The sequence below is a fragment of the Collimonas sp. NPDC087041 genome, from assembly GCF_044745265.1.
Taxonomy (GTDB): Bacteria; Pseudomonadota; Gammaproteobacteria; order Burkholderiales; family Burkholderiaceae_D; genus Collimonas.
Genome location: NZ_JBIUZX010000002.1, coordinates 170,843 through 587,265, shown reverse-complemented (window position 1 = coordinate 587,265; position 416,423 = coordinate 170,843). Strand labels below are relative to the sequence as shown.

The following is a 416,423-nucleotide window of genomic DNA, read 5'->3' as shown; positions in this document are numbered from 1 at the left end:
AACTGGATACGGCCGCATCAGTTCAATGACGGACTCGCGCCGGCAGTGGCCGAAGAAAAACTTAAGGCAGTGTCCGGGATTACTTGACCACTACAGTTGACATTGAAAAATAAGGAGCAGTACCTTTGTGTCGCTTTAAACAAATCGATGGAAAAGGCAATGCCATTGATCTACTTACTATCCCTGTCAACAAAACCACATCGTCTATATTTTCAGTCGGGGTTGTAAGTCTAAGCATGAACAAGCATTCCAATTAGAGTAGCTCCCGCAATCCTATACAACCCGGGACTAAGGGAAGCGCTGATCAATCCCCTTTTTTTGCGAGACGAAGGGGGCAGATACCGTCTTGAATAGCAAGCCCGTTGTCTCCTATGACCCCGTTATCTGGCGTAAAAATGGGCACTCAATAGCGCGCTGCTAAATTCTCGTTGAGTGAAAGTCGCTCGGCGAAAAAACGCAACAATATAATTAAAGCGCGAATGAAAGGAGTATCAGTAGGATAGAGGTGATTAAAGAGACGGCGATGGGTTTTAGTAGTGTTGGCAACTGTTGTTTATTTCTTAGCCGCATCGCTCCGAGAAGGATGCAGGATATAACTATCTGAACAACCAGTACCTCCAAAAGTACAAAAATCGAGAAGCCCCAATTTGGTTTCGTATCTTCAGCCAATACAACGAGTATGTATACGGGGAAGAGGAAAAATAAGTATTTCGCCATCGCCATTACCTTAGTCCCTGGTTGTATAGGAATGTCGCAAGCCGCGCTCGACGCTCCCTACCTTCGTCACTATCTGGACGGAAATAGAAGTGACCAATTCCTCTACGTGTACCTGACGCCGCGTCTTGGTTCATTAACGTCTTAGCACTAGCGATTAACTCCATCTGGGACATGCCGGCAAAAAGTGGGTCGTCGGCATCCGTCAGATTGATTCTGATAACGCTCTTAATATTTTTATTCATTATGAGCGCATTTAGGAATCCCGAATCTATCGGACTGCCAATCAACACAAGATGATCAACTACGTGCCCTTGATTCGCATAGAAGTTTGCAGTTTGAGCAGCAAGTAATGACCCGTAGGAGTAACCGATAAGATTGAACTGCCCGCTCGGATTGTCTAAGCCACTTGTAATAGTCCACTCATCTGTATCTTGGTAGCGTAACGTAGTTGCCGTCCAGAGCGCATCGGTCTTATCGTATCCAGTTGTGTTTACTCCGCGATACACGTGTTGAATGCCCGCTTTCAATAACGCTTGAATCTGGTCATCGATATACGGTCCATTCAATCCTGCACCACCCCAATACAAAGTGCCTCTTGGCTTCTTGATATAAATTTTTACTGGTTTGGTGTCGCTGCGTAAAGTCATTGCTACCGTCACGACCACTACAGGCACTAATGGCAATGGCATTTAAATTCCCTCTCCAAATATTTCAATCCTCACTTCTTCGGCAGTATTAGCCACGACTTTTTTTGTAAAGCCTGCGCCATCGGTATAGCCTTCAATCACGCCACCTGAATAATGGATTTTGTAGAATCGATTTTTCAGCGCTTCGTTAGTTTTCTCATCGCATAGATGAAAATACTGGTCAAACGCATCCGTAGTGCTAGAAGAATTTCTTTCCACGGGACCAGTGCCGACACTTCGTGCAATTGACGAACTGCCGCCGTCTTCGACAGAACAGCGCGGGTCACCACCTGCGGTAACTTTGTTTCTTCCGCACGGGCATAGCACCAGATCCCCATGAAGAACGGTGGGCCTTCCATTGTCGGTGCAGTGGGTGCCTGTCCCATTTATTTTGAAGAGGCCTTTGCAGTGGCCGCAGGTTGCTTCCTCTCCATGCAAGGCGATTTTCCTGCCACCATCATGCATGGTGCCGGAAAAAGCCAATACAAAGCCGCCCGTGGTAGTCGGGTCACCGTGTCGAACCATTCCTCTACGCATACGCTTCCCTCAGACTTTTTCGACTTGGGGCGGGACATATGCCGGATCGAACAATCCGGGAATCGGCTTACCATCGCGGAGCGTGATGCCGCGACCGTCCTGCAAAGTTTCGATGATTTTGTCGCCATTGCTCAAGTGGGAGCCGACTAGCGCAAGTGGCCTGTTATCGTAGACAGCTGCAAAGCCTGCGCCGTCAATGATGGTCGCCTCGCTGCCGTCATTGTAGGTCACGGTATCGCCGACGCAGGCCAACCCCAATCCGGCAATTTTCATTCGGGTTGTGACCTCAGTAACACGCCCGCCGCGTTCAGTGAGTGAGCCTATCGTTGCGAACAAGTACGTCGCCTTGACGCCTGAATCTTGGCTTACGTCCTGCTGTAATTCGACGTTCGACATTGCAACTACTCCTTATAAATAGGCAGACGCCGCAACTATAGGCTTGACAATTGGACAATGGCAAGTAAAATTATTAACTATTTGACATGACAATTTTTAACAATTAAAAAGACTTCGTCGTTGGCGCATTTACTCAGTGATAATCGCCATCCCGCTCACTACCGGCAAACGGTAGCGAGTCTGTCAGATTAGCCAATGGTGCTCCAGGAAACACCACGGTTTCAATGTTGTTATCCTTCGGGAGCTGGCGAATCTAAGTGAGGTAGGCGGGAGATGGTGGGGCTTTGTACAGGTTATGGGGAGCAATGAGATATTGCATGTCTCAGCGTGAATAACCTACCCCCGTTACACATAAATTCCCAAATCCACTCAGTCCTTGAATTCAGCCGGACGCTTGCCAACATTGGCCATCATCGCTTCCTGCAGATCATTAGACATCAACATTGCGGCGTTCCAGGTGGCGATGTATTTCAGGCCGTCGGCCACGGAGTGGTCGCGTGCGTAGGTAATCATTTCCTTGACGCCGCGGATGGAGAGAGGTGATTTCGCTGCGATGCTGGCGGCAATCTCCAATACCCCTTCGCGTAGTGCTTCGCGGGATTCGAATACACGGTTAACCAAATGAATTTCGCGGGCCTCAGCAGCATCTACCTTGCGCGCGGTGTAAGCCAACTCACGCGCCATGCCTTCACCGATGAGCTTTGGCAGCCGTTGTAGCGTGCCGACATCAGCGGTCATGCCGATGTCGATTTCCTTAATGCTGAAATAAGCATCGCTTGAGCAATAACGCATGTCGGCACAGGTGATCAAATCGATGCCGCCGCCGATACAGGCGCCATGCACGGCGGCTAATACCGGCTTGCGGCAGCGCTCCAGGCTGCTTAGTGCGTCTTGCAAATTGAGGATGATGCTACGCAAGGCTTCGCGCTTGCGGCCTTCGCACGGATTCTGGATTTGTACTCCCAGCCCCATCATCATTTGCAGGTCTATGCCCGCGGTGAATATCTTTCCTTCCGCTTCGAGAACCGCCACCCTTGCCTCCGAAGTGGCGTCTACCCACTCGAAAGCCGTTCGAATCTCCTGCCACATCTGCATGTTCATCGCATTGGCCTTGTCAGGGCGATTCAAGCTAACAATGGCGATGTTCTGTGCCAGGCTGACGGATAAAGTTTCATAAGTCATTTGAAAGCTTTCAGTGCGATTGGTTAAGGTAATGCGTCCAGGCCGGGCGAGAAGACATGGCCGCAAGCAGTCTTTCAACGACAGTCGAATCTAGGGAAAATCCAATGCTTCATCGATGGCTAAATTTCAGCGATGCCATGCCTAAGCGTGACATCGCCACCTCACAAAATTCATGCAAATATTGCGTGCTGAACTTTGATGAGAACAACCAGATCCTTACAACCCAGCCGCCAACTCCGCACCTTCCCGTATCGCCCGCTTGGCATCCAGCTCACTGGCAAACGACGCGCCACCAATCAGGTGATAACGCGTCCCGGTTTGTTGCGGCTTGGTCTTGACGGGTTCACCTGGCTTGCCTGGCAGGATCGCTTCTGTGGGAATCAGTTCATGCAGGGATTCCTGGCCGGCGCAGATGATGACGTTGTCTACCGCCAGCACGCGTTGTACGCCGCCAATACTGATGTGCAGGCCCTGGTCGTCGATGCGTTGGTAGTCGACGCCGGCCAGCATCTGCACACTGTTGCGTTGCATGACGCTGCGATGCACCCATCCTGAGGTTTTCCCCAGGCCTGCGCCGACTTTGCTTTGCTTGCGTTGCAGCAGATGGATTTCGCGCACCTGCACCACCGCTTCCGGCTGCCGCAGGCCGCCTGCTTGCGCGGCCAGCGGATCGACGCCCCATTCGTTCATCCAGTTGGCAATCGGCAGTGGCAGCGGTACGTGCGGGTCGTGCAGCAGGAATTCGCAGACGTCGAAACCGATACCGCCAGCGCCGATCACGGCGACGCGTTTACCAACCGGCGCATTTCGTTGCAGCACGTCGAGGTAGGACAGCACCATCGGATGGTCGATGCCGGGGATGCGTGGATTGCGTGGCGAGACGCCGGTGGCGACGATGATGTCGTCGAAGCCTTGCGCCTGCAGTTGCTCGCGGGTGACGCGCTGATTCAGTTTCAGATCGACGCCGGTACGTTTGAGGCGGTGCTGGAAGTAGCGGATGGTTTCGTTGAATTCTTCCTTGCCCGGAATCCGCTTGGCGATATTGAACTGCCCGCCGATCTGGGCTGCAGCTTCGAACAAGGTGACCTGGTGGCCGCGTTCGGCGGCGACACTGGCGGCCGACAGGCCGGCTGGTCCGGCGCCGATCACCGCTACCCGCCGCGCTTTTGCGACCGGCCGGTAAACCAGTTCGGTTTCGTGGCAGGCTTGCGGGTTGACCAGGCAGCTGGCGCGCTTGTTCTGGAAGGTGTGATCGAGGCAAGCCTGGTTGCAGGCGATGCAAGTGTTGATTTCCTCGGCGCGGTTCTGCTGCGCTTTCAGCACGAAGTCGGGATCGGCGAGCAACGGCCGGGCCATCGACACCATGTCGGCGTCGCCTTCGGCCAGGAGCTGCTCGGCCACTTCCGGCGTGTTGATGCGGTTGGAGGCGATCACGGGAATGCTGACTGCCTGCTTGAGGCGGGCGGTGGCTTCGCGGAAGGCGCCACGCGGTACCGAGGTGACGATGGTCGGGATGCGCGCTTCGTGCCAGCCGATGCCGGTATTGAGCAGCGTCACGCCGGCGCGCTCCAGCGCCTGCGCTACTGCCACCACTTCCTCTCCGGTGTTGCCGTTTTCAACCAGGTCGAGCAGCGACAGCCGGTACATGATGATGAAATTTTTACCGACAGCCGCGCGCATGCGCTGCACGATGTCGACGGCCAGCCGCATGCGGTTTTCGATGCTGCCACCCCAGCGGTCCTGGCGGCGGTTGGTGCGCGGCGACAGGAACTGGTTGAGCAGATAGCCCTCGCTACCCATGATCTCGACGCCGTCGTAGCCGGCGCGTTGCGCCAGCGTCGCGCTGCGCACGTAGGCATTGATGGTGGACTGGATGCCGCGTTCGGTCAGCGCGCGCGGCTTGAACATCGAGATCGGCGATTTGATGGCAGATGCCGAGACTACCAGCGGTTGATAGCCATAGCGCCCGGAATGCAGGATCTGCATCACGATCTTGCCGCCTTCCTCGTGCACGGCCTTGGTCACGCGGCGGTGATTGAAGATATCGCCGACGGTGTTCATGGTGCCGCCGAACGGCAGCAGCCAGCCTTGCCGGTTGGGCGAGATACCGCCGGTGACGATCAGGCCGACGCCGCCTTTGGCGCGTGCCCGGAAATATTCAGCGAGTTTGGCATAGTGGAAGAAGCGGTCTTCCAGGCCGGTGTGCATCGAACCCATGACGACGCGGTTCTTCAGCGTTGTGAAACCGAGGTCGAGCGGGGCCAGCAGGTGTGGGTAGACGGGATGGGACATGAGGATTCTTATAGGTTTTTTAACAGGTCGCGACATTTTAAAATGTCGGCTACTGGCCTGGAATTTACCTGAAAAGCGCCGGCGGATCGCTGAAATAGCGCGATTTTGCCGGCGATTAGAGTCAAAAACCTATTTAGAGTCTGTCTTCGGCCGTCATGGTTTTCCCAGCAATTGATGCAGATCGATAGCATCGGCCATGGCCTTGTAGCCGCGATCGCCAGGGTGCAAGTGGTCGCCGGAATCGAAGGCTGGCAGGAAGCGGCGAGGTTGTTGCGGATCCCTGAGTACGGCATCGAAGTCGATCACCGCGTCGAATTCGCCGCTGCTGCGTATCCATTGATTGAGCGCCTGCCGCGTCTGTTCCTTGGCTTCGGAGTAGTAATTTTTGATATCGCTATCCTGCAGTGCGCCTTCGAACGGTGTCAACGTCGCGCCGATGATGCGTACATGGCGCAAGTGGGCGCGCGCAATCAATTGTCGATAAGCTGCGATCAGCCGATCCACGCTCATCGCCGGATCTTGCAGAGTGAAGCTGCTGCCGGGCCAGGCAATATCGTTGATACCCATCAGCAGGATCACGCTATCGAGATTCGGCTGGCTCAGCACATCCCGATCAAAGCGCGCCATGGCATTGACGCCCATCTTGTCGTCCAACACTCTAGCCCCCGAAATGCCGGCGTTGATCACCGCGACCTGATGCCCGGCCAGCCGTTGCGCCAGCAGATCCGGCCAGCGCTGATTGCTGTTGGAGGTGGAACCGGCGCCGTCGGTAATCGAATCGCCAAAGGCCGCCACTACCGGCGCTGCTGACGGCGTATCGACCAGGATCGCGCTGAGGAACAAACGTGCTTCCACGGTGTTGTCGGTCTCGATCAGAGGTGCTGCCGCCAGGTCGCCCTGGCCAATGTAGGCGGCCTGCTTGCCATCCCAGTGGAAAGTGGAGAGAGCTGTTGCCTGTGGCAGGTAGATGCTGACCGCGACCTGGGCAAGCGGCGCTAGTTCGAGGTTGACCGGATCGCTGATTGCCGATGCGCCCGGTGCAATCGTCACCGTACTGCTACTTCCGAAAGTAAACGCACGGTCCGAGTCGGGCGCGATGCGCGAACCACCGTCCGCCCGTGCAATGTGTGCCGCGCCAATTACCAGCGGTGTGGCGCCGTATTCATTGGACAACACTGCCCGAGCGCGTTTGCCGCCGATGCTGAGCCTGGCGATCTGACGCACGGTCTGGTTCGATAAGCTAGCCGGAATATTGGTCGGCAGCGCAAAGCCCGGCTCCCACACCGGCTGCGGCGAGGCCGTCCAACTAGGACTCCAGTGCTGTTCGGCGTAGTTAGCCTCAGCTGCCTGGGCGGCGCCGACGGATGTGTTCAGTAGCGACAGCAAGGCTATCGTCGCGGCGATTTTGAGATGATGTTTAAGTAAGTGCATGAGTCACTCCATGAGTTGATCGCGGATGCGATGTGATCAAGATATGCTCTTCACAATGTGCATGGTAGAGGTGATAATTGGATATGGTTTATTCCAAAATGGAATGATATGGATCAGATCAAGGCAATTCGCGGTTTCGTGCGTGCGGTGGAGCTCGGCAGCCTGTCTGCGGTAGCGCGCGAGCATCACACAACGCAACCGACCGTCAGCAAGATGATTGCGGCATTGGAAAAGGAACTCGGGGTGCGGCTGCTGGAACGCAGCACCACCAGCCTGACGCCGACCGATCAGGGCAAGCGTTTCTATGAACGCTCCAAGCGTGTGCTGGAGGAATTCGGCGAAGCCGTCAGCGATGCGCGTGGCCTGACCGAGAAGCCGGCCGGCCAGTTGCGCGTCAATGCGCCGCTCGGTCTCGGACAGTTGCGTTTGAACGCGCTGGTGCTGGAGTTTCTTGCGCTTTATCCGGACATCGAAGTGGAACTGATCCTGAACGATCGCTTTGTCGATCTGGTCGAGGATGGCGTCGATGTGGCCTTGCGCTTGGCTGGTTCGTTGCCGCCGAATGTGATTGCGCGCAAGATCGCCGCCTCGCAGCGCTATCTGGTGGCAGCGCCGGCCTATCTGGAACGCTACCCGGAGATACGCACCCCGGCCGACCTGGCCAGCCATCGCTACATCGGCTTTGCGCGCCCGGCCAATGGCGAAGTGACCGAGCTGAGCGGCCCCGGCGGTACGCTGGAGATCGTCACGCGCAGCCGCTACCAGGTGAACAGTTCACTGGCGATACGCGAGAGTTTCCTGATGGGGGCAGGCCTAGGGATATGTCCGTCGTGGCTGGTGCACGATCTGGTTGCTAGCGGACAGTTGCGGCGGATTCTTCCCGAGTGGAGCGCTGCCGGGCAGGAAGCATCGCTGTTGTATCCGTCACGTCGCTATCAATCCTTGCGCGCCACGTTATTCATGCAATTCCTGGCGGAGAAAATCCCGCAACTGCCGGGTTTTTCTCCGCCAGCGTTTTTACGCTGAGTGGCAGCTTGCTTGCTGCGCACTCCTACGCAGGCTTCTTGGCCTTCGCCGCAACCGCCTTCTTGGCCTGGTTGAAGACCGGACCCCACAGTGGATGGCCCTTTTCTCCCGGCGCCAGATCGAATGCCGGATCCAGTTTCAGCGCCTTTTCAAACTGCAGCCGGCACAGCTTTTTTCTGGAAGTTACGCAATAACTGAAAGCCATGTACTTCAACGCTTCGGTCTGGAACGCCGTATCGGCCGTCCAAATCTCCTGGGCATTGGCGAGGCGCTTGATCGCGCCGTTGTAATTGCCGCTGTTGTACAGCGAAATGCCGTCGGTCAGTGCGGCCGGCGGCGGTGGCGGTTCCGGTGTGACCGGGGCTGGCGGCGCGGCAACGCTCGGAGTCACATCGGCCGGCGCCGTCTTTTGTGCGGAATCCATGGTGTCGCAGCCGGCCAGCAGCAGGGCGGCGGCGATCATGGCGATATTGCCGATATGGCGGAAGGTGGTCGTCATTGTTCGGCCTCGTTGTTCACTTGCTATTTGTCGGGAGAAAAATCGAAGTCGATATTACTCGATTTTTTCTTCGTCACGTTGATGTCGATGGTGTGGTCCGGGAAGCTCGGGTTCACCAGCTTGATCTGGTGCTTACCCTCGGGCAGCACCAGTTTCTTCAATGGCGGGCTGACGCCTTTCATGCTGCCGTCGACCAGCACATTGCCCCATGGCTTGATGGTCAACGTGACGATGCCGGTCGGATCGGGCGCCTTGGCTTCGGCTGCTTTGGCGTCCGCCGTTCCTGCGGCATTGTCGACGCTGCCTTTGGCTTGTATATCAGACAAACGATCGCGCGCCTGTTCGACATGCTTGCCGTTCGGGTACTTCTGGATAAAGCTGTTTATCTCCTGCGGCGTCGCATCCTGTTGTTTCAGCGTTTCCCAGGCTACGGTTTCATCATCCAGCACTTGCTCGGCGGAGCTCGCAGCGATTGCTGCGGAGGCATCATGCTTTGTTTCCGTTGCTGCTGGGGCGGTCGCTACTTCCGGCGTCCGCGGATGCACCACGAAGGCAATGGAGGTTGGCTCCGGTGCCGGCTTGAGCAGAAAGTAAGCGCCAGCTACCAATGCAAACACGACGGCTGCGCCTGCTCCCAGCAGTTGGGAGCGCGACAATTTTTTTGTCATGATTGCCTGCGGCGTCGTTGCATGCGATGCCTTGCTGTCTGGCGAGCGGCTTTTTTCCTTGTCCTTGGCGCCATCGTTTCTTTTGCTTGAGCTGCGGGAGGAGATGGGAATGGCGACATCGCCGTCCGGCATTGGCATCGGTACCGATAATTCCAGGTCCAGCAATTGCCGGAATTCTTCGATCGATTGCGGCCGTTCTTCCGGCCGCACCGCCAGGCCTTTGTCGATGGCCGCCAGAAATTCCTTGCTGAAGCCGGGATAGTCGCCGTTCTGCAGCAGTTCAATCGGGTCCTTGATCATGCGCGCCACCGAGGTCGGCGGGGCGCTCTTGACGATGGCGAAATAAATGACGGCGGACAGCGAATAAATATCGGTCCACGGCCCCTGCTTCATCATGGCATCGTCTGCATATTGTTCGATCGGCGCGTAACCGGGTTTCAGGATCACTGTCAGCGAATGAGTCATGTCGCCGATGATCTGGCGCGCCGCGCCGAAATCGAGCAGCACCGCTTCGCCGCTCTTCTGGATCATGATGTTGTCGGGCGAGATATCGCGATGCAGGATCTGCACCCGGTACATCGCGGCCAACGCTTCCAGCATCGGCTTGAGCATGCTCTTCAGCCACGCTTCGGTGATCTGCGCCGGCGAGTTCTGCACCACGCTTTTCAGGGTGCGGCCTTCGTAGTAACGCATCGCCATGTAGGCGGTATTGTTCTGTTCCCAGAAGCGGTATACCTTGATCAGCGCCGGATGGTCGAACTGCGCCAGCAGGCGCGCTTCCTTGATGAAACTCTTGAGGCCGATGGTGAAGGTTTCGCGGTGGCGCTGCGAGCGCACCACCACCTTCTTGTCCGGACCGCGGCCGGCAAAGGCGCCCGGCATGTATTCCTTGATCGCCACCATGCGGCGCAGTGAACGGTCGAAGGCGAAATAGACGATGCCAAAGCCGCCTTCGCCAATGACGCCGATGATTTCAAAATCGGCCAGGCGTGTGCCTTTTGGCAAGCAGTTTTCGACAGCCGTTGCTGGTGCTTCTGTAGATTCAATCGGCTTGACGTTTTGCATATTCAGTTTTGGGTTCGACTTGGTTAAATATTGGTGCGAATGATATTGGGCTGCGTCCTGTCGGCGCTTGCCTGTTGCGGGTCGGTGATAAGGACGGTAAATGCCGTGCAGTTATCGTGCTTGGTTGTCGCCGTTCCGCCGTTCCTTTCGACCACCGCGTGCATCAGGTCCAGCCACTCCTGTGCCGAACCGGCCTGGCTTGCCGCCTGCTCCATTTCAGTTTCGGTGATCCATTCCCAGAAGCCGTCGGTGCACAGCAGGAAGGCGTCGCCGTCCTGCAATTGCGTAGCGTTCTGCGTGACCTCGGCCGGCGCACTGCCTTCGGCGCCGACCGCGGCGCACAGGATGCTGCGCCGTGGATGACGCCGCAACTGCTCTGCCGAACAATGGCCGGCATCGACGAATTGCTGGATCAGGCTGTGATCCTTGGTCGCCATGTGCAGTTTACCGTGGCGGAACTGATACAGGCGGGTGTCGCCCATGTGTCCCCACAGCGCCTGGCGATTTTTCTGGTCGATCAGCAGCACCGCGACGGTGGAGCTCATGTCCTTCAGGCGCGGTATTTGCGACTGGCGCCAGGTCAGCTGGTCGACCGCGTGGTCGATATAGGATTGCAACGCGCGCGGGCCGACTGATGCTTCGTGCAGGAATTTTGCCAACACCGAATCAACCACCACGTTCGAGGCGATCTCGCCGCCGTGTTGTCCGCCAACGCCGTCGCACACCACGATGCACGCCAGGTCTTCCTGCTGCGCGCAGCCCCACGCATCCTGGTTGACCTGACGGCCGCCGGCATGGCTCAGTTGCGCCAGGCCCAGGACCACCGGCTGCGCGGTGTCGCTGAGCAGGGACGGACTGGACTTCATTGCTTCGATACCTGCGCGCGATGCTCCCGCCTGAAACGGCGCTGGTTACAGGCCTCAAGCATGCTGGGTTTCTTTCTTCAGTTTCTCGACCTTGCGTTCATAGGCCTGCAAAAAGGATTTGCCGAACAGTGCCTGGAATTCGTCGGCTGACGATTCGGCGATGATCTTCTGGAAGCGTGCGACATAGGCATCCCACAATTTGGCCTTGCGCGTGGCCGGGATCAGCGATTCCAGCAAGCCGCCCTTTTTCTGGCGCTTCTCCATGACTTCTGGATTGAAGCGCTGCATCATCTCGTTCATCGTCGCCCGCATGCCGGATACCACGCCAAACTGGTGGGCATGCAAATCCTGGTAGGCGTCCTGCATGGCTTCGGTGGCGCCCATGAAGCCCGGCATTTTCTTGCGCAGCATCTGGATCAGCACGGTCTGGCTGTCGGCGAAGAATTTCAGCGGATTGTTGTTCCTGACCACGACCTTGGTCACATCGGCATGCGCTTCGCGCTTGACCAGCGCGCGCGATGCATTCAGGTCGATCGTGCCCTGTACCGCGGTGGCCAGCAACTTGCCGACGGTTTCCATCATCTCTGGCGTCAGGCCAGGCGACAAGGCGCCGGCCGGCAAGCCTGCGCCTTTCATGAACGCCAGGATCAGCGCGTGATTGTCGGCATGCACGACCGGCTCGGCCGCGACAGCGTTGTTTTCTTCGGAGGCGGCTGCGCCCGATACAGGCCGGCTGGCGCCATTCGCGCCCGGCACGGGGGAGACAGCGGCAGTCGGCAGGCTGGTTGGCAGCGCCGCGCTGGCGGTGGCGGCCAGCTCCAGGTTCAGTTGCGCCAGCGCCGCCATGCGGGTTTCGGAGACGCTCAGCAGAGGTTTCGGGCTATTCGCCCGGCGGCTTGGGTTGGTCGATGCATGGTCTGTCTGGCTGATCATGTCCGGGCTATCTTTCATCAAGTTGAGCTGCGCTTCGGCGCGCAGCAAATAAAGTCCAATCTGGATTTCATCGCCTATCTGCAAGTCGTATTCGGATTCGGGATCGATCTCGTGGCCATTCAGCAGGATCGGATTGGCGCGGCTGAGGTTGGTAATCGTGTGGCGCAAGCCGTCGCTTTTGACTTCAGCCTGGATGCGAGATACGAGATTGCGGGAATCGAGCAGGATGAAATAGTTTTCTTCGCTGCGGCCAAGGGTTTTCGGCTCACGGCCAAAAACGGCCGCCAAAGGCAATTCGGGGGCTACGTTGTTGTAAGAAACAACATTAATTTTGATCATCGGATAAGCTTCCTGGAGCTGGTGTTGCGTGCGCAGCGCAAATCTGCGCCAAATAGGGGGCAGTTGAACTGGGAAATCATTGCATGCTTGGCAGCAAGTTTCATGCCCAAGAAGTACGACCTGAAATTGACCTGGGATTGGGCTGAGATGTACAGAAAATCTGGCATTTGCAGGGCTGGCAACCTGCAAAACTGCCCGCGCTTGTCATTCGTGGTGACGTTTTCTGTCAGCTAGGCGAGGGAAGGGAATTGTGGATAAAGTTGAAATGATAAATTTGAAACAGCCGGATAGCGTGGAATGCTATCCGGCCCGGGTGTCAGGGAGCCTCGCAAAGCCGTAGCGAACGCTGCGACGCCAAGAGTGCCGCCCGCAGCAGGTTCGTCGAGATTCCCTTTAGTGATCCCGCAACATGGCTTTGATGCCCCGTACCGCCTGGCGGATACGGGCTTCGTTTTCGATCAGCGCAAAGCGCACGTATTCGTCGCCATATTCGCCGAAGCCGATGCCGGGCGAGACGCAGACCTTGGCTTTTTCCAGCAGTTGCTTGGAAAATTCCAGCGATCCGAGCTGACGGTAAGCTTCCGGAATGCGCGCCCAGATGTACATCGACGCTTTCGGGATATCGACCATCCAGCCGGCCTCATGCAAGCCCTTGGCCAGCACGTCGCGCCGGCTCTGGTACTTGGCGCAGATGTCCTTGACGCATTGCTGGTCGCCTTCCAGCGCTGCAATCGCCGCCACCTGCACCGGCGTGAAACTGCCGTAATCGTGATAGCTCTTGATGCGCGCCAGGGCGGCGACCAGTTCCTTGTTGCCGACCATGAAACCGATGCGCCAGCCGGCCATGTTGTAACTCTTCGAGAGCGTGAAGAATTCCACCGCGACATCGCGCGCGCCCGGCACCTGCATGATCGACGGCGCTTGCCAGCCGTCGAACACGATATCGGCATAGGCCAGGTCGTGCACCACCAGGATGTTGTGTTCCTTGGCCAGCTTGACCACGCGCTCGAAAAATTCCAGCTCGACGCATTGCGCGGTCGGGTTGGAGGGAAAACCCAGCACCATCATCTTCGGCTTCGGATAGCTTTCCCGTATCGCTCGTTCCAGTTCGTCAAAGAAATCCACACCGGGGCTCATCCGCACTGAACGGATATCGGCGCCGGCGATGACCGCGCCGTAGATGTGGATCGGATAACTCGGATTCGGCACCAGCACCGTATCGCCGCGATCCAGCGTCGCCAGCATCAGGTGCGCCAGGCCTTCCTTGGAGCCGATGGTGACGATCGCTTCGGTATCCGGATTGAATTCGACGTCGTAGCGCTTCTTGTACCAATGCGCAATCGCCCGCCGCAAGCGGGGAATGCCCTTGGAGGCGGAATAGCCGTGGGTATCGGGGCGTTGCGATACTTCGATCAGTTTTTCGACGATGTGCGGCGGCGTGGCGCCGTCCGGATTGCCCATCGACATATCGACAATATCTTCGCCACGGCGGCGCGCCGCCATCTTCAGTTCGGCGGTGATATTGAAAACGTAGGGGGGCAGGCGATCGATGCGCGAAAATCTGCGCGGAGTTGGGGATTCAGACATGTTTTTCTCTCACGTAAGCGCCCGGAACCGTCCGAGCGACGTTGGAACTGATGCGCCATCGATGCGACTCGCATGGCGTTGTTCCGCAAACGATTCTAGAGAACATCCGGCGCTTATGCAATCCACTTATTTGCAAATGGTAAGATGGCTGTCCGCAAGCCGTAAGCTGAAAAGCGGCGCGCTTCATTTCCCCAATACGCTGTCAAGGCCCGCCATCATGTCATTTTCCTCCCTGGGTCTGTCACCCGCCATCCTGCATGCCGTCGCTGAACGCGGCTACGTGACGCCAACCCCGGTCCAGATTGCCGCCATCCCAGCCATCCTGCGCGGCGGCGATGTGCTGGCGGCAGCGCAAACCGGCTCCGGCAAGACGGCTGCGTTTGCGTTGCCGTTGCTGCAGATATTGCTGGACGCCCGCAGCGAAAAGCCACGGCGGCTGCGCGTGCTGATCCTGGTGCCGACGCGCGAGCTGGCGCAGCAGACTGCGGAAGCCATACGCCTGTTGGCGCAGGCGGCGCAGCAACCATTGAAAGTCGTTGCGTCGTTCGGCGGCGTCTCGATCAATCCGCAGATGATGGATCTGCGCGGCGGCGCCGACATCGCGGTGGCGACGCCGGGCCGCCTGCTTGACCTGGTCGAGCATAATGCGCTCAGCCTCGGCGGCGTGTCGGCGCTGGTGCTGGACGAAGCGGATCGCTTGCTCGACATGGGATTCGCCGACGAGATCGGCCGCATCCTGGTGCAGTTGCCGCAGCAGCGCCAGAACCTGTTTTTCTCGGCGACCTTTCCCGCTGACGTGCATGCTCTGGCGGCGAGGATGCTGCAGCAGCCGACGCGCATTGCCATTCCGGCGCTGGAACAGAACCAGCCTGCCATCGAACAGCACGTGATTCTGGTCGATGCCGGCCGGCGCACGCAATTGCTGCGCCATCTGCTGAAAGAAAACAACTGGGGCCGGATGCTGGTTTTCGTTGCCACCAAATACGCAGCGGAACATATCGCGGAAAAACTTCACCGCGCCGGCATCAAGGCCGGCGCTTTCCACGGCGAATTCAGCCAAGGCGCGCGCAACGAGATATTGGCGGATTTCAAGGCCAGCAAGCTGCAGGTGCTGGTCGCTACCGATGTCGCCGCACGCGGCATCGATATCGCGCAGTTGCCGGTGGTCCTGAATTATGACTTGCCCCGTTCGGCGGTCGATTACACGCATCGCATCGGCCGTACCGGCCGCGCCGGCAAGAGCGGCATCGCGATCAGCTTCGTCAGCGCCGACAGCGAAGCGCATTTCCGGTTGATAGAAAAAAGACATCACCTGAAATGCGTGCGTGAGCAGATCGCCGGCTTTGAGCCGGTTGAGGTTGCTGCGCCGGGATCAACCGGTGATGCTGATGCACAACCATCCAACGGTGGCGTCAAGGGTAAGCGCAAGAGCAAGAAGGACAAGCTGCGCGAGGCGGCGGCGCACGAAGAATCCAAATAATCCGGGCAATCCATGCTTGCCCGCTGTTGTTTTATAAATTATCAATACGATAATTTATTTGCTTCCCTGCGAACTCGATTGAGTTTCACATAGCGATAAATTACACTCTCGCCTGCGTGACAAAATCACGGCTATATCGTTGCCGGCACCAACCCGCCGTCAACACCAGAAAACTGTCCTTAACCCTAGACTTGAATACCGGAAAACCATAGCCCGCCCTACCCGGACGCGCGAATGCTATCCGTACGGAGCCAAAAGCATGAGTACTTTCATTTTCAATGAATTGAATTTCGACAACCACGAACAAGTGGTCTTCGTTTCCGAAGAAAAATCCGGCCTCAGAGGCATCATCGCTGTCCACAACACCAACCTCGGCCCGGCCATGGGCGGTTGCCGCATGTGGGACTACGCCAGCGAAGCCGTCGCCGTCAACGATGTGCTGCGCCTGTCGCGCGGCATGACCTACAAGAATGCAGTTGCCGGCCTGCCTATCGGCGGCGGCAAGAGCGTCATCATCGGCAATCCAAAGACTGCCAAGACACCAGCATTGTTCGAAGCCATGGGCGAAGCCCTGGAACGCCTGGGCGGCCGCTACATCACGGCAGAAGACGTCGGCACCAGCCCGTCTGACATGGCGCATATCGCCACTAAAACCAAATATGTCGCTGGCCTCGGCGCCAGCGGCGATCCATCGCCATTCACTGCGCTGGGCTGCTTCGTCGGCGCGCAAGCGGCAGTCAAGCATTACCTGGGACGCGACTCGCTGGAAGGATTGACGGTTGCTGTACAAGGGCTGGGCAATGTCGGCTACGACTACGCGCGCCGCCTGCGCGCTGCCGGCGCCAAGCTGATCGTTACCGATATCGACCAGGCTGCACTGGAACGCGCACGCAGCGAACTCGGCGCCGAAGTGGTCGCCCCTGACGCCATCTATGACGTGCAAGCCGACATCTACGCGCCGTGCGCACTGGGCGCAACACTCAACCCGGCCACCCTGGGCCGCCTGAAAGCCAAGATCGTCGCCGGTGCAGCGAACAACCAGCTGGCCACCGCCGACATCGGCGAACTGCTGCGCCGCAAGGAAATCCTGTACGCGCCGGACTTCGTGATCAACGCCGGCGGCATCATCAAGGTCTGCTACGAGTACTACGAAAAGCCGGAAGCAGATGTCGAAGCGCACGTGCGTGAAATCGGCGTCACGCTGTCGGAAATCTTCAAGCGTGCCGACTCGGAAGGCTTGCCGACCAGCGTCGTGGCCGACAAGCTGGCTGAAGCCCGCTTCAAGAAATAAGGAAGCCAAGACAGGGGGGAACGCGTTGCTTTCCCCCTGTTTCCATCCACGCATTCATGCTGCTGCTCGCGATCGGTCAAGCAGCGAATTCGACCGCAAGACTCAAGGTGCAAAGAAGTCCATGTGTCTGTAAACTGTCGTCAGAAGCCTAAGCTATCCGACAGGAGCACCAACATGAATCTATTCCTACACCGCGTCGCGTCGCCCATCGGCGTCATCCTGCTGGTCACCGACAGCCAGGACCGCGTGCGGGCGCTCGACTTCGAGGACTATGAGCCGCGCATGCGCAGCTTGCTGACTACCCACTACGGCCATTACACATTGAGCGATGCCACTTCGCCGTCCAGCGCCGAGCCGGCGTTGCAGCGTTATTTCGCCGGTGAACTGGATGCATTGCAGGATATTGATGTCGCCACCAACGGCAGCGAATTTCAGCAACGCGTGTGGGCGGCATTGCGTCAGATACCACCGGCGCGGATGACTACCTACGGCAAACTGGCAACGCAACTAGGTCAATACAACGGTGCGCGCGCAGTCGGCAGCGCCAACGGCTCAAATCCGATTGCCATCATCGTGCCTTGTCATCGAGTGGTCGGCGCTAACGGCAAACTGACAGGGTTTGCCGGCGGCCTGGAGCGCAAGGCCTGGCTGCTTGGCCATGAACGCGCCGAAGCCGGCGACCAGCAGACCTTGCGCCTGCCGGGTTTCTAAACATCTTCCTCAGTGCGGCTTGTCCAGCACCACTATCGTAATTTCCTTGCTCGAAATGTAGTAAGGCACATGGTTGTGATCGGCGAACAATAGCCGCAGCGTGTGCTTGCCGGGCGGCAGGTCGAGCAGGGTTTCAGTTTCGCCATTACCGAAATGCTTGTAGTGCTGATGCTGGTATTCGTTCGGCTTGTCGAACGGGATCGGCGCCTTGATGTCGGCCGGGATCGGCATGTCGATCAGGATGTGGTGATGGCCGGTGTCCTTGATATCGCCCGCGGCCACCGGCGAGACGCCCATGCCGGTCACCGCGAATGCAACCCGGAACGGTGAGCGCACCTGATCGCCATCCTTGATATTGACGAAGTAGGCCAGTTTCTCGCCGACCGGGAATGGCCGCGTGCGCTCGGAGGCGCTGACGCTGCTGATGATGGAATCGGTATCGACATGGGTAGCGGCTTCCTTGTCCTTGGTGGCCGCCAACGCATGGCCGCACACCAGTGCGGCGCCGATCAGCAGCGATAGCGCCAGCAATGCAGGCAAGCGTTTGGCGGCGACGGCGCCGCGTTTGTTGTTCGAAGAACGGTTTGATGCCTTGAAATTCGCGGTCATTGAATTATCCGTAGAGCGGGTTGGGTGGTGGAAGGGTTAACAGGAGTTGTCGGTAGCGCTGTCCGGCGCCTTGCTCGGCAGCAGCCAGCGCGGCAGGTTGAGCGCGGTCTTGCGCAGGCATTCGCGGTAGCCGATGTCGCCGCTGATCAAGCCGGCAAAATCCTGGTTGATCTTCTGGTTCAGCACCAGGTGCGAGAAGGCGAATTTTGGGAACCGGTAGATCAGTTGCGCCATCCGGGCGGCGGCGCGCAGTTCGGGCAACAGCTCGCGTCGCAGTAGCCGGCTGTAGCGATCGGAATCGGCGCGCAGGCCATCCTCGGCAATCGCCTTGGCGGCAAGCGTCGCGCTCTTCAGCGCAAAATAAATACCCTCGCCGAACAAGGCTTCCGCCAGGCCGGCGGCATCGCCCAGCAGCCAGACCCGGCCGCGCTGGAACAATTGGCGGCGGTTGGCGAGCGGGATGATGTAACCCTGATATTCGATCCGCTGCGCTTGCTGCAAACTGGCATATGCCGCGGTAAAGCGATCCAGGTGCCGGCGCAGCGCGGTGCCGCCGAACGGTGAGTACACACCGACATTGAAATGATCGCGCTTGGGAAAAATCCAGCCGTAGCCGCGCGGCATGCCGTCGAAATCGAACAATGCGCGCCGGCCGAAGCGTTCCAGAATCCCTGGCGCCGGCCATACCATCGCTTCCAGCGCCGGCACATAAGACACCAGGTCCTTGCCGAACAGTTTGTTGCGCACCGCGCTGGCGGCGCCGTCGGCAGCCAGCAGCAGGCGGCAGCGCAATACGCCGTGGCTGGTGCTGACGCTGACCGCGTCGGCACTCTCGCTGGCGTCGATAAACGCGGTGTCGGCAAGGAAGCGCGCGTCGGCGGCGCAGGCGCGATCCAGCAGCATTTTGTCGAATTCGCTGCGCACCACGGTGCAAGCGGCAATCGGCTGCATTTCCTTGATGACGGCGTCGTGGTTGCGATAGTTGAGGATGGCGGCGTCAATCGGCCGGTGCAGCGCCGGCCCGAGATCGAAGCCGAGCAAGTCCATCGATTTGCGCGACAAGCCGCCGCCGCATACCTTGGCGCGCGGGAAGGTTTCCTTGTCGATGATGGTCACCTGCAAGCCTTGCTGCGCCAGCAACCAGGCCAGGTGCGAGCCGGCCGGGCCAGCGCCGACGATCAGCACGTCGGTGATGTCGGAACTGTCAAAAGGCATGGCAATTTGCCAATAGATGTGAGCGCCGACGCAGCGCCGGTACAGCGAAACGATATGCTTCTGAACTTGTCGACGACTTCATCAATAGAGCCTCGTAACTGTCTGGATCAACAACGGCCACGCTTATTTAACTTACCCGGCTGAATCATCAGCATAGCTGAAAAACGGCAATCTCAGGTGGGCGCAACCGGGCTTGGAAAGTACAGTCCGAAGCGAATGATGCCGTCGTTGGAGCACACGACATCGGCGCTGCCGCCATGCACCAGCATGATGGCGCGTACGATGGCCAGGCCGAGGCCGTTCGATTCGGTGTATTCGCTGCGCGATTTGTCGCCGCGATAGAAGCGGTCGAACAGGCGCTCCAGTTGCTCGGGCGGGATCGGCTCACCATGGTTTTCGACTTCGACGCGGATGCCCTGCCCTTGCCGGCGGCTGCTCAGGCGCACGGTGCTGCCGGGGATGGCATAGCGTACGGCATTGACCACCAGGTTGTTGACCGCACGCCGCCACATGATGGGGCTGGCATGCAGCTGGCCGTCGGCATCGACCATCAGGCGGATGCCGCGCTCTTCGGCCACGCCTTCGAAGTAGTCGGCGATCTTGTGCAATTCATCAGCCAGCGCCAGCGGCGTTTTTTCGACGGTCAGTCCGGCGTGATCGGCATGCGCCAGGAACAGGATGTTCTCGATAATCCGGCTCAAGCGTTGCAACTCTTCCAGGTTCGACTCCAGCACATGCTGGTATTCGCTGGCGTTGCGCGCCTGGCCAAGGGTCACCTGGGTTTGACCCATCAATGCGCCGATCGGGGTGCGGATCTCATGTGCGAGGTCAGCGGAAAACTGCGACAGATGTTCGTAGCCGTCGGCCAGCCGGTCCAGCATGGCATTGAACGATGCCGCCAGGCTGCGCAGTTCCTGCGGCGCATCTTCCTCGTGCAGGCGTACTGCGATATTGGTCGGACTGACTTCGGCGGCGCGCTCGGCCATCGCCGTCAGCGGTTGGAAGCCGCGCTTGAGCACCAGGAAACCGAACAGCGCAGTCAGCAGCACGGAGATCGCAGCCGCCCCGATCACTTGCCAGTAGTACTCTTCCAGGATGTGCGATTCCTGCGTCATCACGTGGGCGCCGACGATCACCACCGTGGTGCCGTCGCTGCCGACTTCGGCCAATGCCGACAGCCAGCGCACGCGGACCCCTTTGATCGGCTTGCCAGGATGTAGCGCAGCCAGCGACAGCGGCTGGTCGAGGGCCAGCGGCGTCATCGGCGGTGGCACCATGTTGTCGGGATTGACGCGCACGAATGGCGCTTGCCCCGGGTAGGCGAACATCAGCACATCCTGCTCGTTGCCCAGCATGGTTTCGAACAGTGCCGGCCGGTCTTCCATCTGCTTGACGTTGTACAGATCGTGCAGCAAGCGGCGAAAATGTTCGACGCGGCCGATCAGCGAATAATCGGCGCGGGTTTCCAGCGCCTGCCGGGTCGACGAATACAGGTACATGCCGAGGCTGGTGACGATCGCGCAGGCAATCAGCGCAAACAGGAAAGTCACTCGCACGGTCAGTGAGCGGGTACGCCAGGTAATCATGGATCTTCCGAAAACATGTAGCCGATGCTGCGTACCGTGTGGATCAGTTTCTGCTGGAATGGATTGTCGATCTTGGCGCGCAGGCGCTTGATGGCGACATCGACCACGTTGGTGTCGCTATCGAAATTCATGTCCCACACTTCCGAAGCGATGACCGTGCGCGACAGTGCTTCATCCTTGCGCTTGACCAGCAGATGCAGCAGCAGGAACTCCTTGTTGGTGAGGACGATGTCGATGCCTTGGCGCGTGACGCGGCGCCGCAGCAGGTCGAGCTGCAGATCGGCGATCTGGAAAAAATCCAGTTCATGCGTTTCGCGCACCACGCCACGGCGCAGCAATGTGCGGATGCGCAGCAGCAGTTCAGTGAAGGAAAACGGCTTGACCAGGTAATCGTCGGCGCCCAGTTCGAGGCCGCGGATGCGGTCGTTGACGTGATCGCGCGCGGTCAGGAAGATTACCGGCAGATCGCGCTTGGCGCGCAACGCGCCCATGATCTTCCAGCCATCGGTGCCGGGCAGCATGACGTCCAGCACCACCAGGTCGTATTGGTTTTCCAGCGCCATGTGCAAACCATCGCTGCCATTGCGGATCAGGTCGACCGCATAGCCGGATTCGCGCAAGCCCTTCTTCAGGTAGTCGCCGGTCTTGGGATCGTCTTCGATAACGAGGATAGCCATGCTGGATTGAGTGCGGAGTCGCGCAACACGCCTGTCGGCGCTGTTCCGCGGCGCTCCTGCCGAGGTTGAAAGACAGCCCATTCTATCAATTCGCTTGCCGCAAAGAATGACAATATTGTCATTCATATGTCACCGATAAGACACTGCGCCGGCCCCAAACTGGGATTCCCAGCAACCACCGAGACAGTTTTCATGAAAACATCACAACTCTTGCGCCGACTTGTTCCCGTATTGGCCGCGTCGACCCTCTTGGCCTACGGCGCCGCCGCCAGCGCACAAACCGCTGCCGCTCCGGCAACACCGGTTCGGGTGCGCGCCACGATTGACAAGGTGAATACCGATAGCCTCGAAGTCAGTGCAAAAGGCGGCAAGAAAATGACCTTGAAACTGGCGCCAGACCTGATGTTGTTCGCGGTCAGCCATGCTGCCATCAGCGATATCAAATCGGACAGCTTCATCGGATCTGCTGCGGTGCCGTTACCCGACGGCAGCTTGAAAGCGCTGGAAGTACATGTGTTCCCGGCCGGCATGAAGGTTGGCGAAGGCAGCTACGCCTGGGATCTCGGCAAGAACAGCAGCATGACCAACGGTACCGTGGGCGATGTCGTCGTGACCAGCGGCCGCACCATTACCGTCAAGTATCCGCAGGGCGAGAAGAAAATCGTGGTGCCGGCCGATGTGCCTATCGTCAGCCTGGAAAAGGGTGATCGCAGTCTGCTGGTTCCCGGCGCCCATGGCGTGTTCTTCGTCAGCAAGGCGGCGGATGGCAGCGATGTCGTGGGACGCGCATCTATCGGCAAGAACGGCGTAGTGCCGCCGATGTAATTCAGTAAGGCAGGCGGGCGCTGTTGGCGTCCGCGCATCCTCTTTACAAGGCGCACCCATGACAACCGCAGAAACTCATCCACAACAGAATCGAGCAAGCCCGGCCGCCAAGCGCCGCATCATCCATCCGCTGCCGGTGCGCGCTACGCACTGGATCAACGCCTTCGCCATGGTATGCATGGTGATGAGTGGCTGGGCGATTTATAACGCCTCGCCGCTGTTTGGCTTTTCATTCCCGAAATGGGCCACGCTGGGCGGTTGGCTGGGCGGCGCGATTGCCTGGCACTTTGCGGCCATGTGGCTGCTGGTGGTGAATGGCTTGATTTATTTTTTCTACGGATTGGCGCGCGGGCATTTTCGCCGCCACTTCCTGCCGCTGCGCGGCGCCGACCTGATGCGTGATTTCAAGCAGGCGCTGACATTCAAATTGCCGCACCAGGCCGGCATCTATAACGCGATACAGCGCCTGATGTATATCGGCGTGCTGCTGCTAGGCGTGCTGGTGGTGGCGTCTGGTTTGTCGATCTGGAAGCCGGTGCAACTGGATGGCCTGGTCGATTTGTTCGGCGGTTACGACGTGGCGCGGCGCGTGCATTTTGTTGCCATGGCCGGCATCGTCGCGTTTGTGGTGGTTCATCTGGCGCTGGTGCTGATCGTACCAAGTACATTATTGCCGATGCTGACCGGACGCGCGCCAAAATATAAAGTGGCACAGGAGCCTCAGCCATGACGGATAAAAAAACGGATGTGCCGACCAATGCGGAGCTGAAACCTGAACTGGTGCAGTTGCAGCGCCGCTTGTTCCTGCGCTCCGGCTTGTCGCTGGGGGCGCTGTCGATGCTGTCGGGCTGCAATCTGCAGGATGGCGATACGGTCGACAAGGTGTTGTGGGCCATGTCGCGCTGGAACGACCGGGTGCAAGGTTTGTTGTTTCGGCCGAATCATCTGGCGCCGACCTACCCGGCTAGCATGATCACCAAGCCGTTTCCGTTCAACGCTTTCTATGACGCCGATTCGGCGCCGGAAATCGATGGCGATACTTACAAGCTGGAAGTCTCCGGCCTGGTACGCGACAAGCGCAGCTGGAGCCTGGCGCAATTGCGGGCGTTGCCGCAGGCGTCGCAAATCACGCGGCATATCTGCATCGAAGGCTGGAGCGCCATCGGCCAATGGAGCGGCGTGCCGTTCCGTACTTTCCTGGCGCATATCGGCGCCGATACCACGGCACGCTATGTCGGCTTCAAATGTGCGGATCGCTACTACTCAAGCCTGGACATGGCGACCGCGCTGCATCCGCAAACGATATTGGCGCTGGATTTCGGCAAAGAGCCGCTGCCGACTGAGTATGGCTATCCGTTAAAATTGCGGGTGCCGACCAAGCTGGGTTTCAAGAATCCCAAGCACATCGCGGCGATCTTCGTGACCAATGAAAATCCCGGCGGTTATTGGGAAGACCAGGGCTACAACTGGTTCAGCGGTTCCTGACAGCTTTTCATTCGCCGCGTCCAGTGCAGCAAGGGCAGCCACGATGCCGGTTGTGCAGATGCGGCGCATCGATTTCTTCATCATCCTGCGCCAGCGTCTGCATGTACGCGGCCAGCGATTGTTCCATGCTGGCCAGTAGATCGGCGGGCTTGCTTGGCCGGTGCTCCGGTCCTGCCAGCCATTGCTCGACGACGGTCGTGTGATGCATGTTTTTCATTCTTCCACCTGGCTGTAAAATTTCTCGCAAATCTTGATCCGTTCGGGCCCTTGTTCATTGCGCCAGTTGTGATCCCAATAGAGTGTCTGGTTTTGCACCTGAGGCGTCAAGCGACAAACTCTCAAGTTCACTTGAGCCAAATTTATACAGGCGGCAACCAGCCTGTCAGATTTTGCAGATTTTGTTGCAGATGACATGCTGCGGTCATAAATGCGGTTTACATTCCGACGAATGATGTACTTTGGAAACATTTGCATTCATTTTATCGGTCTGTTTCCCTTTATTCACGGAGCCTTTCATGAAAATCAGCCGCAAATTGTTGTGCACCTTCATCGCCGGCGTGGCTTGCGCCGCGCCCTTGCTAATGGCATCACCCAACGCCCTGGCCTGGGGCGATGAAGGACATATGGTGGTCGGCCTGATCGCCAACAATTACCTGACTGCCGATGTCCGCGCGCAGGTCAACGCCATGCTGGCCACCGATAGCAGCGGCCTGACCGCGACCGACATCGCCTCCGAAGCGACTTGGGCCGACAAATACCGCAATGCCCATCGCGAAACCGCAGCCTGGCATTTTGTCGATACCGAAATCAGCGACGGCGACATCGACGCCGCCTGCTTCGGCCATCCGACCCTGCCGGCCAATACACCGGCGTCGGCCGGCGTCGCCCAGGATTGCGTGGTCGATAAGGTCGATCAGTTCACCGTAGAATTGCGCGACCCGAACACCGCGCCGGCAGAACGCCTGTTGGCGCTGCAGTTCCTGCTGCACTTCATCGGCGATCTGCATCAGCCGCTGCATTCCAGTGATTCCAACGACCGCGGCGGCAATGATGAAACGGTGTCGGCAACCGGCATCGCAGCCGGCAAGCTGCATGCGTATTGGGACACTGCCTTCGTGAATAAATTGGGGACCGACCAGAACCAGGTGGCGTCGGCATTGATCGCCAAGATCAGCAACACCCAGATCGCGCAATGGCAGCAGCAGACGCCGCGCGACTGGTCGCTGGAAGCCTTCGACCTGGCCCGCACCGATGCCTACGGCAAGTTGCCGACACCGGATTCCAGCGGCAAATACAAGCTGCCGGCGACTTATGTCAGCAACGCCACCAGCGTTGTTGCAACGCAGCTGAGCCGTGCCGGTGTGCGCCTGGCCAAGGTATTGAATGATGCATTGGGTAGCAGCGCTGCGACGAATAGCGCGGCAGTATTTGCATCGCCGTTCAGCAGCAAGTAGGGTGCTCACCCGCGCCCACGCGTGAGCTCAAATGCCATCGCGCCGTTTGAGCAACGCGTGGGCAAAAAAACTTGCCCACCCTACTTCTTGATTAACAACGGTCATTCTCGCGAACGCGGGAAGGACGTGGCGGAGGGCGTCGAATTAAGCGTAGCGTGGGCACTTGTGCCCACGCGTGACCTCAAATTTCATCGCGTCTTTTGAGCAACGCGTGGGCAAAAAAACTTGCCCACCCTACTTCTTGATTAACAACGGTCATTCCCGCGAACGCGGGAAGGACGTGGCGGACGGCGTCGAATTAAGCGTAGGGTGGGCACTTGTGCCCACGCGTGACCTCACATTCCATTGCGCCGTTTGAGCAACGCGTGGGAAAAAACTTGCCCACCCTACTTCTTGATGAACAATTGTCATTCCCGCGTTCGCGGGGACGACGCTGTTAATGGCGCTTCACTAAATTACGCAATCAACCCACGCTTGGCCAGCATCGGCTCTACCTTCGGATCGCGGCCACGGAAGGCGCGGAACGCCTGTGCCGGATCCTGCTTGTTGCCGGAGCTGTAGATGTGACGCTGCAGGCGTTCGGCAATCGCCGGCTGGAACGGATCGCCGGCTTCGATGAAGGCATCGTAGGCATCGGCATCCAGCACTTCGGCCCACATGTAGACGTAGTAGCCGGCAGCATAATCCGAACCGGCAAACAGATGCTGGAAATGGCTCAGGTAATGGCGTTGGCCGATGTCCTGCGGAATGCCCATCAATTCGCACTGCTGCGCTTCAAAGGCTGCGAGGTCAACCTTCGTCCCATTCGGCAGCGAATGCAGCGCCATGTCGATCAGCGCCGGGCCGGCGTACATGATGGTGGCCCAGGCCTGGTCGAATTGGCGTGCGCGTTTCAGCTTTTCCAGCAGGGCTGGCGGAATTGCTTCGCCGGTCTGGTAATGACGCGCATGATGCTGCAACACCACTTCTTCTTCAGCCCAGTTCTCGAAAATCTGCGACGGCAATTCAACGTAATCCTGCAGCACTTGCGTGCCGGCCAGGCGCTCGTACTTCACCTGCGACAACAAGCCGTGCAAGCCGTGGCCGAATTCATGGAACAGCGTGCGCACATCGTCGAAACTCAACAGCGCCGGATCGGCCTTGGCGAAATTGTTGTTGTTGATGACGATCGGCAGTGTGCCGCCGTTCTGGCCGGATTGGCTGCGGAAGACATGCATCCAGGCGCCGCTGCGCTTGCTGGCGCGCGCGTAGTTGTCGCCGATGAACAAGCCGATCAGCGCGTTCTCGCGGTTGCGCACTTCCCACAGGCGGGCGTCGGGATGATGCAGGGCGACGCCGTGCTGTTCGACAAAGCTGATGCCAAACAGGCGCTGGGCGCAATCGAACATTGCGGCGATCATGTTTTCCAGCGCGAAGTATGGCTTCAGTTCGGCATCGTCGAGATCGTAGCGGGCTTGTCGCACTTTCTCTGCCAGGTAGCGCCAGTCCCAGGCTGCGATCGGAGTCGGTTGGCCCAGGCTGCGCGCCATCTCGGTGAGTGCTGCGCGATCCTCGCCAGCCTTGGCCTTGGCCGGTTCCCAGACCTTGCCGAGCAATGCCGAAACGGCTTCCGGCTTGCCGGCCATGCGGTCGATCAGCTGGTAATCGGCGTAGGTCGGATAGCCGTGCAACTGCGCCTGTTCCTGGCGCAAGGCCATGATTTCCGCAGCGATCGGCCGATTGTCATGCGCGCCGGCATGGGCGCCGCGCGCGACGCGGCCACGCCATACGGCTTCGCGCAGGTCGCGTCGGTCGGAGAACGTCAGGAACGGTTCGGCCAGCGATGGCGACAGCGTAATCACATGGCTGCCTTCCGGCAGGCCAAGTTGTTGCGCCGCCGAACGCGCCGATGCGCGCAGGAAGTCCGGCAAGCCGGCCAGCGCCGCTTCATCTGCAAGTTCCAGCGCAAAGCTGGATTCGTCGGCCAGCACGTTCTGGGTAAATGCCGTGCTCAGGGCTGCCGGTCGTTCGGTCAGGGCGCTGTAACGGGCGCGCGACTGCGCTGGCAGGTTGGCGCCGGCGCGTACGAAATCCAGGTGTACCCGTTCCAGCAAACGCAATTGCACCGGATCCAGGTCCAGTTCGGCGCGACGCGCATACAGCGCATCAATCCGCGCAAACAAACCGGCGTGCAGGTAGATCGCATTGCGGTGCGCTGCCAACTGCGGCGCCAGTTCGACTTCGGCCGCTTGCAGCGCCGGCGAGGTTTCGCTGGCGGTGAGGTTTTCGAACAGCAGGCTGATGCGGTTGTTGAGGCGGCCCGAGGCGTCGAAGGCTGCCAGTGTATTGGCAAAATCGGGCGCGGCGGATTGGCCGGCGATCGCATCGATTTCGGCCAGGTGCGCCGGCAGCGCCACGGCGAAGGCCGGCGCGAAATGCTCGGCCTTGATCAGGTCGAAAGGCGGCAATCCGTAAGGAGTGTTCCAGTCTTGCAACAGCGGGTTGGTGGCGTGCAAATCAGTCATGGCGGCTAGCATCCGGGCTAATGAAGAGAACGCTATTGTATAGCTCTACATAAACTTTTACGCAGGCCGCCGGAGGTTGTTATAAAGCCAATCGCTCAGTGTCGTGAGACTCGTAAACGCGGCGCAATCCGATCTGCTCGCGCACCCGCAGGAATTGATGGCGATTGCGTCGGACGCTTTGTTGCAGAAACTGCCGTTTGTGGGGCTACGCAGCAGCATATTCGGATAAGGGATAGAGTGTCGGGTCGTATTATTAAAGGCAATTCGCAATGACAAACGCACAACCCTCCAAACTCAGTCCCGGCCTGGTCATCATGATGTCGATCGCCACCGGCGTCGCCGTGGCCAGCAACTATTACGCCCAGCCCCTGCTGCATACGATTGCATCGCGCTTCGGCATTTCCAACGGCAGCGCCGGCCTGATCGTCACCGTGGCCCAACTGGGCTACGCGTTCGGCCTGATGCTGCTGGTGCCGCTGGCGGACATGGTGGAACGCAAAAAACTGATTATCGTGATGACGCTGTTGTCTGCTTGCGGATTGCTGATCACCGCGACCGCGCAAAGCATGGTGTTCGTGCTGATCGGCACTGCGCTGACCGGCTTGTTTTCCGTGGTGTCGCAGGTCCTGGTGCCATTTGCCGCAACGCTGGCGGCACCGCATGAGCGCGGCAAGGTGGTTGGCCACGTGATGACCGGCCTGTTGCTCGGCATCCTGCTGGCGCGTACAGTGGCTGGCTATTTGTCGGCACTGGGTGGTTGGCAAACGGTTTACTGGTTCGGTGCGGCGCTGATGATCGTGACGGCGATCGTACTCGGACGCGCGTTGCCGCGCCATCACCAGGAACAGCATCTCAGCTATCCGCGACTGCTGGCGTCGATCCTGACCTTGTTCGTACAAGAACCGGTATTGCGTATCCGCGCCCTGCTGGGCGGCATCATCTTTGCCGTGTTCAGCGTGCTGTGGACATCGATTTCGTTCCTGCTGGCGGCAGCGCCTTTCAACTATTCGGACGGCACCATCGGCCTGTTCGGTCTGGTCGGCGCTGCCGGCGCACTGGCCGCCTCGCATGCCGGCCGACTGGCCGACCGCGGCCATGCCGGTCGTTCCACTGCCATCGGCCTGGCGCTGCTGTTGCTGTCCTGGCTGCCGCTGGTGTTCGCCAAGAGTTCGCTGCTGGGCCTGATCATCGGCATCCTGGTGCTGGACTTGATGGTGCAGGCGGTGCACGTCACCAACCTGAGCGTCATCAATCACCTGCAACCCGAATCGCGCAACCGCCTGACCGCCGGCTACATGACCTGTTACTTCATTGGCGGCGCTTGCGGTTCGGTATTGTCGACCGCGATGTACGGTTACGCCGGCTGGTTCGGTGTGTCGATGACAGGCGCCGGACTGAGTGCCGCTGGTTTGGTGGCATGGCTGCTGTTGGGGCGTAACGAACAAGTTACGCATGTCGCCGGCAGCTCGATCCGCGACGCCGGCAATCACTGATCATTGCTGCTCACGCGCCCTCTTCTACCAGGATTTCCGACAGCAATTTTTTGATTTCGGGAACGCATGAACCGCAGTTGCCGCCCGCCTTCAGGCAGGTGGTGACTTGCGCAACACTGGTCAACCCCTGCTTGCGCACCGCGTCGCAAATCGTATTGCGGCCGACGCCGAAGCAGGAACACACGGTAGGTCCGGTATCCACACCTTTCTCGATGGGCTGGCCGAGCAGCAGGCCGATGCGGTCGGCATCATCCAGTTTTTCCTTGCCGAACAGGCTGGCCAGCCAGGCGCGTGACGGCAGGTCCGGGCGTGGCGACAGGAACACGCAGGCATCGATGCGATCATCGACCACATGCACGGCCCGATAGATGCCGGCGCTGACATCCTGGTATTCCAGCCAGTCGGCATCGGCGGTATCCACGTCTAATAGCGTTGCGGCCCACTCGCTGTGCGCGGCAATCGGGCTGCGGCCTGCCAGCTCATAGCGGTTGAAGTGTCGTCCCTGGATGCGTGTCCAATGCGTGACATCGTCCAGCATCGGCCGTCTGCGGCTCAACACGAAACCGTACCAGGCCACGCGGAATTCCTCGACCCGCACCGGCGTATGCTTGAATTCCGGTTCGCCGGAAACCGGATCGACCACTGGATTGACCAGCGCTCCCACCCGCGCATCCGAAGCCGACTGACCGTTCCAATGGATCGGCACGAAAATGCTACCGCGGGCAATGCCGCCGCCGTGCTGCACCCTGGCCACCATCTCGCCCCAACGACTCGACACGCGTGCCAGCATGCCTTCGCGCACGCCATACAGCAGCGCGTCCTGCGGATGCATGTCGATGAACGATTCCGGCACGTGATCGGCCAACTTGGGTGACTTGCCGGTGCGCGTCATGGTGTGCCACTGGTCGCGCACGCGACCGGTATTGAGGCTCAGCGGATAGTCGTTGTCGGGTGCATGTTGCGGCCCCCGGGGAATGGTGGCGATGAAGCGCGCCTTGCCATCCGGGTGCGCGAAGCGGCGGTCGACAAACAGCCTTGCCGTGCCTTGCTTTTCACCCGATGCAAGCGTGGTCAACGGCCATTGCACCGGGGTCATCGCATCGAACTGTTTTTGATCCAGGCCGCTCAGGCCACTCAGGTTGAATGTGCGGCGCTGACCAAAGGCGTCGCCATTGCGATAGGCGCTGAGGCGAGCGTGTTCATCGAACACCTGATGTACAGCCGTGAAATCGAATCCCTTGAAACCCATGCGTTGCGCCACCTGGCACAGGATCTGCCAATCGGCGCGGGCCTCGCCCGGTGTCGGCAGGAATGCGCGTTGACGGGAAATGCGGCGTTCCGAACTGGTGACGGTACCGTCTTTTTCGCCCCAACCCAGCGCCGGCAGCAAGACGTGGGCGAAGGCATTGGTGTCGGTTTTTTCGATAATGTCGGACACAACCACCAGCTCGCATTTGGACAATGCGCGTTGCACCTGATCGGCATCCGGCAGGCTGACTACCGGATTGGTAGCGATGATCCAGACTGCCTTGACGCGGCCGGCTTCAATCGCCTGGAACAGATCGACTGCCTTCAGGCCGGGCCGTTCGGCCATGCGCGGCGCCTGCCAGAAATCCTGCACGGTTTGCCGATGCTGCGGATTCTCCAGGTCCATGTGCGCCGCCAGCATGTTGGACAGTCCGCCAACTTCGCGGCCACCCATCGCGTTGGGCTGGCCGGTGATTGAGAACGGCCCCATACCGGGCCGGCCGATGCGTCCGGTGAGCAAATGGCAGTTGATAATGCTGTTGACCTTGTCGGTGCCGGCCGACGATTGGTTCACACCTTGCGAAAACGCAGTCACCGTTTTTTCGTGCGCGGCAAACCATTCGTAGAACGTCAGCAAATCTTGCGGGTCCAGTTTGCAGGCTTTCGCCACGGCGGCATGGTCGGCGCAGTCGCCTTGCGCGGCGTCCAGCGCCGCTGCCACGCCATTGGTGCTGGCGTCGACGAAGTCGCTGTCGATGGCGTTGTTGCGCGCCAGGAAGCTAAGCAAGCCGTTGAACAGCCAGACATCGCTGCCGGCTTTCAGCGGCAGGTGCAGGTCGGCCAGTTCGCAAGTCGCGGTGCGGCGCGGATCGATCACTACCAGCCTCATCTGCGGCCGCGTTTCCTTGATCCTGGCGATGCGCTGGAACAGGATAGGATGGCACCACGCGGTGTTGGAGCCGACCAGCACCACCAGGTCGGCCAGTTCCAGATCCTCGTAACAGACCGGCACCAGGTCGGCGCCGAACGCGCGCTTGTGGCCTGCCACTGCGGACGACATGCACAGGCGCGAATTGGTGTCGATGTTGGCGCCGCCAATGTAGCCTTTCATCAGCTTGTTGGCGATGTAATAGTCTTCGGTCAGCAACTGACCCGACACATATAACGCGACCGAATCCGGTCCGTGCTGTTCGATGATTGAGCGGAAGCCGTGCGCTACCTGATCCAACGCTGCGTCCCAGGAAACGCGTTGCAGCGGCTGGCTTGCGTCGGCTTCCACGCGCATCTTCGGATACAGCAGGCGGCCATCGAGATCGACGGTTTCGCCCAACGCTGAACCCTTGACGCACAATCGCCCGTAATTCGACGCATGGCTCTCATCGCCGGCGATATCAACCTGGCCGTCGTTGTGCAAGGTAGCGCGCACGCCGCAGCCGACGCCGCAATAGGGACAGGTGGTCAGCGTGCTGCCCGGCTTGTAACTCAGTTTTTCAGCCGGTAGCAGCGGGAAGGAAGGAGCCGATTTCACACGCGCTCCCGATCAGGCGGCCTGGGCGCATAGCGCCTGGCCGAACAGCAGCTGGCTGCGCAGCCCTGAGATATCGGTGCGTCGCTGGATCATTTCAAAATACCAGGGGCCATCCTTGACGTCGCCGTACAGCACCGCGCCGACAATATGCGGACCCTTGATGACCAGCCGTTTGTAGATGCCGCGGCGCGGATCGCGCAGCACCAGGTCTTCGCTGCCCTCGCTGCCGATGAAATCGCCGGCCGAATACAAATCGACACCGGTGACCTTGAGCTTGGTGGCGGTGGCTTGCTGCACATAACGCCGATGGCCGGCGCCGGCCAGGTGGGCGCCGCATACTCGCGCCTGTTCCCAGATCGGCGCCACCAGGCCGAAGGTCGCCAGGCGGTGTTGCACGCACTCGCCAACTGCATAGATGCGCGGATCGTAAGTTTGCAAGGTGTCATCGACCACGATTGCGCGTTCGCAATGCAGGCCGGCCTGCTGCGCCAGTTCGATGTTGGGGCGGACGCCAGCCGTCATCACCACCAGGTCGGCAGGAATTTCGCTGCCGTCCTTGAAACGTACAGCGGTGACTTGCTGTTCACCGATGATTTCAGCTGTCTGAGCGTTCAATAAAAAGTGCAGCCCTTTTTGTTCCAGCGCCGTCTTCAACAGCAGCGCCGCCGGCTTGTCGAGCTGCCTTTCCATCAGGCTGTCCATCACATGCACTACAGTCACATCCATGCCCTGTCGCAGCAGGCCGTTGGCGGCTTCCAGACCCAACAGGCCGCCGCCGATGACCACCGCGTGGCGATGATTGCGCGCCGCGTTCAGCATGGTTTCGACATCCTGGATATCGCGGAAGGCGATCACGCCCGGCAACTGATGACCGGGCACCGGGATGATGAACGGCTTGGAGCCGGTCGCCAGCAGCAGGCGGTCGTAGCGCAATTCAACGCCGGCGCGCGAGCGTACGATGCGGCGTTGGCGATCTATGCTCAATACCGGATCGCCGGCATGCAGCGTGATGCCGTTTTGCTTGTACCACTCGGGCGTGTTGAGCATGATGTCGTCGATGCTCTTGTCGCCGGCCAGCAGTGGCGACAGCAGGATGCGGTTGTAATTGCCGTGCGGCTCGGCGCCGAACACGGTGATGTCGTACAGGTCCGGCGCCAGCTTGAGCAATTCCTCGACCGTGCGCATGCCGGCCATGCCATTGCCGATCACTGCCAGCACTGGCTTTTTTGCCATCGATGGCGCGCCGGTTGTCATATGCCGACCCAGACCTGGCCGTCGGCGATGCGGGCCGGATAAGCGGCGACCGAATGTTCCGGCGCCTCCAGGCACTCGCCAGTCTGTAGATCAAAGTGCTGCTTGTAGATTGGTGAGGCCACCACGATGCGTTCGCCCAGGCTGCCGACCAGACCACGTGACAACACGGAAACTTCGGCGTTCGGATCGTAATTGCCGATAGCAAAGACGCGCGATTCGCCATCGATGACGTGGAATATTGCGATCTGCTCGCCGTTGACCAGCGCGCAGACGCCGGTGTTCGGCACAATGCGTTCGAGTGGGCAAACGGCAATCCAGTTACTGCTTTGACGGTCATTGTGCATGTGATTTCCTTCAGGCCGTTTCAACTACAACCGGGATGCGAATGCGCTTGCGTTCTTCCACTGTAGCCGGCCGGATTTGCCGTCGCTCTTCGACGAACATCACGTTGTCGTCGACTTGCTCGCTATTGACGAAATGCTGGAAGCGCTGGCGCGTGGCCGGATCGGTGACAGCGGTTTTCCACTCGCATTGGTAGGTGTCGACTACATGCTGCATGTCCGCTTCCAGCTCGGCGGCAATGTTCAGCTTGTCGTCCACCACCACTTGCTTCAGGTAATCGAGGCCGCCTTCCAGGTTGTCGCGCCAGACGCTGGTACGTTGCAGGCGGTCGGCGGTGCGAACATAGAACATCAGGAAACGGTCGATGGTGCGGATCAATGCCGCCTTGTCGAGATCGGCCACCAGCAGTTCCGCATGGCGCGGCTTCATGCCGCCATTGCCGCAGACGTACAGGTTCCAGCCCTTCTCGGTGGCGATGATGCCGACATCCTTGCCCTGCGCTTCCGCACATTCGCGGGTGCAACCGGAGACGCCGAACTTGATCTTGTGCGGCGCGCGCAAACCTTTGTAGCGATTTTCCAGTTCGATCGCCAAGCCGACGCTGTCTTCCAGGCCGTAGCGGCACCAGGTCGAACCGACGCAGGATTTCACGGTGCGCAGCGATTTGCCATACGCATGGCCGGATTCGAAACCGGCCGCTATCAATTCTTCCCAGATCAACGGCAACTGCTCAACCCGGGCGCCGAACAGGTCAACCCGCTGGCCGCCGGTAATCTTGGTATACAGGCCGTACTTCTTGGCAACCTGGCCGACCGCGATCAAGCCGTCCGGCGTGACTTCGCCGCCGGCCATGCGTGGCACTACTGAATACGTGCCGTCCTTCTGGATATTGCCGAGGAAGTAATCGTTGGAATCCTGCAGGCCGGCATGCTCCTTTTTCAGTACGAAATCGTTCCAGCAGGATGCCAGGATGCTGGCCGCGACCGGCTTGCAGACGTCGCAGCCAAGGCCCTTGCCGTGTTGTTTCAACAAAGCGTCGAAGGTCTTGATCTGGCCGACCCGCACCAGGTGATACAGCTCCTGGCGCGAGTACGGGAAATGTTCGCAGACATGATTGTTGACCGCCATGCCCTGCTTCTTCATCTCGGCCTTCATGACCTGCGTGACCAACGCTACGCAGCCACCGCAGGAAGTGCCGGCCTTGGTGCAGCTCTTCAGCGCGCCGATGCTGGTAGCGCCGGCGTTGACCGCCGCACACAACGCGCCTTTGGAAACGTCATTGCAGGAGCATATCTGCGCGCTGTCCGGCAGCGCATCGACCCCCAGCCCGACCTTGGCCTGGCCATCGGCCTGCGGCAGGATCAGGAATTCCGGCGATGCCGGCAACTCGATGCGGTTCAACATCATCTGCAGCAGCGTGCCGTACTCGCTGGCATCGCCAACCATCACGCCGCCCAACAAATACTTGCCGCATTCCGACACGACGATTTTCTTGTAGATCTGCTTGCGCTCGTCGGTGAACTGGTAAGAGCGGCTGCCGGCTTCCTTGCCGTGCGGGTCACCGATGCTGGCCACATCGACCCCCATCAGCTTGAGCTTGGTGCTCATGTCGGCGCCGGCGAATTCCGGAACGACTACGCTGCTGTCATTGGTGAGCGTCGCCAGGACGTGCTTGGCGGCGATGCGCGCCATGTCGTAGCCGGGCGCCACCAGGCCGAAAATGCGGCCGTTCCACAATGCGCATTCGCCGATGGCGTAGATGTCCGGATCGGAACTGCGGCAGCTGTTGTCGATCACGATGCCGCCGCGGTCGCCGACTTGCAATCCGCTGTCGCGCGCCAGCTCGTCGCGCGGACGAATACCGGCCGAGAACACGATCATGTCGGTATCGAGATGGCTGCCGTCATCGAAATTCATGCGATGCGTGCCGGTTTTTCCATCGACGATTTCCAGTGTGTTCTTTTGCGTATGCGCGGTGACGCCCAGTTCCTCGATTTTCTGGCGCAGAATGCGGCCGCCGCTTTCATCTACCTGTACCGCCATCAGGCGCGGTGCAAATTCGACCACGTGGGTTTCCAGCTGCATGTCGCGCAGCGCCTTGGCGCATTCCAGGCCAAGCAGGCCGCCGCCGATCACGACACCGCTGCGCGAGCGCTGGCCGCATTCCAGCATCGCTTCCAGGTCTTCGATGGTGCGATAGACGAAGCAATCCTTGCGCTGGTTGCCGGCCAGGGTCGGCACGAATGGATAGGAGCCGGTGGCGATCACCAGCTTGTCGTAAGGCAGGGTCTGGATCGCACCGTTGATATTGAAGGTCACGGTCCTGGCCTCGGTGTCGATCAGCTGCGCCTTGGCATTCAGCTTTAACGTGATATGGCTGGCCTTCTCGAAAAAGCCGGGCGTCACTAATGACAGATCCTGCGCCGATTTGCCGGCAAAGAATTCCGACAGATGGACGCGGTCGTAAGCTGGACGCGGCTCTTCGCACAGCACCGTGACCTCGATCTCGCTGGCGCCTGATTCGGCCAGGCATTCGAGGAATTTGTGGCCGACCATGCCGTGTCCGATGACGATGATTTTCATGTTATCTCCCTCAGGCGCTGACGCCGTTTGCGGCCATCACACTGTCATGCAATTCCTGTTCCCGTGCCTTGTGTTCGGCGCTGAAGCGCACCGCAATCGCACACAAGGCCGAGACCGACACCAGCACGCCGAGCGCGCTCAGTGTTTGCTGGGTATCGCCCAATCCCTTCATCAGGAAACCGGCGGCGACTGCACCGACATTGCCGCCGGCGCCGATGATGCCGGCCACGCCGCCGAGTGCTTTGCGATCAATGAACGGCACCAGCGCATACGTCGCGCCGCAGGCCATGTGTGTGAACAAGCCGAAGGTCAGCATCGCCGCTACCGCCAGGACGACGCTGCCGGCATGCGCAAACCACAGCAGGCCCAGCCCTTCGCCCAGCATCAACACGAACAGCAAAGTGGCGCGGCTATCGAGGTTGCCGCGCAGGGCCATCTTGTCGGACAGCCAGCCGCCCAATGCCCGCGCAAACAAGGCCAGCAAGCCGAAGCTGGCGGCTGCCATGCCGGCGCTTTTCAACGACAGGCCGAAATGATCGACGTAGTAAATCGCAGCGATGTTGTGGATGAATATCTCAACGCCAAAGCAGGCGCCGTAGGTGATGAACAGCAGCCACACCCGGTAGTTGGCGCTGGCGGCGCGGAAACTGGCCCAGCCGCCCTTTTTACCGCCTTCGATGGCGATGCCGGCCGCGCGCAATTCGGCGTAGTTCCCTTGCGGACAATCTTGCGTATAGCGCCAATACAGCGCCGCCATGATCAGCATGAATACGCCCGGCACCAGCAACGCCAGGCGCCAGCCCATGGTTTCGCTGACGCCCAGCATCAACAGCGCCGCCACCAGCAGCGGCATCAATGCTTGCGCCGCACCGCCGCCGCTATTGCCCCAGCCGGCCGAGGCGGCATTCGCGGTGCCGACCACGTTGGAGGCGAACATCACCGAGGTGTGATACTGGGTGATCACAAAACTGGCGCCGACTGCACCGATGCACAGGCGGAAGAACAGGAAACTCTCGTAGCTCTGCACCAGCGCCACGCCGAACACCGGCAATGCGCCTATCAGCAACAGGCCGGTGTAAGTCTTGCGCGGGCCGTAGCGGTCGCATAGCGGGCCGACCAGCAACCGCACCAGGATCGTCACTGCCACCGCCGCGATATTGATATTGGCGATCTGCGCCATGCTCAAGCCGAGTTGGCCTTTGATCAACGGCATCAGCGGCGCGCAGGCGAACCACGCGAAGAAACAGACGAAGAATGCCATCCAGGTCAGGTGAAAGGCGCGCATCTGCGGCGTACGCAGACTGAAGAGTTCGATGCTGGTCGCTTTGTTTGCCATTTTTCGTCTTTAAAAACAAAAAGGCGTCCTCTTGACTCAGCCACAAGGCCGAGCAAGAGGACGCCGTTGTCCAACAGATCCATCGTTGGACCTGCGTTAGAAAAGGTAGGATCGTCGTTGATCCTATGACCTGATTCAGAGCAAACGCCGTGCCACAAACTTAAGTCATTGATTTGTAATGGATTGTGGCGGGTTGCGGAATCAATTGATACGTCGTTGCAGGTCGACGACGGTGCGTTTTGCGTGAAATTGGTGCGCCGCACGCTATTTCGGTGCGGCCTCAGTAGCGGCTACATTGCCTGCCAGCCTTCGATACCGGTAAACATGCCGGCAGCAATCAACAAGCCGCCGACCATGCGGGCAGTGATCAGGCCGCCGCGCGGATTCTCATCGAACCAGGCGCGGGTGCGGCTCGACAGGATGGCAATGAAACCGTACACGCCGGCCTGGGTCAGCGCGGTGATGATCCACAACACCAGCGCCTGCCCCCAGATCGGGCCGGCGTCGATTTTCAGGAACTGCGGGAATATCGCCAGCATGAAGACATAGGCTTTCGGGTTGAGCAAGCTGGTCAGCATGCCTTGATAAAACGTGGTGGCAGGCGCCTTGGCCCGGGCCTGCCCCGGCGTCGCTGCGAAATGGAAACCATCCTTGCTGCGTAACAGCGACCAGCCGATCCAGGCGATATACGCTGCGCCTGCCAGCAACACCAGGTTGAACAGGCTGGGCCACAATTTGAGTACGACAGCCAGGCCCAGCACGCCCATGGTGACGTGGCAAACGCCGCCGGCGATGATGCCGGCCACCGCCGCCAGGCCCGAGCGGCGTCCGCCCACCAGCGAACTTGCCAGCACGAATGCCATGTCCAGCCCGGGCAGCACGATGACGCCGAACACGATCAGGAAGTACAGCCAGAGATTGATGGATTGATGCATTTGATGTCCCCTTATATTTGTAGAGTGTCTGCGGTGCTTTGTATTTTTTCGGCCAGCCAGCGCAAGCGCGAGCGCTTGCCGGGATCGAGGATCACCAGTTCGGGCGCCGACCTGAGCAAGCCTTCTACCGCCAGCGCATTGGCGGCACGATCGGCCAGCGGATAAAAATTCTGTAACTGGTCGTCGTCGCGGGCGATTCCCAGCCATACCAGATACAGGCCGTCGGTCCTGACCGGCAATTGAGGGAAATTGTTTTTTGCATCGAGCGTCACCAACAACCCCGCTTGACGCAGGCCCGCCGCCTGGTAGGTGGCGAAGATCGATGCCGCGTGATTGGCAAACTGCTCGACGTCGTCGCCCTTCAGCGCAAAGATTTGCGCCACCACCACGCCCTGCGCGCCCTGCACTTCGCATACCGGATCCACCGCCGGCAGCACACTGACGCCGCTGTCATGGCGCAACGGGCGCAACAGCATCACGTTATCGCTGTCGATCATCAGGTTGTTCAAGGTGGTGCGGTGCTCCTTCCATACTGGTCCGTAATAGAAGGCGCTATTGACGATGGCGCGGGCATCCATGTCCTTGAAGCCGCGCAGCCAGGTAAATACATTGGGATTGCTGCGTTCGCTGAACTGGCCGAGGGCCAAGGCGCCGAGTTGCTGGAATGCTTCCGGAAAAAAGCTCTCGAAATAAGTCGCGAATTTGGCCAGGCCGCTATCCTTGATCTGGTAGCGGCGGAATTCAATTACCTGGAAATCGTTGGTATCGCTGAGGTTTTGCATGGCGCTTTGCTGGTTGGTTGAAGGAATTGGCGCAAATGTCGACGCATGCGCCGCCGCCAGCAGGAGAACTCCGGCAATGAATCGGTACATGGCTGTCCTCCTCTCCTGCTCACGGTTAGCTGCAAATTTTTTGCTGCCGGAATCAAAGATAAATTGGATATAGGACATAATCTGCCCTATATATAAAATATCCTTCAAGCCATGTACCACCCAACCACACGTGTGCTGGCAGTGCTGGAACTGCTGCAAACCCATGGCCGCATGAGCGGGGCCGAGATGGCTGCGCGCCTGGAGGTTGATGGCCGCACGTTGCGTCGTTACATCGTCACGCTGGAGGAAATGGGCATTCCGATCACCACCGATCGCGGCCGTCACGGCGGCTACGCCTTGGTCGCCGGCTTCAAGCTGCCGCCGATGATGTTTACCGACGATGAAGCGCTGGCCTTGTCGATTGGCTTGCTGGCGGCACGCAGCCTGGGTTTGGCCGAAGCTGCGCCGGCAGTGGCGAGCGCCCAGGCCAAGCTGGAACGCATCATGCCGGACAACCTGAAGCGCCGGGTCAGCGCGGTGGATGAAACCGTGAAGCTGGATTTGTCGCAGGCTGCTGCGCCCGACAGCAATGCAGCGCTGGTGATTCTCAGCGGCGCCGCGCAGAATCGGCAACGGGTGCATATGCACTATCGCAGCGCCACCGGCGACGACAGTGAGCGCGACTTCGATGCTTACGGCCTGGCTTATCGCGGCGGCCGCTGGTATGCGGTCGGCATGTGCCACTTGCGCCGCGGCCTGCGCTCGTTCCGGCTGGATCGCATCGGCCGGGTGCAGGCACTGGAACAGACATTTACGCGCCCAGCAGATTTCGATGCGCTGGCGTACCTGGCACTTTCGGTGGCCGCCATGCCGCGCGCATTTGCGGTCGAAGTGCTGCTGAAAACCGACCTGAAGACGGCGCGCGAACAATTGTTCGACGCTGCCGGCCTGTTCGAGCAAACCGCGGATGGCGTCTTGCTGCACAACCAGTCCGACGATCTCGACTGGTTTGCTCGCGAACTGGCGCGGTTGCCGTTCGCCTTCGAGATACGCCATCCGCCCGCATTGCGTGATGCGCTCAAGGCTTGCGCATCAAGGTTATTGCAACTTGCAAAATGAGAAGCATTAAATATTTCACGAAGACGCTGCAAGCAGGTTGCAGAGCCTGGTAACCCTGGCAGTGTTCATGCGGAGGGTAGTGCGATAAACTGATTGAAGAAAAATCCGTTGCTGATATCCATTGCTGATACAGCCGCGCATGTCGCAGTAATAGCAATAAAACGCTTTGCCACAAGCTTAAATATGGCCAATACAAGGGCTTGGAGGCATCTACGTGATATCCTGAGCGTTCTAAAACACACTGCATTTGTTGTCAATGAATACACCTGTTGTAGCAACCCCCAATCCTGTCCAAACTGCCCGCGTTCTGCTCAAGGAACTGCAAGAGAAATTCGCGGTATTCCGCGATTACCTGCCACTGGCGATCGGCATCGATAAGCAATTGATTGCGCGTCTTCCTGAACTCAACCGCAAGACCTTGCGGATTGCATTGGGCATGCACACCAATTCGTTGCGCTATTTGAAGGGAATGGAAAAGGCCACGGTCAGGTTCGATCTCGACGGCAATCACGCCGATGAAGTCACCGAAGTCCATCGTACTCACGCCTCGGAGACGCTGCGTGAGCGTTTCAAGAAGAACGCCGAGCAGCGCAAGGCCCAACGCGTAGCCGAAGCTGCTCAATTGGCAGCCGAAAAAGCGGCGCGCCAGCATGCGGAAAAGTTGAGTCAGCTGACTGCGAAATTCTCGCGCACTCGTAGCTGATCGCGAATTCGCGATAGCGGGGAGTCTCAAAAAAAGCCGTAGCACGTGCCGCCATTTCGGCGATACAAACGCAGTTATACGAGATTGCGGTGCGGCATAGGTTTTAGAGATCCCCGCAGTACGAATATTTCCGCGGCCATCCCCAGGCGCAAGCCCGTCACTTCACTTGCGCGTCAGCAGCCACAGCCAGTTGGTATCAAGATCCGGCGTTTTGCCACGTTCTCTGACGCCATCGGGCGTCGGCGGCAGCGGTTGTTTTCCCAATCCGCTTTCATATGCCATTTTGTTTTTCCTGATGAGCGTGCGGCGCGACGAGCGCCAGGCATAATCGTCGCCAAATTTGGCAATCGCATTCAGCATGCGTTGCAATTCGGGATCGGCGTCGGCGTGGTTCGCCATCTGTTGCCAGATGCCGGCCTCATTCCAGCGCCGAAAACGCATGTAGGCAGTCTGCCACTTGCCGAACTCGGGCGGCAGCTCGGACCATTTCGCCCCGTTCAACACCACCCAAAGAATCGTGTCGACGAACATGCGGTTATTGCGGCCGGTAACGCCGGGATGAGTTTCTCCGCCCAGGAGGAATGGCTTCAGTTTTTGCCATTGGTCGTCGTTGATTTGCATGTTGAGCTTTGATGAAAATGATTCAATTCATTGTCATCACTCAAAACACAAAAGGACATAGGAAAAATGCTGAATTCCCTGTAGGCAGCGCTAGTCTTTTACTTGATCAGTTTCAATATTTCGCGAAACTTCGGATGATCGCTATCCTTCATCCATTCGAACATCACCATTTCGCTACTGACGATTTCAGCACCCGCGGCGCGGGCGCGATCGATGGCGCAGGATTTGTCGCGCTCCTGCCGCGATCCGATGGCGTCGATCACCAGTTTTACGCGCCGCTGCCGGTGCAGCAAGCCAAGCACCGTTTGCAGCACGCAGACATGCGCCTCGCAGCCAAGTACGACTAGTTCGTCCCTGCCATTTTCCAGCGCGGCCAGGAACGTCGGCTCGGCGCAAGCGTCGAAACTGCTTTTCTCGATGGTCTGGTCGAGCATGCCGTCGATCAACGGCACCGTGCGTCCCAGCCGCAGCGGCTGTTGCGCGGTGCCGATCACACGAATCGCCAGCAGCCTGGCGGCTTGCGCCAGCAGGGCGGCGCGGCGCAGGACATGCGCATTGTCGAAAATCACCGGCATCAGCTTTTCCTGCATGTCGATGATGATCAGACTGGTAGCGGATGCATCACATAAATAGCTCATGGGCCTGTTACAGAACAGTTGAAGGAAATATCCTCTTATGCCATGAAACCCGGCGGATGGCTACGCCTGCGATGCAACAAACTGCGTCAGGTCAGATGCTTAGTAAGCCACCGTGAAGCGCTGGCGGATGTGCTTGGGTTGTTCGATTTCATCGAGCAGCGCAATGGCGTAATCTTCCATCGAAATTCGGCTATTCCCTTGCTCATCGGCCAGCAACTGGTTCTGGCCGACACGGAATTTTCCAGTGCGTACGCCGGGTTCGAGCAAAGCGGCAGGAGAAAGGAAAGTCCAGTCGACAGCTGTTTCGGCACGCAAGTCGTCGAGGAACTGTTTGCCTGGTACTGCCTCGCTTTTGTATTCAGCCGGAAAACTCGGGCTGTCGAGCAGGATCACGCCCGGCGCCACTTCCAGGCTGGCGGCGCCGCCCACCACCAGCAGACGTTTGACGCCGGCGCTCTTGAGCGCCTGCAGCAGCGGCGCGGCTTTCAGCACGCTGAATTTGGCGGCGCTGACAACTGCATCGTGGCCGCGCACCAGTGCCGCCAGCTGTTCCGGCTGGGTGGCGTCGCCTTGCACCAGCTGGACGCCGGCCGGCACCTTGGCCTGATCGATAGAGCGGGCGATTCCGGTGACTGTGTGGCCGCGACGCAACGCTTCTGCGGCGATACGTGAACCGACGCGGCCGGTAATGCCGATGATGGCAATCTTCATGATGGTTTTCCTTTTGGTTGGACCCGGAATGCGTCCCGGGTCGTGGTGGTTATTTAAAGTAACTAGTATAATTATTTAGAACTTGAGCGCAAGAAGGCACTTTGATGAATGATAGGAACATGCAGGTAACTACGCCGCCAGCCAGCGCCGCATTGGCGCGTGGCCGGGGGCGCCCGAGTGCGAACGAAGACTTGCCGTGCCCGATCCGCGACGTGCTGGATCGGATCGGCGACGCCTGGAGCGTACTGGTTATCACCGCGCTGGAATCAGGCCCCTGCCGCTTCAACCAGTTGCGGCGCGATGTCGAAGGTATTTCGCAGCGCATGCTGACAGTCACGCTGCGCCACCTGGAGCGCGACGGGCTGGTGTCGCGCACCGTGATTCCGAGCACGCCGCCGCAGGTCGAATATGCATTGACCGAGACTGGACGCTCATTGTGCGCGCCGCTCAAGGTGCTGGCCGATTGGGCCGGCAGCAATCAGGGCGTGATTCGTGGCGCGCGCCGTCAATATGACCGCGCCGGCATTTGAGTCGGGCCTAACTACGAATCTGCCGGCCCGATCAGTTGCGTTGCCGCCGATAGCAGGCGGTTAAGCCGCGGCTACTGCTGCGCGCCGGGTCGAGGACCAGCTCTGCAATTGCACTTCTTCACGGATGTCGGCGCAAGCCTGCAGCACCCTTTGCAGCTCTACCTCAGTCAAGCCCGAGTTCAGCGTGAGCCGCACCAGCGAGCGGTTCTTGGGCGTCGCCGGCGCGCAAAAGACCGCGCCGAAAATCCCTTCCGCTTCCAGCGCCTTGCGCAGGCACAAGGTCATCGGTTCGGTGCCGGCCTCAAGCGCAATGATTTGCTCGGTGCCGTCGCTGACGTTGTAGCCCAAAGCGGTCAGTCCGTCGCGGATGCGGCGCGCATTGCGATGCAGGCTGGCGCGGCGGTCGTCGGCATGGCGGATGAAATCAAGCGCGGCATCGAACCAGGCCAGTTCATGCCCCAACAGGCAGGAGCTGAAAATCGCCGGACGCGAGGCCGACAGGAAATAACCCTTGAACTTGCTGGAACAGGTGATGAAGCCGGCGCGGCCGCCGAACGCCTTGGCCAGCGACGCGGTGCGGAAGTGGACGCGGTCGGACAAATCCATCTGCGCCACCAGTCCCGCTCCCCCGGGACCATGGGTGCCGAGCGAATGCGACTCGTCCACCACCAGGATGCTGCCGCTGTCTTCGGCAATCGCCAGCACCTCGACCAATGGGCAGATGCTGCCATTAGTGCTGTAGACTGCATCGACCACGATCACGCCGGTGCCGTGCTTGAGCACCTGGCGCCGCAGGTGTTCGATGTCGTTGTGCAGGAACGGCACCGGACGGGCTTCGCCGGAATGCACGCCTTCCCACAGCGAGGCGTGGGCCTGCATGTCCAGGTAGACCGGTATGCCTGGACTGGCGATGCTTTGCATCAGTCCGACGTTGGCGCTCCAGCCGGATTGCGAAATCAAGCCGTCCTCCGAGCCCATGAATCGGGCCAGCTTGTTTTCAAGGCGATGCTGGGCACTGCCTTCCTGCAGGAAAACCGATGACATCAGCAAATCGGCATCGCCCTGTTTGAGGCGCGCAGCCTGTGCTTCGATCAGCATCGGTTCGGCAGCAATGCACAGGTAATCGTTGCTGGACAAGTAGATTGCATTCGGGCCCGGCGGACACCATTTGTGCATGTGTTCGCCGCCCAGCAGTTTTTCCACTCGATCAATATAGTGCTCGTCCATCCGTGTCGACACGAACGCGGGCAATCTTTGCTCCGCTGCCAAAGTTATTTCGGCATGGTAGCTTGCAGTTAGTGGCATAATTTTCTCCCAATACTCTCTGTTGATATGCCAAACAGAGTAGCCAGGGCTCCCCTGTCTGGAATTCGGAGCCAAGCTAAGTATTCGTTGCGGAGGCGCGGCGATCAACCGGCTCCACATCTCTTACCGCATAGCGATTTATGATAGACCAATATCTGACACCTCATGATTGAGCACATCGGCAGCTGGACGAGCGAGCGCTGGCAGGTTTGGCAACATGCAGCAAGTAGATGGCTGTTGAGTTTCAATAGACAATACGACAACACAATCAAGCGCTTGGTGATACTGGCGTGGATCGCCGTGGTCGGCATGCCGCTCTACTATGTAGTGTGGGCCTACTGGTTTCCGCAGCCCTACGAAAACCTGAGCCTGCGGATTTTCGGCGTAGTGCTGTGCCTGCCGGCGATTTTCGTGCGGCGCCTGGTCAAGAAAAAATGGCTGGCAGCTTATTTCTTTGTCGGCCTGACCTACGTCTTGCCGTTCTTCTTCACCTTCATGTTCCTGATGAACGACGGCTCCTCGATCTGGAGTCAATCGTTGCTGATTGCATTGATCATCCTGTTTCACTTCGATACGACGCTGGCGTTCCTCGCCTACTTCACCGGCACCGCGCTGGCCTACCTGGTGTTTGCGATCATCCACGGCGGCAGTCTGCCGCTCAGCTTGCAGGCGCTGGAGCAATGGCCGATCCAGTTGTTCGCAATCGTCACGGTCTCGCTCGCCAAGGTCGGCCGCAAAGTCCTGGCCCAGGAAAAACTGGCAGGCATGGCGACCGCGCTGGCGACGGTGTCACATGAACTGCGCACACCTTTGCGCAGCATCAACGCCAACGCGCGCGGCCTGAGCCGCCTGCTGCAGGAAAGCGCGATACCGGCGGCGCCGAGCCAGATACCGATGGAAAAGGCCCTGGCGCGGATCGAATTCGAAGTGCGCCACATGAATAATGTGATTGATCTGTTCCTGTTGAGCGCCTCTACCGGCAAGGAAAACCTGCAACCGAAAGATATCTTGTCGATGGCGACCACGGTGGAGCAGATGCTGCAACGCTATCCGTTCGTCAACCAGGAACAACGCGAGCTGGTGGCGGTCACGGTACGTGCCGATTTCCGCCTGCTGGGACAGACCGAGTTGTGCTCGATGGTCTTGATCAACCTGCTGCGTAATGCGCTGACGGCGATCCAACGCATCGGCAAGGGCCGCATCCGGATCGTCATCGAAGGCAACCGTACCCGGCCCCGGTTATTGTTCATCGATACCGGCTGCGGCATCGAGCCGAGCCGTGCAACGCATATTTTCGAACGCTTTTACGCCTATCCGGAATACAACGGCACCGGCATCGGATTGGCATTCTGCAAGGACGTGCTGGAAGCTTGGGGAGCGCACATACGGCTGGTTTCGCGGCCGCTGGCCTACACGATATTCGTCCTGGATTTTCCACCGGTGTTGCAACAAAAGGCGTCCGACGTGCGCTCTCTGTTAAATTAGCATCCTCCTTCAACCGAACATCGCCATGCCGCGCCTGGCGCCCGTATTGCAGCCAAAATGAATATTTCGTTACCCGTTTATCAACATCCAACCACGACTGTCATGATCGACGACAGTCAAAGCTTCCTGGACAGCCTGGCTTTCCAGTTGCCATTGCAAATGCCGCGCAAGGTTTTCCACGATACCCATGCGGCGCTGGAATGGCTGCGCGCGGCCTTTCGCCACACCCCGAGCAAAAGCCAGTCGATTCGGGTCAACTATGACGAACAGACATTTTCGTTCGATCGCCGCACCGTGGCTGTCGATATCGATCAAATCTATCGGCAATCGTTGAACCGGCAGCGCTTCACACTGCCTTCGGTGCTGGTGATCGATTATGCGATGCCGCAAATGAACGGGCTGGAGTTTTGCCAGGCGGTGCAAGAGCTGCCGTGTAAAAAAATCCTGTTTACCGGCCAGGCCGATGAAAAGCTTGCTATCGAGGCCTTCAACCGAGGCCTGATCGACCGCTTCATCAAGAAAAGCGATCATGACGCGCTCGACCATCTGGAACTGGAAATCCGCAGCCTGCAGAAGGAATTTTTCCATGCTCAGTCGCTGACGCTGAAGGATCTGCTGACCCGCCATTCCTATACTTTCCTGTCGGACCCGGCGATGGAAGCGCTGGTCGAACAGCTCTGCAAGCGTCATGGCTTTGTCGAATATTATTTGTTTCCAAATCCCACCGGCATCCTGTTCTTTGATATAAATGGCAAAGCGACGCTGATGGTGATTGAAACCGAGGCTAGCCTGATGTCGCAGCTTGAGGTGGCGCAGGATTATGGCGCGCCGCTGGAGTTACTGACCGGCTTGCGGGAATTGCGGCTGGTGCCGTTCTTTTCGGATAGCGGCGGCATGTACACCGACGCGATCCGTCACGACTGGCTATCATATTGCTTGCCGGCCCAAACGTGTTTTGGCATACAGGATTATCATTGGGCATTATTTGATTTTCCTGCGCATTATCTGCACCAGCCTTTTTATTCGTTGGCGGAGTTCCTGCGGGATCAATCTGCCGACATCAAATAACCACTTCGGACCAAACATCTCATGCTGCTAAGCCAAGCTGCTCCCCGATTATCTGCTCCGGAACTGCTGGAGATACTGCAGGCCTCCGATTGGGGGCCGCTGCGTGACCGCATGCAGCGCCTGCTGGCGAAATTGGATAGCTGTGATTTCAGTTTGAAGATGGACATCACGGGCGCCAACGGCTCGCCGCTGGTGCAGACCTTCGGCAGCTTGCCGAGTGCGATGCTGCAATTGCTGAGCAATCCGCCGGGCGACAAGAGCGATCCGATCCAGCAGCACCTGGCGCGTTCGCGGCTACCGCTGAACTGGCAGGTCGAACAACTGTGCAAGCTGTGCGATGGCGCGCTCTATCCTTTGCTGAAATCGATGGGTATCACGCATGGGATGAGCGTAGCGATCCACAGCAAGAATGCCGTGAGCCGGCTTGATTTTTACGGCAAGGCACTGGCGCCAAGTGCGCTGTCCACCAGCGCCCAGGCCGATGCATTGCTGCTCGGGGTGCACCTGCAGGAAGCGGCGGAACTGCTTTGGCGCAAAGTTGCGCAGGGCCAGGAACCGTTGCTGTCAACGCGTGAGCTCGAATGCCTGCGCTGGAGCGCGGATGGCAAAACCAGCAGCGAAATCGGGCTGATCCTGGGCATCTCGCAGCGCACCGTGTACTTCCACCTGAAGAACGTGGCGACCAAGCTTGGCGTGTACAGTACTCGCCACGCGATCAGCCGGGCGGTCATGATGGGCATCATCAAGCCGGATAACTGACTGCGCTCAATTGCACGTCGGTCACCAGGCCCTGGCTCGAACGCATTTCCCGCGTCAACTGATTACAGGCCCCGACTTGGGGCGCTATGCCACCTGTGGTTCGTGGCGCATTTCCATGACATCGGCCATGTCGTGACGGCCGCTCGCATCCAGCTTGAACACGCTGATCGCCGACGTCAGAGTGGCAGCCTGTTCCTTCATTGATTCCGCCGCCGCTGCAGCCTCTTCCACCAACGCTGCATTTTGCTGCGTGACCTGATCCATCTGACCGATGGCCTGATTGACTTGCTCGATACCGCTGCTCTGCTCTTCGCCGGCGGCAGTGATTTCCGCCATGATGTCGCTTACGCGTTTGACGCTGTCGACGATCTGCGCCATGGTGGTGCCGGCTTCGGCGACCAGCTTGTTGCCGGTATCGACTTTCGTCACCGAGTCATCAATCAGCGATTTGATCTCCTTGGCCGCCGATGCCGAACGCTGCGCCAGGTTGCGTACTTCGCTGGCGACCACGGCAAAGCCGCGGCCTTGCTCACCGGCGCGCGCCGCTTCCACCGCAGCATTCAATGCCAGGATATTGGTTTGGAATGCGATGCCGTCGATGACCGCGATGATGTCGACAATCTTGCGCGATGAGTCGTGGATGGACGCCATCGTTGTCACCACTTTGGAGACTACTGAACCGCCGTCGATTGCCGCGCCGGAAGCAGACGCCGCCAATTGATTCGCCTGGCGCGCGTTGTCGGCATTTTGCTTGACCGTCGAGGTCAGTTCCTCCATCGATGCGGCGGTCTGTTGCAACGACGCCGCTTGCTTTTCAGTGCGTGCCGACAGGTCGAGGTTGCCGGTGGCGATCTCGCCGGAAGCAGTGCTGATCGTGTCTATGCCACTGCGGCATTGGCCGATGATCTGCTGCAGGTTGCTATTCATGTAGCGCAAGGCATCCTGCAATTCGCCGAGCTCGCTTTTGTTGCCGGCTTCAATATGGCTGCTCAGGTCGCCTGAAGCGACAGTGCGGGCAAGCGTGACTGCGGAGCGCAATGGAGCGGTGATGCCTTTGACGATCCAGTAGGTGAGAATACCGCCGACTAGTGCGCCGATGACGATCACGGTTATCAGAATGCGTGTTGCTTTGGCATTACCCTCTTCATCTTCTGCTTCGTGCTGCGCTATTGATTTTGTTGCCTGGTCGACGACGAGAGCGACGAGCTGATCGATTTTTTCCGACGGTTCTACTTCAAGGCCGCCCACCATATCGTCAACGAGTGCCCCGCTCAGCGGGTTGTTAAGATCGAAGTGCGTCAATGCTTCTTGATATTTTTTCTCCGATTCATTATGAAGCTTGCTGATCTCCTTGATGAGTGGGGTTTCGACGTGCATTTTGGTGAGCAGTTGTTCCAGCTTATCGAGATTTCTCTTGCTCTCATTGAACATCTGGAAAAACGCACTCTTGAACTGCTCGTGTTCTGCTGCGGTGTCTGAGCGCAACAGGAGATTTTTCCATTCAAGGAGTTCTTCCTTGAAATCGCCGCGGGTTTCTCGGGCCAGATTGACGATGTCATGGAAGGCCTCTGCATGCAGCATTGTCTCGGCACCTTTGTCATTACTTTGATGTAGCGAGTACCAGCCGATCAAGCCCACCGTGATGGAAATTAGGATGAGCAAAGCAGATACTGCGGTAAGTCTTATTGAGATTTTTAAATTTGCGATATTCATTGGTTTTTAACGTAGAGAAGGAATTGCTGATTGACAATGAATGACGTCGCATGATGCCGACGTCCACCCGTGCGGCAATGTTGAGTATTGTGAATGTGAGGACTCACAAACCTATTGCCGTTGCCGGGGTTTACGGCCGATCGCAGTAAAACTTGAACCTCATTTGGCGCAGTACTTCAGATCGATTAGGATTTCCCCGGATTTCCTCGATCTCGGCAAAGCGATTCGAGTACGGTCATATCACAGGCTGGACAGGACGCGTCCATGGATCGCCGGATCTACTGCCGGCGAGCGATCAAGACCGTGTTACGGCGCCATGCCGGTGCAGGATGAAAGCGCCGCGACCAACTGCGGCTGGTAGCGCTTGTCGCTGGTCAAGTCGTTGCTGCTGATGCCGAGGTCGGCGGCATGCGCCGCCAGGCAAGAATCCTGCTGCTGGCCGACCTTGACGTCGGTAGCAAGAAAGCGGCTGCTGAGCACAATGCAGGCAAGCGCCAGCAGCGCGCCCGTCAGGCCGATCAACAGGGTTGAGCGTCGCGCCGCGCTGCGCGGTGTCGGTCGAGAGATGGCAGGCATATTGATTCCTTTTTTTGAAAAACAAATTAGCTAGACAACTAATTGAGCAAGGCTGAAGCAGCCATTCGGGCTGCGTCAGGGCTGAGCATCAGAGCCGAGCATCAAAGCCGATTTAGCCGATGATTTCGCGAATCTCGCGCATGTTGCCGATCGCGCCGTCAAATTGGGCTGCGCCGATCTGATCGCGCAGGCGCTGCGCTACCTCGGCGCTGACGGCGTTGATCGGCTTGTCGAGCGTCAGTGCCGCCGCGGTGGGGAAAATATGCGATTCGCGCCCATCTTCTGCCGAAGAACGGCGCTCGATCAAATTCTTGGCGTCGAGATGATCCAGCAACCGGCTCGCAGTGGGCCGTGAGATGCCAAGCAGCTCAGCCAGCTCGCGATTCAGCATGCCGGGCTGCCTCAGCACGGCGCGCAGCACGAAACCCTGCGGCGGTGTCAGGCCGAACGGCTGGTAAGCAGCAAGCCACTCACGCTCGACGATGCGCGCCAACGCAGTGGTATTGAAATAAAGGCAGTGATCGAACATGACTCAAAGTGTAGAGGGATATAATTAGCTATGCAACTATTATTTATCAGACGTTGTAAGGACGTTGCATGCCGATCAGGTAAGTAAATCCTTGCTGTTTTGTCGATTCGCCACTAAATTGGTAACAACGAACATTCGGTACACACATCGGTACATCACTTATCATGCCAGCAGCCACTCTCTCCCGCGACGAAGTCATCGAACGCATCCTGGCGGCATTCCGCCGCTACGGCTATGAAGGCAGCAGCCTGTCGCGCCTGTCGGAGGCGACCGGTTTGGGCCGTTCCAGCCTGTATCACTATTTCCCGAACGGCAAGGAAGACATGGGCAGTGCGGCGATGGCGGCGGTCGGCACCTGGTTTACCCAGAACGTGCTGTGTACCCTGGATGGACGGGATGCGCCTGCGCTGCGGCTGCAGCGCTTTGCCAGCAAGTTGACTGAATACTATGCAAACGGCTTTACGCCTTGCCTGATGGACGTGTTCACCATCGGCGAGGCCGGCTCGCTGTTCCAGCAGCACCTGGGTGGCCGCATGCGGGCGCTGATGAGCCTGCTGGCCGCGGTGGCGGAAGAAGCCGGGGTCGATAAGGTGGAGGCCGCGATCCGCGCCGAAAATGCCGTGGTGTCGATCCAGGGATCGTTGATCGTCTCACGTGCCATTGGCAACAATGGGCCGTTTCTACGCATGATAGAGAATCTTCCAGGCAATCTGGTCAGCGTTCAAACCAACTGAATTTCAGATTTTTACTTGACAGCGGATGCCTGGCTTTGTATTGTACCGATTGTTCGGTACAGAAAATGCTGAGCCCAAATCGATCGAAACAACGTATTACGTCAACTTATCCAGGAGATCCACCATGCCAGTCGCACCTCCGAATCAGCCTATCCGCCTGTACCGCGCAGCATTGTCCGGCCATTCCCATCGCGTCCAGCTGTTCCTGTCCTTGCTGGGGCTGCCGTTCGAGATGGTCGACATCGATTTGCGCGCAGGCGAGCACAAGAGGCCCGAATTCCTGGCCAAAAATCCGTTCGGCCAGGTGCCGGTGATCGAAGATGGCGATGTGACGCTCGCCGATTCCAATGCGATCCTGGTTTACCTGGCAAGCAGGTACGGCGAGCCGGGTTGGCTGCCGCGCGATCCGTTGGGCGCGGCAAACGTGCAGCGCTTCCTGTCGGTGGCGGCTGGCGAAATCTTCCGTGGACCAGCTACTGCGCGTATCGCCAACGTGTTCAACCTGCCACTGGATCGCGACGCGGCTTGCATCACCGCGAAAAATCTGTTCGCGATACTGGAGCCGCATCTGGCTACCCGGCCATTCCTGACCGGCGACAAGGTCACCATCGCCGACGTGGCAGCCTACAGCTACATCGCCCACGCGCCGGAAGGCGGCATCGCGCTGGACGGTTATGCCAACCTGCGCAACTGGCTGGCGCGGATTGAGGCGTTGCCCGGGTTTGTGCCGATGCAGGCGACCAAGGTTGGACTGGCCGCCTGAGCCGATCAGTTCGGCCAACCAAACTGTCGAGGAGGTAAAGCCCGTGACTCATACCGAAATGCCGGAAGCCGCAGCCGGCACCTTTCATCGTGGCGAACGCACAGCGCAGCAACATGCCGGCGTGTTGGAAAAGATGGCTGCGCGCGGCAGCGTGGCGATACGCACCTACATGCCGGATCAGCATCGCGAATTCTTTGCGCAATTGCCGTTCATCGTCGTCGGCAGCATCGACGGTGAGCGGCAGCCGTGGGCATCGGTGCTGGTCGGCGAGCCGGGATTTATCAATTCGCCCGATCCCGAGCATCTGCAGATTCGCGCCCATGCGTTGACCGCCGATCCGCTCAACCAGACGCTGGCGCCGCAAGCTACATTGGGTTTGTTGGGTATCGAGCCGCATACCCGGCGGCGCAATCGTATGAACGGCAAGGTGGAGACAATATCAGGCGATGTTTTCACGCTGAAGGTCGATCAGAGTTTCGGCAATTGCCCGAAATATATCCAGGCGCGCCGGCCGGAATTGATTGATGCCGCGGATCGCGTGCAGCCGAAGGCCCAGCGTAACGACCAACTCGACGCCGCCATGCAAGGCATGATCGGAAAAGCAGACACCTTCTTCATCGCCACCGCTTTCCTCGGCGCTGACGACGCCAGCGCCAGGCAGCACGGCGTCGATGTTTCACATCGTGGCGGCAAGCCGGGCTTCGTCCGCATCGACGACGCCAGGACGTTGACCGTTCCGGATTTTGTCGGGAATTTTTTCTTCAACACTATCGGCAACCTGATCGAACATCCGCGCGCCGGCCTGCTGTTCATTGATTACGCCAGCGGCGATTTGCTGTACCTGGCGGTTGATGCTGAACTGATCTGGGACGGTCCGGAAGTCGCGGCTTTCCAGGGCGCGCAACGCTTGCTGCGTTTCCGCGTCAGGCAAGCGGTTCGGGTGGAAGCATCGTTGCCGTTGCGTTGGGGTGAGGCAGAATTGTCGCCGGCATTGGCCGGCATGGGATCGTGGTAACGGCGCAGAATCATCGGATGCATCGCCCATGAAAAAAAGCCGGCTGCCTGTTTAGAGGCCGCCGGCTTGATTACTTTTACCCGTTCAATCTACATCTTCGCGTAGAGCAAGATCGATGCAGGATTATTCCTGTGGTACTGGTGTCAATGCTGCAGTCAAATCGCCCATCGGCTTGCCGCCGTTAGCCACCAGCGCCTTGTCGCGCGCCGTAATGCCAGGCAAGACCGGCAATGCATAGCGATGCGTGATGAAGCGCAGGATGGAGGCCGTGTCGTACTGCGAGTGATCGACAAAACCTTTCTTCGCGTACGGCGAAATCAGGATTGTCGGCAAGCGTGTACCCGGACCCCAACGGTCGCCTTTCGGCGGTGCAACGTGATCCCAGAAGCCGCCGTTTTCATCGTAAGTCACGACGATCAGCATGTTCTTCCACTGCGGGCTGGCCTGCAGCTTGGCGATCACATCGGCGATGTGGGCGTCGCCATCCGAGACGTTGGCATAACCGGCGTGCTGGTTCAGGTTACCTTGTGGCTTGTAGAAAGCCACCGGTGGCAACTTGCCTGCGGCTGCATCCTGCAGGAAGGAGGCGTCGAAATCCTTCAGATGGTTGCTGCGTTCGGTCGCGCCGGCGGCGGTGGCCGGATCGAAACGGCTGTAGTAGTTGAACGGCTGGTGATGCGGTTGGAACTGGATTTTGCCGCCGTAGATCACGCTACGGGTGGCGTTTGGTGCATCGGCCAATGCAGCGTTCCAGGCGCCGGCGTACCAGGCCCAGTCGATACCTTTACCCGTCAGCTGGTCGCCGATGGTGGTTTGGGTTTGCGTCGGTAAGGTGGTGGCCTTGCTTGGATCAGCATAGGAGGCTACTGCAGCAGCGTTGTTGCCGCTAGGCTGGTAGGGCGGCTGCATCGTGTTGACCGCATAGAACATGCCGGCTGCATCCTTCGGCGTGATCGTGCTGTCTTTCAGATAGACCGGCGCACCATTCAATACCGAACTTGGATTGCCGGTGCCAGGCGCCAGTCCGATCAGGTTGCCGTTGGCATCCAGGTTGACCGCCGAGATGCTGTTCTTCGCTGGCGAAGTTGCGGCGTCGGCATTCGGATAGGTTGGGGCGCAGGCGCAGATCAGGTACTGGTGAGTCAGGAAAGAACCACCGAAAGTGCCCATGAAGAAGTTGTCCGCCAGCGTGTATTGCTTGGCGATATTCCACAGCTTCATCTTGCTGCCGTCGTAGTAGCCCATGCTGAGGCCGCCGGCGTCGGAGTATGCGGTGAACTTGTCGTTCTTGCCGCCGTTGATCTGCATCTGGTTGTTATAGAAACGGTGCACCAGGTCGCGCGTGATGACGGACGACGACATGTAGATCGGGCTATTGGTATCGTCGATCTGGAATGGCTTGTTCGGCAGGTTGGCCGATTGCGCCTGGGTGATCACGGTGCTTTGGCCAGCCAGCGTCATGCCGCCCCAGGTCGGCGGCAGGACCGGCAAGGTGCTGCCGTCGAAATCCTTTTGCGGGACATAGGCGGAAGTCGAAGTCGGATTGACGCCAGGGATACCGTTGGCGCCCGGGAACAGGCCGTACAGGTTGTCGAAGCCGCGGTTCTCGGCAAAGATCACGACCACGTTCTGGATGTTGTTCATGGCCAGCGCGCTGCCCAATGCCTGGCCCAGGTCGACACTGCCGCCCTGCGCGATGGCAGCGGCAATTGCGGCGTTGATGGCAGCCGCTTCGGCTTTCAATTTGGCCTGGTCGGTGCCGCTCAGTTTGTTGATGTCGGCCAGCAGATTGGCTTCTGCAGTGCCGATCTTGGCTGCCAGCTTCTTGCTGGCATCGGCGAAATTACCGCCATTGGTATCCATCGCCGCTGCCAGTTCTGTCGAAATGGCGCTGACAAAACTGCTGCGACCGGCCGGTGCACGGAACACCAGTTTCTGCGTGACGCTGCTGCCCTTGTCGCCCAATACTTCATGGCGAGTGGTGTTGCTGTCGATGGTTGCCACTACCGCGCCTTGACCCCGCAGCGCGTAGGAACCATCGGCGCCGGTTTTGACCACTGGCGAAGCGGCGTCGCATGTTGCTTTCTTGACCGCATCCTCGAAGCAGACCTGCGCATTTTCATAGTAGCTGCCGGTCACCTGGCCGCTGGTGACAGGGCTGTTCTCGCTGATCGAGCCGCCACCACCACCGCCGCAAGCACTCAAGCCAGCGGATATTGCCACCGTTAACGGCAGCCATTTGAAATTCCCCTTCATAACCCCTCCCCGGGTGTAAAAGACGCAATCCTATGCTTCGAATATTTCAACTGTGTGAAATCGATGCTTGCGGGCAGCATTTATTTTTTGCAAAGAGGGTGTCATCTTTCTGTCACAGAGCGGTGCTAGTCTTGCGCGCATTTATCTCCCATCTCGCGTCCTGCACAACTCTATGAAACCAGCGGTCACTGCATTCCTGATCGGCGCCGTCGCGCTCGTCCTTAACGCTTGCGGCCAACAGCAGGCAGAGGCCAACCCAAGCGCAGCCAGCGCGCCGGCGACGCCAGCCTATGTTGGCGCCACCTACGCGCCGACATTGAAAAAGCAGCCGTCGGTGACCGCCATGACCGATCTCGGCCGCATCATGTTCTCCGATCCGTCGTTGTCGGCGTCGGGCAAGATGTCTTGCGCCACCTGCCACAGCCCGGAGCACGCGTTCGGTCCGCCGAACAACCTGGCGGTCCAGCTCGGCGGCAAGGACATGAAAACACTGGGCACCCGCGCGGTGCCGTCATTGCGCTATATACAGAATGTGCCAGCCTTCACCGAACATTTTTTCGACGACGACGGCGACGACAGCATCGATGCCGGTCCCACCGGCGGCCATAACTGGGACGGTCGCGCACCGTCAACCCATGACCAGGCGCAGATTCCATTGCTGTCGGCGCACGAGATGGGTAATGCCGGTCCGGCCGAAGTGGTCGAGAAGTTGAAGAAAGCCGCTTACGCCGCGCAGTTCCGTCAGACCTTCGGCGAAGATATTTTCGATAAGCCTGAGCAGGCATTCAAATGGGCGCTGATGGCGCTTGAGGTGTATCAGGAAAGTCCGACCGAGTTCTATCCGTACAACAGCAAATACGATGCCTTCCTGCGTGGGCAGACCCAACTGAGCAAACAGGAATTGAATGGTTTGCGGCTGTTCAACGATCCGACCAAGGGCAATTGCGCTTCCTGCCATATCAGTGGCATCGCATCGAGCGGCGCCTTTCCGCAATTCACCGACTACGGCTTGATCGCCATCGGCGTGCCGCGCAACAAGCACATCCCGGCCAACGCCGATCCCAGATATTTCGATATGGGCTTGTGCGGACCGGATCGCATCGACCTGAAAGATAAAACGGAATACTGCGGCATGTTCAAGACGCCATCCTTGCGCAATGTCGCCATGCGCCAGGTGTTTTTCCATAATGGCGCTTTCGACAGCCTGGAAAAAGTGATGCAGTTCTACGTGCAACGCGATACCCAGCCGCAGAAATGGTACCCGCGCAACAAGGATGGCAGCGTCGACAAATTCGACGACTTGCCGGTGGCATATCGCGACAACGTCAATGTCGAAGCGCCGTTCGACCGCAAGCCCGGCGACCGGCCGGCACTGAATGATGCCGAGATCAAGGATGTGATCGCGTTCCTGAAGACACTCAACGACGGCTACACCAAGCAATAAAAAAGGCCCATGGGATCCATGGGCCTTGGGTTCTGGCAGAAGAGCTTATTTTTTGGCTTTCTTGCCCGCCTTCGCTTTTCCGCCGCTTGTCTTGGCGGCTGTCACGGCCTTGCTGCTGCCGCTGCCTTTCTCAAACTGCGCATAAAATTCTTCCGCCAGCTTGCGGATCGCGCGGCCGATGTTGGCGTAGTCGTATTCGTTGAGATTGGCCAGCGACACCCGCGCCGATGCATGCGCAGTGCCGAAGCCGCGGCCCGGCAGCAAGATCACGCCGGTTTCTTCGGCCAGCCGGAACAGCGCCTCGTTCGGTTTCAGGCGTTTAACCATCCACTTGGCAAAAGCGGCGCTGTACATTTGCGTGGCCAGCGGTTCCAGGTCGAGCAGATGATAATAGTTGACCGAATCCGGATCGACCGGCGCCGGCAGGCCCAGCGCGCGATACAGGGCTTCCTTGCGGCGTAGCACGATGTGCTTCATCGATTTCTTGTAGCTCTCCGGCTCATCCATCAGCGAGAACAATGAGAACAGCACCATCTGCACCTGCACCGGTGTCGATAGCCCGGCGGTGTGGTTGAGCGCCACGGTACGGCTGTCGGCCACCAGGCGGTCGATGAATTTCAACTTGCGCGGCTCGGTGGTGATTGAGCTGTAGCGCAGGTCGAGTTCCTTGCGGCGTGCTTCCGGCAGGGTAGCTATCTTGGCGTCGAGGATGTTATCTTCATGCGTCGCAACCACGCCCATGCGCCAGCCGGTGGCGCCGAAATATTTCGAGAACGAATACACCAGGATCGTGTTGTAAGGACACATTGCGAACAGCGATACGAAGTTGTCGGCGAAGGTGCCGTAGACATCGTCGGTGAGGATGATCAGGTCCGGCCGCTTCTTGACGATCTCGGCGATGTAGGCCAGCGTCTCGTCGTTGATGCGCACCGATGGTGGATTGCTGGGGTTGACCAGGAAGAAAGCCTTGACCTTGGGATCGAGCAGCTTGTCGAGTTCTTGCTTGGTGAATTGCCAGTTGTTTTCCGGTGGGGCGTCGATCGTCAGTTCCACCAACTGGTAATCGTTGAGGTGCGGAATCTCGATGTAGGGCGTGAAGATCGGCATGCCGAGGGCAATCGTGTCGCCGGCCTTGATGAGGTGGTTTTCGCGCAGGCTGTTGAAAATATAAGTCATGGCGGCGGTGCCGCCTTCGACTGCATACATGTCGAACTTGCCGGCAAACGGGTGCTTGCCGATCATTTCGCGGTGGATGTAATGGCCGACGATTTTTTCGCTGTGACGCAGCATGCGATCCGGCACCGGGTAGTTGCAGCCGAGGATGGCTTCGCACATTTCATAGATGAAATCGCCAGCGGACAGGCCAAGCTGGTCGCGCACGTAGGACACGGCGGCTTCGATGAAGCGAATGCCAGGGACGCCGGGATGGGATTTGGCGAATATCTCGAAGCGGGCTTCGATGCCGTCGCGTTGCGGGAAGCCGCCTACATCTTCCATGTAGATGTAGGAGCGTTCGGCTTCGGTCATGGCGAACAGGCCGAACTGGAAGAAACCGTGGCGTGGGGTGGTGGCGAGGAAATTGGGGTTGCCGCGACCGGCATTGAGCATTGAGCGGTCGCTGTCGGCGGCGACCTGGATGAGTGCGTCTTTTAATTCGAACGGGCTTAACAGGGCGAGCTTGTCTGGGTTACTGAAATCCATTTCCGATACTCCTTATTCAAAATGTTGAGTCCGCAGCGGCGGGCTCGGGGTGAGGCGGCTAAGAATTCTTCAATGTCTTTTTGCTGGCGGATGGCTGGCGTTCGGTTTACATGTGGTCGAAATTTTTTCGAAGCTAGTTAAATGGGGTCAGAGTTTTTTTTCGCGGTCTTTTGCGAAAATTACTCTGACCCCTTTTAACGGGCCACGGAGTAAGTGTGGTGGTGTGCCTGGAGTGTACGGTCATCGCTGCGTAATTAGGTTACTACTCCGTGGATGCTTGCCGGGGGTAGCCCGGCAGCTACTCACTTTCTTTGCTTCGCCAAAGAAAGTAAGCAAAGAAAGGCGATCGCACAGCCGTTGCCCGCCGTTGGCGGGTCCCCAAATGAGGCGTGCGCCAGTCGGATGGGACACAAACTCGCTGCGCTCAAACATGTGTCCCATAATTCCCGACTGTCACCCGGCTCATTTGGCAACGTCAGCATGCGAAAAGTCAAAAGCAACGTCAACGTCAAAAACAGCTGCAACTGCAACTTCAAAACCATAACCACCGGTAGTTAAATGGGGTCAGAGTTTTTTTTCGCGGCCTCTTGCGAAAATTACTCTGACCCCTTTTAACGGACCACGGAGTTCATATTCACACCAACGCCACAATCAACGGCCCCAACAACGTCAGGAACACATTCGCCAGTGCGTACGTGATCGCAAACGGTACTGTAGGAATTGAATTTTCCGCCTTGTCCAGCACTTCGCCGAAAGCGGGGTTGGCGCTGCGGGAGCCGCTGAGGGCGCCCGCGAAGATGGCGGTGTTGTCGTAGCGTAGGATGTAGCGGCCGATCAGCATGGTCAGGATCATCGGCAAGATCGTCACTACCACGCCGACGCCGAAGATCGTGAAGCCTTGTTGCTTGACAGTTTGCACCGCTTGCAGGCCGGATGACAGGCCGACCACCACTACGAAACCGGCCAAGCCGAGGTCTTTCAGTATCTGCACCGCGCCGGCGGGCATTTCACCGAACGATTGATGTTTGGAGCGGAACCAGCCGAACAGCAGACCGGAGAGCAGGGCGCCGCCGCCGCTGCCCAGCGTCAGCGGAATCGAGCCGACCTTGGCCACCAACAATCCAACCAGCAGACCGACTACCAGGCCGGCGCCGAGATAGACGAAATCGGTCTTGGCGCTCGGCACGATCACATAGCCGACGATACCTGCAACCCGCTTGACGTCTTGTTCTGCGCCGTAGATGGACACCACGTCGCCCACCTGCACGATGGTTTCTGGCTGCATCGGCAGGACGCGTCCCATGCGGCTGATCTGCACCACGAAAATGCCGTGGCGTACGCCGCCGGCAGTCTGGGTGCGGATTTCTTCAACGCTTTTGTTGTGGAATTCCTTGTTGGTCAGCACCACTTCGCGGTGCTGCATGGTCAGCTCCATGCCTTCCACGCCATATACTTCCTTGCCGAGGAATCCGGAAGTGCTGACTACCGCTTCGCGCCGGCCGACTACCAGTACGATGTCATGCGGTTGCAGTTCCAATTGCGGATTGACTTCGATCACCTGGTTGCCGCGTTTGACGCGCTCGATGGTGACCGCAGTAGCCGGATCGAGATTCTCGACTTCCTCGACCGTGATCTTGCTTTGAGTGATTTCATACAGCCGGCCGACCAGTTCCGGCAGCGCCGCATGCTGGCCCGGCCCCAGCACCTTGACCCCGGCCTGCATTGCAGTCTCGGCCTTGATCGCATCTTCGCGGATACTACGTCCCATCAGTTTCGGCAGGATGTTGACGCAGACGATGATCGCACCGAATGAACCGAATACATAGGTCACCGCATAACCGACGGCGACATTGCCTTGCAGGCGCGCCACCTCGGCCGCATCCAGTCCCAGCTTGGTGATGGCATCGCCGGCGGTGCCGATGATCGCCGATTGCGTTAGGCCGCCGGCAGCGACGCCAGCCGCCAGGCCTTTGTCGAGCCCAAACAGCTTGGCCATGATCACCACCGTCGCCAAACCGGTTAGCGCCAGGATCGCCGCCAGGATGATTTCCCGGATCGATTGCTTGCCAAGGGAGTTGAAGAATTGCGGCCCGCTCTCGTAACCGACCGCATAAATGAACAGTGCGAACAATACCGCCTTGACGCCGGGATCGATGTGCACGCCGACCTGGCTCACCAGTACCGCCACCAACAACGAACCGGCGACGCCGCCCAGTTGGAATTTACCGAATTTGATCTTGCCGACTGCGTAGCCGACCGCCAGCGATAAAAACAATGCTATTTCAGGGGATTTCTTGAATAACTCGTGCAGCCATTCCATAACGAACATCCTTTCATGACGAGAGTTCCGGATTGTTCAACGAACCAGCGAGTCGCGACCTGACCGGCCGATGCACGCGGATTTGCAAATAGTGGATGCCCGCATGGCAGGTTCATGGTGCAAAAGGGTATCTAGGCAAGTTGCTAAATAGAATCTTCATGATAGCAGAATCACCATTCTCAAAATCAACAAATTAATTTTTTGTAATTGGCTTCGCTGGTATTCGCTACGACAGCGCGATATCACGATGGGTGTTACAAGTCGCTGGGTTGATGTGGGGAGATTATTTGGCCGCCGGCTTTTTTGCCAGCCGTCGCTGCAGCGTACGCCTATGCATATTCAGTGCGCGCGCGGTCGACGATACATTGCCCTGATGCTGCGCCAGCACTTGCTGGATATGTTCCCATTGCAGTCGATCCACCGATAACGGTACGCCTGTCTCGGAAAATTGCGTCGGCGCTCCGGCGTTGTCGTCGGCCTCCAGTGCGGCCAGGATGGAATCGACATTGGCCGGTTTGGCCAGGTAATTGTCGGCGCCCAGCTTGATTGCCTGCACCGTGGTGACGATGCTGGCATACGCGGTCAGCACCAGCAGCCGCGCTTGCGGCTGGACCTGGCGCAGCGGTGCAATCCATTGCAGGCCGGAGTCGCCGGCCAGTTGCAGGTCGATGATGACGAATGCAAACTTGGCCTGAGTCGCGGCGTCTAGTGCCGTCTGGCCGTCATGCGCGAGAGTGACGCGAAACTCGCGCCGCGTCAGCGAACGCGCCAGTGTCTCGGCGAACACCTGGTTGTCGTCGAGGATCAGGAAAGCTGGATTGGTAGCTTGCGTCATATCAGTGCAATCCGCAATTCAGCGACGGTGCCGGCTCCCGGCGTCGAGGCCAGTTTGATTTCGGCGTTGATCTGGCGCGCACTTTCGAATGCCAGCAGCAAGCCGATGCCTTTGCCGTCAACGCTGCCTGCTACCGGCTCGTAACCGAGCCGCGGCAACAGGTCCGGGGCTATGCCGGTGCCCCCATCCTCGACCCGAATCAGCGCCGTGGCGCCGACAATATGCAGAGTCACGTGCACCCGGGCATTGTTGGCGGCGACTGCCCGCGCGGCGTTGTCCAGCAAGGTCAGCAGTAGCTGACCGAGGATGCGCGGGTTGGCGCTGCGGCCATCGTTTTCGGGCAGCGAGAGGAACAGATTGACCGCCGGATAGCGCAAGCGCCAGTCATCAATCGATGTCTTCAGCCAGTCTTTCAGATCGACCAGGCCGGAGCTGCCGTCGGCAGCCGGATCGGCATCGACACGCATGCGCTCGAGCGCGGCTTTGCATACTGCGATCTGCTGTTCGATCAGGGCCAGGTCCGCACCATATGGGGCCAGCGCCGGATTGCGCCGGGTTTCATGATGCAGTTCGCCGGCAATCACGGCGATGGTCGATAGCGGCGTTCCCATTTCATGGGCTGCACCGGCAGCTTGTGCGCCCAGCGCGACGATGCGTTCGCTTAGCAACTGGCGCTCGCGCGCGCTTGCCAGCTGGGCGTCGCGCTGTCGCAGGTTGCTGGAAATGCGGGTGACGAACCAGGTGATCAACCCTGCCGACACTGCAAAATTGACCCACATGCCGGCCAGGTGATAGCTCGCGCTGCGGTTGTGGTCGTGAATGTACAGGGGCTGGTAAACATAGGTCAGCAGCGAGTAGCTGGCAAACGAATACAGCGCCAGCACAAACGCCAGGCGTCTGGGCAGGATGGCGGCAGCCACCGCCAGTGCCGGCAGGTAAAACGAGACGAACGGATTGGTGGCGCCGCCGGAGAAATACAGCAGCAGCGACAGGCAGCTGACATCGACCAGCAACTGGCAGAACAACTCGATATCGCCAGCCGGCTGCGGGAAACGCATGCGCCACCAGCTCAGCAGATTGAAGATGCCGAGAAAAGCGATTACCCCGAACAGCGACAGCATGGCGCCGTGCGACAAGCCGACATCCATCGAAAAATGTACAGCAGCGATCACCAGCAACTGGGCGACGATCGCAACCAGGCGCATCCAGACCAGACGGCTAAGTATCTGGTGCTGGGGCAGCGGGCTGGGCAAGGGAGTGAAAATCGGCGAAATGTGCATCGCCGGATTATATCCTTGCCAACAACGCTCCCCGGTCTTGCCTGGTAGATTAGGCGGTCAGCACATCCTCGGCGGCGGTCTGCTGCCAGGCATCCAGTTCCTGCACGCGGCCGAACCAGGCCTGCAAGTGTTGGTAACGATCCAGCGATACGCCGCCTGGTTCTGCCGCCATCAAGGGTGCGGCGATGGCCAGGTCGGCCAGGGTCAGAGCGTTTCCGGAAACCCATTGGCGCCGCGCCATATGGCCATTTAATACGCCGGCATAGGATTCCAGGTCGACCATGCCGCGCTTCAGTTCAACCGGGTCAGGGCTGCCGGCGCCGATCAGGCCCTTGATGAAGTTTTCCCAATAGAAGATGCCGAGCGCCGGCGCCAGGTGCTGGGCCGACCAGAACATCCAGCGGTTGATGTCGGCGCGCGCCCGCAGTTCCGTCGGGTAGACAGTCTGGCCCGGGGTCTTGTCGGCCAGGTATTGCATGATTGCGCAGGACTCCCAGAGCGTGAAATCGCCATCCACCAGCACCGGGATTTTTTCGTTTGGATTGATGGTCAGCAGATGCTTGCGTTGCTCCGCGCTGGAGAGGTCGACCAGCACCAGGTCAACCGGCTGCTTGAGATGATGGGCGGTCATGACGGCGCGGCGGGCGTTGGATGAAATTGGGTGGTGATAGAGGCGCATGATGATTTTCTCCGGTTGTTGTGATGCGGTGAAATCATCTTAGTCCGGGCTGCTGACAGCCTATGTCAGTAGTCTTTTGATCAGTGCTTTTTTGCTAACAGGGGCTAGCTTTCCAACAACTGGTTCTCCTGGCGCCAGGTTTGCAGCAGCACGCTGCGCTGTTGCGGATAGCGCTCTTTGGTCACGGTCAGTACGCCGATCCGGTCGCAGCGGAAATGACGGAAACTGGCGCGTAGCTCGCACCAGGCGACGACCAGGCGCCGGCCTTCGAAGAACGCCAATGCGATCGGCCAGACCAGGCGCTCGCTGGCTTTGCCGTTTTCATCGCGATAGCTGATGCTGATTTTGTACTGACGCCGGATTGCCTCGCGAATCGGCCCGAGCGTAGTGCTGTTGGGTGGGTCCGCCTGGTAGCTGGCTGCCCACAGGCCCATGTTGGCGATGTTGTCGCGCAGATCGGCCGGTGAGGCGGTGGCGATCTTGCTGAGCGCATTGGCGGCGGCCTGGCCCAAGCCGGCGTCGCCTTGCCGTTGCACCCAACGCGCGCCCAGCACCAGCGCTTCCAGCTCATCCTCGTTGAACATCAGCGGCGGCAGGAAAAAGCCGGAGCGCAGCACATAGCCGAGGCCGGCTTCGCCTTCGACCGGCGCGCCCAGCTCGATCAGGGTTTGCATGTCGCGGTAGATGGTGCGCACCGAGACCGCCAGGTCCTCGGCCAGCCGCGCCGCCGTGACCGGGCGCCGGTGGGCGCGCAGGGCGTCCATCAGCATGAACAATCGTCCGGTCCGGCTTGCCGCTTGTGCCAACGCCCGTCTCCTCGGCTAACTTGCGATGCTGCTACTTGGTAACCGTCAGCAAGGTCTGCTGGCCGTTGCGGAAGGTGTAGATCGACAAGGTGCCGTTGCGGATATCGCCGTTCTTGTCGAAGGCGATCTTGCCGGTAACGCCTGTGTGCTGGATCTTGGCCAGCACCGGCAGGTATTTCTTTGGATCGACCGAATTGGCCTTCTGCATGGCGTCGGCGATGGTCATCACCGAATCGTAGGTGTACGGCGCGTACTGGACGATATCGGCCTGATATTTTTTCTTGTAGGCGGCCTTGAAGGCATCCAGCGGTGCATTGTCCTCAACGCCGCCGGCGATTGCGCAATACACATTGTCGTCGACCAGGCCTTCGCCGGCCAGGCGCGGCAGGGCCGAGGTGCAGATTGCATCGCCGCCCATGAACTTGGCGTTGATGCCAAGCTGGCGGATCTGGCGCAGCATGGCGCCGGCGCTGGCGTCGATGCCGCCGAAGAAAATCAGGTCCGGCTTCTTGGCCTTGACGGCGGTCAGGATGGCGCTGAAATCAATAGCGCGGTCGCTGGTGTACTGGGTGGCGACGATCTCGACGCCATTGGCCTTGGCGTCCTTGGCGAACTCGGTCGCCAGGCCCTGGCCGTAGGCGGTACGGTCATCGATCACGGCGATGCGCTTGGCATGCAAGGTCTTGGCGGCGTAGCGGCCCATCACGGCGCCCAACTGGCTGTCGTTGGCGACCACGCGGAAAGTCGTGTTGAAGCCCTGTTGGGTGTATTTGGCGCTGGTGGCCGATGGCGAAATCTGTGGGATGCCGGCATCGAAATAGATCTTCGAGGCTGGAATCGAGGTGCCCGATTGCAGGTGGCCGATCACTGCCGCTACCTTGGCGTCGACCAGTTTCTGCGCCACCGAGGTGGCCTGTTTCGGATCGCTGGCGTCATCTTCAGCCTGCAACACGAACTTGATCTTCTTGCCGTCGATGACGATGCCCTTGGCGTTCAGGTCGTCGATTGCCATGCGCGCGCCGTTTTCATTGTCCTTGCCGACATGCGCGACCGGGCCGGTAATCGGGCCGACATGGGCAATCTTGACCACTTGCTCCTGGGTTTGCGCCTGGGCGGTGGCGGCCAACGCAGCTGTTATGGCTAGGGTGATTGCGCTCATCTTGGCATTGATCTGCATCTGTTTTCTCCGAAGGTCGATTTGAAGTTCCGTAATTATCCCAGTCTCCTGGCAACTGTGCTCTATTGGTTTTGCTGGTTTTTTGTTGTGCTTGCGATGCCGTTCCAGGATGTGCCGCCGCATTTGCCGGTCTGGGTCAGCAGCCAGCCTTGCAACTGCTTGCCGATCACCAGCGGATCGCTGCTGAAGCATTCGCCCTTGGGCGGCGACTTGCTTTGCCAGATCGACACAAACAACGGCCCCTTGGGCTCGACAATCGGCTCGCTGCTGCGCACCCTCCCGGAGCCCAGGTCGACGTTGCAGTCGTAGCGGCGGCCGGACGTGTCCGCAGTGACGATGCCGACCATGCCGTGGTTCATCGGATAGACATTTTCGACAAAAATCGTGTCGCCCTTCGGGTGTCTCTGCAAGCAGGCATTGGCGGCCTGCATGACGTCCTTGTCGCGCAGCATGCCGGCAACCGTCATCGAGATATCGTCGTCTGCCGGGGCGCTGCTTGAGGCCAGCGCGGCGACAAGTAAAAAGGGGATGGGAAAGATTTTCATGACAATCCTCGAATTTACGAACGCAACACACTAAACGGACTGGCGCAATGGATGGCTGACTCTAAAAAAGCCGGCAAACCACAGCTTGCTGACATCAGGCCGTCATATTTCTTTGCAACAATAAAAAATTAGTTTAGATTCATGCTGCTTGCATCGGCGTCTCGCTGCACGCATGGAGACAGACCTTTATTATTAAAATCCAACAACAGGATAATTCCATGAAAGTTCGTTCATTGGCGCTGGCTTGCGCAACGCTAGTCTATCTGAGTGGTTGCGGCGGCGGTGGAGGCAATTCGCTTGGCGCCGGCAGCGCCACGGTTAGCGGTGTCGCAGCGAGCGGCAAAGCGCTGGTTGGCGTGACCGTCACGATTACCGACAGCAGCGGCCAGAACGTGCAGACCGCGGTGACCGACGCCAACGGCAAGTTCACTATTCCACTCAAAGGCACGGCGCCGTTCATCCTGACTGCGCCATTCAACGATGTCGACGGCAGCGCCGCAACCTTGTCGGCCGTGATCAATCCTAGCTCGGCACAATCGTCGGCAGGCAGTACCGTGCAAGCCAACCTGAATCCACTGACGTCGCTGGTTACCCAGCGCGTGCTGGGCATCGTCCCGAGCGGTAGCCCGACTGCCGCGCAAATCAGCGCCGCCAAAATCAGCTCAGCCAGCATTGCGCAAGCGGTGACCGATGTCAACACGCCATTGCAACCGCTGTTCACCGCGCTCGGCGTACCCGCTACGGAAACCAGCGATCCGATCGGTAGCACCGCCTACCAGGCCAATTCCAGCGATCCGCTCGACAACCTGTTCGACATTACCCGTTTCAATGTCCATAACGGCCAGGTTGCCGTCGGTACCGATGCCAACCGCGCCGTGCTGACCATCCCACTGAGTGGCAGCGTATCCGGCAGCTTGCCGAGCGCCGCGATCCAGTCGGTAGTGGCGTTGAACAACGGCCCGACCACTACGCCGATCCAGAACGTGATCGTGGTCGTCGGCGAAAACCAGACATTCGACGCCGTATTCGGCGCCTACCAGCCGCCGCAAGGGCAGGCCGTGAAAAACCTGCTGTCGCAAGGCATCATCAATGCCGATGGCACGCCGGGACCGAATTTCAGCCTGGCGCTGCAAAACCAAGGCGCAACGCAGACCGCGTATACGATCACGCCGACCCGTTCGACCGCCTACGCCACGCTGCCGCAACCGACCGCCATCGGCGAACTGATTCCGCCGACCTTCCAGGACCCGGGCGGCGTAGCGGATAGCCGCTTTCCGGCGAATCTGCCGAACGGCCCGTTCCAGATCACCAAGTACGTCCCTTACGGCACCGCCACCACCGCGCAGACCGGCGATCCGGTGCACCGCTTCTTCCAGATGTGGCAGCAGACCGGCGGCGACAACAGCAAGCTCGACATGTTTACCTGGGTCGCCGATACGGTCGGCCAGGGCGGCGACACCAAGGGCATCACGCCGAGCAATCCAGGCCAGGGCGGCGAGCTGATGGGCTTCGTCAATATGGCTAGCGGCGACGCGCCGTTCTTCAAATCGCTGGCGCAGCAATATGCGCTGAGCGACAACTATCACCAAGGCATCATGGGCGGCACCGGCGCCAACTTCTTCAATATCGCCACCGGCGACCTGCCTTACTTCAACAGCAGCGGTGCAGTTGCGGTGCCGCCGGCCAACCAGATCGAGAATCCGAATCCGATGGCGCAGACTGCGAATTTCTACTCGCAGGACGGCTACCAGGGCGGCTCCTACGTCAATTGTTCGGATGCGACCCAACCTGGCGTCGGCGCGATCCTGAATTTCCTCGGCAGTAAAAAGGTCAAGAGCAACTGCGACGCCGGCAAGTATTACCTGGTCAATAACTACAACCCGGGTTACGACATGAACGGCAACGTCCAGCCGATCGGTCCCAACAATTACAACTACCCGCCGCAAACCGTACCGACCATTGCTGAAGGCCTGGCCAAGAAGAGCGTTGCCTGGAAGTGGTACACCGGCGGCCGTGAAACCGCCGACGTGACTGCCGACGCCGCCGCTTTCGGCTTCCCGGTAGCCGTCGCCCAGATCGCCCAGTACAACGCCATCGGCGATCCGCTGGTGGCATCCAGCAATGTCATGACCACTGCGCTGAAATCGAACCTGGCCGGCCTCACCACGTTCTACAGTGATATCGCCAAGGGCACCTTGCCGGCAGTCTCGTTCGTGGTGCCGAAGAACCTCGACAGCGGCCACCCGGGCTACTCGGCGCCGGCCCGCTACGAAGCCTTCCTGCAAGACCTGATCGCCAAGGTCAAGGCCAATCCGACGCTGTGGGCGCACACCGCGATCCTGGTCACCACCGACGAAGGCGGCGGCCATTTCGACACCGGCTACATCCAGAACCTGGACTTCTTCGGCAACGGCCCACGGATTCCATTCCTGGTGGTGTCGCCGTATGCGCGCACCGGTTTCATCGACCACACCTACTACGATCACTCGTCGATGCTGAAATTCATCGAACGCAACTGGCGCCTGCCACCGCTGTCGCCACGCAGCCGCGACAACCTGCCGAACCCGGTCAGCGTCGCCGCCGACCAGTACCGCCCGGTGAACACCACCTCGATTGGCGACCTGATGGCGATGTTCAACTTCTAACCGCCCACCTTTAATTGGGGTCAGAGTCGAATATGTCGCTACGGCTATATTCGACTCTGACCCCAATTAAAATGTTAAGGGATGTTATCGAGATTGCTGTTGTTCAGGCTGTGCGAGTGGCTGCAGCAATATGGATTTGAAATGGATTTGATTTGTTGAGCTTGAATCAAGGTTGGTTGCTGGATTACCGCTGGGGCGCCGGATTGGCGGCTCTGGTCAGCGTTGTGCTGCTGGCCGGCTGTCACGACCGGGATACGCCTGCGCGCGGTGCCGCCAAGGTTGATCCGGGCAGTGTCGCGGCGGCGCCTGCTGCTGTGGCTCCTTCCCCTGCCCCTGCTGACAAGAAGCCTTCGCTGAAAATGTGGGTGCGTTATCCGGAACCGCCGGCGACATTGAGCGCCGCCGCTACGCTAGGCAAGCAATTGTTTTTTGATGCTTCCCTGTCGGCTTCCGGCAAGATGTCTTGCGCGACCTGCCATAGCCCCGATCATGCGTATGGGCCGCCGAACGGCCTGGCGGTGCAGCTGGGCGGCGCCGATATGCAGCGGCAAGGGACGCGCGCAGTGCCGTCGCTGCGCTATCTCGGCTTCACGCCCAAATTCACGCGCCACTACTATGTGCCGGGGCCGGACGACACCGAGGACGAAGGTCCGACCGGCGGCTTCACCCATGACGGCGCGGTTGATTCGTTGCACGAGCAGGCGCTGATTCCGTTGCTCAATCCGAACGAAATGGCGAATGCCAATCCGGCCGAGATAGCTGCCAAGCTGCAGAAGGCCAGTTATGTCGAACAGTTCCGGCAAGTGTATGGCGCCGGCATTTTCGATCATCCCGAGGCAGCTGTGGAAAAAGCCACGCTGGCGCTGGAAGCGTTCCAGACTGAAGACCCGAGCTTCCACCCGTACACCAGCAAATTCGATGCGGCGATGGCCGGCAATGCCGATTTCACTCCGGCTGAATTGCGCGGCTACGGTCTGTTCAACAATCCGAACAAGGGCAATTGCGCCAAGTGCCACGTCGATACGCCGGGGCCGGGTGGCCGGCCGGCGCAGTTCACCGATTTCGGTTTCCAGGCGCTGGGTGTGCCGCGCAATCCGGAGATCGCCGTGAATCGCAATCCGAAGTATTTCGATCTCGGCATTTGCGGCCCGGATCGCAAGGACATGGCGAAGGAAAGCGAATTCTGCGGCATGTTCAAATCGCCGACCTTGCGTAACGTCGCCACGCGCGGCGCGTTCTTTCACAACGGCCGTTTCCATACGCTGGAAGACATGCTGCATTTCTATGTCGAGCGCGATACCGATCCGGCCAAGTGGTACCCGAAGGTCAAAGGTAAAGTGGCCAAGTTCGACGATCTGCCGCCACGCTATCGCGCCAACATCGATACGCTGGATGCGCCGCTCAACCGCAAGGCAGGCGATAAGCCAGCCTTGAACGATGAAGAAATCGGCGACCTGATCGCCTTCCTGAAAACCCTCAACGACGGCTATTCGGCCAAGTCCGGCGCTGCTCGCTAGCGCGGCGGCGCCAGTGCATAGGGCGCTTTGATCTCGCCCGGCCTGCGCAAGTTAACGATCACTCGCTCCACATCCGGCTCGGCGCGGACAAAGGCTTCAAGCGCGGCGGCATCGATGGCGGGATCGGCGCTGCATCCCTCAACCCAAACGAAGCGCCGCTGAAACGTTAGCCACAAGCTGCTGGCGCGGGCGAACTCCGGCACCGCGGCAAAATGCGCCGCTACCGATGTCGCAATCGGCGCATCGTACAGATAGGAATTGGGTTTGCTGCATTGGCCGGCCAGCCAGCAACTGGTGCCGCGCTCGGTGCGCCAGTGCGATTCCCTGCGCGCTTCGTCCGCGCTGACCAGCGGCCCCAACGGTTGCGGACAATCCGGTACGCTGTTGCGTACCTGGATGAACGGGTCGTTGAACCAGTTTTTCAGGGTTTCATCCTGTGCTTCGGCCGTGGTCGCTGAAGCCGCCAGTAAAACGGCCAACAGATGATGCAAACGAAACGGTTGCGACATGCCGGACCTCGCGCAATCAACAAGTTCAAGCCGCGCCGTGCAGCGTCGCGGAGAGCGGGGCGCCCTCCGCCATGGCCAGGTTACCCCGCGAACTTATCAGTTGCGCGGATCAACTGGTTCAAGATGCCCGGCTCACTATACGCATGGCCGGCATCTTCGATGATGTGCAGCTCCGCCTCGGGCCAGGCTTTGTGCAGTTCCCATGCGGTTTTCGGTGTGCAGCAGACGTCGTAGCGCCCCTGGACGATGACGCCGGGAATGCCGCGCAGCCGGCTGACATCGCGCAGCAATTGCTGGTCTTCAAAAAAACACTTGTTGATGAAGTAGTGATTTTCGATGCGCGCAAAAGCGATCGCGAATTGCGGATCTTCATGGGACTCGGCCAGCGATGGATCCGGCAGCAGCTTGACCGTGCTGCCTTCCCATACGCTCCACGCCTTCGCCGCAGCCAATTTCGCCGCTTCGTCGCTGCCGGTCAGGCGGCGGTTGAAGGCCTTCACCATTTCATGCCGCTCTTCCGGCGGAATCGGTGCGATGAAATCTTCCCATTTGTCAGGAAACTGGCGCGATGCGCCGTCCTGGTAGTACCACTGAATCTCTTCCTGGCGTCCGGTAAAAATTCCGCGCAATATCAGTTCGCTGACATGCTCCGGATGTTTTTCCGCATAGGCGAGGGCCAAGGTGCTGCCCCATGAGCCGCCGAACACCTGCCATTTGTCGACACCGGCCATCTCGCGCAAGCGTTCGATATCGGCCACCAGATGCCAGGTGGTGTTCGCCTCCAGGTTGGCGTGCGGCGTCGAGCGCCCGCAACCGCGCTGGTCGAACAGCATCACGCAATATTTTTCCGGATTGAACAGGCGCCGATGATCGGCATTGCAACCGCCGCCAGGACCGCCGTGCAGGAACACCGCCGGCTTGCCGTTTGGATTGCCGCACATCTCCCAATAAACCTGATGGCCATCACCGACATCCAGCTTGCCCGATTTGAACGGTTCCAGCGGTGGATACAGGCCCAGCAGTTGCGAGGCGGGAGAAGTTTGCTGCACAGCGGGTTGGCTGGAGGTGCTCATGAAATCGTTTCCTTGTGGGAGTCGAGAAACAAAGATCATAAGCAAGTCTGGCGATGGCGTCCAGCGGCTGTCTTGTATCGCTTATGTTGTTTTTGCTTTAAGTGCGGCGCATTTGTGGCTAGGCCAGCGGCGCCAGCAACAGCTGCAGATCCTCGGCGCTGAACTTGGTCGCCAGCGCCGCATCGCTGCCCAGCACGCCTTCGGCCAGCGCGGCTTTGCGCGCTTGCAGTTCGATGATGCGTTCTTCGATGCTGCCTTCGACCACGATCTTGTAGACGAACACGGTTTGATCCTGGCCGATGCGATGGGCGCGGGCGGTGGCCTGTTCCTGCACGGCAGGGTTCCACCAGGGATCGATGTGGATCACAGTATCGGCGGCAGTCAGGTTGAGGCCGACGCCGCCGGCCTTGAGGCTGATTAAGAGCAGCGGCACGGTCTTGGCCTGGAATTGCGCTACCAGGGCGCCGCGTTGGGACGGTGGAGTTTTTCCGGTCAGGGCCAGCCAAGGTAATTGCAATGCCTCCAGTTCGAGTGCGATCAGGTCCAGCATTTCGGTGAACTGCGAAAACACCAGGATGCGCCGACCTTCCGCCACCAGCGCCGGCAGCATGTCGCGCAACAGTTCCAGCTTGGCGCGTTCGATGCCATCCGCATGCTGCATATTCTTCAGCAGGAACGGGTCGCAGCATACCTGCCGCAGCTTCAGCAACGCATCAAGGATCGTGATCTGGCCACCGCTGAAGCCCTTGCGCTTGAGCACGCCGCGTATCTGTTCATCGGCCGCCACGCGTACGCTTTCGTACAGGTCGCGCTGATGCCCTTGCAGTTGCACCAGCTTGACGGTTTCAGTGCGCGGCGGCAGTTCGCTTGCCACTTCGTCCTTGCGTCGGCGCAGGATGAACGGCCTGACTCGTTGCGCCAGCAATTGCGCGCGCAAGGTCTGGCCGCCGATCTCGATCGGCTTGCGCCACAGCCGGCTGAAAGTGCGCATGTCGCCCAGGAAGCCGGGCATCAGGAAATCGAATTGGGTCCACAACTCGCCCAAGTGATTTTCCAACGGTGTTCCGGTGATGCAGAGCCGGTGCCGCGCACGCAGGCGTCGCACCGCACCGGCACTGCGCGCGCCGGCGTTCTTGACGGTTTGCGCTTCGTCCAGGATCAACATGTGGAAAGCCTGTGCCTCCAGCGCCGAGCGGTCGCGCCACAGCAGCGGATAAGTGGTGAGGATAAGGTCGTAATCGGCCATGCGGGCGAAATCGCGATGTCGCTCCGGGCCTTGCAGGGCAAGCACCCGCAGGCTGGGCGCCATGCGTTTTGCCTCGGCTTGCCAGTTGAAGATCAGCGAGGTCGGCAGCACCACCAGCGCCGGCAGATCGAGCCGGCCGGCCTGTTGTTCGATCAGCAGATGCGCCAGCGCTTGCGCGGTTTTTCCCAGGCCCATGTCGTCCGCCAGGATGCCGGCCAGGTGATGTTCGCGCAGGTACTGCAGCCAGGCCACGCCGTGCAATTGATAGGAGCGCAAGGTGACGCCGAGGCCGGTCGGTGCAAGCACTGGTTGCGGCGTGCCGGCGCCTTTCAGGCGCTGCGCCAACGCGCGCAAACCGGCATCGCCCTGCAACTGCCAAGCGCCATGTGCGCCGGCACGCGCGACCTGTGTGTCCAGCAGGCTTTGGCGCAGCGCCTCAAGCCGATACGCATCCCACGCCGATAGCTGCAGCGGACCTTCAGGCCTTTGCGGATCGCTCAGCAATTCCAGCATGCTGCCGACGATGGCCTTGAGCGGCGCCGCTTGCGCTTCAATCCGTTTGCCGCCGGGCGCGCGTAACAGGATCAGATCATGATCGTCGATCAGCGCGAGTTTCCTGGCATCGAGCCAGCGCGCATCGCGTTGCAAAAGATGCGCCAGCAGCGGCACCAGGTCCAGCATTTCGCCGTCGATTTCGATACCCAGCGTCAGCAGCCAGGAACCTTCGCCGGCCGGCAGGCCGAGCGCCGTCACGGTCTGTTCGCGGCCGCGCATGCGGGCGGCGACTTGCTTGCCCAGCAGTTCGCCGGTTTGCGGATTGACGATCAAGTGCCAGGCATCGACCGGCACGCTCTCGTGCGCGAAGCCGGGGCGCACCACGATGGCCCAGCCCTTGGCTTGCAGATCGGGTAACTGCTCGGCCCAGAAATCGCCGAAAAAATCTTCCTGCACCAGCGTCCACAACGAATCGAGATGTGCGGCTTCTTGCGCGGCTTGATCGTTGCGCCATTGCAGCGTGTCGGTCGGCAGCGGCTGCAGGCCCAGCTCCCACACCAGGTCGAGCGCGTCGGCTTCGGCGCCGAGGTCGCGCAGCAGCAGACGCCGGCCGGCGCCGGTGTCAACCGTTTGCGAGGATGCCGGACGGCGGTTCAGGAGTGTGGTCGGGGCTGCGCATTCCCATTGCAAGCCGTCTTCGGCGACATAGGTCCAGCTGATTTGCGCCACCGTCACGTTCGGCCCGCGCGGTCCGAACGGTCCGGAGGGGCGCATGCCCAGCAGGCCGTCGCCGCGGCCCAGGGTTTGCAGTGTCAGGCGTGGGCGAAAGCGGCCGGGGGATGCTGCCGCAGCACTCATTTCGGCAGGAAATGCGCGCGCAGGAGGCCCAGATCGCCATATCGGAGCGTGATGTCGCGGGCCAGCGGCAAGCCGAAGCTGCCGGCATACGAACCGGTGATGACGATTTGTCCGGCCTGCAAGCCTGGTCCGCTTGTACGCAGGAATTCAGCCAGCCAGTACAGCGGCGCGCGTGGCTCGCCATTCGGATGGCGGCCCTGTAGTTGCCGCTGTTCCGTTGCGCCATCGTCGACGTTGATCAGCAGCGTGCTTGCAGCGCGCGCACTTTCCGCATCGACTTGCGGGCCGAGATACAAGCCTTGGTTGAGCAAGCCGTCTGCCAGGTTTTCGATGAAACCGGCATCGTCGGGAGCGCTGTAGCGGCTATCGATCAGCTCCAGCGCCAGATGCGTGCTGCCGATGGCAGCATCGATCTCGGCCTCGGTGTAAGGCGCGCTGCGCGGCGGCAGGTCGTGCGCCAACACGAATGCGAGTTCCGGTTCGACCCGCACCTGACCATCGCGCGCCCAGGCGGCGCACAGACTATCGTTGTGAATGGTATTGGCATAAATCGGCGCTGCCACTGGTTGTCCTTCGACCGGCAAACCGCACTTCCAGCCGCCGATGCGTTCGCCCAAATGCGCACTGACTGCAGCTTGTATCGCCAACGCGGCCTCGGCATCCTGCGGCCGCAACGGTAGTGGCAGGCGCGCGCCCTGTACGCCTGATCGACGGCGCTGTGCCAGGATGGCGGCGGCTTCGGCTGCTGCGTGTGGGGTTTGGAGAGTCATGTTCTATGCGCGTACGCGGTAATGGTATTCATATTGTTGTTCGAATCCGAGCTTTCGATACAGTCCGAGGGCGGCCTGGTTGTCGGCCTGGGCTTGCAAGTATGCACTGCTTGCTCCTTGCGTCTTGCCCCAAGTGAGCAGCGCGCTAACCAGCCGGGCCGCCGCACCGCGCCGCCGCGCTGCGGGCGCAACGACAATATCGAACAGGCCGACCGCGCCGTTTTCTGCTACCGCCAGCCCGTAGGCGATTGGCGCGCCATTCTCGCTCAGGGTAGCGAATGCCGCAGGCATCGTGATCGCTGCCAGCATGCGATCATGGGCGGCCCGCGCAGATTCGGGCACTCGATTCGCTTCGGCAAAGCCCACGCTCCATGCGTGATTTGGCGCCGCCAGGATTTCAACATCGGGCGTGCTTTGGGTTTGCTGCGGCAGCGCGGCAGTCATGACCAGAGAGCGATCGATCTTGCGATATCCGGCATGATCTAGCATCTGGTCCGCCTCGGCGCCTGCCAGCGGCGACAAGCGAAATATCGTCGGCAAGCCGTGCCGCGCATAAAAATCTTCCGCAATACGCAGCGTTTCCGCGAATGCCGCGGTTGGCCGCAAGGCATTGGCGGAATTGGCGCGCTTGGTATAGCCCTCGGACAGGCGCAGCAGCCAGCCGCCGCACAACGCCGATTTTTGCGCCGGCCATGCGTTGAAGGCGCGCTCTTCGAGGGACGTAACGAGATCAAGATCGAAATTGAGCGTGGGCACTGGCGTGGTCATGATTTTTTGTGGTCGGTGGCGGAAAGATATTCTACCCGGCCCCGCCGCTTTGGCGCGGCCTGCCCATTGTCTTTTCCCTGGATTGCGGGTAACTTAGCGTTTTGCAACAGAGTTGCAATTAAATATGCAGCGCACAATTCGCACAATTCACATAAACCGCGCGGGAATCCCGGCCCGGATAGGCCTCCATTCGCAGAAGGATCTGTACTATATGTCTTTTCTTCACCAGTTATTTCTTCATCAACCCGCCCGTACCCTCGGCGCTCTTTCCCTGGCCCTGATGACCTCTACCACTACCCTAGCCGCATCCACTCCAACACCGCCGGTTGCTGCCAAACAGCCATGGCAGGAAACCCGTCATGGAGAAGTCGTCACCGACGACTATCGCTGGCTGCGTGAGAAAACCAATCCCAAAGTGATCGCCTACCTGAAGGCGGAGAATGCGTATACCCAGGCCATGACCAAGAATCTGGCGCCGCTCTCCAAGACCTTGTACGGCGAAATGAAGGGGCGCATGAAGGAAACCGATCTGTCGGTGCCGACCCGGCGCGGCAATTTCTATTACTACAGCCGCACTGAAGCCGGCCAGCAGTATCCGATCATTTGCCGGCGTCATGCCGCTGCGGATTTCACTTACGACGCCCAGGCCAAGGAAGAAGTCCTGCTGGATGAAAACCAGCTGGCAGAGGGCAAGGAGTTTTTCCAGGTCGAGAGTTTTTCGGTCAGCCCGGATGACCGCTATCTGGCATATTCGACCGACACCACCGGCTATCGCCAATATCAATTGCACATCAAGGATTTGAGCAGCGGACAGTTGCTGGCCGATTCGGTCGAGCGCGTCACGTCGCTGGCATGGGCGGCGGATAGCCAGACGCTGTTCGTGGTGCAGGAAGATGCGACCACCAAACGCTCCGATCTGCTGCTACGTCTCAAGCTCGGCAGCCAGCCGGTCGAGGTATATCGCGAACCGGTGGAGCAGTTCAATATCGGTGTCGGCAATAGCAGCGATCGCCAGTTCATCGAACTCGATGCACAAAGCACGGACACCACGGAAGTCAGCCTGCTGCCGGCCGACCAGCCGCAAGGCAGCTTCCGTTCGGTGTTGGGACGCACCACCGGCCACCGTTATGGCGTCGATCATCGCAACGGCGAACTGTTCATCCTGACCAACAAGGACGCCAAGAATTTCCGCCTGGTGCGGGCGCCGCTGGCGACGCCGGATCAAGCGCATTGGCAGGAAGTGATTGCGCATGACCCCAAAGTGCTGCTGGAGCATTTCGAATTGTTCCGCGATTTCCTGGTGGTCAGCGAAAAGACCGATGCCCAAGAGCGTTCGCGTATCTACAACTTCGCCGATCACAGCTGGAAGACCGTGCAGTTCGATGAGCCGGTGTACACCTCGCATGCCGGCGGCACGCCCGAGTTCACGTCGACCAAGTACCGTTTGATGTTTCAGTCGCCGGTGACGCCGCCGACGGTGTTTGATGTCGACATGGCGAGCGGCAAACGCGAAGTGCTGAAGCAGCAGGAAGTGCCCGGCTACGATCCATCCCTGTATGAAGCCAAACGCCTGTGGGCCACCGCGCGTGACGGCGTCAAGGTGCCGCTGTGGACTGTCGCCAAAAAGGGCATCAAGCTGGATGGTTCGGCGCCTTTGCTGCTGTACGCCTACGGCTCCTACGGCATTCCGGCCGAAGCCACGTTCTCCAACAGCAGAGTCAGCCTGCTTGATCGTGGTGTGGTGTTTGCCGAAGCCCATATCCGCGGCGGCAACGACATGGGCGAACATTGGCACGACGATGGCATGCTGATGAACAAGAAGAATACCTTCAACGATTTCATCGATAGCGCCGAGTACCTGATCCAGCAAGGCTGGACCAGCCCCAAACGCTTGATCATCGAAGGCGGCAGCGCCGGCGGCTTGCTGATGGGCGCGGTCACCAACATGCGTCCCGACCTGTTCCATGCGGTGCACGCGGCAGTGCCGTTTGTCGACGTCATGAACACCATGATGGACGCCAGCCTGCCGCTGACCACCGGCGAGTACCTGGAGTGGGGCAATCCCAATGAAAAGGCGGCCTACGACTACATGCGCAGCTACTCGCCGTATGACAACATCGAGCGCAAGGCTTACCCGGCGATGCTGGTCACCACCGGCCTGAACGACAGCCAGGTCATGTACTGGGAGCCGGCCAAGTACGTCGCCAAATTGCGCGCGATGAAGACTGATCACAATACCCTGCTGCTGAAAGTAAACATGGGCGCCGGCCACGGCGGCGCCTCGGGACGTTATGACGCCATCAAGGAGAGATCCTTCGAGATGGCGTGGATGTTGTCGCAATGGGGCATCACCCCATCCGGCAAGAAATAGGCATTTTTTTACAAGAAGAAAGCTCTACTTTTATTAACTTACGCAGGATTGATTATTCATGTCATTGCATAGCCGCCGATTCAAACTTCCCTCGCTGTTGATCGCCGCTGCCCTAGTCACAGCCGCAGCCAGCCCCGCGCACGCCGTAACCGTCGCCCCGGTGCAGGACGTCAGCGACGTCTTGCATGGCGTCACGGTAAAAGACCCGTACCGCTATTTCGAAAATGTCAAAGATCCCAAGGTCCAGGCCTGGCTGAAAGAGCAGGGCGACAGCGCGCGCAAGGAACTTGACCGCATCGGTTTGCGCGGCGAGCTTGAACAACGCATTGCCGAGATTTCGGCCGCCACCGGCGACGATATCCGCGGGATTACGCGCATGGCCGGCGATCACATCTACTACCTGAAGCGCGGCCGCGGCGAGAAGCAGTTCAAGCTGATGACGCGCGATGGCCTGCAAGGCGCCGAGCGGGTTCTGGTCGATCCTGAACTGGAAGCCAAGCGCACCGGCGTGCCGCATGCGATCAACTATTTCGTGCCGGCCTGGGACGGCAAGCATGTTGCCTACGGTGTGTCCGCCGGCGGTTCGGAAGATGCTTCGCTGTACATCCTCGATGTGCAAAGCGGTAAAACGGTCGGCCAGCCGATCCCGCGCGTGCATGAAGCCTTGATCGGCTGGCTGCCAGACAGCAAATCGCTGACCTACAACCAGCTCAAGACGCTGCAGCCGGGCGATGCCGATTCCGAGACCTACCTCGATAGTAAGGTCATGTGGCTGAAAGTCGGCGATGCGGAAGTGCAAGCCAAGCCGGTGTTTGGCCCGACTGTCACCACCGATCTGGGTCTGGCCCGTCTCGATGTCGGCGCCATCATCTTCAATCCGGGTAGCCGCTGGATGATTGCGCGCACCACCGACACCACCCTGCCCGAAGGCAATCTGTTCGTCGCCGATATTGCCGACCTCAACAAGCCGACGGTAGCGTGGAAGAAAATCTCCGGCTTCGACGACAAGATCACCGACGTTGACCTCAAGGGCAATGATCTTTACCTGCTGACCCATGCCGGGGCGCCGCGCAATCGTGTGTTGAAGCTGGATCTGCGCCATCCCGAATTGAAACTGGCGCGCGAAGTCGCCGCCGCACCAGCCGATGCCGTGCTGGAGAAATTCGCGTTGACGCGCGACGCCTTGATCGCCGAAATACGCGAGGGCACATCGATCGTGCTGCGCCGCTATGCGGCTGGCGACACCAAGGGACAAAGCATTCCGGCGCCGTTCAAGGGCGCCGCCAGCTTGCAGAACGATCCTGCCCATGCCTACAGTGATGTGCTGTACACCCTGAACGGCTGGACCGAATTGCCGCGCACTCTGCTGTTGAAAGGCAAGGTTTCCAGCGATCCCGGCCTGCGCGTCAATCCGCCGATGCCGAGCCTGCCGGAAGTGGAAGTGGTCGACGTCAAGGTGCCGAGCTACGATGGTGCCATGATCCCGATGACCCTGCTGTACAAGAAAGGCCTGAAGCGCGACGGCAGCAATCCGACGCTGCTGGACGGTTATGCCGCCTACGGCTTTTCGCAAACCGCCTACTTCTCGCCCGCCAGCATGGCCTGGATCGAACGCGGCGGCGTGCTGGCGTATGCCAATGTGCGCGGCAGCGGCGTCTATGGCGATGACTGGTACCGGGCCGGCTTCAAGGCCACCAAGCCGAATACCTGGAAAGATGGCGTGGCTTGCGCCAAGTACCTGATCGCTGAAGGCTACGCTACGCCGAAGACATTGGGCGTGATGGGCACCAGCGCCGGTGGCATCTTCGTCGGCCGCACCGTGACTACGGCGCCGGAATTATTTGCGGCCGCCATTTTCAATGTCGGCATCATGGACACCGTGCGCGCCGAAGACAGCGCCAACGGCATCACCAATATTTCCGAATTCGGCAGCGCCCGCAACCCGGCGGAATTCCCGGCCTTGCTGGAAATGAGCACTTACCACAACATCAAGGACAACACCGCCTATCCGGCTGTCATGCTGGTGCACGGCATGAACGATCCGCGCGTCGATGTCTGGCACAGCGCCAAGACTGCAGCCCGTCTGCAAGCGGCTACCAGCAGCGGCAAACCGATCCTGCTGCGGCTCGACATGCAGGCAGGCCACGGCATAGGCAGCACTGCTACCCAGCGTTATGCGCTGTCCGCGGATATCTACAGTTTCCTGTTGTGGCAGATGGGCAAGGCTAAACAGAACGATAGCTGAGCGCTGTCTTAAGCATTGCGAGAATGTTGAGAGGCGGGTAGAGCCGCCACGACATGCGTCTGAACCAATCCTAACCGAGGGCGCTCCAAGAGAATTGTCCGTTGATTAACAGGTCAACCGGCCAACCACATCTTGGAGCCCCATGCAAAAACCACATCACTTCTTTCGCTTCCTATGCTGCGGCATGGTTGTTGTTGTCGGCATCCTGCCAACGGTAGCGAACGCAAACGCCGTCCTGCAGAATTCACTTTGGCGTGTCGCGCTCGATCCGTCGACATTGGCGATCAAGGTCACGCCGGCCGGTGGGCCGGACGTTGCGGTGTCGGACGGCGTGGACGCACACAAGGTATCGTCGCTGCACATCGCCGCCACGGAGGCGAGCTGGCGCTGGGACGAAGGCGCTGATCACGATTATGCGATCGAGGCAAAACTCGGCGAGCGCGATCTGGCCCTGACGATACGCGCCAAGGCGGCTGGTGAATTGACGCTTATCCGGCAACCGGCCCAAGCCATGGGGCGCGGCTTGATACTGCCGCTCACGGAAGGCCGCTATGTTGCGCGCGACAACAAGGTCTGGAACGATTTCATCCTGCAGCACATGGACCGGATCAACACCACGCAGGACCTCAGCCTGCCGTTGTGGGGCCTGGATCACGGCAAGTTCACGTTGAACTGGCTGCTGACCAATCCATTCAATAATCAACTCGATTTCAGCGCAGACAAGAACGGCGGCGGTTTGGCGCTCAAGGTCAGCCATACCTTCACGCCGCTGTCGGCCGATACGCCGATGACGCTGATCCTGCATCTGGGCGCGGCCGATCCGCTGGCCGGAGCCAAGCGTTATCGTGCGTGGTTGCAAGAGACTGGCCGCTTCGAATCGCTGGCAGACAAGATCGCCAAAACACCGGAGGCCGCCAAACTGATCGGCGCATCGCATATCTATCTGTGGGGCAGCGGCTTGATTGCCGCCAAGGATATTCGCGACTGGCCGGCCTTCCTGACGGCGTTGCGCGGCAAGGATGCGCTGGCTACGGATCTGCGCCGCGAATTCGATCGGGAGAGCAAATCCGTGCTGGCGCAAGCGACTGCCAAACCGGACAAATATCAGCAAAGAGTCATCATCCGCGCCTTCAACGCTGCGCTCAACGCCATCGCGCGCGCGGCGTGGCAAGTCGATGAACCCGATGTCGCGCTGCTTGCCAATCGCTACGGCGATTTGCGTTCGCAGGTGGCGCGGACGTTTTCCACCGCGTTGAGTAAAGATCCTGCCAGCTGGGGCGACGGCGTTTCCATCAACACCATGACGCAATTGCAGGCTGCCGGCTTGCCACGGTTGTGGATCGGCCTCGGCGAAGGTTGGGAAGGCGGCTTGTGGCATCCCGAGGCAATTGCTGCCGGCGTCAAGGACGGCTACATGGTGGCGCCATACGATTCCTATGAAACAGCTTTGCCGCGTGGCGACAATCCCGATTGGGCGACTGCGCATCTCGGCGAAAAGGCCTATCGCGATTGCGCCATCGTGCAGAAGGACGGCACGCTCAAATCCGGCTTTAACAAATCGGGCCATTACACCAATCCGCTATGCATGCGCCCGCTGCTGGAAGCCCGGGTACGTGCGTTGCAGGAAAAAAGCGGTTTCAACAGCTGGTTCCTGGACGCCTATGCGACTGGCATGGTGTTCGACGACTACAGGAAAGCGGCGCCAATGAGCATGGCGCAAAACGCCGCCGGCAATGTCGACAGCTCGCGCTGGATTTCGCAAGAGCGGCAAATGCCGACGGGCTCAGAGGATGGCAATGCGACCACTTCGCAGGGAATTTTCTTTGCGCACGGCATGCAGACGCCGGTGATCGGCTGGGGCGACAAGGACATGCAGAAAGATAAAACATCGCTGTATTATCTTGGCAAATATTATCCGCCGGAAGAGCCGGAAGTCATGTTCAAGGCTGTGCCATTGAAAGAACTCTACCGCAAAGTCCACTTCGATCCGGCGGCACGCCTGCCGCTATACCAGGCGGTATTCCACGATTCCGTCATCACCACGCATCACTGGCTGTTCGACAGCATGAAATTGAACAATGTCCGCACTGAGAACGAACTGACGCAGTTGCTCTATAACGTGCCACCGCTGTTTCACCTGAGTAGCGCGACATTCAAAGCCAAGCTGCCGTTGATGCAGCGGCAGGATGCATTTTTCCGGCCGCTGCATCAGCGCCTGGCGACCCAGGCGTTGACTGGATTCCGCTGGCTGTCGACAGACAAGATGCTGCAGGAAGCCAGCTATGCCGATGGGACCACATTGGTGGCGAATTTCTCTGACAGCGAACGTCAGGCTGAAGGCCGACGCTTCAAGCCATACAGCATTACGGCGCGTTTCAAAGACGGCAGCACGTCTACCCATCAGGTCGACAAAAAATAAGGAAGACGTTAGCGGTTACCCGTCAGTTACCCGCCAATGTCGCCTCCAAATCCGGTGCGGCATTGGCGCTTTTCATTCCTATTCCCTGATTTCAGTCGGCGCCACGCCGGTCCAGCGCTTGAACGCGCGGCGGAAATTGCGTACATCCTTGAAGCCGGTCTCGGCGGCGACATCCGCCACAGAAAATTTCGAATGCGACAGCAGTTCCAGTGCACGCGATTTGCGTACCGATTCCAGCAAGCCCTGATATGAAAAGCCGGCGTCGTTGAGACGGCGCCGCAGCGTTCGTTCGCCGATGTTGAGGGTGGCGGCGATACTTTGCAGCGAGGGCAAATCCTTCAAGTTGTCGCGGATCGCGCGCTCGATGGTGGTGGAAAGGTCGACTTTCTCCTGCTCTACAGTGAGATTCTCTTCGATCAATTTAATGGCCGTCTTGGCTACCAGTGGATCGTAGGTCGGCAGCGGGTAATTCATCCAGTTGACGTCGGTAATCAGGCGGTTGCGCGAGCAGCCGAAGCGTACCGGACAGCGGAAAATCGTATCGTAGATGGCGGCATGCGGCGGCGGCTGGTACACCAGTTCGATCGCGCTCGGCGTGAATTGCGGGCCGACCAGGTGGCGCACGATATTGACCATGCTGGAGAACGCTTCCTCGATCAGGAACATCTCGATATCCGGATCATAGAACTGCGGATCGGCCAGGATCGCCACCTGCTGGCCGCGCAACTCCATGGCGATATGGATCAGCGAACCGGCGCCTTTCTGATAATGGATACCCATCTCGCTGGCCTCGCCCAGCGTCGCACAAGTCATCATGCCAAAGCCGACCAGTCCCCAGGAAACCAATGTCTGGCGGCTGCCGACTGCCAGCCCGAGACCGGTATCGCCGATCAGTTTCTGGCCGCGCCGGATCATCATGCTGCCCTGGCGATAGGAAATCTTGAAATTGGGCTGGTTCAGGTCTTCCGCCGTGAAGCCGAGGCCGCGGCACAGCGATGCGGTGTCGTAGCCGCGCTCATGCGCCACGACGGACAGGTAACGCGGCGTCAGCGGATTGATCGACGCCGTCGAATAGCGCGGATCGAGACGTTCCGGTTTGGCGGCGGCCGGTTTTGCAGCGGGCTTCGAGGCCGGCTTTGAGGTCGGCTTTGTGGTCGATTTCATGTGTTCCATTGTGTCGGCAAGATAATTTTCTGTCTAGTCCAGATACATACAGCGGACAATATTTTGTCCGTTAAAGACCCTCCCGCCGTCCGTTTAGGCCCTCACTTGGCGCCGCGGACTTCGATACATTGGGGGCACGCAAAAAAATTCAAACAGGTCCGGCTTGTGTTCAGGAGATTGCCAATGAGTGCTTCATCCGTTTTGAGCAGCAACGCAGCAGTTTGCATTATCGGCGGCGGCCCCGGCGGCTTGAGCGCTGCCCGCGCCCTCAAGCGCCAGGGCATCAGCTACGAGCAGTTCGAACGCCACAGCGATGTCGGCGGCATCTGGGACATCAATAATCCGGGCAGCCCGATGTATGAATCTGCGCATTTCATTTCGTCGCGCGATCTGTCCGGCTACGCCGATTTTCCGATGCCGAAAGATTATCCCGATTACCCGACCAACCAGCAGATCGTCGACTATGTCAGGTCATTTGCGCGGGCCTTTGGTTTGTATGACAACATCCGTTTCGGCGTCTCGGTACAGTCGATCGACCAGTTGCCGGATGGCCGCTGGCAGGTCACGCTGGAGAATGGCGAACAGCGCCACTACCGGGCGGTGATCTGCGCCACCGGCTGCAACTGGGATCCCAGCCTGCCGGAAATCAAGGGCCATTTCAACGGCGAAATCCGCCACTCCGTGAGCTACAAGCGCGGCGAGGAATTCAAGGGCAAGCGCGTGATGGTGGTCGGCGCCGGCAACTCCGGTGCTGACATCTCCTGCGACGCAGCCACTTATGCCGATGCCGCTTTCATCAGCATGCGGCGCGGCTATCACTTTATTCCCAAGCATTTGTTCGGCGTGCCGGCCGACCAGTTTGCCGAAAAGGGGCCGCAGTTGCCGATGTGGATGGAGCGTCCCGTTTTCAGCGTGATCCTGCGCATGATCACCGGCGACCTGACCCGTTTCGGCCTGCAGAAACCGGATCACAAGCTGTTTGAAAGCCATCCGTTGATGAATACGCAATTGCTGCATCATCTGCAGCACGGCAATATCGCGGTGCGCCCGGATGTCGAGCGCTACGATGGCGACGAGGTGGTGTTCAAGGATGGCAGCCGCGAGAAACTGGACCTGGTTTTGTACGCCACCGGTTATAAATGGAGCGCGCCGTACGCCGGCCGTTATTTCGAGTGGCAGGGTGGGCGGCCGCAGATGTATTTGTCGGTATTCAACCGGGTGCATCGCAACCTGTTCGGCATCGGCTACATCGAGACCAATTCCAGCGCCTTCAAATTGTTCGATGCGCAAGCGCATCTGATCGCCAGCTACCTGCGCGAGCAAGCTGCCGGCGCTGAGCGAGTGCACACTTTCGACGAATTGATTGCGCATGACGATCCGGATCTGTCGGGCGGCATCAAATTCATCAAGTCGCAGCGTCATACGGTCTACCTGGAAGTGCATGCGCTCAAGCGCTACCTGAAGAAACTGCATAAGCGCATCGGCTGGCCGGCTTTGCGTGATGGTGATTACCTGCCGCTGCTCAAGCCGCAAGTGGCGGCAACCGCGTCGACCCGCAATGATCCGCTGAAGGAGGCGGCATGAAGCTCGGCCCGGAATTCGCCGGCCGGGTGGCCTTGCTGACCGGCGCCGCCGGCGGCATCGGCCGCGAGATCGCCAAGCGCCTGGACGCTGCCGGTCTGCGGCTGGTGCTGTGCGACCTGAACCAGGATGGCCTGGCCGAACTCGCTGCGAGCCTGCAACAGACGCCGCTGCTGATCGCCGGCGACCTGTGCCAGCGGCCGTTGCTGGAACAGATCCACGCGACCGTCGAAAAGGAGTTCGGTCATCTCGATATCCTGCTCAACAATGCCGCGGTGGTGCGTACCGACCGCTTCGACGAATACGCGCTCGATCATATCGAAAGCGACCTGCATATCAATCTGATCACGCCGCTGCTGCTGGCGCGCATCATGGTGCCGCTGCTCAAACTGGCGCCCGATCCGCGCATCATCAATACGATTTCGCTGGGTGGTGTCTTGCCGATGCCGGAGAGTCCGTTGTACAGTGCCAGCAAGTTTGGTTTGCGCGGCGCGACGCTTTCAATTGCAGTTGATTTTGCCAAGAAGGGCATCAAGGTCGGTGGCATCCTGCCGTCCTCGGTCGACACCGCGCAATTGCGGCATGAAGCGCTGACCGGCGGCAGCGCCCTGAATTTCATCGATCCGCCGCAAAGCCCGGCGCATGTCGCTGACGAAATGCTGCGCATGTTGCTGGAGCCACGCTTCGAGCGTTATCCGAAAGTGTCCGATGCGATGATGGTGCGGCTGGCCATGCTGTTCCCGAATCAGATCGGCAAAATCATCAACTGGTTTGAAAAGAAGGGCCAGGCCGGGCGCAAGCGCTATCTTGAAGAGCGCGGCCTGACCGGCCAAGTGGTGCGCTGGTAGCTGCGCCTGGCCGACAGAGGCACTAGAAATAAGCATTAGAAATAGGCATTGGAAATAAGCGCAACACCAAGGCGGCCGGATTCCGCAGTAGACGGACGGCCGCCGGGCAGGACCCCTGATCCCGCTGTACAAACATAACAACCCCGCCTGAGGGAGATGAGATATGGCTTCAAGCGCAGCGCCGGCCACGGCCACTGTGACCACGCTCGATTCCGCCGCGCCTGCTCCGGCAGCGCCGGCTGCCGCCATGACGGCGCCAAGTCCGCGCGCATTGCTGCGGCTGGGCGTGGTGTATGCGGTCGCCATCAACGGCACCATCCTGACACCCTTCATCGTCTCTACCCTGATGCTGCGCTTCGGCCTGGATGAGGGCCAAGCGACCATGATGACCGGCTTTGAAATGCTCGGCATGGCGCTCAGCTGCATGCTGTTGCCGCACCTGGTGGCGCGCTTCGCATTGCGCTTTGCCTGGATCGGCACGCTCGGCGCGATTGCCTGCCAGGTTGCCAGCGCATTGCTGGTCGGCGCCCAGGCGGTCGGGATAGCGCGCGGCCTGGCTGGCGTGTTCGAAGGCATGCTGTTCATGCTGGTGGCGGCGCGGGTCGCCAACCAGCCATCGGCTGAGCGGATCTGGGGTGTGATCATCCTGTTCGCCGGGCTGGTCAATGGCGCGCTGTTGATCGGCATTTCGTATTTGCCGGAGCGCTGGGCCGCGCAATGGCTGTTCCTGGCGTTGGCGGCGCTGATTGCGATTGCGGCGCCGCTGTTGTTGCGCGCCGGCCGCGATATTGTCCATGCGCCACGCACGGCAGCGGCTGCTGCGGTCGGCCTGCCATGGTTGCGCATCGGCGCCGTCTGGCTTTTCACGATCCTGATCTACGGCGTGCAGGCCGGGCAATGGGCGGTCACCGAGCTGGTCGGCCAGCACGCCGGCCTGGCAACTTCAACCATCGGCATCCTGCTGTCGCTCTCGTCCTTCCTCGGCTTCGTCGGTTGCATCGCTTCCTCATGGCGCGGCAGCCATCGGCATCGGACGCTGATCATTTGTGCTGCCCAGCTGCTGATGATTGTGTCGCTGCTATGGTTTTTCTCCACACGCGATGGCGCCGCCTACTTCAGCAGCCAGTTCCTGCTCAACGTCGGCTTTTATGCGCTGACGCCATTCCTGACCGGCCTGTTGTCCGAGATCGACGCAGACGGTTCGCTGGTATCGCGCACCGTGGTGGTGACGCTGGTCGGTGTGGCCTTCGGCACCACGCTGGCCGGCTGGCTGCTAACAGCGCTCGGCGTCGAGCATTTCGGCATGGTGCTGGCGGCCGCGGTGCTGCTTGGAGTGCCGTTGGTTGTGGTTGCCTTTGCCCGACCGTACCCGGCCCGAACCTGATCCAAATACAGATACAGAAGCAATCCAGATTTTCCCATCTGTTGTGATTTGACCTGCGAGGAGATATAAAAATGAAAATTCATCCAATCCAGCCGAAAGCCCTGGTGTTGTTGTTGGCCATGGCCTGGGGCTGCGGCCAGCTGGCTGCGCCGGCATCGGCCCAGCAGGCATCCAAACTGGGTACGGAGCTGACGCCGATCGGCGCTGAAAAGGCCGGTAACAAGGACGGCACCATCCCCGCCTGGAGCGGCGGCGATATCACGGCGGCGGGATACAAAGCCGGGCAGCCGCGCCCCAATCCATACGCCGGCGACAAGCCGCTGCTGACCATCAATGCTGCCAATGTCGACAAGTATGCGGCGCGCCTGTCGCCCGGTCAGGTGCAACTGATCAAGAGCATCAAGGGCTATCGGATGGATGTCTATCCGACCCACCGTTCCTGTGGTTATCCGGATGTGGTGTATGAACGCAGCAAGGCCAATGTCGGTTTTGCCAAGATTGCCGCCAATGGTTACGAACTGGCGGAAGCCAATACCGCCGGCTATCCGTTTCCGATGCCGTCCAATGGCGTCGAGGCGATGTGGAATTTCAAGATGCGTTACCAGGGCGAAGGTTTGACCTGGGCTTACGCAACGGTGGTTCCGCCGAAAGGCGGCAACGGCATCGGCGAGCCGCTGATCCAGGAAGACTACATCCTGTTTCCGCTGTCCATTCCGAAGAACAACACCATCGCCGGCGCGAAGGGCATCGAATCCCTTTATCTGAGCCCTTACATTGCGCCGGCCCAGTTTGCCGGCGACGTTACGCTGTCGCACGGGTATATCGGCAAGCCAAACGATATCTGGCTTTACTTCGCCAGCCAGCGCCGGGTGCGCCGCGCGCCGACCTATTCCTACGACGCGCCGATCCTGAACGATGAAAACCTCGAGACCATTGACCAGTACACGATGTACAACGGCCCGCTCGACCGCTACGACTACAAGCTGGTCGGCAAGAAGGAAATGATCGTTCCCTACAACTGGAACAAGGTCAACTCGGTGGAAAACAAGATCGCCGATGTGGTGCAGCCGACTTTCCTCAATCGCGACATGACCCGCTATGAAACCCACCGCGTCTGGGAAATCGAGGCAACCGTCAAGCAGGGCGCACGCCATACCTTCCCGAAACGCACGTTTTATCTCGATGAGGATTCCTGGCAGATCCTGGTGCAGGACCTGTACGACGGCCAGGGCAAGGTGCAGCGCGTGATGGAAAGCGGCGTGGTGATGGCTACCGAACTGCCGGCATGCGTGCAAGAAGCATACGCCAGCCATGACCTGTCGCTGGGACGTTATATCGCCGAACGAATTCCGGCCGGACAAAAACAATCGGACTGGTTGGCCGGGCGCGAAGGCCGGGTCAAAGAATCGATGTTCGAACCGGATGGCTTGCGCCGCTTCGCCAGCCGCTGATTGACGCAAATAGGGTGGTGGACCGGTGCTGCCGGGCTGCTACCCATTAATAAAAATCGCGCAGTTCATTCCGCAGTTCGTACGCATCCGGGGAGAGGCAAGAATGAAGAAGATGGGGAGAAACACGCGGCCAAGTTTCAGGCCGGGCATGCTGGTGGCGCTGGCGTTGGGTACATCGACAGTCATCGGCCAATCGGCCAGGGCGGAACAGTTCGATCTGGGAAATGGCCTTCAGGGCAGTTTCGATTCATCCATATCCTTCGGTCTCGGGGTGCGTACCTCTAGCCCCAACTGTTCTTTCATCGGCCAGGACAACGGCGGCTGCGCCAGCAGCGGCCAGGTTGACCTGGCGCGCCGCGATCCGGTGAATTTCAACCAGTCCTACGATCTGACCCGACTCAACCAGGACAACGGCAACCTCAATTACAAAAGCGGACAGGTCTTCTCGGCCGCCGTGCGTGGCGTGCACGACCTCTACCTGAAGGGGCCGGACGGCTGGAGTGGCCTGATGCGCGCCGCCTGGTCCTACGACTTTGCCGCCGACAACACCAGCTACGCCGATCTCACGCCCGATGCGCGCAGCCATGCCGTACACGACATCCGCTTGCTGGACGCCTACGTCAACAAGGAATTCGAGATCGATCAACATCCGGTGCGGGTGCGGGTTGGTAACCAGGTGATCAGTTGGGGTGAGGACATTTTCATTCCCGGCGGGATCAATTCAATCAATTCCATCGACGTGCGCCGCGCGCATAGCCCGGGTGTGCAGCTGAAGGAAATATTCCGCCCGGCGCCGATCCTCTCGCTCAACGCAGAAGTAGCCAAAGGTTTGAGCGTGGAGGGCTACTACCAGACGCGCTGGAACGGTTATGAATTCGATCCGGTCGGCACTTTCTTTTCGACCAGCGATGTGGTCGGCGCCGGCTCCAGCGGAGCCTTCCTGCCGACTTCGCTGGTCAATTCGGTGACCGGCCCGCTTGGCTTGCCACCGGCGCCGCCGGGCACGGTCGGCGATACCGGGACGCGCATCATCGGCATCAATCCCAGCACCGGCTTGCCATTTAACCGCCAGCTATCGGCCAGCGAACTGGGCGATCCCAATCTCAATCCCTTGTATGGCCCGCTGGTCCACAGTGGTAGCGTGATCCCACGCGGCCCAGACCACAATCCGAGGAATAGCGGCCAGTTCGGTTTGTCGACTCGCTACACATTCCCCGACAGCGGCGATGAGCTGGCTTTCTATTACGTGCGTTATCACGACAAGATTCCATTCGCCAGCATTCACGTCAACCAGGCAACTACCGCCAATCCGTTCGGCTGGCAGGACATCTTCCTGGACTATGCCGAAGACCGCAACCTGTTCGGCGTCTCCTACAACACCCGCGCCGGCGATTGGGCGTTCGGCACGGAACTGTCATTCCGGCCGAAGGAAAGCATTCCTATCGATCCGACCATCGTCGCCAATCCTGCCAATCCGTATTACTGCAACGCCGACCTCAATCCAGCCAACTATCGGCCGACCGGTTATGTCTGCCGCGGCGCGATCGATCAGAAGAAATACCAGTTCCACCTGACCGCGCTGAATATCTTCACGCCAGGCGGCAGCTTCGGCGGCTTGCTGCGCGCGCTGGGCGCCACCGAAGGCACCTTTACCTCGGAACTGGCGGCGGCCTACTATCCCGATGTCGACCCGAATCAGGGAATTCCATACTCGGTTACCTCCGATTACCGGCCGCCGACCAAACTCTCCAGCGGCCTGGTGGCGCAGATCGGCGTCAACTATCCGGCGGCGTTCGGCGGACAGGCATCCTTTGCACCGGATTTGTCGGTGTCGTATGGCGTCTCGGGCGTGTCAGCCAGCGCCTTGCCAGGTTTCATCGAAGGTGCCGGCGCGGTGGTGGTCGGCCTGACCATAGATTTCAAGACCAAGCCGTCGACCAAGATGCGGGTCGACTACACCCACAACTATGGCGGCGGCCAGTCCAACCTGAGCCGTGACCGCGACTTCGCCACCTTCAGTTTCACTACCTCGTTCTGATGGGCGCCGACGTTGGCATCGGCAAGCGGGTGCATTCATCTACCAAGATCATTGATTGGATTCAGGCATGAGCGGTACAACTCAACATCGCGCCAGGGAAGGGCGGCTGACACGGCTGGTGGCTGCGCTGGAAGCGATATTGTTCAGGCGGCGCCTGGCGGTGCTGCTGACCTTTGCCGTGTTTACAGTCTGCATGGGCGTGCTGGCGCTGGGCTTGCGCATGTCGGCAGGATTTGAAAAAACCTTGCCGCAGCAGCACGAATACATCAAGACCTTCAACCAGTATCGGGAAGCACTGTTCGGCGCCAACCGCCTGATCGTGGTGGTGCATGCCCGCCACGGCGACATCTGGAATCCACCGGTGCTGCGCCAGTTGCTGGGTGTGACCGAGGCGGTGAATTATCTGCAAGGCGTCGATCGCAGCAGTGTCATGTCGTTGTGGACGCCAAATGTGTTCTTCACCGAAATCACCGAGGATGGATTCAAGGCGTTGCCGATTACCGGCGGCGACATCATCCCGGACAAGCTCAACCCGCAGGTGATCGCCGACATCCGCGGCCGCGTGGCCGCCGGCGGCTATCTCGGCAACCTGGTCTCGCGCGACCAGACCAGCGCCATGGTGCTGGCGGAATTGCAGGACAGCGATCCGCAAACCGGGCAGCCGCTCGATTACCGCGTCTTCAACCAGCTGCTGGAAGACAAGGTGCGCAAGCAGTTTGAAAATGCCGATGTCGAGATCCAGATCATCGGCTTCGCCAAGGCCATCGGCGATATCGGCGAAGAAGCCAGTCGGGTCATGGAGTTCTTCGGCATCGCCTTGCTGCTGACCGCGGCCGCGGTCTACTGGTATTGCCGCTCGCTGCGCCTGACCTTGCTGCCTCTGGTGTGCTCGCTCAGTTCGCTGGTCTGGCAGTTCGGCACATTGCGGCTGCTGGGCTTCGGTCTCGATCCGCTGGCGATCCTGGTGCCGTTCCTGGTGTTTGCGATCGGCGTCTCGCATGGCGTGCAGCAGATCAATTTCATCGTGCGCGAAATCGCCGATGGCAAGAGCACCGAACTGGCGGCGCGCCACAGTTTCACCGGCCTGTTGATACCGGGTACGCTGGCGCTGGTGACCGCCTTCATCAGCTTCATCACGCTGACCCTGATTCCGATTCCGATGATCCGCGAGCTGGCGATCGCCGCTTCGATCGGTGTCGGCTACAAGATTGTCACCAACCTGGTGATGTTGCCGCTGGCCGCCTCGTATTTCAATTTCTCGCAACAATATGCACAACGCGCGATAGGCCGCCGCGAACAGCATAACCGCTGGCTCAGCGGCCTGGCGCTGGTGGCGCGGCCGCGCAATGCCTGGATTGTGGTGGCGCTTGGCGCGCTGTTGTTCGGTGTGGCGGTGTGGCAGAGCCAGGGGCGCCATGTCGGCAGCTTGCAGGCCGGCGCCGCCGAATTGCGTCCGGAAGCTCGCTTCAATCGCGATGCCGCCGATATCACCGCGCGTTTCGATGTCGGGCTGGATTGGCTGACGGTGGTGTTCGAAGTGGCGCCGAGCGCCAAGCTGGATGCCTGCGCCCGCCCTGACGCCCAGCTCTTCATGGACGATTTCGCGCAACAGATGAGCAGCGTGCCGGGTGTGCTGTCGGTGCGTTCGGTGGCCGATGTGCTCAAGGGCGTCAACGCCGGCCTCAACGAAGGCAACCCGAAGATGGCCACCATCACCCGCGACGCGCGCGGCCTCGGTTCGCAGTTCGGCAGCGCCAATAACCAGCTGCATGGCTTTTCGTCGTCGGATTGCCGCGCCCAGGGCGTCAACCTGTATCTCGGCGATCACAAGGCCACCACCATCAAAGGCGTGGTGGCGGCAGTGGAACAGTTCCGTCGCGAGAATCAACTGGCAGGCGTGAATATCCGCCTGGCCAGCGGCAATGCCGGCGTCCAGGCCGCCACCAATGAAGTGCTGGAACGCAGCGAACTGCCGATGATGCTGTATGTGTATGCCGCCATCCTGTTGCTGGTGCTGCTGGCCTACCGCGACTGGCGGGCGATGCTGGCTTGCTGCCTGCCGCTGACGGTTGCTACCTGGCTCGGTTACTGGTTCATGAAGGACCTGAATATCGGCCTCACCGTGGCGACGCTGCCGGTGATGGTGCTGGCCACCGGCATTGGTGTCGATTACGCCTTCTATATCTATAACCGCCTGCAATTGCATCTGGGGGCCGGCATCGGCATCAGCGAGGCAGTTGAACGCAGCTTGCACGAAACCGGCGTGGCGACCGTGTTCACCGCGTTGACGCTGTCGATCGGCGTCGCTACCTGGTCGTTCTCACCGCTGCAGTTCCAGGCCGACATGGGCAAGCTGCTGACCTTCATGTTCCTGGTCAACATGGTGATGGCGGTAACCTTGCTGCCGGCGTTTGCCGTGGTACTGGAAACCGTGTTCCCGCGTCGCGCCGGATTGCCGCGCATGCCCACTTACGCCGCTCATTGAGGAAAGTCATGTTGCGATTGCCGATTATTTTTTCTGTGCAGCGTGCATCGTTGTCCATGATGATGGCCGTGTTGCTGGTTTGGAGCGGTACTGCTGGTGCTGCTGCTTCCGGCTGGCCCACCGACCGCCCCGCGCAGTTGCGTCCACAAGCAAGCGCGACGGCACTGCTGGCGGCGACCGTGACCGGCGAGGGCGCCAGCGGGCGCATCGTCGCAGTCGGCGACCACGGCGTGATCCTGTTATCCGACGATGGCAAGAACTATCGGCAGGCGCGTAACGTACCTACCCGCACCATGCTGACCACGGTGTTCTTCATCGACCGCCAGAACGGCTGGGCTGCAGGCCATGATGGCGTTGTCCTGAAAACCGTCGATGGCGGCGACAACTGGCAGCTGCTGCGCCAGCAGTACGGCCAGGAACAGCCGATATTGTCGATCTGGTTTGCCGATGCCAACAATGGCTTGGCGGTTGGCCTGTTTGGCATGGCGTTGCGCACCTCGGACGGCGGCAACACATGGAGTGAGGTGAAACTGACCGATGGCGATGCTGCCGACCGCCACCTGTACCGGATTCTCGCCACACGCAACGGCACGCTGCTGATCACGGCCGAAGCTGGCACGGTATTCCGCTCGGAAGATGGCGGCAAGCATTGGGACGTGATCGATACCGGCGAAAAAGGCTCGTTGTGGAGCGCCACGGCATTTTCCGAGAATGGCGTCAGTACGGTGATCATGGTCGGCATGCGCGGCCATATCATCCGCAGCGCCGATGATGGCAAGAGCTGGCAAGCGATCGCCTCCGGCACTACGCAATCGCTGACCGACGCCGGCAACTTGTCGGAGCGGGAACTGGTGGTTGGCGGCATGGGCGGTACCTTGCTGCACAGCAGTGACGGTGGTCGCCATTTCTCCGCCGTGCAGGGCGCCGGCGATGCACCGATCACGGCACTGGTCAAAACGCCCGGTGCAGGGACGACTCCGCTGGCGCTGTTTTCATTGGGTGGGGTATTGCCGCCGCTGCCGGCAGCGGCGCCGCAATGACGGACGCCGAGTGCGGTGTTGGCCGTGTTATTGCAGCAGGCGCTGCATGAACAAATCGAGGAACCGTGTTTTGTTGAGTGCCAGGCAAACCTCAGCATTCGCGGCTCCGGCAGTTTCCCGGGTATAGCCGTCATCGCTGACGACGACGCGCAACGGCGTCGTCGGACAAACCTTTGGATCGATTGCGTAGGCGACCGGCACCGCATCGAATAGTGTCGGTGTGCTGCTTGACCAGGGCTGGTAACTGTCGGCCCACTGGTGGTACAGCAGCGTCAATGCATCGGTCAGCGCCGAGCCGTGGCCGAACAAGGCGCTGCGCTCGATGTCATCGAGTTTGATCTGGGTCGAATCGAGCGGCATCATGACGATCGGCACGCCGGAAGAAAACAATTTTTGCGCAGCTGGAATGTCGGCCACGATGTTGTATTCCTTGTCCGCTGGCCGCGCGGCCGCATACTCCGATTTACGATAACCGGCCCTGACGGAACCGCCCATCAGCAGCACCCGCTTCAGTTTGCGGAAGGTTGCCGGATCGCGCTCTATCGCGGCGCCGAGATTGGTCAGTGGGCCGAGCGCGATCAAGGTGATCTGGCCCGGATGTTGGCGAATCTGCTGCAACAGGAAATCTACTGAAGCCATCGGCTTCGGATCAGGCATGCTGCCGCGCTGCGCCCAGCGCGCTTGCGTGAAGGGTGTCATGCTGGTGGTGGCGATGCCTTGCGCCAGCGGAATCTCGCTGTGTCCGGTTTCATGCAGCAGGCGTTGCAGCATTTGCACGCGCAAGCCGGTGTCGCCCCAGGCAGCGCTGATGCCGAGGATATCGAATTCGCGGCTTTGCAGCAGCAGGCCGAGAGCGAAGGCATCGTCGATGTCGTCGCCGATGTCGGTGTCGACGATCACTTTCTCGCGCTCGGCGGCGTACGCCGGGTGCGCTGCGGACAAGGCCAGCAGGCAGCCCAACAGCGCGCTTGCCAACGCCTTGCCGGTCCAGCCAAGGCCGCGTATTCGATGCATCGCTATCATTTGGCAGGCAGCGCCGGCGTTGGCAGGTTCATCAATTTGATCATCAGTTTTTCGAACGCCGGCACGTTCACCTCGCGCACCACGGTGGTCGGGCTGGCGATCAGGCCGGGTGGCGCGTAGGCGGCAGGCCAGGACAAGGTGTTGCCATAGCCGGCGCCGAAGTCGGTGTCGATGCTGACATACAGCTGGTCGGATTTGCTGATCAGGCTCGGATCCAGCCAGACGGCGGTGGCCAGTTCATCCCACATTGGAAAGCCGGTTTCGGTGACCTTTTTCACTACCTGCGCCATTTGCGTATTCGATTTGGTCATGTCGTTCAGCAGTTTGGCGCTCAGCTCGGTCGCCGTCGACGGATCGGCCGGCACCATCACGATATGCTTCCATGGCGCGCGCAGCACGATCTTGGCGGCTTCCGGGTCCCAGCGGAAGTTGAATTCCAGGCGCGGCGTGTTGATGTATTCGCGCGCAAACTGTTCTGCCGATTTCGATGGCAGCACCTGGTGCGGATTCAGGCTGCCGCCCATGTAGACGATTTCCTTGGCGGTCGCCGCAAAGCTCGGGTCGAGGCTGATGGCCAAAGCCACGTTGGTCATTGGTCCGGTTGCCAGGATAGTCACCTGGCCAGGAAATTCATGCACCTTGCGGATCATGAAATTGGCGGCGATTTCATTGGCCGGCTTGGTGTGCGGCATACCTTCCGGCAGCGGCGGCACCACATCGTGGGCGTGGTAGTTCGGCTGGCTCTGGATCGTACCGTCCGGCCATTTGCCATCCATCCAGGCGCCTTTATAGACCAGCTTGCCGTACAAGGCTTCCCAGCGACGGGTTGTTTCCTCGGTGTTCAACAACGGAAAAGCCGAACCTGGCACTACCGGGATGTCGCTGCGGCCGACCAGCTCCAGTGTGCGCAATGCATGCGCGATATTTTCGTCGCGCCAGGTCGAGCCGCTGACGATGCTCAAGCCCAATACTTCAACATCCGGCGACTGCAGCGCCATCAGTTGCGCCGCGCGCGGGCCGCCGATGTCGTCGTCGATGATCACCTTGCGCTTGCCCTCGGCGTGCGCCTGCAGCGGCAATGTTGCGGATACTGTCAGACCCAACATGAATACCGCCGATAACAGCCGGCGACGCAATGGTGTCGATTTCATAAGCTACTTTCAAAGAAAAAGAATAAAAACTTACCCGCCGCAGCCGTCGATGTGTTCGTGGCCGGCATGCAGGTTATCGTAAAAATGGCAGCAACGCCGTCAGGAATGCGTCGGGCGTTTCGATCATCGGTGCATGGCCGCTGTCGGCAATGACCTCCAGCTTGGCGCCGGCAATCCTGGAAGCGAAATAACGGCCGTCGCTGAGCGGCAGCAAGGCATCGTGCTGGCCCCAGATCACCAGTGTCGGAATGGTGATGGCGTTCAACTGCTTGTCCACAGTTTCGCTGAGCAGCGCCGGATTGCGGACTGAGCGGATTGCCCATGCATCTCCCTTGGCCAGGCTCCAGGCAAGGCCGTCACGCAAGGCCTGGTCGGTGTGATAGGACGGCGCATGGAACACGCTGGCCAGCAATTGCTTTTCGCCTGCCAGCGATGCGCCGACGACACTCTTGCCCGGCGGCGTTGCGAATTGGCGTTTCATCGTCGCATACAGTCCGGCGGAGTCGGACAGCACCAGCCGGGACGGCTTTGGCAAGGCCAGCGTCGGCCCGGCTGCGACACCATTCAAGGCCTGTATCGTATATTGTGTGGAAATCCAGCCGCCCAGCGATTCGCCGATCAGCGTGAAATCCGAAACCTGTTGCTGGCGCAGGAATTCGCCGAGGAAATCAACCCAGGTCTGGATGCCGAAATCGATCTGCGGTTTGTCTGAATTGCCGAATCCTAATTGGTCGAGCGCCAGCACCCGATGGTTCTGCGCCAGCGGCAGCATGACCTTTCCCCAATCACCCTTGGCGCTGCTGCCCAGGCCGTGCACCAGCACCAGAACCGGACCGCTGCCGATGTCGTAGTAGCGAATCGTGGCGCCAAACAAAGTAGCGGTCTTTTGCTCCGGTAAATCGGCTGCCGCAGCTGGCATGAGTGCGGTAATGCCAATCGCGACGATGCAGCATAAGCCTGCCGCGATCCGTCGCCAGGCTGGTCCTGATTGAAAAGCGCGGGCGTTCTTCGTACGGTTGTTGTGCATGCCTCCTCCAAGTGTTCACTGGATCGTTGTGCGCGTTGAACCAGACGACAGAATTTATGCCGTCGTCGGTTCAAGCAGGCGATGTAACTGCCAGGCAGATCAGAAGTTCGACCGGAACTGCACGCCGAACATGCGCGGGTCGTTGATGAACGCGGTCAGGTTGTTGAAGTCGATGCCGCCCACCGCCACCACCTTGTTGGTGATGTTGCGTGCGAAAGCTGCGATTTCATACTTGTCGCCATCCCATTTGTAGCCCATGCGCAGGCCGCCTTCGAGCAACGGTTTGCCGGTGAACTCGGTCGAGTTGTACAGGAAGAAGTTGATCTTGCTGCGATATGACCAATCGGTATAAAAATATACTTCGTTGTTGTTGCCCAGCGGGATGCCATAACGTGCGGTGACGTTGGCAATCCACTTCGGCGCTTGCGGCAACGGGTTGCCGTCAATCGAGTACAGGCCAGGCCGCACTTGGGTATTGAGCATGGTGCAGGTTGCGCAGCCGGCCACCAGCAGGTTCGGATCACGAATCTGCGTGTAGTTGTAGCTGCCGCCGAAAGTCATGCGCAAGCGTTCGGTCAGGTTCGCTTCCAGGTCCAGTTCGGCGCCACGTCCCACTGTCTTCGCCGCATTCACCAGCGTGATCGAGTTGGAAGCACCGCCGACCGCCGTCAGCTGTTGATTCTTGACGTCGTAGCTGTAGATGCTGAAGTTGGCGCGGGCGCGGCGATTGAACAGGTCGGCCTTGATCCCGGTTTCATACGAGGTGATGGTCTCGGCGTTGGCCACCGTGATCGGCACGGACGACGACGGCGCAGCAATACTCGGCGCGCGGAAGCCAGTGGCGACTCGTGCGTAGGTGGTGATGTCGTTGGTCAGTGCGTAATTGGCGCTGAGGTCCCAGCTGACGTTCGACTTGCTCTCGCTGATCGAGCCGGGGCCGGAGAAGGTTACGTTGTCGGCGACTTCGGTCGAGAAATCCTTCTTGTCTTGCGTGTAGCGCAAGCCGCCGCGCAGCTTGAAGCGGTCGTTGACGTCATAGGTCAGCGAACCGAAGACTGCGTACGCAGTATTTTTCTGACGGTTTTGCAGATAGCTGGTCTGCTGTTGCGTGGTGCTGTCGAAATTGGCGCTGTTGCCTGTTACGTCTTCATTGAAGTAGTACAGGCCGGTCTGCCAGTTGAGCGGTCCGTCGTTCTTTGATTCGACCCGGAATTCCTGTGAGAACTGCTTGTCGTCGCCGACGCCTCCGCCAGTTTGCACCTGGAACGGAATGAAGCCCGGACCGGTCGGCGTACCGCCGTCGATATCGCCACGGCTGAAATAACTGGAGATGGTTTCATAGCCGGTGATCGAGTACAGTTTTACGTTTTCCAGATTCCAGCTCAGGCGGGCGCTGCCGCCGGCGGTATGCAGGGATTGCGAATTCAAGCCGTTGAAGGTGGTCTGCGACGGGTCGAAACCGGCAACAAAACCGTTCGTACCCGGTTGCAGGATATTTGCGCGGAACAATTGCGATGTGCCGGTGGTGGCGCGCGCGTGGATATTGAACAACGCGTTGAAGGTGCCATCCGGCTTGTACAGGAATTGCAGGCGGCCGGCGCGTTCGTCGTAGCCGTTCAGATAGGGCGTGCCGCCGCCGTTATTGGAAACCCAGTCGTCGCGGTGCTCGACCAGTGTCGAAAAGCGCATCGCCCACTGATCGCTCAGCGGCACGTTGACTGCAGCTTCAACGTTGGCGGTATTGTGGGTGCCATCGGAGACGCTGTAGTAACCGGAAACGCCGTCCAGACTCGGTTTGGCCGAATCAAACTTGACCACGCCAGCCGGTGTGTTGCGGCCGAACAGCGTGCCTTGCGGGCCGCGCAGCACCTCAACCCCCGCCATGTCGAACATCGGGAAACCTTTGAGCGCAGCGTTTTCCTGCACCACGTCATCGAATACCAGCGATACCGGTTGTGAAGCGAAAGTTGAGAAGTCAGTGTTGCCGTAGCCGCGGATGTAGAAACGTGGGAAAGTGCGGCCGTTCGACGATTCGATATTCAGGCTCGGCACCTTGGCGGCTAATACCCGGATGTCGGCGCCGCCGGAGTTCAATACGTCCAGCGTCTCGCCTTTCAGCAGCGTCACAGAGATCGGCACGTCCTTGATTTTCTCGACCTTGCGCTGCGCTGTCACCGTCATGGTTTCCAGCTGCAGGTTGCCTTGTGTGGTGTCCGCCGCTGGCGCTGCACTCGCCGCCGGCGTTGCAGGCACCGGCGCTGTCTGCGCCAGTACCGCCCCGAATGGCAGTGCTGCCCCCAATGTCAGCACCACTTTATGCGCACAGCGCATGTGGGCGCGAGCCCTCGCTTTTTTTCCCATTTTTCATCCCTCTGTTATCCACATTGATAAACCGAACTTGCTTTTTTTCTTGTACCGACCGTGCTGCGCAATGCAGTAGCAATGGCGAACTGCATGTAGGGGGATCGGATGACGAACAGTCGATTCATCATCGATCGGATCGGACTCATCAACGCAAAGACCGTGCCAGAAATTTTCCAGGCAGGAAGGGGTGAAAAAATCGTGTAGATATTTTTATCGAAAATATATTGTATACATATGAAAGCCTATGATCGCTGCAACGCGACGATGCAAGGACGGCAATTTTCGACCATTACCGGATCTCGCTCGTCAGCGAGGAATAACGCCATTTAATGGGGAGGGGCGCGCCAAATTAGGGATTGGTTGTTGCAGTTTGGCCCGGATTAGTGCGTCGCAATATATCGAAATCGCGACATTTTTTTAGAACTTGTATACACTTTGAAGCGCCTTGAGACGGTGCTGCCGATGCACTGCCGATGGGCGCAATGCCGTTGGCGTTCAGGCGATGTCGAGGATGTCGGCCAGGTTGACTTCGTGTTCGTCATCGCTCAGCAGCAAGGCGCGTTCGATGTCGATCAGGTGCTGGTTCATCATGCGCACCGCTTGTTTTGCGTCGCCGTTTGCGATGGCGTTAATCAGTTCTTCGTGTTCGTCGTTCGGGCAGGCGGTCTTGTTGGGAGCCTGGTACAAGGCGATGATCAGTGAGCAGCGCGACACCAGTTCGCGCAGGAATCGGGTGAGCACCGGATTGCCGGCGCTCTCGGACAACAGGATGTGGAACTCGCCGCCGAGGCGTATCCATTTGGCGTGATCGCCGCTATGAAAGGATGCATGCTCTTCTTTCACGATCTGGCGCAAGCGGCTGACTTGCGCACGCGTCGCATGCTCCACCGCCAGCGGCACGATGGCGGCTTCGATGGCGCGGCGCGCGGCAAAAATTTCGCGCGTTTCCTGCGGCGTCGGCTGGGCGATGATGGCGCCACGGTTGGGTCGCAACTCCAGGATGTGATCGTGCGCCAGCCGCTGAATCGCCTTGCGCACGATGGTCCGGCTGACCGCGAACAACTCGCACAGGCTGGCTTCAGTCAGCTTGGTTCCCGGCCGCAGACGCTGGCTCATCACTGCCTTCAGCACCGAGTCGTAGATCTTTTGATCGACAACGCCGCTGCCGCGTTTGACGATGGCCTTGGCCGGCGCGGCAACCGTGTCACCAGACTTTTTGCTCATGGATTCCCATTTCTGTTTTGGATTGCAAGCCTGCGGTCATGCTACCGCAAATCGCTGCCGCCAGACACAGGCACAAAACGTACCAGATGTGTACCAGATGCGTACCTGACGTGTGCCAGATACCCGGCAGACGCCAGGACCACGCGATTCGGCGCTGGCATGCGGTTTGCTTTTGTCACAGTCTTTCAGCCGGCTGAATAGGGTGTTTTAGTCGGCGTTGAACAACGAAATTGATGTAGCATGTTGCTTGCCTTTGGTATGTGGCCGCCGTCGCTGTAATCCGGCACGGCGGGCAAGCGCAACGCTGGAATCATTTTGCAACGGTCTTACACTGTTACAGGCAAAAGAAAGTGACTTCAACCATACCGCGTCTGGAAATCGCCCATATCCGCAAAGCCTATCCTGGCGTGCTGGCCAATGACGATATCAATCTGCGCGTTGTCCCCGGCGAAATCCATGCTGTCCTCGGCGAGAACGGCGCCGGCAAATCGACCCTGATGAAAATCATCTTCGGCACGGTGAAACCCGATGCCGGCGACATCTTCTGGAATGGCGAGCAGGTGCATATCGCCAACCCCCATGTCGCCCGCAAGCTTGGCATTGCGATGGTGTTCCAACATTTTTCATTGTTCGACACGCTCACCGTCGCGGAAAATATCGCGCTCGGCCTGGCTTCCGATGTCAGCATGCCGGAGCTGGTTGCGCAGATCCGCGAGACCGGGGAGAAGTACGGCCTGGAGCTGGAGCCACACCGCCACGTGCACACACTGTCGGTCGGCGAACGCCAGCGCGTCGAGATCGTGCGGGCGTTGCTGACCAATCCGCAATTACTGATCCTTGATGAGCCAACCTCGGTGCTGACGCCGCAGGCGGTCGATAAATTGTTCGTCACCTTGCGCAAGCTGGCTGACGAGGGGTGCAGCATCCTCTATATCAGCCACAAGCTCGATGAAATCCGGGCCTTGTGCCACAGCGCTACCGTGATGCGTAACGGCAAAGTCACCGGCACCTGCGATCCGCGCAATGAAACCAGCGCCGGCCTGTCGCGCATGATGATCGGCGATGAGCTGGTGCGCCTGCAGCGCGAACGCAATCCCGATTCGCATCGCAGCGAGCGCAAGTTGCATGTCAACCGCCTGAGCCTGCCGAAGGCGCATCTGTTTGCCACCGAACTGCACGATATTGAATGCGAAGTACGCGCCGGTGAGATCGTCGGTATTGCCGGAGTCTCTGGCAACGGCCAACAGGAATTGCTGGCTGCGCTGTCCGGTGAAGATCAGCGCGCCGCACCGAACATGCTGATGCTGGTCGGCCGCGCCGCCGGTAATCTGGCGCCGAATCCGCGCCGTGCGCTCGGCCTCGGGCTGGTGCCGGAAGAGCGGCTGGGACGCGGTGCGGTGCCGACCTTGTCGCTGTCGGCCAACATGCTGCTGTCGCACCAGAAGACGCCCTACGTGAAACGCGGCATGATCGATTTTTCCTACACCCGCAATGCTGCCGCCGCCATCATCGAGCGCTTCAAGGTCAAGGCCAGCGGCCCCGAGGCATTGGCCAAGAGTCTGTCCGGCGGCAACCTGCAGAAATTCATCGTCGGCCGTGAACTGGAACGCAAGCCGAGCGTGTTCATCGTCGCCCAGCCGACCTGGGGTGTTGATGTCGGCGCGGCGGCGCAGATTCATGCCGAAATTCTCGCATTGAAACAGGAAGGTTGTGCCGTGTTGGTGATATCCGAAGAACTCGACGAACTGTTCGCGCTGTGCGACCGGCTGCACGTGATTGCGAAGGGGCGTCTGTCGCCGTCGATACCGATTGAGCAGGCGACCCGCGAGCAGGTCGGCTTGTGGATGAGCGGCTTGTGGCAGGATGGCCAGGAGGCGACGCATGCGTAATCCGTGGCCGTGGAAACTGGAACTGCGCGGCACGCCGTCGCGCTCCATGACGTATCTTTCGCCGGTGATTGCGGTAGTGCTGACGATGTTGCTGGGCGCTCTGTTGTTCATGGCGCTGGGCAAGGACCCGCTGGCCGGCCTGAAAGTGTTCCTGATCGATCCGTTCAACGGCAAGCGCGCCATCAGTGAGCTGCTGCTGAAATCGGTGCCGCTGATATTGTGTGCGCTGGGCCTGGCGGTGTGCTTCCGCGCCAATATCTGGAACATCGGCGCCGAAGGTCAATTCACGGTTGGCGCCTTGTTTGCCGGCGCTACGCTGGTGGCGATCGATGTGCCGGGCCATGCGATCCCGGGTGGTCTCGGCCTGTTGCTGATGATTGTCGCCGGGATCCTCGGTGGCGCATTCTGGGCCAGCATCACCGCGGTATTGCGCGATCGTTTCAACGCCAACGAAATCCTGGTGTCGCTGATGCTGACCTATGTCGCGCAATTACTGTTGATGTATGCGGTCAACGGTCCGTTGAAGGACCCCAACGGCATGAACTTTCCGCAATCGAAAGTGTTCTCCAGCGAATTCATGCTGCCGGAGCTGATCAGCGGCACGCGCCTGCACATCGGCTTCGCCGTCACGCTGGTCCTGGCAATCGTGATGACGGTATTCATGACGCGCAGCTTCCGTGGATTCTCGCTGATCGTCGGCGGTACCGCACCGCACGCGGCGCGTTACGCGGGATTCTCCAGCCGCAGCGCGTTGTGGATATCGCTGCTGATCTCGGGCAGCTTTGCCGGCCTGGCCGGGGCGTTTGAAATCGCCGGGCCGATCGGCCAGCTGTTGCCGTCGGTGTCGCCCGGTTACGGTTTCGCCGCCATCATCGTCGCCTTCATTGGCCGCCTGCATCCGGTCGGTGCGGTGCTGGGCGGGTTGGTGATGTCGCTGCTATACCTGGGCGGCGAGTTGGCGCAATCGCGGCTCGGCCTGCCGTCGGCAATCACCGGCGTGTTCCAGGGCATGCTGCTGTTTCTGCTGCTGGCCAGCGATACGCTGATTGATTATCGCCTGCGCTGGAAAGCCAAGGTTTAAGGAACGCACATGGAACAATTCGCTTCTCTTATCGCTGCCTCGATCAATGCCGGAACGCCGTTGCTGCTGGCAGCGCTCGGCTTGCTGATCAATGAGCGTGCCGGTGTGCTGAATCTTGGCGCTGAAGGCATGATGCTGGTCGCGGCGATTGCCGGCTTCGCGGTCGGCTACACCACCCATAGCCCGATGCTCGGCTTCATTGCCGGCGCCCTCAGCGGCATGCTGATGGCCTCGCTGTTCTCCTGGCTGGCGCTGGTGCTGGCCACCAACCAGGTTGCCACGGGCCTGGCGCTGTCGATTTTTGGCGCCGGTTTATCGGCCTTCATCGGCCAGCGCTTTGTAGGTTTGGCGTTGCCTTCGCAAACTTTGTCGATCCCGCTTCTCAAAGACCTGCCGTTCGTCGGCCCGGCGCTGTTCCAGCAGCACTGGATGAGTTATCTGTCGCTGCTGTTGTGTGCGGCGATTGCCTGGTTCATCTACCGTACCCGCGCCGGCCTGATCCTGCGCGCGGTTGGCGAATCGCCGGAATCGGCGCATGCACTTGGTTATCCGGTGCGCTGGATCCGCTTTGCCGCGCTGCTGTTCGGCGGCGCCTGCTGTGGCCTGGCCGGCGCCTATCTGTCGCTGGTGTATACGCCGATGTGGGTCGAAGGCCTGGTCTCGGGCCGCGGCTGGATTGCCTTGGCACTGACGGCATTCGCTACCTGGCGGCCATTGCGTGTGCTGCTGGGGGCCTTGCTGTTCGGCGGCGTCACGATCCTGCAGTTCTACCTGCAGGGCATTGGCGTCACCGTGCCGTCGCAGATCCTGTCGATGCTGCCCTACGTGGCAACCATCGTGGTGCTGGTGCTGATTTCGCGTAATCCGGACTGGATACGCTTGAACATGCCGGCGTCGTTGGGCAAGCCATTCAAGCCGAATGCAAGTTGAATAATTTGATGAAGTAATACACAAGCAAACCAGATAGCACGTCGACCAACCATCACACAGAGGGAGATAGATAATGAAGATATCGCGCAGGACATCATTGGCCATGCTGGCAACGCTGGCCGCCGCAACGCTCATCGGCTGCGGCAAGAAGGACGAGCCGGCGGCGGCCCCGGCTTCTGCCGCCGCGTCGGCTGCAGCACCGGCCAAGGCTGAACCGCTGAAAGTCGCTTTCGTCTACATCGGACCGGTCGGCGACGCCGGCTGGACCTTTGCCCATGACCAGGGCCGCAAGGCGGTCGAACAGAAGTACGGCGACAAGGTCAAGACCACTTTCGTGGAGAACGTCCCCGAATCCGCCGCCGATGCAGAGCGTGTGATCCGCCAGCTGGCGACAGATGGCAACAAGCTGATCTTCGGCACCACTTTCGGCTACATGGAAGCGATGCTGAAAGTGGCCAAGGAATTCCCGGACGTGAAGTTCGAACATGCGACCGGCTTCAAGACCGCCGACAACCTGGCGCAGTATGACGTCCGTACCTATGAAGGCGCCTACCTGGCTGGCGTCGTGGCCGGCAAGATGAGCAAAACGGGCAAGCTCGGTGTGGTCGCTTCAGTGCCGATTCCTGAAGTGATCCGGAATATCGATTCGTTCACGCTCGGCGCCCGCTCGGTCAATCCGAAAGCCACCACGCGTGTAGTCTGGGTCAACAAATGGTTCGATCCGGGCAAGGAACGTGAAGCGGCAACCACGCTGATCGGCCAGGGTGTCGATGTGCTGATGCAAAACACCGACTCCGCCGCAGTCGTGCAGACCGCGCAGGAAAAGGGCGTGTACGCATTCGGCTGGGATAGCGACATGAGCAGCTTCGGCCCGAAAGCGCATCTGGCGGCATCGATGATCAACTGGGGCACCTACTACACCAAGCGCGTTGGCGAAGTGTTGGACGGAACCTGGAAAACCGGCACCAGCTGGCTCGGCCTGAAAGATGACGGTATCGATCTCGGCGCCTTCAACGCGGCCTTGCCGGATGACGTCAAGGCGTTGGTAGCTGAACGCAAGAAAGGCATCATCGACGGCAGCGCGCCGATCTGGAAGGGACCGATCATCGACAACACCGGCAAGGAAGCGGTTGCCAAGGATGCGGTGGCCACCGACGATTTCCTGCATGGCATCAAGTTCTATGTGCAGGGCGTCGAGGGTAAGGTACCGGGTTAATTTTTCCCCTGGGCCTGTTTATCGGGCTTGGGCGATCGCACTGTTCGACAGGGTGAAGAATGCCAGGAGCAATTCCTGGCGCGGAAAATTCTTCACCCTTCATGCGCGATGCATTCTTCTCTAGCCAATCAATCAGTAGTGATTTCCGCGATTCTTGCGAGCTGGTCGCTAACTGCCTCCACCAGACTTTCCTTAATTTTTTGCCCCCACACGCATTCCAGGCGACCTGGCTCCAGGAGAACGAACGCCTGAGCAAATTCTTGTCTTGTTCTTGTCATTGAATCGTCATGCCAATGACATATTTATTTCTGATACTTCAGGTCGTTGTAAAAAAGACATGTTTTGTTTGGTATTTTTCTTGTTAAAACTCGTTTTGACCTGGAGAAAAAGATGCTTGCAGCAATCAATAAGTATTGGGACTTGAGGAAATTGGTTTTTGTAGGATTGGCCGCGACGGCCTTTGCGGTTTGCGATGCTGAGTCAACGGTAGTGCAAAAGGAGCAGTCGCAGACGGCGATTGATTACAGTCAGCGCAAGGCATTGGTGATCGGTGTCGATGGCATGCAGTACGAAAAGCTGCAAGAGGCGATTGCTGCGGGCCGTGCTCCTAACCTCGCGCAATTCACTATCGCCAAATCCTATATTGGCGGTGTTGTCGGAACTGTGACTCAGCAATCCACCTATAGTGGACCTGGCTGGAGCACAATTCTGACCGGCGCCTGGAGCAACCGGCATCGCGTCACTGGCAATGACAGCAGGCAGCGCAATCAGACCAAAAGCATATTCAGGCTGATCAAAGAAGCGACGCCATCACGTCGCACCGCCAGCATCATTAGCTGGAATACCATCAACGATAACTTCGCACGCGATATTGAGCTTGCCTATATCGATAGGGTTGAAAAATGCAGTGACATTGATCAATGCGTCGCTGAAAAGGCCAGCAGTGCGCTGCGCTTTGAAGTTTTTTCATTTGTCTTTGCCCATTTTGACGAGCCGGATCTCACCGGTCATGCCCAAGGTTTTGGCGACGCATACCAAGCCGCAATCCAGGGAGTGGATACGCAGGTTGGGCAATTGCTGGCCGCGCTGCGGCAACGTCAAGTTGCGTATCCTGATGAAGACTGGCTGATTATTGTGACACCTGACCACGGTCGAGCCGCAGCAGATGGGCATAGTCATGGCAATCAAACCTTGAGTGAAAAGACCACTTTCATTGCCATCAACAAGCCGGCTAATGCACAGTTGAGCGCGCCGATTAGCGATCCGGATAACATGAATTTTGGTGGTTTGTATGGGAACGCAACGCAAGCCGATATCGTTCCAACTGTCTTGGCCCATCTGGGCGTCAAACCGAATCTGCTCGATTACCCGATTGACGGAGTAAGCCTGATCGGGGAACTCGGTGTGCGGCTGTTAGCGGTGCAAATCAATAACACAGCACGTAGCGCAACATTAAAATGGCGCAATACCAGTGCGCAAGGAAAACCATTGACGATCTATCGCGATGGTAAATTGCTGGCGACGTTGACGGATCAAGTGAGCGAGTATGTTGATAACGATTTAAAAAATGTTCAAGATGGCGTCGTCGATTTGAATTACACCGTCGTCGTTAATGATGTTCCGCAATCATATTTGGCGCGTGCAAATTTTAGTGCCGCCATATCATCAAATCCCTCCTTGTTGATGCGATGATGGGCTTGTTGAGCTAAGGAAAATCGATTGCACGTCTGTCTTTCCAGGCTCAGCCATAGCCTAGCCAGGCTGGCATTGAATTCATTTTGCGTGTTGCGTATTGGCAATGGTCGGCGCGGTGATCCGCTGCTATACTCCGTTTTCTTTCAATTTTCATAACGGAATAGCCATGCCAGATCAGGACTCGACTACGAAGGCGACATCGCGCGCCAAGTCATCCAAAATCGGTACCTTGACCACTGCGATGGTCGAGGACACAGCCAACATCCTGCATCAAAGCGGAGAGCTACAGCCGGGAACCGGCCTGATCACGAGCGTGATTGCGCTGAGTCTCGGCTTCCTCAGCTTATTGGGCGTGCTGGCCTTCCATTTTCCGCAATACCTGACTACGCCCGAACTGCGCCATGTCTATTCGGTCAGCCTGATGCGCCAGATCCTGTTCGGCGCGCTATTGGTGTCTGGCGTCCTGTCGTTAGTAAATATTTTGTTTGGCCGGCATCGTTCGCTGAATTTCACCGCACTCCTGATGGTGCTGGTTGCGGTCGCCTGGGGAGGTTCAAAGGTCGCGGTCGGCGAGTTTCCGGATCACACGCCATACATCGGGCTGGACTGGTTCATCATCGACCTGCTCGGCTCAACCCTGATTTTCGTGCTGATCGAAAAGATGTTCCCGCTGTATCGCAAGCAGGCGATATTCCGCTTCGAATGGCAGACCGACCTGGTGCATTTTGCGGTCAACCATTTCATCATCGGATTGGCGCTGCTGGTGGTCAACGTGATGATTCACCGGGTATTCGGCTGGATGGTGCATGCCGATTTCCAGAACACGATCGCTGGCATCAGCTTTATCCCGCAACTGCTGTTGTGCATGCTGGTGGCTGACCTGATGGAATATGGCGCGCACCGTGCGTATCACGAAGTGCCGTTTTTGTGGCGCTTCCACGCGGTACATCACAGCGTCAAAACCATGGACTGGCTGGCCGGCTCACGCCAGCACATACTGGAATTGATCTGCACCCGGGTGCTGGTGCTTGGCCCGCTGTTCGTGTTGGGCTTCGATAAATCCGTCGTCAACGCCTACATCATCATTGTCGGCTTCCAGGCCGTATTCAATCATTCCAACGTGCATCTACCGTGGGGACCGCTGCGCTACATCTTCGTCACGCCGGATTTCCATCACTGGCATCACTCGTCAGAAGACGAAGCGATCGACAAGAACTACGCGGCCCACTTCGCCTTTATCGATTATTTCCTCGGCACGGCAGTCAAGGTGAACCGCGCGTTCCCGGAGAAATACGGCGTGGTCGGCGATTACATGCCTGATGGTTTCATCAAGCAGCAGGCGTTTCCGTTTCGCAAGCAGGGTTGAAACTAAATCATCGGCAGGCATTCACAAATGCCTGCCACCGGATCGCCGTTCGTGCCGGCAACCCGCAGTTCGGTCGTGCCTGGCTGCAGTTCATCGCATAGCCGTGGTAGCTGAGGCCCAGGTTTCATAAGATCAACTGGAAACTTCCAGGAGACCATCATGAAACCTTTCGTATTTGCCGCGCTGATCTTGTTCGCATTGATGTCCGTCATCGTCACCCTCGCCATCGGCTTCGGTGGACCGCATGAGCCGCGGCCCATGGCAAGCATGAACAATCCATTCAAAAGCGTCGATTTCTCCGACCTGCCGGCCATCCGCCGCTATACGGCGCGCGACGGCACGCAACTGGCATTTCGCCAGTACCCTGCAGCCGGCGCAAATCCTAAAGGCAGCGTGGTGCTGGTGCACGGATCTTCGGCACGCGGCGACAGCATGCATGTGATGGCCAAAGCGTTCGCTGCCGCCGGCTATACCGCCTATGCGCTCGACATGCGCGGGCACGGAGAGTCCGGCAGCAAAGGCAACATTGCCTATGTCGGGCAACTTGAGGACGATATCGAGGATTTCACCCGCGCGCTGACGCCGGCCATGCCAGCCACGCTTGCCGGATTTTCTTCCGGCGGCGGATTCGTGCTGCTTTTCGCCGGCAGCGACAGGCAGGTGCTGTTTTCCAACTATCTGCTGCTATCGCCATTCATCAGCCAGGATGCGCCGACCTTCCGTCCCGACAGCGGCGGTTGGGTCAGTGTAGGCGTGCCACGCCTGATGGCGATCGGCCTGCTGAATGCGATAGACATACATGCGTTGAACGGACTTCCTGTTGTGCGCTTCGCACTCAGTGAACAAGCCAAGTCCTTCCTGACGCCGCAATACTCATATGCGCTGACGCAGAACTTCCGGCCGCAGGCGGACTGGCAGGCGAACATACGCGCGGTCCGGCAGCCATTGCGGCTGGTGGCCGGGCAGGACGACGAGGCATTCCACGCCGAACGCTTTGCCGAGGTGTTCAAGGCTGCGGGCAAGGACGTGCCTGTCACCTTGCTGCCCGGGATCGGGCATATACCGTTGACGCTCGACCGAAGCGCGGTTCAGGCAGCGGTGACGGCTGTCAACGGCATGAACCGGTTGCGGTAGGAAAATATTCTTGCGTCGGCATGTCGCATGTTTCGTCCGCCGGGATGCGACGGCGATGCCTTCCGGTGTTGATGCAGATGCGTTGCGGGGAGGGGATATTTCAGTGTCGACGCGAATGCAATCCGTAGAACGTATAAAATGAGCGGCGTTCTTAATCCTCTGTTCAATCCCGGAAAAATCATGCCGCCAATCTCGCCGCAAGCCATTGTTCAAGCACAGTTGGACGCCTACAACGCCAGGGATATCGATGCCCTGCTGGCGACCTACGCGCCGGATGCGGAGCAATACCAGTTGCATGGCGACCTGCTTGCGCGCGGACATGAACAGATGCGGCCGCGCTTCCTGACGCGCTTTGCCGAACCGGACCTGCATGCGCGTCTGTTGTCGCGCACGGTCATGGGTAACATCGTCATCGATTTCGAACTCATTACACGGAATTTTCCCGAAGGCGTCGGAACGTTGGAAATGCTGTGCGTCTACGAGATTGCCGGTCAGCGCATCGCGAAAGCGTCATTTGCCGTTGGCAAGACTACGCTGGCTGCGGCATCGCAATCCTGAACCGGCAGCCGGCGGCACGGATGATACCGACGGCGTAAGCATTTTGTTATCGCATATCGATGGGCGGCACATGGATCGCAAGAATTCAAGACTTCAGCGTCACCTTTACCTGGCAAGCATCCTTATCTTGCTGGCCGGATTATTGAGCGCCGGCCTGGTTTATTACTCGGCCTCCGGTGGCTACAACCGCGCGCTCGGTTATGACGTGGTGGGCGGCAATGTCTATTCCGTGGCGCAGGATGAATCGAAGTCCTATCGTCGCGACATGGAAATGTACAGCGGCACGTCGGGCCTGCTCATCGCCGACTTCAATGGCTGGCTCGCCAGTCTTTGGCACGGCAAGCGACTGGCTTACGTGCTGGCCATTGCTGCCGCTGTCATCTCCTATGCCTGTTTCTGGGTCGCACGCGACCTGGACCTGGTTGGCACGGAGGGGCCGGAGGATTGATTTTCTGTTGAGTCTCCCGTTTGCGATCCAGCGCTGTTGCTTAGTTAATCGCCGTATGGCAACATGCTGCGGCAATCAAGGGGGAGCAGGCGCGCCGGAAAGACGGCAACAATTGAACGGCTTGTCGCGACCATACGTCAGTGATCAACGGAAAAGAAAAATCATGTTCAAGAAAATAGCGATGTCCACCATGCTTGCGCTGGCTGCGCAGGTTTCCTATGCAGACGACGCCAGTGTTGCGGCGGCAGCCAAACTGGCTGACAGCATGCATTTGCAAGAGCGGATCAGCGGTTTCAAATTGCAGGCGCAAGCCATGGGCCAAAGGCAAATCGACCAGATCGTGACGCAAATCCAGAAAAGTGTGCCGCAGCTGAGTGATACCCAAAAGACCGCGATTCGTGTCGCCGCCAGCGAATTTATCGCCAGCGTATCCAATTCCTGGAGCAGCGAAGAAGTCGCGAAGATCTATACCGCATCGCTGATCAAGGACCTGCCGCCAGAGGTGATCGGAAAAATTACCGATTTTTATTCGACCGAGCAGGGGCAGATGGCCTTGAAGGCTTCCAGCAATGCTGACCAAAGCATCGTTAGCTACATCTCCAGTGCGCAGGAAAAGGCGATGGCGACCAGCTATCCCGTGCTCATGGATAATTTCAAAAGTATCATCACTGGCAAGTAGTAACAGAGGCAGCACGACTGCCATGTCGGTCTTTATTTTCCATTTGACTCATGCATGAAGCATCAGCCGTAATCCGCCTGGCGAAAGGCGGCGATAGCGCCGCCATCCAGGATTTGTACCTGGAGTTGACCGGTGACGTGCGCGTGCATGTCTTGCCTGAACAGATCGAGGCGATGCATGCCGATCCTGCAACACATCTGCTGGTGTGCGATGTCGCCGGCGATATCTATGGAACGGCGCTGCTGTCGCTGTGCGCCGATGCGATGTACGGCAAACAGCCTTTCGCGACAGTCGAAAACATCATTGTTGCGAGCGCCGCTCGTGGCGCAGGATTGGGCCGGCAGCTGATGGCAAGTATCGAAGCGATTTGTGCCGGCCACGACTGTTCCAAGATCATGCTACTGAGTTCTTCCAGCCGCAGCGACGCCCATGCGTTTTTCGCGAGTTACGGATTTTCCGGCGACAAGAAGCGTGGTTTCGTAAAATATCGCAGTCAATTCCGTACAGCTTGAAATGAATGCAGAATCAAAAATGAATACCGAATCAAATATTGAATTACGCGCATTCGTCATCGCGGACTATGAGGCGGCTTTTGCATTGTGGTCGTCGATTGACGGACTCTACCTCAGCGAATCCGATACCAAAGAAGCCGTCGCCGCTTTCCTGGACCGCAATCCCGGTTTCAGTGTGGTTGCCGTCGATGGGAACGGCGACATGGTCGGGGCGGTCCTGTGCGGACACAACGGCCGCGCCGCTTCGCTGTATCACCTGGCTGTGGCCGAAAGTGCTCGCGGCAAAGGCGTAGGGCAACGGCTTGTGCAGTTTTGCGTTGCAAGGCTGACTGCAGCGAATGTCGCACGCTGCAGTGTCTTCGTCTATACGGACAATGAAGTCGGCAATCGCTTCTGGCTCAACAACGGCTGGTACGACCCAGACACCTGGAAGGTGTTGCAAAGACGTCTTTAAGGTTGACGAGCCAGGAGCATTTACCCGCTTAATGCATCTGCAACACGCGTCCCGCACGCCGAGCTGCCGCAGCCAGATATAACGGCGATGGCGTCCGCAAGTTTTCGCAATAGCAGGTGTAGACCAGCTTGATCACATGATCGTCGTCGGAGGCGATGGCGGTGGTGAACAGATCGTGCCAGCTGTCGGCGCTGTCGGGCAACACGTCGTCCTCTGTCAGTAGCACGGCCGTCGACGCCAGCGCCGGCGCACCGATCGACACGTAGGCGGCGCACATCGCAACCCACAGTTGCGGCATCAACTGCGACACCAGTTCCGGCGGCAGATGCTTGAATACGCTCCGCGCCGCATGCAGGCCGGTGACGATATGCAGGGCGGTGAAATTATTGGTTTGCCAATACAAGGCGATGGCTGCCTGCGCCATCTGATCCAGCAGCAGCGGCTGCACTGGCGCTGCCGGCAAGGTCGCCTGGAAGCGCGGTTCGGCAGCCGTTGCGCGCAGGCGTGAAGTAATCATGCCGCCAATGAATTGCACGCCGCTCAATTCGCGCGACAAGGCGTTCAAGCCGTCACGTACCGAAGCTGCCGGCGTTCGCGGCTGTGAGCCGATGTCGATATGCAGGTTACCGCTGGCCAGCGCCGCCAATCCGGCGGCGATCTCTCCAACATGTTGTGCTTCCAGGCCGTAGCCGAGGCGGATCAACGCATGGAAGGCGCCGCTGGCCGGCGCGAACGGCATGTGCTGCAATGTCTGCGTCAGTACGGCATCGGCGCCGTTGCACCAGATCCAGTCCTCGAAGCAATCGCGCAAGGCGACAAATGAGGTCGGGTTGCCGACGTCGGCTTGCCACTCATCGCGTTCGACGGCCTTGCTTGCCGGAGGCGCAGTGATGGCGTAGCGGCTTTCCCACATGTCGAAAAAATCCTGCAGCCGCGCCGGCGGGGCGCCCATTGCCGCCAGCGCGCATAGCGCCATCGGGCAGTGATTGGTGGTGCCGTTGCCGCCAAGCGCAAAGCGCGCGTTGGCGTCGAGCAGCCGGTGCAGCGTCGCCTGTTGTAATCGTTGCTTCATGCGCTAAATCCTCCGGATAGCTGATTGACCACGGCAGTATGCAAGTTCAAGTAAACTTGAAGTCAAGCGCAAAATACGGAGTCAGGAAATGAACGACAAAATGATCACCATCGGCGAACTGGCCAAGCGTTCCGGCGTTGCCGCCAGCGCCTTGCGTTTCTATGAAGATGCGGGTTTGCTGCACAGTACGCGCACAAGCGGGCGTCAGCGGCAGTTCTCGCGCGATGTGCTGCGCCGGGTTGGATTCATCCGGGTGGCGCAGTCGATCGGCTTGCGCCTGGAAGAAATCAGGGCGGCCTTGTCGACGCTGCCGGAGAATCGAACCCCCACCAAGCAGGATTGGGAGCGCCTGTCGCGTTCCTGGCGGCCGCTGCTGCAGCAACGCATCGATTCCCTCACCGCGCTGCGCGACCAGCTCAGCTCCTGCATCGGCTGCGGCTGCCTGTCGCTGCAGAAGTGCGCGTTATATAACCCGGAAGACATTGCCCAGACGCGCGGCAACGGTCCGCGCTACCTGCTCGGCGACAATCCCGCCGAAGCGCCGGCCGGACGCACCATCCGGATTGCCAGGGACGATTAACAAGTCTGATTACCTGGGAGGTAATCGACCGTGCGCAACGCCGCGCGCAGAATGGTTTCGTCGACTACGACAAATCAACCTGAATCGATAACCTGATAACCATCAAGGAGCAGATCATGACCAGCACCAATGTTGAAAAGAATATCGCCGAACAAGCCGCCGTTATCGCCAGCCGCTACATCGCCGCCTGGGACGAGCTGGATGCCGGCCGCCGCCGTGCCCGTATTGCCGAAGTGTTCACGCCGGATGCGGTCTATCTCGATCCGATGGCGCGCAGTGCCGGCCATGATGGCCTGGATGCAATGATCGGCGCGGTCCAGCAGCAGTTTGCGGGGTTGCGTTTCCGCCTGCATGGCAAACAGGATGGCCACAACAATGTGCTGCGATTTTCCTGGACGCTTGGTGCGGAAGGCGCCGAGCCGGTGGCCCATGGCACCGATGTCGTGGTGGTTGCCGACGATGGCCGCATCAGCAGCGTTACCGGCTTCCTCGATGCGCTGGCGTTGCCTGCCTGATGTTCAGTTGGCCGGGCAGCTGGCGGCGCGGTTAGCTGTTATCACCTCGCAAAGAAACAGGGATACACTGCGCAATCAACTTTTGGAGATCGCCGATGGCTACATCGCAAGTCGCGTCGCAATCGCCCGCCAGGAGTGCCGGGCAGGCGTCGGGCAACCGCTACTTCAACGACTTCGCCGCGGCCTTGCGCTACTGGCGCGGCAAGCGCGGTTATAGCCAACTGCGCTTGTCCACCGAAAGCCACATCTCGCAGCGTCATATCAGTTTCCTTGAAAGCGGGCGCTCACAGCCAAGCAAGGAATTGATCCTCAAGCTTGGCACGGTGCTCGATATTCCGCTACGCCAGCGCAATGTAATGCTGCTGGCCGCCGGTTTTGCCCCCGCCTACCAGGAGCGTAAATTGTCCGATCCCGAACTACAGTCGGTCAAGCAGGCGCTGGATTTCATGCTGGCCCAGCAGGCGCCCTATCCGGCGCTGGTGGTGGATCGGCTGTGGAACCTGGTGATGAGCAATGGCCCGGCGGCGCTGATGATCCGCTGGCTACTCGATATGCCGGACAGCCAGCCGCTACCGCGCGAGGGCGTCAATGTTCTCAAGCTGATCCTCGATCCGGCCGGTATCCGCAAGCACCTGCGCAACTGGCAGGAGGTCTGCGCCGACCTGTTGCACTGGATTCAGCGCGAGGCGATGAGCGACGGCCCCGGCAGCGAAGCTACCCTGCTGCTGGAAGAGTTGCTGGCTTTCCCCGGCATCAAGGCGGTCAGCCAGACGCCGAATCTCGATACCCGTGCATTGCCATTCCTTGCAATGCAGATCGGCAAAGACGGTGTTGAACTGAACCTGTTCACCTCGATTGCCACCATGGGCACGCCGCACGATGTCACCGTGCATGAATTGCGCATCGAGTCTTTCTTTCCAGCCGACGAGACGACTGCGGCCTGGTTCAAGCATCGCGCATGAAATGCTGTGCAGTCCTTTACAATAAACATCCACGGCAAGTCGCAATCCCTTGATCCAGACCTATCCGACAGCGTAAAGGAAACCCATGATGGAAAAGCAATTGGCAGGTGCGGCCGCACTAATCTCCATGTCTTTGTTCCTGGCAGCCTGCGGCAGCACACCTTCCGCTACCACGTCCGCCATTCCCGATAACCTCGTTGCGCCGGCAACGCAGGCGCTGGCGGTGACGGCACAGGGCCGCGGTGTGCAGATATATCAATGCGCGGCGAGCGCCGTCGATGCCGGAAAATTCGAATGGCGCTTCATCGCGCCCGAAGCTGATCTGTTCGACAACAGCGGCAACAAGATCGGCAAGCACTATGCCGGCCCGACCTGGGAAGCGCTCGATGGCAGCAAGGTGGTTGGCGCCGTGCAGGCGCAAAATCCCGGACCTGACGCCAACGCCATTGCATGGCTGTTGCTAGGCGCGAAATCGCATTCCGGCGACGGCGTGTTTGCCGGCATCCAAACCGTGCAGCGTCTCAATACCGTCGGCGGCAAGGCGCCGGCGAATGGTTGCAACCAGGATCGACTGGGCCAGCAAGTGCGCATCGCTTACGAGGCGCAATACCGTTTCTATTCAGCGAAATGACGCGGTAAATACCCGGCCGTTTGATGCCGGGGTTGATCTTGCCCGTGTTGGCATGCGGGATCGGGTCATTCCGGTTAGTTTTTAACTTTCATTTATACGATCGGCCCGTTTTTTTACGATATCTTTATATCGGTTTATCTACACTGATTGCATCAGAGATAACCATGCGGGTCCTGTCATGATCATTACCGTTTTCAGCCCGGACGAAGTTTCAAAACGTTCAATATTAGCCGCCAACCTGGCGGCGCACTGCGCGCTGCATTATCGCAAGGTGCTGCTGATCGACGCCACTGCGCCGCATCACACGCTAGGCTGGGGCGCCTGCCGCGATGTCACCGGCATCAAGTCGAGGCTGGTCGTGCGTGGCGCGGAAAATCTGCAATCGGAACTGGAAGATCCGGCATCCTACAGCCGCAGTCACTACGCAGAAATCGTGATCGATGCCGATGGCGTCAATACCCAGGATACCAATGCTGCATTGGTCGCCACCGACGTTTTGCTGATTCCGGTGCATGCACGCCAAGGCCGGGTGCAAAACCGCCAGGCACTGGCGCAGCATATCGACGCCTTGAAATTGTTTAACCCGGAATTGCGCGTGCTGGTGGTGGAAGTACAGCCTATCAGCGCGTTCGGCGAGGGCGTCAGCACGGAGAACAGCCCGGCCCGGTTGGTGGCGGCCAGCATTCTTACCGCGAAGTTGGCGAATACTGTGATCCACGAATGGATAGACGACCGCAGCACCTTCCAGCAAGGCATGTCGGCGATGGACAGCAAGCTGCGCAATCAGCGCGCCGTGGCCGAGATTCAGAATCTGTATCAGGAGATCATCAAGACCAGGACCCAGCGCCTGGATCCTGTCGCCAACAGCCAGGCCATATTGCAGGCGCTGCAAAGAAGGACTGAAGAAAAAGAGTTATGTCACATCAGCCCGGACATCGCTTCGAATCAGGCAAGTGCGATGTGACATTGCGGTAGTCGTCATGGACGGGGATTTTTTCGTTTGTAGAAAATCCCCGTCGCAAGCTGCGTGGCCGGTGAAGATTAGACCGGCACCATATCGAAATGTCCTAGGTAATCGATCTTCCCGACTGCCACTCCCTTGTTGCGCAAAATATCGTGCACGGTGGTCAGGTGAAAGAAAAAATTTGGCAAGGTGAAGGTCAGCAAATAGGCATCGCCTTTTAACGTCGTTTTGAACTTGCTGAAACTCAGGGTCACTTCGCGCGTCTCGCTGCCCGCCAAATCTTCCGGTTTTACCGTCTCCAGAAACGCAATCGTTTTGGCCACCCGAGCCTGCAGATCCGCAAGCGTTACCTCGTTATCCTCCATGCGCGGTGCTTCGAGCGACGACAAGCGCCCAATCGCGTTCTTTGAAGTATCGCTCGCCCGCTGCACCTGACCGGCCAGCGTCAGCATGTCCGGCGCCAGGCGCGCATTGACCAACTCGGCAGGATCGATATTGTTGGCCTTGGCATGCGCCTCGGCCTTCTCTAGATACGCCGCAAGAATTCCTAATCCGCGGACGAACACCGGGACTGAGATTTGATACATCGATAAGGACTGCATGGTTAACTCCAGGGAAAATGGGAAGGCAATCAAACCGGGCTCTGAAGCAGCGCTGAACGCCAGCCACACCCGGAATCACATCCTATTCCCATCCGCAGATTGCTGCTGGCGGATTTTAATCCGGAGATTGGATTATGATGGAGATGGGTTTCGTTGCGCCGATAGCGTGCAAGGTCGATGAAAACCTGAATACTCTTGCAATTTGAAAACGAATACGCTACTTTCGTAAGCACCGCTGGCAGATAGTTAAATGCGCAGCCGGCTTGCCGAGGAGACCGTCGTGAAAACCGTCGCACAGATTCTCAAGTCCAAGCAAAACCAGGCCACCTACACCATTCCCCCTTCCGCCAAGGTGTTCGACGCCATCAGGATGATGGCCGACAAGAGCGTCGGCGCGTTGCTGGTGACCGAAGGCGAGCAGATCGTCGGCATCGTCACTGAGCGCGACTATGCCCGCAAGATGATCCTGCTGGGGCGTTCCTCCAACGACACCTTCGTGCGCGACATCATGACCACCTCGGTCATGTATGTGCGCCTCGACGACACCAACGAACAATGCATGGCCCTGATGACCGAGAACCGGCTGCGCCATTTGCCGATTCTCGATGACGGCAAGCTGGTCGGCATCATCTCGATCGGCGACTTGGTCAAGGACATCATTTCGGAGCAGCAATTCATCATCCAGCAGCTGGAACATTACATAATGGGCCGCCCTGGTATAAGCTGAACAAGTGGGGGTCGCGAACAAGCGGCGGCGTTTTCCGTGCCCGTGCCTGCACCTGTTCCAGGCCCTTGATTGCGGATGGTGTTTGATTGTCTCCAACATGGTGGTGCCAGATGAAGAAGTGGCTCATCCTGCTGTCCTGTCTTCTGCTCGGCGCGTGCGCGAGTGTGCCGCCGCCGCGCGCCGACGGTTTGTTCAACGACCAGTTGTTCAGCGCACCTTCGCAGCCCATCAGTGCCGCCGACGTATTTGCAGTTAGCGCGCCGATGCGCAGCTTCCTCGCCAGTCCCGAGATCGTTCACCAGATGCATGCCAACGGCAGTCAGCGCGGCCTGTTCGACGCGCTCTACAGCAAGGGCCAGTTGCGGCTCGAATACGATTCTGTGCAGACTCATAACGCCGCCCAGACTTTCGCGGCCCGCTCGGGCAATTGTCTGTCGCTGGTCATCATGACTGCTGCTTTCGCCCGCCAGCTTGGTTTGCCGGTGCGCTTCCAGCGTGTGCTGATGGATGAATCGTGGACCCGCAACGGCGACATCTATTTCGCCAGTGGCCACGTCAACCTGACGCTCGGCAAGAAAATGACCGATGCCGATACCCGCTATGACCAGAGCCGCTTGATGACCATCGATTTCCTGCCGCCGGAAGACATCACGGGGCAGCGCACCGCCGATCTGGCCGAAGCCACGGTGGTCGCCATGTACATGAATAACCGTGCGGCCGAGACGCTGGCGGCGGGTCAATTGGACGACGCCTATTGGTGGGCGCGTGAAGCGATCCGCCAGGATCCGAATTTCCTCAGTTCCTACAACACGCTCGGCGTCATCTATCGCCGCCACGGCAACCTGCGTGAAGCCGAGCAAGCCTTGCGCCGCGTGTATGAACGTGAGCCGAATAACACGGTGGTCATGTTCAACCTGCAGGCGGCGCTCAAGGATCTCGGCCGCACTGATGAAGCGCAGGCCCTGGCGACGCGGCTGGCGCAATTGCAGCCGGAAGCGCCGTTCCATTATTTCAGCCTCGGCATGGAGGCCATGCGTGCCGGCGATTTCAAGGCCGCCAAGGCGCTGTTCACCAAAGAACTGGCGCGCGATCCGTACTATCACGAGTTCCAGTTCTGGCTAGGCATTGCCTGCCTGCGCCTGGGCGAAACCGACGAGGCCGTGCGGCACATGGCGATTGCGCTGGAAAACAGCACCACCCATCGCGACCATGAGCTGTATGCCGCCAAGCTCGACCGGCTCAAGGCGCAGCTGCCGCATTAGCGAGGCGGCAGCTGCGTATTGAAGCGAGCCTGATTTATTGCGGCAACTGACGCGATTGCACATCGAACGGCACGTTTACTGCAAGCTGCGCAGCTTCGTCGATTTCCTGGTGCAGCGGCTCGGCTGAGCGGGTGGCTGTTACAGGCTGTCGCGGTAGAACTTGGTATCGAGCCGCATGCGCGGAAATGCCGCCGGCAAGTCGTCCGCGGTGATTTCGACGAAACCGTGCTTCTCGTAGAACCGATGCGCCGCCAGGAAAGCCGAGGTGGTGCCGAGGAACACTTCGCGCAAGCCCTGCGCCGCCGACCAGTCGAACGGCGCCTGCAACAGCCGCTGCGCTACCTGATGCTCACGTCCGCGAAACGCTGGCTTGACGAACATCTTGCGCAACGCCGCTTGTCCATTGCCGATATCGCGCAGGGAAATACTTCCCACTACCTCGTCACCCGCCAGCGCCACCCAGAAATTACCGTGCCCGCATTGATAAAAAGTAGGGATGTCGAGCAGGTCGGGCTGCTCTTCAAGCGTGATGGCCAGACCGAATTCGTTTTGCTGGATTGGCAGGATCAGGTCGACGATGCCGCTGCGAAGCTGGTCGGAGTAGGTGGTGATTTCGATCATGGCTGGAGTCCGTAACAAAAATGAGTTAATTCGATTGGAATACGATGTATTCGCCGTCTTCGCCGTTACCAGATCCAGTCTGGCTAAATCCGCATGCCCTATAGAAAGCGATGGCGTTTTGGTTAAGCGCTAGGCATTTCAAGGTGTACTTGTGCTCAGGCCAGTTGGGCAGCGCGGAGAGGAGCGCCTTCCCTACTCCCTTTCCTTGTTGTTGAGAGGCGACGTACAGATGGTGGATGAAACGATCTTTTTCCCATATTGAGATGAAACCAACAATTTCTCGATGTTCGTCTTTGGCTACCAGTATGGTTTCGCCAACGGTTTGACGATCCAGATCCTGCAATTGGAATGCATCTGCCGCCGCCCAGGTATAAGTCTGCCGGCGTTCCGCAAGGAACAGGTCTCGAAGGGCGGGGAAATCTTGCGGATCGTTTCCGCGAACAGTTATGTGCATCGAACTCCTTCATCAAACAGTTGGTTTTCCGTAGCGAATCGTAGCCGTTTTGTAGCACTCAGTCCCGTCGCGGCGCCAGCACCGACGGCTGCTCGCGCTGCGCCACTTCGAACACCCCCACCAGCCAATCGACAAACACCCGCACCCGCGGCGATAGCTGGCGATGGTGCGGATACAGCACTGATACGGTAGACGGGTTGGGACGGTATTCGGGCAACACTTCACGCAACTCACCGCTGGCGAGCAGCGCTTCCATGCCGTAGCGAGGGCACTGGATCAGGCCGAATCCGGAGCGGCAGCAGGCAGAGTAGGCTTCGGCATTGTTGACAGAAATCGCGCCATCGATGGTGACTTCGCGGACCACGCCATCGACCTTGAATTCAAACGGAAAGACCTTGCCGGTTTGGGCCGAGAAGAAATTCACTGCGCGATGCCGCGCCAGATCCTCGATCGTGCGCGGCATGCCATGCCGCTCCAGGTAGGCCGGGCTGGCGACGGTGGTCTGCTGCAGGCTGGCCAGGCGCCGCGCCACCATCGACGAGTCGCGCAGTTCACCGACCCGCAGCACGCAATCGACGCTTTCCCGCACCAGGTCGACCAGGCGGTCGCCCATGCCGATCTGCAATTCGATATTTGGATAGCGTGTGCAGAATTGTTCCAGCTGCGGCAACACGAAGTGGCGCGCCAATGTGCCGTGCATGTCGATCCTGAGTTTGCCGCCGGGATTGGCGGCAGCTTCCGAAAACACGTTCTCGGTTTCTTCCAGGTCGGCCAGCAGCCGTGTGCAGCGCTGGTAATAGGCTTCGCCGTCGAGCGTGGCGGTGACCTGGCGCGTGGTCCGGTGCAGCAACCGCACCCGCAGCCGCGCCTCCATTTGCTTGATGGCGTTGGTCACTGTCGATTTCGGATAGCCGAGATCCTCGGCGGTGCGGGTGAAACTCTTCAACTCGACGATGCGCGTGAAAATCCGCATCGATTCAAATTTGTCCATGGAGGTGTCCGCACGATTGTTGGTGATATATGAACAGTCTAGGCAATTTTACCCAGTTTATCCATAATGAATTAACCGTCATCATGTATTACTGCCTTGCAAAACGGATTCACGGAAACGACGGGGCGGCCTGGCAACACTGACAACTCACTTCAAGGGGCTTCAAATGAACCACGCAAACCAAGCAGTCGCCATCGTCACCGGATCGTCGCGCGGCATCGGCGCAGCAGTAGCGCAACGCCTGGCCGATGACGGCTTCGCTGTCCTCATCAACTATGCCGGTAGCGCTGCGGCGGCACAAGCCCTGGCGCAACGGATCGTGCAAGCCGGCGGCCAGGCGCTGGCGGTACAGGCCGACGTCAGCGACCCGCAAGCCGTACGCGCCATGTTCGAGGCAGCGGAAAGCGCCTTCGGCGGTGTTGATGTACTGGTCAACAACGCCGGCATCATGGCAACCACCAGCATCGCCGAGACCGACGACGCCACCTTCGACCGCCAGATCGCCATCAACCTGAAGGGCAGCTTCAATACGCTGCGCGAAGCCGCCAAGCGCTTGCGCCAAGGTGGCCGCATCATCAATTTCTCGTCGAGCGTGGTCGGCATGCTGCAGCCGGGCTACGGCGTATATGCCGCCACCAAGGCTGGCGTCGAAGCGATGACCAGCGTGCTGGCCAAGGAGCTGCGCGGCCGCAACATCACGGTCAATGCGGTCGCTCCGGGGCCGACTGCCACCGATCTGTTCCTCAACGGCAAACCGCAGGAAGTGGTCGAGCGCCTGGCCAAGATGGCGCCGCTGGAACGCCTGGGACAACCGCAGGACATCGCCGCCACGGTAGCTTTCCTGGCAAGCGCCGACGGCGGCTGGATCAACGGCCAGACCTTGCGCGCCAACGGCGGAATCATCTGAGCATTTCAATTAATCCGGTTCACCAAATCGCATTCAAAGGAGTCATCGTCATTACGCGCGCGATGGTTTGAGCGTGGATATGCAAACCTGCATCGGCAAACAACGCCAGCCTGCCGCGCGATCGCTTCCTGCGGCAGTTCAGTGTGTGGAGTAGTTCCTTGGGGAAATTGTTATGGCGTGAAGCGCAAAATGATCTAAGCTGCATCTAGCGGCGGCTAGAGAGAAACAGCGGCTCGTTTGTAAATTTTTCCAGGGCCGTTCCGCGCGCTACAATTCGCCGATTTGCCCGGTGTCGATGCGGATGCCGGGTATATTCAACAGGAGAAAACCATGAAACTGAATCAAGTGTTGCTGGCGGCAATGACTGTCGCCGCGCTCCAGGGTTGCGCTGTCGCCGATGTCTCTGCTCCCGATCCGCGCGCCAACGAGCAAACCGACACCATTCCACCCGGAGGCTGCGCTGCCGATCGGCTGAAAGATCACGCGCTGGTCGGCAAGAGTGAGAAAGAGGCCACCGGTTTACTGGAAGGTTGCACCTGGCGCATCGGTGAGCGCGACGGCGAGCAATTTGCCGGCACCATGGATTATCGTGAAGAGCGGCGCACCATCGGCCTTGCCGACGGCAAGGTGATCTGGGTCCGGCGCGGCTAGGCGGCTTGCCTGCCGGCGCATTGAAAGCGCCGGCAGTCCCTTGGCGCGTTTTGATAAGTTGCCAGTGTTTTTCGCTGGAAAGCGATGAGATATTTCCGTAAGCTGCAGGTTGTCTTCATCTATCCGGTCTGAACGCAGATCTGTTTCCACCCATGTCGTCGCCAACGTTCATTGAAACCGAAAGAACCGTACTGATCCAGCTGCATCCCGATAATGCACACCTGTTGCAGGCTTACCAGTTGGCCAATCGCGCGCATCTGGAGCCGTGGGAGCCGGCCCGCAGCGACGATTTTTACACGCCTGAAAATTGTCATCGGCGTAGCGAAATCTCTTACCGCGCTTTCGAAGATGGCGTGGCCTTGCATTTAATGGCGATTGAACGTCAATCGCAAAGAATGATTGCCGGCTGTAATTTCACCAACATCGTCCGGGGACCATTGCTCGGATGCCACCTCGGCTACTCGATCGACCGCGAACACGAAGGGCGCGGCCTGATGCGCGAAATCGCCAGCGCCGGTATCGATCACGTATTTTCCGTACTTGGTCTGCATCGCATCATGGCCAACCATGCGCCGCGCAACTTGCGCAGCGAGCAACTTCTGAGACGCCTGGGTTTCGAGCGCGAAGGGTATGCCAGGGCTTATTTGAAAATCGCCGGGAAATGGGAAGACATGGTGCTCAATTCCCTGATCAATCCGTCGGACTAGCGCCGAATAAGAATGCACCTGTTGTTCGCCAATCTGCCTTTGGCGAGCTTCGTATTGGTTGCGGTTTAGGTATGCGTCGAGTAACATCGATTGCGTTGGCGCAATGATTTCACTGCCCATAAAACCCCCTCATTTCTGGTCATTTATACAACCATGGTGAAGCTATGATCCGAGGTTGCCTTGGTTGCTTGTTGCTCATGGTGTGCAGTCTTGGAAACGCTGCAGCCGGTCCCGATTGCTCCCGCCCTTTCACGCTTGCGCTGCACGAGCACGGCCTGCTCTATTCTGCTGACACCGATAGCGGCATCGACAAGGATTTCGCCGACGAACTGATCCGCCGCAGCGGTTGCCGAGTCAACGTCAGCCTGATGTCGCGGGCGCGCATCTGGCAACTGATCGAATCCGGCGCGCTCGACTTCAGCCTGTCCGGCATCGCCAACGCTGACCGCAGGCGTTTCGCCTCGTTCGCCTGGTACTTCAGCAATAAATATTATCTGCTGGTGCGCAAGGATTCCGGCAAGCGTCACCTTTCCGATGTCGAGCGCGATGACCGTTTCCAGCTTGGCGTCATCCGCAGTTTCCGCTATGGCGACACGGCCAATCGGCTGGTTGACCAGTTATCCGCCGTCAATCGCGTCAGCCAGGCAAACGGCCTGGCGCCGCTGTATCAGGCGTTACTTCGCGGCAGCATCCAGGGCATGATCATCGAACCGTTCGATTACCCGGCGCTGGATGAACAGAAAATCCGGGACGTTACCGCCGTTATCGAATTCAGCGATCCGGCGATACCTCACGGACTCATCATGTCGAGGAAGGCCCTGTCGGCAGCCGAGCAGGAAAAATGGCGGGCGCTGGTGGACGGCATGCGCGCGGACGGAACCGTGCGCCGTATTTTCGAAAAGTATTTCAGCCCCAATTTCGCCGCTCCCATGGTTGATTTCCAGGCGCAACCGTGAGCCGGTTACGTCTTATCCTGCTTCCCTTGCTGGTCTTGGTCACAGGACTAGGCGTCACCTGGGCGCTTTGGCATCATGAGCAGGAAGCCTCCGCGAAAGAGTTGCGGTCCCGGTTCGATGCCGCGCTGCGCGAGACGGCCAGCCGGATCGAATTGCGCGTGGCGACCTACGAGCAGATGCTGCGCGGCGTGCAGAGCCTGTATGCCGTCACGGGGGAGATGGATCGCGATGATTTCCGCGACTACGTCGCCTCGCTGAATCTGGACGCCAATTATTCGGGCATCCAGTCCATCGGCGTTGGCAAATGGGTGCCGGCAACGAACAAGGACAATCATGTCACCGCCATGCGCCAGGCGGGTTTAGCCAGCTATGCGGTGCTACCGGCTGGTCAGCGCGAAAATTACGTGCCGATTGTCCAGCGCGAACCGAATCTGGGCCGCAATTACGCTGTTCTTGGTTTCGATATGTGGTCCGATCCAACCCGGCGGGCGGCCATGGAACACGCGCGTGATTCCGGTTCCGTGGCGATTTCCGGCAAGGTCCGGCTGGCAGCCGATGTCGATACGGATGCCCGCTCCGGTTTCCTGATGTTTCTGCCGTTCTATGCCCGTGGCCAAGCGCACGACACCGTTGCCCAGCGCCGCGCGCACCTGGCCGGCTGGATCTACGCTTCCTTCCATATGAACGATGTGATGGCCAGCCTGTATGGCGAGCAGCCGCAGGGACTGGTCTTTGATATTTACGACGGCGTCGAACCGTCAGCCGACGCGCTCCTGTATCACTATGCCGGCGATGATGGAAGGCCGTCGCCAGGCGCGCTGTCCGCCAAAGAATATCTGGTGATCTCCGGTCACGACTGGACGCTGTCGATGACTGCGCTGGACGATTTCGGCGGACGTTCCAGGCATACCGACGAACTGCCTATTGCCATCACCGGCGCTGGCCTCAGCCTGCTGCTGGCGCTACTTGCGTGGCAGATGTTGACCGGCCGCAGCCGCGCCATACAGCTGGCGGCTTCGATGACCAGTGAACTGCGCGCGAGTGAAGAAAAATTTCGCGCCATCGCAGACTGTATGGTCAACTGGGAAGTCTGGTGGGGGCTGGATGGCAAGCCGCGCTGGATCAATCCCTCGGTCAAGGAGTACACCGGATATACCGTGGCGGAATGCATGGCCATGACCGACTTCTCCGGCACGCTGATCTACCCTGAAGACCAGCCTCGCGTTACATCGGGATTCCAGAAAGCCTGGCAGGGTTTGCGCGGCGACGACCTGGAATTCCGCTGCGTGCGCAAGGACGGATCGCTATTTTGGCTTTCCCTTTCCTGGGCGCCGATCAGCGATGTCCACGGGACATTCACTGGATTTCGCACCAGCGGGCGCGACATCACCGAACGCAAGCAGGCCGAAGCCGAGCTGCGCATTGCCGCGGTGGCGTTCGATTCACGCGAAGGCATGATGATTACCGACGCCAACTGCGTCATCCTGCGCGTCAACGGCGCTTTCACTGAAAGCACCGGATATGCGGCAGAGGAAGTGGTCGGCAGGACGCCGCGCATGCTGCAATCGGGCCGGCACGATGCGGCCTTCTACCAGGAGATGTGGCAGGCGATTCATCGCAGCGGCGGCTGGCAAGGCGAAATATGGGATCGCCGCAAGAACGGCGAGGTGTATCCGAAATGGCTGACGATTTCGGCGGTGAAGGGCGATGACGGTGTCGTCACCCACTACATCGGCACCCATCACGACATTACCGAACGCAAGATCTCGGAAGAAAGAATCAGGGAGCTGGCCTTTTTCGATGCCCTTACCCAATTGCCCAACCGTACCTTGCTGCTGGATCGACTGACGCAAGCCATCACGCTCAGCGCCCGCAATGAAACCTGCGGCGCCTTGCTGTTCATCGATCTCGATCATTTCAAGACCCTGAATGACACCCAGGGACACGATAAAGGCGATTTGCTGTTGCGGACAGCGGCGCAGCGGCTGGCGGGAGGCGTGCGGGAAATCGACACGGTAGCGCGGGTCGGCGGCGACGAATTCGTGGTGGTCCTGGGCAGCTTGAGCGCGAACCTGGAAGAAGCGATCCAGCAGACCGAGACGGTCGGCAAAAAAATCCTCGCGCTGCTGAGTAGCGTCTACCAGCTCGGCAATATCGAGTACCGCTGCTCGGCAAGCATCGGCGCCACCTTGTTCCGCGGTGATCAAACCAATACCGACGAACTCCTGAAACAGGCCGATCTCGCCATGTACGAGGCCAAGGAAGCCGGACGCGACACACTGCGTTTCTTCCATCCTGCGATGCAGACCGTGGTGGTGGAGCGCGCCATCTTGGAGGCCGGATTGCGCAAGGCCATCGACGCCAACCAGTTCCTGCTGCACTACCAGCCGCAAGTCGTCGAGAACGACCGCATCACAGGTGTCGAAGCGCTGGTGCGCTGGCAGCATCCGCAACACGGCATCGTATTGCCGGCCGACTTCATTCCGATGGCCGAAGAAACCGGATTGATCCTGCCGTTGGGAAACTGGGTGCTGGAAACTGCCTGTACCCAATTGGCGCTATGGGCGACCCGGGCAGAACTGGCGCACCTGACGATCGCAGTCAATATCAGCGCGCAGCAATTCCGCAAGCCCGATTTCGTCGACAGGGTGCTGGCGGTAATCAGCCGGACCGGCGCGAATCCCGAGCGGCTTAAACTGGAATTGACCGAAAGCCTGCTGGTCGACAACGTCCAGGACATCATTGAAAAGATGGCCGAACTCAAGGTACGGGGGATCTGTTTTTCACTGGACGATTTCGGCACCGGATATTCCTCGCTTTCTTACTTGAAGCGCCTGCCGCTGGATCAGCTTAAAATCGATCATACCTTCGTGCGCGATATCCTTTACGATTCCAACGATGCCGCCATCGCTGAAACCATCCTGGCGCTGGCCAGGAACCTGGGCCTGGAGGTCATTGCCGAGGGCGTCGAAACCGAGGCGCAGCGCGATTTCCTGGCTAGCGTAGGATGCAATGCGTATCAGGGCTATTATTTCTGCCGTCCGCTGCCAATTGATAGCTTTGAGAAATTCATGATGACGGTGTGAGGCGCGCCGTTCAGTATTCGAACGATTGCAATAACCGGAGCGATGCCATGACACTCGATGTAATCAAGGAATTCCTGTTTTGGTGCGTCGGCATAAACTATGCGATTCTCATCGTTTGGGCCTGCGTTTTCCTGGCCGCCCACGACTGGTTGTACCGCCTGCACGGACGCTGGTTCAAGCTCTCCCCCGAAACTTTCGACGGCGTCATGTACGGCGCCATGGCGGTCTACAAGATCGGGATCATGCTGTTCAACCTGGTGCCGTTGGCGGCGCTTTACCTGACAACCTGAGTTCTGGGGAACGTAAATGAAACACATCAACGGTATCGTATTCGACCTGTACGGCACGCTTTACGATGTCCATTCGGTAGCCTTATTGTGCGACAGCTATCATCCCGGCCGCGGGCGCGAGATCAGTGCCGTATGGCGCCAGAAGCAGCTTGAGTACACCTGGCTGCGCAGCCTGATGGGACAATACGTGGACTTCGAACAGGCTACCCATGATGCACTGGTGTTCACTTCCGGGCAGCTGAAACTGCCGCTCGATGCAACGGCGCAGCTTGCACTATGTAATGCCTACCTGGAGTTGGCAGCGTACCCGGAAGTGCCGGCGGCGCTCGCCAGGTTGCAGGCAATGGGTTTGCCGCTCGCCATTTTATCCAACGGTTCTCCGCATTCGATACACAGCGTGGTCACGCGATCCGGGCTCGAAGCGCGCTTCTCCCATCTGATCAGTGCCGATGAAGTGCGCATCTTCAAGCCGCATGGCAGTGTCTACCAGCTTGCCGTAGACCGTTTGCAATTTGATCGCTCGGAGCTTCTGTTTGTTTCGTCGAACGCCTGGGACGCATCGGGAGCCAGGCATTTTGGTTTTCCGGTGTGCTGGATCAACCGGGCTGGCAATACCTTCGATGAACTGGGGCAATCGCCCGACCACGTGGTCGGCGGACTGGACGAACTGGCCGACTGGATAGCGACACAGCGAAACAATTGATGGCCGCCGGCCAAGCGTTCGGACCGCAATGGTTGCAGCCGCGCGACATCTGGTTGCGGCCAGGGATGCAATCACGCTGCCGATCTGATAACGTATCCGGCTCAAGAATCTGAAAAGAGGGTGAAGCCATGGCGTTTCAGAATTATTGGCTGTTTGTCCCGGCCTGCTTCGCGCTGAACATGGCATTCGGTCCGAATAATGTCTTGTCGCTGTCGAACGGCGCGCGCGATGGCATGCGCTATTCGATATTGGCGGCGTTCGGCCGGCTGCTGGCGTTTGCGGCGATGATTGCGATTTCCGGTTTCGGCCTGGGGGCGTTGCTGCTGGCTTCGGAAACCTTGTTTACCTTGCTCAAGTTCGGCGGAGCGATCTATCTGGTGTGGTTGGGCATCAAGATGTTTCGTGCAGCCCCAATGTCGTTGACGCGCAGCGTTGCCAACGCCGACGCCCCGATCGAACCGTCAATGGACAAGCTGCGCCGCCTGGCGAAGCAGGAGTTCCTGGTGGCCGCCGGCAATCCCAAGGCGATCCTGATCTTCACCGCTTTCTTTCCGCAATTCGTCGATCGCTCGGCCTACGCCGCCAGCTTCACGATACTTGGCGCGATCTTCCTGCTGCTGGAACTGGTCGCCATTGCCATCTATGCCGCGCTCGGCGCACGGCTTGGCTCGCTGGCGCAGGTTGGCAACAGCTTCCGGTGGTTCAACCGCGCCAGTGGATCGCTGATGATCGGGTTTGGCTTGTTGCTGGCTTTCCTGCGACGCCCGGCCAGCTGATCAACCGACGCGCGATGGCGCAGAGGATGTGTTCATGAAATCAACATCTCCAGCAGTGCTGGCGGTTCATCATTTCGAACAACGCGAAGAGTGGGCCGCCTGGCTCGCCGATCATCACGCGACATCGCCTGGTATCTGGTTGCAACTGGCCAAGAAGGGTGCAGAGACGCGCTCGGTTTCTTACAGGGAGGCGGTCGACATTGCACTTTGCTTTGGCTGGATAGACGGCCAGAAGCAAGCGCACAATACGCAGTTCTGGCTGCAAAAATTCACCCGGCGCGCCGATAAAAGCGCATGGTCAAAGATCAACAGAGACAAGGCGCTGGCGCTGCTCAAATCGGGCGCCATGCAACCGGCCGGGCTCAGCGAGATCGAGCGCGCCAAGCGCGATGGCCGTTGGGATGCTGCATATGATTCGCCCAGCACAGCCAGCGTGCTGCCGGATTTCCAGGCTGCGCTCGACGCCAATCCTCGCGCCCGGGATTTTTTTGTTTCGCTGGATAGCCGCAATCGCTACGCGTTGCTGTTCCGTATTCAAACTGCGAAGAAAGAAGAAACCCGCGCAAAGCGGATTGCCCAGTTCGTGGAAATGCTGGCGCGCCACGAAAAAATACACGCCTGAGTGATGTGAAAGCCATGCATCCGCGCGACAGACTAGCTCAATACACATATCGTCCAAGACAACAGCATGTCATCCATACGCACTATAAAAAAAGAAGAATTGCCGCTACTCGGCAAGATCGACCGCAAGGAAAGCATTGCCCAGTTTTATCGTATCGAAAACGGCCGGCTGACACTGTACGACGACGCGCTGGAAGTGGCTGGCTGGGAGCCGGATGAGATCGCGCACAATGCGGCGGCAGAAGTCGCCTGTTTCGAGCGCGGCGGCTGGTTCCGTGTGGCGTTCGATGAACAGCTTCCGGTGGCGGTGGTGGTGCTCGACAGTGCATTCCTGGATATCGGCATGCCGGCGCTGCAGCTGAAATTCCTGCATGTCAGCCACGCCTATCGCGGTCGCGGCCTGGCCGGCAAGTTGTTCCGCTTGGCCGGCGAACAGGCGCGCACGATGGGCGCAGCCGCGCTCTATATCTCGGCGACGCCGACGCGCAACACCGTGGATTTCTATCTGCGGCTGGGCTGCCGCCTACTGGAGCGGCCGGACCCGGAACTCTATCGTCTTGAGCCCGACGACATCCATTTGTATTTTCCGCTGGGCGGCTAACGCCGGGCGGACACCAGCAACATCATCGGACGTTCGCGCTCTTCCGCCAATTCCGGCCGTGTCGCGACTTGCGCCGCAGTGGGGCCCCAATCTTCGACATGGGTGATGGTGAATCCGGCGCCGATCAACAGGTTGAGCAGGGTGCCGATGGTGCGATGCTGCTTGATCACGCCTTCAGCCAGCCAGTTGGTGCGGCGCGGACCTTCGACCTGATAATTGTCTACCGGCCAGGTCTTGCGTCCGTTCGCTGCAATCACCCAGCCGGGTTGCATCGACGCCATGTAAATCGGATGTTCGATCGAGAACACCAGGCTGGCTCCTGGCGCCAATGCCTGCCACACCCGTTGCAACAGGCCGGGCAGGTTTTCAATGTAATGCAGGGTCAGCGAACTGTAGGCCAGGTCGAAGGCGGCGTCTGGCAGATCGAGCTGTTCCAGGTCCGCGCGGGCATAGGTGATGGCGGTGTCCCGGGTCATTTGCGCTGCGCGCTCCAGCATCTTGGTGGAGACGTCGAGGCCCAGGACACTGGCGGCGCCATGCTCGCGCGCCCAGCGGCTGAACCAGCCGTAGCCGCAACCGAGATCGACCACCTTGAGGCCGTGCAACGGCGGCAACATGGCTTGCAGCGCCGGCCATTCGGCGGCGCCGGCAAGACCGTCGACTGAACGGCCGAGCTGGCTGTAGCCGGCGAAGAAGGCCGGATCGTCATAGATATTCTGGGTCATGGCAGTTAATTTGTTGTGTATGCCGTCGATTTTGGCAGAGGCCAGGAATGGCTGCAAGGCGGGCGTGGCACATGCACAAAAAGTTTGCCAACGTGTAAACTGGATCGAGCAGCACATCCAAACCTTCATCCCTTGAGCGATTTATCCATGACCATACTGACCACGCCACGGCTGCGGCTGGAACCATTCAGCGATTTGCATCTGGCTGCGCTGCATGCCGTCAACCGCGATCCTGCGGTGATGCGCTATATCACCGGCAAGCCTGACACGCCTGAGGATACGCAGGCGGCGATTGCCCGCGTCAAGAAGCGCTGGGCGGAATGGGGATTTTCCTGGTGGAGTTTCTTCGAGCAAGACAGCGATGAAATCATCGGTTCCGGTTGCATCCAGTACCTGGGCGGCGACACTGCCAACCCGTTGGAAATCGGCTGGCGCCTGCGTCAGGACAAGTGGGGCCAGGGCCTGGCTTCGGAGGCGGCGCGGCGCATGGCGCAGTTTGCCTTCGAGACGATCGGCGGCGAGCGCCTGTGCGCGGTCTGCCACCCGGATAACCACAGTTCGGCGCGCGTCATGCAGCGCCTCGGGATGCAATATCAAGGCATCGAAAGATGGTACGACATGGATACTGCGGTGTATGCGATGACGCGCGACGACTGGCAGCGTGTCTCTGTCGAATGGAACAAGCCCAGCGCGACCTAAGCCTCGAAGCGCACCGGTTCGACGTTGCCGCGCTTGGGCCGGACCACCACGGTGCCGGCCAGCTTGTCGTGCCACCCCTGTTTCCTTTTGTCGAGTTCAACCCAGATCAGGCCCAGGCAAAAGACAAAGGTCGATGGAAAATAGCCGAGATAGCGGATGATGTTCTGGCTCACGCTGGTCGGGCCACCGGTGCGGGCGTCGACGATCCGCGCGGAAATCGCCATCTTGCCTGGTGTCGCTTGCCTGAAGCTCCAGAACACCAGCACTGCGACGGCTGGAAATATATAGGAAATCAGGAAATTGGCGAAGCCGCTGAAGGTGATGCCTGCGGCCAGACGTTCGCGGCCGTAGATCGCCAGCAGCAACGGCGTGGTGATCGCCAGCACCAGCACCGTATCGATAATGCTGGCCCAGACCCTGAGCCAGAATCCTACATATTCCAGTTGCTTGGTATCGTCCATGCCTGTCCTGTCCGGTTAATTGTACGGTTGATTGTGCGGTTGGCCTTCTGGAACATAACTGATGCCAGGGACTGAGTTTATCGCTTAAACGGAGCGCACCGGAGAAAACAGTTTGCCGAAATCGATTTCCTTGGGCTGGTTCGGTTCGGTCAGCAGTTCGCTGGCGTATTCGCCAAGGTGATGCGCCATCAGGCGCGCCGCTTGCTCACCATCTCCCTGTTCGATTGCATCAAGGATCGCCACGTGTTCGTCCGCTGAGCAGCTGTTGCGCTTCGGCGTTTCGTACAGGCCGATCAGTAGCGAGCTGCGCGCGATCAGCGTGCGCAGGTAGCCGGTCACGATGTTATTTTGATTGGCTTCGGCCAGCTTGATATGGAATTCGCCGGAGAGGCGAATCCAGTCGCCCCAGTTGCCTTGCTCACGCAGCGCATGCTCGCGCTTCACCATCTCGCGCAGTTCCGGCAGGCGTCGGCGCTTCCCAGCCAGGCTCTTGACCGAGCCACTTTCGACGATCACGCGGGCTTCGAATACTTCCCGCGCTTCCTTGATGTCATGCATGGCGATGACGGCGCCGCGATTCGGTTGCAGGTCGATCACGCCTTCATGCGCCAGTTTCACGAATACCCGCCGCAATGTGCCGCGCGTCACGCCGAAGGCTTCGCACAGCGGCGCCTCGACCAAGCGCGTGCCTGGTGGTAGTTGGTGGTCAAGGATGGCGTCGATGATCGAGAGATGGATGCGTGCATCGATCTCGTCGTTGCTCAATTCGTCGTGGTGGATGCTGGTTGCCTGGCTCATGCTGCGCCCCCGTTTGCCGGAATGGCTGGCAGGCGGGGTGATTTCAGGATTGTGCACAATTTATACATTGCTCGCCGAATCTTTGTCGAAGTGGTGCACCAGTATAAATCCTAAGTCCACGCCTTGCACGACTGCCAAATTTTTCCTGGCGATATGGATTTCTATTCAACTGTTAGCGCGATTGCGATGCGCCATACTGAGGCATGTGCACAAAAATTAGCGTAATTCGCACCAAATTGTGCACGATCTCTGGCGACCAAAGGCGCCTTAATGTTTCCTTGCGACAGTCACTGCAACGCCCGCTTTCATTCTTGCGACGCCTGTCGATCTCATCAAAAAACCTCAATTGGCACGGTTCTGGCTTATTGCAAGTCATGGATTGTGCGCAATCCTGTCTTGGATTGTAAAAAATCAAACAATCCTGGACCTCAGGGAGGCGGTTCCGCTAGCTGTTGGTTGCAGTCGGCTGTACGGCACTGGACGGATCACCGTGGTGAGCAGGCAGGCATACAACATAGACAAGGATAAAGATGAACCCTTTACTCAAACCGGCGGCGACATTGGCCATGCTGGGCATCGCCGGCGCCGCGCTGGCGCAAACCAGCGTTACCGTCTCGGGCGTGATCGACACCGGTATCGGCTACGCCAACAATGCCGGCAACGGCACGCAATCGAAAGTGGGCGGGACCGACAGCATCCTGGGCGTTTCCAATGTCGGCTTCAGCGGCAAGGAAGACCTGGGCGGCGGCTTGAGCGCTGTCTTCAATCTGCAGGCCGGCTTCAATCCGACCACCGGTGCGCAGTCGGCCAGCGGCCAACTGTTTTCGCGCAATGCGCTGGTCGGCCTGGATAGCCCGGGCGGCAGGCTCACGGTTGGCAAGCAATGGAATTTCAACGACGACTGGCTGGTCGGCAGCGTCTTCAAGGGCGGCTACAACTCCGGCGCGATTTTCAAGTTTTCCGAATTTGATGCGGTCAGCGAGATCTACAACAACACCGTCAAATATGTATCGCCAACGTTCAACGGCTTCCAGGGCGGCGCCATGCTCGGCTTCGGCGAAGCAGCCGGAAGCGTGCGCAGCGGCCAGGTCTACAACCTCGCCGGTCGTTACCAGCAAGGGTCGCTGCTGTTGGCAGCCAGCTACGACCATGAACAGGATGGCAACGCCAGCCTGGTCGGCAATGGCAGCCTGTACAAGCTGGCCACGCTCGGCGCCAGCTATGGCTTTGGCGCGCTGACCACGCGGCTCGGTTATGCCCACAGCGATATTTCCGGCCCCGGCGTATTCCAGTCGATCCCGTCGCAGTCGGCACGCAAGGCGTACGCGGTCGAGGCTGGCCTGGATTATGCATTCACCCCTGCATTTACCGGCTCGGCCGACGCCATCTATCGCAAGAACACGACGCTCGCCAACAACAGCAAGGTGTATCGCCTGCTCGGCATTTACAGCTTGTCGAAGCGCACCAGCCTGATCGCCAATATCGCCCATCTCGAGAATGCCGATGGCGCCTCGGAATCGCTGGTGGCCACCAACTCGACGGCGATCGGCGGCGGCTACGCGAATCAAAGCCAGACTGCCATCGCGCTTGGCATCCGTCACCTGTTCTGATTGTTAACGTTTTTAAATTAGGTCCTACATTAGGAGTCACGATGGAAAAGCACAACGCAATTATCAAGCCTTCGTATGACGACCGGCTGACCAACGACGACCTGGCGCCGCTGAAAAAACAAGCCTGGGGCAGCTACAACATCTTCGCATTCTGGATGTCCGATGTGCACAGCGTCGGCGGCTATGTCACCGCCGGCAGCCTGTTCGCGCTGGGCCTGAGCAGCTGGCAGGTGCTGGTGTCGCTGCTGCTCGGCATCATGATCGTGCAGTTCTTCGCCAACCTGGTGGCCAAGCCGAGCCAGGTAACGAGCGCGCCGTACCCGGTGATCTGCCGTACCACTTTCGGCGTCCTCGGCGCCAACATTCCCGCCATCATCCGTGGCCTGATCGCGGTGGCCTGGTACGGCATCCAGACCTATCTCGCTTCCGGCGCTTTCCTGCTGATCGTGCTCAAGTTCTTCCCTGAGATGGCGATTTATGCCGACGTCAAGCAATACGGGTTTGTCGGCTTGTCGTACCTGGGCTGGCTTGGCTTCATGGTGATGTGGGTGCTGCAGGCAATCGTGTTCTGGACCGGCATGGATGCGATCCGCAAGTTCATCGACTGGGCCGGTCCGGCGGTGTATGTCGTGATGCTGCTGCTGGCAGTGTGGCTGGTGACGAAGGCTGGCTGGAGCAATATCGACCTCAACCTGGGCGGCATCAAATACAGCGGTTTCGCCGCTCTGCCGGTGATGATCAATGCGATTGCTTTGGTGGTCTCGTACTTCTCCGGGCCGATGCTCAACTTCGGCGATTTCTCCCGCTACGGCAAGGATTTCAAGTCGGTCAAGCGCGGCAATTTCTGGGGCCTGCCGGTCAACTTCCTCGGCTTCTCGCTGCTGACGGTGATCTGCATCGCGGCGACGCTGCCGATCTACGGCAAGCTGATTACCGATCCGGTGGCCATGGTCGGTCATATCGACAACACCTTCGCAGTGGTGTTGGGTGGACTGACTTTCATGGTTGCCACGGTCGGCATCAACATCGTCGCCAACTTCGTTTCACCTGCCTTTGATTTCTCCAACGTCGCGCCGAAAATGATCAGCTGGCGCATGGGCGGCATGATCGCTGCTGTGGGATCGATCTTCATCACGCCGTGGAACCTGTTCAACAACCCGCACGTGATTCATTACACGCTGGATATCCTGGGTTCCTTCATCGGTCCGTTGTTCGGCATCCTGATCGCCGATTTCTACCTGGTGAAGAAACAGCGCGTGATCGTCGACGACCTGTACACGATGGATCGCAACGGCGCCTACTGGTACGACAACGGCTACAACCGCAAGGCCATCACGGCGTTGATTCCGGCGGCCATCATTCCGGTCTGCTGCGTGCTGGTGCCTGGACTGGACGGCCTGGCCAATTTCACCTGGTTCATCGGCATGGGTTGCGGGTTGGCGATTTACTGGGCCATCAGCCACAAGCAAACGGTAACTGTCGCCGCCGGAGCTGCAGCCTGAGCGCTAGCTTGAATCCAGGCGATTCCCATCCGGCCGCCGCGGCGGTCGGTTTCGCGGTTATTCCCGGCGCGCCGCCGAGTCTGCGGCGCGCCCATTTAATAGTTAGCGTCCTGTTTTGAAAATCAAGATCATCAATCCCAACACCACCTGGAGCATGACCGAGAAAATCGGCCTTTGCGCACGCCAGGTTGCCGCACCTGGCACCGAGATCGTGGCGGTCAGTCCAGCCATGGGTCCGGCTTCGATCGAGAGTCATTACGATGAAGCGCTCAGTGTGCCCGGCATCCTCGATGAAATCCGTCGTGGCGAAGCCGACGGCATCGACGGTTATGTGATCGCCTGCTTCGGCGATCCCGGCTTGCATGCCGCTCGTGAAGTGGCGCGCGGCCCGGTAATCGGTATCGCCGAAGCGGCCATGCACGCGGCCAGCATGATCGGCACCGGCTTCAGTGTGGTGACTACGCTGGAGCGGACTTGCGGCATTGCCTGGCATTTGGCAGAAGCCTATGGCATGCGTCGATTCTGTCGTCGCGTGCGGGCTTGCGAACTGAATGTACTGGACCTGGAGCAGCCCGGATCGGATGCCTACCGCATCATCGTCACAGAATGCCGGCGCGCGATGCGGGAAGACAAGGCCGACAGCATCGTGCTCGGTTGCGCCGGCATGGCCGACCTGTGCAAGGCCATCGGCCGCGAGCTTGGCATCAATGTGATCGACGGCGTCACGGTCGCGGTCAAGATGGTGGAAAGCCTGGTGCAGCTAGGCCTGGCGACAGGCAAGCGCGGCGACCTGGCCTATCCGCTCCCTAAACCCTACAGCGGCATGCTCGAAAATTTCTCCAGGCTCTAATGCCAAGAGGCAGCAGCGGCGTCACGCCACGTGGTGCGCCTTGCGATACTCCAGCACATGGATCGCCGCCTTCACAATCGCATACATGACTGCCTGCTGCTTGCTCGGATGATCGGAAAATTGCGCAACGATGGCGCCAATTGTCACGCGGGTGCTGGGCGCATGGTCAGGCGGATGATCGTAGATGGGAGAAAGATCGTACTGCACCATCAACGGCCCACAGGCACTCCAGTCGCGCGTCCATTTTGGCAATGCCTTGGCGTTATCCCATAAAGTGCCGGCGCTTTCGTAGCATTCCTCGATATTCTCGTGGCCGAGCAACTTCGCCAGAATTCTTTCCTTGGCAACGCAGCTCCTGAAATATTCTTCATCGCTCATGCGCATGGCTAGCCTCCTTATGGATTCCAACTGTTATGCAGTTAGTATGCATCTGTTGGCGCCATCCTTCGCGATTATTTCAGGATTTTTCGTGCGGAAGAAATGATCTGTTGTGAAAGATGCTCCATACGCGGCGATTGCACCTTCCAGGTATGCCAGTACAGCGCCACCTCGACTGGCTTACCCGGCGTCAGCACGACCATCTCACCTGGTTCGGCGCTGGCCTTGAGCAGCAGTTCAGGCACCATGCCGTAGCCGAGGCCGTAGCGGATGGCGTTGAAGTGCGATGCTGCGCCCGGCACGTAATGGCAGGGGTAGGCGCCGTCCGGCAGGCCCAGCTTGCTTAACAGGAATGACGACTGCAGCGTGTCCTTGTGGGTGTAGGCCACCACCGGCGCGTTGCGCGCTGCCTTGCGGGTCAGGCCGTCGGGCAGCCACTGCGCATGGAATGTTTTTGATGCCACCAGCCAGTAGCGCATCACGCCCAGCAGTTCGGCGGAGCAGCCGCGCATCGGTTTCGGCTCGGTGCTGATGCAGCCGATGGCGAGGCCGGTTTCCAGCAGCGTGTAGGTATGGTCCTGGTCTTCTACGGTCAGGTCGAGCAGCACCCGCTCGCGGATCAGCACATCCGACAGCGCCGGGAAAAACCAGGTGCCAATGGAATCGGCGTTCAACGCCAGCACCAGCGTCAGCGGCGCGTCCTGCTCCACCGCCATTTCAGTGGCCAGGTCGGTTTCCAGCAGTTTGGCGCGCTTCAGGTATTGCAGCAGGCGTTGCCCCATGCGGGTGGCGCGCGCCGGCCGGCTGCGCACCACCAGTGCGTTGCCGAGCTGGCTTTCGAGCGCGCGCACGCGTTGCGAGATCGCCGGCGAAGTCAGGTGCAGCCGGGTAGCTGCCTGTTCGAAGCTGCCGGTTTCGATGACGGCACGGAATGCTTCGGTATGCTTGGGATTGAGGTTCATGCCGGTATCCTTGCATAAGAAATATTTATCATTCCTTAATAATACTTATTTTTGATAAAGATGTGTCTGCTCCAAAGGACAATGCGCTCTCTGACGATTTCACATCCTGCACGCGAGAATGCGCTGTAGTTACCGGAGCAAGCATGGTCTTATCGAGCAGCACCAGCAAATACCTTACAAAAGCCGATTACGGCATGGCCAGGATTGCGCCTTGAAGGAGCTTGGCAAACAGCCGCAATCGAAGCTGGTCCGTAATCTTAAATTCCTGCTCGGCTTGAGCCTTGGGCTGGCACTGGCGGCAATGCTTGCCGGCGGTTACTGGCTGCGGCAAGCCTGGCAGCAGTTGCCGGCAGTCGAGCACCTGGCGCAATATCAACCGGCGTTGCCGTTGCGGATCTATTCGAGTGAAGGCATCTTGCTGGCCGAATACGGCGAAGAGCGGCGCGAATTTCTGCCGCTGGAACAGATTCCGCCGGTCATGCGGCAGGCCTTGCTGGCGATCGAGGATGCACGCTTCTACGAACACGGCGCGGTCGATTTTTTCGGCCTGCTGCGCGCCACCGTGGCCAATGTGGTCACCGGCCAGCATGCGCAAGGCGCCAGCACCGTCACGATGCAGGTCGCACGCGATTTTTTCCTGACGCGCGACAAGACCATGCAACGCAAGCTGATGGAAATTCTGATGGCCTACAAGCTGGAGCAGCGTTACAGCAAGGACAAGCTGCTGGAGTTGTACATGAACCAGATCTACCTGGGCGAGCGTTCCTATGGTTTTGCCGCCGCCTCCAGCATTTACTTCGACAAGCCGCTGGAGCAGGTGACTGTAGCCGAGGCGGCGATGTTGGCCGGCTTGCCGAAAGCGCCGTCGGCCTACAACCCGGTCGCCAATCCGCAGCGCGCGCAAGTCCGCCAGCATTACATCCTGCAGCGCATGCATGACCTGGGCTACATCACGACTGATCAATTGCAACAGGCGCTGGCGGAACAGCTTGTGGTTAATCCACGCCGCAATCCATCCGTGCGCGAAGCCGCTTATGCGGTGGAAGAGGCGCGCCAGATGGTGATGGATATTTATCAGGAACGCGTTTACACGATGGGCCTGGATGTCACCACTACCATCCGCATGGAGCCGCAGATGGCGGCGGACAAGCATCTGCGCACAGGTTTGATGGCGGCGCAAGCGCGCAGGGGTTATCGCGGTCCGGAAGGATTGTTGCCGCTCGCCGGCGATGTCAAGGACAGCGTCCGCAAATTGCGGGCAGCTTACCCGGACAGCGGCGAATTGCGCGCAGCCCTGGTGACGGCTGTTGCTCCGAAACAGATTAGTGCGCTGCTGCGCGATGGCCGGGAGATCCAGATTGGCGCCGTCGATCCGCGCGTTGCCGGCGGCTGGGCCAAGCTGCCTGCCAGCGGCAAGCGCAGCGTTGTTCCCGGCTCGGTGATCCGGGTCTATCAGGATAGCGACAAGGGCCAGCGCTGGCTGCTCAGCCAAATGCCGGAGATGGAGGGAGCGCTGGTCTCGATCGATGCCGAGAGCGGCGATATCCTGGCCTTGGCCGGCGGTTTCGATTTCTCGCGCAATCCCTTCGATCACGCGTTGCAGGCGTACCGCCAACCGGGATCGAGCTTCAAGCCTTTCGTGTATTCCGCAGCGCTGGAAAAGGGCTACTTTCCCGGTACGCTGGTGGATGACACGCAACGCGTGCTGCGGCCCGAAGAGACTGGCGCTCGTGCCTGGCGGCCGCGCAATTACGGCAATAACTACGAAGGTTTCATCACGGTGCGGCGTGGCTTGATGCGCTCGAAGAACCTGGTGGCGGTGAGCCTGATGCAAGCCGCCGGCGCCGACTACGTGCAGCAGTATGCGACGCGTTTCGGTTTTCTGGCCGAGCGCAATCCGGCGTCGCTGCCGCTGGCGCTGGGCGCTGGCGCGGTGACGCCATTGCAACTGGCACAGTCCTACGCGGTATTCGCCAATGGTGGCTATCGTCTGGCGCCGCGCCTGATCAAGCAGATCAGCGATCGCTCGGGGCGCGTGCTGTATGGCGTAGCGAGCGACAGCAAAGCAGCGGCGGCGCAGCGGACCGGTGACCGGATCATTTCGGCGCGCAACGCCTTCGTCATGGACAGCATGTTGCAGGACGTCGTCAAGTCCGGCACCGGGCATGGCGCCAAAGTGCTGGGGCGCAGCGATGCGGCGGGCAAGACCGGCACCTCGAACAATGCCTACGATGCCTGGTTTGCCGGCTATTCGTCGGGCGTGGTGTCGGTGGTGTGGCTTGGTTATGACCAGCCGCAATCGCTAGGCGCCACCACCGGTGGCGCGCTGGCGCTGCCGATCTGGAGCCGCTACATGCAGGTTGCGCTGGAAGGCCGGCCGGAGCAGATTCGCAACCAGCCGCCAGGATTGACATTCACCGACGGCGATTACGTCTATTCGGAATACCTGAAGGGCAGTTGCCTGGACGACGGCAACGCCTTCATCCAAAGTGGTTTCAAGTGCGAATCCAATCTGGCGGCGGCCAGTCCGTCTACTGACACCTTGGGCGCGGCGCGGGAGCGCGACCAGATCCTGAAACTGTTTTCTACGGAAGAGTAAGACGATGTTGTTACACACTATTTACCTGGTTGCGATCGTGGCCGAAGCGATGTCCGGCGCCATCATGGGCATGCGGCGCGGCATGGACCTGTTCGGCATTTGCGTGATCGGCACCATCACCGCGCTGGGTGGCGGTTCGGTGCGCGACGTATTGCTGGGAAATTATCCGCTGGGCTGGATCGCCCATCCGGAATATCTGCTGTTCACGGTTGGCGCCGCCATTGTCACCGCCATGGTGGCGCGTTCGCTGCATCATTTGCGCAAGGTATTCCTGCTGGTCGACGGTCTCGGCCTGGTGGCGTTCAGCGTGATCGGTTGCGACATCGCGCGCGCCAACGGCATGGCGCCCGCCATCGTGGTGCTGGCCGGCATGATTACGGGAGTATTCGGCGGCTTGCTGCGGGATGTGTTGTGCAACCAGATTCCGCTGGTATTGCAGCGCGAACTGTATGCGACGGTCGCCTTGTTTACCGGCGCCCTGTATGTCGGCTTGCTGTGGTGTGGTGTCGATGCGGCGGCGGCATCGCTGGGTGCAATCGGCGCGGGCCTGACATTCCGTCTGCTGGCCCTGCGTTTCAACTGGAAACTGCCGCGCTTCAACACCGCAGGCATCCGGGGATTCGAATAGCGGGAAACTAGTGGAAGCCGGTGTGGCTTCCACGCATGAGGATCATTACTTGGCTGGCTGTGTAGCTTGCTGCGCCGCGAACTTGGTATTGCCCTTGATCAGGTCGGATTGATCGCTGAGGATTTGCGCGGCTTCGTTCAGCAATACATCCTTGGCGTTCTTCTGCGCTTTTTCCGCTGCCAGGTCGGCGCTCAGGCTGCGTTCGTTGGCTTGCAGGCCATCATCCAGCGAGGCGTCCTTGTCCTTGCTGGCATCCTTGCCGTCTGCTTTCTCACGGGCCTTGAGGCGCGCTTCCTGCACGGCCAGTTCGCTACGGCGGTCGGCTTCATTGAGCGAAATCGTACGCTTCTTGCGTAGCGTCTTCAATTCGTCGGCATCTTCCACCAGGCGCTGGAAATCCTTGTCTTTCTCGACCCGGGCGTCATGCCGAATCTGCAGTTGCGGCAGCAGATCCTTGATATCGCCGAGCGGCGTATAGTCGGCGGCCTTGACTTGCGTCCATGGCAGCGCATTGTCGTAGCTCGATTCGCCGAAACTCTCCGGATCGGAGAAGCCCGGCAGGCTGACATCCGGCGTCACGCCGCGCAGCTGGGTGGTGCCGCCGTTGATGCGGAAGAACTGGGCGACGGTCATCTTGAGTTCGCCGTACTTCGGCTTGTCGGTGTGCGTCAGTTCATCCAGGTTGACCATGCTTTGCACGGTGCCTTTGCCGAAGCTTCCTTCGCCGATGATGGCGCCGCGGCCATAGTCCTGGATTGCTGCGGCAAAAATCTCAGACGCCGAGGCGGAGCCGCGATTGATCAGCACCGCCATCGGGCCGGTCCAGGCCGGTGCGGTCAGGTCGTCGCTGCCGACATTGACTTCGCCGCGCGCATTGCGCTGCTGGACAATCGGGCCCTTGCCGACAAACAGGCCGGTCAGGTTGATCGCTTCATTGAGCGAACCGCCGCCGTTGTTGCGCAGATCGACCAGCACGCTGTCGACTTTTTCCTTCTTCAGCTCGGTCAACAGCGCTGCCACATCGCGGCTGGCGCTGCGATAGCTCTTGTCACCTTTGCGGCGGCCGTCGAAATCTTCATAGAAGGCCGGCAGCGTAATCACGCCGATCTTGCGCGTGGCGTCGCCGTTCTTGACTGAAATGATGGTTTTCTTGGCGGCCTGTTGTTCCAGGCTGATCTTGTTGCGCACCAGGGTCACCAGGCGATGCTTGGCATCCGGGCCGGCGTCGGCCGGCAGGATGTCGAGGCGGACTACCGAATCCTTGGCGCCGCGGATCAGCTTCACCACTTCGTCGATGCGCGAGCCGACTACTTCGACCATCGGTCCTTGCGCACCTTGCGCAACGCCGACAATGCGGTCGCCGACCGCCAGCTTGCCGGACAATTGCGCCGGACCGCCAGACACCAGTTCGCGGATGGTGGTGTACTCATCGCGTTCCTGCAGCACCGCACCGATGCCAACCAGCGACAGCTTCATCGAGATATCGAAATCTGCGGCGGCCGTCGTGCCGAGATAGTCGGTATGCGGTTCGATCGAGGTCGCATAGGCGTTCATGAAAATCTGGAATACGTCGTCGCTCTTGTATTTATAGACGCGCGCCAGCGAGTTGTCGTAACGCTTGTTGAGCGTGTCGCGGATCGCCTGGTCGTTCTTGCCGGCCAGCTTCAGGCGCAGCCAGTCGTTCTTGACGCGCTTGCGCCAGAGGTCGCGGCTTTCCGCTTCCGTTTGCGGCCATGGTTCCTTGTCGCGCACGAAGGCAAAGTCTTCCTTCTTGCTGAAATCGAAACCCTGTTTGAGGAGTTCACGCGCGTAGGTCAGGCGCTCGACTACGCGCTGCTCGTACACATTGAATATGGAAAACGGGATCTGCAGATCTTCGTGATTGATGCCATCGTCCAGCTTGCTGTGTTGCGCTGTGAATTGATCGATATCCGATTGCACGAAAAAGAATTTTTCCGGGTCCAGCAATTTGATATAGCGGTTGATGATCTTCCCCGCCAACGCATCGTCCAGCGGCATCGGCTTGTAATGGAAACGCGTCAGGAATTGCGCGCTCAGATGCGCCGCCTGCGCCTGCTGCTGCAGCGGCGTCAGGACTGGCGGCGGTCCGGCTTCCAGCGCTTGGGCGGTGGCTGAGATCGCCAGCAAGATACATAGCAGACTATTTTTGAGGCGCATATTAGCTTCTATCCGAGGTTCGGGGTTGATTCAGTAATAGGTTAATTCTACTTGGCTTTCACGGATGCATGCGAGGCGCCCGAAGTCTTTGTTTGTATCGTAAAGTTGGCTGTTGCCGCGCGTCCATAAAGGACGCGGGCCGGCCGCCGAAAGCGATGGTGGGATTGCCTTGGTTGAGGATTGTAATAATTATGAAAAATACAATATCAAGTTCGCTGCTGAGCCAGCCCAATGGCAAAAATGGGAATAAAATGTTTCTTAAGAGAAAAGGAACTGTCCCTTCGTGCATGTGTCTGATTTGAGCGAGATGTGTGAGTAGCATGCGCGCGGCCTGAATGGCTTGCGTAGTTTCGCCTTGTCCTTCGCTATACCTGTTGCAGAAACGGAGCATGACAACCATGGCAAAAATTCCTCTCCCCGGCAGTGAGCGCAACGCCCCGGCCGATGCGCAATGCGTCGGTAATGCCGCCCCTTCGGAAACACTGGAAGTAACGGTCTTCCTGCGCCGCAACGGCGAGCAGGAGTTGCAGGCGCTGGTCGGCCGGCTGGCCTCCGGCGCCGTTGCCGTACCGCATTTGTCGCGTGCAGAATTCGCCGGCAAGTACTGCGCCGCACCCGAATATATCGCCCGTGTCGCCGCATTTGCGCGCAATCATTCGCTGCAGGTAGTGGGCAGTGATCCGGCCTGCAGCACGGTCACCTTGTCGGGCACGGTGGCGCAATGCAATCGCGCCTTCGATGTCGACCTGCAGCGTTACACATCGCAACAGGGCGACTATCGCGGCCGGGTCGGCGCGCTGCATATTCCTGAAGAATTGCTGGATATCGTGACGGCGGTGGTCGGGCTCGACAATCGGCCGCAAGCGCGTTCGCATTTCCGCCTGCATCCGCCGTTCCGCTTTGCGCCGCATAGCGTCGCCACCTCCTACCTGCCGACGCAGCTGGCAACGCTGTACGATTTTCCCGATAACCAGGGCAAAGGCCAATGCATCGCCATCATCGAGCTTGGCGGCGGCTACAAGCAATCTGATCTGCAAACCTATTTCACGCGATTGGGGATACCTGTTCCGAACGTCACTGCAGTAGCCGTGAACGGTCCCGGCAACCAGCCGAGCGGCGATCCCAACGGCCCCGACGGCGAAGTGGTGCTGGATATCGAAATTGCCGGCGCGATTGCGCCGGAAGCGCAGATCGTCGTGTATTTCTCGACCAATACCGATGCCGGTTTCATCAACGCGCTCAACAGCGCCGTGCATGACAGCCAGCATCAACCCTCCATCATTTCGATCAGCTGGGGCAGCGCCGAAGCAGGCTGGACGCAACAATCGATGCAGGCTTTCAATGCGGCGCTGCAAGCCGCAGCGGCGATGGGCGTGACAGTGTGTGTAGCCTCCGGCGACAACGGCTCCAGCGACGGTGTCGCGGATGGCGCCAATCATGTCGATTTTCCGGCGTCCAGTCCATATGCGCTGGCCTGCGGCGGCACGCGCCTGCTGGCCGGCGGCAATATCATCGAGCGCGAAGTGGTGTGGAATGACGGCAGCCAGGGCGGCGCCGGCGGCGGTGGCGTCAGCGCAGTATTTGGGCTGCCGCTCTGGCAACAGAACCTGACGCTGACCAGCACCAATGGCAAGCATGTGCCGCTGGCGATGCGCGGCGTGCCGGATGTGGCCGGCAATGCCGATCCGGCCACCGGCTACCAGGTGCATGTCGACGGCAGCGATGCGGTCGTCGGTGGCACCAGTGCCGTGGCGCCGTTATGGGCAGCGCTGTTCGCGCGCATCAATGCGGGCCGCGGCAGCGCGGTCGGCTACGTGAATGCGCGGCTGTATCAGCAGCCGGCTGGCTTCCACGATATCACGCAAGGAAACAACGGCAGTTTTGCCGCGACGCCGGGCTGGGATGCCTGTACCGGACTAGGCAGCCCGGACGGCAAGAAACTGGCCAGCGGCATTTAGTCATTCCATTTCCAGCGCGGGCGATTGCCGGCGCGTCGAAAGAGAGGGATCATGAACATCAATCATGCAGCGGTCCATCACCCAACAACGGCCCAGGACCAGCCTTTTTTCGATCCGCTCGCCTACGGCAACGGCCCAGCCGATGCGGTTACCGACAGCAGCGAGAATGCTGCCATCACCCATCACAACACCACCATCGGCCAGCACGTTTATAACTACACCGCGAGCGCAGGTCATCTGGTCGCAGTCGATGCCAACAGTTCGCAGCCGGCTGCCAAGATGTTCTACGTGGCGTTCACGGTCGACGGCCAGGATCTGAACACGCGGCCGGTGACATTCTTCTATAACGGCGGGCCTGGCTCGTCGGCGGTGTTCGTGTTGCTCGGCTCATTCGCGCCGAAACGCATCAAGACCGCCATGCCCGGCTTTACGCCACCGCCGCCGTACACCATGGAAGACAATCCCGACAGCCTGCTCGACAAAAGCGACCTGGTCTTCATCAACCCGGTCGGCACAGGTTATTCGGCCGCTATCGCGCCGTTCAAGAACAAGGATTTCTGGGGCGTCGACCAGGATGCCAAATCGATCCGCCAATTCATCAAGCGCTACCTGACCGCCAACGATCGCTGGAATTCGCCGAAATTCCTGTTCGGGGAATCGTACGGTACGGCGCGCAGCGCGGTGCTGTCCTACCTGCTGCACGAGGATGGCGTCGATCTCAATGGTATCACGCTGCAATCGTCGATCCTCGACTACACCCAGGCCGGCAATCCTGTCGGCGCGTTGCCGACCGCCGTGGCCGACGCCTGGTATCACAAGAAAAGCACGCTGAGCCCAACCGCGGCCAGCCTGCCCGACCTGATGGCCAGCGCAGCGCTGTTTGCGCGCAGCGACTATGCGACTGCACTGCAGAAATTTCCACGGGCAGATCCCGTCACGGTCAAGCAACTGAGCGATTTCACCGGCATCGACCAAACCACGCTGACATCCTGGGGACTGGATGTGGCGGCCCAGGACAACCTGGGCCACACACTATTCCTGACTACCCTGCTGAAAAGCCAGGGACTGGCGCTGGGCGCCTACGATGGCCGCGTGACCGGCATCGATAGCGGAATTGCAGCGACCATTTCACCCAACTCAGGTGGCAACGATCCGACCATGAACGCGGTATCCGGGGTCTACACTGCGATGTGGAACAACTACCTGAACGACGGCCTCAAGTTCACCTCGAATTCGGCATTCACCGATCTCAACGACCAGGCCTTCGCCAACTGGGATTTCAGCCACATCGATCCGACCGGCGCGCAAAAAGGCGTCGACGCCAAGGGCGATGTGATCCTCTACACCGCCGGCGACCTGGCGGCGACGATGAGCTTGAACGTCGATCTGAAAGTGCTGTCGGCCAACGGCTATTACGATTTCGTCACGCCGTTCTACCAGACCGTGATGGATCTGCAAAAGATGCCGCTGGTCGATCCGAACGTACGCAAGAACCTCAGCGCAAAGTTCTACCCGTCCGGCCACATGGTCTACCTGGAGGCCGCTTCACGCACCGCACTGAAGGCTGATCTGGCGGCGATGATCGATGCCGCCACCTCGGATCAGCACGCGTTAGCCAGGATCAGGAGTTTGCAGGCGCGCAAGCTGGGATAGCGCGCGTGCGCTATCCAGCGTAGCAAGACGAACACAAGCTGTCGGTGCAATTTACGGGCATTGACCCGTGCTCATATATACTGAGCATAACTGTATGTCCATACAGTTATAAATTCATCAAGCTCGGTGGGCGCCACGCTCTACGGCGCTGCATCGTTTTCGCCCGCACCATGATCAGAACGCTGGAAAACCGCTTTTATTATCTCGACAACTTTCGCACAGTGGTCGAGTCGGTACGCGCGCGTTATCGGCATTTGCTGAGTGCTGACGAACAGCGCTTCGTCGATGGTTTCGGCGCGTTGCCGCAGGTGTCGCAGGCCTTGCTGGTGCGGATGGTGATGCGCAAGGGTGAGCTGTTTCGGCTGAGTAAGTTGAAATACGATGAAATCGGTTGCGCGCGCGGCGCCGCAAAGGTCCTGTGCGATGCCGGCTGGCTGGACACGCAGCCGGTGATCGGCATCGAGCAATTGTTCGGCTTGTTGACCAAAGGTGAAATCACCGATGCCTTTCCGCTGCTGCGGCAAAACAAGGGCGCACGTAAAAGCGAGCAGTTGGCGATGCTGCTGGATTCTGGCGACGATATCGATGGCGCGCGTACGCTGTCGGCCTGGCACCCTGGCATCGATGACCAATTGCTGCAGTTGCGGATTGCCCCGCTGTGCGATCGCATGCGCCTGATGTTCTTCGGTAACCTGCATCAGGATTGGTCGGAATTCGTGCTGTCGGAATTGGGTATCTTCAAGTATGAGCCGGTTGATTTGTCACCGGTGTCGCAAGGTTTCAGCACGCGCCACGAGATCGACGAGTATCTGCATCTGCACGCTTGCCGCGAACGTTTCCACAACGGCGAGACGCCGGAAGCCGTGGTCGCCGATATCCCTGCCGCACCGTATCCGAACGACTGGCTGGAGCAGCGCCGCAGCAAGCTGCTGTTTCAAATCGCCCAGCACTACGAGCGCAGTGGCATGCTGTCCGATGCGCTGCGCCACTATGCCGATTGTCCGTGGCCCGGCGCGCGCCTGCGTGCGGTGCGAGTGCTGGAGCGTTGTGGCCAGCCAGCGGCGGCCTTCGAACTGGCGCGGCAGGCTGAGCAGCAACCGGAAGGCGAAGCCGAAAGCCAGCAACTGCTGCGCATCATGCCGCGCTTGCGGCGCCAACTCGGTCACGGAAAAATTGCAGCGGCCAGTGCGCCGCAGATTGTGCAACATGCGTTGATTCTGCCGCGCCCCGAGCAGGCGCTTGCGGTCGAGGCTGTGCTCGAAGCGCATTTGTCGCGCGCCGATGCACCTGCGGTCTATGTGGAAAATGCATTGCTGAATTCGCTGTTCGGCCTGCTGTTCTGGGACGCCATATTTGCTCCGCTGCCGGGCGCGTTCTTCCATCCCTTCCAGAGCGGGCCGGCTGATTTGTACAGCCTGGATTTCCGCCAGCGCCGGGCCAGCCGCTTTGATGCCGGCTTCGCCCAACTCGAATCCGGTGAATACAGGCAAACCATCCTGCACAACTTTGCAGCCAAGACCAACACCCAGTCGCCATTCGTGTTCTGGGGCATCATCGACGACGCATTGCTGGCCATGGCGCTGGATTGCCTGCCGCCGCAGCACTTGCGCAAATGCTTCGAGCGAATCCTGCAGGACATCCGCAACAATCGTTCCGGCTTGCCGGACCTGATCCAGTTCTGGCCAGCGGAAAAACGTTACCGGATGATCGAAGTCAAAGGGCCGGGCGACCGCTTGCAGGACAACCAGATCCGCTGGTTGCATTACTTCGCCGAACAACAGATTCCGGTGACGGTGTGCTACGTCCAGTGGGCGCAGGAGGCGGCATGAGCGAAGCGCGTTATGTGGTCGCGGTGCGCGCGCTGTGCGATTTCACTGCCAAGCAGGGCGATCTCGATTTGCGTTTTACGCCAGGACCGAGCGCACAGGAAGGCATTGCCGGCCATATCGAAGTGGCGACGCGGCGTGGCGCCGGTTACGAAGCTGAGGTTAGCCTCAGTGGCTCGTTTGGCCCGCTGCTGGTGCGCGGCCGCGCCGATGGCTACGATCCGGTGCGGAACCGTCTGGAGGAAGTCAAGACTTTCCGCGGCGATCTCAGCCGCATGCCAGACAATCATCGGCATCTGCATTGGGCGCAGGTCAGGATCTATGGCCACCTGCTGTGCCAGAGCCGCAATTTATCCGAGCTGCAGCTGGCGCTGGTGTATTACGACATCGGCAAGCAGAAAGAGACATTGCTGACCGAGTACGCCACCGCAGGCATGTTGCAACAGTTCTTCGAGCAGCAATGCGGCCGCTTCCTGGCTTGGGCCGAACAGGAAATGGCGCATCGGCTGACGCGTGATGAGCAACTGGCAGGATTGCGTTTTCCGCATGTCGATTTTCGCCCCGGACAACGAGCATTGGCGGAAGCGGTATACAAAGGTGCGAGTAGCGGACGCTGTCTGCTGGCGCAGGCGCCGACCGGCATCGGCAAGACCATCGGCACCTTGTTCCCGCTGCTCAAGGCCAGTCCGGCGCAGCGTCTGGACAAGCTGTTCTTCCTGTCCGCCAAGACTTCGGGCCGGGCGCTGGCGCTGGATGCGCTGACGCAAATCCGGCGGAGCGAACCGGCATTGCCGTTGCGTGTGCTGGAAATGGTGGCGCGCGACAAGGCTTGCGAGCATCCGGATAAGGCTTGCAACGGCGAATCCTGCCCACTGGCGCAAGGTTTTTACGACCGCCTGCCGCAGGCGCGTGCGGCGGCCGTTGCCGCCGCCTTCGACGGCGCGATGGATCGCGAAGGTTTGCGCGCGGTGGCCGCCGCGCATCAGGTCTGCCCCTATTACCTGAGCCAGGAAATGGCGCAATGGGCGGATGTGATCGTTGGCGACTACAACTATTATTTCGATCTCGGCGCCATGCTGCATGGCATGAGCGTGGCTAACCAGTGGCGTGTCGGCGTGCTGGTCGACGAGGCGCACAACATGATCGAGCGGGCGCGCAAGATGTACTCTGCCGAGATGGCGCAGGGCCAGTTGAAAGCATTGCGGCAAGCTGCGCCGGTATCGCTCAAACGTACGCTGGACCGCGTCAATCGGCAATGGAACGCCTTGTACAAGGTGCAGCAGGACGAGTATCAGCGTTATCCCGACTTGCCCGAAGCCTTCCTCGGCGCGCTGCAACAGGCGGTGGCCGATATCACCGACTACATGGTCGAGCATCCGGCGGCGATGGATAGCCAGTTGCAAGGTTTCTATTTCGACGCCTTGCACTTCACGCGCATGGCGGAGCTGTTCGATAAACATTCCCTGTTCGACGTCACCGTGCAAGGCGGCTACGGCGCCACGCTGTGCATCCGCAATATCGTGCCGGCGCCGTTCCTGGCGCCGCGCTTTGCCGCCGCGCATTCGACCGTGCTGTTTTCGGCAACGCTCAGTCCCTGGCATTTCTATAGCGATACGCTCGGCATGCCGGCCGATACGGCCTGGGTCGATGTGCCATCGCCATTCGCCGCCGAGCAGTTGTCTGTACGGCTGGTCACAGGCATTTCGACGCGCTTTCAGCAGCGTGACAATTCGCTGTCGCCGATCGTCGACCTGATTGCGCAACAGTATCGGCTGCAAGCCGGCAATTACCTGGCTTTCTTCAGCAGCTACGATTATCTGCAGAAGGTCGCCGGCCTGTTCGCCGAACGCTATCCGGAAATCCCGTTGTGGCAACAGGCGCGGCGCATGGATGAGCACGAGCGCGAGGCATTCCTGGCGCGCTTCACCGAGAGTTCGCAGGGCGTCGGTTTTGCGGTGCTTGGCGGCGCCTTTGCCGAAGGGATCGATTTGCCGGGCGCACGCCTGATCGGCGCTTTCATTGCGACGCTGGGGCTACCGCAGATTAATCCGGTCAATGAACAGATCATGCGACAGATGGAGCAGACCTTCGGCAACGGCTACGATTGCACCTATCTGTTTCCCGGCATGCAGAAAGTGGTGCAGGCCGCCGGCCGCGTGATCCGCACCCGCGAGGATCGCGGCGTGGTGTATCTGATCGACGACCGCTTTGCGCGGCGTGAAGTGCGGCAGTTGTTGCCGCAGTGGTGGCGTATCGACGCCTGAAGCGGTTTGCCGCTGCCGCGCAATAGCTTGGATCACATGTCGAGTATCAGCACGTCGTCGAAAGCGAAGCCGCGCACCCGCACCGTGTGCAGCGGGATCGCCATCTTGGCTTCGACTTCGATTTTCTTGCGCAGCCGCGTCACCATGGTGTCGAGCCGGTTCTGGTCGTAGCTCAGGTAATCCTCGCCAAACTCCTGGACGATTTTCTTGCGCGACACGGCTTCGCCGACATCGACCAGCGCAAAGATCTTGATGAAGGAAAATTCCAGGCTGGTGAGACGGGTCAGCACGCCGTTCGGCGCTTCCAGGGTGCGGTTGCGCAAGCTCAGGCGCCAGCCGGAGGTAAAGCGACGGGCCAGCGAGACGATGAACGCCTGCAGCGCCGGCATGCCGGTAGCGTCGGCTTGCTGCGGTTCGCTGCCATTGGTAGTGAAGATCGTGATGCCGCTGCCGGCATCGGCGCTGGCATTGGAATGATAAGGGAGCGGGAAGCCGTGTGCCTGCTGTACTGCGGTCCCGCAGATCTGCCGCTTGCCCTGGTCGCGCGGCAGGCTAGGCAGATCGACGGAGCGATCGCTGGGGAGATGACGGTCGGCGATGTCGGTAACGTGGGTGACCTGATAGCCTGCGTTACTGAAAAACGCTTTCAGTTGCTCGACATTGCCGGTATCACCCTTTAGCAGCAAAAGACTTATCATTTTGTCAGATCGCAAGTAGTTGCTATATGGAAAAAATACTAAAACATCAATCAAGTATCTTCCTGACAATTTCTGACCTTTTACAAAGCTTTTACAAAGTTTGTTGCAGATTGCGCGATGCAGGCCGGGCATGGGCCCGCCCGCATATTCCGGCGTGTCGCCGCTACACGTGAGTCAGCGCTTCCTTGCAGGTCTTCCAATACGTCTGCCGCGAGAGCAGGCCGATGGTGCCGCCGTTGATCAGGCGCGTGATCTTGATGAACTCCTCGCTGGCATCGACGCCTGGCTTGTTGTCGGCCAGTTCGTTGAGCTTCATCGAACTCCAGAACCAGGCCGCAGAGCGCGCCGCGCCCAACGGTTGCGCCAGCAGGTCGGGATTGCCTAGCAGGTCGAGCGCAAGCGCTGCAGCGCACTTGGTGTAGTTCTGGCGGCCGGTCAGCTGGATCAAACCGCGGCCGCGGAATTTCCAGCCGTCGCCGCTGTGTTCGTCGCCGTTGCCCATGCGGCTGGCGTAGACTTTGTTGGCGATTTTTTCCGGGTTGTAGCCGTACACGGCGGCTTGTTCGTTGCTGGTAAAGCGGCTGGGCCAGACCTGGCGCAGGCGGTCTGCCGAATATTTCAGGTTCTCGACCAGATGCTGGAGCTCGCCGGATTCGTGCAAGATTTGCGCCAGGAATGCGGCCTGGCGCGCCGGCGTATGGATGTCCCATTCTTCCATGGCGCTGTTGAGTGGCTGCACCCAGGCGTCTACATTCTGCCTGGCGACTGTGTTGCTGAGCATTGCCGAAAGTTGTTCTCGGGTGACTGCATTCATGATGGGTGCCTTTTCAAGTCTGGAAACGGTGGGGATGCGTTGATGTCGTGAGCGGGGACGGGCGATTCCGGCCGGCCGGAATCACCCATCTGCGGCAGCGTCAGGGCCTTATTGCACGGCAGCCGGCGCTTTGGCGGTGGCGCCGACCTTCGGCTGGATCGCGGTTTGCAGGATGTCCATCACGCGCGCCAGGCCTTCCGGCATGCCGGCGTCTTCAGCCAGCACTTGCACGTGATACTTGGCCGAGTTGTCCGACGTACGCGTGTTTTCCTTGTGCGATGCGACTGAACCTTCAATATGCACGGTGGCGCTGAAGCAGCCCCAGCCGAACTTCATGTCAGCCGACAGCTTGGCCGAGGCATCCTGCGATTCCTTGACGGCGAACGAGGATTTGACTTCCATGTCGAAGGTGATGTCGACCTTGGTGATCGCCAGGCTAGGCACCTTGACGATCGACAGCAGCGGCACGTTCAGCGAGACATCTTCATCGATGGTCTTGCTTGGATCGTCAGGATCGGCGGTCTGGCGTGTGAACGAAAATTTCGCGGTGCGGGTGGCGCCGACGCCATCCGGATCATCCTTGGACGGCGCCAGGAAACCGACGTACTTGATGAAATCGGCGGTGGCATTGGCCAGCCTGATCTGCGCATCACAGGCCGCGGTGAGCGGCCCGCCGATCAGGTCGCCCATGGGCAGGCCTTTGAATTGTGAAGCCATATCGATAAGTTCAGACATCATTTGCTCCTCAGTAGTGAGACCCGGATGGGTCGGAATATCCGCGTCGCGCAACGGCATGCATTGCGCGACGCGGTTTGAAGCGGCGGACGGCTGTCGAATATTTTTTTTGAAAAGGAGCCGTCGATGATTGACAGCTTATGAGGCGCACAGCCCTCAGCTCATGACATTTCCTGTCAAGCGCCGCAGCCATCGGCGGCAGGTTCTGGCGATGCGATGCCAGCGACTTGCAGGCGCGCGCCGCCGATGCAGCAGATCGATTTGTCGTTCCTGTTCGCGGTTGAGCAGGAAGATCCAGTTTGGAGTGGCGACACGCTTTCGGCGCCGTGAACGACGCTCCACGGCGCGATGGAAAGCGAGGCTGAGCGTGCCGTCGATAATGTGGATGTCCAGCCGCAGCGGCAGCGGCAGTGGCCGCAGGCCATGCCATATCCTTTGCCACAGCGTAGGGATGTTGATGGCAACGGCGCTGCGCGGCGAATCATACGGGCCGGAGGTATGGTCGATGCGATAGCAGCGCAACTGGAAATGCAGTTCCTGCAAGGCCAGCCTTCGTTGCGGGAATAGCGCAGTCAACGGCATCGCATGCGGTGTCGATGGCGTTGACTGCGCTTCCTCGAACAGCGTGTAACTGAGTTCGCCAGTGGCCTCCAGTGCCGACGGCGGCAGTGCAGTCAGCCGCAGATTGGCATCGTCGAACGATGCCGCTAGCGCAGCACACAAGGCATCGAGGGAGGACGTGGTGCTTGCCATGCAGTGTCCGATTATTCGAGGTACATCGGCTTGCGGGCGAAGCCGATGTTATAGACCGCATACTGCAGCACCACCTGGTGTTCGCCGATGTTGTAAAGGCCGAAGCTTTTTTCGGTATTCAGGATGTAGCCGCGCGGACTGCCGCTCAGGCAGCGGTTGACCAGCGCCATGGCCTCTTCGACTTCGGCCTCGGTCTTGATGCTTTGCGGATTATCGTTGCCGACCACGATCCGCTTGATATAGCGGATATCCGTCAGATGAAATCGTTCGGTGCTCAAAGCAGTCTCCTTGAGATGGTGCGGTTATTTCGAATCGACCGCGCCGGCATGTCCCTGCGCCTTGACCACGTCGTTGACCAGGCGCGCCAGCCCTTCCGATTTTTCGGTGGCGACCAGCTTCAGCTTGATGTGGGCGGCGTTGCCGTTCTGTCGGGCGATGCCACCGCCTTCGGGATTGATCATCAGCGCCGGCTTCCTTTCCGCCGGCGCCGCCAGGCCGGTCTGGCTCATGAAGGAGTTATTGACGCCGGTGCGTTCGTGTTCCGCGAATGCGCCGAGTTCGACATCAAGGTCGATCTCGGCTTCGCCGATGATCAGCGAGCTGTGCGGCACCAGCGAGATCAGCGGCAAGCGGTAGGTGTACATGTCGCCTTCGCTGGTGGTGCTGTGTATCGCCGGCAGTTGCAGGTCGATCGAGGTCGGCTGGTGCTGTTCGTCGAAAAATGAAGCGATGTTCGCGACCTGGGCTTTCTCGACCATGTGCTGGGCATTCATGATCGAACCGGCAATCGCCGTGATCATGTCTTCGAGGCTGGCTAGGATGGCCATGGAGTGATCCTTTCAAGATGGCGCGGGAAGGCGCGTATGCATGGCGCCGGCTTGCATCCGCTGTCTCAGACGGCGAGCTGCAAGCAACAGCGTAAGTGGGCGTGCCGCTTGCGACATGACGATTCCTGACATGTCGTCAGGTGGCGCGGCGGATGCGAAATGAAATGACTGGGGAATTTGCGGAGGTTGAGAAGGTTGACGTCGTGCACAGCATCCATCCGCTCCGGCAGATGGACGCTGCTTCTGCTGCTTAGGCCATCACCACATTATCGAGGGTGAATTTCAACGCTGTCGAGCCGACGCCAGGGCCGCCGCCGGTCATGATGATGTCGGCGCTGGCGATGCCCAGCAATGGTATTTCAGTGTTTACATCGGACATGATGGCGGAATTCATGATCTGTCCTTCGACCACTTGCGACACTGCGCCGATCCAGATCGTAGGCTTGAATTCAAACACCGCCTTTTGTCCGGGAGCGATCGAAGTCTTGATGGCCAGCGCCCGACCGTCCTTGTAGATGCTGGCGTTGATGGCGCCCTTTTCCAGATCGTTACGCAGCTGCACTTCCTTGGTGCTGGTGCCTGGACCGGCCACCGACAGCGTATCGCCGGAACCGGTCAGGCTGACGTGGAACAGCTGGCCGTTTTGCGCCGGCAGTTGTGGCGTGTAGTTGCCATAGCTGTCGCTGGCGCCGACTGCCATCGCCATTGGGAAGGTGAACGGATGATTGTCGCCTTGTCCGCAGTTCTTGATGATTTTCCAGGCCACCGACAGTTCGTCGAAATCCGAGGCTGTGTTCTTCTGGAAAACCACGATCTGCGAATTGTTCAGATCATTCGATTGGTTGATGAAGTTGAGTTTGATATCCATTGCTATTGCTCCAAGGTTGAGAAGGACGACACCCCATGTGTCGTCCAATTTTGCTACGGGTACAACGCCTGCAAATCAATCTGCTTCTGATGCTTTCGAACTTCGTTAAACCCTCTGAAGGTTTTCCAGCCTGAATTCATAACGTGTTGCCGTATCGCCTGCGCCGCCACCGGTCATCACGATATCGGCGCTTGCCAGGCCGGATAGCGGCAGTTCCGTCAGCGCGCCATCGATGGCGCCGGGATCGAAGACTTGCCCTTCCTCGATGCCGCTGACGACGCCGATCGAGAGTGCCGGCTTGAACTCGAACACGGCTCTTTGTCCGGGAGCGATGCCGGTCCTGCTTGCCAGCAATCTGCCGCCGGCATAGATGTTGGCGCTCAGCGCGCCGCGCGCAAGTTCGTTACGCATTGCGATTTGCCGGTTGTTGCCGGCATCGCCACGGAGTTGCAGATGGCGGCCGACGACACAGGCGCTGGCCGCGAACAGGCTGCCGCGCGGCGCTGTTAATCGCGGCGAGTAATTGCCGAAAGAATCGCCCAGCGCAATCTCGAATTCCTGCGAATAGACAAACGGATGGTTGCAATCCTTGCCGCAATGCCGGATGACCTTCCACGCCACCGTCGACAACATCGGCTGCACAAGCGCGCTGTCCTGGAAAATCAGGATGCTTGCTTTGTTACCGTTAACGGTTCGATTGATGAAGTTCAGCCTGACCTGCATTTTTTTCTCCAGCGCGTTTTATCCAGTTGCAGAGGAAAGATAGGCCAGCGATACAGCCATGGCGATTACATGCGGTTGCAGGAGGTCGCATGCAATTACAAGCGCTGTCGTTCCAAAAAAATGGCGGCCTGAGCCGCCATCGAAACGCCGCACGCAAGGGGCTTAGCTGCCAAGGGTATGACCGCCCCACGCATGGATCTGTGCAACCGGCGGGGCATAGTTGCCGGCATTGCCGAGTACCCCGCCGACACCGCTTTCCACCACGTCGAAACGCAGCGCCTCGCTGATCGCAATGATCAGGCGCGCCATGCCGTCCAGCACCGGGGCACCGACTGCCGCGCCGGCATAGGCATGCACCGATTGCACTGCGGCCAGCAGGTTGGCGTCGGTGATGGCCGGTAGCGCCAACGCGTAGCCGAGGCTGGCATAGCTGCCGTTGATGGCGCCGGGAAAGGCAACGCCCGGTACGGCGACGCCGATGCCGCCAAGTCCGGCGAAATGCCAGACGCCGTTCGGATTGCCAAAGGCGACCACGTACAAGGAGGCGTTTGCCGGTGGCAGATTGCCGTTCGGCTGATAGGCCAGGTTGATGTATAGATCGACCGCGTTTGCGGTCAGGGGGTGTGTAACGCGCACTGCAAGCAATACCGGGTTGGTGCCGTTGGCGCGGACTTGGCCGCGCAGCGCGCGGATGTCGGTGGAATAGGCGCCGCCTCTGGTTAAACGCACTGCCATGATGTTCTCCTGTGAGATTGCTGCGTGATGGATGGGATTACCGTAAGGACGAACTCCAGCATTGCCGGCGGTTTGAGGACCGCATGGCAGGCTGTATGTGACTGGTCCGCATTAGCAAGGTAGGTCAGTTGCGGCGCCGTGGCGATTACAGGCGGTTACACCGCCATGTGAATGAACGTGCATACTGATATTCAGCGAAGCGCCGCAGAATAGAGCTGAAGTTGCGGTTGCGATGATTCATCCGGCTTGCTTGAATCGAGGGAAACCGGAATGAACTCGCCCTCCAGTTTCGAGCCGCGCACGATACGAAACGGCTGCCGGCCAAAGCGGATTTCACCGCGCCGGCGCTCGATCACTGCGTCAATGCTGACGCCGGCAGGCAAGGCTTTCTGCAATTGACGGCGCGCCCTGAATATCTGGATATTCAGGTACTTGCCATCCAGTCCGAGCATTTTTTCCAGCTGCCCAATTGCCAGCCAGCCCTGGCTGTCGGCTTCGTAGCCGCGTCTGGCGTCGCCCAACCGATGCCTGGCCAGCGTCAGCAGGCTGTAGTGATGGATGCGTTCGCCGAGATTGATGAGCGGGTGGCCGCTGCAGGCGATCTGCAACCAGGTGTGCTCTTCATTCAGGCTGACATCGAAATGGAAGAACGGTAGTTCCGGCATGGCGGACGCAAATTTCTCATCAGTGGGTTTCATGTTCGGCTCTCAGGGATGGTCAGGATGATCCGCAGCGGGAGCGCCACCTGCCTCCCGCCGCAGCTTGCTGTCAGCCACTGTAGGGCGTCCCGTTGGAATCATTCCTGATCAATTCTGACGTCTGTCGGAGGTCGCCAGAAACCGTCAGGAACACGATCTGAGGCGATCTTATCCTGCAGCTATCCGGTGGCGGCGCATGTGCCGCGCAACCTTCCTTCCACATCTGTCAGCGGAACCAACGCATGTCTACCATCATTCGGCGAATCGGGCAGGTGCGCCTGCTGGCCTACGGGCTTGTATTGATTCTTGTCATCCACCTGGCGCTGGTGGCGATGCCATCGAAAACCATCACCATCGCCGCCGGGCCGGAAAGCGGGACTTATTATCAGAACGCGGTGGCTTATCGCAAAGTGCTGGAGCAGCGCGGTTACCGGGTGCAGGTAGTGCCCGAGAAATACACTGAAACCATCGCCGGCATGGTGAACGATCCGAAGTCCGGCATCGATGTCGGTTTCGTGGCCCAGGAGTTGCGCATCGACCGCCTCAGGAACATCGTCTCGCTTGGCGACATCGAGCTGGAGCCGGTGTTCCTGTTTGCACGCCGGTCGTTGTCTGCACAAAAGAAAATCGGCAGCTTTTCCGATCTAAAGGGATTGCGGGTGGTGCTGCCGCCCGAGCGCAGCGTGACCAGCCAGGCGGTGTCGCAGATATTCAAGCTGTGCAACGTCAGCCGCGACAATACCGTCATCGAATACCGCGAACTGGATGACGCCATTCGCCAGCTGGAAGCGGGCAAGGCCGATGCCGGCATTTTCATGCTGGGAGCCGACAACAAGCTGGTGGCCGGGCTGGCTAAAAATCCCGAGCTGAAATTGATCGAGGTTGGGCAGATCGATGCCCTGGTAAAAAATATCCCTTTCCTGCAGCACGCGGTGCTGCCGGCCGGCATCTACGATCGCGAGCGGAATATTCCGCCTGCCGACGTGCAACTGCTGGCCGCGCGGGTATCGATCATCGTCAAGAAGAGTCTGCCGCCGGCCACTGTCTACGCGGTGATGGAAGCCATGTCGGAAGTGCATCGGGCCGGCAACTACGTCAGCCAGCCGCGTGAATTCCCATCCTATCTCGGTACCGAGCTGCCACTGCATCCGCTGGCGCCGGAGTTCTATCGGGTTGGCACGCCGTGGATCTTCAACAACCTGCCGCCGGCGCTGGCCAATATTGTCGACAGCTACCTGATGCCAATGCTGGCGTTGTGGCTGCTGGTCGGCCTGCGGCGCAGCGTCTCGGATGTGGACGGGTTCCGGCATTTCCTGCAGATGGCGTTGAGCCTGCTGATGCTGAAATGGCTGCAACGGCGCGCGCGTCTGGGGCAACCGTTCGCTGCGCGCGAGACCTGGATGCTGGCCAGGATCGAGCGCTGGATTGCCCGGCATGACAAAAGCGAAGCCGTCAGGCAGGCGCTGGCTGAACTGCAGGCCGGTATTCGGCGGCAACCGGGCTAGCCATCAGTTCATCGCGATTCAGACACCATCCCCCAAGGAGCCACAGAAATGGAAAAGCAGCCAATCGATGTCAACGCCGCCATGCGCGCCACGTATGACCATTACTATTCCAGCGCCGGCTATCGGCAGCGTTATCCGGAGCCCAACCAGGCCACACTGGAATACCTGATGACGCACGGCGCAGGCAGCGCTGCCAATATTCTCGACTTCGGCTGTGGTAATGGCCGCTATGCGATGGCGCTGCTGGGGCGTAGCCAGGCGCGGATCACCGGCTACGATATCTCGCCGGCGTCGCTGGCCGAATTTGCGGCGTTGCTGCAGTTGACGCCATACCGCGACCGGGTTGCGCTGGTCGATGGCGAAGTCGGCAATCTGCGGCCGGAAGAACCCTACGATCTGGTACTGATGCTGTTCGGCGTGCTCTCGCATGTCGGCGCGCGCGCCGAACGCATCAAGGTGCTGCGCCGCTTGCGCGCGCTGATGAAAGCTGAAGGCAAGCTGATCCTGTCGGTACCAAGCGTGTACCGGCGGCGGCCGCTGGAGCTGCTGGAATTTTCGGTGCGCCGCCGCCTTGGCCGGGCTGGACCGCCGCAGGATGAGGCCGGGAATATTTTCTTTTCGCGGGCGATCAGCGGCAAGCCGCTGCAGTTTTTCTACCACCTGTATTCGCCGGCGGACCTGTGTGACGACCTGGCGCAGGCCGGCTTCAAGGTGGCCGAATGCCGGCCGGAAAGCCTGTTGCCGGAATGGCTGGTCACGCAGTCCACACTGGCGCGCCGGCTCGACAAGCTGGTGCTGCCGATATTGCCGGCGGCGCTGGGCTACGGCATCCGTGTCGTCGCCTATCCGTCCTGAACCGATCGCCATCCATGCACAAAGCCAGAGTTGTCCTCGCCGCGCTTGCCCTCTTGCTATGTGCGAGCGCCATGGACGCCGTTGCAGCCGGACGTATCGACCTGATCCGCAAGCGCGGTGAAATCGTCGTCGGCGTGAAAATCGATTACCCGCCATTCGGCATGCTGGATGCCTCCGGCGCACCGATCGGCCTGGAGCATGACTTGGCGGCCGACCTGGCGCGCCGGCTCGGGGTCAGGTTGCGCAAGGTCGCGGTGAGCGGCGCTAACCGCTTGCAGGCGCTCGACGAAGGCCGGGTGGACGCGTTGATCGCAACCACCGGTGATACTGCCGAGCGGCGCAAGATCGTCACCATGGTCGAGCCCAGCTATTACTCGTCCGGCGTCACCTTGATGACCCGCCCGGATGTGCATGTGGATAAATGGACCGACCTGCGCGGCCAGCAGGTATGCGCCACGCAGGGCAGTTATTTCAACCGCACCATGACCACCCGCCATCTGCTGGCGCTGCAGATGTACGGCAACGGCCGCGACGCCAAGCTGGCGATGCGCGACCGCCGCTGCGTCGGCTGGTTGTTCGATAACACCGCAATTGCCGGCGATTTGCGCTCTGCCGAATGGCAGGGTTATCAGGCAACTTTGCCGCCGCAGCTGATCACGCCGTGGTCGATCGCCATCGCCAACACCGAGCGCGGCGGCGAGTTGGAGCACTTCATCGGCGACACGGTGGCGGACTGGCATCGCAGCGGCTTCCTGATCGGGCTGGAACAGAAATGGGGACTGACACCGAGCCGTTTCCTGGCCGATGCCAACCAGCGCTGGCGCGCCATCGGCGCCGATGGTCAATACGTATGCCGGCGCGATGACGCCGGCCAATGGCCAGTGCATTGCCGCAATCCGATCTTTGTGACGTCGTCCGAGGTCAGCGGGTTGCGGCAGTTCGGCCTCTACGTCAAGGAGCGCAGCGGGATCAACCTGAGTTTTATCTACGACGATTACGAGCGTGCGCAATTCCTGCACGGCATGCTGATCACGCTGGCGCTGACCGTTTCCTGCGTATTGGGTAGCCTGGCGGTGGGGATCGCGTTCGCGCTGGTTGCCGACGCCGGCATCGTGTTTGCCAGCCGGGCGGTGCGGCTGTCGGCACTGGTCGGACGGATGACGCCGCCGCTGCTGCAGATCTACGTACTGTTTTTCGGTATCGGCGGCATCGTCGCGGCTGCCTGGGGTTTGCGGCTTGATCCGTTCGCGGTGGTGGTGCTGTGCCTGTCGTACGCCACCGGATCGAGCGTGATGAATGCCTTGCTGAACGCTGCCGAGGCGAAGCGTCGGATCAAGCGCGAATTCCGTTTGCGCCCGGGCGGTGTGCCGGCCGCCCTGATCGCCTCGTCGGCGGCGGTCACGGCGGCGCTGGTGAATGTCTCGAAAGCCACCATGATTGCCAGCGCCATCTCGGTGCCGGACCTGCTGTCGGTATCGACGTCGATCATTGCCGAGCACGGCGATGTCGGCGTCGTCATGAACACCTTGATGTTGCTGTTCCTGCTGCTCGGATTCACGGTGATCAGGCTGTTTCGCCTGGCCGGTCTGAAGGGGGCGCAATGGGTTTCGGCGAAATACTGAGCACCTTGCTGCACTGGTCGCCATTCCTGGCGCGCGGATTCTTGTGGAACATCCTGATTTCGAGCACTGCGATGGCCATCGGCACCTTGCTGGGTTGGGGCCTGGCCACGCTGCGCGCCGCGCCGCCTTCGTGGCTGTCGCGCGGCAGCATCGCGCTGACCGAATTCGTGCGCAATGTGCCGACCTTCGTATTCCAGTTCTATCTGGTGTTCATGCTGCCGCAGGAAATTGCGCTGCCAGGCTTGAACCTGCTGCTGCCGATCCCATCCTGGTTGAAGGCCGCGCTGGCGCTGGCAATGGCGGTGACCGGCTTTGTCTCGGACAACCTGTTGGCGGCAATCCGCCAATGGCGCCAGGGCAATCGCGGCGACGCGCTGCTGTTCATTCCCAACTGGGCCAACTACTTCGTGATCATCGTCATGGCCTCCAGCGCTGCTTCGGTCATCGGCGTTGGCGAGTTGGTGAGCAATTGCAATACGGTGGTCAATGCGGTCGGCAAGACGCAGATGATCTTGTGGGTCTATCTGTACGCGATGCTGTGGTTCTTTCTGTTCTGCTATCCGTTGGTACAGGGGATGCGACTGGTGCGCCATTGGATGGAACGGCGTGCAACTGACCGATAGGGAACCCGGCGCCACCGGCGTTGTCAAAGAAGTATTAAATTCCTGTTTTCCAGCTAGCTGCGCTGCAACACCTGAAGTGAAGCGCGCTACAATCATGAAGCAGAACAAACGTCGGTCCGGATAACACCGGTCTTACATACCGGCGATTCGCACTGCACGAAGCCACAAGACAAAAATCAGGAACGGCTTAATGCGCCGTTCGTGAAATTGGATTGATTTGGTCTGGCACTCCCACAGGACGTAAGCAGGATCATCTGTTGAGTTCTGTGCTGTCGATAGTCAAAATGTATCAAAAATATTTTTATAATCAATTTTGAATATTTCGGTACATCCTTTAAACTGTTTGTCATTGATTCACAACCCACGAGGAAAACACAATGTCTCTCATCAACACACAAGTCAAACCATTCAAGGCAACTGCATATCACAATGGCAAGTTCATTGACGTGAGCGACGAGTCCCTGAAGGGCAAATGGTCAGTTGTGGTGTTTTACCCAGCCGACTTCACTTTCGTCTGCCCAACTGAATTGGAAGACCTGGCCGACCATTACGCTGAATTCCAAAAGCTGGGCGTTGAAATCTACGGCGTGTCGACCGACACCCACTTCGCGCACAAGGCATGGCACGACACATCGGAAGCGATCAAGAAAGTGCAATACCCACTGATCGGCGACCCAACTACTGTCCTGTCGCGCAATTTCGAAGTGCTGATCGAAGAAGAAGGCCTGGCACTGCGCGGTACTTTCGTGATCAATCCAGAAGGCCAGATCAAGGTTCTGGAAGTGCATGACAACGGCATCGGCCGTGACGCTTCGGAATTGCTGCGCAAGGTCAAGGCAGCGCAATACGTCGCATCGCACCCAGGCGAAGTTTGCCCTGCGAAATGGACTGAAGGCGCAGCAACATTGACACCATCGCTGGACCTGGTCGGCAAGATCTAATAGCCGCACCGCAGCCGGCCCGGAATCTCCGGGCCGGTGTTGAAAAAATATTGAATGAAAGGCTTATCATGCTTGATGCAAATCTCAAAACCCAGTTGAAAACCTATTTGGAAAAGGTCGTGCAGCCGATTGAGATCGTTGCGTCTCTCGATGATGGCGACAAATCCCGCGAACTGCAGGCCATGCTCCAGGAAATCGTCCTGTTGAGCGACCGCATTACGCTGGTCGAACGTACTGACGACACAGAGCGCAAGCCGTCGTTCAGCATCAACCGCCCCGGTACCGATATCAGCGTGCGTTTCGCCGGTATCCCGATGGGTCACGAATTTACCTCGCTGGTATTGGCGCTGCTGCAAGTCGGCGGCCACCCGATCAAGCTGGACGATGCGGTCATCGAACAGATCCGCAACCTGGACGGCGACTACCGTTTTGAAACCTATATTTCGTTGTCGTGCCAGAGTTGCCCTGAGGTAGTACAGGCGCTCAACGTGATGTCCATCATCAACCCGCGCATTCGTACAGAGATGATCGATGGCTCGCTGTTCCAGAACGAAGTCGAGGCGCGCCAGGTGATGGCTGTGCCGTCGATTTTCCTGAACGGCGAAGTGTTCGGCCAAGGCCGTTCCGGCGTCGAAGAAATCCTGGCCAAGCTCGACAGCGGCGCCGGCGCACGCCAGGCCGCCGAGTTGAATGCCAAGGAAATATTCGATGTGCTGATCGTTGGCGGCGGACCTGCCGGTGCGGCAGCGGCGATCTACGCAGCACGCAAAGGTATTCGTACCGGCGTGGTGGCAGAACGCTTCGGCGGCCAGGTGCTGGACACTCTGGCGATCGAGAATTTTGTATCGGTCAAGGAAACTGACGGCCCGCATTTCGCCGTCGCGCTGGAACAGCACGTCAAGGCCTACGATGTCGACATCATGAACCTGCAACGGGCGGCAAGCCTGGTGCCGGGCAAGTTGATTGAAGTGAAAACCGCCAGCGGCGCGGTCTTGAAGAGCAAGTCAGTGATCCTGGCGACCGGTGCGCGCTGGCGCGAAATCAACGTTCCCGGCGAACAGCAATACCGTAACCACGGTGTGGCGTACTGCCCGCACTGCGACGGTCCGCTGTTCAAGGGAAAACGTGTTGCAGTCATCGGCGGCGGTAACTCCGGCGTCGAAGCAGCAATCGACCTGGCTGGCTTGGTGTCGCATGTCACCCTGATCGAGTTCGGCGCAGAATTGCGTGCCGATGCGGTGCTGCAACGCAAGTTGCACAGCCTGCGCAACGTGACCGTGATCACTTCGGCGCAAACCACCGAGATCCATGGAGACGGCAAGAAGGTCAACGGCTTGAGCTATACCGACCGGGTTTCCGGCGCCAGCCACAAGGTTGAACTGGAAGGCGTATTCGTCCAGATCGGCCTGGTGCCGAACACCGAATGGTTGAAAGGCACGGTAGCGTTGTCGCGCCACGGCGAAATCGAGGTTGACGCCAAGGGACAGACTTCCATCCCCGGCGTGTTTGCCGCCGGCGACGTGACGACAGTGCCGTTCAAGCAGATCGTGATCGCGGTCGGCGAAGGCGCCAAGGCATCGCTGAGCGCATTCGATTACCTGATCCGCACCTCGTTTGACGATGAGAGCGAAACCGCTGAAGAGAAGGTAGCAGTGGCGGCGTAACGTTCGATTCAGGTTGTCCCGCATCAGTCAAAAAGCCTCCCTTGCGGAGGCTTTTTTTCGTCGTGCGGGCAATTGTCCCGATAGATTCAGGGATGACGCTAGACGATGCCGGCCGACATTTAATGCTTACCAGATGACGGGCCATCGCCATACTCTTTTCATCAAAATACAACACTCCACCCACTTTTGCGGCTGTCATTGGTGCGTAATATTTGCGCTATAGAGTCTGGCTTTTATTGCTCTGTGGAATTATTATGACCTATCCAAGTCGCAGAAAATTTCTCAAAGGTTCGATGGCCGCAATGGGTGCGTCCATGTTGCCTCCAGCAGTCCAGCAAGCATTAGCAGCCCCCGCCGTCAGCGGCACGCTGGGCTCGATTGCCCACGTTGTCATCCTGTGCCAGGAGAATCGCTCGTTCGATCATTACTTCGGCACCATCAAGGGCGCACGCGGTTTCAACGACGATCACGCCGCCACAGTGCAAGCCACCACGCGCAACGTATTCACGCAAGCCGATAGCACCGGCAACCTGTACACGCCATGGCGCCTGAACTCCAGCACCAGTTCGGCGCAATGGTTATCGGATGTGCCGCATGACCTCGATACCGGCACCGCCGCCTGGAACAAAGGGCGCAGCGACAAATGGATTCCCAACAAGGGCATGAATTCCGTCACCTACATGACGCGCAACGACATTCCTTACCACTACGCACTGGCCGATGCCTTCACCTTGTGCGACAACTATTTCTGTTCGGCGCGCACCTCGACCAATCCGAACCGGCTGTATTTGATGAGCGGCACCATCGATCCGCAAGGTTTGCACGGCGGGCCGGCCACCACCAACGGTTTTACCTACGGTACGCTGACCTGGCAGACCTATCCGGAAGCACTGCAGGCAGCCGGCATTTCCTGGCGCACCTACCAGGAAGTCGATAATTACGACGACAACGCGCTGGCCTGGTTCAAGCAGTTCCAGAACCTGCCGACCAATTCGCCGCTCTATATCAATGGCGTGCAGACCCGGGTACTGGCCGATTTCCAGAATGACGTGGCACAGAACACCTTGCCGGCAGTCTCGTGGATCATCGCTCCGGCGGCCAAGTCGGAGCATCCCAACGGCTCGCCGAATGTCGGCGTCGACTATGTGAACCAATACCTGCAGGCATTGGCATCGAATCCGGCGGTCTGGGCCAAGACGGTGTTCATCTATACCTATGACGAGAATGGCGGTTTCTACGATCACGTGACGACACCGACACCGCCGGCAGGCACTGCCAACGAATTCGTCAGCGGCGTGCCGATCGGCCTCGGCTCGCGTGTGCCGACCATCGTCTGCTCGCCATGGAGCCGCGGCGGGTGGGTCGCCAGTGAAGTCTTCGATCACACTTCGACCATCCAATTCCTGGAGAAATGGACCGGCGTCACTTGCCCCAACATCAGTCAATGGCGGCGCGACATTTGTGGCGACCTGACTTCGTGTTTTGATTTCTCCGTCAGCAATGCGGCATTCCCAGTCCTGCCGGATACTGCATCGCTGGCGGCGCAAGCGACGGCCCAGCAGAGTCTGCCGAAGCCGACCCCGCCGGCGCCAACGACCGTCATGCCGGCGTACGAAGTCGGCCAAAAGCCGCTGCGCGTGCAACCTTACCAGCTCAACGGCTGGCTGACCCAGGATTTCGCCGGCAAGCAGGTCTGGACCAATTGGAGCAACGGCGGCAGCAAGCCTGCTCCGCTGCAAATCAACGTCGACAACTATCGCAGCGATAATCCGTGGATGTACACGATGGCCGCCAACGCCACATCCAGCGATTACTGGCACGTAATCAGTTACGGCAATGGCTACTACGATCTGGAAATGATCGGCCCGAATCAGTTCTATCGCCGCTTCAAAGGCTATCTCAGCGCCACCGCCTGGCAGGGACAGCCGGAACCACAGGTGAAGCTGACCAACAATGGCGCCGGGCAAGCGGTCACGATCCTGTTCGACAACAGCGGCACCACCAATAGCGCAGTGTTTACAGTACTTGATCGGATCACCTCGGGTAGCGTGACCACGCAGACCGTGACTGTAGCGGCCAAGCAGACGTCCACGCTGCAATTCAATACCACCAACGGCTGGTACGACCTGAAGATCACCCTGGGCGGAGACAGCAATTTCATGCAATCCATGGTTGGCTATACCGAAGGAATCCAGGGATTGACGCGGCCGCCGGTATTGCGCTGGTAAGAAATAGGGAAACCAATTGATCCGGGAGCGCGGTTTCGGCCGCCGTCCCGGATCAATCGCAAGGTGCGGTAATGAATGAGAAAAAATTTGCGCTGGGAATCGGCATTGCAGGCTGTGCATTCATTGCCTTGCTGGTATACCTGACCGCTCCGGATTTGGCGCCGCGTGCGCCGGTAGTGTTGCTTCCTGCCAGCGGCGCAAGCGCCGACGCTGGCGCCCGTTCGGATCACATCGAGCAGGCGCCGATGGCATCGCCCAGTCACGTCGTCAACACCGTTGCCGACTGCTCGACCGCGCGCCTCGATTCCTGGCGGCTCATCAATGTCGAAGCAGGCGCTTACCGGCAAGGCGGGTTCGCCGTGTTGAACAATGATCGGCGCGGCACCCTGACCGTCGCTGAATCGCAGATGTTCGATGGCAACCTGCTGCTGGCAAAGGTTAGCGCCAATGCGGTGGAAATCCGCTGCGGCCAGAGCGCGCAAACCAAAGTGCTGGCCGACAGCCGCAGTGCGGCAGATGCCGTGGCGCCGGCAATGAGGACGGCGTTACCGGCGCCGCCAGATAATTAATTGCCAACAGCAGGTTGGTGTGGCACGTACATCAAAATCGCAGCCGTGGCATGCTTAGGATAAAGTCGATAAACTGCATTTTTCGCTTGCCGAAGGCGTTGCCATGAAAAGCCATCTTTTATCCGTCGCTATGCTCGTGTTCTCGATTCCCGCGATTTCCAATGCGGCTCCGGGCGGTCACGATTTCTCGCCGCAGTTCAACGCCTGCTACGCCGCTGCCAATGGCGGCACTGCGTCAAAGGCCGCATGCTTGGCAGACGAACTGGATCGCCAAAACAGGGCGGCGGAAGAATCGCATGAGCAAACGTCCAAATTGCTGGCAGGCACAGAGAAGAAGCAATTTGCCGACGATTTTGTCGAATGGAAGAAAAATATTCTGCTGGATTGCTCGCTCCAGGCCGACAACCGGACTGTGCCGATCGAAAGAGAAAATGCCAGGAAATCCTGCCTGATCGAGCGGACCATTGGGCGCCTGAATGGCGATGATCTGATTCGCCAGAACAAGACGTCAGCGAAATAAAGAGCCGACCCGTTGGACCGGCTCTCCCGAAATCTTCTATATCAGGCGATCGAGCGCACCACGCCGCCGTCTACGCGCACTGAGGCGCCAGTGGTGGCCGATGCCTGCTGCGAAGCCAGGTAGACCACCATGTTGGCCACTTCTTCTACCGTCGCCAGGCGCTTGATCAGCGAGCTTGGGCGGTGCTGCGCGACGAAGTCGTTTTCCAATTGCTCAACCGATACACCTTGCTGTTGCGCCAGCCCGCTAAAGAAATCGCTGACGCCTTCGGAGCGGGTTGGTCCCGGCAGCACAGCATTGACTGTCACCCCGGTGCCGGCCAGGGTTTCAGCCAAGCCGCGCGAGACGGCCAGCAACGCGGTCTTGGTCATGCCGTAGTGAACCATCTCGACCGGAATCTGCAAACCGGATTCGCTAGATAAAAACAGCACCCGGCCCCAACCGTGCTCCACCATCTTCGGCGCGTAATGACGCGACAGGCGCACCGCGCTCATGACATTGACGTCGAAGAAGCGTCGCCATTCGTCGTCGCTGATATCGAAGAAACCCTTGGCCTCGAAAATCCCCAGGTTGTTGACCAGGATATCTGCTGCAGGAATCGCGGCAGTCAGTTGCGCCACGCCTTCGACAGTGCCAAGGTCAGCCGCAAAACCGCGCAGCCGCACCCCAGGAAATTCGGCGCGGATCGACGCCAGCGCCTCATCCACGCGCGCCTGGGTGCGGCCGTTGACCACCACTTCCGCGCCGGCCTGCGCCAGTCCGCGGGCAATCGCCAGGCCGATGCCGGCGGTCGAGCCGCTGACGATTGCAAGTTTGTTGCTCAGGTCGATTTTCATCAAACTCTTCCTTTAAAGGTCGATCGGCAGGATTGCCGCGTCGGATATCGCTGCTTTGTTGCATTTGGAGCAGGCTGGTCGCAATCATCCTGAAGATCAACGAGATGCAACAGCTTGCGCCCTGGACAAAAATGGATGACTGCCGGGTGGCCTTGCGGCCACCCGTCTATCTGCTGCGTCGACGCTTGATAAACAGCCCTAAAAGACCCAGAAGAATGAGTGCGGCAACCAGGCAAATCAGCGGAACAATATAAGGTTGCATCCGCGCCAGCAGCGGTTTCGGGCCGCCATCGCGGGCGACGGCGACGTCCTGTGCCGTGACCTGCGCTCCTGGACTGCCGTACTGTTGCAGCACGTGGTTGGAAATCGCAGCGATCTGTTCGTCGGTCAGTGGATTGACATAGGACTGGCCGTCGAAGCGCGGCATCAATACCTCTTGATCGCCGACCTTGCGCTCCACTCCGTACAGGATGGTGGAGATCAGGTTGGCGCGATTCGCCGAGCCGGTCGCGGTATTGTGAAACAGCGATGGGTAGGCCTGATTTCCACTGCCGCCACCATTCGCCTGATGGCAGCTTGCGCAATACGCGCTGTATAAAACCGCGCCGCTGTTGAGGCTATGGGTTTCATTCGGACCGACAGCGCCGCGCATTGATGCTTCGAGGCTTTTTGGCTGGCCGTATTCATGGGCCGGCTTTACATCGGCAGCATCGCGTATCGGCTTGGTCGTTTTCAGATATGCGACGATCGCCGCGGTATCTTCCTTGGATAAGAATTGCAGGCTATTCTGCACCGCTTCGGCCATGCCGCCTGCCGCCTGGTTTTTGCCGCGCACATGTCCCGTTTGCAGATACTGCGCCAGCTCCTGATCGCTCCAGCCGCCGATGCCGCTGACCGGATCGGACGTGATGTTGGGCGCATACCACGAGCCCAGCGGCGCGCCGCCAAATGCCTTGCTGCTGTCTTCGGCCATCAGTGCATTGCGCGGTGTATGGCAGGCGCTGCAATGCGCCAGTGCATTGGTCAGATAGGCGCCGCGGTTGATCTGTTGCTGGTCGCTGACAGGAGCGAAACGTTTGTTATCGAGGAACAGCATGTTCCAGGCCATCATCGACGCCCGCACACTGAACGGGAACGGCAGCGCAGTTTGCGGGGCAACCGTGTCGACAGGTTTCACGCCCACCATGAAATAGGTATACAACGCGTGCACGTCGTCGTCGCTGAGCAGCGTGTAGGAGGTGTAGGGCATTGCCGGGTAAAGCCGGGCGCCGTCGGCGCGCACGCCTTCCCGTAGTGCGCGGGAGAATTGCTGCTCGCTATAGTTGCCGATGCCGGCGCTCTTGGAGGGCGTGATATTGGTGGAATAGATGCGCCCCAGCGGCGAGTCGATGCCATAACCGCCGGCGAATGGCTGGCCATCCTTGGGCACCGTATGGCAGGCCATGCAATCGGCGGCCACTGCCAGATAGCGACCTTGCTCAACCAGTGCGGCCTGGTCCTTTGCCGGTTGGCCTTGCGCATGCGGTGCGCAGAACAAGGTAGCGGTGACGAGGAACAATGAACCAAGCAATGCCGCTCTGTATTTGTTCAATGCCGGAATCGCCATAGACGATCTGGCTGTGGGCTGGCTTCGTGTCTGTTGATAGCCCATGGTTCAAGCCTTGGCCAGGGTTTTGGCGATCGCGTCGGCCGCCTTCAGGCCCAGCGCCGCCATCGACAGCGTGCTGTTGACCACGCTCGCGGACGGAATCGCACCGCCGCCTGGCAACCACAAGTTGGCGTGGTCGTACGCGCGGCAATTGCTGTCAACTACCGAATCCTTGGGATCGGAACCCATGATGGTGCCGCCCATGATGTGGTTGTTGGCGTTGAGGCTGGTGGTGATATTGAATTCGGTCGCCTTGAACAATTGACCGATATGTTCGAGCTGTTTGTGCGCGGCCTCGGCGCCGCGCCGTACGTAGTCGCCGACGTCGTAATGAATGTCGGGACAGGCCAGGCCCAGCGGATCGCGCCGCGTCTTGCTCAATGACAGGCGATTGTTCGGATCGGGCAACGGCTCCAGGCTGATCGAGAGATCCACGCCGTAGGCAGCGCGACGGCGGATTTCATCGTCCAGTTCCTTGCCGACCAGTCCCATTTTCAGGGCTTGGTCGGTAGCCGGGCCGACGCGCGAAATATTATTCAGGATCATCTTGTTGGCCGAATATTCGGAGCGGAACGCGCCGTCGCGCGGCCCCACCAGGCAGCTGCTTTGCGCCGGTCCGCGCCCAAGCCAGATCGGTTCACTGGCGAGGAAGGTGCAATGGAATCCGGAGTGATCCATCATGTTGCGGCCGACCTGATCGGATGAGTTGGCAATGCCGTTCGGATTGCGTTCGTTCGCCGCCAGCAGCAGCAAGCGCGGCGTTTCCAGGCTGTTGCAGGCCAACACGAATGCACTGCCGGTGGCTTTATGCGAGCGTTTGGCTGAGTCGTACCAATGCACGGCGGTGATGCGGTTGTTTTCGTCGGTATCGATTTTATATACCACCGATTCGGCCAGCACCTTCGCGCCCTTTTGCTCTGCGCGCTGCACATGATGAATGCCGTTGTACATCGCGCCAATCGGACAGATCGGCTGGCAATTGTTGTTGCCGCAACAGGTCGGACGCCCTTGCCATGGCCGGGTGCTGCGCCCCTGCGGGATCGGCACCGAACGATAGCCGTGTGCGTTGACGATTTCCGCAAAGCGTTTGTCGCCGTAGGCCCACGGCACCATGTCCATAGGATAGGGTTTGCTGCGCTCGGACGGCGATTGCATCGCTGGATCGTTCGGTCCGGCCACGCCCATCTCTTCTTCCGCGCGGCAGTAATACGGTTCCAGTTCTTCATACGAAATCGGCCAGTCGCGGCCGACGCCATACGCCGACTTCATGCGCATGTCGACCGGCAAGTGGCGCCAGCATGACGCTGCCCAGTGCCAGGTAGTGCCGCCAACCGTGCGCAGATATCCTTGCTGGAAACTGCTGCCGTTGGGGCCGCTCAGGCCGACGTAATTATTTGCCGGAAAATACAATGGAGCCGGCGCCATCGGCGATTGCGGATACAGGCCTTGATAGTCGGAGCCGAGCCGATTCTGGAACGGCATGTTGCGCCAGTTCTCGACGGCTTGCCCGCGCTCGATGCGCAGCCCCGCTTCCAGGATGAGGACCGAATGGCCGAGGCTGACGAGCTGGTCGGCAATCATGGCGCCGACCACGCCGGAGCCGACGATGACCACATCTGCAGTGGCATCGCCGTTGGATTCGAAAGAAGGAGTTTTCATGGTTCAGGCAGTTGGTGTCGCAAATGCGGCGGAGGCTGAAGGATTTGCGTCAGGTGATGGCGGTTGCCCGGTCCACCACAACGGGCCGAACGAGCAATAGGTAGGGACAGGCAACGCGTCCCGCACCGGCTGGTACATCAATGCGTCCGCATACGATACGACTATGGCTTTCTGACCTTTGCCGATAGTACCTGTGTACCAGGCGGCAACGATGGCCAAGGCCGTATCGTGCAGCGCCGGATCGCTGCTGGCAGCCGCCAGCAAGGCGCTCGCCGGTTGTCCGGCCTGCACCAAGGCGGTCAGCTTGTCTGCATGAGAAGAAAAATCGGGATAAGTGTCACGCATTGCAGCAGCGATGCGCGTCGCGGTTTCCGGATTCAGATCGGCATGGCCGGTGAGGGCTTGCGACAGTGCCAGGAACGCTGTTGTGTTCGGTACAGAATTGACGGCATTGCCTGCCGCCGCGGTTTGCGCCTGGATCGACGAAGAGCCTGACAAAAGGCCAATTTCGGCGATCATGGCAGCGATGCCGATCAGCATCGTGCGGCGCGAAACCCCATGGGAAGAATTGGGAATGACGGGTGGTTGATCTTGTGGATCGGGATCCGAAGATGGCATGATCTAAGGCTCCGATCTGATTGACGTTTGACGTTTGAGCATCTTCGAATTCCTATCTGACAAATGGGTATCGAAAACGCAATCATACTACGGGCAAGAAATTTGTACTGGCGGCCAAAAATTTCTGATCGCGCCAACCGATATTGCAAAGCGGTACTGTATCAATTCGCCTATATATGTATGGAATTCTTGGCGTGCGCCGAATAAAGTGCGGGTGATTTTTTTTCGTAGAGAAATCAAGCGGCGAAGAAATCGTGGCCAGCCAGATCGCCGATGTGCGCAACGCTGATGTCGGCCGGCTGGTATCTGGCAATGCTATCCGGATCAAATGCGTAGTGACCTTGTCGAACAAAGACCGTTGTCAGCCGGTCGCCCCAGATGGCCTTCATGGCGTCCAGAACGCGCAATTTGTCATCCACCATGACGTAGCGTTGCGCCGGATAATGTCGCGCGACATCGTCGAGCATCTGTTCTTTGTGGACGTAGATGAGTACGCGATCCGCTACCATTTGAGCAAGGCCGGAACGCTGAATTTTTCGCGGTTGAAAAATTGCATCGCCGTCCGACAGAATGACCGTGCGGCCGCTGCGGCCGAGATGGGCAATCGTTTCGTCTGCACCTGGATAGAGCAGATCAGCAAACGGATAGTCGATCAGATACGCCGACATGGCGAACAGGCGCGGATCATCCAGGTTGGCAAGCCGATAGCGTTGCATCGCGCCGAGATAGTCGACATACCCCAGCTCCGCACGTATTTCTTCCAGGATGGCGCTGTATCGGATCCGGCTCTGTGCACCGAATTCGCGCTCCAGATGCGTCAGCAGATTTTTCTGGAAGAGATCGTTGTCGAGCAAGGTGTTGTCAACGTCGAGTAAAAAAATCACCTCATCCGGCATGGCCATCTTCACTCTCCATCGCGCCCGGATCATGCCAGCCGCCGTCGGCGGCGAGCATCTGCGTGGCTGCGTTCGGCCCCCAGCTTTGCGGGTCGTAAGTCTGCAGTGGAACGGTATTGCCAAGAATCGGCGTCACGGTGCGCCAGGCTGCTTCGATGCTGTCATAACGGGCAAACAGCGCTGCATCACCGAGGATTGCGTCGCCAAGCAAACGCTCGTAAGGCATCATTTCATCGGCGGAATGCCGGTGCGCGACCAGTTCCACCATTTCGCCTGCCATCTCTTCACCCGGCGTCTTGCAGCGCGCACCGAGAGAGATAAGGACATCGGGACTGAGTTGAAAGCGGAAGTAATTTTCCTGTGCTGATGTCGCGTTATCGAAGATTGCATTCACCGGAGATTTGAGTTTTACCATCACCTCGGTGGCGGTCACCGGTAACTGCTTGCCGGCGCGGATATAAAAGGGAACGCCGGCCCAACGTGCATTTTCAATGCGCAGGCGCAGGGCGACAAAAGTTTCGATGGAGGAGTTCGGCGCAACGCCGGGTTCCCTGAGATAGCCGTCGAACTGGCCGCGCACTACGTCATCGGGAGCAATCGGCTGCATGGCATCGAATAGCTGCAGCTTTGCATCGCGCATGGCGTCGGGATGCTTGTCCAGCGGCGGATCGGTGGCAAGCAGCGATACCACCTGCAGCATATGATTTTGCACGACGTCGCGGATCGCGCCAACGTCGTCATAAAAACTGCCGCGCCCCTGGACGCCAAATGATTCTGCCATCGTGATCTGGATATTTGCGATATGGTCGCGATTCCAGATCGGTGTCAGGAAGGCATTCGCAAAGCGGAAGTAAAGAAGATTCTGGATGGCTTCCTTGCCCAGGTAATGATCGATGCGGAAGATTGCGTTCGCCGGGAATGATTGCTCCAGTACGCGATTGAGAGCTTGTGCCGAGGCCAGGTCGCGGCCAAACGGTTTTTCGATGATCACGCGCGCATTCTCTGCGCAGCCGGAGGTGGACAAATGGCCAACAACTGCCTCGAACATGTCCGGCGGTATGGCGAGGTAGTGCAGCGGGTGCTGCGCCTTTCCCAATGTGCTGCGTAGTTGCCGGTAGGTGTCGGCATCTGCTATGTCGCCGCTGATGTATTGCAGGCGGGACGCCAGCTTCTGGAACGCGTCTTCATCCACAACGCCATGCTTTTCTATGCTGTCGCGCGCACGGGCGATGAATTGATCGACAGTCCATGCCGATCTGCCGATACCGATCAGCGGCATGTCCAGATGCCCGCGCCGCATCATGGCCTGCAGCGCCGGGAATATCTGTTTGTAAGCCAGGTCGCCGGTAGCGCCAAAAAAAACGAATGCATCTGATTTTGCTTCAGGCATGCTTGTCACCCATGTTTGGCCGTGTTCCGATGCGGATCAAGCCGGTGTCGATATGATAATCGCTACCGGCTGCGGTTCAACCTCGGTCGCCTGCCCAATAGCCGATACGGCCATAGTGCTCGTGAATTTCAGATTCCTGATCGCGGTCCAGTTCTACCTCTGCGTCATAGGGCGGAGCATCTTTCACAGCCTGCCGCGTCAAATCGACCGAGATTATGGATTCGGCCCAATTGATATCGTCAATCCATTCTGCTGGGATAAGCACTTGGTGGCCAAGCCACCAGTTACTGGTTTCAACGACGAAGTAGTGAATCGCCCAGGTGTCCTGATCGACAAGCAGGCTCTGAATGTGACCAATGCCGCCATCTGTTGCCTGGATGTGATAATCCATGACAGCATTGTAGCTGCGCAGATGGGAATCGCCATCCTGGCGCAACGCTTCTTCGCGTTGTGCCTCTTCATTTTCGGTATGCGAGGTTGTAACGAAGCCGCCGTAGCCGGTCATCATCATGCCTGGAGTCGTTCCTTCGCCCCATATGCCACCTTCTCCCCAATAGTAGGGATAGCCGTAGTAACTGAGGTGACGTATTTCATGCTGTCGCGAAACCGGCATTTCTGTGTCGATATCGGGACTGTTTTTTACCTGCTCTTTCGTGAGCGAAATCGGTAGTTCCTTGTCGGTCCAATTGGGCTGGCCAAATGCCAAAGGTGAGATCAATACCTTTCTGTGCATGAGCCAGTTTCCGGTATCGACGACCAGATACCGGACCACCCAGGTTTCATCGTCGAAGAAAAAATCGCTGACGTGGCCGATGGCGCCGTCGGTGGCCTGGATCGCGTAGCCCTTTAGATCCTTTATATTGCGCAGCATAGATCGCTCTCTTTCGTGAAAATATCAAGAAGTCACTTCGTCAATATCCGCGAATGGCTTTCTATCTGGCGATATGCAACTCGCCAACCGCACGGGGGCTGTCGCGAAATATGCAATGCCAGCCACCCGTTGGCTTTTGCTTGTCTGTTAGCTGCCGGTGCTGGCTGATCCGGATCCCGGTTGCGCTGGGGTTGTCGGCGAGCTGTCTGGCGTGGCCGGCGCCATTGGTGACGTTGTTTGCGGCGCGGTTGTTGCTGGTGAATTATCCACTGCCGGCGCCGGAGCTTGATCGGCCTTTTTACATCCGGCCAGGGCTGCTGCAGCAATGATGGTAACGATGAATGCGTGTCGGATTAACATGGTGTTTCCTTTAGTTGATGGCGGCATGCAAAAAATCATTAGCGCCGGAAAGTGAAAGATAAATGGACTTGCGTCCACTTCGATTTTGTTCAAATGCCAGGAAAAGAAGGTTGCAGGGCTATTTAAATGTGCCGGAGCTACACCATGCCTGGGTAACCTTGTAGACCGTCTACGCCTGAAACTATGCACTTCTGGGTGGAATACATCCGTGCGGCAGCGAACATAGACGGACGATTTGATCAGGATGGCGGCGCTTCATGTGTCGGAAATTTGTATTCTTTCTTTAGCCGCAACAGGCCCTGGCCACATCGCGACAACTAAGTGAATTTCCTGACACTAATATGATTGATGACCCGGGTAACGCCATCCACGCTTCTCACTACCGTTAAGTTCCGATCAACCTGCGCTTGGCTGTCGGCGAAGCCGCTCAGCACAACCTGGTTTTCTTGAATATTGATTTTTATGTCGAAATTGTCGATATCGCCATGTGAAATCAAGGCGGCTTTGATTTTCTTGGTGAGAGCCGAATTAGGCGTAGCGACACTGTTCATGGCGAATTGCGGAAGCGTATTGATGCTTTCGGCATCGTTGCAGCCGAACAGGGGCGCCAATAGCGTGCACATGATGATTGCCGCTGGATAGGAAAAACGACAGGGGAGCGTGGCCATGTTTTTTCCACTATGAGGAAAATTCGATTCTTGGATTGAATCCTGACCATTCGCATGAAATATTTCCGTACGCTATCGAACATAACAAGAAATCAATCCATCTTTCTGCGGATTGGACAATCAAAGAAGTTGCCGCAATGTGGGACAACGCACGGATGCGCGAGGAAATAAGCTCTATAACGTGAGACATCGGGCGGGCCGTTCAACACTCCTCTTCGTTGTCCTCGTTTCGCTATGCCTCGCTCGCCCGATATCAATATATCTATAAAAGAGAATAACCATGGAAAAGTATGTGCTGAGCTGGATTCTGGGTGTTCCCTTGGTGATGTTGATCGTACTCACTGTCATTGCGTATCAATAACAGTCGTACCTCTGGAACTACAGATATCAAATCGTCTTCTCGCAAAGGGACAATGACATGGGATGGCTTAGTCGATTGGCAGAAAGATATGCCTTAACGCCAGAGAAACTGGCCGGGAATGAATTGCGCGATACACGTCTTTCATTATTTCAAGCGGAGCGGCAGTTATTGGAAGCGGAGATGCGCGTTGATTACCATCGTAATGTCCTGTTTCTGCTCGAAGCAATTGCCATTGACGGCGTGGAAAGCGTCGCCGACAGGCAGAGGCCGCAACACCCCTCATCACTGCAGCGCCCGCTAGTGCTGCATCAGGTACTGCAGGCGGAGCTGGCCGACGGGAAAAGGATGACTCGATCTTGAAAGGAGCATCATGGATAAGAAGAATTTTGGAAGCGCACAGTCCAGAACAGAAAGACTTGCGAGCGCTTTGTGTATCAGTATCGACGAATTGGAGAGTGTCTCCCACGAAATCATTGGTGATTTCGATGAGGACGGCGTGTTGTGTGGTTATGTGGTCCAGTTTTCAAGTTATGCTCCGGCGAAAATTCTGAAAAAAATCAAAGGCCTGAATGCGGCTAACAGTGCTTACGTACCGGCATCCGTCATAGACAACGATGCTCAGAGCCTTCCGAAGCCAGCTGCCGGAGCGGAACGGCAAGCGGCAGGTTTGCGCAGAGCGCGCGGCGAAACGTCATGAATGCATCGACACAATTGCAGGCTTTCGGTCAGAGCCTGTGGCTGGACAACATCACCCGTGAGTTATTAAGCAGTGGTACGCTGCAGCGCTACTGCAAAGATTTCTCGATTACCGGATTGACGTCGAATCCAACCATCTTCAACCAGGCCATCGGTAAAACGGACGCCTATGACCAGGCTATTCAGGAAAAGGTGAGCCAGGGTAAAGCCGGCGAGGCGCTGTTCTTTGAGCTGGCCATCGAAGACCTGAAACAGGCGGCAGCGCTTTTTCGTCCGGCCTATGAGGCCAGCGACGGTATCGATGGCTGGGTTTCGCTGGAAGTGTCGCCCCTGCTGGCCGACGATACCGCGGGCACCATCGCGGAAGCCAAGCGTTTGCACGCCCTGGCGCAATGTCCTAATCTATTCATCAAGATTCCCGGTACTGCGGCCGGCATTCCAGCTATTGAAGAGGCAATCCTCGCCGGCGTCCCGGTCAATGTCACTTTGCTGTTTTCGCGCGGACAGTATGTCGCCGCGGCTGACGCGTACTCGCGCGGCATTCAGCGAAGGATCGCGGCGGACCTCGATCCCAAGGTCAGTTCGGTGGCGTCGATCTTTGTCAGCCGTTGGGATAAAGCCGTGGCAGGAAAAGTCCCGGAGGCCTTGAATAATCGCCTGGGAGTGGCTGTCTCCCTGCAGATTTACCGTACTTACCGTGAGCGTCTTGCATCTGACGAAGCGCAGAAACTGCAGCGCTCCGGAGCCCTGCCTCAGCGCTTGCTATGGGCTAGCACCGGCACCAAAGACCCGAAGATATCGGATACCTATTACATCGAAGCGCTTGCCGCGCCGCATACGATCAACACCATGCCCGAGAAAACCTTGCTGGCGTTCGCGCAGCACGGAGAATTGCATGGCGTGATGCAGGAAGATGGCGGCAATGCGGAAACCTTGCTGGATGAATTTGCGGAAGCCGGTGTGGATGTGCTGGCTCTCGCCGATCAGCTTCAAGCTGAGGGCGCGGAATCGTTCAGGGAGTCGTGGTCAGAACTGCTGGCGGCGATTGCAGAGAAGAGCCGCAGCAAATAATGCTGATCGGTGTTCTGCATCCATCTATTGAAAATTGCATGAAGCACGACAGCATCGTAAGCTGGTTTTCGTCGTACTTTATTGGTTGTACTTAATTCGTCGCGCTCAATATAGGCAGCTAACTGGGGTCAGAGTGAACTTTCTGCGTGCTTTTTGCAGAAACTTCACTCTGACCCCACTTAGCGGGCTACGGAGTACATGCCTTATCGTTTAAAAAATTCAGGAGTGCGCCCTACCTTTCTCCGAATCCGTCATGTGGGGGCAGAGTAATTTTCGCAAAGAGCCGCGAAAAAAAACTCCGACCCCAGATGACTCTGTCTGTTTAATGTGGCAAGGTTTCTGATGTCGATGTCGATGTCGATGCCTGAGTACGCGGCGGCGCATCCTTTACATAGCGATCGAACCAGCGCAGCATTTCATAAACCAGCTGTTCGTTCGACTCCATCGCCGCATACCAATGCGGCTCATGTGGCAGCATCACCAGGCGCGTGGTGCCGCCGTTGCCGCGGATCGCTTCGTACAGCTTGCTGGCTTGCAGCGGCGTGGTGCCGGGATTGGCATCGTCGGCGCCGTGCACGATGAGGATCGGCGTCTTCATCTTGTCGGCGTAGAAAAACGGCGATACCTTCAGATAAACATCCTGTGCTTCCCACACTGACCGTTGCTCATTCTGGAAGCCGAATGGCGTGAGCGTCTTGTTGTAGGAGCCGCTGGTGGCGACGCCGGCCCGGAACAGATCGGAATGTGCCAGCAGGTTGGCTGTCATCAGTGCGCCATGGCTATGCCCGGTGACGCCGATGCGTTCAGGATCGGCGACACCCAGCCGCACTGCCTCATCAACCGCTGCCTTGGCATCGGCGACCAACTGCTCCATATACGTGTCATAGGCTTTCTTGGGATCGCCAACGATCGGGAATGCGGCGTTGTCGATGATCGCGTAACCGGCCAGCAGCAACAAGCGATATTGGCGCAAGCGCGTGAAGGTCTCTTGCGAGCCGGTGGTCTGGCCGGCCTTGGACGCATCGGCGTAATCGAGCGGATAGGCATACAGGATAGTCGGCACGCGCGTTCCTTCCTTGTAGCCCGGCGGTGTGTACAGCGTAAAGGACAAGTCGAGACCATCCTCACGTTTGTATTTGACCAGCCGCTTCTTGATTTCGCGCACTACCGGCGTCGGATCCGCAATGTGAGTAACGGCGCTGCTGCTCGAAGCGAATATCGCTTCGCCAGCCGCTGCCTCGACTGGAGCGCCAAGCGTGCGGATGAATGCATTCGGTGGATCGTTCGCCGATTGACGCCAGGTCAGGAACGCGCGCGAGTCGCTGCCGGTAAAGCCCACGAATTGCTCGTAGGATGTCTTGTCGCTGCGGAACAGCCGCTCCGATTTCAATGTTTTCAGATCGAGCCGGTCCAGGAACGGGCGATCACCGGCAGGCGAGGCGCCGGCGCCGCTGAGGAAAATGGCATCGCCATCCTGGCGCAGCACCCAGAAGCCGTTCGGCAACTGACGTTTCACCGGAACGCCGGGATTTGCATATTTCTCGTCGGTCGAGAGATCCCACAGCAGGCGCGGTTGTGGCTGCGGATCGTCGACATTGATCAGGAAGCTGCGCCGCCAGTGCCGGTTGCGATCATATTCCGTCAGTAATGCGAGACTGGCTTGTTCGCTCCAGGAAAGACCTGCATAGCGTTGTTCAGTTCGCGTGATTTCCTGCGGAGCTGTATTGAATGGCGCCTTCAGCAGCATCAGCTTGTCGCGCGCCGGTACTTTGGTTTTCCAGTCGCCGCCGTCGAGGGCTTCGGCCCAGATCAGCGTTGCCGGCTCGGTCGCGCGCCAGGAAAAGTCACGCGGCCCGAGCTCTACGCCGCCGATTGGCACGCGATCGGCCAATGGCAGCGAGGCGATGTGATGCACGACGATGTTCTTGCGCGTTGCCAGATCCCAGACTTCCACTTCCTGCGGAAAGCGATCGGCGGTCGTCACGTAAGAGTAGGGCTTGCGAATCGAGGTCACCAGCAGATGCCGTCCATCCGGCGCGGTTGCCAGCGATTCATAACGTGCGCTGGCGCCGATTGGAGTGACCGCCATGCTGCTGGCATCAACCAGCGCCAGTTGCGCGGCGGCGTAATAATCGAACAAGTCTTCGTCATGCTTGTTGTTGAGCGTGTCGCGGTTTTCGTAGGTGCTGCTCTGACCTTTACCGCCATCCGATTCCTGGATGCTCGGACCGGCAGGGATGCTCGACTCGGCAGGTGGTGGCCCCATGCGCTGGGGAACCAGCTTGACCAGCAGGGTTTTCTGATCGGACATCCATTGCAGTTCATCTCCCAGCATCGGATTCAGATGCACACCTGGAACACGATGCACAGCGCCGGTGGCGGCATCGCCAATCCACAGGTCAACCGAGTCCGCGGTGGTATTTTCGAAGGCAAACCGTTTGCCGTCCGCACTCCACAGCGGCCGGTTCGGGCAGGCATCCGCAGGAAGCGCGATCGAGGTGCGTGCACCGTCGGCGATCCGCACCAGTTCAAAGCTGGTGGCGCAAGGAGTGATGCCGTAACCGCCCGGAGTATCGTGCTTGCTATGATTTCTTGGTTCGACACGCACCCCGGCCAGGCGCAGGAAAGGCGTCGCCACCCGTGAAATCGAAGGGTAGTCTTGCCAGGAAACCAACAGCATCTTCTCCCGCGTCGGACTCACAACCGGAACCGGCGGCGACGGCGCGCGCATGACGTCCAGGATATCCTTGGGCGGCTGGTTATAACCCGAGGCTGGGCTGGCCGCGGGTTGTGACGGTGGAGCCGCCGGTGCAGCGAACGATGTCGAAGCGACACCGGCTGCCAGTAGTGCGACCCAAACGCGGGCCAGGGAATATTTTATTGCCATCAGTTTCCTCAGTTTCGATTCGTCTGCAACAGGAGTTATGTCAGGGTGATGAACGACTCCGTGAATATTGCCATTTGAAACTGCAAAACGGCTCATTTTCTGCGTAATTTTTTGCTGAATTTGTGAATTGCGACCGCCTACGTCACGAAATGGTGCAACTGCAATTTCGAGCCGGCAAACTGACTTTCGCCGCATCTGGTAGCATCCCACACGGGCATTGACTAGCTATGGCGCCGACAATTTCAGCTGCCGCAAATTTGACCTAATCCCCCACATACCGACATTTATTTCTCGCACAGAGAGGACTTATCATGAGCGTTACCACCAAATGGATCGACATCCAGGCCGCCGACGGCACCTTCGGCGCCTATCTCGCTATCCCGCACACCGGCAAGGGCCCGGGCATCGTACTGCTGCAGGAAATTTTCGGCGTCAACGAGCACATCCGCTCGGTCGCCGAGCAATACGCGGCCGATGGCTACGTAGTGCTGGTGCCGGATTTGTTCTGGCGCAGCGGCAGCCGTATCGAGTTGGGTTATGACGACGCCGGTTGGGCGCGCGCGGTTGAGTTGATGAAAGCTACCGATGTCGCCAAGGCGCAATCGGATATTGCACTCACCGTGGCTGCACTGAAGGCGCAACCTGCACTGGACGGCAAGCTGGCCGTGATCGGCTATTGCTTCGGTGGCATGCTGGCATATAACACCGCGGCCAATGGCCTGGTCGACGCCGCGATCGCCTATTACGGTGGCGGCATCCAGAACCAGCTGCAACGTGCCGACGAGATCAAGGTCCCGCTGCTGATGCATTTCGGCGGCGCCGACAGCCATATTCCACCGGAAGCCGTGCAGAACATCGCGGAGCGTTTCGAAAACAATGAAGATGTCGAGGTGCACGTCTACCCGGGCGCTGAGCATGGTTTCAATTGCTCGCACCGCTCCAGCTATAACCAGCGTGCAGCGGCAGAAGCGCACGGCAATTCACTGACTTTCCTGAGCGACAATCTGTAATAGACGTTTGCCGGCGGCGCGGCCCTGCTGCGTTGCCGGCGCAAACTTTGGTTTCGATGCATTTCCCACATTAGCGGTTCAGGCTCCTGGCACCGCGCACAGGAATATTTTCATTCCGCCACAATATTCTCCATTGTGAATCGTCTTCAATGGTATGAGCCCGCCGAACCGCCCGAATCCGATCAACGACCAAGACAGGGATATCGCCGCGACCGTCGTGCGTGAGCGTGCCAGGCTCGGGAATTTCATCTCGCGCCGCGTGCGTGATCAGGCTGAGGCGGAAGACATCCTGCAGGATGTCCTCTATGAATTCGTCCAGGCCTGCCGCCTTCCCGCACCGATTGAGCAAGCCAGCGCCTGGCTGTTCCGTGTTGCGCGCAATCGCATCATTGACCGTTTTCGCAAGAAAAAGGAATTGCAGATCAGCGAGGCAGAGGACGATCACGATGGCGCGGATGACGAGTATCGACTCGACCTTGCGCTGCCTGCACTCGATGCCGGCCCCGAGGCTGTGTATGCCAGGTCGGTATTGCTCGATGAGTTGCAGCTGGCTCTGGATGAGTTGCCGGAAAGTCAGCGCGATGTCTTTGTCGCACACGAACTCGAAGGGCTCAGTTTCAAGGAAATGGCAGAGCAAAGCGGCGTTGCCGTCAACACTCTGCTGGCGCGCAAGCGCTACGCGGTCTTGTATCTGCGTGGTCGTTTGCAGGCGATATACGACGAATTTGACATCGAATGAAGGAATTGAAAATGAATTTCAGAACGAAGTTTGTGGGAAAACTGCTGATCGTTGTGGTGGCGGCAGGTGTGTTGGGCGGGGCGGTCATGCTGCTCTGGAATCTGGTCATGCCGGGGCTGTTCATCGGCAGCCGCCCGATTGATTATTGGCACGCGCTCGGCTTGCTGGTTCTTTGCCGCATCCTGTTTGGCGGATTCCGCGGCCACGGCGGATGGCATGGCCATCGGCATTGGCAAAAGTGGCAGGCGATGACGGAAGAAGAGCGCGAACAGTTCCGTAAAAACCGCTCATTCCCGCGCCGGCGCGGCGAGGAGTAAATATGCGAAAATCCGTGACCGCCGCTTGTAAACAGGAACCGGGAGTGATCGTACCGGTAGTCAACCTGAAGCGCTGCGAAGGCAAGGGCGATTGTGTGGAGGTGTGTCCGGAAAACGTGTTCCTGGTCCGGCGCATCGACGATAGCGATTATCAAAAATTCAACGCACTACAAAAATTCAAGTTGCGCGTGCACGGGATGCAGGTAGCCTATACGCCAAATGCCGATGCCTGCCGCGCATGCGGCTTGTGCGTCAGCGCCTGCCCGGAACATGCCATCACGCTTGGCCGCTTTTCAACGAACGTTTGAAACCATGAATCCAGCAACTACATCTCCGTCTACGCAGTTCTCTCGCTATCAGAAATTTGTCGTCGGCATGCTGGCGTTCCTGCAGTTCGCCGTGATCCTCGACTTCATGCTCATGTCGCCGCTGGGAGCGGTGATCATGCCGGCACTGCACATCAGTCCTCAGCAATTCGGATTGGTCGTCTCGGCGTACGCATTCAGTGCCGGCGTATCGGGACTGCTGACCGCCGGTTTTGCCGACCGCTACGACCGCAAGAAGCTCCTGCTGTTCTTCTATAGCGGCTTCATCATCGGCACAGTGTGGTGCGGCCTGGCGCAAAGTTTCGAAACACTGCTGCTGGCGCGCATCGTCACCGGGCTGTTTGGCGGCGTCATCGGCTCGGTTGTGCTCGCCATCTCGACCGACCTGTTCCCGCCGCACATGCGCGGCCGCGTGATGGGTTTGATCCAGACCGCTTTCGCCGCGAGCCAGGTGCTGGGCATCCCTATCGGCTTGTACCTGTCGAATCGCTGGAACTGGCACGTGCCGTTTCTGGCGATGGCCGCCTTGGGTTTGTGCGGTGGGCTGTTCGTCGCCTGGCGCATGCAACCGGTGGCAGCGCATCTCGCCATCCCGCAGGAACATAGCCCGTGGATGCATCTGTATCACACGGTGACCGAGCCACGCTATCTGATCGCCTTCGCGATCACTGCGTTGCTGACCACCGGCGGATTCATGCTGATGCCGTTCAGCAGCGCATTTGCCGTGAACAACCTGGGCGTCAGCCTGCACGACTTGCCCACGGTGTATCTGGTTACCGGGATGTGCACGATTTTCTTCGGACCGATGATCGGCAAGGCTGCCGACAAGTTCGGCAAATTCCGGGTGTTCACGCTTGGTACAGGGCTGTCGATCATCATGGTGCTGATCTATACCCACCTCGGGCCGATTTCACTGCCCGCGCTGATCGTCGTCAACGTCGTCATGTTCGTCGGCATTTTCTCGCGCATGATTCCATTCCAGGCGCTGGTGTCTTCGGTCCCCGTGACCACCCAGCGCGGTTCCTTTAACGCCATCAGCGCGTCGATCCAGCAACTGTCCGGAGGGATTGCGTCGGTCGTCGCCGGACACATTGTCGTGCTCGGCGCGGATGGAAAACTGCTGCATTTCGATGTGGTCGGCTACGTGGTGGTCGGCACCTCGCTGGTGGCATTGACGCTGCTGTGGCGCCTTCAGCGCCGCTCCGCGGTTGAGCCTGCGCCGCAACGCGTCACGGCGCCTTAAATAATGGATTGGCAGGTGTCGTCATATGCTAAGCAAACTGACGGCCGCCGACATAGCTGCCAATGTACAAATTGGTGCCGTTGCCAGCTCCCCGGTCACTTATTGCGTTTGACCATCGCCAGGATGGTCTGCAGCAATTCGTCTCGGGCCTGTTCTTCGGTTATATCACCGGCAACCGCCGCGTGCGATAGTGAGTCGGCCGCACCGAGCATCGCCCACAATGCAGGCAACGAAACTGGTCGCGGACCGGCGAATGGTGCGAGGGTCTTTTGACACTTTTCAATAAAGGCTTGCTGGTACTGTCTTTTTACCGTGGCTAATTCCGGGGAGCCGTTTAGTGCAGCAAGAACGCCTGGAATTTCGCGTCCTTGGGTTAGTACACAATTGACGTAGCTTGATGCAATCACGTTCGCCTTATCCCTCAAGGTCGACCTTGCGGCTGCAACAGCGATGTCGATGATCGCAGTCTGCCGGGCATCGAAATCGTGATAGAGCGCAGCGAGTAAGCCGTTACGCGTGCCGAAATGATCATATACCACCGGCTTGGAGACTCCCGCATCTTCAGCAATCCGCCCCAATGTCAGAGCATCCGTGCCTTCGTCACTGATCAGCTTCCACGAAATATCCAGAAGCTGGCGAAATCGCTCTTGCCTCGGCAGGCGGAGGCGCGGTGTCGTGTCGAGAGAGGGAGGTGACATGGTGGCTTCTTCTATCCTGGTTACTGTTGTGAAGCAAAAATCTTACTGCCAAGAGCGTGGGCTGCCTCAAGATGTGTAGTCGGAAATCCAGTATCCGAGGCAAGCAGCAGCTCGGATGTAGCGATGCGTGCGCCGCAATATCCAAAGATTCCATGGTCGATCTGGGTCTTCATCGCGTCAAAGTAGCCATGCCTGGCATAGGTTCTTTGGTCGGCTCCGCCAATGGCGATCAGATGCACTTTAAGGTGGGCGAGCTTCTTTATCAGCCCACCGTCCGCACCTTCCTCATAGGCCCACCCCTGTGTGAATACGCGGTCAATCCAACCCTTGACCAGCCCAGGAAATGACCACCAGTAAACTGGATAGACCAATACTAGCTCATCCGCACGATCGAGCCTGGCGTGTTCTGCCGCGACGTCGGGCGGTGGCATTGCCTTTTTGAGATGCAAGTCGATGTCAGCCTGGGTAAATCTCGGGTCGAAGCCCTCCGCTGCGAGGTCTGCGATCTCGAAAGAGTGATGGCAACTCGATGCAGTCACTCCTTGAGAAAATCGTGAAGCAACGGCGTGAGTCAAGGAGTCTTGATTGGGATGTGCGATGACGATGAGGGCATGCATAGCCAGTTTGTTCCTAGTGGTTTTAATATACCAATAGTAACTTACTTTTAGTAGGTTGTATTTTTATTGTAAATCGCCATCAGTTTGGAGGGCAATTTGACCGTCCGGAATTGGCCGAAAGCATGCATTGTTGGAGCGATGACGGACAGGCTTCTCCCAGAAAGTTTTCGTGTACAACCCTTGATTGGATATCTGGGAGATGTGCGGCATTTCTAGGCGAACTGCGTCGCCGCGAACAACACGTGCCCACCACCGGAGCCTGTCCCGCCATTTTCCGGGCTTGATCGAGCAGTCGTCGTTGGCCGTTCAAGATAATCGGAGAGCAAGCGGCGACCAATAACATCATCGATCTCCGAGAAACCCAACTCGCGGAGTTTTTCATGCAACTTCGCCGGATCGAAATAGCTCAGAAATGGTTCGCCGACGGCTGCTACACGGGCTGCTCTTGCCTGGTGCAACGCCAATAGTTCCATGGAAAACGAACTCGGAGGATCGCTGTAGTCGAACACCACCTCGGCGCCGCCGGCGAGACTGGCAATTGCGCCCAGCGTCGAGTCGATGGCTTGCTCCGTCAAATAAGGAACGACACCGAGCCAGATGAAAAAGCTTCGCTGCGCTGAGTCGAAGCCGACTGCATTGAGTCCGTCCAGCAGCGTATCGCTTTCAAAATCGACTGGCGCGTAGATCAGCGAATCCGGACACTCTATGCCGACTTGCTCAAGCCATCTTCGTTTCCATGCCTGCGTGGCCGGATGATCGACTTCGAAAACGCACGTATTGGCGGGGAGTTGGCTGCGGTATGCAAACGTATCCAGGCCGGCACCAAGTATCACAATCTGTCGCACGCCGCGCTGTTCAATGGCGCGCCAGAGGGCCGCTTCGGCGTAACTTGAGCGAGCCGCGATGAACAATCGGATGCCGAGTCTGGACATTTGCAATTCGTCCTCGTGCTGCACATCCTCGGCCTTCATTCCCACTATCGTCAGGGCGAGCGGGTCGCGGAAAATTTTTCCCTTTTCCACCACCTGATGGATGGCGCGATGGGCGGCTGCAGCAAATGCTGTGCGGCTCGGTTCCTGTTCTTTCATTTCATTTCCAATCGATATCATGCGTCACAGGCTCGCAAGGCGAAGCCGTTGCCGGCTACCCTTTATTATTCAGGCCCATTATTTCTAAAAGCAATGGCGCTCCGTAGTTCGGCGCGTGTCTTCATCAGATAGACACGCCGCCTACTCAATCCGGAGCCACGGCCAGCGGGCCCGGTACGATGCGGCTTTGCGCTCGAACAAATCGCGGTGTGGCGTCAAGGGATTCATCGTCAATATGCCTTCGCGCAGCAATGCCAGTCCGTTTGGTGCATAGATCGAACCCGGGCGAACGCCGACACAGGTCGCCGGAATGAGAAAGCGATCAATGCCTTCGCATGTGCTGCGCAGCGGCTCGCATGGGTGACCGAAGTACGACTCATACCAGAGGTGCACCCGCGCCTGGTTCGATGCTTCAATCTTGACGCCCAAGTCGGCCAGTACTGCTTCTACGCGAGCTTGCACATTGTGTTCGGCCTCCTCGCTCAGGTCGTCGTCATCGAAGTAGAACAGGTCGTAGTCTTTGATATCGGCTTCCGGCGCGCGGCCGGCCTGTAGATTCCACACCGTCTGGAACAGGCACCCTGCAACCAGCCACGCATCCGGGAGCGCCAGGGCATGCCAGCGATCGAGGATGGTGCGATTGCTATGGTTGGCGAGAATGTCGGCTAAAAAATGGTCTTGCATCACGACGGACGTATTCGGTTTGAGCGAGTATAAGAACGGAGAGAAAAATATTTCGCATGTTTATGCATTTTTTGATAACAGTTCTTTAACTACGATTTTGCGGAAAATCGCATGCCTTCGATAGAAAATTCTGGAAGTTCGCAATTGATTGGTCATTGCGAAATGGAAAAGGCAATGAAATCAATATGTTGCAGTTTCGATGTGATTTTATTCGATTGGCTCGATAGTTGCTGTATGTTTTTCAGGCCAAGTTTGAAAGGCGACATTCATGCCAAGAGCCGCCAATGTCGCCTTATTGCGGTTCCCGAACCGAATCGACAACGTCGAAGCTAGCCCAAGTCGTATACATATTTGCCGCGCATTTTTATAAATAAAAAATTAGGAGACATCATGAATTCGCCTGAAATGTATCAATCGGAAATGTTTATAAGCAAACTCCGCCGCATCCTGATATCGAAGCGTCCTGTCATTGCTTTTGTCGCTTGTTGCCTGGCTTCAGGTGCAGCGCTGGCGCAGGGCAAGCCCGTTGTACAGTTCATCGCCACCGGCGGCACGATTGCCATGAAAGTCGATCCTGTGACCAAGGGAGTCGTACCGGCGATTTCTGGTGATGACTTGATGAAGACTGTGCCAGATGCCGCCAAATTTGCAACGATTGAAGTGAATAATTTCTCCAACATGTCGGCCAACTATGTGGAGCCGAAATGGTGGTCGCGTTTGACCAAGGCGGTCGATGATGCGCTTGCCCGGCCTGAAGTGGCTGGGGTAGTGGTTTCGCAAGGCACGGACACGATGGAAGAGACGGCTTATTGGCTTGATCTGACGGTCAAATCCGACAAGCCCGTTGTTCTGATCGGGGCGCAACGCAACGCGTCGGAATCGGACTTCGATGGGCCGCGCAACCTGCTCAATGCCATTCGGATCGCCACGACTGCAGAAGCAAAGGGCAAAGGCGTGATGGTAGCGATGAATAATCAGATCAACGCCGCTCGGAGTGTGACAAAAACGCACACCGGCGATGTGGAAACCTTCAAGTCCGGCGATTTCGGTTTTCTTGGCGAGGTGTGGGATGACAAGGTGGTGTTTTCACGGGCACCGTTGCGCCGCCAGCACATCGATATCGGTGTCGGTGACATGCCGCGTGTAGAAATTCTGTCCATGTTTGGCGGTGCTGACGGCGCACTATTGCGTTACGCGGTAGATCAAGGCGCCAAGGGAATCGTTGTGCAGGCAGTGGGCATGGGAAACATGAATGTTTCCATGTTCGAGGCAGTGAAATATGCGTTGTCCAAGAACGTGCCTGTGGTGATCTCGACCCGCGTATATAACGGCCGCACCATGCCGGTTTATGGATTTCCTGGCGGCGGCAAGACGACATTTGACGCCGGTGCCGTAATGGCAGGAGATTTGAGCCCGCAAAAGGCGCGTTTGCTCCTCATGTTGTTGCTGCATCAGGGTAAGACAAGTAAGAGCGATCTGCAGGCTGCGTTCGATTATTAGAGTCGATTAATCAGGGAGCGGTTTTGCTGTGGCGCAGATTAAGCTAGCGTGGTTTGCGCCGCGCAGTGCACTGAAGTAAGTGACGATCTGGAATCAGGTCGAATGACAGCTTCTGGCCGATTTTAGCCAACCTGAGCGAGTACGCGTAGTGTTGAAATGCGTGCTCGCTTCCAGCTACCTCAATTCCAAGACGTCGATTCCCTATACGCATTTAGTCAGTTGTCCCGGACAGCAATGCAATTCTGGCCGGCAGTTCGCTTTTCAGGAAATCAATGTACGCCCGCACCGCCGGAACCAGGCCGCGTCGGGTCGGGAATACCAGGCGCACCTGTCCCGACGGCGGGCGCCAATCCGGCAATACGCGTTGCAAGCTTCCTTGCGCCAGGTCCTCCGAACACACATGGCACGGCAAGGCGATGACTCCCATATGCGCCAACGCCGCTTTTTTTAGCAGCCGGATGTTGTCGCTTCTCATGCGCGCCTTTAATGGGATGGCCAGCTGTTCGCCGGCCTGGTTCTGCAAGCGCCACGTCGCTGCTTCTTCGTCGATGCCAAAGACAAGCGCGTCGAGAGAGGTCAAGTCGGCAGGGGATTGCGGCTGCCCGGCACGCTCGATGAAAGACGGACTCGCATATAGCCCCCATAGGGTCTGGCACAAATTGGTTTGCACCAGGCTGGAATTCTCCAGCGCCAGCGAGTTGATCCGCAGGGCGACATCAATCCGCTCTTCGATCAGGTCGACGTTGCGATTGGTAATCTGCGTCATCACCTGGACTTTGGGATGCATGGCCATGAAACGCGGCAGCAGATCGCTCAGGATCACATCAACCATTCCTTCCGGAGCGCTGAAACGTATCACGCCTACCGGCTCGACCAAGGTGCGTTGCACCGCATCTTCGGCGGCATGGGCTTCGACGATCATCGCAACGCAATGCCGGTAGAACTCGACGCCGACATCGGTAAGCGCGATCCGGCGCGAGGTCCGGTGCAGCAATCTGACGCCGAGCAGCTTTTCCAGTTCAGCTGTACGCCGGCTCAACCTGGATTTCGGTATACCCAGGACATCTGCCGCAGCGGTGAAGCCGCCGCTGTCGACAACCTGGACAAAGAAATACAGGTCATTGAGGTCCATGGTTAATTTATTCATCAGAAATCCCGGCTTTATCGTCCTATATATGGAACGGAAGATCGCATTTTAGCTAATTTATCTTGATTGTCGTTACGCATAGTATGAATCACACGGTAAGACATGCTGGAAAACAAGTTGAACAGACTGCCGACACCGTCGCCATCCCGGCTCATATTTTTACTGAAAGCGCAAAATGAACATCCTGAAAATAGTTATTGCCGCGACTCTTGTTGCTGCCGCAGGCTCGGCTCTTGCCGAAGCGAGTTATCCGCCAGAAACGCCTTTTGTATCGAGCAAGACGCGTGCAGAGGTCACTGGTGAACTGACGCAGCAAGGCGATCAAGGCGGTGCGGACGACGACGCGTCTACCCAAGCGGCTCAGCATCCCGCTGAATCGCGTAAAACCCGCGCGGTCGTCAAGGCCGGATTGATCGCTGATGCAAGCGCCCCGGATCGGGAGTTTGATCCGGTCCGTACAAACGCTGGTCATTAAAACCAGGGCGTGCCACATCGTTTGCATAGTGGACGGAATGTGGCGATGCGCTGGGCGCGTCGCCACAATATTGAACTATGCGTGCGGACCTGGCAGCGAATCTCAATTTACATCACGGCTCATTTAAAAAACGAATAATCATGCAAATTTCACCCGCCCTATATCGTACCGGCCGCATCCTGCTCGCTTCGCTGTTCGTCATTTCGGGCGCACTCAAGATCGTCGGCTTTTCCGACGTAGTAAGCAATATGGCGCGCATGGGCGTGCCATTCGCTGCGCTTGCGGTGCCGGTCGCCATCCTGATTGAACTCGGAGGAGGGCTGGCGATCATGAGCGCTTGGCGTGTCCGCCCGGTGGCATTGGTGGTGGCCGTGTTCACCGCGATAGCGACCCTGACCGCACATCGATTCTGGGAGGCGGACCCCGCCGCAATACAGAATCAACTCAACCACTTCCTGAAGAATATTTCGATTATTGGCGCGCTGTTGATGCTGGCTGCATCGGGTGACGGCACGCGTAGCGAAAAATGAGATAGGCGCATCTTCTTTGCGTTTAGCGCCGCGTTTGGGGGAACCCTGCGCGGCAAAGTATCTGTCCTTGGCCGCAATCGCGGCCACTCCACGTTCCCCCTATTTCCGCATAGCTGACAAGCGCACCTTGTAGGCACGCAGTTGCCTGTTCGCAACCATTGTCTTGCACATCCTATCTCGGCAGATCCGTTGACTCGCATTGCACTAAGGCGGGATATCAACATGGTGCAGTGCACATTTCTGGCGCATGAATGCAGCGCTTTTCCCTATACAAAAAGCCTCTTGTGCTATGCGCATAGACAGGCATGCATATTGCATTGATACTTTGTATCGCAATTAAATATTACTTATTACATAGGAATAATTATGGCAAAGCATATTATCTTGGAAACAAACGAAAACGTCGGCGTGATCACCTTGAATCGCCCGGAAAAACTCAACGCCTGGCATACCGAAATGCGTAACGAGATCATCGCTGCGCTGACCGATTTCAATGCCAACTCGGCCATCGGCGCCATCGTCATGACCGGCGCCGGCGACCGCGCATTCTGTGCCGGCCAGGATCTGGAAGAGGCGCACGGCTTCGATCCGGCAAGAGTCAACGAATGGATGACCGAATGGGAAAACTACTATGCCGTGCTGCGCGGCTTGTCGAAGCCTTTGATCATGGCGCTCAACGGCACCGCCGCCGGTTCTGCATTCCAGGTTTCGTTGCTGGGTGATATCCGTGTCGGCCACGCCGGCTCACGCATGGGGCAGCCGGAAATCAATGCCGGCATCCCGAGCGTCACCGGTCCCTGGATCATGAAGCAGATGCTGGGTTTGTCGCGCACCATTGAACTGACGCTGACCGGCCGCATGATGGAAGCCGAAGAATGCCACCGGATCGGCCTGATCCATCATCTGGTCGCCGCCGATCAGGTCATGCCGAAAGCGCTGGAGATCGCGCGCGATCTGGCGGCCAAGCCGCCGGTAGCAATGCGCCTGGACAAACAGCGTTTCTGCGAAATGTCCGAAGCCGGATTCCACGAAGCCATCAGCGCCGGTCGGCGGATCCAGGTGGAGGCATACAGCACGGGCGAGCCGGCACGCATGATGGAAGAGTTTTTCCGTAAGCGCGGGCGTGAGATTACGCACTGAGCACACCAAGCACACTGAGATTTTCGCAACAGGCAGTCGCAATCAACGTTTTCACATTTCGGTCCACATTTCTATTGCATAGGGAGGTCGTATGAAAAGCCGTTTCGATACCACACGCCGTGGCGTGCTGAAGCTTGCCGGAGGGCTGGCCGTAGCCGGCGCGTTCCCGGCCACAGTGTTCGGCCAGAACAAGCAGATCGTGGTCGCCGATCCTGGCGGCCCTTACACCGCAGCATACCGAAAGGCTTTTTACGATCCGTTTGAAAAAGCGACCGGCATCCGTGTCGTCAATGTGGCGCGCGAAGCGCAGCCGGTGGCGCAGTTGACAGCAATGGTGAAGACCAAGAATTTTGTGTGGGATGTCACCACCCTGACCGTGGCGCAGGATATTCCTATCCTGGAAGAAGCCGGTTTGCTGGAACCGCTGGGATTGAAGCCGAGCGACTACCCGAACATGCTGGCGGAATCGGTTGCGCCGAACTTCATGGGCGTCGATGTCTATTCGACTGTACTGGCCTACCGCACCGATAAGTATGCAAAAAATCCGCCAGCCAGCTGGGCCGATTTCTGGAATGTCGAGAAATTCCCTGGACGCCGCTCATTGCGCCGCAACGCTATCGACACGCTGGAACAGGCTCTGATGGCCGATGGCGTCTCCATCGACAAACTCTATCCGCTGGATCTGGATCGGGCATTCAAGAGTCTCGATCGCATCAAGCCGCATGTCGCAGTGTGGTGGACCAGCGGTGCACAAGCGATGCAGCTGATCCAGTCCGGCGAGGTCGACATGATTTCGACCTGGAATGCGCGCGCGCAAACCGCCATCGAAGGCGCTGCGCCAGTCGCCATCTCCTGGAATCAGGGCCTGTATTCGATCGAAGGCTGGGGTGTGCCGAAAGGAACGCCGCGCGCCGAAGAAGCCAGGGCGTTCGTGAAATTCTGCGCCGATGCCGCACGCCAGGCAGCGTTTACCGACACGCTGGCCTACGGCCCTACCAATCTCAATGCCTATCAAAGCATTCCAGCCAAGCGTGCCGCGATCTTGCCGACTTATGCCGCCAACCTGAAACTCATGCGCGCCCCTAGCGCGCAGTGGTGGCACAAGAACCGCAATCTGGCGTCGGATCGATTCAATGCATGGTTACTTTCGTAAGCGGGTAGGAAAATGGTCGCGAGATTAGAAACAATTGGACTTAGCAAGCGCTATCAGGACGTCACGGCGCTGTCGCCCACCGATCTGCAAGTTCAGGACGGAGAATTCCTGACCTTGCTTGGGCCGTCAGGATCCGGCAAGACCACGCTGTTGCAAATCATCGCCGGGCTGGTCGAACCAAGCGACGGCAAACTGCTGATCGACGGCAAAGACGCTACCCGCAAGGCAGCCGGCGAACGGGGCATCGGCATGGTGTTTCAAAGCTACGCCTTGTTCCCACACATGACGGTTTGGGATAACGTTGCCTATCCCTTGCGCATGCGCAAAGAGAACCGGGCGGCGATGGACGCGGCAGTCAAGGACGCATTGGAAATGGTGCAGATGGGCGCTTACGCCCATCGCCTGCCGCGTGAATTGTCCGGTGGCCAGCAACAGCGCATCGCACTGGCGCGCTGCTTCGTTTACAAGCCATCGGTGATCTTGCTGGACGAGCCGCTGGGTGCGTTGGACAAGAAATTGCGCGAGCACATGCAATCCGAAATTCGCCGCCTGCACAAGGATTTGGGCGCCACCTTCATTTACGTCACCCACGACCAGGAGGAAGCGCTCAATCTGTCCGATCGCATCTGCCTGATGAACCAGTCGAAGATAGAGCAGATCGGCACACCGCAAACCATGTACGACAATCCTGCGACGGTGTTTTCGGCGCAATTCATCGGCTACTCGAATCTGCTCAAGGGTACGCTGGAACAAGGCGTCAACGGCCTCGATACCTTGCGCAACGGCCGTTTCACACTGCCCGTTCTGCCGCAGGAAAGCGGCACAACCGCCAGCAGAACTTTGGTGGTGCGGCCGGAAAACGCCCGTCTGGCGAATGCCGAATCGGCCTACCTGCGCGGCCGGGTCAACGAAGTCGTGTTTGCCGGATCGGATATCCGCGTACTCATCGACATCGGTGAAACTGAGCCTTTCCTGCTGCGCTGCGGCCGTCGCGAAGCACCGGCCGTCGGCGACATCGTCGGCGTCAACTGGCAGCCCGAGTTGAGCACCGTCCTGACCACCGTCGTTGCTGCCTGACCGGAGCCGCCATCATGCTTAATTCCTCAAGCCGCAGGCTGATCAAGGCCATGCTGCCGGCGCTGCCGTCTATCGCGTTCCTGCTATGTTTCTTTTGCGTGCCGGTCTATGAGATATTGCAAACCGGCGCCTACAACGCCGATGGCCAGCTAGGCCTGGAGCAATTCCGGCGCATCGGCGGTGACATCGTCTATGCCAAGGTGTTGTGGACCACCTTCAAGATATCGTTGCTGACTGCGTTGTTCTCAGTCGGGCTCGGCTTTCCGGTTGCTTATTTTCTGAGCCAGATCAGCGATCGACGGCGCGGCAAGTGGATGATCTGGTTGTTGATTCCATTCTGGACCAGCTACCTGGTCAAGACTTTTGCCTGGATCCTGGTGCTGTCCAAAACCGGCGTGCTCGCATCGATCGCGATGGGGCTTGGCCTGGTCAATGATCCGCAAGCCCTGGCGCCGTCGCTGAACGGGGTGATGATCGGCATGGTGCACGCGATGTTGCCACTGGCGGTGATGAACATGTTGCCGATCATGCGTGGCGTCAACGCGCAGCTGTTGCAGGCTGCGGAAACGCTGGGCGCCAATCGCACGGTGGCCTTCTTCTCGGTGTTCCTGCCGCTGGCGGCGCCGGGCATGGCCGCTGCCGGCTTGCTGGTATTCATTACCAGCCTCGGCTTCTTCATCTTGCCGGCGCTGCTGGGCACACCGCAGGAAACCATGATCGCGCAACTGGTAATTTCGGCGATCAATGATTTGTTCAACCTGCCGTTTGCCGCCGCCTTGTCGACGGTGTTGCTGGTCTGCGCCATCGCTGTATTTATCTTGTACGACAAACTGGTGGGTTTGTCCTCATTGAGCGGCGAATCGCGGCCAGCGGTACGCAACAAGCATTTGCCTGGCATGAACGGCTTCCTGATCGTGGTCGGCAGGGCATTGGGGCGCGCGCACGCGGTACTGGGACCGGTCAGCAAGCGCGTGCGAGGCCTGAAAATATATACCTTGCTGCTGATCGCATTGTTGTCGCTGCCGATCCTGGTAGTGCTGCCGATTGCGTTCACCGACTCGCCGTTCCTGGCTTTCCCGCCGCAGGGCTTCAGCCTGCGCTGGTTCTCCTCGTTCATGTTCTCCCCGGTCTGGCAATCTGCATTGCTGCGTTCGTTCGGTGTGGCGGTGGTCACTGCGGTTGCCGCCACCGCGCTGGGACTCGGCGCGGCGCTGTCGTTGACGCGTTTGCCGGCGGCCTGGACCAAGCCCATGTTCGCGATTTTCCTGGCGCCGCTGATCGTGCCGCGCATCGTGATCGCAGTTGGCTTGTTCTATCTGTTTGCGCGTCTCGGGCTGGTCGGCACCAACCTCGGGCTGGCGATCGGCCATACCGTATTGGCGATTCCCTACGTGGTGGTGACGATGGTGGCGGCGCTCAAGCGCTTCGACTGGCGTCTCGACGATGCCGGCCGCATCCTCGGTGCGTCAGCGTTTGCGCGGCTGCGCACGATCCAGTTGCCAATGATGATCGGTAGCGTCGTGGCGGCGTTGCAGATTGCTTTCATCATTTCGTTCGATGAATTGACGATTGCCATTTTCGTCAGCGGCGGCCTGAAGAACACCTTGCCGAAACAGATGTGGGACGACATGACCTTGCAAGTCAATCCGACGCTGGCGGCGGTATCGCTGGTCATGGTGGTGGTGATTGCGTTGCTGGTGTGGATTCCGACATGGTTCAAGCGCAGCGAACCGACATGAAATACGGCGTCGTCGCCATCCCACTCAAGATAAATCAAGATTGACCAAGAAATTAACATGCACAACTATTCCGATTATTTTCCTGTTCGTTCATCTCGCGACAATCTCGACGTCGTGCCGCTGTTGCATGATGGCTTGATGAAAATGGAGCAGCGCACGCTGCTTGAGTTCAACGGCGCCAAAACTTCATTCGCCGACATGGCCAATCGTGTCGGTGCGATGCAAACCTGGCTCGACGCAAAAGGCATTTGCCGCGGCGATCGTGTCGCTTTGATGCTGGAAAATGGGCTGGACCATATCGCCCTGATCTACGCGCTGATGCTGAGTGGCGTGGTGTGGGTGCCGGTGAATACGCGCCTGAAAGGGCCGGGTATCGACTATCTGCTTGGCCATTGCAAGCCGAACTTGTTCATCGCGCAACGCGGGTTTGCCGAGGTCTTGTCGGACCTGCCGGATTTGCAGTCGCGCCTGGTCTGGCTGGAAGACATGAGCGATTTGCCAAGCAAGGCCTGGCTGCCGCGCGCCGCAGCGGTCAGTGCCGACGATACCTTGTGCCTGATCTATACCTCCGGCACTACCGGTGCGCCGAAGGGCGTAGTCTTTACCCATCGGATGATGCGGATTGCCAGCGAGGCGACCTTGAGCGTTTCCGGCGCCGGCGCCGGTGATCGTATGTTCGTCTGGGAGCCACTGTGCCATATCGGCGGCGCGCAGATGATGCTGGTGCCGTTTCTGCAGCAAGTCGAATTGCATATCGTCGAGCGCTTTTCGGCGAGCCGCTTCTGGCAACAGATAGAAACGTCGCAGGCTACACATCTGCACTATCTGGGCGGAATCCTGGACATATTGATGCAGTTGCCGCAGCAACCCGCCAGCCATACCTTGCGCGTGGCGTGGGGCGCCGGCGTCTCGGTCAAGGCCTGGGATGCGGTGATCGCGCGCTTGCAGTTGGATTTGCGCGAATGCTATGGCATGACAGAAGGCTCCAGTTTCACTACCGTCAATGCCAGCGGCAAGCCCGGCTCCATCGGCCGTGCGTTGCCATGGCTGAAGGTTGAATTGCTGGATGACCATGACCAACCGGTGGCCGTCGGCGATATCGGGCAGATCGTGGTGTCGAGTGCGATTGACGGTACCTTCTTGCCGCATTACCTGGACAATCCCGAGGCCAGCGCAGCGGCAGTGCGAAACGGAAAACTGTATACGGGCGATTCTGCGCGCATGGATGCGGATGGAGATTTGTATTTTGTCGGTCGCCGTACCGATAGCATGCGGGTGCGTGGCGAAAACGTATCGGCATGGGAAATCGAGCGGGTGTTCGTTACCCATCCGGCGGTGGCGGCAGCCGCAGCGGTTGGCGTCGACAGCGCCATCGGCGAGCAGGAAATCATGCTGTACGTGCAATCCAAGCCTGGCTGCGAGATCCGGTTCAGCGATCTGGCGCAATGGGCGCAATCCAGGCTTGCCAGCTACCAGCTGCCGCGCTATTTCCTGAAAATCGACGCGTTCGAGCTGACATTGAGCGAACGCATTAAAAAGCATTTGTTGCCGCGTGAGGTCGAATTGGCATGGGACCGCCGTGTCCAGCCACCGTCGGCCGTGAACGACAAACAACGATGCGATACGCCAGATAGCGCAAAAAACCAATGAACAGCGATAATAGATCCTTTCCTCAACCAAAAAGCCGGTCTGCCAAGCGGACGGCCAGTGACCCCATGAGCGCAGACGCAGGCAAAGCTGTTGCAGCACGCAAGAAAAAAACCGGCAAGGAATCGACAACGGAAAAGACGGCCGCCAGTTCGGGCGTTGAGGCTGCCAATGCCAGCGCCAGCGCCGTAGATTCGCCGCTGTATGTGAACTCGGTAGAGAAGGGCATGCGTGTCCTGATGGCCTTCGATGGCCAGCAGCGGCAGTTGTCCCTGTCGCAAATTGCCGCCCTCACCGGTTTCGACCTGAGTGCGGCGCAACGCTTCACGTACACGCTGACCGTCCTGGGCTATCTGAACAAGGATGAAGAAAGCCGCAAATATGAGCTGTCGCCGAAGTTGCTCGATTTTGCTTATCACTATCTGTCATCCAGTGAACTGGTCACCAGGGCGACGCCCTATCTGCAGCAGCTAAGCCAGGAAACCGAGGAAACCACCAACCTGACCATACTCGACGGCACCGATGTGGTTTTCGTCCAGCGTATCGTCAGCCGCCATGTGCTGAATCCGACCGTGGTCACCGGCACACGCATCCCGGCATATTGCACGGCTTCCGGGCTGGCGCTGCTGTCGACCATGGGCGATGACGAAGTCGATGCGGTATTGGGCGCATCCGAATTGCGGCAACATACCCCGTTCACGATCGTCGATCCGAAGAAAATCAAGCAGCGGTTGGCGACTTTTCGTGCGCAAGGCTATGCCCACATCAAGGAAGAGTATTTCCTCGGCGACGTCTCTACGGCGGCGGCTGTCAAGGATGCCCGTGGCCGCGGTATCGGCGCTGTCAACGTTGCCGTCACCAAGGCGCGCTGGGGCGCCGATAGCGACGAAAGCCGCTATGCAAACCTGGTGATGTCGGCGGCGCGCGCCATTTCTGTACAAAGGAAGTAGGCGATGAGCATGTCACAGCAGCCCAACATTACCTTCATCGGTGGCGGCAATATGGCGGCTGCCTTGATCAAGGGGCTGGTCAATCGTTTTACGCCAGCCGGGAATATCAACGTCATCGATGTCAATCCGCAGACCCTGCAGCAACTGTCGCAGCAATTTGGCGTGTCGGTTGACCGCGATGTGGCAGATGCAGTGGCGCACTGCGATATCCTGATCCTGGCAGTCAAGCCGCAGCAGATAGCGCCGGTGTTGCAGGATATCGCCGCACAGCTCCGGCACCAATTGGTCATTTCGATTGCCGCAGGTATCCGCACTGCAGAATTATCTGCCGGGCTGCAAGGCTATGCCGCCGTGGTGCGGGCCATGCCGAACATGCCGGCGCTGATCGGACGCGGCATGACCGGCATGTTTGCGATGCCCGGTGTGAGCGCCGAGCAACGGCTGCATGCCGACACTGTCATGGCCGCCGTTGGCAAAACCTTGTGGCTGCAGGCGGAACAGTCATTGGACGCGGTCACCGGTGTCTCCGGCAGCGGCCCGGCTTTTGTTTTTTATTTTATGGAAGCGATGCAGCAAGCCGCGATGGAAGTCGGCTTGAGCACCGCCGACAGCAAATTGCTGGTGCTGGAAACCGTCGCCGGCGCCGCGCAGCTGGCATTGCAGTCCGATGATGAGGTGGCGCTGTTGCGTGAGCGGGTTACCTCAAAAGGCGGGACAACATTCGCCGGCTTGAATAGTTTGCAGCAGGATGACTTCTGCGCAGCAATCACCCGCGCGGTGCAGGCCGCGACTACCCGCAGTCGTGAACTGGGCGAGCATTCTTGATGCTGGCGTCGGAAAAATAGGCGGTCGGACTTCGATCGAAGACGGCAGGCCAAGTGGCTTGGTTGCAGTGCATCGTGGCATATATTTTGCATAAAAATTACATGTTCGCTAATTCCGATGTATAAAGCATCGAGATAGTCCACACATAACCATCTTCCTCCAGGTGATTCGATGAGATTTGCAAAACTCTTGCTGCTTTCCGTCGTTCTTTGCGTCATGGCAGTGCAAACCGCCCAGGCCGATGCCCTGGCCGATATCCAGAAGCGCGGCATCCTGCGGATAGCGGTGCCGCAGGATTTTGCGCCGTTCGGTTCCGTCACAGCGGACATGAAGTTGCAGGGTCTCGATATCGATGTCGCAGCGTTGGTCGCCAAGAACATGGGCTTGAAACTGGAGCTGGTGCCGGTCACCAGCGCCAACCGCATCGCCTATCTGCAAACGCGCAAGGCCGACCTGGCGATTTCGACATTGGGCAAGAATGCCGAGCGTGAAAAGGTCATCGCCTTTTCGCAGCCGTATTCACCCTACAACAACAGCGTCTTCGGTCCCGCCGCCATCAAGGTCTCCGGCCCGGCAGACCTGGCCGGAAAAACCATCGGCGTCGCCCGCGGTACATTCCAGGACAGCCAGTTGACGGAAACCGCGCCGCCCAGCGCCGTGATCAAACGCTATGAAGACAACAACGGCATGATCGCCGCGTATCTGGCCGGGCAAGTGCAACTGGTCGGCACCGGCGATTTCGTCGCCGTTGCGCTGGCCGAAAAGGCCGTCAGCAACAAGCCGCAAATGAAATACATCATTCAGGAATCTGCCTGCTACGTCGGTCTGTTGAAGGAAGAGCCGGCGCTGATGGCGAAAGTGAATGCCGCGCTGACGCAAGCGAAGAAGAACAATGAGTTGAACGCCATCGTGAAAAAATGGCTGAACGTGCCGTTACCTGGAAAACTGGCTACTCAGTTTGAGTAAGCTACTTCGGCGTCGCCGTCGTATTCTCAATCATGCGCGCTTCGTTATGATGGACGATAGCGCAATGCATCGACCAGCAAAGCGAAGGCAGGCATCGACTGACGGCGGCTCGGGTAATACAGGTGGTACCCCGGAAAATCCGGGCTCCAATCCTCCAGCACCCGCTTGAGACGCCCTTCTGCCACATGTTCTTGCACCATATCTTCGGGCACATAGGCCAGGCCAAATCCGGCTAGCGCCGCTGTCAGGATCGCCGGACTGTTATTGAACACCAACTGGCCCTGGACACGCACGTTCAGTTCATGACCATCCTTCTTGAATTCCCAGGCATAAAGGCCGCCATAGGTGGGCAGCCGCAGGTTGATGCAATCATGCGTCGCCAGTTCATGCGGTGTCTGCGGCGGCGCGCACCTCGAAAAGTAGGCCGGGGAGCCGACAACCACCATCCGCAAGTCCGGCGCGATGCGCACGGCGATCATGTCCTTTGCCACCTGGTCGCCCAGGCGCACGCCGGCGTCGAAACGCTCGGCAACAATATCGATCAGGCCGTAATTGGTCGTAATTTCGACTTTGATGTCTGGATAGTCGGGCAGGAATGTCGCCAATTTTGGCCACAGCACGCTGTTGGCCGCATGGTCGGCAGCCGAGATGCGGATGTTGCCGGCCGGCTTTTCCCGCAGGTCGTTCAAGGCGGCTAGTTCTGCGTCGATCTCATCAAGGCGCGGCGCCACGGTCGATAGCAGGCGTTCGCCGGCTTCAGTCGGCGACACGCTGCGCGTGGTCCGCGTCAGCAGCCGTAGCCCCAATCTTGTCTCCAGGCTACGGATCGTATGGCTCAACGCCGATTGCGATACGCCGAGCTGCGCTGCCGCTCGGGTAAAGCTCCCTTCGCGGGCGACGGCGATGAAGGCAATCAGATCGTTGAAATTTTCTCTTGCCATTTTTGCCATCCGCACAATTGATGAATCAAACTCATAAGATCATGCCGATTGTACCGTCTAATCAAATGCCTTTGTGCTCTGTAAAGTTCGGCCATGAGTTGACGAACTGCTTGAGCGCCCGACCGAGCCGCAGTCGTCGCATGACTAACCACACCCATCAAGCAAAGGATATATAGACATGAACATCACACGAAGCGGCAGCCAGCCATCAGCCAAAGGCCCTGCGGAGTATTTCACCGGCACCGTGCGCGTCGATCCGTTGTTCCCTGCGAACGCTCCGGCGCGTGCACTTGGCGTCAGCGTGACGTTTGAACCCGGCGCCCGGACCGCATGGCATACCCATCCGTTGGGCCAGACACTGATCGTGACTGCCGGGCGCGGCCTGATCCAGCTTTGGGAAGGGCCGATACAAGAAATCAATGCGGGCGATGTCGTCTGGATCGCCGCCGGAGAAAAACACTGGCATGGCGCATCGGTAGCTACGGCCATGACCCACGTCGCCATCCAGGAGGAATTCGAAGGCAAGACGGCTGATTTCATGGAACAGGTCAGCGACCGGCAATACCAGCCGCAGCCGATATAAGCAGCGAACTGGGCGAGGTAATCGCCCCAGAGCTGTGTTGCTCCCAGGGAGCGATAGTCGTATTGGGCGCGGCGGGTTGAAGCCATCAGTCGCTGGCAGCGGAGCCGATATTTGCTATGCTAGCGTCTTTCCGCCGGCCGGCGCCTCTGTCCGCGCCGATGGATCCAATTTATGGAATAGCACATGGCTTCTTTGCAAGAACAGTTTTTAAAAGCGGGCCTGGTCGACAAGACCAAAGTCAAACTGGTCAACCAGGACAAGAACAAGCAGAAGAAGGCTGAGCGCCGCAGCGGCACGGTCAGCGTTGATGAATCGCGCCTGGCGGCGCTGGAAACGCAGCGCAAGAATGCCGAGCGGGCGCGCGAACTCAATGCCCAGCGCGATGCGGCCGCAGCCCAGAAGGCGATCATGGCGCAAATTGCACAGATGGTGCAAAAGAATCGCCAGAGCACAGGTGGCGGCGATATTGCCTACAATTTCACCTATGACAACAAGATCGAACGGCTATATGTATCGGCCGCGGTGCAGGGCCATTTGATCGCCGGGCGCCTGGTGATCATCTGTCAGGGCGCCAGCAGGGATTTGGTGCCAAGGGTGATCGCTGACAAGATCGCCGAACGCGATGCGTCGCTGGTCGTGCGGGTCAACAAGACCAGCACCGAAATCGATGCGGACGATCCCTACGCAGCCTTCCAGATCCCGGACGACTTGATGTGGTAGTTCTGGCGCCGCCCCGAATCGGGGCGGCAAGCGCTTGTACACCCAATGTACAAGCAATGCAGGCGACGTCGGGTCAGTTCCAGGGTAGCGAATACGTCTTGGTGTTGGAGAAGCTTTTCATCGCTTCCAGCACGCCTTCCTTGTAACCGAGACCCGAGTCCTTGATGCCGCCAAACGGCGTCAGCTCCAGGCGATAGCCCGGCACCTCCCGCACATTGACGCTGCCTACTTCCAGTTCACGAACGAAACGGGTGATGTAGTCCATGCGGTTGGTGCAGACCGATGACGACAAACCATATGGCGTCGAATTCGAAATCCGGATGGCGTCGGCAATATCGGTGCAGCGAATCACCGGTGATACCGGCCCGAAGGTTTCTTCGGCAACCAGCTTGCAGTCGGCGGGAACATGGTCCAGCACTGTCGGCGAGTACAACGCGCCTTTGCGGATATTGCCGTATAACAGCCTGGCGCCGTGACGCTCGGCATCCTTCACTTTGGCTTCGAACTCTATCGCGGCACGTTCGTCGATCACTGTTCCCATGTCGTTGTGCGGGTCCATCGGATCGCCAAATTTTATCGCCTGGGTCTTGGCGACAAGCTTCTCGACAAATTCATCCGCCACCGCCTGGTGCACGATCATGCGCTTGATCGCGGTGCAGCGCTGGCCGGAATTCTTGTACGAGCCCGACACCGCCAATGTCGCAGCCTCTTCGATATCGGCATCCTCCATCACGATGATCGGATCGTTGCCGCCCAGCTCCAGCACTTGGCGCTTGTAGACTGCCTTGCCGGCGATGTATTTTCCGATCGGCACGCCACCGGTGAAGGTGACCAGATCGACATCGGCATTGGTCAGCATTTCATCGGCGATTTCTTTTGGATCGCCAGTGACGACGGAAAACATTTCCGGCGGCAATCCGGCTTCATACAAAATATCGGCGAGCAACAGCGCGGAGAATGGCGTCTTCTCGGTTGGCTTCAACACCATCCGGTTATTCGTCGCAATCGACGGCGCCACTTTGTGTGCCACCTGATTCAACGGATGATTGAACGGTGTGATGGCCGAGATGGCGCCGAGCAACGGTTCTTTCATTGTGTAGACTTTGCGTTGCTTGCCATGTGGCGTCAGGTCGCAGGAAAACACCTGGCCATCGTCCACCAGCGCCTGATTGGCGGCAAAGACAAAGACGTCGCAGGCCCGGCCCACTTCATACAGCGAGTCCTTCTTGCACAGCCCGGCTTCGGCAGTGATCAAATCGGAAACGGCATCGGTATTGGCGCGCAATATTTCCGCCGCTCGCAGCATGATCTTGGAACGTTCGAAGCGCGTCAGCTTCGACTTGAACTGCTGCGCGATGCGAAAGGCGTCGCGGATATCGCCGACGGTCGCTTTCGGGATCGTCCCGACCAACTTGCCGTTGTAGGGGTTTAACACTTCGATCAGGCGTTCATTACCGACCAGTTTGCCGGCAATCCGCATCTTTTGATGCAACGGTTCGCCATCTTTGATTTTGCTCAGTTCGCTTAGCATTGACATTTCATCTCCAGATTATTCAAAACTCATTTGCAGGCATCAGGCCGCGGCATGCATCGCCAGGTAAAACACATCAAAATTACGCAGCCGATGGTCAGACGGGATCGCGCCGAGTTTGCGATTGAACATCAGCGGCACGCGCTGTTCCGAGATGCCGCCATGCGAACGCAATGGCAGCTTCAATTCGGACAGGTCGTGGCGGCTGGCGGACGTGCCGATCACGGTCAGGCGTTCGCTGACAACCACCAAATCGCCGATACGATCTTCCGGTAACTCAAAGCGGGCAGCGGCCTCAGCGCGAGTCAACACCAACTCCACTCCGGCGATTGCGTGGATCTGCCGTGAAACGCTCGCCAGATCCGTTCCCTCGTTCAGGTACACAGTGGCGTAGGAACCCAATGCGCCGTGGTGCACGACGTAAGGATCGGTAATCGGCAAAATGACTCGGGTTTTATCGCTGCCCACTTTGGCGTCCAGCACGTCCTGCAGATAAATCACGTTGGGCGTGCCGGCACTGTCGGTCTTGGCGTTCATGCCATGATCGGCGGTCAGGCCGATCACTGCGCCGAGTGCGTCGAGTTGCGTCAGATAGTGATCCATCATCGCGTAAAAGGCATTCGCGCCCGGCGTGCCGGGGGCGAATTTATGCTGGATGTAATCGGTGGTCGAGAGATACATGATGTCCGGACGCTGTGTCTCCAAGAGTTTGACGCCGGCGGCAAACACGAACTCTGACAATTCGGCGCTATACACCGACGGCAGCGGCATGCCGACCAGCTCCAGTAAATTCGTTACGCCGTTTTGTTCCAGCGTGGCCTGATCGGCCTTCTCTGCCGAGAAGCACACGCCGCCACGCATCTTGTGGCCAAGCAAGCCGCGCAATTTGTCCTTGGCCGTGATTACGGCGACCTTGGCGCCGGCGTTGGAGAAGGCTTCAAATATCGTGCCGGCGCGCAGGTATTTGGCATCATTCATCATGACTTCCTGATTCGCTTCGCGGTCCAGGAAGTAGTTGCCGCAGATGCCATGCACGGAAGGCGGCGCGCCGGTGACGATCGACAAATTGTTTGGATTGGTAAAGCTGGGAACCACGCAGTCACCGGTCAACACGGTTCCTTGCGCCACCATTTTTTTCAGGAACGGCGTGACGCCGGCTTGAATCGCCTGGTTGATATATTCCTGTTCGCAGCCATCGACACATACCACGACAACCGGCTGCGTCATCCATGGGTAGCTGCGGCCATTGACCTGCAGGGTTTTTGTGCTGGACATTATTTCGCCTTTCGGTTTTGAAAAAAATCGGACGGCATCTGCTGAAGCATGCTCGTGCATGATGCGTCCGATGCGCGCACATGAAATATGCGGGCGGTTACGTTAGCGCTTGATGAACATCGCAACAGACGCGCTGATGACGCAGCTGACGGCGACAATCGGAAATATCAGCGCAGTATTGCCAGAGTGATCCAGCATTCTGCCGATCAGCGGTTCGCCAAGACCTGCAAACAGGTAGGATGAGAAATTCATGATGCCTGTCGCGGTGCCGGCACGGCGCGAGCCGACAAGATCCGGACACAAGGCCCAGAACGACGACGCCGGTCCGTACACAAAGAAGCCGCAGAGGAAGAGCGCCATGATGCCAAGCATTGAATTGCCGGGGATCGTAAACATCCACATGGTCGTGATTGCACCCAAGACCATGTAGAGCATGATGGCTTTATATCTCTTCGAGCCGAACAAGCGATCCGATATCCAGCCGTTACTGAGCGCACCGATTGCCATTCCCACCGGCAGAGCGACACTGATCCATTTAGGGTCAATAAGCGCGTCCGGCGACTTGGCCCAGTTCGATCCGAAAAAATGGACCGGAACCCAGACAATGAGACCGTATCGGGCGGCGTTTTGAAAGCCGAGGGAAAGCGCCGCCACAATCAGGCGCCAGTTTGTCAATACGGCCTTGTAGCGGGCCCATGAAGATTCCTGTTGCTCGTCCTGGACCGCATGCGCTTGATCGCCCTGGTTGGCAACGCCGGTATCCAAGGGCTGGAAGCCCAGGTCTTCCGGCCGCTCGCGAGCAACCAGATAGAAGAACACGCCGCCGCCAAGCATTAACAGGACCGGGATCCGGAATATCCAGCGCCAATCGAGATGCAACACATCGAGCACGGCAATGGAGGTGACGTAGGAAAGCACTGACGCGCAGCCCGCAGCGAACACATAAAATCCATATACCTTACCGCGCTCGCCAATGCCCCACCAATTCGACAGCAGGCGGCTGCCTGGCGCCCATCCCAATGCCTGGAAATAACCGTTAATCGCCCATGGAAAAATCAGACTGCCGAAGCCACTCGAAAAGCTCACGATCCAATTGGCCGCGCAGGAAAGAATGGCGCCCAAACTCATGATCCGGCGGCCGCCGAACTTGTCGGCGAGATTGCCGTTGATTGCCTGCCCGATGGCATATGACCATAGCATCGCGCTGGATACCCAGCCCAAGGCCTCTTTGGATAAGCCAAATTCTTTTTGAATGCCAGGAATTGCGAAGCCAAAGGTCTGTCTGCCGGTGTAGAAAAACAGATAGCAAAGCATCGCCGCAAGAAGCATTCTCCATTGCGCCCTGCGAAAGCTGGTGTTGGTTGCTACGAGCGGATCTGACGCCGCATATACGTAACTCATTGCATGTCTCCTTTATAGAGGTATCCGATTTGCTGTTTCCCGGAAACCTCATTCCCACTTAGTTGGAAAAGGTAATTTTTTGTTTTTTTGATTTACTGATATTTCAGGATATTGCGGGTGTTTTGCTCCTCCACGGGAATAAAAAAATGATTCGTGAAAATTTCAGGGCTTCTTCCAAGTTCTCCCTTCAATCGATGACTTGATTGAATCTTCAATCCATCACTCCAGTTCAGGACAAGGCAACTGCAGTTTTTGTACCGATGAAATTTTTTCCTCGTGGGCCTTGCATGGCGTGCTGTAGCATCTCCTGCGCTTCCTGCCCTGAAACGCCGTAGTCGGAAAACTCGGTCCCCACTTCCAGCTGATGCAGAAAGTCTCGCAAACGGCTCACTGCAGTTTTGCGATCTGTATTGAACGCCCTCTGCAGAGCGGCGTCTCGATCGGGGCGCTCGCCCCAGGCCATGTCGAGAACCAGGGGAAGTGTGAACGAGCAGGCGATGCCGTGTGGCAGCCCGTAGCGCAGGGTCATCTCGTAGGAAATGGAGTGGGCAAGGGCGGTTTTGGTATTGGAGAATGCCAACCCTGCCTTCATCGCGGCGAGCGCCATGGATGAGCGCAGTGTTTTATTGTTGAGGTCCTTTGCGAGCGGCGGCAGGCAGGCCATGATGTCGTGGATTGCGCCGATTGCGAAAGCGTCAGAAATCGGATTCGCATTAACGTTCCAGATTGACTCCAGCGCGTGCGATAGCGCGTCCAGTCCGGTGGAAATGGTAATGGATTTGGGCAGGGTGAGCATTAACTCCGGGTCTACAATCGCGGCTTTGGGCCAGGTGCAATCGAGGTGCAATGAGTATTTCTTTTGTTTCTCCGAATCCCAAATGGTTGCCCACGGCGTCACTTCGCTTCCTGTGCCGGCCGTCGTCGGGATCGCAATAAGTGTCTTTGCTCTGCTTGGCGTGAACGGTTTGCCATCGGCAAGCAGGGCCAGCAATTCATCGAAATTGCCGCCTTCCGTTCCTACTATTAATGCCTTGGCGGTATCGATCGCACTTCCGCCTCCCAAGGCGACAACGGTATCGCATGCGTGTTCGTCACGCCAGAACCGGTTATACATTTCAGTCAGCTGTGAAACGTCCGGATTAGGAAGGACGTTGTCAATCACATAAGCCAGCCGATCGCCAAGCAAATCTTCCAGCTTTTTAAGAAGGCCCAATGAACGCGCTTCGGGAAACGTCACCACCACCACCTTTGCGCCATTGATTATCCCGGGCAGTTCTTGCAGGCTGCCGGGACCAAAATGGGTTGCGACGGGGTTATAGAATCGTTGCGCCATGAATGTCTCCTGTTGATTGGCTGTAGGTTCTCAGTGGAGCGATTGTCGGCGTGGATGTGTTGGAGAACAAATCGATTATTATGGTGCTTCTATCGTTTCAACCGATAACAGCACGGCGCTATTCATTGACCGGGAATGCGTGATTTGGCGAGATGGTGACAAGAGGCCGCGTGTATTGCTGCGAGAAGTGAATTGCAAATTGCGTATTGTTGAATCGCGGCGAGGCCATGTAGCTGGCGACTGAACAGATGCGTCTTAAAGGATATGTATGTACCAGTACCATAAATGGATACGCTCGTTCCACGCCGTGGCCAAGACGCACAGCTTTACTGCCGCGGCAAGCTACCTGAAAATCGGCCAGCCAACCATCAGCGAGCAAGTCAGGGCGTTGGAAGACAAGTTCGCCGTGGAGCTGTTCTACCGGCGCGGTCGGCACGTTGAGCTAACCGACGCGGGGCGACGCCTGTATGAAATCACGGAAGGCATTTTCGGCCAGGAGGATGAGGCGATCCAACTGTTGCAAAGCCTGCATTCCAAAAAAACAGGCTTGCTGCGTATTGGCGCCGTTTCACCGCCTGTGGTGATGAACCTGACCTACGAATTAATGCGCAAGCATCCGGGCATCGAATTCGCGATCTCGATCAATTCGGAAAAGGAAACACTCGCCCGGCTCTATGATTTTACGATCGACGTCGCAATTCTGGCGATCATCGATCCCGACAAACGTTTGCACGTCGTTCCGTATCGCACCTATCCCATTGTCGCAGTCGTCAGAGACGATCACCCGTGGGCCAACAAATCATCCGTGCCATTGACGAGCATCCGGAATGAAGCGCTCATCATGCGGGAGCCGGGTTCAAAGACGCGCGATCTGCTGGAGAGCGCCTGCCGCAATCAGGGCATCGAGATCAATTGCGTAATGGAGCTCAACAGCCGGGAAGCCATCATGCATGCGATTGCGGAAGGCCTCGGGATTGGCTTTGTATCCGAGATCGAATACGTGGCGATACCGGGAACGAAAGCCATCAAACTTAAAGGCGCACCGGTGACCATCGACTATTACATGTGCGCACTTGCCGTGCGAAAGAATCGCCCCCTGATCAGCAGCGTGCTTGAATTGGGGACGGCGCCGAAAGCTGCGCGTAAAAAGTAGTGTTATTGGCAACGTGTGGCGCGCGTCTGCGGCGCGGCGGCCCATGGCTTGATACGAAAACCAATATCTTCACTGACTATTGTTTTTCCGGCAGCGCTGCCATCCACGCCTGAGTTGACCCGTGTCAGCTTGCCCGTCGTCCGTCGGTTGCCGGATCAGCTTAAGAGATTTAAACTGACTAACTCTTGAAGTTAAAAAATCTGCAATGACAGAATCCACTGATATCCGGTTCCTTCTCACCATTCGGGACAGTGGAAGTCTCACTGCCGCTTCGCGGAAACTGGGTTTGACCCCCTCTGCGGTGACGCAGCGCTTGCAGCTCCTGGAAAAGAAATTATCCATGAGGCTGGTGGATCGCACCGCCCGCAAACTTCTCTTTACGGAGGAAGGGCAGCTCCTATGCCAGCGCGGTGGCGAACTGCTGCAGCAGTTCGATGCGCTGTTTGACGACTTGCACGAACGTAGCGGCGGATTAGTTGGCACCTTGAGGGTCAACGCACCGCTGGGATTTGGACGCCGCTATCTGGCGCCGATCATTGCCGACTTTCAGCGGCAGCACCCCGACGTCACGATTGCATTGACACTCTCCGACCGCCCGCTGACCGAAACAGTTGATCGTTTCGATGTCGTCATTCACATCGGCGAACTGCAGGCATCCAATCTGGTTGGGTTTGCCATTGCGCCAAACGCCAGATTCGTCTGCGCTTCGCCGTCGTTCATCAAACGTTTTGGCAATCCAACCACCCCGGACGAACTGGCGCATCTGCCGTGTATCGTCTTGTCGGAAAATAACGAAGACGTCTCCTTGTGGAATTTCAGCAAAGGTAAAACCAGCCGCAGTGTCCGAGTTTCGTCGAAGCTGAGTTGCAATGACGGCGATGTCATTCGGCGTTGGGGTTGCGAAGGCCGCGGTGTGATCCTGCGATCTGAATGGGATGTCGCTGACGACCTGCAAAGCGGACGGCTGATCAGGCTTTTCCCGTCGTGGAAAACGCCAGACGCCAACGTAATCGCACTGACGCACAACCGCACAGGTCTACCGGCGCGTACCAGGCACTTCATGGAATATCTCCAGAGCGGATTCAAGCCCACGCCGCCATGGCGTGCTTGATAAGTTAATTTTATTAAATATTAGAATTAAGTAATCTTAAGTAACGGCACCTTTTCAAACTCTATAATCGGATTCAACGATTCATTTCGATTATGGAAAGGGCTGCTGCCTTGAAACTAGCTTCGACCACTGTTGATCCCCAATATCCCAAAGCGATACTTTTCGATCTGCTCACCGCACTCCTGGACTCGTGGACGCTATGGAATCAATCTGCCGGTTCAGAACAGGCCGGCCGCGCCTGGCGGGCCGAATATCTGCGCCTGACCTACGGCTGCGGGAAGTACGTCGCTTACGAGACCCTGGTCGAGGAAGCTGCGGCAAACGTCGGACTTGCGAAATCTGCGCCACGTGCCCTGGAAAATAATTGGCTCCAGCTTGCGCCATGGAGCGGCGCGGTGGAGGCACTGGAGCAACTTCAAGCACACTGCAAGCTTGCGGTTGTGACGAATTGTTCGACACGGCTAGGCAGGCAAGCGGCGCAGATATTTCCCGTCAAGTGGGATGCGATCATTACGGCCGAAGAAGCCGGCGTATATAAACCGGATCCACTGCCCTATCGCATGACCTTGGACAAGCTGGGTGTGCTCGCAGCAGACGCTGCGTTCGTTGCCGGTTCTAGCTACGACATGTTTGGCACTGCAAAAACGGGTTTGAAAACCTATTGGCACAATCGGGTCGGGCTTGCGCTGGTCGAGGGCGCGCCACCTCCCGATATGGCATCTCCCAATCTCGATGGCCTCGTCGCGTGGGCAGCGCAATTCGGTACATCGGCCAGCAATCATGCAAGGTAATCCCATGACACTAGACTTACTTGACACACCTGCCGCAGTGATTGACATCCCTCAGATGGAAAAGAACATCTCCCTGATGCAAGAGCACATGCGCGAGCTCGGAGTGAAATTTCGTCCCCACGTTAAAACCACCAAATGCGTCGAGGTCGTCCGTGCGCAGATTGCCGCCGGAGCGCGCGGCATAACGGTATCGACACTCAAAGAGGCAGAAGAATTTTTTGCCGCCGGCGTGGTGGATATTCTTTACGCAGTTGGCGTCGATCCGTCAAAGTTACCCAGGGCGATGGCGCTCAAAAGAAAAGGCTGCGATCTGAAGCTGGTGGTGGACAATCCGGCAGCAGCGGCTGCGGTTGTCGAATTTAGCCGCCAACACAAGGCCGACTTCGAAATCTGGATTGAGGTGGATACAGACGGCCATCGTTCTGGCATTACGCCTGAAGAAGACGCGCTACTGGAAGTCGGCAAGATTCTGCGCGATGCCGAGATCAAGGTTGGCGGCGTCATGACCCACGCAGGTTCCAGCTACGAGTTGAATGCGCGTGAGGCCTTGCAGGAGCTGGCAGAACAGGAGCGCGCCGGCTGCGTGCGCGCGGCGCAACGATTGCGAGAAATTGGCTTGCCATGTGCAGGTGTCAGCGTTGGTTCGACGCCGACGGCAATCGCCGCACAGAATCTGGATGGCGTGACGGAAGTACGGGCGGGTGTTTACGTCCTGTTCGATTTGGTGATGCACAATGTCGGCGTATGTGCCTTTGACGACATTGCCCTGAGCGTGCTGACCACGGTGATCGGGCATCAAGCGGATAAAGGTTGGGCGATCCTGGATGCGGGCTGGATGGCGATGAGCCGCGACCGCGGAACCGCAAAACAGTCCCATGATTTTGGCTACGGCCAGCCATGTACGCTCGACGGCAGGCCGCTGTCTGGCTACATACTGAGTGGCGCGAACCAGGAACATGGCATTCTCTCACCCGTTCAATCAGAAACAACGGATGGGGCGGATGCACAGGATGTCCGCACACGATTTCCAATTGGAATGAAGCTCAGGATATTGCCAAATCATGCCTGCGCGACGGGCGCGCAATTTCCCGAGTACCATGCTCTGGCCGCTACCGGCGAACTGACTATATGGAGACGTTTTCATGGATGGTGATATCGAACAATCCTCAGCGAGTTTCCCTGCAACTCACTTACTCGCCAAGCCTGGCGGTCACTATAGCCATGTGGCCGTGGCCAACGGCTTTGTCTTCGTGTCCGGTCAATTGCCGATCACTGCTGCTGGAGAGAAGCTGATCGGCGCGTCTTTCGAGGTTCAGGCAGAACAGGTTCTCACCAATGTGAAGCATGCATTGGCGGCAGCCGGTGTCGGCGTCGAGCAGCTGGTGCAAGTGCGCGTCTATCTCGACGATATCGCGAATTGGCCACGTTTCAACGATATCTACGCGCAATGGGCGGGAAGCGCGCGACCGGCTCGCGCGATTGTGCCGACCGGCCCGCTGCACTTTGGATTCAAAATAGAAATTGAAGTTACAGCAGTCAGTCAAGATGCATTGCGCTAGCGCTTAACTTAGCGATTGCTGTCACTGACCACCGTACTCGCCGGCTCCGCCGGATGCCGCGGATCATGTAACGCGCTGTCCGACCAGCCGCCGCCAAGATCGCCGATGAGCGAAACGGAATCCAACAGCCGCGACTGCTGCACGTTCAACGCGCTGAGCTGATTGCTCAACTGGGTGGCCCGGGCAGTTGCCACCGTTGTGTAGTCCACGGTGCCGGCCTGGTATTCGTTGAAGGCAATCTCGGCGCCATGCGTGGCATCGCGCACGGCGGCCTCTAGTGCATTGGCTTGTTCGGCCAGGATGCGCAAGCCGGACAAATCATTTTCAACATTCTGGAATGCACTCAATACGGTGCCGCGGTAATTGGCGACGGTCGCTTGATAGGCCGCCTTGGCCGCCGCCACTTCACCGCTGCGCGTGCCGCCGTCGAACAGCGTTTCAGTGGCGCTGCCGCCCAGCGACCAGACGTAATTCGCCACGTGCAGCAAACCACCCAGCGGCGACTGCGTGAAGCCGACCAACGCCGACAGCGACACCGTCGGATAGTATGCTGCGACCGCGACGCCGATCTTGGCATTCTGCGCCGCCATCTGGCGTTCGGCCGTGGCTATGTCGGGCCGACGCTGCAGCAGGGTTGAAGGAACGCCAACTGGAATGAGCGGCAAGCTAGGCATCGCGCTGCTGTGCGGAATCTGCAGATCTTCCGGGTTTTTTCCGACCAGAACTGCAATCGCATGTTCGTATTGGGCGCGTGCGATGCCGAGTGCGATCAGGTTCGCCTGCGCGGTTTCGAGCTGGGTGCGGGCGATCACGACATCGGAAGGCGCGATGGTGCCGAACTTGTCCTGATTGCTCACCACCTCAAGATAGTGCTGGAACGCTTTGACGGTTTCCTGCTGCAGATCGATATTGGCGTCGCTGGTGCGCAGCTCGATCACTGCGGTGGCGAGCGCAATCTGTTCCGATAGGGTGGCATTCGCCAGCGTCGCCTCACTGGCCTGCGCGGTGGCGGCGTTCTCTTCAATCGTGCGGCGCACCGAGCCCCACAGGTCTGGCGCCCAACTGACATTGCCCTCAAGCGCACCTGAGTTGCTCACTGGCTGGACGTTGCCGAGGCTGGTTGTGCCGCTGGCGCTGCGCTGCCGGGTGGCCGAACCGGTCACGCCAACTGTTGGAAACAGGCCGGCGCGCGCAACCTTTACTTCGGCCAGGGCCTCTTGATAGTTGGCATAATCCTGGGCCACGGTCTGGTTGGAAACCGCCACCAGCGGCTCGAGCTGGTTGAGCAGCGGGTCGTTGAAGTCGATCCACCATGTACCTTTAGGACCGGCGGCGTTCGGCTCGGCCTGGGTCCAGCCGGGGAGTTCGCGGAAACTTGCGGGAATGTTGACCTGCGGCCGTTGGTAATCGGGACCGACCGCGCAGCCGCCGAGCAGCAGGGCCGCGGCGGCGGCGATGAGTGTGCGGGAGTTTTTCATCTTCATGCCCTCGTATCCGTTCATTGCAATTGCTCCGGCTGCCTCGTTGCTTGCGCTGGGCGATTCCACGGCAACGTAGCGGACCATCTGACGAGTTTGGAACGCAAACGATCCAGGTACAGGTAGATCACCGGTGTCGTGTACAGCGTAAAAACCTGGCTCAGGATCAGGCCGCCCATGACCGTGATACCGAGCGGTTGGCGCAGCGACGCTCCCTGGCCGATGCCGATCGCGAGAGGAACTGCGCCGAGCACAGCGGCGAAGGTGGTCATCATGATCGGCCGCAGGCGCACAACGGCGGCGGCATGAATCGCTTCCTTGGCCGGCATCTTTTCGTTGCGTTGCAACTGGATCGCCACGTCCACCATCATGATGCCGTTTTTCTTCACGATACCGATCAACAGGATGATGCCGATCAGTGCGATGACGGAGAATGGCGTGCCAAAGATCAGCAGCGCCAGGGTGGCGCCAATACCGGCCGACGGCAGTGTCGACAAGATTGTCAGCGGGTGGATCGAACTCTCGTAGAGTACTCCGAGCACAATATAGACCACGCCAAGCGCGGCGATGATCAGCAACGGGATGGTGCCCATCGACTGCGCGTAGGCCTGCGCCGCTCCTGCGAATGCACCGTGGATACTGGCCGGCATGCCGATTTCACGTGACGCATTTTCGATCGCCACCTGCGCCGTGCTGAGCGATCCGCCAGCTGGCAGATTGAAGGAAACTGTCGCGGCCACCAGGCCGCTCTGATGGTTGACCTGGGTCGACGTATGGTTGGTGACGTAGCTGGTGAGCGCCGCCAATGGCACCATTGTCTCCTGCGAGGTGCTGTCGGCACTGCCGCTGGAATTGCCACCCTTGCTGTTGGAAATACTGTTCGTGGTGGCATTGGCTTGCGCGTTTGCGTTCAGCGGGTTGACGCTGCTGGCGTTAGAAACGGCGTTGATCGCGCTCTTGGCTGTTACGCCGGTGACGGTACCACCAGGCATTTGTGTCTGTTGGGTGCCGCTAGGATTGCCCGCCGCCGTGCTCAGGAAAATCTGGTTGAGCGTCTGCGGGTATTGCCAATACTGCGGCGCCACCTCCATCACTACGAAGTACTGATTGAACGGGTTGTAGATGGTCGATACGGTCCGTTGGCCGAACGCGTCGTACAACACGTTATCGATCTGGTTCGGCGCAAAACCGTAGCGTGCCGCCGCGGTGCGGTTGATGGTGATGTAGGTCTGCAGGCCATTTTGCTGCAGGTCAGAGTTGACGTCGAGCAGCTGACCGCGGTTCTTGTTGAGCGCGGTAACGAGTTTCGGCGTCCAGGCAAACAACGCGGCGGAATCGTCGCTCGTCAGCGTGTACTGGTACTCTGCGGCAGATTGTCGGCCGCCGATCCGCAGATCCTGCTGCGCTTGCAGGAATAGCCGCGCGCCCGATACCTGATTGAGTTTCGGCCGTAATCGATTGACCACTTCGGTCGCCGTCAGCTTACGTTGCGCCAGCGGCTTGAGTTCGATGAACACGCTGGCGCTGTTCAGTGCGCGGCCACCGGTAAAGCCAGCCACCGCCGCAACCGCCGGATCTTTCTGCACGATCTCCTGCAACTGCGCGAGTTTCTTTTCCATCGCCGGGAACGAGATGCTCTGGTCGGCGATGATCTGGCCGATCAGGATGCCGGTATCTTGCTCCGGGAAGAAGGTGGTCGGCACCAGTTTGAACAGGAAAACATTCGCCACCAGCAGGCCGATCAGCAAGAGGATGATCAAGAGCGAATGGTCGAGCACGGACGTGAGCGAACGCGCGTAGGCGTTCTTGAAGCGATCGAACTGCGCTTCGACCCAGCCGGTCCAACGCGCTTGCGCATGCCCGGCATTGTTGCGGCTTAATACGTAGGCGCACATGGCCGGCGTCACCGTGAGTGAAATCAGCAGCGAAATCAGGATCGCGATCGAGAGCACGACCGCGAACTCATGAAACAGCAAGCCGACGATGCCCGGCATCAGCAGAATCGGCAGGAACACTGCGATCAGCGACAGGCTCATCGAGATTACCGTGAAGCCGACTTCGGAACTACCCTTGAGGGCGGCTTCTTTCGGACTCAAGCCGAGTTCCAGGTGGCGCACAATATTTTCCAGCACCACCACCGCATCGTCCACCACGAAGCCGGTGCCGATGGTGAGCGCCATCAGCGAGAGGTTATCGATGCTGTAGCCAAGCAGGTACATCGGCCCGAAGGTACCGACGATAGAAAGCGGCAGCGCGACCGCAGGCACCAGCGTGGCGCGCGGCGATTGCAGGAAGATGAACACCACGCCGACCACCAGCAGCACGGCGATAAACAGCGTGCGCTCGGTATCGGCGACGGATGAGCGGACCGATTCCGAGCGGTCGATGGCGATGCCGACATGGATGCTGCTCGGCAGCGTCGCCTCGATCGAAGGCAGCACTTTCTTGATCTGCGCCACCGTATTGACGATATTACTGCCGGGCATAGGAAAGACGATCACCAGCACCGACGATTTACCGTTGTAGAGTCCGGCGTTGCGGACATTTTCGTTGGAATCCCTCACCTCGGCGATATCGCGCAGCAGCACTGGCGAGCCGCTACGGTAGGCGACCACAAGATCGCGGTATGGCGCGGCTTTGGAAAGCTGGTCGTTGGACAGCACCACGTAACGCTGCTCGCCCTGGTCGAGGTGGCCCTTCGCGCTATTCGCATTCGATGCGGCAATCGCCGCGCGCACGTCTTCCAGGCCGATGCCGTAACTGTTCAGTTTACCCGGCTGTAACTCGACCCGCACTGAAGGTAACGCGCCGCCGCCCAGCGTGATCTGGCCGACGCCATTGACTTGCGAGAGCTGCTGCTGGATCACCGAATCCGCGGAATCGTAAAGTTGCGATTTGGTGAGCGTATCCGAGGTCAGCGCGAGCACCATGATGGGCGAATCCGCCGGGTTGTACTGGCGATAGCTCGGATTGCTGCGCAGCGTGCTTGGCAAGTCGGCGCGCGCCGCCTGGATGGCCGCCTCGACGTCGCGTGCGGCGCCGTTGATGTCGCGGTTCAGCGCAAACTCGACCACGATCATCGACGAGCCGACATAGCTGATCGAGGTCAACTCTTCCACCCCTGCAATCGTGCTGAGCCGACGCTCAAGTGGTTCGGCCACGGTGGACGCCATGATGTTCGGGCTGGCGCCGGCCATGCCGGCCTGCACCACGATCACCGGGAAAGCAATATTCGGGAGCGGTGCAACCGGGAGGCGGAAATAGGCGAGCGTCCCGGAAATCAGGATGGCGATCGCCAGAAGTGTGGTTGCGACCGGGCGTCTGATGAATAACGCCGAGATGTTCACGGCACTTTCTCCGCCGGATCTGGTGGCGTGTCAGGCTTGTTACGGTTGCGCCGGCTTCTCACGCGCTCCGCCATGCGGTCGAAAAACAGATAGATGACCGGCGTGGTGAAGAGGGTCAGTATCTGGCTCAATGCCAGGCCGCCAATGATCGCCAGGCCAAGTGGGCGACGCAGCTCCGAACCGGTGCCGGTGCCGACCAGCATTGGTAGCGCGCCGAGCATGGCGGCGAAGGTGGTCATCAGGATCGGCCGGAAGCGCAGCAGCGAAGCCTGGAAGATCGCCTCGCGTGCCGGTTTGCCATGGTTGCGCTCGGCATCGAGCGCGAAGTCCACCATCATGATGGCGTTCTTCTTGACGATACCGATCAGCAGCACGATGCCGATGATGCCAATTACATCGAGATCGCTGCCGGCGATCATCAAGGCGAGCAGGGCGCCGATACCCGCCGAAGGCAGCGTGGAGAGGATCGTCACCGGATGAATGAAGCTCTCGTAGAGCACACCCAGCACGATATACACAGCCACCAGTGCGGCGATCAGCAAGTACACCTCGCTGGAGAGGGAATCCTCGAACGCCTGGGCGGCGCCCTGCAGCGAGGAGGTGATCGACGGCGGCAGCTTGACTGCTTGTTCGGCTTCGTGAACTTGCGCTACCGCCGTGCTCAACGACGCATCCTTCGCCAGGTTGAAGGAGATGGTGACGGCAGGGAACTGCGCCAGGTGGCTGATCACGAGCGGCGACTTGGTGACCTGGATCTTGGCAATGGCGGAGAGCGGCACCTGGCCACTGCTGCCGGTCTGGCTCGGCAAGTACAGGTTGCCAATCGATTCGATATTGGGCAGGGACGCCGGCTTGGCGACGAGGATCACCCGGTACTGATCCGATTGCTCGAAGATGGTGGAAACAATGCGTTGGCCAAGCGCGTCGTACAAGGCGTTGTCGATGGTGGCCGGGGTAATCCCGAAACGCGCGGCCAGTTGCCGGTTGACTTCGACATTCACGCTCAAGCCATCGGTATTCATATCGCTTTGCACATCGACCAGCGATGGAATCTTCTTCAGGCGTGCAACCAGTTCAGGCACATATTTCTGAAATGCCTGCTGGCTCGGCCCGCGCAATACGAAGCTGTACTGGTTCGGCGAGACCGTCGTATCGAGCGTGAGATCCTGCTCCGGCTGCATGTAGAGCTTGATGCCGGCGACGTTGGCGACTTCCGTCTGCAGCCGTCGCGCAATCTCTTGCGCGGTGTCTGAGCGCTTGTCGTGGTCGCGCAGGTTGATCAGGAAGCGGCCTCTGTTCAGGGTGGAGTTGCTGCCGTCGATGCCGACGTAGGAGGTGAGTGAAACGACATCGGCGTCTTTCAGGATCGCGTCGGCGAGCGCCTGCTGGCGTGTCACCATCGTTTTGTAGGACACCGAGTTGTCGGCCACGCTGATGCCCTGGATCACGCCGACGTCCTGCACCGGAAACAAGCCCTTGGGAATCACCACGTACAGGACGCCGGTGAGTATCACGGTGCCGACTGCTACCATCAGGGTGAGCATCTGATGATCCAGCACCCACAGCAAACCGCGTTCATAGGCGGCCAGCGTTTTGTCGAACAGGCCTTCGCTGAACCGCTCGAAGCGGCTCGGATGGCGTTCGGCCTGGGCTTTGAGCAAGCGTGCGCAGAGCATCGGCACCACGGTCAGCGACACCACGGCCGACAGCACAATGGTGACAGCCAGCGTCACCGCGAATTCGCTGAACAGGCGTCCGATCACGCCGCCCATGAACAGCAGCGGGATCAGCACCGCGATCAGTGAAATGGTCAGCGACAGAATCGTGAAGCCGATCTGCCCGGCGCCTTCGAGCGCAGCTTCGAGTGGAGTCTTGCCCTCTTCGAGATAGCGCACGATGTTCTCGATCATCACGATCGAATCGTCAACCACGAAACCGGTCGCAATAATTAACGCCATCAGCGAGAGATTGTCGATCGAGTAATTCAACTGGTACATCACGGCCAGCGTGCCGATCAGCGACACCGGGACCGAGATGCTTGGAATGATCGTGGCCGGCACATTGCGCAGGAACACAAAGATCACCATCACCACCAGGGCGATAGCCAGCAGCAGTTCGAGTGCGGCGTCGGAGACCGACGAGCGGATCACGCCGGTGCTGTCCGAGACGACCGTGACCTTCATGCCCGCCGGCAGCGTTGATTCAAGCTGCGGCAATTCCTTCATGATCTGGTTCACCGTGGCGATCACGTTGGCGCCCGGCTGGCGCTGCACGTTGAGTACGATTGCCGGCGTGCCGTTATACCAGGCGCCGCGCTCGACATCCTGGGGCGCCTGGCTCACCGTGGCGACGTCGCGCATGAACACCGGCGCGCCGTTCTGGTAGGCCACTACCGTGTTCAGATAATCCTTCGGGTCGACGATCTGGTCATTGCCGTTGATCGTGTAGTCGAGGTCCGGGCCGTCGAAGTTGCCTTTCGGCTGGCTGACGTTGACGTAGCTGAGCAGTGTGCGCAGGTCGTCGATATTCATGCCATAGGCGGCCAACTTCTGCGGATCGGCTTCGACCCGGATGGCGGGCACATTGCCGCCACTGGTGGTGACCACGCCCACGCCCGATACTTCAGAAATTTTGGTACCGAGGCGGTTGTTGGCGACGTCCTCCAGTTGCGTCAGCGACATCGAGGTGGAAGTGACGGCGAGTGTCAGGATCGGCTGGTCGGCAGGGTTGACCTTGGCATAGATCGGCGGCGCCGGCAGGCCGCTTGGCAGAAAGCTGTTGGCGGCGTTGATGGCTTGCTGGACATTCTGTTCGGCGACGTCAAGGTTCAACGACAGGTCGAACTGCAAGGTGATGACCGAGGCGCCATCCGAACTGTACGAGGTCATCTGTTGCAAGCCGGGGATTTCTCCCAATTGCACTTCGAGCGGTGCGGTCACCGTGGTGGCCATCACCGTCGGGCTGGCGCCCGGATAGAAGGTCTGCACCTGGATGGTCGGATAGTCTACGCTCGGCAATGACGAGACCGGCAGCACGCGCACCGCGACCAGGCCCACCAGCACGAGCGCAATCATCAGCAGCAAGGTAGCTACCGGTCTAAGAATAAACAGGCGGGAGATATTCATCGACGCGCGCGTCCGCTGCTAAGAAGCTGCGCTGGCAGAAGCCGCTGCCGCACCGGGCGCACTCTTTTGCTGGCCACTGGAGCTGCTTGCTGCACCAGCTGCGGATGTCGATGGAGTCTTGCCGCCCGCGGCATTCTTTGCCGCAGCCGCCTGGATCTTGGCGCCATCGCTCAACCGGTCGGTGCCGTCTGTCACCACGATATTGCCTGCCGCGAGTCCGGACGTAATCACCGTATTCTTGCCATCGCTCGGCCCTAGCGTGACCTTATGCACGGAGACGGTATTGTTGGCGTTCACAAGGTACACATAATCGCCGGGTGCGCCGGTTTGCACCGCGGGTGTGGGCACCAGCACCGCATTTTGCAGCGTGTCGACCAGCAGCTTGACGTTGACGAACTCGCTCGGGAACAGTGCTTCGTCGTCGTTGGCGAAAGTTGCCCTCAAGGTCACGGTGCCTGTGCTCGTCGCCATCTGATTGCTGACCGCGTACAGTGTGCCGGTGGCGATCTTCTTCGAGTTGTCGCTACTGTAGGCAGTGACCGGCAGGCTCGCCCCGCCGTTCATACGCCGCAACACGCTGGCGAGCGAATCTTGCGGCACAGTGAATTGCACGGTGGTCGGTTTCATCGTCGTGATGACCACGATGCCGGGCGAGGACGACGCGGTAACGTAGTTGCCCGGATCGACCAGGCGCAGGCCGACCCGTCCGGCAACCGGCGCGGTGATATGGCAATAGGTAAGATCGAGGTCGTACTGCGCGATGCTGGCCAGGTCGACCTTTACCGCCGCTTCATCCTGCTGCACCAGGAACTGCTGGTCGCTATAGGTTTGTTCGGCAATCGACTTGCGCTCGTTCAGCTGGGTATAGCGGGCCAGGTCGGCGCGCGCCTGCGCGAGAGAAGCCCGGTCCTTGGCGAGTGTCGCTTCGGCCTGCTGTTTGTTGATCTGGTATTGGCGCGGATCGATCTGGGCCAGGAACTGGCCCTTTTGCACATCCTGGCCTTCCCGGTAACCGACCGATGTCAGGTAGCCGCTCAGTTGCGGCAGTACGGTGACAGTTGCGGTGGGAGTCACCGTGCCCAGCTCGCTCAAGACTTCCGGCATCGGGCCGAGCACAGCGGTGGCGACGGTGACCACTTGCGGCGCGGCGGCACGTGGCGGCTTCTTGGGCCAGAGCAGATGCACGAGCGCCGCTACGATCAGCGCCAGCACCACTATCAAAAGCAGAATGCGCCCGCGCCTGGGGCGCTTTACCGGTGTTGGACTGGCGTCGCTCATACCATCGCTCTCCGAAGAAAAATACCATTCTGGATAACCGGCCGGCGCGATCAAGGATCAAGCCTGGCTAGTACGACATGTATTTCATCCCCGGGACAACGAAGGTATGGCTGCTAATCTATTGTTCGGACCGAATCCTCGGCCTCTTGCGGCGCTCACTTTTGCAGTTCTCAGCGCCGTCGACACCTGCGGCTTGCGGCAGGATATTTCAAAGGGTGGTGCATTTCGCCACCTAAGAATTGACTGGTGTGAACCTATCTTGCCACTTGCGTGATGTTCTGACAATCATGCATTGGTAACTTTGTTTATCATTCTACCCGGCGAGAATGGACTTTCACGTATTGACTCGGTGTTTCGCCCAGCACACGGCGAAATGCGACCGTGAATGCGCCAGGACTCGCATAACCCAGGTCAAACGCTACCCGGGTCACCGACTGTCCCAGGCTCAGGCGTTCGATCGCCGCTAGTAGACAGACTTGCTGTTGCCATTCTCCGAAACTTACGCCGGACTGCGCTCTAAACAAGCGGGTGAAGGTTCGCCGGCTCATCCCTGCTTCGGTAGCGACGTCATCCAGAGCAATTGTGATCGACGGCGCCACGAATATGCGTCGACATACCCTTGCAAGACGTGGATCTGCCGGCAACGGCGCATTCAGTGACAGCTGCGGCATGGCCGCAATCTCGGCGACCAGCAGTGCCATTAACTTGCCGGCGCGTCCGTCATCGTCGTACAGCGCCGGCAGATCGATTGCTTCATCGAGCAGTTGTCTCAGTAGTGGTGACACGCCATACACGCCGCACCGGGTGGGCAGTCCTATAGCGCGAGCTGCCTGATCCGAGACGAATGTATTGACCATCGTGACGGCGCCGCTCATCGTCATTTTGTGTACGACGCCCGCAGGCACCCAGCATGCTCGCAACGGTGGTACGAGCCAGTTGCTCTCTGGCGTTGAGAGGCTGATTGCACCACGAGATGCGAACGCGAATTGTCCGCGCCGATGCGAGTGAGATGGAAATTTCAGGCCCGCCGCATAGTCGTTCGCGGTAACCACGACGTCGCGCGGAATATCCTCATAGGGAGCGAGCAGTGTATTGCGCATGGCCTGAATTCTACAGATTTTGGCCCAATGTTTAAAGCGGGCCGAATCCTTCGTCTCTAAGATGTAACTCACTTTAATGCGTTGAAGACAAGCCGGTCGCACTGGCCGGCGCAACCATTCCATTGTTCAGGAGTTGAGATGCCCAATACGTTCCATCGGGTCGGTAATGGCCCGCACCCCGTCCTTGTGTTGCATGGCTGGTTCGGTGACGCGCGCGCGTTCGAGCCGATCGAGGCATGGCTGTCGCAAGACGTCTTCAGTTACGTCTTCATGGACTATCGTGGATACGGCGGCATGAAGGAAGTCGGTGGCGAATACACGATCGACGAGATCGCCGCCGATACGCTGGCACTGGCTGACGCCCTCGGATTTCATAGGTTCAGCCTGATCGGTCACTCAATGGGCGGTATGGCGATCGAAAAGGTCGCGGCACGTGCCCCGGAACGCGTGCGTGCGCTGATTCCCGTAGCGCCCGTACCTTGCGGCGGCATTGTGCTCAACGCGGAAGCGCGCGCATTGTTTGATGGCGCTGCCGATCGGCAGCATCACCGTATGACGATCATTGCTCGCAGCACGGGCAACCGCCTGCCCGCATCTTGGGTTGAATGGAAAGCTGCCTATTCGGCTGCGCATTCGTCGAAGAAGGCGTTTGCAGGGTACTTGCGCGCATGGTCCGATACCGATTTTAACGATGAAATTTTGGGGCAGCATCCGGTCAAGGTACTCGTCGGAAAGCATGATCCGACGTTCAATCTGAAGCTGATGGAAGAAACTTACCTTCAACGCTACCCGCTCGCCACCGTTGAAGTCTTGGAAAATGCGGGACACTATCCGATGAACGAAACCCCACTCGCACTCGTAACGGCTATCGAGCGCTTTCTCCTCGACGTAGTAAAAGAGCGGTAGGCCATCAGCTATCGCCGAAGGATTTTTCAAAGATGCCGTTGAGCCAGGGCTGCGCCGCGGTAACGTGAACATTTCCCCGAGTGCCGAGACGGGGCGCTGGCGCCCACCCTACGTAGTTGTACCGGTCAACGATGAGCGGCGTAGGAAGCAACCGCGCAGGAATATGCACCAGAAAAGTATCCGCCAACAACATCATTATTTCCGTACACGTATAGTAGATGTTCCAAAGGACAGCAGCCCGAGCGGTTGGATGGAAGAAAGACACCCTTTGGTAACACCTATTTAATAGATAGATTTTATTGAATATTAAAGTTGATAGTTATTAGTTATTATGAACATCCCAGCCTGCCATTTGCAAAGCAGGCCCATAGGCGCAAATTTTTGCCCTAACCCTTGGGCCGGGATGCAAGTACAGCCATTTAACTGACAAAGGAGATCCCCATGTCGAATGAAGCCAAGTGTCCCTTTCACCATGCTGCCGGCGGCGGCACGACCAACAAGGATTGGTGGCCCAATCAATTACGAGTTGATTTGTTGAACCAGCATTCCAACAAGTCCAACCCGCTCGGAGAAAAATTCAATTACGCCGAAGAATTCAAGAAACTGGATTACAAGGCGCTCAAGGCTGATCTGGTCAGGCTCATGACCGACAGCCAGGACTGGTGGCCGGCTGACTTCGGCCACTATGGTCCGCAATTCATCCGCATGGCCTGGCATTCGGCCGGCACCTATCGCATCCAGGACGGTCGCGGCGGTGGCGGTCGTGGCCAACAGCGCTTTGCACCCCTGAATTCCTGGCCCGACAACGTCAACATCGACAAGTCGCGCCGCCTGCTGTGGCCGATCAAACAGAAGTACGGCCAACAGATTTCCTGGGCCGACCTGTTCATCCTGACCGGTAACGTGGCGCTGGAATCGATGGGTTTCCGCACCTTTGGTTTTGCCGGCGGCCGTGAAGACGTGTGGGAACCAGACATGGACGTGAACTGGGGCGCCGAGACCACCTGGCTGGGGACTGACAAGCGTTTCCATGGTGACCGCGAGCTGGACGACAACCTGGCGGCCACCCACATGGGCCTGATCTACGTGAACCCGGAAGGTCCGAACGCCAGCGGCGACTATATGGCCGCGGCCAAGGACATCCGCGCCACCTTCAGCCGTATGGCGATGGACGACGAGGAGATCGTCGCCTTGATCGCCGGCGGCCACACCTTCGGCAAGGCGCACGGCGCCGCGCCCGAATCGCACAAAGGCCCTGAGCCGGAAGGCGCTGGCATCGAAGCCCAAGGGTTGGGCTGGAACAGCAACTTTGGCACAGGCCACGGCAAGGACACTGTGTCCAGCGGCCTCGAAGTGACCTGGACCAAAACCCCGGCACTGTGGAGCAACAACTTCTTCGAAAACCTGTTCAAGTACGATTGGGAACTCACCCATTCGCCGGCCGGCGCCAAACAGTGGGTGGCCAAGAATGCTGAAGACATCATTCCCGATGCGCATATTCAAGGCAAGTTCCACAAGCCGACGATGCTGACCACCGACCTGACTTTGCGTTTCGATCCGGAGTTTGGCAAGATCTCCAAGCGTTTCCATGAAGATCCACAGGCCTTTGCCGAAGCTTTTGCGCGCGCCTGGTACAAGCTGACCCATCGCGACATGGGCCCGAAGGCACGCTACCTCGGCCCTGAAGTCCCTAGCGTTGATCTGATCTGGCAAGACCCGTTGCCAGCCGCCAGCCATCAACCTACGGCGTCGGACATCGCTGACCTCAAGGCCAAGATCGCGGCCTCGGGCTTGTCGGTGAGTGAGCTGGTCTCGGTGGCCTGGGCCTCTGCCTCCACCTTCCGCGGTGGCGACAAGCGCGGCGGCGCCAACGGTGCACGCCTGGCCCTGGCCCCGCAGAAGGACTGGGCGGTCAATCAGGGTGCAGTCAAAACCCTGCCGGTCCTGGCCGAGATCCAGAAGGCCTCGGGCAAGGCGTCGCTGGCCGATGTGATCGTGCTGGCAGGTAGCGTCGGTGTCGAGCAAGCGGCCAAGGCTGCCGGCGTCGCGGTTGAAGTTCCGTTCGCGCCGGGCCGTGTCGATGCCACGCAAGCGCAGACCGATGTCGAGTCCTTTGCCGTGCTCGAACCGCTGGCTGACGGTTTCCGCAACTACAAGAAGGGCAAGATCGGTGCAGCGACCGAAGCCCTGCTGGTCGACAAGGCCCAGTTGCTGACCCTGACAGCACCGGAACTGACCGCGCTGGTCGGCGGCCTGCGTGTGCTCGGCGCCAACGCTGACGGCAGCCAGCACGGCGTGTTCACCAGCGAAGTGGGCGTGCTCAGCAACGACTTCTTCGTGAATCTGTTGGACATGGGTTTGACATGGACGCCAGTGGATGGCGAGGCCGAGCTGTTCGAAGGCCGGGATCGCAAGAGCGGGGCGGTAAAGTACACCGGCACCCGCAACGACCTGATCTTCGGCTCCAACTCGGTGCTGCGCGCCTATGCCGAGGTCTACGCCAGCGCCGGTGGCAAGCAGAAACTCATCGCTGACTTTGTCGCCGCCTGGACCAAGGTGATGAACCTGGACCGTTTCGACCTGGCGTAAGCTGCAGGCTTGGTGACCGATGTCATCAGCCACGGGTGATGCAGAGCTATTGCATCACCCGGGGTCGGCCTGGCTTCCTATTCGGCGCCACTCGAAGTATCGATGCGACCGGTTCGTGCGAACGAGCCTGGCGCCACACCCACAAAACGACTGAAGGCAGCGCTGAACGCGCTGGCCGACTGATATCCGATGGCGTGAGCAACCTCACCAAGTGAAAGGCCGTCATGCCACAGCATGTCCTTGGCCAACGCCATTCGCCATCGCAACACATATTCCATCGGCGGCATACCAAGCACATGTGTGAACCGTGCAGCAAAGGCCGCGCGCGACATGCCGACCTTGCTCGCCAGGTCTTCAATCGTCCAGCGCCGCGCAACGTCATCGTGAATGTGCCTGAGGGCGGCAGAAAGTCGTGAGTCTGCAAGACCGGACAGCAGCCCGGAAATCGGCGTCGAGTCCTGCGCGGGTCGCCAACGCAGCGCCTCAATCAACATCACCTCAACCAGGCGCGTCAATATGGCATCGCCACCTGGTTTGTCGGCAGCAGTTTCTTCACCAATAGCACTTGCAATCCAGCCCAAACGGGCGCTGCTGGCATCCATCGCCTTGATGTGAACCACGGCCGGCAACAGTCCTACCAGAAGCGGTGCGTTGGTGGGATCGAACAGGAAGTAGCCACCCAGCATCCGTACCGCCGCTTCGATCTCCTGTGCGCCATGTCGCGCTTCGCCATAATCGCTGGCTTCGGCGAGACGCACTGCGGGATTCTCTAATGCTTGCAGGTCACTGCCCATCCGAAATCCGGGCGTTGCCGGGAACAGCACGAAGTCGCCAGTCTCCATCAGGAATGGCTCTTCATTGTCGATGCTGAGCCAGCAAGAGCCGGCGGTCATCAAGCAGAAACTAGGGTGCCCGTAGTTCGGGTATTGGACCGCCCAGCTACCTGAGCCGCTGACGTATTTCGACAGGACGGTGCGTGGCCGTAGCAACGCGACAATTGCGGCCAAGGGATCATTTTTTAGACGTTCTCGCATAATTCTTAGATCATACGTTATTGTTCGTCTTGCATAAAGTATCTACCATTTGCCCCAGTTCAAATGGAGATTGATATGAAAACCGTACTCATTACTGGCAGCTCTTCCGGTTATGGCAAAGCAACCGCCGAGCGCTTCTTGCAACAAGGCTGGAACGTCATCGCGACGATGCGCAAGCCAAATCCCGACCTCTTCGAGCCTTCCGAGCGTTTATGCCTGGTTCAACTGGATGTGACCGACGAGGCGAGCATTGCGCGAGCCATTCGCCAAGGCATGGAAGCCTTCGGCAAGATTGACGTGCTGGTCAACAATGCCGGCATCGGCTTGCTGTCGGCCTTTGAGGTGACACCGGAGACGACGACCAGGGAACTGTTCGAAACCAACACCTTCGGTGTGATGGCCATGACCCAGGCCATCATTCCGCACATGCGGGAGCGGGGCGAGGGCACCATCGTCAATGTGACATCCAGCGTCTGTTTCGCCGGCATGCCTATGGTCGCGTCCTACGCTGCCAGCAAGTTCGCCATCGAGGGTTTCACCGAGGCGCTGTTCTTTGAGCTCGACAGCTTTGGCGTGCGCGTCAAGCTGGTCGAACCTGGCTATGGCCCGGGAACCAACTTCACGGAAAATGGCATGGAGCGCATGGATGGCCTCATTCCGCCGGCGTATCAGAAATATGCGGGACAGCTGATGCAGCTTTTCGCGAACCCCGGCGCCGTTACCAATGCCGAGCAGGTCGCCGACGGCATTTTCGCCGCCGCCAACGACTCGACCGACCGTTTGCGCTTCCCGGCTGGACCGGACAGCGAGCACTTGGCGAACTCGCGCTGGAACAGCAGCGACGAGCAATTCTTGAGTGGCATGCGCTCGATGCTTCGTATGAAACAATAGTCGAGGTGAATTGGCCCGTTTCGCCGTGGTTCGTACTTTTGGAGGTTTGCTGAAAATGCAAATGGCTTGAGAAAAGCCGCCGATGCTAACGGGCCATGGGGATTTCTATGTTCGGAAACGTACTGACGTGATGTTGAACGTAGCGCTACAGTAGTCAGTAACTGCCGTGGGCTACGTTCAACAATTCCAAGCCGGGACCGCGCTGATAGCTGATCTTTCAGGCCGGCGCATGGCTGGGCAAAACAGAAGCGGCGTGGATATGTCGATATCAAGGATCAATACCATGAACAAAAAAATCAACGAAGAGTATGCCAATGAATTAACGGCTCGCTACATTGAGTTGCGTCGTTGGGCTGGCGAGCATTGGCCAAACACGGCGCAACCCCTGACGGCGGCCGATTTCATCGCTACCGAACGCGAGCTGGGATTGCTGTTGGGAGCCAGGCTGCATCCTGCAGGACCAGACCATGACGGACCGGCTGACCCAGACAGCGGTTACCTGGATGTCACGCCTATGCCTTGGCCTTAGAACGATCTGCGCATTGGGTGTAAGCTGTTGCAGGTCAATACTGGTTCGTTCCCGCATTTTTTTCCCCGTCAATGGAGATCGTCATGAGTCAATTTCAAATTGCAGTTGTAGTCGGTAGCCTTCGCAAAGAGTCATTCAATCGCAAGTTGGCAAACGCCATCGTCAAGCTGGCGCCGGCAGAATTTTCGTTCAAGCAAATTGAAATCGGCGATTTGCCCAACTACAATCAGGACGACGATGCCAATCCGTCAGAATCCGTCAAACGCCTGAAAGCTGACATTAATGCGTCACAAGGCCTGTTGTTTGTGACGGCTGAATATAATCGCTCGATCCCCGGCGTACTCAAGAATGCGATCGATCATGCTTCGCGCCCTTACGGCCAGAATGCCTGGGCAGGAAAGCCTGCAGGAGTGCTGGGCGTCTCGGTCGGCGCCGCCGGCACCGCCATGGCGCAGCAACACTTGCGCAACGTCCTCGCTTATCTCGATGTGCCGACGCTCAATCAGCCAGAAGCTTTCATCCATGCGAAGGATGGCTTGTTCGACGCGTCCGGCGATATCGGAGAAGGCAGCAAAAAATTCCTGCAAGGCTGGATGGATGCTTACGTTGCCTGGGTAAAAAAACAAGCGGCCTAGGACGCTCCACCGGGAAAGGAACTAGCCCGCCTCATCGATGGTCACGCGGCCCGCACGGCGTGCGCCGATCATCGCGCATGATGCGGGTGTTTTTTTGACCATCAATCCAGCGATTTTTTATGTTCGCTAACGAACAGACGAGATATCCGATCTCGCAGATGCTCAGCGCGTAATACCAATGGACTAATTCCCCTCCAAACTTTCCGCCGTAGCGCGGTGGTTGTCGTTTGCTTCATCTTTCGAGAAAGATGTAAATCATGGATTTCAATACTGAAGCAGACGAGGGGTGCAGCGCAAAAATGCCGCCAGAGATGCATGGGAACCAACATGTTTATCCACTCACGGACAGCACGACATTTTCACCCTTTATCCTGATCGACGGTCATTGCAGGGCGCTTGTCATGTTCGATCACAGCATGGCGTTTAAATCCCATATTTTTGCTGAGCGCGCAACGGAGGGATGGACCGGAAACGGGATAGATTGGACCAGGCTGGCCGAGCTGGCAGTCCAGGAAGAATTCTCTCAAGCCGACGAACATATCGGCTATGACTCTGATGCGGATATGTTCTCTGCGCGAGGCGCCAGGCATACTTTGGAAAAGCTGGGCGCGGCACTCCAGGCGATTTTTCTGAACGATGATGCGATCAGGGATTTGATGTCTCGCGTTAAGAATCGTTTGTAAAAGGTCTGTAGCGTCACACGGATGCGGCAGCCGATATCCATTGCTTCGATGGCGACTACCCCTGGCGCTCGAACCGCATAAGCGCATCAATCCAAGCGCCGTTTCGCATCCCAACATTCTCGGTTATTCGCAAAAAAATATTGCGTATGTCGGCCGCCCCGGATTTGATTGCGCCGTCACGCAATTACAAACCACGCCAGACCGTCACCGGCGATGGCGCGCCTGTACAACCAATCTACACGACAGATGTCTGGGGTGGAACGTGGGGACTATTAGAGGGAACTGGGCCTGCCTACCTGGGCACCAGCTATAGATATTCATTTGCCGCCTTGGGCACTTGCGATCCCGCACCCTATAGCCTCCTGAACGGCGAATTCATTATTACACCAACCATCAATCCGACCGATGATCTCGATACCAGCAGCGCAACCGTATTGGATGGTTTGGCGACAGTAGAACTGCTTTATCTGTAAGTGCAGTTCTCGCAATAGCCTTGGTAATTTTTCTGTGGCTATTTTCAGTTGAGATCATTTCTTTTTTTACTTCGAAAAATCCGACTCAGATACTGTCGGCACTAATCGACATTCTTGTCGGCTTCGTTCATGCCGTTGCGAAGCCGCATTTTTTCTGCCTCATCACGCATGCGCTCCGTCACGTTCAAGCCGACGCCGCGATAGCCGATAAAGCGGCAACCCGAATCGAACATCGGCTCGCCACTGACCTGCAGATATTCCAGCGTGCCATCGAGATTGTTGCGGGTGTAGAGAAAATCGAGGAATGGAATCCGGCCTGCAATGTTGGCCTTCAACTGCGCGTGCTCGATCGCATCCCAGCCGCCGGCTACAGCGTCGCTGCTCGCTCCGGACATGTCGCCTACTTTGATCCCCAGCATTTCGAACACCGGACCGGACACCTTGGTGAATTTTCCGAACTCATCCTGTTCCCAGTACCAGTCCGTCGACAGTTCCGTAAAACTCCTGAAACGGGCTTCACTCGCGCGTAATTCTGCCGTGCGTTCTTCGACCGTCTGTTCAAGAACTTTATTGTAGTTGTCCAGTTTTTGATGGAGCAGCCGCACTTCCAGCATGTTGTGGATGCGCATTTGTACTTCAACCAGGTCGAACGGCTTGCTGACAAAATCTTTGGCGCCGGCTTGCAACGCCCGCAGTTTGTGCGCCGGTTGCGCGGTGATGACCAGCACCGGCAAATATCCCGTTGTTTCGATTTTCTGCAAACCGTCCATGACCTGGAATCCATCCATGTCGGGCATTTGCAAATCGAGCAGAATTAAATCGTAGCGGTGCGCCTGATGCATGGCGCAGACCGCACTCGGATCTGTCGTCGTGGTGATGTTTTGGTAACCGGCATTCTGCAGCATTTGTTCCAGCAGCATGATGTTGTCTTCCTGATCGTCGACGATCAAGATGCGGCCCTTCAGAATTTCAGATGCTTCAAGCATGATGTTCTCTCAAAAAAATCATTCGTCGCTTGTTCAGCGATCTTTCAGCATGGCTCAACCGGGTATGACGCGATACTGACAAGGTACTGATTTCGGAGGGCTCGCCACGTCCAACAGGATGTGCAGCGAGAATATAAGGACATGGGGAAGCTGAAATTGCCAGGAAATCGAATTCAGTGCCGGGCAAGGTTGCCGGAAGATGATTTTGATGTGGATCAGGTGTCCTTGGCTTACTCTACCCCTGCTTCCGGTCTTGTACCATCGAAATATGGAAAAACAAGGTCGAAAGAATGCTACCCTGTGAAAACCAGCATACTTCTCATCCTTGATCTGCCGGCGACAACGCTACCGTAGAAGCGACCGCAATCCTGGTTGCTGCGGAATCGAATAAAAAACGCGTTTCCTGGCCATTCCCGCCAAAGTAAGGATCCTTCTGGTTGCAATAACAGAAAGTGCCTATACTGGATTTTTAAAGAAAATGCCCGCTGTATTTCGCCAACGGCTTTTTACCATCGATATTTGGTACTACCTTTATGGCAAACACCGATTCACCACGGCAGCAGCTGATAGAAAGCATCATTTCCAGGCACACCGAAAAATTTTCTGATGCCGCGATTGTTCAATGGGAGTTGATGACGACCAAAATCATTGCCATCGTCGGTGAAGGCGGCTTCAATTCTCTTTACGCGCGCAGCGTATTCCTTACTCAATCTACCTTTCCGTGGCTCGCCTCTTGCATCGTGACGCAGCAGTCGCAGGAGCAGCAGCAACAGTTCGCGGCCCTGAAAGCCGCATTTGAAGCACAAGAACCTGCACAAGCCCGTGCCGCCAATAGCGCGTTACTGACCACTTTCACCGACATTCTGGCATCGCTGATTGGCGACCAGCTGACGGAAAATATTTTATATTCGGCCTGGGGCGATAGTGCTTCTACCAAAGCCGCCAAGGAGTTGAAAAAATGAGCAAAAAGGTAAGTATCCGCCGCCTCCAGACTGGCGTTCCCGGTCTGGACAACCTGCTTGGCGGAGGCCTGCCGGAGTTCTCGTTCAACCTGATCGCGGGTACCCCGGGAAGCGGCAAGACAACCCTCGCGCATCAATTGATGTTTGCGTTGGCGGGGCAGGACAAGAAGGCGCTGTTTTTCACCGTGCTGGGTGAGCCGGCCCTGAAAATGCTGCGTTATCAGCAGCAGTTTCCATTTTTTGACATCGATAAAATCAATCAGTCGATTCGCTACGTCAATTTGTCTTCAGACCTGCTGGAAGGTGACTTTGATCGCGTTCTTGCGCGCATCGACAAAGAGGTCAAGGACTACGCCCCCAGTTTTGTATTCGTCGATTCGTTCCGCTCCGTCATGCGCACTGCGATGCGCAAAGAACCCGGCGAGAGTGACTTGCAGCGCTTTGTGCAGCAATTGGGCATGCAAATGACCAGCTGGCAGGCGACCACATTTTTGATCGGCGAGTATCTGGTGCCGGAATCGGAATCAAGTGCGGTATTCACGGTGGCCGACGGCATCCTGTGGTTATCGCAAAACATGCAGCGCAATTCGATGGTGCGCAAGATCCAGGTGGTCAAGATGCGTGGTCAAGCGCAAGCCTCGGGTTTGCATACCTTCCGGATTACCGATTCCGGCATCCAGATATTCCAGCGCGCGATTGTCCAGCAGGGTGGCGTAGTTTCCTCCAACATCAAGGGCGCCAACGGCGTGCAACGGCTGGCGATGGGAATCCCCGGTTTGGATGACATGCTGGGCGGCGGTCTGCCGGTAGGATATTCCCTGCTGCTGGTCGGCCCCTCCGGCTCAGGAAAAACCGTGCTGGCGACGGAGTTCCTGGAAGAGGGCGTACGCCGCGGCGAGCCTGGTGTAATTGCGGCGTTTGAAAAGAGTCCCAGCCAACTGCTCAACCATAAGCTGCAGGGCTTGGTTGCCGCCGGCCAGGTTGGGGTGATTAACACGCGCTCGCTGGATTTGTCGATAGATGAAACCCTGCATGATCTGATCGAAATGATCAATCGCATGCAGGCCAAGCGCGTCGTCATCGATTCCCTGTCGGGATTTGAACTGGCGCTGGCGCCCGAGTTCAGCGAAGATTTTCGCGGCTCTTTGTATCGGATGATTGCCCAGCTCACCGGCATGGGCGTGACCGTATTGATGACCTCCGAGCTGGAAGACCGCTACACGGATTTGCGCTTTAGCCCGTTTGGCAGCGCATTCCTGGCCGACGCAATTATTGTGCAGCGCTATATCGAAATCGTCGGCCAATTCAAGCGCGTCATGTCCATCATAAAAGTGCGCGGCAGCCAGCACAGCAAGAACATTCGATTGTTCGACATTACGGATGACGGCATCGTGATTGGCGAAACCTTGTCCGACTACGCTGGCATATTGTCAGGTCGCCCTACAGTGACCTAGTAGCGGTAATGAATGGTTACGGAAGCGAAAATGAAAAAATATGACAATGTCGACGCTTCTGATACCAATGACGCAAGTCAGTCAAACGTTGCCGGCGTACCCACTGACCAATTACTTGAACTGCGCGATGCCGCTGCGGCCCTGTTAAGTCGTGAAAAAGCGCTGACTGTTCGTGAAGACGCCGTGCATTTGCGTGAAGAGGCAGTCATCGTCCGCGAGCGCCTGATGCACGCGTTGGAGACCACGCAAGCCAGCTCCGATACGCATATGGTCGTGCTGCAGCAGGCCAACCAGCAGCTTGTCATTGCAAGCATTGATGCGCAAGCGCTGGCCCAGCAACTCGAACTGACCACGGTGCAGCTCGAAAGCGCAAAGGCTGCGGCGGAAAAGGCCAATCTCGCCAAATCGGAGTTTCTGTCCAGGATGAGCCATGAGTTACGCACCCCGCTCAGCGCCATCCTCGGTTTCGCGCAGTTGCTTGAATCGGGCGCGCCGCAGCCAACGCCTATCCAATTAGTCAATATCAGCAAGATCATCCGGGCCGGCTGGTATCTGCTGGACCTGATCAACGAAATTCTCGATCTGGCGACCATCGAATCCGGCAAATTGTCATTGTCGATGGCGCCGGTATTACTGCCGGAAGTCCTGCAGGATTGCCGCAGCATGATAGAACCTCAGGCAGAAAAAAACGGCATTCGGATGCGCTTTCCAGATTTCGATAACTCCTGCTTTGTCATGGCAGACCGAACCGCAGTGAAGCAGATTCTGATCAACCTGCTTTCCAATGCGATCAAATACAACCGCACAAATGGCTCGGTAGAGGTGAGCTGTACTGCGATTCAGGTACAGCGCGTACGTATCAGCGTGCGGGATAGCGGTGAAGGTTTGCCGCCAGAAAAAATTGCCCAATTGTTCCAGCCCTTCAACCGCCTGGGGCAAGAGTCCAAGGCAGTGGAGGGAACCGGCATCGGCCTGGCGGTCAGCAAGCGTCTGGTCGAGGCAATGGGAGGAGAGATCGGCATCGAAAGCAACGCCGGGATCGGCAGCACATTCTGGATCGAGCTGAGCGCGGCACCCGGATAAATGCGCATCGCGCATGCTCGGTATTGCCATTCGCGCGCGCTGATCTGTGGGTTATGGCAATCACCTGCCAGGCGCGGATTCAGGCGAGTGTCGGAATCCTGGCCGTTGGCGGCATTGAACGGAGCGGCTGCTCCATTCATTTTGCATAGACACCATCCAACGTAGCGAAACCCTTGATTTCGATTGGGTTGCCGGATGGATCAAGGAAAAACATCGTGGCTTGCTCGCCTGGCTCTCCGGGAAAACGAATGCTGGGCGCAAGCACAAATTGAATTTTCTGCTCCGTCAAATGTGCGGCCAATCGCTGCCAGTCCGGCATTGCCAAAATCACGCCCAGATGCGGCATAGGCACCATATGGTCACCGACTTTTCCGGTGTTGCTGGTGACGAATGGCTCACCTAAAGCTGGTGACGAATGGCTCACCTAAATGCAGGGAGATTTGATGGCCGAAGAAATCGAAATCTACCCATGTATCGGTACTGCGTCCTTCCTTGCATCCCAGGATCGCGCCATAGAATTGCCGCGCCTGTTCCAGATCGCGCACGTGGTAAGCCAGATGAAATAGAGCTTGCATGATTTTCTCCGAATATTTTGCGCAGCGTCAGCCGCGCACATTGACGATCGTCGCCTGCATGATGGCAACCACTTTCCAGGCACCTGCCGACAAGGCGCGCACTTCCCCCGTGCAGACCGCGAGTAGCTTACCCGACGTTTGCACCTTTCCGATTGCCAGGAAACGTTCGCCGATTGCCGGTCGCACAAAGTTGATCTTGAACTCGGCTGAGACCACATCGCAATCCAGCGGCGCCCTGGTCAATGCCGCGTAGCCGCATGCGCTGTCCACAATGCTGGTTATTGCGCCGGCGTGCACATAACCGTGCTGTTGCGAAAGCTGCGTCGAGAATGGCATTTCTATCTGCACCTCGCCGTCTGCGGCTGAGACCAGGCGCGCGCCGAGAGTCGCCATCAGGCCTTGTGAATTGAAGCTGGTTGCAATGCGTTCTTGAATATCTTCCATGGGCGTAGCCTCGTGGTGGGATGATCGTGCATGACGCCTGATGGTGATCAAGCGAACCGAATAGCTCGGCTGTCATTATGCAAAGAAAACCGATGTCCGGCAAGGCGGCAGACCCGCATGCGGGCAGTTACCGGCGAGCCCACAGAGCTGCTTATCGGATATCCACCGAGACATCGCTGCCGTTGCGGCGATGGGTTGTGTGCGCGGCATTTCAGGAGAACCCAATGCATTCCCGCCATGTCTCGAATATCCAAAAACTACTGCTGCCATGTGCCATGTGGCTGGGCTTGGCAACGCAAACGTACGCCAGCAATTGTCAGATACAACTTGGCGATACAACAGTCGAATATGGAAAGATGAATCCGGCTGCCCTCGATGCAAAGCCGAAATCGGGCGGCAAGGTGCTGCTTGGAAGACGCCGGGTATCGCTGACCATCGTGTGCCAGCGCCCGGAATCGCGCCATCGGAATCGGCAGCAACGCTGAAGTTCACTCCTGGCGCTGACTGCGCAAAACCTAAAGCCACCTCTACTGCGCCGTGAAATTCATTCGCACTTACCTGGCCTAACATCCACAACGTGTACAGGCCTGCCAGCCCCAGGCAAACGCGATAGCGCAATTGTTTCAAGTCAGTTCTTTCCGCCGCGCGCGTCGGCAAGGTATGGCTTCCGTTTGCAGGGTGGCTGGTAGCTCCGATTTCAGAACCCGCGACTGCAGGGCATGACAAGGTAATCGGGAAATTGTTTCAATGCGATAACGCTGATTTCCTCTGCACGTTCCTGTTGCTTTGCGCGATGTCAGATGTTGATGGGTAAAAACACGGCTATTTGATTTGCGGATCGCCATCGCCATCATTTGTAATACCGCCGAAATAATTCCTCGTTACTCTACCGATGGTTATAAAAAATATAGCGATCTGCGAATTCACGCTATCGCCGCGTTAGGCGATCACAAGTCGCTGCGAACCTAGGTATTACTGACCACTGCGTTTTGAAATTCCACGCAAACGGCAAATGCTTGATGCGCTGACGAATTTGCCGACTGACCGCGCCAATTCGCAGCATAAATACGATTACCCCAGCGTCCTTCAGGATCAACACGACCGCTTCCTTCTAGCAGGAGTTTTCATGAACAAAAAACAATGGATGCAGCTACTTGCAGGCAGCCTTTTAAGCCTGTCTCTCGCCGCTTGTGGAGGGGGAGATGAACCTACCAATTCCCATCTCGGAACGCCAGGTGCCCCCGCAACGCCAACGGGTCCCGAAATAGCAGACACTCCCGAAACACCGCCGGTTGTGGTGACGCCGCCCACATGTGCAGCCGCTGTCCCAGCCGATGCGCCGCTGACAGCCATTTCATCCGTCCAAGGCACCGGCGACACGAGTCCTTTGGCGGCGCAAGCCGTGACCGTTCGTGGCGTGGTTGTGGGAGATTTTCAGAATATCGGCACGACGACAGTGAAGCTGAATGGTTTTTTCGTGCAGCAACTCACGCCCGACACCGACCCGCTGACCTCGGAAGGGGTTTTTATCTATGCACCCGGTAACGCCACCCGCGTAACCGTCGGCGATTTTGTTCAGGTCTCTGGTGTGGTCAACGAGTACGGCCAGACCGCGGGCGCCGCAGCCGCACCCGACAGCCTCACGCAGATTGCCGGTACCACCGCAACCCCCCTGTCCATCAGCATCTGTGGTTCTGGGATTGCGATCGCCCCGAAACAGATCAAGCTTCCGGTGGCTGACGCATCCACGCTGGAGCGCTATGAAGGCATGCTGGTTGAGATTTCGCAGCCGCTGGCCGTGACGGAGTCGTTCGAATTGGGTCGCTATGGCCAAATGGTGCTGGCCTTGAACGGACGGCAGTTCAATCCCACCAATGGCAATGCGACGGCGACCCATGCGCAGAACATGCTGTCGCGCATCGTGCTGGACGATGGCTCTTCACGCCAGAATCCGGCACCCATTCCTTATCTGAGCGCAGCTGGCACCGATGGCACCCGGCGGGTCGGCGATACGACGCAAAAAATCACCGGCATCCTGAGTCACAACTTCGGGGCCTATCGTATCCACCCAACGGTGGCTCCTGTGTTCACGCAGACCAATCCGCGCCAGGCAACCGCACCGCTTGTCGACGGCTCGATCAAAGTGGCCAGCCTCAACGTACTCAACTACTTCACCACTTTCCAGAATGGCGAAACCTCGTCGGGCCTGACCGGCCAGGGTTGCTCGCTTGGAAATGGTCCTGCATCGGCGGCAAACTGCCGCGGCGCAAACAATCGGATTGAGTTTCAGCGGCAACAGGCCAAGATTGTCGCGGCCATCGCGGGTCTGGATGCAGACGTGGTGGGATTGATGGAAATCCAGAACACCGATGTGGCAACCAACGATCTGCTGGCGGCCCTCAATGCCAAGGTTGGCGCGAATACCTACGCTGCCGTCAACAGCGGCGTGTTCGGCACGGATGCGATCAAGGTGGATATCCTGTACAAGCCGGCGAAGGTCAATCGTATCGGCAACGTGGTTCTTCCGACCGGCACGGATCTGACTGACTACACCGCAGCAAGCGGGCGGCCACCGCTGGCGCAGCGCTTCAGCGTAGTCGGTAACAATGGTGGTTTCTGGTTTGTGGTCAACCATCTGAAGAGCAAGGGTAGCTGCCCCACCAAGGGCGACGTCGATCTGGGGCAGGGCTGCTTCAACGTGGCGCGCACCAAGCAGGCGAATGCGCTGAACAGTTTTGTCGACAAGCTCAAGCTCATGGGCGAGTCCGACGTGCTGATGATGGGAGATTTCAATAGTTACTTGCAGGAAGACCCAACCAAGGTGCTGGAAGCTGCCGGTCACGAGAGTCTGCTCAAGCGCATGGCCGCCAATGATCGCTACACCTACGTCTTCGGCGGTGAAACCGGTGCGCTGGATCACGCCTATGCCTCGACCTCGCTGAAATCGCAGGTCAGCGGCGTGACCGTCTGGCACATTAATGCCGACGAGCCAACCGCGCTGGACTACAACACCGACTTCACGACCGACGACCGCTATGCGCCCACGCCATTCCGGGCCTCGGATCATGATCCGGTGCTGGTCGGCCTGACCCTGGCGGCCGATGCAGCCGTGACGCAACCGATCGTCACCGCGCCGATCCCCGCCAGCACAAAGGTCGGCGAGACCTACAGCGTGAACATTTCGACGGCCTTACCTGGTGGCACAACCACGCAGACTTCTCTCGCAGTCGATTGGGGGGATGGCAGCGCCGCGACGACAGTACTGGGCACCGGCACGGTGACGCATCTCTACACGGCCGCGGGCACCTTCAACGTGGTGGTCACGCTGACCAACTCCGCCGGCCAGATCGCAACCCAAACCGGCAGCGTCAATGTCGGCACGGTGGCGGTGGTGACGCCGCCCGGAGCACGAGAGCTGTTCTTCAGCGAGTACGTCGAAGGTACTGCCAACAACAAGGCGCTCGAAATCTACAACCCAACTGCTGCAGCGGTAGACCTGAGCCTGTACAGCGTCAAGCTGTACTCCAACGGTGCGAGCACGCCGACCAGCACCCTGGCGCTTAGCGGTTCCTTGTCGCCCGGCAGCGTGCTGGTGCTGGCGCACTCCGGCGCTACGGCGGACTTCAAGCCGGCCGGCACTATCATCAGCGGCGTCACCAACTTCAATGGCGACGATGCCCTGACGCTGGAGAAGTCGGGCGTGGTCATTGACAGGTTTGGTCAACTCGGCGTGGATCCTGGAGTCGAGTGGATCGGCAGTGGCGTCAGCTCGCTAAACCAGACCCTGCGCCGCAAGCCAAGCATCACCGCCGGAGATCCCGACGCAACCGCCGCTTTCGATCCATCAGTGCAATGGGACAGTTTTCCTGTGGACACCTTCTCCGGCCTCGGATCGCACGTGGTGAATTGATGGACTGTAATGCGCCGTAACGTTTGAATAGGATGCAATTCGTCGTGATGCGGCGAATTGCATCCGCTTGCATCATGGTGATATTTCAAGAATCGGCTTGAAGCATCCTGGATAACTCGCCGTTTGCAATCAGCAGTTGCAAATCATTGGCCCCACCGACCAACACTCCTTTGACAAATATCATCGGGAAGGTCGACCAGCCGCTCCACATCTTGAGCGCGGTACGGCGACGCCACTCTGAAAAATAACTACCGTATTCCAGATAGGTGTATGGGACCTTGGCCGCTGCAAGGGCCGCGCGCGCTTTTTTGGGGAAGGGATTTTGAGCCATGCCCACGACGACGACCGGATTGGAGGCAATGGCAGCTTTGACTTCAACAATGATGTCGGCATTGTCATTGGCTATCTTTGCTCGTATCGCTGAGTGGATGTGTGCCTCGTCCAGGATGCTGCGGTTCATCTCGTTTCCTTTGCGTTGAAAATGACCAGTATAGGGTGCTATTGCATTGTGCCCACAATCTGGTTCCAGTGCATGCAGGGGCGACCCGCAGTACATCGGGTCAGCCTAGTCCACAAACTGCAGGCAAGTCCTGTTCGGGTAGCTCGGTTCAGCTGGACGCGCTGCCTCCCCATGCGCAACAACTGGTACAGCACGTGCTGCCGCAGGCCCTCGCAGTCAGCAAGCTCCGCGCCGTTAATATCATCCCAAGTTTCGCTCAAAAGTCGGCTGCGCAAACCTATTCGGCTACGCCCCGCTGCGCCTGATAAGTACTCGGCGGCAGGCCGAATGTGCGGCGAAACGCGGCGGCGAATGCACTCGGGCTGTCATAGCCGTGATCCAGCGCGACGCTCAGAATCGATGCGCCGCGCGCGAGCGCGGGCAAACTGAGCAGCAGGCGCGCATGGCGTAACCAGACGCCAAATGTCATGCCGGTTTCGCGCTTGAACAGGCGCGTAAAAGTGCGCTCATTCATCCCCAGGCGGCGTGCATGGTCGGCGATTGTCGCTTCCATCGAGGGCTGCTCGAGCAAGCTCGTGCATAGTGCAGACAGGCCGGCATGGCGTGGAATCGGGACGTGCAGCGGCAGAGCCGGCGCGACTTCGATCTCGTCCAGGATCAAGTCCAGGATCCGTTGTTCATGAGCGGCGGCAAGGGCGCCAGGAAGCATGCTGGCGCCGCGGATGATCAGTTCGCGTAATAGCGTGGAAACGGCAACCACCCGGCATGACTGGGGCAGTGCTGGGCGTGCATCCGGCTCGACATAGACGGCACGGATTTTTACATTGCTGGCGGCGCTGACTTCATGTTCCGCCTTCGACGGTAGCCATACGGCGCGATCGGTTGGCACCACCCAGCTACCTTGCGCGGCGCGCACCACCAGCACCCCGGAAATCGCGTGCACCAGCTGTCCCCGTCTATGCGTATGGGCGGGAAATACGTGGCCGGCAGGCCGATCAATAGCCAGTATCGAAACGGCGCGCGGCTGTGTCGGCAATTGATCAGGCGGGAATGTGAGGCGGGTATCCATGTTGCGACGATTGTAGGCATCCGAATTCGCAACGGTCAAGAAGTTGTCGCGGGAGGGCGACGCGGCGGATCGATGGTCGGCTGCGACTTTATTGCGGTGTCGGTTTCAGAATGGCCAAAGTCCTTTGAGCGCGCGACACGCGGCATGTGATCTGCCAACATCTTTGCTATTCGAACCCGAAGATTGATGCCACATGTCCCCTTATTTCTACCCCTTTCTTGCTATCGTACTGTGGGCCGGAAACGTCATCGTTTCCAAATTGGCGGCCTCCGCCATATCGCCTACCGCCATTACTTTTTACAGGCTGGTGTTGGTGCTTCTGCTCATGAGCCCTTTCATGCTGCGTTCAATATGGAGAAACCGCGCCGTCATCCGCCAGCATGTCTGGAAACTCGCGCTGGGCGGCCTGATGTCCATGGTGCTGTTCCAAAGCCTGTCTTATCGCGCCGCCGAAAGCACCACGGCGACCAATATGGCGATCGTGACAGCCTTGATCCCGCTGCTTACCGCCATCCTCAGTACGATCGTCCTGGGTGAAGCGGTTACCGTAGGCATGACGGTCGGCGGCGTGCTCTCGTTCGGCGGTCTGCTATACGTGGTCGGTCATGGCGATGTCACGGCAGTGCTGCGCGAAGGCGTACATGTCGGCGATGCGCTGATGCTGCTGGCGGCCTTGTCGTTCTCGCTGTATGGCGTACTGTTGCGCCATTGGCGCATCAACGTTCCGGCCTGGCAATCGATATATGTTCAGTGCTGCGCTGCTCTGGTTTTCATGCTGCCAATGTTTCTCACGCTGCCGGCCGGGGCTGCAGTGCTGGACGCAAAAACCTTACCCTTGATAGCTTACGCAGGAATAGGCTCGTCCATCATTCTGTCGTTCTTCTGGATCGAAGGAGTCAAGCTGCTGGGGCCGAATCGTTGCAGCATCTTCATTAACCTGCTGCCGATCATGACCGCATTTTTTGCAATTCTCTGGCTCGGTGAAACCATGCATGCCTATCACCTCGTCGGCGGCGGCATTAGCTTGCTGGGAGTATTGATTGCGCAAACGGTGCAGTGTCCCATGTTCCGCGCGCAGATGCCGGCGTCGAATAATGCTTAATCATCCCACGTATGGACCACAATCCTAGTCACTATATTGAGTAGGATTGCGGTCTATACGTGGCTAGATGATTATCAGTTTTCGGCGCAAATCAACAGCCGATCTGAACCGTCTGCTTAGGGGGAAGTGAAAGACTCAGCGCGCTCATCTTGTTCTGAAATACGCGCTAGATTTACTGGTGACGGCTGGGTGTGGCGTCGGCATCACGCCAGCGCGCTGCCAAAAATTCAATAAAGGTCTTGGCTGCGAGTCCCATGCGGCGCTGAGGCCGCACGCAGTAGACCCCGGTTTCGCGGCCAGTCCATTGCGGCAGTATTTGAATCAGATCGCCAGCATGAATTGCCGCCGCCATGGTCACGACGGAGTGGAAGGCGATTCCCAGGCCGTCGATGCACAGTCGCCGGATCGCGTCGGCGTTATCCCCCTTGATGCGGCCGCGCGGTTCCAGCGTGCGCTCCTCTCCTTCACAAAACAGGCGCCAAAGCTTGCCGTCCTGGCTGGCGCTCGACACCAGGCATTGATGCTGGTACAGGTCCTCCAACGCTGTCGGTGTTCCGTGGCAATCGAGATATGCCGGCGCCGCCACCAGGATGCGACGGTTATCCAGCAGCTTATGCGCGATCAGCGATGAGTCCTTCAGGCGGCCGATACGCAGGGCCAGCATGACGCCTTCGGCGACCAGGTCAACATAGCCGTCGCTGAGGCGCAAATCCAACTGCACGTGGGGACAAGCCTCCAGAAAACCGGCCAGGTGGGGCACCACATGGCTGTGGCCAAAGGCAACTGGCGCGCTGACTACCAGCGTACCGCGCGGCAGGTCCTGCTCATCGCGCACCATCTCGTAGGCTCCCCTGACTTGCGCCAGCGCATTACTGCATTCGGCAAAATAGCGCTGGCCGGCGTCGGTCAGAGACATCGCGCGCGTGGTTCGATTCAGCAGCGTGGCGCCCAGATGCTGCTCTAGCGCCTTCACCAATCGACTGGCGGATGATGGCGTCATTGCCAGCGCTTCAGCGGCGCGGGCAAAGCTGTTGTGCTCAACCACGGTAACAAAGGTGTGCACCAGATGAAGTGACGGCTCGCTCATTACTGTTTTCCAGGAATTAATGTCAGTTATTTTTAGCTATTATCAATAAAAATACGCATGGTTACAATTGTGCCTTTGGGGGCATTCATGCAAACTTCTTATTCTGCAGCCGCATTTCGCGAACTTCACCACCAAGCCACGCCTTTACTCTTGCCAAATGCCTGGGACGCCGGCAGCGCGCGTTTGATCGAGAGCCTTGGCGCCGCCGCGATTGCCACTACCAGCGCCGGCGTGGCGTGGTCACTGGGTTACCGTGACGGCAACGCGTTACCCGTTGAGGAGTATGTCGCCCGTGCCGCATCCATTGCCCGAGTGATTTCGGTACCGCTCAGTGTCGATATCGAGGGTGGTTACGCGGATGATCCGGCCACGGTGGCCGAGACGGTGACGCGGCTCATCGACGCAGGTGCTGTAGGCATCAACATCGAGGATGGCGTCGGATCGCCGCATTTGCTATGCCGTAAAGTGGAGGCGGCACGGGCCGCTGGTGAGCGCTGCGGTGTTCCGCTGTATATCAATGTCCGAACCGACGTCTATGCGCGCGGCCTGGTACCGCAGGAACAAAGGGCGACAGAGGTGCTGGCACGAGCACAGGGATACCGCGCCGCAGGGGCCGATGGCCTGTTTGTGCTGGGTTTGGTCAATACCTCGGAAATGAGTGCCATCGCGCGCGATAGCGGCCTGCTGTTGAACGTGATCGTCTGGCCCGATCTGCCGCCGCTAGATGTCTTGGCAGAGTTCGGCGTGCGCCGTGTCAGCGTCGGTTCGTGGTTGCCGCAAACGCTGTGGGCGCACACCGAGCAACTGGTTCGAGGATTCCTGCGAGACAACGCCATCGCGCCAATGATGACGGACGCAACGCCATACTCGGAAGTCAACGCGGTGTTCTGAAACGGCGGAATTTTCAGGGGGCTGGACAGGGCATGCGGAATTCACGAATATGCGGAGTGGCGGATGAAGAAGCCGCACAATATTTCAGTACCAAGGGAATCGATGCCCGCTGAGATCGAAGTCAGAACGCCATAAGGCTTTTTATTTTGCTTAAAAAATATCAAACAGAAACCTACTGGAAAAAATACCAAAGATTCTTTCCTCTCCGTGCGCACGTCACCTCCGAAAATGCGCCGGATGAGGAGTGGTTTGAATGGCATGGTGCGTCAATTCACATAGACCGCTACCCATGTCGCGAAGCGCCACTCACGATCATCGTCGTGCATGGCGGTGGTGGCTACGGGCGGCTCTTTGCGCCAGTCGGGCTTCTGCTCCGCAAGGCAGGTTACGAAGTGGTTGCGCCTGATCTTCCCGGCTACGGCTTGAGCAAAAATGACTCATCGATGGTCAGATATGACGTATGGATTCGAATGCTGAGCGATCTTGTTGCCAGCGAATACAAGCGAAATGGACGTCGCATTGTTCTGTGTGGCGGTAGCCTTGGCGGCTATCTTGCCTATTTAAGCGCGGCACAGTTGGGCTCTGAATTGATCGCAGGGATCATTGCAACCACATTAATTGACCCCCGATTGCGACTCGCTAAAGAGCAGTTAGCCAAGAACAGCCTGGTATTACATGGAATGATGCCTTTGATGCCATTGTTTGCGAAGTTAGCAGGTAATCTCAAGCTCCCTATCAAGTGGTTCACAAAAATGGGAGCAATGTCCAACGATTCGGAGCTGTCCCAGCTAGTTGCCGAAGATCCGTTCGGTGGCGGGGTGCGGGTTCCCGTGAGCTTCATGCAATCTATTTTCTCCGTCAGGCCGGCGATGGAACCGGAAAATTTCGATATTTGTCCAGTGCTGCTAGCGCACCCGGCGGCAGATCGTTGGAGCAGCATAGAATCTAGCCGCCCCTTTTTTGACCGTATCAAGGGTGACAAGACATTAGTTTTACTTGAGAAGTGCGGCCACTTCCCGGTTGAGGAGCCTGGTATTTCACAGCTAGAACATGCGGCAATAGCGTTCCTGGCCAAAATTGCGGACAACTCCGGCGCCCGCCAAACAACGACAATTTGAAAGTAGCTGCGGGTGTTTGCTGAATAACTCCCAGCCAGGCGACCCGAATAATCCGATTCATTAAACATCTGAGGATACCGAAATATGAATTTACCGCCTGGAGGGCTTCCCATTTACAGGGTACTGACGGGACCCGACGACGCCACATTCTGCCATCGTGTAAGCGACGCTTTGCAAATGGGCTACGTGCTCTACGGTTCCCCTGCGACCACTTTCAATGGCGAGCATGTGATCGTCGCGCAAGCCATAATCTGGCCCGCAAGCGTTAGCTTGACCAAATAAACAGCAAGGGCCAAAGGCCGTTGTTGGGAAACGGTCCGTTATCGGTCCGTTAAGCGGTCCGTTATAGGGCTGCGAAATCTGTCTGTCGCGATCGGCTCAAAACGGCCATCTCCCGCCGCTGCCGCGATTCCTCTCGCGCTCGAATTTACGTCCGACACGTTTCATTCGATTGGCCCCGAAACTTACGATAGAGACGGGTGAAGCGTCCCCGGATGCCAGGTCCGTTTCAACGAGGCGCGTGCAGATCGGATCCATACTGTTTCAACTGAGCTGGCGCTGCACGGCGATTACATTCGATGTAATTGCCATGCAGCGCAGCCGCTTCTACTCTTTGGCTGTTGCGCCACCAATCCGGCGGCGCTCCCCGTCAAGGAGACATCATGTCCAGCTATCCCGTTCACACGAACAGCTGCATTTTGAACAGATTGCGTATTCGCATCAATGCTGCCACCAGAATTTGATGCTCAGGTCGCGACGGGCCGCAGTACACCAGGAACTGGCCATTAGAAACGCAAAGAATTTTGACGCTGACCGTCGGCAACACGCTCTAAGTAGTCACTAGTCACCTTGCCGTCCAGAGTACCAAAAGCAGCATTTCGGGAACACGTGTGAGGTGGTGAATCTGGCTGTCAGCACAGTCAATGGCTGCGGATGTTTCCTGATTGATACTCATAGGATGCCATGCAATTAGTGACACGCTACACCCCAATGAGCGTCTTTGGCTCCAAATACGATTCCAGACCAAGCACGCCGTACTCGCGGCCGACCCCCGACTGTTTAAAACCACCGAACGGCGCCAAAGGATCGTGCTGTAGCGTGTTGATCATCACTCGCCCGGCCTGCAGCCTCACCGCCACGGCCTTAGCCCGCGCCAGGTCCGACGACATCACGTAGGCGTACAGACCGAATGCCGTATCGTTAGCCATGTCGATCGCTTCATCGTCGCCACTATATGTCAGGATGGACAGAACGGGGCCGAAGATTTCCTCCTTTGCGATAGTCATCTTGTTGCTCACATCGGCAAATACCGTCGGCTTGACGAAATAGCCCTGCTCCAGCCCCGCGGGATGCCCCAAGCCACCCGTGATGAGTGTAGCGCCCTCGGCGAGGCCGAGTCTGATGTAGTTCTGTATGCGTTGGTACTGATTGTGATTAGCCAATGGGCCAATGACGGTAGTTGGGTCGGCCGGGTCACCCACCTTCATCTGTGCCACCGCCCCTTTCACTGCCTCGATGACTTCCGCCAAGCGCGACTTAGGCACCAGCAAGCGGCTCCCCGAGATGCATGCTTGCCCGTTATTCATGAACGCCGCATTGAGCGCGAGAGGAACGGCATTCGTCAAGTCTGCATCGTCCAGGAGGATGGTCGGGGATTTTCCGCCCAAGGCCAAGTGGACACGCTTCATGGATTCGGTCGCTGCACGCTGGATGATCTTGCCCACCGCCGTAGAGCCGGTGAAAGAAATCTTGGCAACATCCGGGTGCGTGCTCAATTCTGCACCCACGAGGTCGCCGCGTCCGGCGACGATATTGACGACGCCCGCCGGCAACCCTGCCGCATGGATCGCTTCCGTCACGATCCTGTTCTGTATCGGGCTTAGTTCGCTCGGTTTGATCACGGTCGTGCAACCGGCAGCGATGGCCATCGCCAATTTGCTGCAGATCGAACCAGCAGTGCTATTCCACGGAGTGATGAGGGCAGCAATACCAATAGGTTCCATCACTACAGTTGAGGTGCCCATGATGCGTGTGAAGTCATAGGCTTCGAGCGTCGATGCGGCGTCAAGAAACGATTGTGCCGCGAAGTGGGAGATCCATGTAGCCCGTGAAACAGGCGCGCCATATTCTTCAATCGTTGCATCGCGCAGCGCATCGCTGCATGCCAGGACGGCAGCATGCAGCCGCTTCAGCATGTTAATGCGATCGACGACTGTTGTTTGCGCAAACGCCGGGAGCGCCTTCTTGGCCGCTGCGATAGCGCGCCGCGTATCGTCGGCATCGGCAAGGGTGGCGCGCGCGAGAACCGTTTCGGTTGTCGGGTTAATGATTTCAACTGTCTCAGTGCCGTGCGGCATGACGAAGGCACCGCCGATATAGATCTGATGGATGGTTTGCATGATCGCTCCTAAGTTTGCCCGGACTATCCGAAGCCATGCATGCAGTGTACGTTTGCTTAATTGATCTGATAAGATAGATAAAAATTGATGTTTTATTTCGAAAATCAGGATAATGCAGAAATCCGGTTTAGTCGGCCTAGAGGCCGCACTCGCTGTCGCCCGATGCCGCAGCTTTCGGCGTGCAGCGAATGAACTAGGTATCTCGACGACGGCGCTGAGCAACGCTGTCGCGGGACTGGAGACGCGGCTCGGTGTTCGCCTGTTTCATCGGACCACGCGCAGTGTCTCGCTGACCGAGGCTGGCGAACACTTCGTTGCCCGAATCACGCCGGCCTTGTCTGAGATTCGCGGCGCCATGGAGGAAACCACCCTTCACCGCCTATCACCCATTGGCACACTTCGCATCAATGCTTCGCTGGGCGCTGTCCGCATGGTGTTTGCGCCGATCGTACTGGCGTACCTGAGCCGCTACCCCGATATGAAGGTGGAGATCGTGACCGAGGGGCGGATGGTCGATATCGTGGCCGAAGGGTTTGATGCCGGGATTCGCCTTAGCGACATGGTGCCGCAAGACATGGTCCGCATACCGATCGGCGGTGATTTCCAGATGGCTGTGGTGGGATCGCCTGCGCACTTTTCTCGGTTTCCAATCCCGGCTTCGCCCGCCGATCTTGCCGGTCACCCCTGTGTCCGGGCCCGGTTTCCCAGCGGTGCGCCGTCGCGCTGGGAGTTCTCCCATCATGGCGAACCGTTGAATATCGAGGTAACCGGGCCGCTTACGCTCGATGATCCGGGTCTTATGCGCGAAGCCGCCTTGGCCGGTACCGGCCTAGCCTATCTGGCCGAGTGGTATGTGCGTGACGATCTGGCGTCAGAACGATTGGTGCGCGTGTTGCAGGATTGGACGCCCAGCTATCGTGGTCTGGCGCTTTACTATCCTCCTGGCAGGCAGCTGCCTGCTGGACTGCGCGCTTTCGTTGACCTCATTCATGAACTTCGCGAACGGCATTCACTTTTGTAAAAACCGCCTTGCAACGTATTTGTCGAGCACGAGGTGAGGCATGTTTCTCCGGATGACGGTGTCAGGTCTTGCAATGACATATTACTCAAGCCCTAGAGAAAAATGTGTCACTGCAAGAACTGACACCGACTCTCGTGACCCCGACTCTCGGCCGCATAGATTCGCTGCTGGCCTCCGCGTCATTTGCTACTTGAGGGCGTCCGGATAGGAGAATCACAGTCTGGTTTGATGAGAATACTCAGTTAAATCCACTGGTTTTAACGCAATGCGGAAACCGGCAACTTTCGCCGTTATTAGGAGCCTTCGAAGGAAATTGGTTACAACGGCACGCCGCAAAAAAAGCGTTGTTTTACATCACACCGTTGCCGGTACTTTCCCCGCGCAGCTTACGGGGTACGGCAAACAGCTGTAATTTGAATAGACGATGAATGCGGGGAAAATTGGCGGCGATTCAGTTTTAAGTTGACAATGCTGACGCCGCTTTCAACATTTCATAGAGGTTCTGCGCACCTGGCGAGAACACGCGGCCGGACCGGCGAATAATGCCTAATGTACGCGTGATAGCTGGCTCCTTGAGCGGGATGGCGCGCAGTACGCTTGAGCGATCCGACGGCATCGCGAGTTGCGGCACCACGGCAATGCCGAGCCCGGCCTTCACCATCTCAAGCAACGTTGAAACATGGCGCACTTCAATGAACGAAGCGGGCTGCTTTTCCGACGGTGCCATCGCCATATCCAGCATCATCCGGTTACCGCTCGATTTGGCTACCGTCATGTAGGGATACTTACCGATATCCTGCCAATTGACAGCACGCCGGCGCGCCAACGGGTGGTCGGATAGGCAGGCCAACACAAAACTCTCTTCCATGATCGGTTCGAAGTCGACGCCCTGTTCCCGTGCGCCGAGAAAATTGATGCCGAAATCGGAATCTCCGCGAGCAACGTTGTTCAGTACTTCATGCGCACCCTCGTCCACGATGCGGATCCGAATCATAGGAAATTGCGCATTGAAGCGTTGCAGGATCGGCGCTAGAAAATTGTGTGCTATCGAAGGTACGCAGGCCACCGTTATCTGCCCAAAATGCGTATGGGAAATGTCGCTAATGCTGTGCAAAGACGTTTCTACGCCATTGAGGATCTCAACTGCCTTGGCAAAAAATTCACGCCCTACCAGAGTTAGCGCCACACGGCGGGTAGTGCGTTCAAACAGTTTGACGTTGAGTGCGTCTTCCAGCTTGCCGATGCGGCGCGACAACGCCGGCTGCGAGATGTTCAGCGCCAACGCCGCCGCCCGGAAACCGCCCTGTTCCACAACCGCAACCATGGCTTGCAGGTCGCTTAAATCAAAACGCAATTGATACATTTTTATTGATACCTTTAACACATTAAAAGTAAAGATTTATGCATTTTACTTTATCAATAAGGTTCGTGATAATTGGTCGACTACACCCTAATTGCAGCGCAGTTGCATAAAAGCCAGGAGATAAAAAAGTGCGTGCCAAACAAATAATTTACCGACTGTTCGCTCTCGGCGCAGTCAGCCTAGCCCTGTTGTCCGGCGCGACTCAGGCTGAAGAGATTAACGTGATGATTTCGGGTGGCTTCACCGGCGCCTACAAAGCATTGGCGCCTAAATTCGAGGCGGCTACCGGCAACACCTTGTCTACCGCCTTCGGCCCCTCAATGGGCAAGGCGCCGGAGGCGATTCCCAACCGCCTCGAACGTGGCGAACCGGCCGATGTCGTGATCATGGTCGGTTATGCACTGAGCGACCTGATCAAGCAGGGCAAAGTCGACCCCGACAGTCGCGTCGACCTGGCCGATTCCCGCATCGGCATGGCGGTCAAGGCCGGCGCTGCGAAGCCAGACATTAGCACGGTGGAGGGCTTGAAATCCGCCATGCTCAACGCTAAATCGATCGCCTATTCCGACAGCGCAAGTGGCGTCTATATCGAGCGAGAGTTGTTCAAGAAGTTGGGTATTGAAGAACAAGTCAAACCAAAAGCACGCATGATCCAGAAAACCCCCGTCGGGTCGTTGGTGGCCAGCGGCGAATACGAGTTGGGCTTCCAGCAGGTAAGCGAAATTCTGCCCGTGCAAGGCGTCGACTTTGTCGCGAAGATTCCGGAACAGGTCCAAAGTGTCACCATCTTCTCGGCCGGGATACCGGTCGGCGCCAAACATCCGGATGCTGCTCGTGCACTGATCCGTTACCTAGCCTCGTCCGAGGCGCGCGACGAAGTGATTAAAAGCGGACTGGACCCGAAGCATTAACTTCGCCTGCGCTATCAGCAACGGTAGTCGTGTGCGTAGGAGGTTTTGACTAAATCAACGCGGCCACCGGATAGCGCCGCCATTCCGGCTCGGCATGGCGGCGGCCGTGGGTGAACAGAAACCAGAGCACCGCTTGCGGATCGGACAGCTGCTCCGGATGCGCGACCTTCCATTCGTCGAATGCCTGTCGCAGCGCTGGCTCGTCGGCCAGCATCTGCAATGCCGTGTCCTCGAAGACATAGGCTGAGATGGAGGCCTGCTTCCTCTCCAGCACGCTGTTGAAAAAACCCCAGCGGAAGAAGCTGTCGTGCGCTTCGGGCTCCAGGGTCTCGACCGCGTAGCGGGCCTGGGGTTGGTCGAGAGGTAGCAGCATGTCACCCGCGCGTGCCTGGATGGCCTCGGAGTGCGTGCTCAGCAGCACCCGATCATGGAACATGTGGCCTTCGTAGGCGGTTGTGCGCGTGCCGACCTCCAGCACCCGGTACACTCGGGCCGCATCGAACAGTCGGTCGGCGTCCAGGCGCTGCAGCGTGACGCCGTTCCATTCCAGCCGCTCGATCACCTCGCGCCAGGCCTGGGGCACCAGGTAGGCTTTCGGCGCCGTCACCACCTGTTCCTCGACACAGCGGTCGAAGTGGACGATTTCCTTTTCCCACGGCTGGTTGCGGTCGTAGGCAAGCCGTTGATAGTCGCCCAGCCGGCTCGGCGTGCGCACTGCCGCGTAACCCTTGAAACGCAGGCGCGCCGGCCGCTCGTGGTCGTTGCGCCAGCGCAGCGGCCACTGTGTGCGGCGTGCGGCATCGGCCCGCGAATCGCGCCGCAGTTGCTGAATGCGCCTTGCCTGCGTCACGCTGAAGTCCAGCACCACCTCGACCAGCGTGCGCATCGCGGCCACGCGGTCGGCGAAGGGCTTGAGCATGTGGGTCTCGGGCATGAAGCCGATGGTGTGGTGCAGCGCGGCGTAGCCGGTGGAGAAGCGCGGCAGATCGAGAAAATCTTCGATGCCGTCGTCTGGTGTCTCGGCCAGCAGGTTGACGTAGGGACAGGTCGGCCAGCCGCGCCTCTGCATGTCAGCGTAGATCGCCGGCAGCATACGCTCGCGCAGGAAGTCACCCAGGCCGCCGCCCAGCTTGTCGGGCTGGGTCGGAATCAGGGTCATGGTGTAGGCGTAGTCGGCACCGTTGGAGGTATGGGTGTCGACCATTACATCCGGATCCCAGGCGGTGAAGAAGCGGTTGAACACCTGGGCGGCCAGGCTGTCGCACTTGATGAAGTCGCGGTTCAGGTCGAGGTGCCGGCCATTGCCCCGAAAGCCGAACGCCTCGGGGCCGAGCTGATTCGCCCGCGAGCTGGACTGGCGGTTCACGCAGCCGTCGACGTTGTAGACCGGGATGAAAAGGAACACCGTATCGCCAAGCGCCGCCAGCCGCTCGGGCTCAAGGCAGAAGTCGCGCACCAGCGCCATGCAGGCATCGATGCCTTCGGGCTCGCCGGGATGGATGCCGTTGTTGTTGAAGAACACCGGTCGCCCTTGCTCGCGCAAGGTGTCGCGGTCGAACACGCCGTCGGCCGTGACCAGGCCAGCGTGTATCGGCAGGCCGGTGTCGGACCTGCCGATCTGCCACCATCGCAGCACACCCGGGAATTGCTCGGCCAGCCGCTCGTAGAAGGCGATGCATTCGGCCCAGGTGGAGGTCTGGTTGCCATTGCCGAGTTCGAAGGGCGTGGGATAGGCAAGGCTGGTCGGGGACGTCATGCGTGACTCCTTTTTTTTGGGTGGTGTCGAGAAATGCGTCAATTTGACAGTCCGCATCTACAGTGCAGGATATGGAGCACAGGTAGCGCATCGGAAAGCCGTCGGTCACGACAGAGCGCTTATAGCCGACTGCTGCCCCTAGCAGATAACGCACCCCGTTGACCGTTCGCGCATATGTTCCAGCACAGAACTCAGTAATTGAGTCGCCTTTCAATTTCGATGGATGCTGTCCCGACAGACTTTAATGTTTGTGATCAGTAGTCAGATACCCACAACACCGCTATTCAACAGTAACCGACTTAGCCAAATTCCGCGGCTTATCAACATCCGTTCCCCGCGCCAGCGCCGTGTGATACGCCAGCAACTGCAACGGTACCACGTGCAAAATCGGCGACAACAAGCCGTAGTTTTCCGGCAGACGGATCACGTGCACGCCGTCGCTCGATTTGATGTGCGAGTCGGCGTCGGCAAATACGTACAACTGGCCGCCGCGGGCGCGGACTTCTTGCATGTTTGATTTCAGTTTTTCGATCAGCGCATCGTTCGGCGCCACGGTTACTACCGGCATTTCTTCGGTCACCAGCGCCAGCGGGCCGTGCTTGAGTTCGCCGGCGGCGTAGGCTTCGGCGTGGATGTAGGTGATTTCCTTGAGCTTCAGCGCGCCTTCCAGTGCGATCGGGTAGTGGATGCCTCGGCCCAGGAACAAGGCGTTTTCCTTGCGCGCGAAGGCTTCGGCCCAGGCCACGATGTGCGGTTCCAGCGCCAGCACGCTTTGCAGCGCGGCGGGCAGGTGGCGCATGGCTTTCAGGTGGGCGGCTTCTTCTTCATCGCTGAGGCGGCCTTTGCTTTGCGCCAGCGCTAGCGTCAGCAGGAACAGCGCGGCCAGTTGGGTGGTGAAGGCTTTGGTCGAGGCGACGCCGACTTCGACGCCAGCGCGGGTGATATAGGCCAGCGCGCATTCGCGCACCATGGCGCTGGTGGCGACGTTGCAGATGGTCAGCGTGTGCAGCATGCCGAGCGAGCGGGCGTGCTTGAGCGCGGCCAGCGTGTCGGCGGTTTCACCGCTTTGCGAGATGGTGACGACCAGTGAGTTCGGGTTTGGAACGCTCTCGCGGTAGCGGTATTCACTGGCGATTTCGACGTTGACCGGGATCTTGGCAATTGCTTCGATCCAGTATTTGGCGGTCAGGCCGGCGTAATAGCTGGTGCCGCAAGCCAGGATCAGGACCGAGTCGATTTTCTTGAAGACATTGAAGGCGCCGTCGCCGAACAGTTCCGGCATGATGCCGGTGACGCCTTCGAGGGTATCGGCAATCGCGCGCGGTTGCTCGAAAATTTCTTTTTGCATGTAGTGCTGGTACGGGCCCAATTCAACTGCGCTGGTGTAGGCATGCACGGTCTTGACTTCGCGCTCTACCGATTTGCCGTTGGCGTCGACGATCCAGACGCGCTGCAACTGCAGGTCGACCACATCGCCTTCTTCCAGATAAATGATCTGGTCGGTCGTGCCGGCCAGCGCCATCGCGTCCGAGGCGACGAAATTCTGGCCATCGCCGACACCGACGATCAGTGGCGAACCCTGGCGCGCAGCAACTACGCGATGCGGCTCATCGACACAGAACACGGCAATCGCATAAGCGCCGGTCAGGCGTTTGACGGCTTGCTGCACGGTGGCGAACAGGTCGCCGTTGTACATATGGTCGACCAGGTGGGCGATCACTTCGGTGTCGGTCTGGCTTTCGAACTGGTAACCGGCGGCTTGCAACTCGGCGCGCAATTCATCGTGGTTCTCGATGATGCCGTTGTGGACCAGCGCGATGCGGTCGCGCGAAAAATGCGGGTGGGCGTTGTGGGTGGCTGGCGCGCCGTGGGTGGCCCAACGGGTGTGGGCGATGCCGGTGAAGCCGGACAAGTGCGCTTTTTCGACTTGCGCTTCCAGATCGGCCACGCGCGAGGTGCTGCGCGAACGCTGCAGTTTGCCGTCGACATGCAGGGCCACGCCGCAGGAGTCGTAGCCGCGGTACTCAAGCCGTTTCAGGCCTTCCAGCAGGATCGGAGTGACATTGATTTTTGCAACCGCAGCGACGATACCACACATGGCTTTTCCTCATTTGTTGGGTGTATGGGCGTATCTTAGGCTAGCACTTGTGAAATATGATGTCTAAATTGATTTGGATTTGACTTAATATTTCATGATATAAATCGTGTGAAATATTATTTCATTTATTATCCTATTTAATTCATATATTGCGTATTGCACCATGGATATTGTTCTCGACGAACTGGATCGCCGCATTTTGAATGCCTTGCAGGCCGATGCCTCGCAAACCAACCATGAACTGGCGCAGCAGGTGCATGCCTCGGCCCCGACTTGCCTGCGGCGCGTCAAGCGTTTGACTGACGCCGGCGTGATTGTGCGCCAGGTGGCGATCGTAGCGCCCGACAAGGTCGGCGCCGGCCTGACCGCGATTGTCGAAGTCACGCTCGACAACCAGGCCGAAGAGCGTTTGCAGGAATTCGAGGAGTTGGTGGCAAATGCGCCGCAGCTGCTGCAATGCTATCGGGTATCGCCGGGGCCGGATTTTGTGCTGGTGGTGCAGGTGGCGGACATGGCCGCCTATCATGCGCTGGCGCACCAGTTGTTTGCTGCGCAGAAGAACGTGCGCAATGTGCGGACTTATTTTTCGATCTACCGAAGTAAATTCGAGACCCGCATTGCTGTGTGACGGAACAAAGGATGGCTGGTAGGGTGGGCACGTGTGCCCACGCGGAACATAAGGCATGCTGTGAGCGAATTCGGCGTGGGCAGAAATCTGCCCACCCTACGTTCCTGGCTCGGCGCCCCTCATTACGGCGAGCGCCGGAATCCATTTTTTTGCTGGTGGTGCAGGTGGTGGACATGGCCGCCTATCATGCGCTGGCGCACCAGGCTGGTAGGGTGGGCACGCGTGCCCACGCGGAACATGAGGCATGTGGTGAGCGAATTCGGCGTGGGCAGAAATCTGCCCACCCTACGTTCCTGCCTCGGCGCCCGTCATTGCCGCGAACGCGGGAATCCATTTTTCGTGGATTCACTTCGCTACTGCTTTGATCTTATTTTTTGATCTTGACCGGCCGTTCCCAACCATCCACCGTGATCTGCCTCGCCCGCGAGACTGTCAGCTTGCCTGCCGGCGCATCCTTGGTCAGCGTCGTGCCGGCGCCCAGGGTTGCGCCTTTGCCGACCCGCACCGGCGCCACCAGTTGGCTGTCGCTGCCGATGAAGGCATCGTCCTCGATCACCGTGCGGGATTTATTGACGCCATCGTAATTGCAGGTGATGGTGCCGGCGCCGATATTCACGCGCGATCCGATCGTCGCATCGCCGATGTAAGCCAGGTGATTGGCCTTGCTGTGGGCGTCGATCTGGCTATTCTTCACTTCAACGAAATTGCCGATGTGGACATCTTCGCCTAGCTCAGCGCCCGGCCGCAGCCGTGCATACGGGCCGATCTGCGAAGCAGCGCCGACCGTGGCGCCTTCGATATGGCAGAACGGTTTGATGCTGGCGTTGCTGCCGATGCGCGCATTCTTGATCACGCAATTGGCGCCGATCACGGCGCCGTCTTCAATGCTGACTTCGCCTTCGAACACGCAGCCGACATCGATGCTGACATCGCGCCCGCACTGCAATGTGCCACGGACATCGATACGCGCCGGATCGAGCAGGGTCACGCCCTGCTCCAGCAGGCGTTCGGCGATGCTGCGCTGATGGATGCGCTCCAGTTCAGCCAGTTGCACCTTGCTGTTGACGCCCAGCGTTTCCGCCACGGCGTCCGGTTGCGCCGATACCACCGGCGTGCCGTCGGCGACGGCGCTGGCGACGATGTCGGTCAAATAATATTCGCCCTGCGCATTGTTGTTGGACAGACCGGCCAGCCATTTCTTCAGCTGCACGGTCGGCGCCACCATGATGCCGGTGTTGCATTCGGTGATCGCACGTTGCTCGGCGTTGGCATCCTTTTGTTCGACGATGCTGACGATCTGGCCGTTTTCGCGGACGATGCGGCCGTAGCCGGTTGGGTCCGGCATGTCAACGGTAAGGACCGCCAACCTGTCGGCGCCGGCGCTGTCGATCAGCCGGCGCAAGGTGCTGCTGGCGATCAGCGGCACATCGCCGTATAGCACCAGGGTCGGTACCCTGTCATCCAGATGCGCGGCCGCTTGCGCCACCGCGTGGCCGGTGCCGAGTTGCGGCTCCTGCTTGGCAAACACCAGGTCGGAGGCCGCCAGCGAGCTTGGCACAGCGTCGCCGCCATGGCCGTAGATCACGCACAGCGTGGTCGGCGACAAGCTGCGGGCAACGTCAATGACGTGCGACAGCAACGGCTTGCCGGCCAACGGGTGCAACACTTTTGGCAGCGCCGACTGCATGCGCTTGCCCATGCCGGCAGCGAGAATGACAATGTTCATGGTCGAATTTGAAAGAAAAGGTGCGAAATTTTATCATGCGCAGCGCAGGGCGAATTTACGCCCTGACACCGCTGCATCACCATATCGCAGAACGCGCCGGCGTGCTGCCGGCGGTAAGTTGACAAGCTGAGAGGCGAGATTAATAGTGTTGCCAGAAACCGCCGGAGAAGGTCCAGGTGTTGCCGCTGCGGACCCAATGGCCAGGCGCCCAGAAGAAGCCGTCGCGACGCGCTTCCCAATGACCGTTGACCCACTCATGGCGGCCATTGTTCCAACGCCAGAAACCGCCGATCCAGACATGGTTCGGGCTTGGCGCCGGAGTAATGATTTCCACCCGTGGTGGTGGCGGTGCCACGTTGATGACGATTGGCGCGCCGCCGTAGCTGTTATTGAGCGGCACCCAGCGGCCTGGGTGGAATACCCACTGGCCACCTTCGTTAGCCCAGTAGGCGTGCTGGAAAACCATGTTCTGGCGCGACTGCTCCCAATGGCCGTTGTTCCAGACGTAACGGTTGTTTTCCCACTTCCAGTGGCCTGGAATCCAGTAGGAATCAGGATAAGGGGCTGGCGGCACCACCTCGACCAGCGGCGCCGGCGGCGCTTGCACTACCGGTGTTGGCACCTTGACCTCGCGGTATTCGACCCGCGTGTGCTGCGGCGGTTCAACCACGCAACCTGCAAGCGAAACAGTGGCTGCGGCCACTGCAGTCAGTACAAAATAACGATGAAAATGACGACGATTCATTAAATTTACCTCCCCAAGAAAAAAGATCCTGGGTATTAAACGATTTGCCGTGTGGAATGAATACAGGGATTACAAATACTTGCAAATAATCCGGCGCGCCGGCTTGCGGCGTGGGTTGCGCGGGTTTGCGCGGGAGTGGTGCGGCAGCCTGACAAGGGCTGCCGGCGTGGTGATTTTTCCTGCGGGGCGCTCAGGCCTCGTCCTTGATATTGGTGCTGGGGCCGTTTCTCTTGACGGCGTCGATGCCGGCATCGCGGGCGCTGGTGGTGGTGTACATCTGGCTGCTGCCGATGACCTGGTGGTTGGCGGCTTTCAGGTTGAAATAGAACTTGCCGTTGGAGGCCTGGTTGCGGCTGTAGCGGTCGTCCTGTGTGCAATTGTTCTGGACCGAGGCGATGCCATTCTCGGCGGATGCCTTGGCAACATACATTTCACTGTTCAACACGACTTCGCCATTGGTTGCCTGCAACAGGAAGTAGAACTGTCCATCCACTGACTTCTTGAGTACGTAGGAAGCTGCCATTTGAACCTCTCCTGGTTAAGTACCGACAAACCTACATAGAACTTGTGACACTAACTACAACGATTGCGGATATGGCGTATTGGGGTGGTGCCCGTAATGGCTTGGCTGCCTGTATTTTGATTATATTCGGGAAGGCGGAAGGATGGAGAAATGACGGCCGGCCAGGCGCCGATTGGGAGGGACGCAAAAAGTGCATTCGCGCCCCTCGGAGATTGTCGTTACTCCATCGGCCGTAATGGAATGATGCCCGGCACGGTCATACTGGTCGGCGTCGAGCAAGGTTCGTCGTCAAACGCGATATCGCCGTTCGGATCGGCAATCCCGGTTGCCTTCAAGCCGGTAAAGCCGAACAGGTTGCGGTCCATCAGGTGCGACGGCGCGACTGTCGACAGTGAAGAGAAGATGTTTTCCACGCGCCCCGGGAATTTCTTTTCCCAGTCGCGCAACATGCCCTTGATCTGTTTGCGTTGCAGGTTTTCCTGGCTGCCGCACAGGTCGCAAGGAATGATCGGGAACTGCTTGACCTCGGCGTAACGGATCAGGTCGGCTTCCTTGACGTAAGCCAGCGGCCGGATCACGATCTGCTTGCCGTCGTCTGACTGCAGCTTGGCCGGCATGCTCTTCAGTTTGCCGCCGAAGAACATGTTCAGGAAAAAGGTTTCCATGATGTCATCGCGATGATGGCCGAGCGCGACCTTGGTAGCGCCCAGTTCCGTGGCGACCCGGTACAGGATGCCGCGCCGCAGCCGTGAACACAGAGAGCAGGTGGTCTTGCCTTCCGGGATCAGGCGCTTGACGATGCTGTAGGTGTCCTCATTCTCGATATGGTAGGCGACGCCGAGCTTTTCCAGGTAGGCCGGCAGGATGTGGTCAGGGAAATTCGGCTGCTTCTGGTCCAGGTTGACCGCGACAATCTCGAACTTGATCGGCGCCCGCTCGCGCAGCGTCATCAGGATATCCAGCAGCGCATAACTGTCCTTGCCGCCCGACAGGCACACCATCACCTTGTCGCCATCCTCGATCATGTTGAAATCGCCGATCGCCTGGCCGACCTGGCGGCACAGCCGCTTGTGCAGCTTGTTGTTTTCGTGGGCGATCTTTTCCATCTGCTTGTGGCTGGCGAAAGCTGCGACAGTGTCAGTCTCGGCATCGGCCGCTGGCGGTGACGCCAGTAATTGGTCTTGCATGGCTACTTCCTGCATCAATAAGTCATTCATGGCGATTCTTCATTCAATAGTTGTCGGTTCAGGCTTTCGGCTTGATCCGAAACACTTCGACGCCAACCGAATGGCAATCGGGATAGGCATCCGGTTTTTCCGATGAGACCCGCACCGCGCGCACCCGCGGATGCGCCAGCAGCGCTGTGGCGAGGTCGTCGCACAGGGTTTCCTGCAGATGGATATGGCCTTGCGCCATGCGCTTTGCCACGGTATTGCGCATGAAATTGTAATCCAGCACGTCATCCATATGGTCTTTGGTGGGAGTCGACAGGGCCAGCGGCACAAACAGATCGACATTGATCAGCGCACGTTGCGGGCCTTGTTTTTCAGATTCGTAGACGCCGATATTGATCTGCACTTCGTAGTCGCGCAGGAACAGGCGACGGCAATCGCTAAGGTCGGGATGGATGAGTGCGGAGAGCATGGTTTTTTCAGTGAGGATGGGAAAGGCGACCGGGTTGACCATGGGTGGTCGCCTTGTCACGCGGGTAAGGATACAAATTCTGGCCGCCATCGACCAGCAGCGTGCTGCCGGTAATGGCGGAGGAGGCCGCGACAAAACAAACCGTCGCCGCGATGTCTTCCAGTGTTGCCGGATCCGTCGGCTGCAACGCCAGGCCGGTTGCTGGCGTGCCGGCGGCGACCAGCGCCGGTGCAATTCCGACGACCCGCAGCTGCGGCGCAAAAGCCTGGGCCAGCAGGGTGGTGGCGCTATGCAGCGCCGCCTTCGACAGCGTGTACGATAAAAAATCCGGCTGCGGATTGAACAGTTTTTGATCAAGCAGGTTGATGACCACGCCCTGCGCACCGTCGATCTTGCACATGGCGGCATGCAGCGCCTGCGCCAGCAATACCGGCGCGGCGAGATTGTCCTGCATGTGACGCGCCAGGCCAGCCGCGGAGAAGGTCGCGGGGCTGTCGCTTTCGATATGACTGGCGTTGTTGACGATGCAAGTCACGTTGCCGAGCGCGGCTGCGATGCGCGGCAGCAGCGTGCCTATCTCCGCTTCGTCGGTCAGTGCGCAGCGAATCGCGACGGCTTGCGCCCCTGCCGCCTGGCATTCCCGCAATAGAGCCGACAAGGCCGCCGGCTCACTCTTGCCCTGATAATGCAGCGCCAGCCGCCAGCCCTGCCGCGCCAGCGCGAGCGCAATGGCAGCGCCGACCACGCCGGCGGCGTCGGTGACAAGGGCAACTGCATCGGCAGGGGTGACTGGGTTGTATGTAGTACGCATACTTGTTAATCAATTAATTGGTAATCGCTGCAAGGCGCGAGACTTCCAGTTTGGCGGTGCAGCGACGCAGCGGCGCAGGTCGCCATCTTTTTTAAGTCATGTTTCATTATCATCGATTGCTTGCACGGCGGCGTTATCTCCTACAATAGCGCCATGCAACTGCAATTACCTGAAGCTTCTATCGAAGCGCAGCGCGCGTCGCGCCTGCTACACAATCTGATCGCCACTGAAATCCGCCGGCAAGATGGCTGGATTTCATTCGCACGTTATATGGAACTGCTGCTGTACGCGCCGGATCTCGGTTATTACAGCGGCGGTGCGGAAAAATTGGGCAAAGACGGTGATTTTACAACCGCGCCCGAAATTACGCCGCTTTTTGGCGCAACTTTGGCGCATTTGGCAACAGAATTGCTCGATTCGACGCCCGCGCTGCAGCCGCAGATCCTCGAATTCGGCGCCGGCAGCGGCCAACTGGCCTACGATATTCTCACCGAACTAGCCACTGGCGCCCAGCCGGCACGCACGCCGCAGGCCTATTACATTGTCGAGCTGTCGGCCGAGCTGCGTGCGCGCCAGCAACAAAAATTACGCGATTTCCCGCAAGTACAATGGCTGGATCGCCTGCCTGAAGCGTTTTCCGGTGTGGTGCTCGGCAATGAAGTGCTGGATGCGATGCCGGTTGAGCTGGTGGTGCGTGGCGACGACGGCTGGCTGCAGCGGGGAGTCGGCCTGACCGAACCCGCGACCGCAGGTGAGGATGGTCAGTTTGTCTATATTGATCGTGCCGCCGATCCGGCCTTGATCGCGCAAATTCCCGATGCTGAATCGCTCACGGTCGGCCACCTGACCGAAGTGCATCCGGTGGCCATCGGTTTCATGCATTCGCTGGCGGCGATGCTGAAAGCCGGGCAGGGCGGGGTGGCGATTTTCCTCGACTATGGCTTCCCGGCCGCCGAATATTATCTGCAGCAGCGCGATCAAGGCACCTTGATGTGCCATTACCGGCACCATGCCCATCCCGATCCGTTTTACCTGCCGGGTTTGCAGGATGTCACCGCCCACGTCGATTTCACCGCGATGGCGGTGGCGGCGCTGGACAATGGGCTGGACTTGCTGGGCTACACCAGCCAGGCCGCCTTCCTGCTGGAAGCCGGCATCGGCCAGCTGCTGCTGCGCACGCCGCCGGAAAACGCGTTGAAGTACCTGCCGCAAGCCAATGCCATGCAAAAGCTGGTGTCGCCGGCCGAAATGGGCGAGTTGTTCAAGGTGCTGGTGGTCGGCATCGGCGCTGAATTGCCGGAGCGGTTTTCCAGGCATGACCGCAGCCACCGGCTATGAAGCCATTCGCTGAGAGCCGCCGATGATCCGCTGGATGCTGGTGATTTTTATCGCCGTTATCGTTTTTTCCAGCGCCTTGCCGTGGCTGGAAAAACTCGGACTTGGCCGTCTTCCCGGCGATCTGCGCTTCACGCTGTTCGGCAAGAAGTTCTCCCTGCCGTTCGCCTCAACGGTGCTGCTGTCGACCGTATTGTTCCTGCTGGTCAAAATATTGTAGGGTGGGCATTCATGCCCACGCGTAACCCCAAACACTGACGACGCGCGTCACCGCAAAAGGTGGGCAAAAAAACATGCCCACCTACGCCATCATTTGTCGAACAACTCGCTAACCAACTGCGGCGGCCGCCCAATCACTGCCTGCCCACGATAAACCACCACTGGCCGTTGCAACAGCTTCGGATGTGCGGCAAGTGCTGCCAGCAACGCCGCATCGTCGGCTTGCGCCAGGCCCAGCGCCGCATATTCGGCTTCGTTGTCGCGCAGCATCGCGCTCACCGGGCCGCCCAATTGACGATGCAACTCCTTTAGCTGCGCCAGCGTCAGCGGTGTCTTCTGGTAGTCGACGACATCCAGCTGGAGCTTGTGCTCACTGCTGAAATGCTCGGCAAGCGCCAATGCTTCGCGTGATTTCGAGCAGCGCGGGTTGTGGTAAATCGTGATCATGCTTGTTCCTTGTCTTTATTTAATCAGTGGATCCTGCGGCAGCACTTCGTCGTCCCAGCCGTTGGCCGGCGCATCCTCGCGCAAGATGCGGTCGTGCGCAAACATTTCTTCCAGCTCTTCGCGCGCCTTCTTGGCAATCGAGACGATTTTTTGCTGGTCCTTCTGATGCGGATACATGTCGTGCAGGGTTTGCAGGTTGTGCGTACGGAACTTCATCGCCGCCTGGCGCGCCCGGTAGGCGCCGAAGCCCATGACACGCAACGCCTCGCGTCCAAGCTGCAAGGCCGACTCGAAGGTCTCGCGCTCAATCACGGTAACGCCCAGGTCCATCAGGTCAAAGTAATGCGTGACGTTGCGCGCCCGCGCGATGATCGGCAGGTCAGGAGCAATCCTGCGCACTGCCGCCACCAGCTTCAGGCTGCCCTCGATATCATCCAGCGCCACCACCAGCAGGCGGGCCTTGGCGATGCCGGCGGCCCGCATCAAATCCATGCGCGTGGCGTCGCCGTAAAACACCTTGAAGCCGAATTTGCGCAACAGCTCGATCTGGTCGGGGTCGTGATCGAGCACGGTGAGGCCGATCTTGTTGGCGTGCAGCAGGCGCCCGATGATCTGGCCGAAGCGGCCGAAGCCGGCAATGATGACCGGGTTCTCGTTCTCTTCAATCTCGTCATCAGGGCGCTTCTGCGACGCCAGGAAATACGGCGCGATGACTTTGTCGTACAGCACCAGCAGCAGCGGCGTGGTCACCATCGACAGCGCCACCACCACCACCAGGATCGATGACGTTTCTTCAGAAAACACGCGGGCGGTGGCCGCCGCGCCGAACACCACAAAGGCAAATTCGCCGCCTTGCGACAGCAGCGCGGCGAACAGGAATTGCTGCGAACGCGCAATCTTGAACACCTTGCTGAGCAGATATAGCACCAAAAACTTGATCGCCAGGAAACCGGCCACCAGACCCAGGACCAGCCAGGGCTTGGTCAGCAGCAGGCCGAAATCGACCGACATGCCGACCGCGATGAAGAACAATCCCAGTAGCAGGCCCTTGAACGGCTCCAGATCGGTTTCCAGCGCATGCCGGTACTCGGAATCGGCCAGCAGCACGCCGGCCAGGAAGCTGCCCAAGGCCATCGACATGCCGACCGATTCCATCAGCAAGCCGATCGCAATCACCAGCAGCAGCGCAAAGGCAGTGAAGATTTCGCGCAATCCGGTGCGCGCAATCACGCGCATCAGCGGCCGCACCAGATAGCGGCCGCCAACGATCAGCGTGGCAACCACCGCCACCACCTTGGCGGCGCCGAGCCAGCCGTGATTGCTGCTATGGCCGACGGCGACCCCGAGCACCGGCACCAGCGCAATCATGGGAATCGCCGCGATATCCTGGAAGAGCAGAATGGCAAAGCCTGCCGAACCGGCAGTGGTGCTGTTCAGCTTGCGTTCATTGATGGTCGCCAGCGCAATCGCGGTGGACGACAGCGACATGCCGAGCGCGGCGATCAAGGCGGTCTTCCAGTCGACTCCAAACGCCACGGCAGCGCCGAACAGCGCCAGCGAGACGGTCGCCACCTGGGCCGTGCCCCAGCCGAAAATCTGCCGCCGCAGCGACCACAAGCGTTTGGGATCGAGTTCCAGGCCGATCAGGAACAGCAGCAGCACCACGCCGAATTCTGAAAAATGCAGGATGTCTTCGACATTGTCGATCAGCCGCAGCCCCCAAGGTCCGATCGCCATGCCGGCCAGCAAATAGCCGAGCACTGCGCCCAGTCCGAATCGCTTGGCGATCGGCACCGCAGCCACCGCAGCCGCCAGATAAATCAACGCATTGAATAAAAGATTTTGTTCCATGGCTCTAACCGGGTTGATCTGCGAATTTGTCTGGGCTAGCGCTTGGTGCCGACGCAGCAGCGTCGGCGCTCAACAACTCCGGCCAGTTCGGGTAAGTCGCCAGGTGCTTGCGATAGGTCTCGATGTGCGTCGCCAGGGTCTTCTGGCTGACCTGATGCGCGCCAAACAGCATATGCGGCGGCAACCAGCGCATGCCGCACAACTGCGCGGTCTGCTGGTACGGCGGCAGGAAGGCGGCGAACGGCAGCAGGTTGTGGCCGTCAGCCTGGTAGGAGCGGTCCGAGCCGCCGGTGGTGGCGACCAGCCAGAAATCCTTGCCGTGCAAGGCGGTGCCGCCGGGACCGTAAGCCCAGCCAGGCGTCAGCACCGAGTCGACCCACTGTTTGAGCAGCGCCGGCATGCTGTACCACTGCACCGGATGCTGGAATACGATCAGGTCGGCCTGTTCCACCAGCGCCTGCTCGCGCCGCACCGGGATGTGAAAGTCGGGATACAGCTCATACAGGTCACGCACCTGTACATTCGGTACCTTGGCGGCGGCTTCCGCCAGCCGTCGGTTGGCGCGCGAATGATGCGGCGTCGGATGTGCGTACAGGATGAGGATTTGCGGTGGTTTGGTCATGACGAACGATGTGGGTGACGGGAAGAACGGCAAAAATGGCGGCAAATGACGGCTTAAGATGAACTGATATTGAAAACAACGCTCAATTACAATGAGCAAGCCTATACTTTGGCAAGCAAATGTTACCGGCGTCAGTTGTCAGTGCGCGGCTTTTGCTTTCAGTGGACATGCTAGCAGCACTTCCCTTAATTTTTTTATTTCTGACAATTTCTGACAATATGCCCGACTCACAGCCAAGCGACCCCAAGCATCCGGTAGCGGATACCGACACCAGCCCGGCGGCGCCAGAGCCGGCTGCCACTGAACCGATAGCAGCAGCCCAACCGGAAGTCCAACCGGAAATTAAGCCCGAAGTTAAATCCGCCCCCCAGCCGGAGCCCAAAGTCGAGGCCAAACCGGAAGCCAAGCCAGCAGGGGCGGCTACCCAACCGACGTTTTCCAACCAGAACAGCGATGGCGCTCCCTGGCCGCAAACCTGGAAGCTGATCGCCGCGCGTTTCCGCGCCCTGTCCGACAAGGCCGGCCGGCGCATGATGCAGCGCACCCTGAAGATCGGCATCTCGGCCCGTATCTTCCATCCGGAAGAAGGCGCCAAGGGTTTGCGCGGGCGCACGCTGCAATACCTGGAGGAATCGATCGCACAATGGGTGATGTCGCGCAATGTGCTGGTGTTCATGATTCCTACGGTAAATACCAACGGCCTGGTCCATCCCAGCTCAATTCGCCTGCGCGATTACGCCAAGCACCTGGATGGCCTGGTCCTGCAAGGCGGCGCCGACGTTTCGCCGCAAAGCTACGCGGAAGCCGCGACCCGGCCGGAATGGGGCGGCGACCGGGTGCGCGACATGTATGAGCTGGAACTGCTGCATGAATTTATCGAAGCCGGCAAGCCGGTGCTGGGCATTTGCCGCGGTTGTCAATTGATCAATGTTGCTTTCGGCGGCACCCTGTATCAGGACATCGCCACCGATGTGCCAACCTCAATCACCCACGTCAACGACGAATACGACCGCCTGCACCATGCGATTCAGTTCCCGGCCGGCTCCTCGCTGGCGGCTTTGTTCAATACCGGTGAGAACGGCCAGACCGAATGGGTGGTCAACTCGATCCACCATCAGGCCGTGAAGGACCTGGGGCGCGATCTGACGGTCGAGGCAATTTCCGGCACCGACAATATCGTCGAGGCAATTCGTTACCGTAAGGCAGCATTTGTCATGGGTTTGCAGTGGCATCCGGAGTTTCACCGCGCTGGTGGCCCACAGTTGCTTGATTGCACGCCAATCCTCGATGGATTTTTAAGAGCTGCACGCGAGACGCGTTTCTGATATTATCTTGCGCCTTGGCCGGTGAAGCATATTTCCCGATTTCGGCCAGGCTCAGTGTCGACCATTTGCGTCAAATTGAAAAAACTTCAAATTATTTTGAGGAAATCATTTTCGGCGGTTGACACTTCAGAGGTGCTTTACTATAATCTGGGGTTCCCTGCGGAGAGGTGGCCGAGTGGTTAATGGCAGCAGACTGTAAATCTGCCCTCTTACGAGTACGCTGGTTCGAATCCAGCCCTCTCCACCATTTTGGGAAGAAGTAACAAGTAGTAGCTGTAGCAGAATATTGCGGCGGTAGAAGTGAACTGATCGAATTGAAATGATCTCGCGGGTGTAGCTCAATGGTAGAGCTGAAGCCTTCCAAGCTTATGACGAGGGTTCGATTCCCTTCACCCGCTCCAGTAGATTGTCAGGCGGCAGTAAATTATAAAGTTGGGCGTGTTGTTGGTTGGCTTTGCCAATAAGAGCGCGCGTACAGCATAGCCCTTGTAGCTCAGTGGTAGAGCACTCCCTTGGTAAGGGAGAGGCCACGTGTTCGATCCACGTCAAGGGCACCAGATCAAAGTTGTTTTCGGTGCCCGCAATGGGGTGCTGCAAAAACTGAATTTCAGTTTTTAATTCGTAATGCGGTCGGGCGTGTGCCTGGACATTCTCATCAAATCTTTAGGAGTCTAAGATGGCAAAAGGCAAGTTTGAGCGGACCAAGCCGCACGTCAACGTCGGCACTATCGGCCACGTCGACCACGGCAAGACCACGCTGACAGCAGCGATCGCGACAGTATTGTCGAAGAAGTTTGGCGGCGAAGCCAAAGCGTACGATCAGATTGACGCAGCGCCAGAAGAAAAAGCGCGCGGCATCACGATCAACACAGCGCACGTTGAATACGAAACTGCAAACCGTCACTACGCTCACGTTGACTGCCCAGGCCACGCTGACTATGTTAAAAACATGATCACTGGTGCTGCACAGATGGACGGCGCGATCCTGGTTTGCTCCGCAGCTGACGGCCCAATGCCACAGACTCGTGAGCACATCCTGTTGTCGCGTCAAGTTGGCGTGCCATACATCATCGTGTTCCTGAACAAAGCCGACATGGTCGACGACGAAGAGTTGCTCGAGCTGGTCGAAATGGAAGTGCGCGAGCTGTTGACCAAGTACGAATTCCCAGGCGACGACCTGCCAATCATCAAGGGTTCGGCGAAGCTGGCTCTGGAAGGCGACACTGGCCCATTGGGCGAGCAAGCAATCATGGCTCTGGCTGAAGCGCTGGACACTTACATCCCAACACCAGAACGTGCTGTTGACGGCGCATTCCTGTTGCCAGTGGAAGACGTGTTCTCGATCTCGGGTCGCGGTACTGTTGTGACCGGTCGTGTTGAGCGCGGTATCGTCAAGGTTGGCGAAGCGCTGCAAATCGTTGGTATCCGTGATACACAAGATACAACATGTACTGGCGTTGAAATGTTCCGCAAGCTGCTGGACCAAGGTCAAGCTGGCGACAACGTTGGCGTTCTGTTGCGCGGTACCAAGCGTGAAGACGTAGAGCGGGGCCAAGTGTTGGCTAAGCCGAACTCGATCAAGCCACACAAGCATTTCACAGGCGAGATCTATGTTCTGTCGAAAGACGAAGGCGGCCGTCATACTCCGTTCTTCAACAACTATCGTCCACAGTTCTACTTCCGTACAACGGACGTGACTGGTTCGATCGAGTTGCCGAAGGACAAAGAAATGGTTATGCCAGGCGATAACGTGTCGATCACCGTGATGTTGATCAACCCGATCGCGATGGAAGAAGGTCTGCGTTTCGCGATCCGCGAAGGTGGCCGTACTGTTGGTGCAGGCGTTGTTGCTAAGATCCTGCCTGACGCGTAATAGAAAAAAGTAGTAATCGCCGCGACCCGGGAAATTCCCGCCTCGCGGCGTTAATGTCTGAAAGGTAAGCGTAAGTTAGCTGGCCAAGCCATTCAGATAAAGTGTTTTAAGCGTAGGGGTGTAGCTCAATTGGCAGAGCGCCGGTCTCCAAAACCGGAGGTTGGGGGTTCGATGCCCTCCGCCCCTGCCACCGATTCGGGTGTAGGGTACAGAAAGTCACTGAAAGTAAGCCGCGTATGTCTAACCACCCTGTGCAAACTGTCGGCGAATCCGGCAATAAGCTCAAAGTAATACTGGCAGTTTTGGCTGTCGTTGCCGGCGTTGTCGGCTTTTATTTTTTGTCGGGCCAGTCTGGTCTGGTGCGCGCTAGCGCATTGGTTGCCGGTTTGGTGGTGGCTGTCGCCCTGGCATGGACTTCGACCCAAGGTCGTGAATTCCTTGGTTTCGCCAAGGAAGCTGTGCGCGAAACGAAAAAAGTTGTTTGGCCTACCCGCAAGGAAGCGATGCAGATCACTGCCATCGTTTTCGCATTTGTGCTGGTGATGGCGATTTTCCTCTGGGGCATCGATAAGCTCCTCGAGGTCTTGTTGTACGACGTGATATTGGGTTGGAAACAATAATGAGCGATAGCACACAAAACGATGCGCAAGCAACGCCGCCTGCTGTGACGCCTTCGGCGCCAGTGGGCAAAAAGCGCTGGTATGTGGTGCATGCTTATTCCGGTATGGAAAAGAGCGTGCAACGCGCGCTTACCGAGCGCATTGATCGCGCAGGAATGCAAGAACAGTTCGGCCAGATCCTGGTGCCGACTGAAGAAGTAATCGAAGTCAGGAATGGCCAGAAAGCCGTTACCGAACGTCGTTTCTTCCCAGGCTACGTCCTGGTCGAGATGGAAATGACCGACGAAACATGGCATTTGGTAAAGAACACCAATAAGGTGACCGGCTTTATCGGCGGCAAGTCGAACAAGCCTACACCGATCCCGCAGCATGAAGTCGACAAGATCATGCAGCAGATGCAAGACGGTATCGAAAAGCCGCGGCCAAAGGTGCTATACGAAGTTGGCGAGCTGGTGCGTATCAAGGAAGGCGCTTTCACCGATTTCAACGGCAACGTCGAAGAAGTCAATTACGAAAAGTCGCGCGTGCGTGTCACCGTTACTATTTTCGGTCGCGCTACCCCAGTCGAACTGGAGTTCGACAAGGTCGAAAAAGTCTAAGCAGCATTTGCCCGCGTAGCGGCAACACAGATTCAAACAAGCGCCGTTCGGAGCGTCATGGATTAAACCTCATGGAATCCGAAGCAGTAAGAGGAGCCCTACTAGATCGCTGTCCGGCATGCCGGATTGATCAAAAAGGCGCTAATACTCACACACTTAGGAGCCATCATGGCAAAGAAAATCATTGGTTTTATCAAGCTGCAAGTGCCAGCTGGTAAAGCAAACCCATCCCCACCAATCGGTCCAGCATTGGGTCAGCGCGGTCTGAACATCATGGAATTCTGTAAGGCATTTAATGCCCAGACCCAAGGTGTTGAGCCAGGTCTGCCAATTCCAGTCGTGATCACAGCGTTCGCTGACAAGTCCTTCACTTTCGTGATGAAGACTCCTCCAGCAACGATCCTGATCAAGAAGGCTGCTGGCATCACCAAGGGTTCGGCTACGCCGCATACCACTAAGGTTGGTTCGATCACCCGTAAGCAAGCAGAAGAAATCGCAACCTTGAAAAAGCCCGATTTGACTGGTGCTGATCTGGAAGCTGGCGTACGTACTATCGCCGGTTCTGCTCGTTCGATGGGCATCACGGTGGAGGGTCTGTAATGGCTAAGTTAACTAAGCGCGCAAAAGCGATCAAGGCAAAAGTCGATCGCACCAAGGCATATCCATTCGACAACGCAGTAGCGTTGATCAAGGAATGCGCAACTGCAAAATTCAACGAATCGATCGATGTATCCGTCCAATTGGGCGTTGATGCAAAGAAGTCGGACCAAGTGGTTCGCGGTTCCGTCGTGCTGCCAGCTGGCACCGGCAAGACCGTTCGCGTTGCAGTATTTGCTTCCGGCGAAAAAGCCGAACAAGCTAAAGCTGCTGGCGCCGACGTCGTTGGTATGGAAGACCTGGCTGAGCAAATCAAAGCCGGCAACATGCCTTTCGACATCGTGATCGCTTCGCCTGACACCATGCGTATCGTTGGTACCCTGGGCCAGATCCTGGGACCACGTGGCCTGATGCCAAATCCGAAGGTTGGTACTGTTACTCCTGACGTCGCTACCGCTGTCAAGAACGCGAAAGCCGGTCAAGTGCAATACCGTACCGACAAAGCCGGTATCATCCACGCAACAATCGGCCGTAAATCGTTTAGCGATGCAGAACTGAAGTCCAACTTGTTGGCACTGATCGATGCATTGAGCAAAGCCAAGCCAGCAACCAGCAAGGGTGTATACCTGCGCAAGATCTCCTTGTCCTCGACAATGGGTGCCGGCGTTCGTGTCGATCAATCGACACTGGCAGCTTAATCGGCTGGCTGAGCTGTATTGAATCAAGTCCTGAAGGCGGTGCGCGAGTCGCATAGCCATCAGGCGAATCTTTGGGCTGGACCTGTATCGGCAATTTTGATGTGGGTCCAGGCAATCAAAGACCGTTGGGCGGCGTGCAGCAGGTAGTGCACAAAGTTAAACACCAGGCGAGCAATCGTTTGGCACCCAACGCAGATGGTGTACCCGAACAAGTTTTGTAGTCTCAACGCTGTGTGTCGCTTTGTTTTTATGATGCGTCAGTACTGAACTCCTAACTTCGGACGCCGTGTTCGAACCGATGTGAGGTAAGTAACCACTTGCGGTTATGTCGTTACCAAGCATCATTTTTGGAGGTTGATCTTGAGTCTCAATCTGAATGACAAAAAGGCCGTAGTCGCCGAAGTCTCTGCAAAAGTAGCAGCTGCACAGACTATCGTCGTGGCCGAATATCGTGGCATCCAGGTTGGTCACTTGACCCAACTGCGCGCTAATGCGCGTACCCAGGGTGTGTACTTGCGTGTATTGAAAAATACACTGGCACGTCGCGCCGTTGAAGGTACCGCGTTTGCCGACCTCGCCAAAGACATGACCGGCCCGTTGATCTATTCGATCTCCGAGGACGCCGTTGCTGCTGCAAAAGTCATCAATGACTTTGCAAAAACCAACGACAAACTGGTCGTCAAGGCAGGTAACTTCGCTGGTAAGCCGCTGGATAAGGCGGGTGTACAAGCGTTGGCAAACATTCCAAGTCGCGAAGTTCTGCTGGCCCAAGTTGTGGGCATGATGCAGATGCCGATCGCTGGATTTGCGCGTGGTCTGGCTGCTTTGGCAGCGAAAAAAGAAGCCGAAGCCGCTTAATCAGCAAGCTTCAGGCGCTTTTTTTAGCGTTAGTACCAATCTGATGTATTCATTGTAAAAAAATTAGGAGTTTCACATGGCTTTTGATAAAGATGCATTCCTGACCCAGATCGATGGTCTGACTGTTATGGAATTGAATGACCTGGTTAAGGCATTCGAAGAGAAGTTTGGCGTTTCCGCAGCAGCTGTTGCAGTTGCTGGCGGCGGCGCTGCTGGCGGCGGTGCTGCTGCAGCTGAAGAGCAAACCGAGTTCACCGTTGTCCTGAAGGGCGTCGGCGCAAACAAGGTTGGCGTAATTAAGGCAGTTCGCGAAATCACCGGCCTGGGCTTGAAAGAAGCTAAAGACCTGGTTGACGGCGCACCGAAGGCAGTTAAAGAAGGCGTTTCGAAAGCCGACGCTGATGCTGCAGCCAAGAAATTGGTTGAAGCCGGCGCAGAAGCTGAAATCAAGTAATTTCAGCTTTTTTGAGCGCATTTATTGCGCTGGAGTCAAAGTGCAGAACTCTCGAAAAGGAGAGTTCGGCTTTGGCTCCTTTGTCGTTTTCGATTTTGTTTAGCGCTTGTTGTTTTATTAAGCGTCCGTTGCCATCAAGCTCGAAGGGCTGAGACTTGAGGAATTGTTGGTTACGACAGTTTAGCCAGATCGGTAGTTTTGTCTAGTTTGACTGAAATATCCAGCGAATCCTGAATTCTCTATCCTTCCTGTCACTCACGGAGTGTTCAATGCACTACTCATTTACTGAGAAGAAGCGTATTCGTAAATCTTTTGCGAAACGCGCTAACGTTCACCACGTTCCGTTCCTGCTGGCGACCCAGCTCGAGTCGTATCTTGGCTTCCTGCAACAAGACAAAGTACCGTCTCAACGTAAGAATGAGGGCCTGCAGTCGGCTTTCACATCTATTTTCCCTATCGTTTCGCACAATGGTTTCGCGCGTCTCGAATTCTTGTCTTATGTCCTCGGCGATCCGCCGTTCGACGTCAAGGAATGCCAACAGCGTGGTCTGACGTTCGCGTCGCCATTGCGCGCCAAGGTGCGCCTGGTGATCCTGGACAAGGAATCGCCGACCAAGCCAGTGGTCAAGGAAATGAAAGAGCAGGAAGTGTACATGGGCGAATTGCCGCTCATGACCACGACCGGCTCGTTCGTTATCAATGGCACTGAGCGTGTGATCGTATCGCAGCTGCATCGTTCCCCGGGCGTGTTCTTTGAACATGACCGCGGCAAGACGCACTCGTCCGGCAAGTTGCTGTTCTCGGCACGTATCATTCCTTACCGTGGTTCATGGCTCGACTTCGAATTCGACCCGAAAGACATCCTGTTCTTCCGCGTCGACCGTCGTCGCAAGATGCCTGTCACGATCCTGCTGAAAGCGATCGGCATGTCGGTCGAGCAGATCCTGGCCAACTTCTTCGTATTCGACAACTTCGCGTTGCGTAACGAAGGCGCGGAAATGGAATTCGTCTCCGAACGCCTGCGTGGCGAAGTTGCGCGTTTCGACATCACCGACAAATCGGGCAAGGTCCTGGTCGCTAAAGACAAGCGTATCAATTCCAAGCACGTGCGTGACATCGAAGCTGCCGGCATCAAGCACATTTCGGTACCGGAAGACTACCTGCTGGGCCGCGTCCTGGCGCGCAACATCGTTGACGGCGACACTGGCGAAGTAGTTGCCAACGCCAACGACGAGTTGACTGAAGAATTGCTGGCCAAGCTGCGTGAAGCTGACGTCAGCGACATCCAGACCCTGTACACCAACGATCTGGACCAAGGTAGCTACATCTCGCAAACTCTGCGCAGCGATGACACCAACGATCAGATGGCTGCCCGCGTCGCGATCTATCGCATGATGCGTCCAGGCGAACCGCCAACCGAAGATTCGGTTGAAGCGTTGTTCAACGGTCTGTTCTACAACGCTGATCGTTACGATCTGTCGGCTGTCGGCCGCATGAAGTTCAACCGCCGTATCGGCCGTGATGAACTGACTGGCGCCATGACGCTGTCGAACGAAGACGTGCTGGCTGTGATCAAGATCCTGGTTGAGTTGCGCAATGGCCGCGGCGAAGTCGACGATATCGATCACTTGGGTAACCGTCGCGTACGTTGCGTCGGCGAACTGGCTGAGAACCAATTCCGTGCCGGTCTGGTACGGGTTGAGCGTGCAGTCAAGGAACGCCTCGGTCAAGCCGAAGCGGACAACCTGATGCCGCATGACCTGATCAATTCCAAGCCGATTTCGGCTGCTATCCGTGAATTCTTCGGTTCGTCGCAGTTGTCGCAGTTTATGGACCAAACTAACCCGCTGTCGGAAATCACCCACAAGCGCCGCGTATCGGCACTTGGACCGGGCGGTTTGACCCGTGAGCGCGCCGGCTTTGAAGTCCGCGACGTGCATCCGACCCACTACGGCCGCGTTTGCCCGATCGAAACACCGGAAGGCCCGAACATTGGTCTGATCAACTCGCTGGCTTTGTATGCTCGCTTGAATGAATACGGCTTCCTGGAAACACCATACCGCAAGGTTGAAGACAGCAAGGTTACCGACCAGATCGATTATCTGTCGGCGATTGAAGAAGGCCGCTACATCATCGCTCAGGCGAATGCGACCATCGACAAGTCCCTGAAGCTGTCCGATGAACTGGTTTCTGCACGTGAAGCCGGCGAAACCATTCTGGTATCGCCAGAGCGCGTTCAGTACATGGACGTTGCGCCAGGCCAGGTGGTTTCGGTTGCAGCATCGCTGATCCCGTTCCTCGAACACGATGACGCGAACCGCGCATTGATGGGTGCCAACATGCAACGTCAGGCAGTTCCTTGCTTGCGTCCAGAAAAGGCATTGGTCGGTACTGGTATCGAACGCACCGTGGCAGTTGACTCGGGCACCACCGTGCAGGCACTGCGTGGCGGTATCGTTGATTACGTCGATGCAGGCCGCGTCGTTATTCGCGTGAATGACGAAGAAGCGACTGCAGGCGAAGTCGGTGTTGATATCTACAACCTGATCAAGTACACACGTTCGAACCAGAACACCAACATCAACCAACGGCCAATCGTGCAAGTTGGTGACCGCGTCGCCAAACACGACGTGATCGCCGATGGCGCCTCGACCGATCTGGGTGAGCTGGCTCTGGGTCAGAACATGCTGGTGGCGTTTATGCCATGGAATGGCTACAACTTCGAAGATTCGATTCTGATCTCCGAAAAAGTCGTTGCTGACGACCGCTACACCTCGATCCATATCGAAGAGTTGTCGGTTGTTGCACGCGACACCAAGCTGGGCGCTGAAGAAATCACCCGCGACATCTCCAACCTGGCCGAAAACCAGTTGGCGCGTCTGGATGAATCCGGCATCGTCTACATCGGTGCTGAAGTCGAAGCCGGCGATACGCTGGTCGGTAAGGTGACTCCTAAGGGCGAAACCCAACTGACGCCAGAAGAAAAGCTGCTGCGCGCGATTTTCGGCGAAAAGGCTTCGGACGTAAAAGATACATCGTTGCGCGTGCCTTCGGGCATGGTCGGTACGGTGATCGACGTGCAAGTGTTTACCCGCGAAGGCATCCAACGCGACAAACGTGCACAACAGATTATCGACGACGAACTGCAACGCTATCGCCTGGATCTGAACGACCAGTTGCGTATCGTTGAAGGCGATGCTTTCGAACGTCTGGAACGCATGTTGATCGGCAAGGTTGTCAACGGCGGTCCGAAGAAACTGGCCAAGGGCAGCAAGCTGACCAAGGAATACCTGGCAGACCTGGACAAGTACCACTGGTTCGACATCCGTCCTGCGGACGACGATGCTGCCGTGGCACTGGAAGCGATCAAGGAATCGATCGCCGAGAAGCGTCACCAGTTCGACCTGGCATTTGAAGAAAAGCGCAAGAAGCTGACCCAAGGCGATGAGCTGCAGCCTGGCGTACAAAAGATGGTCAAGGTTTACCTGGCCGTCAAGCGCCGCCTGCAACCTGGCGACAAGATGGCTGGTCGTCACGGTAACAAGGGTGTGGTTTCGCGCATCCTGCCGATCGAAGACATGCCGCACATGGCTGACGGTACGCCGGCAGACATCGTATTGAACCCGCTGGGCGTTCCTTCACGGATGAACATCGGTCAGGTTCTGGAAGTTCACTTGGGCTGGGCAGCCAAGGGTCTGGGCCTGCGTATCGGCGAAATGCTGAAGGCGCAAACCAAGATTGCAGAATTGCGTAAATTCCTGACGACTATTTACAACGAATCCGGTAAATCGGAAGACCTGGATAGCCTGTCGGACGACGAGATCCTGCATCTGGCCAGCAACCTGAAGGCCGGTGTGCCATTCGCAACGCCAGTGTTCGACGGTGCGCACGAAGATGAAATTCGCCGCATGCTGGACCTGGCTTATCCGGACGCCATCGCCAAGCAACTGGGCATGACGCCATCGAAGAATCAGGTCACCATGTATGACGGTCGTACCGGTGAAGCTTTCGAGCGCAGTGTCACAGTCGGCTACATGCACTACCTGAAACTGCACCATCTGGTCGATGACAAGATGCATGCACGTTCGACTGGTCCTTACTCGCTGGTTACCCAGCAGCCATTGGGTGGTAAGGCGCAGTTCGGTGGCCAGCGCTTCGGTGAGATGGAAGTTTGGGCATTGGAAGCTTACGGTGCGTCGTACGTGCTGCAAGAAATGCTGACAGTGAAGTCGGATGACGTGAACGGTCGTACCAAAGTGTATGAAAACCTGGTCAAGGGTGACCATGTAATCGATGCAGGCATGCCGGAATCCTTCAACGTTTTGTTGAAAGAAATCCGCTCGCTGGGTATTGACATGGATCTTGACCGCGAATAAGCGGGCAAGATCAACCGTCCACAATTGTGGGACAGAGTTTAAGAGGCGCCGAAGGGCGACGAATTACTCTGTCCCCAACTGACTAGACCGTGAGATCGAGTCAGACCGGACTACAGCAGTACAGAGGTAAGGTAGCGATACTCTTGGCAGCTGTATTTGAGCATCAAAAAGATTACATAATGTTGGGGACAGAGTAATTCGCCACGCTGCGGTGGCTCTTAAACTCTGTCCCGCAATCGAATTAATCACCTGGAGTGATACATGAAAGCACTGCTCGATTTATTCAAGCAAGTTCAGCAAAGTGAACAGTTCGACTCGATCAAAATTGGTCTGGCGTCGCCCGAAAAAATTCGTTCGTGGTCTTATGGCGAAGTTAAAAAGCCAGAAACCATCAACTATCGTACCTTCAAGCCAGAGCGCGATGGTCTGTTCTGCGCCAAGATTTTTGGCCCGATCAAAGACTACGAATGCCTGTGCGGTAAGTACAAGCGTCTGAAGCACCGCGGCGTTATCTGCGAAAAGTGCGGCGTTGAAGTCACGCTGGCAAAAGTGCGTCGCGAGCGCATGGGCCACATTGAGCTGGCATCGCCGACCGCGCATATCTGGTTCCTGAAATCGCTGCCGTCGCGTCTGGGCATGGTCCTTGACATGACCCTGCGGGATATCGAACGCGTATTGTATTTTGAAGCCTACGTCATCACCGATCCAGGCATGACGCCGCTGAAGCGTTGCCAGATCATGTCGGAAGACGACTACGCCGCCAAGTACGAAGAATACGGCGACGACTTCACCGCATTCATGGGCGCCGAAGGCATCCGTGAGTTGCTGCGCGCGATCGATATCGACCGCGATGCGGAAACTCTGCGTCAGGAATTGAAAGAGTCGAAGTCCGAAGCCAAGATCAAGAAATACGCCAAGCGCTTGAAAGTGCTGGAAGCGTTCCAACGTTCGGGCATCAAGCCTGACTGGATGATCATGGAAGTGTTGCCAGTGCTGCCGCCTGAGTTGCGTCCGCTGGTACCGCTGGATGGCGGCCGTTTCGCTACTTCCGATTTGAACGACCTGTATCGCCGCGTCATCAACCGTAACAACCGTCTGAAGCGCCTGATGGAATTGCGCGCTCCGGAAATCATCACCCGCAACGAAAAGCGGATGTTGCAGGAAGCGGTTGACTCGTTGCTGGACAACGGCCGTCGCGGTAAGGCAATGACTGGCGCCAACAAGCGTCCGCTGAAATCCCTGGCAGAAATGATCAAGGGTAAGGGCGGCCGTTTCCGTCAGAACTTGCTGGGTAAGCGCGTCGACTATTCCGGCCGTTCGGTTATCGTGGTGGGGCCACAACTGAAACTGCATCAGTGCGGCTTGCCGAAACTGATGGCGTTGGAACTGTTCAAGCCATTCATTTTCCACAAGCTGGAAGTGATGGGCATCGCCAGCACGATCAAGGCAGCCAAGAAGGAAGTTGAAAATCAGACTTCCGTGGTGTGGGACATCCTGGAAGACGTGATCCGTGAACATCCGGTCATGTTGAACCGTGCGCCTACATTGCACCGTCTGGGTATCCAGGCGTTTGAGCCGGTCCTGATCGAAGGCAAGGCAATCCAATTGCACCCGCTGGTCTGCGCCGCATTCAACGCCGACTTTGACGGCGACCAAATGGCGGTCCACGTTCCACTGTCGATCGAAGCACAGATGGAAGCACGCACCTTGATGCTGGCTTCCAACAACATCCTGTTCCCATCGAACGGCGAACCGTCGATCGTGCCGTCGCAGGATATCGTGTTGGGTCTGTACTACGCCACCCGTGAGCAAATCAACGGCAAGGGCGAAGGCATGATGTTCCCTGACGTGTCGGAAGCCATCCGTGCTTACGACAACAAGGAAGTCGAGCTGACGACCCGCGTTACCGTCCGTATCACCGAGTATCCGAAGGATCCGGCGACCGGCGAATTCGTCAAGACCATCAAGCGTTACGAAACGACTGTTGGCCGCGCGATCCTGTCGGAAATCCTGCCTAAGGGCTTGCCATTCACCGTGCTGAACCGCGCGTTGAAGAAGAAGGAAATCTCGAAGCTGATCAACACGGCATTCCGTAAGTGCGGCCTGCGCGCTACGGTGGTGTTCGCTGACCAATTGATGCAGTCCGGTTTCCGTTTGGCGACCCGTGCCGGTATCTCGATCTGCGTGGACGACATGCTGGTACCGCCACAAAAGGCAACCATCATCGCGACTGCAGAACAAGAAGTGAAGCAGATCGAACAGCAGTACTCGTCCGGTCTGGTGACTGCTGGCGAACGTTACAACAAGGTTGTGGATATCTGGGGCAAGGCCGGCGACGACGTCGGCAAGGCCATGATGGAACAGCTGAAGGTGGAAGATGTGGTCCGCCGCGACGGCACCAAGGGCACTCAGGAATCGTTCAACGCGATTTACATGATGGCCGACTCCGGTGCGCGTGGTTCCGCAGCACAGATCCGTCAGCTGGCCGGTATGCGTGGCCTGATGGCGAAACCGGATGGTTCGATTATCGAAACGCCGATCACCGCGAACTTCCGCGAAGGTCTGAACGTTTTGCAGTACTTCATTTCGACCCACGGTGCACGTAAAGGTCTGGCCGATACCGCGTTGAAGACAGCGAACTCGGGTTACCTGACACGTCGTCTGGTTGATGTGACCCAGGATCTGGTCGTGATCGAAGATGATTGCGGCACCTCCAACGGCGCTTCGATGAAGGCGATGGTTGAAGGCGGTGAAGTTATTGAAGCGCTGCGCGACCGTATCCTCGGCCGTGTTGCTGCCAACGATATCGTCAATCCGGAAACCCAGGGCACTCTGTACGAAGCCGGCACGCTGCTGGACGAAGATGCAGTCGAAGAAATCGAACGCCTCGGCATCGATGAAGTCAAGGTCCGCACACCGCTGACATGCGACACACGCTACGGCCTGTGCGCGCAATGTTACGGTCGCGACCTGGGCCGCGGCACGCTGGTCAACAACGGTGAAGCTGTCGGTGTGGTTGCTGCGCAGTCGATCGGTGAGCCAGGTACCCAGCTGACCATGCGTACGTTCCACATCGGTGGTGCGGCGTCGCGTTCGGCAGTGGCATCCAGTGTTGAAGCCAAGTCCAACGGTACGGTCCGCTTCACAGCGACCATGCGTTACGTGACTAACGGCAAGGGCGAACTGATCGTGATTTCCCGTTCCGGCGAAGTCCTGATCACCGACGACCACGGCCGTGAGCGCGAGCGTCATAAAGTACCGTACGGTGCGACACTGATCGTCAAGGATGGCTTGACCATCAAGGCCGGTACCGCATTGGCAACATGGGATCCGTTGACCCGTCCGATCATTACCGAGTACACCGGTACCGTCCGCTTCGAGAACGTCGAAGAAGGTTCGACCGTTGCCCGTCAGATCGATGAAGTTACCGGTCTGTCGACTCTGGTGGTTATCGATGCGAAGCGTCGTGGTTCGGTCACCAAGACTGTTCGTCCGCAAGTTAAGCTGCTGAACGAACAAGGCGAAGAAGTCAAGATCGCCGGTACTGAACACGCAGTGACGATCGGCTTCCAGGTGGGCGCGCTGATTACCGTGAAAGACGGTCAGCAAGTGCACGTTGGTGAAGTGTTGGCACGTATCCCGACTGAATCGCAAAAGACGCGCGATATTACCGGGGGTCTGCCACGCGTTGCCGAGCTGTTCGAAGCACGTTCGCCGAAGGATGCAGGTATGCTGGCTGAAGTCACAGGTACTGTGGCGTTCGGTAAGGAAACCAAGGGCAAGCAACGTCTGGAAATCACAGACATGGACGGCAACAAGCACGAGTTCCTGATTACCAAGGACAAGCAAGTGCTGGTACATGACGGCCAGGTCGTGAACAAGGGTGAAATGATTGTCGACGGCCCAGCCGATCCGCAAGACATCCTGCGCCTGTTGGGTATCGAAGCGCTGGCACGTTACATCGTCGACGAAGTTCAAGACGTGTACCGCTTGCAAGGCGTGAAGATCAATGACAAGCACATCGAAGTGATCGTACGCCAGATGTTGCGTCGCGTTCAAATCGTTGATGCCGGCGATGCGTCTTACATCACTGGTGAGCAGGTCGAGCGTTCGGAACTGCTGGACGAAAACGATCGCGTGATTGCAGCGGGCAAGATTCCTGCAACCTACGAAAACGTATTGCTGGGTATTACCAAGGCATCGCTGTCGACCGATTCGTTCATCTCGGCCGCATCGTTCCAGGAAACCACCCGCGTGTTGACCGAAGCTGCAATCATGGGCAAGAAAGACACGCTGCGCGGCCTGAAGGAAAACGTTATCGTTGGTCGTCTGATCCCAGCCGGCACCGGTCTCGCGTTCCATCGTGCACGCAAGGAAAAAGACAGCTGGGAAGCGGAAGAGCGCACAGCACTGTTGCAATCCGAACAGGCAGCACGCCTGGCAGCTGCAGAAGCACGCGCAGCTGAGGAATTGAACGCACAGCAAGGCGACGAAGCTTAATCCTTTAAAAGGATTAGTCAGCAAAACGGCAGCGGATGAATATCCGCTGCCGTTTTTTTTCGTCTATTCAAAGGGAAGTGTTGCTTCGGTTCAGTGCCGGCGACGTGCTCGCCGCACTGTATTTCTGGGCAGTCCAGCGAACCAGCCTGGCAAAATGTGTGATGTCGCCAGCGGCCCGGCGTTTTCAGCGCTTAAACATGAGGATGGCGCCGAGCCCGTCAAGCTGTGTTAATCGCGTTGCTGGCGCAGGGGCTTGCCGTTGTCGATGACTTCCCGGCAGTCGCCCTTGAAGGTCGAGTTGTCGTAATCAGTCCAGCCGTAGCTGTCGACATAACGCTTGTGCGGGCGCAGTTTGTCGCTCAGGAAACTCCATTCCAGCCGCTCGTCCGGGTAGCGGATATCGGACAGGTCGAGCAGCGAATGGAAGACGTTCTCAGTGGTCATGCGGGCGCGTTTGTGGCGCAGCAATTGATCGACCTTGTCGGGATAGGCTTGCTTGTACAAATCCGAATACCACATCAGCGCAGGAATATGGAATTCGAACTGGGTATTGTGTCCGTGGAAGGCAATCTTGCAGCTGCCGTCATACAGCGTCTGGCCGTGATCGGAGAAATACATCATGGCGCTCAGTTGCTTGGATTCCTTGAGGGCGCCGATCACCTGCGACAGGAACCAGTCGACATACAGTACCGAGTTGTCATAGCTGTTGTTGAGCGCCGGCTTGTTGGCAAGATTGGTGTAGGCCGGGTTTTCGATGCCGAACAGCGATGGCTGCCATTTGTCGTAATCCTGTGGATAGCGATGACTGTAATTCCAGTGGTTGCCCAGCGTGTGCAGGACGATCAGTTTTTTCTGCGCCGGGTCCAGCATCGCCTTTTGTAATTGCGGCAACAGGATTGAATCGAAATTCGATGTATCGGTAAATCCGCCCAGGTTCAGGAACTGGACCACATCGGCTTCGTTGGCAAATACCGACACCGGGGTGTCGAATTTGCCATACGACATCTGGTTGGATATCCAATATGTCTTGAAGCCGGCCTCTTTGTAGGCGGTGACGAAAGACTTTTCGGCAAAGCCGGCTTTCAGGCTTTCAGTTGCCGGTTTGCGAGAAACGATGACGGGCACGGACAGGCGGGTGGCCGAGACAGAAGTGATGACATCCGAGAAACTGACGAGATTTGTCTCTTTTTTCAGCAAAGGATTGGTGTCGCGCTGATAGCCATTCAAGCTCCAGCGATCGTAGCGCGACGATTCGCCGATCACCATGACCACAATTTGCGGCGTGTTTTGATGGCTGGCTTGATGGGCGCCGAAATGAAACTGGCTGTTCTTGTGCTCCAGATCGTCCAGGTATTCCCGTTCTTTCCAGAAATCGTAGCCGCGTACCGCCAGGCCGAATGGCCAGGTGCGACCGATCGGGTCCGGCTGGAATGGCGTTGCCGCCCAGTTGGGCAACTTGCCGAGATGAGTGCCGCTAGTGGCGGGAGGGGAGGCCGTCTTGCTGCTTGCAACACTCGTCGAAGCGGGTTGAATGCCTATCTCCTGGCCATATAGCCAGACGCATAAGCCGGCAGTGAGCACTAACCAGCCAAACCAGCGTGAAGGGCCTTCAAGGTCCAGGTCGCGGGTGCGGCTTGCGGCCAGCCAGCTGAGCGCCCACCACAGCACGACGAAAGCAAGGATCGCCGCCAACCACCAAACCTTGTCGCCAAGAAATTCCATGGCTTCCCTGGGGCTGGTCTCAGCAATGATCCCCAGGTGGTGCGTGGAAATCCCCTGGCCGTAGAATTTGCGCAGGTAGATTTCAGTCGGCAATGCGATAAACGCCGGGATCAGCAACCAGTGAAACCAGGCCGGCCGCTTGAAGATCGACCAGATGACCAGCCAGATAGCGGCTTCCATCAGGATGATGCGAAGGGGGTGTTCGATCGATTGTCCGAACAGCAGCGGTACGAATGGGACCAGGGAAAGCGCCAGGTAGGTGACCAGTACGAACAGGTTATTGCGGCGAAGCAGGGCTGGCATCATGGTTGAGAAAAATGGTCAAGCCACATTATCCCGCAAAGCCATGGTGCGATGCCAGCCATCTGCCAGATAAACAAAAGCATTGCAATATCGATACGTATTATTTGCTGGAGCCAGCCGCAGCCTTGCCCGAGCCGCTTATGGCGGTGTTGCGTTTACCGACATGCATCCCAGACTGCGGTTGACTGCCAGGCATCATAGGGATATACTCGCGGGTTCTCGATTGTAGGCTCTATGGGCCGAACGTTCTTTGGTCTGCTTCCGCTTTCTATAGCGCGTTCCTCCTCTTCTGCTGAATCGAATTGTGCGCAAGTTTCGTGCGGTTCGCATGATTCCTTGTGCAAGTATCTGTCCAATCCCGGACAACCGATTTCGGGATTGTTGTTATTAACGTCGTAATTTTGTTGGATATATAACGATGCCAACCATCAATCAATTGATTCGCCAGCCGCGCGTTTCTGCGGTCGTAAAGAGCAAATCACCAGCGCTGGAAAACAGCCCGCAAAAACGCGGCGTTTGCACCCGCGTTTATACGACAACTCCAAAGAAGCCAAACTCGGCTCTGCGTAAAGTTGCCAAAGTTCGCCTGACCAACGGTTTCGAAGTCATTTCGTACATCGGCGGTGAAGGCCATAACCTGCAAGAACATAGTGTCGTGCTGTTGCGCGGCGGCCGTGTAAAAGACTTGCCAGGTGTGCGTTACCACATGGTTCGCGGTGCACTGGATACCCAGGGCGTCAAGGATCGTAAGCAAGCACGTTCGAAGTACGGTGCAAAGCGTGCTAAGGCTGCAAAGAAATAATAGTTTTCGCTAGGCGCAAGCCGAACGAATAGTGTCGGTCCCCAATGGGCCGAGTAAGTGGGTGGCTATGATGGCTGTCCGCGAGCGTGCAGATACAAAAGATCTGTCGCTCAACTGAAGATTGAAAGGAATCGAAATGCCACGTCGTCGTGAAGTTCCCAAGCGGGAGATTCTGCCGGATCCAAAATTCGGTAATGTTGATGTTGCGAAGTTCGTCAACGTCCTGATGTTGTCCGGTAAGAAATCGGTCGCAGAAAACATCATTTACGGTGCCTTCGAGCACATTCAAGCCAAATCCGGCAAAGATCCGCTGGAAGTGTTTGCCCTTGCTATCAGCAACGCCAAACCATTGGTTGAAGTTAAGTCGCGTCGCGTTGGTGGTGCAAACTACCAGGTGCCAGTTGAAGTTCGTCCTGTCCGTCGTATGGCCTTGTCGATGCGTTGGTTGCGTGAAGCAGCTAACAAGCGCAGCGAAAAATCGATGCCGCAACGTCTGGGTGGCGAATTGCTGGAAGCCGCAGAAGGCCGCGGCGGCGCAATGAAAAAGCGTGACGAAGTTCACCGTATGGCAGAAGCGAACAAGGCGTTCTCGCACTTCCGCTTCTAATAGACTGGGCAGCCGGCTCCTTGAATTGAGCTGCTGTCCGCATCTGAAATTTGTTCGAGCCGAGCGCATATTTTTATCAAAAATGGCGCTCGGTTTCGTGCATTAAAAGACTTAGGATTAAATCATGGCTCGCAAGACCCCCATTGAGCGCTATCGCAATATCGGTATCTCCGCTCACATCGATGCAGGTAAAACCACGACTACAGAACGCGTTCTGTTTTATACCGGTGTGAATCACAAAATCGGTGAAGTGCATGATGGCGCGGCCACCATGGACTGGATGGAGCAGGAACAAGAGCGTGGTATCACGATCACTTCCGCTGCGACCACCTGTTTCTGGAAGGGCATGGCGGGTAACTTCCAGCCTCACCACATCAACATCATCGACACACCGGGCCACGTTGACTTCACGATTGAAGTTGAGCGCTCGATGCGTGTTCTGGACGGCGCCTGCATGGTTTACTGTGCAGTCGGCGGCGTGCAGCCACAGTCGGAAACAGTATGGCGTCAAGCTAACAAGTACAAGGTTCCACGTCTGGCGTTCGTCAACAAGATGGACCGTACCGGCGCGAACTTCTTCAAGGTTTTCGAGCAGATGCGCGCTCGCCTGAAGGCTAACCCTGTGCCAATGCAAGTACCTATCGGCGCTGAAGACAAGTTCGAAGGCGTGATCGACCTGGTCAAGATGAAGGCGATCTACTGGCACGACGATACCCAGGGCATGACTTTCGACTACCGTGATATTCCTGCTGACCTGGCTGCTGATGCAACCAAGTGGCGCGAAAACATGGTCGAAGCTGCTGCCGAAGCATCGGAAGAGCTGATGAACAAGTACCTGGAAGAAGGCGACCTGACTGAAGCCGAAATCAAGGCTGCTATCCGTCAACGTACCCTGGCCAGCGAAATCGTGCCAATGATGTGCGGTACTGCGTTCAAGAACAAGGGCGTACAAGCCATGCTGGACGGCGTGGTCGACTACCTGCCGTCGCCGCTGGACGTGCCGCCGGTACCAGGCCTGGACGAAGATGATGCGCCAATCTCGCGTAAAGCAGAAGACACTGAAAAGTTCTCCGGCTTGGCGTTCAAGATCGCAACCGACCCGTTCGTTGGTCAGATCTGCTTCATGCGTTGCTACTCGGGTACTTTGAACTCGGGCGACACCGTGTTGAATTCGATCAAGGGCAAGAAAGAGCGTATCGGCCGTATCGTGCAGATGCACGCCAACCAGCGCGAAGAAATCAAGGAAATTCTGGCTGGTGACATCGCTGCGCTGATCGGTATGAAAGATACGACTACCGGTGACACATTGTGCGATACCAATGCCTTCATCATCCTGGAGCGCATGGTGTTCCCTGAGCCAGTGATTTCGCAGGCAGTTGAGCCGAAGACCAAGGCTGACCAGGAAAAGATGGGCTTGGCGCTGAATCGCCTGGCACAAGAAGATCCTTCGTTCCGTGTCCGCACTGACGAAGAATCGGGCCAGACCATCATCGCCGGTATGGGTGAGTTGCATCTGGACATTATCGTCGATCGTATGAAGCGTGAATTCAACGTTGAAGCGACCGTTGGTAAGCCACAAGTTGCGTACCGCGAAACCATCCGCAAGACTTGCGAAGAAATCGAAGGCAAGTTCGTCAAGCAATCGGGTGGTCGTGGTCAATACGGTCACGTGGTTCTGAAGATCGAACCGCAAGAACCAGGCAAGGGCTTTGAATTCGTTGACGCGATCAAGGGCGGTACCGTTCCACGCGAATACATCCCTGCAGTTGAAAAGGGTGTCCGTGAAACATTGAACACCGGTGTCCTGGCCGGCTACCCAGTGGTAGACGTCAAGGTAACCCTGTTCTTCGGTTCGTACCATGACGTTGACTCGAACGAAAATGCGTTCCGCATGGCCGCTTCGATGGCGTTCAAGGACGGCTGCCGTAAAGCCAGCCCGGTTATTCTGGAGCCAATGATGGCTGTTGAAGTCGAAACTCCGGAAGACTACGCTGGTACCGTGATGGGCGATCTGTCGTCGCGTCGCGGCATGGTACAAGGCATGGATGAAATCGCCGGCGGTGGCGGCAAGATCATCAAGGCCGAAGTGCCTCTGTCGGAAATGTTTGGTTACTCGACTTCGTTGCGTTCGGCTACTCAAGGCCGTGCAACTTACTCGATGGAATTCAAGCACTACGCTGAAGCGCCTAAGAACGTTATCGATGCAATCGTAACGTCCAAGGCTAAGTAATAGGCAAGTAACCCTTGTCCGCCACGAGCGGACAAGGGTTGAAATGTTTCACTCATTGTTTAACGACATCGTTCTTTTTGAAGGAAGAATAAAATGGCAAAAGGTAAATTCGAGCGGACCAAGCCGCACGTCAACGTCGGCACTATCGGCCACGTCGACCACGGCAAGACCACGCTGACAGCAGCGATCGCGACAGTATTGTCGAAGAAGTTTGGCGGCGAAGCCAAAGCGTACGATCAGATTGACGCAGCGCCAGAAGAAAAAGCGCGCGGCATCACGATCAACACAGCGCACGTTGAATACGAAACTGCAAACCGTCACTACGCTCACGTTGACTGCCCAGGCCACGCTGACTATGTTAAAAACATGATCACTGGTGCTGCACAGATGGACGGCGCGATCCTGGTTTGCTCCGCAGCTGACGGCCCAATGCCACAGACTCGTGAGCACATCCTGTTGTCGCGTCAAGTTGGCGTGCCATACATCATCGTGTTCCTGAACAAAGCCGACATGGTCGACGACGAAGAGTTGCTCGAGCTGGTCGAAATGGAAGTGCGCGAGCTGTTGACCAAGTACGAATTCCCAGGCGACGACCTGCCAATCATCAAGGGTTCGGCGAAGCTGGCTCTGGAAGGCGACACTGGCCCATTGGGCGAGCAAGCAATCATGGCTCTGGCTGAAGCGCTGGACACTTACATCCCAACACCAGAACGTGCTGTTGACGGCGCATTCCTGTTGCCAGTGGAAGACGTGTTCTCGATCTCGGGTCGCGGTACTGTTGTGACCGGTCGTGTTGAGCGCGGTATCGTCAAGGTTGGCGAAGCGCTGCAAATCGTTGGTATCCGTGATACACAAGATACAACATGTACTGGCGTTGAAATGTTCCGCAAGCTGCTGGACCAAGGTCAAGCTGGCGACAACGTTGGCGTTCTGTTGCGCGGTACCAAGCGTGAAGACGTAGAGCGGGGCCAAGTGTTGGCTAAGCCGAACTCGATCAAGCCACACAAGCATTTCACAGGCGAGATCTATGTTCTGTCGAAAGACGAAGGCGGCCGTCATACTCCGTTCTTCAACAACTATCGTCCACAGTTCTACTTCCGTACAACGGACGTGACTGGTTCGATCGAGTTGCCGAAGGACAAAGAAATGGTTATGCCAGGCGATAACGTGTCGATCACCGTGATGTTGATCAACCCGATCGCGATGGAAGAAGGTCTGCGTTTCGCGATCCGCGAAGGTGGCCGTACTGTTGGTGCAGGCGTTGTTGCTAAGATCCTGCCTGACGCGTAATAGCAAGTTTGTAGTGCAATAGGCAAGCCGCTTCGGCGGTTTGTCAATGTAACAATATACCGTGGGTGGCTGTCATCCACGGTTCGTTCTTTTAAGGAAAATCATGTCAGCTCCTAACCAAAAAATCCGCATCCGCCTGAAGGCGTTCGACTACAAACTGATCGACCAATCGGCTCAGGAAATCGTTGATACAGCCAAGCGCACCGGCGCCGTTGTCAAGGGTCCAGTACCACTGCCAACACGTATCCAGCGTTTCGACGTATTGCGTTCGCCGCACGTCAACAAGACATCGCGCGATCAGTTCGAAATCCGTACGCACCAACGCCTGATGGACATCGTTGACCCAACCGACAAGACTGTCGATGCGTTGATGAAGCTGGACCTGCCAGCTGGCGTGGACGTGGAAATCAAGCTGCAGTAATAAATTTGCAATAATTTGCAATAAGCAACACCAAAGAAATATCGATGCGGGACAGAGTTTAAGAGTCACGAAACGTGGCGATTTACTCTGTCCCCAAGTTTTTATAGGTGTTGTAAATCAGCCTTAACCGCCGGATGTTTGACATACCACGACAAAGATGGTCTTGCAAATAAAAATTTACGCGGTTATACTGATCGGCTTCGGTGCGATTGCCGACGGATTTCGTCTTTGCAGTCGTGCTTATTTTAGTTGTACAAACATCAGCCCCGCCCAATCGTAGGCGGGAATGGAGAAAAACAATGAGCTTAGGCCTTGTTGGTCGCAAGGTTGGTATGATGCGCATCTTCACGGAAGATGGGGATTCAATCCCAGTAACCGTGTTGGACGTGTCGAACAACCGCGTGACCCAAATCAAAACGCCTGAAACAGACGGTTATACCGCTGTTCAAGTTGCATTCGGTTCGCGTCGCGCTTCACGCGTGACTAAAGCCGCCGCTGGTCACTACGCCAAAGCTGGCGTTGAGGCTGGTACCATCCTCAGAGAATTCCGCATTGATTCAGCCAAGGCTTCCGAACTGAAGGCCGGTGAAGTTATCGCCGCTAGCCTGTTCGAAGTCGGTCAAAAGGTTGACGTTCAAGGTGTCTCGATCGGTAAAGGTTACGCCGGTACTATCAAGCGTCACAACTTTGCATCCGGTCGTGCCAGCCACGGTAACTCCCGTTCGCATAATGTTCCAGGTTCCATCGGTATGGCGCAGGATCCAGGTCGTGTTTTCCCTGGTAAGCGCATGACCGGTCACATGGGTGACGTTACTGTAACCACGCAAAACCTCGAAATCGCACGTGTTGACGCTGAGCGCCAACTGTTGCTGGTCAAGGGTGCGGTTCCAGGCGCGAAGAACGGCCAAGTTGTGGTCAGCCCTGCGATCAAAATCAAAGCTAAGAAGGGAGCCTAATTCATGGAACTCAAGCTCCTGAATGACCAAGGTCAAGCTGCTTCGAACGTTGCTGCTCCGGATACCATTTTCGGCCGCGACTACAACGAAGCCCTGATTCACCAGGTCGTAGTTGCTTACCAGGCTAACGCTCGCAGCGGTAACCGTAAGCAAAAAGACCGTGAAGAAGTTCATCACACGACTAAAAAGCCATGGCGCCAAAAGGGTACTGGCCGCGCTCGTGCTGGTATGTCGTCCTCGCCTCTGTGGCGCGGCGGTGGTCGGATTTTCCCGAACTCGCCTGATGAGAACTTCTCGCACAAAGTAAACAAGAAGATGTATCGCGCAGGTCTCTGCTCGATTCTGTCGCAGTTGGCACGCGAAGGTCGTTTGTCGGTCGTCGAGAATTTCTCGGTCGAAGCGCCAAAGACCAAGTTGCTGTCACAAAAGCTGAAGACCATGGGTCTGGATTCCGTGTTGGTCATTACCGACAATCTGGAAGAAAACCTGTTGTTGGCGTCGCGTAACCTGCCAGGTTTCCTGGTATGTGAGCCACGTCACGCTGATCCAGTATCGCTTGTGTTCTACAAGAAGATCCTGATCACCAAGCAGGCTTTGGCGAAGATTGAGGAGATGCTGGCATGAACGCAATTAAACATAGCGAAGAACGCTTGATGAAAGTGTTGCTGGCGCCGGTGATTTCCGAGAAGGCAACGTTGGTTGCGGAGAAGAACGAGCAAGTCGTTTTCCGTATCGCACCAGACGCTACCAAGCTGGAAGTCAAGGCTGCTGTCGAGCTGCTCTTCAAAGTTCAGGTTGAATCGGTACAAGTTGCCAATCGCCAGGGTAAGCAAAAGCGTAGCGGCAAGACCATGGGTCGCCGCAACCATACCCGCCGCGCATTCGTATGCTTGAAGCCGGGTCAAGAGATCAACTTCACCGAGGAGGCTAAATAATGGCACTCGTTAAAGTTAAACCAACCTCGCCGGGCCGCCGTGGCATGGTCAAGGTCGTTAATCCCGACCTGTACAAAGGCCGTCCATTTGCTGCCCTGGTTGAGAAGAAGTCGAAAACAGCTGGTCGTAACAACAACGGTCATATCACTACTCGCCACATCGGCGGTGGTCATAAGCAACATTACCGTCTGATCGACTTCAAGCGCACCAAAGATGGTATTCCAGCGAAAGTGGAACGTATCGAATACGATCCAAACCGCACGGCGAATATCGCTCTGTTGTGCTACGCCGACGGCGAACGTCACTACATCATCGCCACTAAAGGCATGGCTGTAGGCGACCAGGTAATGAGCGGCTCGGAAGCGCCGATCAAATCCGGTAACTGCCTGCCAATCCGCAACATTCCGGTTGGTACGATTCTGCATTGCGTCGAAATGCTGCCAGGTAAGGGTGCCCAAATGGCCCGTACTGCCGGCGCCGGCGTTGTGTTGATGGCTCGTGAAGGTACTTACGCTCAAATTCGTTTGCGCTCCGGTGAAGTTCGCCGCGTGCATATCGAATGCCGCGCTACCGTAGGTGAAGTCGGCAATGCCGAACACAGCCTGCGCAAGATCGGTAAAGCGGGTGCGATGCGTTGGCGTGGTGTTCGTCCTACCGTTCGCGGTGTGGTCATGAACCCGGTTGACCATCCTCACGGTGGTGGTGAAGGCAAGACCGCAGCTGGTCGTCATCCAGTTTCGCCATGGGGTCAACAGACTAAGGGTAAGAAGACACGCAGCAACAAGCGTACTACTTCCATGATCGTCTCGCGCCGCGGCAAGAAATAAGGGATAAAACATGACACGTTCATTGAAAAAAGGGCCGTTCTGCGACGCCCACCTGGTGAAAAAAGTCGAAACTGCGCAAGCAGTCAAAGACAAAAAGCCAATCAAGACTTGGTCCCGTCGCTCGACCATCATGCCGGATTTTATCGGTCTGACGATTGCTGTTCATAACGGCAAGCAACACGTCCCGGTATATGTGTCCGAGAACATGGTTGGTCACAAGCTCGGCGAATTCGCGCTGACCCGTACGTTCAAGGGTCATGCTGCTGATAAGAAGGCTAAGAAATAAGGTCCGATGATGGAAACTAAAGCTACCCTCCGCGGCGTGCGCCTGTCGGCCCAAAAGGGCCGTCTGGTCGCCGACCTGATTCGCGGCAAAAAAATTGATCACGCGCTTAACATCCTGACTTTCAGCCCTAAGAAAGGTGCAGCTATCATCAAGCGTGTTCTGGAATCCGCAATTGCGAATGCCGAACACAATGACGGTGCTGACATCGACGAGCTGAAGGTCACGACGATTTACGTGGAAAAAGGTTCGGTCCTCAAGCGCTTCACAGCGCGTGCAAAAGGCCGTGGCGATCGTATCTCGAAGCAATCCTGTCACATTTACGTGACTGTCGGAAACTAAGGAGTCACGATGGGACAGAAGATTCATCCAACCGGTTTTCGCCTTGCGGTTACACGTAACTGGGGATCCCGCTGGTATGCAGGCAATAGCAATTTTGCCCAAATGCTTAGCGAAGATCTGAAAGTTCGTGCTTTTCTCAAGAAGAAACTGAAGAACGCATCGGTCGGCCGCGTTGTTATCGAGCGTCCTGCAAAGAACGCACGCATCACGATTTACAGCTCGCGTCCTGGTGTTGTTATTGGTAAAAAAGGCGAAGACATCGAAGTACTGAAGTCGTCGCTGACCAAGCTGATGGGTGTGCCGGTTCACGTTAATATCGAAGAAATTCGTAAACCTGAAATCGACGCACAACTGATCGCTGACTCGATCGCGCAACAGCTCGAAAAACGTATTATGTTCCGCCGCGCGATGAAACGTGCGATGCAGAACGCAATGCGTCTGGGCGCGCAAGGGATCAAGATCATGTCGTCCGGTCGTCTGAATGGTATCGAAATCGCACGTACCGAATGGTACCGCGAAGGTCGTGTACCACTTCACACACTGCGCGCTGACATCGACTACGGTTTCGGCGAAGCTGAAACCACATACGGCATTATCGGCATCAAAGTCTGGGTTTACAAGGGTGATCGTTTGGCTAACGGCGAAGCGCCGGTAATCGACGTACCTAACGACGATGACAAGAAACGCCGTGGTCCACGTCGCGATGATGGCAAGCCAGCCGGTCGTCCACGTGCTAAAACTACAACGGCAGGTCCAGGTGCGCCAGCTGCGCGTCCGGCCCGTGCCAAGAAGCCGGATGGTGCTGCTGAAGGTGTTGCTGCTGTTGCTGCACCGGCTGAGAAAGCAGGAGAATAATCATGCTGCAACCAGCACGCAGAAAATATCGTAAAGAGCAAAAAGGCCGCAACAAGGGCATTTCGCATTCGCGCGGTACCGCCGTGTCGTTTGGCGAATTTGGCCTGAAAGCGGTTGGCCGCGGTCGTATCACCGCGCGTCAGATCGAAGCAGCTCGTCGCGCAATGACCCGTCATATCAAACGGGGTGGTCGTATCTGGATTCGTATTTTCCCGGATAAGCCAATTTCGCAAAAGCCTGCTGAAGTCCGTATGGGTAACGGTAAGGGTAATCCCGAGTATTACGTGGCTGAAATTCAGCCAGGTAAAATGCTGTACGAGATGGATGGCGTCGACGAAGCTCTGGCGCGTGAGGCATTCCGTTTGGCTGCAGCTAAACTGCCACTCTTGACCACGTTCGTCGTGCGTCAAGTCGGCCAATAATTGGAGTGAAACATGAAAGCATCTGAACTCCGCGACAAAGATCAAGCGGCCTTGACGAAAGAGCTGAACGAGTTGTTGAAGGCGCAATTTAGCCTTCGCATGCAAATCGCTACTCAGCAATTGAGCAATACGTCGCAATTGAAGAAAGTTCGTCGCGATATAGCACGGGTCAAGACCGTCATCAATTCGAAGGGCGCCCTGTAATGAACGATCAAGTGAAACAAGCGCTCAAGCGCACGCTGGTTGGTAAAGTTGTGTCCGATAAAATGGACAAGACTGTTACCGTCCTGATCGAACGCCACGTCAAGCATCCTCTGTATGGCAAAATCATCGTGCGTACTAACAAGTACCATGCACATGACGAAACCAACCAGGCCAAGGAAGGCGACGTTGTCGAGATCCAAGAAGGACGTCCAATCTCCAAGACTAAAGCTTGGAGCGTGACACGTGTGGTACAAGTGGCACAAGTCCTGTAAGTAATTGTTGCGAGCCAAGCATTTTGATGTAATAATGCTTGGCTTCGCTCCTGTTGGCTTCCAATGAGAGCGAAATAAACACCCTGCAGTATCTAGCAAGAAGTTTTGGAAGTCGTCCACCTAAGCAGTGCGCTCAGCAGAGTTGCTCTGACAGGACCAAGACTGACCGTAAATCCGCATCGTGCGGCAGCGAGTTAAGTTGGGAAAGAAAATATTATGATTCAAACGGAAAGCCGGCTCGAAGTAGCCGACAACACTGGTGCACGCGAAGTTATGTGTATCAAAGTTCTGGGTGGTTCCAAGCGTCGCTATGCCAGCATTGGTGATGTGATCAAGGTTACCGTCAAAGTGGCAGCGCCACGTGGTCGCGTCAAAAAGGGCGAGATCTATAACGCCGTTGTCGTGCGGACCGCTAAAGGTGTTCGTCGTCAAGATGGTTCGTTGGTCAAGTTCGATGGCAATGCAGCAGTGCTGCTGAACGCGAAGCTTGAGCCAATTGGTACGCGTATTTTTGGACCAGTCACTCGTGAATTGCGCACAGAGCGCTTCATGAAGATTGTGTCGCTCGCGCCTGAAGTGCTGTAAGGAGTCGAGATGGATAAGATTCGGAAAAGCGACGAAGTAATCGTCCTGACTGGTAAAGATAAGGGCAAGCGCGGTGTTGTTAAGCAACGCGTTGATGCCGAGCACGTCATCGTTGAGGGTGTCAATGTTGCTAAAAAAGCGACTAAGCCAAATCCGATGACTGGCGTAACTGGTGGCATCATTGACAAGTTGATGCCAATTCACGTGTCAAATGTTGCGTTGTTCAACGCTGCAACTGGCAAGGCAGATCGCGTTGGCTTTAAAGATGTGGACGGCAAGAAAGTCCGCGTTTTCAAGTCCAGTGGCGAAGTTGTTAAGGTTTAAGAGATCATGGCCCGTCTCCAAGAATTCTATAAAGAAAAGGTCGTTACCGACTTGACAGCGAAATACGCTTACAAGTCAGTAATGGAAGTGCCGCGCATCCTGAAGATCACCCTGAACATGGGTCTGTCGGAAGCGATTGCGGACAAGAAAATCATCGAGCACGCTGTTGGCGACTTGACCAAGATTGCAGGTCAAAAACCAGTAGTGACCAAGGCGCGTAAGGCTATTGCGGGTTTCAAGATCCGTGAAGGCTATCCGATTGGTTGCATGGTTACACTGCGTGGCGCTCAGATGTACGAGTTTCTGGATCGCCTGATCACTGTCGCGCTGCCGCGCGTTCGTGACTTCCGTGGTGTGTCCGGTCGTGCGTTTGACGGTCGTGGTAACTACAATATCGGTGTGAAAGAGCAGATCATTTTCCCCGAAATTGAGTACGACAAGATTGACGCGTTGCGTGGTATGAATATCAGCATCACGACAACTGCTAAGACCGACGACGAAGCAAAATCGCTTCTCGCCGCATTTAAATTTCCGTTCAGAAACTGAGGTTGCCATGGCAAAACTGGCACTGATTAACCGTGAACAAAAGCGCGCTGACCTGGTAAAGAAGTATGCAGGCAAGCGTGCCGAGTTAAAGGCAATCATTGATGACCAATCGAAGTCGGAAGAAGAGCGCTACGAAGCTCGCTTGAAATTGCAAGCGTTGCCACGTAACTCGGCTCCGACCCGTCAACGTAATCGTTGCTCCCTGACTGGTCGTCCACGTGGCACTTTCCGCAAGTTCGGTCTGGGCCGTATTAAGCTCCGTGAAATCGCCATGCGTGGCGAGATTCCGGGTATGACTAAAGCAAGCTGGTAATAGGAGAATATGCAATGAGTATGAGCGATCCTATCGCCGATATGCTGACCCGTATCCGCAATGCGCAAGTAGTTCACAAGACAACCGTGGCAATGCCATCGTCGAAGGTCAAGATTGCGATTGCCAACGTCCTCAAGGACGAGGGTTACATTGAAGATTTCGCTGTCGCAGAAGAAGGCGGCAAAGCGGAACTCAAAATCGGTTTGAAGTATTACGCCGGCCGTCCTGTTATCGAACGTCTTGATCGCGTATCCCGTCCAGGGCTGCGGATCTACAAGGGCAAAGATGACATCCCTAACGTGATGAACGGCTTAGGTGTGGCAATTATTTCGACGCCTGCTGGTGTCATGACGGACCGCAAAGCGCGCGCAACCGGTGTCGGTGGCGAAGTTATTTGCTACGTCGCCTAAGGAGTGCAATATGTCTCGTGTAGGTAAAATGCCGATTGCACTGCCAACTGGCGCGGAAGCGACCATTACAGCAGCGCAGATCACAGTTAAGGGCCCATTGGGCTCGCTTTCCCAGTCCTTGAATGGCCTGGTGAAAATCGAAAACAACAACGGCACGCTGAATTTCGCTGCCGCTGACGACAGCCGTGAAGCCAATGCGATGTCAGGCACCCTGCGTGCTCTGGTCAACAACATGGTCAATGGCGTAACCAAGGGCTTCGAAAAGAAGTTGAACCTGGTTGGCGTTGGTTTTCGTGCTCAAGCACAAGGTGACAAGTTGAACCTGTCGCTCGGTTTCTCGCATCCTGTTGTACACCAAATGCCGGAAGGCGTTACCGTGGCAACACCGACGCAAACCGAAATCCTGATCAAGGGTATCGACAAGCAACGTGTTGGTCAGGTTGCTGCAGAAGTTCGTGCTTACCGCGAACCTGAGCCTTATAAGGGCAAGGGCGTTCGTTACTCGGACGAAGTGGTAATCCTTAAAGAAACCAAGAAGAAGTAATAGGGGTTGACGATGGATAAGAAACAATCACGTCTGCGCCGTTCACGCCAAACGCGTGCCAAGATCGCAGAGTTAAAGGTGAACCGCCTGGCAGTGCATCGTACCAACTTGCACATTTACGCTAGCATCATCGGCCCTGACGCTAAAGTGCTGGCTTCGGCCTCCACAGTGGAAGCTGAAGTACGTGCGGAACTGGCCGGCAAGTCCGGTGCAGGCGGCAATACAGCAGCTGCATCTTTGGTTGGCAAGCGCGTTGCCGAGAAGGCACTGAAAGCAGGAGTTACCGAAGTTGCGTTTGATCGCTCCGGTTTCCGTTACCACGGCCGCGTCAAGGTGCTGGCAGATGCCGCCCGTGAAGCTGGTCTGAAGTTCTAAGGAAGAATCGTCATGGCAAAAATGCAATCGAAAATGCAAAGCGATAAGCCGGATGATGGCATGCGCGAAAAAATGATCGCGGTCAACCGTGTGACCAAAGTGGTCAAGGGTGGTCGTATCATGGGTTTCGCAGCATTGGCTGTTGTTGGTGATGGCGATGGCCGTATCGGCATGGGCAAGGGCAAATCGAAAGAAGTGCCAGTTGCTGTGCAGAAGGCTATGGAAGAAGCCCGTCGCAAGATGATCAAGGTAACGCTCAAGAACGGTACTCTGCAACACGCTATCTCCGGCAAGCACGGCGCGTCATCGGTTTTGATGCTGCCAGCTAAAGACGGTACTGGTGTTATTGCAGGCGGTCCAATGCGCGCAATTTTTGAAGTACTGGGTGTGACGAACGTTGTGGCGAAATCCACTGGTTCGACCAATCCGTACAACATGGTTCGTGCTACGTTGAACGGCTTGTCGAAAATGAACACTCCATCGGAAATCGCCGCTAAGCGTGGCAAGTCCGTTGAAGAAATTCTGGGCTAAGGTGATCAACATGACAAAGACTGTAAAAGTACAATTGGTCAAGGGTTTGATCGGCACGCGCGAAACACATCGCGCGACAGTTCGCGGCTTGGGTCTGCGTCGGGTCAATTCGGTTTCCGAATTGCAAGACACGCCAGCAGTGCGCGGCATGATCAATAAAGTGTCATATCTTGTGAAAGTGGTTTCGTAAGCTAACGCTTGCGAACGGAGCAAATTATGGAATTGAATACTATTCAACCTGCAGATGGCGCCAAGCACTACAAGCGTCGCGTTGGTCGTGGTATCGGCTCGGGCCTGGGTAAGACATCCGGCCGCGGTCACAAGGGTCAAAAATCGCGTTCGGGCGGTTTCCACAAAGTCGGCTTCGAAGGCGGTCAAATGCCTTTGCAACGTCGTTTGCCAAAGCGCGGCTTCAAGTCGATGGCAACGCCGTACAAGGCTGAAGTTCGTTTGTCGGACCTGGAAAACCTGCCTGTAACTGAAGTGGATATCCTGGTTCTGAAGCAAGCTGGCGTAATCGGTGAGCTGGCACGTGTGGTACGCGTAATCCTGTCGGGCGAAGTCACCAAGAAAGTAACGCTCAAAGGCTTGATCGCTACCAAAGGTGCAAAAGCTGCGATTGAAGCGGCCGGTGGATCGGTTGCTTGATTTGTCGTTCTAACTCGTAGCAATGGAGCAATAAGTGGCGACTTCTCCCCAACTTGCAAAGAGTGCTGCGAGCGGCTTCCCATGGGGCCGTCTGTGGTTCTTGCTTGCTGCATTGGTTGTATATCGTATTGGTGCGCATATTCCAGTACCTGGAATTGACCCATCGCAATTGGCGCAATTGTTCAAGCAGCACCAGGGCGGTATCCTGGGCATGTTCAACATGTTCTCTGGTGGTGCGCTGTCACGGTTCACCGTGTTTGCGCTGGGGATCATGCCGTACATTTCAGCTTCGATCGTGATGCAATTGATGTCGATTGTGTCGCCTCAGCTGGAAGCATTGAAGAAAGAAGGCGAGTCCGGTCGTCGCAAGATTACGCAGTACACCCGTTACGGTACGCTGTTGTTGGCTACCTTTCAGGCTCTGGGTATCGCTGTTGCACTGGAATCACAACCTGGCCTGGTGTTGGATGCCGGCTTGGCTTTCCGTTTCACGACAGTTGTTACGCTGGTGACCGGAACGATGTTTTTGATGTGGTTGGGTGAGCAAATTACAGAGCGTGGTCTCGGTAATGGCATCTCGATCATCATCTTTGCAGGTATTGCAGCTGGTTTGCCAAATGCGATCGGTGGTTTGTTCGGACAAGTCAGTACTGGTTCGATGAGTGCTCCTTCGGCAATCCTGATTTGCGTGATTGCTGCGGCGGTAACCTACCTGGTGGTGTTTATCGAACGTGGTCAGCGCAAGATTCTGGTGAATTATGCCAAGCGTCAAGTAGGTAACAAGATTTATGGCGGTCAAAGCAGTCATTTGCCGCTGAAGCTGAATATGGCTGGGGTAATTCCTCCAATCTTCGCTTCGTCAATCATCTTGTTTCCTGCGACAATCACGAGTTGGTTTACTTCGGGTGATTCAACCAATCCGGTAGTGAACTTCCTCAAGGATATGGCGGCTTCATTGGCGCCAGGCGAGCCGATTCATGCTTTGCTGTATGCGATTGCAATTGTGTTCTTCTGCTTCTTCTACACAGCGTTGGTGTTTAACAGCAAGGAAACTGCTGACAACCTGAAGAAGAGCGGCGCGTTTGTACCAGGGATTCGTCCAGGTGAACAAACTGCACGTTATATCGACAAGATCCTGATGCGTTTGACTTTGGTCGGCGCGGTCTATATCACTGTAGTCTGTCTGGTTCCGGAATTCTTGATCGCTCGCTGGAAGGTGCCGTTTTACTTTGGTGGTACATCGCTGTTGATTATCGTTGTAGTCACCATGGATTTCATGGCGCAGGTACAGAATTACGTGATGTCGCAGCAATATGATTCGCTGCTTCGTAAAGCAAATTTCAAGGGCGGCGTTTCGACGCGTTAAGTTGAAATGAACGACCAGAGGAACCAGTAGACCGAATGGCAAAAGACGACGTTATCCAGATGCAAGGCGAGATTCTTGAGAATCTCCCCAATGCAACATTTAGAGTCAAGTTGGAAAACGGACATATCGTCCTCGGTCATATTTCTGGCAAGATGCGCATGAACTATATTCGCATCCTCCCAGGAGATAAGGTGACGGTAGAATTGACACCTTATGATTTAAGCCGGGCACGGATTGTGTTCCGTACCAAGTAACAGCAATTAGAACCTAGAACGAAAGAGGGCAAAAATGAAAGTGCTCGCATCAGTCAAGCGGATCTGCCGCAACTGTAAGATCATTAAGCGCAAAGGCGTTGTCCGCGTCATTTGTACAGAACCGCGCCATAAACAGCGCCAAGGTTAATTAACGTTATTGATCGAGGAATAACGAATGGCACGTATTGCAGGGGTAAACATCCCCAACCATCAGCACACCGTTATCGGCTTGACAGCCATCTACGGTGTTGGCCGCCCACGCGCAAAAGAAATTTGCGACAGCACGGGTATTTTGACTACGAAGAAGATCAAAGATCTCGACGATAACGAGCTGGAAAAGCTGCGCGACGAAATTGCAAAATTCGTCGTCGAAGGTGACCTGCGTCGTGAACTGTCGATGAACATCAAACGTTTGATGGATCTGGGTTGCTACCGTGGTATGCGTCATCGCAAGGGTCTGCCTTGCCGTGGTCAACGTACTCGCACCAATGCACGTACCCGTAAGGGCCCGCGCAAAGCCGCTCAATCGCTGAAGAAATAATTATTAGTCGTTGAGGACAGGGTAATTTGCCACGCTTCTGTGGCTCGTCAACTCTGTCCTGCAATTACTAGAATTAGTCGGATTCAAGGAAATTATTATGGCAAAGTCCCCAAATAACGCCGCAGCAGCACGTGTGCGTAAAAAAGTTAAAAAGAACGTTGCTGAAGGCATCGCGCACATCCACGCGTCTTTCAACAACACCATCATCACGATTACCGATCGTCAAGGTAATGCGTTGTCGTGGGCGACATCTGGCGGCGCTGGCTTTAAGGGCTCCCGGAAATCGACTCCATTCGCAGCGCAGGTTGCAGCCGAAGCCGCTGGTAAAGTGGCTGTGGAATGTGGCGTAAAGAACCTGGAAGTGCGTATCAAGGGCCCAGGTCCTGGTCGTGAATCCGCTGTTCGTGCGTTGAACAACCTGGGTATCAAGATCACCCAGATTCAAGACGTTACTCCAGTACCGCATAACGGTTGCCGCCCTCCAAAGCGTCGTCGTATCTAATCTGTAAAGATTTCGCTATTGCCTGGCAATAGCGTATGCAAGTAGCCCGCCAATGACCTTGGCGGGTTTTGTTCTTAAGCCCACTGTCTGATTGAAGGTAAATCAGACTAGCGCCAGGTCGGTTGTCGACCGCAAAAGGCAGTAATGCCCCGGCGTCATATTTTTAAAAGGAAGCATCGTGGCACGTTATATCGGACCTAAAGCAAAACTTTCCCGCCGTGAAGGTACGGACCTGTTCCTGAAGAGCGCACGCCGCTCGCTGGACTCCAAGTGCAAACTGGATTCCAAGCCAGGTCAACATGGCCGCACATCTGGTGCACGTACCTCCGACTACGGTAACCAATTGCGCGAAAAGCAAAAAGTTAAGCGTATGTACGGCATTCTGGAACGTCAGTTCCGTCGTTATTTCGCTGAAGCAGACCGTCGCAAGGGCAACACCGGCGAAACACTGCTGCGTTTGCTGGAAGCGCGTCTGGACAACGTCATCTATCGCATGGGCTTCGGTTCGACCCGCGCTGAGAGCCGTCAGCTGGTTTCGCACAAGGCATTCACCGTCAACGGTAATGTTGTGAACATCGCTTCGTACCAAGTGAAGACTGGCGACGTGATCGCTGTTCGTGAAAAAGCCAAGAAGCAAGTGCGTATCATCGAAGCGCTGCAACTGGCCGAACAAGGCGGCATGCCATCGTGGGTTTCGGTTGATGCGAAGAAGATGGAAGGTACTTTCAAGTCCCTGCCAGACCGCAACGAAATCGCTAACGACGTCAACGAATCGCTGATCGTCGAACTGTATTCGCGTTAATTTTAGTTTTTCGGCTCTGCCTGGATTCAGGCGGAGCCGTTTCATCAGGGTGCCTCTAATAATCCTCGTGATTATTGGCGGCACCCTTAATGCCATCAGCCTTATCGGTGTAACGAGCCGAGGGTATTGAAAAGGACATTTCATGCAAAACAGCTTGTTGAAGCCACGTATTATCGAAGTAGAAGCACTGGGTGCCGGCCACGCTAAAGTCGTGATGGAACCGTTTGAACGTGGCTACGGCCACACGCTGGGCAACGCATTGCGCCGCGTCCTGCTGTCATCGATGGTTGGCTACGCGCCGACTGAAGTGACCATCGCCGGTGTGGTACATGAATACTCGTCACTCGACGGTGTGCAGGAAGACGTCGTCGACATCTTGTTGAACCTGAAGGGCGTTGTGTTCAAGTTGCATAACCGCGACGAAGTGACACTGACATTGAAAAAAGATGGCGAAGGCGCTGTGTTGGCTTCCGACATCGATCTGCCGCATGACGTAGAACTGGTGAACCCAGAGCACGTGATTGCCCACCTGACCGCCGGCGGCGCGTTGGATATGCAGATCAAGGTTGAAAAAGGCCGTGGCTATGTGCCAGGCAACGTGCGTCGTCTGACTGAAGATGCCAACAAGACCATCGGCCGCATCATCCTGGACGCATCGTTCTCGCCAGTGCGCCGCGTTTCCTACGCTGTTGAATCGGCGCGTGTGGAACAGCGTACCGACCTGGACAAGCTGGTCATCAACATTGAAACCAATGGCGTGATCACTCCGGAAGAAGCGATTCGCCAATCGGCACGTGTGCTGGTTGACCAGTTGAACGTGTTCGCTGCACTGGAAGGCACTGAAGCTGCTGCTGAAGCACCATCCCGCGCACCGCAAGTCGATCCTATCCTGTTGCGTCCAGTCGATGATCTGGAACTGACAGTACGTTCGGCGAACTGCCTGAAAGCAGAAAACATTTACTACATTGGCGATCTGATCCAGCGTAGCGAAAATGAACTGCTGAAGACGCCAAACCTGGGCCGCAAGTCCTTGAACGAAATCAAGGAAGTTCTGGCATCCCGTGGTTTGACACTGGGCATGAAGCTGGAAAACTGGCCGCCTGCCGGCCTGGAAAAGTAATATTTGTTGTTAGCTCGGGGGTGAGATAGAATCACGCCCCTGAGCTTGTTTTGCTCTCGTTGTTTCTATTGTTGTACTAATTTCAACCGGCCCGCGACCAGGCACTGCCAAAGTCGATCGAAGAGCTGGATGTAAACTCAAAACTGAAAGGAATTACCATGCGTCACCGTCACGGCCTCCGTAAATTAAATCGTACTTCTTCCCACCGTCTGGCCATGCTGCGCAACATGACTGTTTCGCTGCTGCGTCACGAAGCAATCAAGACCACATTGCCAAAGGCAAAAGAACTGCGCCGCGTGATCGAACCGATCCTGACACTGGGCAAGACCGACACCCTGGCAAACAAGCGCCTGGCATTTGCTCGCCTGCGCGACCGTGAAATGGTCCTGAAACTGTTCGCTGAACTGGGCCCACGCTACGCTACCCGTAACGGCGGCTACCTGCGCATCCTGAAAATGGGTTTCCGCGTTGGCGATAACGCACCTATGGCGTATGTTGAGCTGGTTGACCGTCCTGAAGTCAGCGACGCTGCTGACGTTCCAACAGCGGACTAAGCTTAACCAGCACTGCTGCGTTACAATGAAAAGCCAGGCCTTGCCTGGCTTTTTTGTTGCCTGTACGTCTCGCGGATCTGCTTCTGGCCGTGCAGTAGCGCCGATTATTGTAAGGAATCTGGGAGCAAAGTCGACTATGTCGGAAGCGTTGCTTATACTCACCAACTTGCCTGGATTAGCCGAAGCGGAAACCATCGCACGGCACCTGGTCGAACGCAAATTGGCGGCTTGTGTCAATATCTTGCCTGCCGTGCAGTCGGTATATCGCTGGGAAGGCGTGGTGGAACAGGCCAGTGAGGTCACATTGTTGATCAAGACTACCTCAAGCCGTTATGCCGAGCTGGAGGCCGCGATCAAGGCGCTCCACCCTTACGCGCTGCCGGAAATCATTGCGATACCGATTGTGGCCGGCTTGCCGGCCTATTTGAACTGGATTACCGCTGAAACTCAAAAGGATGTGAATGTTTAAGCTGCTCAAGCAATTGCCGATTTTGCTGGTCATGATATTGACGTTCGGAGTCGCACACGCTGACGATGACGATTACCTGGCGCCCGAAGTCGCCTTCAAATTTTCCGCACGGATGGTGGATGCCAAAACCGCCGAAGTCAGCTATGCGATCGCGGACGGCTACTACATGTATCGCGAACGCTTCCATTTCAAAGCCGAAGGCGCGACCTTGGGCGAGCCGCAGATCCCGGCCGGGACCGTCAAATTCGATCAGACATTCAACAAGAATGTAGAGACCTATCACCATAGCATCACGATTCGCTTGCCGGTTGAGGCGAATGGCAGCTTTACGCTCATTTCCACCGGCCAGGGTTGCGCCGACAAGGGTTTGTGCTACCCGCCAATGGACTCGCGCATCAGCTTGTCGACGACCGGCGGCAGCGGTGGCGGCCTGTTGAGTGCGATGGGGATAGGTAGTGGCGGCAGTGTCGCGGCCGATACACCGCAATCTTCTGTCGACGTTAAACAGCCAGCCAATTCGATTCCAGCGCAAGTACACAACACAGAATCCGTAACCACGGATTCTGAAGATGGTCGTATTACTTCGTCGTTGAAAAGTGGCAAATTGCTGGTGATCTTACCTTGGTTCTTTTTGTTAGGCCTGGGCCTATCTCTGGCGCCTTGCTCTTATCCAATGATGCCGATTTTATCCACTATCATCCTAGGAGAGGGGAGCCAGGTAAGTCGTCGGCGAGGACTTTTGCTTTCGGCCACTTACGTGCTTGGCATGGCATTGGTCTATGCAGCATTGGGCGTGGCAGCTGGTTTGGCTGGTCACAGTTTGGCTGCAGCGCTGCAGAATCCTTGGGTGTTGTCGATATTTTCCCTGCTGATGGTTTTGATGTCGCTATCGATGTTTGGCTTTTACGAATTGCAGCTACCGGCAGCAATGCAAACGAAATTTTCGCAGGCTTCTGGGCAGCAAGCCGCGGGGAAGTTGATCGGAGTATTTGTCATGGGTGCGCTGTCGGCGTTGATCGTCGGCCCATGTGTCGCGCCGCCGTTGGCGGGGGCATTAGTGTATATAAGCCAGACACGAGATATTGTACTTGGAGGGAGTACGTTATTTGTGATGGCGATTGGCATGGGTGTACCTTTGTTATTAATAGGTGTCTCTGCAGGCTCGATATTGCCGCGGGCTGGTGCCTGGATGGAGTCAATTAAACGTTTCTTCGGTGTATTGATGCTGGCGACGGCAATATGGATGATATCGCCGGTCATTCCAGCCATAGCGCAGATGCTGTCTTGGGCTGCCTTGGGAATTGGCTACGGTGCCTATCTACTATGGGACAAGTCGTCCTCAGGCTGGCTCGCCAAAGCCTTTGGTGTGGTATTCATGGTCTGCGGCGTGCTGCAACTGGTCGGCGGCATGACCGGCGGCCGCGATGTGCTGGCGCCGCTGGCGCACCTTGGCAGCACGCAGGAAAGCGCCCATACCCAGTTCATCCGCGTCAAATCGGTTGCCGAACTGGATGCCGCATTGGCGCAGACCAACGGCAAAACAGCATTGCTGGATTTCTACGCTGACTGGTGCGTGTCATGCAAAGAGATGGAAAAATTCACGTTTACCGATCCACGGGTACAAGCGCGTTTTGGCGATATGGTATTGCTGCAGATTGACGTCACCGCCAACAATGCCGACGACAAGGCGATGCTCAAGCGTTTCAATCTGTTCGGGCCGCCGGGCATCATATTCTTTGACGGCCAGGGAAAAGAAGTGCCTCACGGTCGGGTGATCGGCTATCAGAACGCCGATAAATTCCTGCAATCACTGGCGGTTCTGGATGTGAAAAAATGATGGGCGTTGGGGCCGGTAACCCATGCTGCCCCGAAGGAGTAGAATCATGTGTTCGGTGCCTCCAATCTGCAGCGTAGTCGAGGTCCGGCTTCTAACTGCAGGTTATGTAGATAGTCGATAAAGTTCGTTAGACTATCATCGTCGCACCGCTATAGTTTTAGTTCTAGCAAACCTGTGCAATCTAAAGGAGACTGAAATGACTTTACGCCTTGGCGACGTTGCCCCCGATTTCGAGCAAGATTCTTCACTCGGGAAAATCAAGTTTTACGATTGGGCCGGCGATTCATGGGTGGTGTTGTTTTCGCATCCAGCCGACTTCACGCCGGTCTGCACTACCGAACTCGGTTTGACTTCCAAATTGAAATCGCAATTCGAGCAGCGCGGCGTCAAGGTGATCGCGCTCTCCGTCGATCCTGCCGACAAGCATCAAGAGTGGATCAAGGACATCAACGAAACACAAAACACCGTGGTTGGGTTTCCAATCATTGCCGATGCCGACCGCAAGGTATCCGAACTGTATGACCTGATCCATCCGAATGCCAGTGCAACTGCCACCGTGCGTTCGCTGTTCGTCATCGATCCAGCCAAGAAAGTGCGCCTGATCATCACGTATCCGGCCAGCACCGGCCGCAACTTCGATGAAATCCTGCGTGTCATCGACTCGCTGCAACTGACCGATAATTATTCGGTAGCGACTCCAGGCAACTGGAAAGATGGTGAAGATGTCGTCATCGTTCCGTCGCTGCAGGACCCTGAGGTTCTCAAGCAGAAATTCCCGAAAGGTTACAAAGCGATCCGTCCTTATTTGCGGCTGACGCCGCAACCTAATCGTGACTGATTGTTTGTCCGTGACGTCTACGGAGTACTGAAATGAAAAAGCCTCGCCAGGAAAAATGGCGAGGCTTTTTGTTTATGCGCGCAGTAGTTACAGCCGGTTGTTCAACGCCGGTCCAGCGCCTGGCTTTCCAGGTAGCGGCGGCGCTGGAAGAACACCAGCATGACGACGATCACCAGTGCCATGCTGCCCATCGTCAGCCAGAAGCCGAGCGCGTTCTTGAGCAAGGGCATGACTTCGAAGTTCATGCCGAAGATCCCGGTGATCAAGGTCAGCGGCATGAACAATGCGGTGATGACGGTCAGCGTGCGCATGATTTCATTGGTGCGGTGGGCCACTGCCGAGAAGTGGATTTGCACCGCAGATTCAATCGATGACTCCAGCCGGCGCGCGTGATTCAGTACGCGCGTGATGTGCTCCATCACGTCGTTGATGCGCACCAGCAGCAAGTCGCTGGCGCGGCTGATTTCGACGCCGTCGTTGAGGTCGACGAAGTAGTCGCGCAGCTCTTGCATCGCATCATGCTGTTCTTCGCACAGGTTTTCCAGTTTGCGTAATTCGATCCGTGCATCCAACAGCGCCATCCAGTCCTTGAATGGCCGGCGCGGATCAAGCAGGGCGCGCTGCCAGCGGTCCAGCTGCGTCGTCAACGGCTAGCGCAAATCCAGGTACTGATCGACCATGGCGTTGATCAGGCGCAGCAGCAGGTCTTCCGGCGAGGTTGGCAGGCGCGCCGGGTGCGGTGATTTTTCAGGCTTGTTGCAATGATCGAGCAGACGCGTGCGTGCCGCATCGATGGTGCGGCTGTAACGTTCATGCACGGTGATCAGCGCATGGTCCATGATCAGGAATGTCACTGGCTGCGTGGCCAGTTTGCTCAGCGCGGCCGGGATGCGGCGCTTGCCGGCATCGGTGTCCGTTGCATCGGCGGTTGGCGCATCGCCTTTCGTGCTGGCAGACTGAACGGCGGTATCCGATACATTGCAGTTCCCGTTTCCGCTGCCATTCAGCATCAGCTTGCGAAATACCACCATCCCGTAATCCTGGGTCGAGTCGAAATACGACGGATGGTTGGGATTGAGGGCATCCGTCATGTGCGGATCGTAGATTTGAGTGCCGGTTGCCTGGGTGATGGCATTGCGCCAGGCTTCCGGATCTGCCGCCACTTCTTCATGCGTGGCGTCGATCCAGAGAAATCCTTTCAGCGGAACGGCATCGGGGATGTCACTGTGTTGGCTAACCTGGTTTTCACTGATGAGAAAGATGTCCATGCATTGTCGATAAGCGTTTGAATATGGGCCGGAGCACGAGTGTCGAGCCGCCTGCCAGAAGATGATGCAGCCCGCTGTGGGCTGCGCAGAGAGTGTGTAGCAAACGCGTCTTGCAGCGGCACGATGCCGATTGCAGACGTCAATCAACTTGGTTCTAAAACTGCGGCGCGCAAGGACGGTGTGTCATTGCGCGCCGCTGCCGGTTTAACCCTTTTTCAGATGCCGGGCAATGTCCAGCGCGAAGTAGGTCAGCACGCCATCGGCGCCGGCGCGCTTGAACGCCAGCATCGCTTCCATCATGGTCTTGTCGTGATCGAGCCAGCCGTTTTGCGCCGCCGCCTTGATCATCGCGTATTCGCCGCTGACCTGATAGGCAAAGGTCGGCACCTTGAATTCGTCTTTCACGCGACGCACGATATCGAGATACGGCATGCCCGGCTTGACCATCACCATGTCGGCGCCTTCGGCCAGGTCGAGCGCGACTTCATGCAAGGCTTCATTGCTGTTGGCCGGATCCATTTGGTAGGTGTTCTTGTTGCTTTTGCCCAGCGTTGCCGAAGAGCCGACGGCGTCGCGGAACGGGCCGTAGAACGCCGATGCGTATTTGGCCGAGTACGCCATGATGCGCGTGTAGATATGGTGATGCGATTCGAGAGCGCTGCGAATTGCGCCGATGCGGCCATCCATCATGTCGGATGGCGCGACGATATCGACGCCTGCTTCAGCCTGGACCAGCGCTTGCTTGACCAGGATCGCACAGGTTTCATCATTGAGCACATAACCGTCGGCATTCAGCACGCCGTCCTGGCCGTGGCTGGTGTACGGATCCAGCGCGACGTCGGTCAGGATGCCCAGTTCCGGAAAGCGCTGCTTCAGTTCGCGCACCGCGCGCGGAACCAATCCCTGCGGATTGGTCGCTTCGATACCGTCGGGAGTTTTCAGGGATGGGTTGATGACCGGAAACAGCGCAATGACTGGAATGCCCAAGGCCACGCACTCTTCGGCGACATGCAGCAGCAAGTCGATCGACAGGCGTTCAACGCCAGGCATCGAACTGACTTTTTCACGTTGATTCTTGCCGTCCAGAATAAATACCGGATAGATCAGGTCGGCGCTGGTGATGGTATTTTCCCGCATCATTGCGCGTGAAAAAGCGTCCTTGCGCATGCGGCGCATGCGGATGGCTGGAAATTGAGCAGTTTTCTGAGAGAGTGGCATGACGGTTTCTGACATATCGGGTGAGTGGAGTGTTGGACCGGATCAAGGCTCGCGCGTTCTGCAGGCCGACGAACTTGCCAGGTTTTAATTCGACCTGGCAGAAGCCGGTTGCCGGATCCGCCCGCGACATCGTGGCAGGCAGTGCGTCCGAGTACCTGAATCGATTCTCGACTAATATTTTCGCCGAAAAGTAAAAAATTCGTGAACTTTTTCCGGCGAACCTTCTCCTAGCAATAGGTGCATCATTCGCCTCCCGCTTCCCTCCCTGAGCGGGGCCGTATCGCTTTTGGTGATAAGGCATTGTGCCCTGGAGATATTCCCCTTTCTCCAGGGCTTTTTTATTTCCGATGCTTCTTGCAGAGTAGATGCGTTTCGAGCTTCGTTCTCTGCTTGTATTTCATTCTACATCCCGGTCTATTGCCGGGGACCATCGCCTACTCTTCCCGATCGCCAGTCGCATCCGTATCCGTATCGATATCCTGATCGTCCTTGCCTGTCAGTCCGGCCAGTTCCAGGATGCGGTCATTCGCTTCTTCCAGCCCGCTACGATTCAACGCTGAAAATAATTGCACGGTAAACGGCAGTTGCTGATTGTTTTCATCGACGTAGCTGGCCAGGAAAGTACGGGCCTGGCGCAATGCGTTGGTGGCGTCGTTGCGATTGAGCTTATCCGATTTGCTTAAAATGCAATGAATCGGCTTGCCAGTCGGCGCAAACCATTCGACCATTTGCACGTCGAGTTCGGTAAATGGGCGGCGCGAATCGACGATCAGCACCAGCGCGGCGAGTTGCTGGCGACGCCTGACATAATCGCCCAATAGTTGTTGCCAGTGCAATTTCGCCGTGCCGGAGACTTCGGCGTAGCCGTAACCGGGCAAGTCGACCAGCAAGGCGCGGATTTCGTCGATCTTGGTTTCGTCTTTACGGTGCTGGGCGACATGCGCGCCGCCGATTGAAAAATAGTTAATGTGCTGCGTGCGGCCAGGGGTTTTCGACGCAAACGCCAATTTTTTCTGGTTGCACAGCAGGTTGATGGCGGTCGATTTACCGGCGTTGGAGCGGCCGGCGAATGCGATCTCGGGGACTTGCAAAGTTGGCAAGTCACGAAGATGATTGACCGTGGTGAAGAAGCGGGCTTGCCAAAGTAGGGACATGGAGTGAGCAGAAAATGCGGTAAGGGGAGGCAAAAATGCCGGAAAGCTATTGTACAATAAGGGGTTATGTACTGGTGCTGAGGTTGACTATGCAAAGTATGCGACTGAGGGTCATAGGAGACTAGGTAATCGGCTGTAACAGGTGGGATCGATCACAGTATCGTCGCCGTTCGGGCAGAATTTTAAAAACAAGTCACTCAGGGTGTGTGAATGAACCGTGCGTTTTTTCCAGTAGTGAAGTCTCTCCTCGTCGCAGTACTGGCCCTTTCCTCCGTTGCTTATGCAGCGGATGAACTAAAAGCCGCTCCTGCCAAAGCCGATCCAGCCAAGGGCGAAGCACTGTATACAAACGGTGACGCCGCTCGCAATATCACAGCGTGTATCTCCTGCCACGGCGCCGCCGGCGCTTCGACCATCACGTCGAACCCGAAACTGGGTGGCCAGCACGCTGCTTATATCCACAAGCAATTGACCAATTTCCAAGGTGCGGATCGCAATAATCCGATCATGTCGCCGCTGGCCAAGCTGCTGACCGACGATGAAATGAAAAATATCGCCGCCTATCTGGATGCGCAGCCGGCCAAGCCGGGTGCCGCAAAAGACAAGGATACGCTGGGACTGGGCAAGAAAATCTATCGTGCCGGTATTGCCGAAAAGAGCGTTCCGGCCTGTGCCGGCTGCCACAGCCCGAACGGTGCAGGCATCCCGAACCAGTTCCCGCGGATTGGCGGCCAGCATCAAGACTATACTGTGACCGAACTGACCAATTTCCGCAGCGGTGCTCGCAAGAATGGCCCGATGATGGCAACCATTTCCAAACGCATGTCGGACGATGAAATCAAGGCAGTTGCCGATTACATCGCGGGCCTCAAATAAAATAAGAAGAAATAGCAAAAAAAGGGGTGGCCTAGGCCACCCCTTTTTCCTTTGAAAAAGATTGATTTGCCATGAGTACAAGTAATAACGAGATCAGCACCGCAGGAATTCAGCTCAAGACCAGCCGTCGCTGGCTGGCCGATGCGGTTGAACTGTTGTCATCGATGCGCTTTGCCATCAGCTTGCTGACGATTATCGCCATCGCATCGGTGATCGGCACCGTGCTCAAGCAGAATGAGCCGATGCCCAACTACGTCAACCAGTTCGGTCCGTTCTGGTTTGAAGTTTTCGGCAAGCTGGGTTTGTACGCGGTGTATTCGTCATGGTGGTTCCTGCTGATCATGACTTTCCTGGTGATTTCAACTTCGCTGTGCATCGCCCGCAACGCACCGAAAATGCTGAAGGACATGCGCAGCTGGCGCGAGAATGTCCGCGAGCAATCACTGCGCAATTTCCACCATAAGTCGGAATGGACATCGGCAGTTGCTCCGGCTTTGCTGGCGCAGCAGCTGCAGGCGCGGATCGCCGCCAAGGGCTACAAGACCAAACTGGTTGCCAAGGACAACGCGACCTTGATCAGCGCCAAGCAAGGCGCCGCCAACAAATGGGGTTATATCTTTGCTCACAGTGCGATCGTTATCATCTGCCTGGGTGGCCTGCTGGACTCCGACCTGCCGATCCGCGCGCAGCAATGGATTTATGGCAAGACGCCATTCAACGGCAACGGCATCATTGCTGACATCCCGGAAGAACATCGCCTCGGCCTTGGCAATCCGACCTTCCGCGGCAATACGCTGATTCCGGAAGGTTCGGCCAGCAGCACCGCCATCATTCCGCAAAAGGATGGCGTGATGATCCAGGATCTGCCATTCACGATCCAGCTGAAAAAATTCATTGTCGATTTCTACAGCACCGGCATGCCGAAGCTGTTCGCCAGCGAAGTCGTGATCCGCGATAACGCCGACGGCCATACTTTCCCGGCGACCATCAAGGTCAACCAGCCCTTGATATACAAGGGAATTGCCGTTTATCAATCCAGCTTCGAGGATGGCGGCAGCAAGCTCAAACTGATGGCGTACCCGATGGCCGGCGCCAGTGAGGCCAGTTTCCCGCTGAGCGGCGAAGTCAACGGCACCACGCCGTTAGTCAATAACGGTAATACCGACTATACGATTGAATGGTCTGGTTTCCGGCCGTTTAACGTGGAGAATATGGCGCAATCGGGTGACGATTTGCGTGCCGTGACCAAGAAGAGCCTCAACCAGCGTCTCAGCGACGATTTGAGCAACCACTTGGGCAACGCGGCGAAAAGCGCGAACAAGAAGGATCTGAAAAACGTTGGCCCTAGCGTGCAGTACAAATTGCGCGACAAGACCGGACAGGCACGCGAGTTCAGCAATTACATGCAATCCATCAAGGTGGACGATGCTTATGTGTTCCTGGCGGGTGTGCGCGATACGCCGGACGAGCCGTTCCGATATCTGCGCATTCCTGCGGACGATGACGATACGGTCGGCGAATGGATGCGTTTGCGGGCGGCGTTGGAGAATCCGGAAATGCGTGCGGCGGCTGCGCATCGCTATGCCCAGCGCGCGATTCCGGAAAGCCGTGAAGGCATTGCCGCCTTGCGCGTTCAGCTGGAACAATCCGCACTGCGCGGTTTGTCGCTGTTTGCCGGCGACGGCAAGCAAGCCGGCTACATGGCCATTTCCAAATTCCTGGAGCAAGTGCCGCCGCAGGAGCAGGAAAAGGCCGCAGATATTTTCATGAAGATATTGAACGGCAGCATGTGGGATTTGTGGCAGGTCGCGCGCGAGAAAGATGGTTTGAAGGATATGCAGGCGGATGAAAAGCATGCGCGCTTCCTGCAACTGAGCACCAATGCGCTGTCGGATGCAAGCTTCTATAATGCGCCTGTGTATCTGCAGATGACGGGCTTTGATGAAATCAAGGCATCGGTATTCCAGGTAACCCGTTCGCCGGGCAAGAAAGTGGTGTATCTGGGCTGCCTGCTGCTGGTGCTGGGCGTGTTCTCGATGCTGTACGTGCGTGAGCGCCGCTTGTGGGTCTGGATTCGTCCGAGCCAGGACGGCAGTGGCCAGACGCATGCGATGATGGCAATGAGTTCGCAGCGCAAGACGCTGGATTTTGAAAAAGAATTTGAAGTGTTGAAAACACAATTAAAGCAGTCGGAAGCTTGATGTGAACCCGCATCGGTCGCCGCCCTTGCCGACGCAGGGATGGCGGCAGAGTTGCCTGGGTTTGCCTGCAATGCAATGGAGATAAAGATGGAACTGACGCAAACGTATGCCCCGCCCGCTAGCTTTATCAAGCGCTTGTCGGTAATCGACTGGCTGTTCGCCATCGCGCTGGTGGCGGCCTCGCTGTTCGCGTTGAACCGTTACGGCAGCCACATGGATTACTACGAGAAGGCGGTGCTGGTGCTGGCTGCACCGACTTTCGCCTGGCTCGGCTGGCACTGGAAATCGGTGCGCTGGCTGATGGCGTTGCTGGCGGTGTTGTCGCTGTCGGCGATTGCGATGTACGGTGGCGTGCTCGATATGGCCAACCAGAAATTCATCCTCAAATACATGCTCTCCAGCCAGTCGGCGATCCTGTGGATGAGCACGCTGTTCTTTCTGTCGACCATGTTTTTCTGGGGCGGCCTGATCACGCGTTCCGACTTCGGTTCCTCGATCGGCTCCAAGCTGTGCTGGGCCGCGGTGGTGATGGGCTTCACCGGCATGCTGGTGCGCTGGTATGAATCGTATCTGATCGGCGCCGACATCGGCCACATCCCGATTTCCAACCTGTATGAAGTGTTCGTGCTGTTCAGCCTGATCACCGCCTTGTTCTATTTGTACTACGAACAGCACTACCGCACCCGCCAACTGGGCGCCTTTGTCCTGCTGGTGATCTCGGCCGCGGTCGGTTTCCTGCTGTGGTACATGGTGTCGCGCGACGCCGCTGAAATCCAGCCGCTGGTGCCGGCGTTGCAGAGCTGGTGGATGAAGATCCACGTGCCGGCCAATTTCATCGGCTACGGCACGTTTGCATTGTCGGCGATGGTGGCGGTGGCGTACCTGTTGAAATCGCATGGCTACCTGGTTGACCGCCTGCCGGCGCTGGAAGTGCTGGACGACGTCATGTACAAGGCGATTGCCGTCGGCTTCACCTTCTTCACCATTGCCACCATCCTCGGCGCCTTGTGGGCGGCGGAAGCATGGGGCGGCTACTGGTCATGGGATCCGAAGGAAACCTGGGCGTTGATCGTCTGGCTCAACTATGCTGCGTGGCTGCACATGCGCTTGATGAAGGGTTTGCGCGGCCAGGTTGCCGCATGGTGGGCACTGATTGGTTTGCTGGTGACGACGTTCGCCTTCCTCGGCGTGAACATGTTCCTGTCGGGCCTGCATTCATATGGAGAGTTGTAAACTGATGACGAAGGAAAAGCCGGAAAACCTGACGCCAGTCGACCTGGTGATTTTCGATTGCGACGGGACCTTGGTCGATAGTGAGACCGTCGCTACCGATGTGATGGTTGAGTATCTTGCAGAACTGGGAACGCAGTTGTCGTTTGACGAAGCCTTGAGCCGTTTCAAGGGTGGCCGGATGGCCGACTGTGTGGTCGAACTGGAAGCCATGCGCGGCCAGCCGTTGCCGGCCGATTTCACCAAGGTCTTGCGCGAACGCATCGCGCATACCTTGCATCAGCGCCTGCAGCCGATCGAAGGTGCGCTGGAGCTGGTGCAGTCGCTGCGGGTGCCGTTCTGCCTGGCGTCGAACGGTCCGTTGACGCAGATTAAACTGTCGCTCGGCATTACCGGCCTGCTGCCGTATTTCGAGGGCCGCATTTATAGCGCCTATGAGGTCGGCTCCTGGAAACCGGCGCCGGACCTGTTCCTGCATGCCGCCAGCAAGATGGGTGTCGAACCATCCCGCTGTGCAGTGGTCGAAGATAGTGTGCCTGGCGTGCAGGCTGGCGTGGCTGCTGGTATGCTGGTGTTTGCATTGCAGCCGGAACAGGTCGAGCCGAATCTTCCCAAACAGGCCAAAGTGATTTCCCGACTGGCAGAGTTGCACGATCATATCGATCTCGCCGGATAAGCGGATTTTGTTTGTACTCTTGTAAGGAATTGTCGGCTGGCTTGACTAAGATCTGCCGCCACATCAATCCTCACAGGAGTTTTTCATGCCGCTCTACCGACGCCCCAACGGAATCGATCTTCCGTTCGCCTCCGAAATTACCCCACGAGAAATATTTGAGTCGCGTCGCAGCTTTATCAAGCAGGTTGCGGTAGGCGCGGTTGGCGCCGGCTCATTGCTGGAACTGTCGAGCGGCGATGCCTGGGCGCAGGCAAGCGGGGCGCAAAAATTGGCGGCCAAGGCCAATCCCGCCTACGTTGTGATGGACAAGGCAACGCCGTACAAGGATGCCACCACCTACAACAACTTCTACGAATTCGGCACCGACAAAGCCGATCCGGCAGAAAGTGCCGGCAGCCTCAAAACCCGGCCCTGGACGATCTCGATTGAGGGCGAAGTCAAGAAACCGATGACGCTGGATATCGACAGCTTGCTGAAACTGGCGCCGCTCGAAGAGCGCATCTATCGGCTGCGTTGCGTAGAAGGCTGGTCGATGGTGATTCCATGGATCGGCTACTCGCTGTCGGCGTTGATCAAGAAAATGGAGCCGACCGCCAACGCCAAGTACGTCGAATTCACGACGCTCGCCGATAATCGCCAGATGCCGGGGTTGCGCAGCCCGGTGCTGGAATGGCCGTATGTTGAGGGTTTGCGGATGGATGAGGCGATGCATCCGCTGGCCTTGCTGACGTTCGGCATGTACGGCCAGGTATTGCCGAACCAGAACGGTGCGCCGGTGCGCATGGTGCTGCCGTGGAAGTACGGATTCAAATCCGCCAAGTCGATCGTCAAGATCCGTTTCGTCAAAGACCAGCCGAGGACAGCTTGGAATATTGCGGCTGCGCGTGAGTACGGCTTTTATTCCAACGTCAATCCGGATGTCGATCATCCGCGCTGGTCGCAAGCGACCGAACGCCGCATCGGCGAAGACGGTTTCTTTACCAAAAAGCGCAAGACATTGATGTTCAACGGTTACAGCGATGTCGCTCCGCTATACGCCGGCATGGACTTGAAAAAATACTTCTGAGATCAGCGGACCATCCAGCATGCTTAATCCAACGCCACGACAATTCAAGATTCTCAAGGCAGTCCTGTTTGGGCTGGCGCTGCTGCCGGCGCTGCGATTGCTGGTGTACGCGTTTACCGATCAGCTGGGCGCCAATCCAATCGAATTCATTACGCGCAGCAGCGGTGACTGGACCCTGTATTTTCTGTGCATCACCTTGGCGGTGACGCCGTTACGCCGCTTCACCAACTGGAACTGGCTGGTCAAGTTGCGTCGCATGCTGGGTTTGTATGCTTTCTTTTATGCCTGCCTGCATTTCACAACCTTCCTTTGGTTCGATCATTTCTTCGATCTCAGCGAGATGCTCAAGGATGTCGTCAAGCGGCCGTTCATCACGGTTGGTTTCATCGCTTTCGTGATGTTGCTGCCGTTGGCGCTGACCAGCACCAACGGCATGATCCGGCGGCTTGGCGGCAAGCGCTGGCAATGGTTGCATCGCAGTCTTTACGTGATTTCCATGCTGGGGATACTGCATTTCTGGTGGATGCGGGCCGGCAAACATAACTTCGAAAAGCCAATCCTGTTTGGCGCTATCGTTGCCGCGCTGTTGCTCGTGCGCGTGTACTTCGCGCTACGTAATCGCGCCGGACAACGCGCTGCGCTTCAGAAGCGCCAGGTCACGCCAACCCCGACCTGACGCTGGGTTTGCGCCGCGCATGCGCCGCAGCCCAAACCGAATTTGATGCCGGCATCCAGATCGAGATTAGGATTCGGTGAATAGATCACCCCGCTCAGGATATAGCCGGGATTGCTGCTGGCGTGGCGATCGCCGCTTGTATCGCTGGCGCGCTCGGTGTTGCTGACAATGCCTGTGTCGAACGCCAGGCTCCATTTCGGATTGATCGCGTAGAGCGCCGCCACCGAGGCGCGCCAGAGCATGGTGCGGTTGGCTTGCTGGTCGCTTAGCAGGCGGTAGCGATTGTAGTAGGCAGCCAGATTTCCGCTGAAAGCCCAGGAGTCGATTTGATAGCTGCCGATAAGCGTCAACGACATACTGCTGCTGCCATGTCCCAAACCCTGATTGGGGTCACCGCTGGGGAAGGTGAGTTCCGGTTTCAAGCCCAGGCTGAAATTATCCTCTTCCAGAAAGGTCCATTTGAGCCCTAGCGCGATATCGTTGATACCCGACGGACTGGATACCGTCAGTGGCGGATTGACATAGATATCGAGATTCCTCAGCAAGCCGTAGCTGTAGGTGAAATTGACTACATGGCTGTGGATATCGTCCTGGCGCAGCCAGTCCGTGTTCAGTTCGACCTGCTGATTGCCGCTGCCCTGGGTGCCGGTATCGTCGGTCACCAGTGGATGATTGGCATGAGCGACCTGGATCAGGCAGCAGGACGAGATCGCAGAGATGATGAGCCGGCGCATGGTCCTCCTGTCTGTCCAATTAAGCCAATATGCTGGTTACAAAGATTCAGGCCCGCACGAAGTTCAGGGAAGCGGCGTTCTGCGGGCGCTGCGTCTTCCCTGTACGAAAAATGTGACGTGGAGCAGGCAGCTATTTGGCTGCCGGTGTATCCAGGGTTTCTGACGGGATTTCAGGAACGGCCGGCACAGTAAACGTGGTTGGCTGCTCAGATTCTTTGGATTTCTCTTCGGACGCGTTCGGTTTGACCACCGGTGTTGTCGTTTTGGCAGCGGGCGGAGGCAGCGGAACAGGCATGAACAGCGGCCCCTTTTGGCCGCAAGCCGCCAGTAATGCCGACAAAGTAAGCGTAGCGGCAATCATTGCGGCACGCGGAAAATCAAAAGTTGGTTTCACGGATTAGAATCACAGTTTAACGAAACGGATTGGAGTGTAGCATGACAGAATCAGAATTCCTGGCCGCGGCCGAAGCTGCCCTGAGCAAGATTGAAACCGCGCTGGAGAGCGCCGCCGAGCAGAGCGACCTGGATGTGGAGTGCAGCCGTAGCGGGAATGTACTGGAGATCGAGTTTATCGATAATGGCAGCAAGATTATCGTCAACAGCCAGGCGCCGATGCAGGAATTGTGGATCGCCGCAAAATCAGGCGGTTTTCATTACAAGCAGAAGGGTAACATTTGGGTAAACACCCGCGATGGCTCGGAATTCTTTGCTGCGCTGTCGACAATGATCAGTTCCCAGGGCGGAGTGCCGGTAACCCTGTAATTTTTTCTTTGTAGTGGGACCCCGCAAGTGATTTATCGGATGCCCAATGTGTCGTAAGATACGAAAGTAAGATGTTGTTTTGATACGCTCGCGCATTTCGGCTTCATAATGGACTTGATTACACGGTTCGCAAGGGCCGCATCAAGGAGAGTTGTTCAACGCTTCTCAACTATCGATCGACAACAATGAATACGATAATGATCAGGGATTCGGAAGAACCAATCGCTTGGTGCGGCAATTCTGCAGGCGGTGGCAACGCCGTTGCCGAGCCATCTCCTGGCGCCGCGAAGTTGCGTGTATCGGCGCGCATCGTCTCCATGACGGGAATAGCCGCCGCCATCGCCGCCGTCGGGTTTTCGCTAGCGGCCGCAGCGGCGCCCAGTCCTAACGTGGCCAATACCGCAAATGCAATCAACGGGGCCAATGCTGCCGCTAGTGCCGCCAACACCAGCGGCTTGTCGAATGTCGTCACCGCCGCGGCGGCTGAAGCGCCGCAGCACTGGGCGGCAGATACCAGCAACGGCTGCAAGATCTGGAGCCCGGAGCCGATTGCCAATGGCATTTCTGCGCGTTGGAGCGGCGGCTGCGAGAACGGTCTGGCGCAGGGCCCTGGGACAGTCCGCTGGCTCAGCAACAACAAGCAGGTCGCCGAACTGACCGGCACAATGGAGCAGGGCAAGGTGCGCGGTCATACCACCGGGGTCGAAGAGCCTGGCAATCGCTTCGATGGCATGTTCATCGATTCCCTGCCGGAAGGCGAAGGCAAGGCAAGCTATGCCGACGGATCGACCTATACCGGCGAGTGGCATCGGGGCCGGCAGCTGGGATACGGCATCATGACATTTCCGCCGGCACATCCGCAGTACCAGGACATGTTTAACAACGGTAAAGGCGTCCGGGCCGACAACGGCGTTTATGTCATGCGCGGCTGGTGGGAAGGAAAAACCTTCGTGACTGCCTGCGATAGCGAAGATGAATGCGAAAAGGCGGTTGTGGCGTTGATGAAGCAGGAGCAGGCTACCACTGCTGCCAAGGCTGCGCCGGTAGCGCCCGCAGTTGCGCCCGCAGTTGCACCGGCGCCGGCCGCAGCAGTGCCAGTGCCGGAGTCGGCAGCAACGCCGGTAAATCCGACAGCGGCGCCAGACAGTTCAGCCGCGGCGCCGGCAACACCCACCGTCGAACCTGGCAATGCGCCAGCGTCTCCCGCAACGCCTGTTGCAGAACCCGCCGCCGTGACTGCCGATCCCGCCTCAGTTGTGCCTGCCGCTACGTCAACTGAAGCGCCGGCCATCGAGTCGTCGACATCACCGGCACCGTCGACAGTGCCGGCGCCGATGACGCCTGGCAGCGAGCCAGCAGTCGCGCCGATGCAGGAAGCTCCGGCTGTCGGGACAACTCAAGCTCCAACCCCGCCCGCCGATGCGCCGGCCTCGGTGACTGAGCCGGCGCCCGCTGCCGCCATGCCGGCAGCCGAGCCCGCAACTGAACCAGCTATCGAGCCAGCGGTTCCGCCGATGCCGCCGGGGCCTTCTCCTGCGGCAGACCCGGCCACCGTGCCGACGACCCCGGCGCCTGCAGATCCGGCCGTCGAACAGCCCGTCCCGCCTGCCGTTTCGGCGCTGATCGGGATTTCACATTTCAAACGGACCTAGTTGATGACGCGTGCACTACATTTTGGCAAGACAATCGAGTTGATGGAAACCACCGCATTGCCGGCATCGGGCACACGTCGATGGTCCCGGTGGATGCTCGCATGCATCGTTCTTTTGCAGTTGATGGCGCCGGCATCGTACGCGCAAATGCGTGCCGACCTGCCGGCTAACAAGGCGGCTGCCGGCGGCCCGAAAAACCTGCTGGCGGAAGCTGCGCGCAGCATCGGCGTCAAGCAATGCCAGCCGGCGATTACCCGTCTATCCGCGTTGGCGATCAATGGCACGCGTTCGCATGACGTGCTGGTCGATTGGGATCACGCGCATCCGGATCGCGGACCATTTTTTTCGCTCACCGGAATCGAATATGCCGGGGCTTCAGCGGCGGTATCCATCACCGCGGTGCCGCAAGACGGCGGCGCCTGTTCGGTGTCGGCTGAACGGATTTCGATTGCGCCGTATTCATGCAAGAGCATTGCCGATACCGAACTGAAGGGCTACAACGGCACAGCGCTGCTGCCGACATTTACGGTCTACGTTTCGCCGACAGAGCCGGGCGGCTCGGTCTCGCTGGTGGATTCTCCTCCAGGGTGTCTGATTATCCGACGCTATGTGCAGTACAACTGGACCGAGCAGACAAAAATGACTGTACCTGCGCGTTAGGCAACGCGCTCCAGGCCAATTACTCAATCAATATTTGAATCAAGATATGAATCAAGATATGAATCCTTTACCCCGCACCTTGCGCATCGGCGTCACCATCGGCCTGCACCAGGAGAACGAATCCCTGTGGAACAATGGCATCAAGCAGAATGCTGTCTATCTGGCTGAAACTTTGAAGCAATGTCCGAGCGTGGCCTCGGTGCATCTGGTGAATACCACGGCGGTTGCGATCACCCGGGCGCTGCCGTGGGACCAGGCGCGCTGGCCAACCGTGGCGTTCGCGCAAGCCAAGGACAACCTGGATGTGCTGATTGAACTCGGCGGCCAGATCGATGCCGAGCAGACCGCCTATCTGAAAGAGCGCGGATGCCGTCTGATTTCCTATTGCTGCGGCTTCGAGTATGTGCACGTGATGCAATCGGTATTATTCAATCGGCCCATGTGGGGATATAACCTGTTCGTCAATCAGCGCTACGATGCGATCTGGATGGTGCCGCAAGTGGCCACCAACAGCCAGTCCTATTTCGAGACCTTGCGCCGCCGGCCGGCCCAAGTGGTGCCGTTCGTGTGGGATCCGATCTTCGTTAATCAGCGTAGCCAGGGTTTCACGCATCACGGCGAATACCGCCCGCGATCAGAGCCAAAACGCTTGACCGTGATGGAGCCGAATAACGACATCGTGAAATTCTGCATGTATCCGGTTTTTATTGCGGAAGAAGCCTATCGGCAGCGGCCGCAGGATATTGCGCTATTGCAGGTGACCAATGCCGAACGACTGGCGCGCGAGAGCAAGGAGTTCATTGCGGTGATGAACCAGCTCGATATCGTGCGCCAGCACAAGGCGGTTTTCCTGGGGCGCCACGATACGCCGCAGTTTCTCAGCGAGATGACCGATGTGGTGATTTCCCACCAGATCGAGAATGCGCTGAATTATTTTTATTTCGATGTCTGCTGGCAGGGTTATCCTCTGGTGCATAACGCATACATGTGTAGCGATCTTGGTTACTACTACGAGGGCAACAACGTGCGTGAAGGCAGTCGCAAATTGATCGAGGTGCTGACAGCGCATGACGACAGTTGGCAGGATTACCTGACGCGCCAACGGCAAGTGCTGGGCCGTTATCTGCCGACGTGTCCTGAGGTCACCGCCGAGTATGAACGTTTGCTGAAGGCGTTGTTGCAGCAGCCGATTGCATGACCCGATGATTTCTAATTTTTGCTAGCCCATGAAAAAAATCAATGTAGGAATTTCCGTCTTTGCCGTCAACGGCGCGCAGATATGGTCGAACGGCATCAACCAGAACCTGGCATTCCTGGTGATGCTGCTACAACACAGTCCGCAAGTCGGAAAGGTGTTTTTGCTGAACGGCGGCAATCTGGATCAGATGCCGACAGAGATGGGACTGGATCTTCTCGACGTGCCGCTGGTCAAGCCGCAGGACGTGACTTTCGAAATCGATGTGGTGATCGAAATGGGCGCGCAGTTGCCGCTGGAATGGTTGCGCCATGTGCGTGCGCTGGGCGCCAAGATCGTCACATTATTTGTCGGCCATACCTATGCCGACAACGCCGAAGCGCCGATGTTCGGCGGCGCGAGCGGGCAGATTTTCAACGGTACGCCGTGGCATGAGATATGGACCTTGCCGCATCACATGAAAGCCAGCGGGCCTTTGCTGCGTACTGTGTCGCGCGTTCCCGTGCACGCGGTGCCGCACATCTGGTCGCCGTTGTTTTTGCAAAAGAAGATCGACGCTGTGGAGCAAGGTGGCCATCCGTTCGGCTACAAGCCGAGCCGTGGCGCAGACCGGCCAGGCTGGCGCACGGCGATTTTCGAGCCCAACATTTCAGTCGTCAAAAGCTGTTTCATCCCGATGCTGGTGTGCGAGCAGGCATTCCGCCTGGATCAACGTTCGATCAGCATGATGATGGTGATGAATACGGTGCATATGAAAGAACATCTGACTTTCAACCGCTTTGCGATCAACCTCGATTTGACCAAGCAACACAAAGCGACCTACGAACCACGCGTGTCGTTTGTCGATTGCATGGCGCAGCAAAAGATGGATGCGGTGGTGTCGCATCAATGGGAGTGCGGCCTCAACTACCTGTACTACGATGCCCTCTATGGCGGCTATCCGCTGATTCATAATTCAGATTATCTGAAGGCCGACGGCATCGGCATCTATTACCCGGATTTCGAAGCCAGCGCCGGTGGTCAGGCGTTGCTCGATGCCTGGCAACAGGAACCCGAATTCTGGGATGACTATAAAAAAACCGGGGCGGCCTACTTGAGCAGGCTTGATCCGGCAAATTCGAATAACGTGGACGCATTTGTGAAAAGACTTCAGAACCTGGTGGAGGGCCAGCCATGAGCGCCTCGCTGCCACAAAAAAAATTACGCGTGGGCGTAACTCTGCATGTGCGCTCCGGGCCGCAATCGATCTGGGAAAACGGCATCTTCCAGAACTGCGCCTTCCTGGTGCAACTGTTCAATCAGTCACCGGCAGTCGAGCGCGCAGTCCTGGTGCTGGACGGCGATGTCGACCAGGTCAACGACGCCATGATGCTGGGCGATCTTGGGATCGACATGATAGGCCTTGACCAGGCGATGCAAACGCTTGATGTCGTGGTCGAAATGAGCGCGCAACTGAATGAAGACTGGGTGCGCCAATTCCGCGAGCGCGGCGGGCGTTATGCCTGGATGCGAGTCGGCAACGATTACGTGATCGATATCGAGCGTGCGATGTTCAACAAGCCGCATGGCGGCCTGTGCAGCAACAAGCCCTACGATGCAGTGTGGACCTTGCCGGAGTACCTGCGCAGCTGCAAGGATTATTTCGGCTTGACCGCGCGGGCGCCGGTGCACATCGTGCCGCATTTGTGGACGCCGCTGTTTTTTCAAAAAGGCATCGACACCTTACCGAGCCATCTCAGCTTCGGCTATCAGCCGGGCAAGCCGCGTTGGCGGGTGTGCAGTTTCGAACCGAACGTCTGCATGGTCAAGACTTCATTGCTGCCGATGCTGGCATGCGAGGAGGCGTATCGTGCGCAACCTGGGTTCCTGGACTCGCTGCGTGTGTGCAACACCTTGCACCTGAAAGAGCACCTTAAGTTTACTCAGTTCGCGCGTTCGCTGGATGTCGTGAATCACGGGCTGGCGTCGTTTGAAGGTCGTTTTGCGGTGTATGAATTCATGGCCAACTATGGCGACTGCATCATTTCGCATCATTGGGAAAACGGCCAGAATTATCTGTACTACGAAGCCTTGTACGGCGGCTATCCGCTGATCCACAACTCGGAATTCATTCGCGACTACGGCTACTATTATCCTGAGTTCGATTCGTTCGCCGGCGGCCAGGCGGTGTTGAAAGCATTTGCCACGCATGACGCGCAGTTGGATGATTATCGTCAGAGTGCAAAGAAGTTGTTACGCACTCTCGATGTCAGTTATCCGGAGAATATCGAGATCTATACGCAGCGCTTGCTCGATCTGTATTCCAAGCAGTAAGGTGGACACCTCGGTGTCCACGCGTAACCTCGATAGCCGGAGCGTGGACAAATTCAGGTCGCACGCAATTGGCAAGTAAGTGGAGTGAATTCACGCGTGGGCACGATGTGCCCACCCTAGGTCAGAACAATTCGTTCTTGACCTCGTCCTTGGCTTTTTCTTCCTCTGTCGGCTCCGTCGTGCCGCCGCCCAGGTTCTGGGTGGCGACTCCCGGCGGGTATTCCGCGTAATAATATTCGCCGCCTGAGTGGATCAAGCCATCCGGCACCACGCGGTCTTCGTTTGGCACGCCTTTCAGCGCCTGTTGCATGAAACTGATCCAGATCGGCAGCGCCAGGCCGCCGCCGGTTTCCTTGTCACCCAGGCTCTTCGGCTGGTCATAGCCCATCCAGCCGACTGCTACCAGCGACGGTTGATAGCCGGCGAACCATGCATCCAGCGAATCGTTGGTGGTGCCGGTCTTGCCGGCCAGGTCGGTGCGGTTGAGTGACATAGCCTTGACTGCCGTGCCGTAGCGCACCACGTCACGCATCATGCTGTCCATCAGGTAGGCATTGCGCGGATCGATCACCCGATTGGCTTCATCGCCGGCAACTTCAGGATGTACCTGCGACAGCACGTTGCCGTTGGCATCGGTGATCTTGCTGATGATGTAGGGGCTGACCTTGTAGCCGCCGTTGGCGAATACGGCATAGCCGCCGACCATCTGCAGCGGCGTGACAGCGCCGGCGCCTAGGGCTAACGTCAGGTATGGCGGATTTTTGTCAGCATCGAAGCCGAAACGCGTCACATACTCCTGACCGTATTTGGCACCGATCTTGTCAAGAATGCGTACCGACACGACATTCTTTGACTTCGTCAATGCCCGCCGCATGCTCATCGGGCCTTCGTACTTGTTGCCATAGTTCTTCGGCTGCCAGATCTGGCCGCCGGTTTGGCCGCCGCCATAGGTGAGCGGCGCGTCATTGATGATGGTGGCCGGCGACAGGCCTTTTTCCAGCGATGCCGAATAGATGAACGGCTTGAATGACGAACCCGGCTGACGCCACGCCTGGGTGACGTGGTTGAATTTATTGCGGTTGAAATCGAAGCCGCCGATCAGCGCGCGGATGGCGCCGTCCTTGGTGTCGGCGGCGATAAACGCCGATTCCACCGCGGGCATCTGCGTGATGGTCCAGTTTTTCCCTTCCAGCATGACGCGGATGATGGCGCCGCGCTTGACCTTGCGCTGTGGCGGCGCCTTGTCGCTCAACAGGTTGGTGGCGATGCTCAGGCCGGCGCCGCTGATGCTGATTTCCTGGCCCGAGGACAGCACCGCACGCACCAGCTTGGGTGTGGCTTCCAGCACCACTGCGGCGACGATTTCATCGCTGTCTGGATGATCGGCCAGCTCTACTTCGATCGCGTCTTCAGCGGCTTCCTTGCCGCTGTCAGGGATGTCCATGTAGCCTTCGGGGCCACGGTAGCCGCGTCGTTTTTCGTAATCCATGACACCGCGTCGCACGGCAATATAAGCGGCATCCTGGTCGGCTTTGGTGATGGTGGTGAATACATTCAGGCCGCGCGTGTACGTGTTTTCCTTAAATTGGTCGTACACCAGCTGGCGCGCCATTTCCGAGACGAACTCCGCGTGGATGCCGAATTCGCTGGCGCCGCTCTTGGTATGCAGAGGCTCGTTCTTGGCTTGTTCGTATTGCGCCTGGGTGATGTAGCCGAGCTGCAGCATGCGCAGCAGGATGTATTGCTGGCGCACTGTTGCACGCTTCGGATTGACGATTGGATTGTTGGCCGACGGCGCCTTTGGCAGGCCGGCCAGCATCGCCGCCTCGGCGATCGTGATGTCCTGCAGTTTCTTGCCGAAATAAATCTGTGCGGCCGAGGCAAAGCCGTAGGCGCGCTGTCCCAGATAAATCTGGTTCATGTAGACCTCAAGGATCTGGTCTTTGGTCAGGTTGCGCTCGATCTTCCAGGCCAGCGGAATCTCATAGAGAAATTTGCGCGATGCCTTCTGGAAGAAGGTCGGTTCGTTACTGGTCAGGAAAAAATTGCGGGCGACCTGTTGCGTGATCGTGCTGGCGCCGCCGCCGCCGCCGGTCAGGTTGGAGAAGGTGGCGCGCAGGATGCCCTGGTAATCGACTCCGCCGTGCTGATAAAAGCGGTCATCTTCGATCGCCAGCACGGCTTTCTTCATGACGTCGGGGATTTCGTTGATATGCACCAGGCTGCGCCGCTCTTCGCCGAACTCGCCGATCAGGACACCATCAGCGGAGAAAATGCGCAGCGGGATCTTCGGCTTGTAATCGGTGAGTGAGTCCAGTTCCGGCAAATTCGGATAGGCCATCGCCAGCATCAGCAGAAAAGTTAGTGCTCCGATAACGACCAGGCCGGCAACAATGCCAAAGAAACCAAGCAGCAATCGCAACAGCAGCGGCATGCGACGGTGAGGTATAGGGGCAATCGGGGTGTCGCTAGCTGAATCGGTAGGCGTCATGCGAGGCGTTTTCGAAGTAGGAATGCCACGCATTATAGCGGCACAGCAGTTGGCTCAAAACTTGCTCTGCATCATGCGGTCTTGTTGGTAGCGCAATTTCGTTGCGAAATGCAGACAAAAATTGTCGCTGGAAATCAAATTAGCATGGATGGAGTGCATGTGGCGCAACATTACATAATATATAGGCAATTGCCCACAGGAAAATTTCTTTACAGTACCGTCCTCTTATTGCTACGATTTCACGTTACCAAATTTAACATTGCTGTAAGCCCTGTTTTACAGGTTTTTCCTAACTTCGAGACGGTACTCTGTATATGCGACCGCCTTGTAGGCAGAATGTTCCCCAAATAATACATACAGGGAGAAATGCTCTTGGCATTCGATCTTGGATCGCTGATCGGTAAAAAGAACCCACCCCTGGTGGGCATTGATATAAGTACATCGGGCGTGCGGCTGGTGGAGCTGTCCGAGTCCGGCAAGGATCAACTACGCCTTGATCGTTACGCCTCTGAACCGCTGCCGCGCGGCGCGGTGGTGGATGGCAATATTGAAAACATCGAGCAGGTCACGGAAGTGGTCCGGCGGCTTTGGAAAAAAAGCGGCTCGAGCACCAAGCTGGTGGCTCTGGGCATGCCGCCTGCGTCGGTGATTACCAAAAAGATCATTCTTGCGAGCGGCATGCTGGAAGAAGAGCTGGAGATGCAGGTCGAATCCGAAGCCAGCCAGTACATTCCGTTTGCCTTGGATGAGGTCAGCCTCGATTTCGACGTTATCGGTCCGGCGCAACATTCGCCTGACGATGTCGAAGTACTGCTGGCAGCGACGCGTAAGGAAAAGGTCGAGGATCGGGTTGCGGTGATAGAGGCCGCAGGCCTCAAGCCGACTGTCATGGATATCGAATCCTACGCGGCGCGCGCAGCAATCAACCGCATCATCGGCCAGTTGCCGAAGGCCGGACAAGGACAGATCGTCGGCCTGTTCCAGATCGGGACCCAGACGACTCACGTCTCGGCGTTGCTGGATGGGCAACTGATTTATGAACGCGAGCAGCCTTTCGGCGGCAACCAGTTGACGCAGGATATCGTGCGCGCCTATGGCTTGTCCTACGAAGAAGCGGATCTGAAGAAGCGCACCGGCGACCTGCCTGAAGGTTATCAGCAGGAAGTGTTGAATCCGTTCCTGGAGAGCGCCGCGCTGGAAGTCACCCGGGCAATCCAGTTCTTCTTTACCTCGACGCCTTATACCCGTCTGGACCAGTTGTTCCTGGCTGGCGGTTGCGCAACCATCCCCGGTCTGGTGGAAGTGGTTGCCGGCCGGGCCAAGATTTCGACATCGGTAGTCAGCCCTTTTACCGGCATGCAGCTCGGCCCGAATGTGCGGGAAAAACAATTGCGCCTTGATGCGCCGTCCTATCTGGTTGCTTGCGGCCTGGCCATGCGGAGGTTCGGCTGATGATCAAAATTAATCTTTTACCGCATCGCGAAGCCAAGCGTAAGCAGCGCAAGAACGCTTACTTCGCCATGCTGGTGCTGTCCGCGATTATCGGTTTGATAACGGTATTGCTGGTGGGGGCATTTTTTGCCAACAGCATCTCGAAACAGAATGAGCGGAACAGTTTCATCACTGCGGAAAACACGCGTCTCGATGGTGAAATCAAGGAAGTGGCGACACTGCGGCAGGAAATCGATGCATTGAAGGCGCGGCAACAGGCCGTCGAGGACCTGCAAAGCGATCGTAACCAGCCGGTGTACCTGATGGATGAACTGGTCAAGCAGGTGCCGGAAGGCGTCTACCTGAGTTCCTTCAAGCAGGAAGGACAACGGGTTGCCTTGAACGGTTATGCACAATCGAATGAGCGGGTTTCCGAGCTGCTGCGCAACCTGGGCAACAACTCGGCCTGGCTGGAGCGTCCGGACCTGATTGAAATTCGGGCAGCCAACATTGGTGGTACCGGTCGCGACAGCAAGCATGTGTTCGCGTTCACCGTCAACGTCGGCATCAAGCGTCCTTCCGACAAGGATGCGAAGGATGCGGGGGAGATACCGAAAAAAGCTGGCACCGCAGCCGTAGCTGCAGCCGCGCCACCTGCAACCACCAAATGAGAGACGCGCAATCATGGATTTGAATAATTTGGGCGCTTCGTTAGGGGCGCAGTTCCGCGGGCTGAATGGCCGCCATCCCGGCCAATGGCCGATCGTTCCGCGCGTGTTGAGCGGCGTCGCTGTGTTTTTGCTGGTGTTGGTGGTCGGCTGGTTTTTTTACTGGAGCGACCAGCAGGATGAACTGAATGCCGGCGAGCAGAAGGAAGTCCAGCTGAAAGAGCAGTACAAGTCAAAAATCCAGCAAGCCATCAATCTCGATGCCCTGCGCAAGCAGAAGCTGCAGGTCGCCGAATACGTGGTCACGCTGGAGAAGCAACTGCCGAGCAAGGCGGAGATGGATGCGCTGTTGTCCGATATTAACCAGGCCGGTTTGGGACGGGGTTTGCAGTTTGAACTGTTCAAGCCTGGCCAAGTGGTGGTGAAGGACTACTACGCGGAACTGCCGATCAATATCAAGGTGAATGGCAGTTATCACGACGTCGGCTCGTTTGCCAGCGACATCGCCAATCTGCCGCGCATCGTGACCCTGAACAACATGAATTTGGTAGCCGGCAAAGATGGCTCGTTGAGCCTGGATGCGATTGCCAAGACTTTCCGTTATCTGGATAAGGACGAAGTGGCGGCACAGCGCAAGGTCGCCGATTCAGCTAAGCAGAAAGGTCAAAAATGACGTTTTTTCGCATTGGGCGTTTGACCCAGGTGACATTTTTTGTCGCAACCATCTCAACTTTGTCAGGTTGCGGCGACAGCGGCGTACAGGACGTCAAGGAGTGGATGGCCGACACCAAGAGCCATGCCCGCGTCGGTATCCCGAAGCTGACCGAGCCGAAGAAATTCGTGCCTTTCGTGTATGCCGGGGCGACCAGTATCGATCCCTACAATCCCAGCAAGCTGCTGGTGGCGCTGGCCAAGTTGCAGGGTAATTCAACCGGCCTGAAGCCGAATCTGGATCGGCGCCGCGAAACACTCGAAAACTATCCGCTGGATACGATCAAGATGGTGGGCACATTGCAGAAAGTCGGCTTGAGCTATGTCTTGCTGCAAGTCGACAGGACTGTGTTCCAGGCCAAAGTGGGGAATTACATCGGACAGAATTTCGGCATGGTGACAGCCATCAACGAATCCGAAGTAACTTTGAAAGAAATCGTACAAGATGCGTCCGGCGAATGGGTCGAGCGCGATGCCAAGTTAGCGTTGCAGGAGAGCACAAAATGATTGCAGCAGGAAAAAAATTCGTTAACCTGAGCGTAGGCCGGCTGAGCGTGATTCGACAGAAAGCGTTGATGCTGTGCGCGTTGCTGTGCCTGGTAGGGACCGGGACTGCGGCGCTGGCGGCGGACAATAACGCCATCACCTCGATCAACGCTAATCAACAAGGCGCCAACGTTATCGTTCGCGTCAATTTCAAGCGGCCGTTGACTGCCGCACCAACCGGTTTTTCGATCATTAGTCCGGCTCGCATCGCACTGGATTTTATCGGTATCGACAATGCCACCGGCAAGACCTCGCAAGACATCAGCCTGGGCGATGTCCGCAATGTGGTCCTGGCACAAGCGGATGACCGCTCGCGCCTGGTGTTCAACCTGAAGCGGTCGCTGTCTTATGCGACAGCGCTGGATGGCAATACCCTGGTGGTGACCATCGACGGCTCAGGCGGTTTGGCGGCTCCGCTCAATGCGGCAGGAGTTCCTGCAAGTCCGGCAGCGACGACAGCAACTGCGGCCGCAGCACCGGCGCCAGCGCCATTGTTGAACGGCAAACCGGCATTGCGCGACATCGATTTCCGCCGTGGAACAGCAGGCGAGGGTCGTGTCGTGATCGATCTGCCGAATACCCAGGTCGGCGTCGACGTGCATCAGCAAGGTCAGACGGTGGTGGTTGATTTCCTGAAAACCGCCTTGCCGGATGTCCTGCGTCGCAAGCTGGATGTCGGCGATTTCGGCACCCCGGTGAAGACCATTACTACGGTCACCCAAGGCGACAACGTGCGCATGATCATTGAACCGAAGGGCCTGTGGGAGCAAAGCGCTTACCAGACCGACAGCCAACTGGTGATCGTGGTCAAGCCGCTCAAGGAAGATCCGAACAAGCTGGCGCAAGGCACGCAAGGCTATCGCGGCGACAAGCTGTCGCTGAATTTCCAGAACGTCGAAGTGCGCTCCGTGCTGCAGGTGATTGCCGACTTTACCGGTCTCAATATCATCACCAGCGATACCGTTGGCGGCAACCTGACTTTGCGCCTGAAAGACGTACCTTGGGATCAAGCTCTGGATATCGTGATGCAGGCCAAGGGCCTCGACATGCGCAAGAACGGTTCGGTCATCTGGATCGCGCCGAAAGACGAGTTGCTGACCAAAGAGAAGCTGGAGCTTGAACAACGTTCGCAAATTGCTGAACTGGAACCATTGCGCACCGAGTCTTTCCAGCTGAACTATCAAAAAGCTGAAGCCTTCAAGAAGGTATTCGGGATTGATGATGCAGGTAGCGGCGGCGGTAGTGGTAGCGGCAAGAAGAACAGTATTTTGTCATCGCGCGGCAGTGCCGTGATCGATCCGCGTACCAATCAATTGTTCGTGACTGATACGCCGACTATCTTGCAAAACATCCGCAACCTGGTTTCGAAGGTCGATATCGCTTCACGGCAAGTATTGATCGAAGCACGCATGGTAGAAGCGAACGATGGCTTCAGCCGCAATCTTGGCGCCAAGCTTGGCTTTGGTTTCAGCAGCACGAATGTTGCAGCCGGTGGACAGCAGGCTACGACCACCAGCACGACAGGCAGCAATTTGGCACCAGGCGTGACCGGGAATTCGGTCAATTTGCCTGCAGCACCTAGTTCCGGAACTGCGGGGTCCGTGGCTTTGAGCCTGTTTAATGCCGCGGCCTCCAAGTTCATCAGCCTCGAATTGTCGGCCCTGGAGGCGGATGGACAAGGCAAGATCATCTCCAGCCCACGTGTTGTGACCGCTGACCAACAGAAAGCCCTGATTGAACAAGGTACTGAAATTCCTTACCAAAGTGCAACCAGTAGTGGTGCGACATCGGTTGAGTTCAAGAAAGCCAATCTGAAATTGGAGGTAACCCCGCAAATCACTCCAGATGGTAATGTTATCCTTACCGTTGATGTGACCAATGATAGCGTTGGCGCCACCGTTCCTGGCGGTGTGGCGATCAACACGAAACACGTCCAGACCCAGGTCCAGGTTGAAAATGGCGGTACGGTGGTGATCGGCGGTATTTACACCCAGACAATTTCAAATGATGTTAATAAAGTGCCACTGCTTGGAGATATTCCGGTTCTGGGTTATCTTTTCAAACAATCGGCAGTTACTAACAAGCGAACTGAATTATTGATTTTCCTGACACCGAAAGTCGTTGTTGACCGGGTTGCTGCGCACTAATAGGTTGTTACAGGCCACTAACTGCACAGGGACGCCGGTTCTGCGCCGGTGTCCGCATTTGAGCAAAAGGTTGAGTGGTGAAATGGTGCGTTGCACATGAAAGGCAATATCTTTCTGGTCGGCCTGATGGGTGCGGGCAAGACTACGGTTGGCCGTGCCCTGGCAAAGAAACTCAACAAGTTATTCATTGATTCCGATCACGAAATCGAGGCGCGTACTGGCGTCTCGATTCCGTTGATCTTTGAAATTGAAGGCGAAGAGAGCTTCCGGCAGCGCGAAGCGGAAGTGATACGCGATCTGAGCGCACGGCGCGGGATCGTGCTGGCTACCGGTGGCGGCGCCATCCTGAAGCCGGAAAATCGCGCATATCTGAAATCCCGCGGCACCGTCATTTACCTGCGGGCCAGCGTCCATAACATTCTCCAACGCACCAGCCGCGACAAAAGCCGGCCATTGCTGCAAACCGCGGACCCACGCCGACGCCTGGAAGAACTGTCTCGACAAAGAGAGCCGTTTTATCGCGAGGTGGCCGATATTGTCATCGACACCGGGCGACCTAACGTACAATTCCTGGTGCATAGCATCCTGAGCCAGCTTGACCTGCTGCCTGACGATCCTGACGCTGAAGCAGATACTGCGCAATTTATCGGCAGGCAGGCGAGCGGTACCACTACTAATTCACCGAATTTTCCTATGAATCAACCGGTTTCTTCTTCGAACCAAGTCCCAACCATCAGCCTGCAGGTAGAGTTGGGAGAGCGTAGCTATCCGATCGAGATCGGCTCGTCGCTGCTGGGCGATCGCGAGCGTATCGCGCGCCTGATCAGTGGACGGCAGGTCGCCGTGGTGACCAATACCACCGTGGCGCCGCTGTACCTGCAGCGCGTGACGCAGACCTTGCAGGAAGCCGGCAAGAGCGTGCTCGAGATCATCCTGCCGGATGGTGAGGAAGAAAAGAACTGGGCCAGCCTGATGCAGATATTCGATCGCCTCCTGGCTGCCAAATGCGACCGCAAGACCACGCTGATTGCTCTTGGCGGCGGCGTGATCGGTGATCTCACCGGGTTTGCCGCTTCCGCTTACATGCGCGGCATTCCGTTTGTGCAAATTCCCACCACGCTGCTGGCGCAAGTCGATTCGTCGGTGGGCGGCAAGACCGGCATCAATCATCCGCTCGGCAAGAACATGATCGGCGCGTTTTATCAGCCGCAGGCGGTGATCGCCGACACGCTGACGCTGCATACGCTGCCGGATCGCGAATTGTCGGCCGGCCTGGCCGAGGTCATCAAATATGGCGCGGTAATCGACGCCGCATTCTTCAAATGGATTGAAGACAATATCGATAAATTGATGGCGCGTGATAACGCAGCTCTGGCGTATGCGATCCGTCGCTCATGCGAACTGAAAGCCGACGTGGTGCGGCAGGATGAGCGCGAAGGCGGTTTGCGCGCGATCCTGAATTTCGGCCATACCTTTGGCCACGCGATCGAGTCCGGCCTGGGTTACGGCAAGTGGCTGCATGGCGAAGCGGTCGGTTGCGGCATGGTCATGGCCGCCGATCTGTCGCATCGTCTGGGCCACATCACTGCAGTCGACAAGGAACGCCTGTGCGCGCTGGTGCGCGCCGCCGGTTTGCCGACCGAGGCGCCGAATCTTGGCGTGCAGCGCTGGCTGGAGTTGATGCAGGTCGATAAGAAGAACGAAGACGGGCAGATCAGGTTCATCCTGATGAAACCCCTGGGCGGCTCTCTGATCAGCGCTGCGCCGCAGGATGCGCTGCTGGCGACCATCCAGCAACTGGCTTCGGGAGACATGCCGCGATGAACCCGGAAGCGTCTCTCGCCACGTATGCCGCACATTCTGCGCAGTCGCGAGGACGCTTGTTTGACGAAGCGCCTCCCAGCGCCCGCACCGAGTTCCAGCGCGACCGCGATCGCATCGTCCATTCCACCGCTTTCCGCCGGTTGGAGTACAAGACCCAGGTGTTCGTCAATCATGAAGGCGACCTGTTCCGCACGCGCCTGACCCACAGTATTGAAGTAGCCCAGATTGCGCGCTCGATTGCGCGTAACCTGCAACTGAATGAAGACCTGGTGGAAGCGATTTCGCTGGCCCACGATCTCGGTCACACGCCGTTTGGCCATGCCGGCCAGGATGCGCTGAATGCCTGCATGGAGCCGCATGGCGGCTTCGAGCACAACCTGCAAAGCCTGCGCGTGGTGGATCAGCTGGAACAGCGCTACGGCGCGTTTGACGGCTTGAATCTGATGTTTGAAACCCGCGAGGGCATCCTCAAGCATTGCTCGCTGGCGAATGCCCGCAAGCTCGGCGATATAGGTCAGCGTTTCATCGACCGCAAGCAGCCGGCGCTGGAAGCGCAAGTGGCCAACCTGGCCGATGAGATCGCTTACAACAATCATGATGTCGACGACGGCTTGCGCTCGGGTTTATTGACACTGGAGCAGATGAACCAGATCGATTTCTACGCGTTGCACAGCCGCGAAGTAGAGCGGATTTTTCCTGGATTGACGGGGCGGCGTGCGATCAATGAAACGGTGCGGCGCATGATCAATGCGTTGATCACCGACCTGATCCAGACATCGCAGGAGCGAATCCAGGACGCGAAGGTGCAGACGCTGGACGATGTGCGCAATGCGCCGCCGCTGATCGCATTTTCCGACGGCATGGCGCAGCAGGCTGCCGTTCTCAAGCGCTTCTTGCGCGAAAACCTGTATCGGCACTATCTGGTCAATCGGATGACCAGCAAGGCGCGCCGCATCGTGGTGGAATTGTATGAATGTTTTACCGATGAACCCGCATTACTGCCGCCGGACTATCAATTGCCGGCCGATGGCCAGCACAGTCCGCAGCAACAGGCGCGCCAGGTTGCCGACTACATCGCCGGCATGACCGATCGCTATGCGATACGTGAACATAGGCGCCTGTTTCTGGTGGACGAAGGGCATCTGTAAAGGTTGCACTGAAGCCAAACGCATCATCGCAGCAGCTTGGGTTAGACTTGGTTGTTATCTACTTAACTTTATCAAGGATCAATTATGCGTCGCGTATACCAAACAGCAGTGACATTGACTCTGGCCTTGTCGGCAACTGCCGCGCTGGCTCTATCGTTGAGCGACCTGAGCAACCAGGACGCCAGCAGCGGCCTGAAAGCCGCGTTGCAAAAAGGAGCGGACGTTGCCGTCTCCAAGCTGGGCGTGACAAACGGCTTCCTGAATAACGACAAAGTGAAAATCGGCTTGCCGGGTATACTTGAGAAGGCGCAGCCAATACTGAAAATGACTGGCAAGGGCCAGCAGCTGGATGATCTGGTGGTGTCGATGAATCACGCTGCAGAATCGGCTGTGCCGCTGGCCAAGCCGCTGTTGATGAATGCGGTCAAATCGATGTCGGTGACGGATGCAAAAAACATCCTGACAGGCGGCGATACTTCCGTGACCGATTTTTTCAAGCAGAAAACCTCGGCCGAATTGGGCCAGAAATTCCTGCCTATCGTCAAAGGCGTGACCGATCGTAACGGCCTGTCGGCGCAATATAACGCGATCATGGGACAAGTCGGCAAGACCGGCATGGTGCCGGCCCAGCAAAGCACGGTGGAAGGTTATGTGACCCAGCGCGCGCTGGATGGCTTGTACACCATCATCGGTGAAGAAGAGAAAGCGATTCGCCAGGATCCGGTCGGCGCCGGCAGCGCGATCATCGGCAAGGTATTCGGTGCGTTGAAATAATCGCTGCTTTTGCGGGGCCGTGCCGCACGGCGGCGCGATCATCGGCAGGCAAGTAATTCGGGCTGCAGTGTCGCCCGTAAAAATAACTAAGGGCGCATTGACTGCGCCCTTGTTCATTCATTGGCGCGAGCTACTGAGCTCGTACGCCGGAGTTCGATTGACGGCCGGTTCAGGTCGCGGCGGGTAGGTCTTCCGGGACATGCTTGATGGAATCATGCTGATGATCCTGCATCTTGTCCTTGTATTTGATCACCTGGCGATCGAGCTTGTCGATCAGTGCATCAATGGCGGCATACAGGTCGTGAGCGATGCTTTCAGCATGCAGGTCCTTTCCTTTTACGCGCAGATTGATTTCCGCTTTTTGGCGCTTTTCTTTTTCAGTGATTTTGTCGACGGTCAGAATCACGCTGATATCGATGACCTGGTCGAAGTGACGTTTGATACGTTCCAGCTTGCTTTGTACGTATTCGCGAATGGCAGGGGTTAATTCGAGGTGATGCCCACTGATGGTGAAGTTCATACAGCGCTCCTATGAAGAATATTGCTGGCGGTTCTGAACAGGTTGCGTTGAATCTTTAGGCGAGCAATCAAGAGCGGACTGCTCTGGCAAGAATCGGTAAAACCCGCTTTGTCTGAACACAGCAAGGGTAAGCTCTACAATCAAACCACAAAAAACTACAAGGCCTTGCGTAAATTAACAGACGGAATCTTTAGTGCTTCGCGATATTTTGCGACGGTGCGGCGGGCGACCACCATACCTTGTTCCGCAAGCATGTCGGCAATCTTGCTGTCAGAGAAAGGATTTTTTGAATCTTCTGCTCCTATCAGTTGTTTAATGAGTGCCCGTATCGCTGTTGAGGAAGCCTCTCCACCTGCCTCAGTAGCAACATGGCTGCCGAAGAAATACTTCAGTTCAAACATCCCGTGGGGAGTGAGCATGTATTTCTGAGTGGTTACACGAGAAATAGTGCTCTCGTGTAGACCCAGTGTATCAGCTATTTCACGCAACACAAGCGGCCTCATTGCGACCGCGCCGTGTGAAAAGAAGTTCCGCTGGCGCTCGACAATTGCCTGCGCCACTCGCAGGATAGTGTCGAAACGCTGCCGCATATTCTTGATCAGCCACTTGGCTTCCTGCAGCTGAGAAGTCAGTGCGCCTTCCCCTTTGCTTTGCCGCAAAATGTTGGCATATAGAGCATTTACGCGCAGTCTAGGCATGACGTCATTGTTCAACATGACCTGCCAGCCTTGCTTTGAGCGCCTGACGATGACGTCCGGCACTACGTAGTCGGAGGTGTTGGCGGCGAACGGCGCGCCGGGGTGAGGATTGCATTGCTTGATGACGGTCTGCGCTTCGCGCAGGTCCTCGTCATCACATTCAAGCGCTTTCTTAATCTTATTGAAATCGCGTTGCGCAAAAAGCATCAGGTGATCTTGCACAATCGCCAATGCCAGGCGACGCGTGACAAATGGCACTTTGACAAAGCGATTGATTTGCAAGGTCAGGCATTCGGACGCATTGCGTGCGCCGACGCCGGCCGGATCGAAGCTTTGCACCATGCTCAGCGCCGTCGATAGTTCCTCGACGTCAATCTCCAGCTCGGCCGGCAGGCGCTCATGGATTTCCTCCAGCGACTCTTCCAGGTAGCCGTTGTCGTCCAGCGCATCGATCACCAGTTCGACCAGCGCCCGATCGCGCAGATCGTGGACGGTTTCACGCATCTGCTGTTGCAGGTGCTCGCGCAAAGTCGATTCGTGCGCTTCTAGCTGTGGCCTTGCGTCTTCATCGTCCGGGGTTTTGGCGTTACGGGCGACATCGTCGAAACTCCATTCGCCCTCGCTGCTTTCGGGCGCGTTGTCGCTGGCCGCAGGGGTATCGAAACTGGCTTCGACTTCAGTCGGTGAGCTGCTCACTTCACTGTCGCCGACCGGCGCATCCATGGTCGAGGTCGAGCCGCTGATGGCGCCGTCGGCGAGTAGACGCACGGAGTTGTCGAGCGGGTCGTCGACCCGTTCCAGCAGTGGATTGTCGGAGAGTATTTGTTCCAGCTCCTGATGCAGTTCGAGCGTGGACAATTGCAATAGCCGGATCGACTGCTGCAATTGAGGCGTCAGCGCAAGATGCTGCGAGGTGCGTAGCTGGAGTGATTGTTTCATGGCTCTCGTGCGGACAATTCACTTCTATTCTTAACTGCGGGACTGAACTTGACGGCTGCAACAGCACAGCACGTCAATCTGTCCACGGCGCATTGGACAACGGATAATTTATTCAGAAAATAACAAGCAGAATTCAAGCTATGCCTTAGCGCGGCACGATTACGCTGCAACCGGCGTGTCTACATGCGGAAATGCTCGCCCAGATATACGCGTCGTACCGATTCGTCGGCAATGATGTCGTCCGGACTGCCGCTGGCCAATACGCTGCCCTGGTTGATGATATAGGCGCGGTCGCAAATGCCCAGCGTTTCACGCACATTGTGGTCGGTGATCAGTACGCCGATGCCGCGCTCTTTCAGGAAGCGTACGATGCGCTGGATTTCGATGACGGCGATCGGATCGATCCCGGCGAATGGTTCATCCAGCAGCACGAAGCGGGGATTGGTCGCCAGCGCCCGGGCGATCTCAACACGCCGGCGTTCACCGCCGGAGAGCGATAGCGCCTGGCTCTCGCGCAGTTTTTCAATCTGCAATTCATGCAACAGCTTCTGCAACTGTTCGTCGATTTCTGCCTTGGTGAGCGGCTTGCCGTTAGGCTGCTGCAGCTCCAGCACAGCGCGGATATTGTCTTCCACCGTCAGCTTGCGGAACACCGATGCTTCCTGCGGCAGGTAGGACAAACCAAGCACGGCGCGGCGATGGATCGGCAGGCGCGAAATGTCGACGCCGTCGAGATCGATCTCGCCGCCATCCGATGGCACCAGGCCGACGATCATGTAGAACGACGTGGTTTTGCCGGCGCCGTTCGGCCCCAGCAAACCGACCACTTCGCCGCACTGGACGTTGAGTGAAACGTCATGCACGACCTGACGCGCACCGTAGCTCTTCTGCAGACCTTTAACGATCAGGTTGCTAGGGGTCCCAGGTGTCCCGGGCGTGGCGCTCATTGGGCAACCTTCGGACGTGGCTGGATCACCGCGCGGATGCGGCCGGCGCCCGGTTGGCTATTGCCATTGACGGTATTGTTGACCGAATAGAATTCGGTGCGGCTGTCGTAGGAGATGAATTCGCCGTTGACTTCATCGGTCGGCTTGTCGCCCTGCAGGCGGCGCATCTGCGCTTTCGAAAACAGCTTGGTGACTTCAGTCTTGCCATCGTATTCGATGCGTTCGGCATGGCCGTCGATCCACAGGTCCGGGCCACCGTCGCGTTTTTGCTTGAACGTGGCGAGCTTGCCTGGATCAGCGTACAAGACGGCGTACTGGTAGCCGGCCGGATCGGTGGTCACCACGACGCGGTCAGCCTTCATCAGCAGCGTGCCGCGCGTCAGCACCACGTTGCCGGTGGCGACGTTGACCTGCTTGACATCGTCATACGTGAGCTGGTCGGAGTCGATCAGCGTCGGTTTGTCGGAGTCGGCTTTTTCCGCATGGGCAATGCCCACGGCGCTAAGCAGCAACAGAGAAAGCAAAAATAGTCGTTTCATGAAAAATCCTGGGTAAAGGATGGAACCGCATACATAAATTGTGTGGCTTGCGCTTAATGCGGCTTTGGCGGAAAGACGCCGTGCACCTTGCTGAACATTTTCAGCACGCGCGTGGAATTATTAAAATACATGCCGGTGCCGTTCAGTTTCGATTGCCCCAGCGTGATTTCTGCCGGCAGATCGGTTTGCATGACATCGTCGTCCGGCAGCAACAACAGGTATTCCGATTTCAAGTGGAAATTGTCGGCCATCGCCGTCTTCGGGCGATCGGCGTTGACATCGCCATACAGGTGAACCTTGCTGTTGTCGTCTTCAACCTTGCCGCGGTCGGCGCGCAGGTTCATCGGCGGCTTTTCCTTATCCAGGCTGTGCACGATTGGTTTCTGGATGTCGAATGAATCGTCGACCGGATTGTGCGTCAGCAGGTCGCCGGAGATGTTGTAGCGCGGCTGCCCGGTGGGAGACATCTGCACGTAGTTGAACGTCTCCACGTAATAATCCGGCTCCACGCGCGTTGGCTTGGGCAGCAGTTCATCGGTATCCCTGTGCATCACCTGCACCAGCCAGAAACTGCCCAGCGCCAGTATCACGAACAGAACCAGCAGCAGCATGAAGCGGAAGCGGTAAGTGGAGCGGAGATTTTTCATGCCGGGGCCGAGCCTTGTGGAGTGGGGCGCAGATAAGCCGCCAGCGCCGCTTCATAGGTGTCTTGCGCCTGCATGATGAGATCGCACACTTCACGCGCTGCGCCTTGGCCACCGGCGGTTTGAGTGACGTAGTGGACGCGCGCCCTGACTTCGCGATGGCCGTTGGGCACGCTCACTGCAAAGCCGACCTGCGACAGGATCGGCAGGTCGATCACATCGTCGCCGATGAAGCCGCAGGCATCGGCGTCGAGCTGCAGTTGCGTCAGCAATTGGATGAATGCCGAGTGTTTGTCATGCACGCCTTGCTGGACATGGGCGATGCCAAGATCGGCAGCGCGGCGGCTGACGATTGCCGATTTGCGCGCGCTGATGATTGCGGTGGCGACACCGCTTTGCTGCAACTGCTTGATGCCGTGGCCGTCCAGCACGTTGAAACGCTTCAGTTGCTCGCCGTCGGCGCCGTACAGCAAGCCGCCGTCGGTCAGGATGCCGTCGACGTCGAAAATCATCAGGCGCACGCGCGCGGCGCGTGCCATCAGTTCCGCCTCGGGCAGGGCCGGATTAACTGACACGTTGTTGTACGGAATGCCGGCTGCCATCAGATAACCTTGGCGCGGGTCAGGTCGTGGATATGCAATGCGCCGACCAGCGTGCCGTCGGTGTCCGTCACCAGCAGCTGATTGATGCGGAATTGCTCCATCATGTGCACCGCGTCGACCGCCAGTTGATCGGCGCTGATCGTGCGCGGATTGGCATGCATCACATCGGCGATCGTCAATTTGGTGAAATCCTGGACCTGTTCGATCAAGCGGCGCAAGTCGCCATCGGTAAACACGCCGATGACGTGGAATTTGTCGTCGACCACGGCGGTCATGGCGATTCCCTTGCGGGTGATTTCCAGCAACGCGTTCGACAGCGGTACATCCGCCGTCACCGCTGGAATCGCTTCGCCGCTGCGCATGACATCGCGTACGTGGGTCAACAGCCTGCGGCCGAGTGCGCCGCCCGGATGGGAGCGGGCAAAATCTTCTTCACGGAAGCCGCGCGCGTCCAGCAGCGCTACCGCCAGTGCGTCGCCCATCGCCAGCGTGGCGGTGGTGCTGGCGGTTGGCGCCAGGTTCAATGGGCAGGCTTCCTGCGCCACGCCAACGTTGAGATGAACGGTAGCCAGTTGCGCCAGTGCCGACGTATCGTTGCCGGTCATCGCGATCAGGCTGGCGCCCATGCGTTTGATGATCGGCACAATCGCCATCAGTTCGGCGGTCTCACCGGAATTTGAAATCGCAATGAAGGCATCGTCTTCGGTCACCATGCCGAGATCGCCATGTGCGGCTTCAGCCGGATGGATGAACAGCGCCGGCGTGCCGGTGGAGGCGAGCGTGGCGGCGAACTTGCGGGCAATATGTCCTGACTTGCCGATGCCCGAGACCACTACCCGGCCGCTGCAGGTGAGCAGCAGGGATACGGCTTGGGCGAAGGGATCGCTGGCGTCGTCGGAAATCCGGTTCTTCAATGCAATGATGGCATCCGCTTCGATTTGCAGGGTGCTGCGGGCAAGCTCCAGCGCACGGCCGGCATCGAACGTCTTGGGCAAGGTTTTTGGCAAAATTTTGGTATCGGTTAGACTCATCCCGAAAGTATAAACGAATTCCTAAAGCAAAAAACTTGCCAGTGGCGATCAGAAACAATTAATCTGTCTTCAATGTACGCTGTTAGCGTTGCAGCAACAAAACATTAATCCCATACCAATTGATCAATGATGCTTTCCGGACTTGAACTGACCATCCTGCTGCTGGGCTCCGCCGTACTGGGCGTTGTAGCCTTTCGCAGCTTTCATTTACCGCCGATGCTCGGTTATCTGGTGGTGGGGATATTGATCGGCCCGCACGCGCTCGGGTTTGCCGAAGACAATGCCACCACCCACGCGCTGGCCGAATTCGGCGTGGTGTTCCTGATGTTCTCGATTGGCCTGGAGTTTTCGCTGCCCAAACTGACGGCGATGCGGCACATCGTGTTCGGTTTGGGGATGGCGCAGGTGCTGCTGACGATCGCCGCCACCATGCTGTTCGGCTGGGTGCTGGCGCTGGTCCTGCCGCAGGTGATCAACATCAGCTGGCAGGCGGCGTTTGCGCTGGGCGGTGCGCTCACCATGTCGTCGACGGCCATCGTTTCCAAATTGCTCACTGAACGGCTGGAACTGGAAACCGAGCACGGCCGTCGCATCATCGGCATCCTGCTGTTCCAGGATCTGGCGCTGGTGCCCTTGCTGATCGTGGTGCCGGCGCTCGCCGAGCATAGCGGCAACCTGCTGGCGACACTCGCCTGGGCCAGCGGCAAGGCGATACTGGTGCTGGTCCTGCTACTGTTTTTCGGCCAGAAGCTGATGCGCCGCTGGTTCCAGATCGTGGTGCGGCGCCGTTCGCAGGAATTGTTCATGCTGAACCTGCTGCTGATCACGCTGGCTTCCGCCTGGATCACCGAGCGCGCCGGGTTGTCGCTGGCGCTGGGCGCGTTCATTGCCGGCATGCTGATTTCGGAGACGGAATACAAGCATCAGGTCGAAGAAGACATCAAGTCGTTCCGCGATGTGCTGCTGGGTTTGTTCTTCATCACCATCGGCATGCTGCTCAACCTGCGGCTGGTGATCGAACACTGGTGGCTGGTGCTGTTGTTGCTGATCGGTCCGGTGTTCCTCAAGTTCGTGCTGATCGCCGCTTTGGCCAAGCTGTTCCGTTCTTCTACCGGCGTGGCGCTGCGCACCGGGCTGGCGCTGGCGCAAGCCGGTGAATTCGGTTTCGTGCTGTTGAACCAGGCCGGCGGCCTGCAGTTGGTCGATCCCTTGCTGGTGCAGCTGATCCTGGCTTCGATGGTGCTGTCGATGCTGGCGGCGCCGTTCATCCTGGCCAAGTCCGACGCAATCGTGATGAAGCTGTCGGCCAATGAGTGGATGATGCAATCGCTGGCGCTGACGCAGATTGCGACGCGTACCATGGCGACCAAGAAGCACGTGATCATCGCCGGCTTTGGCCGCAGCGGCCAGAGCCTGGCCAAGCTGCTGGAAGAAGAAGGCATCGGCTACCACGCGCTTGATCTCGATCCGGATCGGGTGAGCGAGGCACGCGCCGCCGGCGCGCATGTGTCGTATGGCGATGCTTCGCGCCGCGAGAGCCTGGTGGCGGCAGGTGTACACCGTGCGGCCGCACTGGTGATTACCTATGCCAGTACGCCCTCGGCCCTGAAAGTCTTGCATCATGTCAGCGAGCTGGCGCCTACCTTGCCGGTGATCGTGCGCAGCTACGACGATACTGATCTCGACAAGCTGCGCGCCGCCGGCGCCACCGAAGTGGTGCCGGAAGCGATGGAAGGCAGCCTGATGCTGGCTTCGCATGCGCTAGTCATGCTGGGCGTGCCGCTGCGGCGCGTGGTGCACCGGGTACAGGCGTCGCGCGACGAGCGTTATGCGGCGCTGCGCGGGTTCTTCCACGGCGTCGACGATGCGCCGGATGCTGCCGATCATCTGCAGGTACGTCTGCATACCGTGGCTTTGCCGGAAGGCGCCAAGGCCATCGGCAAGACGCTGGCCGGGTTGGGTTTGCCGGAAATCGGCGCCGAGGTTACCGCCGTGCGGCGTGGCCGTAGCGGCATCGATACGACGCCGGAGACGGTGCTGCAGGTAGGGGATGTGGTGGTCTTGCGCGGTGCGGCGGAAGCCATTTCCAGGGCAGAGGGGCGTTTGTTGCAGGTGTAGCAACGTGGCCACAGCGCCAGCCCTGCTGTTTGTAAATTGTTGGAAATAATACCCATTCTCATTCAATCGAGAATTACAATACACATCTTTTGTCGGCTGGGTGTGGGATTGTGAATAAAGCAATACGTCATTGGTTGGTCAAGCTGCACCGCTACAGCGGTTTGTTGCTCTCCCTGTTTATCGTCATGGCTGGCCTGACCGGCAGCGCGCTTGCCTTCAATGATGAAATCGACGCCTGGTTGAATCCACAGTTCTATCACGTGGCTGGAAGCGGCGAGCGTTTGCCGATCGACAAACTGGTCGGCGTGATCGAACATGACTACCCGCATGCGCGTCTGGCTTTCTTTGGCATCGAAGCCGATTCCAATGCGCCGCTGCAAGCGCGGTTGCGTCCAAAGAAAGCGGAAGATGCGCTGGCTGCCGATACGGTCTATATCGATCCGTTCAGCGCCGCCGTGGTCGGCGAGCGCAATTCGAAGGCGCTCAGCGTGGCGCCGCAAAACCTGATGCCTTTCCTGTTCCGCCTGCATCGCTACCTGCTGCTGGACAAGACCGGCGCGATCATTTCCGGCAGCCTTGGGCTGCTGTGGCTGGCGACGCTGCTGATCGGCTTTGCACTGGCCTGGCCCAAACATCGCAACGGCTGGCGCAAGGCGCTGTCGGTCAAGCGCGGCGCCGGCGGGTTTCGCTTGATGTATGACTTGCACCGTTCGGTTGGCCTGGTGGCGGGTGTGCTGCTGGTGATTACTGCTTTCACCGGCGCCGTGATGAATTTGCCTGATGTGGCGCGGCCGATTGTGTCGAGCATTTCGCCATTGACGCCGCCACCCAAATCTTCCACCAGTTCAGGTGACACGCGCATCGACTGGCAACAGGCGTTGACGCTGGCACAGGCCAGCATGCCGCAAGCCACGCCGGCGCGCATCGCGCGCGACGACAAGCACGGCATCTACCAGGTCCGCATGCGCAAGCCGAATGACTTGCAGGACGGTGGTAGTGTGCGGATGTTCCTCGATGCCGGAGATGGCCATGTGCTGCACGCGCTGGATCCGCTCAAGGGTTCGGCCGGCGATGCCTTCATCGGCGTTCAGTATGGCTTGCATACCGGTCAATTGCTGGGTTTGCCGGGCAAGATACTGGTGGCATTCCTGGGCTTGCTGCCGCTGCTGTTCACGATTACCGGCATCTTCATCTGGCTGCAAAAGCGCAAGTCGGAAACGCTGGTGCGCAACCGACGTTTGCATAAAGCTTGAGTTCGAGAGCGTTCCGCTCCGGGCTTGCCCTGCTTTTACTCTGTTTCCAGTACCGCTTGCTGAACTGACGTGCGCTTGGGCTGCTGCAAGCTGCCGAAGAGCCAGCCGGTTTTGCCGCCGCTGAGCGTCATCGCCATTTGCTGGCGTGCAATCGGCATGCGGCACAGCGGGCCGAGGGCAATGTCGCGCAAGGTGCTGGCGATGCGCGAATCGGATTGGAAAAATGGCGTCAGCAATTTGCTGGCGCCCTGGTAATAGCGCAAATGGGCGCGCCGCCGCGTCGAATACAAGGCCAGCGCCTGCTCCACCTTGGTTTCATCGGCGAGGCATTGCGCCAGCGTCATTGCATCGACCAGCGCCAGGTTGGCGCCTTGTCCCAGTTGCGGACTGGTGGCATGCGCACAATCGCCGATGCAGACCACGCGGCCATCGTGCCAGTGGCGCATCTGCACATCGGCATAGCGCGCAAACGTCAATTGTTCCGGTTGCTGAATATGCTGCAGCACCGGTTCGATTGGCGCCAGCTCCAACACCGTTTTCTTCCAGGCTTCAAGCCCCTGATCTCGCCATTGCTGCAAGCGATCTGCGCGCAGGCTCCAGAACAGGCTGAGCACTGGGCTGTTCATTTGTTGATAGGCAAATCCGGTCGGCATCAATCCGAGCATTTGTTGCGCATGGCGGAACCATTGGCGCAAGCCGCCTTGCAGCGAACCGTCATCGGGCAGCAGAGCCCATAACGCGCCCCACGGATAGGCCGTGACTTTTTGCGGAATCGGTAGCGCTGCCCGCAATTGCGAACGGGTGCCGTCGGCGATGACGGCGCAGTCGAATTCACCGACTGCTGTATCGGTTTCATGCGAGAGCGGATCTTGCGCAAACAGTAGCGTTTTTCCACCGTGCTGTTCGATGCGGCGAATTTCCATGCCGCTGTGGACCTGTATTCCCGCCGTTTGCAGCGCACGCCACAGCACCGAAAACAAGGCCCCGCGATGCAGGCCAAGGCCGAAGGATTCAGGGTCGTGATGGCGGTAACGAACATCCAGCACGGTGCGGCCGGAAGCCGTGGTGCCGAACAGGCGATCGCTGCGGGCGCCGTGTTCCAGGATCGGATCGAGCAAGCCGAGCGCAGCTAACACATGCATCCCGGTCGGTTGCAGCAGGATGCCGGCGCCGACCGCATCCGGTTGCGGCACGCGCTCGAACAGCGTCACAGCGTGACCGGCGCGCGCCAGGAACAATGCGCTGGCAGCACCCGCCGTGCCGCCGCCGACGACGGCTATGCGCAGCATGGCGCGTCGATGCGAGAGCGCGGCTTCAATGGCTAAGCAGGATGTTTTCGGAGGCGGCGGAACGGCTGCCTGGTAACGGCGGATTGCTTTCTCCGTGGTAGGCAAACACTACTGATTCCTTGACCACTTCAGTATTGTTCCTGCCGGCCGCATGGAATAGCCCGCTGTGGAAAAACACCACGTCGCCCTGTTGCAACGTGACTGCTTTTCCTTGTGCGAACAAAGCCTGATTCTCGGCGACTTCAGGGCGCAGGAAATCCAGCTGATCCATTTGCTCCGGCTTGATATCGAAACGATGCGAGCCGGGAATGAAACGCAGGCCGCCGTTGTTTTCGTTTTCGTTGTCGAGCGCCAGCCAGACCGAAATCAATTCGTTGCGCGGGAACGACCAGTAGCGGATATCGCGGTGCCAGCCGGTCGCGGTGCCAAAATGCGGATGCTTGGTCATCACACAATTGTGGTGCGACAAAGTCAGGCAGACGCGCTCACCCAGCAGCAGCTCCAGCATCGCTACCAGTTGCGGATTGGTGGCCCAGGCGCGATACGTATCGTGCCGGTGGTAAGCGTCGCGCAGGCGGCGCGCAGTGCGGCCGCCGACGCTATCGAGCGATTTCGGCGCGCCGGCATAGCCAACTTCCGATTCATATTCCAGCGGCGCCACGGCTTGCGCCAGGTGCGCATTGGTGGTGGCCGCCATCAGTTCGCAATCGGCTGCGGAAACCATGCGCGGCAAAATCAAATAGCCGTCTTTTTCGAAAGCGTCAATCTGCGCTGCAGACAGCGCCGGGGTGGTATTGGTGGACATCGTTATCTCGCGATCGTACTTTATCGCATGCCCCGGCCGTGGTGGTGTGGTGGCCGGGGAGTGCCTGTTTATTTTTTCTTTGGTTTTTCCAGCAATGGTCCCAGATACTTGCCGGTGACGCTGGCCGGGTTTGCCGCTACCTGTTCCGGCGTGCCGGTGGCGATGATGCGGCCGCCGCCAGCGCCGCCCTCCGGACCGAGGTCGATTAGCCAGTCGGCCGTCTTGATGACATCCAGGTTGTGCTCGATGATGACCACGGTATTGCCCTGGTTGCGCAGGCGGTGGATCACCTTTAATAGTAGATCGATGTCGTGGAAGTGCAAGCCTGTAGTCGGTTCATCCAGGATATACAAGGTGCGGCCGGTATCGCGCTTCGACAGTTCGAGCGACAGTTTGACGCGCTGTGCTTCACCGCCGGACAGCGTGGTGGCGCTTTGACCGAGGCGGATATAACCGAGGCCGACATCGAGCAGCGTGTGTAGCTTGCGCGCGATCACTGGCACCGGCTTGAAGAATTCGTACGCCTCTTCAACCGTCATCCCCAGCACTTCGGTGATGCTCTTGCCCTTGTAATGGACTTCCAATGTCTCGCGGTTGTAGCGCTTGCCGTGGCAGACATCGCAAGGCACATAGACGTCCGGTAGGAAATGCATTTCGACCTTGATCACGCCATCGCCCTGGCAAGCTTCGCAGCGACCGCCCTTGACGTTGAACGAGAAGCGGCCGGCATTGTAGCCACGCTCCTTGGCCATCGGCACGGTCGAGAACAAGTCGCGGATCGGTGTGAACAAGCCGGTGTAGGTGGCCGGATTGGAACGCGGCGTGCGGCCGATTGGCGCCTGGTCGACGGAAATCACCTTGTCGAAATGCTCCAGGCCGCCGATTGATTCATGCGCTGCCGGCTCCGCCTGCGAGCCGTACAAATGGCGTGCGGCGGCGTGGTACAGCGTGTCGTTGACCAGCGTCGATTTACCCGAACCGGAGACGCCGGTGACGCAAGTCAGCAAGCCGACCGGCAGGTTCATCGTAACGTTCTTCAGGTTGTTGCCTGTGGCGCCGGTGATGATGAACTGGCGATCCGGATCAGCTGGCGTGCGCTTTTCCGGTACGGCGATTTTCAGGGTGCCGTTCAGGTATTTTGCGGTCAGCGATTTCTTGTTCTTGAGGATCTGCTCCAGCGTACCTTCGGCGATCACGTCGCCGCCGTGGACACCGGCGCCGAGGCCCATGTCGACGATATAGTCGGCAGTACGGATCGCATCTTCATCGTGCTCAACCACCAGCACGCTGTTGCCGATGTCGCGCAGGTGGCGCAGGGTTTCGATCAGGCGGTCGTTGTCGCGTTGATGCAAGCCGATCGACGGTTCGTCCAGCACATACATGACGCCGGTCAGGCCGGAACCGATTTGCGAAGCCAGGCGGATCCGTTGCGCTTCGCCGCCGGACAAGGTATCGGCGCTGCGTTCCAGCGACAGGTAATCGAGGCCGACATTGTTGAGGAAAGTCAGGCGCGAGACGATTTCCTTGATGATGCGATCGGCGATTTCTTTCTTGGCGCCGGTCAGCTTCAGCTTTTCAAAGAAGGACAAGGTTTCGCGCAGCGGTGTCGCTGCAACTTCGTAGATGGCTCTTTCCTGCTTGCCGCTGCCGACCTTGACGAAGCGCGCCTCAACGCGCAGCCGCGCGCCGTGGCAGGACGGGCATTCTTTCTCGTTGATGAACTTGGCCAGTTCTTCCTTGACCGCCATCGAATCGGTTTCGCGATAGCGCCGCTGCAAGTTGTTGACCACGCCTTCGAAGGTGTGTTCCTTGACCACGGTGCGGCCGCGCTCGTTGATATAGCTGAACGGAATGGTTTCCTTGCCGGAGCCGTACAACACCGCGTGCTGGGCTTTTTCCGGCAGCTTCTCGAACGGCATGTCGATGTCGAAATTGTAGTGCGCCGCGATGTTGGTCAGCATCTGGAAATAGAACTGATTGCGTCGATCCCAGCCTTTGACAGCGCCGCTCGCCAGCGACAGGTTAGGGAAGGCGACAATCCGCTTCGGATCGAAAAATTCGATATGGCCGAGGCCGTCGCATTCCGGGCAGGCGCCCATCGGGTTGTTGAACGAGAACAGGCGCGGCTCCAGTTCCTGCAGCGAATAACCGCAGGTCGGGCAGGCGAACTTGTTGGAATACACGTGCTCAACGCCGCTATCCATTTCCAGCGCAATTGCGCGGCCTTCAGCCAGACGCAGCGCAGTTTCAAAACTCTCGGCCAAGCGCTGCTTGCTGTCGTCCTTGACCTTCAAGCGATCGATGACGACATCGATGGTGTGCTTCTCGGTCTTCTTCAGTTTCGGCAGATCGTCGACTTCATAAATCTTGGCCGTGCCGGTGCCGCTCTGGATGCGGAAACGCACAAAGCCGTGCGCCTGCATCTGTTCAAACAGATCGACATGCTCGCCCTTGCGATTGGCCACCACCGGCGCCAGGATCATCAGCTTGGTTTCATCCGGCATTGCCAGCACGGCATCCACCATTTGCGATACCGACTGCGCCGCGAGCGGATTTTCCGGATGGTCCGGGCAGTATGGCGTGCCGACCCGCGCGTACAACAGGCGCAGGTAGTCGTGGATCTCGGTCACAGTGCCGACGGTGGAACGCGGATTGTGCGACGTGGCCTTCTGTTCGATCGAGATTGCCGGCGACAAGCCTTCGATCAGGTCGACATCCGGTTTTTCCATCAGTTGCAGGAATTGCCGGGCATACGACGACAGCGATTCGACGTAACGCCGCTGGCCTTCCGCATACAGCGTGTCGAATGCCAGCGACGATTTGCCGGAGCCGGACAGGCCGGTAATCACGATCAGCTTGTTGCGCGGTAAATCCAGATTGATGTTCTTGAGATTATGCGTACGCGCACCACGAATGCGGATCTCGTCACGATTTTTATCCATCTACAGCTTTCAGCGTAAGTTTAAGGCCGTGTTGGCTTGTTGGAATTGCAATTTTCACGTCTGAAGGGCTTGCTGCCGCCGTCGGCGGCGAAATCAGGCCGACGCTGCACGCGCCATCTCAAACGGATCAACCTACTACTATATCAGGGTCGGGATTTTGGAGTTTGCTCGGCCCGTCATGCCTGGTGAATGACGGTGCCGGGCAGCGTGACAGCCTATTTCTGCTGCAGGCGCAGCAGCAAGTTATCGCGGACATTGGCGATCGGCGTTGCCCAATCGCCGGGGGACGGTTGCCGGAACAAGCGCACGACACCGGGATACCATGGCGAATCTTCCCGCTCTTCCAGCCATCGCCAGCAATTGTCGAACCGTGACAGCACCCAGACCGGCTTGTTGAGGGCGCCGGCCAGATGCGCGACCGAGGTGTCGACGCTGATCACCAGATCCAGGTTCTGGATGATGGCAGCCGTGTCGCCGAAATCGCGGGCTTCGGCCATCATGTCGAGAGGACGCAATTCCGCCGGAAATTCTGCCAGCTGGGCATGTGCCGCATCGCCTTTTTGCAAGCTGACGAACGTGATCCCGGGCAGTTGCAGCAACGGCATGAACTGCCGCACATGCATCGAACGCCGCTGGTCGATGGCATTGGCGGTGAAGTCGGCGACGCGCGGATTGCCGGACCAGACCAGGCCGACTTTCAGATTCTGCGAAGGCAACCGCAGCCGCCATGCGTTTACACGTTCGGGGTTGGCATGCAGGTACGGCAATCGATTCGGAATCGTTTCAATCGTGGTGCCGACATGCAGCGGTACGCTCATCAACAGCGACCAGTAATCGTGCAGCGGCATGGGCTCGGTTTCAGCAAGTACGGCGTCTACGCCTTCGATGGTTTCCAAGACGGACTTGAGCGCCGGCGCGCAAACCAGGGTAAGGCGGGAGACGCCGCGTTGCTTGAGCATGGAGGCATACCGGGAAAACTGGATCTGATCCCCCAATCCCTGTTCCGACCAAAGCAGCAACGATTTTCCGGTCAGCGACTCTCCTTGCCATTGGGGGAAAGGCAGGCTGGGGAGAGCAATATTGTGGGTTGCCCGGCTTGGGGAGTAGCGTAATTCATGATAGGGCCATGCTTCCGCATAGTGGCCGCGGTTGAGCAGCAACAGGCTCAAACCGTAAGCGGCTTCTGCGTAATCAGGATTCAGCGCCAATGCACGGCGGCAGGCCGCTTCTGCTGCATCAAGCCGCTTGCTTTCGTGGAATATTTTGCCGAGATTGCCATGTGCCTTCACGAAATCCGGCTTCAGTTCGAGCGTGCGGCAGTAAGCGGCTTCCGCCTCGGCGATCCGTTTGGTTTCGAAGAGCAGGTTGCCCAGGTTGTAATGCGCTTCCGCCAAATGCGGGTTCGACTCAAGCGCACGCCGCAAGACGATTTCCGATTCGGTAAATCTTCTGGCTTCGTTGAGCATGTTGCCCAGGTTGTTGTACGCGTTTGAAAAATCGGGGCTGTGCTCCGGCACGGCGCGAAAGGCGAGTTCCGCTTCGGCAGGGCGCCCGGTCAGGTGCAGCAGGTTGCCCAGGTTATAGAGTGCCTTGGCATAATCGGGATTGCATTCCAGTGCACGGCGCAAGCATAGTTCCGCTTCGGCAAACTGTCCGCTTTCCTGCAGCACGATACCCAGGTTGCTGAGTGCCTCCACGAAATCCGGCTGCAGCGTTAATGCGAGGCGCAAGCTGACTTCTGCTTCGGCAAACCTGCCGGCCAGGAGGAGCAGATTGCCCAGATTGTTGTGCGCTTTTGCGAAATCGGGCCGCAATGCCACCACGCGGCGAAAAGCGGCTTCCCCCTCCGCCAGTCTTGCGGTCGCGTAAAAAAGGTTACCGAGATTGAAGAGAGAGTCGACGTAATCGGGGTTGAGTGCCAGCGCGCGGCGCAGGCTGTCTTCTGCTTCGGAAAATCTGCCTGCCCCGTTGTACAGATTACCCAGGTTGTTGTGTGCTTCTATGAAATTCGGAGCCAGTTCCAGTGCCCGCAGGAATGCAGATTCCGCCTCGGCCGGCCGCCCGCTTTCAAATAGCACGCTGCCCAGGTTGCCGACGAAAGTTGCGTCTTCTTGGCACGCAAGCGCCTTGCGAATCAGTGTTTCGGCTTCCGCCAAATCGCCTCTATGCAGGGCAATGATTCCCAGCAGGTGATTGGCATCGGCATGCGTAGCATCGACCGATAGAATTTGGCGATAAGCGGCCTCGGCTTCGGTCAGCAGGCCTGCCCGATGCGCGGCAAGAGCCGATTCAAACAGTTCCGTGGCAGGTTGCGGCGAAGCGACTGGCGCTGCACCATCAGACGATGTTGCAGTCGAAATATCTTGTTTGTCGGGCATAAAGGCGTTTGAGGAGCGGGAATGGCCAGTTGTCGATTGTACCTCAGCGAATTGGCGGCCATAGGCCGGTCGCGCCATCCGCCGCGAGCAAAGCAGCAGCGTTGCGATCAGGCCCAGCGCGGGTTACGGGGCATCTAATCCCTGCTACTATACTGGGTTGCGATTCCTGTCACCATGCAGCCCCGGGCTGCGACGAGCAGTATCTGTCCGTCAGGCTCGAACATGTCTTCTGGTCATACTCAACATGAATAGTTTGTCTACTTCCAACGATAGCGAAATCAGCAGCGGCATGAGCCGCGCCGAAGTCAAGGCGAGTGCCTCGCTGGCGTCGATCTTTGCCTTGCGCATGCTGGGTCTGTTCCTGATCCTGCCGGTGTTTGCGGTGCACGCCAAGACCTTGCCCGGCGGCGATAACGCCACCCTGGTCGGGCTCGCCATGGGTATCTACGGCCTGGCGCAGTCGTTCGGACAAATCCCGTTCGGCGTCGCTTCCGACAAGTACGGTCGCAAGAAGATCATCGTCATCGGCTTGCTGCTGTTTGCGCTGGGATCGTTTATCGCGGCCGGCGCGGATAACATCTACTGGGTCATCGTCGGCCGCGCGATCCAGGGCGCAGGCGCCATCTCGGCCGCTGTCACCGCCTTCATCGCCGATTCCACCCGTGAAGAGCATCGCACCAAGGCCATGGCGCTGGTCGGCGGTTCGATCGGCTTGACGTTCGCCCTGTCGCTGATCGTTTCGCCTTTGCTGTATGAATGGGTCGGCATGGGCGGCATTTTCGGCCTGACCGGCGCCTTGTCGCTGGCGGCGATTGCCGTGGTGGTGTGGCTGGTGCCGTCAGCGCCGCTGGTCAAGGCCAAGCGCGTGGCGTGGTCGGAGATACTGCGCAACGGCGAATTGATGCGCCTCAATTACGGCGTGTTTGCGCTGCACATGACGCAAATGGCGATGTTTGTGGTGATGCCAGCGGCGCTGGTCAAATACGCCGGCTTGCCGGTCGAGTCGCACTGGAAGATCTATCTGCCGGTGGTCCTGGCGTCTTTTGCGCTGATGCTGCCGCCGGTATTCGTCGGCGAGAAGCAGGGCAAGATGAAGCAAGTCTTGGTGGCCGCCGTCGCCCTGTTGTTGATCGTGCAACTTGGCCTGCTGCTGACTTTTTCGCTGGAAATCATTCGCTGGCAATGGCTGGTGGTGTTGCTGCTGGGATTCTTCATTGCCTTCAATGTGCTGGAAGCCAGCCAGCCGTCGCTGGTGTCGCGCATTGCGCCGCCGGCCGCCAAGGGCGCTGCACTGGGCGTCTACAACACCATGCAGGCATTGGGTTTGTTCTGCGGCGGCGCCGTAGGAGGACTTCTTAAACAGCATGTCGGCGCACCATCGGTTTTCATTTTAGGAGCGGCAGCAACCCTGTGCTGGCTTATAATCGCATCCAGCATGAAAAATTTACCGCGTCGCGGCCAGACATCAACCACGGCCGCAGCAGCGTAGCTCACACCGCGCAGCATGTTCCACCAGGCAACATAAGACAACAAGCGCCTGCGGGCGCCATGCATCAGGCGCAGTTTTCAACGCATTTTCAAGATATTGGTATTTAGGAGAGAATTACATGGCATCGGTCAATAAAGTCATCATCGTCGGCAATCTCGGCCGCGACCCTGAAACGCGCTACATGCCGAACGGCGAAGCAGTCACCAACATTGCCGTGGCAACGACGGAAAGCTGGAAAGACAAGAACAGCGGCGAAAAGAAAGAATTGACCGAATGGCATCGGATCACCTTCTATCGCAAACTAGCAGAAATCGCCGGCCAGTACCTGAAAAAGGGCTCGCAAATCTACGTCGAAGGCCGCCTGCAGACACGCAAATGGCAAGACAAGGATGGCGCTGAACGCTACACCACCGAAATCATCGCCGACACCATGCAAATGCTCGGCAGCCGTCAAGGCCAAGGTGGCAGCGCCCCGATGGACGACGGCGGCGGCTACAGCAGCGCGCCACCGGCCCGCCAGAACACCAGCGCCCCGGCAGCTCCTGCTCGCCAACAAGCACCGGCTTCACGTCCGGCGCCGAACTTCTCGGATATGGATGACGATATTCCGTTCTAACACCTGACTTTTCGGTTTAGAACATCAGGCCCACTTCTCTATATGAGGAGTGGGTTTTTTCTTGCTTACTCAGAAGTTGTAGTTTGATTTAATAAAAACTTATCTACTAACTTCAAAGAAAATAAATAAGTGTCAGCCTCCCAATCGCTTGAGGCTCGCAATCTTGTATTTGCTTTCGATGAAAGGCTCCCTGCGCTCATCGATCGGGAGACAGGTATTCCTGACTTCAATGTCGCCCTCTACGTTTGACTTGGCTCAGAGCCAGGAACCTCTCTGTACCTACTCTCGCTGCGGCAACTCATTCCGTGATTTTCAGGTCCCAAGTGCTGGAGCAGATGGGAGTTGATTTCCAAGAACGACTTGAAGAGAAGGTCCGACGGGTTTTGCAAACTTGCTATTGGATATCCAATCCGACGCGCATATTAAGCCTTGGGCCGGTTCGCAAGTCTGCTCAGACAGTGGACGATTCACAAAGCATCAATCCTGATAATCGACATTTATTTTCAGATTATTGCGCAGGTACGGCAACAATGGTGGCGATACGCCAACCATCAGAGGTGCGAATTGCGAACTCTGTCATGTGAAACTGTGAGGTCGTCGCCGGCTGCCCGGGAGGACCCACAGTGACACGTGTGGGGGCATATATCTGTGCGACATCTTTGCCTAGCATGGTCACTTGGATCGCCGCTTCATCAGGTTCGAATCGCCAAGTACCGGCAAATATTCTACGAAAATGTGCGAGGACCGCCTCGCGGCCCCAGTAGCGGTAGGCGCGTGCGACAAAGGACACGGGATCAGGCTGCCCAGCAGGCGTAACAGCGAAAACCGCCTCCATTTCATGGATGTCATTGGCAGTTGCCCCTGCCGCCTGCCGAAGGAATAGCGCGCGAACTGCCTGGATATCTGATGCGGCATCATCTTCGGTCGCCATGGCCGGGCCGGCGACGAGAAATGCCATTACAGTGGCAGCGATTATTTTTTTCATAAGGTGATTCATGTTTAGAGTTTCCTATTTTAGGGGGAATATCCGCTTTGTCGATAGCACGACATCACGAGGAGAGGTGTTCGACATCGGGTGCTCGCGAGCGTCGATCAAACGTATTGATCAATATCAAATATTTTTTTCAATCTATCAATTTCATGACGAACCTTTTAGATAGTTTCAAAATTACTGGTATGCGCGCAGCGGGTGGCGTCAAGGAAGGCGCTTCAATTCACGCCATCGAACTTATGTGCCGAGTAGTTTTATCCATGACCAAAAAATCGCTTAATTTGCCGTGCGATATCGACATGCTCTTCTTCCAATGCAAAGTGACCCGTGTCGTAGTAGTGAACTTCAGCTGATGGGATTTCTTTCTTTATAGCTTCGGCGCCATCAGGTGAGAAGATAGGATCGTTCTTCCCCCAGACTACGAGTGTCTTCGGCTGATGAACTCGCAAGTATTCTTGCCACGCGGGGAATGAGGCGATATTTGACGGTATGTCGAACTGCAAATCGGTCATGATTCGCTTGCTAGCCGGGTTTGCCAATGCCGCAGCGTCATTGGTCCATGCGTCCGGATTTAATCCTGCGGGGTTACGCGCGCCATGCTGATACAGCAACAAGGCCGTCTCCATTGAAACGTGGCTTTCTGCAAGAGCGCGCTTCTGCGCATTAGCGGCGCCCGAAATCGCCTCGTCACGCTTTAGCCGCGCAGGATCAAGGCCGGCAAGGGAGATGACTGCATTTTGGAAAATCATGCCGGCAATCCAATTTGGATGCTTTACAGCTATGCGCATTCCGACCGGTCCACCGAAGTCTGTCATGTAGACGATCATGTGGCTCTCTCCAAGCTCTTCCAGCAGCTGCTCGGTGATATTGGCAAGACCGTCAAATGTTGGTGCAAACTTTTCCGCCGTGGGAGCTTCGCTGTAACCCATTCCAGGATAGTCTGGCGCGATCACATGGAATTGGTCTGCCAATTGGGGGATCAACTCTCGAAATTCATGCGATGAAGAAGGAAATCCGTGAAGTAAAAGAATCGTCGGTTTAGTTTTATCTCCAGCTTCTCGATAAAAGATACTGATGCCATCGACACTCATATATTTGTACAAAATTGTGCTAGCCCAAGAAGGTGTAGTGACCAGGGCAATAAGCACGCTGACGAGAGCAACCGCAATGCGTCGGATTGATGAGTACATAAGCGAGGCCTTTCTTTCGTTGATATCTTCATTGGATGAGGCGAGTGTTTTCCGTTCAAGCCGATTTGTTTCACCGTGACATCGCCATAACTTGCCGCCGGCAGACCGCCATTGATTCAGGAGGGGATCACATATTCGGATTAGCATCCATGTATATAGTCTTATATGCCCATATTTAGAGCTAAAAAAATTTTGCAACAATCAATCCATACACGCGCGCAACAAGCCATCCTGATATGGGTTATTTAGTCAAATGCCGAAAATTCCATATTCGCAATACGCTGCATTACTCGTCGCATAGCGAGCGCATCCTCTGCACCGAATTCTCTCTCAAAGTGCTTTTGCGCTTTGAGCCACTGCCTTTTACCCTCAGCCTCGCGGAGACGCCCCAAGTCGGACAGCGCAATTTCCCGCTCGCGGCGATCCACTAGGCCCACTGAAATTGTAATAAGTCCGTCGCGTTCCAGCGGGCGCAAGTTATGGCCCATGGTAGCTCGGTCCATTGTGAGTTTCTCGGCTAAGGTGGACATGGTAGTAGGCCCATGTTGGCCCAGTAAATTCAATATCGAGTACTGAGTCCCGCGAAGTCCCACTTTGGCTAAACAAGAATCATAAAACCTCGTTAAATGTCGGGCGGCTTTGCGCACGGATGTATTGTTGCATGGGCCAGGTAACGAGTCAGGCACAAGAATTGTCATAATGATTTTTTCTGTTTGAGCGCGAGTAGAAGCAGAGTGAAATATAGTCTCATATAAGACTATATGCAAGTCGTTCAGCTAGATTTTAGGTATTCGTAGTTCTGATACCGAGGGGGAAAGGCTGCGTTTTTTCCTGTTTGCCCTAAAAACACAACCCTGATTTTTGAGGCGTAACCTCGATCTTGGCAAAACGCAAACAAGCGTAGTTTTCCATGTTTTGGGCCTTCGCCAGCAGAGACTTGGATAAGTCGTCAAAATACGCACTCTTCACACGTCTGGCACCACCTTTTTCATGAACAAAACTGCGAACAATCCTCGTTTCCTGATATTTTTCATTTGCATGCTTGCCTCTGCGGGCCAGCTGGCAATTGATATCTATGTCCCCGCACTACCGACGATGGCGCGTTTTTTTCAAACCTCGGCGCAGGCGATTCAGTCGAGCGTGACGATTTATCTGGTGGCCTATGCATTCGGACAACTGCTCTTTGGTCCCCTGTCTGATGCCTACGGCCGCAAAAAAATGCTTGCGCTGGGAATGGCCATGTTTACCGCCGGCTGCGTGCTGACGCTGACTGCAAGCAACCTGGAGACCTTTGTCCTGGCGCGCTCCCTGCAGGGCTTCGGTATAGCGGCGACCAATCTGCTCGCCAAGGCGATCATCACGGATACGTTCTCCGGGCAGGCGCTGATGCACGTGTTTACTTACATGGCCACTGCATGGGGGCTGGCGCCGATCCTCGCGCCCGTCATTGGCGCACATCTGCAGACAAGCTTCGGCTGGCGTTCCTGCCTGACCTTTCTGCTGATCTATTCATTCGTGATGTGGGGTTTTCTCTGGCGGTACAAGGAAACGCTCAAGCATCCGGTACACCTGAATCCGAAAACGCTCGTCAAGAACGCCGGCATGGTGCTTTCGAGCCCGGTTTTCCAAAGTTGCTTTCTCGCGCAAGGGCTTTGCTACAGCATTATTCTGGTGTTCAACATCGTCGGACCATTTATTGTGCAAGACACCCTGCACAAGCCGCCGACTTATTTCGGCTACCTGGCCCTGGCAATCGGACTCATGTACTTTATCGGCGGCATTTCCAATCGAATCCATCATCCGCGTTTGCCGACGTCGGAACAACGCCTTCGCATCGGTGCGCGCGTCATGACCGGTGCGGCAATTGCGATGCTGATTCTGTCGGTAACGATTGGCTTGAACGTATGGACCTTGATGGCGCCAGTCCTGGTCATGGGCTTGTGCGCCGGCGCCATGTATCCCACCTTGATGGGTAAGGGGAATTCGATTTTCCCTCATATTGCGGGGCTGACGAGCGCCATTCTTGGATTCGCGTTGATACTTGTTTCGTCGGGCATGATGGCGTTGGCCGGGTTTGTGCCATTCCATAGCCTTACTCCAATAGCAGTCTTCTTCGTCATCGTCGGTCTTACCGTCATGCTTACGGTAGGCAAATTTCTGCGCCACTTCGAGCGCCCAGTCGCATCGTTGGCAACTGCTGACAATCGGACCACGACCGGCGTGAGTTAATTAGCGTGTCACGTTTGCCGCCACCCCGGCCGTCATCGACGGCCATGTCGCCAGAAGACGCGCTGCTCCAAAAACAGGCGCGTGAGAGCAAGGACGCGCTGGTTCGCGGAGTCACTTCGATCCACGAAATGCGTGAAGCGATAAGACGTGTGGCGCGCGGCCTTCCAGCCATGTCGGCAGTGCCGCGCATCGGCGGCCTCGACGCTGCGGCTTTTCGCTTGCGTGCTGAAGCGGGCTTGCCATTCGTTATCACCGGGCTTGTCAACAAGTGGCCATTGTCAGCCCTCACGCCGCAAACGCTGCGCGAGCGCTTCGGCGCGCTGCATGTGCGCGCCAGGGTGGGGGACTATATCAACACCGCGTTCGCGCCCGACCGGGCGATGCAGGACATGTCGCTGCTGGCATACCTGGACCTGGTCGCTGATAACGCGCAGGACCTGCCACCGTATCTGGGCAACCTGGCGTTGCGTGAGTTGAATGCGCTGTGCCACTGGCCCGCGTACTTTAACAAGATGGGGCCGCCGCGTTTTTGGCTTGGTCCAGCGGGAACCGTGACGCCGCTGCATTGCGACTATGACGATAATATTTTTGCGCAGATCTGGGGCAGCAAGCGTATTTTCCTGTCACCGCCGCATCACGACGAATTCCTTTACCCGCGCGAAGCGAACGCGATCCTGTTCGGCTCTCCGTTTGATCCGGAGGCCCCGGATTTCGACAAGTTCCCGCTTGCCCGCCAGGCGACAATGATCGAGTGCATCATGCAACCAGGTGAGCTGCTGTATGTACCGGCGGGGTGGTATCACCAGGTTCGCGCGCTGACCTTTTCACTGTCGGCCAACCGATGGGCCAGGGCGCTGCCGTTGGCGTTGAATGGGGATGCGTCTCTAAAGCGTTGCCGAGTCGATGTGAAATGAATTCTAGTCCGCAGACTCGGGGGCTTTTTTAAATTTCGCTGTCAGGAAATCAGCAATCCGTTCCTGGGTTGTTTCGAGATAGGGAATGTTGTAATGATCGGAGCCGGCGATGGTTTCGTCCTGCGGTGTGGTCGTCAATTTGGCCACCAGCAGATCGGTGTGCGAGGCTGGCACTACGTCGTCGGAGGCGGCGCGAATGATGAATGTTGGCGCCGACAGCGAGGGCGCATGCTTGACTGAATCGAAGCGATGCTTGAGAACGAAGCCCGGGATTGACGGAAAACGGCGCTTGGCGAGGGCCAGCACCGAGTCGTAAGGGGTAATCAACACTACCGCCGCGACTGGCCGGCTAACCGCGATCTGTACGGCAACTCCCGAGCCAAGACTGCGTCCGACCACAGCAATTTGTCCGGCAAGGATATGGCGATGCTCGGCAAACCAGTCGAACAGCATTTGCGCGTCTTCTATCATTTTCAGCTCGCCCGGCACGCCCTCCGAATCTCCATAGCCGCGATAATTGATCGCGAGTACCGTCATGTTGGGGAACATGCGCCAGGCGTCGCGTGCGACCCAAGAGACTTCTTCCGAGCGGCCGCCGAAATACACTACGGCTGGATGGGGACCGGGCACGCGTGGCGTCAGAAGCCATCCTGAGAGCCGGGTGCCATCGGTGCTGCGCAACGCGATCAGCCGGGAGCGGTGCCCGATGCTGTGGGGATGTGCGACTTCCCTGCTGCGAGCCGGCTTGAAAATCAGCTTGCGCTGGGTAACCGCGACCGCGGTAGTGAAAATCAGCCACCCGAGGGCTACGATACCGCCCATGCCGGTGACTTTCTTGTATTTGATGTATTTCATGAGCCAATGTGGCCGCGCCGGGCACGAATCGATGCGGCCCTCCCTTTGCCCATTGTAATCCTTGGAATTGTTGTCGTGGCAGTCATTTGCGATGGCTGTGCGGATGCCTGCTAAAGTAACGTTATTGCCAGGATTTTGCGGCCAATCAGGTCGCTGGCATTGCAGTTCGTATCATCAGATAAACAAGGAGATAGACATGGCAAATACAAGAGAAGTCGTTATCGTTGGCGCTGCCCGTACGGCTATTGGCAGTTATGGCGGGGCATTGAAGGATTTTGCGCCGGGCGAACTGGGGGCGATTGCGGTCAAGGAAGCGTTTGCGCGTGCCGGTGTCGATCCGCTCCAGGCCGGCCAGATCATATTCGGCAATGTCATCCATACCGAAGCGCGCGACATGTATGTGTCGCGTGTGGTCGGTTTGAATGCCGGCATGGGCAAGGAGTCCACGGCACTGACGCTGAACCGTCTGTGCGGTTCCGGCTTGCAGGCGATCATCACGGCGGCTAACGCAATCCAGCTTGGCGAGACCGATGTTGCGGTCGGCGGTGGCGTGGAGAGCATGAGCCGTTCGATGTATGCAACCCAGGCAGCTCGCTGGGGTGCGCGCATGGGCGACATCAAGATGGTCGACATGATGGTGGGCGCCTTGTCTGATCCGTTTGGCGGCGGTCACATGGGTGTCACCGCTGAAAATGTGGCGGAGAAATACGGCATCTCGCGTGAAGAGCAGGATGCGTTCGCGCTGGAAAGTCAGCGACGCGCGACCGCAGCGATTGCGGCCGGTTACTTCAAGTCGCAGATCGTGCCGATCGAAATCAAGACGCGCAAAGGCGTCACGGTGTTCGATACGGATGAATATCCAAAGGCCGATGCCACCATGGAGTCGTTGGCCAAGCTCAAGCCGGCATTCAAGAAAGAGGGCGGCACAGTCACTGCCGGCAATGCATCCGGTATCAACGACGGTGCCGCCGCTTGCGTCCTGATGGCGGCAGATGCCGCCGCCCAAGCCGGTCTAAAGCCGCTGGCGCGCCTGGTGTCCTATGGCGTGGCGGGCGTTGATCCAACGATCATGGGAACCGGCCCGATTCCGGCAGTCCAGCTGGCGTTGAAGCGCGCCGGCCTTAACCTCAGCGACATGGCAGTGATCGAATCGAATGAAGCGTTCGCGGCGCAGTCGTTGGGTGTGTGTAAAGGTTTGGGCCTTGATCCGGCGCTGACCAATGTTAACGGTGGCGCCATCGCGCTTGGCCATCCGTTAGGCGCGAGCGGGACCATCATCGCGGTCAAATGCCTGTATGAATTGATCCGCACCAACAAGCGCTATGGCTTGATCACCATGTGCATCGGTGGTGGTCAGGGTATTGCGCTGATCATCGAGCGCATCTGAACCTAGGGTAAATGCTGTGGAGCTGGAAAGGCTGATCAGCCTTTCCAGGTGCGCTGCAAGCCGGTGTCGGTATGAATCCAGCCGCCGCGGTTTCCTGGCCGATAATAGAAGCCGACGCCGCCCTGGCGGAAGCTGCGTATCAAGCCGCCGAGCACATCCGCATCCAGTTGCGCAAGGCGGATGTCGGCGGCGCGGCCTTCCAGATGCAGTGATTTGCGCGCTGCCGGCACGCCGGTTTCAATCAAATGCTGATTGGTCGAAGGGGTGCGATATCCCGACAGGATTTCCAGCGGCTGGACTATCCCATAGCGCGCAATGAAAGCCTGTGTGCCCCACAGGGTTTCGAGCAGCTTGGGATCGATCGGCACCGTTTTCTTGCCCTGCACATCGCGTAGCAGATGGCATAGCTGCTGATAGGCGGACTCTTGAATTTCCCCGTCTTTCCAATACAGCAGCTTGGCGCTTTCGCCGCTGGCCGGGCGCGTCACTTCCAGCACTCTTGGCTTGAGCCAGAATTCCATGTCCACCAATTGCGCGTCAAAGATATCCGGCGGCGGCTCCATCAGTGTTTGTGCGTCTGACGAGGCGGCAACTGCTGTGTCCTTGGCGGACGCCTTCGATGACGTCAATGCCAGCTGAGTGGAGAAGAGTCCGGAGGCGGTCAGGAACAAGCTCTTTTGCAGGAATTTTCGGCGCGAAGACATGGCATTCCATATGTGGTGAGATGAGCAATTTTATCGTACCACTCAGGGTTTGAGTAGCCGCTGTGGAAAGAACAAGGAGCTGGTATCAACGCGTGAGCAATTCGTGCGCGTTCGGAGCACGCCTGACGGAGATGAATGAAATGCGTTCTAATACAATTCCAGATCATTTTCCTTGCGGATCGAGCCAACAATGAAGACTTTACTTTTACCATCGGGAAGCGCGATTCCTGTGTTGGGGCAGGGCACCTGGAACATGGGGGAAGATCCGGCGCAAAGAAAGCGCGAGATTGACGCGCTTAGGCTGGGCATGGATCTCGGCATGCATCTTATCGATACGGCGGAGATGTACGCTGAAGGCGGGGCAGAAGAAGTTGTGGGCGCGGCGATCCATGGCCGTCGTGCCGAGACTTTCCTGGTCAGCAAAGTGTACCCGCATAACGCCGATCGGCGCGGTGTGCAGGCTGCCTGCGAGCGCAGTTTGCGGCGGCTCGGCACAGATTATCTGGATCTCTATCTTCTGCATTGGCGCGGTTCTGTTCCCCTTGCTGAAACGCTGGAAGCGTTCGAGGCGCTCAAGCAGGCAGGGAAAATCCGCGATTTCGGCGTCAGCAATTTTGACACTGACGATATGCAGGAGGCAGGCGAACTGCCCGGCGGCGACAGCAATGCCGTGAACCAGGTGTTGTACAACCTGGCGCGGCGCGGCATTGAATGGAATCTGCTGCCTTGGTGTCGAGCGCGTGCGATACCGGTGATGGCCTATTCGCCGCTCGAATCCTCTCCAGGCGAGCAGCGTCGAATGCTGGGCAATCCGCATTTGAAATCGATCGCCGAACGGCATGGGGCAAGCTCGGCACAGATCGCGCTGGCCTGGCTGCTACAGCAAGAAAACGTCATCGTCATTCCGAAAGCTGTCGATCCGAAGCATGTGCGCGAGAATCGCGCTGCGCAGGATATCGTGCTTACGGCGCAGGATTTGCGGGAAATCGACCAAGCATTTCCTCCACCAACGCGTAGCACCCCGCTCGATATGAGATAGCTTGCCATTGCGGCCGGAGTGCCAATTTGTCCTGGCTGGGCTGCTTGCATGACGACAATTTTGTCACCAAAGGGTAATGCATCCGTCACCGTGTAATCCCCATACTGCATGCAACACGGCATCAAGCGGATCAGCGCGGCGATGTACAAACGCAACGTCCGTGCACAGCTTGACGCAGATTTTCTGTGTCATTCCCCCACCAGATGAAAAGGAAACATGAAATGAGCATACGGTCATTCACCGCTGCGCTGTTGGTCGGCGCCGCTGCAGCAATCGTGTCCAGCCAGGGTATGGCCCAGGTTGCACCATCCGCGCAGGTAATACGCAACGTGGTGCTGGTGCACGGCGCCTACGCAGACGGTTCTTGCTGGGATGAGGTGATTGCCCGCCTGCAGAAAGCCGGCTTGCATGTGACTTCGGTTCAGAATCCGCTGACGTCACTGGCCGACGATGTTGCGGCAACACGGCGCGCACTTGCGCTGCAGGACGGGCCGACGGTGCTTGTCGGCCACTCGTGGGCCGGGACCGTGATCAGTGAAGCCGGTGTCGATCCGAAAGTCTCTGCGCTGGTGTATGTCGCCGCGCGCGCCCCGGATGCCGGTGAGGATTACGCTGCGCTGGCCGCGAAATTTCCGACGCCGCCAGCCAGCGCCGGCCTGGTCAAATCGGGCGATTTCGCGCAGTTGAGCGAAGACGCTTTCCTGCATGATTTCGCGGGTGATATTGCGCCGGCCAAGGCGCGCGTTCTTTATGCGGCGCAGGGCCCCATATCCAATACCCTGTTCGCCTCGCGCACCACGCAGGCGGCATGGCGCTCGAAGCCAACCTGGTATGCGGTCTCGACCAACGACAGGACCACTTCGCCCGATCTGGAACGATTCCTGGCAAACCGTATGCACGCAACAACCATCGAAGTGGACTCCAGCCATCTTTCGCTGATTTCCCATCCTGATGAAATCACCAAGCTGATCCTGGCAGCCGCTGGCCGGAGTTGAGGGCGGCTGCCATGCCGCGCGAACTCAGCCGCGCTTGGGAATGGTCAATCCTTTGACCACGGCCGGACGCGCCAGGAATGCATCAAGCGCACGCGTCACGTGCGGGAAATCCTTGATGCCGACCAGGTCGCCTGCTTCGTAGAAGCCGATCAGGTTGCGTATCCACGGGAAGGTGGCGATGTCGGCGATGGTGTAAGCGTCGCCCATGATCCATGTGCGTTCCGCCAACCGCTGGTTGAGCACTGCCAGCAGGCGTTTCGATTCAGCCACGTAGCGGTCGCGCGGGCGCTTGTCTTCGTAATCCTTGCCGGCAAATTTATTGAAGAAACCGAGCTGGCCGAACATCGGACCGATGCCGCCCATCTGGAACATTACCCACTGGATCGTCTCATAACGGCCGGCGCCATCTTGCGGAATGAACTTGCCGCTCTTGTCCGCCAGGTACAGCAGGATGGCGCCGGATTCGAACAGCGGTAGCGGCTTGCCGTCCGGGCCGTTCGGATCGATGATGGCCGGGATCTTGTTGTTCGGGTTGAGCGACAGGAATTCCGGCGACATCTGGTCGTTGGTCTCGAAGCTGACCAGGTGCGCCTCGTAAGGCAGGCCGGCTTCTTCCAGCATGATCGAGACCTTGACGCCATTTGGTGTTGGCAGCGAGTAAAGCTGGATTTGTTCTGGATGTTGGGCGGGCCACTTCTTGGTGATGGGGAAGGTCGACAGAATGCTCATGAAAAATCCTTTTCGATGTGGTGTTTGATTCGCCCGGAAAGCCGTTAGCGTCCGGTGCTGCCTCAGTTTTGTTCGGGGTTGCCGATCAAGCAGTTACGCGCAGGAGATGAAGCATAACGCGAAATGAAATTCGCGGTTGGCGGCTGGCGGGTTGTGTCGGTTCTTTCCATTTCGGCACCGGAAATTGTTGCCACGTGCCTTCAGCTCATGGCAACAATATCGATAATTCCTGCGCCCCATGCTGCAACACCGGCAGAAATTCTTCCTTCATTTTGCGGCTACTGATGCGAGTCGCCTGCGCGCTCACGTTCAACGCTGCCAGCACATTGCCCGACGCGCCGCGCACCGGTACCGCGATCGAGCGCAAGCCGATTTCCAGTTCTTCTTCTACCAGGGCATAGCCGCTGCTCCGCACTTCCGCCAGGATTTCCCGCAGGCGCTTGGCCGACACCACCGTACGTTCGGTGTAGGCCTTCAATTTGACCTTGTCCAGATAGGCGTTGAGCGCGTCGTCCTCCATGTGGGCCAGCATCACCCGGCCGAGCGAGGTGCAATAGGCCGGCAGGCGGCTGCCGGTGTTCAGCGATACCGACATGATGCGCGAGGTTGCCGAACGCGCCACATACAGCACTTCGCCATCTTCCAGCACCGCCAGCGAACAGGATTCGTTCAGGGCGCGGCTGATCTGATTCAGGTAAGGATGAGTCGACACCGTCAGCGGCGTCGATGACAGATAAGAGTAACCGAGCGTCAGCACCTTGGGCTTGAGCGAGAAATTGTTGGCGTCGGCATCGGCGTAGCCAAGCTGCTTCAGCGTGTGCAGGCAACGCCGCACCGAAGCACGGGGGATGCCGGTCTTGTGGCTGATCTGGGCGATGGTCATGCTGCGCCGCTGATCGCTGAATGCACGGATCACCGCCAGACCGCGCGCCAGCGAAGTCATGAAGCTGGGATCGGTCAAGGCATCGATTTCGTCGGCGATGCTGGGAGCTGCCGCGCGGATGCTAGCGTCCGTCGTTGCTTTCACTGCTGGCGTTGTTGCCGCAACGGGTTTCGCACGCGCTTTCTTCGCTGCCGGCTTGCTTGTGGCTTTTTCCATACTGGTTTCCTCGCAGGGCACGCTTTGATGTCTCTATAGATTCTGTTCGGCCACCGCACACATTCGGGTTTGCCGTCTTGACGCTGATTTTACGCTGCCAATACACTGCATTATGTTCTATAAGCAGACATTCGTTCGATAATCGAACATATTCGCGAGGTGACTGGCAAAAGTTGCTTCGCCAAGGAGGCTAGGCGTGATCAACAAAATTTCCGAGTCGCTGCAGGCAGCGATCGCCGACGTGCACGACGGCGCAACCGTGATGATCGGCGGCTTTGGCAATGCCGGCATGCCGTCGGCGCTGATCGATGCGCTGATCGCACAGGGCGCGCGCGATCTGACCATCGTCAATAACAATGCCGGCAACGGTGAAACCGGTTTGGCGGCGCTGCTCAAGACCAAGCGGGTGCGCAAGATCATCTGTTCGTTTCCGCGCCAGGCCGATTCGCAGGTGTTCGATGCGCTGTATCGCGCCGGTGAGATCGAATTGGAACTGACACCGCAAGGCAACCTGGCCGAACGCATTCGCGCTGCCGGCGCTGGTATCGGCGGATTTTTCTCGCCGACCGGTTACGGCACTTTGCTGGCGCAAGGCAAGGAAACGCGCCTGATCAACGGCCGCCAGTATGTGCTGGAGTCGCCGATCCATGCCGACTTCGCGCTGATCAAGGCGCACCGCGGCGATCGCTGGGGCAACCTGGTATATCGCAAGACCGCGCGCAATTTCGGCCCGATCATGGCGATGGCTGCCAAGTGCACCATCGCGCAAGTCAGCGAAGTGGTGGAGCTCGGCCAGCTCGATCCGGAGAACATCGTCACTCCCGGAATTTTTGTGCAACGTATCGTGCGGGAGACATTGTGATGAATCGTTTTACACGTGACCAGATGGCCGCCCGCGTGGCGCAGGATATTCCCGAAGGCGCCTACGTCAACCTCGGTATCGGCTTGCCGACCAAGGTCGCCAATTACCTGCCGCAAGAGCGTGAGATCTTCCTGCACAGCGAGAACGGCTTGCTGGGCATGGGACCGGCGCCGGCTCCCGGCGAAGAAGATGAAGACCTGATCAATGCCGGCAAGCAGCCAGTGACCTTGCTGACCGGCGGCGCTTATTTCCATCATGGCGATTCGTTCGCGATGATGCGCGGCGGCCATCTGGATATCTGCGTGTTGGGTGCGTTCCAGGTATCGGCTGGCGGCGACCTGGCCAACTGGCACACCGGCGCCGCCGATGCGATTCCGGCGGTGGGCGGGGCGATGGATCTGGCGATCGGCGCCAAGCAGGTGTTCGTCATGATGGAGCACCAGGCCAAGAGCGGCGAGAGCAAGATCGTCGCACAATGCACTTATCCGCTGACAGGTATCGCTTGCGTCAACCGCATCTATACCGATCTGGCAGTGCTCGATGTGACGCCTGCCGGGCTGCGAGTACTGGAAATGGTTGAAGGGCTCGGATTCGATGAATTGCAAAAAGTGACTGCTGCGCCTTTGCTGCCGCCGCTCTGAAAACTGTATTCAGTCAAACCACTTATAGGTGACACGCCATGAATGACGCATTTATCTGCGATGCAATCCGCACTCCGATCGGCCGCTATGGCGGCGCCTTGAAAGATGTGCGTGCCGACGACCTGGGCGCAGTGCCTCTGCGGGCGCTGATGGCGCGCAATCCGCAGGTTGATTGGAGCGCGGTCGACGATGTGATTTTCGGTTGCGCCAACCAGGCCGGCGAAGACAACCGCAACGTCGCCCGCATGTCGGCCTTGCTGGCGGGGCTGCCGCAACAAGTGCCGGGTTCCACCATCAATCGTCTGTGTGGTTCCGGCATGGATGCGGTCGGTAGCGCAGCGCGCGCGATTCGCGCCGGCGATACCGGCCTGATGATCGCCGGCGGCGTCGAATCGATGACGCGCGCGCCAATGGTGATGGGCAAAGCCGAGACCGCATTCTCCCGCAATACCGCCATCTACGACACGACAATCGGTTGGCGATTCCCGAATCCGCTAATGGTGGCGCAGTATGGCGTCGATGCGATGCCGGAAACGGCAGAAAATGTCGCCGACGAATATCGCATCAGCCGCGCCGATCAGGATAAATTTGCGTTGGCCAGCCAGACCAAGGCCGCATTGGCGCAACAGAACGGCATCCTGGCGCAAGAAATCACGCCGGTCGCGATTGCGCAAAAAAAGGGCGATCCGTTGACCGTGAGTGTTGACGAACATCCGCGCCTGACCAGCATCGAAACGCTGGCCAAACTCAAAGGTGTGGTGCGCGCCGACGGCAGCGTCACCGCCGGCAATGCCTCCGGCATCAATGACGGCGCCTGCGCGCTGCTGCTTGCTAACAGCGATGCAATAGCGCGGCACAGCTTGACGCCGCGCGCACGCATCGTCGGCATGGCCACCGCCGGCGTGGCGCCGCGCGTGATGGGCATCGGCCCGGCGCCAGCCACGCAGAAGCTGCTGCATCAACTCGGCATGTCGATTGACCAGATGGATGTAATCGAACTGAATGAGGCATTCGCTTCGCAGGGGCTGGCGGTACTGCGCTTGCTGGGCCTGCAAGACGACGATCCACGCGTCAATCCGAACGGCGGCGCGATTGCGCTAGGTCATCCGCTCGGCATGAGCGGTGCGCGTCTGGTGACGACCGCGATGTATCAATTGCAGCGTAGCGGCGGGCGCTATGCGCTGTGCACGATGTGCATCGGCGTTGGGCAGGGCATCGCCTTGATCATCGAACGGGTTTGATTGGACGCTTAAAACAGGCCAAGCAAGGATGCCTTGAGCGTGGCGGCGGCGCGGCTGTTGCATTCCAGTTTGCGGAAGGTGTGCTCGACGTGGGTGCGGATGGTGGAAGGGCTCAATCCAAGCTTGCGCGCCGCTTCTTTGTTGCTGTCGCCGTGGGCTATGCAGCGCAGCACATCCAGTTCGCGCGCCGACAGGATGCTGGTTGCCGGCGCCGGTGTTGAACTGGTCGGCACTGTCTGCGCGCCGTCCAATACGCCAACGACTCGTTGATCGAGACGGCTGAGCGCGGCCTGACGTTGCATGTGATCGATGGCGGCGTCGTTGTCCAGCGGCGGTCGCCACGGCCGCGCCGCCTGGAGCGCCAGCAGCGTTGTCGCCACCGGCAGTATGCGATGTTCCATAGGTGTGGCGGCATGCCTGGTTGCGCGGAAATAGCCGGAACCGTCAAGCCGCTCATAGACTGAAGAGGCAATCTCCGCCTCCTTTTCCAGTGCTCTGATCTGAGTCACGGCGCGCGCGGTCCAGTATGGGTTGAGTCGTACCCGCTCCCAGTCGGCGATTGAGAGCGGCCCCGGCTTGTTCCACACGGCGTTGGGAATGGCGACGCGGCCCAGTCCGTGCAGAAGTGCGGCGCGGCGGATGCGAGCCTGGACCGCCTGCGGCATCTCCAGCCGGGCGGCAATGGTTCCTGCCAGGCGAGCCACCGCACGCGAATGTCCAGTTAGCCAAGGTAACTTGAGATCGATGGCATCTGCCACTAGCGACAAGCTGACAAGGTGGCCGTCAGCCTCCGAACGCGCAGTAGATTCGCCGGCCTGATCCAACTCCCTCAGCAGGCTCTCAGCCATCCTGCCGGCAATGTCGGTCAGGTACTGCGGGTAGATGACATCGGCGCGCTGCCGGATCATTTCCAATGCAGCCCGTAACCCATACTCGCGATAAAAAATCTCCAGATCGCCTGCCAGCAGAACTAGCAGGACCGGCAAAGGGATTGCATCGCCTTGTAGACCGACAGGGCGGCCTTTGCCGTCCCAGGTTTCGAACAGACAGTCGAGCGAGGTGACCACCGCAGGGGACAGGCCAAGCGTCGTGGCAATCAGTGCCGCTACTTCGCAATGGATGGCTCTTATTTCGTCGACGCGTCGCGGCAGTATATTGGGTGCGATCAGCAATTTGATGGCTGCAGGCTGTAACCTCAACATGGCGTGACGTCCCTGCACATCGTCGCTCATGATGTCGGCCACTTCGGTCGCATTGGCAGTGCAGCCGACCCAGCGCAGCAACGCAATCTGTTCGACGCCTCTGCAGATCTTTGGCTCCAGACCTAGTTCGAGTGCTATGCCGCACGCTAGCCAAGCCACTCTTTTCGAGTGATCGACTGGTTGTCCCATGCTCAAGTCGCCCATGAAGGCCAATGTCAGCAATGCATCGGAAGTGGAAACCAGCTCGTCTTTCATCGTGAAATTTTTCTTTTTTGTCGAGGCAATTACATACTGTCAGGGAATGGCGTGACAAACACCATCGTATATTTGACCGATGTTGCTACGATGCATATACGGGCTATATTACGACTTGTTTCATCGGTCCGCGGCGCCATCGCCGCAGCTCATTGGGAAACGCCGATTATCCTTGCGTTTTTCTTTGAGCGGTTTGTTACCCGTCTTATCTCTGTGAAGGAGTTGAACATGTTCGGATTGACAGCGCTCGGCACATTCCACACGGCGATCAGCCTGGTTGCGGTCGTTGCAGGGCTGATCGCTCTGTTTCGCGACAAGGCGATTTCCCCCAATAACCTGGTCGGGAAAATCTATATATGGACCACTGTCATTACGTGCCTGACCGGCTTCGGAATTTTCCGGCATGGCGGGTTTGGCAAGCCGCATGTGCTTGGCATCATTACGTTGGTGGTACTCGGCATTGCCGCACTGGCGGGGAAAACCAAACTATTCGGGCGGGCATCGCGAGCAGTCGAGACGGTCAGCTATTCCGCTACCTTCCTGTTCCATTGGATACCCGCAGTCACCGAAACATCAACTCGCTTGCCGCTTGGCCAGCCGCTGTTGAGCAGTGCAGAAGATCCAGCCTTGAAAGCGGCGACCGGAGTGTTGGTACTGTTGTTTCTGATCGGCGCCACTTTGCAGGTTCGGCGCTTGCGCGTCAAGGCTTGATGGCAGCGGCTAATTTATTGATGCAACACGCCTAGCTGCCAGGCGAAAAATACAACCAGCCCGACCGCAATGGTCAGCAATTGCCGGCGTGTCGCCGCACACACCAGTACTGCAGCAATTGCGGCGATCAGCTGCGGATTGCGCCAGCTCAGCTCCATACCCTCGCCATGCGGCGCCAGCACCATTGGCACGATAATCGCCGTCAGTACGGTGACCGGCACAAACACCAACGCCTCCTTGAGCCAGATCGGAAAGACTACACGGTCGCCAAGTACGAAGATGAAGGCTTTGATGAACACGGTGATCACGGCCATGCCGATGATGGTCAGGGTATACGTCATGCTTTGCTCCTTGCAGCGCGAATGCGCGCCAGCCAATGCGACGAGGCCAGGCCGACGGCAACGCCAACCAGCGTTGCCGCCATCAATCCCAATTTGTACGGCAGGTCGCGCAGGAACCAGGCGCACACGCCAGCGGCGATTGCCGCCGCCAATTGCGGTTTGCGAAACAGTTGCGGCACCACGATGGCGATAAAGGTCGCGACCATCGCAAAATCCAGTCCCAGCGTCTGCAATTGCGGAAACGCTACGCCAAACAGCAGTCCGACCAGCGTCCATAACTGCCAGTTGCCATACATGGACAAGCCAGAGCCGAGGAAATACCAATGACCATGCGGCGTGTGCGCGTGTTTCAGGTAGTAGGCATTCATCACGGCGAAGGTTTCATCAGTCAGCAGGAAGCCGAGCAGCCAACGCCAGCGCGCCGGCAAATGGCTGACGTGCGGCAGCAAGGTTGCCGCATATAGCATGTGACGCAGGTTGACAATAAAGGTCGCCATCCAGATCACCAGGATGCCGGCCTGCCCAGCCGCCAGGCCGATCGCGATGAACTGGCTGGAGCCGGCAAACACGCCGAGCGACATGAACTGGCCTTGCCACAGCGCGAGCTGGCTGGCCGCCACCAGCGCACCGAAAATCACCCCGAAAGGCGCCGCACCGATCAGCATCGGCAAAGTATCGCGCGCGCCGGCGGCGAAACTGGTGAGGGGAGTGGGATGGGACATGAAGAATTCCTTGGTGATGTCGGAATAATAATGTCAGGCGCTTCTTTGCGCAACGCATATGGATATGTAAATACATGCGTTTGTATTGCCGTCGGCCTAAGATATTCTCTTAATCTTGCCCAAGTCCCCATGCATGAATCTTCAATCCAGTACTGAATAACCAGCGTGCCACAGATGGACATCGCCAGCCCCCAACCTATCGACCTGATGTTTGAAAGCCACTTCCGTTGGCTGTGCAACCGGCTGCGCGGTCAATTGGGGTGTACCTTCATTGCGGAAGATGTGGCGTCGGAGACGTTCGCGCAAGTGCTGGCGTTGCCGCCGGCGACGGCGATCAAGGAGCCGCGCGCGTTGCTTACTACCATTGCGCAACGCCTGGTGTACGACATCTGGCGCCGGCGCGACCTTGAGCGCGCCTATCTGGAACTGTTGGCGGCGATGCCGGAGCAGTCGCAGCCGTCGCCGGAGGAAAGTGCGCTGGTGTTGCAATCGCTGCTCGCGGTGGAGCGCTTGCTGGACGGTTTGTCGACCAATGCGCGCGCTGCTTTCCTGTACAGCCAGGTGGACGGCCTGACCTATGCTGAAATCGCCGCCAAGCTGAAAGTCTCGACTGCTCGGGTGCAGCAATATGTGGCCCAGGGTTTGCTGTGCTGCTATGCGGCGACTTCAACATGACAAAACTCTCATTCAACGATCCGATTGCTACGCAAGCTGCCAACTGGATGGCACTGCTGCGATCGGAGCGCGCCACCGAAGCCGACCGCCGCGCCTATCTGCAGTGGCTGGCGGCCGATCTGCGACATGCCACCGTGGGCGCCGGATTGGAACGTGCACTTGGCACTTTCCAGGCTTCGGCACAGGCCGGCGTTTCGGGCGAGGTGATCGACCAGGCCCTGAAGCTGTCGGGCAAGCGGCGCCGGGTGTTGCAAGGCGGTCTGTTGTTGCTGGGCCTGGGCGGCGTCGCCGCGGTGCTGGTCGACCGCGAAACACCATTGTTGGAGCTGGCCGCCGATTTACGCACCGGCACCGGTCAGCGCCGCAGCGTCGGACTGGTCGACGGCAGCACCGTGATACTGAATGCACGCAGCGCCGCCGATATTGATTTCGATGCACAGCAACGGCTGTTGCATCTGCGTTCCGGCGAATTGCTGGCGCGGGTGGCGCTTGATCATCGGCGGCCGTTCGTGGTGCGTACCGAGCACGGCGCGGTGCGCGCGCTGGGGACGGCGTTTGTGCTACGGCGGGAAGCTGATTACAGCGAGGTCAGTGTGCTGTCTTCACGAGTTGAAATAGCTACCCGCGATGGCGTACGGCAGCGCTTGTCTGCGGGGCAGAGCGCGCGTTTTGATCGTGGCGGGATTAGCGCCACGTCCGCGCGGCCGGAAGCGGAGTCAGCCTGGGTCGACGGCTTGTTGGAAGTCAACGACCGGCCGTTGGCGCAGGTAATTTCAGCGATCCGGCCCTATCGTAGCGGCGTGATACGGGTGGCGCAGCGGGCTGCGCAATTGCGCGTGAGCGGGGTGTTTCCTTTGGACGATACCGACCTGGCCCTCAGCATGCTGACGCAGACCTTGCCGATCCGTATACAGCGCAGCACGCCTTACTGGGTCAGTATTTCGATGGCTTAATTGAGTCGCTTGGCTACAGCAAAATCCGCATATCCATATTAAAAAATCTTCTTCCGAAATCCCTATAAATTTTCTGTCGCCGTTTCACAAACCTAACGTGAAGCAGTAATGAAAAATCATAATAATCGGGAAGGAAGAAAGACACATGCAAAAACTCAAGACGTTGCCGGCGCAGATCGCGCTGGCGCTGTTGGTTGCTTATGCCCTGCCAAACGCCCACGAGGCAGCGCAGGCGCAAACATTACCGGCAGCCGCGGCAACCCAGCAATACGATATCGCCGCCGGTCCGCTCAATGGCGTGCTGGCGCATATCGGCCGCCAAAGCGGCAAGTTGCTGTCGTTCGATGCGGAATTGGTGCGGCCGTACCAGAGCGCTGCGATCAAGGGTAGCTACACTGCGGAGCAGGCGCTGGCTTTGGCGCTGAAGGGTAGCGACCTGGAAGTCGCGCCGCTCGATCACGGAGTGCTGACCATTCGCCGCGCCAAGGTCGTCAGCCCTGCGCCGGAGGCAATTGCGCCGAAAGCCAAGGCCGCGGCGGCGGTCGCGGTGGTTGCTGCCACGCCGGACGAAGAGCATAGGGAAGTATTGGTGACCGGTTCGCGGATTCCGCGCGCCAGCAAGGAAGGTCCGACCAGCGTCACCGTGATTACCGGTGACGAGATTGAGAAGCAGGGGTATCGCAATGTGTTCGACGCGCTTAGCGCGCAGACGCAAAATACCGGCATGACGCAGGGCGCCGATTTCGGCAATACCTTCACGCCGGCAGCGAACACCATCAGCCTGCGCGGCCTCGGCCCTAACCATACCCTGATCCTGGTCAACGGCCGCCGCGTCGCCGATTATCCGGTGGCGTATGACGGCTCAGTCAATTTCGTCAACCTGGCGAATATTCCATCGGCCCTGGTCGACCGTATCGAAATCCTGAACGGCGGCGCTTCGGCGGTGTACGGTTCCGATGCGATTGCCGGCGTGGTCAACGTCATCCTGAAGAAAAAAGCCGAGGGCTTCGATCTCAACGTCAAGGCCGGCGGCACCCAGGATGGTGGCGGATCGAATCAGCGCATCCAGTTCACCGGCGGTGGCAGCAGCGGCAACCTGAGCGGTGTCTTCGGCATTGAGCTGAGCCGGACCCAGCCAATCTGGAGCCGTCAGCGCGATTTCATGTCGTCAACGTCGTCGGACGGTACGGCGCCGACCCGGATCGCCGGGCGGATGAATGTCGACAGTGGAAATTATGTGGATCCCGGCGCCGGCTGTTCCCAGCTTGGTCAGCTTTTCAGCGGCAGCGTCGTGAAGACCGGCAGTCCGTATTGCGCCAGCGGTAAGGCGCAGCCGTCTTACTGGACTACCATGACGCAGAACGAAAGCGAAAATTTGTTCGGTAGCCTGACTTACCAATTGACGCCAAAGACTGAGGTATTCAGTGACTTGATGCTGGGTTTTAACGCTACGCAAAACAATACGCGCGGTCCAAACTGGACTTCGGAAGGCGGCGGCAACAGCTATTTCTTCAACCAGAATACAGGCGCTGACGAAAGCTGGTCGCGCCGTATCGCACCGGAAGAAATCGGCGACGCGACGCGCTACAACAAAAAATGGCGGGACATCGCCGGCAATTGGACCATCGGTGTGCGCGGCGATATTCCCGCCACCAGCAGCTGGAACTACGAGGCGGCCTACAATATCTCGGCCTACACAAGCCGTCAGACGACGCCTTTTCTGCTGAATAATGTCGATAGTTTTTTCCTCGGCCCGCGCCTTGGCTATAACTCGGACGGCGTCGCCATTTACGCGCCGAATCCCAACCGGCTTTACCAGCCGCTGACGCCGGACGAGTTCAACTCGATTACCGGCGAGGCGATCAGCCGCAATAAATCGTGGACCCAGACCCTGAGCCTGAGCGCCAACGGTGAGCTGTTCAACCTGCCGGCTGGCCCGGTACGCATGGCTGTCGTGACGGAGTTAGGCAGCCAGGGTTTCAGCAATACACCGGATCCGCAAATCAACCAGGGCGTGTTCTATAACCAGTCGGAGGCAGAAGGCGCCAGCGGTTCGCGCAAGCGCTATGCACTGGGCACGGAATTGAATATTCCGCTGCTCAAGCAATTGGTCGCCACCGTTGCTGGTCGGTACGACGAGTACAATTTCGCCGGCCGCAGCGACGGCAAGTTCACCTATAACACCGGGCTGGAATTCCGTCCTGCAAAGACCCTGCTATTCCGCGGCAACTACGCCACCAGCTTCCGCGCGCCGGACATGAATTACATCTATTCGTCCACCACGCACGGCTATTATTCGTCGACCACCGATTACTATCTATGCCAGAAGACCGGACAACCCTTGGCCGGTTGCAGCTACAATAATTATTCGCCGGGCGCCAACTATATCCAGACCGGTAGCAAAGACCTGAAGCCGGAAAACGGCAAGTCCTGGAGCTATGGCGTCGTGTGGTCGCCGAGTTCCAACTTCGATATTTCGGCCGATTTCTGGCGCATCCAGATCGACAACCTGGTGACCAATCTCGATCCCGACACCATCCTGCGCAACGAAGCGAATTGCCGCGCCGGCCAGCTGGATATCAACTCACCTACCTGCGTCGATGCGCTGGCGCGGGTGGTGCGTAATCCACCCAATGCCGTGTACCAGCCGAATGCGATCCAGGACATCCTGGTGAACCCGATCAACGCAGCGCAGGAGCGCACCAGCGGTCTCGATTTCAGCGGCAAGTGGCGCATCAAGGGCGGCAACGTCGGCGATTTCGTCCTGAAAGCGAATTACACCAAGGTGTTGAGCCACCACTACAAGCAGTTCGCGGACGATCCGGATCAAGATTTGCTGAACTCGCTGACCAATCCGGATTGGGGTTCCAAGGTCAATGCCAGCGTCACCTGGCTGCGCGGCCCATGGACCAGCACGGTGCAGGTTACGCGTTATGGCAGCTTGCCGAGCGCCGACCAGACTCGTCGCATCTCGCCGTTCGCGCTGGTCAACCTGAGCGCCAGCTACCAGATCAACCCGCGCGCCTCGGTATCGCTGATCGTCAACAATGTGTTTAACTCAGTCAAGCAAGACACCACCGCAGGCTGGCCGTATTATCCTGTTGGGAACTACAACCCGTATGGCCGTATGGGCTGGCTGGAATTTAATTATCATTTTGGTTCATAGAACCGGCCGGAACAGATCCGAGATCTGAGTGCAAAAGGGGATGGCACAGGCCGGCCCCTTTTTGTGATTTAACCATTTATACATGTACAAGATGAAAATCCAATCTGTTACTGCTGCCATCATCGCCACCCTGATATGCGCAGCCGGGCCAGCGCTCGCGCTGCCGACCACCGGCCAAAAGCCGGCGGCCGCACCCCCCGCTGCAGCTGATGGCATCAATTGGTATGACGGCGACGTCGATGCCGCTTTTGCCTTCGCCAAGGCGCATAACAAGCCGTTGTTCCTGTATTGGGGCGCGACCTGGTGCCCGCCGTGCAATCAGGTCAAGGCGACGATTTTCAATCGCCAGGCGTTCATCGAGCGTTCGCGCTTTTTCGTGCCGGTGCATATCGATGGCGACAGCCCTGGCGCGCAGAAGTTGGGCGAGCGTTTCAAGGTCCGCGGCTATCCGACCATGATCCTGTTCAAGCCGGATGGCAGCGAGATCACCCGTCTTCCGGGCGAAGTCGATGCAGAGCGCTATCTGCAGACGCTGACACTTGGCATCAGCGCCAACCGGCCAGTCAAGCAAACCTTGCAGGCAGCACTGAGCGGCGGCAAGCTGACGGCCGACGAATGGCGTCTGCTCGGTTACTACTCGTGGGATACCGACGAGCAGCAACTGGTTGCCAGCAAAGATCTGTTTCCTACTTTGAAGCGTCTGGCGGCAGCTTGTCCGCCGGGTGAAACCGCCAACCGGCTGGCCTTGAGCGCACTGGTGGTGGCTGCCACAGCGACACCGGGGAACATCCCCGAAATCGACAAGGCGGCTGCGGTCGTGCAGCTGACCAAGGCGGCGTCTGACACCCGCATCGCGCGCGAGAACATGGACCTGTTGACCAACTATCCGACCGATCTGGTCGGGCTGGCAACCGCGCCGCAATCGCCCGCGCGAGCCAAGCTGATCGGCGTCTGGAACACCGCGCTGCAACGTCTGGCGCTCGATACCAGCCTGTCCAAGACCGATCGTCTGTCGGCGTTGGCGGCGCAGGTGTCACTGGCACGCCTCGATAGCCCGGATGCCAAGCTGACGCCGGCGTTGCTCAAGGAAGTGCGGCAGCGGGTAGCGCAAGCCGATGCTGCGACCACCGATGCCTACGAACGGCAATCGGTCATCAATACTGCCGCGCATGCGCTGGGCGATGCCGGTCTGCTGGATGAATCCGATACCTTGCTCAAGGCAGAATTGAAGCGCTCGCATGCGCCGTATTACTTCATGTTGAGCCTGGCGTCGAACGCCAAGAAACGCGGCGACAAGACGGCTGCCATCAATTGGTACGAACAGGCCTACCAGGCTGCGCAGGGACCGGCGACCCGCCTGCAATGGGGCGCAGCCTACCTGTCCGGCGTACTGGAACTGGCGCCGCAGGACGAGGCGCGCATCGAGAAGGTCGCGCACGGCTTGTTCCAGGAGCTGGCCGGCACCCAGAACGCGTTCTATGAACGCAATCGTTCGGTGCTGGAACGGCTTGGACACAAGCTGGCCGATTGGAACGCAGGCGGCAAGCACCAGGCGGTGGTACAGCGTTTGCGGACCCAGCTTGACGGCGTCTGTGCCAAGCTGCCTGAGGCCGATGCGCAGCGGGCCACTTGCCAGGGCTTGCTCAGCCCGGCGCGTGCCTAAATAGCCTAATAGTCATGGTCGACGGGAATAATGTAGGGGAAAGGTTCTAACCCAAGATCATTCCGGGTAAATGGGGTACGCTAGCGGCAAATCATCTGCCTTTGTTCCCCCCATTTACCTGAACGGATCCGTCGACCATGATAACTGTCCATCACCTCAACAACTCCCGTTCGCAGCGGGTGTTGTGGCTGCTAGAAGAACTCGGGCTTGAATACGAAATCAAGTTCTATCAGCGCGATCCCAAGACCATGCTGGCGCCGGCATCGCTACGCGCTGTACACCCGTTGGGCAAGTCGCCGGTGATCACCGACGGCGACAACACGATCGCCGAATCGGGCGCGATCATCGAATACCTGGTGCAGCAATACGGAGGAGGGCGTTTGATTCCGCCGGTTGGCAGCAAGGACCGTTTGCGCTACACCTACTGGCTGCATTACGCCGAAGGCTCGGCCATGCCGCCGTTGCTGATGAAGCTGGTTTTTGGCCGCATCGACCGGCCGCCGATGCCGGCCTTGTTGCGTCCCTTGGCGCGCATGATTTCGAAGGGCGTGCAGCGTGGCTACATCGATCCGCAACTCAAATCGCATCTGGATTTCCAGGAAGGCGAGTTGGGCAAGAGCACCTGGTTTGCCGGCGAAGAATTCACCGCCGCCGATATTCAGATGAGTTTTCCGTTGGAAGCTTCGCAATCGCGCGGCGGCCTCGATGCCAGCCGGCCGCGCCTGACGGCTTTTCTGCAGAGAATCCACGCACGTCCTGCATATCAACGCGCTATCGAAAGAGGCGGCAAGTACGATCTTCTGAAATAAATGTCATATATGCGCTGCCGTAAATTTACGGCAGTGCGGTGCGTGATGCACCCACGTCGCGACAATCCCAGTAGAATTGAGTTGAATTGAGTCGTAACGAGCGCTGATGCTGCGCTCGACGACGCCAAAGCGTTTGGCCGTATTTGGCCTCATTTGGTTTCACTCACAGATATCGCTACGGAGAGTCAATGTTCCCGACTGAGAAATTCACCGATCCGCACGCTGCCGTCGAGCGCGTGCTTGAAATCTACGAACACCATACCGCCTTGCTGCGCGATGCATTCAAGCGTTTTTCGAATGGCGAAGTGATGCCGGAGCGGGTGCGTGCCTGCTACCCGTTCGTGCGCGTGACGACTGAAGTCAATACTCGCGCCGACACCCGCCATTCCTTCGGTTTTGTATCCGGCCCCGGCGTCTACGAAACCACACTGACGCGGCCATCGCTGTACGCCAATTACCTGGTCAGCCAGTTCAAGCTGCTGCGCGATAATCATGATGTGCCACTGGAAATCGGCGTCAGCGAATTGCCGATTCCGGTGCACTTCGCCTTCCCTGAAGGGATACACGTCGAAGGCAATCTCGATCCCGAACATCTGCGCACCTTACCGGATGTCTTCGATCTGCCGAACCTGGCCACCATGGACGACCGCATCGTCAACGGCACTTACGAGGAAATGCCGGGCGAACCGCATCCGCTGTCGCTGTTTACCGGACCGCGCATCGATTATTCGTTACATCGCCTGAAGCATTACACGGCGACTTCGCCGGATCGTTTTCAACGCTACGTGCTGTTCACCAACTACGCGTTCTATGTTGATGAGTTCATCCGCATGGGTCGCGAACTGATGCAGGCCACCAGCGATCCTGAGCGGCGCGAATACCGCCAGCAATACACGGCCTTCGTCGAGCCGGGCGACCTGACCACCTGGAACGCCAACCTCGACGACTTGCCGGCCGACCGCGCGCTGACCGGCATCGCGCCGGCGCGCCAGCCGCAGATGCCGGCCTACCATTTACAGCGCGCTGATGGTTCCGGCATCACGCTGATCAATATCGGCGTTGGGCCATCCAACGCCAAGACCATCACCGACCACGTGGCCGTATTGCGGCCGCACGGCTGGATCATGCTCGGCCACTGCGCCGGCCTGTCGACCTCGCAACGCATGGGTGACTACGTACTGGCGCACGCCTATGTGCGTGATGACCATGTGCTCGACGACGACCTGCCGCTGTGGGTGCCGGTGCCGGCGCTGGCCGAAGTGCAACTGGCGTTGCAGGATGCGGTCGCTGCTATCACCCAACTGGAAGGCTACGAGCTCAAGCGCATCATGCGCACCGGCACCGTGGCCTCGGTTGATGACCGTAACTGGGAGCTGCGCGATCACCGCAAGCCTTTGCTGCGTTTCAACCAGAGCCGGGCGATTGCGCTGGATATGGAAAGCGCAACCGTGGCCGCCAACGGCTTCCGCTTCCGGGTTCCGTACGGTACCTTGCTATGCGTTTCCGATAAGCCGCTGCACGGTGAAATCAAATTGCCCGGCATGGCCAACCGCTTTTATGAGCAGCGCGTCAACCAGCATTTGAAGATCGGCATCAAGGCGCTGGAATTGCTGCGCAACCAGGGCGTTGAACAACTGCACAGCCGCAAGCTGCGCAGCTTCAGCGAACCGGCTTTCCGCTAAGCCTCGTGGCTACGGTTATCAAACATCGTGGCGTCAACATCGTCACGCTGGCAGAGGGCGAGACGATAGCGGAACATTGCCGCGATGGCGATATCGCGCTGGTACAGGATGCGGCCGGTTGGTGGACGCATTTTGTCGGCGCGGATGGCGCCATCGACAGCTACGACGCGCCATTCCCGTCGTACAACAAGGCGCTGTGGACCGCCAAGGCGGCAGCCGAATTTGCTGGCGAATAGCTCAAGCGAGCTGCTGTCTGCTTTCCCGGTACATCAACCCTAGCAGGCAGGCGCCCGCCACCAGTGCGACGGCCGCCACGCACAACGAGGAAGTGAAGTTGCCGCTGCCCTGAACCAGGCGTGTCGCCAGCGGCGGCCCGATGATCTGACCGATGCCATAGGTGGCAGTCAGCAGACCCATCAGGCTGCGCGCCTGGTCGCCGCGCAGACGACGCGCATCCCGCATCGCAAACAAGGTAATCGCAGTAAATGGCAAGCCCAGCAAGATGCTGCCAAACGCAAAGCCGAACACACTGGGCGACGCCACGCCGATCAGGATGCCGCAGGCCTGCAACAAATAACATGCCGCCAGCAGCAGCCGGTTGTCCCAATGGATCGGCAAGCGCGTTGCCAGCAAGGCGCCCAGCGAAACGCAGATGCCGAACAAGGGCCAGAACAGGTCCGGCCAACTGGAACCCGGCAATGCCTGGCGCGCGATCACAGGCAGGAAAGTGGCGGTGATGATGTAGCCGAATCCAGCCAGCGCATAGGCGATTGTCAGGCCGCGTGTCTGCCTGATGATTTGTGCTGGCAGGAGCGCATGCGAGGCTGATGTTGGCGCGCTGGCAGTAGTTGTCGAGCCGGTGAAGGTGCGCCACACGATTGCCGTTAGCAGCAACGCTAGCAGCGCGTAACTGAGCCAGCCATAGGATGCCTTCCAATCGTGCGACACCATCGCGCTGGTGGCCAGTCCGGTCAGCAGGATGCCGAGTCCAGGCCCACAATAAATGATTCCGCCCAGCGCCGGCGCTTGCAGTTGCGCCAGCCGTTGCAGGCACCAGCCGGAGGCGAACACAAACGTGCAGGCGCTGGCGACGCCGGCCAGCGCGCGCAGCGCCAGCCACACCGCAGGCGACTGCAATAATCCCATTCCCAGAGTCAGCAGTACGGTGGCGGCGAGGCCGATGCGGATGAAACTGGTAGCGCTGCCGCGCAAGACCATGCACAGCATGGCGCCGATAAAATAACCGACGTAATTTGCGGTCGCCAGCCAGCCGCCTGCCGTCAGGTCGATCACGCCATCATGCAGCATCATCGGCAGCAGCGGCGTGAAAGCAAAACGGCCGATGCCCATCGCCACCGCCAGGCATAGTGTGCCGGCCAGCGCGACGCGCCATGCTTGCCGGCCTTGATCTATTTCCATCGCGATGCCTGCGGTGGCAGTGGTTTGCGTTTCGTTCAAGTTCAGCTCTGACTAGTAGTTGATGGCATGCGGCGCCTGCAATTCAGCCGCTAGCGTGGCAACCAATTCCGCCGCCGGCATCGGCCGCGCCATTGCAACGCCCTGTCCAGCCCAGAGCGACATGAATTCGGGTCGGTTGAGTTTGGCGGCGGTTTGGCGGATTTCTCCGGTCAGGGCATTTTGTATCGGATATACAGGCAGCGCGCTTTCATAGCGCGCCATCTGCTCCATATAGGCATTGGCGATGCCGCGCGCATGGCGGCCGGAGAAACTGCGGGTCAGGCGCGTGCTGTCGTCGCGCGCAACCGCGAGCTGTGCGCGCCACGCCGGGGCAATGCCGGATTCAGGGCAAGCCAGGAAGGCGGTGCCGAGCTGCGCCGCTTGTGCGCCGAGCAGCAAGGCGGCAGCGATGCCGCGGCCATCCATGATGCCGCCGGCGGCGATCAGCGGCACCTTTACCGCCGCCGCTGCTTGCGGAATCAACGTCATCAAGCCCACGCTGGACTGTTCGATATCGCCGAGGAAGGTGGCGCGATGGCCGCCGGCTTCAGAACCCTGAAGGCAAACGAAATCCGCGCCAACCTGTTCCCATGCGATCGCTTCTGCGACCGTGGTGGCGGTGCCGATCACTTTGCTGCCTTTGGCATGGAACTGCGCCACCGTATCTGCGGACAGAATGCCGAACGTGAAACTGACCACTGGCGGCGCGGCTTCCAGCAGGGCCGCCAGTTGCTCCTCGAAGTTTTCGCTGAATTTCTGTGGACGTGTGGCAGGGCCGAGGCCGAGTGCGTCACGGAACGGCAACAGCAGCTTTTCTGCCAGTGCGATTTCTGCCTCGGCAGGCCGGCTGGTTTCCAGGATGAATAGGTTGACGTTGAATGGCCGCGTCGTCAGCGTACGGATTTTCTTGACCGCCTCGATGATCGCCGCCGGCGACAGCAACGCCGCCGCAAACGAACCCAGGCCGCCGGCGTTGCAGACTTGCGTCACCAGTTCGATTGGCGAAGCGCCGTTCATGGGGCCCTGCACGATCGGATAACAAAGATCGAGCTGCGCCGCAAATGACTCACGCTGCGGACTGGATTTCAAGGTGATGTTGGACATGCGGGAGCTCCTGAGGATTGGCGGTCTGGATATGCCTGGTTTCTAAATGATATAGCGCCCTATCTAATAGGATTCATCCTACCTTGACATCATCATCTTTAAAAATGAATAATAAAAATGTTATCCATCTTTAAACGAGATGATCAATGGATCTCCTATCCCTCGAAATTTTCCGCACCGTGGTGCGAGAAGGCGGCATCACCCGTGCGGCGGAACAGTTGCATCGGGTGCAATCGAATGTCACCACCCGCATCCGTCAGCTGGAGCAGTCGCTGGGCGTCAGCCTGTTTTCCCGCAACCACAAACGCTTGGTGCTGACGCCGGCCGGCGAAACCCTGCTGGGCTACGCCGAACGCCTGCTCAACCTTGCCGTAGAGGCGCGCGAGGCGGTCCAGCCGGCGGTGCCGCAAGGGCGCTTGCGCATCGGTTCCATGGAAAGTACCGCAGCCAGCCGCTTGCCGCTGCCGCTGGCGCGCTTCCATCAGCAATGGCCGGCAGTGCAGCTGGAATTGAGCACCGGCCCGACCCAGACGCTGATCGACCGTGTACGCGCATTTACCCTCGACGCCGCATTGGTAGCCGGTCCGCTGGAAGATCCATCGCTGACGATTTTGCCCCTGTATGCCGAAGAGCTGGTGTTGCTGGCTCCGCGCAATCACCCGCCGATCAGTAGTCCCGACGATTTGCAGACCCACACCCTGATCGCCTTCGAAAACGGCTGCGCCTATCGCCGCCACGCCGAAAACTGGCTGGCCTCCGGCAGCATCCCCGGTCGCCGCCCCGACCGCATCCTCGAACTAGGCTCCTATCATGCGATGCTGGCCTGCGTCGCCGCCGGCGCCGGCATCGCCCTGGCGCCACGCTCCGTACTCGAACTCCACAATTGCACAGAAAGCCTGGCGATCTACCCCATCGGCCCCGCCGGCCAAATCCCAACCTACCTGATTCACCGCCACGACTACAGCTCCCCCGCCTTCGACGCCCTTAGCCAAATCCTCCAGGCTGAAGCCAAAACAATTCAACTCTGACCCCAATTAATGAAAAATAATTAGGGTCAGAGTCAAATTAAGAAATCATAAATGGGGTCAGAGTCGAATTAATGGCTAAAATAAGCGCATCTAAACTGCTTTCTTTTTGCCATGGCTCGCTTACCTCGTCTCGTTATTGCCAATCAGCCGCATCACCTCATTCAGCGCGGTGTTGATCGGCGGGCAATTTTCCGTGAAACCGAAGATTACGTGAATTTTCTGGGCCGTTTGCGCGATGCGGCCAAGCAGTTCAAGGTCGCTATCCATGGCTACGTGCTGATGACAAATCATATCCACTTGCTGGCTACGCCCAGCGATGTGGAGGGTTTGGCGCGGATGATGCAGTGGGTAGGGCGACATTACGTGCCTTATTTCAATCAGAAATACGCGCGTGAAGGGACTTTGTGGCAAGGACGCTACAGGGCGACGGTGATCGATTCGGAGCGGTATTTCATGTTGTGCAGCTGCTATATCGACCAGAATCCGGTGCGCGCAGGCATCACTTCGACGCCGGGAGAGTATCCCTGGTCGAGCTATTTACACCACGTTGGCATCAAGCCGGACCCGCTGGTGACTGATCATGCGCTGTATTGGGCCTTGGGTAATACGCCTTTCGATCGTGAGGCTGCGTATAAGGCGATGGCTGAGCAAGCGCTTACATCGGATCAATCCAAGCAGCTAATGGAGGCTACCAACAAAGGTTGGCCGCTAGGGTCCGATGCGTTCAAGGCCAAGCTGGAAAAGCAGGGGGCCGTGAGAGTGCGTCCGGGCCAGCGCGGGCGGCCGTTCAAGGTGAAGCCAGAGTCGCTGGCGGATGCGGCAGTGTCGGCAACAAAAAAATAGAAAAAATGATGAAAGCGCCATCATTTGCACTAAATTGACTCTGTCCCCATTTAATTTTGGTGCAAAAATCGATGTCATTAAATTGACTCTGACCCCATTTATTGTGATTGAAGTATGGTGGCGTCTGCACTATTCTTAATATCCTTACTCTCAAAGTGGTGGAGCAACGTTATGCAAGCGCAAGGTTTATACGATCCGACCAATGAGCACGATGCCTGTGGTGTCGGCTTTATCGCCCATATCAAAGGCAAGAAGAGTCATTCGGTCATTGAGCAGGGGTTGCTGATCCTGAAGAACCTCGATCACCGGGGTGCGGTCGGCGCGGATAAGCTGATGGGTGATGGCGCCGGGATCCTGATCCAGGTGCCGGACCAGTACTACCGCGAGGAGATGGCGAAACAGGGCGTGACTTTGCCGCCACCGGGCGAATTCGGCGTCGGTATGGTGTTCTTGCCAAAAGAGAGCGCTTCGCGTATCGCTTGCGAACAGGAAATCGAACGCGCGGTGCTGGCTGAAGGCCAGGTTGTGCTGGGCTGGCGCGATGTGCCGGTGGATATCGAGATGCCGATGTCGCCGACCGTGCGCGACAAGGAACCGGTGATCCGCCAGATTTTCATCGGCCGCGGCCCGGACATCATGGTCACCGATGCGCTCGAACGCAAACTGTACGTGATCCGCAAATCCTCCGGCCACGCGATCCAGGCGCTGAATCTGCTGCATGGCAAGGAATTTTTCGTGCCGTCGATGTCGGCCCGCACCGTGGTCTACAAGGGCTTGCTGCTGGCTGATCAGGTCGGCGTGTATTACAAGGACTTGCAGGATGCGCGCTGTGTATCGGCACTGGCGCTGGTGCACCAACGCTTCTCTACCAACACTTTCCCGGAGTGGCCGTTGGCTCACCCGTATCGCCTGCTGGCGCACAACGGCGAGATCAACACCGTCAAGGGTAACTTCAACTGGATGCGTGCACGCGAAGGCGTGATGAAGTCGCACGTGCTGGGCGACGACCTGAAGAAGCTGTTCCCGCTGATCTATGAAGGCCAGTCCGACACCGCCTGCTTCGACAACGCGCTTGAACTGCTGCTGATGTCCGGCTATCCGATTGCGCAAGCGATGATGATGATGATTCCTGAGGCGTGGGAAAACCACACCACGATGGATGACAACCGTCGCGCCTTCTATGAATACCACGCTGCGATGATGGAGCCATGGGATGGCCCGGCGGCGATGGCGTTTACCGACGGCCGCCACATCGGCGGCACGCTGGACCGCAACGGCTTGCGTCCGGCGCGCTACATCGTCACCGACGACGATTTCGTGGTGATGGCTTCCGAATCCGGCGTATTGCCGATTCCAGAGTCGAAGATCATCCAGAAATGGCGCCTGCAGCCTGGCAAGATGTTCCTGATCGATCTCGATGCCGGTCGCATCATCGACGACAAGGAATTGAAAGACACCTTCGCCAACGCCAAGCCATACAAGCAATGGATTGAATCAGTGCGGGTCAAGCTCGACGAGCTGAAGTCGGAACCGTATGAATCCGGTTCGACCATCCCGTTGCTGGATCGCCAGCAGCTGTTCGGCTACACCCAGGAAGACATCAAGTTCCTGATGTCGCCGATGGCTGCTGCCGCTGAAGAAGCGATCGGCTCGATGGGCAACGACTCGCCGCTGGCGGTCATGTCCAACAAGAACAAGACCCTGTATCACTACTTCAAGCAACTGTTCGCGCAAGTCACCAACCCGCCGATCGATCCGATCCGCGAAGCGATGGTGATGTCGCTGGTGTCCTTCATCGGACCGAAGCCGAACGTGCTGGATACCAACAATATCAACCCGCCGATGCGCCTGGAAGTATCGCAGCCGATCCTGAACTACGACGACATCGCCAAGCTGCGCAACATCGGTGCGCACACCGGCGGCAAGTTCAAGTCGCATGAGCTGAACATCTGCTACCCGGTCGCCTGGGGCAAGGAAGGCATCGAAGCACGCCTGGCATCGCTGTGCGCCAAGGCGGTCGATGCGGTCAAGTCCGGCCACAACATCCTGATCGTGTCGGACCGCAAGGTTGATGCCGAACAGGTCGCGATTCCGGCGCTGCTGGCCACATCGGCGATTCACCAGCATCTGGTGAGCAAGGGCCTGCGCACCTCGACCGGCCTGGTGGTGGAAACCGGTTCGGCGCGCGAGACGCATCACTTCGCGCTGTTGGCAGGCTACGGCGCGGAAGCGATCCATCCGTACCTGGCGATGGATACCCTGACCGAAATGGCGCACGGCTTGCCGGGCGCGCTGTCGGCTGACAAGGCGATCTACAACTTCCAGAAGGCGATCGGCAAGGGCTTGCTGAAAGTCATGTCGAAGATGGGTATCTCGACCTACATGTCGTATTGCGGCGCGCAGATTTTCGAAGCGATCGGCCTCAACAAGAGCATGACCCAGAAGTACTTCAAGGGCACTGCATCGAACGTTGAAGGTATCGGCGTGTTTGAAGTGGCGGAAGAAGCCTTGCGCCTGCATCGCGCTGCGTTCAGCGACGATCCGGTACTGGCCAACGCGCTCGACGCTGGCGGCGAGTATGCATATCGCGTCCGCGGTGAAGAACACATGTGGACCCCGGATGCGATCGCTAAGTTGCAGCACTCGACTCGCGCCAACAACTTCAACAGCTATAAAGAATACGCTCAGCTGATCAATGATCAGTCCAAGCGTCACATGACGCTGCGCGGTTTGTTTGAATTCAAGATCGATCCAAGCAAGGCGATCCCGCTGGATGAAGTTGAACCAGCCAAGGAAATCGTCAAGCGTTTCGCTACCGGCGCAATGTCGCTCGGCTCGATCTCGACCGAAGCGCATGCCACGCTGGCAGTGGCGATGAACCGCATCGGCGGCAAGTCCAACACGGGCGAAGGTGGCGAGGACGAGAACCGCTATCGTCAAGAACTGAAGGGCATCCCGATCAAGCAAGGCGAGACCCTGGCATCGGTGATCGGCAAGGACCGCATTGAAGTCGACATCCCATTGCTGGCGGGCGATTCGCTGCGTTCGAAGATCAAGCAGGTGGCGTCCGGACGTTTCGGCGTCACTGCTGAATACCTGACTTCGGCCGATCAGATCCAGATCAAGATGGCGCAGGGCGCGAAGCCAGGCGAAGGCGGTCAGCTGCCAGGTCACAAAGTGTCCGAGTACATCGCCAAGCTGCGTTTCTCGGTGCCGGGTGTCGGCCTGATTTCGCCGCCGCCGCACCATGACATTTATTCGATCGAAGATCTGGCGCAGCTGATCCATGATCTGAAGAACGTCAATCCACGCGCTTCGATTTCGGTCAAGCTGGTGTCGGAAGTCGGCGTCGGCACGGTGGCCGCGGGTGTGGCCAAAGCCAAGTCGGATCACGTCGTGATCGCCGGCCATGACGGCGGCACCGGCGCTTCGCCTTTGTCATCGATCAAGCATGCCGGTTCGCCTTGGGAACTGGGCCTGGCCGAAACCCAGCAGACGCTGGTGCTGAACGGCTTGCGCAACCGTATCCGGGTGCAGGCTGACGGCCAGATGAAGACCGGTCGCGATGTTGTCATCGGCGCCTTGTTGGGTGCGGATGAATTCGGTTTCGCTACCGCACCGCTGGTGGTTGAAGGCTGCATCATGATGCGCAAATGCCATCTGAACACCTGCCCGGTTGGCGTTGCCACGCAAGATCCTGTGTTGCGCGCCAAGTTCTCCGGCAAGCCTGAACACGTGGTCAATTTCTTCTTCTTTATCGCTGAAGAAGTGCGTCAGATCATGGCGCAGCTGGGCATTCGCAACTTCAACGAGCTGATCGGCCGTGCCGACCTGTTGGACAAGTCCCACGCGATCACCCACTGGAAGGCGCAGGGCCTGGATTTCAGCCGCATCTTCTATCAGCCGGTATTGCCTGAAGGCGGCGTGTACTACCACACCGAAGAGCAGGACCACGGTCTCGACAAGGCACTCGATCACAAGCTGATCGCGCAAGCCAAGGCGGCGCTGGAGAAGGGCGAGCGCGTTTCGTTCATCTCGCCGATCAAGAATCTGAACCGCACTGTCGGCGCCATGCTGTCCGGCGAAGTGGCGAAGAAATATGGTCATGAGGGCCTGCCCGACGACACTATCCATATCCAGTTGCAAGGCACCGCAGGCCAGTCGGCCGGCGCGTTCCTGGCGCATGGCGTGACGCTGGATCTGGTTGGCGAAGGCAATGACTACGTTGGCAAGGGCTTGTCCGGCGGCCGCATCATCGTCCGTCCGAACACCGAGTTCCGCGGTCGCGCAGTCGACAACATCATCGCCGGCAACACCGTGCTGTACGGTGCGATTGCAGGCGAAGCCTTCCTCAATGGCGTGGCCGGCGAACGTTTTGCGGTACGTAACTCCGGTGCGATTGCCGTCGTTGAAGGTACCGGCGACCATGGTTGCGAATACATGACCGGCGGCACAGTCGTGGTGCTGGGCGATACCGGCCGTAACTTCGGCGCCGGTATGTCTGGCGGCCTGGCGTATGTCTACGATCCGGACGGCACGTTTGCGGCGCAATGCAATATGTCGATGGTGACGCTCGAGTCAGTGCTGAGCCAGGGCGAGCAGGAAGCCACGATCGACCGTGCAATCTGGCATAGCCCCGTGCGCGGCGGTGAAGCACAGGCTGACGAGGCGATCCTGAAGGGGCTGATCGAGCGTCACTTCAAGTACACCGGCAGCACCCGCGCCCGTAACCTGCTGGACAACTGGGTTGCCTCGCGCAGCAAGTTCGTCAAGGTGTTCCCGACCGAGTACAAGCGCGCCCTGGGTGAGCTGAACGCGGTCCACAGCACCAAGCCAGCCAAGGAAAAAGTCGCCGCTTGATCGCTTGCCCGGGTTTGCCCGGGCGACGCTTAAGCCAGGTTAAAGCCAAGTAACGATAAGGGGCGCCGCGAGAGTTTCATGAGTTGATCGCGGCGCATCCTGCAGCCAAAAAAATGTGAGTGAAAAATGGGAAAAGTAACGGGTTTTATGGAGTTTCAGCGGGTCGGTGAAACGTATGAAGCGCCAGTGGCACGCAAGAAGCATTACAAGGAATTCATCCTCAGCCTGAGCAATGACGAAGCCAAGACACAGGGCGCGCGCTGCATGGATTGCGGCATTCCGTTCTGCAATAACGGCTGCCCGGTGAACAACATCATTCCCGATTGGAATGACCTGGTGTATCGCGGCGCTTATCACGAAGCGCTGGAGACCTTGCATTCAACGAACAACTTCCCGGAATTCACCGGCCGCATCTGCCCGGCGCCATGCGAGAGCGCCTGTACGCTCGGCATCAACAGCGATCCGGTCGGCATCAAGTCGATCGAGCATTTCATCGTCGACAAGGGTTGGGAAAACGGTTGGATCGTGCCGCAGCCTGCGCTGGTGAAGACCGGCAAGAAAGTCGCGGTGGTTGGCTCCGGCCCCGCCGGCCTGGCCGCTGCCCAGCAACTGGCGCGCATCGGCCATGACGTCACCGTGTTTGAAAAGAGCGATCGCGTCGGCGGCCTGCTGCGCTACGGTATCCCAGATTTCAAGATGGAAAAATCGCACATCGATCGCCGTGTGGAGCAGATGGAAGCCGAAGGCGTAACGTTCCGTACCGGCGTTCTGGTTGGCAAGGATTTCCCATCGAATGTGAACAACTGGGCCAAGAAAACCATCTCGCCGGATGAGCTGAAAGCCGAGTTCGATGCCGTGGTGATTGCCGGCGGCGCTGAGCAGCCGCGCGATTTGCCGGTCCCTGGGCGCGAGCTGAAGGGCGTGCATTTCGCGATGGATTTCCTGCCGCAGCAAAACAAGATCAACGCCGGCGACAAGGTCAAGGATCAGATCCTGGCTGGCGGCAAGCACGTGGTGGTGATCGGCGGCGGTGATACCGGCTCCGATTGCGTCGGCACTTCCAACCGTCAGGGCGCGGTATCGATCCAGCAATTTGAACTGATGCCGCAACCGCCGGAGCAGGAAAACAAGCCGATGGTCTGGCCGTACTGGCCGACCAAGCTGCGCACCTCGTCGTCGCATGAAGAAGGTTGCGATCGCGATTGGGCGGTGGCCACCAAGCGCCTGGAAGGCAAGAACGGCAAGGTCGAGAAGCTGATCGCCGCTCGCGTCGAATGGAAAGACGGCAAGATGCAAGAAGTGCCGAATTCGGAATTCGAGATGAAGGCTGACCTGGTGTTCCTGGCGATGGGCTTTGTCTCGCCGGTGGCGCAGGTGCTGGAAGCGTTCGGCGTCGACAAGGATGCACGCGGCAACGCCAAGGCCACTACCGATGGCGATGGTTGCTACAAGACATCGGTCGACAAGGTGTTCGCAGCCGGCGACATGCGCCGCGGCCAGTCGCTGGTGGTATGGGCGATCCGCGAAGGCCGTCAATGTGCGCGCGCCGTCGACGAGTTCCTGATGGGGGCATCGGTACTGCCGCGTTGATGCTGCAACTTCAGTAGCGGCGCCAGCGCCGCATGCGCAACGAGCGAAGAGCATGTTCCCGGAGAAATCCGCGGCCATGCTCTTTTTTTGTCTGAACGCCTTTTGCGCATGCCTTACGGCAAGAGTCAAATTGTTGTACAGGAGGCACATGCTTATGAGCAGACTATCGCGAGGCCCTGAACGATTGTCGCATTTGCACTACAATACCCACCTTTGGCTTATTCGGTGGGTGTAGTGGCAAATATCGTCGAAATCCGTGATCTGCAATTTGGCTATGGTGAGAGATCGATTCTATCGGGACTCAACATGGACTTCGCACGCGGCAAAGTAATTGCCGTCATGGGCGGTTCCGGTTCCGGCAAGACCACTATATTGCGTCTGATCGGCGGCCAGTTGCGGCCGCAGGCCGGCAGCGTCAAGGTTGACGGCGAAACCGTGCATACCTTGTCGACCAAGGCCCTGTACGCGTTGCGTCGCAAGATGGGCATGCTGTTCCAGAGCGGCGCATTGTTTACTGACCTGACGGCATTTGAGAACGTTGCATTTCCGCTGCGCGAACATACTGATTTGCCGCCGGAACTGTTGAACAACCTGGTGCTGCTGAAATTGAATGCAGTCGGCTTGCGCAACGCGGCGCAATTGAAACCGTCCGAGATTTCCGGCGGTATGGCGCGGCGCGTGGCGCTGGCGCGCGCGATCGCGCTGGATCCGTCGCTGATCATGTACGACGAGCCGTTTGCCGGTCTTGATCCGATTTCGATGGGCGTCACCGCCAACCTGATTCGCAAGCTGAATGATGCGCTTGGCTCCACCAGCATCCTGGTGTCGCATGACGTGAACGAGTCGTTCGCGATTGCCGATTACGTGTATTTCCTGTCGCAAGGAGAAATCGTGGCGCAAGGCACGCCCGCAGAAATGCGCGTATCGACCCACCCGTATGTGAAGCAGTTCGTGAACGCTGAACCGGACGGCCCGGTGCCGTTCCACTATCCCGGCAAATCGTTGGCCGAGGATCTGGGACTGAAGGGACTGCGCTGATGTTTAATTGGATAATCAATGGCTTGGCCGCGATCGGCAGCTCTTTGCGTGAATCGATTACCGGCCTGGGCGTGGCGACGCGCATGTTCCTGTCGATCCTGCGCGTTTCGCCCGGGTTGTGGCGGCGGCCGCGGCTGATTACCGACCAGATTCATTTCATCGGTAATTATTCGCTGGTCATTATTGGCGTATCGGGCCTGTTTGTCGGCTTCGTGCTGGGTTTGCAGGGTTACTACACACTGAACAAGTACGGCTCCGAGCAAGCGCTGGGCCTGCTGGTGGCGTTGTCGCTGGTGCGTGAGCTGGGGCCGGTCGTGACCGCGCTGCTGTTCGCCGGCCGTGCCGGCACCTCGCTGACTGCAGAAATCGGGCTGATGAAGGCTGGCGAGCAACTGTCGGCGATGGAAATGATGGCGGTAGATCCGTTGCAGCGCGTCGTGGCGCCACGCTTCTGGGCTGGTGTCGTGGCGATGCCGGTGCTGGCGGCACTGTTCAGCGCGCTCGGTATCTTTGGCGGCTATCTGGTTGGCGTCAAGCTGATCGGCGTCGACGAAGGTGCATTCTGGTCGCAGATGCAGGGCGGTGTAGATGTCTGGCTGGACGTGGCCAACGGCGTGCTGAAAAGCGTCGTCTTCGGGGTTGCCGTGACCTTTGTCGCAGTCTGGCAAGGGTATGAAGCCAAAGCAACGCCGGAAGGCGTTTCCAGGGCCACCACACGCACCGTCGTGATTGCCTCGTTGGCAGTCCTGGCGCTGGATTTCCTGTTGACCGCGCTGATGTTTAATTGATTTGATTGATAGGCGGCGCATGGCCCGGATTGGCGGAGCCGCTGCTGTTTGTAGCAGATCGTTTTACTTCTCGTTACTATTTTCTTGAGATTGTTCAGTCAATCGCCGGGTATTCGGCGCCAGCTATGGCAGTATGTCTGGACTGACTCAATGCCTCGGGTTGTATTTTTAAGGTGATGAATCATGCAACAAAAAACTGTAGACGTATGGGTAGGTATGTTTGTGTTGATCGGCGTGCTGGCCCTGGCCTTTTTGGCATTGAAGGCAGGTAATCTGAGCAGTTCATCTTTCAATGCAACCTATCCGGTAACTACCAAGTTCGACAATATCGGCGGCTTGAAGGTGCGGGCTTCGGTCCGTAGCGCCGGCGTCGTGGTAGGCCGTGTCGCCTCGATCAATTTCGACGACAAGAGCTTCCAGGCGGTAGTGACCTTGAATATGGATGACCGGTACAAGTTTCCAAAAGATAGCTCGGCCAAGATCCTGACGGCAGGTTTGCTGGGCGAGCAATACATCGGCATCGAGCCAGGCGGCGACCCTAAGAACCTGGTTGCTGGCGATAATATTAAATTGACACAATCCGCAATCGTGCTGGAGAACCTGATCAGTCAGTTCTTGTACAGCAAGGCTGCGGACGTAAAGGATAGCGAACAATGAAAATGACAATGCGCCTCGGTTCCCTGGCGATGGTTGCAGCGCTGAGCGGCTGCGCCACCACCGGCAATACCGGCAACAGCAATCCGCAAGACCCGCTGGAGGGTTTCAACCGTGCGATGTTCAGCTTTAACGATACGCTGGACAAGGTTGCGCTGAAGCCGGTGGCTACTGCTTACCGCTCGTGGCTGCCAAGCTTTGTGCAAACCGGTATCCACAACTTCTTCGGCAATCTTGGCGATGTCTGGAGTTCGGTCAACGGCTTCCTGCAGGGAAATGTCGAGTCCGGCACGACCAACGTCATGCGTGTCGCGGTCAACACCACACTCGGTCTGGGCGGCGTGCTCGATATCGGCTCGGAAGCCGGTTTGCAGAAGGACAGCAGGGATTTCGGCCAGACTCTCGGCAAATGGGGCATAGGAGCAGGTCCATATCTGGTGCTGCCGTTATTTGGCCCGTCCAACATTCGCGATACCGCCGCCTTGCCGGTGGATTTCTATGGCGATCTGTGGTCTTACAAATATCCGGTGCGCTGGCGCAATACCGGTTCGGTGGTGCGTCTGATCGACAAACGCGCTGGTCTGCTGGATGCAGGCGATTTGCTGGAAGATGCCGCGCTCGACAAGTATCAGTTTGTACGCGACGCTTACACCCAACGCCGCCAGAGCCAGATCAAGAGCGACGATGACAACGACGCGACGGATAAGCCAGGCAAAAGCAAGTCGGACGACTAATTTTGCGGTTTGTGTTGCCGGCTTGACCGGCAACTCCATGTTTCTTGCTTAATCAGTTGGTACGGCATGATTTGCCGTGGCGTGGCGGCTTTTGAGCTTTGCTCTACAATTTGTAACATAGGGCGTAGGAACCGGGTATTGAAATTGCCGTCTTAGGACCTATCTGCAACAGCGCCTTAAGCGTCCTCCAACAAATATTGGGATTGTTAAAAATATATGAATATTCTGAAAAAATACCTGGCTTTGTCGCTGACTGTCGGTAGCCTGTTGTTCAGCGCTACAGCCAGCGCGCAAGAAGCGCCTGATGCCCTGGTGAAACGCATCAGCCAAGACGTCCTGGATACCGCCAAGGCGGATAAAAGCGTTCAGGGCGGCAACCAGCAACGCATCCTGGCGCTGGTTGAAGAAAAGATCATTCCGTACGTCGATTTCGATCGGATGACGGCATTGGCAGCCGGCCGCTACTGGCGTGACGCCACGCCTGACCAGCAAAAGCAATTGATTGCGCAGTTCCGCAGCTTGCTGATCTACACATATTCCGGCGCCCTGTCGCAGGTGCGCGATCAGAAGATCGATTTCAAGCCAATGCGCGGCGATCCATCCGATACCGACGTCGAAGTGCGTTCGCAAGTGATCCAGCCGGGCCGCGAGCCGATCCAGTTGAATTACCGTATGGAAAAAATCGCCACGGGCTGGAAAATTTATGATGTCAACGTATTGGGCGCTTGGCTCGTTGAATCATACAAGGGCACTTTCGCTACCGAAATCGGCAAGTCCGGCATCGATGGCTTGATCAAGGTGCTGAGTGACAAGAACAAGTCACGCGCTGCCAAGAACGGCAAGTAATTGCAGGACGGAGCATGCCGGTCATCGCAGTGTGGCCGGCCGCTCATCCAGCCGATTAGATGTTTTATGAAATTTGTTGATTGACTATCATGTTCAGGCCTTCTCACTCGCTTACTGTCGGTAACGCCAAAGTCACTCTGGAAGAGGGCTTGCGCGCGATCGCCGGTGGCGAGACAGAGATCGATCTGAGCGACGTGGTGGCGGTCGATTCGGCCGCCGTCGCGACATTGCTGGCATGGCAATGTGCCGCCCTGAACCAAGGGCACTCCCTGCATTTCTCCAGCTTGCCAGCCAATCTGGAAAGCCTGATCGACCTGTACGGCGTGACGGAATTGTTGTCGCCTGCAACTGTAGTGGTTGCCGCCAGTACACAGGCAAAAACGCAACATCATTGACCTCTCTCTTTTTCTTCCCCAATAGCTTGCCGGGTTTGTCGCTGTTGCCCGGCCTCTGCAGCAAAAATCCAATATAATCAAGGGTTACGCCACCAGGCAGCATGTCAAGGCGTCCGAATCCAAAACGATTCTGATGCTTAATTGATAATGTTGCGGCGACCCAATTTGAGAGCATTTACCAAGGCACTATGGCGGCCATTCAAATCACCAACGTCAAGAAACGTTATCAGTCCCTGCAGGCATTGGGCGGCGTTTCGTTGACCATCGAAGAAGGCGAATTCTTCGGTTTGCTCGGCCCCAACGGCGCCGGCAAGACTACCTTGATCTCGATCATCGCCGGCCTGAATCGTCCCGATTCCGGCAACGTCACGATCCACGGCCACGATGTCGTCAGCGATTACCGCGCTGCGCGCCGCAATCTCGGCGTGGTGCCGCAGGAACTGGTGTTCGATCCGTTCTTTACGGTGCGCGAGACATTGCGCATGCAGTCCGGCTATTACGGTCTGAAGAACAACGACAAGTGGATCGACGAGGTCATGGAAAACCTCGACCTGACCAACAAGGCCGACACCAACATGCGCGCGCTGTCCGGCGGCATGAAGCGGCGTGTTCTGGTGGCACAGGCGCTGGTGCACAAGCCGCCGGTGATCGTGCTCGACGAGCCGACTGCCGGTGTCGACGTCGAACTGCGCCAGACCTTGTGGAAATTCATTTCACGGCTGAATCGTGAAGGCCACACCGTGGTGCTGACCACGCACTACCTGGAAGAAGCGCAAGAACAATGCAACCGCATCGCCATGCTGAAGCTGGGGCAAGTGGTGGCGCTCGATTCGACCTCCGCGCTGATCAAGCGCATCGCCGGTTCGCAGTTGCTGGTGCAGTTGTCGAGCGGCAGCCTGCCGGCTTCGCTGCAGCATCTGGTATTGCATGCGGATGGCGGCAAATTTGCGCTACGGGTCAACGAGTACGCCGATGTCGAACCTATCCTCGGCGCCTTGCGCCACGCCGGTGCGGTGATTGAAGACATGCAGCTGCAACAGGCTGACCTGGAGGATGTGTTCCTGCAGATCATGGACAGCAAGGTCAGTTCCGGCGGCTTCAATGTGTTTGCCGATGAATACAATGCGGGCGGTGTCAAATGATGGTGGGTTTCCAAACTCTGTTTTACAAGGAAGTATTGCGCTTCTGGAAAGTGGCGACGCAAACCATTTGCGCGCCGATCCTGACCGCCATGCTGTACCTGCTGATTTTCGGCCATACGCTCAAGGATCACGTCCAGGTTTATCCTGGCGTGCAATACACCTCATTCCTGATTCCCGGCCTGGTCATGATGAGCGTGTTGCAAAATGCCTTCGCCAATACCTCGTCATCGTTGACACAGTCGAAAATGACCGGCAATCTGGTGTTCGTCCTGTTGCCGCCGTTGTCGCACTGGGAGCTGTACGGCGGTTACGTGCTCGCATCGGTGGTGCGTGGTGTTGCGGTCGGCCTGGGCGTATTGGCGATTACCGTCTGGTTTACCGACCTGTCGTTCGTGGCGCCGTGGTGGATCGTGATTTTTGCGGTGCTGGGCGCGGCGCTGCTGGGCACTATGGGTTTGATCGCCGGGATCTGGGCCGACAAGTTCGACCAGCTGGCGGCCTTCCAGAACTTCCTGATCATGCCGGCGACTTTCCTCGCCGGGGTGTTCTATTCCATCCATTCGTTGCCGCCGTTTTGGCAAGCCGTGTCGCATCTGAACCCGTTTTTTTATATGATTGACGGCTTCCGCTATGGGTTTTTCGGACAGTCGGACGTCAATCCGCTGGTCAGCCTGGCAATCATTTGCGTGGCGCTGGCATTGCTGTCAACGCTAGCGGTGCAGATGCTGAAGCGCGGTTACAAGTTGCGTCACTAAGTTGCGTCACTAAGCTGCGTCACCAAGTTGCTTCGTCAAGTCGCTCCAATGAGTTACACAAACAAATTACGTCATTAAGTCAGAAACTGCCATGTTCCCTACACCAGATTTAGTTAAAAGTTATATAGCCGCCGGCCTTGAGTGTTCGCACCTGGAAGTGGAAGGCGATGGCCAGCATTTCAAGGCAGTGATCGTTTCGGCGGCGTTTGCCGGCAAGCGTCCGATCCAACGTCATCAGATCGTCTACGCGGCATTGGGCGATCGCATGCGCGAAGAAATCCACGCGTTGTCGATGAAGACGCTGACGCCGGAAGAGTACCAAGCCTAGTATCAATTTACGTACCAACCTAATGAGTAGGGTGGGCAGGTTCTTTTGCCCACGCGTCGCAGACCAGAACGCATCTCACGGATATGAATCAAATGCGTTCCGGATACAACGTTTAAATTACAGCGAGAAGCAAGAATGGATAAATTATTGATACAAGGCGGCAACCGCCTTTCCGGTGAAATCACTATCTCCGGCGCCAAGAATGCCGCGCTGCCGATTCTGTGCGCCGGCCTGCTGACCTCCGATCAATTGCAGTTGTCGAACGTGCCGAACCTGCACGATGTGTCGACCATGCTGAAGCTGCTGCGCCAATTGGGTTTGAAGGCCACCCAGGACGGTCATTTCGTGATGCTGCAAGGCGATGCCATCAGCAGCCTGGAAGCGCCTTACGAATTGGTGCAGACCATGCGCGCCTCGATCCTGGTGCTGGGTCCGTTACTGGCCCGCTTCGGCGAAGCACGGGTATCGTTGCCGGGCGGCTGCGCCATCGGTTCGCGTCCGGTTGACCAGCACATCAAGGGTTTGCAAGCGATGGGCGCCGAGATCACGATCGAAGCCGGCTATATCCACGCCAAGGCCAAGAAGTTGAAGGGCACCCGCGTGGTGACCGACATGATTACCGTCACCGGCACTGAAAACCTGCTGATGGCGGCAACGCTGGCCGACGGCGAAACCGTGCTGGAAAACGCTGCACGTGAACCGGAAGTGACTGACCTGGCCAATCTGCTGGTAGCGATGGGCGCCAAGATCGAAGGCATCGGTACCGACCGCCTGGTGATCCAGGGCGTGGAAAAATTGCATGGCGCTGAACATGCCGTGATCGCCGACCGTATCGAAACAGGTACTTTCCTGTGCGCTGTGGCAGCCACCGGCGGCGACGTCATGCTGAAGAACACCCGCAGCCACATCCTCGATGCCGCACTCGACAAGCTGCGCGAAGCCGGCGTGATCCTGACTTCCGGCGACGACTGGATCCGCGTGCAAATGGCCGCACGGCCGAAGGCAGTCAGTTTCCGCACCACCGAATACCCGGGTTTCCCGACCGACATGCAAGCGCAGTTCATGGCTTTGAACAGCATTGCCGACGGCACCAGCCACGTCACCGAAACTATCTTTGAGAACCGTTTCATGCATGTGCAGGAAATGAACCGCCTCGGCGCCGCCATCGATGTGCAGGGCAATACCGCCATCATCAAGGGTGTCGACAAACTGGTCGGCGCGCCAGTGATGGCAACCGACCTGCGCGCTTCGGCGTCGCTGGTGATTGCCGGCCTGGTCGCACAGGGCGAAACCCTGATCGAACGCATCTATCACCTGGATCGCGGTTACGACCAGATGGAACGCAAGCTGTCGGCGGTCGGCGCCAAGATCGAAAGAGTCAAATGAGCCAGAAACTGACGCTGGCCCTGTCCAAGGGCCGCATCTTCGAAGAGACTTTGCCGTTGCTGAAGGCCGCAGGCATCGTCGTTACCGAAGATCCGGAAACCTCGCGCAAACTGATCCTGCCAACCAACGATCCGCTGGTCAATGTGATCATCGTGCGCGCTTCCGATGTGCCGACCTACGTGCAATACGGCGCTGCCGATTTCGGCGTGGCCGGCAAGGACGTGCTGCTGGAACATGGCGGCGAAGGCCTGTATCAACCGATCGATCTGGAAATCGCCAAGTGCCGCATGTCGGTCGCGGTATCGGCCGGTTTCGACTACGCCAGCGCGATCCGCCAAGGCGCGCGCTTGCGCGTCGCCACCAAATACCTGCTGACCGCGCGCGAGCATTTTGCCCGCAAGGGGATGCACGTTGACCTGATCAAATTGTATGGTTCGATGGAATTGGCGCCGCTGGTCGGCCTGGCCGATGCGATTGTCGATTTGGTCAGCACCGGCGGCACCTTGCGCGCCAATAATCTGGTTGAAGTCGAACACATCATGGATATTTCGTCGCGGCTGGTGGTGAACCAGGCGGCGTTGAAACTCAAGCGCGAACGCTTGCAGCCGATCCTGGATGCATTTGAAAAGGCATCGGCGCAATCGGCGGCGGCATGATTCGTAGCCCGGCTCCAGCCGTGGCTTGGCAGACCGGCTCTGTCATTTAGTAAATTGGAAGCAACATGAGCATAGCAATCAGAAAACTCGATGCCGAACAGCCGGATTTTCGCGCGCAGCTGAGCGCCGTCCTGGCGTTCGAGGCGAGCGAAGACGAGGCAATCGAGCAGGCCGTGGCCAAGATCCTGGCCGACGTCAAGATACGTGGCGACGCCGCCGTGCTGGAGTACACCAATCGCTTTGATCGTCTCAGCGCTGACGACGTTGGGCTGCTGGAAATCGGTCAGCAAGAGTTGCAGGCTGCGCTGGCGCAGTTGTCGCCGCAACGTCGTCATGCATTGCAGACTGCCGCCGACCGGGTGCGCGCTTATCATGAGCGCCAAAAGCGGGAATGCGGCTCGGATGGCTTTACCTACACGGAAGCAGACGGCACCGTGCTCGGCCAGAAAGTTACGCCGCTGGATCGCGTCGGCATCTATGTCCCAGGCGGCAAGGCTGCTTATCCATCATCGGTATTGATGAATGCGATCCCGGCCAAGGTCGCCGGCGTGCAGGAAGTCATCATGGTGGTGCCGACCCCGGATGGCGTCAAGAACCCATTGGTGCTGGCCGCTGCGGCCATCGCCGGCGTTGACCGCGTGTTCACCATTGGCGGCGCGCAGGCGGTAGCCGCACTGGCCTACGGCACCGCGACCATTCCGCAAGTCGACAAGATCGTCGGCCCCGGCAATGCCTATGTTGCCGCCGCCAAGCGCCGCGTATTCGGCACGGTCGGCATCGACATGATTGCCGGACCGTCGGAAATCCTGGTGCTGTGCGACGGCACTACCGATCCCGACTGGATCGCGATGGACCTGTTTTCACAAGCCGAGCACGACGAACTGGCGCAGTCGATCCTGCTGTGTCCCGATGCCGACTATATCGCTGCGGTCGAAGCCAGCATCAACCGCCAACTGCCGTTGATGCCGCGCCATGAAGTGATCCGTACTTCGCTGACCAATCGCGGCGCGCTGGTCAAGGTGCGCGACATGGAACAGGCTTGCGAGATCGCCAACCTGATCGCCGCCGAGCATCTGGAAATCTCGACCGAAAATCCGCAGCACTGGGCCGATCGCATCCGTCATGCCGGCGCCATGTTCCTCGGGCGTTTTTCGTCGGAATCGCTGGGCGATTACTGTGCGGGTCCGAACCACGTGCTGCCGACTTCGCGCACCGCGCGTTTCTCGTCGCCGCTTGGCGTCTACGATTTCCAGAAGCGCTCGAGCATCATCAACATCAGCGAAGCCGGCGCGCAAACGCTTGGCAAGATCGCCGCTGAACTGGCCTATGGCGAGGGTTTGCAGGCGCATGCGCGTTCTGCAGAATATCGTTTGAAAGATGCGCCGTGATGGTAACGACTGCACAGGCATGAGCGGCGACTGGCTCAACCGGGTCTTTCGCGAAGATGCGCTGCAAGGTTTGCAGCGCATTCCGGACGGCTCGGTCGATCTGTTGCTGGCTGACCCGCCGTACGGTCTGGGCAAGGACTATGGCAACGATTCCGACAAGCTCGATACCGCTGCCTACCTGCGCTGGACCGAGACATGGATCGACGCCGCGCTGCCGAAGCTGAAGTCGAACGGCAGCTTGTATATCTTTTTGACCTGGCGCTTCTCCCCCGAAATTTTCGTCATGCTGAAGCAGCGCATGACCATGATCAACGAAATCATCTGGGACCGCCGGGTGCCATCGATGGGTGGCGGCACGCGGCGCTTTTCGTCGGTGCATGACACCATCGGTTTTTTTGCCGGCGCCAAGGATTATTATTTCGATCTCGATGCGATTCGGATTCCCTACGACGCCGAAACCAAGAAAGCCCGTTCGCGCTCGATTTTCGTCGGCGCCAAGTGGCTGGAACTGGGCTACAACCCGAAGGACGTGTGGAGTGTTTCCCGTCTGCATCGCGAACACCGCGAGCGGGCCGACCATCCAACCCAAAAGCCGCTGGAAATCGTCGAACGCATGATCAAGGCTTCTTGCCCACCGGGCGGCATCGTACTCGATCCGTTCATGGGTAGCGGCACCACTGCGGTCGCGGCACGGCGCTGTGGCCGTAACTTTGTAGGCTTTGAATTGAATTCGGAATATTGCGCGCTCATCGAGCAACGGCTGGCGCAACTGGATGGCGAACAACCCGGTGAACGGGCATTGGCCTGAGCGTTTGCGCCAAATAGCAACAGCGATACCGATTATCGGGGCTCGTATTAGCGGGAAAACATGAAAATGTCGGTAAAATGGCGGTGCGACTCACAAGGCCGCAGCGGTCAGGCTTCGATAACGGAGAAGCGTAACAAATATCGATCCCAAGTCGAAGCTTCAAATAATTTAGTACACTAACCTTCTCGACGCTGAATTTACCTTACTTTCTGCGTCATTTGCCTTGTAACTTTGGTCTCAACTTCAACATGTCTACGCCTAGAACTGCAGCGATTACCCGCAATACCAACGAGACGCAAATTCGCGTCGCGATCAATCTGGATGGCACCGGCCAGCAAAAACTGAACACCGGCGTGCCGTTCCTGGATCATATGCTGGATCAAATCGCGCGACATGGCCTGATCGACCTGGATATTGAAGCCAACGGCGACCTGCATATCGACGCCCACCACACGGTGGAAGACGTCGGCATTACCCTTGGGCAAGCATTTGCCCAAGCCATCGGCGATAAGAAAGGCATTCGCCGTTACGGCCATGCCTACGTGCCGCTGGACGAAGCGTTGTCGCGCGTCGTCATTGATTTCTCCGGCCGTCCCGGACTCGAATTCCACGTACCGTTCAAGCGCGCCATGATCGGCGGCTTCGACGTCGACCTCACCCACGAATTTTTCCAGGGCTTCGTCAATCACGCACTGGTGTCATTGCACATCGATAACCTGCGCGGCGAAAACGCCCACCATCAATGCGAAACCGTATTCAAGGCCTTCGGCCGGGCGTTGCGGATGGCTTCCGAGCTTGATCCGCGTTCCGCCGGCACGATTCCTTCGACCAAAGGCAGTCTTTAAGCATCGGCAGTTGATTATTACGCAGTTGATCTTTAATTACGCGTCGCTTTAATCCGCTAACGCCAATCTGGTTGTCGCATGTTCTCGTCGGTGATGCCGCTGTCGATATCGCAACGTTGATTGGCGAAATTGAATCCTTATCATGAACAAAATTGTAGTGGTTGACTATGGCATGGGTAACTTGCGCTCGGTGGCGCAAGCCCTGCGTCAGGTAGCGCCGGAAGCCGATGTTCGTATTTCCGGTACGATTGCCGATATCCGGGCAGCCGATCGCCTGGTTTTGCCGGGCCAGGGCGCCATGCCGGATTGCATGCGCTCCCTGCGTGAATCCGGCCTGCAAGAAGAGTTGCTGGCCGCGGCGCGCAACAAGCCGCTGCTGGGCGTGTGCGTGGGTGAACAGATGCTGTTCGACGTGAGCGAGGAAGGTGATACCGCCGGCCTCGGCCTGTTGCCCGGCAAAGTCGTACGTTTCCGCCTGGATGGCAAGCTGCAGGAAGACGGTTCGCGTTTCAAGGTGCCGCAGATGGGTTGGAACCGCGTGCATCAGGCGCAGTCTCACCCGCTCTGGAATGGCGTGGCCGACGATGCTTATTTTTATTTCGTCCACAGCTATTACGCCGTGCCGGCCGACGCTGCGCATACCTTCGGCGAGACCGATTACGGCGCTGCGTTTAGCTGCGCGGTTGGTCGTGATAATATTTTCGCGACACAGTTCCATCCGGAGAAGAGCGCTTCCGCCGGTTTGCAGTTGTACAAGAATTTTGTGCAATGGCAACCCTGACGCAATTTGCAACACAGAATTTACGAGCCACCGCAGCGTGGCGAATGATGCCGTTCCCAATCAATCAGATTTTTAACTGACCTAACACTACTGTAGCCATGCTGCTGATACCTGCCATCGACCTCAAAGACGGTCACTGCGTACGCCTGAAACAAGGCGATATGGACCAAGCCACTGTGTTTTCCGACGATCCGGGTGAAATGGCCCGCCATTGGCTGGCACAAGGCGCGCGACGCCTGCATCTGGTCGACCTCAACGGCGCCTTTGCCGGCAAGCCGAAGAATGAACCGGCGGTCAAGGCCATCATCAAGGCGGTGCGTGAATTCGCGCTGGCCAACGGCGTTGAAGAAATCCCGGTGCAGCTTGGTGGCGGCATTCGCGACCTCGACACCATCGAACGCTATCTCGACGACGGCCTCAGCTACATCATCATCGGCACTGCCGCGGTCAAGAATCCCGGTTTCCTGCAGGATGCCTGCAGCGCGTTCCCGGGCCAGATCATCGTCGGCCTGGATGCCAAGGATGGCAAGGTGGCGACTGACGGCTGGAGCAAATTGTCCGGTCACGAAGTGATCGACCTGGCCCAGAAATTCGAAGACTACGGTTGCGCCTCGATCGTCTACACCGACATCGGCCGCGACGGCATGATGGGCGGCGTCAACATCGAAGCCACCGTCAAGCTGGCGCAAAGCATGACGATCCCGGTAATCGCGTCCGGCGGCGTGCACAACGTCAAGGATGTCGAAGATCTGTGCGCGGTGCAGGATGAAGGCATCGAGGCAGTGATTTGCGGCCGCTCGATTTATGAAGGCACGCTCGATTTGCGTTCGGCGCAAGACCGCGCCGATGAATTGAGCGATCAACTCAGCAACCTCGCCGGCAATGAAGATATCTCGGAGCAGCCCGACGCTGACAAGCCATGAGCCTCGCCAAACGTATCATCCCTTGCCTGGACGTGACCAATGGCCGCGTCGTCAAGGGCGTCAATTTTCTTGAACTGCGCGACGCCGGCGATCCGGTTGAGATCGCACGCCGCTACGACGAGCAGGGCGCCGATGAAATCACTTTCCTCGACATCACCGCATCGTCCGATAACCGCGACCTGATCCTGCCGATCATTGAAGCAGTCGCATCGCAGGTCTTCATCCCGCTGACGGTGGGTGGCGGTGTGCGTGCGGTCGAGGATGTGCGCCGCTTGCTGAATGCCGGCGCTGACAAGGTCGGCATCAACACTTCCGCCGTCACCAATCCGCAACTGGTGGCCGATGCCGCCGCCAAATACGGTTCGCAATGCATCGTGGTTGCTATCGACGCCAAGCAGGTCGCGCCCGGCAAGTGGGAAGTGTTCACGCATGGCGGCCGCAAGGCTACCGGTCTCGATGCGATCGAATGGGCGCAAAAGATGGAACAACTGGGGGCGGGCGAAATCCTGCTCACCAGCATGGACCGCGACGGCACCAAAGTCGGCTTCGACCTCGCCTTGACCAGCAGCGTATCGAACGCCGTGACGATCCCGGTGATTGCCTCCGGCGGCGTCGGCGGTTTGCAGGACCTGGCCGACGGCATCAAGATTGGCCGCGCCGATGCGGTGCTGGCTGCGAGTATTTTTCACTATGGTCAACACACTGTGCAGGAAGCCAAGCAGTTCATGGCGGCACAGCAGATTCCGATGAGGCTAGCATGAGCAGCGTAAGTTGGTTAAACAAGGTCAGATGGGATGAACACGGCCTGGTGCCGGTGATCGCCCAGGAAGTCGGATCCAACGACGTATTGATGTTCGCGTGGATGAATCGCGATGCGCTGGCCAAGACCGTGGCGTTGGGCGAGGCTGTGTACTGGAGCCGCTCGCGCAAGAAGCTGTGGCACAAGGGCGAGGAATCCGGCCACGTGCAGAAAGTCCATGAAATCCGTCTCGACTGCGACGAAGACGTGGTCTTGCTGAAAGTGACCCAGGCCGGCGATATCGCTTGCCATACTGGACGTCATTCCTGCTTCTTCCAGAAATACGAGAGCGACAGCAAGAGCTGGGAAGCTGTCGATCCGGTATTGAAAGAGCCGGACGAAATTTATAAATGACCGACTGAACCCATGTAGCCATTGAATTTGGCCATGGCTAGCGTCGTCCCCGCGAATGCGGGGATCCATTTTACGGTCATCAAGTTGGATTCCCGTGTGCGCGGGAATGACGGATGGCGATAACAGAGCGGATTTGAAGCAATCATGAGCGATACCTTACAGCGTCTGGCGGCCGTCATCGAGTCGCGCAAGCCAGCCAACGGTGGCAATCCGGAAACCTCCTATGTGGCGCGCCTGTTCGCCAAGGGGGACGACGCGATCCTCAAGAAAATCGGCGAAGAAGCCACCGAAACCGTGATGGCCGCCAAGGATGCGCGGGTCGATGGCGATGTCTCGCACGTGCTGTATGAATGCGCCGACCTGTGGTTCCATTCGATGGTCCTGCTGGCCCAGTTCAACCTGACGCCGCAAGACGTGTTGAATGAGCTGGCGCGGCGCGAAGGCTTGTCCGGGATCGAGGAAAAAGCCAGCCGCAAATTGACTGCGGGCGAACAGCAGGAGTCCGGCCAGGACAAAATCTGAGTCAAATTCCCCTTTCAGAAAATCCTACTCCGGGTAACATACAGTACTGCCGGTGAATCGTTCAATAGTGTGAAGTTGGGAGATAATTTGGAAAATTGCATTTTTTGCAAAATTGCAGCAAAACAAATTCCGTCGAAACTGGTTTACGAAGACGACGATCTGATCGCCTTTCACGATATCAACCCGGCGGCGCCGGTGCATCTGTTGATCGTGCCGAAGGAACATATCCCGACCTTGGCCGATTGCACCGAGCAGCACGCCGCACTCCTGGGTAAAATGGCGCTCCTGGCGCCGCGCCTGGCGCAAGAGCAGGGCTGCGGCTACCAGCTCGATGCACAGGGCGAAGCCAGCGGGGGCTACAAGACGCTGTTCAACGTCGGACCCGACGGCGGCCAGGAGGTGTACCATTTGCACATGCACGTCATTGGCGGTCCGCGGCCATGGCGCGGGCAGCGCTGATAGTGTTTAGACGGATATGAATACTGCCGATGGATGTAAGGAATTGGCAGCTAACTTGACTTAACAGGCTGGGGCACACGGTGTCCGGCGAGGAGAAAAAAATGGGTTCGTTCAGTATTTGGCATTGGCTGATTGTGCTGGTCATCGTGATGTTGGTATTTGGCACCAAGAAAATCGGCAATATGGGTTCCGACCTGGGCAAGGCGGTCAAGGGCTTCAAGGATGGCGTCAAGGGCGAAGAAGAAAAGTCCGAAGCGGACAAGGCCGCTATCGACGTGACAGCCAAAGAAAAGGACAAGTCCGGTAACTGAGTCGGATACGCCGGCGCTGTCGTGCCGGCTTGACCGAACCTCGGCCGCTACGCTCCCATGATCGATATTGGTCTTACTAAACTCGCGCTGATAGGCGTCGTCGCACTGATTGTGGTCGGCCCCGAAAAACTGCCGACCGTGGCGCGCATGGCGGGGTCGTTGTTCGGCCGCGCCCAGCGCTATATCAATGAAGTGAAATCGGAAGTCAGCCGCGAGATCGAGCTGGAAGAATTGCGCAAGATGCAGCAGGACGTGCAGGAGGCGGCCAGCGATATCGAGCAAAGCATTTCCAAAAGCGTTTCCGATACCAAGCGTTCCCTGCATGCGGCATGGGACGACAATCTCGAAGCCGGCAGCAACGATAGCACGGCGGATCACCTGAAGGTCGAGCAGCTGGCCATCAAGGCCAAGAGTTTTCGCAAGAAAAAGCTGGCGCGCAGCAGCGCCATCCCAGCCTGGTACAAGCAACAGAATGGCTATCGGGCCAGCGTACTGTCGGGCGCCGCCCGCGTTGCCAAGTATCGCCCTGCCAGTCAAGGCAAGGCTTCCGGTTCATTCTTTTCATGAACCCGAGCTTCATCTCCGCCCGTAACGGCTTGTCATCGATAGCCGCGGGCGCATCGGCAATCTCGCCTGCTTGCAACACACCTTGCTCACATGACTGAAGAACAGAAAATCGGCGGCGTCGAAGAGACGTTCATTTCACATCTAGTGGAATTGCGGAATCGCATCATGAAGGCCGCGATCGCGATTATCGTGGTGTTCCTGTGCCTGATGCCATGGTCGTCGAATATTTATGACTTCCTGGCGGCGCCTATGCTGAGCGCCCTGCCGCACGGCAGCAAGATGATTGCCACCGGCGTCATCACGCCATTCCTGATCCCGGTCAAGGTGACCTTGCTGGTCGCCTTCGTCATTGCCCTGCCTTGGGTGCTATACCAGTTGTGGGCGTTCATCGCGCCGGGTTTGTACGCGCATGAAAAGAAACTCATCGCGCCACTGGTAGTGTCTTCCTCCATCCTGTTCATCGCCGGTGTCGCCTTCTGTTATTACCTGGTGTTCGGCGTGATTTTCCACTTCATCAACAAGGTGGCGCCGGCGTCGATTTCGGTGACGCCGGATATCGACAACTACTTCGATTTCGTGATGACCATGTTCATCGCCTTCGGCATGACCTTTGAGGTGCCGATCGTAGTGATCGTGCTGGTGCGCATGGGCCTGGTTTCACTGGAAAAATTGAAGTCGATCCGCCCCTACGTAATCGTCGGCGCGTTCGTGGTGGCGGCAGTGGTAACGCCGCCCGACATCATGAGCCAGATGCTGCTGGCAGTGCCGTTGTGCCTGCTGTACGAAGTTGGCCTGCTGTTCGCGCCGCTGTTCGTCAAGGCGACGCAGGCACCGGCCGAATCGGAAGAAACGATCTAACCATTTCATCCTGCCTCAATCGAGATCCATCTCAATAAACCGGCGGCCCGATAGCTCATTGGCCACCGTATCCAGTATCAATTTTCGCTAGGGCCTGTTAACCTTTAATTTAGGAGTGCGAACGCGCGGCAGGCGTTGCGTGCCTAGGCGCGACGACGCGACGTAGTGGTGCTACGGCAAGGAGAAGCAACAACGGCATGCGACGCCTGCAGCCGTTCCCGAAGGGTTCAAGTCAAAACGTGCGTTGGCCGCGTTGCATGGCTTGTTGGGGCACCAGCCCCAACTGCGCCACGCGCCTTGCCATCACACGTTTTGACTTGAACGCATCTCCTAAATTAAAGGTTAACAGGCCCTAATGGTTGCGGACTAAACGGCCTGTATCCAATATGGATGACTGCATCGGCCTTCGCCGATGCTTATCTGTCCCAGGCGCCAGCAACCATGGTGCGTTCCGATGCAATTTCGAATCAGGCTAGAAAGCCTGTCTCTGCACGCCTATTCCCCCATCAGATCGACTACAGCACGCATCTTAAACACGTGGATTCGAGATCATTCCTTATTGGATTTGCGACTCCCAACAACTAGTATCGAAAGCACAGTGTTGCGATATTGGAAACTTCAAGTTGCACATCCGATGTTCAAATTTATCGCCACTGACAGGCGCATTTTTTTGAGTGCTCTCAAATCAAATGCCAATTCCTTGAATGTGAAATTTTTAAAAATTTGCATTCATCGTGGA

Annotated in this window: 387 protein-coding genes, 4 tRNA genes and 1 pseudogene; 243 read left to right on the top strand and 149 right to left on the bottom strand. The window is 58.0% G+C overall.

The window, feature by feature from the left end:
- Nucleotides 1-722: 722 nt before the first annotated feature.
- The 6 genes from ACIPF8_RS05820 to ACIPF8_RS05795 form a co-directional block, all read right to left on the bottom strand.
- A complete protein-coding gene (locus ACIPF8_RS05820) occupies nt 723-1,406 on the bottom strand; it encodes an alpha/beta fold hydrolase (RefSeq protein WP_400418144.1) in 684 nt (227 codons plus the stop codon).
- A complete protein-coding gene (locus tag ACIPF8_RS05815) occupies nt 1,407-1,940 on the bottom strand; it encodes a PAAR domain-containing protein (RefSeq protein WP_400418141.1) in 534 nt (177 codons plus the stop codon).
- Between the two features lie 9 nt (nt 1,941-1,949).
- Nucleotides 1,950-2,336 carry a PAAR domain-containing protein gene (locus ACIPF8_RS05810; RefSeq protein ID WP_400418139.1) on the bottom strand — a complete coding sequence of 129 codons (387 nt, stop codon included), beginning with the start codon at nt 2,334-2,336 and terminating at the stop codon, nt 1,950-1,952.
- Nucleotides 2,337-2,705: 369 nt separating this feature from the next.
- Nucleotides 2,706-3,518: a crotonase/enoyl-CoA hydratase family protein gene (locus tag ACIPF8_RS05805; protein WP_400418137.1), complete on the bottom strand. Its 813-nt coding sequence runs from the start codon at nt 3,516-3,518 to the stop codon at nt 2,706-2,708.
- 216 nt (nt 3,519-3,734) lie between these two features.
- A complete protein-coding gene (locus ACIPF8_RS05800) occupies nt 3,735-5,810 on the bottom strand; it encodes an FAD-dependent oxidoreductase (protein WP_400418135.1) in 2,076 nt (691 codons plus the stop codon).
- A 153-nt stretch (nt 5,811-5,963) separates the two neighbouring features.
- Nucleotides 5,964-7,241, bottom strand: a complete 1,278-nt coding sequence (locus ACIPF8_RS05795; protein ID WP_400418132.1) for an SGNH/GDSL hydrolase family protein — start codon at nt 7,239-7,241, stop codon at nt 5,964-5,966.
- Nucleotides 7,242-7,349: 108 nt separating this feature from the next.
- On the opposite strand from ACIPF8_RS05795, the gene ACIPF8_RS05790 reads away from it, so the two are divergent.
- Nucleotides 7,350-8,267 (top strand): LysR family transcriptional regulator, encoded by a 918-nt coding sequence (locus tag ACIPF8_RS05790; RefSeq protein ID WP_400418129.1) that lies wholly within the window; start codon nt 7,350-7,352, stop codon nt 8,265-8,267.
- Between the two features lie 25 nt (nt 8,268-8,292).
- Here the strand turns inward: ACIPF8_RS05790 and ACIPF8_RS05785 are convergent, their stop codons facing one another.
- From ACIPF8_RS05785 to alaC, 5 genes are all read right to left on the bottom strand, one after another.
- Entirely contained in the window at nt 8,293-8,766 is a 474-nt protein-coding gene (locus tag ACIPF8_RS05785) for a TssQ family T6SS-associated lipoprotein (RefSeq protein WP_400418126.1), read from the bottom strand.
- A gap of 23 nt (nt 8,767-8,789) precedes the next feature.
- On the bottom strand, nt 8,790-10,439 hold the full coding sequence (locus ACIPF8_RS05780) for a protein kinase (RefSeq protein WP_400418123.1): 1,650 nt from the start codon (nt 10,437-10,439) through the stop codon (nt 8,790-8,792).
- An 83-nt stretch (nt 10,440-10,522) separates the two neighbouring features.
- Nucleotides 10,523-11,365 carry a PP2C family protein-serine/threonine phosphatase gene (locus tag ACIPF8_RS05775; protein ID WP_400418121.1) on the bottom strand — a complete coding sequence of 281 codons (843 nt, stop codon included), beginning with the start codon at nt 11,363-11,365 and terminating at the stop codon, nt 10,523-10,525.
- A 54-nt stretch (nt 11,366-11,419) separates the two neighbouring features.
- Nucleotides 11,420-12,637, bottom strand: a complete 1,218-nt coding sequence (gene tagH, locus ACIPF8_RS05770) for a type VI secretion system-associated FHA domain protein TagH (protein ID WP_400418118.1) — start codon at nt 12,635-12,637, stop codon at nt 11,420-11,422.
- Between the two features lie 393 nt (nt 12,638-13,030).
- The gene (alaC, locus tag ACIPF8_RS05765) at nt 13,031-14,224 is read right to left on the bottom strand and encodes an alanine transaminase (protein ID WP_400418115.1); all 1,194 of its coding nucleotides are present in this window, start codon (nt 14,222-14,224) and stop codon (nt 13,031-13,033) included.
- A 217-nt stretch (nt 14,225-14,441) separates the two neighbouring features.
- Between alaC and ACIPF8_RS05760 the strand changes: the two genes are divergently transcribed.
- The 3 genes from ACIPF8_RS05760 to ACIPF8_RS05750 all read left to right on the top strand — a co-directional run bounded on the left by ACIPF8_RS05760 (nt 14,442) and on the right by ACIPF8_RS05750 (nt 17,706).
- A complete protein-coding gene (locus ACIPF8_RS05760) occupies nt 14,442-15,704 on the top strand; it encodes a DEAD/DEAH box helicase (RefSeq protein WP_400418113.1) in 1,263 nt (420 codons plus the stop codon).
- A gap of 259 nt (nt 15,705-15,963) precedes the next feature.
- Entirely contained in the window at nt 15,964-16,995 is a 1,032-nt protein-coding gene (locus ACIPF8_RS05755; RefSeq protein WP_400418111.1) for a Glu/Leu/Phe/Val dehydrogenase, read from the top strand.
- Between the two features lie 174 nt (nt 16,996-17,169).
- Nucleotides 17,170-17,706, top strand: coding sequence for a methylated-DNA--[protein]-cysteine S-methyltransferase (locus tag ACIPF8_RS05750; RefSeq protein ID WP_400418109.1), 537 nt, complete (start codon nt 17,170-17,172; stop codon nt 17,704-17,706).
- Nucleotides 17,707-17,715: 9 nt separating this feature from the next.
- Here ACIPF8_RS05750 and ACIPF8_RS05745 read toward each other — a convergent pair whose 3' ends face one another.
- The 4 genes from ACIPF8_RS05745 to ACIPF8_RS05730 form a co-directional block, all read right to left on the bottom strand.
- The gene (locus ACIPF8_RS05745; protein WP_400418107.1) at nt 17,716-18,315 is read right to left on the bottom strand and encodes a DUF4399 domain-containing protein; all 600 of its coding nucleotides are present in this window, start codon (nt 18,313-18,315) and stop codon (nt 17,716-17,718) included.
- Between the two features lie 36 nt (nt 18,316-18,351).
- Nucleotides 18,352-19,530, bottom strand: coding sequence for an NAD(P)/FAD-dependent oxidoreductase (locus ACIPF8_RS05740; RefSeq protein WP_400418105.1), 1,179 nt, complete (start codon nt 19,528-19,530; stop codon nt 18,352-18,354).
- 173 nt (nt 19,531-19,703) lie between these two features.
- Nucleotides 19,704-21,116 (bottom strand): heavy metal sensor histidine kinase, encoded by a 1,413-nt coding sequence (locus ACIPF8_RS05735; RefSeq protein WP_400418102.1) that lies wholly within the window; start codon nt 21,114-21,116, stop codon nt 19,704-19,706.
- Entirely contained in the window at nt 21,113-21,793 is a 681-nt protein-coding gene (locus ACIPF8_RS05730; protein WP_400418100.1) for a heavy metal response regulator transcription factor, read from the bottom strand. Before ACIPF8_RS05730 ends, ACIPF8_RS05735 begins: the two co-directional genes overlap by 4 nt.
- A gap of 192 nt (nt 21,794-21,985) precedes the next feature.
- On the opposite strand from ACIPF8_RS05730, the gene ACIPF8_RS05725 reads away from it, so the two are divergent.
- Genes ACIPF8_RS05725 through ACIPF8_RS05715 form a run of 3 tightly spaced genes read left to right on the top strand, consistent with a single transcriptional unit; the run spans nt 21,986 to nt 24,103 of the window.
- A complete protein-coding gene (locus tag ACIPF8_RS05725) occupies nt 21,986-22,618 on the top strand; it encodes a hypothetical protein (protein ID WP_400418097.1) in 633 nt (210 codons plus the stop codon).
- 58 nt (nt 22,619-22,676) lie between these two features.
- On the top strand, nt 22,677-23,348 hold the full coding sequence (locus tag ACIPF8_RS05720; RefSeq protein ID WP_400418095.1) for a cytochrome b/b6 domain-containing protein: 672 nt from the start codon (nt 22,677-22,679) through the stop codon (nt 23,346-23,348).
- The gene (locus tag ACIPF8_RS05715) at nt 23,345-24,103 is read left to right on the top strand and encodes a molybdopterin-dependent oxidoreductase (RefSeq protein ID WP_400418092.1); all 759 of its coding nucleotides are present in this window, start codon (nt 23,345-23,347) and stop codon (nt 24,101-24,103) included. Before ACIPF8_RS05720 ends, ACIPF8_RS05715 begins: the two co-directional genes overlap by 4 nt.
- A gap of 7 nt (nt 24,104-24,110) precedes the next feature.
- Here the strand turns inward: ACIPF8_RS05715 and ACIPF8_RS05710 are convergent, their stop codons facing one another.
- Nucleotides 24,111-24,311 (bottom strand): hypothetical protein, encoded by a 201-nt coding sequence (locus ACIPF8_RS05710; protein ID WP_400418090.1) that lies wholly within the window; start codon nt 24,309-24,311, stop codon nt 24,111-24,113.
- A 5-nt stretch (nt 24,312-24,316) separates the two neighbouring features.
- Nucleotides 24,317-24,577, bottom strand: a complete 261-nt coding sequence (locus ACIPF8_RS05705) for a hypothetical protein (protein ID WP_400418088.1) — start codon at nt 24,575-24,577, stop codon at nt 24,317-24,319.
- Nucleotides 24,578-24,618: 41 nt separating this feature from the next.
- Here ACIPF8_RS05705 and ACIPF8_RS05700 point away from each other — a divergent pair, with 41 nt between their 5' ends.
- Entirely contained in the window at nt 24,619-25,557 is a 939-nt protein-coding gene (locus ACIPF8_RS05700; protein WP_400418085.1) for a S1/P1 nuclease, read from the top strand.
- 455 nt (nt 25,558-26,012) lie between these two features.
- On the opposite strand, the gene ACIPF8_RS05695 is transcribed toward ACIPF8_RS05700, so the two are convergent.
- Nucleotides 26,013-28,061, bottom strand: a complete 2,049-nt coding sequence (locus ACIPF8_RS05695; protein WP_400418082.1) for a M3 family metallopeptidase — start codon at nt 28,059-28,061, stop codon at nt 26,013-26,015.
- Between the two features lie 269 nt (nt 28,062-28,330).
- On the opposite strand from ACIPF8_RS05695, the gene ACIPF8_RS05690 reads away from it, so the two are divergent.
- Entirely contained in the window at nt 28,331-29,554 is a 1,224-nt protein-coding gene (locus tag ACIPF8_RS05690) for an MFS transporter (RefSeq protein WP_400418079.1), read from the top strand.
- 10 nt (nt 29,555-29,564) lie between these two features.
- On the opposite strand, the gene ACIPF8_RS05685 is transcribed toward ACIPF8_RS05690, so the two are convergent.
- The 7 genes from ACIPF8_RS05685 to ACIPF8_RS05655 form a co-directional block, all read right to left on the bottom strand.
- On the bottom strand, nt 29,565-32,306 hold the full coding sequence (locus ACIPF8_RS05685; RefSeq protein WP_400418218.1) for a molybdopterin-dependent oxidoreductase: 2,742 nt from the start codon (nt 32,304-32,306) through the stop codon (nt 29,565-29,567).
- 36 nt (nt 32,307-32,342) lie between these two features.
- Nucleotides 32,343-33,584 carry an NAD(P)/FAD-dependent oxidoreductase gene (locus tag ACIPF8_RS05680; RefSeq protein ID WP_400418077.1) on the bottom strand — a complete coding sequence of 414 codons (1,242 nt, stop codon included), beginning with the start codon at nt 33,582-33,584 and terminating at the stop codon, nt 32,343-32,345.
- Nucleotides 33,581-33,928: a nitrite reductase small subunit NirD gene (gene nirD / locus ACIPF8_RS05675; protein ID WP_400418075.1), complete on the bottom strand. Its 348-nt coding sequence runs from the start codon at nt 33,926-33,928 to the stop codon at nt 33,581-33,583. Before nirD ends, ACIPF8_RS05680 begins: the two co-directional genes overlap by 4 nt.
- Nucleotides 33,929-33,938: 10 nt before the next feature.
- The gene (gene nirB / locus ACIPF8_RS05670) at nt 33,939-36,509 is read right to left on the bottom strand and encodes a nitrite reductase large subunit NirB (protein ID WP_400418073.1); all 2,571 of its coding nucleotides are present in this window, start codon (nt 36,507-36,509) and stop codon (nt 33,939-33,941) included.
- A 10-nt stretch (nt 36,510-36,519) separates the two neighbouring features.
- Nucleotides 36,520-37,845, bottom strand: a complete 1,326-nt coding sequence (locus tag ACIPF8_RS05665; protein ID WP_400418070.1) for an MFS transporter — start codon at nt 37,843-37,845, stop codon at nt 36,520-36,522.
- 290 nt (nt 37,846-38,135) lie between these two features.
- Nucleotides 38,136-38,780 carry a LysE family translocator gene (locus tag ACIPF8_RS05660; protein WP_400418067.1) on the bottom strand — a complete coding sequence of 215 codons (645 nt, stop codon included), beginning with the start codon at nt 38,778-38,780 and terminating at the stop codon, nt 38,136-38,138.
- Between the two features lie 11 nt (nt 38,781-38,791).
- A complete protein-coding gene (locus ACIPF8_RS05655) occupies nt 38,792-39,652 on the bottom strand; it encodes an NIPSNAP family protein (protein WP_400418064.1) in 861 nt (286 codons plus the stop codon).
- A gap of 111 nt (nt 39,653-39,763) precedes the next feature.
- Here ACIPF8_RS05655 and ACIPF8_RS05650 point away from each other — a divergent pair, with 111 nt between their 5' ends.
- On the top strand, nt 39,764-40,711 hold the full coding sequence (locus ACIPF8_RS05650; protein ID WP_400418061.1) for a helix-turn-helix transcriptional regulator: 948 nt from the start codon (nt 39,764-39,766) through the stop codon (nt 40,709-40,711).
- A gap of 256 nt (nt 40,712-40,967) precedes the next feature.
- Nucleotides 40,968-41,414 carry a ProQ/FINO family protein gene (locus ACIPF8_RS05645; protein ID WP_400418058.1) on the top strand — a complete coding sequence of 149 codons (447 nt, stop codon included), beginning with the start codon at nt 40,968-40,970 and terminating at the stop codon, nt 41,412-41,414.
- Nucleotides 41,415-41,576: 162 nt separating this feature from the next.
- Here the strand turns inward: ACIPF8_RS05645 and ACIPF8_RS05640 are convergent, their stop codons facing one another.
- The 3 genes from ACIPF8_RS05640 to ACIPF8_RS05630 all read right to left on the bottom strand — a co-directional run bounded on the left by ACIPF8_RS05640 (nt 41,577) and on the right by ACIPF8_RS05630 (nt 43,384).
- The gene (locus ACIPF8_RS05640) at nt 41,577-42,035 is read right to left on the bottom strand and encodes a transposase (protein ID WP_400418056.1); all 459 of its coding nucleotides are present in this window, start codon (nt 42,033-42,035) and stop codon (nt 41,577-41,579) included.
- A 98-nt stretch (nt 42,036-42,133) separates the two neighbouring features.
- On the bottom strand, nt 42,134-42,673 hold the full coding sequence (locus ACIPF8_RS05635; RefSeq protein ID WP_400418053.1) for an isochorismatase family protein: 540 nt from the start codon (nt 42,671-42,673) through the stop codon (nt 42,134-42,136).
- A gap of 99 nt (nt 42,674-42,772) precedes the next feature.
- Nucleotides 42,773-43,384 (bottom strand): NAD(P)-dependent oxidoreductase, encoded by a 612-nt coding sequence (locus ACIPF8_RS05630; protein ID WP_400418051.1) that lies wholly within the window; start codon nt 43,382-43,384, stop codon nt 42,773-42,775.
- A 104-nt stretch (nt 43,385-43,488) separates the two neighbouring features.
- On the opposite strand from ACIPF8_RS05630, the gene ACIPF8_RS05625 reads away from it, so the two are divergent.
- Nucleotides 43,489-43,914, top strand: coding sequence for a winged helix-turn-helix transcriptional regulator (locus tag ACIPF8_RS05625; protein WP_400418048.1), 426 nt, complete (start codon nt 43,489-43,491; stop codon nt 43,912-43,914).
- 60 nt (nt 43,915-43,974) lie between these two features.
- Here the strand turns inward: ACIPF8_RS05625 and cqsA are convergent, their stop codons facing one another.
- Complete coding sequence (gene cqsA / locus ACIPF8_RS05620) at nt 43,975-45,219, bottom strand: alpha-hydroxyketone-type quorum-sensing autoinducer synthase (RefSeq protein WP_400418045.1); 1,245 nt, start codon at nt 45,217-45,219, stop codon at nt 43,975-43,977.
- 237 nt (nt 45,220-45,456) lie between these two features.
- On the opposite strand from cqsA, the gene ACIPF8_RS05615 reads away from it, so the two are divergent.
- From ACIPF8_RS05615 to ACIPF8_RS05605, 3 genes are read left to right on the top strand one after another with little or no spacing between them, the layout of a single operon-like run.
- On the top strand, nt 45,457-46,704 hold the full coding sequence (locus ACIPF8_RS05615; RefSeq protein WP_400418042.1) for a sensor histidine kinase: 1,248 nt from the start codon (nt 45,457-45,459) through the stop codon (nt 46,702-46,704).
- Between the two features lie 57 nt (nt 46,705-46,761).
- Nucleotides 46,762-47,772: a response regulator gene (locus ACIPF8_RS05610; protein ID WP_400418039.1), complete on the top strand. Its 1,011-nt coding sequence runs from the start codon at nt 46,762-46,764 to the stop codon at nt 47,770-47,772.
- 21 nt (nt 47,773-47,793) lie between these two features.
- The gene (locus ACIPF8_RS05605) at nt 47,794-48,531 is read left to right on the top strand and encodes a LuxR C-terminal-related transcriptional regulator (RefSeq protein ID WP_400418036.1); all 738 of its coding nucleotides are present in this window, start codon (nt 47,794-47,796) and stop codon (nt 48,529-48,531) included.
- Between the two features lie 84 nt (nt 48,532-48,615).
- On the opposite strand, the gene ACIPF8_RS05600 is transcribed toward ACIPF8_RS05605, so the two are convergent.
- From ACIPF8_RS05600 to ACIPF8_RS05590, 3 genes are all read right to left on the bottom strand, one after another.
- Nucleotides 48,616-50,112: a methyl-accepting chemotaxis protein gene (locus ACIPF8_RS05600; protein WP_400418033.1), complete on the bottom strand. Its 1,497-nt coding sequence runs from the start codon at nt 50,110-50,112 to the stop codon at nt 48,616-48,618.
- A 438-nt stretch (nt 50,113-50,550) separates the two neighbouring features.
- A complete protein-coding gene (locus ACIPF8_RS05595) occupies nt 50,551-50,820 on the bottom strand; it encodes a hypothetical protein (protein ID WP_400418030.1) in 270 nt (89 codons plus the stop codon).
- A 112-nt stretch (nt 50,821-50,932) separates the two neighbouring features.
- Nucleotides 50,933-51,349 carry a MarR family winged helix-turn-helix transcriptional regulator gene (locus ACIPF8_RS05590; protein WP_400418027.1) on the bottom strand — a complete coding sequence of 139 codons (417 nt, stop codon included), beginning with the start codon at nt 51,347-51,349 and terminating at the stop codon, nt 50,933-50,935.
- Between the two features lie 164 nt (nt 51,350-51,513).
- Here ACIPF8_RS05590 and ACIPF8_RS05585 point away from each other — a divergent pair, with 164 nt between their 5' ends.
- The 3 genes from ACIPF8_RS05585 (at nt 51,514) to ACIPF8_RS05575 (ending at nt 53,861) form a co-directional block, all read left to right on the top strand.
- Complete coding sequence (locus tag ACIPF8_RS05585) at nt 51,514-52,083, top strand: TetR/AcrR family transcriptional regulator (protein ID WP_400418025.1); 570 nt, start codon at nt 51,514-51,516, stop codon at nt 52,081-52,083.
- Between the two features lie 124 nt (nt 52,084-52,207).
- Entirely contained in the window at nt 52,208-52,846 is a 639-nt protein-coding gene (locus tag ACIPF8_RS05580; RefSeq protein WP_400418023.1) for a glutathione S-transferase family protein, read from the top strand.
- 58 nt (nt 52,847-52,904) lie between these two features.
- Nucleotides 52,905-53,861 carry a pyridoxamine 5'-phosphate oxidase family protein gene (locus ACIPF8_RS05575; RefSeq protein ID WP_400418216.1) on the top strand — a complete coding sequence of 319 codons (957 nt, stop codon included), beginning with the start codon at nt 52,905-52,907 and terminating at the stop codon, nt 53,859-53,861.
- 123 nt (nt 53,862-53,984) lie between these two features.
- On the opposite strand, the gene acpA is transcribed toward ACIPF8_RS05575, so the two are convergent.
- Entirely contained in the window at nt 53,985-56,117 is a 2,133-nt protein-coding gene (gene acpA, locus ACIPF8_RS05570) for an acid phosphatase (protein ID WP_400418021.1), read from the bottom strand.
- A gap of 172 nt (nt 56,118-56,289) precedes the next feature.
- Here acpA and ACIPF8_RS05565 point away from each other — a divergent pair, with 172 nt between their 5' ends.
- Entirely contained in the window at nt 56,290-57,561 is a 1,272-nt protein-coding gene (locus tag ACIPF8_RS05565) for a cytochrome-c peroxidase (RefSeq protein WP_400418018.1), read from the top strand.
- Nucleotides 57,562-57,606: 45 nt separating this feature from the next.
- Here ACIPF8_RS05565 and ACIPF8_RS05560 read toward each other — a convergent pair whose 3' ends face one another.
- The 8 genes from ACIPF8_RS05560 to ACIPF8_RS05525 form a co-directional block, all read right to left on the bottom strand.
- Complete coding sequence (locus ACIPF8_RS05560) at nt 57,607-59,262, bottom strand: bifunctional aspartate transaminase/aspartate 4-decarboxylase (RefSeq protein WP_400418015.1); 1,656 nt, start codon at nt 59,260-59,262, stop codon at nt 57,607-57,609.
- A 634-nt stretch (nt 59,263-59,896) separates the two neighbouring features.
- Nucleotides 59,897-61,582, bottom strand: a complete 1,686-nt coding sequence (aspT, locus tag ACIPF8_RS05555; protein ID WP_400418013.1) for an aspartate-alanine antiporter — start codon at nt 61,580-61,582, stop codon at nt 59,897-59,899.
- A 283-nt stretch (nt 61,583-61,865) separates the two neighbouring features.
- Entirely contained in the window at nt 61,866-62,417 is a 552-nt protein-coding gene (locus ACIPF8_RS05550) for a response regulator transcription factor (protein WP_400418010.1), read from the bottom strand.
- Nucleotides 62,414-63,697 (bottom strand): ATP-binding protein, encoded by a 1,284-nt coding sequence (locus ACIPF8_RS05545; protein ID WP_400418008.1) that lies wholly within the window; start codon nt 63,695-63,697, stop codon nt 62,414-62,416. The genes ACIPF8_RS05550 and ACIPF8_RS05545 overlap by 4 nt, the downstream gene beginning before the upstream one ends.
- 49 nt (nt 63,698-63,746) lie before the next feature.
- Entirely contained in the window at nt 63,747-64,376 is a 630-nt protein-coding gene (locus tag ACIPF8_RS05540) for a glutathione S-transferase family protein (RefSeq protein WP_400418006.1), read from the bottom strand.
- A gap of 104 nt (nt 64,377-64,480) precedes the next feature.
- Nucleotides 64,481-65,146 (bottom strand): helix-turn-helix transcriptional regulator, encoded by a 666-nt coding sequence (locus tag ACIPF8_RS05535; protein ID WP_400418003.1) that lies wholly within the window; start codon nt 65,144-65,146, stop codon nt 64,481-64,483.
- 67 nt (nt 65,147-65,213) lie between these two features.
- A complete protein-coding gene (locus ACIPF8_RS05530) occupies nt 65,214-66,359 on the bottom strand; it encodes a branched-chain amino acid ABC transporter substrate-binding protein (protein WP_400418000.1) in 1,146 nt (381 codons plus the stop codon).
- A 62-nt stretch (nt 66,360-66,421) separates the two neighbouring features.
- On the bottom strand, nt 66,422-66,904 hold the full coding sequence (locus ACIPF8_RS05525) for a hypothetical protein (protein ID WP_400417998.1): 483 nt from the start codon (nt 66,902-66,904) through the stop codon (nt 66,422-66,424).
- 218 nt (nt 66,905-67,122) lie between these two features.
- On the opposite strand from ACIPF8_RS05525, the gene ACIPF8_RS05520 reads away from it, so the two are divergent.
- Complete coding sequence (locus ACIPF8_RS05520) at nt 67,123-69,549, top strand: alkaline phosphatase family protein (protein WP_400417996.1); 2,427 nt, start codon at nt 67,123-67,125, stop codon at nt 69,547-69,549.
- 155 nt (nt 69,550-69,704) lie between these two features.
- Nucleotides 69,705-71,066 (top strand): cytochrome-c peroxidase, encoded by a 1,362-nt coding sequence (locus ACIPF8_RS05515; protein ID WP_400417995.1) that lies wholly within the window; start codon nt 69,705-69,707, stop codon nt 71,064-71,066.
- Here ACIPF8_RS05515 and ACIPF8_RS05510 read toward each other — a convergent pair.
- The 5 genes from ACIPF8_RS05510 to ACIPF8_RS05490 form a co-directional block, all read right to left on the bottom strand.
- Nucleotides 71,063-71,575: a BON domain-containing protein gene (locus ACIPF8_RS05510; RefSeq protein WP_400417993.1), complete on the bottom strand. Its 513-nt coding sequence runs from the start codon at nt 71,573-71,575 to the stop codon at nt 71,063-71,065. The two genes, ACIPF8_RS05515 and ACIPF8_RS05510, sit on opposite strands and share 4 nt — an antisense overlap.
- Before the next feature lie 80 nt (nt 71,576-71,655).
- Entirely contained in the window at nt 71,656-72,648 is a 993-nt protein-coding gene (gene pip, locus ACIPF8_RS05505) for a prolyl aminopeptidase (protein ID WP_400417990.1), read from the bottom strand.
- Between the two features lie 118 nt (nt 72,649-72,766).
- Nucleotides 72,767-75,247: a DEAD/DEAH box helicase gene (locus ACIPF8_RS05500; RefSeq protein ID WP_400417988.1), complete on the bottom strand. Its 2,481-nt coding sequence runs from the start codon at nt 75,245-75,247 to the stop codon at nt 72,767-72,769.
- A complete protein-coding gene (locus ACIPF8_RS05495) occupies nt 75,244-76,017 on the bottom strand; it encodes a hypothetical protein (protein WP_400417986.1) in 774 nt (257 codons plus the stop codon). Before ACIPF8_RS05495 ends, ACIPF8_RS05500 begins: the two co-directional genes overlap by 4 nt.
- A gap of 3 nt (nt 76,018-76,020) precedes the next feature.
- Nucleotides 76,021-76,785, bottom strand: coding sequence for a GNAT family N-acetyltransferase (locus ACIPF8_RS05490; RefSeq protein WP_400417983.1), 765 nt, complete (start codon nt 76,783-76,785; stop codon nt 76,021-76,023).
- A gap of 211 nt (nt 76,786-76,996) precedes the next feature.
- Here ACIPF8_RS05490 and ACIPF8_RS05485 point away from each other — a divergent pair, with 211 nt between their 5' ends.
- The 3 genes from ACIPF8_RS05485 to ACIPF8_RS05475 all read left to right on the top strand — a co-directional run bounded on the left by ACIPF8_RS05485 (nt 76,997) and on the right by ACIPF8_RS05475 (nt 83,820).
- Complete coding sequence (locus ACIPF8_RS05485) at nt 76,997-79,156, top strand: S9 family peptidase (RefSeq protein ID WP_400417981.1); 2,160 nt, start codon at nt 76,997-76,999, stop codon at nt 79,154-79,156.
- 58 nt (nt 79,157-79,214) lie between these two features.
- The gene (locus ACIPF8_RS05480) at nt 79,215-81,401 is read left to right on the top strand and encodes a prolyl oligopeptidase family serine peptidase (protein WP_400417979.1); all 2,187 of its coding nucleotides are present in this window, start codon (nt 79,215-79,217) and stop codon (nt 81,399-81,401) included.
- 142 nt (nt 81,402-81,543) lie between these two features.
- The gene (locus ACIPF8_RS05475; RefSeq protein WP_400417976.1) at nt 81,544-83,820 is read left to right on the top strand and encodes a glycoside hydrolase; all 2,277 of its coding nucleotides are present in this window, start codon (nt 81,544-81,546) and stop codon (nt 83,818-83,820) included.
- Nucleotides 83,821-83,898: 78 nt separating this feature from the next.
- On the opposite strand, the gene ACIPF8_RS05470 is transcribed toward ACIPF8_RS05475, so the two are convergent.
- Nucleotides 83,899-84,984 carry an AraC family transcriptional regulator gene (locus tag ACIPF8_RS05470; protein ID WP_400417973.1) on the bottom strand — a complete coding sequence of 362 codons (1,086 nt, stop codon included), beginning with the start codon at nt 84,982-84,984 and terminating at the stop codon, nt 83,899-83,901.
- A gap of 183 nt (nt 84,985-85,167) precedes the next feature.
- Between ACIPF8_RS05470 and ACIPF8_RS05465 the strand changes: the two genes are divergently transcribed.
- The 7 genes from ACIPF8_RS05465 to ACIPF8_RS05435 all read left to right on the top strand — a co-directional run bounded on the left by ACIPF8_RS05465 (nt 85,168) and on the right by ACIPF8_RS05435 (nt 95,811).
- Entirely contained in the window at nt 85,168-86,568 is a 1,401-nt protein-coding gene (locus tag ACIPF8_RS05465) for a flavin-containing monooxygenase (protein WP_400417970.1), read from the top strand.
- Nucleotides 86,565-87,413 (top strand): SDR family NAD(P)-dependent oxidoreductase, encoded by an 849-nt coding sequence (locus ACIPF8_RS05460; protein ID WP_400417967.1) that lies wholly within the window; start codon nt 86,565-86,567, stop codon nt 87,411-87,413. The genes ACIPF8_RS05465 and ACIPF8_RS05460 overlap by 4 nt, the downstream gene beginning before the upstream one ends.
- A 163-nt stretch (nt 87,414-87,576) precedes the next feature.
- Nucleotides 87,577-88,797, top strand: coding sequence for an MFS transporter (locus tag ACIPF8_RS05455; RefSeq protein WP_400417964.1), 1,221 nt, complete (start codon nt 87,577-87,579; stop codon nt 88,795-88,797).
- A 71-nt stretch (nt 88,798-88,868) separates the two neighbouring features.
- A complete protein-coding gene (locus ACIPF8_RS05450) occupies nt 88,869-90,248 on the top strand; it encodes a DUF1329 domain-containing protein (protein ID WP_400417961.1) in 1,380 nt (459 codons plus the stop codon).
- Between the two features lie 103 nt (nt 90,249-90,351).
- Nucleotides 90,352-92,286, top strand: coding sequence for a DUF1302 domain-containing protein (locus ACIPF8_RS05445; RefSeq protein ID WP_400417958.1), 1,935 nt, complete (start codon nt 90,352-90,354; stop codon nt 92,284-92,286).
- Nucleotides 92,287-92,353: 67 nt separating this feature from the next.
- Nucleotides 92,354-94,771, top strand: a complete 2,418-nt coding sequence (locus ACIPF8_RS05440; RefSeq protein WP_400417955.1) for an RND family transporter — start codon at nt 92,354-92,356, stop codon at nt 94,769-94,771.
- A gap of 8 nt (nt 94,772-94,779) precedes the next feature.
- A complete protein-coding gene (locus ACIPF8_RS05435; protein WP_400417952.1) occupies nt 94,780-95,811 on the top strand; it encodes a WD40/YVTN/BNR-like repeat-containing protein in 1,032 nt (343 codons plus the stop codon).
- A gap of 27 nt (nt 95,812-95,838) precedes the next feature.
- Here ACIPF8_RS05435 and ACIPF8_RS05430 read toward each other — a convergent pair whose 3' ends face one another.
- The 5 genes from ACIPF8_RS05430 to ACIPF8_RS05410 form a co-directional block, all read right to left on the bottom strand.
- Entirely contained in the window at nt 95,839-96,825 is a 987-nt protein-coding gene (locus tag ACIPF8_RS05430; protein ID WP_400417949.1) for a nucleoside hydrolase, read from the bottom strand.
- A gap of 5 nt (nt 96,826-96,830) precedes the next feature.
- Nucleotides 96,831-97,985, bottom strand: a complete 1,155-nt coding sequence (locus ACIPF8_RS05425) for a nucleoside hydrolase (RefSeq protein ID WP_400417946.1) — start codon at nt 97,983-97,985, stop codon at nt 96,831-96,833.
- Between the two features lie 73 nt (nt 97,986-98,058).
- Complete coding sequence (locus ACIPF8_RS05420; protein ID WP_400417943.1) at nt 98,059-99,012, bottom strand: alpha/beta fold hydrolase; 954 nt, start codon at nt 99,010-99,012, stop codon at nt 98,059-98,061.
- A gap of 99 nt (nt 99,013-99,111) precedes the next feature.
- On the bottom strand, nt 99,112-101,373 hold the full coding sequence (locus tag ACIPF8_RS05415) for a TonB-dependent receptor (RefSeq protein ID WP_400417940.1): 2,262 nt from the start codon (nt 101,371-101,373) through the stop codon (nt 99,112-99,114).
- Nucleotides 101,374-101,871: 498 nt separating this feature from the next.
- A complete protein-coding gene (locus tag ACIPF8_RS05410; RefSeq protein WP_400417938.1) occupies nt 101,872-102,600 on the bottom strand; it encodes a GntR family transcriptional regulator in 729 nt (242 codons plus the stop codon).
- Between the two features lie 350 nt (nt 102,601-102,950).
- Between ACIPF8_RS05410 and ACIPF8_RS05405 the strand changes: the two genes are divergently transcribed.
- From ACIPF8_RS05405 to ACIPF8_RS05350, 12 genes are all read left to right on the top strand, one after another.
- Nucleotides 102,951-104,489 (top strand): ABC transporter ATP-binding protein, encoded by a 1,539-nt coding sequence (locus tag ACIPF8_RS05405; protein ID WP_400417935.1) that lies wholly within the window; start codon nt 102,951-102,953, stop codon nt 104,487-104,489.
- Nucleotides 104,482-105,570 (top strand): ABC transporter permease, encoded by a 1,089-nt coding sequence (locus tag ACIPF8_RS05400; protein ID WP_400417932.1) that lies wholly within the window; start codon nt 104,482-104,484, stop codon nt 105,568-105,570. The genes ACIPF8_RS05405 and ACIPF8_RS05400 overlap by 8 nt, the downstream gene beginning before the upstream one ends.
- A gap of 9 nt (nt 105,571-105,579) precedes the next feature.
- Nucleotides 105,580-106,500, top strand: coding sequence for an ABC transporter permease (locus ACIPF8_RS05395; RefSeq protein ID WP_400417929.1), 921 nt, complete (start codon nt 105,580-105,582; stop codon nt 106,498-106,500).
- Nucleotides 106,501-106,573: 73 nt separating this feature from the next.
- Nucleotides 106,574-107,716, top strand: a complete 1,143-nt coding sequence (locus ACIPF8_RS05390) for a BMP family ABC transporter substrate-binding protein (protein WP_400417926.1) — start codon at nt 106,574-106,576, stop codon at nt 107,714-107,716.
- Between the two features lie 390 nt (nt 107,717-108,106).
- The gene (locus ACIPF8_RS05385) at nt 108,107-109,408 is read left to right on the top strand and encodes an alkaline phosphatase family protein (RefSeq protein WP_400417924.1); all 1,302 of its coding nucleotides are present in this window, start codon (nt 108,107-108,109) and stop codon (nt 109,406-109,408) included.
- Nucleotides 109,409-109,652: 244 nt separating this feature from the next.
- A complete protein-coding gene (locus ACIPF8_RS05380) occupies nt 109,653-110,777 on the top strand; it encodes a sterol desaturase family protein (RefSeq protein ID WP_400418213.1) in 1,125 nt (374 codons plus the stop codon).
- A gap of 159 nt (nt 110,778-110,936) precedes the next feature.
- Nucleotides 110,937-111,911, top strand: coding sequence for an alpha/beta hydrolase (locus ACIPF8_RS05375; RefSeq protein ID WP_400417921.1), 975 nt, complete (start codon nt 110,937-110,939; stop codon nt 111,909-111,911).
- A 138-nt stretch (nt 111,912-112,049) separates the two neighbouring features.
- Nucleotides 112,050-112,469, top strand: coding sequence for a nuclear transport factor 2 family protein (locus tag ACIPF8_RS05370; protein WP_400417918.1), 420 nt, complete (start codon nt 112,050-112,052; stop codon nt 112,467-112,469).
- Nucleotides 112,470-112,539: 70 nt separating this feature from the next.
- Nucleotides 112,540-112,917, top strand: a complete 378-nt coding sequence (locus ACIPF8_RS05365) for a hypothetical protein (protein WP_400417915.1) — start codon at nt 112,540-112,542, stop codon at nt 112,915-112,917.
- Nucleotides 112,918-113,080: 163 nt separating this feature from the next.
- The gene (locus tag ACIPF8_RS05360) at nt 113,081-113,596 is read left to right on the top strand and encodes a hypothetical protein (protein WP_400417914.1); all 516 of its coding nucleotides are present in this window, start codon (nt 113,081-113,083) and stop codon (nt 113,594-113,596) included.
- A 50-nt stretch (nt 113,597-113,646) separates the two neighbouring features.
- On the top strand, nt 113,647-114,108 hold the full coding sequence (locus ACIPF8_RS05355) for a GNAT family N-acetyltransferase (protein WP_400417912.1): 462 nt from the start codon (nt 113,647-113,649) through the stop codon (nt 114,106-114,108).
- Nucleotides 114,109-114,127: 19 nt separating this feature from the next.
- Entirely contained in the window at nt 114,128-114,562 is a 435-nt protein-coding gene (locus ACIPF8_RS05350; RefSeq protein WP_400417909.1) for a GNAT family N-acetyltransferase, read from the top strand.
- A gap of 28 nt (nt 114,563-114,590) precedes the next feature.
- Here ACIPF8_RS05350 and ACIPF8_RS05345 read toward each other — a convergent pair whose 3' ends face one another.
- A complete protein-coding gene (locus tag ACIPF8_RS05345) occupies nt 114,591-115,634 on the bottom strand; it encodes a questin oxidase family protein (protein ID WP_400417906.1) in 1,044 nt (347 codons plus the stop codon).
- A gap of 88 nt (nt 115,635-115,722) precedes the next feature.
- Here ACIPF8_RS05345 and soxR point away from each other — a divergent pair, with 88 nt between their 5' ends.
- The 5 genes from soxR to ACIPF8_RS05320 all read left to right on the top strand — a co-directional run bounded on the left by soxR (nt 115,723) and on the right by ACIPF8_RS05320 (nt 119,286).
- Entirely contained in the window at nt 115,723-116,214 is a 492-nt protein-coding gene (soxR, locus tag ACIPF8_RS05340) for a redox-sensitive transcriptional activator SoxR (protein ID WP_400417903.1), read from the top strand.
- Between the two features lie 116 nt (nt 116,215-116,330).
- Nucleotides 116,331-116,729: a nuclear transport factor 2 family protein gene (locus ACIPF8_RS05335; protein WP_400417901.1), complete on the top strand. Its 399-nt coding sequence runs from the start codon at nt 116,331-116,333 to the stop codon at nt 116,727-116,729.
- A gap of 95 nt (nt 116,730-116,824) precedes the next feature.
- Nucleotides 116,825-117,691 (top strand): helix-turn-helix domain-containing protein, encoded by an 867-nt coding sequence (locus ACIPF8_RS05330; protein ID WP_400417897.1) that lies wholly within the window; start codon nt 116,825-116,827, stop codon nt 117,689-117,691.
- An 85-nt stretch (nt 117,692-117,776) separates the two neighbouring features.
- A complete protein-coding gene (locus tag ACIPF8_RS05325; RefSeq protein WP_400417895.1) occupies nt 117,777-118,322 on the top strand; it encodes a DUF3455 domain-containing protein in 546 nt (181 codons plus the stop codon).
- A gap of 178 nt (nt 118,323-118,500) precedes the next feature.
- The gene (locus ACIPF8_RS05320) at nt 118,501-119,286 is read left to right on the top strand and encodes a hypothetical protein (RefSeq protein WP_400417892.1); all 786 of its coding nucleotides are present in this window, start codon (nt 118,501-118,503) and stop codon (nt 119,284-119,286) included.
- A gap of 77 nt (nt 119,287-119,363) precedes the next feature.
- Here the strand turns inward: ACIPF8_RS05320 and ACIPF8_RS05315 are convergent, their stop codons facing one another.
- The gene (locus ACIPF8_RS05315) at nt 119,364-119,888 is read right to left on the bottom strand and encodes a DUF1993 family protein (RefSeq protein WP_400418210.1); all 525 of its coding nucleotides are present in this window, start codon (nt 119,886-119,888) and stop codon (nt 119,364-119,366) included.
- 280 nt (nt 119,889-120,168) lie between these two features.
- On the opposite strand from ACIPF8_RS05315, the gene ACIPF8_RS05310 reads away from it, so the two are divergent.
- Nucleotides 120,169-120,615 carry a CBS domain-containing protein gene (locus tag ACIPF8_RS05310; protein ID WP_400417890.1) on the top strand — a complete coding sequence of 149 codons (447 nt, stop codon included), beginning with the start codon at nt 120,169-120,171 and terminating at the stop codon, nt 120,613-120,615.
- 110 nt (nt 120,616-120,725) lie between these two features.
- Nucleotides 120,726-121,877, top strand: coding sequence for a tetratricopeptide repeat protein (locus ACIPF8_RS05305; protein ID WP_400417887.1), 1,152 nt, complete (start codon nt 120,726-120,728; stop codon nt 121,875-121,877).
- A gap of 138 nt (nt 121,878-122,015) precedes the next feature.
- On the opposite strand, the gene ACIPF8_RS05300 is transcribed toward ACIPF8_RS05305, so the two are convergent.
- The 3 genes from ACIPF8_RS05300 to ACIPF8_RS05290 are packed head-to-tail and all read right to left on the bottom strand — an operon-like array spanning nt 122,016 to nt 123,943.
- Nucleotides 122,016-122,498, bottom strand: a complete 483-nt coding sequence (locus tag ACIPF8_RS05300; protein WP_400417884.1) for a GNAT family N-acetyltransferase — start codon at nt 122,496-122,498, stop codon at nt 122,016-122,018.
- 25 nt (nt 122,499-122,523) lie between these two features.
- Nucleotides 122,524-122,952 carry a GNAT family N-acetyltransferase gene (locus ACIPF8_RS05295; RefSeq protein ID WP_400417881.1) on the bottom strand — a complete coding sequence of 143 codons (429 nt, stop codon included), beginning with the start codon at nt 122,950-122,952 and terminating at the stop codon, nt 122,524-122,526.
- A 58-nt stretch (nt 122,953-123,010) separates the two neighbouring features.
- Entirely contained in the window at nt 123,011-123,943 is a 933-nt protein-coding gene (locus tag ACIPF8_RS05290) for a LysR family transcriptional regulator (protein ID WP_400417878.1), read from the bottom strand.
- Between the two features lie 166 nt (nt 123,944-124,109).
- On the opposite strand from ACIPF8_RS05290, the gene ACIPF8_RS05285 reads away from it, so the two are divergent.
- The 10 genes from ACIPF8_RS05285 to ACIPF8_RS05240 all read left to right on the top strand — a co-directional run bounded on the left by ACIPF8_RS05285 (nt 124,110) and on the right by ACIPF8_RS05240 (nt 133,241).
- Nucleotides 124,110-124,850, top strand: a complete 741-nt coding sequence (locus ACIPF8_RS05285) for an SDR family oxidoreductase (RefSeq protein WP_400417877.1) — start codon at nt 124,110-124,112, stop codon at nt 124,848-124,850.
- Between the two features lie 330 nt (nt 124,851-125,180).
- On the top strand, nt 125,181-125,501 hold the full coding sequence (locus ACIPF8_RS05280; RefSeq protein WP_400417874.1) for a hypothetical protein: 321 nt from the start codon (nt 125,181-125,183) through the stop codon (nt 125,499-125,501).
- A gap of 152 nt (nt 125,502-125,653) precedes the next feature.
- Complete coding sequence (locus tag ACIPF8_RS05275) at nt 125,654-126,208, top strand: GNAT family N-acetyltransferase (RefSeq protein ID WP_400417872.1); 555 nt, start codon at nt 125,654-125,656, stop codon at nt 126,206-126,208.
- 164 nt (nt 126,209-126,372) lie between these two features.
- Nucleotides 126,373-127,164, top strand: a complete 792-nt coding sequence (locus ACIPF8_RS05270; protein ID WP_400417869.1) for a substrate-binding periplasmic protein — start codon at nt 126,373-126,375, stop codon at nt 127,162-127,164.
- Entirely contained in the window at nt 127,161-130,250 is a 3,090-nt protein-coding gene (locus ACIPF8_RS05265; RefSeq protein WP_400417866.1) for an EAL domain-containing protein, read from the top strand. The genes ACIPF8_RS05270 and ACIPF8_RS05265 overlap by 4 nt, the downstream gene beginning before the upstream one ends.
- Nucleotides 130,251-130,297: 47 nt before the next feature.
- On the top strand, nt 130,298-130,540 hold the full coding sequence (locus ACIPF8_RS05260) for a DUF6868 family protein (protein ID WP_400417864.1): 243 nt from the start codon (nt 130,298-130,300) through the stop codon (nt 130,538-130,540).
- Between the two features lie 16 nt (nt 130,541-130,556).
- On the top strand, nt 130,557-131,243 hold the full coding sequence (locus tag ACIPF8_RS05255; protein ID WP_400417861.1) for a haloacid dehalogenase type II: 687 nt from the start codon (nt 130,557-130,559) through the stop codon (nt 131,241-131,243).
- Nucleotides 131,244-131,371: 128 nt separating this feature from the next.
- Nucleotides 131,372-132,019 (top strand): LysE family translocator, encoded by a 648-nt coding sequence (locus tag ACIPF8_RS05250; RefSeq protein WP_400417859.1) that lies wholly within the window; start codon nt 131,372-131,374, stop codon nt 132,017-132,019.
- Nucleotides 132,020-132,053: 34 nt separating this feature from the next.
- A complete protein-coding gene (locus tag ACIPF8_RS05245; RefSeq protein ID WP_400417857.1) occupies nt 132,054-132,641 on the top strand; it encodes a YdeI family protein in 588 nt (195 codons plus the stop codon).
- 66 nt (nt 132,642-132,707) lie between these two features.
- Nucleotides 132,708-133,241, top strand: a complete 534-nt coding sequence (locus tag ACIPF8_RS05240) for a GNAT family N-acetyltransferase (protein ID WP_400417855.1) — start codon at nt 132,708-132,710, stop codon at nt 133,239-133,241.
- Here the strand turns inward: ACIPF8_RS05240 and ACIPF8_RS05235 are convergent.
- On the bottom strand, nt 133,238-133,966 hold the full coding sequence (locus tag ACIPF8_RS05235) for a class I SAM-dependent methyltransferase (protein ID WP_400417854.1): 729 nt from the start codon (nt 133,964-133,966) through the stop codon (nt 133,238-133,240). The genes ACIPF8_RS05240 and ACIPF8_RS05235 overlap by 4 nt on opposite strands.
- Before the next feature lie 147 nt (nt 133,967-134,113).
- Here ACIPF8_RS05235 and ACIPF8_RS05230 point away from each other — a divergent pair, with 147 nt between their 5' ends.
- Nucleotides 134,114-134,665, top strand: a complete 552-nt coding sequence (locus tag ACIPF8_RS05230) for a GNAT family N-acetyltransferase (protein WP_400417852.1) — start codon at nt 134,114-134,116, stop codon at nt 134,663-134,665.
- On the opposite strand, the gene ACIPF8_RS05225 is transcribed toward ACIPF8_RS05230, so the two are convergent.
- On the bottom strand, nt 134,662-135,126 hold the full coding sequence (locus ACIPF8_RS05225) for an RDD family protein (RefSeq protein ID WP_400417849.1): 465 nt from the start codon (nt 135,124-135,126) through the stop codon (nt 134,662-134,664). The genes ACIPF8_RS05230 and ACIPF8_RS05225 overlap by 4 nt on opposite strands.
- Nucleotides 135,127-135,210: 84 nt before the next feature.
- Complete coding sequence (locus ACIPF8_RS05220) at nt 135,211-135,924, bottom strand: GntR family transcriptional regulator (RefSeq protein WP_400417846.1); 714 nt, start codon at nt 135,922-135,924, stop codon at nt 135,211-135,213.
- A 530-nt stretch (nt 135,925-136,454) separates the two neighbouring features.
- Here ACIPF8_RS05220 and ACIPF8_RS05215 point away from each other — a divergent pair.
- The 3 genes from ACIPF8_RS05215 to ACIPF8_RS05205 all read left to right on the top strand — a co-directional run bounded on the left by ACIPF8_RS05215 (nt 136,455) and on the right by ACIPF8_RS05205 (nt 139,886).
- Nucleotides 136,455-137,534, top strand: a complete 1,080-nt coding sequence (locus ACIPF8_RS05215; RefSeq protein ID WP_400417843.1) for a porin — start codon at nt 136,455-136,457, stop codon at nt 137,532-137,534.
- Nucleotides 137,535-137,575: 41 nt separating this feature from the next.
- Nucleotides 137,576-139,036, top strand: coding sequence for an NCS1 family nucleobase:cation symporter-1 (locus ACIPF8_RS05210; protein ID WP_400417840.1), 1,461 nt, complete (start codon nt 137,576-137,578; stop codon nt 139,034-139,036).
- A gap of 115 nt (nt 139,037-139,151) precedes the next feature.
- Nucleotides 139,152-139,886 (top strand): aspartate/glutamate racemase family protein, encoded by a 735-nt coding sequence (locus ACIPF8_RS05205; RefSeq protein ID WP_400417838.1) that lies wholly within the window; start codon nt 139,152-139,154, stop codon nt 139,884-139,886.
- A 21-nt stretch (nt 139,887-139,907) separates the two neighbouring features.
- Here the strand turns inward: ACIPF8_RS05205 and ACIPF8_RS05200 are convergent, their stop codons facing one another.
- On the bottom strand, nt 139,908-140,270 hold the full coding sequence (locus ACIPF8_RS05200; RefSeq protein WP_400417835.1) for an aminoacyl-tRNA synthetase: 363 nt from the start codon (nt 140,268-140,270) through the stop codon (nt 139,908-139,910).
- A gap of 68 nt (nt 140,271-140,338) precedes the next feature.
- Nucleotides 140,339-141,226 carry an HTH-type transcriptional regulator ArgP gene (locus ACIPF8_RS05195; protein ID WP_400417832.1) on the bottom strand — a complete coding sequence of 296 codons (888 nt, stop codon included), beginning with the start codon at nt 141,224-141,226 and terminating at the stop codon, nt 140,339-140,341.
- A 211-nt stretch (nt 141,227-141,437) separates the two neighbouring features.
- On the opposite strand from ACIPF8_RS05195, the gene ACIPF8_RS05190 reads away from it, so the two are divergent.
- Together ACIPF8_RS05190 and ACIPF8_RS05185 are read left to right on the top strand one after the other, a co-directional pair.
- The gene (locus ACIPF8_RS05190) at nt 141,438-143,825 is read left to right on the top strand and encodes a penicillin-binding protein 1A (protein ID WP_400417831.1); all 2,388 of its coding nucleotides are present in this window, start codon (nt 141,438-141,440) and stop codon (nt 143,823-143,825) included.
- A 4-nt stretch (nt 143,826-143,829) separates the two neighbouring features.
- Nucleotides 143,830-144,453, top strand: a complete 624-nt coding sequence (locus ACIPF8_RS05185; RefSeq protein ID WP_061531957.1) for a trimeric intracellular cation channel family protein — start codon at nt 143,830-143,832, stop codon at nt 144,451-144,453.
- Nucleotides 144,454-144,498: 45 nt separating this feature from the next.
- Here the strand turns inward: ACIPF8_RS05185 and ACIPF8_RS05180 are convergent, their stop codons facing one another.
- A complete protein-coding gene (locus ACIPF8_RS05180; protein WP_400417829.1) occupies nt 144,499-146,631 on the bottom strand; it encodes a carboxy terminal-processing peptidase in 2,133 nt (710 codons plus the stop codon).
- A 398-nt stretch (nt 146,632-147,029) separates the two neighbouring features.
- Between ACIPF8_RS05180 and ACIPF8_RS05175 the strand changes: the two genes are divergently transcribed.
- The 4 genes from ACIPF8_RS05175 to ACIPF8_RS05160 all read left to right on the top strand — a co-directional run bounded on the left by ACIPF8_RS05175 (nt 147,030) and on the right by ACIPF8_RS05160 (nt 154,332).
- On the top strand, nt 147,030-148,589 hold the full coding sequence (locus ACIPF8_RS05175; RefSeq protein WP_400418207.1) for a protease pro-enzyme activation domain-containing protein: 1,560 nt from the start codon (nt 147,030-147,032) through the stop codon (nt 148,587-148,589).
- 51 nt (nt 148,590-148,640) lie between these two features.
- Nucleotides 148,641-150,242, top strand: a complete 1,602-nt coding sequence (locus tag ACIPF8_RS05170) for a S10 family peptidase (RefSeq protein WP_400417826.1) — start codon at nt 148,641-148,643, stop codon at nt 150,240-150,242.
- A gap of 170 nt (nt 150,243-150,412) precedes the next feature.
- A complete protein-coding gene (locus ACIPF8_RS05165) occupies nt 150,413-152,071 on the top strand; it encodes a VRR-NUC domain-containing protein (protein WP_400417823.1) in 1,659 nt (552 codons plus the stop codon).
- Entirely contained in the window at nt 152,068-154,332 is a 2,265-nt protein-coding gene (locus ACIPF8_RS05160; RefSeq protein WP_400417820.1) for an ATP-dependent DNA helicase, read from the top strand. The genes ACIPF8_RS05165 and ACIPF8_RS05160 overlap by 4 nt, the downstream gene beginning before the upstream one ends.
- A gap of 32 nt (nt 154,333-154,364) precedes the next feature.
- Here ACIPF8_RS05160 and ACIPF8_RS05155 read toward each other — a convergent pair whose 3' ends face one another.
- The 10 genes from ACIPF8_RS05155 to ACIPF8_RS05110 form a co-directional block, all read right to left on the bottom strand.
- Entirely contained in the window at nt 154,365-155,030 is a 666-nt protein-coding gene (locus tag ACIPF8_RS05155) for a winged helix-turn-helix domain-containing protein (protein ID WP_400417818.1), read from the bottom strand.
- 163 nt (nt 155,031-155,193) lie between these two features.
- Nucleotides 155,194-155,844 (bottom strand): glycoside hydrolase family 19 protein, encoded by a 651-nt coding sequence (locus tag ACIPF8_RS05150; RefSeq protein ID WP_400417815.1) that lies wholly within the window; start codon nt 155,842-155,844, stop codon nt 155,194-155,196.
- Nucleotides 155,845-155,952: 108 nt separating this feature from the next.
- Nucleotides 155,953-156,579, bottom strand: a complete 627-nt coding sequence (locus ACIPF8_RS05145; RefSeq protein WP_400417812.1) for a DUF2589 domain-containing protein — start codon at nt 156,577-156,579, stop codon at nt 155,953-155,955.
- 156 nt (nt 156,580-156,735) lie between these two features.
- Nucleotides 156,736-157,332: a hypothetical protein gene (locus ACIPF8_RS05140; RefSeq protein WP_400417809.1), complete on the bottom strand. Its 597-nt coding sequence runs from the start codon at nt 157,330-157,332 to the stop codon at nt 156,736-156,738.
- Nucleotides 157,333-157,343: 11 nt separating this feature from the next.
- Nucleotides 157,344-157,610, bottom strand: a complete 267-nt coding sequence (locus ACIPF8_RS05135; protein WP_400417806.1) for a hypothetical protein — start codon at nt 157,608-157,610, stop codon at nt 157,344-157,346.
- A gap of 24 nt (nt 157,611-157,634) precedes the next feature.
- On the bottom strand, nt 157,635-158,159 hold the full coding sequence (locus ACIPF8_RS05130) for a DUF2589 domain-containing protein (RefSeq protein WP_400417803.1): 525 nt from the start codon (nt 158,157-158,159) through the stop codon (nt 157,635-157,637).
- Nucleotides 158,160-158,409: 250 nt separating this feature from the next.
- Nucleotides 158,410-159,027 (bottom strand): hypothetical protein, encoded by a 618-nt coding sequence (locus ACIPF8_RS05125; RefSeq protein ID WP_400417800.1) that lies wholly within the window; start codon nt 159,025-159,027, stop codon nt 158,410-158,412.
- Nucleotides 159,028-159,132: 105 nt separating this feature from the next.
- The gene (locus ACIPF8_RS05120; RefSeq protein ID WP_400417799.1) at nt 159,133-159,750 is read right to left on the bottom strand and encodes a hypothetical protein; all 618 of its coding nucleotides are present in this window, start codon (nt 159,748-159,750) and stop codon (nt 159,133-159,135) included.
- Between the two features lie 162 nt (nt 159,751-159,912).
- A complete protein-coding gene (locus ACIPF8_RS05115) occupies nt 159,913-160,485 on the bottom strand; it encodes a ribosome-inactivating family protein (RefSeq protein ID WP_400417797.1) in 573 nt (190 codons plus the stop codon).
- Between the two features lie 191 nt (nt 160,486-160,676).
- On the bottom strand, nt 160,677-161,183 hold the full coding sequence (locus tag ACIPF8_RS05110) for a hypothetical protein (RefSeq protein WP_400417794.1): 507 nt from the start codon (nt 161,181-161,183) through the stop codon (nt 160,677-160,679).
- 242 nt (nt 161,184-161,425) lie between these two features.
- On the opposite strand from ACIPF8_RS05110, the gene ACIPF8_RS05105 reads away from it, so the two are divergent.
- From ACIPF8_RS05105 to ACIPF8_RS05065, 9 genes are all read left to right on the top strand, one after another.
- Nucleotides 161,426-162,688: a TAXI family TRAP transporter solute-binding subunit gene (locus tag ACIPF8_RS05105; protein ID WP_400417791.1), complete on the top strand. Its 1,263-nt coding sequence runs from the start codon at nt 161,426-161,428 to the stop codon at nt 162,686-162,688.
- 48 nt (nt 162,689-162,736) lie between these two features.
- Nucleotides 162,737-163,543: a class I SAM-dependent methyltransferase gene (locus tag ACIPF8_RS05100; protein WP_400417789.1), complete on the top strand. Its 807-nt coding sequence runs from the start codon at nt 162,737-162,739 to the stop codon at nt 163,541-163,543.
- Between the two features lie 71 nt (nt 163,544-163,614).
- Entirely contained in the window at nt 163,615-165,165 is a 1,551-nt protein-coding gene (locus ACIPF8_RS05095) for a transporter substrate-binding domain-containing protein (RefSeq protein WP_400417786.1), read from the top strand.
- Nucleotides 165,144-165,788: an ABC transporter permease subunit gene (locus ACIPF8_RS05090; protein ID WP_400417782.1), complete on the top strand. Its 645-nt coding sequence runs from the start codon at nt 165,144-165,146 to the stop codon at nt 165,786-165,788. Before ACIPF8_RS05095 ends, ACIPF8_RS05090 begins: the two co-directional genes overlap by 22 nt.
- A gap of 377 nt (nt 165,789-166,165) precedes the next feature.
- Nucleotides 166,166-166,729 (top strand): alkyl hydroperoxide reductase subunit C, encoded by a 564-nt coding sequence (ahpC, locus tag ACIPF8_RS05085; RefSeq protein WP_400417779.1) that lies wholly within the window; start codon nt 166,166-166,168, stop codon nt 166,727-166,729.
- A gap of 68 nt (nt 166,730-166,797) precedes the next feature.
- The gene (gene ahpF / locus ACIPF8_RS05080) at nt 166,798-168,393 is read left to right on the top strand and encodes an alkyl hydroperoxide reductase subunit F (RefSeq protein WP_400417776.1); all 1,596 of its coding nucleotides are present in this window, start codon (nt 166,798-166,800) and stop codon (nt 168,391-168,393) included.
- Between the two features lie 254 nt (nt 168,394-168,647).
- On the top strand, nt 168,648-170,621 hold the full coding sequence (locus ACIPF8_RS05075; protein ID WP_400417773.1) for a phosphocholine-specific phospholipase C: 1,974 nt from the start codon (nt 168,648-168,650) through the stop codon (nt 170,619-170,621).
- A 71-nt stretch (nt 170,622-170,692) separates the two neighbouring features.
- Nucleotides 170,693-171,190 (top strand): hypothetical protein, encoded by a 498-nt coding sequence (locus ACIPF8_RS05070; protein WP_400417771.1) that lies wholly within the window; start codon nt 170,693-170,695, stop codon nt 171,188-171,190.
- 103 nt (nt 171,191-171,293) lie between these two features.
- The gene (locus ACIPF8_RS05065) at nt 171,294-171,710 is read left to right on the top strand and encodes a hypothetical protein (RefSeq protein ID WP_400417769.1); all 417 of its coding nucleotides are present in this window, start codon (nt 171,294-171,296) and stop codon (nt 171,708-171,710) included.
- A gap of 41 nt (nt 171,711-171,751) precedes the next feature.
- On the opposite strand, the gene ACIPF8_RS05060 is transcribed toward ACIPF8_RS05065, so the two are convergent.
- From ACIPF8_RS05060 to ACIPF8_RS05020, 9 genes are all read right to left on the bottom strand, one after another.
- Nucleotides 171,752-172,546 (bottom strand): SDR family NAD(P)-dependent oxidoreductase, encoded by a 795-nt coding sequence (locus tag ACIPF8_RS05060; RefSeq protein ID WP_400417766.1) that lies wholly within the window; start codon nt 172,544-172,546, stop codon nt 171,752-171,754.
- A 166-nt stretch (nt 172,547-172,712) separates the two neighbouring features.
- A complete protein-coding gene (locus ACIPF8_RS05055) occupies nt 172,713-174,137 on the bottom strand; it encodes a c-type cytochrome (RefSeq protein WP_400417763.1) in 1,425 nt (474 codons plus the stop codon).
- Nucleotides 174,138-174,200: 63 nt separating this feature from the next.
- The gene (locus ACIPF8_RS05050) at nt 174,201-175,853 is read right to left on the bottom strand and encodes a GMC family oxidoreductase (RefSeq protein WP_400417760.1); all 1,653 of its coding nucleotides are present in this window, start codon (nt 175,851-175,853) and stop codon (nt 174,201-174,203) included.
- Between the two features lie 3 nt (nt 175,854-175,856).
- On the bottom strand, nt 175,857-176,471 hold the full coding sequence (locus tag ACIPF8_RS05045; RefSeq protein ID WP_400417758.1) for a sugar dehydrogenase complex small subunit: 615 nt from the start codon (nt 176,469-176,471) through the stop codon (nt 175,857-175,859).
- A 236-nt stretch (nt 176,472-176,707) separates the two neighbouring features.
- The gene (locus ACIPF8_RS05040; RefSeq protein ID WP_400417754.1) at nt 176,708-177,373 is read right to left on the bottom strand and encodes an HAD family hydrolase; all 666 of its coding nucleotides are present in this window, start codon (nt 177,371-177,373) and stop codon (nt 176,708-176,710) included.
- Complete coding sequence (gene zwf / locus ACIPF8_RS05035; RefSeq protein WP_400417752.1) at nt 177,357-178,757, bottom strand: glucose-6-phosphate dehydrogenase; 1,401 nt, start codon at nt 178,755-178,757, stop codon at nt 177,357-177,359. Before zwf ends, ACIPF8_RS05040 begins: the two co-directional genes overlap by 17 nt.
- Before the next feature lie 76 nt (nt 178,758-178,833).
- Complete coding sequence (locus ACIPF8_RS05030) at nt 178,834-179,628, bottom strand: PRC-barrel domain-containing protein (RefSeq protein ID WP_400417749.1); 795 nt, start codon at nt 179,626-179,628, stop codon at nt 178,834-178,836.
- Nucleotides 179,629-179,775: 147 nt separating this feature from the next.
- Nucleotides 179,776-179,988 (bottom strand): hypothetical protein, encoded by a 213-nt coding sequence (locus ACIPF8_RS05025; protein WP_400417746.1) that lies wholly within the window; start codon nt 179,986-179,988, stop codon nt 179,776-179,778.
- A gap of 317 nt (nt 179,989-180,305) precedes the next feature.
- Complete coding sequence (locus tag ACIPF8_RS05020) at nt 180,306-180,656, bottom strand: BON domain-containing protein (RefSeq protein WP_400417743.1); 351 nt, start codon at nt 180,654-180,656, stop codon at nt 180,306-180,308.
- 418 nt (nt 180,657-181,074) lie between these two features.
- On the opposite strand from ACIPF8_RS05020, the gene ACIPF8_RS05015 reads away from it, so the two are divergent.
- From ACIPF8_RS05015 to tal, 3 genes are read left to right on the top strand one after another with little or no spacing between them, the layout of a single operon-like run.
- Complete coding sequence (locus tag ACIPF8_RS05015) at nt 181,075-181,377, top strand: hypothetical protein (RefSeq protein ID WP_400417740.1); 303 nt, start codon at nt 181,075-181,077, stop codon at nt 181,375-181,377.
- Nucleotides 181,378-181,387: 10 nt separating this feature from the next.
- Nucleotides 181,388-181,714, top strand: a complete 327-nt coding sequence (locus tag ACIPF8_RS05010; protein WP_400417738.1) for a hypothetical protein — start codon at nt 181,388-181,390, stop codon at nt 181,712-181,714.
- A complete protein-coding gene (gene tal / locus ACIPF8_RS05005) occupies nt 181,711-182,784 on the top strand; it encodes a transaldolase (RefSeq protein WP_400417735.1) in 1,074 nt (357 codons plus the stop codon). The genes ACIPF8_RS05010 and tal overlap by 4 nt, the downstream gene beginning before the upstream one ends.
- 322 nt (nt 182,785-183,106) lie before the next feature.
- On the opposite strand, the gene ACIPF8_RS05000 is transcribed toward tal, so the two are convergent.
- The gene (locus ACIPF8_RS05000) at nt 183,107-185,671 is read right to left on the bottom strand and encodes a prolyl oligopeptidase family serine peptidase (protein WP_400417732.1); all 2,565 of its coding nucleotides are present in this window, start codon (nt 185,669-185,671) and stop codon (nt 183,107-183,109) included.
- A gap of 311 nt (nt 185,672-185,982) precedes the next feature.
- On the opposite strand from ACIPF8_RS05000, the gene ACIPF8_RS04995 reads away from it, so the two are divergent.
- From ACIPF8_RS04995 to ACIPF8_RS04975, 5 genes are all read left to right on the top strand, one after another.
- Nucleotides 185,983-186,681, top strand: a complete 699-nt coding sequence (locus ACIPF8_RS04995; RefSeq protein WP_400417727.1) for a dienelactone hydrolase family protein — start codon at nt 185,983-185,985, stop codon at nt 186,679-186,681.
- 154 nt (nt 186,682-186,835) lie between these two features.
- Nucleotides 186,836-187,420, top strand: a complete 585-nt coding sequence (locus ACIPF8_RS04990; RefSeq protein WP_400417725.1) for an RNA polymerase sigma factor — start codon at nt 186,836-186,838, stop codon at nt 187,418-187,420.
- Between the two features lie 11 nt (nt 187,421-187,431).
- Nucleotides 187,432-187,737, top strand: a complete 306-nt coding sequence (locus tag ACIPF8_RS04985) for a hypothetical protein (RefSeq protein ID WP_400418204.1) — start codon at nt 187,432-187,434, stop codon at nt 187,735-187,737.
- A gap of 2 nt (nt 187,738-187,739) precedes the next feature.
- Nucleotides 187,740-188,045, top strand: coding sequence for a 4Fe-4S binding protein (locus ACIPF8_RS04980; RefSeq protein WP_400417723.1), 306 nt, complete (start codon nt 187,740-187,742; stop codon nt 188,043-188,045).
- A gap of 4 nt (nt 188,046-188,049) precedes the next feature.
- Nucleotides 188,050-189,306, top strand: coding sequence for an MFS transporter (locus ACIPF8_RS04975; RefSeq protein WP_400417720.1), 1,257 nt, complete (start codon nt 188,050-188,052; stop codon nt 189,304-189,306).
- Nucleotides 189,307-189,401: 95 nt separating this feature from the next.
- Here the strand turns inward: ACIPF8_RS04975 and ACIPF8_RS04970 are convergent, their stop codons facing one another.
- The 4 genes from ACIPF8_RS04970 to ACIPF8_RS04955 form a co-directional block, all read right to left on the bottom strand.
- Nucleotides 189,402-190,004 carry a TetR/AcrR family transcriptional regulator gene (locus ACIPF8_RS04970; RefSeq protein WP_400417717.1) on the bottom strand — a complete coding sequence of 201 codons (603 nt, stop codon included), beginning with the start codon at nt 190,002-190,004 and terminating at the stop codon, nt 189,402-189,404.
- 20 nt (nt 190,005-190,024) lie between these two features.
- Nucleotides 190,025-190,621, bottom strand: coding sequence for an NAD(P)H-dependent oxidoreductase (locus ACIPF8_RS04965; protein WP_400417714.1), 597 nt, complete (start codon nt 190,619-190,621; stop codon nt 190,025-190,027).
- Between the two features lie 212 nt (nt 190,622-190,833).
- Nucleotides 190,834-191,709, bottom strand: a complete 876-nt coding sequence (locus ACIPF8_RS04960) for a class I SAM-dependent methyltransferase (RefSeq protein ID WP_400417711.1) — start codon at nt 191,707-191,709, stop codon at nt 190,834-190,836.
- A 141-nt stretch (nt 191,710-191,850) separates the two neighbouring features.
- Nucleotides 191,851-192,393 carry a nucleotidyltransferase family protein gene (locus tag ACIPF8_RS04955; protein ID WP_400417708.1) on the bottom strand — a complete coding sequence of 181 codons (543 nt, stop codon included), beginning with the start codon at nt 192,391-192,393 and terminating at the stop codon, nt 191,851-191,853.
- Between the two features lie 420 nt (nt 192,394-192,813).
- Here ACIPF8_RS04955 and ACIPF8_RS04950 point away from each other — a divergent pair, with 420 nt between their 5' ends.
- Nucleotides 192,814-193,893: an asparaginase gene (locus ACIPF8_RS04950; protein ID WP_400418202.1), complete on the top strand. Its 1,080-nt coding sequence runs from the start codon at nt 192,814-192,816 to the stop codon at nt 193,891-193,893.
- A 211-nt stretch (nt 193,894-194,104) separates the two neighbouring features.
- On the opposite strand, the gene ACIPF8_RS04945 is transcribed toward ACIPF8_RS04950, so the two are convergent.
- Nucleotides 194,105-195,040, bottom strand: coding sequence for a LysR substrate-binding domain-containing protein (locus ACIPF8_RS04945; protein WP_400417705.1), 936 nt, complete (start codon nt 195,038-195,040; stop codon nt 194,105-194,107).
- A 175-nt stretch (nt 195,041-195,215) separates the two neighbouring features.
- On the opposite strand from ACIPF8_RS04945, the gene ACIPF8_RS04940 reads away from it, so the two are divergent.
- The 10 genes from ACIPF8_RS04940 to ACIPF8_RS04895 all read left to right on the top strand — a co-directional run bounded on the left by ACIPF8_RS04940 (nt 195,216) and on the right by ACIPF8_RS04895 (nt 205,542).
- Complete coding sequence (locus tag ACIPF8_RS04940; RefSeq protein ID WP_400417702.1) at nt 195,216-195,515, top strand: DUF4148 domain-containing protein; 300 nt, start codon at nt 195,216-195,218, stop codon at nt 195,513-195,515.
- A gap of 140 nt (nt 195,516-195,655) precedes the next feature.
- Nucleotides 195,656-196,045, top strand: coding sequence for a DoxX family protein (locus ACIPF8_RS04935; protein WP_400417699.1), 390 nt, complete (start codon nt 195,656-195,658; stop codon nt 196,043-196,045).
- Between the two features lie 366 nt (nt 196,046-196,411).
- On the top strand, nt 196,412-197,185 hold the full coding sequence (locus ACIPF8_RS04930; protein WP_400417696.1) for an enoyl-CoA hydratase/isomerase family protein: 774 nt from the start codon (nt 196,412-196,414) through the stop codon (nt 197,183-197,185).
- 91 nt (nt 197,186-197,276) lie between these two features.
- The gene (locus tag ACIPF8_RS04925; protein WP_400417694.1) at nt 197,277-198,338 is read left to right on the top strand and encodes an ABC transporter substrate-binding protein; all 1,062 of its coding nucleotides are present in this window, start codon (nt 197,277-197,279) and stop codon (nt 198,336-198,338) included.
- 12 nt (nt 198,339-198,350) lie between these two features.
- Nucleotides 198,351-199,415, top strand: coding sequence for an ABC transporter ATP-binding protein (locus tag ACIPF8_RS04920; RefSeq protein ID WP_400417691.1), 1,065 nt, complete (start codon nt 198,351-198,353; stop codon nt 199,413-199,415).
- Between the two features lie 14 nt (nt 199,416-199,429).
- The gene (locus tag ACIPF8_RS04915; protein WP_400417689.1) at nt 199,430-201,154 is read left to right on the top strand and encodes an ABC transporter permease subunit; all 1,725 of its coding nucleotides are present in this window, start codon (nt 199,430-199,432) and stop codon (nt 201,152-201,154) included.
- A gap of 57 nt (nt 201,155-201,211) precedes the next feature.
- Nucleotides 201,212-202,804: an AMP-binding protein gene (locus ACIPF8_RS04910; RefSeq protein ID WP_400417686.1), complete on the top strand. Its 1,593-nt coding sequence runs from the start codon at nt 201,212-201,214 to the stop codon at nt 202,802-202,804.
- A gap of 65 nt (nt 202,805-202,869) precedes the next feature.
- Nucleotides 202,870-203,751: an IclR family transcriptional regulator gene (locus ACIPF8_RS04905; RefSeq protein ID WP_400417683.1), complete on the top strand. Its 882-nt coding sequence runs from the start codon at nt 202,870-202,872 to the stop codon at nt 203,749-203,751.
- 9 nt (nt 203,752-203,760) lie between these two features.
- Complete coding sequence (proC, locus tag ACIPF8_RS04900; RefSeq protein WP_400417680.1) at nt 203,761-204,576, top strand: pyrroline-5-carboxylate reductase; 816 nt, start codon at nt 203,761-203,763, stop codon at nt 204,574-204,576.
- A gap of 171 nt (nt 204,577-204,747) precedes the next feature.
- Entirely contained in the window at nt 204,748-205,542 is a 795-nt protein-coding gene (locus tag ACIPF8_RS04895) for a transporter substrate-binding domain-containing protein (protein WP_400417678.1), read from the top strand.
- 44 nt (nt 205,543-205,586) lie between these two features.
- Here the strand turns inward: ACIPF8_RS04895 and ACIPF8_RS04890 are convergent, their stop codons facing one another.
- Complete coding sequence (locus ACIPF8_RS04890; protein ID WP_400417675.1) at nt 205,587-206,483, bottom strand: LysR family transcriptional regulator; 897 nt, start codon at nt 206,481-206,483, stop codon at nt 205,587-205,589.
- A 178-nt stretch (nt 206,484-206,661) separates the two neighbouring features.
- Here ACIPF8_RS04890 and ACIPF8_RS04885 point away from each other — a divergent pair, with 178 nt between their 5' ends.
- A complete protein-coding gene (locus tag ACIPF8_RS04885; RefSeq protein WP_400417673.1) occupies nt 206,662-207,066 on the top strand; it encodes a cupin domain-containing protein in 405 nt (134 codons plus the stop codon).
- Nucleotides 207,067-207,249: 183 nt separating this feature from the next.
- Nucleotides 207,250-207,786: a DUF2058 domain-containing protein gene (locus tag ACIPF8_RS04880; protein ID WP_400417671.1), complete on the top strand. Its 537-nt coding sequence runs from the start codon at nt 207,250-207,252 to the stop codon at nt 207,784-207,786.
- A gap of 73 nt (nt 207,787-207,859) precedes the next feature.
- On the opposite strand, the gene phnY is transcribed toward ACIPF8_RS04880, so the two are convergent.
- The 4 genes from phnY to psrA all read right to left on the bottom strand — a co-directional run bounded on the left by phnY (nt 207,860) and on the right by psrA (nt 213,326).
- Nucleotides 207,860-209,317, bottom strand: coding sequence for a phosphonoacetaldehyde dehydrogenase (gene phnY / locus ACIPF8_RS04875; protein WP_400418200.1), 1,458 nt, complete (start codon nt 209,315-209,317; stop codon nt 207,860-207,862).
- 42 nt (nt 209,318-209,359) lie between these two features.
- Complete coding sequence (gene phnA / locus ACIPF8_RS04870; protein ID WP_400417669.1) at nt 209,360-210,592, bottom strand: phosphonoacetate hydrolase; 1,233 nt, start codon at nt 210,590-210,592, stop codon at nt 209,360-209,362.
- A 102-nt stretch (nt 210,593-210,694) separates the two neighbouring features.
- Nucleotides 210,695-211,993 (bottom strand): MFS transporter, encoded by a 1,299-nt coding sequence (locus ACIPF8_RS04865; protein ID WP_400417667.1) that lies wholly within the window; start codon nt 211,991-211,993, stop codon nt 210,695-210,697.
- 229 nt (nt 211,994-212,222) lie between these two features.
- Entirely contained in the window at nt 212,223-213,326 is a 1,104-nt protein-coding gene (gene psrA / locus ACIPF8_RS04860) for an iron-containing alcohol dehydrogenase PsrA (RefSeq protein ID WP_400417664.1), read from the bottom strand.
- A gap of 268 nt (nt 213,327-213,594) precedes the next feature.
- Here psrA and ACIPF8_RS04855 point away from each other — a divergent pair, with 268 nt between their 5' ends.
- The 5 genes from ACIPF8_RS04855 (at nt 213,595) to ACIPF8_RS04835 (ending at nt 217,940) form a co-directional block, all read left to right on the top strand.
- Nucleotides 213,595-214,479, top strand: a complete 885-nt coding sequence (locus ACIPF8_RS04855; protein ID WP_400417662.1) for a LysR substrate-binding domain-containing protein — start codon at nt 213,595-213,597, stop codon at nt 214,477-214,479.
- A 205-nt stretch (nt 214,480-214,684) separates the two neighbouring features.
- The gene (locus ACIPF8_RS04850; protein WP_400417660.1) at nt 214,685-215,590 is read left to right on the top strand and encodes a LysR family transcriptional regulator; all 906 of its coding nucleotides are present in this window, start codon (nt 214,685-214,687) and stop codon (nt 215,588-215,590) included.
- Between the two features lie 110 nt (nt 215,591-215,700).
- Complete coding sequence (locus ACIPF8_RS04845; protein ID WP_400417658.1) at nt 215,701-216,381, top strand: HAD-IA family hydrolase; 681 nt, start codon at nt 215,701-215,703, stop codon at nt 216,379-216,381.
- Nucleotides 216,382-216,385: 4 nt separating this feature from the next.
- Nucleotides 216,386-217,534 (top strand): DSD1 family PLP-dependent enzyme, encoded by a 1,149-nt coding sequence (locus ACIPF8_RS04840; protein WP_400417655.1) that lies wholly within the window; start codon nt 216,386-216,388, stop codon nt 217,532-217,534.
- On the top strand, nt 217,524-217,940 hold the full coding sequence (locus ACIPF8_RS04835) for a RidA family protein (protein ID WP_400417653.1): 417 nt from the start codon (nt 217,524-217,526) through the stop codon (nt 217,938-217,940). The genes ACIPF8_RS04840 and ACIPF8_RS04835 overlap by 11 nt, the downstream gene beginning before the upstream one ends.
- A gap of 8 nt (nt 217,941-217,948) precedes the next feature.
- On the opposite strand, the gene ACIPF8_RS04830 is transcribed toward ACIPF8_RS04835, so the two are convergent.
- From ACIPF8_RS04830 to ACIPF8_RS04810, 5 genes are all read right to left on the bottom strand, one after another.
- Entirely contained in the window at nt 217,949-219,418 is a 1,470-nt protein-coding gene (locus ACIPF8_RS04830; RefSeq protein WP_400418197.1) for an efflux transporter outer membrane subunit, read from the bottom strand.
- 20 nt (nt 219,419-219,438) lie between these two features.
- Nucleotides 219,439-222,765, bottom strand: a complete 3,327-nt coding sequence (locus tag ACIPF8_RS04825) for an efflux RND transporter permease subunit (RefSeq protein WP_400417651.1) — start codon at nt 222,763-222,765, stop codon at nt 219,439-219,441.
- Entirely contained in the window at nt 222,762-225,890 is a 3,129-nt protein-coding gene (locus ACIPF8_RS04820; RefSeq protein WP_400417649.1) for an efflux RND transporter permease subunit, read from the bottom strand. The genes ACIPF8_RS04825 and ACIPF8_RS04820 overlap by 4 nt, the downstream gene beginning before the upstream one ends.
- Before the next feature lie 18 nt (nt 225,891-225,908).
- On the bottom strand, nt 225,909-227,168 hold the full coding sequence (locus ACIPF8_RS04815; protein WP_400417647.1) for an efflux RND transporter periplasmic adaptor subunit: 1,260 nt from the start codon (nt 227,166-227,168) through the stop codon (nt 225,909-225,911).
- Nucleotides 227,169-227,476: 308 nt separating this feature from the next.
- On the bottom strand, nt 227,477-228,268 hold the full coding sequence (locus ACIPF8_RS04810) for an AraC family transcriptional regulator (RefSeq protein ID WP_400417645.1): 792 nt from the start codon (nt 228,266-228,268) through the stop codon (nt 227,477-227,479).
- A 138-nt stretch (nt 228,269-228,406) separates the two neighbouring features.
- Here ACIPF8_RS04810 and ACIPF8_RS04805 point away from each other — a divergent pair, with 138 nt between their 5' ends.
- Entirely contained in the window at nt 228,407-229,174 is a 768-nt protein-coding gene (locus ACIPF8_RS04805; RefSeq protein ID WP_400417643.1) for an alpha/beta fold hydrolase, read from the top strand.
- 441 nt (nt 229,175-229,615) lie between these two features.
- Entirely contained in the window at nt 229,616-231,763 is a 2,148-nt protein-coding gene (gene katG, locus ACIPF8_RS04800; protein ID WP_400417640.1) for a catalase/peroxidase HPI, read from the top strand.
- A 77-nt stretch (nt 231,764-231,840) separates the two neighbouring features.
- On the opposite strand, the gene ACIPF8_RS04795 is transcribed toward katG, so the two are convergent.
- Entirely contained in the window at nt 231,841-232,770 is a 930-nt protein-coding gene (locus tag ACIPF8_RS04795) for an AraC family transcriptional regulator (protein ID WP_400417638.1), read from the bottom strand.
- A gap of 102 nt (nt 232,771-232,872) precedes the next feature.
- Here ACIPF8_RS04795 and ACIPF8_RS04790 point away from each other — a divergent pair, with 102 nt between their 5' ends.
- The 5 genes from ACIPF8_RS04790 to ACIPF8_RS04770 all read left to right on the top strand — a co-directional run bounded on the left by ACIPF8_RS04790 (nt 232,873) and on the right by ACIPF8_RS04770 (nt 236,008).
- The gene (locus ACIPF8_RS04790; RefSeq protein WP_400417635.1) at nt 232,873-233,688 is read left to right on the top strand and encodes an SDR family oxidoreductase; all 816 of its coding nucleotides are present in this window, start codon (nt 232,873-232,875) and stop codon (nt 233,686-233,688) included.
- A gap of 283 nt (nt 233,689-233,971) precedes the next feature.
- Nucleotides 233,972-234,217 carry a hypothetical protein gene (locus ACIPF8_RS04785; RefSeq protein ID WP_400417633.1) on the top strand — a complete coding sequence of 82 codons (246 nt, stop codon included), beginning with the start codon at nt 233,972-233,974 and terminating at the stop codon, nt 234,215-234,217.
- Between the two features lie 83 nt (nt 234,218-234,300).
- The gene (locus tag ACIPF8_RS04780) at nt 234,301-234,852 is read left to right on the top strand and encodes an NADPH-dependent FMN reductase (protein ID WP_400417632.1); all 552 of its coding nucleotides are present in this window, start codon (nt 234,301-234,303) and stop codon (nt 234,850-234,852) included.
- A 257-nt stretch (nt 234,853-235,109) separates the two neighbouring features.
- Complete coding sequence (locus ACIPF8_RS04775) at nt 235,110-235,535, top strand: Imm51 family immunity protein (protein ID WP_400417629.1); 426 nt, start codon at nt 235,110-235,112, stop codon at nt 235,533-235,535.
- Nucleotides 235,536-235,681: 146 nt separating this feature from the next.
- Nucleotides 235,682-236,008, top strand: coding sequence for a hypothetical protein (locus tag ACIPF8_RS04770; RefSeq protein ID WP_400417628.1), 327 nt, complete (start codon nt 235,682-235,684; stop codon nt 236,006-236,008).
- A gap of 101 nt (nt 236,009-236,109) precedes the next feature.
- On the opposite strand, the gene ACIPF8_RS04765 is transcribed toward ACIPF8_RS04770, so the two are convergent.
- Nucleotides 236,110-236,994, bottom strand: coding sequence for a response regulator (locus tag ACIPF8_RS04765; RefSeq protein WP_400417626.1), 885 nt, complete (start codon nt 236,992-236,994; stop codon nt 236,110-236,112).
- 533 nt (nt 236,995-237,527) lie between these two features.
- Here ACIPF8_RS04765 and ACIPF8_RS04760 point away from each other — a divergent pair.
- From ACIPF8_RS04760 to ACIPF8_RS04750, 3 genes are read left to right on the top strand one after another with little or no spacing between them, the layout of a single operon-like run.
- Nucleotides 237,528-237,956, top strand: coding sequence for a hypothetical protein (locus ACIPF8_RS04760; RefSeq protein ID WP_400417623.1), 429 nt, complete (start codon nt 237,528-237,530; stop codon nt 237,954-237,956).
- A complete protein-coding gene (locus ACIPF8_RS04755; RefSeq protein WP_400417622.1) occupies nt 237,953-239,410 on the top strand; it encodes an RAD55 family ATPase in 1,458 nt (485 codons plus the stop codon). Before ACIPF8_RS04760 ends, ACIPF8_RS04755 begins: the two co-directional genes overlap by 4 nt.
- Nucleotides 239,411-239,440: 30 nt before the next feature.
- Nucleotides 239,441-240,493: a sensor histidine kinase gene (locus ACIPF8_RS04750; RefSeq protein ID WP_400417620.1), complete on the top strand. Its 1,053-nt coding sequence runs from the start codon at nt 239,441-239,443 to the stop codon at nt 240,491-240,493.
- A gap of 136 nt (nt 240,494-240,629) precedes the next feature.
- On the opposite strand, the pseudogene ACIPF8_RS04745 reads toward ACIPF8_RS04750, so the two are convergent.
- A pseudogene (locus ACIPF8_RS04745) lies at nt 240,630-241,068 on the bottom strand (VOC family protein).
- Nucleotides 241,069-241,095: 27 nt separating this feature from the next.
- A complete protein-coding gene (locus tag ACIPF8_RS04740; RefSeq protein ID WP_400417617.1) occupies nt 241,096-241,512 on the bottom strand; it encodes a PaaI family thioesterase in 417 nt (138 codons plus the stop codon).
- 224 nt (nt 241,513-241,736) lie between these two features.
- Between ACIPF8_RS04740 and ACIPF8_RS04735 the strand changes: the two genes are divergently transcribed.
- Nucleotides 241,737-241,997: a hypothetical protein gene (locus ACIPF8_RS04735; RefSeq protein WP_400417614.1), complete on the top strand. Its 261-nt coding sequence runs from the start codon at nt 241,737-241,739 to the stop codon at nt 241,995-241,997.
- Nucleotides 241,998-242,638: 641 nt separating this feature from the next.
- Nucleotides 242,639-245,422: an ExeM/NucH family extracellular endonuclease gene (locus tag ACIPF8_RS04730; RefSeq protein ID WP_400417612.1), complete on the top strand. Its 2,784-nt coding sequence runs from the start codon at nt 242,639-242,641 to the stop codon at nt 245,420-245,422.
- 85 nt (nt 245,423-245,507) lie between these two features.
- On the opposite strand, the gene ACIPF8_RS04725 is transcribed toward ACIPF8_RS04730, so the two are convergent.
- Together ACIPF8_RS04725 and ACIPF8_RS04720 are read right to left on the bottom strand one after the other, a co-directional pair.
- Nucleotides 245,508-245,882 (bottom strand): glutaredoxin domain-containing protein, encoded by a 375-nt coding sequence (locus tag ACIPF8_RS04725; RefSeq protein ID WP_400417610.1) that lies wholly within the window; start codon nt 245,880-245,882, stop codon nt 245,508-245,510.
- Nucleotides 245,883-246,159: 277 nt separating this feature from the next.
- Nucleotides 246,160-246,990, bottom strand: a complete 831-nt coding sequence (locus ACIPF8_RS04720) for an AraC family transcriptional regulator (RefSeq protein ID WP_400417607.1) — start codon at nt 246,988-246,990, stop codon at nt 246,160-246,162.
- Between the two features lie 154 nt (nt 246,991-247,144).
- Here ACIPF8_RS04720 and ACIPF8_RS04715 point away from each other — a divergent pair, with 154 nt between their 5' ends.
- Nucleotides 247,145-248,053, top strand: a complete 909-nt coding sequence (locus ACIPF8_RS04715) for a DMT family transporter (protein ID WP_400417604.1) — start codon at nt 247,145-247,147, stop codon at nt 248,051-248,053.
- Nucleotides 248,054-248,225: 172 nt separating this feature from the next.
- Here ACIPF8_RS04715 and ACIPF8_RS04710 read toward each other — a convergent pair whose 3' ends face one another.
- A complete protein-coding gene (locus tag ACIPF8_RS04710; protein WP_400417601.1) occupies nt 248,226-249,140 on the bottom strand; it encodes a LysR family transcriptional regulator in 915 nt (304 codons plus the stop codon).
- Nucleotides 249,141-249,227: 87 nt separating this feature from the next.
- On the opposite strand from ACIPF8_RS04710, the gene ACIPF8_RS04705 reads away from it, so the two are divergent.
- From ACIPF8_RS04705 to ACIPF8_RS04695, 3 genes are all read left to right on the top strand, one after another.
- The gene (locus ACIPF8_RS04705; RefSeq protein ID WP_400417598.1) at nt 249,228-250,031 is read left to right on the top strand and encodes an isocitrate lyase/phosphoenolpyruvate mutase family protein; all 804 of its coding nucleotides are present in this window, start codon (nt 249,228-249,230) and stop codon (nt 250,029-250,031) included.
- A 146-nt stretch (nt 250,032-250,177) separates the two neighbouring features.
- On the top strand, nt 250,178-251,149 hold the full coding sequence (locus tag ACIPF8_RS04700; protein ID WP_400417595.1) for an alpha/beta hydrolase: 972 nt from the start codon (nt 250,178-250,180) through the stop codon (nt 251,147-251,149).
- An 84-nt stretch (nt 251,150-251,233) separates the two neighbouring features.
- Nucleotides 251,234-251,431, top strand: a complete 198-nt coding sequence (locus ACIPF8_RS04695) for a DUF1737 domain-containing protein (RefSeq protein ID WP_400417592.1) — start codon at nt 251,234-251,236, stop codon at nt 251,429-251,431.
- Between the two features lie 698 nt (nt 251,432-252,129).
- Here ACIPF8_RS04695 and ACIPF8_RS04690 read toward each other — a convergent pair.
- The gene (locus ACIPF8_RS04690; RefSeq protein WP_400417590.1) at nt 252,130-253,548 is read right to left on the bottom strand and encodes an aldehyde dehydrogenase family protein; all 1,419 of its coding nucleotides are present in this window, start codon (nt 253,546-253,548) and stop codon (nt 252,130-252,132) included.
- A gap of 112 nt (nt 253,549-253,660) precedes the next feature.
- On the opposite strand from ACIPF8_RS04690, the gene ACIPF8_RS04685 reads away from it, so the two are divergent.
- Nucleotides 253,661-254,569 (top strand): LysR family transcriptional regulator, encoded by a 909-nt coding sequence (locus ACIPF8_RS04685; RefSeq protein WP_400417588.1) that lies wholly within the window; start codon nt 253,661-253,663, stop codon nt 254,567-254,569.
- Between the two features lie 457 nt (nt 254,570-255,026).
- Here ACIPF8_RS04685 and ACIPF8_RS04680 read toward each other — a convergent pair whose 3' ends face one another.
- Nucleotides 255,027-255,932: a LysR family transcriptional regulator gene (locus tag ACIPF8_RS04680; RefSeq protein ID WP_400417586.1), complete on the bottom strand. Its 906-nt coding sequence runs from the start codon at nt 255,930-255,932 to the stop codon at nt 255,027-255,029.
- A 128-nt stretch (nt 255,933-256,060) separates the two neighbouring features.
- Between ACIPF8_RS04680 and ACIPF8_RS04675 the strand changes: the two genes are divergently transcribed.
- Complete coding sequence (locus tag ACIPF8_RS04675) at nt 256,061-256,843, top strand: extracellular solute-binding protein (RefSeq protein ID WP_400417583.1); 783 nt, start codon at nt 256,061-256,063, stop codon at nt 256,841-256,843.
- Nucleotides 256,844-256,892: 49 nt separating this feature from the next.
- Here ACIPF8_RS04675 and ACIPF8_RS04670 read toward each other — a convergent pair whose 3' ends face one another.
- Nucleotides 256,893-258,599: a M14 family zinc carboxypeptidase gene (locus ACIPF8_RS04670; protein ID WP_400417581.1), complete on the bottom strand. Its 1,707-nt coding sequence runs from the start codon at nt 258,597-258,599 to the stop codon at nt 256,893-256,895.
- 280 nt (nt 258,600-258,879) lie between these two features.
- Nucleotides 258,880-260,697: a glutamine--fructose-6-phosphate transaminase (isomerizing) gene (glmS, locus tag ACIPF8_RS04665; RefSeq protein WP_400417578.1), complete on the bottom strand. Its 1,818-nt coding sequence runs from the start codon at nt 260,695-260,697 to the stop codon at nt 258,880-258,882.
- A gap of 163 nt (nt 260,698-260,860) precedes the next feature.
- On the opposite strand from glmS, the gene ACIPF8_RS04660 reads away from it, so the two are divergent.
- Nucleotides 260,861-261,325 (top strand): Lrp/AsnC family transcriptional regulator, encoded by a 465-nt coding sequence (locus tag ACIPF8_RS04660; protein WP_400417576.1) that lies wholly within the window; start codon nt 260,861-260,863, stop codon nt 261,323-261,325.
- A 367-nt stretch (nt 261,326-261,692) separates the two neighbouring features.
- Here the strand turns inward: ACIPF8_RS04660 and glmU are convergent, their stop codons facing one another.
- The 6 genes from glmU to ACIPF8_RS04630 form a co-directional block, all read right to left on the bottom strand.
- On the bottom strand, nt 261,693-263,051 hold the full coding sequence (gene glmU / locus ACIPF8_RS04655) for a bifunctional UDP-N-acetylglucosamine diphosphorylase/glucosamine-1-phosphate N-acetyltransferase GlmU (RefSeq protein WP_400417573.1): 1,359 nt from the start codon (nt 263,049-263,051) through the stop codon (nt 261,693-261,695).
- 139 nt (nt 263,052-263,190) lie between these two features.
- Entirely contained in the window at nt 263,191-263,796 is a 606-nt protein-coding gene (locus tag ACIPF8_RS04650) for a hypothetical protein (RefSeq protein WP_400417570.1), read from the bottom strand.
- A 190-nt stretch (nt 263,797-263,986) separates the two neighbouring features.
- Complete coding sequence (locus ACIPF8_RS04645) at nt 263,987-264,319, bottom strand: YegP family protein (RefSeq protein ID WP_400417568.1); 333 nt, start codon at nt 264,317-264,319, stop codon at nt 263,987-263,989.
- 218 nt (nt 264,320-264,537) lie between these two features.
- A complete protein-coding gene (gene ttcA / locus ACIPF8_RS04640; protein WP_400417565.1) occupies nt 264,538-265,536 on the bottom strand; it encodes a tRNA 2-thiocytidine(32) synthetase TtcA in 999 nt (332 codons plus the stop codon).
- Nucleotides 265,537-265,564: 28 nt separating this feature from the next.
- Nucleotides 265,565-265,963 (bottom strand): dihydroneopterin aldolase, encoded by a 399-nt coding sequence (locus ACIPF8_RS04635; RefSeq protein ID WP_061531999.1) that lies wholly within the window; start codon nt 265,961-265,963, stop codon nt 265,565-265,567.
- A gap of 7 nt (nt 265,964-265,970) precedes the next feature.
- Nucleotides 265,971-266,774 carry an SDR family NAD(P)-dependent oxidoreductase gene (locus tag ACIPF8_RS04630; protein WP_400417562.1) on the bottom strand — a complete coding sequence of 268 codons (804 nt, stop codon included), beginning with the start codon at nt 266,772-266,774 and terminating at the stop codon, nt 265,971-265,973.
- 153 nt (nt 266,775-266,927) lie between these two features.
- Here ACIPF8_RS04630 and ACIPF8_RS04625 point away from each other — a divergent pair, with 153 nt between their 5' ends.
- The gene (locus tag ACIPF8_RS04625; protein ID WP_400417559.1) at nt 266,928-268,112 is read left to right on the top strand and encodes a class I SAM-dependent methyltransferase; all 1,185 of its coding nucleotides are present in this window, start codon (nt 266,928-266,930) and stop codon (nt 268,110-268,112) included.
- A gap of 22 nt (nt 268,113-268,134) precedes the next feature.
- The gene (locus tag ACIPF8_RS04620; protein WP_400417557.1) at nt 268,135-268,329 is read left to right on the top strand and encodes a DUF2905 domain-containing protein; all 195 of its coding nucleotides are present in this window, start codon (nt 268,135-268,137) and stop codon (nt 268,327-268,329) included.
- Between the two features lie 89 nt (nt 268,330-268,418).
- Here ACIPF8_RS04620 and arsC read toward each other — a convergent pair whose 3' ends face one another.
- The 3 genes from arsC to ACIPF8_RS04605 are packed head-to-tail and all read right to left on the bottom strand — an operon-like array spanning nt 268,419 to nt 271,248.
- A complete protein-coding gene (arsC, locus tag ACIPF8_RS04615) occupies nt 268,419-268,775 on the bottom strand; it encodes an arsenate reductase (glutaredoxin) (protein WP_400417554.1) in 357 nt (118 codons plus the stop codon).
- A gap of 15 nt (nt 268,776-268,790) precedes the next feature.
- On the bottom strand, nt 268,791-270,626 hold the full coding sequence (gene kefC, locus ACIPF8_RS04610; protein ID WP_400417551.1) for a glutathione-regulated potassium-efflux system protein KefC: 1,836 nt from the start codon (nt 270,624-270,626) through the stop codon (nt 268,791-268,793).
- Nucleotides 270,627-270,630: 4 nt separating this feature from the next.
- On the bottom strand, nt 270,631-271,248 hold the full coding sequence (locus ACIPF8_RS04605) for an NAD(P)H-dependent oxidoreductase (protein ID WP_400417549.1): 618 nt from the start codon (nt 271,246-271,248) through the stop codon (nt 270,631-270,633).
- 218 nt (nt 271,249-271,466) lie between these two features.
- On the opposite strand from ACIPF8_RS04605, the gene ACIPF8_RS04600 reads away from it, so the two are divergent.
- The 14 genes from ACIPF8_RS04600 to rpoC all read left to right on the top strand — a co-directional run bounded on the left by ACIPF8_RS04600 (nt 271,467) and on the right by rpoC (nt 287,148).
- A complete protein-coding gene (locus ACIPF8_RS04600) occupies nt 271,467-272,573 on the top strand; it encodes a gamma-glutamyl-gamma-aminobutyrate hydrolase family protein (RefSeq protein ID WP_400417546.1) in 1,107 nt (368 codons plus the stop codon).
- A gap of 161 nt (nt 272,574-272,734) precedes the next feature.
- A tRNA-Tyr gene (locus ACIPF8_RS04595) sits at nt 272,735-272,820 on the top strand.
- Between the two features lie 80 nt (nt 272,821-272,900).
- Nucleotides 272,901-272,974, top strand: a tRNA-Gly gene (locus tag ACIPF8_RS04590).
- A gap of 81 nt (nt 272,975-273,055) precedes the next feature.
- Nucleotides 273,056-273,130: transfer RNA gene (locus ACIPF8_RS04585), tRNA-Thr, on the top strand.
- Nucleotides 273,131-273,249: 119 nt separating this feature from the next.
- A complete protein-coding gene (tuf, locus tag ACIPF8_RS04580) occupies nt 273,250-274,446 on the top strand; it encodes an elongation factor Tu (protein WP_061936342.1) in 1,197 nt (398 codons plus the stop codon).
- Nucleotides 274,447-274,560: 114 nt separating this feature from the next.
- A tRNA-Trp gene (locus tag ACIPF8_RS04575) sits at nt 274,561-274,636 on the top strand.
- A gap of 46 nt (nt 274,637-274,682) precedes the next feature.
- Entirely contained in the window at nt 274,683-275,066 is a 384-nt protein-coding gene (gene secE / locus ACIPF8_RS04570) for a preprotein translocase subunit SecE (RefSeq protein ID WP_400417543.1), read from the top strand.
- Nucleotides 275,066-275,665: a transcription termination/antitermination protein NusG gene (gene nusG / locus ACIPF8_RS04565; protein ID WP_400417540.1), complete on the top strand. Its 600-nt coding sequence runs from the start codon at nt 275,066-275,068 to the stop codon at nt 275,663-275,665. Before secE ends, nusG begins: the two co-directional genes overlap by 1 nt.
- Before the next feature lie 168 nt (nt 275,666-275,833).
- Nucleotides 275,834-276,265 (top strand): 50S ribosomal protein L11, encoded by a 432-nt coding sequence (gene rplK, locus ACIPF8_RS04560; RefSeq protein ID WP_014004382.1) that lies wholly within the window; start codon nt 275,834-275,836, stop codon nt 276,263-276,265.
- Nucleotides 276,265-276,960, top strand: a complete 696-nt coding sequence (gene rplA / locus ACIPF8_RS04555) for a 50S ribosomal protein L1 (protein ID WP_400417537.1) — start codon at nt 276,265-276,267, stop codon at nt 276,958-276,960. The genes rplK and rplA overlap by 1 nt, the downstream gene beginning before the upstream one ends.
- A gap of 360 nt (nt 276,961-277,320) precedes the next feature.
- Complete coding sequence (gene rplJ, locus ACIPF8_RS04550) at nt 277,321-277,818, top strand: 50S ribosomal protein L10 (protein ID WP_400417535.1); 498 nt, start codon at nt 277,321-277,323, stop codon at nt 277,816-277,818.
- 76 nt (nt 277,819-277,894) lie between these two features.
- Nucleotides 277,895-278,272 carry a 50S ribosomal protein L7/L12 gene (gene rplL, locus ACIPF8_RS04545; RefSeq protein WP_400417533.1) on the top strand — a complete coding sequence of 126 codons (378 nt, stop codon included), beginning with the start codon at nt 277,895-277,897 and terminating at the stop codon, nt 278,270-278,272.
- A gap of 269 nt (nt 278,273-278,541) precedes the next feature.
- Nucleotides 278,542-282,648 carry a DNA-directed RNA polymerase subunit beta gene (gene rpoB, locus ACIPF8_RS04540; protein ID WP_400417530.1) on the top strand — a complete coding sequence of 1,369 codons (4,107 nt, stop codon included), beginning with the start codon at nt 278,542-278,544 and terminating at the stop codon, nt 282,646-282,648.
- Between the two features lie 261 nt (nt 282,649-282,909).
- On the top strand, nt 282,910-287,148 hold the full coding sequence (gene rpoC / locus ACIPF8_RS04535) for a DNA-directed RNA polymerase subunit beta' (RefSeq protein ID WP_061536895.1): 4,239 nt from the start codon (nt 282,910-282,912) through the stop codon (nt 287,146-287,148).
- 228 nt (nt 287,149-287,376) lie between these two features.
- Here rpoC and ACIPF8_RS04530 read toward each other — a convergent pair whose 3' ends face one another.
- Nucleotides 287,377-289,173 (bottom strand): phosphoethanolamine transferase, encoded by a 1,797-nt coding sequence (locus ACIPF8_RS04530; protein ID WP_400417527.1) that lies wholly within the window; start codon nt 289,171-289,173, stop codon nt 287,377-287,379.
- A 418-nt stretch (nt 289,174-289,591) separates the two neighbouring features.
- Between ACIPF8_RS04530 and rpsL the strand changes: the two genes are divergently transcribed.
- The 36 genes from rpsL to ACIPF8_RS04350 all read left to right on the top strand — a co-directional run bounded on the left by rpsL (nt 289,592) and on the right by ACIPF8_RS04350 (nt 312,178).
- Nucleotides 289,592-289,975, top strand: coding sequence for a 30S ribosomal protein S12 (rpsL, locus tag ACIPF8_RS04525; protein WP_014004389.1), 384 nt, complete (start codon nt 289,592-289,594; stop codon nt 289,973-289,975).
- A gap of 136 nt (nt 289,976-290,111) precedes the next feature.
- The gene (gene rpsG / locus ACIPF8_RS04520) at nt 290,112-290,582 is read left to right on the top strand and encodes a 30S ribosomal protein S7 (protein ID WP_014004390.1); all 471 of its coding nucleotides are present in this window, start codon (nt 290,112-290,114) and stop codon (nt 290,580-290,582) included.
- A gap of 124 nt (nt 290,583-290,706) precedes the next feature.
- Nucleotides 290,707-292,812 (top strand): elongation factor G, encoded by a 2,106-nt coding sequence (fusA, locus tag ACIPF8_RS04515; RefSeq protein WP_400417524.1) that lies wholly within the window; start codon nt 290,707-290,709, stop codon nt 292,810-292,812.
- Nucleotides 292,813-292,905: 93 nt separating this feature from the next.
- Nucleotides 292,906-294,102, top strand: a complete 1,197-nt coding sequence (tuf, locus tag ACIPF8_RS04510; protein WP_061936342.1) for an elongation factor Tu — start codon at nt 292,906-292,908, stop codon at nt 294,100-294,102.
- Between the two features lie 103 nt (nt 294,103-294,205).
- Nucleotides 294,206-294,523: a 30S ribosomal protein S10 gene (rpsJ, locus tag ACIPF8_RS04505; RefSeq protein ID WP_038484649.1), complete on the top strand. Its 318-nt coding sequence runs from the start codon at nt 294,206-294,208 to the stop codon at nt 294,521-294,523.
- A 299-nt stretch (nt 294,524-294,822) separates the two neighbouring features.
- Nucleotides 294,823-295,479: a 50S ribosomal protein L3 gene (gene rplC / locus ACIPF8_RS04500; protein WP_061538668.1), complete on the top strand. Its 657-nt coding sequence runs from the start codon at nt 294,823-294,825 to the stop codon at nt 295,477-295,479.
- A gap of 3 nt (nt 295,480-295,482) precedes the next feature.
- A complete protein-coding gene (gene rplD / locus ACIPF8_RS04495; RefSeq protein ID WP_061532013.1) occupies nt 295,483-296,103 on the top strand; it encodes a 50S ribosomal protein L4 in 621 nt (206 codons plus the stop codon).
- Nucleotides 296,100-296,414 (top strand): 50S ribosomal protein L23, encoded by a 315-nt coding sequence (rplW, locus tag ACIPF8_RS04490; RefSeq protein ID WP_061532014.1) that lies wholly within the window; start codon nt 296,100-296,102, stop codon nt 296,412-296,414. Before rplD ends, rplW begins: the two co-directional genes overlap by 4 nt.
- Nucleotides 296,414-297,241 carry a 50S ribosomal protein L2 gene (gene rplB / locus ACIPF8_RS04485; RefSeq protein WP_038484661.1) on the top strand — a complete coding sequence of 276 codons (828 nt, stop codon included), beginning with the start codon at nt 296,414-296,416 and terminating at the stop codon, nt 297,239-297,241. The genes rplW and rplB overlap by 1 nt, the downstream gene beginning before the upstream one ends.
- 10 nt (nt 297,242-297,251) lie before the next feature.
- Nucleotides 297,252-297,527: a 30S ribosomal protein S19 gene (gene rpsS, locus ACIPF8_RS04480; RefSeq protein WP_014004397.1), complete on the top strand. Its 276-nt coding sequence runs from the start codon at nt 297,252-297,254 to the stop codon at nt 297,525-297,527.
- Between the two features lie 6 nt (nt 297,528-297,533).
- Nucleotides 297,534-297,866 (top strand): 50S ribosomal protein L22, encoded by a 333-nt coding sequence (gene rplV / locus ACIPF8_RS04475; RefSeq protein ID WP_172656933.1) that lies wholly within the window; start codon nt 297,534-297,536, stop codon nt 297,864-297,866.
- Nucleotides 297,867-297,875: 9 nt separating this feature from the next.
- Nucleotides 297,876-298,721 carry a 30S ribosomal protein S3 gene (rpsC, locus tag ACIPF8_RS04470; protein ID WP_400417517.1) on the top strand — a complete coding sequence of 282 codons (846 nt, stop codon included), beginning with the start codon at nt 297,876-297,878 and terminating at the stop codon, nt 298,719-298,721.
- 2 nt (nt 298,722-298,723) lie between these two features.
- Complete coding sequence (gene rplP, locus ACIPF8_RS04465) at nt 298,724-299,143, top strand: 50S ribosomal protein L16 (protein ID WP_061532016.1); 420 nt, start codon at nt 298,724-298,726, stop codon at nt 299,141-299,143.
- Nucleotides 299,144-299,155: 12 nt separating this feature from the next.
- Nucleotides 299,156-299,347, top strand: coding sequence for a 50S ribosomal protein L29 (rpmC, locus tag ACIPF8_RS04460; protein WP_014004401.1), 192 nt, complete (start codon nt 299,156-299,158; stop codon nt 299,345-299,347).
- Nucleotides 299,347-299,619, top strand: coding sequence for a 30S ribosomal protein S17 (gene rpsQ, locus ACIPF8_RS04455; protein ID WP_014004402.1), 273 nt, complete (start codon nt 299,347-299,349; stop codon nt 299,617-299,619). The genes rpmC and rpsQ overlap by 1 nt, the downstream gene beginning before the upstream one ends.
- A gap of 216 nt (nt 299,620-299,835) precedes the next feature.
- Nucleotides 299,836-300,204 carry a 50S ribosomal protein L14 gene (gene rplN / locus ACIPF8_RS04450; protein WP_014004403.1) on the top strand — a complete coding sequence of 123 codons (369 nt, stop codon included), beginning with the start codon at nt 299,836-299,838 and terminating at the stop codon, nt 300,202-300,204.
- A gap of 9 nt (nt 300,205-300,213) precedes the next feature.
- A complete protein-coding gene (gene rplX / locus ACIPF8_RS04445) occupies nt 300,214-300,528 on the top strand; it encodes a 50S ribosomal protein L24 (protein WP_061532017.1) in 315 nt (104 codons plus the stop codon).
- Nucleotides 300,529-300,534: 6 nt separating this feature from the next.
- Nucleotides 300,535-301,074, top strand: a complete 540-nt coding sequence (gene rplE / locus ACIPF8_RS04440; protein ID WP_400417511.1) for a 50S ribosomal protein L5 — start codon at nt 300,535-300,537, stop codon at nt 301,072-301,074.
- Between the two features lie 7 nt (nt 301,075-301,081).
- Entirely contained in the window at nt 301,082-301,387 is a 306-nt protein-coding gene (rpsN, locus tag ACIPF8_RS04435; protein WP_014004406.1) for a 30S ribosomal protein S14, read from the top strand.
- Between the two features lie 14 nt (nt 301,388-301,401).
- Entirely contained in the window at nt 301,402-301,797 is a 396-nt protein-coding gene (gene rpsH / locus ACIPF8_RS04430) for a 30S ribosomal protein S8 (RefSeq protein WP_014004407.1), read from the top strand.
- A 10-nt stretch (nt 301,798-301,807) separates the two neighbouring features.
- Nucleotides 301,808-302,341, top strand: a complete 534-nt coding sequence (gene rplF / locus ACIPF8_RS04425; RefSeq protein ID WP_400417508.1) for a 50S ribosomal protein L6 — start codon at nt 301,808-301,810, stop codon at nt 302,339-302,341.
- Between the two features lie 12 nt (nt 302,342-302,353).
- A complete protein-coding gene (rplR, locus tag ACIPF8_RS04420; RefSeq protein ID WP_061532021.1) occupies nt 302,354-302,716 on the top strand; it encodes a 50S ribosomal protein L18 in 363 nt (120 codons plus the stop codon).
- 12 nt (nt 302,717-302,728) lie between these two features.
- On the top strand, nt 302,729-303,247 hold the full coding sequence (gene rpsE, locus ACIPF8_RS04415; protein ID WP_014004410.1) for a 30S ribosomal protein S5: 519 nt from the start codon (nt 302,729-302,731) through the stop codon (nt 303,245-303,247).
- A gap of 10 nt (nt 303,248-303,257) precedes the next feature.
- Nucleotides 303,258-303,437, top strand: coding sequence for a 50S ribosomal protein L30 (gene rpmD / locus ACIPF8_RS04410; RefSeq protein ID WP_061535113.1), 180 nt, complete (start codon nt 303,258-303,260; stop codon nt 303,435-303,437).
- 26 nt (nt 303,438-303,463) lie between these two features.
- Nucleotides 303,464-303,895, top strand: a complete 432-nt coding sequence (gene rplO, locus ACIPF8_RS04405) for a 50S ribosomal protein L15 (RefSeq protein WP_061532022.1) — start codon at nt 303,464-303,466, stop codon at nt 303,893-303,895.
- A 34-nt stretch (nt 303,896-303,929) separates the two neighbouring features.
- Complete coding sequence (secY, locus tag ACIPF8_RS04400) at nt 303,930-305,261, top strand: preprotein translocase subunit SecY (RefSeq protein WP_061536896.1); 1,332 nt, start codon at nt 303,930-303,932, stop codon at nt 305,259-305,261.
- A gap of 35 nt (nt 305,262-305,296) precedes the next feature.
- Nucleotides 305,297-305,515, top strand: coding sequence for a translation initiation factor IF-1 (gene infA, locus ACIPF8_RS04395; RefSeq protein WP_014004414.1), 219 nt, complete (start codon nt 305,297-305,299; stop codon nt 305,513-305,515).
- Between the two features lie 34 nt (nt 305,516-305,549).
- Nucleotides 305,550-305,663, top strand: coding sequence for a 50S ribosomal protein L36 (rpmJ, locus tag ACIPF8_RS04390; protein ID WP_014004415.1), 114 nt, complete (start codon nt 305,550-305,552; stop codon nt 305,661-305,663).
- A gap of 27 nt (nt 305,664-305,690) precedes the next feature.
- A complete protein-coding gene (gene rpsM, locus ACIPF8_RS04385) occupies nt 305,691-306,056 on the top strand; it encodes a 30S ribosomal protein S13 (RefSeq protein ID WP_395825965.1) in 366 nt (121 codons plus the stop codon).
- A gap of 97 nt (nt 306,057-306,153) precedes the next feature.
- Nucleotides 306,154-306,558 (top strand): 30S ribosomal protein S11, encoded by a 405-nt coding sequence (gene rpsK, locus ACIPF8_RS04380; protein ID WP_014004417.1) that lies wholly within the window; start codon nt 306,154-306,156, stop codon nt 306,556-306,558.
- A gap of 178 nt (nt 306,559-306,736) precedes the next feature.
- The gene (gene rpsD, locus ACIPF8_RS04375) at nt 306,737-307,360 is read left to right on the top strand and encodes a 30S ribosomal protein S4 (RefSeq protein ID WP_038484689.1); all 624 of its coding nucleotides are present in this window, start codon (nt 306,737-306,739) and stop codon (nt 307,358-307,360) included.
- Nucleotides 307,361-307,502: 142 nt separating this feature from the next.
- Nucleotides 307,503-308,480, top strand: coding sequence for a DNA-directed RNA polymerase subunit alpha (locus ACIPF8_RS04370; protein WP_061532025.1), 978 nt, complete (start codon nt 307,503-307,505; stop codon nt 308,478-308,480).
- 158 nt (nt 308,481-308,638) lie between these two features.
- Nucleotides 308,639-309,034 (top strand): 50S ribosomal protein L17, encoded by a 396-nt coding sequence (rplQ, locus tag ACIPF8_RS04365; RefSeq protein WP_400417499.1) that lies wholly within the window; start codon nt 308,639-308,641, stop codon nt 309,032-309,034.
- A 136-nt stretch (nt 309,035-309,170) separates the two neighbouring features.
- Entirely contained in the window at nt 309,171-309,503 is a 333-nt protein-coding gene (gene cutA, locus ACIPF8_RS04360; RefSeq protein ID WP_400417497.1) for a divalent-cation tolerance protein CutA, read from the top strand.
- Nucleotides 309,496-311,340 carry a protein-disulfide reductase DsbD gene (gene dsbD, locus ACIPF8_RS04355; protein ID WP_400417494.1) on the top strand — a complete coding sequence of 615 codons (1,845 nt, stop codon included), beginning with the start codon at nt 309,496-309,498 and terminating at the stop codon, nt 311,338-311,340. Before cutA ends, dsbD begins: the two co-directional genes overlap by 8 nt.
- A gap of 196 nt (nt 311,341-311,536) precedes the next feature.
- A complete protein-coding gene (locus ACIPF8_RS04350) occupies nt 311,537-312,178 on the top strand; it encodes a peroxiredoxin (RefSeq protein WP_400417491.1) in 642 nt (213 codons plus the stop codon).
- Nucleotides 312,179-312,279: 101 nt separating this feature from the next.
- Here ACIPF8_RS04350 and ACIPF8_RS04345 read toward each other — a convergent pair whose 3' ends face one another.
- The 4 genes from ACIPF8_RS04345 to yihA form a co-directional block, all read right to left on the bottom strand.
- Complete coding sequence (locus ACIPF8_RS04345; protein ID WP_400417488.1) at nt 312,280-312,825, bottom strand: CorA family divalent cation transporter; 546 nt, start codon at nt 312,823-312,825, stop codon at nt 312,280-312,282.
- Between the two features lie 3 nt (nt 312,826-312,828).
- Nucleotides 312,829-313,446: a hypothetical protein gene (locus tag ACIPF8_RS04340; protein ID WP_400417486.1), complete on the bottom strand. Its 618-nt coding sequence runs from the start codon at nt 313,444-313,446 to the stop codon at nt 312,829-312,831.
- A 204-nt stretch (nt 313,447-313,650) separates the two neighbouring features.
- Nucleotides 313,651-314,664, bottom strand: coding sequence for a porphobilinogen synthase (gene hemB, locus ACIPF8_RS04335; RefSeq protein ID WP_400417484.1), 1,014 nt, complete (start codon nt 314,662-314,664; stop codon nt 313,651-313,653).
- Between the two features lie 434 nt (nt 314,665-315,098).
- Complete coding sequence (gene yihA, locus ACIPF8_RS04330; protein ID WP_400417481.1) at nt 315,099-315,818, bottom strand: ribosome biogenesis GTP-binding protein YihA/YsxC; 720 nt, start codon at nt 315,816-315,818, stop codon at nt 315,099-315,101.
- A 210-nt stretch (nt 315,819-316,028) separates the two neighbouring features.
- On the opposite strand from yihA, the gene ACIPF8_RS04325 reads away from it, so the two are divergent.
- The 6 genes from ACIPF8_RS04325 to ACIPF8_RS04300 all read left to right on the top strand — a co-directional run bounded on the left by ACIPF8_RS04325 (nt 316,029) and on the right by ACIPF8_RS04300 (nt 322,543).
- Complete coding sequence (locus ACIPF8_RS04325; RefSeq protein WP_400417479.1) at nt 316,029-316,694, top strand: c-type cytochrome; 666 nt, start codon at nt 316,029-316,031, stop codon at nt 316,692-316,694.
- Nucleotides 316,695-316,765: 71 nt separating this feature from the next.
- A complete protein-coding gene (locus ACIPF8_RS04320) occupies nt 316,766-318,895 on the top strand; it encodes a cytochrome c biogenesis protein ResB (protein ID WP_400417476.1) in 2,130 nt (709 codons plus the stop codon).
- An 87-nt stretch (nt 318,896-318,982) separates the two neighbouring features.
- Complete coding sequence (gene ccsB, locus ACIPF8_RS04315) at nt 318,983-320,128, top strand: c-type cytochrome biogenesis protein CcsB (RefSeq protein WP_400417473.1); 1,146 nt, start codon at nt 318,983-318,985, stop codon at nt 320,126-320,128.
- Between the two features lie 4 nt (nt 320,129-320,132).
- Nucleotides 320,133-320,801 (top strand): HAD family hydrolase, encoded by a 669-nt coding sequence (locus ACIPF8_RS04310; protein ID WP_400417471.1) that lies wholly within the window; start codon nt 320,133-320,135, stop codon nt 320,799-320,801.
- An 85-nt stretch (nt 320,802-320,886) separates the two neighbouring features.
- Nucleotides 320,887-321,867 (top strand): protein-methionine-sulfoxide reductase catalytic subunit MsrP, encoded by a 981-nt coding sequence (gene msrP / locus ACIPF8_RS04305; protein ID WP_400417468.1) that lies wholly within the window; start codon nt 320,887-320,889, stop codon nt 321,865-321,867.
- Nucleotides 321,868-321,886: 19 nt separating this feature from the next.
- Nucleotides 321,887-322,543, top strand: a complete 657-nt coding sequence (locus tag ACIPF8_RS04300) for a sulfite oxidase heme-binding subunit YedZ (protein ID WP_400417465.1) — start codon at nt 321,887-321,889, stop codon at nt 322,541-322,543.
- Here ACIPF8_RS04300 and ACIPF8_RS04295 read toward each other — a convergent pair.
- Both ACIPF8_RS04295 and ACIPF8_RS04290 read right to left on the bottom strand, forming a co-directional pair.
- Complete coding sequence (locus ACIPF8_RS04295; RefSeq protein WP_400417462.1) at nt 322,510-323,277, bottom strand: transporter; 768 nt, start codon at nt 323,275-323,277, stop codon at nt 322,510-322,512. The genes ACIPF8_RS04300 and ACIPF8_RS04295 overlap by 34 nt on opposite strands.
- A gap of 130 nt (nt 323,278-323,407) precedes the next feature.
- Nucleotides 323,408-323,671, bottom strand: coding sequence for a lipoprotein (locus ACIPF8_RS04290; RefSeq protein ID WP_400417459.1), 264 nt, complete (start codon nt 323,669-323,671; stop codon nt 323,408-323,410).
- Between the two features lie 41 nt (nt 323,672-323,712).
- Between ACIPF8_RS04290 and cyaY the strand changes: the two genes are divergently transcribed.
- The 6 genes from cyaY to ACIPF8_RS04260 all read left to right on the top strand — a co-directional run bounded on the left by cyaY (nt 323,713) and on the right by ACIPF8_RS04260 (nt 329,859).
- The gene (cyaY, locus tag ACIPF8_RS04285) at nt 323,713-324,039 is read left to right on the top strand and encodes an iron donor protein CyaY (RefSeq protein ID WP_400417457.1); all 327 of its coding nucleotides are present in this window, start codon (nt 323,713-323,715) and stop codon (nt 324,037-324,039) included.
- Between the two features lie 197 nt (nt 324,040-324,236).
- Nucleotides 324,237-325,691: a hypothetical protein gene (locus ACIPF8_RS04280; protein WP_400417455.1), complete on the top strand. Its 1,455-nt coding sequence runs from the start codon at nt 324,237-324,239 to the stop codon at nt 325,689-325,691.
- Between the two features lie 3 nt (nt 325,692-325,694).
- Nucleotides 325,695-326,351 carry a hypothetical protein gene (locus ACIPF8_RS04275; protein WP_400417452.1) on the top strand — a complete coding sequence of 219 codons (657 nt, stop codon included), beginning with the start codon at nt 325,695-325,697 and terminating at the stop codon, nt 326,349-326,351.
- A gap of 58 nt (nt 326,352-326,409) precedes the next feature.
- Nucleotides 326,410-327,549, top strand: a complete 1,140-nt coding sequence (locus ACIPF8_RS04270) for a DUF2827 domain-containing protein (protein WP_400417450.1) — start codon at nt 326,410-326,412, stop codon at nt 327,547-327,549.
- A gap of 28 nt (nt 327,550-327,577) precedes the next feature.
- A complete protein-coding gene (locus tag ACIPF8_RS04265) occupies nt 327,578-328,723 on the top strand; it encodes a DUF2827 domain-containing protein (protein ID WP_400417447.1) in 1,146 nt (381 codons plus the stop codon).
- Nucleotides 328,720-329,859 (top strand): DUF2827 domain-containing protein, encoded by a 1,140-nt coding sequence (locus tag ACIPF8_RS04260; RefSeq protein ID WP_400417444.1) that lies wholly within the window; start codon nt 328,720-328,722, stop codon nt 329,857-329,859. Before ACIPF8_RS04265 ends, ACIPF8_RS04260 begins: the two co-directional genes overlap by 4 nt.
- A 121-nt stretch (nt 329,860-329,980) precedes the next feature.
- On the opposite strand, the gene ACIPF8_RS04255 is transcribed toward ACIPF8_RS04260, so the two are convergent.
- The gene (locus tag ACIPF8_RS04255; RefSeq protein WP_400418194.1) at nt 329,981-332,293 is read right to left on the bottom strand and encodes a penicillin-binding protein 1A; all 2,313 of its coding nucleotides are present in this window, start codon (nt 332,291-332,293) and stop codon (nt 329,981-329,983) included.
- A 429-nt stretch (nt 332,294-332,722) separates the two neighbouring features.
- Between ACIPF8_RS04255 and ACIPF8_RS04250 the strand changes: the two genes are divergently transcribed.
- From ACIPF8_RS04250 to ACIPF8_RS04215, 8 genes are all read left to right on the top strand, one after another.
- Nucleotides 332,723-333,802 carry a pilus assembly protein PilM gene (locus ACIPF8_RS04250; RefSeq protein WP_400417441.1) on the top strand — a complete coding sequence of 360 codons (1,080 nt, stop codon included), beginning with the start codon at nt 332,723-332,725 and terminating at the stop codon, nt 333,800-333,802.
- Complete coding sequence (locus ACIPF8_RS04245) at nt 333,802-334,452, top strand: PilN domain-containing protein (RefSeq protein WP_400417438.1); 651 nt, start codon at nt 333,802-333,804, stop codon at nt 334,450-334,452. Before ACIPF8_RS04250 ends, ACIPF8_RS04245 begins: the two co-directional genes overlap by 1 nt.
- A 10-nt stretch (nt 334,453-334,462) precedes the next feature.
- Nucleotides 334,463-335,122 carry a type 4a pilus biogenesis protein PilO gene (locus ACIPF8_RS04240; protein WP_400418191.1) on the top strand — a complete coding sequence of 220 codons (660 nt, stop codon included), beginning with the start codon at nt 334,463-334,465 and terminating at the stop codon, nt 335,120-335,122.
- Nucleotides 335,119-335,667 (top strand): pilus assembly protein PilP, encoded by a 549-nt coding sequence (locus ACIPF8_RS04235; RefSeq protein WP_400417437.1) that lies wholly within the window; start codon nt 335,119-335,121, stop codon nt 335,665-335,667. The genes ACIPF8_RS04240 and ACIPF8_RS04235 overlap by 4 nt, the downstream gene beginning before the upstream one ends.
- Nucleotides 335,664-337,853 carry a type IV pilus secretin PilQ gene (pilQ, locus tag ACIPF8_RS04230; protein WP_400417435.1) on the top strand — a complete coding sequence of 730 codons (2,190 nt, stop codon included), beginning with the start codon at nt 335,664-335,666 and terminating at the stop codon, nt 337,851-337,853. The genes ACIPF8_RS04235 and pilQ overlap by 4 nt, the downstream gene beginning before the upstream one ends.
- A gap of 96 nt (nt 337,854-337,949) precedes the next feature.
- Nucleotides 337,950-339,677: a bifunctional shikimate kinase/3-dehydroquinate synthase AroKB gene (gene aroKB, locus ACIPF8_RS04225; protein ID WP_400417432.1), complete on the top strand. Its 1,728-nt coding sequence runs from the start codon at nt 337,950-337,952 to the stop codon at nt 339,675-339,677.
- Nucleotides 339,674-340,825, top strand: a complete 1,152-nt coding sequence (locus ACIPF8_RS04220; RefSeq protein ID WP_400417429.1) for a deoxyguanosinetriphosphate triphosphohydrolase — start codon at nt 339,674-339,676, stop codon at nt 340,823-340,825. The genes aroKB and ACIPF8_RS04220 overlap by 4 nt, the downstream gene beginning before the upstream one ends.
- Before the next feature lie 84 nt (nt 340,826-340,909).
- Complete coding sequence (locus ACIPF8_RS04215) at nt 340,910-341,599, top strand: DUF4197 domain-containing protein (protein WP_400417427.1); 690 nt, start codon at nt 340,910-340,912, stop codon at nt 341,597-341,599.
- A 169-nt stretch (nt 341,600-341,768) separates the two neighbouring features.
- Here the strand turns inward: ACIPF8_RS04215 and hpf are convergent, their stop codons facing one another.
- The 7 genes from hpf to ACIPF8_RS04180 form a co-directional block, all read right to left on the bottom strand.
- Nucleotides 341,769-342,119, bottom strand: coding sequence for a ribosome hibernation-promoting factor, HPF/YfiA family (gene hpf, locus ACIPF8_RS04210; RefSeq protein ID WP_400417425.1), 351 nt, complete (start codon nt 342,117-342,119; stop codon nt 341,769-341,771).
- A 155-nt stretch (nt 342,120-342,274) separates the two neighbouring features.
- The gene (locus ACIPF8_RS04205) at nt 342,275-343,756 is read right to left on the bottom strand and encodes an RNA polymerase factor sigma-54 (RefSeq protein ID WP_400417423.1); all 1,482 of its coding nucleotides are present in this window, start codon (nt 343,754-343,756) and stop codon (nt 342,275-342,277) included.
- A gap of 179 nt (nt 343,757-343,935) precedes the next feature.
- Nucleotides 343,936-344,703 (bottom strand): LPS export ABC transporter ATP-binding protein, encoded by a 768-nt coding sequence (gene lptB / locus ACIPF8_RS04200; RefSeq protein ID WP_400417421.1) that lies wholly within the window; start codon nt 344,701-344,703, stop codon nt 343,936-343,938.
- Nucleotides 344,700-345,242 (bottom strand): lipopolysaccharide transport periplasmic protein LptA, encoded by a 543-nt coding sequence (lptA, locus tag ACIPF8_RS04195; RefSeq protein ID WP_400417418.1) that lies wholly within the window; start codon nt 345,240-345,242, stop codon nt 344,700-344,702. The genes lptB and lptA overlap by 4 nt, the downstream gene beginning before the upstream one ends.
- A 53-nt stretch (nt 345,243-345,295) precedes the next feature.
- Nucleotides 345,296-345,889: an LPS export ABC transporter periplasmic protein LptC gene (gene lptC, locus ACIPF8_RS04190; RefSeq protein ID WP_400417415.1), complete on the bottom strand. Its 594-nt coding sequence runs from the start codon at nt 345,887-345,889 to the stop codon at nt 345,296-345,298.
- On the bottom strand, nt 345,886-346,488 hold the full coding sequence (locus ACIPF8_RS04185) for a KdsC family phosphatase (RefSeq protein WP_400417413.1): 603 nt from the start codon (nt 346,486-346,488) through the stop codon (nt 345,886-345,888). The genes lptC and ACIPF8_RS04185 overlap by 4 nt, the downstream gene beginning before the upstream one ends.
- Nucleotides 346,488-347,519, bottom strand: coding sequence for an SIS domain-containing protein (locus tag ACIPF8_RS04180; RefSeq protein WP_400417410.1), 1,032 nt, complete (start codon nt 347,517-347,519; stop codon nt 346,488-346,490). Before ACIPF8_RS04180 ends, ACIPF8_RS04185 begins: the two co-directional genes overlap by 1 nt.
- Nucleotides 347,520-347,648: 129 nt before the next feature.
- Here ACIPF8_RS04180 and ACIPF8_RS04175 point away from each other — a divergent pair, with 129 nt between their 5' ends.
- The gene (locus ACIPF8_RS04175; protein WP_400418188.1) at nt 347,649-349,637 is read left to right on the top strand and encodes a cation:proton antiporter; all 1,989 of its coding nucleotides are present in this window, start codon (nt 347,649-347,651) and stop codon (nt 349,635-349,637) included.
- Nucleotides 349,638-349,747: 110 nt separating this feature from the next.
- Nucleotides 349,748-350,890 (top strand): PepSY-associated TM helix domain-containing protein, encoded by a 1,143-nt coding sequence (locus ACIPF8_RS04170; RefSeq protein WP_400417408.1) that lies wholly within the window; start codon nt 349,748-349,750, stop codon nt 350,888-350,890.
- 35 nt (nt 350,891-350,925) lie between these two features.
- Here the strand turns inward: ACIPF8_RS04170 and ACIPF8_RS04165 are convergent, their stop codons facing one another.
- From ACIPF8_RS04165 to ACIPF8_RS04150, 4 genes are all read right to left on the bottom strand, one after another.
- A complete protein-coding gene (locus ACIPF8_RS04165) occupies nt 350,926-352,179 on the bottom strand; it encodes an FAD-dependent oxidoreductase (protein WP_400417406.1) in 1,254 nt (417 codons plus the stop codon).
- A gap of 25 nt (nt 352,180-352,204) precedes the next feature.
- Complete coding sequence (locus ACIPF8_RS04160; RefSeq protein ID WP_400417403.1) at nt 352,205-352,984, bottom strand: phytanoyl-CoA dioxygenase family protein; 780 nt, start codon at nt 352,982-352,984, stop codon at nt 352,205-352,207.
- Nucleotides 352,985-353,052: 68 nt separating this feature from the next.
- Nucleotides 353,053-355,926: an excinuclease ABC subunit UvrA gene (uvrA, locus tag ACIPF8_RS04155; protein WP_400417400.1), complete on the bottom strand. Its 2,874-nt coding sequence runs from the start codon at nt 355,924-355,926 to the stop codon at nt 353,053-353,055.
- Between the two features lie 215 nt (nt 355,927-356,141).
- On the bottom strand, nt 356,142-358,304 hold the full coding sequence (locus ACIPF8_RS04150) for a tetratricopeptide repeat protein (RefSeq protein WP_400417398.1): 2,163 nt from the start codon (nt 358,302-358,304) through the stop codon (nt 356,142-356,144).
- Between the two features lie 289 nt (nt 358,305-358,593).
- Here ACIPF8_RS04150 and ACIPF8_RS04145 point away from each other — a divergent pair, with 289 nt between their 5' ends.
- Both ACIPF8_RS04145 and ssb read left to right on the top strand, forming a co-directional pair.
- Entirely contained in the window at nt 358,594-359,793 is a 1,200-nt protein-coding gene (locus tag ACIPF8_RS04145) for an MFS transporter (protein WP_400418185.1), read from the top strand.
- 118 nt (nt 359,794-359,911) lie between these two features.
- On the top strand, nt 359,912-360,409 hold the full coding sequence (gene ssb / locus ACIPF8_RS04140; RefSeq protein ID WP_400417395.1) for a single-stranded DNA-binding protein: 498 nt from the start codon (nt 359,912-359,914) through the stop codon (nt 360,407-360,409).
- Between the two features lie 508 nt (nt 360,410-360,917).
- Here ssb and ACIPF8_RS04135 read toward each other — a convergent pair.
- The 3 genes from ACIPF8_RS04135 to ACIPF8_RS04125 all read right to left on the bottom strand — a co-directional run bounded on the left by ACIPF8_RS04135 (nt 360,918) and on the right by ACIPF8_RS04125 (nt 363,288).
- A complete protein-coding gene (locus ACIPF8_RS04135; RefSeq protein WP_400417392.1) occupies nt 360,918-361,406 on the bottom strand; it encodes a YybH family protein in 489 nt (162 codons plus the stop codon).
- Between the two features lie 248 nt (nt 361,407-361,654).
- The gene (locus tag ACIPF8_RS04130) at nt 361,655-362,590 is read right to left on the bottom strand and encodes an alpha/beta fold hydrolase (RefSeq protein WP_400417390.1); all 936 of its coding nucleotides are present in this window, start codon (nt 362,588-362,590) and stop codon (nt 361,655-361,657) included.
- Nucleotides 362,591-362,835: 245 nt separating this feature from the next.
- A complete protein-coding gene (locus ACIPF8_RS04125) occupies nt 362,836-363,288 on the bottom strand; it encodes a MarR family winged helix-turn-helix transcriptional regulator (RefSeq protein ID WP_400417387.1) in 453 nt (150 codons plus the stop codon).
- A gap of 292 nt (nt 363,289-363,580) precedes the next feature.
- On the opposite strand from ACIPF8_RS04125, the gene ACIPF8_RS04120 reads away from it, so the two are divergent.
- Together ACIPF8_RS04120 and ACIPF8_RS04115 are read left to right on the top strand one after the other, a co-directional pair.
- On the top strand, nt 363,581-364,819 hold the full coding sequence (locus ACIPF8_RS04120; protein ID WP_400417384.1) for a multidrug effflux MFS transporter: 1,239 nt from the start codon (nt 363,581-363,583) through the stop codon (nt 364,817-364,819).
- A gap of 44 nt (nt 364,820-364,863) precedes the next feature.
- A complete protein-coding gene (locus tag ACIPF8_RS04115) occupies nt 364,864-365,733 on the top strand; it encodes a cupin-like domain-containing protein (RefSeq protein ID WP_400417381.1) in 870 nt (289 codons plus the stop codon).
- A gap of 3 nt (nt 365,734-365,736) precedes the next feature.
- On the opposite strand, the gene ACIPF8_RS04110 is transcribed toward ACIPF8_RS04115, so the two are convergent.
- Nucleotides 365,737-366,588: an alpha/beta hydrolase gene (locus ACIPF8_RS04110; protein ID WP_400417378.1), complete on the bottom strand. Its 852-nt coding sequence runs from the start codon at nt 366,586-366,588 to the stop codon at nt 365,737-365,739.
- A 196-nt stretch (nt 366,589-366,784) separates the two neighbouring features.
- On the opposite strand from ACIPF8_RS04110, the gene ACIPF8_RS04105 reads away from it, so the two are divergent.
- The gene (locus tag ACIPF8_RS04105; RefSeq protein ID WP_400417375.1) at nt 366,785-367,975 is read left to right on the top strand and encodes an acetyl-CoA C-acyltransferase family protein; all 1,191 of its coding nucleotides are present in this window, start codon (nt 366,785-366,787) and stop codon (nt 367,973-367,975) included.
- 35 nt (nt 367,976-368,010) lie between these two features.
- Here ACIPF8_RS04105 and ACIPF8_RS04100 read toward each other — a convergent pair whose 3' ends face one another.
- The gene (locus ACIPF8_RS04100; protein ID WP_400417373.1) at nt 368,011-368,679 is read right to left on the bottom strand and encodes a YcbK family protein; all 669 of its coding nucleotides are present in this window, start codon (nt 368,677-368,679) and stop codon (nt 368,011-368,013) included.
- A gap of 190 nt (nt 368,680-368,869) precedes the next feature.
- Between ACIPF8_RS04100 and ACIPF8_RS04095 the strand changes: the two genes are divergently transcribed.
- Nucleotides 368,870-369,718 (top strand): aldo/keto reductase, encoded by an 849-nt coding sequence (locus ACIPF8_RS04095; protein WP_400417370.1) that lies wholly within the window; start codon nt 368,870-368,872, stop codon nt 369,716-369,718.
- A gap of 221 nt (nt 369,719-369,939) precedes the next feature.
- Entirely contained in the window at nt 369,940-370,713 is a 774-nt protein-coding gene (locus ACIPF8_RS04090; protein ID WP_400417368.1) for an alpha/beta fold hydrolase, read from the top strand.
- Nucleotides 370,714-370,737: 24 nt separating this feature from the next.
- Here ACIPF8_RS04090 and ACIPF8_RS04085 read toward each other — a convergent pair whose 3' ends face one another.
- Together ACIPF8_RS04085 and ACIPF8_RS04080 are read right to left on the bottom strand one after the other, a co-directional pair.
- Nucleotides 370,738-371,442, bottom strand: a complete 705-nt coding sequence (locus ACIPF8_RS04085; RefSeq protein WP_400417366.1) for a glutathione S-transferase N-terminal domain-containing protein — start codon at nt 371,440-371,442, stop codon at nt 370,738-370,740.
- Between the two features lie 205 nt (nt 371,443-371,647).
- A complete protein-coding gene (locus ACIPF8_RS04080; RefSeq protein WP_400418183.1) occupies nt 371,648-372,385 on the bottom strand; it encodes an IclR family transcriptional regulator C-terminal domain-containing protein in 738 nt (245 codons plus the stop codon).
- A gap of 352 nt (nt 372,386-372,737) precedes the next feature.
- Here ACIPF8_RS04080 and ACIPF8_RS04075 point away from each other — a divergent pair, with 352 nt between their 5' ends.
- The 3 genes from ACIPF8_RS04075 to pcaF are packed head-to-tail and all read left to right on the top strand — an operon-like array spanning nt 372,738 to nt 375,285.
- Complete coding sequence (locus ACIPF8_RS04075) at nt 372,738-373,403, top strand: 3-oxoacid CoA-transferase subunit A (RefSeq protein ID WP_400417363.1); 666 nt, start codon at nt 372,738-372,740, stop codon at nt 373,401-373,403.
- Complete coding sequence (locus tag ACIPF8_RS04070) at nt 373,403-374,044, top strand: 3-oxoacid CoA-transferase subunit B (protein WP_400417361.1); 642 nt, start codon at nt 373,403-373,405, stop codon at nt 374,042-374,044. Before ACIPF8_RS04075 ends, ACIPF8_RS04070 begins: the two co-directional genes overlap by 1 nt.
- Before the next feature lie 38 nt (nt 374,045-374,082).
- The gene (pcaF, locus tag ACIPF8_RS04065; RefSeq protein ID WP_400417358.1) at nt 374,083-375,285 is read left to right on the top strand and encodes a 3-oxoadipyl-CoA thiolase; all 1,203 of its coding nucleotides are present in this window, start codon (nt 374,083-374,085) and stop codon (nt 375,283-375,285) included.
- 8 nt (nt 375,286-375,293) lie between these two features.
- On the opposite strand, the gene ACIPF8_RS04060 is transcribed toward pcaF, so the two are convergent.
- On the bottom strand, nt 375,294-376,742 hold the full coding sequence (locus ACIPF8_RS04060; protein WP_400417355.1) for an HD domain-containing phosphohydrolase: 1,449 nt from the start codon (nt 376,740-376,742) through the stop codon (nt 375,294-375,296).
- Nucleotides 376,743-376,970: 228 nt separating this feature from the next.
- On the opposite strand from ACIPF8_RS04060, the gene ACIPF8_RS04055 reads away from it, so the two are divergent.
- On the top strand, nt 376,971-377,453 hold the full coding sequence (locus ACIPF8_RS04055; RefSeq protein ID WP_400417352.1) for a hypothetical protein: 483 nt from the start codon (nt 376,971-376,973) through the stop codon (nt 377,451-377,453).
- A gap of 14 nt (nt 377,454-377,467) precedes the next feature.
- On the opposite strand, the gene ACIPF8_RS04050 is transcribed toward ACIPF8_RS04055, so the two are convergent.
- Both ACIPF8_RS04050 and ACIPF8_RS04045 read right to left on the bottom strand, forming a co-directional pair.
- Nucleotides 377,468-377,794: an AzlD domain-containing protein gene (locus ACIPF8_RS04050; RefSeq protein WP_400417350.1), complete on the bottom strand. Its 327-nt coding sequence runs from the start codon at nt 377,792-377,794 to the stop codon at nt 377,468-377,470.
- Entirely contained in the window at nt 377,791-378,516 is a 726-nt protein-coding gene (locus tag ACIPF8_RS04045) for an AzlC family ABC transporter permease (protein ID WP_400417347.1), read from the bottom strand. Before ACIPF8_RS04045 ends, ACIPF8_RS04050 begins: the two co-directional genes overlap by 4 nt.
- Before the next feature lie 174 nt (nt 378,517-378,690).
- Between ACIPF8_RS04045 and ACIPF8_RS04040 the strand changes: the two genes are divergently transcribed.
- The 7 genes from ACIPF8_RS04040 to ACIPF8_RS04010 all read left to right on the top strand — a co-directional run bounded on the left by ACIPF8_RS04040 (nt 378,691) and on the right by ACIPF8_RS04010 (nt 387,700).
- Nucleotides 378,691-379,191 (top strand): sigma factor-like helix-turn-helix DNA-binding protein, encoded by a 501-nt coding sequence (locus ACIPF8_RS04040; RefSeq protein ID WP_400418180.1) that lies wholly within the window; start codon nt 378,691-378,693, stop codon nt 379,189-379,191.
- Nucleotides 379,188-380,144 carry a FecR domain-containing protein gene (locus tag ACIPF8_RS04035; protein WP_400417344.1) on the top strand — a complete coding sequence of 319 codons (957 nt, stop codon included), beginning with the start codon at nt 379,188-379,190 and terminating at the stop codon, nt 380,142-380,144. The genes ACIPF8_RS04040 and ACIPF8_RS04035 overlap by 4 nt, the downstream gene beginning before the upstream one ends.
- A gap of 145 nt (nt 380,145-380,289) precedes the next feature.
- Entirely contained in the window at nt 380,290-383,310 is a 3,021-nt protein-coding gene (locus tag ACIPF8_RS04030; RefSeq protein ID WP_400417342.1) for a TonB-dependent receptor, read from the top strand.
- Between the two features lie 91 nt (nt 383,311-383,401).
- On the top strand, nt 383,402-384,973 hold the full coding sequence (locus ACIPF8_RS04025) for a thioredoxin family protein (protein WP_400417339.1): 1,572 nt from the start codon (nt 383,402-383,404) through the stop codon (nt 384,971-384,973).
- A 137-nt stretch (nt 384,974-385,110) separates the two neighbouring features.
- Nucleotides 385,111-385,782, top strand: a complete 672-nt coding sequence (locus ACIPF8_RS04020) for a glutathione S-transferase (RefSeq protein WP_400417336.1) — start codon at nt 385,111-385,113, stop codon at nt 385,780-385,782.
- A 188-nt stretch (nt 385,783-385,970) separates the two neighbouring features.
- Nucleotides 385,971-387,464, top strand: coding sequence for an AMP nucleosidase (locus tag ACIPF8_RS04015; protein WP_400417333.1), 1,494 nt, complete (start codon nt 385,971-385,973; stop codon nt 387,462-387,464).
- A 5-nt stretch (nt 387,465-387,469) separates the two neighbouring features.
- The gene (locus ACIPF8_RS04010; protein WP_400417330.1) at nt 387,470-387,700 is read left to right on the top strand and encodes a hypothetical protein; all 231 of its coding nucleotides are present in this window, start codon (nt 387,470-387,472) and stop codon (nt 387,698-387,700) included.
- A gap of 1 nt (nt 387,701) precedes the next feature.
- Here the strand turns inward: ACIPF8_RS04010 and ACIPF8_RS04005 are convergent, their stop codons facing one another.
- The gene (locus tag ACIPF8_RS04005; protein ID WP_400418177.1) at nt 387,702-388,883 is read right to left on the bottom strand and encodes a YbfB/YjiJ family MFS transporter; all 1,182 of its coding nucleotides are present in this window, start codon (nt 388,881-388,883) and stop codon (nt 387,702-387,704) included.
- A gap of 51 nt (nt 388,884-388,934) precedes the next feature.
- Nucleotides 388,935-390,026, bottom strand: coding sequence for an NAD(P)H-dependent flavin oxidoreductase (locus ACIPF8_RS04000; protein ID WP_400417327.1), 1,092 nt, complete (start codon nt 390,024-390,026; stop codon nt 388,935-388,937).
- A gap of 146 nt (nt 390,027-390,172) precedes the next feature.
- Between ACIPF8_RS04000 and ACIPF8_RS03995 the strand changes: the two genes are divergently transcribed.
- From ACIPF8_RS03995 to tatC, 27 genes are all read left to right on the top strand, one after another.
- The gene (locus ACIPF8_RS03995; protein ID WP_400417324.1) at nt 390,173-391,054 is read left to right on the top strand and encodes a LysR substrate-binding domain-containing protein; all 882 of its coding nucleotides are present in this window, start codon (nt 390,173-390,175) and stop codon (nt 391,052-391,054) included.
- Nucleotides 391,055-391,165: 111 nt separating this feature from the next.
- Nucleotides 391,166-391,897: a transposase gene (locus tag ACIPF8_RS03990; protein ID WP_400417321.1), complete on the top strand. Its 732-nt coding sequence runs from the start codon at nt 391,166-391,168 to the stop codon at nt 391,895-391,897.
- 171 nt (nt 391,898-392,068) lie between these two features.
- Complete coding sequence (locus tag ACIPF8_RS03985; protein ID WP_400417319.1) at nt 392,069-396,757, top strand: glutamate synthase-related protein; 4,689 nt, start codon at nt 392,069-392,071, stop codon at nt 396,755-396,757.
- A 126-nt stretch (nt 396,758-396,883) separates the two neighbouring features.
- Nucleotides 396,884-398,347 (top strand): glutamate synthase subunit beta, encoded by a 1,464-nt coding sequence (locus ACIPF8_RS03980; protein ID WP_400417316.1) that lies wholly within the window; start codon nt 396,884-396,886, stop codon nt 398,345-398,347.
- A 234-nt stretch (nt 398,348-398,581) separates the two neighbouring features.
- The gene (locus tag ACIPF8_RS03975; RefSeq protein WP_400417313.1) at nt 398,582-399,385 is read left to right on the top strand and encodes an ABC transporter ATP-binding protein; all 804 of its coding nucleotides are present in this window, start codon (nt 398,582-398,584) and stop codon (nt 399,383-399,385) included.
- Complete coding sequence (mlaE, locus tag ACIPF8_RS03970) at nt 399,385-400,173, top strand: lipid asymmetry maintenance ABC transporter permease subunit MlaE (protein WP_400417311.1); 789 nt, start codon at nt 399,385-399,387, stop codon at nt 400,171-400,173. The genes ACIPF8_RS03975 and mlaE overlap by 1 nt, the downstream gene beginning before the upstream one ends.
- A gap of 183 nt (nt 400,174-400,356) precedes the next feature.
- Complete coding sequence (mlaD, locus tag ACIPF8_RS03965) at nt 400,357-400,830, top strand: outer membrane lipid asymmetry maintenance protein MlaD (protein WP_400417308.1); 474 nt, start codon at nt 400,357-400,359, stop codon at nt 400,828-400,830.
- Nucleotides 400,827-401,561 carry a VacJ family lipoprotein gene (locus tag ACIPF8_RS03960; RefSeq protein ID WP_400417305.1) on the top strand — a complete coding sequence of 245 codons (735 nt, stop codon included), beginning with the start codon at nt 400,827-400,829 and terminating at the stop codon, nt 401,559-401,561. Before mlaD ends, ACIPF8_RS03960 begins: the two co-directional genes overlap by 4 nt.
- Before the next feature lie 216 nt (nt 401,562-401,777).
- Nucleotides 401,778-402,407 carry a phospholipid-binding protein MlaC gene (locus tag ACIPF8_RS03955; RefSeq protein WP_400417302.1) on the top strand — a complete coding sequence of 210 codons (630 nt, stop codon included), beginning with the start codon at nt 401,778-401,780 and terminating at the stop codon, nt 402,405-402,407.
- An 89-nt stretch (nt 402,408-402,496) separates the two neighbouring features.
- Nucleotides 402,497-402,802, top strand: a complete 306-nt coding sequence (locus ACIPF8_RS03950) for an STAS domain-containing protein (RefSeq protein ID WP_400417299.1) — start codon at nt 402,497-402,499, stop codon at nt 402,800-402,802.
- A 188-nt stretch (nt 402,803-402,990) separates the two neighbouring features.
- The gene (locus tag ACIPF8_RS03945) at nt 402,991-403,944 is read left to right on the top strand and encodes an ABC transporter ATP-binding protein (RefSeq protein ID WP_400417296.1); all 954 of its coding nucleotides are present in this window, start codon (nt 402,991-402,993) and stop codon (nt 403,942-403,944) included.
- Entirely contained in the window at nt 403,944-404,699 is a 756-nt protein-coding gene (locus ACIPF8_RS03940) for an ABC transporter permease (RefSeq protein ID WP_400418174.1), read from the top strand. The genes ACIPF8_RS03945 and ACIPF8_RS03940 overlap by 1 nt, the downstream gene beginning before the upstream one ends.
- A gap of 91 nt (nt 404,700-404,790) precedes the next feature.
- A complete protein-coding gene (locus tag ACIPF8_RS03935) occupies nt 404,791-405,027 on the top strand; it encodes a BolA family protein (RefSeq protein WP_400417293.1) in 237 nt (78 codons plus the stop codon).
- A gap of 135 nt (nt 405,028-405,162) precedes the next feature.
- A complete protein-coding gene (gene murA, locus ACIPF8_RS03930) occupies nt 405,163-406,413 on the top strand; it encodes a UDP-N-acetylglucosamine 1-carboxyvinyltransferase (protein WP_400417290.1) in 1,251 nt (416 codons plus the stop codon).
- A complete protein-coding gene (hisG, locus tag ACIPF8_RS03925) occupies nt 406,410-407,069 on the top strand; it encodes an ATP phosphoribosyltransferase (protein WP_400417287.1) in 660 nt (219 codons plus the stop codon). The genes murA and hisG overlap by 4 nt, the downstream gene beginning before the upstream one ends.
- A gap of 65 nt (nt 407,070-407,134) precedes the next feature.
- Nucleotides 407,135-408,457 carry a histidinol dehydrogenase gene (gene hisD / locus ACIPF8_RS03920; RefSeq protein ID WP_400417284.1) on the top strand — a complete coding sequence of 441 codons (1,323 nt, stop codon included), beginning with the start codon at nt 407,135-407,137 and terminating at the stop codon, nt 408,455-408,457.
- Nucleotides 408,458-408,476: 19 nt separating this feature from the next.
- A complete protein-coding gene (locus ACIPF8_RS03915; RefSeq protein ID WP_400417282.1) occupies nt 408,477-409,265 on the top strand; it encodes a DNA-methyltransferase in 789 nt (262 codons plus the stop codon).
- A gap of 248 nt (nt 409,266-409,513) precedes the next feature.
- Nucleotides 409,514-410,110: an imidazoleglycerol-phosphate dehydratase HisB gene (gene hisB / locus ACIPF8_RS03910; protein WP_061532123.1), complete on the top strand. Its 597-nt coding sequence runs from the start codon at nt 409,514-409,516 to the stop codon at nt 410,108-410,110.
- Nucleotides 410,111-410,252: 142 nt separating this feature from the next.
- On the top strand, nt 410,253-410,891 hold the full coding sequence (hisH, locus tag ACIPF8_RS03905; RefSeq protein WP_400417279.1) for an imidazole glycerol phosphate synthase subunit HisH: 639 nt from the start codon (nt 410,253-410,255) through the stop codon (nt 410,889-410,891).
- A gap of 98 nt (nt 410,892-410,989) precedes the next feature.
- Nucleotides 410,990-411,814 (top strand): 1-(5-phosphoribosyl)-5-[(5-phosphoribosylamino)methylideneamino]imidazole-4-carboxamide isomerase, encoded by an 825-nt coding sequence (hisA, locus tag ACIPF8_RS03900; RefSeq protein WP_400417277.1) that lies wholly within the window; start codon nt 410,990-410,992, stop codon nt 411,812-411,814.
- Nucleotides 411,811-412,575, top strand: a complete 765-nt coding sequence (gene hisF / locus ACIPF8_RS03895; protein ID WP_061532125.1) for an imidazole glycerol phosphate synthase subunit HisF — start codon at nt 411,811-411,813, stop codon at nt 412,573-412,575. Before hisA ends, hisF begins: the two co-directional genes overlap by 4 nt.
- Nucleotides 412,572-412,967: a phosphoribosyl-AMP cyclohydrolase gene (hisI, locus tag ACIPF8_RS03890; protein ID WP_061532126.1), complete on the top strand. Its 396-nt coding sequence runs from the start codon at nt 412,572-412,574 to the stop codon at nt 412,965-412,967. Before hisF ends, hisI begins: the two co-directional genes overlap by 4 nt.
- Before the next feature lie 144 nt (nt 412,968-413,111).
- Complete coding sequence (locus tag ACIPF8_RS03885; RefSeq protein WP_400417274.1) at nt 413,112-413,489, top strand: phosphoribosyl-ATP diphosphatase; 378 nt, start codon at nt 413,112-413,114, stop codon at nt 413,487-413,489.
- Between the two features lie 87 nt (nt 413,490-413,576).
- Nucleotides 413,577-413,948 (top strand): histidine triad nucleotide-binding protein, encoded by a 372-nt coding sequence (locus tag ACIPF8_RS03880; protein ID WP_400417271.1) that lies wholly within the window; start codon nt 413,577-413,579, stop codon nt 413,946-413,948.
- A gap of 101 nt (nt 413,949-414,049) precedes the next feature.
- Nucleotides 414,050-414,259, top strand: a complete 210-nt coding sequence (gene tatA, locus ACIPF8_RS03875; RefSeq protein WP_061532128.1) for a Sec-independent protein translocase subunit TatA — start codon at nt 414,050-414,052, stop codon at nt 414,257-414,259.
- Between the two features lie 57 nt (nt 414,260-414,316).
- Nucleotides 414,317-414,826 carry a Sec-independent protein translocase protein TatB gene (gene tatB, locus ACIPF8_RS03870; protein WP_400417268.1) on the top strand — a complete coding sequence of 170 codons (510 nt, stop codon included), beginning with the start codon at nt 414,317-414,319 and terminating at the stop codon, nt 414,824-414,826.
- A 90-nt stretch (nt 414,827-414,916) separates the two neighbouring features.
- Nucleotides 414,917-415,684 carry a twin-arginine translocase subunit TatC gene (gene tatC, locus ACIPF8_RS03865; RefSeq protein ID WP_400417265.1) on the top strand — a complete coding sequence of 256 codons (768 nt, stop codon included), beginning with the start codon at nt 414,917-414,919 and terminating at the stop codon, nt 415,682-415,684.
- The last annotated feature ends 739 nt before the right edge of the window (nt 415,685-416,423 follow it).

What these genes read in the sequence shown, in the direction of transcription:
- ACIPF8_RS05820 (WP_400418144.1), bottom strand. Translation starts at nt 1,406, where the DNA reads ATGCCATTGCCATTAGTGCCTGTAGTGGTCGTGACGGTAGCAATGACT.
- ACIPF8_RS05815 (WP_400418141.1), bottom strand. Translation starts at nt 1,940, where the DNA reads ATGCGTAGAGGAATGGTTCGACACGGTGACCCGACTACCACGGGCGGC.
- ACIPF8_RS05810 (WP_400418139.1), bottom strand. Translation starts at nt 2,336, where the DNA reads ATGTCGAACGTCGAATTACAGCAGGACGTAAGCCAAGATTCAGGCGTC.
- ACIPF8_RS05805 (WP_400418137.1), bottom strand. Translation starts at nt 3,518, where the DNA reads ATGACTTATGAAACTTTATCCGTCAGCCTGGCACAGAACATCGCCATT.
- ACIPF8_RS05800 (WP_400418135.1), bottom strand. Translation starts at nt 5,810, where the DNA reads ATGTCCCATCCCGTCTACCCACACCTGCTGGCCCCGCTCGACCTCGGT.
- ACIPF8_RS05795 (WP_400418132.1), bottom strand. Translation starts at nt 7,241, where the DNA reads ATGCACTTACTTAAACATCATCTCAAAATCGCCGCGACGATAGCCTTG.
- ACIPF8_RS05790 (WP_400418129.1), top strand. Translation starts at nt 7,350, where the DNA reads ATGGATCAGATCAAGGCAATTCGCGGTTTCGTGCGTGCGGTGGAGCTC.
- ACIPF8_RS05785 (WP_400418126.1), bottom strand. Translation starts at nt 8,766, where the DNA reads ATGACGACCACCTTCCGCCATATCGGCAATATCGCCATGATCGCCGCC.
- ACIPF8_RS05775 (WP_400418121.1), bottom strand. Translation starts at nt 11,365, where the DNA reads ATGAAGTCCAGTCCGTCCCTGCTCAGCGACACCGCGCAGCCGGTGGTC.
- tagH (WP_400418118.1), bottom strand. Translation starts at nt 12,637, where the DNA reads ATGATCAAAATTAATGTTGTTTCTTACAACAACGTAGCCCCCGAATTG.
- alaC (WP_400418115.1), bottom strand. Translation starts at nt 14,224, where the DNA reads ATGTCTGAATCCCCAACTCCGCGCAGATTTTCGCGCATCGATCGCCTG.
- ACIPF8_RS05760 (WP_400418113.1), top strand. Translation starts at nt 14,442, where the DNA reads ATGTCATTTTCCTCCCTGGGTCTGTCACCCGCCATCCTGCATGCCGTC.
- ACIPF8_RS05755 (WP_400418111.1), top strand. Translation starts at nt 15,964, where the DNA reads ATGAGTACTTTCATTTTCAATGAATTGAATTTCGACAACCACGAACAA.
- ACIPF8_RS05750 (WP_400418109.1), top strand. Translation starts at nt 17,170, where the DNA reads ATGAATCTATTCCTACACCGCGTCGCGTCGCCCATCGGCGTCATCCTG.
- ACIPF8_RS05745 (WP_400418107.1), bottom strand. Translation starts at nt 18,315, where the DNA reads ATGACCGCGAATTTCAAGGCATCAAACCGTTCTTCGAACAACAAACGC.
- ACIPF8_RS05740 (WP_400418105.1), bottom strand. Translation starts at nt 19,530, where the DNA reads ATGCCTTTTGACAGTTCCGACATCACCGACGTGCTGATCGTCGGCGCT.
- ACIPF8_RS05735 (WP_400418102.1), bottom strand. Translation starts at nt 21,116, where the DNA reads ATGATTACCTGGCGTACCCGCTCACTGACCGTGCGAGTGACTTTCCTG.
- ACIPF8_RS05730 (WP_400418100.1), bottom strand. Translation starts at nt 21,793, where the DNA reads ATGGCTATCCTCGTTATCGAAGACGATCCCAAGACCGGCGACTACCTG.
- ACIPF8_RS05725 (WP_400418097.1), top strand. Translation starts at nt 21,986, where the DNA reads ATGAAAACATCACAACTCTTGCGCCGACTTGTTCCCGTATTGGCCGCG.
- ACIPF8_RS05720 (WP_400418095.1), top strand. Translation starts at nt 22,677, where the DNA reads ATGACAACCGCAGAAACTCATCCACAACAGAATCGAGCAAGCCCGGCC.
- ACIPF8_RS05715 (WP_400418092.1), top strand. Translation starts at nt 23,345, where the DNA reads ATGACGGATAAAAAAACGGATGTGCCGACCAATGCGGAGCTGAAACCT.
- ACIPF8_RS05710 (WP_400418090.1), bottom strand. Translation starts at nt 24,311, where the DNA reads ATGCATCACACGACCGTCGTCGAGCAATGGCTGGCAGGACCGGAGCAC.
- ACIPF8_RS05705 (WP_400418088.1), bottom strand. Translation starts at nt 24,577, where the DNA reads ATGCAAATGTTTCCAAAGTACATCATTCGTCGGAATGTAAACCGCATT.
- ACIPF8_RS05700 (WP_400418085.1), top strand. Translation starts at nt 24,619, where the DNA reads ATGAAAATCAGCCGCAAATTGTTGTGCACCTTCATCGCCGGCGTGGCT.
- ACIPF8_RS05695 (WP_400418082.1), bottom strand. Translation starts at nt 28,061, where the DNA reads ATGACTGATTTGCACGCCACCAACCCGCTGTTGCAAGACTGGAACACT.
- ACIPF8_RS05690 (WP_400418079.1), top strand. Translation starts at nt 28,331, where the DNA reads ATGACAAACGCACAACCCTCCAAACTCAGTCCCGGCCTGGTCATCATG.
- ACIPF8_RS05680 (WP_400418077.1), bottom strand. Translation starts at nt 33,584, where the DNA reads ATGACAACCGGCGCGCCATCGATGGCAAAAAAGCCAGTGCTGGCAGTG.
- nirD (WP_400418075.1), bottom strand. Translation starts at nt 33,928, where the DNA reads ATGCACAATGACCGTCAAAGCAGTAACTGGATTGCCGTTTGCCCACTC.
- nirB (WP_400418073.1), bottom strand. Translation starts at nt 36,509, where the DNA reads ATGAAAATCATCGTCATCGGACACGGCATGGTCGGCCACAAATTCCTC.
- ACIPF8_RS05665 (WP_400418070.1), bottom strand. Translation starts at nt 37,845, where the DNA reads ATGGCAAACAAAGCGACCAGCATCGAACTCTTCAGTCTGCGTACGCCG.
- ACIPF8_RS05660 (WP_400418067.1), bottom strand. Translation starts at nt 38,780, where the DNA reads ATGCATCAATCCATCAATCTCTGGCTGTACTTCCTGATCGTGTTCGGC.
- ACIPF8_RS05655 (WP_400418064.1), bottom strand. Translation starts at nt 39,652, where the DNA reads ATGTACCGATTCATTGCCGGAGTTCTCCTGCTGGCGGCGGCGCATGCG.
- ACIPF8_RS05650 (WP_400418061.1), top strand. Translation starts at nt 39,764, where the DNA reads ATGTACCACCCAACCACACGTGTGCTGGCAGTGCTGGAACTGCTGCAA.
- ACIPF8_RS05645 (WP_400418058.1), top strand. Translation starts at nt 40,968, where the DNA reads ATGAATACACCTGTTGTAGCAACCCCCAATCCTGTCCAAACTGCCCGC.
- ACIPF8_RS05640 (WP_400418056.1), bottom strand. Translation starts at nt 42,035, where the DNA reads ATGCAAATCAACGACGACCAATGGCAAAAACTGAAGCCATTCCTCCTG.
- ACIPF8_RS05635 (WP_400418053.1), bottom strand. Translation starts at nt 42,673, where the DNA reads ATGAGCTATTTATGTGATGCATCCGCTACCAGTCTGATCATCATCGAC.
- ACIPF8_RS05630 (WP_400418051.1), bottom strand. Translation starts at nt 43,384, where the DNA reads ATGAAGATTGCCATCATCGGCATTACCGGCCGCGTCGGTTCACGTATC.
- ACIPF8_RS05625 (WP_400418048.1), top strand. Translation starts at nt 43,489, where the DNA reads ATGAATGATAGGAACATGCAGGTAACTACGCCGCCAGCCAGCGCCGCA.
- cqsA (WP_400418045.1), bottom strand. Translation starts at nt 45,219, where the DNA reads ATGCCACTAACTGCAAGCTACCATGCCGAAATAACTTTGGCAGCGGAG.
- ACIPF8_RS05610 (WP_400418039.1), top strand. Translation starts at nt 46,762, where the DNA reads ATGAATATTTCGTTACCCGTTTATCAACATCCAACCACGACTGTCATG.
- ACIPF8_RS05605 (WP_400418036.1), top strand. Translation starts at nt 47,794, where the DNA reads ATGCTGCTAAGCCAAGCTGCTCCCCGATTATCTGCTCCGGAACTGCTG.
- ACIPF8_RS05600 (WP_400418033.1), bottom strand. Translation starts at nt 50,112, where the DNA reads ATGCTGCATGCAGAGGCCTTCCATGACATCGTCAATCTGGCCCGAGAA.
- ACIPF8_RS05595 (WP_400418030.1), bottom strand. Translation starts at nt 50,820, where the DNA reads ATGCCTGCCATCTCTCGACCGACACCGCGCAGCGCGGCGCGACGCTCA.
- ACIPF8_RS05590 (WP_400418027.1), bottom strand. Translation starts at nt 51,349, where the DNA reads ATGTTCGATCACTGCCTTTATTTCAATACCACTGCGTTGGCGCGCATC.
- ACIPF8_RS05585 (WP_400418025.1), top strand. Translation starts at nt 51,514, where the DNA reads ATGCCAGCAGCCACTCTCTCCCGCGACGAAGTCATCGAACGCATCCTG.
- ACIPF8_RS05580 (WP_400418023.1), top strand. Translation starts at nt 52,208, where the DNA reads ATGCCAGTCGCACCTCCGAATCAGCCTATCCGCCTGTACCGCGCAGCA.
- ACIPF8_RS05575 (WP_400418216.1), top strand. Translation starts at nt 52,905, where the DNA reads ATGCCGGAAGCCGCAGCCGGCACCTTTCATCGTGGCGAACGCACAGCG.
- acpA (WP_400418021.1), bottom strand. Translation starts at nt 56,117, where the DNA reads ATGAAGGGGAATTTCAAATGGCTGCCGTTAACGGTGGCAATATCCGCT.
- ACIPF8_RS05565 (WP_400418018.1), top strand. Translation starts at nt 56,290, where the DNA reads ATGAAACCAGCGGTCACTGCATTCCTGATCGGCGCCGTCGCGCTCGTC.
- ACIPF8_RS05560 (WP_400418015.1), bottom strand. Translation starts at nt 59,262, where the DNA reads ATGGATTTCAGTAACCCAGACAAGCTCGCCCTGTTAAGCCCGTTCGAA.
- aspT (WP_400418013.1), bottom strand. Translation starts at nt 61,582, where the DNA reads ATGGAATGGCTGCACGAGTTATTCAAGAAATCCCCTGAAATAGCATTG.
- ACIPF8_RS05550 (WP_400418010.1), bottom strand. Translation starts at nt 62,417, where the DNA reads ATGACGCAAGCTACCAATCCAGCTTTCCTGATCCTCGACGACAACCAG.
- ACIPF8_RS05545 (WP_400418008.1), bottom strand. Translation starts at nt 63,697, where the DNA reads ATGCACATTTCGCCGATTTTCACTCCCTTGCCCAGCCCGCTGCCCCAG.
- ACIPF8_RS05540 (WP_400418006.1), bottom strand. Translation starts at nt 64,376, where the DNA reads ATGCGCCTCTATCACCACCCAATTTCATCCAACGCCCGCCGCGCCGTC.
- ACIPF8_RS05535 (WP_400418003.1), bottom strand. Translation starts at nt 65,146, where the DNA reads ATGCTGATGGACGCCCTGCGCGCCCACCGGCGCCCGGTCACGGCGGCG.
- ACIPF8_RS05530 (WP_400418000.1), bottom strand. Translation starts at nt 66,359, where the DNA reads ATGCAGATCAATGCCAAGATGAGCGCAATCACCCTAGCCATAACAGCT.
- ACIPF8_RS05525 (WP_400417998.1), bottom strand. Translation starts at nt 66,904, where the DNA reads ATGAAAATCTTTCCCATCCCCTTTTTACTTGTCGCCGCGCTGGCCTCA.
- ACIPF8_RS05520 (WP_400417996.1), top strand. Translation starts at nt 67,123, where the DNA reads ATGAAAGTTCGTTCATTGGCGCTGGCTTGCGCAACGCTAGTCTATCTG.
- ACIPF8_RS05510 (WP_400417993.1), bottom strand. Translation starts at nt 71,575, where the DNA reads ATGTCGCAACCGTTTCGTTTGCATCATCTGTTGGCCGTTTTACTGGCG.
- pip (WP_400417990.1), bottom strand. Translation starts at nt 72,648, where the DNA reads ATGAGCACCTCCAGCCAACCCGCTGTGCAGCAAACTTCTCCCGCCTCG.
- ACIPF8_RS05500 (WP_400417988.1), bottom strand. Translation starts at nt 75,247, where the DNA reads ATGAGTGCTGCGGCAGCATCCCCCGGCCGCTTTCGCCCACGCCTGACA.
- ACIPF8_RS05495 (WP_400417986.1), bottom strand. Translation starts at nt 76,017, where the DNA reads ATGACTCTCCAAACCCCACACGCAGCAGCCGAAGCCGCCGCCATCCTG.
- ACIPF8_RS05490 (WP_400417983.1), bottom strand. Translation starts at nt 76,785, where the DNA reads ATGACCACGCCAGTGCCCACGCTCAATTTCGATCTTGATCTCGTTACG.
- ACIPF8_RS05485 (WP_400417981.1), top strand. Translation starts at nt 76,997, where the DNA reads ATGTCTTTTCTTCACCAGTTATTTCTTCATCAACCCGCCCGTACCCTC.
- ACIPF8_RS05480 (WP_400417979.1), top strand. Translation starts at nt 79,215, where the DNA reads ATGTCATTGCATAGCCGCCGATTCAAACTTCCCTCGCTGTTGATCGCC.
- ACIPF8_RS05475 (WP_400417976.1), top strand. Translation starts at nt 81,544, where the DNA reads ATGCAAAAACCACATCACTTCTTTCGCTTCCTATGCTGCGGCATGGTT.
- ACIPF8_RS05470 (WP_400417973.1), bottom strand. Translation starts at nt 84,984, where the DNA reads ATGAAATCGACCACAAAGCCGACCTCAAAGCCGGCCTCGAAGCCCGCT.
- ACIPF8_RS05465 (WP_400417970.1), top strand. Translation starts at nt 85,168, where the DNA reads ATGAGTGCTTCATCCGTTTTGAGCAGCAACGCAGCAGTTTGCATTATC.
- ACIPF8_RS05460 (WP_400417967.1), top strand. Translation starts at nt 86,565, where the DNA reads ATGAAGCTCGGCCCGGAATTCGCCGGCCGGGTGGCCTTGCTGACCGGC.
- ACIPF8_RS05455 (WP_400417964.1), top strand. Translation starts at nt 87,577, where the DNA reads ATGGCTTCAAGCGCAGCGCCGGCCACGGCCACTGTGACCACGCTCGAT.
- ACIPF8_RS05450 (WP_400417961.1), top strand. Translation starts at nt 88,869, where the DNA reads ATGAAAATTCATCCAATCCAGCCGAAAGCCCTGGTGTTGTTGTTGGCC.
- ACIPF8_RS05445 (WP_400417958.1), top strand. Translation starts at nt 90,352, where the DNA reads ATGAAGAAGATGGGGAGAAACACGCGGCCAAGTTTCAGGCCGGGCATG.
- ACIPF8_RS05440 (WP_400417955.1), top strand. Translation starts at nt 92,354, where the DNA reads ATGAGCGGTACAACTCAACATCGCGCCAGGGAAGGGCGGCTGACACGG.
- ACIPF8_RS05435 (WP_400417952.1), top strand. Translation starts at nt 94,780, where the DNA reads ATGTTGCGATTGCCGATTATTTTTTCTGTGCAGCGTGCATCGTTGTCC.
- ACIPF8_RS05430 (WP_400417949.1), bottom strand. Translation starts at nt 96,825, where the DNA reads ATGCATCGAATACGCGGCCTTGGCTGGACCGGCAAGGCGTTGGCAAGC.
- ACIPF8_RS05425 (WP_400417946.1), bottom strand. Translation starts at nt 97,985, where the DNA reads ATGAAATCGACACCATTGCGTCGCCGGCTGTTATCGGCGGTATTCATG.
- ACIPF8_RS05420 (WP_400417943.1), bottom strand. Translation starts at nt 99,012, where the DNA reads ATGCACAACAACCGTACGAAGAACGCCCGCGCTTTTCAATCAGGACCA.
- ACIPF8_RS05415 (WP_400417940.1), bottom strand. Translation starts at nt 101,373, where the DNA reads ATGGGAAAAAAAGCGAGGGCTCGCGCCCACATGCGCTGTGCGCATAAA.
- ACIPF8_RS05410 (WP_400417938.1), bottom strand. Translation starts at nt 102,600, where the DNA reads ATGAGCAAAAAGTCTGGTGACACGGTTGCCGCGCCGGCCAAGGCCATC.
- ACIPF8_RS05400 (WP_400417932.1), top strand. Translation starts at nt 104,482, where the DNA reads ATGCGTAATCCGTGGCCGTGGAAACTGGAACTGCGCGGCACGCCGTCG.
- ACIPF8_RS05395 (WP_400417929.1), top strand. Translation starts at nt 105,580, where the DNA reads ATGGAACAATTCGCTTCTCTTATCGCTGCCTCGATCAATGCCGGAACG.
- ACIPF8_RS05390 (WP_400417926.1), top strand. Translation starts at nt 106,574, where the DNA reads ATGAAGATATCGCGCAGGACATCATTGGCCATGCTGGCAACGCTGGCC.
- ACIPF8_RS05385 (WP_400417924.1), top strand. Translation starts at nt 108,107, where the DNA reads ATGCTTGCAGCAATCAATAAGTATTGGGACTTGAGGAAATTGGTTTTT.
- ACIPF8_RS05380 (WP_400418213.1), top strand. Translation starts at nt 109,653, where the DNA reads ATGGTCGAGGACACAGCCAACATCCTGCATCAAAGCGGAGAGCTACAG.
- ACIPF8_RS05375 (WP_400417921.1), top strand. Translation starts at nt 110,937, where the DNA reads ATGAAACCTTTCGTATTTGCCGCGCTGATCTTGTTCGCATTGATGTCC.
- ACIPF8_RS05370 (WP_400417918.1), top strand. Translation starts at nt 112,050, where the DNA reads ATGAGCGGCGTTCTTAATCCTCTGTTCAATCCCGGAAAAATCATGCCG.
- ACIPF8_RS05365 (WP_400417915.1), top strand. Translation starts at nt 112,540, where the DNA reads ATGGATCGCAAGAATTCAAGACTTCAGCGTCACCTTTACCTGGCAAGC.
- ACIPF8_RS05360 (WP_400417914.1), top strand. Translation starts at nt 113,081, where the DNA reads ATGTTCAAGAAAATAGCGATGTCCACCATGCTTGCGCTGGCTGCGCAG.
- ACIPF8_RS05355 (WP_400417912.1), top strand. Translation starts at nt 113,647, where the DNA reads ATGCATGAAGCATCAGCCGTAATCCGCCTGGCGAAAGGCGGCGATAGC.
- ACIPF8_RS05350 (WP_400417909.1), top strand. Translation starts at nt 114,128, where the DNA reads ATGAATACCGAATCAAATATTGAATTACGCGCATTCGTCATCGCGGAC.
- ACIPF8_RS05345 (WP_400417906.1), bottom strand. Translation starts at nt 115,634, where the DNA reads ATGAAGCAACGATTACAACAGGCGACGCTGCACCGGCTGCTCGACGCC.
- soxR (WP_400417903.1), top strand. Translation starts at nt 115,723, where the DNA reads ATGAACGACAAAATGATCACCATCGGCGAACTGGCCAAGCGTTCCGGC.
- ACIPF8_RS05335 (WP_400417901.1), top strand. Translation starts at nt 116,331, where the DNA reads ATGACCAGCACCAATGTTGAAAAGAATATCGCCGAACAAGCCGCCGTT.
- ACIPF8_RS05330 (WP_400417897.1), top strand. Translation starts at nt 116,825, where the DNA reads ATGGCTACATCGCAAGTCGCGTCGCAATCGCCCGCCAGGAGTGCCGGG.
- ACIPF8_RS05325 (WP_400417895.1), top strand. Translation starts at nt 117,777, where the DNA reads ATGATGGAAAAGCAATTGGCAGGTGCGGCCGCACTAATCTCCATGTCT.
- ACIPF8_RS05320 (WP_400417892.1), top strand. Translation starts at nt 118,501, where the DNA reads ATGATCATTACCGTTTTCAGCCCGGACGAAGTTTCAAAACGTTCAATA.
- ACIPF8_RS05315 (WP_400418210.1), bottom strand. Translation starts at nt 119,888, where the DNA reads ATGCAGTCCTTATCGATGTATCAAATCTCAGTCCCGGTGTTCGTCCGC.
- ACIPF8_RS05305 (WP_400417887.1), top strand. Translation starts at nt 120,726, where the DNA reads ATGAAGAAGTGGCTCATCCTGCTGTCCTGTCTTCTGCTCGGCGCGTGC.
- ACIPF8_RS05300 (WP_400417884.1), bottom strand. Translation starts at nt 122,498, where the DNA reads ATGATCGAAATCACCACCTACTCCGACCAGCTTCGCAGCGGCATCGTC.
- ACIPF8_RS05295 (WP_400417881.1), bottom strand. Translation starts at nt 122,952, where the DNA reads ATGCACATAACTGTTCGCGGAAACGATCCGCAAGATTTCCCCGCCCTT.
- ACIPF8_RS05290 (WP_400417878.1), bottom strand. Translation starts at nt 123,943, where the DNA reads ATGGACAAATTTGAATCGATGCGGATTTTCACGCGCATCGTCGAGTTG.
- ACIPF8_RS05285 (WP_400417877.1), top strand. Translation starts at nt 124,110, where the DNA reads ATGAACCACGCAAACCAAGCAGTCGCCATCGTCACCGGATCGTCGCGC.
- ACIPF8_RS05280 (WP_400417874.1), top strand. Translation starts at nt 125,181, where the DNA reads ATGAAACTGAATCAAGTGTTGCTGGCGGCAATGACTGTCGCCGCGCTC.
- ACIPF8_RS05275 (WP_400417872.1), top strand. Translation starts at nt 125,654, where the DNA reads ATGTCGTCGCCAACGTTCATTGAAACCGAAAGAACCGTACTGATCCAG.
- ACIPF8_RS05270 (WP_400417869.1), top strand. Translation starts at nt 126,373, where the DNA reads ATGATCCGAGGTTGCCTTGGTTGCTTGTTGCTCATGGTGTGCAGTCTT.
- ACIPF8_RS05260 (WP_400417864.1), top strand. Translation starts at nt 130,298, where the DNA reads ATGACACTCGATGTAATCAAGGAATTCCTGTTTTGGTGCGTCGGCATA.
- ACIPF8_RS05255 (WP_400417861.1), top strand. Translation starts at nt 130,557, where the DNA reads ATGAAACACATCAACGGTATCGTATTCGACCTGTACGGCACGCTTTAC.
- ACIPF8_RS05250 (WP_400417859.1), top strand. Translation starts at nt 131,372, where the DNA reads ATGGCGTTTCAGAATTATTGGCTGTTTGTCCCGGCCTGCTTCGCGCTG.
- ACIPF8_RS05245 (WP_400417857.1), top strand. Translation starts at nt 132,054, where the DNA reads ATGAAATCAACATCTCCAGCAGTGCTGGCGGTTCATCATTTCGAACAA.
- ACIPF8_RS05240 (WP_400417855.1), top strand. Translation starts at nt 132,708, where the DNA reads ATGTCATCCATACGCACTATAAAAAAAGAAGAATTGCCGCTACTCGGC.
- ACIPF8_RS05235 (WP_400417854.1), bottom strand. Translation starts at nt 133,966, where the DNA reads ATGACCCAGAATATCTATGACGATCCGGCCTTCTTCGCCGGCTACAGC.
- ACIPF8_RS05230 (WP_400417852.1), top strand. Translation starts at nt 134,114, where the DNA reads ATGACCATACTGACCACGCCACGGCTGCGGCTGGAACCATTCAGCGAT.
- ACIPF8_RS05225 (WP_400417849.1), bottom strand. Translation starts at nt 135,126, where the DNA reads ATGGACGATACCAAGCAACTGGAATATGTAGGATTCTGGCTCAGGGTC.
- ACIPF8_RS05220 (WP_400417846.1), bottom strand. Translation starts at nt 135,924, where the DNA reads ATGAGCCAGGCAACCAGCATCCACCACGACGAATTGAGCAACGACGAG.
- ACIPF8_RS05215 (WP_400417843.1), top strand. Translation starts at nt 136,455, where the DNA reads ATGAACCCTTTACTCAAACCGGCGGCGACATTGGCCATGCTGGGCATC.
- ACIPF8_RS05210 (WP_400417840.1), top strand. Translation starts at nt 137,576, where the DNA reads ATGGAAAAGCACAACGCAATTATCAAGCCTTCGTATGACGACCGGCTG.
- ACIPF8_RS05200 (WP_400417835.1), bottom strand. Translation starts at nt 140,270, where the DNA reads ATGCGCATGAGCGATGAAGAATATTTCAGGAGCTGCGTTGCCAAGGAA.
- ACIPF8_RS05195 (WP_400417832.1), bottom strand. Translation starts at nt 141,226, where the DNA reads ATGAACCTCAATCCCAAGCATACCGAAGCATTCCGTGCCGTCATCGAA.
- ACIPF8_RS05185 (WP_061531957.1), top strand. Translation starts at nt 143,830, where the DNA reads ATGTTGTTACACACTATTTACCTGGTTGCGATCGTGGCCGAAGCGATG.
- ACIPF8_RS05180 (WP_400417829.1), bottom strand. Translation starts at nt 146,631, where the DNA reads ATGCGCCTCAAAAATAGTCTGCTATGTATCTTGCTGGCGATCTCAGCC.
- ACIPF8_RS05175 (WP_400418207.1), top strand. Translation starts at nt 147,030, where the DNA reads ATGGCAAAAATTCCTCTCCCCGGCAGTGAGCGCAACGCCCCGGCCGAT.
- ACIPF8_RS05170 (WP_400417826.1), top strand. Translation starts at nt 148,641, where the DNA reads ATGAACATCAATCATGCAGCGGTCCATCACCCAACAACGGCCCAGGAC.
- ACIPF8_RS05165 (WP_400417823.1), top strand. Translation starts at nt 150,413, where the DNA reads ATGATCAGAACGCTGGAAAACCGCTTTTATTATCTCGACAACTTTCGC.
- ACIPF8_RS05160 (WP_400417820.1), top strand. Translation starts at nt 152,068, where the DNA reads ATGAGCGAAGCGCGTTATGTGGTCGCGGTGCGCGCGCTGTGCGATTTC.
- ACIPF8_RS05155 (WP_400417818.1), bottom strand. Translation starts at nt 155,030, where the DNA reads ATGATAAGTCTTTTGCTGCTAAAGGGTGATACCGGCAATGTCGAGCAA.
- ACIPF8_RS05150 (WP_400417815.1), bottom strand. Translation starts at nt 155,844, where the DNA reads ATGAATGCAGTCACCCGAGAACAACTTTCGGCAATGCTCAGCAACACA.
- ACIPF8_RS05145 (WP_400417812.1), bottom strand. Translation starts at nt 156,579, where the DNA reads ATGTCTGAACTTATCGATATGGCTTCACAATTCAAAGGCCTGCCCATG.
- ACIPF8_RS05140 (WP_400417809.1), bottom strand. Translation starts at nt 157,332, where the DNA reads ATGGCAAGCACCACGTCCTCCCTCGATGCCTTGTGTGCTGCGCTAGCG.
- ACIPF8_RS05130 (WP_400417803.1), bottom strand. Translation starts at nt 158,159, where the DNA reads ATGGCCATCCTAGCCAGCCTCGAAGACATGATCACGGCGATTGCCGGT.
- ACIPF8_RS05125 (WP_400417800.1), bottom strand. Translation starts at nt 159,027, where the DNA reads ATGGATATCAAACTCAACTTCATCAACCAATCGAATGATCTGAACAAT.
- ACIPF8_RS05120 (WP_400417799.1), bottom strand. Translation starts at nt 159,750, where the DNA reads ATGCAGGTCAGGCTGAACTTCATCAATCGAACCGTTAACGGTAACAAA.
- ACIPF8_RS05115 (WP_400417797.1), bottom strand. Translation starts at nt 160,485, where the DNA reads ATGGCAGTGCGTTTAACCAGAGGCGGCGCCTATTCCACCGACATCCGC.
- ACIPF8_RS05110 (WP_400417794.1), bottom strand. Translation starts at nt 161,183, where the DNA reads ATGAAACCCACTGATGAGAAATTTGCGTCCGCCATGCCGGAACTACCG.
- ACIPF8_RS05105 (WP_400417791.1), top strand. Translation starts at nt 161,426, where the DNA reads ATGTCTACCATCATTCGGCGAATCGGGCAGGTGCGCCTGCTGGCCTAC.
- ACIPF8_RS05100 (WP_400417789.1), top strand. Translation starts at nt 162,737, where the DNA reads ATGGAAAAGCAGCCAATCGATGTCAACGCCGCCATGCGCGCCACGTAT.
- ACIPF8_RS05095 (WP_400417786.1), top strand. Translation starts at nt 163,615, where the DNA reads ATGGACGCCGTTGCAGCCGGACGTATCGACCTGATCCGCAAGCGCGGT.
- ACIPF8_RS05090 (WP_400417782.1), top strand. Translation starts at nt 165,144, where the DNA reads ATGGGTTTCGGCGAAATACTGAGCACCTTGCTGCACTGGTCGCCATTC.
- ahpC (WP_400417779.1), top strand. Translation starts at nt 166,166, where the DNA reads ATGTCTCTCATCAACACACAAGTCAAACCATTCAAGGCAACTGCATAT.
- ahpF (WP_400417776.1), top strand. Translation starts at nt 166,798, where the DNA reads ATGCTTGATGCAAATCTCAAAACCCAGTTGAAAACCTATTTGGAAAAG.
- ACIPF8_RS05075 (WP_400417773.1), top strand. Translation starts at nt 168,648, where the DNA reads ATGACCTATCCAAGTCGCAGAAAATTTCTCAAAGGTTCGATGGCCGCA.
- ACIPF8_RS05070 (WP_400417771.1), top strand. Translation starts at nt 170,693, where the DNA reads ATGAATGAGAAAAAATTTGCGCTGGGAATCGGCATTGCAGGCTGTGCA.
- ACIPF8_RS05065 (WP_400417769.1), top strand. Translation starts at nt 171,294, where the DNA reads ATGAAAAGCCATCTTTTATCCGTCGCTATGCTCGTGTTCTCGATTCCC.
- ACIPF8_RS05060 (WP_400417766.1), bottom strand. Translation starts at nt 172,546, where the DNA reads ATGAAAATCGACCTGAGCAACAAACTTGCAATCGTCAGCGGCTCGACC.
- ACIPF8_RS05050 (WP_400417760.1), bottom strand. Translation starts at nt 175,853, where the DNA reads ATGAAAACTCCTTCTTTCGAATCCAACGGCGATGCCACTGCAGATGTG.
- ACIPF8_RS05045 (WP_400417758.1), bottom strand. Translation starts at nt 176,471, where the DNA reads ATGCCATCTTCGGATCCCGATCCACAAGATCAACCACCCGTCATTCCC.
- ACIPF8_RS05040 (WP_400417754.1), bottom strand. Translation starts at nt 177,373, where the DNA reads ATGGCCATGCCGGATGAGGTGATTTTTTTACTCGACGTTGACAACACC.
- zwf (WP_400417752.1), bottom strand. Translation starts at nt 178,757, where the DNA reads ATGCCTGAAGCAAAATCAGATGCATTCGTTTTTTTTGGCGCTACCGGC.
- ACIPF8_RS05030 (WP_400417749.1), bottom strand. Translation starts at nt 179,628, where the DNA reads ATGCTGCGCAATATAAAGGATCTAAAGGGCTACGCGATCCAGGCCACC.
- ACIPF8_RS05025 (WP_400417746.1), bottom strand. Translation starts at nt 179,988, where the DNA reads ATGTTAATCCGACACGCATTCATCGTTACCATCATTGCTGCAGCAGCC.
- ACIPF8_RS05020 (WP_400417743.1), bottom strand. Translation starts at nt 180,656, where the DNA reads ATGGCCACGCTCCCCTGTCGTTTTTCCTATCCAGCGGCAATCATCATG.
- ACIPF8_RS05015 (WP_400417740.1), top strand. Translation starts at nt 181,075, where the DNA reads ATGGGATGGCTTAGTCGATTGGCAGAAAGATATGCCTTAACGCCAGAG.
- ACIPF8_RS05010 (WP_400417738.1), top strand. Translation starts at nt 181,388, where the DNA reads ATGGATAAGAAGAATTTTGGAAGCGCACAGTCCAGAACAGAAAGACTT.
- tal (WP_400417735.1), top strand. Translation starts at nt 181,711, where the DNA reads ATGAATGCATCGACACAATTGCAGGCTTTCGGTCAGAGCCTGTGGCTG.
- ACIPF8_RS05000 (WP_400417732.1), bottom strand. Translation starts at nt 185,671, where the DNA reads ATGGCAATAAAATATTCCCTGGCCCGCGTTTGGGTCGCACTACTGGCA.
- ACIPF8_RS04995 (WP_400417727.1), top strand. Translation starts at nt 185,983, where the DNA reads ATGAGCGTTACCACCAAATGGATCGACATCCAGGCCGCCGACGGCACC.
- ACIPF8_RS04990 (WP_400417725.1), top strand. Translation starts at nt 186,836, where the DNA reads ATGAGCCCGCCGAACCGCCCGAATCCGATCAACGACCAAGACAGGGAT.
- ACIPF8_RS04985 (WP_400418204.1), top strand. Translation starts at nt 187,432, where the DNA reads ATGAATTTCAGAACGAAGTTTGTGGGAAAACTGCTGATCGTTGTGGTG.
- ACIPF8_RS04980 (WP_400417723.1), top strand. Translation starts at nt 187,740, where the DNA reads ATGCGAAAATCCGTGACCGCCGCTTGTAAACAGGAACCGGGAGTGATC.
- ACIPF8_RS04975 (WP_400417720.1), top strand. Translation starts at nt 188,050, where the DNA reads ATGAATCCAGCAACTACATCTCCGTCTACGCAGTTCTCTCGCTATCAG.
- ACIPF8_RS04970 (WP_400417717.1), bottom strand. Translation starts at nt 190,004, where the DNA reads ATGTCACCTCCCTCTCTCGACACGACACCGCGCCTCCGCCTGCCGAGG.
- ACIPF8_RS04965 (WP_400417714.1), bottom strand. Translation starts at nt 190,621, where the DNA reads ATGCATGCCCTCATCGTCATCGCACATCCCAATCAAGACTCCTTGACT.
- ACIPF8_RS04960 (WP_400417711.1), bottom strand. Translation starts at nt 191,709, where the DNA reads ATGAAAGAACAGGAACCGAGCCGCACAGCATTTGCTGCAGCCGCCCAT.
- ACIPF8_RS04955 (WP_400417708.1), bottom strand. Translation starts at nt 192,393, where the DNA reads ATGCAAGACCATTTTTTAGCCGACATTCTCGCCAACCATAGCAATCGC.
- ACIPF8_RS04950 (WP_400418202.1), top strand. Translation starts at nt 192,814, where the DNA reads ATGTTTATAAGCAAACTCCGCCGCATCCTGATATCGAAGCGTCCTGTC.
- ACIPF8_RS04945 (WP_400417705.1), bottom strand. Translation starts at nt 195,040, where the DNA reads ATGAATAAATTAACCATGGACCTCAATGACCTGTATTTCTTTGTCCAG.
- ACIPF8_RS04940 (WP_400417702.1), top strand. Translation starts at nt 195,216, where the DNA reads ATGAACATCCTGAAAATAGTTATTGCCGCGACTCTTGTTGCTGCCGCA.
- ACIPF8_RS04935 (WP_400417699.1), top strand. Translation starts at nt 195,656, where the DNA reads ATGCAAATTTCACCCGCCCTATATCGTACCGGCCGCATCCTGCTCGCT.
- ACIPF8_RS04930 (WP_400417696.1), top strand. Translation starts at nt 196,412, where the DNA reads ATGGCAAAGCATATTATCTTGGAAACAAACGAAAACGTCGGCGTGATC.
- ACIPF8_RS04925 (WP_400417694.1), top strand. Translation starts at nt 197,277, where the DNA reads ATGAAAAGCCGTTTCGATACCACACGCCGTGGCGTGCTGAAGCTTGCC.
- ACIPF8_RS04920 (WP_400417691.1), top strand. Translation starts at nt 198,351, where the DNA reads ATGGTCGCGAGATTAGAAACAATTGGACTTAGCAAGCGCTATCAGGAC.
- ACIPF8_RS04915 (WP_400417689.1), top strand. Translation starts at nt 199,430, where the DNA reads ATGCTTAATTCCTCAAGCCGCAGGCTGATCAAGGCCATGCTGCCGGCG.
- ACIPF8_RS04910 (WP_400417686.1), top strand. Translation starts at nt 201,212, where the DNA reads ATGCACAACTATTCCGATTATTTTCCTGTTCGTTCATCTCGCGACAAT.
- ACIPF8_RS04905 (WP_400417683.1), top strand. Translation starts at nt 202,870, where the DNA reads ATGAGCGCAGACGCAGGCAAAGCTGTTGCAGCACGCAAGAAAAAAACC.
- proC (WP_400417680.1), top strand. Translation starts at nt 203,761, where the DNA reads ATGTCACAGCAGCCCAACATTACCTTCATCGGTGGCGGCAATATGGCG.
- ACIPF8_RS04895 (WP_400417678.1), top strand. Translation starts at nt 204,748, where the DNA reads ATGAGATTTGCAAAACTCTTGCTGCTTTCCGTCGTTCTTTGCGTCATG.
- ACIPF8_RS04890 (WP_400417675.1), bottom strand. Translation starts at nt 206,483, where the DNA reads ATGGCAAGAGAAAATTTCAACGATCTGATTGCCTTCATCGCCGTCGCC.
- ACIPF8_RS04885 (WP_400417673.1), top strand. Translation starts at nt 206,662, where the DNA reads ATGAACATCACACGAAGCGGCAGCCAGCCATCAGCCAAAGGCCCTGCG.
- ACIPF8_RS04880 (WP_400417671.1), top strand. Translation starts at nt 207,250, where the DNA reads ATGGCTTCTTTGCAAGAACAGTTTTTAAAAGCGGGCCTGGTCGACAAG.
- phnY (WP_400418200.1), bottom strand. Translation starts at nt 209,317, where the DNA reads ATGCTAAGCGAACTGAGCAAAATCAAAGATGGCGAACCGTTGCATCAA.
- phnA (WP_400417669.1), bottom strand. Translation starts at nt 210,592, where the DNA reads ATGTCCAGCACAAAAACCCTGCAGGTCAATGGCCGCAGCTACCCATGG.
- ACIPF8_RS04865 (WP_400417667.1), bottom strand. Translation starts at nt 211,993, where the DNA reads ATGAGTTACGTATATGCGGCGTCAGATCCGCTCGTAGCAACCAACACC.
- psrA (WP_400417664.1), bottom strand. Translation starts at nt 213,326, where the DNA reads ATGGCGCAACGATTCTATAACCCCGTCGCAACCCATTTTGGTCCCGGC.
- ACIPF8_RS04855 (WP_400417662.1), top strand. Translation starts at nt 213,595, where the DNA reads ATGTACCAGTACCATAAATGGATACGCTCGTTCCACGCCGTGGCCAAG.
- ACIPF8_RS04850 (WP_400417660.1), top strand. Translation starts at nt 214,685, where the DNA reads ATGACAGAATCCACTGATATCCGGTTCCTTCTCACCATTCGGGACAGT.
- ACIPF8_RS04840 (WP_400417655.1), top strand. Translation starts at nt 216,386, where the DNA reads ATGACACTAGACTTACTTGACACACCTGCCGCAGTGATTGACATCCCT.
- ACIPF8_RS04835 (WP_400417653.1), top strand. Translation starts at nt 217,524, where the DNA reads ATGGATGGTGATATCGAACAATCCTCAGCGAGTTTCCCTGCAACTCAC.
- ACIPF8_RS04830 (WP_400418197.1), bottom strand. Translation starts at nt 219,418, where the DNA reads ATGAAAAACTCCCGCACACTCATCGCCGCCGCCGCGGCCCTGCTGCTC.
- ACIPF8_RS04820 (WP_400417649.1), bottom strand. Translation starts at nt 225,890, where the DNA reads ATGAATATCTCCCGCCTGTTTATTCTTAGACCGGTAGCTACCTTGCTG.
- ACIPF8_RS04815 (WP_400417647.1), bottom strand. Translation starts at nt 227,168, where the DNA reads ATGAGCGACGCCAGTCCAACACCGGTAAAGCGCCCCAGGCGCGGGCGC.
- ACIPF8_RS04810 (WP_400417645.1), bottom strand. Translation starts at nt 228,268, where the DNA reads ATGCGCAATACACTGCTCGCTCCCTATGAGGATATTCCGCGCGACGTC.
- ACIPF8_RS04805 (WP_400417643.1), top strand. Translation starts at nt 228,407, where the DNA reads ATGCCCAATACGTTCCATCGGGTCGGTAATGGCCCGCACCCCGTCCTT.
- katG (WP_400417640.1), top strand. Translation starts at nt 229,616, where the DNA reads ATGTCGAATGAAGCCAAGTGTCCCTTTCACCATGCTGCCGGCGGCGGC.
- ACIPF8_RS04790 (WP_400417635.1), top strand. Translation starts at nt 232,873, where the DNA reads ATGAAAACCGTACTCATTACTGGCAGCTCTTCCGGTTATGGCAAAGCA.
- ACIPF8_RS04785 (WP_400417633.1), top strand. Translation starts at nt 233,972, where the DNA reads ATGAACAAAAAAATCAACGAAGAGTATGCCAATGAATTAACGGCTCGC.
- ACIPF8_RS04780 (WP_400417632.1), top strand. Translation starts at nt 234,301, where the DNA reads ATGAGTCAATTTCAAATTGCAGTTGTAGTCGGTAGCCTTCGCAAAGAG.
- ACIPF8_RS04775 (WP_400417629.1), top strand. Translation starts at nt 235,110, where the DNA reads ATGGATTTCAATACTGAAGCAGACGAGGGGTGCAGCGCAAAAATGCCG.
- ACIPF8_RS04770 (WP_400417628.1), top strand. Translation starts at nt 235,682, where the DNA reads ATGTCGGCCGCCCCGGATTTGATTGCGCCGTCACGCAATTACAAACCA.
- ACIPF8_RS04765 (WP_400417626.1), bottom strand. Translation starts at nt 236,994, where the DNA reads ATGCTTGAAGCATCTGAAATTCTGAAGGGCCGCATCTTGATCGTCGAC.
- ACIPF8_RS04760 (WP_400417623.1), top strand. Translation starts at nt 237,528, where the DNA reads ATGGCAAACACCGATTCACCACGGCAGCAGCTGATAGAAAGCATCATT.
- ACIPF8_RS04755 (WP_400417622.1), top strand. Translation starts at nt 237,953, where the DNA reads ATGAGCAAAAAGGTAAGTATCCGCCGCCTCCAGACTGGCGTTCCCGGT.
- ACIPF8_RS04750 (WP_400417620.1), top strand. Translation starts at nt 239,441, where the DNA reads ATGAAAAAATATGACAATGTCGACGCTTCTGATACCAATGACGCAAGT.
- ACIPF8_RS04740 (WP_400417617.1), bottom strand. Translation starts at nt 241,512, where the DNA reads ATGGAAGATATTCAAGAACGCATTGCAACCAGCTTCAATTCACAAGGC.
- ACIPF8_RS04735 (WP_400417614.1), top strand. Translation starts at nt 241,737, where the DNA reads ATGCATTCCCGCCATGTCTCGAATATCCAAAAACTACTGCTGCCATGT.
- ACIPF8_RS04730 (WP_400417612.1), top strand. Translation starts at nt 242,639, where the DNA reads ATGAACAAAAAACAATGGATGCAGCTACTTGCAGGCAGCCTTTTAAGC.
- ACIPF8_RS04725 (WP_400417610.1), bottom strand. Translation starts at nt 245,882, where the DNA reads ATGAACCGCAGCATCCTGGACGAGGCACACATCCACTCAGCGATACGA.
- ACIPF8_RS04715 (WP_400417604.1), top strand. Translation starts at nt 247,145, where the DNA reads ATGTCCCCTTATTTCTACCCCTTTCTTGCTATCGTACTGTGGGCCGGA.
- ACIPF8_RS04710 (WP_400417601.1), bottom strand. Translation starts at nt 249,140, where the DNA reads ATGAGCGAGCCGTCACTTCATCTGGTGCACACCTTTGTTACCGTGGTT.
- ACIPF8_RS04705 (WP_400417598.1), top strand. Translation starts at nt 249,228, where the DNA reads ATGCAAACTTCTTATTCTGCAGCCGCATTTCGCGAACTTCACCACCAA.
- ACIPF8_RS04695 (WP_400417592.1), top strand. Translation starts at nt 251,234, where the DNA reads ATGAATTTACCGCCTGGAGGGCTTCCCATTTACAGGGTACTGACGGGA.
- ACIPF8_RS04690 (WP_400417590.1), bottom strand. Translation starts at nt 253,548, where the DNA reads ATGCAAACCATCCATCAGATCTATATCGGCGGTGCCTTCGTCATGCCG.
- ACIPF8_RS04685 (WP_400417588.1), top strand. Translation starts at nt 253,661, where the DNA reads ATGCAGAAATCCGGTTTAGTCGGCCTAGAGGCCGCACTCGCTGTCGCC.
- ACIPF8_RS04680 (WP_400417586.1), bottom strand. Translation starts at nt 255,932, where the DNA reads ATGTATCAATTGCGTTTTGATTTAAGCGACCTGCAAGCCATGGTTGCG.
- ACIPF8_RS04670 (WP_400417581.1), bottom strand. Translation starts at nt 258,599, where the DNA reads ATGACGTCCCCGACCAGCCTTGCCTATCCCACGCCCTTCGAACTCGGC.
- glmS (WP_400417578.1), bottom strand. Translation starts at nt 260,697, where the DNA reads ATGTGTGGTATCGTCGCTGCGGTTGCAAAAATCAATGTCACTCCGATC.
- ACIPF8_RS04660 (WP_400417576.1), top strand. Translation starts at nt 260,861, where the DNA reads ATGGATATTGTTCTCGACGAACTGGATCGCCGCATTTTGAATGCCTTG.
- glmU (WP_400417573.1), bottom strand. Translation starts at nt 263,051, where the DNA reads ATGAACATTGTCATTCTCGCTGCCGGCATGGGCAAGCGCATGCAGTCG.
- ACIPF8_RS04650 (WP_400417570.1), bottom strand. Translation starts at nt 263,796, where the DNA reads ATGAATCGTCGTCATTTTCATCGTTATTTTGTACTGACTGCAGTGGCC.
- ACIPF8_RS04645 (WP_400417568.1), bottom strand. Translation starts at nt 264,319, where the DNA reads ATGGCAGCTTCCTACGTACTCAAGAAGTCAGTGGATGGACAGTTCTAC.
- ttcA (WP_400417565.1), bottom strand. Translation starts at nt 265,536, where the DNA reads ATGAATGACTTATTGATGCAGGAAGTAGCCATGCAAGACCAATTACTG.
- ACIPF8_RS04635 (WP_061531999.1), bottom strand. Translation starts at nt 265,963, where the DNA reads ATGCTCTCCGCACTCATCCATCCCGACCTTAGCGATTGCCGTCGCCTG.
- ACIPF8_RS04630 (WP_400417562.1), bottom strand. Translation starts at nt 266,774, where the DNA reads ATGCGTACTACATACAACCCAGTCACCCCTGCCGATGCAGTTGCCCTT.
- ACIPF8_RS04625 (WP_400417559.1), top strand. Translation starts at nt 266,928, where the DNA reads ATGCAACTGCAATTACCTGAAGCTTCTATCGAAGCGCAGCGCGCGTCG.
- ACIPF8_RS04620 (WP_400417557.1), top strand. Translation starts at nt 268,135, where the DNA reads ATGATCCGCTGGATGCTGGTGATTTTTATCGCCGTTATCGTTTTTTCC.
- arsC (WP_400417554.1), bottom strand. Translation starts at nt 268,775, where the DNA reads ATGATCACGATTTACCACAACCCGCGCTGCTCGAAATCACGCGAAGCA.
- kefC (WP_400417551.1), bottom strand. Translation starts at nt 270,626, where the DNA reads ATGGAACAAAATCTTTTATTCAATGCGTTGATTTATCTGGCGGCTGCG.
- ACIPF8_RS04605 (WP_400417549.1), bottom strand. Translation starts at nt 271,248, where the DNA reads ATGACCAAACCACCGCAAATCCTCATCCTGTACGCACATCCGACGCCG.
- ACIPF8_RS04600 (WP_400417546.1), top strand. Translation starts at nt 271,467, where the DNA reads ATGCCCGACTCACAGCCAAGCGACCCCAAGCATCCGGTAGCGGATACC.
- tuf (WP_061936342.1), top strand. Translation starts at nt 273,250, where the DNA reads ATGGCAAAAGGCAAGTTTGAGCGGACCAAGCCGCACGTCAACGTCGGC.
- secE (WP_400417543.1), top strand. Translation starts at nt 274,683, where the DNA reads ATGTCTAACCACCCTGTGCAAACTGTCGGCGAATCCGGCAATAAGCTC.
- nusG (WP_400417540.1), top strand. Translation starts at nt 275,066, where the DNA reads ATGAGCGATAGCACACAAAACGATGCGCAAGCAACGCCGCCTGCTGTG.
- rplK (WP_014004382.1), top strand. Translation starts at nt 275,834, where the DNA reads ATGGCAAAGAAAATCATTGGTTTTATCAAGCTGCAAGTGCCAGCTGGT.
- rplA (WP_400417537.1), top strand. Translation starts at nt 276,265, where the DNA reads ATGGCTAAGTTAACTAAGCGCGCAAAAGCGATCAAGGCAAAAGTCGAT.
- rplL (WP_400417533.1), top strand. Translation starts at nt 277,895, where the DNA reads ATGGCTTTTGATAAAGATGCATTCCTGACCCAGATCGATGGTCTGACT.
- rpoB (WP_400417530.1), top strand. Translation starts at nt 278,542, where the DNA reads ATGCACTACTCATTTACTGAGAAGAAGCGTATTCGTAAATCTTTTGCG.
- rpoC (WP_061536895.1), top strand. Translation starts at nt 282,910, where the DNA reads ATGAAAGCACTGCTCGATTTATTCAAGCAAGTTCAGCAAAGTGAACAG.
- ACIPF8_RS04530 (WP_400417527.1), bottom strand. Translation starts at nt 289,173, where the DNA reads ATGCCAGCCCTGCTTCGCCGCAATAACCTGTTCGTACTGGTCACCTAC.
- rpsL (WP_014004389.1), top strand. Translation starts at nt 289,592, where the DNA reads ATGCCAACCATCAATCAATTGATTCGCCAGCCGCGCGTTTCTGCGGTC.
- rpsG (WP_014004390.1), top strand. Translation starts at nt 290,112, where the DNA reads ATGCCACGTCGTCGTGAAGTTCCCAAGCGGGAGATTCTGCCGGATCCA.
- fusA (WP_400417524.1), top strand. Translation starts at nt 290,707, where the DNA reads ATGGCTCGCAAGACCCCCATTGAGCGCTATCGCAATATCGGTATCTCC.
- tuf (WP_061936342.1), top strand. Translation starts at nt 292,906, where the DNA reads ATGGCAAAAGGTAAATTCGAGCGGACCAAGCCGCACGTCAACGTCGGC.
- rpsJ (WP_038484649.1), top strand. Translation starts at nt 294,206, where the DNA reads ATGTCAGCTCCTAACCAAAAAATCCGCATCCGCCTGAAGGCGTTCGAC.
- rplC (WP_061538668.1), top strand. Translation starts at nt 294,823, where the DNA reads ATGAGCTTAGGCCTTGTTGGTCGCAAGGTTGGTATGATGCGCATCTTC.
- rplD (WP_061532013.1), top strand. Translation starts at nt 295,483, where the DNA reads ATGGAACTCAAGCTCCTGAATGACCAAGGTCAAGCTGCTTCGAACGTT.
- rplW (WP_061532014.1), top strand. Translation starts at nt 296,100, where the DNA reads ATGAACGCAATTAAACATAGCGAAGAACGCTTGATGAAAGTGTTGCTG.
- rplB (WP_038484661.1), top strand. Translation starts at nt 296,414, where the DNA reads ATGGCACTCGTTAAAGTTAAACCAACCTCGCCGGGCCGCCGTGGCATG.
- rpsS (WP_014004397.1), top strand. Translation starts at nt 297,252, where the DNA reads ATGACACGTTCATTGAAAAAAGGGCCGTTCTGCGACGCCCACCTGGTG.
- rplV (WP_172656933.1), top strand. Translation starts at nt 297,534, where the DNA reads ATGATGGAAACTAAAGCTACCCTCCGCGGCGTGCGCCTGTCGGCCCAA.
- rpsC (WP_400417517.1), top strand. Translation starts at nt 297,876, where the DNA reads ATGGGACAGAAGATTCATCCAACCGGTTTTCGCCTTGCGGTTACACGT.
- rplP (WP_061532016.1), top strand. Translation starts at nt 298,724, where the DNA reads ATGCTGCAACCAGCACGCAGAAAATATCGTAAAGAGCAAAAAGGCCGC.
- rpmC (WP_014004401.1), top strand. Translation starts at nt 299,156, where the DNA reads ATGAAAGCATCTGAACTCCGCGACAAAGATCAAGCGGCCTTGACGAAA.
- rpsQ (WP_014004402.1), top strand. Translation starts at nt 299,347, where the DNA reads ATGAACGATCAAGTGAAACAAGCGCTCAAGCGCACGCTGGTTGGTAAA.
- rplN (WP_014004403.1), top strand. Translation starts at nt 299,836, where the DNA reads ATGATTCAAACGGAAAGCCGGCTCGAAGTAGCCGACAACACTGGTGCA.
- rplX (WP_061532017.1), top strand. Translation starts at nt 300,214, where the DNA reads ATGGATAAGATTCGGAAAAGCGACGAAGTAATCGTCCTGACTGGTAAA.
- rplE (WP_400417511.1), top strand. Translation starts at nt 300,535, where the DNA reads ATGGCCCGTCTCCAAGAATTCTATAAAGAAAAGGTCGTTACCGACTTG.
- rpsN (WP_014004406.1), top strand. Translation starts at nt 301,082, where the DNA reads ATGGCAAAACTGGCACTGATTAACCGTGAACAAAAGCGCGCTGACCTG.
- rpsH (WP_014004407.1), top strand. Translation starts at nt 301,402, where the DNA reads ATGAGTATGAGCGATCCTATCGCCGATATGCTGACCCGTATCCGCAAT.
- rplF (WP_400417508.1), top strand. Translation starts at nt 301,808, where the DNA reads ATGTCTCGTGTAGGTAAAATGCCGATTGCACTGCCAACTGGCGCGGAA.
- rplR (WP_061532021.1), top strand. Translation starts at nt 302,354, where the DNA reads ATGGATAAGAAACAATCACGTCTGCGCCGTTCACGCCAAACGCGTGCC.
- rpsE (WP_014004410.1), top strand. Translation starts at nt 302,729, where the DNA reads ATGGCAAAAATGCAATCGAAAATGCAAAGCGATAAGCCGGATGATGGC.
- rpmD (WP_061535113.1), top strand. Translation starts at nt 303,258, where the DNA reads ATGACAAAGACTGTAAAAGTACAATTGGTCAAGGGTTTGATCGGCACG.
- rplO (WP_061532022.1), top strand. Translation starts at nt 303,464, where the DNA reads ATGGAATTGAATACTATTCAACCTGCAGATGGCGCCAAGCACTACAAG.
- infA (WP_014004414.1), top strand. Translation starts at nt 305,297, where the DNA reads ATGGCAAAAGACGACGTTATCCAGATGCAAGGCGAGATTCTTGAGAAT.
- rpmJ (WP_014004415.1), top strand. Translation starts at nt 305,550, where the DNA reads ATGAAAGTGCTCGCATCAGTCAAGCGGATCTGCCGCAACTGTAAGATC.
- rpsM (WP_395825965.1), top strand. Translation starts at nt 305,691, where the DNA reads ATGGCACGTATTGCAGGGGTAAACATCCCCAACCATCAGCACACCGTT.
- rpsK (WP_014004417.1), top strand. Translation starts at nt 306,154, where the DNA reads ATGGCAAAGTCCCCAAATAACGCCGCAGCAGCACGTGTGCGTAAAAAA.
- ACIPF8_RS04370 (WP_061532025.1), top strand. Translation starts at nt 307,503, where the DNA reads ATGCAAAACAGCTTGTTGAAGCCACGTATTATCGAAGTAGAAGCACTG.
- rplQ (WP_400417499.1), top strand. Translation starts at nt 308,639, where the DNA reads ATGCGTCACCGTCACGGCCTCCGTAAATTAAATCGTACTTCTTCCCAC.
- cutA (WP_400417497.1), top strand. Translation starts at nt 309,171, where the DNA reads ATGTCGGAAGCGTTGCTTATACTCACCAACTTGCCTGGATTAGCCGAA.
- dsbD (WP_400417494.1), top strand. Translation starts at nt 309,496, where the DNA reads ATGTTTAAGCTGCTCAAGCAATTGCCGATTTTGCTGGTCATGATATTG.
- ACIPF8_RS04350 (WP_400417491.1), top strand. Translation starts at nt 311,537, where the DNA reads ATGACTTTACGCCTTGGCGACGTTGCCCCCGATTTCGAGCAAGATTCT.
- ACIPF8_RS04340 (WP_400417486.1), bottom strand. Translation starts at nt 313,446, where the DNA reads ATGGACATCTTTCTCATCAGTGAAAACCAGGTTAGCCAACACAGTGAC.
- hemB (WP_400417484.1), bottom strand. Translation starts at nt 314,664, where the DNA reads ATGCCACTCTCTCAGAAAACTGCTCAATTTCCAGCCATCCGCATGCGC.
- yihA (WP_400417481.1), bottom strand. Translation starts at nt 315,818, where the DNA reads ATGTCCCTACTTTGGCAAGCCCGCTTCTTCACCACGGTCAATCATCTT.
- ACIPF8_RS04325 (WP_400417479.1), top strand. Translation starts at nt 316,029, where the DNA reads ATGAACCGTGCGTTTTTTCCAGTAGTGAAGTCTCTCCTCGTCGCAGTA.
- ACIPF8_RS04320 (WP_400417476.1), top strand. Translation starts at nt 316,766, where the DNA reads ATGAGTACAAGTAATAACGAGATCAGCACCGCAGGAATTCAGCTCAAG.
- ccsB (WP_400417473.1), top strand. Translation starts at nt 318,983, where the DNA reads ATGGAACTGACGCAAACGTATGCCCCGCCCGCTAGCTTTATCAAGCGC.
- ACIPF8_RS04310 (WP_400417471.1), top strand. Translation starts at nt 320,133, where the DNA reads ATGACGAAGGAAAAGCCGGAAAACCTGACGCCAGTCGACCTGGTGATT.
- msrP (WP_400417468.1), top strand. Translation starts at nt 320,887, where the DNA reads ATGCCGCTCTACCGACGCCCCAACGGAATCGATCTTCCGTTCGCCTCC.
- ACIPF8_RS04300 (WP_400417465.1), top strand. Translation starts at nt 321,887, where the DNA reads ATGCTTAATCCAACGCCACGACAATTCAAGATTCTCAAGGCAGTCCTG.
- ACIPF8_RS04295 (WP_400417462.1), bottom strand. Translation starts at nt 323,277, where the DNA reads ATGCGCCGGCTCATCATCTCTGCGATCTCGTCCTGCTGCCTGATCCAG.
- cyaY (WP_400417457.1), top strand. Translation starts at nt 323,713, where the DNA reads ATGACAGAATCAGAATTCCTGGCCGCGGCCGAAGCTGCCCTGAGCAAG.
- ACIPF8_RS04280 (WP_400417455.1), top strand. Translation starts at nt 324,237, where the DNA reads ATGATCAGGGATTCGGAAGAACCAATCGCTTGGTGCGGCAATTCTGCA.
- ACIPF8_RS04275 (WP_400417452.1), top strand. Translation starts at nt 325,695, where the DNA reads ATGACGCGTGCACTACATTTTGGCAAGACAATCGAGTTGATGGAAACC.
- ACIPF8_RS04270 (WP_400417450.1), top strand. Translation starts at nt 326,410, where the DNA reads ATGAATCCTTTACCCCGCACCTTGCGCATCGGCGTCACCATCGGCCTG.
- ACIPF8_RS04265 (WP_400417447.1), top strand. Translation starts at nt 327,578, where the DNA reads ATGAAAAAAATCAATGTAGGAATTTCCGTCTTTGCCGTCAACGGCGCG.
- ACIPF8_RS04260 (WP_400417444.1), top strand. Translation starts at nt 328,720, where the DNA reads ATGAGCGCCTCGCTGCCACAAAAAAAATTACGCGTGGGCGTAACTCTG.
- ACIPF8_RS04255 (WP_400418194.1), bottom strand. Translation starts at nt 332,293, where the DNA reads ATGCCGCTGCTGTTGCGATTGCTGCTTGGTTTCTTTGGCATTGTTGCC.
- ACIPF8_RS04245 (WP_400417438.1), top strand. Translation starts at nt 333,802, where the DNA reads ATGATCAAAATTAATCTTTTACCGCATCGCGAAGCCAAGCGTAAGCAG.
- ACIPF8_RS04235 (WP_400417437.1), top strand. Translation starts at nt 335,119, where the DNA reads ATGACGTTTTTTCGCATTGGGCGTTTGACCCAGGTGACATTTTTTGTC.
- pilQ (WP_400417435.1), top strand. Translation starts at nt 335,664, where the DNA reads ATGATTGCAGCAGGAAAAAAATTCGTTAACCTGAGCGTAGGCCGGCTG.
- aroKB (WP_400417432.1), top strand. Translation starts at nt 337,950, where the DNA reads ATGAAAGGCAATATCTTTCTGGTCGGCCTGATGGGTGCGGGCAAGACT.
- ACIPF8_RS04220 (WP_400417429.1), top strand. Translation starts at nt 339,674, where the DNA reads ATGAACCCGGAAGCGTCTCTCGCCACGTATGCCGCACATTCTGCGCAG.
- ACIPF8_RS04215 (WP_400417427.1), top strand. Translation starts at nt 340,910, where the DNA reads ATGCGTCGCGTATACCAAACAGCAGTGACATTGACTCTGGCCTTGTCG.
- hpf (WP_400417425.1), bottom strand. Translation starts at nt 342,119, where the DNA reads ATGAACTTCACCATCAGTGGGCATCACCTCGAATTAACCCCTGCCATT.
- ACIPF8_RS04205 (WP_400417423.1), bottom strand. Translation starts at nt 343,756, where the DNA reads ATGAAACAATCACTCCAGCTACGCACCTCGCAGCATCTTGCGCTGACG.
- lptB (WP_400417421.1), bottom strand. Translation starts at nt 344,703, where the DNA reads ATGAGCGCCACGCCCGGGACACCTGGGACCCCTAGCAACCTGATCGTT.
- lptA (WP_400417418.1), bottom strand. Translation starts at nt 345,242, where the DNA reads ATGAAACGACTATTTTTGCTTTCTCTGTTGCTGCTTAGCGCCGTGGGC.
- lptC (WP_400417415.1), bottom strand. Translation starts at nt 345,889, where the DNA reads ATGAAAAATCTCCGCTCCACTTACCGCTTCCGCTTCATGCTGCTGCTG.
- ACIPF8_RS04185 (WP_400417413.1), bottom strand. Translation starts at nt 346,488, where the DNA reads ATGGCAGCCGGCATTCCGTACAACAACGTGTCAGTTAATCCGGCCCTG.
- ACIPF8_RS04180 (WP_400417410.1), bottom strand. Translation starts at nt 347,519, where the DNA reads ATGAGTCTAACCGATACCAAAATTTTGCCAAAAACCTTGCCCAAGACG.
- ACIPF8_RS04175 (WP_400418188.1), top strand. Translation starts at nt 347,649, where the DNA reads ATGCTTTCCGGACTTGAACTGACCATCCTGCTGCTGGGCTCCGCCGTA.
- ACIPF8_RS04165 (WP_400417406.1), bottom strand. Translation starts at nt 352,179, where the DNA reads ATGCTGCGCATAGCCGTCGTCGGCGGCGGCACGGCGGGTGCTGCCAGC.
- ACIPF8_RS04160 (WP_400417403.1), bottom strand. Translation starts at nt 352,984, where the DNA reads ATGTCCACCAATACCACCCCGGCGCTGTCTGCAGCGCAGATTGACGCT.
- uvrA (WP_400417400.1), bottom strand. Translation starts at nt 355,926, where the DNA reads ATGGATAAAAATCGTGACGAGATCCGCATTCGTGGTGCGCGTACGCAT.
- ACIPF8_RS04150 (WP_400417398.1), bottom strand. Translation starts at nt 358,304, where the DNA reads ATGCCCGACAAACAAGATATTTCGACTGCAACATCGTCTGATGGTGCA.
- ACIPF8_RS04145 (WP_400418185.1), top strand. Translation starts at nt 358,594, where the DNA reads ATGAGCCGCGCCGAAGTCAAGGCGAGTGCCTCGCTGGCGTCGATCTTT.
- ssb (WP_400417395.1), top strand. Translation starts at nt 359,912, where the DNA reads ATGGCATCGGTCAATAAAGTCATCATCGTCGGCAATCTCGGCCGCGAC.
- ACIPF8_RS04135 (WP_400417392.1), bottom strand. Translation starts at nt 361,406, where the DNA reads ATGAATCACCTTATGAAAAAAATAATCGCTGCCACTGTAATGGCATTT.
- ACIPF8_RS04130 (WP_400417390.1), bottom strand. Translation starts at nt 362,590, where the DNA reads ATGTACTCATCAATCCGACGCATTGCGGTTGCTCTCGTCAGCGTGCTT.
- ACIPF8_RS04125 (WP_400417387.1), bottom strand. Translation starts at nt 363,288, where the DNA reads ATGACAATTCTTGTGCCTGACTCGTTACCTGGCCCATGCAACAATACA.
- ACIPF8_RS04120 (WP_400417384.1), top strand. Translation starts at nt 363,581, where the DNA reads ATGAACAAAACTGCGAACAATCCTCGTTTCCTGATATTTTTCATTTGC.
- ACIPF8_RS04115 (WP_400417381.1), top strand. Translation starts at nt 364,864, where the DNA reads ATGTCGCCAGAAGACGCGCTGCTCCAAAAACAGGCGCGTGAGAGCAAG.
- ACIPF8_RS04110 (WP_400417378.1), bottom strand. Translation starts at nt 366,588, where the DNA reads ATGAAATACATCAAATACAAGAAAGTCACCGGCATGGGCGGTATCGTA.
- ACIPF8_RS04105 (WP_400417375.1), top strand. Translation starts at nt 366,785, where the DNA reads ATGGCAAATACAAGAGAAGTCGTTATCGTTGGCGCTGCCCGTACGGCT.
- ACIPF8_RS04100 (WP_400417373.1), bottom strand. Translation starts at nt 368,679, where the DNA reads ATGTCTTCGCGCCGAAAATTCCTGCAAAAGAGCTTGTTCCTGACCGCC.
- ACIPF8_RS04095 (WP_400417370.1), top strand. Translation starts at nt 368,870, where the DNA reads ATGAAGACTTTACTTTTACCATCGGGAAGCGCGATTCCTGTGTTGGGG.
- ACIPF8_RS04090 (WP_400417368.1), top strand. Translation starts at nt 369,940, where the DNA reads ATGAGCATACGGTCATTCACCGCTGCGCTGTTGGTCGGCGCCGCTGCA.
- ACIPF8_RS04085 (WP_400417366.1), bottom strand. Translation starts at nt 371,442, where the DNA reads ATGAGCATTCTGTCGACCTTCCCCATCACCAAGAAGTGGCCCGCCCAA.
- ACIPF8_RS04080 (WP_400418183.1), bottom strand. Translation starts at nt 372,385, where the DNA reads ATGACTTCGCTGGCGCGCGGTCTGGCGGTGATCCGTGCATTCAGCGAT.
- ACIPF8_RS04070 (WP_400417361.1), top strand. Translation starts at nt 373,403, where the DNA reads ATGAATCGTTTTACACGTGACCAGATGGCCGCCCGCGTGGCGCAGGAT.
- pcaF (WP_400417358.1), top strand. Translation starts at nt 374,083, where the DNA reads ATGAATGACGCATTTATCTGCGATGCAATCCGCACTCCGATCGGCCGC.
- ACIPF8_RS04060 (WP_400417355.1), bottom strand. Translation starts at nt 376,742, where the DNA reads ATGAAAGACGAGCTGGTTTCCACTTCCGATGCATTGCTGACATTGGCC.
- ACIPF8_RS04055 (WP_400417352.1), top strand. Translation starts at nt 376,971, where the DNA reads ATGTTCGGATTGACAGCGCTCGGCACATTCCACACGGCGATCAGCCTG.
- ACIPF8_RS04050 (WP_400417350.1), bottom strand. Translation starts at nt 377,794, where the DNA reads ATGACGTATACCCTGACCATCATCGGCATGGCCGTGATCACCGTGTTC.
- ACIPF8_RS04045 (WP_400417347.1), bottom strand. Translation starts at nt 378,516, where the DNA reads ATGTCCCATCCCACTCCCCTCACCAGTTTCGCCGCCGGCGCGCGCGAT.
- ACIPF8_RS04040 (WP_400418180.1), top strand. Translation starts at nt 378,691, where the DNA reads ATGGACATCGCCAGCCCCCAACCTATCGACCTGATGTTTGAAAGCCAC.
- ACIPF8_RS04035 (WP_400417344.1), top strand. Translation starts at nt 379,188, where the DNA reads ATGACAAAACTCTCATTCAACGATCCGATTGCTACGCAAGCTGCCAAC.
- ACIPF8_RS04030 (WP_400417342.1), top strand. Translation starts at nt 380,290, where the DNA reads ATGCAAAAACTCAAGACGTTGCCGGCGCAGATCGCGCTGGCGCTGTTG.
- ACIPF8_RS04025 (WP_400417339.1), top strand. Translation starts at nt 383,402, where the DNA reads ATGAAAATCCAATCTGTTACTGCTGCCATCATCGCCACCCTGATATGC.
- ACIPF8_RS04020 (WP_400417336.1), top strand. Translation starts at nt 385,111, where the DNA reads ATGATAACTGTCCATCACCTCAACAACTCCCGTTCGCAGCGGGTGTTG.
- ACIPF8_RS04015 (WP_400417333.1), top strand. Translation starts at nt 385,971, where the DNA reads ATGTTCCCGACTGAGAAATTCACCGATCCGCACGCTGCCGTCGAGCGC.
- ACIPF8_RS04005 (WP_400418177.1), bottom strand. Translation starts at nt 388,883, where the DNA reads ATGGAAATAGATCAAGGCCGGCAAGCATGGCGCGTCGCGCTGGCCGGC.
- ACIPF8_RS04000 (WP_400417327.1), bottom strand. Translation starts at nt 390,026, where the DNA reads ATGTCCAACATCACCTTGAAATCCAGTCCGCAGCGTGAGTCATTTGCG.
- ACIPF8_RS03995 (WP_400417324.1), top strand. Translation starts at nt 390,173, where the DNA reads ATGGATCTCCTATCCCTCGAAATTTTCCGCACCGTGGTGCGAGAAGGC.
- ACIPF8_RS03990 (WP_400417321.1), top strand. Translation starts at nt 391,166, where the DNA reads ATGGCTCGCTTACCTCGTCTCGTTATTGCCAATCAGCCGCATCACCTC.
- ACIPF8_RS03985 (WP_400417319.1), top strand. Translation starts at nt 392,069, where the DNA reads ATGCAAGCGCAAGGTTTATACGATCCGACCAATGAGCACGATGCCTGT.
- ACIPF8_RS03980 (WP_400417316.1), top strand. Translation starts at nt 396,884, where the DNA reads ATGGGAAAAGTAACGGGTTTTATGGAGTTTCAGCGGGTCGGTGAAACG.
- mlaE (WP_400417311.1), top strand. Translation starts at nt 399,385, where the DNA reads ATGTTTAATTGGATAATCAATGGCTTGGCCGCGATCGGCAGCTCTTTG.
- mlaD (WP_400417308.1), top strand. Translation starts at nt 400,357, where the DNA reads ATGCAACAAAAAACTGTAGACGTATGGGTAGGTATGTTTGTGTTGATC.
- ACIPF8_RS03960 (WP_400417305.1), top strand. Translation starts at nt 400,827, where the DNA reads ATGAAAATGACAATGCGCCTCGGTTCCCTGGCGATGGTTGCAGCGCTG.
- ACIPF8_RS03955 (WP_400417302.1), top strand. Translation starts at nt 401,778, where the DNA reads ATGAATATTCTGAAAAAATACCTGGCTTTGTCGCTGACTGTCGGTAGC.
- ACIPF8_RS03950 (WP_400417299.1), top strand. Translation starts at nt 402,497, where the DNA reads ATGTTCAGGCCTTCTCACTCGCTTACTGTCGGTAACGCCAAAGTCACT.
- ACIPF8_RS03945 (WP_400417296.1), top strand. Translation starts at nt 402,991, where the DNA reads ATGGCGGCCATTCAAATCACCAACGTCAAGAAACGTTATCAGTCCCTG.
- ACIPF8_RS03940 (WP_400418174.1), top strand. Translation starts at nt 403,944, where the DNA reads ATGGTGGGTTTCCAAACTCTGTTTTACAAGGAAGTATTGCGCTTCTGG.
- ACIPF8_RS03935 (WP_400417293.1), top strand. Translation starts at nt 404,791, where the DNA reads ATGTTCCCTACACCAGATTTAGTTAAAAGTTATATAGCCGCCGGCCTT.
- murA (WP_400417290.1), top strand. Translation starts at nt 405,163, where the DNA reads ATGGATAAATTATTGATACAAGGCGGCAACCGCCTTTCCGGTGAAATC.
- hisG (WP_400417287.1), top strand. Translation starts at nt 406,410, where the DNA reads ATGAGCCAGAAACTGACGCTGGCCCTGTCCAAGGGCCGCATCTTCGAA.
- hisD (WP_400417284.1), top strand. Translation starts at nt 407,135, where the DNA reads ATGAGCATAGCAATCAGAAAACTCGATGCCGAACAGCCGGATTTTCGC.
- ACIPF8_RS03915 (WP_400417282.1), top strand. Translation starts at nt 408,477, where the DNA reads ATGAGCGGCGACTGGCTCAACCGGGTCTTTCGCGAAGATGCGCTGCAA.
- hisB (WP_061532123.1), top strand. Translation starts at nt 409,514, where the DNA reads ATGTCTACGCCTAGAACTGCAGCGATTACCCGCAATACCAACGAGACG.
- hisH (WP_400417279.1), top strand. Translation starts at nt 410,253, where the DNA reads ATGAACAAAATTGTAGTGGTTGACTATGGCATGGGTAACTTGCGCTCG.
- hisA (WP_400417277.1), top strand. Translation starts at nt 410,990, where the DNA reads ATGCTGCTGATACCTGCCATCGACCTCAAAGACGGTCACTGCGTACGC.
- hisF (WP_061532125.1), top strand. Translation starts at nt 411,811, where the DNA reads ATGAGCCTCGCCAAACGTATCATCCCTTGCCTGGACGTGACCAATGGC.
- hisI (WP_061532126.1), top strand. Translation starts at nt 412,572, where the DNA reads ATGAGCAGCGTAAGTTGGTTAAACAAGGTCAGATGGGATGAACACGGC.
- ACIPF8_RS03885 (WP_400417274.1), top strand. Translation starts at nt 413,112, where the DNA reads ATGAGCGATACCTTACAGCGTCTGGCGGCCGTCATCGAGTCGCGCAAG.
- tatA (WP_061532128.1), top strand. Translation starts at nt 414,050, where the DNA reads ATGGGTTCGTTCAGTATTTGGCATTGGCTGATTGTGCTGGTCATCGTG.
- tatB (WP_400417268.1), top strand. Translation starts at nt 414,317, where the DNA reads ATGATCGATATTGGTCTTACTAAACTCGCGCTGATAGGCGTCGTCGCA.
- tatC (WP_400417265.1), top strand. Translation starts at nt 414,917, where the DNA reads ATGACTGAAGAACAGAAAATCGGCGGCGTCGAAGAGACGTTCATTTCA.